We start from the raw sequence: 461373 nt of genomic DNA on the forward strand, positions 1-461373 counted from the left end.
TCGACTATTACAACAACGAACGTATTAAGCTGAAACTAAAAGGCCTGAGTCCGATACAATATCGAAATCAGGCCTTGGTCGCCGCTTAGAAATGAGTCCAACTTTATGGGGTCACTTCATCTGCGGCTCTTTTTGTATTCAGTGATATCAATCAGTGCATGTAAACAGGACCAAAGCCTGAACTCCACAGGATGACGGTCAGGGCCATCAGGATCACCAGCATTACAAGACCACAGGTCACCACGCTGCTGGAATAAATAAACCCTTTTTCCTCCGGCATATGCATCAGAATAGGCACGCCTGAATAAAGCAGATAGACCGAGTACGACAGGCCAACCAGCGCGGCTGACATCACAAACCACAACTCGGGATAGAGACCTGCAAATCCAACCATAAACAACGGTGTTGCCGTATAGGCAGCCAGTTCGAGTGATTGTGTGTAGGTTGGCGTTGCGTCGAACGCATTAGCCAGTTCGTGAATCATTATTGCCAGACCGACAACGCCGGCCATCAGGCCAAAATACATGCCAATGGCCATTTTGGTTGCACTGGCCTGCGTGAGTTTAATGACTTCACCTGCGCCGATACTCCAGCCGAGATGAGCAGCAGAATAATAAGCAACAAGGGTGGGAATAAGCGCAATGATCGCGATGTGGCTGAGGGCGTAAAAGTAGCTCTCATGCTTCCGGTCAATAGACTGCCATTCTTCTCTCGGGTGAGTATAAATTCCGATCAGGTGGTTCAGGATCATGGTTGTACACCTCTAATGCAGTTAGCGAGTATCAGCTGTTAACAAAATTAACAAGCTGTTAACAATGAGTCTGCCCGAGGTGTGAGCCAAGATCAATATTTTTGTGTAAAAAATCAGCAGGCTGCGGAAAGTTTATGCAAGCGGGGTATGCCCGAGTGAAAACGGAATTCGGTGTCGTCCGTTTCAATCAGTTCGCGTTCTTTTTCTCCGAACAAAGCGATACGGTCTTCAATGGATGAGCCGGCTATGTTTCTGGCCAGACTAAGGTAGTCTTCAAAATGCCTGGCTTCAGAGCGCAACAGAGACAGGTAGAATTTCCCCAGCGCAGGGTCCACCAAAGGCGCAAGTCGTGCAAAGCGTTCGCATGACCGGGCTTCGATATACGCGCCACAGATCAGTTTATCGATCAGTTTTTCGGGTTCATAGGTTCTGACATGGCGTAACAGACCATTGGCATAACGGCTTGATGTGACTGATGTGTAGTCCATGCCCATTTCATGCATGATCTCCAGCACCTGATAGAAATGATGCAGCTCTTCTTTAATCAGCAGTACCATTTTATCCAGCAAATCACGTTTAAATTCATCCAGGTGGCAGGTATCGAACAACGCCTTTGACAGATTTTTTGTGTGCAGAGACCGCCAGTCGCCCTCGTGCCGATAGGTAAAATCTTCGTATGGCTTTAACCAGGCCAGCAGGGCAGTACTGGTCGCTTCATCAGCAATGTAGCGTCGTAACAGGTACATGGCTGACTGCGCTGCTTTCAGTTCACAAATCAGATGGTCGGTCAGCAGCACGCGTAGATTGTCCGGCCTGACGGCTTCTTCCAGCCACGCCTGCGGGGTATCGCAATGCAAAAAGCCGGTGACAGGGGTCAACAGGTGTTCAATTTCGGTACGCTCAATGGCTGCCATACTGTGTTACTATCTGATTCTCTGGTGTGGGCGGCAAGTCTAACCAAGAGCCTATTCGGACTCAAGTTAACTGAGTGAAATGAACTACCTCGCACATCTGTATTTAGCACAGCCAACCGCCGACTCATCGTTTGGTAACTTACTGGGCGATTTCCAGCGCGGTGTCGATCGTGAGCGGTTACCGCCGGCGGTCAGGCGCGCACTGAAAAATCACCTGCTGGTAGACCATTACACTGACCATCACGCCAGGGTTCGGGAAGCGAAGCGGCTGTTCTCGCGTCCGCACCGTCGCTTTGCCCCCATCGCACTGGATGTGTTGTTTGATCATTTCCTGATAAAAGACTGGCACACCTACAACAGCGTCGACTTTGATGACTACTGTCATCATCGCTATGCGTTATTGCAGGCCAGACACCGGCAGATGCCCGCGCGCATGCAGCGTGTGGTATCGCACATGTCAGCAAACCATGGGCTGGCCGGCTACCGGGAGCTTGATGGCGTGGAGCGCGCGCTGACATTCATTGCCGACAGGCTGCGTTTTGATAATCCCTTTGCTGACAGCATCGATGATGTAGAACGACACTATGATGAACTTTATGCCTGCTTTCAGGCCTTTTTCCCCGACCTGATCCGGCATGTCGCAGAACATTCACCGGAACGTGAATCATCAGTGTAGCCAACCATGGCATCAGCCGCTGCCGGATGCACAACGGGCGATGCCGGTATCGACTGATGGTGTTAGTGGGCGTGGTCGTGAGTGCCAGCCAGGGGCGTGCCGTCCGCTGTATAAAAACCGCTGGCGCCAGGCTGAATGAAGCCCTGGTTAACCATCCTGATTAAGAAGGGATCGGTATGGTCGTCACCAATATCAGCAAAATCGGTGCTGTAATAACCGTCACGGTGTCTGAAAAACTGCGTGATGGCCTCATTGTCCTGCGTGATGCTGGTCAGTGTCCATGTTTGCCTGTTCTCTCCCTGCACCTGTTCAAACGACCTCACCAGGCGCAGCGCTGGCTGCCAGGTCAGATGTATCGCGCCGGTTGCTGTATTCAGGCTGAACTGCTGAGTACGCTCGCAGCCTTCACCGGTTTCATCAACCAGCGTCATTTGTGACAGCAGGGCGTCGCTTATCAGCTGGTAGCGCAACGACCAGTCGGTGTCGGCTTTACCGTGAATACGCTCACCCGGCATGTACTCGATGGCGCGCTCGTCGTCATCAAAATAGCGGACTGGCTTTATCCAGCGCTGTTTAACGTGGGTCCAGCTTTCTGTAATGCCCGTCTGGGGATGCTGGTGGGCCACCTGGTTGCCGTTTCGCCAGAGTACCAGCGTGGCTGTCTGGCCGGGGTGACCGGCGTGCTGCTGCGATACCGCGTAGGTTGCTGTCAGTTGCCCGGCCGGTATATCACACGTGGTGGTCATGCCGGTTTGCAGATGCAGCAGTGCGCCAAATAAAAGTGAACTCAACATATCGTCTTTCCAATCAGAAACGGGAGAAGCGAACGCCTCTCCCGGTAACTACCACTTTGCGTCGTTTATTCCAGTGTGCTGTCTGCCTGACCAACCAGGTCGGCGGCATAATCCATCACGTGGAAAATGACACTTTGCTCATTGGTACCGTTGACGAGAAAAGCACCAGGGCCCTTAGCATAGATACCCACATCTTCACCCGAGTGCGTTTCACTGGACAGCGGGATAAGCGCTTCCTGGTGATAGCCCGGCGTGGTGGTATCGATATCCGTCAGGTCTTTACGGCCAGTGTCGATAGCGTAGTTATACCCCTCGTCAGAATCGGTTTCTGCACCCAGGTTACGGAAGCCCAGTCCATTGGTGTAACCCAGTGTGGTATAAGGCATACCATCGGCGGCAGTCGCGGGCTCTGTTGCGCCGACATTGACGACTTTGCCTAATATCGGGTTACCGCGCTTCGGATAGCCCGCGATGGTAAACACGTGACCGTGGTCAGCGGTGACAATGATCAGTGTGTCGCTGTCGTCGGTCATTTCATCCGCTGTCCTGACCGCATCTGACAGGGCCATCGCATCCATCAGCGCGCCGTAGGCATTGCCGGCATGGTGCGCATGGTCGATACGGCCTGATTCAACCATCAGGAAAAAGCCCTGCTCATTGTTATCGAGCAGTTCAATGGCTTTCCCGGTCATGTCTGCAATCGACGGCTCACCGGCAATATCGTTCTCACGGTCTGCTTCATATTGCATATGAGACTCGTTAAATAGCGCAAAAACGCGTCCGGTGGTATCGGTGTTCAGACCATCGAAGCCTGCCTGATCGTAGATATACACGCCGTCGCTGTACTGTGCCTGCCATTCTGCCGTCAGGTCACGGCCGTCAGTACGGTCACCTTCTACCGCGCTGACTGCATCCGGGCTGTTATATGCCGCATCCTTTGGCAGGAAGTGCCGGCGACCACCGCCCATCACCACTTCAATACCATCGACATCAAGACCGTCAAAACGGGCTTCCAGATTTGCCTCGAAGTTAACCAACTGGTCGGCGATATCGGTACAGCCAGCGGTCACGGCTGCTTCAGGCATATCTGAGATATCTTCCCAGTTGCGGTCAGCAGATTTCGCGTACGTCGCCGCAGGCGTTGCGTGCGTAATACGTGCCGTTGAAATGATACCGGTCGACTTGCCCGCAATTTCGGCAATTTCCAGTGCCGTTACCAGTTCATTGCCGGCAACCGTTGCGCAGTTACCACGTTCAATGTCTTCATCCACGCCAATCACGCCGACATCGGTTTTTACCCCGCTCATCATCGCGGTCATGGTGCCGGCTGAATCGGGTGTCTGCGCGTCCACGTTGTAGGTCTTCGACAAACCGGCAAACGGGAAGGCATCAAAACTCAGCTGGTTCTCTTCACCCTGCAGGCCGTTAAGCTGACCTTCCATTATCCGTGCTGCCGTAACGGTAGAAATGCCCATGCCATCACCGACAAACAGAATGACATTTTTGGCCTGACCACGTAGTTCAGCCATCAGCTGATCCAGTTCAGCCTGGCCGGACACCTGATACTGATTCACCGTCTGAGCCGGTGTCGCACTGGTACCCGTCGCGTTCATCCATACCTGCTTGTTGGCCTCGACTTCTGCCCGGGCGGCAATAAACCAGTCGTTATTCAGGCTGGTCAGCAGTTCGCTGTCGGCAACGGTGGTATTACCGGGGGCACAGGCAAAGCTGGTGGACGTGATTTCACTCTCCGACAGGGTACCATCACCGTCGCTGTCCAGTCCGGAATCAAAGCGTACGCCGCTGTTAGGGCAGTTCACATCGCCAACCGGCAGATCAGTTTGTACGGTCAGGCTGTTCAGGCCATCGTTTCCGTCTGCGCCATCCTTACCATCATCGCCTCCGCATCCGGTCAGGTGGGCTGTTGCTAATGCCAGAAGGCTAAGTTTAAGTAGTTTCATGATGTGCTCCCCCTTATTCTTCAATCAGGCCAAGTGCCTGGTTAACCAGGTGGAAAACAACATTCTGTTCAACCACACCCTGTACTAACTGGCTACCCGGTCCGGTAGCATGTAGCGCAATATCTTCACCCGAGTGGGTTTCACTGGACAACGGGATAAGCGCTTCCTGGTGATAACCCGGTGTGGTGGTATCCGAGGACGTGATATCCATACGTCCGGTCGCGATATCATAGGCGTAGCCTTCGTCTGAATCGCCCTCACTGCCAAGATCACGGAAGCCCAGGCCATTGGTGTAGCCAAGGGTAGTGTAAGGCATGCCGTCTGCGGCGGTGGCAGGCTCTTCCGCGCCCACATTCACCACTTTGCCCAGAATCGGGTTACCGCGCTTTGGATACCCGGCAATGGTAAACACGTGCCCATGGTCAGCGGTGACCAGTATTAGCGTTTCTGAAGGATCGGTGTTTTCATAGGCCGCCAGCACAGCCTGTTCGAATGCCAGTGTATCAGTGAGAGCACCTGCGGCATTGCCGGCATGGTGAGCATGGTCAATACGTCCTGACTCGACCATCAGGAAGAAACCGTTGTCGTTATTATCAAGAATGTTGACGGCCGCTTCGGTCATCTCTGCAATGGATGGCTCGCCGGCAATGTCGTTGGCCCGGTCGGCTTCATATTGCATATGAGACTCGTTGAACAAACCAAACACACGCTCTGTGGTCTCGGTGTCAATGGCGTCAAAGCCGGTCTGATCGTAGATATAGATGCCGTTTTCGTAACGTGACTGCCATTCCGCAGTCAGATCACGACCATCAGTCCGATCACCCTCTATTTCGCTGACCGCGTCCGAACTGTTATATGCCGCCTCTTTTGGCAGGAAGTGACGGCGTCCGCCACCCATCACAACCTCGATACCGTCAACATCAATACCGGTGTAACGGGACTCCAGGTAAGATTCAAAGTTGACCAGCTGATCGGCAATATCTTTACATCCACCGGATACTGCGTCTTCTGGCATATCGGAGACATCTTCCCAGTTGCGGTCCGCTGATTTGGCATAGGTTGCTGCCGGGGTAGCATGGGTAATGCGGGCTGTCGACACGATACCGGTAGATAACCCTTTAATTTCTGCCAGTTCCAGAGCGGTAATCACCTCATTACCGGCAACCGTCGCGCAGTTGCCACGTTCAATGTCCTCGTCCACACCAATCACGCCAACATCCGTTTTCAGACCCGACATCATGGCCGTCATGGTACCGGCTGAATCCGGCGTCTGTGCATCGACGTTGTAGGTTTTCACCAGGGCGGTATGTGGGAAGGCTTCAAAGGTCAGGTATCCTTCTTCGCCCGGATTGCCAGCCAGCTGACCCTTGTGAATGCGGGAGGAGGTCAGTGTGGACACGCCCATACCGTCACCGACAAACAGGATGACGTTTTTGGCTTTGAACCGGTTGTTGGTGTTCAGTTTATCCATCAGGCGGCTTTGTGCGTCGGTATACCAGTCACTGCCAGACTGGCTTGCAGGTAATACCGAAGCATGCAGCGATGATGAGACCGCGAGTGCGAGCCCGCTGATCGCGAGTTTCCAGTTTGATTTCATGCTTTTTTTTCCAAATTATCATTATAGCAGTGGGCTAGACCGCAGCCCCGGACAGACAAAACACGGACACCTGATGACGGCGTGTAAGCCATATTATCAGGGTACCCGTCAGTATCGGACCGCTAGACTAGAGTGCGAAGATGACGTTTGCTTGAAGATTATGTGAAGTCGCGGTTGCAAAACCGTGAACAGGGGATGACACAAATATGACGAGCCAGGCAGCGCGCGGTGTCAGGCGACAAACGTGCGCTGCTGCAGAGCCAGATCGGTTTCGCTGACTTTCAGAATACTGCCCTGATCGTACCAGTCACCCAGAACAATCCGGCGGGCCGGTTTACCGTTGGCAGTCAGCATATGAATGTTAGGGCGATGGGTATGTCCGTGGATCAACTGCTGAACCTGATGTTTTTCCATCACGTGCACCACCTCTGATGGGGTAACATCCATAATTTCGGGTTTCAGCTGCTTCTGGTTGGCCTTACTTTCAGCGCGCCCTTTTCTGGCTACTCTGCGTCGGTACCATAGCGGCAGCGCCAGCATTAACCGGGGCCACCACCAGCCGCGCGATTTCTTACGAAACTTCTGATATGCAATATCCCGGGTACATAATTCATCACCGTGGGTGAGCAGCGTTGGCTTACCGTATAAATCAACCACCGTCTGTTCATGTAATAGCTGCATACCGGCTTTATCCAGCCAGCCCTGGCGAATTGCAAAGTCGCGGTTGCCATGCATGAAGTAAACGGGACAGTGTGTACTGAGCTGCCTGAACGCGTCTGCGACGGATTCGCTGAACGGCGTGATGTCATCGTCGCCAATCCAGACTTCGAAAAGATCGCCAAGCACATACAGGGCATCGGCATCACAGGCCTCATCGCGCAGAAAGCGAAACAAACAGTCAGTAATGTCCGGTCGGTCGGCACTTAAATGCAGATCGGCAATAAAATAGGTAAACGACATAGGCAAACAGGAGAGCAGGGCGGCATGACACCGCCCGAGTGATCAGGCGTCGCTAACTTCAGCTTTTTCAATAACTACTGGCTCAACAGGCACATCCTGGTGGAAGCCGTGAGAGCCGGTCTGAACGCCTTTGATTTTTTCAACGACATCCATGCCGTCAGTGACTTTTGCGAATACGCAATAACCCCAGCCGTTGACCGACTCGCTGGAGAAGTTCAGGAAGTCATTGTCGCGCACGTTGATAAAAAACTGCGCTGTCGCTGAATGAGGATCCTGGGTACGGGCCATCGCAACGGTGCCTTTGTCATTGCTGACGCCATTGTTGGCTTCGTTTTCAATCGGCGCCTTGGTGTCTTTCTGATCCATGTCTTCGGTAAAACCGCCGCCCTGAATCATGAAACCGTCGATAACACGGTGGAAAATGGTGCCATCATAAAATCCGTCTTTCACGTAGCTGATGAAGTTTTCCACGGTTTTAGGCGCTTTATCCGCCAGCATCGATAAGGTGATATCGCCATGATTGGTTTTAAGGGTTACCTGCATGTGTTCTGTCCTGAATCGGGTTAAAAGTAATAGGGGGCAATGGTAGCGCAAAAGTTGCAAGAGGGAAATGTCTGCAACGCCCCCGAATTTGGGCTGTTGGGACTGTGACTCGATCCCATTGAGTGCTAAACTCTGCGACCCATAATAATCAGACAGGAAACCATTTCGATGCTACATCTTTACAATACCCGTACCCGCGAGAAAGCGCGCTTTGTTCCACTACAGGAAGGGAAGGTCGGCTTGTATGTGTGTGGTATTACGGTTTACGACGTCAGTCATATGGGGCACGCCCGTACGTATCTGAGTTTTGATGTGCTGGTACGTTATTTACGTCACCTGGGTTACGAGGTGAAATATGTGCGTAATATTACTGACGTAGACGACAAAATTATCGCCCGCGCGAACGAGAATAATGAGACGACCGACGCGCTGACTGAACGTACCATCGCGATGATGCATGAAGACTTCGCCGCCATCAATTTGCTGGAACCGGATATTGAACCCCGGGTAACCACGCATATGGATGAAATTATTGCGATTATCCAGACCCTGATTGATAAGGGCTTTGCCTACCAGTCGGAAAGTGGCGATGTGCTGTTCGATGTCAGCGAGTTTCCGGCCTATGGAAAACTGAGCAAACAGGATCTCGAGCAATTGAACGCGGGTGCACGTGTTGAAGTGGCTGCCGGTAAAGCCGATCCGCTTGATTTCGTATTATGGAAATCAGCCAAGCCCAATGAACCAAGCTGGGCTTCGCCATGGGGCGATGGCCGTCCGGGCTGGCATATTGAATGTTCGGCGATGAACCATAAACATCTGGGCGCACATTTTGATATTCATGGCGGCGGCTCTGATCTTATTTTCCCGCACCATGAAAACGAAGTTGCGCAGTCGTGCTGCGCATTCGACACGCCGTACGTTAACGTATGGATGCACACCGGCATGGTGCAGGTCAACGATGAGAAAATGTCTAAATCACTGGGCAACTTCTTTACCCTGCGTGACGTACTGAAAGTGCACGACGCGGAAACCCTGCGTTTTTTCCTGATGTCGGCGCATTACCGCAGTCAGCTTAGCTATACCGAAGCCAATATTCATCAGGCCAGAGCGGCACTGGAACGCCTTTACACCGCATTGCGGGGTGTCACTCCGGATGCCTCCACAGCGTTGTCGTATGGCGGTTACCTTGCGCGCTTTGAGTCAGCGATGAACGACGACCTGAATGTGCCTGAAGCGATGTCGGTGCTGTTCGAGGTCGCACGCGATCTCAACAAAGCGAAGGCTGATGCTGACGAGGCAGGCAGACTGGCGACGGTGCTTAAGGGCCTCGGCGGCATTCTCGGCCTACTGGAAAATGATCCCGACGCCTACCTCCAGTCCGGAAGCGACGATGATGTGGCAGAAATTGAAGCACTGATTAAAGCCCGTAATGATGCCCGCGCAGCCAAGGACTGGGCGAAAGCCGACGCCGCACGTGACGCGTTGACAAACATGGGTATTGTGCTGGAAGATGGACCTGAAGGGACAACCTGGCGACGCAGCTAGGTTATCTGGCCGCAGCCATCACTGCGGCCATGTCCTGCAGTTTTACTGGCCATCAGTCCGGAGCAAAGCATGCGGTATGTGTTAGGTGCGTTATGTTGGTTCATTTCTTTTGCAGGGCATACCAGTCATCCGCCGGTTAACATTGTGGCCGGGACGTATCAGGACCACATTCCTGAAATAGCCGGCTTTGTTGAGCGTTACGGCTGCCAGCATCCTGACGTCGCTAATTTTGGTGAAAACCAGATCCTGGCTGAATACCTTATCTTCTGTACTGCACTGTCTTTATCGGAACGCCAGTACACCATTCGTTTGCTGGGTTTCCCTATCAACACGCGTCTTGTCGACGGTATCAACGACAACCTTGCCGATATATCGGCCGTTGGGATCTGGAAAGACGAAGCGGAGCGGCAGGGAACCGAGACATCCGCGCCACTTTTTCGCAGTGGAGAATTTATCAAAGGGCTCTACACCACGAAGGCGAATCTTGACCGTTTCAGCAACACAGAAAGCCTGGATAATGCTGTCGTGCTGGCCAATCAGAACTGGACCTTCGACTGGGAGATGCTGAACTGTACGTCATTGCGCGCCATTCATGTTGACCAATATGAAAACATGTTCAGGATGTTGTTAGCGGGCAGGGGCGATGTTATCCCGTTAACCTTCAGTAATCGCATTGATCTGAAGCGTGATCAGTTCGGCATTGCACTGTACCCGGTCGCGGGAGTGAAGCTGGTGTTTCCGGGAACCACGCATTTCGTGGTCAGCAACCGCACGCCACGTAGCAAAATGCTGCTTGAAGATGTCAACACAGGGTTACGTCAATTGCGTGAAAACGGGGTGATTGAGCGCGTGTATGCCCGGCTGGGGATCACCACATCACGTGTCAGCGACTGGCAGCACATCGGTCAGTGTTCGTCCTGACCAAGTTTATTCCCGCTCTGAGGTGGGGCTTTGCGATGGTTCGTCAGGCAGAGGGATGGTTTGTTCTTTACTTGCCAGTTCGTGCTTCCAGCGCTGTTGCGATACGTGTTGCTTAATCAGTTCCAGACATTCATTCACTACCGACAGCACTTCTTTATCAAGCTCATCTGCGGTTGGCGTGTACTCGTGTAAGCCCGCGGTGACAAAGTGGTCAATCCGGTCCGCACTGATATCGCTCAACAGGTTGATGACCGACATCGTGACGATGTCCGTGACTGCTTCCTCCAGCGTATTCTCGATGGTTTTGCCAACCACGGGCAGGTAGTTCAGTGTGGAAACCTGTGCGTTACTGCGTACCGCTTTGCCCACGCTTTTTCTGACGTGCTCTCTGACGGCTTCGCCATATTCGGCGTCGCTGATTGACTGACCAAGGTGATTCATGACACCCGCCAGCCACTGAGTCAGGATAGGGCGGCGCGGTGCCAGCACCTGACGGCTGATATCGTCAATTAACGGGGAGCCGGCGGCAATGTCTTTTTGTGCGTCGCTGAGCACTTTCACAACGATGCGATCGCTGAGCTCCTCAACAAACACATCATAGTAAAAGCGGAAAAAGCGGAAGATGGCGGTGTCGTTTAAGTCGATAATCTGGAATTTGTGCAGCCGGTGCAGGATAGAAAAAATGCGCAAAAAGCGAAATATCCTGGTTGCGCCCAGCGGGATCAGGCCGACAATATCGTACCAGTGCAGAAAGGGGAAAAAGTACCAGCGAAGGTGCTCTTTACGGACAACCGATACCACCCACCGGAAGCAGAATTCAACGAAAAAGACGCTGACAAAAATCAGATCGACGAACAGGAAGTTACGGTGGATGGGGTCGTAGACGTCAACAAAGCCCGGAAAATACACCGCCAGTTGGCTGAACAGCAGTTCCGTGGCGTAAAGACCGTCAAAAATGAGCCATGCCAGGTTAAGAAAAAGTACTCCCAGCATAACGAGATCAAGGATTAACCAGGGGGTTTCGTGACTTTTCCGTAAGTTTTCGCGGTTAATCCTGAGCATGATGACGTTAGCCTACATTTCTGAGCCGGGTTACATCCACAATGAGTTTTAGTTTCTGACCAGGCTGCAGGTAACGTTTCGCTGACAGATCGTTCCATTTAGTAATATCACTGACTTTCAGATTGAATTTATCCGCAATGCGTGACAGCGAGTCGCCGCGTTTCACCGTGTAGGTCAGCGTTTTCATGATGCTGTCGGGTCGCTGATTTTCACTGACGGTATCCAGCCAGATGGCCAGCGTCTGACCCGGCCGCAGCATGTCGTTAGGGGCCATGCCGTTCCATTTAGCCAGTTCCCGCGTGGATACCTTATACTTCGTCGACAGATCCCACAGTGTGTCACCCGACTTCACGGTATGCGTCAGCTTGTGTTCGCCGCGGCGCACGTTCTGTGTCGATGCCAGTCGCTGGTCCTGTGACAGTGAATACGCATCCAGCTCTTTGAGTGCCACCGGCACCATGATGTGATCGCCAATGCGGATCATGTTGCCGTCGATATCGTTAACGCGTTTTATGATATCGGCGGTCGTGTGATACTGGTGGGCTAGCTTTAGCAGACTGTCGCCACGTTTCACCTCGTGACGAACCCAGTTAAGTCGCTCATTGCGATCCGCTTTTGCCAGCGCGTCGGTAAATGCTGCCGCTTTATCTACAGGCAATATCAGTCGGTGCGGGCCGTCAGGATCGGTCGCCCAGCGGTTAAAACCAGGGTTAAGTGCATGCAGGGCTTCCAGCGACATGCCTGCCAGCTCAGCGGCGAACGCAAGATCGACCTGTGAACCAATATCAACAATGGTAATGACTTCGTTGTTGTCTACCGCTGGCCAGTCAAATGCATACTCCTCACGGTGCTTAAGAATATCGGCCAGCGCGAGCAGCTTCGGTACATACGCACGGGTCTCACGGGGCAGATCCAGTGACCAGAAATCAGTCGGTTTGCCGGCTTTATAGTTGGCACGAATGGCACGTTTTACGCGGCCCTCGCCACTGTTATACGCGGCCAGTGCATGCAGCCAGTCGCCGTCGAAATATTCATTCAGGTAATTAAGATAGGCAATTGCGCCCTGGGTTGATGCGACAACATCACGGCGGCCGTCGTACCACCATGTCTGCTGAATGCCGAAACGTTTGGCGGTGCCCGGAATAAACTGCCACATCCCGGCGGCGCGGCCATGCGAATAGGCAAACGGGTCGAATGCACTCTCGACAATGGGCAGTAACGCCAGCTCCATAGGCATGTTTTGCGCTTCAAGTTCGCTGACGATGTAGTAGAGAAAGGGTTTGGCACGTTTGACTACACGGGCCATGTATTCAGGATGTTTCAGGTACCAGTCACGCTGCACTTTCACGCGCTTGTTATCAGGTACGCTAAAGCTCAGGCCATCACTGATATGCTGCCACACATCACTGACAACATCGGGCGCTGCTTCCTGCGGATCCGGCTTGGCGACAACAAGGTCAACCGCCACTTCTTCACTGGGATGCATGACTTCAATGACGCCTTCATCCGCCACCGTACAATCGGCCTCTTCCTGCCCTGTGGTGTGCACAACATCACAGGTTTGCTGCGTATTGCTGTTATCTGCGCTTTGAGGATCAGCACCCGTTAACTGACAGCCGGTTAGCACTCCGGATGCAATAAGAAGCGAGAGTAGAGAAAGGCGCGACGTCATGCTTAACAAACCTCAGTAGCAGCGTTTACAAAACGTCCATTGTACGGACTTCCGGAACCAATTGCATTAAAACTCATCTTTCCAGCGGCGAAGTGCAGCAAACACGGCAATGTCGTCATGCAGTGAATCGCTGCTGTGCTGGCGAACTGCCTCGGCGACACCCTCAGTGTTATAACGTAAAAACGGATTGATCGCTTTTTCTTTTTGTACGGTGCTGGGCAGAGACGGCGCGTCCTGATCCCGCTGTTCGGCGACCCATTGTGCATAGCGTTTAAGATCGGCATTATCGCTGTCGACCGTCAGCGCGAACCGCAGATTGGCCTGGGTGTATTCATGCGTGCAGTACACCAGCGTGTCGTCAGGCAGACGCATTAACTTGTTTAGAGAATGCACCATCTGTTCCGGTGAACCTTCAAATAACCGTCCGCAGCCAGCAGAAAACAGCGTATCGCCGCAAAACAGCACGCCATGTCCAAAAAACGCAATATGATCAAGCGTATGACCCGGCACTTCCAGCACAGAAAATGACATTTTGAAAATCGGCAGTGACAGGGTGTCTCCCTGCGCGACACTTTTGGTGATACCTCGGATATGATTGCCGCGCGGGCCAATAACTGGAATATCGGGAAATGCGCTAACCAGTTTTCTGATACCGCCGGTATGATCGCCGTGGTGATGCGTAATCAGAATGGCGGCCAGTTTGAGGCCATGTTCCCGGCAAAATGACAGCACAGGTTCGGCATCACCCGGGTCCACAACAATCGCGTGTGCGGCATTATGCAGACACCAGATGTAGTTGTCGGTAAACGCCCGAACAGGGGTAATGGTCATACCGTCAGGCAGTAAGTCATTGTTCATCATGAACTCGCTTGTGGTATAAGAGCGATATGAAGCTACTATAGAAACTTGTATAGGTGAGAGCAACCTAATGGATCAGTCTTTACGCTAATGAGATCGGCATTTCGACGTCATCCCCCTCGCTATCCGCGATCCTGGTCAGACTTTACCAGTGGTGAAGTAATGCAACAGGCTATTCAGACGGTGTGCAATGAATACAGCCAGCGTATTTTTGGCTACCATTTTGTTCGTCTGGGGGAACTGAGTGCCGAGATTTCACTGCCTGACTGTCCTATCCGGCACAAGATTAATCAGACCCACGGGCAGCATGCGCACACAAGTCTGGTGAGTCAGTCGCACGCGCTACCGTTTGCAGAAAACAGTATTGATGGCCTGTTACTGGCCAATGAGCTGGATTTTGCTCAGGATCCTCATCAGATTGTGCGTGAGGTAGACCGCGTAATTACGCAAAACGGCTATGTGATCATCAGTGGCTTTAACCCGCTCAGCCTGACAGGACTGTTGCGCTGGCTGCCCTATAAACGGCAAAGTTTGCTGCATGATGCGAGCTTTTTCACGGCGGCTCGCATTAAAGACTGGCTGCAACTGCTGGGGTTTGAGATTGTTGAACAGCATCAGGTGCTGTATTCGGCGCTGCAGTGCAAGCACCGCGTTGACGTATCCCGTTTCAGGGGGTGGCTGGCTAAGTACCTGCCCTGGTGCGGATCTGTTTACGTGATCCTGGCGCGAAAACGCGTTATTCCGATGACGGCGATTCGTCCCCGACTGAAAATTAAACCTCAGTTTGCGCCGGTGAGTGCCGGCATGTCGAGAGCGCAAACGCGCGATACACACCAGCGCCGCCGCTGATGCAGCGGCCCGGTGAGTGCAAGGAATGGTAGATTACTTCACACGCATGCCTGGTTTGGCACCTTCGTGCGGCTCAAGAATGTAGAGCTCGTCACCGCCAGGACCAGCCGCTAAGACCATGCCTTCAGATAAGCCAAAGCGCATTTTGCGTGGCGCCAGGTTGGCGACCATGACAGTGTGTTTGCCGATCAGGGCCTCTGGTGCATAGGCCGATTTAATGCCTGCAAAGACCTGACGGATTTCGCCGCCCAGATCCAGTTCGAGGCGCAGCAGCTTATCCGCTTTTTCGACATGCTCAGCATTGGCAATGCGCGCAATACGCAGGTCAACTTTGGCAAAGTCATCAAAACTGATGGTCTCGCTGATAGGATCTTTCGCCAGCGGACTGTCTGGATCGATAGCAGGTGCCGGCGCCGCCAGACTTTCTTTAGATGCGTCAATCATCGCGTCAATTTTCTCCATCTCAACCCGTTGCATCATGGGCTTGAATTTATTGATTTTATGACCGGTAAGCAGGGTATCGAGTGACGCCCAGGTCAGCTCATCATTCAGGAATGCTTCGGCTTTCTGAGCCAGCACCGGCAGAACCGGCTTAAGGTAAATCACCAGCAGACGGAACAGATTGATCCCCAGTGAGCAGACGTCATGAGTGAACGCCTGTTTCGTATCATCTTTCACGGTTACCCACGGTGCACTGGCGTCGATAAACTGGTTGGCCATGTCTGCCAGCGCCATAATTTCGCGTACCGCCTGATGGTAGCGGCGCTTTTCATACAATTCAGCAATACGTGGCGCAGCCTCCTGGAAGGCTTTGACCAAATCCGGCTCAATGACGGTGTCAGACAGGGTGGCGTCGAACTTCTTATAGACAAAACCGGCGCAGCGGCTGGCAATATTGACCACCTTGCCGACCAGATCTGAATTCACTTTTTGCGCGAAATCGGTGAAGTTCAGGTCGATGTCGCTTACCCCGTCACCGAGTTTGGCGGCAAAGTAATAACGCAGGTATTCCGGGTCCAGGTGGTCCAGGTACGTACGGCCTTTAATGAAGGTGCCGCGCGACTTGGACATCTTGGCGCCGTTCACCGTGACAAAGCCGTGAATGTTTACGCCAGTCGGCTTACGGTAGCCCGCACCGTCCAGCATGGCCGGCCAGAACAGGCAGTGGAAGTAGGTGATGTCCTTCCCGATGAAGTGATACAGCTCGGCGTCAGAGTCGGCAGCCCAGAAGCTGTCAAAGTCCATACCGTGCTGATCGCAGTAATTTTTAAAGCTGGCCATGTAGCCAACCGGTGCATCTACCCAGACATAGAAAAATTTGTTTGGTGCGCCCGGGATCTCAAAACCGAAGTAAGGTGCATCACGGCTGATATCCCATTGCTGCAGGCCTTCGTCAAACCACTCCTGCAGTTTATTCGCCATTTCTTCCTGCAACGCGCCAGAGCGGATCCAGCTTTTCAGCATGCCTTCAAATTTAGGTAGGTCGAAGAAAAAGTGCTCTGACTCTTTTAATACCGGTGTTGCGCCCGATACCACGCTGCGCGGATCCTTGACCTCGGTCGGGCTGTACGTAGCACCGCACACATCGCAACTGTCGCCGTTCTGATCTTCCGCGCCGCAACTCGGGCAGGTGCCTTTGACGAAACGGTCAGGCAGGAACATCTGCTTTTCGGGGTCAAACAACTGATTAATTGTGCGCTTACTGATGTAACCGGCACTATCAAGTCGACGGTAGATTTCTTCACACAGCGCCTTGTTTTCCGGTGAGTGGGTCACATAATAGTTGTCATACTCAACGTGAAAATCCATCAGGTCCTGGTGGTGTTCCGCGCGCGTACGCGCCACCATTTCTTCAGGCGTAATGCCCAGTTCCTGTGCTTTCAGCATGACCGGGGTGCCGTGTGCATCGTCGGCACAGACGCTGAAACATTCGTGGCCACGAAGACGCTGGAAGCGCGTCCAGATATCGGTCTGGATATGTTCCAGAAGGTGGCCTAAATGAATAGAGCCATTGGCATAGGGCAGCGCGCTGGTCACCAGGATGCGACGTTTCTCTTGTGCCCGTTGTTGCGTGTTTTCTGACATAATGACGTTATTGGTTTTGTGGGTTACGAAATGGCTGCAAATACTAGCGGAAAACCACTGGTTTTGCATTAATTCATTGCAGCCGCGGCGAACGGAAAAGGAGCGCCATGTTTTTTAAAGACAAGACAGCGAAACAGGCCCAGGCGGTGGCTTTGGCCCTGGCTGAGTATTTTTCTGCCGATGCGTCGGTGGCAGGCCGCTGGGTAACGATTAACGGCAACGACGTCACGGTAACGCTGCCATTTTGCGCGGCAAGTCTGCACGCAGACATAGCGGCGTTAGTCAGCGGGGCGTGGCAGGGCGGTGGCGCGCCTGATAACGTGAGTATTCGTCAGCAGATCCCCAGTTTTCACACCCAGGCCAGCCCGGTAACCAATGTCCGTAACATTATTGCGGTGGCCTCGGGTAAAGGCGGGGTTGGCAAGTCGGCTACCAGTGTTAATTTAGCGTTTGCACTGCAACAGGAGGGCGCACGGGTCGGCCTGCTGGATGCTGATATTTACGGGCCGTCAGTTCCCATTATGCTGGGCAACCCCGACGCCCACCCTGTCAGTTCGGACAATAAACACATGCAGCCGCTGGAAGCGTGGGGCATGGTGGCAAACTCTATCGGTTATCTGGTGCCCCCCGAGGACGCCGCTGTGTGGCGCGGGCCGATGGCAAGCCGGGCTCTGAATCAGCTGATTAACGAAACCCTGTGGCCGGTGCTGGATTACCTGATTGTGGATATGCCGCCGGGAACCGGCGATATTCAGCTGACCATGGCGCAGCAGGTACCACTGACCGGCGCGGTAGTGGTATCCACGCCACAGGATCTGGCGCTGGCCGACGCCCAAAAAGGGATCAGCCTGTTTGAAAAGGTGCATGTGCCGGTGCTGGGACTGATTGAAAACATGAGTTATTTCCAGTGTCATCACTGCGGTGAGAAAAGCTATGTGTTCTCACACGGGGGCGGCGCCGGGCTGGCAGAACGACACGGACTGCCGCTGCTGGGCGCATTGCCACTGGATACCGCAATTCGTGAACATGCCGATACCGGTTCGCCACTGCTGGTGGCCAAGCCCGACAGCCCGCTCAGCGATGCTTATCGTGAGGCCGCGCGGGCGATAAGCCTGCAACTGGCGCTGACGCGCCAGCCGCGGGATACCGGCGAGGCACATATTCGCGGAGAGCAGATTGGCGTGCGCCAGTCTTAACGGTGGTTTTTCGTTGCCCGACAGCGCAACGCACCGCATAATATCACCAGTTGAAAACAAGGGACGCTGACCATGCGACTGTGCGATCGCGACATTTACGAGTATTTACAGGCAGGCAAAATAGGCATAGACCCCATGCCCGATTACGCCCAGATAAGCGGGGTGACCGTGGATATTCGCCTGGGTAACAAATTTCGCGTATTTGAAGACCATCAGGCACCGTACATTGATTTGAGCGGGCCAAAGAGCCAGGTGGAAGAAGCGCTGAATTCGGTCATGAGCGACGAAATTACGCTGGCCGACGGCAAGGCGTTTTTTCTTCATCCGGGTGAACTGGCGCTGGCAGTAACCCATGAATCAGTCACGCTGCCCGACAATATCGTCGGCTGGCTGGACGGACGCTCTTCGCTGGCCCGCCTTGGTCTGATGGTGCATGTCACCGCCCACCGCATTGACCCGGGCTGGTCTGGTAATATCGTGCTGGAGTTTTATAACAGCGGCAAGCTGCCCCTGGCATTGCGCCCGATGATGAAAATTGGTGCGTTGAGTTTTGAGGTACTGTCGAGTCCTGCTGAAAAACCGTACAACGCACGTACTGATGCTAAGTATAAAGGGCAGGCCGGTGCAGACGCGAGTCGCATTAATGAAGACAGTAGTGAACGTTAATCAGTCATCATTTCAGGCATAAGACGCCTTCAGAACAGTATCACTTTGTAAAATTCAGAATTAAGTTAGGGAAGAGCGCAGTAGTCAACCTACTGCTTCTCTGTTGAAACTTAATGAAATGCAGAATTTTATGGAGTGTGTCATGCAACTGTTAACACCATCGGAAATACATGATGTCAGTGGCGCCCGATTCAATCGGGTTGCCTTCAAACTAATTGACTGGGCCATTTCAGGTGCAGCGTGGGAAGGAATGAGCTGGGTTTTCTCTCAGGAGAGAAGAACCAGCAGCGGAGGACAGATGAATAGTGCGCGCCGTTCTACTATGTACGGCTAATGCTTTCCTTTGCTCGGTTAACGCAGTATTCACCCATTGCTTATGCTTTGTCTGCAGCAGTATTTACGTGCTGTTCTGGCTGGTTTATTGCGTGGGTGATATACCTGCTCAATCCGTCTTTGATTGAATTGTCAGATCCCTGGCATGGCGATCCGTACTCATTTACGCATGTTTTCGGGCTGGTTGTGGTAGTTGTGCTGATTGAAAACATACTTGTTACCGGATTAGCTGAGCTGATTAAAAAGACGGGAATACACAACCTGGCTACCGTGCTTGTTATTGCTTTGTTGGCCGGCGCATTGCACGCAGTACAGGCATTTGCATGGTTTTTTCCTGCATTTTTATCATTTTTTGTTCTGACATTTTCTTATCTTTTATGGCGAAGCGTGAACAAACGAACGGCATTTGGCGTGATTTTTATCATCCATAGTGTGAACAACCTGCTGGCGATCAGTCCGTATTATTTATTCGCAGAGCAGAGTTGGCTATGAAATCGTCACCTGATTTGTCTTCAGGGAATAATGGATTGCATTGATAAAAAAATTCAGTACACTTAGCGGCTCTTTCGGTCGGTGTGTAGCGCAGCCTGGTAGCGCACTGTCATGGGGTGTCAGGGGTCGGAGGTTCAAATCCTCTCACACCGACCAACTTCTCTCTTCCCCACGTTCAATAATCCAAATTTGAAAAGCGCCTTAGATATAGGCTGTTTTCCGCATTGCTGTTTCGTGTACAGTTGTCCTTAACCTGCTTTACAAAGATTCTTACACATTGCGTCAGCGTGCCAGGATAGTCGCGAGAAATAAAAAAGGGAGCCGAAGCTCCCTCATTAAAAACCAGATTGGCTTAGTGCTTTCTGAACTTACGAATGAACAGTAAAGACAAACCGAGCAGACCGATAGTTGCAGGTGTCGGTACTTGTTTCAGAGACACGTTATCAACGATGGCGCCGGAATTATCCACCGGGCCCGTTGTGGTGAAGAAGATCGCAGCTTCAAAATCTTCAGCAGCGGTAAATGTGAAAGTTACCCACTGCGTTACCGTTGAGCTCAGATAGCTGATATCTGCAATGCTCTGGCTGTAGCCGCTGACATCGAACAGACCGAAGAGAATACCGTTACTGCCGTTAGGGTTCGTGTTGTTACCCAGCAGGAAAGACAGTTCGTACGTAGTGAGTGCGTCAAAAACAAAAGACTCTTTGGTAACGATGGTGCCATTTGCGTTGGTGCCACCCAGGTCAATCGAAATGCCCGGAAGTGCAGAGCCAAAATTCCACAAATCCACATTACCTGAGGTAACCAGCCAGTTTCCAAACGACGTGCTGACAGTCTGGTTGCTACCTGTTCCAAAATCGTCTTCGAAAATAATTGCAGAGTGTGCGCTGGCGGTGAAAAGCATAATTAAAGAAATTACTGCATGCTTCATACTACTTCCTATAAATGGTTAATAACTGAATTGGTTATATGTGTTGGTATAAGCCAGTTTTGTGCCATTTTAATAAACCTATTTTAAAACATTGGGTTATCTTTATTTTTGCTCGCCTTTTTTATGGTGGGTGTAAATAATCCTGACACTCTTTAAATGACGGGGATGCGTCAGCTTCATTGTCGTCTCTAGCGTTCAATGATGGTGAATACCTGCGTCAAAACGTACCCACTTATCGGCTGACAGACGGTTTTTTCATGATGACATGGTAAGCTGTCAGTATTGCACTTCAGGTAAGACAAAGTGATGCGTCAACGTTTCTTCAGATTATGGTCGGCTCTGCTTATTTTTATGGGAGCCTGCAGTGTTACCCATGCCGAATGGTACTGGGGGGATGCCAGTATCATGGGAACCAATATCGAGGTTCAGGTCTGGGCGGACTCTCAGGCGGAAGGTGACCAGGCTATTCAGGGTGTTTTTGATGAAATGGAACAGGTCAACCAACGAATGAGCCCCTACATTGAAAGCAGTGCAGTGGCTCAGGTTAACCGCCATGCCAGCACCCGGCCGGTCACGGTCGACCCGGCGACCTACAGCGTGATAAAGCAGGCGCTTGCGGTAAGTGAGCTTACTGACGGGGCGTTTGATATTACCTTTGCCAGTGTTGGTTTTATGTATGATTACCGTCATAAAACCCGGCCGGATGACAGTGCAATCAGCCAGAACCTCGGCGCAATTAATTACCGTTTCATTCAGTTGGATGACGCAGAGCAAACCGTATTTTTTACCCACCCGGACGTAAAAATTGACTTGGGCGGCATTGCCAAAGGGTATGCGGTTGACTGCGCCATTGTGGCACTGCAGCAAATCGGTATCGAACATGCGCTGGTAACCGCGGGTGGCGATACCCGGTTACTTGGCGATCGGCGCGGTCGCCCCTGGATAGTGGGGATCCGCGACCCGAGAAACGACGAGCGCCAGGCGGTGAAGTTACCGCTGGAAAGTACCGCCATTTCTACGTCTGGTGACTACGAACGCTTCTTCGAAGAAGATGGCGTGCGTTATCATCATATTCTGTCGCCTAAAACAGGAAAGTCGGCGCAGGAAGTGCAGTCGGTCTCGGTGATTGGTCCCAGCAGTACCATGAATGATGCGTTGTCCACGTCAGTATTTGTGCTTGGTGTGGTTGACGGGATGGACCTGATCAACCGCTTGCCCGACGTGGAAGCGATTATTCTGGATAACCAGCGAAAACTGCACTATTCATCAGGTCTGACCCGGTAGCGCGGTCAGAACGCACTCCCGGACGAGAAGGGCAGGCCGGCTACAGCCGGCCATTCACGATAGGCTCAAATGCGGTCAGGCTGTCCATCAGCGCACTGTTGCCCAGGCCATGGGCCGGGAACAGCTCGGCGAAGCGCCCCTGTTCGCCATGCAGCGCCAGATAGTTCAGTACCACTGTCTCAACCAGCAGGTTAACGTTATTAGCGGCGGGCGTAGATGCGGTCTCTACCGAACCGTCACTGCGCATGAAGCCCAGTTGCTGATGTTGCGCCCGGGCGTCGGCATTGGCGCCCATCAGCTGCGGCGCCCCGCCTGGGTTGTAGACCAGGAAAAAGGACGCTGACGTGGACGAGTTATCGCCGGTCCACACGCCTTTACCGCGTCCGTTTTCTGAGTCATCCACCATGCCGTTACTGAATACGGAGCCGTCGCTGCACACATACATCATTAACGGAACGCCGACTCGCGCTGCATATTCAAGGACGGCGCCCATACAGCGTCCGGCGCGGCGATCCCGAATTTCTCCCGTTGCGCGGCTGCCGTCATGATAATCATAGCCGCCCATCGTAATGGTACCGGCACCGGCGAAGCCATTGATTACCAGCTTCATAACCGAGGCGGTCTTGCGAAACTCACTGTCGCCGTTAAATTCTTCTTCTGTAAAAATACCGCCATCACCCACAATCTGCGGGTCAAGGGCCGGGTTTAGTGTGGCCGGATCGCCAAAGCGGTCAGTGATGTCAGCACTTTTCACATAGCCGCAGCGCACCATGTCTTTAATGACTTCGTCGGAAGAAATGCGGGTGTCAACCCGGTTTAATTTCATATCACTGATGCGCTGAATGGACTCCATCACGGTGACCGAATCCTGTTGGCTGAGTAAGCCAACGAGGTCGCCGGTGTCTACCAGCCCGGTAACATCCGAAGGACGGTCAATCTTGGTCGGACGTACGGCGCTGTCAATCATTGCCGCAGGCGCCATGGAGTTACCGCCGGAGTCACTGTTACGCGATCCTATCAGAGTAAGCAGCGAGCCATCTGCACCCGCACGGTTAATGCCATACATCGGATTGTGTGGATTATTGCCGGTGTCATTTTCTGAGCGGGCAGGGATCACCGCCCCGTTGATGTTCGCCCGGTTTGTTACGCTCACTTTATCCAGAATGCCATGCAAAAAGGCGCTGTCGCTGTGAAAAGCCAGACCAAGCTCATTATTGATAAAGTCGGACAGACCGGTGTCAGGGTTGGCAATGCTGGGGATCATATCTCCCGGCAGCCCCTGGCGGCTGTATCCCGCGGTACTGAGAAAATCCAGCTGACCGCCGCGGCCGCCAACCAGCACATTGGAACCTGCGATGTTTGCGCCACCGGCCAAATCGAACACAATAAAAGGAATTTTCCCGGCGCCCTGGGAGGCAATACCGCAGGTGGCCTTAAGGGCTTCAAGATCGGCCGAGAGTGTCGCATGAGCCTGCTTTGGGTTAGCAAACAGACTCAGTACCGAGCCCCCGGTTACGACGGCCGCCCCCGTACAAAAGCCCTGCGCAATGAATTCACGGCGGCTCATCGGGCGGGAATGATCCAGATGATAGAGCGGCGCATCAGGGCTTGAGGCCTGTTTGGGCCGTTTTTTGAAAAAGTGAGAGGTAAGTTTTCCCATGAGCGGTTCCTACTGAATCAACATTGTGGCACTGCCCAGCACGGCAGCACAGCTGGCTTTGGCGACGGTACGGGTATACTTAACGTCACACGACGTCGCGCTGGTGCACGCTGTCAGGCGATCAATCAGCTGATTCACCTCATCGCTAACCAACGCAGTATCGGCTTGTGTGGCGATATTGCTGCCAAGCATGGTCGAAAGAATGGGGTTAACCACGCTATCCCGCCGGCCGCCATCGTATGCGGTATCTGCGGGCCGGCTGAAATCGAAGTCCGGGAAATAGGCGGTTCTCAGGCTGTCGGTTTCAATTAGCGTATCGCAGTAGCGAATGGCCAGTTGTGTGATAGCCATCTGGTTCGCCGCCACAAAGCCGGTGATACCGGTTTTGGCGGGGAGCTGCTGTTTTAACTGGTTGTAAGTGTCATTGACGGCTGCATTATCCATCGGTACGCCGGTCAGTGCCGACATGGTGGCATGAATTTCGGCAAAGTGACGAAGCCCGATATCTGGCTGCGCTGGCAGATCGGCCGGGACAGCCGGCGCCGGAGGCAGGGCATCAATACGCACATCGGTATGTTCACCCAGTACTTCAAAGGTCAGGAAAAACTCGTCCAGCTCAGGCCCTTTTTCAAGCGGGATAATGGTGCCCTGGCGTGACAGTGGCTGACCGCTGCCTGCCGTATAATCATCGGCATTGATGGTAACTGACAGCGGAGAGAACACCTGTCCCGCAAACGACTCCCTGCCATTAATACCAATACGCATGCCTTCTACCGGCACGCGGGTAATGTTGGCGTTGTCGTCAAGCGAGATAAAAAACGGTTCAGTGAACAAGTAGCTGTAACTGTCATACTGGCTGGCTTTCAGCACAATGTAACTATCCGGAATGTCGATTAAATCGCCAATGCCGAAGAGCAGAAAATATTGCTGGCCGACACCGGCATCAAAATTCTGTGCAATCTCTGTGTCACTGAGCACACGGTTATGAATGGCAACCATACGCAGCGTGCCCGCCCATGGGATCCCGCCCGACACTTCATTACCAAGCACAAACGCAAAACTGTCATCCCAGTCAAGCAGGTTGCCGCCCTCTACAGTATCGGTGACACCGGTAAACGCGCCGTTGACATATATTCGCCGGCGGTTGTTCGCGTCATAGTTCACCACCACATGCTGTAATGCGGCCTGCAGCACTTCATCGTCATCGTCGGTTGAGAGTGCCGGCTCACCATTGCCATCGGTATTCGCCTGACGCAGCAGTACGTCATAGTTGTAGAGGGTTTGTCCCAATGTGAAGTTTCGCCGGTCGTTGCCGCCGGAGTAACTGACAATCCTGGCAGGACCTTCCTGTGTCACGTTCGCAGGCGTCACCCAGGCCTCAATGGCAAACTCACCGCCACCCAGAATTAAATCATACAGTTTGCGGCTGTCTGACGTACTGCCCTGGGCTTTGCCGTTACCGAACCGGATGCCGTACCCGCCGACCCAGCTGTAGTCGCCTGACAGGGTCAGGTCAAGAGCAGGGTCAACGCCCGAGGTATCAAAAGCGGTATTGCCTGAGCCGGTTTTAAATTCCCACTTGGCAATGGTGTTTTGTTCAAAGCGTCCGCCACCGCTGGCCAGCGTGCCCTCAAACAGGGTCAGCGCTTTAGAATTCACCAGATTATCGGCAAGCTCGGTAACCGGAATTTGATCTGCCATCGCAATAATGGCGTCGCGCACACTGGCGGCATCGTCGCCACAGTCGCTCCAGCAATTATGAAACTCATCGCGCAGTCGCACGACGAAGCGAGAGTCCTCAGGTACATCAAGGTTTATCCGGTCTTTAGCAGCCTCATAGGCTTCCATAATGTCGCTGGAGGCAAAATACGGCGAAATCGGGATAGTTGCACTGTTACTGTGGCAACTGGCACAAAACTGCTCAAGAATTGGATACACAGTGGTTTCGTAAAGCGCCGGGCTTTCCGGAAAGTTGCGCGTCGAACCGGGATCACGCTCAACCGGTGCCTGCAGTTCAATTTGGGTCACCTGACTTTGCGCCTGCGCCAGTGCAGCCCAGTCACTGATCCACGTTGTCATAATGTCAGCACAGGCACTGTCGCTGGTTAGCCAGCAGTTATGGCCACCAGCCACTTTCTCAACCAGCAAAGACTGATCAGGCCGTGACAAATCCACCAGTGCGCCGGTGTCTGAGTACGCCAGGTTGATATCGTCATTTCTGGCAAACGTCGGCGACTGCTGACCCTGAATGTGGCACGCGCCGCAGCGGTCCGACGTGGCAATATTGTCCCACAGGGCCTGCTTGAAATGGGCAACATCATCGGTGCTTGGCGCCGGACCCGAATAATTGACAACCGGCTCTTCTGACGGCGGAGGAAGTGGTGTACTGGTTATCTCAACATCGCCTCCGCCACAGGCCGTCAGCAGAGCAAGCAGCGCGCTGATAACCATACTGCGGGGAAAGCGGGCAGGCTGGGCAAATGAATGCATGGTCTATTCTCCCTTACAGTAGCTGGCGGCCTGGGCAAACACAGATTTGATGCGGTAACCGCCCGCAGTGAAGTCGTCGGTCATCTGCGTAATCTGGTCTCTGTCGCTGGCATCCTGAGGGGAGCGCAGGCACACTTCTTTGAACACTTTGGTAACCTGGCAGGACGCAAATTTTCGGCTGTTTGCCAGTTCCTCACCCATAGATTTGGCCCCGTTACCACTGCCCGGAAGGCTGTCTGACCAGCCAAGATTGTAATTGGGACCTGAGCGCCAGTAGTTGTCCCAGCCGTCATCCGTTGTGATGTAGCCATGCACAAAATTGTTGCTGTTGATCCAGTATTTTTCCTGCACGCGCAGGCCGGTTACCGGATCGGTCTGTCCGGCACGGTTGTACGCCAGAGCGCCAAAGTCGCCGTCGGGATCAGCGTCAGCATCATAGTCATAGTCGTAATAGGCAAAGGCCTGCGCAAGCGGATCCATGCCCGAGTGACAGCTGACACAGTTGTTGTGAAATAAGCGACTGTCCCCGCCGGGGCTGCGGCTGACATCCTGGCGAATGCGATCGGGCGGACGGGTAATATCGGCGACGCCTTCAAGGTCGGTGCACAGATGGTTTATCAGGGTAAAGCGGAACATGGCGCGGTTTGTTCCATCGATAAAAAACGCCCTCGCTGCCGCCCGGGTTGTCATCACGCCAGCAGTTGCCTCGGCGGGTAAGCCGGTAACTGATGACTGGGCGGTACGCACCAGGTGTTCGCTTAAGTCGACAACCTGATCCTCCATTGCCTGATAATGCACGTTGTTACTATTGCTGTAGGCGGGCAATCCCAGTCCGTTTTCACCCACGTACAAAATGTCGCCACTGAGCACCTGTCTGAAGTCAACATCGTCCCTGACCATGCCAATGACGGTTGCAATATAGTCGTTCAGCGGGACAAATTTATCGAAGGCCTCGTTGGTCCATGGGGCCGCCCAGGTTTTTAGCGTGGTGTTGTAGAATGCGGGGTTTTCCATCGCAATATAGGCAGCCGCGACGGCATTGCCTGCCTCAATTTCCAGCTGCATTGCCGATAATACGGCCTCACTGGCGGGGACGCCTGCCAGCCTGTCGTGCATTCTTGCGGCCTGCTCCCGTGGACCGGCAACAGCCCCCGTTACAGTAAGCGCCATAATGCAAAGCGCAAGAGAAAGCGGTCTGAGTCTGCCCGAAGCGGGATAGGTGGCACGAAGCGCCGAAGATAAAAACAAGATGCGCACAGTCTTTGCTCCTGATGACGGCAACTTTTCAATAAAAGCAATCGCGTGATGATCGATAAATAGCGTCTTTGTTAGTTAGGTGTTTTTTTTAATAACTTATTGGGGCTGCGTGTTATCTCCGTATTGTTGTATTTGCATGCAATTGATGCGCAGGTTTTGTCCGGGTTATCGGCTGCTTTTATTTCATTTTCGGCTCATCCCTGGCGGTAATAATGGATTAAAAAAATTGTCGGGCCCGATGTCAGATATTGCATCAGTGTCTGCCGGTGTCACTTCACGCGATTTGTCATACGCGTGTTAGTTGCTATTGATAATAGCCAAATCAAAAATCAGGCCAGGCCATAAAAATCAAGGGGTGTGGAGGGTGGTCAGGGGCTGGGGATGCGGAAATGTGGTCTAAGGTGTCTTATTTTTCACACACGCGGCGCTGGAAATGCCATCAAATTTCCCGCATGAAAACCGGATGTCAGACAAATAATATAAGCAGCTTAACGCGTTACCAAGGGTGTGCCTTTTTGGAAACGCTAACCGGATGACATCCCATCAATGATAAAAATTTTACTTTTTTTATGCCGGTTTAAGACCCGGTTTATTGTGTAAGACGGGTCAGTTTTTGGTGTGAAAGGTATGAGTGGGTATATCTTTTTATGATTATCTAACTTGTGAGCTTCGGACAGTGGTGAAATTCTGTTAAGCAGGAAAGGTAACGCGTACGACCTGTTCGTCACTTAGCCTGTGTCGCCGTTTCTCCACAGTTACGGGGGCCTCAGGCGCGTTGATATACTTTTATACCGGCTGACACGGCTGGGAACGACCGGAATTCACAATGGCAGTAATACGCTTCACAACCAGAGCTCGACGGACAACAGTATTGCTGTTTGGCACCCTCGTGCTTCTTGGTGGCTGTGGTGAGTCGGTTGTGACGCAAAGCAACGATGAGCCGGATCCGGTTGTGGTTGATATTCCGGTTGCGTTTATCAAACGGACGCTGCCAACCGACGACAATGGCGAACCAGTAAGCAGTGACTTGCGTGAGCCGAATCAGTTTGTTCCCGGCGCTGCGCTCTACCTCAAAGCACGGGCCTCGGTCAGCAGTGAAGAAGTCAATATTACCGATCGTGCGTTCATCAGTGCAGACACCCCAGTGGACGCGGACGGTAATCCCGTCGTTCCTCCCTATGACGTAAAAGATATTGAGGTCTCGTACGATGGTACCCGCCTGGTGTTTGCCATGCGTGCGCCCGAGATTGAGGATGCCAACGATGATGAGCAGCCGACCTGGAACATCTGGGAATATGACCGGGTAACCGACGAACTCAGGCGCGTTATTGCGTCAGACATTGTTGCGGAGGCCGGGGATGACACCGGCCCGGTGTATCTGCCCGATGGGCGCATTTTATTCAGTTCTACACGTCAGCGCACCAATCAGGCTATTCTCATTGATGAAGGCAAAGCTCAATATGCCGGGCTGGAAGAGAGTTTACGTGTGGAAGCGTCGGTGCTGCATGTTATGGACGCCAACGGCGATGACATCACCCAGGTCTCTTTCAACCAGAGCCACGACACCGACCCTGTAGTCCTGCCCAGTGGCAAGGTGCTGTTTACGCGCTGGGATCGCGCAGCGGGTGACAAGGGCATGCATCTCTACCAGATGAACCCGGATGGCAGTCAGCTCGAAATTGTTTATGGTCGTCACAGCCACAGGCTTAACGATCGCACCGTGCACTTTGTGCAAAGCCGGATAACGCCGGACAATCTGGTGCTGGCTGCCGTCCGGGAGTACGAGCGCGATACCCTGGGTGGTAATTTTTATACGCTCGATACAGAAAACTACACCGACAACACCACACCGGTTGCCGGCAGCGACAGTCTTAGCGAGCCGGGTCAGACACCTGCGCTATTCGACAATATTGATACCCAGGCTGCAATTTCACCCGGCGGCTACGTGGCCGCGCTGTATCCGTTGTCAGATGGCAGTCGGCGTCAGCTTTTTTCCTGGAGTCAGTGCCGTGTGTACGATCCTGAACAGACGGTGGAAGAGGGCAAGACGCGCCGAATTTTACCGTGTTCACCAACGCTTCTGGAAAACCCGGAAATTGAAGCGGCTCCGGTACTCTATGGGCTGTGGATTTACGATCCACAATCCACTACACAGCAGGTGATTGCCAAACCGCAGGAAGGGATAGCTTATACCGAAGTGGTTGCTATGGAGCAGCGGGACTTCCCGGCAGACTATACCGCGGCAGACAGCATTGATACCGGACTGGCAGAGCAAAACCTGGGACGGATTCATATTCGCAGCGTGTATGACGTTGCCGGAGAAGACGTCACCAGCATGGGGCTCGAGGTGATGGCTAACCCTGCGCTGACGGCGCCTGATGACCGTCCGGTAAGGTTTGTGCGTGTCGTAAAAAGCGTGTCCATTCCGGATGATGATGTGGTCGAGTTGTCTAACAGCGACTTTGGTCCGTCGCGCAATCTGTTAATGCGTGAAATTATTGGCTACGCCGAGGTTGAACCTGACGGCTCGGTGATGCTGGATGTGCCCGCCAACCTGCCGTTGTCGTTAAGTTTTCTGGATAGCCGTGGCAGACGTGTTCTGCCGCGCCACGATAACTGGTTGCAGGTGGTTCCCGGCGAGGTAAGAACCTGTAATGGGTGCCATAGTGCAGATGACGCCCGTCCGCATGGCAGACAGCAGGCTGAGTACCCCTCAATCAATCAGGGAGCCCCCTCTACGGGAAGCGCACATCCGGGCGCAAATCCAGCGTTATTTGCAGATATCGGTGAGACCATGGCAGAAACCCGGTCACGCATAGTGGGGGCCATGTACCCGCAACCGGATATGACCTTTGAGGATGTCTGGGCTGATCCGGCAACCACCGCGCCTGCACCGTCTTTTTCCTATGCCTATGGCGACATGCAATCGGCTATTCCAGTGTCACAGAGCTGCGCGCAAAACTGGACTAGCCTGTGCCGGATTGTGATTAATTATCCGGATCATATTCAGCCTGTTTTCGAGGTTGACCGCAGCACCCTGGACGATGACGGCATGCTGGTCAGCGATCACACCTGCGTCAGCTGCCATACGCCGGTCAGTACCGACGGCGATGCACAGGTACCTGCCGGACAACTTGATCTGACAAACCAGCCTTCGCTGGATAACCCGGACCAGCTTACCGGTTTCCGCGAGCTGCTGTTTACCGACAACGAAGTCGAGGTGGTAGACGGTGTCCTGCTGGACAGGCTGGTGCAGGCAACAGACAGCAATGGCGATCCGATTTACGAACGGGATGAGGACGGCGAGCTGATCCTGGATCCTGACGGTAATCCTATTCCTGTGATGGTGCCGGTTCCGGTGCCACCGGCAGCGCGTGCCGCCAGTGCGCTTGCCAGTCAGCGTTTTTTCGACCTGTTCCTGACCGGCTCCCATGCCGGGTATCTGAACGATGCCGAATTGCGGCTTATCGCTGAGTGGCTGGATATTGGCGCGCAGTATTACAACAACCCGTTTGATGTACCGCAGGACTAGTGTAATGAACAGACTGCTGATGTTCGTGCTGGTGGTATGGGGGATAGCGGTTAACACCGTTCGCGCTGACGAGGTCAGCGTGAGCGTGGCAGAACCGTTTGCAGAAATGCATACCGGCCCGGCATCGGAATATCCGGTATTTCATGTGGTTGAGCGCGGCGAGGTGATTGTTGTGCTTAAAGCACATACGGGATGGTACAAGGTCAGAACGGCGGATGGCAAAGAAGGCTGGATAGCCCGCGCTTCGCTGATCGCGACACGTGACATGAATAACCGACCGGTCAGCGTGTCTGAGACCGGTTTTGATGGTTATCAGGCTCGTCAGTGGGAAGTGGGAATGCACGCCGGACGACTGGAAGACGTCAATATGCTGTCACTCAGTGCCGCCTGGTTCATGACTGAGAATATCAGTGCTGAAGTCAGTGCGGGACAGGCGCTTGGCGACTTTTCAGATAACCGGTTCTGGCTTGTTCGCCTGACTCACGACACGTTCCCTGACTGGCGCGCCAGCCCGTATTTTAGCCTCGGCGCCGGACAAATTCGCACTGAGCCCAGCGCGACGCTGGTGCAAATCGGTGCAGAAACCCGGACCAGTGACCTGTTGGAAGTAGGGCTGGGTGTTCGGGTTTACCTGGTAAGAAATTTTGTCATGCGCGCTGAGTACAAACGGCTGACAGCGCTGACCGCACGCGATGAACTTGAGGAGTTAAACACATGGTCTCTGGGCTTTTCCGTCTTTTTTTAGTGTCGCTGATGCTGGTCGCCGGGCTGACAGAGGTGCAGGCTCAGCAAACATCAACGCCGGTCATCGAACCGGATTTGGAGCGTCGCGATATTCGTGATGCCGACATTGACAGTGAAAATTTTGAAGTAGGCGTGTTTGCCGGTCAAATCAGCATTGAGGATTTTTCCTCATCACCGGTTGTGGGCGTAACGCTGGCCTACCACATTACTGAAAACCTGTTCGCTGAAGCCAGTTATGCGCAGGCCGAAGCCGGTAAAACCAGTTTCGAAATTCTCTCCGGTGGTGCCCCGTTCCTGACCGACGATGAGCGTGATTACACCTATTACGACCTGTCGGTCGGCTACAACTTCAACGGCGAACTCTTTATTACCGATGGCAGGGTGTTCAATACCGACTTTTACCTGACGCTGGGCGGAGGAAGTACCGATTTTGGCGGGGAAAGCCAGTTTACGCTCACGCTGGGGGGCGGTTATCGGGTGCTGTTGACCGACTACTTTGCACTGCGACTGGATGTGAAAGATCACATTTTCAGTACAGAAATCATTGGTGAGAAAAAAGACACGCACAACATTCAGTACACCCTGGGTGCAACCTTCTTTTTCTGAGGAGTCAGGCAATGAAATTTAAGCTTTTTGACAGTTTTTCAGGATTAACCGTCGCGCTGGCCGTTCTGCTGGTGCTGGCGGCAACAACCGCAACCGAAGCGGCCACATCAGAGTCCGGACAGCCCGCGGCAGACTTTACGCTAAAAAGCCGTAGCGGTGAAAACCTGCGTCTGAGTGAGGAAGCCGGCAACATTGTGATCGTGAATTTCTGGGCGTCATGGTGTGGCCCTTGCCGGGAGGAATTGCCGGCATTTGAGGCGCTATACCAGGAGTATGCCGATTTGGGGGTCACAATACTCGGGGTGAATGTTGATGATGACGCCAGCAAGGCCGACGTGCTGCTTGATGATATTACGGTGAGCTTCCCCGTGTTATACGACACCGCGGGGGAAGTGAGTGCGCTGTATGACGTGTCGGCGATGCCTACCACGGTGGTGATTGACCGGAACGGCAATACGCGTCTGGTACACCAGGGGTACAAGTCGGGCGATGAAAAACGTTACGAAAAAGCCATTAAATGGCTGCTGCGAGAATAACCATGCGATTGTCCAAACGCCTTGCTGTGGTTGTCCTGACTGGCGTGCTGACGAACGCCGGATGCACAAGCACCCTGACAGATATCGAGCCATGGGTAAAACCCTATGAGCGGAGCCATCTGGCCGACCCGATCATGAGCATGAACAGAAACCCCATTGCGCTGGCTTATACCAAGCACGTATTTGAAGCCCGTGAGGGGGCGCGCGGTGCAGATGGTGGCGCGGGAGGCGGCTGTGGCTGTAACTAAGCGCAATCTGCTGTTTACGCTGTTGCTGCTGAGCGTGAGTGCGCTGAGCCGGGCTGCCGTGCTGCCGCAGGACCGCTCTGATGCCATGTATCACAGTTATTCCGGCGATGGTGTCTCAATTGACGGTCCGTCGGTTCTGTTGCGTAAAAAAGTGGGTAACAAAGTGTCGCTGTCGGCGAATTATTATGTCGATACCATTTCTGGTGCGTCCATTGACGTGCGGGCGCAGGCCAGCGAGTACCGGGAAGAGCGCACCGAAACCACCGTTGGCGCAGACTTTCTGCATAACAAAACCCTGATAAATGTCAGCTACACCAATTCCAGTGAAAACGACTTCGAAGCCAATTCGTATCATCTCGGTATCAGCCAGGACTTTTTTGGTGACCTGACCACGTTGTCGATGAGTTATTCGCGCGGTGATGACGAAGTTCGCCGGCGCGGCGATGACAGTTTTCTGGAAGAGGCCAGCAGGCAGAAATTTGGTGTCGGGTTAACTCAGGTTGTCACGAAAAATCTGATTGTCGGTATTAATGCGGAAAACGTGTCAGATGAAGGCTATCTCAACAACCCCTACCGCGCCATCCGTTATCTGGATGCCGACAGTGAACGGGGGTTTTCGTTTACTACAGAAATCTACCCCAACACCCGCGTAAGTAACGCGTTTTCAGTGAACGCCAATTATTACCTGCCTTATCGCGCAAGTATTTACGGCGATGTGCGCTATTTCTCCGATACCTGGGGAATTACGGCGACCAATGTCAAAGTCGGATACATCCACACCATTGGCGATGCTTGGATCCTTGATGCTCATGTTCGCTTTTATCAGCAGGACCAGGCTGATTTCTATCAGGATCTGTTCACCCGTCGGGATGAATTCAATGTGATGGCCAGGGATAAAGAGCTGTCGACCTATTCCGGCGTCTCAGCCGGTGTCGGTGTCACCTACGAGTGGGCGTTTTCAGCAACGGCATACGTGAAGAAAAGCACGCTTAATCTGGAGTACGACTTTATGCAGTTTGATTATGACAACTTCAGAGACGTGACTGATGAGGCGCCGGTAGGCGAAGAAGCGCTGTTTGGTTTTTCTGCCAACGTACTGCGCGCTTATGTTTCAATCTGGTATTAAGGAGTCTGTTATGCGCGTCCAGCCTTTTTCAACGACACCTCGCAGGCCGTCACTGTTAAAAGCCATCGGCATCACGAACTGTCTGATGATAGTTGCGCTGGCCGTTGCCATTGCGCTCACCGTCGCATCCGCGACTGCCCGGGCGCAGGAGGCCGAACAACCCCTGACTGCGCAGATTGAGGATCTTAAACAGGCGCTGATTGCACTGAACCGCGACCTGTTCATTCTTGAAGAAGATTTACTGTATCCCTCCGGTACCCAGGTTGCGGTGTATTTGTCGATGGACGTGGGGGCGTACTTCAAGCTGGATGCGGTCGAGCTGAAAATCGACGATGAGACCGTCACTCACTATCTGTATACGCAAAAGCAGGTGAGTGCCTTGCAGCGCGGTGGCGTGCAGCGTCTTTATATGGGCAATGTTACGCAGGGAGAGCATGAGCTGACCGCATTTTTTATCGGGATTGGTCCGGAGAAACGTCCCTACAAACGCGCGGTGACCCTGTCGTTTGAAAAGGCCGATGAACCGCAGGCGCTGGAACTGAGTATCACCGACTCACCCGCAAAACAGCAGCCAGAATTTCTGGCAACCGTACTCTGAGCCGGTATGACGCAAATGCGGACACGGTTATCTTGGTCAGTGCTGATGTTGCTGCCGGTCATCCTGGCCAGGCCGTCACTGGCGGCCGGGGCGTCAGAGGCAGAGCGACAGCAGACAGCACGCTTTGGCGAGGCGATCTATTCATTGTACGTGGATGATCCACTGACCAGCCTGAGTAAGATGTCACAGGCACGACAGCAGGGGCTGAGCGACACGCAGAATATGACCCTCAGCCTGATGGAGGGGGGCGTGGCGCTGCATTACGGTATGCCGCGCCTGGCTGCGCAGCAACTTAACCAGCTGTCAGAACTGAAAAATAACCGTCAGGGGCCACTGGCACTTTACTGGCTCGCGCGTCTTAATTTTTCACAAGGTCGCTTAGCTGCTGGCATTGATACTTATGATGCCCTGCTGGCCGCCGATCCTGACACGGATTCAACCCTGTTAACCCCATCACTCTGGCATGAACTGCACTACCAGGCAGCCGAGGCCGCGATGCGCCTTGGCAGAGATGATTCTGCACGGTTCGGCGCGGCGTTACCGCCTGGTCATATTGGCCATCAGTATCTCGCGTATAACCACGCGGTAGCAGCGTATCAGCAAAACGACTTCGATACGGCGATGACAACATTCCAGCGCATTACTGATGCACTGCATGCAACGCGTGCGGCGACTCAAACCAGTCCGTCCTGGTTCGACTGGTCTTCCTGGTGGGCGGCAGATGACAGTGAGCCAGTGTCGTTATCAGAGACAGACGGGTTATTGGATCAGGTTTATCTGTCAAAAGGGCTGACAAGTATGGCGCAGGGCTACGTAGCCGATGCGCTTGATGCGCTGGCAAATATCAGCGGCAACGCATTAATCCGCGATGAGGCGCTGCTGCACTATGGCTGGGGGCTGGCAAATCAGAAAGACTGGCCAATGGCAATGGGAGTGTGGGACTTCCTGGCAAAACAGCCCGCCAATCTTTACACGCTGCAGGCGCGTCATGCGCTGGCTATCGGCTATATCCGGCAGGGCGGGGAAGTGCAGGCGCTTGAAGTGCTCACCGCGCTGGCAGACGAGCTGACTCTGGCGCTCGGGCAGGCCGAACGTGTTCGCAGTGCGATGCAACAGACCGGCTACTGGCAAAAGGTAGCCGGCAACGTTCACTCACTCGACGATGGCACGACTGCGCTCTCGCAAAGCGCTGGCTGGGATACACTCTGGCCAGGTGTGCATCAGGACGTATTGATTGCGTTACTGCTCAAAAACAACACACAACAGGATAACCTCGCGCAGCTTGAAACACTTTACGCGGTCGACGAACAACTGGAACAGCAGCACCGCACGCTGAATACGTTCGCAGTACTGCTCGATGAGCGTGATGCGACGCATGCCAGACGCGCGTCAGAAGTGACAGTACAGCCCCATGAAGAGCGCGTGAAGACATTACGCCACACGCTGAATGCCCTTAAAAGCCGGGTAGATGCTGCGGCCAGAGGGCTTGCCGACCCCACCGATGATCAAACCTACATCAGTGCACTTGCCACTTATGCTGATGAGGTCCAGCTTGGGTTGCTGGCGCGGCTTGAGCGCGCGAGCAGCCGTTATCAGCGGCTCGCACAGGCACGCACCCTGCGACCGTCTTATGCAAAACGGCTTAGTCGTCTGAAAGGGATTGTGATGTGGCAGCTGACCGAACAGAGCAACAAAGCGCAATGGCAGCATCAACAGGCACTGAGCCAGGCTGACGCTCTGCTCGATGAAGCGCTGGTACGACAGTCACGCTTTACGACATTACTGGCGAAGAACAATGTAACAGGCGCGCAGCGCGAACGCGTGGCATTACTGAGCGAGCGTGTGCGACACCAGCAAACCACAACCCGAACGCTGATTTCGGCACTTGAGACAACACTGACACAACAGGCCATGGCCGCTATTGATGCGCGTCATGACTACCTGACCAGGCAGCTGACCAGGAGCCGTCTGGCCATTTTGCAACTGCAGGATCGCTGGCGCGGTGCGTCAGAGGGGACTGTGACTCAGCGTACAACCGACGTGGAGGCAGGACATGAATAAGTCGCTGCCAGCGCTGACATGTGCGCCAATCCATCTGGTTGTGATTGCCACACTGGGGCTGTCTGGCTGCTGGATGACATCCCCGCAAACGCAACCGCCGACCGCCAATAACGGGGCGCCACTGCTGCGTTCACTGGCGGTAACTCCGCTGGTTGTCGAAAAAACAACGCTGGCGCCGGCTGCGCTTGGCACCATTCGTGATGGCTATGCGTCACTGATATCGCAGGTCGACGACAGCAGTCTGTCGCGACAGATAGCGCTTCGCCTGGCAGACGTTGAGATGCTGCTGGCGGAAGAACAGCAGATGAACGGTACTACCGGAGGCACTGACAGTGAGGCGGTGTATCAGCGTGCAGTGCGTGCGTATCATAAGGTGCTTGAGCAGTATCCTGATGAGACATCCAGGGCAGACGTGTTGTACCAGTTGTCCCGTGCCTACGAGTTACAGGGCAACCGCCAGGAAAGCGCCGCTCTGCTGAACGAGCTGCTTACCCTTCAGCCTGATTCAGTGTATGCCAGAGAAGCCTGGTTCAGACTGGGTGAAGCCTGGTTCAGTGAAGGGGATTATCGGCGAGCGGCAGAAGCGTACGGCAATGTGATTACAACAACTACGTATGACACGTTCCATACGATGGCCGCCTACATGCAGGGATGGGCGTATTACAAGTTAGAACGACAGCAGCAGGCACTCGTCGCATTTGACACTATGCTGACCGCCAGTTTTGCATCGACGACTGGCAGGCTGCCGGTCGCCGGCGATATACCCGATATCGACGGTTTGCCGAAGGGGCAGCAAAAGCTGGTGCGCGACAGTTTGCGCGTTATGGCACGTCTGTTTTCTTACCGCGGTAATGGGCAGGCGGTGACTGACTTTTACGACGAACAGGGCGACAAGCCACACAGCTATCTGGTTTACAATGAGCTGGCGCAGCAACATCTCGACAATGACCGTTATCTTGATGCCGCGGATGCGTACCTTGCGTTTGCCCGGACACATGCCGGACATCCCGAGGCAGTGCCTTTTTACGTAAAACATATCGATGCGTTTATTCTGGGCGATTTCCCCAGCGAAGTGATGTCAGCGAAAGCGGGGTTCATATCTACATTTGGTGCGGCCACGGGCAATTTTAATGCAGTAGCGCAGCAAAACAGAGAGCGCGCTGCACCCTATCTTCATCAGTATTTACAGGAACTCGCGCAGGCTCATCACAGCCTTGCCCAGCAACTGCAAAACCCTGAACGCCGGGACGACCTGCCGCCAGCATTAAAAAATCTGCCGGACACTGCGCTGCAGGCGCAGGCGATGCAGGCTTATGCCGATGCGGCAGGCTATTATCTTGAGTTCATCGACACCTTCCCGGACGATGAAAAACGGCCACGTATGCAGTTCAATCTGGCTGAAAGCTACTATCAGGCGGGCCAGTTTGCCAGCGCCATTATGCACTATGAGACCTTTGCCTATGCGTATCCTACGCACCCGCTTGCCAGCGACGGAGCCTACACGGCGCTGTTGTCGTATAAGGCTTTGCTTGACGAGGTGGGCAATGACGAGACAACGTCATGGCAGGAAAAACAGCGCAACAGCCGGGATGCGTTTATCAGCACCTTTGTTTCGGATCCGCGCGCCATCGCCGTGGTACAGACACTGATGCAGCAGCAATTCGACATCAGACAGTATCAGGATGCGCTGAACTACAGCCACTGGCTGCTGTCGCCTCCGGATGGCGTTGCACAACAACCTGACGCATCGGTGCAGCATTCAGCCCGGCTTGTCCAGGCGCACAGTTATTTCGGTCTGGAAAACTTTGTGGCGGCAGAGGCGAGCTACGCCAGCCTGCTGGCCAGCATGAAAAAAGACGATGAGGACTACGGGGCGCTGACACGCAACTATGCGGTCAGTATGTACAAACAGGCGCAACAGGCCGTTGAACAGAATGACCTGGCAACGGCGGTGCGCCATCTGAACAACATCATGACAACAACGCCGGATGTCGATGTGAGGATTACTGCCCAGTACGACGCGGCGACTTACCTGCTGAGTCTGCAGCGCTATGACGAGGCGCAGCGTCTGTTTGAGGATTTTGCCACCCGCTTTGCAGGACACGCGCTTACCGCGTCACTGGATACCAAGTTGCTGTTTATCTTCGAGCAAACACAGCAGTGGCAGCGTGCTGCCGATATTCTTTATCGTCAGTGGCAGCAAACGCCACAGCAGGATGCAGGTCGGGAAGCCCTGTTGCTCGCGGCTGACTACTTTGAAAAAGGCGGAGACAGATCACAGTCGTTGCCTGCGTATCGCACCTATGCGCACACCTATCCGGCGCCATTTGAAACAGTGATGGAAGTGCGTTTTACCCTTAGTGAGTTCTATCGCGAAAGCGGCGAGGACAGCAAGCGGCGATATTGGCTGAACAAGCTGATCAAAGGTCATGATGAGGCGGGATCGCAGCAGACACGCCGTTCCCAAACCCTGGCTGCTCAGGCCGCCATGGTATTTGCTGATGATGCCCGCAATGCCTTTACTGCGATTAAACTTACCCAGCCACTGGCAAAGCGTCTGCAACAGAAACGCGATGCGCTGACCCACGCGGTAACCGCGCATAACAAGGTACTTGCCTACGGCGTGCGTGACTATGTGACGATGGCCGGACACCAGCTTGGTGTGCTGTATCGCACGCTGGCGAAAGATCTGCTTGCCTCAGACCGGCCGGACGGGCTCTCGGCGCTTGAGCTTGAGCAGTATAACCTGCTGCTGGAAGAGCAGGCGTATCCCTTTGAGGAACAAGCCATTGCGCTGCTTGAGGCGAATGCCAGACGCAGCTGGGACGGGATATTTGATACGTGGGTACAGGCAAGCTTCACGCAGCTTTCAGAGTTGATGCCAGCGCGTTACCGCAAACCGGAATACAGGGAGGTGCTCAGTGCAGAACATTACTGACAAGTCGCGACCGTTTATTTCTTACCTGAGTGTTTTGCTACTTCTCATTGTCAGCGGTTGCAGTAGTGTTCCTGCGCCCGCACCGGATAGCACTGCCGCTGCCTTGCCGTCTGAACAGCCCGGCGCAGAGGCGGGTCAGGGCAGCGCGTACCACCTGGCACATAACGCGTATCAGATGTCGAAGCTGCCTTTCAGCGAAAAGCAGCAGGCCGCGTTCCGCGAGGCGCTGGCAACGTTTGAGCAGGGTGAGGCTGCTGAAGCCGAGCGCATTCTTATGCAGCTGACATCAGATTCGGAGCTCCCCTCGGCAGTATGGGTATTGCGGGGGGATATCGCGGCCAGTCAGGGGGAGCACTCACGGGCTGAGACGCACTATCAGGCCGCGCTAGAGAAAAACCCGAACAACTATTTTGCCCTCAATCGTCTGGGGACGTACGCGCGCGAAAGGGGCGAGTTCGGGCAGGCAAAAGCGCTCTATCTGCGCGCAATCAATGCATGGATGGGGTTCGCACCTGCCCATTACAACCTGGGGATCCTGTACGATCTTTACACCGGCAACAAAGCCGACGCACTGAACGAGTACCGAGTGTTTCTGACACTGGCAGAGGCCGACGGCAAACCACAGCGAATGAAACAGGTAACACGCTGGGTGACTGATCTGGAACGTCAGCTGGCCGCGGACGAGCGGGGGACACAATGACATCTTGCAAACACGTTTTATTTCTGGCGTTTACGCTCATGTTCTTCTGTGTCACGGCGCAGGCCGACCAGGACAATGACGGGCCGATTCGGCTTGAGACAACCATTCGCGGAAACAAAGAGCAGCCAAGCGTGCTCAGTATCGTGCCATGGCAATTACCCAAATACCGTAAAGTCGAAGGTGCACTCAGCTGGCAGCCGGCAGGCACGCCACTGACGCCACTGTCACGCGAACAATTCCTGCGTCAGCTCGCACTGACGCGGTATTTTCAGGAAAATCAGTCCGATGGCGCATCAGAACGCGCCCAATAGGTATTAATCCCGCTTGCTGTGTGGGCTTCACCATAACCAAAGCCCCGGAAAAATGCGGTAAAACAAGAAGCAGGCAGTCAATAGGTATCGGCTGCAATAAGCGTAAGGAAAAAGTATGCAAGTCTTCGAAATCATCGTGCGTTTTTTTCAGGAAGGTGGCCCCTTCATGTTTCCGATCTCAATTGTACTGGCAATAGGGATAGCTATTTCGATTGAACGGTATGTCTTTCTGAGCTCTGCGAAACGGGTCAATAAAAAAGCGTTTGCTGAACTTGAGCCGTTGCTGAGTCAGCAGAAATATCAGCAACTGGTAAAAATTGCGAACCAAAGCACGGCACCGATTACCCGGGTCATTGGTGCCGGTATCGCCCGACTGCAGGTAAGCCCGCGTCGTGAGGATATCGAGTATGCGATGGAAGAGGGGCTGATGGAAACCATTCCACGGCTTGAAAAGCGTACCCCGTATCTTGGCACGCTGGCCAATATCTCCACCCTGCTCGGGTTGTTAGGAACCATCATTGGCCTTATCGCGGCGTTCTCTGCAGTGGCTAACGCAGACCCGTCGGAAAAAGCCAGTCTGTTATCACAGAGTATTTCTGTGGCAATGAATACCACGGCATTCGGACTGATTGCCGCCATTCCTCTGCTCGGTTTTCACTCGCTGCTACAGACCAAAACCACAGAAATCGTCGACAGCATGGAAATGGCCGGCGTGAAATGCCTGAATGCGCTGATGGCTACGCGCGCGGTTCAGGCCCACAGCCGACAGTCAGACGAGTAAGTTATGCCAGTGCGCCGTACCCGTCATAAGAAACCCGACGCAGAGCTGGATATCACCTCGTTTCTCAATCTGATGATTGTGCTGGTGCCGGTGTTGCTCATGATGATGGTGTTTTCGCGTATCACCGTCGTTGAGCTCACCTTACCCGGCCTGGCCGCGCTGGGTGAGGGCGCTGAAATTGAAAATCAGCAGTTGGAAGTGGTGGTAACGCCACAGGGCAGTGCTGTGTATTTCCCGGCGGGGTATCTGATTGAGCAAATCCCTGCCGTTGCTGATGCCACAACCGGTACTGTGCAACAGAACTGGTCTGCCTTACAGCAGTTACTTAAGCAAATGAAGCAGACCCTGCTGGCGAAAGGCATTGAAAAAAATGACATTGTGCTGATGGTGGATGATCGTGTCGACTATCAGTCGGTAATTACCCTGCTGACAACCACCCGTGCGTATCCGGATGTGGTCGCTGCGTCAGTGGTCGATGCAGCGTTATTTCCCGAGGTGTCATTTGCTGATATCCCGGCAGACATGGCAACGCTGAGCTGGCCACCGGTTCAGGCTGTGCAGAGTGAGGGGGGGCAATGAAGCAGTCCGGAAGAGCCCGGCGCATGGCACGCAATCATAAACGTAATGCGCAACATGCCAGACTGAGCCTGGTATCACTGATGGATATTTTCACCATCCTGGTCTTCTTTTTGATGCTTAATGCATCCGATGTGCAGGTGCTCGACAACCACAAGTCGATCACCCTGCCAGAGTCACTGGCGGACACGCCCGCGAAAGAGACACTGCTCATCATGGTGAATAATGACAATATCGTGCTGCAGGGGCAGAAGGTGATGGCGGTCGAACAGGCACTTGCCACGAACGACGATACTCTGGGGCCGCTTAATGAAGAGCTGACCTACCATGCCAGTAAGCGCACGGCCGATCCGGCCGGGGTGCAGGATACGGCGTCACCAACCGGCAATGCGATTACTATCATGGGTGATAAGTCCGTCCCGTATGCGCTACTGAAAAAAATCATGACGACCTGTGCGCAGGCGGGCTATACCGATGTGTCGCTGGCGGTTGAACAGATCCTCGATAGCCAAACGCCGGGAGCCGCACAATGAGCAGCACCTACTTTCATACCCAGTTACCCTGGTCGTCCGGCGAAAAAGAAAATCGCACGTTTACGCGCATTACCCACAGCGTTCTGGCTGTTACCCTGCTTGGCGCAGTGATAGTGCAGTGGGTTAACCTGCCCGAGCAGACGCGTGAGGAAAAAGCTGCGTTGCCACCGCAACTGGCAAGAATCATTCAGCCGAAAGTGCCACCGCCACCGCCAGTGGTCGAGCCTGAGCCTGTCGTTAAAGAAACGCCGCCGGTGATCGAGGAAAAGCCTGAGCCAAAACCCGAACCAGAAAAGCCGAAGGTTGTCGAGGTCGAGAAACCGAAGCCTGCGCCCGCGCCAAAACCGGATGACACAGTCAGGCAGGCAAAAGAAACGGCTAGACAAAGTGGTCTGCTGGCTTATCAGGATACCTTTGCCGGTATGCGCAATGAGCTGAGTCTGGCAAATGTGGCAGACACAAAAACCATTGAAGGGGCAGGTAAGTCGGCGCAGACTCAGCGCAAGCGGATAGGTCAGGAGGTTGCTTCACAGGCCAGTGGCGGTCTTAAAAATGCCAGCATCAGCGAGACAATAGGGGCTCGCGGCGAGCTTGAGGGGCGCAGAACCACCGAGTTCTCGGCACCGGAAGCAGGCGCCGCCTCACTGGCAGCAAAACGCGTGGAAGAAGAGGCGAGAGTCATTGGTGACCGCGATCTAGAGGCTATCCGCAAAACCCTCGATGCCAATAAAGGCGCGGTTTACGCACTTTATCATCGCGCGCTCAGACAAAACCCGGATCTTGAAGGCAAGGTCGTCGTGTCGCTGACGATTGAGCCGGACGGTACGCTGTCGGTGGTTGATCTGATAAGCAGTGAGCTTAACGACAGCACGCTGGAGCAGAAGTTGCTGACACGTATACGTATGATTCAGTTTGGCGCACAAAACGTAAAGCAAACGAAACTGGAATACTCTTTTACTTTCTTACCTTACTAAAAGGAGAAGCGCCGTGGCGCTTCTCTTTGTTTTTAAGGTTTATTTCCTACCTGCCGCTTGTGCCTGAATAAACTGACGGGTGTCTTTTAACAGGGCCTGACGGGCGGGCTCGTGCACATACATCATATGACCACCATGATAGTAATGGTAGGTAATATCCTGGCGTTCGATGCCGTGTCGGTTGAGGGTGTACTCTGCATCAAAAAACGGTGTGATCAAATCATAATAGCCTGACGCTACCATGACATTCAGCCCGGGGTTACTGCGTAATACCTCTGCCAGATCGGGCGCCGTATTGACGTAATGAGGCTCCCATGACTGATCAGCCGGTAACGGGCTCCAGCGCCATTTATCGTCCAGCTCAGGATCAGACGGGTTCAGGTAGTGTCGTTGCCAGTCTATTTTCAGCTCATGATGCATGTAGTGCATCAGTGCGGCTTTGAACGCCGGCGAAATTGCATCGGCGGCATCTTCACGCGGACTGGCAGCCACATCGTCACGTTCATCTTTCTTGTAACGGCCATCAAGAAGACCAACCGTAAGCCCTTCATCGCGCAGCAGTTCCTTGGCAAACCGGAAGGCATTGATACGCAGGTCAACCTGCTCGATATACTGTTTGCTCAGACCGGTAAAATGATGTAGACGGTCGACTAGGTGCGCGTAGGTTTGTTTATCCAGACGGTTCCCCTGAAAGAGGGCCGGCAGCAGTTCCCGGGCAGCAAAGGTTCTGCTCGCCTCGATAAATCCGGCAAAGTCGCCCGTGTTGTCGACCTTGCCGTGATACCAGGCCGTGGCTGCCATAGTAGGAATATAAGTCACATACGAGATAATGTTGTCGTCGATGTAGGGGGATGAGCCCTGGTAATCAAGCGCCTGTGACACGAAAATAATGCCATTTACATTAATCAGGTAATCATCAAGCAGCACCTTTGCCACTGCCGCAGCACGGGTGGTGCCAAAGCTCTCACCCAGCAGAAAAACCGGCGAGTTCCAGCGGTTATGATCGGTCATCCACTGGGCAATAAATGCGGCCATCGCGCGTGCGTCTTCAGTAAGCCCCCAGAAAGCCTCTTTTTTGGTTTTACCCAGCGCCCGTGAAAAGCCGGTGCCGACCGGATCGACAAAGACCATGTCGGTGACATCCAGAATGGTTTCTGGTGCGTCGGCTATTTGATAGGGTGCACTGCCAGGGTGCGCGGCATCACTGGGTACGACAATGCGTTTCGGGCCATAGCCTCCCATGTGCAGCCAGTTTGATGATGAGCCGGGACCGCCGTTCCAGAGAAAGGTCACTGGCCTGGTTTGTTTGCTGTCTGCCAGGTAATCAAATGAAAACACCGATGCTGTTGGATCGCCGTCAAGGTTGCGTATATAAGTCTCGCCGGCATCGGCGGTGTATTTCATCGTGCGGCCGTTAAATGTGCCTTTGTGATGAGTAACAAACCGCTGTGGGGCGGGAATGGGCTTAGCCGCCGTTGTCGTGTCTTCCCCGCCCTTGGAGGCGGGCTTGTCCTCAGCAAAACCGGGAGGCGTGACCAGCAGTAAAACACTGATAAATGCTGAATAGATAGTACGTGATTTCAATGTGTTATGTCCTGTGTGCGCGTTTATTTGAGAGTATCACAGTTTGTTTTCACTGCTACGGAGTTTTGTCGCACTGGCTTATCCTCCAAACACATCGGCAAACAGTCTGAGCCAGTTACCGCCCAGCAATTTTTCAATATGCCCGTCTGGCCAGCCCCGGCGCTGCAGTACATGGGTGAGATTAAGGAAACGGTCAGGGCCGTCCAGTTCGGGGATCCATGACGGCCACTTTACGTCGTAGCTGGGTTTAAAGCTGCGTAACCGCGGTTCGTACCAGTTTTCTTTGGTTGCCCATGAGGCGATGCCATTAACGGGAAAGTCGGTGGCCACGCCGACGTGTTCTATACCGGCCACCCTGACCGCATGTTCAATATGGTCAGCATAGGTCTCGATGGTGGTTTCACCCCCGGGATCGTCACCGACGAAATACCCGATGGCAGCAATACCGGCTACGCCGCCGTTGTCGGCCAGCGTTTTTAAGGTGATGTCGTCTTTCGCCCTTGGGTGGCCGGGACGATAGCGGGTGGTCATCGTATGGGTAATTGCTACCGGTTTACCGGACAGGGCAATGCCGTCCGCTGTGGTCTGTTTTCCGCAGTGAGACAGGTCTATCAGAACCCCGGTCTCATTCATACGGGCGACCACCTCAACACCAAAGTCAGACAGTCCGGCGTCGGTGCGTTCAGTGCAGCCATCACCCAGCAGATTCCTGCTGTTGTAGGTCAGTTGAAAACAGCGGGTACCCAGTGCATGCAGTGCATCAACGTTGTCCACATTGCCCTCAAGCATGGTCGCGTTCTGAAAATTCATCATCACCGCGACCTGACTATTCGCCTTGGCCTCTTCAAAGTCGTTTGCTGTCAGCGCCAGACGCAACTTATCGGGGTGCGCTTCTGTCAGTTGCCTGAATGACATCAGGGCGTCAATCGCGGTCTGAAGATCACGCCGGGGCAGGCTGGTAATGATGCCGCTGTACCCGGTCTTGCTGAGTGCATCAAGCGAGGCGTCATTCCACTCGCGTGCGAAACTCAGTGCATCAATAACATGTGTTCCCTGATACACAGCCTGTGCGGAGCGAGCGGCACTCCCTCCCCAGGACAGGGGCAGAGCGCTGCCTGCGAGCGCGGTGGCGGTGAGGGTTAAAAATTCTCTGCGACTCAGTGATGGCATGACGTAACACCTGTGAAATCAGTGACCGGTTTCGCTCTAGAATAGAAGGTCGCCTGCTATGCTGCAATATCGTATCGGCTAGCTGGTCAGTGCCCATGGCGGCGGGTCACCGTAATATGACTCGGCAAATGACAGGAAGCTGCGAATGGTGGCGCTGACAAGTTTGCGGTGAGGGTATACCGCATACAGGCCTATCGGGGGCGGCGTCAGTTCAGGCAGGATCACACGTAACTCGCCGTGACGTACCGCGCTGCAGCAAAGGAGGAACGTCATGTTTCTCCTTTGTTTTTTATTACAAAATCAGAAACAGACCGAACACCAAAACACTACGATGGTTTAATTCACAATCTGTTCAGCGGTATGCCATACTGAGCCTAACCAATCCCCCGACTTTATCTGACGGTAAATGAATGCTGTATGACCCCAACAATCCCAGCCAGCTGATGAACGTGCGCAACGAGGAAGTGCCCGACGTTTTTCCGTTGGAGCATCAGGGTCAGCGATTCTACGTGCATATCAGCCCGTTTGTCTGGATGCGCCCGTGGGAAGGGAAAGAGCATACCGGCTTTTCCGTCGGGCTGGCTCCCGGATGCCCGAATGCCTGTCGCGCCTTCGGTCTGCTGAAACAGTCATATCTCTCCTGTACACTGGAAGATGTTGCTGATGCGGCACGTCAGCGTATCGATGAGCTTGGTCTGGATTATTTTCTGTCTAGAGGAATGGGCGTTGCCGTGCAGAACGAGCATTTGCAGGGGGGCTTTACCCTGGTTAGCGACGATCCCGGACACCGGCGTGCATTTGAAGCGGGTTACCAGTATGTTGTACACATTTATCAGCTGCGCGGTGGCGGAATTCGTCGTCATGTTACCGACTGGTATTTTTATGGCGAACCCCAGCAACAGGCTATCCTGCTGAGGCTCAGGCAGGATCAGACACTACATCCGGATGCAATGCATTATGAAATCGGTAAGCTGACCGATACCGCGGTGCAGAGCGCATCGTAAACGGCAACCACAAACGGAGCAGTTGCCACGTATGTGGCCATGGAGCGAAAACAGTGAACAATATGCAGGCTGTCTGTCAGCAGCAATTAACCAAAACAGAGCTCGCTACCGCCACCATCGTCAGTGGTATCTCCCCTAATGCGATGCGCAGGGTGTTTGGAGGCTGGATCCTGTTTGCTTTTGTCGTGGGTATTATTGTTGCCGTGGCCCCCAATTTAAGTCAGGACTTCATCAATATTACTTTTTTTGTCCTGGTGTCTTTTACCGTTGTGATTTTCTGGCAAAGCCGTATCTCGGAAGGCTGGCCGTCAATTGTTGTGTATGAAGACAAGATTGGTGTGGTCAATGATCCCCAAAAGCGGGAGTTTATCTTTGCAGCATTGAGTGTGTTTAGTGAGGCCAGGCCAACGGTGGTAAAACCAAACAAAAAGGCAGTGGAAGTGCTGCTGGACACCGAAAAACTGTCTGATGAGGATATCAAAACCCTCAACGGGGCAGTATGGCCCCGCGACGACCGGCTGATTGGTCTGTGCAATTTCAAGTCACCGGAAGCGGTGTGTCAGCAGCTTAATGCCATCACAGCGCGAGCATCACAGCGATGAGCTGTCATCAACCCTGAATGTCGCAAATCCGATGTGGCATCATCCTGCGGCGGCCACCGCAATCGCATCGCGCATCAGCAAACTGAATCCGTAACACAGTGCAATCAGGCTGATGTGTGTCATTGCACGGCCGTTTATACTTAGCATGCTTACCGAACATCGCAGTGCATTGGTTATTAGTACTGCAATGCCCACCAAAAAGAACCAGGGTGTAAAGACGATATATGCAGAGCCGGCGACTAAAGAAATGACGATATCGTGAACTGCGCCGCTGACAATGAATGTCAGTAATTGTGCGAGGGGAACCGGTAGCACGGTTTTCAGTGGCTGGAATACCCGGGTGGTAAGGTAATAGCTCCAGATAGGATTCCAGTATTGCCAGAAGCCGGCAAACGTTGTTGCGCCAAGTGAGCGACGCAACATATTACGCATTGAATCATTGTGACCCAGTGGCACACCGTTGCGCCGTTTTACATATTGTCTGAGTGAGATTTTATTAGCCACGCTTTTTCCTTTTTAAAGCGATAATTCGATGCGCAGCGTTGCAACCAGAACGTCTTTATCATCCGCGGCGAGCGCAGGAGACAGGATATACTGAATGTCTGGTTTTACGATGACATGGTCATTTAGAGTAATGGCATAGTACACCTCGACACTCGTCTCGTCGGTATGTTTACTGTGACCAAATGTATCGTCATTATGTGTTCCGGTGACATGTGTAATACCTACGCCCAGACTATGTTCTTGAAATCCGGCGGGTTCGTGGAAAACGAGTCCGGTGCCGACATGCCGAGTTAACGGATTGAATGCTTTTTCAGAGGCACCAAACTGGAAAAACCATTCAATTGTGTCAGCAATCGATGAGTGTTTTGTAAGCACGCCCTCCGCAGTAATGAAAACACCTCCGGTAAAGGAATCAGATGTATGACTCTGTGTTACATCTGCGGTCAACTCCTGTTGCCAGATACCCGCTTTGAATACGGAGTCCGCCCCTCTGTAACCTAATTCTGAAATGAAAAAAGGAGATGTCAGGCGGTCGTTCTCACTACTGAATGTCGCTGCACTGAAGTTCAGGTTGTCAGAGATATCAAAGAAGACGGCAAGACCGGGAGTCGGTACAGGATAGGTTGGTAAAAACGTAATGGTAGGGCTAAACCCCATTGATGAGTTAATAAATCCTGCTGCAATATCAGAAAATGCAAACTCCGTATTTGCGTCGAACTGGCCGACTTTCATACGGAGTCGATTGTCCTGAACACTCCCTTCAATGAATAGACCATAAAGTGAGGTAAAGGGGGTCGAATCAATGTTTGAGTAGACCTGAATATCCTCAGTATCAACTGATCCATCCGAGCCACGAAAAGCCTGATACGCAATACGTGCTCGCCAGTTTTCATTTAATGTGTAAGTGTAGCCCACGCCCGCCAGCACTCGGGAGCTGACTTCGCCGGAGGCACTACCTTTTGCAATAATACTGTTGTCACTTGCTAAAAACGCGTCCAAAGAACCTACTGACGCCAGTGAAGAAGGGATAAGCAAAAAGGAATAAAGCCAGATGCGGTTAATCAAGGACAAACGGTGCAGCAAATTACAACCAACGTGGTGTTTCATCAAAAAGGAATAAACCAAAGGCCTCACGGTATCATATGTGCGAACGCAGAAGAAGTTTGCCTGCCCACAGGACAGGCGTTATCGGTGTTAGCAGTCGTCATCCTCAGCGTTCACTTTCTCTTTTACTTTTTCGCAGGCGTCTTCAACCTCATTGCCTGCATCATCCATCGCATCGCTGACATCTTCAATGGCCTCGTCAACCTGCTCACCGGCCTCTTCGGCGCTGCCGTCATCGCACGCACCCAGCATCAGAACAACACTGCATACAGCCAGACTTCTAATCAGTAATGAATAATGTTTCATGGTCTTTCTCCTTCCTGTAGAACGTTATGCTTTAGGCGATTTGCCGCGCAGGACATTGCCGATCAGCGAAATGACGAGCAGCGCGACGAAAACAAAGAACAAAAATTGCGCGATGCCCGTGGCGGCACCGGCGATTCCTCCGAATCCAAATACGGCGGCGATGATCGCGATGATGAAAAAGATAACAGCCCAACCTAACATGATGATCTCCTCCTTATTCTGAGCATCATTTAATGTTAAGAATGCGATAGCTGTGCCATTTCTATATGTCATGATTTTAAAGGATAAAGTTAATTTCTTTGCTCAGGTGAGGCCGACGGATGTCGCCAGAGCGCGACGAAATTACAGTTCACGTGAAGGTTTTACATTAAATGCGATGGCGGGCTTTGATACACTGTGGCTCAAACTGAACAACAAGAAACACGATGGCAAATACTCACTCTGCATTTATTGGTTTAATGCAACGCGCACGCAACGTTAAGCGCTGGCCGCTGATGGCACAGTTTCAGGAAGAAATGCTTTCTACCCATGTCTACGAGGCGTCTGTGGTCGCCCATATGCTGGGGGCCATCGCCGCAGACGTGTTTAACGAAAACGTTCAGCCTGATCGGGTGGCGGCGATGGCCATTTTCCATGAAGGCAGTGAAATTGCGGGTATGAGTGACATTCCCAGTCCGGTGAAGTACCACGATCCGGAAACCACGGCCGCGATAAAAAAGCTGGAGAGACGATTCGAAAGCATGCTGATCCAAACGCTGCCAACGGCGTTACGTCAACGGTATGAACCGCTTATTGCGCAAAGCAAAGACGATATTCACGTTAAACTGGCTAAAGCTGCCGATGTGCTCTGTGCGTATCTGAAATGCGATTATGAGCTGTCGAAGTCCAACTCTGAATTTGCCAACGCGATGCAGGAAATGGAAGCGCAATTACAAAAGTATCGCGAACTGTTTCCGGCAGTGGATTATTTTTGTCAGGTGTTCCTGGAAGATGCGAAGGGAACACTGGATGAACAAACCCGTGATCTTGACTGGATTGAGCATGCCAACAATATCAATCTCAGCGACAAAGCCGACTAGCAGCGCAGGCTAAATCATACTATCGCTGCAAACGCATTCGTTACTCCACGGCGTTTGACAGTGACAGCATTTCATCAAAACACTGCTGCATACGGGTGCGTATGCAGCGCAATTCATTAGCAAAACGCCCGGTGTCCACCTTATCAAGCGCATCGTCTATGCTGTCGAGCACGGATGATTCAATGCGGGTTAGTTCGTTGATGTAGGTGTTGTCAGGCTCGTCGCTGAAGGTTGTGATCACCTGGGTGTAGCGTTGTCTGAAGGAGGTCACCAGATGTGATGGGGCGTGTTGTGTGTCGTTTGACGGTAAAAACGGTGACAGCATGATAATCGCCCGTTCTTTTTCATCCAGCATTCGCCGGAACATAGCCTGAATGTGCGGATGAACCGCTTTCTGAATGCCGTCACGATAGAACTGGATACCACTATGCAACAGCCCGATAACACTGCTGGCACGTTCGCCATAAACCTGTTCATTGTCCATTACTGCACCTTAGCGGATGGAAGTGGCCACGCCGGGATGCACCGGCGCGAGAGTCTCTGACTAGCGATATGCACGTGTTATTCCAGTCCTGCATATCAAAAATCACGCTAAAACAGGCGTTTGTGGCAATCCTGAGTGGGCTTTTCTGGCTGGGGCGTGAACAGTTTACATTTTTCGTGTAAAAACTACGTGACTGTCACGAGGGACAATGCTCAGCCTGACTTCTTCCGGTCCGGTCTGTCGGCCAGAATAGCCTGTACGGATAATGCATTTGTACCCGCACTGACTTTATCTTTCGCCATCGACACGACGATCGAGTAATAAACATTCTCCATCGGTCCGGTCTGCACGGTCACAGTGTTGTCCTGCACAGGCGTAGCGCGGGCTGGCTCGGTGCAGCCAGACATGGTGCATTGCTGTTCCGGCGGAAACACCGCACTGTTTGAGGCATCCACCACTTTTCTTCCGATCGCCGCCTTTTTTTCAACATCGGTTTTCAGAACAGCCAAATACGTAAACCCCTTGTCCTGGGCAATTTCGGCAGCGCGCAATAAGCTGAACTGCTGAACCAAATCTGCCGGCGTGGACTCGGTAGCTTTAAATACGACGCGATAACGGCTTTCGCTTAGCTGTTCGCTCGAATACCCATAGCCTTGTTCGCCAGTTGCGGCCTTATAGGGGGTCGGTCCTGCTGACGGTACCATGGTGCAGGCGCTCATCAGCGTTGGGATAATCAATAACAAACTGAGTTTTATCAGTTTTTGTCTCATGGCCGTATACCTCTTTGTTATGGCGTCCTGGTCAGTTTGCGTGAAAGCGCGACTTTATGCAGCGCTTCACCTGCGATTTTAAGATGCGTCCAATTGTGCAAATGCGTTTTCGAGATCCTGTCGTGACACTGGCTTTAGCAAGGATGCGGAAATACCCAGCGCGGCCATTTTCTCTGGCTCTGGTTCATAGCCACTGACAATGATAACCCGTGCCTTTGGCTGTAAACGATGAATATCGCCTGCAAGATCGTATCCATGATAGTCAGGCAGGGTGAGATCCATCAGTACAACGTCATAGCCGGTGGTTTGCAGTTTTGCGATGGCGTCATGCCCGTTATGGGTAATGGTGACCTCATGCCCCTGATGAGCGAGGAGCAGCTCAATCAGTTCAGCGGCATCGTTATCATCTTCAATCAGCAATACTTTGCGTGACGGCCGCGTCGAAGGCGGATGTTCCTGCGCACGCTGTTTTTCATGCTCCGGGGAGGGCGATGGCCCCTGCGTTTTAAGCAGATAGCGATCCAGCAAACGGGTTAGTTCAACACGGTCAATGGGTTTACTCAGCACCCCGTCAAATCCCTGTTCAAGCAGTGATTGCCTGAGGCCTTTGCGGTTTGCTGCGGTTAGTGCTATCACGGCCACGTTGCAGCGGTATTTTCTGATCGCTTTCAATGCTTCTATGCCGTCCATGACTGGCATATGGATATCCATCAATACCAGGTGAAACGGCTTTTTCTGTTCCTGGGCCTGAAGAATGGCTTCGACGGCTTTAACCCCGTTTTCGGCATACGCAACACTGGCGTGACACTGGCTGACAAGATGACCGGTGAGGCGGCGCAACTCTTTTAAATCATCAACAATCAGCACGCGCCCGGATACATGGAGGTTGATTTCTTCTGCCTCACTGCGCTGCGGCAGTGTCAGTGTCAGCGGTGCTAAAGGAATGCCCCGGATGTCACCCGGGTCGAGTGTAAAAGAGAATGTGCTGCCTCTGCCCATGACGGATTCCACGCTGATCTCGCCACCCATCAGGCTAACCAGTTCACGACAAATTGCCAGGCCGAGTCCTGCACCGCCATGATTGGCCCGCATCACGTCCTCAAGTTGCTCGAACGGCTGGAAAATTGAGTCCAGCTTTTCCTGGGGCATACCAATGCCGGTGTCTGAAACCCGAAACAGCAGCAGGGGACGCTGATTCACTCCAGCCGCTGGCAGCAGTTCAACCGAGATGTCGATCTGACCATGGTCGGTGAATTTGATGGCATTACTGATGAGGTTGATCAGTACCTGGCGCAGCCGGGTTGGATCCGTATGGATGCGTGCCGGCACCGCGGTTTCCGAATCGACAACCAGCATCAGTCCTTTATCTTTCGCCGACAGATTCATCAGTGAATAAATATCCGACATCATCGCGCTGAGCGAAATGTCTTTCCTCGTCAGCTCCAGTTTTTCAGCCATCAGTCGCGACATGTCGAGCAAATCGTTCAGCAGGCTGAGCAAATGTTTGCCATTGCTGTGGATAATCGAAAGTTCCTGCTCGATTTCGCGGTTTTTTCTGTCATCCAGCAACAGTTCAGTGTATCCGAGGATGGAGGTGAGCGGCGTGCGCAGTTCATGTCCGAGGTGAGCCAGAAATTTATCTTTCGCCTTATTTTTTTGCTCTATCTTGTGTCGTTCAACCCGCTCATTTTCTATTTCGCGACGCACCATGGCGTAGCGAATAGTACGCATAAAACGCGGTGTCTCGATTTCCGACTTTTGCAGGTAATCAGCCGCACCGGCCCGCATCACTTCCTCGTCAGCATGCGGATCGGAGTGACCGGTAAGAATGATGACGGGCAGTGTGATCTGGTTAGACTTGAGCATGCCCAGCACATCAATGGCATTTTCAGCGCCAAGCATATAGTCCAGCAGGCATAAATCAAACCGTCTGCGTTGCAGGCTATCAAGCGCATCAGCACTGTTGGTGACCCATGACACCTGAAAGGTGGGGTTGTCGAACCGGGACAGGTAATCTGACGTCAGCAGATAGTCGTCCTCATCGTCCTCAACCAGCAGTACCCGAATGATATTTGTCACTGCCGTGCCTATTCGCCGGGAAGTTCGACAATTTCAATCCAATAGCGGCCAAGCGATCGCGTCAGCTCTACCAGTCCGTCAAAGTCCACCGGCTTGGTGATATATGAGGCGCAACCCAGATCGTATCCGCGAAGCATGTCCTCTTCCTCTTTTGATGTGGTAAGTATAACCACGGGTATACTGCGCAGGTTAGGATCTGCTTTGATGTTTTGCAGTGCCTCGCGGCCATCCATTCTCGGCATATTCAGGTCGAGCAGGATCAGGCTGGGACGGGGCGACGTCGCCGGATCGGCATAGTCGCCTTCACGACGCAGATACGCCAGCAGCTCGATACCGTCCTCAACACAGTGCAATGTGTTTAACACGCGGCTTTCTTTGAGCGCATCAATGGTCAGAAAACGATCATCTTCATCATCGTCTGCCATCAGTATGGTAATGGGCGAGGGCGTTTTAGTGTTCATGGCTGTCGTTTCCTGATGTTACCTCAGTGGTAAACAATTCACCGTTGACGGGTAATAAAATAACAAATCGTGTGCCTTCTCCGGGCTGGCTGTGAGCCGTAATCTGGCCGTTATGACGCTCCACAATACGACGGCAGACTGCCAGACCGATACCAGTACCCTCGTATTCGCTGCGACCGTGCAGGCGCTGGAACGGGGCAAATATTTTTTCGGCAAAAGTCGGGTCAAAGCCGATGCCATTGTCACAAACCTCCAGCCTGATCCACTGATATTCCTCACTAAGCAGTAGATCGCTGAGTTCGTCGTTATCAGGTACCCCACACCGAATACTGATGTCTGGCGGGGTATCCGGTTTCCGGAACTTGAGTGCGTTCGAGAGCAGATTGAGAAATAGCTGCAGCATCTGCGACTTATCGGCGTCGATGGTTGGCAGGCTGTCAACATGAAGGGTTGCGCCGGTTTCGTCGATGCTTAGCTCAAGATCGTCGATGACGGTGTTAAGTACATCATCAAGGGCCACCTTTTCGAATGCTTTACCACGCGTCGATACCCGTGAAAAGGCAAGCAAGTCGCTGATCAGTAATGACATTCTTTCCGCGGCTTTGAGCATGCGGTTGAGGAAGTCAGCGCCACGTTCATCAAGCGCGTCGGCATAGCCGCTTTTGAGGCGGTCTCCGAACGCCCGGATTTTGCGTAACGGCTCCTGCAAATCGTGCGAGGCGACGAAGGCGAAATCCTCGAGTTCACGGTTGCTGCGCATCAGTTCCTCTGAATACAGGCTGAGTTCCTGCGTGCGCACTTCGATTTTTGTCTCCAGGGCCTCATTCGCGTCAAGCAGGCTCTGATGATATTGCCGGTTGCTGCGCTCATAAATTTTGAGCAGGACAAAGATCGTCAGGATCAGAAACAGTGCAGACGCCGACGAGACAATTAAGGTACTGACAGACTGATGCCGGAGGTTTTGTAATGTATCGAGCTGAGTTTGCTGTAAGCTTTTTTCGGTATCCAGAACCGAGGTCACCTCGGGCTGTAGCTGGGTATAGATTTTAGGCAGGCTGACGCCAGACGCGTCGTTCTGAACGGTATCATCAAGCGCAGACAGGGCTGACTCGGTATGCTCAAGTAACGCCAGGATGCGAGACTGTTGGGCACTAAGTTCGGATGCCCCCGCACTGGCTCTGACGCCGGCAATCATTTCGCTTATCTCACCCATACGCCGGGCGTACTGAATAGCATGCTGACTGTCGCGTGATAACAGGTAGGCACGTTTTTCCGACTCTATGTGCAGCAGACTGGTTTCAAGCGCATGAACTGAATGAATGATCTGATTGGTGACATGCAGACGCTGCTCCAGCTTTGCCTGCTCATCGAGCATGCTGACGATGTAAAACGAGTTCGCTGCGATAACGACAATAACAATCAGTACCAGAATTACCCAGCTATACACTGATGTCAGGAAGCGATTCGACATCTGTGCTATCCGGACTGACCGTCAGACAGGGCCGTGACCAGGTCGGCAAGGGTCTCACTGCAGTCCTTGGTGGCCGAGATGATTTTATCCAGAGCATCGTTGGCTTTTTCGCGCGGAATGTCGTCATTCAGAGCCATCTTGACCAGCTCAGCCTGCATGGATATTCGATTCAGCGGCTTGCGCGCATCATGGACAAATCTGGCAAGTTCACGTTGTTCGTCTTCGGTCATAAGAAACGTCCTCACTCGTCACTTTTGCCCAAGTCACCATAGGCATGGAGACGGTTGTAAAGGGTTTTGGTACTGATGCCGAGCATCTCGGCAGCCAACGTTTTGTTGCCGTTGACCTTTTCGAGCGTGGCGTAAATAAGTTCCTTCTCGACGTCCTCAATGGTGCGGCCAGCCTGCAGGGCAGGGGTCGTACTTTGTCGTTTCGCAAACGGTGACTCAATCGTTTTAGGCAGCTCAAGCGTGGTTTTGTCGGGATCGCTCATAATGGCGGCGCGCTGAACAAAGTGGCGTAACTCCCGCACATTACCCGGCCAGTCGTAGGCCTGAAGGGTTTCCAACTGGCTGTTCTGCCAGACAAAGCGGGTATCGTTCTCTTCGTTGAGTTCGTCAATGAACGCCGCCGCCAGCAATGGAATGTCTTCTTTGCGTTCCCGCAGCGGTGGGATGGTGATAGGGAAAACTGCAAGCCGGAAATAAATGTCCTCGCGCAGGACTTTGCTCTCGGCAATTTCTTCCATAGTGCGGTTAGTGGCCGATACCACTCTGCAATTTACCGGAATAGCGCGGGTGCCGCCGACCCGAATGACGACTTTATTTTCGAGCACCCGCAGCAGGTTAGGCTGCATGTCGATTGGCATTTCGGTAATTTCATCGAGGAACAGTGTGCCCCCCTCGGCCTGCTCGAACACGCCCTCTTTTTTACCAACGGCGCCGGTAAACGCGCCTTTTTCATGGCCAAACAACTCACTGCCAATGAGCTCTTTGGAAAACGCGCCGCAGTTTGTTGCGACATAAGGTCCTTCGCTTTCAGAGGCATGATGGATGGCGGCAGCCACGACTTCCTTACCGACACCACTTTCACCCAATAGCATGACATTTGCGCCGGTGCGGCTTACCCGTTCGATCAGTTTATACAGCTCTTTCATCGCCGCAGACTCGCCAATTAGCAGGCCAAAGTGGCGCTTAATATCACTGCGTTTTTCCTCATCGGCCGTTTTTTTACCCGTGAGTACGGCCTCAATATCCTCACGCTGAATGGGCTTTACCAGATAATCAATGTTGGGGCCGCACAGGTCTTTGATGATACCGCGTACCGACGGGTGACCAGTGATCAGTGTGACCCGGGGGCGTTTTGCCAGGGTGTCGAGTTCGTCAAATAAATGGGCGCCGCTGCCGTCCGGCAGCATAAAGTCGAGCAGGATATGATCAAAGGTTTCTTTTTTTAGCCATTCTCTGGCTTCAGCAAGGTTACCGGCTGTGACAACCTCATGCCCGAGAAACTCAATGATCGTGCAGGCCACTTCGGTAAATTCAGGATCGTCATCTACAAGCAATACGGTTAACACACGGCGTCCTTGGTTCGTTATTATTGGTTATCTTTAGTTTAAGTGTACCTTATGTACAGCAAAGTGGATCAGCTAAGTGTCTTGCGAGACTGGATTTTTTACCCGCTCCCGAGTTCGTCAGCTACCGGCAGTTGCATCGAGCGATAGCGCAGTTCTCCAATCAGGGTTCGTGCGGCAGGTCCTAATGAATCACCGTCTTCAAACGTCAGAAACAAATCAGCGCGCCTGACACCACCATGCTTGAGGGGTAGGGATTTGAGCTGATTCTCTTTAAGCTGCGGCTGAATCATGGCTACCGGCAGCCAGGCAAATCCAAGCCCCTTTGCAATCATGTCAATGGAGGTGCGCACGTGACTGACGGTCCAGCGTTGTTCTGCGCCCAGCCAGCCCGAGTCGGTCTTGCGCTCAGCCGATGAGTCGCGTACCACGATCTGGCGGTGGGACTTGAGATCTTCAACGGTCAGCGCGCGCCCGAGCTGGTGCAGCGGATGGTCGGGGTGTGCCACCGCGACAAACTCAATCTTGCACAGGTCTTCGCTGAATCCTTTGGGAAAGGGAAAGGCGGATATTGCAACGTCGACTTTGCCGGCATCAAGCAGTGCATTCGCGCCACTTAACACGGTCTCTTCAATTTCTATCCGAAGTAAAGGGTATTCCTGCGATACGGTGTTGAGTGCGGCATACAGCACGTCAGTGGGAAATATCAGGTCGACGGCAAGCCGCAAAACGGTTTCTGTGCCAGCCTGTAAACTGCTTGCAACAGCCTCAAGCTTTTCTGCTTCTTCGAGCAGAAAATTTGCCCGTCTTAGCATCAGTTCACCCTGTGGCGTCAGGCGAATTTTTCGGCCGTCATTCTGAAACAGCGTCACACCAATGGCGTTTTCCAGCTTTTGAACCGCGTGATGGATACTTGACTGGCTTTTGTGCACCTGTGCCGATGCCTGGTTAAAGCCGCCGGCATCTGCGACGGCCTTGAACATACGCCATTGTTCCAGCGTAGCTTTAAGCATGTGCATTTCCCAAAGTTCGAATGATGAAGTGATTATAACGGCTTAATCATTCGATAAAATGAAAAATTAGTCGTGTAGTACGTCTTTTACTTTGGTCAGGTCGCAGGTGATTGCACTGACACGGTCATAGCCCATGTTATGCAGCTGTTCTGCGGCAAGCTGAGCACGGACACCGGACGCGCAGTGAATATAGATCGGCGTCTGAGGATCCCTGAACTGTTCACAGGCTTTCATTTCGAGTACACCGCGCGGGATATGCACAGAACCTGAAACAGGATTTTCCTCGCGTTCGGCGCTTTCCCGTACGTCAATGACGACGCCACCATTTTGCTCACACTCGGCCTTGGCCTCGGCAGCAGTTACCTTACGAACTGCGGCAGGGATCTTCTGCAGACGCTCCGGAATCGTTAAAACCATATTCATCTCCTGTAACAGAAAAAAAGTTGCTAAAGTTAACCGACGGATGCATTATCCGCCTGAGGTTGCATATATGCCAGAAACCTTATTTGTTTTGCGTAAATAATGCACGTTTTTTATTAATGCCGTAATGATGACAGAAACGATCGACAGTACTGAAATGCTCTCACACGCCAGTGAAGCAGAACAATATCTTAAACAGCTTGCCAATAAGACTCGCCTGATGGTGTTATGTTCCTTGCTGGACAAGGAATTGTCGGTCACGGCCATGCTCGAAAATATTCCGGTAACCCAGCCGGTGTTATCGCAGCATCTTGCGATTTTACGCGAAGCAAACCTGGTTGCGACGCGCCGACAGGGGCAAACTATTTTTTACCGGCTTGCTGATAAGCGCATTGAGCAGACAATCAGTCTGCTGTATTCCTTTTTCTGCGGTGCCGACAGCTAATCACGGCGGCTCGCTATACCAGCCTGGATGGGTCCAGCAGTTCGCGTAACTTTTCCTCGGATAAGTCTGTCATTTCTCTGGCAACGTCAATGACACTGCGCTGTTGGTGGTAGGCGGTCTGAGCAATTTCAGCCCCTTTTTCATAGCCAATTTCTCTGTTTAACGCCGTCACAAGAATCGGGTTTTTAGCCAGCAGATCTTCCAGTCTGTCCTGATGAACCTGCATATCGATAATGGCTTTATCTGCCAAATGTTCGCAGCTGTTTGCCAGTAGCGTAATGCTGTTAAGCAGGTTGGTCGCCATCAGTGGTAACATCACGTTAAGCTGAAAGTTTCCTGACTGGCCTGCGATAGTGACAGCATTGTGATGGCCCATAACCTGTGCACAGGCCATGGCAACCGCTTCCGGAATAACCGGATTGACCTTTCCGGGCATGATACTGCTTCCTGCCTGCAGTTTAGTCAGCGCAATCTCGCCAAGACCGGCGAGGGGACCGCTGTTCATCCAGCGCAGATCGTTTGCAATTTTCATCAGCGCAACAGCAAGCACAGAAAGCTGACCCGAGAATTCCACGGCGGTATCCTGCGCCGCAAGGGCGCTGAAGTGGTTATCGGTGACAAAAAACGTCAGGTTAAGTTGTTGGGTCAGTGAGGAGGCAACCCGCGCACCAAATTCCGGATGGGTATTGACACCAGTGCCCACTGCCGTGCCACCAATAGCCAGCTTGCGAAGGCGCTGGTGGGTATCATTTAAGCGCTCATGACAATGCAATAACTGCGAGCGCCAGCCGGACAGTTCCTGCGCCAGAGTGACCGGCATAGCGTCCATCAGGTGGGTTCGTCCGGTTTTTACGATACCTGAGCAGGCTTTCATCTTTTGTTTGAGCACGTCGCTCAACTGCGTGATCGCAGGTAACAGATGCTGGGTGGATGCCAGCAACGCACTGACATGCATGGCAGTCGGGATCACATCGTTGGAGCTCTGACCCATGTTGACGTCGTCATTCGGATGAATCTTTAACCCGCTTTGTTGCTGAGCGAGCGTGGCAATGACTTCATTGGCGTTCATGTTGGTGCTGGTGCCTGATCCGGTCTGATAGACATCGACCGGAAATTGACCACTATACTCGCCCTGTGCAATGGCCATGGCAGCCTGCCAGATAGCGTCAGACTTTTCTTTACCCAGCAGCCCCAGCGCGTGATTTGCTTCGGCGCATGCCGCTTTGACATAGCCCAGAGCACGAATAAAGCCAGGAGGCATGGGAGTGTGGCTGATCTGAAAATTTTCCGCCGCCAGCCTGGTTTGCTTCTGATACAAAGGCTGGCTCATGCGCTTGCCTTTGTTACCAGGGCTTTTACGTAGTCTTCGTCGGCGAGTTTGTGGCTGTCCACCTCGGGTTGCTGCATCAGCGCATCATGGCTAAACGCAATACTGACACTGTGGTTTGACCAGTCTATCTTCTCCATTTTGATGGGGGGAACCGCCAGTTTTTTACCGCCCGGAAGCCAGTTGTTGGTGTCGACAACGAGCAGTACGATTGCCCAGCTTGTGGTATCGATAACAAAATCGCAGATATGACCCACGGTGTCATCCAGCGTAGCAACGTCGTAACCGTTCACCTCGCTGCATGCCCGTAAATGGTTTGTTTCAGCCGGCGTTGTCTGCGCATCCTGCTCTTCATAATGCGGCAAGTCTGCCAGTTGTCCCGGGTGAGCGAAGTCCCCCCAGGCGCCCGGGCCTATCCAGTAATAACCGTAGCCAAAATACTGAAACAGGGTTTCTTCATATTCCCGCGATACCGGTTTGTGCTCGTCAATGGACGGGCTGTTTTTCAGTACCTCTGCCGTCATCGCCACATTGATTTGCTGGTCATCCATGTCAATGCTTTCAACAGAGATGGGAGAAATAACGACTTTCCGGCTTAGCGGCAGCCACGTATTGGTGTCAGCCACCAGATAACGGGCAACAAAATCCTGGTCATCGAACAGTACGTCCCGACAACCACCAATTCTGTCATCTGTAGTATGGATAGAAAAATGCGTGAGTTGTTTGAATGAAATCATCATTAACCTCCTTGCCTGGCCATAACGCAAAAAAACACACCTGATATCAGTGTAGTAGCGAAATAAAATATTGCGTTAGGGGAGTGGTGTAATGATGTGTTCGGGCTGAGAGAAGAGAAAGATCACCCAACGCGGCGCTAAGCGCCACGTTGTAAACTGGCTAACCCAGTATCAGGCTACGTCGAATTCTTCGTCAGAGAAGTCTTCGTCGTAATCAGACTGGTTGCTGGCTGAACTGTGCAGGGTATAGAAGTGTTTCTTACCACGGGCAAGACGAACATATTTCGCCCACACTTTTTCAGCGCCGTTTGATGCTTCTTTTTTACCCTGGATAAAGTCGACAAACGCACGTTCATCGTCGGTTTCAGGCATCAGCTCTCCGGTCTCCAGGCCCAGCATGGTTGTGCCATAACGGCTCAGCAAATCTGCCTCTGCAATACTGAAGTCTCCGGACTTACGAAAGCCGTAAGGAAACTTTGCACGGTCTGTAAAAACTTTCTGTGATTCCCGAATAGATAAAGTAGCCATGAGCGTTATCTCAACATGTGTCAGAATTCAGGTGTCTTTTAAGCCAAAATGCAGGGAAGTTGAAACAAAACTTTTTTTTCTTATCAATAAAAAATTTTGCTTCTTTGATGTGGAACACCGTTGCGGCTTTTTGCTTCGGTATATCAAAGGGTTACAGCCGCCAGTTTATGTGGCTGTTATGCTAAAACACGCAATAATTACACCGCTTTTCATGTCTTCATTGTGTTTGTAAGAAAAAATTTTCTATCGTTACCATGATAATTATTCATTTTTCTTTTAATACACCACACCGATAATGATCGTGTGGCAACAACAATGAGACTGCAATGAGTAAAGACTATCGTTACCAGCGTGAATGGGACTCGGTAGAAGATGAGGACGATTTTGGAAAGAAAGACTCCTCTAAGCGACATCATGCTGTAAAAGCGAAACAAAAACGCGACCTTCAGCGCAAAGAGAAACAACGCAGGCTTCATCAGGAAGATTACTGATTTACGCCGGTCCGTTATGGCACGCTTGTCTCAAGTGTGCCTTTTTGTGTTTTTTATTTACTTACCCTGCAAATTGTGACAGCGTAGCCTCTGGACGAGACTGGTTGTTACCCGCTAATGGATATTCGTTTTTTAACTACCTTTATTGAAGTCGTTAATACGCGTCATTTTGGCAAAGCCGCCGAGAACCTCTATCTCACCCAATCCGCCGTCAGTGCCCGCATAAAACTGCTGGAAGAGTATTTTCATACCACCCTGTTCATCCGGCAACGAAACAGTATTCAACTGACGCCTTCGGGTGAAAAGCTACTGCCATACGCCAAAGCGCTGTGTAAAACGCTGAAGGAGGCTAGGCAAGAGCTGGCCGAAGCCAATTCAGACTATGTGGTGGTAGGCGCAACACAACTGGCCAGTGAAATGGTCCTGTCTGCCGCGCTTAAACATCTGCACAGCGGTTTTCCTGATTTGTCCGTAAAGGCAGAGGTGCTCACACTCGATACCTTATCCCGGCAGGTTCATGAACGCTCGGTCGATCTGGCATTTTCTATGGAACCGCTGAAATCCGAAGAAGTAGAAAGTCAGGTACTCGCTGGTTTTGAGCTGGCGCTGTTTCAGTGTGGCAGGGAAGGGGATATTGCCCCGGGTGACTTTATTGCCATAGACTGGGGCAGCCGCGTTCGCGACGCGCTGCTGACCCGATTCCCCGTTTGTAAAGATGCCAAGCTGAGAACCAATTCCCTGCAGCTTGCGTTGACGACACTCAAAGAAGAAGGTGGTTACGTGGTATTACCTCGTGACCATCGCATACTGCCGGCCGGTATGCCACCGCTGCATGAGGTTACCGTGCTTGATGATGTGGAAGTTCAGGTATTTTTGCACACCATGAAAGTGGTGAAACGCGCTGGGGTCTCTGACATTATCGTGAGCTTCTGTGCAGACAAGGTTAATTTATTAAATAAGCAGTAATTTCCAATTACAGACTGACAAAGGACGTACTATGAAAAGCATTGCGGCGGCACTGAGTGCCTGCTTATTACTGGCAGGATGTCAGGGTGAACCTGATAAAAATGCCGAGACCAGCCAGGCGCCTGTCACGGCATCATCAACAGCGCTTACGGTGCCTGTGCATTACGAAACGCTGGATAATGGATTAAAAGTGGTGTTGTCACCTGATCATACCGCACCCATCGTGGCCGTAGGCGTTTACTACAATATTGGCTTTCGCATTGAACCGCGGGACCGTACCGGCTTTGCCCACCTGTTTGAGCACATGATGTTCCAGGGCTCGCAGAATTTGCCTAAAGGGGAGTTCGACAAGCTGGTCAACGGTAACGGCGGTATCAACAATGGCTCTACCCGTTTCGACTTTACCAACTATTTTGAGATCCTGCCGTCAAATGCGCTGGAGACCTTCGTGTGGGTAGAAGCCGACAGGATGCGCGGACTCAACATTACGCAGGCCGAGCTGACCAATCAGCAGGGCGTCGTGAAAAATGAAGTAAAAGTGAATGTCATGAACCAGCCCTATGGCGGCTTCCCGTGGCTGGATCTCCCGCAACTGGCGTTCGATAACTGGTACAACAGCCATAACTTTTATGGTGAACTGGAAGACCTGGATGCCGCGACGCTGGAAGATGTTGATGCGTTCTTCAAGCAGTTTTATGCACCCAATAACGCGGTGTTTGTGGTCACCGGCGATCTTGACGTCGAGCAGACAATGGCGTGGGTGAAACAGTATTTCGGTGATATCCCGGCGGCACCTGTGACGCCGTTACCGGATATCAGTGAAGCCCCTCAAACCGCAGAACGAAAGGGCTCACGCATCGCGCCGCTGGCGCCTAAGCCAGCCTATGCTGTCGCGTATCGTATGCCGCCACGAAACAGTGACGCCTGGTATGCGATGGGCCTGATTGACCAGATCCTGCTGCAGGGCGATGACAGTTTGTTACACCAGAAGCTGGTTGAAGAAACCGGTATCACCAGTTCGGTGTCCGGCGGAATTAACGCGCTGGGCAACATGTTTAACTACAACGGGCCAATGCTGTGGTCAGCCTCGCTGATTCATGACAACGAGGTGGGGGAGGAGACCATTACCGCAGCCATTTCCGACACGGTCGCGACACTACAGGCGTCGCCGGTCAGCGAAGATGTGCTTGACCGGGCCAAGGTGAAATTCCGTTCGGCACTATATGACACAATCGACGGCTTCTACGGGGTTGGTAAACTCGATTTGCTGGCGACCTTTGCGTTGTTTGATGACAATCCGGCGCGCATTAATGAACTGGAAAGTGCCTTTGAAAAAGTGACCCCGGCGATGATTCAGGAGACGGCGAAGCAGTACCTGAAAAAAGAGCAGCGCACCATATTCACCGTTTTACCTGCCCCGGCCGAGGCTGAGGCAAGTGCAACGGAACAGGGAGGAGAGTAAGCATGAAAGCATTCAGACTATTGCCATTGACCGGGCTGTTATGGCTTAGCGCTTCATCATTGAACAGTGTTGCTGCTGACTTTCCGTCAACACCACCGCCGCCGGCAGCACCGAAAAATTTCACATTGCCGGCGACGTCAGATTTTACGCTCGATAATGGGCTAAGCGTGACGCTCATTCCTTACGGTGATACGCCTAAAGTGACCATGGTGCTGCAGTTTGACAGTGGCAACCAGGACGACGGGGACGCCACAGGCATTTCCGACCTGACGTTTGAGCTGCTTAAGCAAGGCACGGCGACCCGGGATGCAGCTGCGCTGGCGACCCTGGCTTCGTCAATGGGCGGGCAGTTACAAACGTCCGTCGGTATGAACAGCAGTCAGGTGGGGATGGATGTCCTGACCGAATTCAGCGGCGATGCGGTTTCCCTGATTGCGGATGTTGTGATGCATTCGGTATTCCCTGAAGACTCGCTCAACCGTGCGGTAGCAAATCGCTGGCGCGAAGTGCAGGTCAGTCAGTCACGGGCACAGGGACAGGCACTTGAGGCGTTTTACGCAGCCATGTATCCGAATCATCCCTATGGCACGGTATTTCCCACAGAAGCGCAATTAACCGGCATTACCACTGACGATCTGAAGGCGTTCGCCGCGCAGCACCTGGTTGCTGCTAACGCGCATCTTTATGTCGCGGGTAATTTTGATGAAGCGGCGCTGACCTCTGCGATCAAAGCTGCATTCGCGGCCATGCCGGCAGGTAAGGCAAACCCGGGCGTGTCGGGCGAGCCGGCAACGCCGTCTGCCGGTCTGGTGCGTATTTCCCGTGATAATGCCGTTCAGACCACGCTGCGTCTGGGACAGCGTGTTGTCCCGCTCAGTCATAAGGATGCGATTGCCCTTGAGGTGACCAATACCTTGCTGGGCGGGATGTTCTCAAGCCGGATTACGCAGAATATCCGGGAAGACAAGGGCTATACCTACTCGCCACGCAGCGCCGTAAGCAGCTACCGTGATGCGTCGGTATGGTATGAGTCGGCGGACATCGATGCGCCGAGCACTGGCGAAGCACTTAACGAAATTATCAAAGAGATTAGAGGGTTGCAGACGACGCCGCCACCCAAAACCGAACTGGATGGGGTTAAGAAATATGCGTCAGGCATTTTTGTGCTGCGCAATTCATCGCGTAGCGGACTGATTGGACAACTGGTGAACCTGGATGTGAACCGTCTGCCCAGACGTCGGCTGACGGACTATATTTCTGAGGTGAACGGCTTAACGGAAGCGAGAATATCAGCCATGGCGTCGCAGTATCTCAATCTGGACAGCATGTCGCTGATCATCGTAGGTGATGACGAATTGCTCGATCGTGAGCTGGCCGAAGTTGAGCAGTTGCCAGTACTGTCGGAAAACGGGAATTAATTATGGCATTACAACGGGAAGAATGGCTGAGCGCATCGCCAATGACGCGCTTTGACGAAACGGTAAAGGCAATTCGCACCGGTAAAACGGTGTGGATCCTCAATGATGAGCATGGCTGTGTCATGCTCAACGCCGATGATGACGATGGTGTACCGGTGTGGCCGTCTGCCGATATTGCCGCACTCTGGGCCACCGATGAGTGGGCACATTGCGAACCACTCGCAGTGAGTCTGGATGACTGGCTGAAAAAATGGACGCCAGGCATGCGTCAGGACGAGTTGCTGGTGATTGTCTGTCCCGTGCCGGGAGAGGATGGCGAAGTGCTTGAGCCCGACGAGTTTGCCCACCATCTGATGGGCAACTGAATCATTCGCTGCTGCGAGCGTTTTCAAGCGCGGTAACGCGTTCTTTCAATGCCGCGAGCTCACGGTTCAGTTGTTGTACCTGTGAATGTAAATCGGCGTGATTATCAAAGGCAGCGGCCGTAGTTGCGGTCACTGCCTTTATTGTTTCTTCGCTGAAGCAATGCCGGTAGCGGACTTCACGTTTGCCGGGCTCCCTGGGCATGGCTGCAATCAGCGGATCAGGCTGATAGGCGAGCAGACTGTGCAATGTGGACTCGACATCGCCAAGGTCGTCAAAGCTGGCCAGGCGCTGACATCGTCCCCGCAGCTCCCCCGGCGTTTGTGGTCCTCGCAGCAACAATTCGGTAATCACAGCATACTGATGCTCAGACAGGGTAATATCGCCGAATTCCGTGTTGCAAAAACGATGGGCAACTTTGTCGACCCGGCTCCCAAAGCCGGTCGTCATTGTCACAAGGTGTTTTTTTAGTAAGTCTTCCACACATTGTCTGACATCGTCTTCGCTAAGCGACATCAACGGAAACCGGTTGCTTTTCTGGTTGCAGCCATTCGTCAGCGCATGCAGTGACAGTGGATATTGTTCGGGGGTGGTCAGGGACTTTTCCATTAATACCCCGACTACCCGGCATTCTGTATCTGATAAAGCGTGCAGCATATCGCGTTTTCACCTCCCGTCAGTCTGACTTGTACATACCTTGATACAAAACGGTTTGGGTTTGCTGGTAACGTATTCGAATTGTTGTGTAATATCATCGTATTACTGCAAACGCCTCGTCGCAGTTTTGCATTGATACAGCCTTTATTAATGACAAGGATAAACCATGTTTAAAAAAATGCTTGCTGGTGTGCTGCTGCCGTGTGTGGCGGTAACAACCGGTGCCGTGGCTAAAGAAGGGATGTTTACGCCCGAACAGCTTCCCCTGATTGCAAAAGATCTGAAAGCAACCGGTCTGGCTATTCCTGCCGAGTCGCTGAGTGATCTGACTGATTTTCCGATGGGCGCCATTGTGTCGCTTGGCGGCTGCTCGGCGTCGTTTGTGTCAGACAAAGGACTGGCGGTAACCAATCATCACTGTGCGAGGGGCTCAGTGCAGTATAACTCGTCACCTGAACACAACTATTTGCGTGACGGTTTCCTGGCACGCACTATGGATGAAGAGCTGCCCGCCGCGCCCGGCACCAGAATGTGGGTAACGGTTGAGTTTAGTGATGTCACCGACAAAGTGACCGGCGCACTGGCGCCAGAGCTGACCGGTAAAGCCCGCTATGATGCGATTGAGCGCAATGTGAAAGCGCTGATTGCTGACTGTGAGAGTGATGAAAACTACCGCTGTTCCGTGCCGTCATTTTACAACGGGCTGGAATATAAGCTGATTAAACAACTGGAAATTCGCGATGTCCGTATTGCTTATGCGCCTGCCGATGCGGTGGGTAAGTATGGTGGCGACATCGATAACTGGATGTGGCCGCGTCACACCGGCGATTTCTCGTTTTATCGTGCCTATGTCGGGCCTGACGGTAAACCGGCAGACTTCAGTGAAGACAATGTGCCTTATACACCTGCGCACATGCTGAAAGTCTCGGCAGCGGGTCTGGGAGAGGGCGACTTTGTCATGGCTGCCGGTTACCCGGGGAGCACCAACCGTTATGCGCTTTATGAGAAAGTAGATTATTACTTTAACTGGCTGTATCCGACCTACGTTGATTTGATGACGACCTGGATTGATGCCATTGAATCTGCCTCTGAGCCGGGCAGCGATGCGAGAATTATTTACGAAGCACAGCTTGCCGGACTGAATAACTTCCTGAAGAACACAAAAGGTCAGCTGGAAGGCGCTAAACGGGTTGGTTTACTGCCTCGCAGAAAGGCTCGTGAGGACGGCCTGAAAGCCTGGCTGAAGCAAAACGGCAAAACACAGGCGATTGACGCTATTGCTGCGCTGGAAAATGTAGAGCGTGAGTCGGCGCAACTGAGTCGCCAGAGCTTCTGGTACAATAATCTGCGTCGCGCCCAGCTGTTGTCTGCAGCGCAAACCCTTTACCGCTATGCGCTGGAACGTCAGAAGCCCGACGCAGAACGCGAGCCAGGCTTCCAGGAGCGTGATGCAGACCGTTTGAAAGAGCGTATGCAGCGTCTCGACAGACGTTTTGACGCCACCGTTGATAAAGCAGTGTGGCAAACGTTTATTACGCTGTATCGCCAGTCTCCGGATAATGCGCTGGCGGCGTTTGATAATGCGCTGGGGCTGACTGCCGACACGGATGCGAAGGCAGTATCAGATATCCTTGATTCGTTTTACGCGAATACCCGTCTGAATAATGCTGAGGTTCGTCTGGACTGGCTGAACAAAGATGTTGCGGACTTCCGGTCCAGTGATGATCCGTTCATTAAGCTGGCTCTGGCGTTGTATGACACCGACGCTGAAATTGAAAAACAGCAGAAAATGCTGGAGGGCGAAGAAGCCCGTCTTCAGCCTGAGTACATGGGCGCGATCATTGACTGGCAGGCCGCGACAGGCAGCCTTGCTTATCCTGACGCAAACAGTACGCTAAGGGTGACATATGGCACGGTGCTGGGTGGCTCACCCAAAGACGGACTAATTTATGAGCCGTTTACCCGTCTGGAAGGTATTCTAGAAAAAGATACCGGTGACGATCCGTTCAATGCGCCGGCTAAACAGCTTAATCTGATTAAAGATAAACAGTACGGTCCGTATAAGCTGGATGCAATCGGCAGTGTGCCGGTGAACTTCCTGACGGATCTTGACTCCACCGGCGGTAATTCAGGGTCAGCCACCCTGAATGACAAAGCGGAGCTGGTCGGACTGTTGTTTGACGGTACGTTCGAGAGTGTGAATTCCGACTGGGATTTTGATCCCCGCACAACGCGAACGATCCACGTCGATACCCGCTACATGTTGTGGGTCATGAAGTATCTTGATGGTGCGCAAAACCTGATAGACGAGATGACTATCGTGACAGACTAACAAAACAATGCGGGGCTCGGGCCCCGCATTGTTTCAGGTGATAGAAGGAGAGCAGTATTACTTCACTTGTTCCTGCTGCACAAGATTTCTGGTTTCTGCCGCTTGGCGGAACCGGCGAGATTGGTATGAACATGAACCTGTATGGTCATGACGGGCACTGGCTGATGGTAGACTGCGGTGTGTCATTTGAAGAACCCCTTATCCCGCCATACCGGCGTGAGCCGACGTCGCCTGTGGGGCAGACTTTCCGGGTTGTCGCACCCGACCCAACCTTTATTGCATCACAGAAGGAGTGCCTGAGCGGGCTGGTGATTACGCATGCGCATGAAGACCACGTCGGTGCGGTGCCTTATCTGTGGCCGCGATTGCAGTGTCCGGTATTTACCACACGGTTTACTGCCGAAGTACTGCGACGCAAACTGGCGCAGCACGGTCTGCTGAATAAAGTGCCAATTATCGAGGTAGAGCCGGGCGCACAGCATCAGATTGGGCCATTTGCCGTTAAATGGCTGGCGATTACCCATTCCTTACCCGAACCCCAGGCACTGATAGTAGAAACCCCATTGGGTAAGGTACTGCATACGGCCGACTGGAAAATGGATGCCAGTCCTGTGACCGGAGACCCCTTTAATGCGACACGTTATCGCGAGCTAGGAAAAGACAATATCCTTGCGCTGGTCGGCGATTCAACGAATGCGACCAAACCCGGTTTTTCGGTGTCAGAACGCAACTGTTATGACGGATTGTTGAGCACGATACGCAATAAAAGCGGTCGGGTTGTCGTAACCTGTTTTGGCAGTAATATTGCCCGTCTGATCAGTCTGGCGCGTGTCGCTGAAAAAACCGGCCGCTATATGGCACTGTACGGCCGCTCTCTGCAGAATATGGTGGGGATAGCCAGGCAGCAGGGTATCTGGCCGGACTCGCTGACCCTGATTGATCCTGCGCATGCGGGGTATCTGCCTGCCAATGAGGTACTGGCAGTGGTCACCGGCAGTCAGGGGGAGCACCGCGCTGCGCTTCACCGGCTGGCCGCTGACACACATCCGCATCTGACACTTGAGGCGTCAGATACGGTGATCTTTTCATCCATTATTATTCCTGGTAATGAAGATGCGGTGGCGCGTGTCACCCGAATGCTGAGCGCACGCGGGATTGCTGTGATTCACAGTGAACAGAGTACCTTACCCATTCATGCCAGCGGACATCCCTGTGCCGAGGAAGTGCGGCTAATGTATGAATGGGTCAAACCGGCCATCGCCATTCCGGTACACGGCGAGCCGGTACACTTACAGGCGCATGCCGACATTGCGAAAGCCAGTGGCGTGAAAAAACATTACACCGGACTGAATGGTGATTTGTACCGCCTGACGCCGCAGCCGAGTATTTTGCGTAACAAAGTCAGGGCAGGGCGACTGGTGGTGTCCGCCGAATAAATCGTAGCTGAACGTTTACTCATTGCGTTTTCTGCCGATAGTCTAGGGGTTGGTCGTTAAGACCAGTTTTCACTATCAACCAAAGGAAACGACGATGAAAAAAGGTATCAAAGTAGCTATTATCAGTGGTATAACGTTAGTATCTGGTGCAGCTGTTGCTGCGAAAGAAGCGCCATCGGCGTCGGCCAGTTTTGTCGACGAAGTGTGTGCCCTGGCTCCATTATTTTGTGAAGTAGGATTAGAGGGCAACGGTGTCGGAGTTGAACCCAAAAAGCCGCCAAAAGATGATCAATGATAGAAATAATTGAAACTGCCTCTCTATCAACGCTGCTATACGTTGCAGCGTTGATAGCATACAGCCTGACAGTAAAACGCATTACAGCCTTCTCGTTCGTTCTTGTCGGTTTGTTGATGCTCGAAGGCCTCCACATGGGCGGGCAATTTTTAATGGCGAGCTATTATAACGAGCCTGCGTACACAACCATCATTTATTATTCCTGGTATTTGTTTTTCGCTGTCACTGATTTTCTATATATTGGCCTGACGGTATTATTCTGTCGCAAAGCAGGATTGGCCATTGATCGCGTCAGTTATTTATTACTCTCACTCTACGCATTTATGGGCGGATTGCAGGTTGTTCGACTTATTGAGAGAACCTGGGTCGATACACAGATAATGGAATGGTTTTACACGAACAGCATCCCGTTTATTAATATCGTGATTGGTATCATTCTTTTAGCTTTCGTCTCAAAAGTAATTCTGACAAACGTTATCCACGGGTTTAAAACGTTATAATCAAACAAGCAGGTGAAGAAGTAATGGCCTGGGCATTTGATATTGCACCATATACCTCACTCATTAATATCTTAGTGCTTATTCTCTACTCACTGATTGGTAGAAAGATTTCTGATATTGCAATTCTCATTGTTGCGCTGTTTGTTCTCGAAGGAATACATCTGGGCTGGGAATTGGTTTTGATTCCGAAAATTGAGTCGGGTGAAGATTGGGAACTTGTTCTATTTCTTTGGTACTTTGGCTTTGCTGTTACTGATTTCTTAATGATTGGAGCAGTAGTAAAAAGTTGTCGGGTATTACGAGTAGAACTGTCGAAGGCCTCGAAGATAGTTCTTTACCTACATGGTGTTATGGGAACGTTGCAGATAATTCGCTATTTGGAACGCGCCATCACTGATACAGATATCTTTGCCGATGTATACTCTGGAGGAATTCAGTCTATGAACGCGGTTGTGTCTGCGCTTCTGGTGTTAAGCCTGATTCAACTTTATGTTGCCGAAAGAAAAAATAAAAAAATCTGGTCCGAAGTCCACTAATTTTCACAATCACACAATGTTTCAAAAAAATACTTGTTTCCGTTATAGTTACAGATAAGCGTGACGGTAGGAAACCGAGCGTAGTTATATATTTTTTTAAGTGTCATTCGTTTCGCCATTATAAAAACAACATCGGTTTAAAACGCTATGCTTCGGTTAGTTCTTTTCATTTCTCTACTACTGGCTTCATGGCTCTCCTGCGCAGAGGCTGCCCCGCGCCTTGCTAATCCGATATTTCAAACGCTCTCCACCCAAAACGGGCTGCCTCAGGATATCGTCAATGACATTGCGATAGATGAAGAGGGATTTGTCTGGGTCGCTACCGAAGGCGGACTGGCGCGATGGGATGGTTACCGTGCAATACAGGTAAAGGGCCCGGACAATATATTCGTCAATGCCAGTATTTTCAGGCTGTTTATCCAGGACAACCAGTATCTGTGGATCAGTACTTTTACTAACGGTATCTATCGCTACAACCTTGACACAACGGTGACTGAACGGGTGGTGAGTCGTCCGTATCGCAATGAAGACCAGTGGATCCAGTATGCCAGTAATTTCCAGCTGGCCGACGATGGCCAGATATACCTGTCGCTGGATCAGGAAGTGGTCAGGGTTGATCCTGATACGCTGCAGATTGAGCCGTTGTTTGCACTAACTGACGAGCAGGTCGATCAGAAAGTGACCAACCGCTTTACCCTGAAAATTGACGACATGTTGCTGGTCGCGACAACTAACGGCCTGTTTGCCCGCCAGCTTGGCACTGACAAATCCGTGATTCGCGTCGATTACCTCAACGGGGTGCTGCCCGATGTGGATAATGTGAATGTGAAGTTTCTGCTCGACGACCCGCAGGGAAGGGTGTGGGTTGGCACCGTTAAAGGGCTGTATATGGCCTCACGGGAGTCTCTGGTGCAATCGCTCAGAGACAACACCGCGCCAGCGTTTACCCGCATACTGGCAAAAGAAAACGTCTGGGAAATGAAACAGAAAGGTGCCAGTGCGTTTTGGGTAGGCACCAATAAAGGGTTGTTCGAACTTCGGCAGGAAAATGCCGGCTGGGTAGCCGAGCACATTATCGAACCGCACAATGGGGTCATGGAACTCTCGAATAAGAAAATTGGTTCCATTGAGCCCGACAGCCTCGGAAACCTGTGGCTGGGGACAGAATATGGCGGTGCACTTTACTTTGGTACCAAGAGCGCAGAAATCGAAACCCTGCAAAACACCCGCCTGGCGGATACCGCGTCACTCAGTCACTCCAGCGTGTTCAGTATTCGTCAGACCAATGAGGATACGCTATGGATTGGTACCGAAAACGGTATTAACCGTCATGATATTCACACTCATCAGACAGCGGCTTTTCTGAAGTCGGATAATACGGTGCTGCCAGAGAGCGAGTCTGGCATTGCGCAAATTTACCCGACACCGGATGGCAATCTCTACCTGCAAACCTGGGGCGGATTGCGGGTGTTTAATACCCGTAGCGGGCAACTGTCTATTCCACCCCTGAACAACCGCTACGATGCACCTATTTTTGAAGCCTGGAGCGCGGGCAGTGCCATAGATCAGAACGGCAGGCTGTATTTTATCAGTGACAAATTCTATCGCTATGATCCGAAAAAAGCGGATGTTGAGGTTATGCCACTGCCTGAAACGGTGTTTAAGCCAATATTTTCCCATTCGTTTCTGGGCGTGTCACCGTATTACAACAACCGCATGTTTCTTTCTATGCTCGGTGGATTATGGCTGATTGACACGGACACCTTTGAGCATGAACTGGTTTATCGATTCACTGAAGCACAACGCAAAGGCTCGGTAGGTATCTCCAGCTGGCTGGTGGATAAGTCAGGCACACTCTGGCTGGCGTTTCCGGGGCAGGGGATCCTTGGCCTTGACGCTGATACGTTTGAGGCAAAGTATCATCTGCACGACAAAAACCTGCTGCTGAGTAATATTGTGTATGGCCTGCAGGCAGACTCAGATGGCGATCTTTGGTTCAGTTCTCACGCCGGCCTGCACAGCTATTCTCCCACTACGGGCAAAATACGCCATTTTACTTATGGGCAGGATTTGTCGGTGTCCGAGTTCAACGAAGGCGCAGCAACAACCCTGACGGACGGCCGAATGGCCTATGGCTCAACGCAGGGGCTGGTGATTTTTGAACCTGAAACGCTGAAACGATTGTCTGATGTGAGTGGGCGGTTTACCCGACAAATGGCGATCACCGATGTCACGCTCGACAGCCGCAACCTGTCGCCGCAACGCCGAAACCTGAATGGACAGACGCTGGATTTTCGTCACGATGACTATGGCGTCACTATTTACTTTACTCCGCTGGTGATGGGGGCAGATCGCTTTGCTACCTACCACTATAAACTGTTACGAAATGGTGATGTACTGACGCAGGGCGTAACCAGCAATTCGCGCATCACCTTCGGGACACTGCAGCCCGGCGATTACGAGTTTAATGTTGCTGCAACCGGCAACAGTTTCCCGTTTGCCGTGCTGCCGGCCAAATTAAAAATATCGGTGCCTTATGCGCCGTGGCGTTCACCGCTGGCATATTCAGTTTACGCGCTGGTGGCGTTACTGCTTGTGGCGGCGTACCTGATATCCCGTCAGCGCTACATCCAGCGCCTGAAAGCGGCGAAAGAGCAGGTAGCCCTGTTCTATGATGCGTTTCGCCACACCCGTGACTGGGTCATTATTTTCGACAGTAATAAAAAGCCGGTCGCGGCAAACCCGGCCTTCGAAAACATTTTCGGGCTGAGTAACAAAGAAAATCTCGGACGTCAGATACGCCGGCTTTATGCGCATTATCCCAAGCTGGTAAACCTGCTGTCCGGCCGTCTGACCAAAATGCGTCCTGGCGAGTTCTGGAAAGATGAGGGGGTTGTCGAAGGCAATGACGGACGACAGTACGACGTGCTGATTGATATTACGGCAATCGGTGACGAAGACGATAATGTTGCGCATTATCTGCTGGTCATTTCTGACATCTCAGAACAAAAAAGCGCTGAGCGAAAACTGATTAAAATCGCCAACTATGACAGCCTGACCGGCCTGGTTAACCGAAGCCTGCTGATAGACCGGCTTGAGCATGCGATTGCTGGTGCAAACAGTCACAACCACAAGGTGGCGGTGCTGTTTGTTGACCTCGACCGCTTTAAAGGGATCAATGACTCCTTAGGCCACGACTTTGGCGACAAGCTGTTACGCGTGGTGGCCAGCAGAATGAAGAACCTGGTACCTGAAGACGGCACGGTGGCACGACTGGGCGGTGATGAGTTCGTTATCGTTCTGGAAGAAGTGGATGACGCTGAGTCCATGGGCTATTTCGTTTCTGAGCTTATCAATGTGATAGAGACGCCGATAGCGCTTGGCAGTGAAACATTGCGTGTGTCGTGCAGCGTCGGGCTGGCATTTTATCCGGACGACGGTAATGAACCCTCCGAGCTGCTCAAGCACGCCGATGTCGCGATGTATGCAGCGAAAAAAGATATGCTCAACAGTTTCACGTTCTTCACACAGGATATGAACGAACGTGCACGCCACCGCCTGGCAATGGAAAATCAGGTCAAACGTATCTTTACCGAAGACGGATTCTATAACCATTATCAGCCCATTGTGAATGTCACAACCGGCAAAGTTGAAGGGCTTGAGCTGCTGCTGCGCGCAGAGCTCGATGGGCAGCCAGTCTATCCTGACACGTTTATTCCTATCCTTGAGCAACTGAAATACATTATTGATGTGACCCGTGATGCCATGAAACGGGCCGTTGAAAACCTGGCAGACTGGTATGCGCAAGGTTATCGCGGCTACCTGTCGGTAAATCTGTCGGCACTCCACTTTAAAACAGATTTTGATATTGACGGTACGCTGGCATTACTCGACGCTCACGGGCTGCCGGCCAGTGCGCTGCGCTTCGAAATCACCGAAGGGGTGCTGATGGATGACACCGACAATGCCTTCCGCCAGATAACCCGCTTTGCCGAGGCAGGCTTTATCCTGGCGCTGGATGATTTTGGTACCGGCTACTCATCACTAAGCTACCTCAAGCGCTATCCGTTGTCGGTACTTAAAATTGACAAGAGCTTTGTTAACGAGGTGTCGCCGGGCAATGCCAATGATGCGCTGGTGGTCACTACCATTAACCTTGCCGCCAGCCTCAAAATGGAAAGTGTCGCCGAAGGTGTCGAAACCCGAGAACAGGCAGAATATCTGGCCAATAACGGCTGTGTGTTGCATCAGGGCTACTATTATTCTCGTCCGGTGGCGGCTGATGCTGTTCCGCCTCTGCTAGGGATGCGCTGGTAGGCCATTCTCATTTAGCGTCAGCCCGACGACTGAACCCCGGGCTGATGCTTTTCTGCTCGATTTCTCTCGAATTACGCATACTTACCTACATCTATAAAAAATTTGAATTGCCGTGAAGTAAGCGTTTTACAGGCATATTCACGCTATCGTGTCTGAAACCCGTGCTCGTCGTATTGACAAGCTTTATCAGGTTATTATAAGACTGTGAACGTTTTGTAAATTTGAACTACAGTATTTTAATAAACGAGATGACCATGCCGCGAGATATGACCAACGAAAACGGAAGCGAGACAATCAAATCACCCCTGGCTATGCTTTATCATCGCGAGCAGACCCGCCCAAATGACGTCTACCTGACACAGCCGGTCGATGGCGAATATCAGACTTACACCTGGGGAGACGTTGCAAAGCTCGTGCGTAAAGTCGCGGGACAACTGACCGCGATGAATCTGGAGCCGGGTAGCAGAATCGGCATTTTCTCGAAAAACTGTGCAGAATGGTTTATTACCGACCTCGGCATCATGATGGCGGGTCATGTCTCTGTCCCCATTTTTGCAACAGCAGGTGCTGACACTATTCAGTACGTGCTGCAGCATGCTGACGTTAAAGTCTTGTTTCTGGGTAAACTCGACAACCTCGAAGAGCAGGCCGCTGCCGTGCCGGATAAATACCATACGGTAGCTTTTCCTTATCCCGGCATCCCGGCTACGCAACAGTGGAATGACTTCATTAACGCAGAGCCGCTGCAGGGCAATCCTGAGCCGGATATGGACAGCATGATGACCATCATCTATACGTCGGGCAGCACGGGGCAGCCTAAAGGTGTGGTGCATACGTATTATTCCATGTGCTGGGCAGCACAGCGTTCGCTGAAGAAGCTGAACATTGGTAAGGACGACCGTGTACTCAGTTATCTGCCGCTGGCACACATTACCGAGCGTGTGCTGGTTGAATTTGCGAGTTTCTTTGGCGGCGGTAAGATTTATTTCACCGAATCCCTGAGCACGTTCCAGCGTGACGTTCTCACCTGTCGGCCGACATTGTTTATTTCGGTACCACGTCTGTGGACCAAGTTCCAGTTGGGCGTACTGGCAAAAATGCCGCAGAAGAAGCTGGACTTCCTGTTACGTATTCCGATTATCGGCTCACTGGTTGCGACAAAAATCCGCCAGGGTCTCGGGCTGGACAAAGCCCGGTTATGGGCCAGTGGCTCAGCCCCGCTGGCGCCTGCTGTGATTGAATGGTTTACGCGTATCGGTATCAATATCTCAGAAGGCTGGGGGATGACCGAAAACAGTGCGTATGGAACGTCCAGCGTGCCGTTTCGTCGTGACAAAATCGGCAGCATCGGTAAGGCGTATGATGGAGTGGATATTCGCATATCTGACGAAGGTGAAATTCAGGTTAAAGCCCCTTGTAATATGCGAGAGTATTACCTGGACCCCGAAAAAACACAGGAAGTGTTTACCGAGGACGGCTATTTGCGTACCGGCGATAAAGGCGTGATGGATGATGAGGGCTATGTGCGCATCACCGGGCGTCTTAAGGACATCTTTAAAACTGCCAAGGGCAAATATGTGGCGCCAGCCCCTATTGAAGCGAAATTCATGGAGAATCCTATCGTTGAACAGATTTGTGTGACGGGGAATAACCTCCCTCAGCCTGTTGCCTTAATGGTGCTCAGTGAAGAGGCCAAAAAGCAGGACAAGAAGAAGGTTGAAGCGAGCCTGATGAAAACGTTTGACGACATCAATGCAGGTCTTGAGAGTCACCAGGTTATGGATCGGATGCTGGTGATGACGCACGAATGGAGTATTGAGAACGACCTGTTAACGCCAACGCTGAAGGTCAAGCGGCATGTGCTGGAAGAACGCTTCAACGACATTATTCAGGCTGATTACAAAGACAAGCTGGTCTGGGTGGACGCCTGAGACAAGTAAAAAAAAACGCTGCGTGAGCAGCGTTTTTTGTTTATGCAGAGTAACGTTCTGCGAGCCCCTGGTAGACCAGGTCACTGTAGTTGTCAGCGCTGATGTCAAGGCTGTCCAGCACCTCAACCAGATGTTCATTATCTTCACGGCCAGCCCATTCCTTGCGGTATGTCCCTTCTTTGTAGCCATGATCCTGGCGGAAGAAATTCAGCACGTTTTTGCCGACATACTGGCGATAAAGCTCATTACTGTCCATTTCACACTGCCCGACAATGTGCATGAACAGGGGGACACTGAAGCGCTTGGCCGCACACAGGCCGGCCATCAGTTCAAGATTATCAAGCAGGGTCTGTGACGCAGGCGTATAGGTTTTTCCGTCAAAAACCACGTCAGCGCTGTCGTTTGCCAGCTCACTAGCGATGGATGCGGCTGCTTTGTCAGTGTCACCCTGATACTCAATGATGCAGGCTGACAAGGCGAAGTGCCAGATATCGACCAGCTCCATTTGCAACTGGGCTAAATCTTTCTGCTGCGCTTTCCACCATTTCCAGCCGTGATGCTCAATGGCCTCAACACTTTCCACCATGGCGGCCCTTAAATACCCGTACCCTGCGGTAAGCCACGCCGGATTAACCTTAACATTCATCTTATTCTGCAGTGCCAGCATCGTGGCGAGTTGTGTCTTATTGAGCATGGTGGTCCTTGTAATGACTGCGCACAGCAGCGTTAATTTTTATGCCGCGATTGTAACGGATTGGGGCGGGTGAGAAAAGCCGGCAGGCGGCAGGTGGAGTCGGGTCACGTCGGTGCGTTGTATTGGTGCAATTGCACCAGGATAGGGGAGGTAATGGCGTCGTAACGTCTGACTTTTTTGTTTAAGCTGCTGATAAATAGAGATATTTCTTCTTGGCACTGAAGATGCAGTAGTATCCGGGTTAACTGCGTGGTGTTACAGCGCTAACGGTTATCCGGTGCCAGGCAACGCCAGGTACCCGTTGCTGTTTCACTGCCCGTAACCTTGCCCATACAGATTTTTCGTGTCCTGAGGTCTGTATGGGTTTTTTTCTTCTCTATCCCGTTTTTCTTATCAACTTCGTCTGGATGCGCACGCAGAGATCCCTTACCATGCCTGAAGCATTGATTAGTAAAAGGATCTCCTGTCTGTGCTTGCACTGTATCCTTCTAACCGCCTAGAACACCTGAGCTTCCTGCTGTCGACACTACTGACCCAGCAGCCGGGGCAGGTGTTTCAGCCAGAAACGATCCTGGTCGAAAGTCCCGGTATGCAACACTGGCTGAATATGGCGCTTGCCTCCCGTCGCGGCATTGCGATGAATCTGAACTTTCCGCTTCCGGTTCGATTTATGTGGGATACGGCGCGACAGGTGTTGGGCGATGACATGGTTCCAACCCAGTCCCCCTACCGCCGTGAGGTTTTGATATGGCGTATCGATGCGCTGCTGCAGTCAGACACCTTCACTGCCGACGGAGCAACAGACGCTGTCAGGCGATACTGGCAGTCCCGTGAAGGAGAAAATGCCCAGGCAGTACAGCGCCTTCAACTGGCCGGTGCGCTGGCTGACGTATTCGAGCAATATCTGCTGTACCGGCCAGAATGGCTGATGGCGTGGGAACGGGGCGAGGCCGCCGGTGGTGACAGTGATATGGCTCGCTGGCAGGCTGCATTATGGCGAGAGCTGACCCGCACCCAGCCGCTGCATCCCGCATTACTGCACCAGCGTGCGCTTGCTGCACTGCGCGAGGGGAAAGGGGTTAACGCGCTGCCATCTCGCATTATTGTGTTCGCCATCAATACCATGGCGCCACAGCTGGTCAGCTTCTTTGATGCATTATCCGAGCACACTGATATTCATATTTTTCATCTCAACCCCAGCGTGAACTACTGGGGAGAAGCAAAAGGCGATAAAGAGCAGGCAAGGCTGCTGCGCAAAGAAGGTATTGCGCGCTGGATGCAGGAAGACCAGGGCAACCCGTTTCTTGGGAATCTGGGTAAACAGGGGCGCGACCTGTTTAACCTGCTGACCGCGCTCGACAGCTTTGAGGTGAGCGCTTTTGATGTGCCGCCACCGGCAAGCGAGCAGACACCGGATTCACTGCTGGCCGCTATTCAGACCGACATTTTTCATGCCGCGCGGCCACTCGGTCATGCTGCCCACATTGCCGATAAGAGCGTGCAAATCATTAGTGCACATAATGGCTTAAGGGAAGTTCAGGCGCTGCACGATCATCTGCTCGCCTGGCTGGATGAGGATGCTCGTCGCCGGCCCTCTGATATCGTTGTGATGTGTCCGGCCATAGAGCGTTATGCGCCGCTCATTGATGCAGTATTTTACCGCGTAGGCACGCCCCCTGTGCAAAATGACGACCCGCCACGTATTCCCTGTTCGATTGCCGACCGTGCGCCACTGGATGCAGAGCCGCTGGTCGCCGCCTTTATTGCACTGCTGTCGCTGCCTGACAGCCGGTTTGGCGTTGCGGATATTATTGACTATCTGCGTCTGGATGCGATGCAAAAGCGCTTTTCACTCAACCAGGACGATGTCGAGCTGATGACCTTCTGGTTACAGGAAGCCCATGTTCACTGGGGACTGGACGCCGAACATAAATCTTCCCTGACTGGCTCGTCGCAGTCGGCAACGTATAGCTGGTGGTGGGGACTCAGGCGACTGATTACCGGTATGGCCTGTGAAGACCAGCCGGTAATGACCGATGATCTGCTGACTGTTCCGCATGTGGAAGGGCAGCAGGCCGTGGTGCTTGGAAAGCTGATGCGGATTGTCGATACGCTGCAAAATCAGGCGCAGCAACTGGCACAGCCGCGCACCGCAACGCAGTGGCATGCGACATTAAACGCCTTACGTGATGCGTGTTTTGCGCCGGATGATGAGCAGGCGGACGTCTGGGATAGTATCAGCAAAGCAACCGCGATGATTGAAGAGCACTGCAACGAAGCCGGCTATGCCAGTACGCTTACGCTCGGGCAGGTCAGAGACGTACTGTTGCGGCGCTTCTCGTCACCGGATGCAGGTAACCATTTCATGACCGGACAGGTAACATTCTGCTCGATGTTGCCCATGCGCAGCATTCCGTTTAAGAAAGTGTGTATTCTTGGTTTGAATGACGGCGAGTTTCCGCGTCAGTCGGTCCCGGCCAGTGTTGACCTGATGGCCCGGGATGCGCGCAGACAGGGCGACCGTTCACGTCGTCTTGAAGACCGCTACCTGTTTCTGGAAGCCATTATTTCGGCCAGAGAAGCACTGTATCTTAGCTATCAGGGAAGCAGCGACAGAGATAATTCGCCGCGTCAGCCCAGTTTGGTGCTGCGTGAGTTTATTCAGACGCTGGTCAGTGGATATGGCATTGATGAAGCGAAGCTTATCACGACACTGCCGCTGCATCCCTTCAGTGCGTCGGCCTTCAGTGGCGCATTGCCAAGTTACGAAAAAGGCTGGCTCAGGCTGGCTGAGCGCATTGAAAAGCATCAGCGCGATGACGGCCTTTCCAATGAGGTTCCAAAGACAGACCACAAGGTTGAACTGCAATTTACCAGTGAGGCGGTGGCCCGCTGGTTTACCCACCCGCTGAAGCATTATGCCAACCGGATCCTCGGAGTTTATCTTGAAGAACAGGAGCATCCGCTCGATAACGCGGAGCCGTTTGCTGAATCTGCGCTGACGCGTTATCACGTGCTCGATGCGATGACGGCGCCGGGGCAGGATGAACAGACGCTGTCACAGTTCCGGGAACAGGTGATCATGCAGGGAGATCTGCCGGATACCCCACTGACAATGGCGCTGCTGAGTCAGTGGCAGGGCGCGGCGGGTGAACTGGTCAGCAAACGCGGGCTGCACGATACCATGCCAACTCAGATTCACTGGGAAGGGCAGCATATACGAATTGATGCATCGGCGTATGAAGGCGCGGATGCATTTACCCTGCACCATGTCGCGTCACAAAATGTCACGCGTAAGCTTAATCAGTTTTTCACGCAGTTATGCCTTAATGCGGCCGGATATACCGCACCGCTTCACTGCTACTACCTGCGCTGGGAAAAAGGCGAACATCAGGTGCGGTGTGCAAGCTGGGCCGCACTTCCTCGCGAACGGGCCAATACGTTACTGCTTGAGATAGAATCGCTGATGCTGTTGTTCCAGAAGCAGCCGGTTCCTGCGTTTGCCGATCTGATGGTCAGGCTGCAAAAGACGCTGTCTGACTGCAGCGATATGACCGAACCGGCACTGACAACGCGCCTCAATCATGAACTGGATCACTGGCTGACGACCTCTTCACCGCAGCGCGGTGCACCTGCTGAAGATACCTACCTGAACTGGTTTTATCCATCCGGGGTGACGGTTGAGGTACTTCCGCTGCCACCACTTTGCAGCGTGTACGGCGCAATGGCAAATGCAGTAAAGGATAAAAAGCAATGACTCAGGCCAGGCATCTTGATGTAACAACGCTGCCGCTGCGTGGACGGCACCTGATTGAAGCCAGTGCGGGAACCGGTAAAACCTTTAATATTACCCGGCTGTATCTTCGTTTGTTGCTGGAAAAGCATCTCAGTGTGCAGGAAATTCTGGTGATGACCTTTACCAAGGCAGCCACAGAAGAAATCCGCGGCCGCCTGGCAGAAACCCTGCAAAGTGCGATCGTTTACTGGGAAGCCGCGCTTGCCGGGGAGGCCGATGCGCAGGCTGCCGATCCGGTCTATGACAGTTTGTATCAGCGTCTTGAACCGCACGAGGCGCTGGCGTGCCTGAAAGCCGCCCAGCTTGAAATGGATGAGGCGGCGGTGTTCACCATCCATGGCTTTTGTCAGCATGTCCTTGGCCTGCTGTCGTTTGAGTCCGGCACCGCCATGCAGCTTACTCTGGTGACCGATGCCTCTGAACTTTACGAACAGGCGGCGCAGGACTGGATCCGGCGTATCGCAGTGAGCGACCCGGACGGGTATCTGCGACTGGCCGGGTATGGCTGGCACAACCCGGATACCTTGCTTGATGAATTTGGTGCCGCCATCAGACAGAATCTGGTGCCGCAGGTGGTAACTGAGCAACAGGTGCAGCAGGATGCCCAGGAACACTATAAAACGCTTGCGAACAGCCTCAAAGCGACATTCACATCGGTATATCAGGGGCTTTGTGACAGCAGCGCTGACATCATAGCTACACTGGTCGACGACAAGAAAGATGAAGCGGTGCGCCGCGAGGAATGGGATGTGCTGATGGCGTGGGTCATGCAGGCCGAGCCAGTCATCCCGCCGCCAGAGATAAAACGGTTCATTAACGGTAACCGCTACCGTGGTAATGACACGATAAAAGCCATCTTTGCGCCGCTGAAAGCCCTGATAAACAGCGTCACGGACAGCGTAAAAGACATTGAATCGCTTGAGCAGGAAGGGGTGTCGGATGCGCCCGTATTTGCACTGATTGCCGATGCATTCCGGTTTATCCGTGAGCATGTCACCACGCACAAGCTGCGTGATAATCTGATTGAGTTTGATGATTTGATTAGCCGGCTGGCCGAGTCGACCCGTAGTCCGTCGTCACCACTGGCAGAAAGCCTGAGAATGCGATTTCCGGCTGCCCTGATTGATGAGTTTCAGGATACCGATGCGAATCAGTATGCCATTGCTGATGCGGTTTATCCGCGCGGGTCGGACGATCAGGTGCTGATGATGATTGGCGATCCGAAACAGGCTATTTACGGGTTTCGCGGCGGCGATATCTTTACTTATCTGAAAGCCGGACAAGAAGCCGATTACCGCTGGTTTATGGATACCAACTGGCGTTCGGTCAAACCCATGGTCGATGCGTACAATCGCCTTTTTTACGGTGCCGGGCTTGATGAGCAGGCAGGCGATGTTTTTGGCTTCGGCATACGCTATTTACCGGTCAGGGCCACTGAGAAGGCAAAAGCTACAGCGACCCCGCTTACCGATCCGACATCCTCACGTGCGGCGCTGACCTACATTGCGTTTGACGATGAGGAGGCGCGGACCAAATCGCAACAGCAGAGCGAAATCAGTCGCTGGATTGGTCAGGAAATACATCGGTTACTGAGCGAGGCCAGACTGGGTGAGCGCGCTGTCGCACCTTCAGATATTGCCATTTTGGTCAGAAGCAGCAGCGAGGCGTCAGTGATCCGCGATGCGCTCAGTGATGTCGGTCTGGCCGCGGTATTTTTAAGTGACAAACAAAGTCTGTTTAATGCCGCGCAAACCAAAGATCTTTATCGCGTACTGGATGCCATCTGGCATCTCAATGTGCACAGCCGGGTGACAGCGTGCCTTAGCAGCCCGCTGCTCGGTTTCAGTCATCAGCAGGTGATTAATCTGCTTCATCACGATGATGACGCATTATGGGATACGTTGCTGGAGCTACTTGGCATGCTGCGAATGATGTGGCAGCAGCGGGGCTGTATGAGTGTCATTCTGTATTTACTGCAGCATCATTACCAGCCGCAGGCCCGGTCGCCTGAGCGTGACGTCACAAACTATCTGCACCTGGCAGAAGTGCTGGAACGTGAGGCAACCCAGCATGCGCGTGCCGATCAGCTGCTGTTATGGCTGCACCGGCAGATGACGCGTCCGCAGAATCTGGATGAAACGGTGCAGCGCCTGGAGAGTGATCAAAAGCTCATCCAGATTGTGACCCAGCATGGATCCAAGGGCCTGGAGTATCCCATTGTCTTTGTACCGTTTGCTAACGCGTACCGCGACCCAAGCCGGCAGGGCAATCGTACGGCACGTCAGTTCCAGTTTTATGATGAGGAAGCACAGTCGCTGGTGCTGCAGCTTGGTAAAACCCAGCGTGCCATTTCACGTGTCAAAGCCGAAGGTGAGGCAGAGGCTGTGCGATTACTCTATGTGGCGGTGACCCGTGCAGCACATCGCTGCTATCTGGGAATAGCGCCGTTCGATAAGACCGAGGAAAGTGCGCTGGCGCAGGCGGCAGGTGTACGCGGCGAGACATTCCCCGTGCTCTGCGACGCATTACGTTCGGTGAGTGAACATCGCGACGGGCATACCTGCCTGCTCTTGTCTGAAGATCATCAGGCGCCGGTAGCCGGGCGAATTTCACCCCACACAGTACCCGCTTTGTCGGCAGCAGAGTTTACAGGCTGCGTGGATGACCGCTGGCGACTGTATTCGTTTTCGGCGCTTGCCAGGCAGCAAACCCACAGCCGCCAGACGGTGCGTGACCAGGAATTTCAGTCTGCCACGTTAGTAGCGGATACGCCGGTGCCCTTAAGTCAGTCAGCATTTCGTTATAGCTTTGAGAAAGGCGCCCGGGCGGGCAACCTGTTGCACGATCTGCTGGAACATAAAGATTTTAGTCACCGTGAATGGACCGATGACAGCCGCCAGATGGCGAAACGGTTCGGTCTGGACGAGGCCGGCAGTGAGGCACTGTTTGCCTGGCTGGATGAGGTGCTGGCGACACCACTTGATGGTGATGCCGTGCTGACCATGGCCAGTCTTGACCTGCCGGCTACGCTGCGCGAGGCTGAGTTTTACTTTCCGATGGACAATCTTGATATGTCAGCGCTGTCGGCACAGCTTCAGCGTCACCGCGATAACCTGTCGTCGCTGACTGCGCCATTGCCGGTCACGCTGCCAGGGCGTCATCAGCTTGAAGGCATGATGCATGGCTTTATTGATTTGATTTTTGAACATAACGGGCGTTATTACGTGTGTGATTACAAGTCAACCTGGCTTGGCAACCAGGCAGATGATTACGCGCCAGCGGCATTGTGCCTGAATAACCAGCACCACCTGTACGATCTGCAGTACCTCATTTACAGTCTGGCGCTTCATCGCTACCTGCGTACCAGCATGCCAGACTATGATCCGCAACTGCATTTCGGCGGCGTGTATTATCTCTATTTGCGGGGAATGCATCCAGACCATGCTCCAGGGCAGGGCGTGTTTTATACAGCGTTGTCACCCGATGAACTGACTGCGCTGGACAGCTTGTTTGGTCAGGCTGAGGAAGCCGCACTATGATGACACTCGACCATGCACTCACCCGGCTGCCGGGCAGCGAAGCGATTGATTATTATTTTTCCCGCACATTCGCTGTTCCCACGTTATCAGACGCTGACGCGCAGGTATGGCAGCAACTGCTGATCCTGCTGTCCTGGCAACTGCGCCAGGGACATACCTGCCTGTCGCTGAACGAGGTGGCAGATAAAACCTGGTTCAGGCAGGCCGACGTAGCAGACAGTGGATTTACCCTGCCAGATAGTGATCGGCTGCTTACGCTTGCCCGGGATGCACTAAACCACGACGTGGTCGCCACAGGGCTGATTCTTGATGATGCCCTGTTGTACACGCGTCGTTATTATGCGTTTGAGCAGGAAGTGATCGGTGCGATTACCGCACGGCGTCATTACGTTACGCCGGAGCCTGACGCACTGGCACGCTGTCACGCAGTATGGCAACAAATGTTTGACTGCCAGCCTCAGAGCGAACAGGACTGGCAGCAGGTTGCGGTTGCGGCCTCACTGCTACAGCCATTCAGTGTGATCAACGGCGGACCGGGCACAGGCAAAACCTACACGGTGACACGGCTGTTGCTGGCATTGCAGGCCATGAGCGATCACCCGCTCAACATTGTGCTGGCCGCACCTACCGGAAAGGCTGCGCAGCGTTTAAGTGAGTCAGTTGGCAGCGCGCGTGACGCACTGCGGGGCAAGGTCGATGAGCAGCTGTTAACGACGCTGCCAGAACAGGCAGTTACGCTGCATCGTTTGCTGGGTGTCAGTCAGTATGGCATTGATACCCGTTTCCATGCTGACAACCCGCTTGACCTTGATGTGCTGATAGTGGATGAGGCCTCAATGGTGGATATTGGTCTGATGGCGCGGGTAGTGCGGGCACTGCCCGCGCAGGCCAGGCTGTTTCTGGTCGGGGACGCCGATCAGTTGCCCGCGGTGGAATCCGGTAATGTCCTGGAGGCACTGATCACGCCCCCGGATGAAAACGCCATAGCCAGCGGGCGCGGCGTGCCGCGGGTTATGCGTGAGCATATTGCAGCATTGTGCCCGCACTTACCCTTATTAGCGGTGGATGACGATGCGCCAGGGTGGGTGCATACCTTGTCCCGGAGCCAGCGTTTCGGTGGGGCACTGGCACGTGCTGCTGCAGCAATTCGTTCAGGCGATGTCAGCGCGTTTGAGCACGAGGCTAACACGCACGCTGAACTGCCGGAGGCATTGTCGTCTGATGTCAGTCTGTGTCCGCTACCGGCGGCAGCAACCGCTCTGACGTCACTGATCAGACAGACACTGTCAGCCTTGCTTGAAGCCCGCTCTGTGCAGGAGGCGATAGAGGCTACGCGGGCGTGCCGCTGGTTAACACCGGTGCGAAAAGGACCGTTTGGTGCACAGGCACTCAACAGTCTGATGGAGCAGGTGGTGCGTGACGCTGTGAAGGCGCCGGATAGTGCGTTCTTCAGGGGACGCATGCTGATGGTGACGCAAAATAATTATGCGCAGCAGCTGTTTAATGGGGATATCGGCATTGTCTGGCCTGACGCTTCAGGCAGTTTAAAAGCCTGGTTTGAGCGCGCAGATGGCAGCATAAGGGCGATGAACCTGTCGCGGTTGCCCGCTGTTGAGAGTGCCTTCGCCATGACGATACACAAGTCCCAGGGTTCTGAGTTCAGTCAGGTTGTGATGGTGATACCACCGTCGCAGAGTCAGCAGATCCAAAGCCTTTATCATCGGGGGTTGCTGTATACCGGGCTGACGCGGGCAAAATCGGGGTGCCTTATCCTGTCTGACAACGACACGCTAGAGGCCATGATGACCCGGCGCGACAGCCGGTTTTCAGGTCTCAGGCAGCGACTGCACAGCGCTTAATTGCTGACCGCCAGACGTAACGGCGAGGCAGAAGCGCTGACGACCGGTGAAAATAACAGCCAGCCATCCGATTTCATGGTATCGCTGGTATTACTCAACAGGTAGATGTGCATGGGAAAACGGCTGCGCAGGCGGCCGTCATCAGCACAAAAGAAGTGTTCCACAGGCTGTTTGCCCGACTTGTCACAGGTACTGACACGCAGATGGTCGAGGCGGTTGTGATCGAGCCAGCCGAGAGTATCGTCGGGGCCGACTAACAGGGCCTGATTGACCGGTAGCTCACTGTTGACGGTCAGGTGGCAGCCGAAAACGGGCCGCTCGGATGTCGCCGCATTAACGGCATGTCTGATGTTAAGAAAGTAGACCGGCGCGGCATGTTCAGAACCTGCCGGTGCAGACATGGCATCGCTGGCTTGCAAGTAGTCTGTAAAAACAAAGTCCGACGGCGTCACCCGGTTGTCCTCGGTGGATAATCAGTCATCAATGGTGTAAAGGATATCAGTCAGGTGCAATTCAACGTTGACGCAGATCAACCTGACGCAAATGCTTTTCTTAGACTGGCGAATTGGGTAGCGTAACCAAAGTGGTCAACATACTGTGCCGGGGCGACCGGTGTACAACCGTAGGAAAACAATAATGCGACATCTCATCATACTGCTTTCACTGATGTCATCCGCCGTCTGGGCCGCAGTGCCCTCACTGGATGATTTTACCGCGGGTATGGAAAAGCGGGACGGCTTTGTCACGTTTTACTATGACAGCCAGACCGACAGTGTCTATCTGGATATCAGCAATGTTGGCCAGGAAATGATTTTCCAGAGCAGCCTGCCATACGGTGTGGGCTCTAATGATATCGGCCTGGATCGCGGGCAACTGGGAGAAACCCGACTGGTAAAGTTTGAGCGTTTCGGCAACAAGGTCATGCTCAGACAGCTCAATACCCTGTATCGCGCAGATACCGACAACAGCAAAGAGAAGCAAAGCATTGCTGAGGCGTTCGCCGACTCTGTGATAGCGGGCTTTGAGATCGTGGCGCAAAGTGACGGTCACGTGCTGATCAACTATACCCCGTTTTTACTCAGTGATATCCATGGCATTGGTACACGTCTGTCGGCACAGGAGCAGGGCAGTTACAGCGTAGACACCAGCCGCAGTGGTGTTTATCTGGCCCGCTCAAAAGCCTTTGAGCGCAACACGGAACTTGAAGCGATGGTGACCTTCAGCGGCAGTAAACCCGGCGAGTTTGTGCGTCAGGTTGCCCCCGAGCCACTCGCTCTGTCTGTGCATCTGCATCATTCTTTTGTTGCCCTGCCTGAGCCGGGCTATCAGATGCGGGTATTTGACCCTTATTCCGGCTACTGGAAATTCCGCTACTTCGATTACGCGACGCCAATCAGTGAACCTACCGAAAAACGCTATATCCTGCGTCACCGTCTGCAGAAAAAGAACCCACTGGCGCCGCGTAGTGAGGCAGTTGAACCGATTGTATACTATCTTGATCCCGGCATCCCTGAGCCGGTTATGAGTGCCCTGAAGGATGGCGCAAGCTGGTGGAATGAAGCCTTTGAGGCGATTGGCTATAAAAACGCATTTCAGGTAAAAGTGCTGCCTGATGGCGCCGACCCGATGGATGTACGCTACAACGTCATCCAGTGGGTACACCGCGCCACCCGAGGCTGGTCATATGGGTCATCGGTCGTCGATCCCCGCACCGGTGAAATCATTAAAGGACACGTTACGCTGGGCTCGCTGCGCGTCAGACAGGATTACCTGATAGCGCTGGGACTGACCAGCCCGTTTGCTGACGGTAACAGCAACACCAATGCACAACAGCAACTGGCGCTTGCGCGTATTCGTCAGCTGTCTGCACATGAGGTGGGGCACACACTGGGGCTGGCGCATAACTTTGCCGCCAGTGAAAAAGGCCGCTCGTCGGTGATGGATTATCCCCACCCACAGCTGCGTCTGGCCGAAGGCCGCGTCATGCTGGAGGATGCCTACGATACCGGCATGGGCGAGTGGGACAAGCATGCCATCGCCTATGGCTATCAGCAGTTTGCCAGTGTTGATGAACAGCAGGGGCTGGACAGCCTTATCACCCGCGCAAGAAAGGCCGGTCTGCCGTTCAAAACGGACGCGGACACCCGTTCGGCGCACCATGCGTCGGCTAATGGCCATATGTGGGATAACGGCAGCGATCCTCTCGATGAGTTTGACGCCCTGACGGCACTGCGTCGTTTTGCACTCGATCGCCTGGGTCTGTCCACGTTGCCAGAGGGCGCAACGTTATCGTCGCTTGAGGACACACTGGTTCCGGTTTACCTGCTGCATCGCTACCAACTGGAAGCTGTCGCGAAACAGGTCGGTGGTGTGCAGTATGAGTATGAGCAAAAAGGTGATTATGCGTCGCCGAGAGGCCAGTCGTTTGTGGCGGCGAGCGTGCAGCAACGGGCGATGTCACAACTGATGAAAGCAACGTCTGCTGACTTCTTATCGCTGCCCGATGCGCTGAAAACACTGATCCCGCCCACCGCCTTTGGCGATGATATTACCCGTGAGCATTTTGCCTCGCGCATGAGCCGGATGCTTGATCCGCTGACCATGGCAGAGGCGGCGGCAGGGCACGCGCTTGATTTGCTGCTGATGCCAGAGCGTCTTAACCGGCTGAATTATCAAAGCGCGATGCGTAGCGATCTCGCCAGCGTCGCTCAGTTAACCCATGCGCTGCTCAAACAGCACTGGTTTGACAATGACAGTGCACAGCCACTGGATCAGCGTCTGCAGCTGGTGGTGCTGACCAAACTGGTTGAGGCTGCGTCGAAGCCTGCACTGGGCGCTGAAGTGAGAGTCGCGATTAACGCTGAGCTGGCGGCATTGTCGGCGTATCTTGAGGATCAGGAAACCCCGGTATCGCAGGTGTTGCACGGCTGGCTCACTACATACCTTGAAACCGGTAACTGGCCCGGTAGCTTTAAGGTCATGCCGCTGCCACCGGGCTCACCAATCTGAGTCAGGCCGCAGCCCTTTCCCGTCGTCCGGCCTGTGCATTCAGGCCGGTCAGTCCAGGGTGTGGTAATTGGTAAACACTTTGTACAGCTGAGTCCCGCTTAGCACCGAGGCTGACGGAAAGTGCAGGATCGGAATAAGATCACATGGCGCCAGTAGCTGACGGTGACCACGGTCGTTATCCAGTTCGTCAATATTCAGAATGTTTGCCAGCGGTGTGCCTGCCGGTACCGCCTCACCAGGCTTCACCAGGTATTCGACCATGCCGCCAAAGTCGGTGAACAGGGTCTTATAATCACGCAGCAGGACGCCTACGCGGGTCATAGCTGACGGGGTAAACGGGCAGTCCCGGATGATGCCCCGCTGACCCAGATAGCTAAGAATACTGCGCGCATCAATATCACCCTCAGCAAAGTCGATCACTTCCTGGCTGCCCATTTCCAGGGTAAATGCCTCTACCGCAAAGTTATGTGATGTGCCGGTCTGCGCCTTCAGCGCGTCGCTTAAAGTCCACCACGGACAAAATGTGGCTTCATCCAGTGCACCGGCAAATGTGTTGGGGATGAAAATACAGTGCGGAATATTGAACAGGGTGGCCGCATCACGGGCATATTCCGGAACATAGATGTGGCGGGTTGAAACCGGTCCGTTATGCAGGTCCAGCACGATGTCTGCATCGATTGCCATTTGCTGCAGGGTCAGGTTGAGTTGTTGTGCCAGTCCCAGCCCCCATGGGTTGTTCAGTTTTTCATTCAGGGCGTCGCGCCAGTAACGACGAAAACGTCGTTTGATACTGGCAGTGTCTTCGTCAGCTGTAACCGTTCCGGCAAAGTCGTTTACCCGGTCTGCATCGTAGTAATAGCCACGGTTCCAGTTTGTGCCGTTTACCGGATCAAACCGGCCCAGCGTATACTCACCGGCTTTGATATTGGTACCCACCGGATTGCAGTTGGGTACCAGCGTGATTTCACCGGTCAGTGGCAGATTGAGCAAACGCTGAATAAGATGATAAATCACCACGTTACCCTGGACTTCGGCGCCATGAATGGAACTTTGGATATACACTTTGGGGCCCGGTCTGTCACCGCGGATGCGGTAAACCGGCACATTCAGGTTACGGCCCGAGGCGTTCTGGGCGACGGCGATATGTTGTTTAACCAGGGTATTGCTCATGCAAATGTGCTCCGCAACAGTCAAAGTGAACGACAAACCGGACAGGCCGGATGTGGCGGTACCGTAAACGGTTGCCACTGGTGAGTCAGGGCGTCAAAACACAGCAGGCAGCCTTCGGGAACCGGCAAACCCAGCAGCAGCTGCAGTGCCAGTAATGCCTGATAGGTGCCTGTGATAGCCGCCACCGGACTAAAGATACCTGCTTCGGTGCAACTGAGTCGAGGGGCACTGAACAGTGCACGCACGCAGGCATAGCAGGGCGGAGCCTGCCTGACTACAAACACCTGCCCTTCAAACCGGATGGCCGCAGCGCTGACCAGAGGCCGCGCATGCTGAACGCAGGCTGCGTTGATGGCGTCCCGCGCCGCTACATTGTCAGTGCAGTCCAGCACAACATCGTGCCCGGCAAGCAGGGCCGGCAAGGTTGACGGCGATACTGCCTGATCTACCGCAGTGATCCTGCAGGCAGGGTTAAGCGCAGCCAGTCTTTCTTTTGCTGCGTCCACTTTCAGGCGACCACAGTCGGTGTCGGTAAACAGCGGCTGCCTGGGCAGGTTCGTGGTTTCCACTACGTCATGATCGACCAGCGTCAGGTGTCCGACGCCGCCACCGGCAAGTGACTGTGAGGCCGCATTACCGAGTCCGCCAAGTCCAATCACCAGTACACGTGCTGCAGACAGCCTCTCCTGACCGTCAATGTCCACCTGAGGCAGCACAATCTGACGGTTGAAGCGCAGTAGTTGTTCATAGGGCAAGGATGATGTCATGGAGAATAAACCAGGAACCTGACAGTAAGTCTGCGAAATTTTTTTCGTATCTTACCTGTCCGTTGAGTAAACTTGCCTGCATTGACAGGCAAAATGATACGGGTACTTTAGCAAAGCAACCCAATGATTCGTATCTGAATTCAGGAATTTTTATGAACAAGGTGACAGTCCCGCTGGGGATCGCGGTGCTTACCGTGTCGGATACCCGAACGCGTGAGGATGATAAATCCGGTGACTACCTCGCATCCAAGGTGACCGAGGCCGGTCATCAACTGGTCGGCCGCCAGATTGTTAAGGATGATATTTATCAGCAGCGTGCCATTGTGTCAGCCTGGATTGCGGATCCGGCAGTCCAGGCTGTGCTGGTGACCGGCGGCACCGGTTTCACCCATCGCGATTCGACCCCTGAAGCCTTAAGTGTGCTTTTTGATAAGCAGGTCGATGGGTTTGGTGAGCTGTTTCGTGCTGTAAGTTATGATGAAATTGGAACCGCTACCATACAGTCACGCGCGCTCGCCGGGTTTGCCAATCGTACAGTCATATTTTGTCTGCCAGGCTCAACCGGTGCCTGTCGCACAGGCTGGGAGAAAATTATTGCCAGTCAGCTGGACGCGGACTTCCGGCCCTGTAATTTTGTTTCGCATCTTAAGCCGGTATCGCAGGCATGAGTGGGTTCAGTCACCTCGATGAGCAGGGCAGAGCCAATATGGTTGATGTCAGCGATAAAGCACAAACGCGCCGTGAAGCAACGGCAGAGGGCTTTCTGATCGTATCGAATGATGTGATCGAGCGCATCAGTGAAGGCCGTATTGCCAAGGGCGATGTGTTTGCGGTTGCCCGAGTCGCTGGCATTCAGGGCGCAAAACAGTGTGCCAGTCTCATTCCGCTTTGCCATCCCCTGGCGCTGTCAAAAGTTGATATCGACTTTGATGTAGATAAGGCCGGCTCGCGAATCAGGGTCAGGTGTACGTGTCGGCTGACCGGCCGCACGGGTGTCGAGATGGAGGCGCTGACCGGCGTTAATGTTGCATTGCTGACCCTCTTTGATATGTGCAAGGCAATTGATCCTGCCATGCGAATTCACGAGGTCAGGGTAACGGATAAGAAAGGCGGCAAAGGCGGTCACTGGACTCAGCCATAGAGGGGGAGGTCATGCAGATTACGGTAAAAAGTTTTGCGCAAATCCGCGAAGTAACCGGCGACGGACATATCACGGTGGCGGTGAATGACAATGCCACGATTGATGAGCTGAAAGCCGAGCTCTGCGCGCAGAATGATCGCTGGCAGGCAGTATTCGACGCGCCGGTGCTGATAGCCTGCAACCAGACCCTGGTCATGCCATCACATTCCCTGAACCCTCACGACGAGGTAGCATTTTTCCCACCGGTGACCGGAGGCTGAATGTTTGCACAGGTCAGTAGTGATGATTTTTGTGTACAGACACTGTATGACCGGTTGCGGCAAGCCTCGTCAGGACAGGCGGGGGCCATCGTGACCTTCACCGGGCTGGTCAGAGACATGGATGAGACACCAGCCTTTGAGGGCATTGAACTGGAACATTACCCCGGAATGACCGAGGCCGTAATGGGACAACTGGTGCAACAAACCATCGCGAGATTTTCCCTGACGGATGCCGGTCTGGTGCACCGCATTGGTCGGCTGGACCGACATGAACAGATTGTCTGGGTAGGATGCAGTGCGCCGCATCGTCAGGCTGCGTTCGATGGCGCCTGCTTTATGATGGATATGCTCAAACAATCTGTCCCGTTGTGGAAAAAAGAACGGGTTGGGGGCACCGGCACGTGGGTCACACCGAAAGCCAGTGATCAGCACGCCGCCATGCGCTGGTTAAAAAACCATGAGGAATAACCTGAGCGTGCGGATCGTCGTTCTGGTATGTTGCCTGCTGATGGTGCCATCGGTTATCGCCAGGCCACTCCTGGTTGCGGTGGCCGCTAATTTTGCCGGGCCGCTGGAACAACTGGTACAGCACTATGAGCAGCAGACGGGCGAGACAATACAGGTGTCGGTTGCATCGAGCGGTGCGCTGTATGCACAGCTGCTTCACGGTGCGCCGTTTGATGTGTTTCTGTCTGCCGATGCAGCCCGTGTGGACGCGCTGATAGCGCAGCAGCGCGTTGTACAGCATGATACCGCAATCTATGCAACAGGTCAGCTTGCGCTTGCAGTTCGCACCACACAACCGGACAGTGTTGAGCAAAGCCTGCAGTTTCTTTATCAGCCGCGTGTCAGCGTGGCCATTGCCAATCCCGCCGTTGCGCCCTATGGCAAGGCGGCGCAGCAGGTGATTGATGCGATGGGCTTGAATGACACGCTGCGTGGGCGTCTTGTTACCGCAGCCAATGTTCAGCAGGTGCGGCAATTTCTTGTCTCTGGCGCCGTAGATGCAGCCTTTTTATCACTGGCGCAGGCAAAGGTGCAGCCATTATCTTCAAAGGCGGTATCGCAGGATATCCGGATTTATCCTATTCCTTCGTCTTTGCACCAGCCAATTATTCAAAAGCTGGCGGTGACCGCGCCTGCAGACCGCTACGCGGCAGCGCGGCGGTTTGCCGATTTCTTATTGTCTGAAGACGGGCAGGCAATGATTGCACAGGCTGGTTACCTGACCGGAGAGCACAATGACGAATAGCCTTGAGGCGATAATCCTGACCATAAAGCTGGCGGGGGTGACCAGTCTTATCCTGCTGCTAATCGGTCTGCCTGTGGCATGGTGGCTGGCACACTGGCGCCATCCCGCGAAACCGCTGGTGCAGGCCATCATTGCGCTGCCGCTGGTTTTGCCGCCAACCGTACTGGGGTTTTATCTGCTCATCGCGCTGTCGCCACAGAGCCCGCTGGGGCAGGCCTGGGAGACGCTGACCGGATCGCCGCTGGCATTTTCATTCAGTGCACTGGTGATAGGGTCTGTGATCTATTCATTACCCTTTACGGTCCAGCCGCTGACTATGGGGTTTCAACAGCTTGATAGCCGCTACCTGGAAGCGGGGCGTTGTCTGAATATGCCAGCACGTGCCCGTTTTTTTCGGATTGTGTTGCCCTTAATCAGACCGCAGCTGGTGACGGCAGCTGGCCTGAGTTTTGCGCACACCGTAGGTGAGTTTGGTGTGGTACTGATGATTGGCGGCAATATTCCGGGCCAGACACGGGTCCTCTCTGTTGCCCTGTTTGACCACGTAGAGGCCCTTAACTATGCCGAAGCGCACTGGCTTGCCGGTGGTCTGCTGGTGTTTTCTGCGCTCATGCTCACGGTACTTTACCGGTTTAACCGACAAGGAACGCCATGGACTTTACCGTCGCGTTAAACGACCGTCAGCGCCCAACACTGGCGGTTCGTGCATCACTCAGTAACGACACGGTGCTGGCCGGTCTGACCGGTGTATCCGGTGCAGGCAAAACAACCTTACTGCGTGCACTCGCCGGACTTGAGCCTAGGGCACAGGTCACAGCAAGCTGGCGGATAGCGGGTGAGCTCAGGGTAGGGATGGTCTTTCAGCAGCCTGCATTGTTTCCGCATCTCAACGTCAGCGGTAACCTTAAGCTGGCGCAACACTATGCCGGCAGGGACGTAGACGCGCAACGGATTGTGTCGCTTTGTTGCTGTGCTCACTTGTTGGACAAACCTTGCCAGGCCTTATCCGGCGGAGAAGCGCAACGTGTTGCGCTGGCCCGTGCACTGATAAATCACCCCGATATTCTGCTGCTTGATGAGGCGTTCAGTGCCATTGATATTGCAACTCGCCGCCAAATTCTCGATGCGTTGTACCATTATCTCGACGAACACAGCATAACTGCCATCACGGTGTCGCATGATACCGATGAGCTGGCACTGTATACCGATGAGGTGTTCGTGCTTGACGATGGGCAATTACATCGCAGTGATGCAGGCGGTGCCCGGGCGCAGGACTTTGCGGTACTTGAGGGTGAGCCGCTTGCGCCCGATCCCCGTTACCCCTACCACCGGCTCAGCGTGGAAGGGCATACGCTGTATACCCGTCAGGATGTGATGCGGCACGGGAGACGGCGAATGCTGGTGGCGGCCCGGCGCGTGAGTCTGGATACCGGAAGTGAGGCCCGGTCATCGCAGGTCAACGCCCTGCGCTGTCAGGTGGCCTCGATGCAACCTGGCCTGGACGGGGAAGTCTGTGTGAGGCTTCGCTGTGGTACAAATCAGCTGTGCGCCATCATCAGTCAGTTGTCTGTCGATCGGCTTGCCCTGCATCCGGGGATGACAGTGATGGCGCGGTTTAAGCTCTGCTAAGCCTGCAGACTTAAATTACCCGCGAATAGCGTGTGACATGCTGATGCTGGTTGAGATAGGCATCAAACGTCATGGCAATAATTCGAATAAATAACCGGGCTTTTTCCTCGACAACAATGCGCTGCTCGTCAAAATGCAGTACCTCGTCTTTGACAAAGGGTGCAAGCTGTTCCAGTTCGTCACGGAAATACGCTGAAAAATCGATGCCATAGCGGCCCTCAATGTCACTGAAGTCCACCGTCAGGTTGCACATTAGTGCCATGATCACATCGCGGCGAATCAGATCATCCTGGCTCAGGCAAATGCCTTTCTCGGTTAATTGACCCTGTTCGTCGAGTATGCGGTAGTAGGTATTCAGATCTTTCGGGTTTTGCCCGTAAGTATTACCCATCGCGCTGATTGCGGTAACACCAAGCCCCAGTAAATCAAGTTCGGCGCCGGTCGTATACCCCTGAAAATTACGGTGCAGCTGACCTGCCTGTCTGGCTTTGGCAAGATCATCGTCGGGCAGGGCAAAATGGTCCATGCCGACCATGATGTAGCCATAGTCGGTCAGACTTTCAATGGCCTGTTTCATCAGCGCCAGCTTGTCAGCCGGGCCGGGTAACCATTCATCACGAATTTTACGCTGTGCGGCAAAACGTGACGGCAGATGGGCGTAACTGAATAATGAAACTCGATCCGGTGTCATGGCTTTTGTCGCGCTCAGCGTCTGCCTGAAGGTCTCAGGCGTCTGGTGGGGCAGCCCATAAATCAGGTCAATGTTGATGGAAGAGAACCCCAGTAGTCTGGCGTGGTCAATGAGTGCCGCAATATGCGCTGTACTCTGGACACGGTTGATCGCTTGCTGTACCTGATAATCCACATCCTGAACCCCTATCGACAGACGATTGTAGCCCAGCGCAAAAAGATGGCTCAGGTCGGCTTTCTCAAACCGGCGGGGATCGATTTCAACTGACATTTGCGGTTTGCGGGCTACGCTGAAATGACTGAACAGCATGTCACGCAGTCGCGTATGCTGGGCTTGCGTGAGGAAACTGGGTGAGCCGCCACCAAGGTGGATTTCACGCACGGTTTTGTTCTTAAATGCCGGAGCTCGTCGCTGAATTTCTATTTCAAGATAATCCAGATACCGGTCGGCTTTGTCCTGGTGACGGGTAATGATTTTACTGCATCCGCAGTAATAGCAAAGGCTATGACAAAACGGAATATGGATATACAGTGAAAGATCCCGCGCACTGGTAGCGGCCGCGTCAGCCAGTAACGTTGCCGGAATATTGTCGGAAAATGCCGGTGCGGTTGGGTAAGAGGTGTATCTTGGGCCGCTGATGTTGTATTTATTCAGCAGCAGGGGATCAAACAGGTCTGTGGTGGTCATAGCGATACTCATTTTCCGTTAACAGACGCAGGGTATCGCAGCGTGCGAGGGCTTTGTTTGATCTCGTTCAAAGTAATAGGATTTTGGTTGCCTGCCGCCAGATTTAACAGGAGAGCAAAGTGAACAGAGTGTGGCTGCCCTTGTTGGCGCCGGTGATGCTTTATCAGGGCCGCAGGGTAAGACAGCGCACCCCGGTGTTACCTGAAGCCGGGGGCGCGCGAAGTGGCATTTGCGGTCGCGGTGAGACCAGACACCTTTGGGTTGTCGGCGATTCCGCAGCCGCCGGTGTTGGCGTTGCATTACAGAAGGAAGCGCTGACGGTACGACTGGCTGAACGTCTCGCTGACACCCATACCGTGCACTGGCAGTGCCATGCCAAAACCGGGCTGACGCTGAACGACACGGTGGCACTGCTTGATAGCATGGATGCGCAGCGGGTAGATACGCTGGTGGTGTCGGCCGGCGTGAATGATGTTGTGCACATGCGTTCTCGTCGGCGCTGGAGTAAGGCGCTCGAACAACTTGCCGGTCTCAGCCGGGAGAAATTTGGCGTCAGCCAGCTGGTGGTATGTGCGATTCCGCCAATGGAAGCCTTTCCGGCGCTACCCTGGCCACTGTCTGCCATCATGGGCGCGCGGGCCAGGCGACTGAACCGTCTGACCCGGCGTCGTGCTGACGCCCTGGGCTTCTTATTTCATGATGCCCGAATCGATGTCACGGGCGAGCTGATGGCCAGCGATGGATTTCATCCAGGCCCGAAAGGCTACCAGCAATGGGCCAGTTCACTGGCCCAAAGGTTAGCAGGTACAGCGCAAACCTGAATACGCTGCGTCAGAAATGATGGCGCAGACTGATGCCGTAACTGGCAGGCTGGCCGGGATACGCCATAATTTTGCCCGTCTGTACCGGCACGTCGAAACCACTGCGGGCCACATAGTCTTCATCGAAAACATTCCTGCCCCAAATAATGAGATCGGTCTCTCCGCCTGGCAGGGTAAACAGCCAGCGCACATTCATCAGGGTGTGTGACGATACTTTTTTTAGTGGATCATTACTGTCATCAATGTACAGATCGCCAACATACTGGTAATCCACACTCAGTGTGCTGTCGATATCTCCTAACCGGATAAACTGGCTGAGCGTGAGGTTCAGCGTGTTGTCAGGCTCGAAGCCAACACGATCGCCGCCACGTGAACAGTATGGCAGATCGGGTGCCTGTCGACCGGGATCATCCACGCCGGTGTGCCACGGTGTACTGACCCAGCACGGTCCTTTCTCGAAGCGATCAAACCTGGCCAGCGTGCGCGCGCCCGCCAGCGTGAGCTGGGTGTTTTCCAGCGGGAACCAGGTCATTTCAATTTCCAGTCCGTCAACACTGATACTGCCGGCATTTTGCAGGTTAAAGCCTGTGCCGGTGAAAGTTGATGCCTGGAAGTCGTTGACGTTGGTGGTGTAAATAGCGACGTTGGTGCGCAAATTCAGATCGCGCCAGTCGCGCTTGAGTCCGAACTCCAGCGTGCGTGCAGTCTCTGCGTCAAACACCGGATCCAGCGAGGGTAAGATCCTGTCGGTATTGATGCCGCCAGCCTTAAAGCCGGTGGCAAATGAGGCATACCACAGGGTGTCCGCATCGCTCTGATAACTGAGTTTAACCGTGCCGGTGACCTGATCATCATCCAAAGAGGCCTGCATATCCGGCCGGGGTAACACGGCAGCACTTTGCAGTAAAAAGAACCCCCAGCCAGGCTGCTGGAATGGCGCAATCGCGCCAAGTGCATCGCCCGGCAGCGGCTGTCCTGAACCCAGTGCCACAGCCAGCGCATTCAGTGCGCTGCCGGCGGCAAACGGGTCGGGCCACAGCGAGGGGGACTGAGGCAGACCGTCAATGCCAGGTCCTTGTTCTGTGTAGTGGCCCAGCAACGACTTTTCTTCTCTTGTGTAACGCAGGCCGGTGGTCAGTGTGAGTGCCGGTGTGATGTGCCACTGGGTCTGGGCAAACAGCGCAATACTGTCCTGTTCCTGATAGGCCGTGTGCGCGAACGCGGTATCTGCCGGCGCCGGGCTGGCAACCGGGGCAAGCAACCCACCGGTCAGGGCGCTTAGCGTATTAATGCCGTCCAGCAGTGGTGACAGGGCCTGAGTTGATGCCGCAAAAAAAGCCGGAAATTGCGCCTGTGTGGTGGTATCAAACTGCAGATTCAGATTCTGACTGAACCAGTAGGCACCAAAAATGCCTGACAACGTCGCGTTGCGGTAGTGCAGTTGCAGTTCCTGAGAAAACGCTTGTTGATCAGCGTCATTGGTCGCGGTCAGCAAACTGGCGTTGCTGAAATCTGTATCGACGCTGTCATAGGAGTCGAGGGCGCGAAACGCGGTGATACTGGTCACTGACCACTGATCGTTGAGGCGAACATCAAGCTGCGCAGAGAGTCCCTTGTCAGTCATTTTTGATACCGGCGGCACTGACAATGCCGTGGTGTAATCGAAAAAGTCGTCGCGGGTGAATAAACTGGCATTGAATGGCGGTTGCATTAACAGTGCGTCGGTGCCGAATTTCCCGTCGACAGCGATCGCCTGATGGTTATCCTGCCAGGTGAGTGCGCCACAGCAGCGCTCATCCAGTTCACTGTAATCCGCAATGACGCGCAGCGAGACGGCGTCGGTTGGCGTATATCTGGCCTGCAGGCGAACGCCGGAACGATTGCGATTGTTCAGGCTTTGCTGGTTCTGGTCGTCGTCAATAAAACCGTCCCGATGAGTACTGAATCCACTGGCGCGAAACGACAGCACATCCTCTATGGCGGTGACTGTCGCACCAGCAGAAACTCTTACCAGGTTGTCGTTACCCAGGGTCAGCTCGGCATAGCCATCGCGCTGACCATGTTCGGGCTGACGCGTGATAATGCTGATCGCACCGGCGGGCGTATTTTTACCAAACAGGGTTCCCTGTGGGCCGCGCAGAATTTCCACCCGGGCCATATCTGCCAGGTCATTAACCAGTGCATTCTGGCGTGAACGGTATACGCCATCCACATACATGCCCACCGATGACTCAAAACCGAAATTCTGGGAGGAGGTGCCAATACCCCTGACCGAAAAGCTGGAGTTGGTGGCGCTCTGGCTCTGAAACGCAGCGAAACCGGGAACAAAGTTCTGGATATCAAACATGTCCAGCGACACCGTCTCTGCCAGATCGTCGCCGGACAGCGCGGTCACCGCGACCGGAATTTCCTGAATTGACTGTTCGGTTTTCTGGGCGCTGACAATGATACGTTCAAGCTGAGCATCATCAGCCAGCGCAGACGGCGTAATTAGCGCTGTAGCGACGCTGGCGGCAATGCCCGATAGTGCAATTGAAGTGTGATAACGTCTAATCATGGTATTGATTTTTATTGTTTTATTCGTCCCTGGTGACCATCGATTGTGACACCAATCCGAGCCTAAGTGTAGCCTGTCCCCGGGATTTTTCACGGTGTCGGCAGCAAAGCTATGCGTAGCATGCCCTGTGGTCCGCCATAGCTTTCTCTGATTACCGTTTATTCATATTAATAATTAAACTTATACAGCGCGATTATCTACTCTTTCACATTAACTTAACAACTATGAAGAGACGCAATGACAGAGTTTTATCTTGTCCGCCATGGACAGGCATCGTTTGGAAAAGCGAATTACGATGCGTTGAGTGAGCTTGGTCACCGACAGGCGGCGTTTCTTGGCGAATACTTCAGTCAGCGGCAACTGGCGTTCGACCGCTTGTTTGCCGGTAACCTGGTGAGGCACAGCGAGACCGTGGCAGGGATCCGCAGTGCCTGTCATGGTCTGCCGGATGATGAAATACTGCCGTCGCTGAATGAATTTGAATTTATGGCGGTGGTCGATGCCTATCTGCAGGCAAACCCTGACGCCAAACCTGAATCAACGGCCTCGGCGCAGGTGTACTACCGAATCCTCAAACAGGCGATGCTGGCGTGGTCTCGCAACGAACTGGATGAGCGCCAGCTACCCGAGACCTGGCTACAGTTTGAGCAGCGGGTGGGTGATGCGCTGAGCGACATTATTGCAACCCAGGCCCGACGCGTGCTGGTTGTCAGTTCAGGCGGGGTTATTGCAATGATGCTCAGACATATCCTGGGGTACGACGCATCCCGGGTGATTAACGTTAACCTTCAGATTAAAAATGCCAGCTTTTCACAATGCCTGGCTACCCGGAGCGGCTTATACATGAGCAGCTTTAACAACATTCCACATCTGGATTTACCAGAGCGGCAACACGCTATTACCTATAGCTGAGAGAGAATGCTATGCACTTTGAATATAACGAAAAAACGCAAACGTTACTGGCAGCCCTTGAGCGCTTCATGGAAGAGGAAGTGTACCCGATTGAGAAGCAATATATTGAGGCTGTCGAGCACGGTGAGCACCGCTGGCGTACACCGGCAATGATGCAGGCGCTCAAGCAAAAAGCGCGTGACGCCGGACTGTGGAATCTGTTTTTACCAAAAGAATATGAGCCATACGGCGCAGGTCTGACAAACCTCGAATATGCGCCTTTGTGTGAGGTCATGGGGCGGGTCCCGTTCAGTGCAGAAATCTTTAACTGCAGTGCCCCTGACACCGGCAATATGGAGGTGCTGGCAAAGTACGGCACCGAAGAACACAAAGCACAGTGGCTGATACCGCTGCTGAATGGTGAGATCCGTTCAGCCTTTGCGATGACAGAACCGGCAGTTGCTTCCAGTGATGCCACAAATATTGAAACCGCCATTGTCAGAGATGGCGATGAGTATGTGATCAATGGACGCAAGTGGTATACCAGCGGCGCGATGAATGAAAACTGCCGCATCATGATTGTGATGGGGAAAACCGACCCATCGGCGGCTCGCCATCAGCAACAATCGCAAATACTGGTACCCATGAATACGCCGGGAGTTACCGTCGTGCGGCCTATGGCGGCGATGGGCTATTACGACGAGCCGGTTGGTCACGCGGAAGTGTTGTTTGAGAACGTCCGGGTTCCGGCGTCGAATTTGTTGCTTGGTGAAGGGCGCGGTTTTGAAATTGCGCAGGGCCGACTGGGACCAGGTCGTATTCACCACTGCATGCGCCTTATCGGCTGTGCGCAGCGTGCTCTCGATCTGGCCTGTCAGCGTGTCGCCGAGCGCGAGGCATTTGGCAAACCGCTGGCTGCGCAACAGTCAGTCAGGGAAAGTATCGCGACGATGTACTGTGAGATTGAACAGGCTCGTCTGCTGACCCTCAAAGCTGCTGACAAAATGGACCGGTATGGCAACAAAGTGTCACGCGACCTTATCGCCGCAATTAAAATTGTTGCACCGCAAATGGCCTGTAAGGTTATTGACGAGGCGATTCAGATGCACGGTGCCTGCGGCACCAGTCAGGATACCCCCCTGTCAGCAATGTATGCGTATGCCCGCACCGTCCGTCTGGCCGACGGGCCTGACCAGGTTCACATGATGCAACTGGGCAAAAACCTGATTGCAGAGAAGCACGCCGCGGGAGGGAAGTAGTGAGTACACAAACACTGGATGTCGCTGCCGTTAATACCTATGTGCAGTCACATTGCCCTGAAATCGGTCAGGTGACCGGTGCGGAAAAGTTTAGTGGTGGCCAGTCCAACCCCACATTTTTGCTTAATACCGACAGCGGTCGCGTGGTGTTACGTCGCCAGCCGCCAGGAAAACTACTTAAATCTGCGCATGCCGTAGACCGTGAATACCGTGTCATGGCAGCGCTTGCCGACACCGACGTACCTGTGCCAAATGTGCTTCACCTGTGTACGGATACTGAGGTAATTGGCAGTATGTTTTACCTGATGCAGTTCGTCGAAGGTAAGATTTACTGGAACAGTGCACTGCCTGAGGCGTCTTCACCGGGCGTCAGGACGCATATGTACGACGAGATGAATCGCGTTCTGGCGGCGCTGCACAGTGTCGACATTGAAAAAGCGGGGCTGAGTGATTACGGCAAGCCGGGGAATTATTTCGCTCGTCAGCTGAGTCGCTGGACCACACAGTACCGCGCGTCGGAACTGGAGAAAATCGAAGAAGTGGAATCGTTGATCAGCTTCCTCGAATCCAACCTGCCGGATGATGACGGTCAGGTGTCACTGGTGCACGGTGATTTCAGGCTCGACAATATGATGTTCAGCCGCGACAACACATCGCCTTCTATCATTGCTGTCCTCGACTGGGAGCTGTCGACGCTGGGACATCCGTTTGCGGACCTGGCCTATCAGTGCATGCAACTGAGACTGCCAGCGGACCTTAAGCTGGCTCCCGGACTGGGCGGGCTTGACCGGGCATTGCTGGGTATACCCAGTGAGCAGGCTTATGTTGAGGCCTATTGTGAGCGCAGAAATATTGGTGAGATTACCCACTGGAACTTTTACCTGGCATTCAGTTTTTTCCGTCTGGCCGCGATTTTACAGGGTGTGGTAAAACGTGCTCACGATGGTAACGCCTCCAGCGCCCAGGCCAGTCAGTTGGGTAGTATGGTTAAACCCCTCGCAGCTATGGCGAATACGCTGATTAAATAGTGGCAGCAACGTGTAAGGAGTAAACATGAAAGCAATTGTATGTGAAGAATTCGGACCCATTGAGCAGCTGCGCTATACCGATGTGGCGGATGCCGTTGCCGGTAAAGGTCAGGTCGTGATAAACGTAGAGGCCGCTGGCGTTAACTTTCCCGACGGCCTGCTGGTGCAGGGGCTATACCAGTTACAGCCGGAGTTTCCTTTTGTGCCGGGCACAGAAGTCGCCGGAACCGTGGCTGAAGTAGGCGAGGGCGTGAGTCACCTGACACCCGGACAGCGGGTCATTGCCATCAGCAACCTGGGTGGCTATGCAGAAAAAGTTTGCGTGCCGGCGATGCAGGTAATGCCATTACCTGATCCTATTCCTACGCAGGAGGCGGCGGCGCTGGTGACAGCACACGCTACCGCGCATCACGCTCTGAAACAGCGTGCGCAGATCCAGCCGGGTGAAACACTGGTTGTCACCGGCGCTGCGGGTGGTACGGGGCTGGCTGCAGTGCAGATTGGTAAAGCGCTCGGCGCCCGGGTGATTGCCGTATGTTCAACCGAGGAAAAGCTGGCACTGGCAAAAGCGAATGGCGCAGATGTACTGATTAACTACAAGGAACACGATCTGAAAGAGACGCTCAAAGACGTCACGGACGGTAAGGGGGCCGATGTGGTGTATGAGTGTGTGGGCGGCGATACTTTTCATGCATGCAGTCGCAGTATGGCGTGGGGAGGCCGGTTACTGGTCGTCGGCTTTGCCAGCGGAGATATTCCAAAATTTCCGGTCAACCTGGCACTGGTGAAAGGCTATTCTCTGGTCGGCGTATTCTGGGGCGTATTTACGCAGAAACAGCCTAAGGTGTTTGCGCAAAATATGCAGGAACTGCTGAGCTGGTATGTTGAAGGAAAAGTCAAAGTGGTGGTGGATGAAGCCTTGCCGCTCAGCGACGCTACCAAAGCCCTGGACAAGGTAATGAACCGACAGGTTAAGGGCAAAATGGTCCTGGTTCCCTGAAAGCGATACGGCGCTGTGCGATCTGCACGGCGCCGGTCCGCCTGCATCCGTTTTAAACGCGAAACCGGCCGACTGCGATATAAATTTCCAATAAAAATCAGAGATTGTGACGACTTTAAGTAGGAAGTCCGCTGTGATTATTGTCCGCTGCCTGGGAGTGCACGCTGGAAGAGGGTGTTGTTTTCAACCTGAGGCTGATTCTCGCGCGATGCATCCGAACTCTGACGCAGCAGTTCAAAAGACACAGTGTGCGAGCGAGGTTTCTTCTCTAATGACAATGACTCGTCCTGCATCGGCACCGCCACCGCGGATGCACTTATTGCAAGCGTGCAAAGCATCATCATTGTTGTCAGTTGTGTCTTTTTCATCGGCTTCTGGTCCAACATCTGGCGTGTCAGCGACACGCCATCAGTCGGTTTTGTTGTTTGTTCACCCTCATTTAAGCCAATGCTGGTAAAAGAAAAAAGACACTGTATGATACGCACGTATAAAAAATTATACGTTTGTGTGCTTACCAGGCTGTCACACCACCATCGATAGCAATGGTTTGCCCATTCATATAACTGTTGCCCGGCGATAAAATCAGCAGCATCGCATTGACCACTTCCTGGGGATCAGCGAGGCGCTTCATCGGACTGCCCATAGCCAGCTGAGCCCGCGCCTCGTCTGAGTCATAGCCATCAATATTCAGAATGTTAGTTGGACTGTAAAACGGACAGATCGCGTTTACGCGTACGTTTTTCCTGCCATATTCGACGGCCGCGGTACGGGTTACGCCGGCCACGGCATGCTTTGCCGCCGCGTAGGCGGCTCCTTTGGGAGCGCCTCCAAGTCCTGCCAGCGAGCTGACATTCAAAATGTGTCCGCGGCCTTGTTTTAACATGGCAGGGATCTGGTATTTCATGCCAAACATGACGCCTTTAACGTTCACCGCCATTTGCAGGTCAATCACCGCTTCGGTCAGTTCATGTGTGGGTGCAGGCTGATGAGCAATACCCGCATTGTTAACGGCAATATCCAACTGGCCGAACTCTGTCATGGCCGCATCAACCAGAGCTTTACCCAGCGACTCGTCAGCGACGCTGCCCGCAACGGTGACAACCGGGGTTAATGCTGACAGCGCGCGTTTCACCGCATCGAGATTTGCCTCATCGATATCGCTGAGGACCAGATTCGCCCCGCGGGTAGCCAGTTCATGTGCCAGCATGCGGCCGAAACCGTTGGCCGCACCAGTGATCAGTACAGTGTGATTACGAAAGTCGAGTAACGAGTCCATAGTGTGTCCTATTTGATATTGTCAGTGTCTATAAAAAGCACCCGGGTGGAGCACTGTCAATTGCGCGTAATCTCATGATTGACGAGGGCTGTCGCCGAATCACCGTGGTAACAATGGATTGCGTTCACTATTAAAATTCATGATGAATGTCTATAACATCAATAAACTTGGATGATTGGTGTGGCTGCCCTACCATCAGAGTGCTATGGCTAACAGGAATAATGTTATGACGACACCCTCTGAAAATGTGGTCCGTTATGAAGTAAGTGGCGGGATCGCAACCATTACTATGAACAATGGGCCAGTAAATGCCCTGTCTTACGCGTTACGCACCGGCATTCAGCAAAGCTTACGTGACGCGGTTGCTGATGATGCCGTTGAGGCCATTGTTATCACCTCTGCGCTGCCATTGTTCAGTGCGGGTGCCGATATCAGTGAGTTCGCGTCAGGTCCTAAGCCACCGAACCTTCCCGATGTACTTGATGAGATTGAGCAGGCCGCTAAGCCGGTCGTCGCTGTTATGCCGGGACCGGCATTTGGCGGGGGCCTCGAACTGGCGCTGGCGTGCCACTATCGGGTCACTGTTGCGTCAAATAAAATTGGTCTGCCTGAAGTCAACCTGGGCATTCTTCCCGGTGCGGGCGGAACTCAGCGTCTGCCCCGTCTGACCGACGCGCATATTGCGCTGAACATGATTGTCAGTGGTAAACCTGAATCTGTACTCAAGACCACGGGCGTGTTCGATAAAATCTCAGACAGCCTGGAACATCTTAAAGACGATGCCCTGGCATTTATCGACAGCATTAAAAGTCAGCCCGTTAAGCGTACCTGTGACATTACGCTGACGATGGATGAAAAAGTATCGGCGGTGTTTGACGAGGTGTCTGCGTTTACCGCTAAGAAAATGCGTGGCTTCTTCGCACCGCACAAATGCATTGAGGCGGTGAAAGGCGCGTATACCCTGCCATTTAAAGACGGACTGGCCGAAGAAGGCAGGCTGTTTATGGAGTGCATGGCGACGCCACAGGCGCGGGCACAGCAGCATTTCTTCTTTGCTGAGCGGGCGGCATCACACCTGTCAGACTTTAATAAAGACACGCCGACGAGAAAAATTGAAAGTGTTGCCATTATCGGAGCCGGTACCATGGGCGGCGGTATTGCGATGAATTTCGCCAATGTCGGTATTCCGGTCATTATGGTTGAGCGGGAACAGGAAGCGCTTGATCGCGGCCTGGCAGTTATCCGCCGTAATTACGAAAACTCCGCGAAAAAAGGCAAGCTGACAGCGCAACAGGTAGAAGAGCGCATGGCGTTACTGACCCCTTCAACCGACTTTAACGCCATAGCGGATGTTGATCTGGTCATTGAAGCGGTATTTGAGAAGCTGTCGGTGAAGCAGGACGTATTCAAAACCCTGGATAAAGTCTGTAAGCCGGGAGCAATTCTGGCGTCAAATACATCTACACTGGATGTCAATGAAATTGCCGCCGTGACCTCTCGTCCACAGGACGTGATTGGTCTGCATTTCTTCTCTCCTGCCAACGTCATGAAGCTGCTTGAAGTGGTGAAAACGGATACCACCGGAGCTGATGTCATTAAAACCTGTATGAATATGGCCAAACGCATCAAGAAAGTGGCCGTGCTGGTTGGCGTATGCTTTGGCTTTGTCGGTAACCGCATGCTTGAGCCGTACGGGCGGGAAGCGAACCGTCTTGTGCTGGAAGGCGCAACCCCTCAGCAGGTAGACAAGGTCATGACCGACTTCGGCATGCCGATGGGACCGTTCACTATGGGGGATATGGCCGGGCTGGACATTGGTTATTACGTCCGTCAGTCGCGTCAGGAACATATCGCCCACGACCCTTCGTATGGCGTGATTTCTGATCGTCTGGTAGAGCAGGGGCGGGTTGGTCTGAAAGCCGGAAAAGGCATCTATTTATACGAAGAAGGCAGCCGCGTGCCGGTGTCGGATCCCGACGTCATCCGGATTGCTGAGGAAGAGGCCGCGCGTCTGGGAATACAACGTCGTGATGACATCTCTGACGAAGAGATCCTGGTTCGCTGCATGTACACCCTGATTAATGAAGGGATCCAGATCCTGGATGAAGGTATTGCCGCGAAGCCAAGTGACATTGATGTGATTTACGTTTATGGCTACGGCTTCCCGGTTTACCGTGGTGGTCCGATGCACTACGCCGATGAAATCGGGCTGGCCACACTGATGGAACGCCTCGAACATTATCAGAAGGCGCTGGGTGACTACGGAGACATGTGGTTACAGCCATGTGAGCTGTTACGCCGCCTGGCCGCAGACAAGTCAAAGCTTGCAGCTTATCGAAAAGGAGACCACGCATGAGAGATGCGGTAATTGTCAGTACAGCACGCACACCAATCGGACGTGCATACAAAGGGGCATTCAACAATTTGCCGGCACCGTCAATGGGTGGTCATGCCATTGCGCATGCGGTGGCCCGTGCGGGTGTCGACAAAGATAAAATTGATGACGTGATCATGGGGTGTGCGCTGACACAGGGTACAGGCAGCATGAATATTGGTCGTCTTGCCGCGCTGGCAGGTGGCCTGCCTGTTCAGGTTAGCGGTATGACGCTGGACAGACAGTGCAGTTCCGGCATGTTTGCGATTGCAACGGCGGCTAACCGAATTCGTGTCGGTGAAGCGGACGTTATGGTTGCCGGAGGTCTCGATTCGATTTCACTGGTTCAGAACAAAAACATGAATACCTACCGTGCTACCGATCCGGCGCTGATTGCGAAGCATCCTGACATTTATATGCCGATGCTGCAAACTGCTGAGGTCGTGGCGAAGCGCTATAACATCAGCCGTGAAGAGCAGGATGCATACGGTCTGCAAAGTCAGCAGCGCACCGCAGCCGCGCAACAGGCGGGCTATTTTGACGACGAAATTGTGCCGCTTGAGACGGTCAAAATTGTGGTTGATAAAGAAACCGGTGAAACGTCTGAGCAAACCGTTACTCTGACCAAAGACGAAGGGAATCGCGCCGATACCACGCTGGAAGGCTTGCAAAGCCTTAAGCCTGTTATCGAGGGAGGCTGCATTACTGCCGGTAACGCCAGTCAGTTATCAGACGGTGCCAGCGCCTGTGTGGTGATGGATGACAAAACTGCGGCATCTGCCAGCGTTGCTCCGCTGGGTATTTTCCGCGGTATTGCGGTTGCCGGTTGTGAGCCCGATGAGATGGGCATTGGTCCGGTCTTCGCCATCCCTAAACTGTTAAAACAGCATGGGTTGACGATGGACGATATCGGACTGTGGGAGCTGAACGAAGCCTTTGCCGTACAGGTGTTGTACTGCCAGCAAAAGCTTGGCATCCCGAATGAATTACTCAATGTTAATGGCGGCGCAATTTCGATCGGCCATCCTTATGGTATGAGTGGTGCCCGGATGGTCGGCCATGCGCTGATTGAAGGTAAGCGACGTGGTGCGAAATTCGTTGTTTGTACCATGTGTATAGGTGGCGGCATGGGTGCCGCTGGCCTGTTTGAAGTGATATAGGTGTTACCATGCAAGATTACAAAGCTCCACAGCGCGATGCGCTGTTCGTTCTGAATGAACTTCTCGGTGCGCAGGCACATTATCAGAAACTGGGTTTCAACGATTTGTCTGACGATTTGACCTCTGCAATTTTTGCAGAGGCCGCGAAGTTTGCCGAAAACAGTCTGGCACCCCTGAATGCGTCGGGTGATCAGGAAGGCTGTAAATGGGAAGACGGTGTTGTTACGACTCCGGCAGGTTTCAAAGAAGCTTACCAGCAATACGTGGAAGGCGGCTGGCCTGGTATCTCTCAGCCTGAAGAGTTCGGTGGTCAGGGGCTGCCGTATTCACTGGCTTCCTGTATTGCTGAATGGTTTTCAGGCGCTAACCACGCGTGGGCGATGTATCCCGGACTCAGCGCCGGCTGTATGGCGACACTGCGTGCTCACGGCTCTGAAGAGCAGCAGGCGCGTTTCCTGCCGAAACTGGTTGAAGGTACCTGGACCGGCACGATGTGTCTGACTGAGGCGCACTGCGGCTCTGATTTGGGGATGCTGAAATGTAAAGCTGAGCCTAATGACGATGGCAGCTACAGCCTGACAGGAACGAAAATCTTTATCTCAGCGGGTGAGCACGATTTTTCTGAAAACATCGTTCACATTGTTCTGGCACGTCTGCCAGACGCGCCGGCGGGTACCAAGGGTATTTCGTTGTTCGTTGTACCTAAGTTTAACGTGTCGGAAGACGGTGAGAAGCTGGACCGTAATGCCGTTCACTGCGGCAGCATTGAGCACAAGATGGGGATCCATGCGAGCCCGACCTGCGTGATCAACTTTGACGGTGCGAAAGGCTATCTGATTGGTGAGCCAAATCGCGGTCTGAACTGCATGTTTACGTTCATGAACCAGGCCCGTATCGGCACCGGTGTAGAAGGTCTTGCGGCCTCTGAAGCGACGTTCCAGGGCGCGCTTCGCTATGCCAAAGACCGTCTGCAATTCCGCGCACTGACCGGCAAGAAAAATCCGGAAGGCCCTGCCGACCCAATCATTGTTCACCCTGATGTGCGTCGCATGCTGCTGACCCAGAAAGCATTTGCCGAAGGTAACCGTGCGCTGGCGTTCTACTGCATGCAGATGGTGGACCTGACCCTGTACGGTTCAGATGAGACAGAGAAGCAAGTGGCAGATGCCAAGCTGGCGTTCCTGACGCCTATCGTTAAAGCGTTTCTAACAGAAACCGCGCAGGAAACGACAAGCTACGGTATGCAGGTGTACGGTGGCCACGGCTACATTAAAGAATGGGGCATGGAGCAACTGGCACGGGATACGCGTATCTGCACGATGTATGAAGGGACAACCGGGATCCAGGCGATTGACCTGCTGGCCCGTAAGGTTATGGGCTCTAATGGCGAATTGCTCAACGTGTTTGTTCAGGAAGTACGTGAATTCACCGACTCACTGCGTGGTCAGGCACAGTTCAGTAAGTGGACAAATGCGCTCAGCTCGCACCTTGACGAGTGGCAGCAACTGACCATGGATATTGGTAAAGCAGCGGCGAGTAACCCGGATGAACTGGGTGCAGCTGCGGTTGATTATCTGATGTACTCAGGTTATGTCACGGTGGCGTATTTTTGGCTTAAAATGGCAGTTAAAGCGCAGGAAGCGCTGGATGCAGGTTCCTCTGAGAAAGACTTTTATCAGGCTAAGCTGCACACCTGTGGGTTCTATTTCGACCGACTGCTGACGCGCACACGGTCACTGGTGTCGGCAATCCAGTCGGGGTCTGACAATCTGATGGCCATGCCAGAAGAGATGTTCTCTACGCAGCAGTAACAGCATGGGTTACCTCTCCAATAAAAAAGGGTGCACACTGTGCACCCTTTTTTGTTGTCTTTACCGGTTAGATGCGCTCTGCAAGCACCTGGGCAACGGCGTTTTGCTGCAGGCCGTTTTCTTCAATCCACGCCTGCAGTGTCTTGCCGTCAGCTTCTGGCTGGCTCAGGTCGCCTTTAGGCATTTTCTTAACCAGCAGTGTGCCTGATTCAACGGCGTTGTTCAGTACTGCGGTTCTGATCAGGCTGTTACCTTCACATGAAATAGCAGAGTAGTAATCCTGCAGAGACAGACGGTAGTCTTTTTGCACGTCAGTCATTTTTTTACGCAGTTCACCTTTATCATCTGCCTTCACGATGGTGCAGATATTGGCCAGTGCATCACTTACATCAGCGTGCGCGGCGCCAGTGAATACCAGGGTAAGGGCAGTAACAGAAAGCATTGATTTCAACATGGGATATTCCTCAAAAAAACCACACCGCGTGGTCAAGCGGCGCGGATTATTCCTGAGGTTGTGCAATTAATCGACAATATTATTTATAACCAGGTATAAAAAATAATACGTCATAAAAAGGTGTGGCTCCCGGGAGGGAGCCACTGAGGCGGAGCGAACTCCGCGACCATGTTGAAATGGCTTCACATGGTGTGATTGTTATTCTTATCCGTTTTAAATACGGTCTTCGAGTTCCGCGGCGATGGGACTGTCCTGCAACCCATTCTCAGCAATCCAGGCCTGCAGGGTTTTTCCATCAGCCTCTGGCATTTCCAAATCGCGGCTCGGCATTTTCTTAACCAGCAATGTACCCGCCTCAACGGCGTTGTTCAGCACCGCGGTGCGGATCAGGCTGTTGCCGTCGCAGGTGATGCCGGTGTAGTAATCATGCAGTTTCAGACGATAATCCATTTGTACCCGACGCATTTTTTTGCGTAACTCGCCTTTGTCGTCAGCCTGAACAATCGTGCAGATGTTAGCAAGATCATCTTCAACGCCTGCACTTGCGGTACTCGCAAAACCCAGCGAGGCGATGGTCAGAACAAGAGAAGTGGTAACGTGTTTCAACATGGTTATTTCCTTCTGTTGGTGAAAATCGTTCGATGTGTAACTAATTAAAAAATAAACAAACCGAACAAAAAACATGCATCCATATACGTAGTTATGTTTTTTTATACCCAGCTTTATTGGCAGGTTTTGCAAGTAGGAATGAATTTAACTGTCTATTAAACAGTGGGTTATGGTATTTCCTTTTGGTGGTGAAAAAGGATGGGGTGTGGCGTTTGTTGTAGTTATTAATTAGATATCAAAGTGTTTAATGTGGAGTGATGCGTGTTACTGATCAAATCTGTACGACTTGATGTTATTAAAAAAGCGGCAATAAAGCCGCTTTGGAAAAATGACTGACAATCGCTATATTCGCTCGTCAATGACTCTGACAATGGGACTGTTCTGCAAGCCATGCTGATTTGCCCAGGTCAGCAGCGTGAGACCATCCTGCTCCGGCGCCGTGAGATCACTTTTCGGCATCATTCTTACCAGTAATGTGCCAGCCTCAACGGCATTACTTAATAATGCGGTTCGGATAAGGCTGTTACCGTTACAACTCACACCGGCGTAATAATCTTTGAGGCTTAACCGATAGTTTGATGTGACGATACGCATTTTATTACGTAGCTGTCCTTTATCATTTTTTTCAACCAGATCACAAAACCCAGAAAGTGTTTTTGAGATGTCGGCATTGGCATAGCCTGATACCCCGGCGGCGCACAGTATCACTACAGTTTTTATTATTTTTTTCATTTACAACAACGTCCTGCATGGCAATGACTTCCCTTATGCGCCAGTAAATGCCATTACATACCGGCGGGACAGTAAAAAAATGATACGCGGGTATCAAAAGTGATACCCGCCAGAGGGAACTGTCTAGTGCGGTTTATAAGCCGTCGCGATTTCTACGATTTGTTCACGCATCCACTTATGTGCATTGTCATGGTCTGCACTCACATGCCAGTACAGGAAGTACTCTACCGGTGGCACATCAAAGGGCAGTTCGTAAATGGCTAAATCGTAGTGTTTTGCAAGATGGTAGGGCAGGCACGCTACCAGATCAGTTTTCGCGATGGCGCTGGGTACCGTCAGAAAATGCTGACCGCGCATGACTACCTTGCGGCGTTTACCCAGCTTATCCAGTGCAATTTCAATCGGACCGGCACCGGATTTACGATGAGAAACATTAATGTGACCAAGCCGCAGGAAGGTATCCAGGTCGAGCCCTTGCTTTAAGGCCGGATGATTTTTTCTCGCCATGACGACCAGTCGATCCTGGGCTATTTTTTCTTTGCGCAGGTGAGGATCGGTAAACGCCGATGCGTCGGCAAAAAAGTCGAGATTACCACTGGCCATGGCAGAGACCACCTGACTGCGGGCCAGTTCGTAATTGGTAATGCTGATATTGGGGGCGAGATTCTGAACGCGCGCCATCAAACGGGGCAGAATCACGACTTCCAATAAATCACGACTGGCGAAATTAAATGCTTTTTCTGCAGTAAGCGGGTCAAAAACCTGGCTCTCCTGAACGCTTTTTCGCAACAGTGCCAGCGCCTGGCGGGCAGGGACAATAATATTCTGTGCAACCGGGGTTGGGGTCATTGAATGCCCGGTACGGACAAACAGCGGGTCGTTCAGCATTTCTCTGAGACGCGCCAGTGAGTTACTGACGGCTGGTTGCGTAATACACAGTACGTCGGCGGCTTTTGTGAGGCTGCCTGCCGTATAGATAGCATCAAAAACGGCGAACAAATTAAGGTCGATTCGGTTTAAATTCATAACCACATCCTGAAGTAACGGTGTTGGCGCAACATTTATAAACCTATATTATTAAAACTTAGTTGTAATATTCAACCGCTTAATAGTAGTGTGAGAAAAAAAGTTAAGAGTGGGTTAGTAAAATGAAAACATTGTCTATGTTAAAACCCGGCGACAAGCTGGAAGAAGCTGAATGGCGTACGATTACTCAGGACGCAATTAACCGGTTTGCTGATGCGACGGGCGACCATCAGTGGATCCACATCGATCCTGAGCGATGTGAGAGAGAAAGTCCGTTTGGCACGACCATCGCTCATGGCTTTATGACGGCGTCATTGATGCCCTGTGCATTCGATAATGTTGTTGCGCCGGACCCGACGATTGCACAGGTGATCAATTACGGTTTGGATACGCTGAGGTTTCTTGAGCCGGTAAAATGTAATGATGCAATCCGGTTTTCATTTGTGCTGGAAGAAATAAAGGAAAAAAAACTGGGCATGCTGTACCGAATGAAAGCCGACTGTATTAATCAGCGTACCGGTAACCCTGTGCTGACCGGTCAGTTCCTGATGCTGGCGGTGCCTAAGCCAGCCTGATGGGCGTAATACGCGTACCAGAGCTATTGCTCTGGTACGCAGTGGGCGTTATGAGGCGTCTTCTGCCGCATCCTCAACGGCATCACCGGCAGACTCAATGTCTTCACCCAGCCCTTCAACCGTTGCACAGCCGGTGACAACAAGTACACCGCAAATCAGTAAAAACGCGTTCACCCGTTTTATTAACGACAATAGCGTTAGCTTACCCATTGTTTCCTCCTTCTTTTGTCATAGCACAACACCTGTCAGTGTCTGACATGGTGTGAAAGAACCCGAGAAGTGGCCAATAGTGATTATCAGCAACATGAATGTTCCCGTTGAGCACGCAGAAAACATGTTACAGCGTGTAACTATCCCCCTGATCATTGTCATAATGTGGATCAGCAGAACAGCCTGGCGATAAGGCACCTGGCAATCTCTTTGTTCGTCCTCTATCTGAGAAATCAAATTCTGTTCCAAAATGAAATTGTTGTAAGTTATTGAAAAATATTGACTATATTTTTTGCATTCATGTGTGGATTGCCCGGTAGCGTAATTGTTACCGGCGTTATGTGCGTTTTACAGGGCGTTGAAGACGAGGAAATCGCCAGAAATTTGCGCGTTATCTGGTCAGACCATCGCTTAAACTAATGAAAACATATTATTTACATTCAATTTACAAAATGGGATATGCGTCTTACCATCAATGATGAGACAGACAGTCGTCGTCTCAAATAACAAGCAGACAGTTCAGTGCTGATCGCTTGCGGCAACAGTGACACGCCCGGGTAGTGATTGGCCTTAAACAGTGGAACCACACAATGAAAATGAAAACGCGAAAAAAAGCGCTTGCTGCGTTAATCAGTTCAGCTTTGTTCTCTACGTCATTTGTACTTCAGGCACAAGAAAACCAGGAAGAAGAAACAGCCGAGAAAAAAGAGGTCGAACTTATCCTGGTCACCGGTAGTTTTGTTCGTCGCAGTGACAACTTTGACTCTCCCTCACCACTTGCAGTGGTAGACAGTGTTGCTATTGATGCGATTGGTGCAAAAAACATCGCCGACATTACGCAAACGCTGACCATTAACACCGGTGCTGAGAATAACCCTGATGCGTTCACGCAGAACGCAACGGCGGGTACCTCAAACATTAACCTGCGTGGTCTGGGTGTGGCTTCCACTCTCGTGCTGCTCAACAACCGCCGTCAGGTGGTTACCGCTCAGCAGACCAACGAAGGGTTAAACTTCGTTGATACCAGTTCGCTGGTACCGATGATTGCCATTGACCGCATGGAAGTGGTAAAAGACGGTGCGTCCGCACTGTACGGTTCTGATGCGGTTGCCGGTGTGGTTAACTTTATTACCAAGCGTAATTACGAAGGTGCCATGGTCACCATGGACTACCAGGACGGCGCACACGGCGACAACAAAGAGTACGTACTGCAGGGGCTGTGGGGTATGTCTGGTGACAAGGGCAATGTGATGGCTGCGATCAGCTACACCAACCGTTCACCGTTATTTATCTCAGACCGCCGTCTGAGCCGTCCTCAGGACGACACCAGTGCGCTGGGTAACCCCGGTTCGTACTTCCTGCCAATTCCTGGCTTAGGCGCAATTCCGGTAATCGACCCGTACGGCTGTGAACAGTTCGGAGGGTATCCTGACATACGCGCACCAAGTGGCACACTGCCCGGTGGTCTTGAGGTTGGTCTGTGTGGCTTTGACTTCGGTCCGTATTATTCCTATGTGCCTGATGAGTCCCGCCTGAACATGTTTGTTAGTGCAGTTTATGAACTGACAGACGAGATCACCTGGCGGGCTGAATTTGGTGCGGCCCGTAACCGTGCAGAACGTGGCGGCGCGCCAAGCTTCCCGATTCTGACGTCACCTATTGTACCGGCCACACACCCGCAGAACCCGTTTGGTACGGCGGTGAGCTTCTTTGGCCGTGCTGAAGGTAACGGCTTCCAGGGCGATCCGGCGAATACTGAATCGGATACTGTTCGCTTCAGCACCAGCCTGACCGGTGAGCTGGGCGCAGGTTTCTGGGAATTCAGCTATACCAAGGCAACCAACGACTTCCTGTTCCGTGTACCGGATGTACTGAACACTGAATTCCAGCTTGCTCTGCAGGGCCTGGGTGGTGCGCAGTGTAATCCGCTGACCGGCACACCAGGGGTAGGCAACTGTGAATATTTCAACCCGTTTGCCTCGTCGTACACCACGGCGCCGAACTCTCAGTATGTGATTGATTCATTTACCGCCGAAGAGGTTATTGATTCTAAGAGCGACCTGGAAGTGGTTGAAGCGTTCGCCTCATTTGACGCCTTTGAAATGGATGCGGGCTATGCCGGTCTGGCGATTGGCGCGCAGTATCGTAAAAATGAGCTGAGTCAGGATTATGACGCACTGGCAAACCAGGACAGCTTCACCTTCGTTATCGGTAACCCTGATATCGCAGGCGAAATTGATGTCTGGGCGCTGTTTGCCGAACTGGCCCTGCCGATGACCGATGACTGGGATGTCCAGGTGGCTGTTCGTTATGAAGATTACGGCGGCAGCATCGGTGACACCATTGACCCTAAACTGGCAATGACCTATCGCGTGAGTGACGAGCTGTCGCTGCGTGGTTCGGTGTCTACGTCATTCCGTGCACCTACCGTGTTCCTTAGCCAGGGTGGTTCAACCAGCCTGCAGCAGCTGATTGACCCGGTGCAGGCGGCACAGGCATTCGTGGCAGTGCGCACTACCGGTAACGAAAACCTGAAGCCAGAAGAATCCACTGCGTGGAACATCGGCTTCTCGTACGAGCCAATTCGTGACCTGTCTGTAGAACTGGATTACTGGAACTTTGAGTTTGAAGATCTGATTATCCAGGAAAACGCGCAGGCAGTGCTCAATGCAAATCCAACCAACCCGGATCGCGTTGTTCGTGCAGGCGACCCACTGACTGGTCCGTTGGTTCAGGTCTTCAGCACCTTCGTCAACGCAAGTTCGCTGGAAACATCGGGCCTTGATTTTGTATCAAGCTACCGTATGGAAACTGAAGCGGGTACGTTCACACCGTCAATTCAGGGTACGTACATCACCAAGTACGACCTGAATGATCCGCAAGCCGGCTCAATCGATGGTGCGGGTCGCCGTAACTTCAACAATATCGGTACGTCTTCACCGGAACTGCGTATGAACGTGGGCCTGAACTGGAAAAACGATATTCACGCGGCCAACGTGTTCGTTCGTTACATCTCATCGTATGACGACGATCAGAACTGTGCGGACGGCACGGCAAACACTGCCGGCTGTGTGAATGGTTTCTATGAAATCGACAGCTACGTGACCGTGGACGCCCAGTACAATATCGACCTGGGAACCCTGTTTGACACCCAGACAAGCTATGTACTGACCGTAGGTGGTATCAACCTGTTTGATGAGAAGCCGCCTCAGGTGTTTACAAACAGTGGCTTTGACTCAAAAGTACATGATCCTCGTGGACGTCAGATCTACGCAAGACTGGCTATTGAGTTCTAACCAATAATGGCATCAAAGCCCGGCTATTCGCCGGGCTTTTTTTTGTCTGGCGTAAAGTGGGGCTTACTCTGCGCGCATCATGATGTGTGGAACAGGTATAGCGGTTTACATCTGATTAAGCGAGGATCCCGTATACCAAAACACCTAACAAACAACAGGAACTCATCATGGCTGAAAAATACACCGAACAACAAATAGCAGAGGCGCTTGAGTCACTGAATACACTGGCAGGCGATAATGGCGCGTGGCAACGCGACGGCGACGCGATTAAAAAGACATTCACATTTAAAAGTTTTATTCGTGCGTTTGGCTGGATGTCGCAAATGGCTATCTGGGCAGAGAAACTGCGCCACCATCCTGAATGGTTCAATGTTTACAACCGGGTAGAGGTTACCCTGACAACGCATGATGTTGACGGGCTGAGTGAACTCGATTTTCAGCTGGCAGAAAAAATGGAGAAGTTTTTCTGAACAGATAACCCCCGATGTTGTCGAATAAACCGGCAGACAGTCAAAAAAGTGAAATAATCGGGTGTGGGGCACTTGCCAAGGCAATGATGCTATGTATAATACGCCCCACGTTGAAGGCAGGTCACTGCCGAAGCGAATTTCTGGCGCGGGATGGAGCAGTCTGGTAGCTCGTCGGGCTCATAACCCGAAGGTCGTTGGTTCAAATCCAGCTCCCGCAACCAACCCCAAATTTTGTGGCGTTGTGACAACAACACACACCCTGACAGACGCGGGATGGAGCAGTCTGGTAGCTCGTCGGGCTCATAACCCGAAGGTCGTAGGTTCAAATCCTGCTCCCGCAACCACATTTAAGCCTTGCTTTTCGCAAGGCTTTTTTGTTTATATTTTCAAGTTATCCACATTATCTGTGTATAAGTCTGTTGATAATGCTAATCCCGCCAGTGCAGATGGTACGACCAGGCCGTGGTGAGAAAATCAGCAACTATTCGGATGAAAACTTTCCATCCATCGTGCTCACGATTAAAAAAAGTTCATGTCAGCAAAACAGAGACACCGGTAATGTGTAGGCAATCCAATTTTATTAGGGTAACGTAATATTCGTTACAGGATTGCCGGTGTCTGACAGGGTATCTGCAATAGCACGGGAGAAACCTTTCCCGTGTCGATGTTTGTTTTGCATAAGTAGTAAGCATGATTGAATATTTTCAGATACCTGATGGCTCCGTTCTGTTGACCGGCATGTATGATCCTGCACTGGTTTTATTGTCGGTGGTTATCGCCATATTTGCGTCATTCATGGCGTTTAATGTTGCCAGCCTGGCAGGCTCGACCCACAGTAAAAAGCGTCGGCGAATACTGCTTATTGCGGGCAGTCTGGCGCTTGGTGGCGGCATTTGGGCAATGCATTTTGTTGGCATGCTGGCCTTTGCTTTGTGTACCCCGGTTACTTACGACGTGGGCATTACCTTTGTTTCATCTTTTCCAGGCATTCTGGCCGCAGGGGTTGCATTAAACCAGCTGACCAAATCTCATCTGACGCTGTTTCAGATCCTCATCAGTGGCGTGCTCGTTGGCGCTGGTATCGGTACCATGCATTACAGCGGCATGGCGGCAATGCAACTGGCTCCACTATTACGCTACAGCATGCCATTATTTTTGCTGTCGATTGTTGTTGCCGTTGTGCTCGCGATGCTGGCGCTGTGGGTGAAGTTCGGCATTGCCAGATTGTGGCATACATCGCTCAGGCTCCAGAGCCTGATTGCCAGTGCCATTATGGGAACGGCAATTGCTGGTATGCACTACACCGGCATGGCTGCAGCGCGGTTTGTCAGGCCGCCTGGTCTGGAGTTGTCTGAGCAGCCAGCGGAAATTTCTGTGTACCTGGCGATGGGGGTTGCCGCGTTCACCATCATTGTGATTGCAATTGTGCTCGGGGTCAGCGTGCTGCTTAAGTACAAAGACGTGACCGAGCGTGCGACCGAAAGTGAGCGTACTCAGCGAGCCATTATGGACACTGCGGTGGACGGCATTATCACCGTGTCATCGAACGGCATTGTCGTGTCGGCAAATCCCGCCATTACCACTATTCTGGGCTATCAGCAGGAAGAACTGGTTGGCCAGCATGTCAGTGTGATAATTCCTCAGGAGCGTCGGTCAGCGTATGACGGCGACTTTTTTGCGCAGTCTCCGCATTCAGAGTTCAGCAGCATTGTCGGGCAGAGCCGTGATGTGATGGCAGTTGATAAGGACGGCCAGCGGGTGCCGGTGCGGGTGGGTGTCGGTTACTCAACCGAGGGGCGCCAACCGCTGTTTGTTGCGTTTATCGCAGATATCCGACAGCGGATTGAAATGGAGCAGGCGATACGCGAGAGTGAAGCGAAGTTCCGTTCGTTCATCAGCAATATTCCCGGTATCGCCTATCGTTGTCTGAATGAAAAAGGCTGGCCAATGGTGTTTATCAGTGATGCCGCAGAAACAGTGACTGGCTATCCGGCTGCTGCGTTTTGTCTGCCGTCCCCACAAATCAGTTTCGATGATCTTTACCATCCCGACGATAAAGCGAAAATTGACCGCCTTACTGCTGATCCGGACGGCGGGTCCTTTCTGCTTGAATACCGTATTTATAACCGCAGCGGAGAATTGCGCTGGCTGCGTGAGCACGGCACCTATGCCAAAGATGATGACGGCAACATCAAGTGGCTTGACGGCTTTATTATGGATATTACGGAACGGCGTGATATCGAGGAGGAGCTGAAAATAGCCAAAGAGCGGGCCGAGCAGGCGGCAGAAACGCGTGCCGCCTTTCTGGCGAATATGAGTCACGAAATTCGCACACCGATGAACGCCATTATCGGCTTTACTGATTTATTGCTGGCAGAGACAACGCCGGGAACCACCCAGGATCACCTGAATACGGTTAATCGTTCCGCTCGCTCCCTGCTGCACTTGTTAAATGACATTCTCGACAGTGCGAAACTGGATAAAGGCAAGCTCGAACTGGAGTTTCGTGATTTTCTGCTGGCCGAAGAAGTGGATATGGTCATTTCCACGTTCTGGCTTGATGCAAAACGAAAAAACATCGCTTTATCGCTGGATATGTCTGCTGATTTGGCCGAAGCGTACCATGGCGTGCCCGAGCGGATCCGGCAGGTGCTGAGTAACCTGCTGGGAAATGCGGTGAAATTTACCGAGAACGGTCGGGTTGATGTGCGTATTTTCCCAGACGGCAATCATATTTGCTTTGTGGTGGAGGATACCGGCATCGGCATGACCCCGGCGCAGTCGGCTAAAGTATTCGACGCCTTCTCACAGGCTGATGCATCCATGAGCCGAAAATACGGTGGTACCGGGCTGGGCACCACTATCAGTAAACAGCTTGTTGAGCTGATGGGGGGCACCATTTCATGTCACAGCGAACTGGGGAAAGGCAGTACCTTTACATTCCGGTTACCGCTCACAGCCTGCACATCACCGGTCACGGTCGAAGAGACCTCGCCGGTTGTCCTGCCGCCGCTGTCGGTACTGGTGGTCGATGATATTGAGCAGAACGTCGAGTTACTGACGTTGCTGCTTGAGCGTCATGGTCACAAGGTGATGAGTGCAATAAACGGAGAAGATGCACTGGAAAAAATGCACACGCCAGGGATCGATCTGGTGCTTATGGACTTGCAGATGCCGGTGCTTGATGGCCTTGAAGCATCGCGAATGCGACGCCGCTATGAAAAAGAACAGGGCCTGCCTGCATTACCTATCGTTGCGCTGACCGCCAGCGTGCTGGTTCAGGACCGTCAGGCTGCGCTTGAGGCCGGTATGGAAGGCTTTGCCAATAAACCCGTGGATTTCGGTTTGCTGACCCGTGAAATCGCCCGGGTACTTAACATTGATGCTGTTGCTGACGTTAAGTCCTCAGGCAGTGTTACTGCAACGGCTACCAGTCACAGTGTTGATGAGAAAAAGGGCGAGATGCTGTGGGGCAGTCAGGCCATACATCACCAGGAAATTGCGCGTTTTGTCAGCGACGGCGTCAAGCTCAGTGCGCTTAAGTCCGCCGCTGCACAAAACGCCCTGGATGAGGTGAAAGCCTTAAGTCATGGGCTTAAAGGGGTTGCCGGTAATCTGTGTCTAAATAAACTGATGGCACAGTTCAAAAAGCTGGAAGAGCAGGCGAGCGCGGGCGCGCTGGAGATGCAGCTACTGACTGACATTGAACGGGAATATGCGTCGCTTAATGAGTGGGTCCATCAGGATGACACCATCAGTGAGCCTGGAGAGACGGATGTATCCGCGTTGCTCGCCATTACCTGTCAGTTATTACACAGCGTCAGGGAAAACCGGCTTGATGATGATGCACTGCTCGCCTTTTCCGCCTATCGGTCGGGCCGTTTTGGCAGCGAGGTTACGGCCATCATTAACGATATTGATGACTTCGAGTTTGAGCGTGCCGCAACGTCTCTTGAAGCAATGAAAACCACTCTGGAAAGTCACTGAGGTATTATGCTGAGAAAAGTTGCTCCCCCCACCATTCTGCTGGTCGACGATGAGCCGGTAAATTTGCGTGTGCTGCGTCAGTTACTCGACAAAGACTACAACCTGGTATTTGCCAAGAATGGTGAAGAGGCACTCAGACTGGCGCACGATCAGGCGCCGGATTTGATCCTGATGGATGTGATGATGCCGGGATTAACCGGCTTTGAAACCTGTCAGCGTCTGAAAGCCGATGATGCCACACGGTCTATTCCGGTTATTTTCGTTACCGCGCTGAGTGATGAACACGACGAAGCTGAAGGGTTTAATGTCGGCGGTGTGGATTACATCACTAAACCCATTTCTGCCCCGGTCGTCAGGGCACGGGTCAAAACCCACCTGTCACTGGTGCAGTCAGATGAACTGAAACGAACGCGTCTGCAGGTTGTTCAGCGTCTTGGCCGTGCGTCGGAGTACAAAGACAACGAAACCGGAATGCACGTACTACGAATGAGTCATTATTCAAGGATCCTGGCTCTCGGCTATGGCTTTAGCGAAGAGCAGGCCGAAATCCTGCTACATGCCGCGCCGATGCACGATATCGGCAAAATAGGCATTCCTGACAGTATTATGCTCAAACCGGGAAAACTGACCGATGATGAATTTGCGGTGATGAAAACGCATCCGCAGATTGGCGCAGAGATCATTGGCGAATGTGATTCAGACCTGCTTGTGATTGCGAAGTCTGTGGCACTGACTCACCATGAAAAATGGGACGGTAGCGGGTATCCCAACGGCCTGGCGGGTGAAGATATACCAATTGAAGGGCGGATTGTTGCGGTAGCTGATGTGTTTGATGCGCTCACCAGTAAACGTCCCTACAAGGAAGCCTGGTCAGTAGAAAAAACCATGGAGTTCATGCGGTCTCAGCGCGGCAAACACTTTGAGCCGCGTCTGATCGATCTGCTCGACGCCCACCTTGACGAGATCCTTGAAATTAAGGCGCGCTGGCAGGAAGATGACTGATATGGCGAGCAGGGAGCTTGTCTGATGTGTTGCTTATTGTGACCGCAATCAGTATAATGCGCCCTACGCAATGCGGGCTCCCTCGGGATATCACTGGAAAGTAACGCATTGCCTGTTGCAGACGTCACCAGCCGGTGGTTTTTTTATACTCATGTGTTTGCACACTGTGCCATTACAGTGATGAGTTCAGATTTGAACAAAAAGCCCCGCTAGTCCGGGGCTTTTTGTTGACTCACTGTCTGATCGCAATCGCGTTCGCGCATTGTCTGACAGCGAGGTAGGTTGGGCTTTCAGGCCCTTTTTTCGTTTCTGGAGGTTAGGATTGGCAAGACTTGAAGATAAACTGACTGAAATGCTTGAACCAGGTGTCGAAGCGCTGGGCTTTGAACTGGTGGGCATCGAATATGTGCGTGCAGGAAAACACTCTATTTTGCGCGTGTTCATTGATCACGAGAACGGCATCAATGTTGATGACTGTGCCGAGGTCAGTTATCAGGTCAGTGCCATTCTTGACGTTGAAGATCCGATTAGCACGGAATATAACCTGGAGGTGTCATCTCCGGGGATGGATCGTCCGTTGTTCAAGGAAAAGCATTTTAAAAATGCAGTGGGCGAGGTCGTTCAAATCCGGCTTGCCATGCCCATGGACAATCGACGTAATTTTAAAGGAACCTTGCTGTCATGCGAAGAAGGCGTGGTCAGCATTGAAGTGGATGGCCAGCAGTTCCAGTTAGCTGTGGCGAATATCGAAAAAGCGAACGTTGTTCCCACATTCGACTAACGGAACAGCAATGCTTTCAGTAGTGAAAGCTTGAGTGAGGCAAAAATGAATAAAGAAATTTTGTTAGTGGCAGAAGCCGTTTCAAATGAAAAACAAGTGCCGCGGGAAAAGATTTTTGAAGCATTGGAATTCGCAATCGCCAGTGCAACCAAAAAGAAAAACGCAGGCGATATTGAAGTTCGCGTAAGCATTGACCGTACTACGGGTGATTTTGATACGTTCCGTCGCTGGCTGGTTATCCCTGATGATCAGGAGCAGGAAAACCCTTACGCAGAAATTACGCTGTCGGCAGCGCAGGTCGAAGAACCTGAGGTGCAGGTGGGTGACTATGTTGAAGAACAGATTGAATCCATCGCATTTGACCGTATTACCACTCAGACCGCTAAGCAGGTCATCGTACAGAAAGTGCGTGAAGCAGAGCGCGCCCAGATGGTCGCGGAGTACGAGGACAAAGTTGGTGAACTGGTTACCGGTACAGTCAAAAAAGTAAACCGTGACAACATCATCATCGACCTTGGCAACAACGCAGAAGGCGTCATCTATCGTGATGATATGCTGCCGCGTGAAACGTTCCGTCCGGGTGACCGCGTACGTGGTCTGCTGTATGTGATCCGCCCCGAGGCGCGCGGTGCACAGCTGTTTATCAGCCGTACACACCCTGACATGCTGGTTGAGCTGTTCCGCCTTGAAGTGCCTGAAATTGCTGAAGAGACACTGGAAATTAAATCGGCGGCCCGTGACCCAGGTTCGCGTGCAAAAATTGCGGTCAAAACCAATGACAAACGCCTCGACCCGGTAGGCGCCTGTGTTGGTATGCGTGGTTCACGTGTTCAGGCGGTATCAGGAGAGCTTGGCGGCGAGCGTGTCGACATTGTGTTATGGGACGAAAACCCGGCACAGTTCGTTATTAACGCGATGGCACCGGCTGAAGTTGCATCGATTGTGGTGGACGAAGACAGCCATACGATGGACGTAGCGGTTGAAGCCGACAACCTGGCACAGGCGATTGGCCGCAGCGGTCAGAACGTCCGTCTTGCCAGCCAGCTGACAGGCTGGGAGCTTAACGTGATGACCGTTGAAGACCTGGAAAACAAACACAAAGAAGAAATCGAAAAAACGCTTCAGTTGTTTGTTGAAGGTCTGGATATCGATGAAGAATTTGCCAGCGTACTGGCCGATGAAGGCTTCTCAACGCTGGAAGAAGTGGCCTATGTGCCGGTCAGTGAACTGCTGGCCATTGACGGGCTGGATGAAGATATGGTGGAAGAGCTGCGTAATCGCGCACGCGACTACCTGACGACCCGTGCACTGGCTACAGAAGAAAGCCTGGAAGGCGCCGAGCCGACCGAGGCGCTGCTGAACCTGGAAGGCATGACCAAGCATGTGGCTTACGTGCTTGCCAGCCGCGGTATCAGCGATTTGGAAGAACTGGCCGAGCAGGGCACAGATGACATCAGCGACATAGATGAGCTGGACGAAGAGAAAGCCGGTGCGTTGATCATGGCTGCCCGTAACATCGTCTGGTTTAGTGAAGAATAAGGTCAACAGGGGGATATACACGTAATGGCAGAAGTATCTATAGAAAAACTCGCCAGTGACATTGGAACTACCGTTGACCGGCTTATCAGCCAATTCAAGGATGCGGGCATCACCAAGCAGGCGAGCGACAATGTTTCTGAAGAAGAAAAGAAGAAGTTGCTTGATCACTTAAGTGAACAGCACGGCAGCAGTGGCGCCGGTGAGCCGAAGCGTATGACGCTTAAACGTAAGACAACCAGCACGCTTAGCGTGGGTAAGTCGAAAGCGGTTAAGGTTGAAGTACGCAAAAAGCGGACTTACGTCAAGCGCAGCGAAATTGAAGAGCAGAAGCTGGCTGAGGAAGAGGCGAAGCGCCGTGAAGAGGAAGCCCGTGCGAAGCGTGAAGCCGAAGAGCGTGCTGCCGAAGAAGCCAAGCGTGCAGCTGAAGAGAAAGCCCGTAAAGCGGAAGAAGCACGCAAAGCCGCAGAGGCAGAGCGTGCGAAGCGTGCCGAACAGGCACGTAAAGAAGCCGAGGCGCGTAAAGCCGATGATGCCCAGCTGACCGACGAGGAGAGAGCGGAGCAGGAGCGCGCGCGTCAGGAAGAAGAGCGTCTGCGTAAAGCGCAGGAGCAGGAAGCGCAGAAGAAGCTTGAAGAAGAAGCGAAGCGCGCGGCTGAAGAAGCCCGTAAGCTGGCAGAAGAGAACGAGCGTCGTTGGAAAGAAGAAGAGGAACGCCGTAAGAAAGAAGAAGCTGAAGAAGTTCACCTGCACTCAAACCGCTACGCACAGGAAGCGGAAGACGAAGAGGATATGCAGGTAGAGCGCTCCTCAAGACGACGCAAAAAGTCGAAGAAAAACGCAGGAGAACATTTGAAGCAAGGCTTTAACAAACCGGCGCAGCCTGTAGAGCGCGTCGTCAGACTGGGCGAGACCATCACGGTAGGTGAACTGGCAAACCGTATGGCCGTTAAGTCAAACGCTGTCATTAAGGCCATGATGAAAATGGGTGAGATGGCAACCATTAACCAGGTGCTGGATCAGGACACGGCAGTACTGGTGATCGAAGAAATGGGTCACAAGTACGAGCTGGTGAATGACAATGCACTTGAAGAAGAAATCATGGCAGAAAACACCAGCGCCGAGAAAACGAGCCGGGCGCCGGTGGTGACGATCATGGGACACGTTGACCACGGTAAAACGTCACTGCTTGACTACATCCGTCGCGCCAAAGTGGCTGACGGTGAGGCAGGCGGTATTACCCAGCACATTGGTGCATACAAGGTTGATACCGATAACGGCGAAATTACCTTCCTTGATACCCCGGGACACGCAGCGTTTACTGCGATGCGTGCGCGTGGTGCTAACGCGACAGATATCGTCGTGCTGGTTGTGGCAGCCGATGACGGCGTAATGCCGCAGACCAAAGAAGCGATTCAGCACAGCCGCGCGGCTGGTGTTCCGCTGATTGTTGCTGTCAACAAGATGGATAAAGAAACCGCCGATCCTGATCGCGTGAAAACCGAACTGTCTCAGCTGGAAGTGATTTCAGAAGAGTGGGGCGGTGAGCACCAGTTCGTTAACGTATCGGCGAAGACCGGTATGGGCGTTGACGAGTTGCTCGAGGCCATCAACCTGCAGGCAGAAGTCCTTGATCTGAAAGCCGTACCAACCGGGCCTGCCCGCGGTATCGTTATTGAGTCTCGCCTTGACAAAGGCCGTGGACCGGTCGCGTCAGTCCTGGTGCAGGAAGGTGAGCTGAATACTGGCGACATCCTGCTGTGCGGTGAAGAGTATGGCCGCGTGCGTGCGATGCGCGACGAAAACGGTAACGAAGTGAAAACCGCGGGGCCGTCGACACCGGTTGAGGTGCTTGGCCTGTCAGGTGTTCCGGTTGCAGGTGAAGATGCTGCGGTTGTAAAAGACGAGCGTAAAGCCCGTGAAGTTGCCGCTAAGCGTCATCAGAAGAAACGTGAACTGAAGCTGGCGCGTCAGCAGAAAGCCAAGCTGGAAAACATGTTTGCCGATATGCAGGCTGGCGATGTCAGCGAACTGAATATCGTATTGAAAGCCGACGTTCAGGGCTCAGTAGAAGCAATTTCAGAGTCTCTGATGAAGCTGTCTACCGACGAGGTGAAAGTCAACATCGTGGGTAGTGGTGTTGGTGGTATTACCGAGACCGATGCCTCACTGGCAGCGGCTTCTGGCGCTATCGTGCTGGGCTTTAACGTGCGTGCAGATGCTGCCGCCCGTCGCATGCTGGAGTCTGAGGAAATTGATCTGCGTTACTACAGCGTTATCTACAACCTGATCGATGAAGTCAAAGCCGCAATGAGCGGTATGCTTGAGCCTGAATTCAGACAGGAAATCATCGGTCTGGCGGAAGTCCGTGACGTATTTAAGTCACCTAAACTTGGCGCAATTGCCGGGTGTATGGTTACCGAAGGCGTTGTGAAGCGCAGTAATCCGATTCGTGTACTGCGTGACAACGTGGTGATCTACGAAGGTGAACTGGAGTCACTGCGCCGCTTTAAAGACGACGTACAGGAAGTCCGTAACGGCATGGAATGTGGTATCGGCGTTAAGAACTACAATGACGTAAAAGTCGGAGACCAGATTGAGGTGTTCGAAGTTGTTGAAGTGAAACGCGAACTGTAAGTACCGTTTGACAATCCGGTAGTCTTGCCGGACATGGTAAGTATGCAAACGGGGGCAGGCGCCCCCGTTTTTGTCTGCATGATACAACCGTTCATCAGGCAGTAAGGAGTAAAGTATGGCTCGTGAATTTTCACGTACTGACCGGGTTGCTCAGCAAATTCATAAGGAAGTTGCGAGTATCCTGCAAAATGAATACAAACATCGTGTTGGCGACATTCCGCTGATCACGGTATCTGACGTTGATGTGTCACGCGATCTCGCTCACGCCAAAATCTTCATTACCGTTTATGGTGATGATGATGAGCAGGCGAAACTGGTTATCAAGGGACTTGAAGAAAACAAAGGGTTTGTCCGTTCACTGTTGGCGCGACGGATCCGGATGCGTTCGGTACCGCACCTGCATTTCTTGCGTGATGCCTCAATCACCGAGGGAATGCGGATTTCGAACCTGGTGTCACAGACCGTGGCACAGGATGAAGCGAAGCGTAAAGAACACGACAGCGACGAGCAGGAGTAAATGGCAAGACGACGTAAAGGCCGTGACATCAACGGCATAGTGTTGCTGGACAAACCGCTTGGCGGCTCTTCGAACCAGCTGCTGCAAAAAGTCCGCTGGCTGTACAAAGCGTCGAAAGCTGGCCACACCGGTGCCCTTGATCCGCTGGCCAGCGGTATGCTGCCGATCTGTCTTGGTGAGGCCACCAAGTTCTCTCAGTTTCTGCTGGACGCCGACAAAATTTATGAAGTGACCGCGACCCTGGGGACACGCACCACAACGTCAGACGCTGACGGTGAAGTGGTTGAAACCCGGCCTGTTACGGTCACCGAGACCGAGGTACGCCAGGTCTGCGAAGGCTTTATTGGGGACAGCAAGCAAATCCCGTCGATGTATTCTGCACTGAAGTATCAGGGAAAGCCGCTGTATTACTACGCCAGACAGGGCATTGAGGTAGAGCGTGAAGCGCGTGATATCACAATTTTTTCGCTGGAAATTACGCGCATCGCACTACCTGAAGTAGAAATGCGTGTGCATTGCAGTAAAGGCACCTATATCCGCTCGCTGGTAGACGATATTGGTCAGCAGCTTGGCTGCGGGGCTTATGTAACACGCCTGCATCGCACTCACGTGGCAGATTACCCGAATGACAAAATGGTCGACATCGACACTCTGGTCGCGCTGTCTGAACAGGGTGATGAGACTGACTTCAGTGCGCTTGACGCCCTTTTGCTGCCCATGGATACGGCCGTACAGCGTCTTCCGGCACTGACCATCAGCGACAGTGAGCGCACGCGCTTCGATAACGGACAGAGTGTGTCCGCAGCGTCAGTGCCAACGCTCACCGCGGGTGATGTTTGCCGGGTTTATCATCATAGCGACAGTGGTACTCAGTTTTTAGGGGTCGGTGAAGCGGTAATGAACCCCAAAGACCAGCCGCAGGCGGCGCAGGGCTCACTTTTTGTGAATCCGAAACGCCGGGTTGTCTATTCCTCCGCGGACAAACAATAGGCTTGTTTATTTATCGCGTGTCGTTATAATACGCGCACTTTCCAGTCGGGCTGAATTAGTGATCGGCGCGACCTTTAATTAAGGAGTTACTATGTCACTAACTAAAGAAGAAACCGCAAAAATCATTGCTGACTTTGGCGTAAAAGAGGGCGATACCGGCTCTCCGGAAGTACAGGTTGCCCTGTTGACTCACAACATCAACAAACTGCAGTCTCACTTCTCTGATCACAAGAAAGATCACCACTCACGCCGTGGTCTGCTGCGCATGGTTAGCCAGCGTCGTAAGCTGCTGGACTACCTGAAAGGTAAAAATGCTGACCGTTACCTTGATCTGATCAAGCGTCTGGGTCTGCGTCGCTAAGCGCCGCACAGGTTTCAGAAAAAGCGCCTTCGGGCGCTTTTTTTGTGCTCGGCGTTTGTGGGGATGGGTGCTAACGCGCAACACGGAGTGAACCCTGCGATTGCTGCCAGCGAGGTGGCGAGGAGAGGGGGTGTGACCGAAAGACCCTCCGCCGCATGGATGCGGCGGCGGAGGCCCCATGGATGGGTTTACGCCGTGTCTTACGGTCACACCCCCTCTCCTCGTACGTTGCCTCGGCCCCGATAATGGCTAACCAAACATTGCAGGTAGTACCGACACAACCCATAGCTCTGCCATTACCGTCTTAAAGCGGTTGAACAAGTAATGAGTGATGCTACTGAAGTCGTGGAGTGCCATAACGTAACCGGTACGTTTGAATATCTGCTCAGGGTAGAAGTGAAAGACATTGAAGCGCTTAACGTGTTTCACACGGATAGTCTGGGAGCGGTGGCACGTCAGGTCAACACCATCACAACCCATGTTGTGATGGTGTCGAAAAAAGATAAACGGCGTCGAGTTTCTCTACTGACCGGTAGCGGCGCCACTGGCAGGCACAGGACGGGAAACAGGCACAGACGCAGTGGGTGAGCTGCTTACCATTTTTGTAGCGATGTCACGCAGATCCTGTTCCATTTTTGAAATACGGCCAGACAGGGCGTTATTTCGCTGTTCCAGCACCGATAATTTGTCATTCAGACTTTTCACCGTTTGTGCATTCTGCTGTTTATCAGACTGCGCCTGTTCCAGTTGCACATTCAGCGCCAGCAGATCATCGGCAACGGTCGCAAGCTGACGTTTGAGAGATGCAACCTGACCGTTGGTTGCTTTGACATCGTCTGCGACATTCTGGATATTGCCATTGATGGCCGACTGAACGTTGGTAACCCGTTCACCTAAGTCCGCAATTTCTTTCTGGTTACGACGCCAGGCCGATGCCCAGAGCTTGTCCATCTGTTCCCACAGCTCTTCGGTTTTAGCGACCAGTTCGTTCACTTTGACCTGAAGGGCGACGGTCGATTCACCGATTTCCTCGCCGGTGGCAGACAGTTTCTTTTCTAACAGCATAATGCGGTTTTCAGCTTCCTGGGCGGCAAGTTTCTGCTGCTCCAGCTGAGTATAAAGATAATAGCAGCCACCCACACCGGCCAGTGCAATCAGCGCAACCAGTGTTACCCATACGCCGTTGCCGCCACCGCTTTTTGACGATGCCGGCGCCGTACTGGGGCCTGGCTTGCTGCTGGAAGGCTGCTTTGACTTCTGATAGGCCTGACGGTCTTCTTCATCAAGGCGGATGGTAGGGAAATCGTCCTGTCGTTGATTATCTGCCATATTTTCTCTTGTCTTATTGCCGGGACACTTCTTAAAACACCGGATGTTAGCGCTTAATATTGCACAATACCACGGCTGACCGCTATTTTACACAAATAGCAGTCAGCGTTAAGCGACGTGTCAGTCGCCACCAATCCACTCTACACGATAGAGGTCGCGACGGCGGTCGAGGTAGTTGCGGACCGAGCCCTCATTCTGAAGCCGGGTCAGTTTTTCGAGGTCGAGATCGACAATCAGCGTCATTTCGGTGTTAGGTGTTGTCTCTGAGACAATGGCGTCATGTGGAAACGCAAAGTCGGACGGAGAAAATACGGCGGTCTGACCGTACTGAATATCAACATTGTCCACTTTAGGCAGGTTACCCACGCTGCCGGCAATGGCCACATAACACTCATTTTCGATAGCGCGAGCCTGCGCGCAGCGACGTACTCGCAGGTAACCGTTTTTCGTATCGGTCCAGAATGGCACAAACAGAATCTGCATTTCCTGTTCAGACAGGATCCGGGCCAGTTCGGGAAACTCGACGTCGTAACAAATCAGTACGCCAATTTTGCCAAAGTCGGTATCAAACACCTTAAGGCTGTTACCGCCCTTCATGATCCAGTCTTTTTTCTCATGCGGGGTGGGGTGCAGTTTGTACTGGCTCTCAATGGTACCATCACGCTTGCAGATATAGCTGACGTTATACAGTTCCTCGTCTTCAACAATCGGCATGGACCCCGCGATAATATTGATGTTGTACGATACCGCCAGGTGCGACATCGCCGTGAGGATCTCATCGGTGTACGTTGCCAGGTGCCAGATTGCGTCAATGGACGAATCGTTTGGACTTAATCCCATCAGCGGGGCATTAAAAAATTCGGGAAACAGCGCAACGTCGCAATTGTAATCGGACAGGGCATCGACAAAATACTCAGCCTGTTGCAGTAATTCCTCAACGTTATTGAAATAACGCATCTGCCACTGCACGCAGCCGATGCGCGCATTCTGCTTAACGCCGCCAATCAGTGACGGGCTGCCCGGCTCGTAATAAATGTTGTGCCACTGCAGCAGTGTGGCATAGCCTTTCGACGCCTCGTCTTCAGGCAGATAAGCCTGCAGTACCTGTTTTACCTCAAACCCGTTTGATAACTGAAAGGTCAGAATAGGATCGTAGATATCTTTCGACTTTACCTGCTCAATGTACTCGTATGGCGTTAACTCATGGGCATACTTGCCGTAATTAGGAATGCGGCCGCCGGCCATAATTGATTTAAGGTTAAGGTTCCGGCACAGTTCCTTGCGCGCCTCGTAAAGACGGCGCCCAAGCCGAAGCCCCCGGTATTCGGGGCTGACAATAACCTCAACCCCATACAGCACATCGCCGTTAGGATCGTGGGTAGTGAGGTAGGCATCACCGGTAATTTCGTCATAGCTGTGCTTGTCGCCAAACTGCTCATAGTCAACAATCACTGATATGGCGAAGGCCACGACTTTGCCTTTGTCTTCGATACAAATCTGACCATCCGGAAAGGTCGTCACCTGGGCTTTAAAGTTTTTATACGGCCAGGCTCCACCGACGTTGGCATAGACCTTATCCATCAGTTCTCTGACATCATCGTAATCGTCCAGTCTGAGATTACGCAGTTCCAGATGGTGTTCGGTTTCTTCTACAACAGTTTGATCCTGACTCATTAATGCTGTGACCTCGTTGTTTTTGAATTCAAAAATTGTGTACGTACAAACGCTTAACTTCGTTTCATTCCAGTGTGCCAGTGTCGTGTGCCGTGCGCCCGTGATTAACGGTAAAAAGCAGTTGCGCAGGTCAAAAAACCGGCGTATAACGCGATTCCGATTTTTAGTTTACCTGTGCGCAAAACCAATGGAAACGGCAATTCAGCTTTCTGATCTTCCTCCGGGCAATACCGATAACACCGACCTGTTCGCAACCATTGCAGATTCACTGGTAGAGCGGGGCTATTGCATCCTTCCTGATGCGTTGCCCGCGCACATTACCGACGCACTGGTACGTTGTCAGCAGTCGGTAAGTAAAGACGCGTTTCACCGGGCTGGCATCGGCCGCCAGACAGACTTTCAGCATGACTCGCGTGTTCGTTCAGACGAAATTTGCTGGATAGACGGCGTTCTGCCGGAAGGGCAGCTTTGGCTGGGGTGGTGCGAACAGCTGCGTACCTATCTCAACCGTCATTTGTTTATGGGGCTGTTCTCGGTAGAAAGTCATTTTGCCTGCTATGAGCCCGGCGCATTTTATCAGCGTCATGTGGACGCCTTCGTCGGCGAAGGTAACCGGGTACTCTCTATGGTCACCTATCTGAACGACAATTGGCAACTGGAAGACGGTGGTGAACTGGTATTATTTGCTGATGAGCATGACACAGAGGGAACGGCGGTCTTACCCAGACTGGGTACGCTGGTTATTTTTCTGAGTGAGCGGTTTCCTCATGAAGTGCGTCCGGCGACAAGAAAACGATTGTCTGTTGCCAGCTGGTTCAGACTGAATGGCAGCCATCAGGGCAAAATTGATCCACCCCGCTAGTGGCAATACTGCATAATCTAATGCTAATATCCAAACAGACACAGTTTGAAAAATAATAACAATAACGTGCCTTTGGGTTGTGACAGCCAGAAAGCCACGGAACCTGATGTTGCGTAAATTACCTTAGCCTGTATGTCCATGCCTGATGGTATCCAGAGCAGGTTTCGACACGGAATAAGTAGTGACATTAATAAACCATGATTGACAGTATTCCTGCTCCTCCTAGTCGCGAAGAACTCAAAATTCTGGTCATTGATAACCAGTCACTGGTGCATGAAGTGGTCGGCAGTGCGCTTAACGAAATGGGGATACGCAAAGTCTTCAGTGCGCTAAACGCCTATCATGCATTGCGATTATGCGATGATAATAAGTTCGATTTTATCCTTATTGCCTTTAACGTCAGTAATGACCGTGACGGCTTTCACCTGTTTGAAGAACTTAAGCACCTTGGCCATATTACCGAACAAACCACCGTTGTCTTTTTAAGCGCGGAAACCTCTGCTGAGCTGGTTAACTGCATTGTTGAGTTGCAGCCGCATGATTTTTGGGTCAAACCGCTGGATCGTCACCGCATCGAAAACCGGCTGAACTTCCTGATAGAGGTGAAGCGTCAGATGCACCGTCTGGAGCATTTTGTCGCCAACCGGGAATACGCTGCGGCTATTTACCAGGCTGAGCGAAAGCTTAAAGACAAATCCCTGGTTGATTTCCATCCGCGATTAAAGCGCATCATTGGTGAGGCACTGATGCACCTGCGTGATTTTGAGCGGGCAGAGATGTATTACCGCGACCTGCTCACCAGTTGCGATTACGCCTGGGTGAATATTGGTCTGGCCAGAGCCCTGCTCAGACAGGATAAACTGGAAGAAGCGGAAACCCTGATTGAAGACTTACTTGAACGGCGTGATACACGATTCCTGACTTACGATCTGCTGGCGCAGTACTACATTGAAAAAGAAATGTACGAAGAAGCCTACGAGCAGATTAAGCGAGCCAGTGCACTGGCTCCGCGAAATATTGAGCGGAACCGGCGCTTGTGGGATCTGGCTCGCCTCAACCATGACAAGCAGGGGCAACTGGCTGCCGTGCAGAACATGGCCAAATACGCCAAAAATTCCATTCATGACTCACCCGATCTCAGCCTGAACGTGATTCGTTCAATGATTGACCTGGCAACCAGTTCAAACGATGCCGATGTCACTAAGCTGGTAAAGCGTGCGGAAAAAGAAATCGAGGACCTGCGGGCGCGAAAAGGCAACGAAAAGCAGTTGACTGAGCAGCTCGATGTAATTCATGCCCGGATTAAATGTCTTAAGGCCGACAAAAAGGGCGCTGAGGCAATCATGAAGAGTAAGCGTCCGGATGCCGGCGGCCTCAGTATGGAAGACAACCTTGATAAAATGAAGGCATTCCATGAGCTGGGTATGCGTGAACATTGCCTTAAGATCCTTGATACGCTGCGTAAGCAGATAGCCGGAGACACCTTCTCCTCGCAGGTAGTGGATGAATACCTCAAGCAGGAATCTATTGAACGCACGGAAATTCAGTTCACCACAAAAGAGCTGAAAGACATGGCCACCACCAATTACCGTGAAAACCGGGTGCTGCCTGCGTACAACAACCTGCAACAGGCCATGGTACTGTCGCCGATGGACAAGCAAATTGCGCTAAGCCTGCTGAAGGTGCTGGTACAGCTATCCAAAAGCGAGACGCTAAATGCACAGCAACTGGCGAATGCCAATAAAGCGGCGAGCCTGCTGGTAAACAGCTCACTGTCGCCAACCCAGGAAGAGCGACGTGACAAATATATTCAGCTGCTGAGTCTTGATGTTTCCGCTAAAAATGACGAAGGCGAAGAGAAGTCCTTCAGCCTTGCTTAACGAAAGCCTGCCAGTGTGCAGGCTTTTTTATTGATTCAATTTTTCCTCAGTATTAATTTTATTCAATTAATTATCTTGATTAGGCCATTCAAGATTACCAATTATCTTCCCCTGTCTGTCTTCGTTATTCTTATCACCAGTTTGAAGCGCAGGCGATTTGCTTTTAAGCAAACCACCTGTCCGCAAATTTCGTAACAACGTGACGTAACGCTAGCGTTATTTTTTCACACACAAGAAACGGAGAGTAAAACATGGCATTGATCAATCAGGCTATTAAGCCATTCAAAGCAAATGCATTCAAAAACGGTGAGTTCGTTGAAGTTAGCAGCGAAGACATCAAAGGCAAATGGGCAGTATTCGTATTCTACCCGGCAGACTTCACGTTTGTGTGCCCAACTGAGCTTGGCGACATTGCTGACAAGTACGAAGAGCTGCAGTCTCGTGGCGTAGAAGTGTTCTCAGTATCAACTGACACTCACTTTACTCACGCTGCATGGCACGAAGCGTCTGAGACCATCGGTAAGATCAAGTTCGCTATGATTGGCGACCCGACCGGTGAAATCACGCGCAACTTCGACTGTATGCGTGAAAACATGGGGCTGGCTGACCGTGCAACGTTTGTTGTTGACCCTGACGGCATCGTACAGGCGATGGAAATCACTGCTGAAGGCATTGGCCGTGACGCAGATGACCTGGTGCGTAAAGTGAAGGCAGCGCAGTACGTTGCATCTCACCCAGGTGAAGTATGTCCTGCAAAATGGAAAGAAGGTGAAGCAACACTGGCACCTTCACTGGACCTGGTAGGTAAAATCTAAACAACGCGTTTAGACCAACTTATCCGCGGGAGAGTGGCAGATTGCCACTCTCCATACCTGAACCCAATGAAAAGGCAGAATTACCGTGTTAACTAAAGAAATTTTACAGGCATTGAAAGGGTATACCGAGTCAATGCAGAAAGACGTAACCTTTGTCGTACAGACCGGTGAACACAGCAAGCGCAACGAGCTTGTGTCATTTCTGTCCGACATTGCAGGTGTCAGTGACCGCATCAAGTTGGAAGAACGTGATACAAATGGCGTGCTACGCAGTGCAATGAGCTTCCTGCTTGAAGCCGACGGTGAAGACACTGGTATCCGTTTTTCCGGCATCCCGGGCGGACATGAGTTCAACTCACTGGTACTGGCACTGTTACATGCATCCGGAACAGAACTGAAAATCGACAACAGCCTGAAGAGTATTGTTCAGGGTGTTGATGAAGAACTGAATTTTGAAGTGTTTATCAGCCTGAGCTGTCACAACTGTCCTGACGTTGTACAGGCACTGAACCAGTTCGCACTGCTGAATCCGAACATTAAAACCGAAATGATTGACGGTGGCGTTTACCCACAACTGGTGGAGGAGCGCGACATCCAGGGTGTACCGAGCGTATACCTGAATGGTGAGTTGTTTGCCAACGGCAAGGTAGAAGCTGGCACGCTCATCGACAAGCTGATTGAACGCGATCCGTCACTGAAGAACGCCAATAAAGGTGAATCGCTGCCGCTGCAGGACGTCACTGTGATTGGTGGTGGTCCGGCCGGTGTTGCGTCTGCAATTTACAGCGCGCGTAAAGGGCTGAAAGTTACCGTGGTGGCTGATCGTTTCGGTGGTCAGGTGAAGGATACCATGGGTATTGAAAACCTGATTTCGGTACCGAAAACTACCGGACCTGAACTGGTCGGAAACCTGATGGAGCACGTTCGCGATTACGACATCACGTTGAAAGAGCATGTGCGTGTCGAAACCATCGAGCAGGGCAACATAAAAAAAGTGGTGCTGAGCTCAGGTGAAGAAATCCGAACCCGTTCTGTTATCGTAGCTACTGGTGCACGCTGGAGAAAACTGGGCGTGCCGGGTGAAGAAGAAAATATTGGTAATGGCGTGGCGTACTGTCCGCACTGTGATGGCCCGTTCTTCAAAGGGAAGGATGTTGCCGTGATTGGTGGCGGTAACTCAGGTATTGAAGCCGCGCTGGATCTGGCAGGTATTGTGAAATCTGTCACGGTGTTTGAATTCATGCCTGACCTCAAGGCCGACAAGGTATTGATTGAACAGGCGAAGAAACGTGACAACATCACGATTATCACCAACGCCGCGACCCGTGAAATTCTGGCTGAGAATGGCAAAGTCAGCGCCATCGAGTATCAGGACCGGGCGACCAACGAGATGCATCAGATTAAACTGTCTGGCGTGTTCGTGCAGATTGGTCTGGTGCCGAACAGCCAGTTTACGCAAGACGTGGTGGAACTGTCCAAACACGGCGAAATTGTAGTAGATGACAAGTGCCATACCTCAGAACCGGGTATCTTCGCGGCCGGTGATGTAACGACGGTACCGTACAAGCAGATTGTTATCTCTATGGGCGAAGGCGCTAAAGCCTCGCTGGCAGCGTTCGAGTACCTGCTTAGCCACGAAGTGGTAGAAGCAGAGGAAGAAACCCAGGCTGCCTGAGACAAATAGTACGTGTTGTACTATGCTTCCTGCATGAAGCGCAAAAGCCAACCCACCTGGGTTGGCTTTTTTATTTTGGAGAATCAGGCAAGCAGTTGACAGGATCAGGCATGACGTTTTGCCAATGTACAACTAGTATATATCACACTAAATTGTCGTTTTGATTCTCAAAACTACACTCACTACGGAGACTTATCGATGAAAACAATTGGCTATGCCGCACATTCTTCTGATGCCCACATGGTGCCATACCATTTTGAGAGAAGAGCACTTCGCAGTAATGATGTAGCAATTGAAATTCTTTACAGTGGTATTTGCCATTCTGACCTGCACACCGTCAACGGCGACTGGGGCCCGCAGCCTTATCCGCTGGTTCCGGGACATGAAATTGTTGGCCGTGTGATGGAAGTTGGACCGGATGTCACAAAATACAAAGCCGGTGACCATGTTGCCGTTGGCTGTATGGTCGACAGCTGTCAGGAATGTGACCAGTGTCATAATCATGAAGAGCAATACTGCCGTAACGGCATGACGCCCACATATGGCGCACCGGATCGCATCAGCGGTGAAATCACTCAGGGTGGGTACTCCAAGCACATTGTTGTGCGCGAGGAGTTCGTCCTGAGCGTACCTGAGCAACTGGATCTTTCCCGCGCCGCACCAATTTTGTGTGCCGGTATTACCACCTATTCGCCACTGCGCACCTGGAACGTCGGTAAGGGTTCGCGTGTTGGCGTAATTGGTCTGGGTGGCCTGGGTCATATGGCAGTAAAACTGGCCGCAGCCATGGGCGCAGAAGTGACGGTTATCAGCCGTTCTGATGCCAAAGCGAAGGAAGCGAAAGAAAGCGGCGCGAAGGGTATTCTGGTGTCAACCGACGAGGACGCGATGAAAAAAGCGGCCGCATCTTTTGATGTTATCCTCGACACCGTACCGGTAAAACACAATGTGGATACCTACACGCCACTGCTGGATGTTGACGGCACGCTGGTCATTGTTGGCCAGGTGGGTCCGATGGAAGAGTCAATGACGATTCCACTGATTATGGGTCGTCGTCGCGTTGCCGGCTCACTGATTGGTGGTATTAAGGAAACACAGGACGTCCTGGACTTCTGTGCTGAGCACAACATTCATCCTGAATGTAAAATTATCCGCGCAGAAGACATTAACGATGCGTTTGCCAGCCTGAGTAAGGGTGATGTTGCACACCGTTATGTGATTGATATGGCATCGCTGGACGTGTAACGCGTGAACCAGCGTGTCAGAGTCAATAAGGTGAGTCAGCCTGCCGATCTGCCTGACAGGGGCGATCTGCAGGCGCTTGCCCGCTCACTCGCCCGTTTTGCTCCGCATGACGGCAGTTTCTCGGTAGCTGACAACGCCATTCAGATAGCCAGTTCCACCCGCACGCAGGGTGAAAAAACCTATACGCTGTCGCAGCCCAGTATCTGTATTGTGGCGCAGGGCGCGAAACGCGTCACACTGGCGGATGACAGTTTCGAATATAATGCGTCAAAAATGGTGGTGTATGCTGCCGAAATGCCTATTCGCGTTGAGATAACCGAAGCGTCTAAGGCGAACCCCTATTATTGTCTGGTGATCCCTATTTCACCCGAACGGTTAAATAACCTGGTACTGAAAATTTTTCCCGATGGTGTGCCGCGAACAGAGCAGACCCGTTCAGTGTACGTGGGCGACGTCAGTGCGCAGATTGTTGAAGCGGCAACCCGGATGATGCGTATCATAGAGCAGCAGGACGACACCGATTTGCTGGTGCCGCACATGATTGATGAGATCCTGATCCGGCTGTTACGCAGCAGTGTGGGACCTGCCGTGGCCCAGCTCGGGATCAGCGATTCGTATATTGAGCGGATCAGCAAAGCGATTAACCAGATTAAACAGCATTACACCGCGTCGCTGAAAGTCGAGGAGCTGGCGCGCGCAAGCTCCATGAGCCCGTCGTCATTTCATGCGCACTTCAAAGCGGTAACGGGCGTGACCCCGCTGAAATTCCAAAAGATTTTGCGCCTGCAGAAGGCACGTGAACTGCTACACAGCGGCATGATGGACGTCACCACCGTGGCGTTTACGGTAGGCTATGCCAGTGCGTCACAGTTCAGCCGGGAATACACCCGTGAATTCGGTGTCAGCCCTTCCAGAGAAACCGCAGGAAGCGTGACAGCCTGATACGCTTAGTGACGCTTTTTCTGTTTCCAGGTGCCGCCATACTGATAAGCCTGCGCTGTGGCTTTCGCGTTGGTCTGACAGGCTTTACAGGCAAACCTCCATGCTCCGTCAGCGTCAGTTCGCAGGCGGTACAACACCGCTGACAGTGCACCACACTCATCACAGGGACGTGGTGCACGGTTGCGATCGCTTTTACCCATCAGCGTTTTCCGGATTGTGGCCTTTTGGCAACCTGGCTGCGATGATGGTTTGCTGACTTTTTGCCAAAGCCGGTATGTTTGGTCATTGCCCGTTCACCGCCGCGCGCTTTTTTCGCTTTTTGCTGTTTTTCGTTTTTCGCTTCAGGCGGCACAAGATGCTGAGGTCCGCGGCCAATCAAATCTTCACGTCCCATCCGTTTCAGCGCCTCACGTATTTGCGCAAAGTTTTTCGGGTCGTGATAACGCAGCATGGCTTTATGCAGACGCCGATGGATTTCACCTTTGGCTGACGGCACGGCCTCACTGTCTTTGGTTACCTTACGCAACGAGTTAACTTCGGTGTGATACATGGTGGTTGCCGTTGCCATCGGGGATGGATAAAAATTCTGTACCTGATCGAGCCTGAAGCGGTTCTCCTTCAGCCATATTGCCAGTGCCAGCATGTCTTCATCTGTTGTGCCCGGGTGCGAGGCAATAAAATAAGGGATGAGATACTGCTTTTTGCCAGCTTCCTGCGAGTACTTGTCGAACAATTCCTTAAACCGGTAATAGCTGCCCATACCCGGCTTCATCATTTTCGACAGCGGCCCGTCTTCAGTATGTTCAGGCGCAATTTTCAGGTAGCCGCCGACATGGTGAAGTGCCAGCTCTTTCACATAGTCCGGATCTTCTACTGCCAGGTCATAACGAACGCCTGAAGCAATCAGAATTTTCTTAATGCCTGGTAGTTTTCGTGCACGTCGGTACAGATCGATAGTCGGTTTATGGTTGGTGTCCATATGCGCACAGATACTCGGATAGACACAGGACGGCCTGCGGCAGGTCGCTTCTGCTTTCGGACTTTTACAGCGCAGCCGGTACATGTTGGCCGTCGGACCACCGAGATCCGAGATTACGCCGGTGAAGCCCGGAACGGTGTCCCGGATTTGTTCTATTTCCCGAATGATCGAGTCTTCCGAACGGCTTTGAATAATTCTGCCTTCGTGTTCCGTAATAGAACAGAACGTGCATCCGCCATAACAGCCACGCATAATGTTAACGCTAAAGCGTATCATATCGTATGCCGGGATCTTTGCATCGCCATAGACAGGATGGGGAACCCGCTGGTAAGGCAGATCAAACACCGCGTCCATTTCTTCCGTTTCCAGCGGCATCGCAGGCGGATTGATCCAGATGTGGCGGTCACCGTGTCGCTGCATCAGAGCGCGGGCACAGCCCGGATTAGTTTCCTGATGTAAGATGCGTGATGTGTGCGCGTACAACACTTTATTGTCGCGAACGGTCTCGAATGCCGGCAGTTTTACATAGACATTTTCCCATGGCTTGCGTCGCTGGGCGGGTTGCACCACAATGGGTTTGGCCGCATTGTCATTGCTGGTGGTTTGTTTATTGTCGTCGTTATCGCACTCCGGCTCCATCTGATAGGGACTCGGAATGGGATCTATCTTGCCAGGCCTGTCCAGCGAGGTCGAGTCAACACCCTGCCACTCAGGTAGCGCCTGCTTCACAATAATTGCGGTACCGCGAACGTCGGTAATATCAGCAATATGCTCACCTGCGGCGAGACGATGAGTGACTTCAACCAGCGGGCGTTCGGCGTTACCGAACATCAGCATGTCAGCCTTCGCGTCGAACAGTGCCGAACGACGGACTTTCTCACTCCAGTAATCATAATGCGCGATGCGGCGCAGGCTGGCTTCAATACCACCAATGATCACCGGCACGCCTTTGAATGCCTCGCGACAGCGCTGTGAATACACAGTAACAGCCCGGTCAGGCCGTTTGCCACCCACGTTCCCTGGTGTGTACGCGTCATCATGACGCAGCTTTTTATCCGCAGTGTAGCGGTTGATCATCGAGTCCATGTTCCCTGCTGTCACCCCAAAATAGAGGTTCGGCTTACCCAGTTTCATGAAGTCGTCTTTGCTGGTCCAGTCGGGCTGGGCAATGATCCCGACCCGAAAGCCATGGGCCTCCAGCACACGGCCGATTACTGCCATACCAAAGCTGGGGTGGTCAACGTAGGCGTCACCTGTCACCAGAATAACATCACAGCTGTCCCAGCCAAGCGCTTCCATTTCTTCACGTGACATGGGTAAAAAGGGGGCAGTACCGAAACAATGAGGCCAGTACTTGGGGTAAGAAAACAGACCGCGATCGGCCTTAATGGTGGCTTGCATAGTGTAACGCGTCAAAAAATTCTGGCGCGATTATACCAGCTTGCTGGCGGGCACCGATACCCGCCATCAGAATAATTAATAAACCGTTCTTATCCGGTCATTGTTGCGCCCAGCGGACGATATCCGCCGCGCCCATGGCGCCGGCCTGACGGGACACTTCCTGGCCTCGCTCGAAGCGGATCAGCGTAGGGATGCTACGAATTGCATAACGCCCGGCCGTTGAGGGGGCCTGCTCGGTATCCACTTTTGCCAGTATGACTTTACCCTGCAGATGGCCGGCCGCCTGTGCAAATGCTGGCGCCATCATCTTGCAGGGGCCACACCAGTTCGCCCAGAAATCCACAATGACGGGTAAATCACTTTTGGCAATAAACCGCGCAAATGTTGCATCGGTCAGGGTAACCGGCTCGGCAGGCAACAGGACATGTTTACACTTGCCGCAGTGCCCGCTGTCACGCAGTCTCGCACGCGGTAACCGGTTAATAGCCTGACAGGACGGGCAAACCACATGTACAGGATCTGTCATAACACACGCTCTTCTTTTATGCACTTTTCACAATATGTCGGGTCTGTGCTGGTCAACTTCAATGGGTATTCGATAAAATACCGCACATAATCCTGCAAACAGAGACACACACCATGGCCTACTGGCTGTTTAAAACCGAGCCCGATGCTTTCAGTATTGATGATCTGGCGTCCCGCCCTGACCAGACTGAACCCTGGGATGGCGTGCGTAATTACCAGGCCCGCAACTTTCTGCGTGATCAGGTTAAAGTGGGGGACAGCGTGTTTATTTATCACTCCAGTTGTAAAGAGGTGGGCATTGCCGGCGTTGCCGAGGTTGTCAGGGCCGGTTATCCCGACCCGGTACAATTTGCGCCGGATAGTCCGTACTTTGATCCTAAATCATCGCCCGATAACCCTCGCTGGTATCGTGTGGACGTGAAATTTAAAGAAAAATTTCCCGATGTATTGTCCCTTAAAACCATAAAAGCGATGGATGATGTACGGGAGATTGCACTCAAAAAAGGCGGCAGGTTGTCGGTTATGCCGGTGACCGAAAGCGAGTGGGCAATGTTATACCAGGCAGCGCGTCACTGACGCGCCACCTGTGTTTTCGGCATACATTGAGACGGGATACGCAGAGGCTTGCGGGCAAGCTCGCCCTTAAGGTGAGTGTTGAATGCATCGACCAGCGATTGATCGATGGTCTTTTTACTGAACATAAAATGCACCTTGTCGCTGTGCAGGACCTCATCAGCCAGCACGACCGGCCCGGGAGATGGTATATCCGAGCCGGAGGCGGGGATCATGTCATACGCCCTTACTTCATTGAGTTTGTTACACAGCGCCAGGCGATCATCAACAACCGCAGTAATCTTGCCGTTAATCATTAGTTTGAGCCGGTCAGGGAGGGCGAAGCCATGGATGAACTGGTCAGGATAACGGGCTTTTAACCACTCGACGGTTTCACCAAAATACCCCGCTGTGTTGATGCCCACTAAGCCACCGGCACTAAGCACCTGTTCGAGCGTGGTGGCCGTACTCATGCCGTTGCCACTGGTCAGGGCAAAGCCGACCACTTCCTCCCGGTACGGTAGTGAGTAAAAGAAGTCTGTGGCGCGTTCTTTGGTGTACGTGGCGCCCAACCAGATGTCGAAGGTACCTTTCTCCTGTTCAATTTTTGAACGTGACTCGGACATGGAAAGCACAGAGACGGGGCAGGGTAACTTTTCAGCGATCCGCTGAAGAAGCAAATAATCGGTACCGTCATAACGCTGTTTGCCGTAGTGGTAAAAATACGGTTCCCAGTCACCATTAAATGACACCACGAGCGGCGTTTCACAGGCCCGGGCCACCGGCATGCATGCCGTCAGTAGCGTGAGGCCAAGCAGTATTAGACGCAGCAAAATCCGTTTCCACTCTGATTATTCTTTCGCCATCATACATGACGCTGACCAGGATGAAAATTAATCACTGCGTTAACGTGCAGTTTATTTTTCGATGGTAACCTGATGAATTAGCAGGATTAGTCGCCCATTAAATCATTGGGTAACAGCCGTTGACTCGACTCTTCGATTTCTTAGCGGCTCTGGTCAGCCATGCCGCACCACGGTAATAAACGCGTTCATTGCTTCAGGCAGGTCCATTTTAACAACGCAAATTACCAACATCGCATTGATAGTTATTCCATAAAAACGCCATTTATCCTTTTTTATGTTGCTAGTAGGGTGGACAAAAAGCAGATTGAGGTAGCAGCAGGAGTAAACATGAAAGCGAACCGACATATTGTCTACCTTTCTCATGGTGGCGGACCCATGCCTTTATTGGGCGATCCTAATCATGTGGAAATGGTGGCAACGCTAAAAGATATCGCTCTGGCCGTGGGCAAACCCAGTGCGATACTGGTGATAAGTGCCCACTGGGAGGCGCGCCTGCCGACAGTCACCTCAGGAAACCATCCCGGGATTATTTATGATTACAACGGGTTTGCCAGGCAGGCTTATGAGATTGAGTATCCGGCAGCGGGTGAGCCTGAACTGGCGAAACGCGTTGTGAACGCGCTTGAGGGAAGTGGCATCAGGGCAGCAGAGGATACGGTGCGTGGATTCGATCATGGCATGTTTGTGCCACTTAGCATCATGTATCCCGATGCTGATATTCCGTGTGTGCAGTTGTCGTTGGTCGACAGTCTTGACGCAAACCTTCATATCCGGATGGGCAACGCATTGCAGTCACTCGAATGGGACAACTTGCTGGTGATTGGTTCTGGGTTTTCGTTTCACAATATGGCTGCATTTTTCACTCCAGCATCACAAGAGGCACGTGATAACAACATCGCGTTTGACGAATGGCTGACGGCAGTCATGAGCGATACCACACTGACAGAGCATACCAGAGAAGCGCAGCTTGCGAATTGGGCTTCTGCGCCAGGTGCCAGATTCTGTCACCCGCGAGAAGAGCATTTAATCCCGTTACATGTCTGCTATGGCATGGCCGCGCAACCGAGTAAGAAAACGTTCAAGGCGGAAATCATGAAAAAACAATCGTCTATGTTTTACTGGGGTGAATGAAATGTGTGGTTTAAGAATAACGACTAGCGTTATCGTTTGACGGGGAGACGGGAGCGATACAGCGATTACCTGGCTGCCATACCAGGTTTGCAGTCTATGGCGCAGCCACAAAAAAAGGTGAACTGATATCAGTTCACCTTCTTGGTATTGGTGGAGCTGGCGGGAAGTGCCACTAACTTTGTAATTTGATATTTTTTATATAAGATACATAAGGTTGTAAATATGTGAAATAAATAATTGACGTAAGTCGTGACACTGTTCGTGACACCTCCTGATGATATACAAGTATATTTAGCGTTTGCTTTAGGGCAAGATGGAGTGGCAAAAGGAATTAACACTTATCTATGAAAAGAAAAAGTAAATCCAAGGCTCAGCTGATCGCCTCACAATTGCGAGCGAATAGAAGGCTATCCTCAAAAATCCGAAAAGTATTAAAGAGAAAAGGTAAAGTAAGCACTTCATCACGAAAAAACCCGTCCAGACGTAGTGCGCCGAGAAAACATATTTTTGTTCAAGCGCCAGAGGGTTTAGACCTTTACAACCGAAAGGCTCACCTAAAAACGGTCACGTTTATTAAGGAATTAACAAAAGCGGCTAAAGTTTCACATGATCGAGACTTACCGGTCCGTTTGTGCTTCAGACATACAACAAGAATTTCGGCGTCTGGCGGCATTTATTTGTATGCTGTGACGGATAGCTTGAAAGTCAAATATCCTAAGCTCTCCTTTATTGTTGCGCACCCTCCGAAGAAGCCCGACAGAGTCAATCATGAAAACATAAGTGTCGTTCAAGCGGTATTAAAGCAGATAAAGTTTTATTCACTGATTGGTGTAAGTGTACCTAAAGTCAAAGAGCTTCCTAATGTTGATTGTTGGGCAACAGCACAGTCTGAAAAAGTTGATAGTGATTTGTTAGGAGCTGCTATACAAAAACTTGAGCCCTATGGTGTGAATACACATGAGCTTTTCAGAGCAGGTGTTGAAGCAATGGCTAATGCTGCGGAGCACGCGTATGATAAGACAATTAGAACGAACCGAAGCTTCCCCAAAAAAGAGTGGTGGCTGTTTACTGCGGTTCTTGAAAAAAAGTTAATAGTTTATATATGTGATTTAGGGCACGGAATTCCGGTAACTATGCCTCATACTCAAAAAGCGGACGTTTTGACGAAGATAAAATCGAAAGTCACCAATGCCTTAGGGCAGCTTGGACATGGAAAAGCGCCTGTAGATGGCGATGTTTTCCAGATACAAGCTTCAACTCTTGTCAAAGAAACAAGAACAGAATTGGGCCATAGAGGCAAGGGAGGGAACGACATAAGGTCTTTCATTGATAACAACAATCGAAGCTCTCTTTACATCTTTTCTAACAAGGGAACGTGGAAATATAAAAGCACTCCAACCAAAAAAGGTCTTGGGATAGGTTATAATAATAAGCATTCGATTGATGGCACGGTTATTGGATGGTCAATCCCATTGAGTGCAGAGGATTAATTAATGCATACAGTAAAAGTTTCTGAATTCACTTTTTTTCCTGGTCCTAGATATCGTAGGTTAGGGAAAAATAGTGGCGAAGAATTCAGAGAAGACGTTTTGATGCCAGATATTGAAGAACATAAGAAGATCCAATTAGATTTGGATGGAGTGCTTGGCTATGGGTCTTCTTTTCTAGAAGAGGCATTTGGTGGTTTGATTCGCTCTGATGTAGATCCAGAACTCGTTAGGTTCATGGTTAACAATGCTATTAGTAACGATAATCCAACGATTAAGGAGGAGATTATCTCGTACGTTGAGGATGCAATTAAAGCGAAAGATAATCAAGCTCTAGCGCACGCTAGAGGTGCTAATTCATAGATACCCTATGGTCACGTTAGTAATATCAGTAGTCTCATTTTTCGCTGGTTTTTTTCTCCGCTGGTTCATAACCATAAAAAAAATGAAGAACCAGATCGTAAATTTATACATTGAGCGCATTGATGAAACTTTGAGCAAAATGAGAGAGGATGCCGTCGAATTTTTGACGATCGACTTATCTAGTTCGAACAATCCCGATGCTAAAAGAGAGGCAATGAGACTTATGATGGTCTCGCGTAATCGGTACGTTTATTCACTATGCTCTCGGCTCAAGGCCAGCGATCCGAGCCTATTTCCAATCCCTAACGACAAGCTAACGGCGCTGAGGCAATCGAGTGACTCTATCTTTGAAGATTACGAACATGTCGATAACAGTAATCGCGGAACTATGTTTGAAAGTGGGCATCAAGCTATGGCGAAATTGAGCTACGATATTCAAGATATAATTGATTATTACCCGTTGCAAGTGCCATCAATATGGAGAGGTTAGTAGGTTGAGTGCGACTTACAATGCAACATTTATTATTCCACCAATTACTTCACCGTCCCTCGACTGACGAGACTTGGAGCATACACTCTGCTTGCAAGCAAACCAGTACCCCACGCAATGCTTATCATCTCGCGATGACGGGTTTTATATAGATTAACGATTGTCGCGCCAGTAAAAATTTCTGAAAAAGACTATGATTGCCGTGTTGCCTGCAACGGACCAAAAAGATGAAGTTTGTAAGTGTTTTACGCCTAGAAAAGTTAAAACAATATTCGTTACAAAGATACCGTCAAAGGCGATTGAAGTGCGGGGCGTCTATCACTAAAGCATCAGCTTCAAGTTTCGGTTCTCTATATTTTTGATTGTTTGAGCATAGTAAAGATTTCCTCTAGGAGTTTTAATTCCCATGTTATTGAGCAAAGATGCGATTTTTCTATACGACAGGTTTAGTTGGAGCATAGATCTTATTATTGGCCAAATTCGAGCTGCATCGTTGTCTGCCTGAACCATTCGCTCTTTGTTTCTCTTGTTAGTCTTATCTCTCAGACCGCCTAATTTTGCTCCTTGAGCTTTCTTTTCTGCCAAGGCCGCTTTTGTTCGAAGACTTATAAAGTCTCTCTCTTGTTCAGCCAGGGCTGCATAAATGTGTAATTGAAACTTGTCTGCGTTTGGCATTGATGCGACTTTAAACTTCAACTCTTTATCTTCCATCAGACCGGCAATAAAAGAGACTTTTCGACTTAACCTATCAAGCTTTGAAACAAGAAGTGTGGCATCCTTTTTCTTGCATGCTGAAATCGCGTCTGTAAGCGCCTGTCGCGAGTTTTTGGTGCCGCTCTCTATTTCGGTGTAGCTTTCAATGATTTCGGCGCTAGGAATGGCGTTGAGGGCGAATATTGAAATGTCTCTTTTCTGTGCGTTCAATCCTAAGCCTGACTTACCCTGATCTTTCGTGCTGACTCGATAATAGGCGATATAACGTTCCATTTAGGTATCCTTATCGGTGTAAAAAACAACAACGGTGGTTGTGTGTTTTACACAATAGGATGATTTTTTAACGCTGTCGGGGTATTTTCAGCTTTTGATGTTGGATCTCCGTTAACAGTAGGGCGAAGTTTGAAGTCGAATATAAAATTTAGCAGTTTGGTTAAGGCTGAACAGAGTTTGATCACCAGTTCATCTTTTCCCAATGATACCCACTTGATAGGTGTGGCATTAAATATTGGGAAGGATTATCAAGTGTATGTAGAAGTGGATGATCAACCGGAGTCCAGAGTTCCCATAGAGTCTGTCACAGATCTGACGAGATACTTAGAGGCCATAAGTCATGTCGTCGGTGATATAGCGATCCCAGAATTGAACAGAATGACAGACATTTTGGAGTTTCTGGATTCAGAAGGAAGGCCGCCAATTAAGATTGACAGGTCTATCACTCTCTACCTAACGGCCGATTACGTCAATCGGCTTCTTTCTGGGGAAAAAGCTTTGAGGTTGGACTTATTTACCATAGGGGTTGAGTGCGGGCTAAGATTTTACGTTGAAACGGCGGATCATATTGAGGTAAGACTTAAAGACATCGTTGTAAACTTAACCATCTACGACAAGATATTGAGGCAGATGATCACAAAATACTCTCAGTCTCAACCCAGTGAGCAGAGTTTACTTGATCGCCTGAAGCTCCGTACGCCCTACAAAGACGACATTCACCCTTGTCTGTACGGCGCCTTTAAATTCACTGTTTTATTACGTCGCTTTCCTCGTAAAGCTGGTCACGATAAACACGATGAAACAAAAATGTGGGAGTTTATCGAAAAACGATATGCTAAATCACCGACCAAGCCTAACAGCGCTTCTATCCTGTTTAACGGAAAAACGTATGACTTAGATGGTATGTGGAAGCAATACGGAGAGACATTTGCGAAACATCTAATCGACGAGGTTCAGTCCGTAGCAGGTTAACTCCAACTCCCGAGCCTAAATTTCGAAAAATTGTCGAAATCCTTCTAGCGCTCCTTTTTTCCAATTACTTTTGGTTTCCCTTTAAAACGTTATATAGGAACAAAAGTGATAATCAATTACTGTTTTTTACACACTTTTCGCTCTGATTTTCAGGGTTTCTCTGTGCTTAAAGTTGCTAATACTAACTATAAGAACGGAGGCGCTGAAAAATGACGAAAACAACAGTTCTAAGAGTACGTCCAAATATCGAAACCCTAGCAATAGCGATGGCTAGGACGGAGATGTTGTTGAATGGAACATACCTACGACCAGTAGAGGGTAAACTATACCCTTCTGAAGGGATAAAACGCTTACCTTTTACTCCTTCAAGGAAAAGTCTCAACGAGAGGCAAGAAAAGATAAATTTTGCTGTTTTGCCTGTGGCTAATCCCAAGAAGAAAGGGGCGAACGAATTACAAAAAATTCAGGTCGAGAAGCTTATTGGAAACAATTCGTTCGATTACTGCTGTTTGCCGAGGTTAACCTATGCGTTTGAAGAGATGTACGAATCTTCGCGGGTATGCGCTAATACACTGTATTTCGTGACCCTTCATTTGAATACCATAGCCTCAGCGAAGGCAGCCAGCTGTAAAGCCGGTTTCAGTGAACTCAAACAGCAGATAAAAAGAGGGCTTCAAAAAGCCTTTGGAAGCTCTGTGAGAGGTTTTATGGTGTTTGAGCGCTCCAAGCATAGGGAATATGTAAAATCGATTCCTGGTCGTATTCTGCACGTTCATATTGTCCTTGAAGCGGAACAATTAGACCCTAGTCGGATTAGGTCCGGTATAACACAATATCTTGATTTAGTTCTGTCAGGTGAAGACACGGCAATTAATATCAAAGTAGACCAAGGAAAAGCCTTTAAACACGGTAGAGGCTCTACCGTGTTAAATTTTGACATGGGACTGTCAGATTACCTCTGCAAGGGTCTGGATGACAGAATTGTACCCGGTGCTCAGAACTACTTTACCTTCAATATGTCTGATGTGATTCGACAAAGGCATGAGTGGCGTTTTAAACAGCAAGCGGCGTTGAGAAGGGAGTTCTGTAAGTTACAAATATTAATAGCCGCAAATGCCTTTGAAGGTGATTTGGATGAACGATTGATGGAAGTTATCAACAGCGTACCAAAACCAACTGCATTGCCGGGAGTGATTAAACGTAACGCAGCTTAATTCGCAGAGACAGTGCTGCCTCACCAAAAAAGGTGAGGCACATTTCATGTACTTCCTCAGTTAATCAAAAGTCTTAGGTATAAATACCCTGAGCGTTGGGTATCGTCTGCTAAAAAATCCTTCTAGCAAGTTCAACTCTTATAGTTACCATTTTAAAAGTATGTCAATGTTTACATATTATTGATTTTAAAGGTTTTTTGATCTTTTTTTTGGTTTTTCGGTTATTCATATTTATCTGTTGAAAAGGAAACGAACATGAATAATCGTCAACTACGAAAAGTCTATAACAGCGTTAGTGAGCCCGCAGTAGACTTTCCTATGTTCATGCAGAGAGTGGCTCGTTTGTGCGTCCGTGGTGAGCTGACCGAAAAAAACACACAACATGCGGCCACACTCGATTTGATGCAGTACAAGCGAATATTTTCTGTCCGACGAACTATAGCCACACTCAATGGTCGGGATACAGTCATAAACGACTTATACTCATCAATTGAACGACCTCGAGTTCCATATTCCGTATTTCGAGCCAGATTACTAACCATCTCGCAGAGACAACGGAAGTGGAGTATTTCACCAATATCTGATGTGCATCTATGGGCGGCTGAATGGATGCAAAGTGATTGGGCAAAGCTTATCGGGCCCAGGGAAAGTTACTTTGACTACAACGGTAAAGAGTTTAGTCTCCTGAGAGGAAAGCGTTTTCTCTCGCTTTGGCACTTGTTAAAAACTATTGGTAAAGAAGACTTGAGGGCATTGGTGCGAAGCAGGTTGAAGTATCGATGGGATATAGACAAAGCAATCAGTGACCCAAAATGCCATTCCGAGAAAAACGGAATAGTCTATTCAGTTTACTCAGAGAACTCCGGTAAAGAGTACATCGGTATTACCATTGTGACTTCAAAAGAACGATGGACGCAGCATGTGCATGCCGCTGCCAAAAGTGAGTCGAGAGCACTAGCCAGAGAGATTACGAGATATGGTGAGGAAGCGTTTAACTTTCAAATTATTTGCTGTTCACTGTCGGGTGAGGATTTGGGATGGCTGGAAAGAAGACTCATTAAACAGCGCAATACGAGATGGCCAAATGGTTTAAATATGACACCTGGCGGCGAACATAGCCGTGGGGCTGGCAAGGCAATCAAAATCGCCGGCATCAAATTCAAATCAGTCACTGATGCAGGTCAATGGGTCTGCGAACAAACCAAAGGTAGGGTGGCGTCATATGTTGCAGAGTCTAGAATTCGAAAGTTGTTAACTTCTTTTCCTCAAATAAGTAAGCGGCATTTGAACAGTCTCTTCAAACCATCAAGAAAGCACAGTAAGCACCCTAAAGCTGGGACATATATTTGGCGAAAGTGGTTACAGTTTTACAGGAGAAAACAGTTGTGTGAAAAATGGAGAGACTTTGATGAATTCGAGAGAGACGTTATGAATAATTTAACTACAGACGATATCAAACGTCGGAAGCTTGCTTTGTGCAGAGTTGACCATTCGCAACCATTCTCCCCTCAAAACTTTATATGGATGTTCAGTAGAAAGGTCAAATGACCATCACTTCACTTCTATGGCAAGACTTTGAAGCTTTATACAACGCTTATGATGAAGGTTTTTTAAAGCGTCTAATTCAACAACGTGTTGTCATTGAATTTATGTTTCGGCAAAATCAAAGTTTGCTGAATGTCACACATTACATCATGTCGATTCTTGTCAGTATCGACATGATTCGACGAGGAATGATTGAATCTACTGAAACGCTTCGTTCGAAATGTTAGGGCAGTCTGCACTTTGCTAGATATAGCGCTATAACAACCCTTCTCTGCATTACGACTTACTTAAAAAGGAATTTTTTATGTACGAAATAGAAGTTTGTGGTACTCAATTGGAATGTTTTACGTTCTCAGGATTAGTAACTTCTGCTGAAAGTAACACATTTCAAGACGTATACTCTTCAACGTCCTTTAATCAATACGGCGGCTCTACTTCAACAACTACAGAGTCGTATATCAGGAATACCCTGTTTGTAATAGATAAATATGGTGAAGAGCGTTCGTTTCAGCCCGAAAACTTCAGGGTGAGAGAAGGGTCAAAAGTAGCGGTTGTCTATTTAGGAGAAAAGGGGTCGAACAGAGGCTGGCCCGCCCTAATAAAAAACTTAGACACTGGCGATTATGTGTACTTCAACCTCACTAGAGTGCTCCAACGTCTGAAAGTGTCAGGAACCTCAACTTATCTGTGGCCCTGCTTTCTTACAATATTTTTCAGTGGATTGATTGGTTTTATCGGGGGAGTTAGAGAGGCATTTTGGGCAGCAGTATTTTCCGCACCTATCGGGCATTTTTTGGGAAATAAAAGCTTGGAAAAAGGAATGGAAAATCTAAAATCACATTTGCTAGATTTTGTTAATCAAGAGCAAGATGACATCAAACGTGAGTTAGTTGAAGCTATAGAGAACGCTTCAAGATCAACGCCCGACGTCAAACAAGAAGAAACGCAATCGCTTGATAATAACGATGTTGTTGGAAAGCTGGCATCTCTTAAAGAAATGCTAAAAGAAGGAGATATTAGTCAAGAAGAGTTTGTGGCGTTTAAGGAAAAGCTACTTGCTGAGAATTAGGCTACATACAAACCCATGTTCAACAAACTATGTCATACAAGGAAGCGAACTATCTAATTCACCTTAAGGGGAATGCATAGTTCAGACCTAGAGCGCAGCGTAATATAAATACTCTGCGCGAGCAGGTTTTATTGACCACTACATTCGAGTTTAGATCCTAACAGTAAAGTTGCGTTTTTAAAGATCGACTCGAACCGCTTTGCGATGCACAAGAAGTATTGATTTTGCTACTGATTTAGCCTTTAATTTTGAATCCTTTACACATCTGGCTCTCTACAATAGCATGGAGGGCCAAAAGGACTCAGACAGCGCTACTGTGTTTCATTAGGGACGTTGAACCGTGAAAATACGCACTTCTTATTATTCACTACTCAAAGTGTCGATGCTCTTCCTGGCAATTTGTATAGTTGTGGGTTGCAAATCAACGCCAAGAGCCGAATCATCTGACAGCACTCCAGAATACCCTGTTAATCAAACAGTGACGGAGTCCATTCCAGTTAGAGCCATTGAACGTCAAGTATCCTTTGAGCAAGTTAATATTTCAGAACCTGAAATTATCGAGATTACTAGTGAGTTCTCTACAATTTCGCTATCTAAGTTCAAGTTAGAGTCACATACTCTTTATAAGACTGAACTTACCAATGACATTCTTTTTCAAACAGACTCAGCGTCGTCTTACAATCTGACCGCGTCAGACATTGCAGCGGTTTCTCGCATATTCAACACTGGGAAGGTGGGGCGGTACCTGTATGTTGTTGGACATACTGACAGTAGGGGGGACGAGTCGTATAACCTCCGTTTATCTCTGAGGAGAGCAATGAGCGTTGCGACCAAATTAGTCAATGAAGGTGTCGATGTAGAAAGAATTAAGTTAGTACCAGCTGGCGAACATCAGCCTAAGGCAAAGAATGCACCGGCTACGTATTCCCTAAACCGCCGTGTGGACATATTGTCTGCAGATTCAAAAGCACTGATTTCTGCATTCATCAGAGAGCAAGATTGCACCCTCGTTGATGATGCTTGCAAGCAGTCTGAATTGAGTATCTTAAACATAGAAAACGACCCCGATATTGGCGTCGTTATTGAACCAGGCCGATACGATAGCGTGATTGTCGCTGCGCCTAATGCCAACAACCTTCGAAAGTTAAGCAAAGACCTGAATACAATCGGGATTGATGCCGTCGATAGGCGCGACAACGCCACAAATGAACGTTCTCGACTAGATGAGGGGCAAACTCAAGTTAGAGATACGTTTTCAATGGGAGTCATAATAAGAGATCCCCTAATCTTTAAAAAGTTAATCAGAGACGTTTTGAAGTTTGATGACAAATACATTGTCAAATAAGGAGTGATATTGTGGATTTTGCCACGGAATTTGAAAAGCTAATCAATGATTCTCCTGTAGATGAAGCTGGTCGGCATCACAACGAGGAGCATCTCAAGCGTCTTGTTGCAGAGGAACTAGAAGAAGCAAAGGCATCGAATGTTATCAATACTGATCGATATTACAGGACCAGCCGAATTACTTCAGCGGCAATGACTTCAGTGAATGATCGCATCGGTCGCTGGGTCTCAGCCCGCAATGACCTGATCGTTAAGGTACAGGGCAAGCTTGGTAAAAATATGGCATCAGGAGCCGATACTAGGCAGCAGGAAATCCTGAAGGAAAAAGAGGAAAAGAAGTCTCAGGCTCGTGAGACTTACATGCATGATACTCATTATGCAGACAAAGAATCCTCCTATTTATCCGCTAAAGACCGATTTGAAACCATGCGCGATGAGCATGGAGGCAAGCCACCTGTCAAAAAGCGTACATGGCTTTATGTCTTCTCAATACTGGGTATTGGTTTTATCGAGTGGTTTATCAACTTTTCAACATTTAACACAAAATACCCTGAAGGGATCGCATTCGGAATGACTGTTCTTGTTGCGCTCGCTATTGCTTTTGCATCTCACTTTCATGGTGCACTGATAAAACAGCGCATAGCCTTATTTGCAACGTACAGAACGATATCCCAAAAGCGTCAAATTGTGCTATGGCAGCTCATTATGACTCTTCTTCTTTTTATTGCACTGGCAGTCGTAACGTATGCACGCTACGACGTGCTATCTGAGTCGATGTTTGCGAGTGGAGCATCGTCACTTCCGTCCCTACCAGGTCAGGAGGTTGAGGAAGCTTCTATTTGGTCCGAGTTATGGCCTTTCGTATTAATGAATTTCGTTGTTTATCTTATTGGTATAGCGATCAGTTACATTACTCACGACAGTGAACCTGATTACCAAGAAGCAGAGAAAGACTACCAGAAGGCTAAAGCCCTATTCTTCAAAGCCAAAGATGGTCTGCTTGCTGAAGAGCGCAGAATTGATGCTGAATACGAAAATAAGCTCAGTGCGATTAAAAATACACAAAAAGCCTCAACTGCAGAACAGCAGAACATAGCCATTCTTTTGGAACGTTTGGCTAAACGAGAAGAGAGCCTAATTAAACAGGTGGTCTCTTACGTAAACGATTCACTTGAAAAGCACCAGATGATGTTGGTCGCAGCTCTTCGTGCTAATCAGCTAGAGGATACGCGTTTTGGCCCAGATCTTTTAACGCTATCACAGTATCAAAAGACAATCGTTAAAATTGATGAGCAATATGTACGCGAAAAGCTCACTTTCACGGAAGTTTAAGGAGTAATTTTAGTTATGTGGAAATCTATCTTATCAGGTGTAGTTTTGGCGTCGGCTCTATTTACGTCGAGTGATGTGAATTCACAAATTATTAAAACCAACGATCTCAACCGGTATTGTGATCAGGATGGTATTAATAGACAGACTGTCATTTACCTTGACCAAGGTGTTATCGCTAAAAGAGATGCACTTTGGTACAAAGATATTGTGAATAAGCTTCGTTTTCTCCCGAGTGAGCGAGTCAAAGTAGTCACAATTAAAGACGGAGGCTCTGAAGTTGAGCTTGCATGGGAGGGTTGCTATCCAGGTTGGACACCTGAAAATGCAAAAAAAATTAAGGAAAGTGAAGGTGCGATGACACTGTTTACCGGGTCAGCGTTAGATGCGGTAAAAGATGATTTGAAATTTTTTACCAACAATTTCCAGCGTGCATTGGCTCACCCTCTTGCTGGCAGTAAGTACGAAGACAAGCCACGTTTCACTATGTCTAACTTCCCAGCAAAGAAATTGGTAGAAGCGCTTTATTATGACTCCAAACGATTAGACTTAGACAACGGCGTGAGTCGGGTAATTGTTTTCTCTGATATGATAGAGAAGTCAGGGCTAGTTGATCACAAAAATATGAGGCCAGTTGAAACCGCCGAAGCGGTTGCAAAGCGTTTCCCAATGTTCCTAAATCATGCTGATTTTTACATATACGGTATTAACTATACCCACAGCGAATCTGACCTTAATACCGATATGGAGCGTTTCTGGCGAGATTATCTTCTTCACTCAGGAGCCAATATCGCGCACTACGGCAATCAATTGGTAGTTCCTCGGGGGGATGAAAACTTTGCCGTAACTAGCTATACAGGTTACATCGTAGACGGTAACGGGAATAAGATAATTACTAAAATGCGTTTAGGTTATTTTCCAAACGGCGAATTGACTCATAGCGTCCTAACAGTGGGTGATGAGTTTTTACCTATCAAGGGGTCGATTATAAAGTCTGGGCAAAATATTCAGTTAACCGGAACGGTCACAGCATCGACATTCGACGGGTTCAGCGAAGGAGATGTCGTAAAGTTGGCCGGATCTCTAAAAGACATGCAAGGTCAAATAGGTGCGCCTGATGACCGCACAGTCGATAAAAAAGGACAGCAATACATCTTTGATCTCTCGTTATCTCGAGATGCGAATTTATCGTTATAATTTTTCGTGGCGCTGTTATAAGCGGCGCCATCATTTTACATACACAAGTCTTGATGATAAGTAAATAGGACATGTCTGACTAAATCGCATTTGCGAAAGGGCAGATTTAGCATTCGGTTTATCGGACGCGAATATTAGGAACACAGAGCTATGTTAAAAACACTGCTTCTCACGCTTTTACTAATTATCATGCCGTCAGTTGTTAATGCCACCAACTTCTATCTTGATGAATATACATTCAGTTGGGTTGTAGCGAGAGAAGGAGACGTTAAATTATCCGTTGAGATAGCCAATGACAGCGAATACCTGCACATGATCTCAACGGGCATAAATGTAGGCTCATTACGTCTTACAGCCGAGGAAGCAATAGCTTTGGGCAATATACTCACTAAAACTCGAACGCTGGCTGACAAACAACGTAAAGCGGGTGGTGAACAACGTGAAACGATAGAGAACGTCACTTTTAGAACATCTGAAAAATACGGTTTCAGTGTGTCGGTAGGAAGCGGCATGTTATCTCGTGTGTCGCTCACGAAAAGTCAGGCGATTATGTTCTCTGAAAAGCTAATTCAAGCAGAGAAAATGATTGCTTTTGCCAAATCTCAATTGCCTTTTAATTAAAAAGTCATACATGAAGTCACAGGGATAGCTACTCTTGAAGTTTTCATGTTTTGGTCAGATTTTAAATTTTGGGGGAAAAGTCACTGGGACTGAAACATTCCTCATAAAATCAATTGGAATTCTCTGCTGCTATATGCCCAAACAATAGGCAATTGCGCTGGGTAATGCCTTTGGTGGCGAAAAGATAAAAAATCTTCTCGTACAGTCTGGAGAGATAAAATTCAACCCTGTTTTTTCCAAAATATAAGATGTGCCCGATAAACGATGGTGAAATCAGGCGACTTGGTATGTAGTATGAGATTACACCTGGTAACGGGGAAATCAGAAAAATACTCGGTGGCTTGTAATCATTGAGCAAGAGGACGAAAGGGTAACAATGTATTTTTCTTCCTAACTCAATTAGATCAGGTATCCCTGGATAGGTGTGGGCGTTAGGTCAGAGAGTTTGAGATCCGAAAACGAGGATATCCTGCCTATATAATATTTTTCTCTAGATTTTGATTGCTCTGACTCTCTTGATAAGTAGTGCAATACCTAAAGGGTTGACTTCCAATTTTATTTCAGTACGAAAGCTAGACTTTTTTCCTATATTAAGCATGCCAACTTATTGGAATAATTCAGGTTTTCGTATAAAGTGCACATTATATTATCAACGGGTCTCACTTAAGGATTCCAAGTTTTAATAAGGAAGAATCGATGTTCTCTAAAAGATATTTATGTTTGATTGCGGTTGGTTGCGTACTCACGTTGACAGGATGCACTAAGAGCGCCGACCAGATAATTGCGAAATATCAGGTTGGTCATGAAGTAAGTCAGAACGTTCGATTTGACGGGTATCACTTTGCAGTGAACCCAGATGAAACCAGAAAGCGCCAACGCCTATATATTGAAAAATACGGAGCTCCAGTTGACCGGCTTTTGACAAAGGATCTTGAAATTAAGCCCTTTCCGAAGATTGTTCAAGAGCAGAGTCTTGAAGCGTATAATGCTGCATTAATAGGTTACGAGAGTTTTTCAGAGATTTTCACTCCTATCCTTGAAAAGCAGAAAGATGCCTTTTTATCCTCGTACGTCATTGATGAAGGAAATGACGACGAATTTTATGTCGCTCGGGAGATTACTAAACTTGCCAAAAGAGAAATTCAGCTCAATGATCCGCTTCGCGATGCTTATTCGAGTTACCTAAAGCTTGCTAATGCCTATAACGAGAAACTGATTAAAAATAGTTTGATTGCTGCAGGCTACATCTTTACGCACTTCGACTCTGATGATGCAAAAGTGTTTCTAAATTCAGAGAAGTATGATGATGAGGGCAAGTTAACCAGTGTTGCCGATGAAGGAATGATTTTCTTTGTGTTTAAAGACGCCGAGGGAAATCAAGAAATTTACTTCAAAAAATTGACCATCGACCACAGTGGAAAGACTGTTGAGCAGCTCTTCGCTGAAGCTGAACTGTTCGAAACTGACATTCAGGTCAATGATATTGAGGGAATTTTTGAGCTTCTCGAAAATAATCCATCCATCTTGATCTAACGGCGCCTCAATTGCTATGTTTCTTGGTAAGCCTTTATTTTTTCGCGGATTTAACTTGGGTTCGTTACTTACTTAAAGTTCGTGAAAAATAGAAGAAATTAGGGAGTAAGAATGTTCCCTAGAGGAAATTTTAGTAAGCGTTAGGATATGTTAATTTTTATTTTATAAATCAAATTTTATGCATGTCTTTATTTTTCGGTGTGAATTTATAAAGATAATCATTTTTTAGGGGATTATGGTGCTTTCATTAGAAGCTACGCAAGTGATGGTTGTGGTCATTAATGTTCTTATCGTAGTAGTGCCGCTTTGGCATTACCTAGTAGGGTGGAAGAGAAAATACCCACTTACTTTGCACGAATATCTAGAGAAATTCCCGAATGCCAAGACTAGTTCTGGGATTTCTTGCGCCTTTTGCGGCTCAAAGTCGCTAAAAAACTTAGGGGTGAAACGTGCAACTGACTCTAGACGGCGGGTCAGTTGTAATAGTTGTGCTAGTCCGTTATATCATGCGAAGCAATAACGTAATCTTGAGACACCAAATTACGGAAAAAGTGTTTTTTTCGCTAAAAGATCCGGCTCCGTTACAAGGATGGTGCCGGAGCCCCTGTCCATGCAGCACAAACGTTTCGTCCTTGCTCTTTGGCACTATACAATGCCCTGTCTGCCTCTTTCAGAGCCTGTTTGCCGCCTACGTTTTTTCCGGACATCGTAAATTGACCGATTCTCGCTGAACCAGCATGCTTTCTTGTTCCTTAACCCTAAAGCGCTTTTCCGCAATTCGTTCAGACAAGTTATCTGTGTTACATCCTTCATCTAGCGTGGTAATCAAATGGAACTCGTCGCCGCTAAACTTGAACACTGCATCACTATTGCGAGCTCTGTAGTGGCATTGCCAACAAGTGTGATAACTCGATCACAGACGTCATAGTCATGTGTGTCGTTTATATGTTTAAAGTGATTGATAACAAAGCCCTATAAGGTGTATGTGTCAGCAGTAGATATGGCTTTAAAAAAATTCCATATTGTAAACAGACTCTTATAGTAAGAGGCGACGCACATTAAGTGCATGAATCCATGAACAATAAGGGGCAATTTTCTTGCCCGAAAAAAGTTTGGCAGTGCTTTCATCCGCTTACCTGAATTACCAAGAATTGCCAATTTCTACCAGTTATCACCACCAAATGGCGACATATTCAAACCTTAGAGTTAACAATATTGAATTGTGGGGAGAAATATGAGATTTGCTAAACGTCGACATGTTACGCTCAGGGTAATTCATAGGTTTCGTTGTATATGTCTGATAACAAGCGACCTTCAAACAACCAATTCTTCCCCGGGTTCACGTTGTAATCAGCACCTAATATCTTACCGGTAATATTGCTGAGAAAACCTTCCTCACCCAGATATTTCACTTTGCGGTTTGAAGTCACTTCAACATTAATCGATGGCTCAGGAACCATCTGAAGTAATGATCCTATGGGGATGCCCATTTCCAAAAAGTCGAGATTAGGTCGTCGTGCTTTTAACTTGTTTGAGCCTCTTTTTGAGGCTTGATCTACCCTGTCAGCCTCTTCTTTAATCATCGGTGTCACATCCTCCACTACGATATGACGAAGCAGGGCAATCGCCTGTTCAGGCTCGATTTCAAAAAACTCCCGTTTGGGGTTTACTCGATATGGACCGAATGCAAGATGAAAATCGCGTTCAATGATATGTTCATCTTTTACCCGACCGGCATACGCACACTCGAAAGGGACTGGCACCCCCGTGGTGTAGAGTTCATTTAAGCGAATTTCAACGTCCTGTCTGGAGGTTTTTCCAATCTTAACCAAGCCAGGCATCGCAGGATTCGTCAGTACATACACAATTCCTAAACTGGCGTTGTTGTCAGATAACTCAGGCATACGGTCCTCTTATGCTCACTTGGACACAACTGCTCATAAGTTACAGTGCCTATTGTGAAGACTCAACAAGGGATATTTCCGACACCCAATTCATATCTTTGACCATTTTCGATAAACATACGGCCTGGTTATGCACCTACGAGTCTAACTTATATAGTGCGTTAAACGAGCTGTATGGCTCCGTATGAAGACTTTCTTTAATAATGCTGAACTGATAAGTCTGAGCCAAAATAAAGCGCCTGAGTGGCTTGTGGTGGTTTCAGCAGTAAATACCGCCCTTAGTCCAGTAGGAAAGGGGATGTTTAGAGGACATGATTGCGAAAAAAGGAATTTTTATGAACACTGTCTCGTCATTGAACAAACTTAATAGCGTATTGCCAGTCGACATGTTTCTTACTTACTGTGGCTTAGAAATAATTGAATTTCATATCTCAACTCAAATCTGCGGTCTGGAGACAGTCGACTGTGAGTTCATAAACTCTGATGATATTGTCATTGATAATATTGGGATATCTTGGGATTCATGTTCGAGTTGAACGCACAAGCTGAGACTGTATGAGACACTTTAAAGTAACAGTTATAATGGCGCTCTCGCTGACGAGTTTAACCTTGTTCGCGCAAGAGTATTGGCGTGGATTGGTTGTTAAACCCGAGGATAGATGCTCAGAATATAACAAGAAGGAGCAGTACCCTTATTCACAAAGCATCGAAGATGAAATCGTCGCTCAGATGGGGGGGCTTGTTTATGGCCCTTATACTGGAACTTACTTTGAATCCGATACTGAAACAGATATTGAACATATCGTTGCTGCATCGGAGGGACATGACAGCGGTCTGTGTGCGGCAAGTCCAGATATACGGCGACAATTCGCAACAGATTTGCTCAATCTTACCCTGGCTGCTCCTAAGGTTAATAGATGTGGATCTACAGGGAAGTGTGGGCTGGATGCGGCAGAGTGGTTACCAGAGAAAAACAAATGCTGGTTTGCGGATAGAGTCGTCCAAATCAAGACAAAGTACGGTTTGAGTGTAGATCGTGCTGAGGCCGATGCGTTAGAAGGTGTCTTAGTGCAATGCGATAGTACCGATATGGAGTTTTACAGTACTGTTCAGGAAGGCCGAGAGACAGTTACTGCGTCAGAAATTGCGCTAGAACTATACGATGACAATAGAAATGGTCGCATATCGTGCGCAGAAGCACGTAAACACGGCATCGCGCCGGTATTACAAGGACACCCTGCGTATATGTTTATGAATGATGCGGATGGTGACGGCGTTGTTTGTGAGTTATAGCTAGACTTCGGTATACATAAGGTACAGAGGTGCAACTCAACAAGTGTAGTGACTCATATCTCATCTAGTGTTCCAGGTGTAATTTAAGACAACATCTGACAGTCAACTTTAGAGAACTACCGGTCGTTAAATCATGAGCCGAACCTGTGTCGATGGATGATAAAAAATACGGTATGCCGGACACTAGTAAGACAAAATATCTGCAAGAACTTTGAGCGAATAACAGAAGTTTGATCTAACGTGCCTGTCAGACCAATCGGAGTTTTGTAAAACATTGAAGTATCTGCTATTTTCGAATACACAAATGGATATTGGAATAACATGGATTGCTATGTCACTCAAAAACCTCATTATTGTTTTTATACTTATAACTAATTCGCCGTTCGCTATGGCAGGCCTCATAGAGGCAGATATTTACGGTGATGGAACCAACAAAGGTTTCACTATCACTGGTTCAAATTTACAATGGATGGATTTTGGTATAACGAATAATCAAAGCTTTGACTACATATCTAGTCAGCTAGAACAAGGGGGTATTTATGAGGGCTGGAGTATACCCACTATTAATCAAGTGATTAATTTGTATCAATCAATCTCAAACCCTTTCTTATCAGATACGCGAGTGACTATACGAGTATTTGAAAATGATAGTTACAATGGTAATCGTTGGTATACCGGCTCTACTGGAAATATATTCGACAACATATTTGAGATTGTTGGCTACAATACAGATGAGTTAGTACCGGGAACGTCCACTAATGATTGGAATCTAACTAAATCAATTGGGATTATTGGTGGGACAGATGGACTTTCATATTTTTCTTTTACTAATCATAATGGGATCAGGTCTAACGCCATATTTTGTGATTGCATCGAAATAGACGATAGAGTAGATAGAACAGCCAGTGTGGCACTCTTAACTAATTCAGCCACATCAACAATGTTAGTTCGCTCAATACCAGTTCCAGAACCCTCATCAGTATCCATATTTTTAATTAGCATGATTACTTTGATAAGACGATATAAATTTCATCCTTAGAAAAGAATTTTTACTACTGCTAATGGTACTTCTGATGCAGCATAGGTCGAATTAATGCTATGCACTATATCCATTGGCAGCGTGTTCCAATAACGTGAAAACTGCTAAAGAAGTTCTGGATAGTGACGTTTGACCAATTGATGTAGTAACGTTTGTTCTCGACGATGGTGGTTATAGGTATGAGAGTGAGATGATAACAATGGTGTCTTCACCATGAGTAGTCATCTCAGTTGGCAGTTGATCTATTTTAAACTATTACTAATCAATAGGGTAGAAAACGCATCCCGCTAGGGGACCGGTTTATGTACACAAATGACTGTCAGATTCGGTCCAGCTCTATCACTGAAGTGTCAGGTTAAGTAGTGACTAATCCACAGTAGGCACGCTTCAAAGGTAAAATCAGTTAGCGTACTTTAATAGACGTCATGCGAATTACTCTCTGACGCACTTCAGACAGAATCCATTTAGCTCTATCTAAGACGCTCTGTGCGGCCTTCTCAGGCGAGGTATATTGGTATAAAGCGATTCCCTTCGCTCGAGCTTGTCGACAGCATGGTGAAGCGCTCTGTGGCAATTAGGACACAGAGCCACTGCGTTATCGACTGTGTCTGACCCATTATCTGCAAGACGAATAACATGATGTACTTCCAGATATGGTAAGCCGTCTTCTTTTAAAAACGGTGAGGAGCAACCACAGGATTCGCACGTATCTCCAGCTTCATTGAGTACCCATGCGACAACAGATGGGTCTCTTTTATATGACGTGGCGGTTGTCTCGATTTTAGCCGGATTCTTGTTACCAATAGGAGGCATCGACGGCTGTTTTTTGCGCAATGCTTCGACCTGCGAATTAAATGAGGCAACGTCAGTCGGGGCGCAATTTTCGACTTCTGCCAGCAAGAGTTCTATTTCCCTTGTTACATTCGCTCCGACGTTTTTTGCAGGTCGTAAACCTTTGATCCACTCCCGACCTTGTTGAGCTAAGACGTGGGAGATGTTTTGCATCCTGAACTCAAAGGATTTCTCCGTCCTATCAAAACGCTCTGCAAGGCGCTCATAGATTTCCTTTTTAATGAATGGCACACCAGCAGTCTGCTTGTCCCTCATCTCGACATACGCTTCTATGGAGGCTTTGAGCTCTTCCGATGTCCACAGCCTTCCGGTAGAAGATGATATTCGATTCCTTATATTTTCTCTTCTCATCAGCTATTCACCTGCAATCCAATCGGTTAGTCATGTTTCAAACTTGAGTTACTTTTTTCTTAATAAGAAGTTTTCGTATTTGATATCGCTTAAGTCAATACCAAAATTGATAGCATCCATGTAGCTCTTCACATATTTCATGTTGTAACTGTCATGGTTGTAAGTTCTACTCCTGACGCTGCCATCAGCATGTCCTGTAACGTATTTGGACTCTTGAGCTCGCATGGGGGTATCATTCAATAGAGTTTTGTCCAAAGCGGAGATGAACGTATGGCGAAAGGAGTGAAAAACGAGTGCCTCTCCGTCATTATTTACCTTGTCGACGCTCGCGTGCTTACAAAAGTGTTCATTAAACCATTTTGATAGTGCATCACCCGCACCTTTCGACTTGCTCAATGGTAAATCGTTAAAGAGCAGCCCAGTTTTACGTTCACCAATGAATTGGAGTAGCCCTGCATCTAATAAGGTCTGAGGAACTGGTACATATCTGATTGAAGTTTGATTCTTCTTCGATTTTGTAAAGTCACTTTTTTGTAAGCTTTGGGAAGACCATTTTTCATTTAGATGGAAGCAAAGGGCACCTTGATGCTCTTTGACGTCCTGTACTTCAAGTGCCGCTATTTCCGCTACACGCATCCCCGTTGTTAATGCAATTAGTGGCCCCCAAAAGTGAAATGACTTTGGCCGCTCACCGCGACGTAACCTGTCGGAGTAAATGTAAGAATTAAAAATTTGATTAAGCTGTTTGCCGGTATACATACCCCGACTGGCAGCAGTGCCGTTGCTGACAGGCTTTTTCAGATACGAAGAGTAGTCCTCTCGCGTATAGAAGTGCTCTTTGAGCCACGTTAAGAATGGTCTTATTGAAGAATAGTGCTTCTCTATTCCGTTAGGTTGTAATCGCTCACCAGAGGCCGCCACAGCGACATTGCTCCACCACTCGCATACTTCAGAGGGAGAGGTGGCTAGAGCCTTCTCACGAAGCCTGTGGACGTTTTTAGGGACATTTAATAGCACGTTTTTGTAGTGCTTCAACGTTGAACCGGTGATTCGCTGACTGCTTACATCATTACCGATAATTTCGCCAAAGCGCCGTAGGTTAGAGATCGCCTGCACCGCCGTTCTCTGTTTCCAGCCAGGCCGCTTTGCTTGGATGTATTCCTCGATTAATACACTGACGACCTCATTTTCACTACCATTGTGTGCATTAGTATTACCGGTACCGATGGCGCATGCTAATTGCGTTAACCCTTTTTGAGCCCTCAAGAGCTCTCTCTGGGCATTAGCAGCATCATTTGCTAAAACTTCATTTACGTGAGTTAACTCTTCGTATTTGTTCGACAACAGTCGTTTGGTCGTCTCTATAATCCAATCTGGCTTGTCAGGGGTGTTCGTTACTTCAATTACTTTATCAACTAGTCGGCGAATATCGCGTTTGATGTTGTCCATGCACACGTCCTCGGTCTTCAAACGGGCGAGGGCAACTGCGCGGCTTATCACCATGTTATACCGAGTAATCGCCAGCCCTTTATCGCTTGTTCTTAGCGAAAAAACACACTGCTTATACTTAGAGCTATTGTTTTGGCGAAACTCTAGCCTTATGCAATAAATACCGAGACGGTTTTTACGGAGATAGGGTATTTTGACCATAATCGTGACACTTTTTCGTGACACTACACCATGGTCAGCTGGTGGATTTGCAGTGTAACCTATTGAATTTTAGAGGTTACACTGCGAATTTGGTGGAGCTGGCGGGATTTGAACCCGCGTCCAGAAAATGTCGACCTTTGGTACTACATGCTTAGTTTGTCTTTTATTTAACTACTTTGGACCCCGACAAACAGGGTTCCTGGTAGCTGTCCTGATACTGTTTCGCGGTTCAACCTCAGGAGAGTTTCCCTCGCTAGTTTGCTTATATGACCTTCCGAATCCACGCTAGCAAACAAAGCTGTGGTGGAAGGGCCTATGCCGGGTATTAAGCGGCTAGTGCGTAGTTTTCGTCGTTTGCGACTATTTAAATGCGGCTTTTTAAGAGGCCAACCGCTCCTCTGCATGCACCTCCGGCGTCCTAGATCCTGTCGAATCCTAATCAGCCCCGAAGATTGTTGTATCTTATCATAAGATGGGGGGAAACCTATAAAGTTCAAGTCTGAACGAAGAAAGTTTATACACTGTGCTTCATGACGCGCTCTTTCTGGCGTTGCCAGTCGCGGTCTTTCACCGTATCGCGCTTGTCCACGCTATGCTTACCTTTCGCCAGATAAATTTCCACTTTCACCCAGCATTTTTTCCAGTACATTGCCGTGGCCACAATGGAGTAACCCTGGCGGTCACGCGCGCCCATCAGTCGGTCCAGTTCGCGCTTGTTCAGCAGCAGCTTTCGTGCGCGCTCAGGCTCGCAAATGACATGCGTAGATGCCTGATTGAGTGGCGTAATACGACTGCCAACCAGATACGCTTCACCATTCTGGATAATCACGTAAGCGTCGGTAATATTCACTTTGCCGTCGCGAATACTTTTAATTTCCCAGCCCTGCAGGGAAATGCCGGCCTCATACTTATCCTCAAGAAAGTAGTCGTGACGCGCTTTTTTATTCAGCGCGATGGTGCCGGTGGTCGCTTTGTTGGATTTATTCTTTTTCATGGCCGCTATTATACTGATTCAACAGGTAATGTCTTTACTCACCCGCAAATAATCATGCAGGGTTCGGCCATCAGATATTGGGCTGTGTGACGGCCTTTTCAATCATATCGCTGAGGTTAGAGGGTGAGATTTTCTGTGCTACAATCGCGCTCATTACAGAGTGAGGTGTGAAGTAAATGCCGAGTATTCAACGCAGTGCGCTGGTTGCTAAAAGCGCCCAGGCCATGTTTGATTTGGTTAATGATGTTGAGTCCTATCCGGACTTTTTACCAGGTTGTGCGGATGCCAAAGTGCTTGAGCACGACAGCAATACCATGAAGGCGTCGCTGCTGGTAGCCAAAGCCGGTATCAAACAATGGTTTACTACACACAACCAGTTAATCAATGGCGAACGCATCGACATGCAGCTGGTTGACGGCCCGTTTAAGCGCTTAAGCGGTGGCTGGACATTTTCGTCGCTCTCCGAATCGGCCTGTAAAATCGAACTGAATCTCGAATTTGAATTCAGTAACAAGCTGGCAGAAATGGCATTTGGAAAAGTGTTTAATACGCTGACCAATAATATGGTTGCCGCTTTTACTGAACGGGCCAGGAGGCTGGAAGCGTGAGCCAGAACCTTATTCGTGTCGAGGTGGCGTATGCGCTGCCAACGCAACAATCCATTATTGAGGTGGCGATTGCCGAGGGCGCAACGGTTGACGATGCGATTCAGGCTTCAAACATCACAGATATCTATCCGGATATTGATTTGAACACCGCGAAAACCGGGATTTGGTCGCGTGCGGTTAAACGCACAGAAACGCTGAAAGACGGTGATCGCGTTGAAATTTACCGCCCACTGATTGCCGATCCAAAAGAAGTACGTAAACGTCGTGCCGAAAAGGCGAAAGAAGAGGGGCGGGCGGATAAAGTGACCGGTGGCCGACCCAACCCGCTGAAAACGAAATCGGATTAACCGGGTTAGCCAGATTTATCAGAGATGCTTCCCAGTTCAAGGAACGGGGAGGCATCAATATCCTCAGCATCCATCATACTGGCAATGCGCTGCATGGTAGCCACCATCTGACTCTGTTCCCATTCTTTTAACTTACTGAAGCGCTCCACGAAGTGTTCCTGCAGCGGACGCGGGGAATCAACCAGTGCGGCGGTGCCCCGTTCGGTCAGGAAAACGCCGACTTTACGCTTGTCAGTGGTACTGCGAATGCGCTTGGCGAGGTCCCGGGCTTCAAGCCGGTCCAGTATATTGGTAATGGTGGCTGGGCTCAGGTTAATGTTGTCGGCAATTTCGCGCACCATGATGCCAGGTTTTTCCTGAATATTTTGCATTACCAGCAACTGCGGGCCAGTCAGACCAAAGTGCTTGCTCAATTGTTTACTGCGTAAGTCTACAGCGCGTATTACACGCCGCAGGGCAACCAGGAGTTCTTCTTCTTTTCGCATGGTATTTCCGAAACTCAATGCGTTTTATTCTCTGTTAGCTTAGCAGGTGAATAAAATGCTGATGTTTATGATAGTGGTCGATGACATCATTGATCACCGATATCTTTGACCAGCCCATAATATCGTAGTTCTGACCGCCTTCGGCCAGATGCACTTCTGCGCGATAGTACGACCGTTGGTCGCTTTCGTCCACATTCGTTGCATCATTATTGGCAAACTGTGGCTGTTCGGTGCGGGTCAGATGCACAGCGTAAATGAAATCCGGATCATTCCCCATGGTGATTTTAAGCGCAACCGCATCTGCACGGTTCTCCAGCGTTACGCCAAAACCCTGACTCTCAAATTCGTTGCCTACTTCCGTCAGCGCTGGCACGGTCACCTTCTGCATAAAGCGCGTCACCGCGTTTTCGTCCGGAAAGCTGATGATGTTTTCCAGTCGCTCACGCCAGTTCTTGTCAATGTCTGAATGTGGCGGTGTTCCCGCCATAACCTGCAGGCTCTCGCGCTTATAGGCTTCTACCCTCAGCGCTTTTAGCAGCCCGGCCAGGGCAATTAACAGTACGATGGCAAAAGGCAGCGCAGACACAATGGTCATGGTTTGCAGGGCCCCGAGACCGCCGGCATATAGCAGGATAGCACTGACCACGCCTACGCCAACCGCCCAGTAAATACGCTGCCACAATGGCGTGTTATTTTCGCCGTACGAGCACAACATATCGACAACCATGGCGCCTGAGTCGCAGGACGTGACAAAAAACACCACCACCATGAGTACAGCAATAACGCTGAGCACACTGGCAAACGGAAACTGCTCCAGAAACACAAACAGGGCAACCGAGGTGTTCTCTTCCACCATCGTGGCTAACATTTGTTTATCTTCGCTGAACACCAGATCAATGGCGGCGTTGCCAAAGATGGTCATCCACAGCAGGGTAAAGGCCGTGGGAATTAACAGTACGCCAATCACAAATTCGCGAATGGTTCGCCCATAAGAAATACGTGCAATGAACAGTCCTACAAAAGGCGCCCAGGCCAGCCACCAGCCCCAGTAAAAAATGGTCCAGCCGCCCAGCCAGTTGGTTTTCTGATAGGCAAACAGGTTAAAGGTATTACGCACAATGTCAGACAAATAGGCGCCGGTGTTCTGCAGATAGGCCTGTAATAAGAACACGGTCGGGCCGAGCACCAGCACGAACAACAACAGCAGCACCGCCAGCACCATATTGGTTTCAGACAGCCTGCGGATCCCTTTCTCCAGACCGGTTGTTACCGACACCACCGCCAGCGCGACAACACCCACCATCAGCCAGATTTGTACGGTGGTGCTGTTAGGAATATCAAACAGGTAATTCAGACCTGCATTGATTTGTGAGGCACCAAAACCCAGCGAGGTGGATACGCCAAAAATGGTTGAGGTTACCGCGAAAATATCCACCACATGGCCTGGCCAGCCGTAAATTTTATTGCCAATCATCGGGTACAACGCAGAGCGGAGCGTCAGTGGCAGGCGATGCCGATAGGCGAAATACCCGAGTACCAGTGCGACTACCGCGTAGATAGCCCAGGCATGCACGCCCCAGTGGAAAAACGTGGTTTTCATTGCTTCTCTGACGGCTTCAATTGATTCGGCCTGTGCGGTCGGGGGAGAGAGAAAATGCATCAGCGGTTCAGCGACCCCGAAAAACATGAGTCCAATTCCCATGCCCGCAGCAAACAACATGGACAGCCAGGTTGTGAAACCAAACTCAGGCACGGCGTGATCCGGGCCCAGTTTAATTTCACCATAACGTGACACCCCAAGAAAAATCACGAACAACAGCACAACAGCAACCACAAAGACATAAAACCAGCTGCCGTTGGTCACAATCACCGACTGCAGGGTCTGAAACAGGCTGTCAGCACGCTCAGGTGCACTGACTGCAAACAGCAACAGCATAATAATGACAATCGACGATGTGCCGAACACCGCTTTATTCAGATGGGTTTTGTTTGTCGTTTCTCTCACGCTTAATGTATCCCTGATACCTGAAAAGGGTAGATTGATATCGTGTTTTTACGGCGAAATATAACGCATGGTGCATTATTTATAAACTTTTACAGTAATAGTTTGACATTAGTCATACTTTCTATGCTATTCCCTCTCTTTCTTGTAAAAAAATGATGTAAACATTGATCTTAAACAATTTGAAAAACAATTAGAGTTCAATGGTTAGTGACATTTTTAAGCAGTGCATTATGATCTTTTGATGTAAAAGCTAGTAATTATTATGCGAACAATCAAAATAGTTGGACATCAAAGGAAACACACATCATGCGAAAATCACAGCTAAGTTGCGCCATTGTTGCGGCACTGGCAGCGACCCCGCTGGCTGCGCAGGAAACCACTGCACAGTCGAAATCAAAGATTGAAACCATTGAAGTCACGGCAACAAAACGTACAGAGTCTATTCAGGATGTGCCTGTCTCTGTCACGGCGCTGGATGGTAAAGCGCTGGAAAACCTGGGTGTAGATAATTTCCAGGAGTACGTCGAGTTTTTACCTAACGTCGTATTCCAGGGCACCGGCCCGGGTCAGAATGAAATCTATATCCGTGGTGCGGCTACCACGCAATCCAACATCAACCTGTCATCTGTTCAGGCGCTGCAACCCTCTGTTGCTTTTTACTTAGATGAGATGCCCGTGTCGATGGCGGGCCGAAACCTGGATGTTTACGCTACTGATGTTCAGCGCGTTGAGGTGCTGCCCGGACCACAGGGTACGCTGTTCGGCGCCAGCTCTCAGGCCGGTACCGTGCGCATGATCACCAAAAAACCGGATCATATGGGTTTTTCTGCTGGCTTTGACACCAACATTGGCTTTACCAAAGACGGCGAAATGAGTAACGCTGTTGAAGCGTATATGAATATGGCGCTGACCGACGAACTGGCAGTGCGTGTTGCAGCCTATACCGACTTCCAGGGCGGCTGGATTGACAACATCCGCAATGTGCCTGGTGAAGGCGGGTATATTGGCAGTGCCCAGGTAATCAGCCGAATTTCTGGCGGCGTGCTGGCAGACCCTGCCGGTATGGACGCAAACCGCATCACCAACCCGGCGATTTCGTCTATGAGCGATGCTGCGGTTGTGTCACCTAACAACGACCAGCTGGTTGAGGACGACTTCAACGATGCAACCTACTCAGGTGCGCGTTTTGGCCTGTCTTATATTTTCAACGAGCGTTGGGACCTGCTGGTACAGCATACCCAGCAAACTCTGGATACCGAAGGGGTATTTGCCTACGATCCTAACCTTGATGGTGAACAGTCGGCTAACCGCTTCCAGCCTGACGAGAACCGCGATGAGTTTGGCCTGACAACCTGGACACTGGAAGGCCGTCTGGACAAGCTGGATATGGTATATACCGGCGGTTACCTTGACCGTGAAATTGACACCCTGACCGACTATACCGGCTACACTAACGGTGGTCTGTTCTCGGCGTACTATGTGTGTAACCACTATGATACGCCAGACAATCCGGCAGACGAGCGCTGCCTGGATCCAACCAAGTTTATGCGTGAAGACACCACGTCAACGCGTACCACCCATGAACTGCGTTTCAATACCACCATGGACACACCATGGCGGGTAACGGCTGGCCTGTTCTACGACGAGCAGGAAATAAAAACCGTGGGGCAGTTTAAAATTGCCAACACCGAAATGAGTACGTTTGGGTTTGATAACCTGCAGCGTACGCTGGTGGGTAATGAAGGCATTAACAGTGATGGCGGCCCGTTCCCGTCTGAAATCAGTTTCATTAACGACATCACACACACCATTGAACAGATTGCGGTCTTTGGTCAGCTAGAATACGACATTACCGACACGCTGACGGCAAGTATTGGTGCCCGCTGGTACGAAATTGATGATATCTATAAAGGGTCAACCTCGACCGTAGACGTAACCCGCCGGGTACGTGCGTTCGGCTCGCTGAATCCGGATGAGCTGGCGGCAGTCGGTGAAGATCCCGACGCGGTGCTGGCAGCGGTTGAAAGTGGTCAGCTAGAGGTATCTGAGCTGGGCTCTGATGGCGTGCTGACGGTCAGCGACACTATCTTTAAGTTCGGTCTTGACTGGAAAGTCACCGATGATGTGCTGCTGTTTACCACCTACTCGGAAGGTTTCCGTCCGCCGGTAACCAACCGCGTTGGTGGTGGTCTGGCAACCAATCAGTCCGGACAGTTCGAAAACTTCCGTATTCCGGTTTACTCCACCACTGATACGCTGGATAACTACGAACTGGGTATGAAGGGAGACTTCTTTGACGGTGTGCTGCGCGTTAACGCGACCGCGTACTACTCGGAGATCACCGACCTGCAGACCTCGCGCTTCGACCCGACGAATATCAGCTTTCTGGTATTTACTGACAACGTAGGTGACGCGGAAATAAAAGGTCTGGATGCCGATATTACCTGGCTGGCAACCGATGATTTGGTCGTAACCGCAGCGTTCAGCCTGCTGGATACCGAACTGACCCGCATCAATGAGGAGCTTAACGGTATCTCACCTGGTGTTGGCGCTGAACTGCCGTATTCAGCAAACTTCTCAGGTAACGTGGCTGCACGCTACTTCTTTGAGCTGGACGGCGGTAAACGTGGTTATGTCAATGCATCTGTATCCTATACCGGCGACCGTCTTGCCGGTATGGCAATGGACGCCTACGTAATGGAAGATGCGACCCGCCTCATCTACGGTACCGGATCTGGTCTGAAGATTGAGGACGAAGCTGCCGTATACGAGGGGGCAACCTACACTGATGCCAACGGTAACACCTTCCGTGGGGGTCGTTATGTGCAGGAATCGTACGTACTGACCAACATTGCTGTTGGCGTTACCAACGACGTCTGGAAAGCGGAACTGTATATCGACAACCTGTTCGATGAGCGTGCCATGCTGAACATTGACACGCAGCAGTTTACGCCGAAAGTCGTGACAAACCGCCCAAGAACCATTGGTCTGCGTTTGTCGTATGATTACTATTAACGCCAGACGGACGTAAACGTTATAGTGGTGCGGCAAGCTAACAGCTTGCCGCTTTTCTTTGTATGAATGGATGCCGGTATTCGTATTATGAGCAGTACGCCACAACAGATCCTCAATACTATTAAACAGGCTATCAGTCAGTCACAGTTCGATCACGCGCTGACGCACATCGGGCAAGCGCTTGGTGACAACCCGTCAGACGCGATGAAAGATGAACTGCTTTATATGAAAGCGGTGGCCTTGCGACTGTCGTCGCAGACACAGGCTGCGCTTAATGTGCTGGAAAACCTGTTGGACAGACGACCAGACTATGGACGGGCATATCAGGAAAAAGCGTATTGCTATCAGCTCCTGAACCAGCCTCAGGATGCCGCGACGTGCTTTTACCGGGCTACGCGTTTTAACGCCGCGTTGCTGCCGGCCTGGAAGCAACTGCTTAAAATCTATCAGGCCGCACAAAACCATGATGCGGTTGCCCTGGCTACACAGCAAATTAATTACCTTCAGAGCCTGGCTCCGCCAGTACTGGGCGCGCTGGATCTGATGCATGAGGGCCAGTTGCACAAAGCCGAGGCGGTATGCCGTCAGTTTCTGCAGCAACAGCCTCATGAGCCCGAAGCCATGATGCTGCTGGCCGAAATTGGCATTCGGCTGAAAGTCTACCATGATGCAGAATTTCTGCTGGAAAGCTGTGTGGCCCTGTATCCGGACAACGACCGGGCCGCCGCAGCTTACCAGACGTTATTGTCGCGACTGGGCAAATACCCACAGGCGGTGTCGCTAGCGCGCGAGCGTCTCAAACGTCAGCCTGATAATGCGGTCATTCAGATAGCACTGGCCAACGCCCTGGTGGGAGTAGGTGAGCTGGACGAAGCGATTGCGCTGTATCAGGCGCTGCTCGACAGTGATAACGACAGACCAGCGGTCTGGCTGTCACTGGGGCATGCGTTAAAAGCACGGGGTGATTTGGGCGAGGCGATTGATGCGTACCGGCAGTCAGCGCAGTTTATGCCTGACTTTGGTGACGCTTACTGGAGCCTGGCCAATACCAAAACCTATGCATTCTCCAGCGACGACATTACGGCCATGAAAGACATGGAATCACGTTCAGACACGGGGCTGGAGGATCGGATCCACTTTTGTTTTGCACTCGGCAAAGCCTTTGAGGATCGGCGTCGCTATAAAGAGTCGTTCAGTTACTACGAACGCGGTAACGCGTTAAAGAAAAAGCTGATTCAGTTTGATATTGAACGCACCGAACAGGCCATGCAGGCGCAAAAGGCCGCGTGTCCTGCCAGCCTGTTTGCTCATCAGACAGGCTGTGATGCCCCCGATCCTATTTTTATCGTTGGATTACCCCGTGCGGGCTCAACACTGCTCGAACAGATCCTGGCGTCACATTCGCAGGTCGACGGCACAATGGAGCTGCATGATATTCTGGGTATTGCCTCGCGGCTCAGCGGCGGGAAAACGCCTTACCCCTACAACCTTGCTGAACTGGACGCGGCCAGCTGTAAAAAACTGGGTGAACTGTATATTGAGCAGACCCGCAGCTACCGACAGGGGGCGCCATTCTTCATTGATAAAATGCCAAATAACTTTATCCATATTGGCCTGATAAAGCGCATTTTGCCCAATGCCAAAATTATTGACGCCCGTCGCGACCCGTTTGCGTGTTGCTTCAGCGGCTACAAACAGTTGTTTGGTGATGGTCAGGAATTTAGCTACTCGCTCAGTGATATTGGCCGCTATTACATGGGCTATGTTGATTTGATGGATCACTGGCATCAGGTGCTGCCAGGCGAGGTTCTGACCGTACAGCACGAAGATGTGCTTGCTGATCTGGAAGGGCAGGTCAGACGACTGCTGGACTTCTGTGGCCTGCCGTTTGAACAGGCGTGTCTGGATTTTCACAAAACCAAGCGTGTGATCAAGACGCCCAGTTCAGAACAGGTGCGTCAGCCCATTTATACGTCGGGCATGACGCAGTGGGAAAACTACAAAGCGCACCTGATGCCGCTATTCGATGCGCTTAACCGGTATTCAGAGTAATGAAGTGGTGTCTGCAGTAACCTGAATCTTCGTGCGGTTGATCATGATAGCAGTGCAAGGTAGTGTTTATCGATTTTCACCCTGTTGGTCATGCCATGTTTTTTGAAAAAAGAACGCAACAACCTCTCGATTTTAAAAGCACAGAGACAAAACGCGCTTTTGTTTCTGGAATGCTGATTGGGGGCGGTGGTGTGATGATTATTGCCGGCTGTTTAGAAATGATTCTGGGCTGATATACACAAAGGAGGGCAGGCACTCACGAGAGACTGCCTCCTTTGATGATACTGTCTGTCTTAGTACTTACGCCGCTGTAATCCGGTTTCTGCCAGTATTTTTGCTGAAATTTCCTCCACCGAGTATTTGGTGGAGTTCAGGAACGGAATTTTTTCCCGGCGGTACAGGTTTTCCACTTCCCTCAGTTCCATGCGGCATTGCTGCAGTGATGCGTAGCGGCTGTTCGCCCGGCGCTCAGAGCGGATTTGATGCAGTCGTTCCGGCTGAATGGTTAGTCCGAACAGTTTGTCTTTAAAGCGTCGGAGCGCGGAGGGCAGTCTAAGCATATCGCCCATATCTTCTTCTGTGAACGGGTAATTCGCCGCCTTGATACCGTACTGAAGCGCCAGATAGAGGCTGGTGGGCGTTTTCCCCGAGCGGGATACGCCAACCAGAATGATATCCGCCTCATGATAGTCTTTGAGGTTGGAACCATCGTCGTTAGCCAGTGCGTAGTTTACCGCTTCGATACGAATGTCATAGGTGGTTTCATGAATACTGTGAGTTCGATGCTTTTCCGGTTTTGATGGTACGCCCAGCACTTTTTCAAGCGGGGCGACAAACTGGTCAAGGAAGTTATAATTAATACCCACTGATTTTGCGATGATTTTTCTGACATCGACATTCACAATTGTATAAAAAACGAGCGGCCTTTCTCCGGTATCTTGAAAACTTTCAGAAATTTTATCGAGAATTTTGAATGCCTGTTCTTCCGTTTCAATGAAAGGATAGGTTTTATGATTGAACTGAACCGGGAACAAAGACAGCAGGGCGTGCCCAAAGACCTCTGCAGTAATGGCGGTGCCATCTGAAATATAAAAAGCTGTACGCACAACATTTCCTTAACGTTGTTGTAATTTAATTACAAGACGAATAAAAATTTTACTTATCAATTTTCCCCATTCTAAGATGAAACCGTCGAAAAGCCAGTAGTGACGCGAAATACCGTTGCTGCTGCATAACCTAACGTTCTGATATGGCTTTATAATAAACCAGTGCCATACTCAGAACTCGCTGGAAATACACGCTGGAGGCTAGGGCAGTGCAAGAATACGTACTTTGGTATCAGGAATTGGGCATGCACGACGTAGGTCGCGTTGGGGGCAAGAATGCATCGTTGGGTGAAATGATCTCCAACCTTGCCAACGCAGGTGTACAGGTGCCCGGCGGTTTTGCCACCACAGCCGATGCATTTAATGAATTTTTGGAGCAAAGCGGACTGGATGCTCGCATCCACGAGGTGCTTGATTCACTGGACGTGGATAACGTTAATGCGCTGACGGAAGCCGGAAAAATGATTCGTCAGTGGATCATTGACACACCGTTCCAGGGCGAACTGGAAAAAGCCATTAAAGAAGCGTTTGACACACTGGTTGGTGATGCCGGCGATGATGCATCGTTTGCAGTACGCAGTTCAGCCACCGCCGAAGATATGCCTGACGCGTCGTTTGCAGGTCAGCAGGAAACCTTCCTTAACGTAAAAGGTTACGACGCGGTGCTGGTGGCGATTAAGCATGTATTTGCCTCTCTGTTCAACGACCGCGCTATCTCTTACCGCGTACACCAGGGCTACGATCATAAAGGTGTGGCGCTGTCAGCGGGTATTCAGCGCATGGTGCGAAGCGATATCGCATCATCAGGTGTTATGTTCACAATTGATACTGAGTCTGGCTTCGAAGATGTCGTCTTTATTACCAGCTCTTACGGTCTGGGTGAAATGGTTGTGCAGGGTGCGGTTAACCCGGATGAATTCTATGTGCACAAGCCAACCCTGAATAAAGGCCTGCCCGCCATTGTGCGCCGTAATCTTGGCAGCAAGATGACCAAGATGGTGTACTCAGACGATGAGTCGCACGGTAAACAGGTGTCGATCATTGATGTCGAGCGCAGCGATTCGATGCAGTTCTCACTGACCGACGAGGAAGTGATGGAACTGGCAAAACAAGCGCAGATCATCGAAAAGCACTATCAGCGTCCTATGGATATTGAATGGGCAAAAGACGGCACTGACGGCAAGCTGTATATCGTTCAGGCGCGCCCGGAAACGGTACGCAGCCGTGAAGATTCACAAAGCATTGAGCGCTTCCAACTGAAAGGCCAGAGCAACATCGTCTGCGAAGGTCGCGCTATCGGTCACAAAATTGGTGCCGGCGAGGCGAAAGTGCTGGCGTCTATTGAGGAAATGGACAAAATCCAGGCGGGTGATGTGCTGGTCACTGATATGACCGACCCGGACTGGGAACCTATCATGAAGAAGGCCTCAGCCATTGTCACCAACCGCGGTGGCCGTACCTGTCATGCCGCTATCATTGCGCGTGAGCTGGGTATTCCTGCAGTAGTCGGTTGCGGCAATGCAACGCAAACCATTAAAACCGGTGACAAGGTTACGGTATCCTGTGCCGAAGGTGATACCGGTTATATTTATGGTGCAGAGCTCGACTTTGACGTGGTTACCTCGCGCATTGATGCAATGCCTGATCTGCCGCTGAAAGTGATGATGAATGTGGGTAACCCGGATCGCGCGTTCGACTTTGCCCGTCTGCCCAACAAAGGGGTTGGTCTGGCCCGTCTGGAGTTCATCATCAACCGTATGATTGGTGTCCACCCCAAAGCGCTGCTGAACTTTGACAGCCAGCCGGAAGAACTGAAAGAAGAAATCGGCGACATGATCGCGGGTTATGAGTCACCAACCGAGTTTTATATCGAAAAACTGGTTGAGGGTATTGCGACTATCGGCGCGGCGTTCTCGCCAGAGAAAGTCATTGTGCGTATGTCTGACTTTAAGTCGAACGAGTACTTCAATCTGGTTGGTGGTTATCAGTATGAGCCGGACGAAGAAAACCCGATGCTGGGTTTCCGTGGTGCCAGCCGCTACATCTCAGAAGACTTCCGCGACTGCTTTGCGCTTGAATGTGAAGCCATTAAGCGGGTTCGTAACAAAATGGGCCTCACCAATGTTGAGATCATGATCCCGTTTGTACGTACGCTGGAAGAAGGTCGCAAGGTTATCGAACTGCTTGAAGAGCAGGGGCTGAAAAAAGGCGAAAACGGCCTGCGCATTATTATGATGTGCGAACTGCCGTCAAACGCACTGCTGGCCGATCAGTTCCTGGATATCTTTGATGGTTTCTCAATTGGCTCAAATGACCTGACACAGTTAACACTGGGTCTGGACCGCGACTCAGGTCTGATTGCACACCTGTTCGATGAGCGTAACGATGCCGTCAAAGCGTTGTTGTCGATGGCGATTCAGGCGGCCAAAAAGCGTGGCAAGTATGTTGGGATCTGTGGTCAGGGACCGTCCGACCATGAAGACTTCGCTGCGTGGCTGGTTGACGAAGGGATCGATTCAGTGTCACTGAACCCGGACACCGTCGTTGAAACCTGGCTCTACCTGGCCGAGAAACACGGTTAACTTTCATAAACGTAAAAACGGGCTCACACGAGCCCGTTTTTTGTTTTAGTAACGCCTAAAAGCCGGGTCATTAAACGTTTCATCGCATTGCAACGTAATCCGGATAACTACAAGAAAACGTATCGGCAAACATGGATCTCATCTTTTTTGACTTAGACGGCACATTACTTAACCGGCAATCAGAACTCAGCATTTATACGCGCGAGACATTAACGCTGCTTAGAGAAAACGGCATTGCCTACACGGTGGCGACAGGCCGAACTATGCAGTCTGCACAGCGACTGATTAGCGGACACTTTTTCGATTTGCCGAACATCTACAATAATGGCGTGACTGTCTGGAACCCTCGTGACAATGCGCTGAGGCTGAGTAATCTGCTAAGCAGCAGCGAGGTGAGTTTTATTCTTGAAAGTGCCCGCGAGCGTGGGCTTGCCCCGTTTGTTAACACGGTAACAACCGGCGCCGGCCAGCATCAGCACGTTGTGTTTCATGGTCAGGCACGCCACGCCATCGAGAAAGAACTGATTCACGCCTATTTTTCCCGTCATGACCTGTCATTAGTTGCCAGTCTGAAGATCCCTGCCACGAGTAGTGTTACCAATATCAGCATGATTGGTGAAAAAGACACCATTAAACAGGTGTACGACATCATGATTCAGGCGCCGGGCCTGATTGCCTATTCAGGCCCTGCTGTGGAGGGGGATCGCTACAGCTGGATTGATATTCATCATGAACGTGCCAACAAAGGCAGCGCGGTTGCGTCACTGAAAAATGAACTGGGAGCGACCAACGTCATTTGTTTCGGTGACAGTGATAATGACATCAGTATGTTTAAACTGGCAGACGAATGTTACGCGCCAGAGAATGCCAGGGACGACATAAAGCAAATTGCCAGTGAGGTCATCGGTCATCATGATGAAGACGGGGTAGCCCGCTTTTTACGGGCGAGGTTTGGTTTATAGGCTATTCACTATTTTTACTGCCCAATCTCCCCACGCCTGTGTTTTAAACACGGTATTCATGGCGGTAGCAAGCACAATAAATAAACCAAATGACACCAGTGTACTCATGTAAATGCGACGGCTTACCTTCACGTCATAGGCCATAAGCATGGCGTAAGTCAGAAACATAAATACAAACATCGAATAGCCTGGCAATCCCAGAATATGGGTAACGCGATTAAGACCTTCGGGCATCATCTGGATACCAGCGGCAATCATGAACCGTTTGTGATGGACAGGTTTTTTAATGGTAAGTATGCCAAGAAGATAAAGTGCCAGGAAAGTCAGCCACTGGAGAAAAGTGCCGCCTAAGAAACCACCCGCCCGAATTCGGGCCTGGGCGTCTTCCGGGTTAAATATGCCAAATCCCGCCAGCCGATGATAAAACTCGACTGCCATCACCGGGCCGGTAATCAGGATTGCGATGACAATGAAAACGCTCCATTTTCCTAAATACTGGTGTGTGGAATAGTTACCAGCAGCCGACAATCTGATTTGATTCAGAAGAAAGATATACCATGCGGCGCTGCATGCTCCATGTAACCCGGTCCATACCGAGATCCTGTTCAGGCTGTCAGGATTGGCTATCCAGTTTAATGCAAAACCACCAAATACGATCAGCGTGATAAACAGTGAGAAAAACCACAAAAAACGGGTATCGTCAGAACGGCTGTGTGATGTAGCGACTTTCATGACATTAACTCCATGTCCATGAGCTTAGCGGTTCAGTTAATGGCTGACCCACGTCATCTGCAACTGCCGCAGGGGACAACCCTATTCAGCATGAGGGGCAGCCGTTGGCTTCGCGGACGTGTCCGTATTATAGTGACTTAACATAACGACACCCAACCAGACAAACCATATTATCTGGGTGATACCAAAAAGCGCCGTGAAGATATCATCAGGGTAGGTTGTCGCAAGTCCACACACGCCAACAATGATACCAAGGTAGTTCAGTGTCTTCGGAAAGGCGGCTGTGTTTAACGCTGCGATGCTCACGAGCAACACCCAAAGTCCGCCAACGAGTTCGTTGCCGCCCCCGAGACTTTCAATCAGTACCGAAACGATGCGCCACAGGTCAAATGCATCGTCAGCAGATGAGTCCATCAGATCAATGGCATGCGAAAGCCCGATAGTTGCCAGCATACCACTTGCAATAACGAGAACGACCCATACAAGGCCAAATACAGCACCGACCTTTGCAATGACGCTGTTTTTCAGTCTTTCTTGCAAGCCAACCACAATGACCGCGAGAAAGACACCAAACACAGCATACATAAGGAAATAAATTATTGAAAATACGAGCTGGTTTTCTGTCAGATATGCCATTTTATCTGCTGCAGTGCCATCGGCGGGGTATGACCAAATCGCGCCAAAATACACAAAGGCAACCAGATATATCACTGCTTCAATAATGGCTGAAAAGCCGGCCGCTTTTTGTAAATTATTCATAGAACAACATCCGGTGTGCAAAACAGCGACTCACTTTTGGTGATGGAAACAGGACGGTCAATACGTTGGTCGCAAAAAACAACCTACGTACCAATATGTAGAAAAGGGCCGGCAGGCTCGATAACTGGCCCCAGCTTTTAGCGCAGTTTTCGGTTCAGTAAGTATCTGTCTAACCGCCGTGCGCCATGACTCATGCCGCGCTGGGCGTGTCTGAGGTATTTTCTTGCTGCCGGGAAGTCAACGCTAAGCATCACCAGGCCTGCGATAACAAGCAGAATAGATCCCGGCAGAATGGTAAAGATAATGCCGACGGCCACACAAAGCAGTCCTGCAGTCAGTCTGAGTGTTTTCATACGCGCTTCTTTTCAATACAAACCTGTCCAAGCCTAACTATTCACCACGGCCGCCGAAACTGCAACAAAAGGAGTGTAAAGGAATATGTCTGCGCGCACGAAAATGACCGACGAAATTCACCGCAATGGCTAGAGACATCAGCCTGTGGTCGGTATACTAGGCCTCCAGAATGAAGTCAGCAGGGGATTGTCCTTGAGTTTGCCACGCGTAGCACCAGAGCAGTCGGTTGCACAGGAATATCGTACCTATCTAGATGCATTAAAAACAGCCGGATTTTCGGGAGATATCGAATTCAGCTATGCCAGTCGCATGGCGGTGGCCACCGACAATTCCGTGTACCAGAAATTGCCACAGGCGGTGATTTTTCCGCGTAGCGTGAACGACCTGCAGGTTGTCGGTAAACTGGCTTCAGAGCATACCGCCGTCAAATTTTCCGCCCGGGGAGGCGGCACCGGAACCAACGGTCAGAGCCTGACCGACGGTATTGTGGTGGACACCTCGCGTCATATGAACCAGATCCTGGAAATTAACCCGGAAGAGGGCTGGGTGCGTGTGCAATGCGGGGTGGTTAAGGATGCACTTAACGATGCGTTGCGCCCTCACGGCTTTTTCTTTTCGCCAGACCTGTCTACCAGCAACCGCGCTACCATCGGAGGCATGATCAGTACCGATGCTTCCGGGCAGGGATCACTGGTGTACGGTAAAACCAGCGACCATGTGCTGGGTCTTACCTCTGTGCTGGCCAATGGCGACGTACTGGCAACCAGCCCGCTGTCACTGGACGAGGCAAAAGCGCGCAGCGAAGGCACAGGACCCTACGCGCAAATTATTAAACAGGTGCTGGCAACCTGCGTCGAAAAACGTGACGCCATCATTGCTAAGTTTCCTCGCCTGAACCGCTTTCTGACCGGTTATGATTTGGAACATGCCTACGATGCTGACAGGCAGATTATTGATGTCAGCCGTTTGATCACCGGCGCAGAAGGGTCACTGGCGATGGTGGCGGAAGCCAAACTGTCGATTACGCCAATACCGCGCCACAAGGCACTGGTAAATATCAAATACGACTCGTTTGAATCTGCGCTGCGCCATGCGCCGCGGATGATTGCTGCGCAGGCAACGTCGGTTGAAACGGTTGATTCCACCGTGCTGAACCTGGCTAAAACAGACATCATCTGGCACTCCATCTCTGACCTTATCACCGATGTGCCAGACAAAACGCTGCTTGGCCTGAACATGGTTGAATACAACAGCGAAGATGAAGAGGAAATTCAAAGCCGCATAGACCGTCTGGAGGCTGAACTGACCGAAGCGGCCAAAACCGGTGAGTATGGCGTGATTGGCTACCAGGTGACGTTTGATACTGCGGATATTCAGAAAATCTATGCCATGCGCAAAAAGGCGGTAGGGCTGCTGGGTAAAACCAAGGGCGAGAAAAAGCCGGTGGCCTTTGCTGAAGACACCGCCGTTCCCCCTGAGAACCTGGCCGACTTTATTATGGAATTTCGCGATCTGCTTGACGGTCACGGATTGCAGTACGGTATGTTTGGCCACGTTGACGCGGGCGTGCTGCACGTTCGCCCCGCGCTGGATCTGTGCGATCCTGAGCAGGAATCACTGATGCATCAGATTTCTGATGAAGTGGTTGCGCTGGTCGCAAAATACGGCGGCCTGATGTGGGGAGAGCACGGCAAGGGCTACCGCAGTGAATACGGGCCTGCCTTTTTCGGCGATGAACTGTTTACCGAATTACGCAAAATTAAAGGCGCATTTGACCCTCACAATCAGATGAACCCCGGCAAAATCTGTACGCCGCTGGGGTCAGACGAGACACTGGTGAAAGTCAGTGATACTAAGCGTGCGACCTTTGATCGCACCATTCCGATCACGTTTAAGGAAACCTTTGCGCCAGCAATGAGCTGTAATGGCAATGGCCTGTGCTTTAACTATGACACCACGTCACCGATGTGTCCGTCGAGCAAGGTGACCCGCGATCGTCGGCACAGTCCGAAAGGGCGGGCCGGGCTGATACGTGAATGGCTGCGTTTGCTGGCCAGAAACGGGGTTGATGCATCTTTGCTGAATGAAACGTCCATGCGCACATCCTGGTGGCAGCGATTCAGAAATACCCTGCAACAACAAGAGGATTTTTCACACGAGGTGCTTGAGGCTATGAATGGCTGTCTGGCGTGCAAATCCTGCTCAAACCAGTGTCCGGTGAATGTTGACGTTCCCGATTTTCGTTCTAAGTTCCTGTCCATTTATTATCAGCGTTACCTGCGACCACTGAAAGACCATATGGTTGCCAACGTGGAGCGGATGGCGCCGCTGATGGCAAAAATGCCCCGACTGGTTAACTTTTTCCTGGCGCGTGGCTGGTTCCAGTCGCTGATAGAAAAAACACTGGGATACGTGGACACCCCGACATTATCGGTGCCTACGCTGTCGCAACGGGTAAAAGATGCTGCCACACCGTTTAACCTTGAGACACTGGAACAATTGGATGAGGCCAGGCGCCAAAACACCGTGCTGATTGTGCAGGATCCGTTTACCAGCTTTTATGATGCAGGCGTTGTGGCAGACATGGTTTCGCTGGTCCGCCGTCTGGGGATGACGCCGGTGATCCTGCCGTTTAATCCGAATGGTAAACCGGAGCATGTGAAAGGCTTTTTGAACCGGTTCGCAAAAACCGCGTCGAACACGGCAGCGTTTTTATCCCGGGTGGCTGAACTGGGCATGCCGATGGTTGGTGTCGACAGTTCACTTGTGCTTTGCTACCGCGATGAGTATGTTAAGGCGCTGGGTGAAAAACGGGGTGATTTTCATGTACACACCGTGCACGAATTTTTAGCCGCGCTACCTGATAGCTGCTGGCCTGATGCACCTCAGCGGCGAGAAACTCCGCCGCTGGCGCTGCTGGCACACTGTACTGAAAAAACCGCACTGCCTGCCACAGAAAAACAGTGGCAGTCGATTTTCGCCAGGCTACATCAGCCCGTAGACATTGTGTCTGTCGGGTGCTGTGGTATGGCGGGTACGTATGGTCACGAAGCTGATCAGAAAGAAAAATCGCTGGCGATTTATCGTCTTAGCTGGGAGCAGGCGATAGCCCGTTACCCCTCAAACGCGGTGATGGCAAGTGGTTATTCGTGCCGCAGCCAGGTTCACCGGATTGAGCAGTTTAAGCCTGTGCACCCGCTGCAGGCCTTATTACGCTGTATGATTGAACTCCAACAAGAATAAAGAGAACACTATGTCTGAACAAAGTCCATCTGCGCAAATGACTGAAGAGCAAAAAGAAGCGTGGATCAAAGAACAGTTTCAACGCGCTAACAAGCACCTGGCTGAAAACGGTGTGCTGTTTGACACGGTTGTCGCGGATGCCAGTAAGTACCTGATCCCATACCTGTCAGTGTGGAAAATCAAATCAACGGAAAACAAGCAATACTGGGTGATTAGCGGTGATCTGCCCACCGATTTTATGCTGGCAAGCAATGCCAAAGACGCGCGTGAAGCCATTCGCCATTTCTCCATGTCGTGGCAAATGAAAGCGGAAAGTATTCGTCAGACAATGCCGGGCGATGAAACCCAGATGCGCTTTGCTGCATTACTGGAAAACAAAGCAATGAACCTGTTTAACGTGCATGAAAGCGAGCACTTGTGGCGCGAAACGCACTAATGTAGGTGTTCAACGTCAGGTAGTACAAATGCCTGGCTGGAGCAGGCCATTCTCTGACGGGGAATGCCTGCTTCCATAAACACGGGGCCGCATGGCGAAAACCCCAGTGTGCTGTGGTAACGAACGCTGTCCAGATCACAGGTTACTTTCAGTTCGGCCACATTCTGTTTTCTGGCGATGGCGACCAGCGCGCCAAACAGTTTTTTGTACATCGCCAGGTTACGGTAGCGATGAGACACTGCGATTCGGCCAATGTCGCCGTCGCGTGTCAGTCTGCCCGTTGCAATGGGCTGATTTTTTTCATCACTGATAAGTACGTGATACGCACTGCTGTCATGTTCATCGAACTCAGCCTCCTGAGGCAGATGCCACTCGATAACAAAAACCTTTTCTCTTAGCTGTTTAAGTCGATGTTGACCACTTTTCCAATCGACGTTTTCAATATGAAACGCCATGATAGCAACCTGATTGTCTTATTCTGCACACAAGTAAGCCTCAGGGACCCAATACCCCTTATTAATCAGTGTAGACAGTGTTTCGCAGATTGCCAGTGGAGGTGGTGCCGGGAAGATGTTAACGGTAATTGGCTTTCCGCTTAGCAGGCAATCAACCAGCGGCCGGCAGGAAAGCGGAAAAGTCAGTGCTTCGCCATCGATGTACAGGACAACCGGATCAGCCGACAAAGTGTCTTTATACAAAGGCCGGCAACCTGGCTGCGGAACAAACGTCTCGCCTGCTTCCAGCGCTTGCTTTACCCACTGCGCATCAACGGGCTGCGCTTCCGGTATAACCGGTAAAGACTGCTCGCTTAAAAAACACATCAGTGCGTTATCAAAGCTGCTGCTGTCGATGGCGTCATGTAACAGGGCTTTGAGCGCCGCACGTTCCTGGGAGGTCACACAGGCCGGGTTGCGTGTTGTTTTTCGCTGTGCATCCGCAAATCGCGCACTGTTCCCTGATGTGGCAATATGTTCCGCCAGCAGGTGAGACAACCCGGCTGTGTCGGGGGCCCGAAAACCAACAGAATAGGTCAGACAATCTTCCAGCGCGACACCGTCATGCGGCCAGCCCGGGGGAATGTAAAGTACATCACCGGGGGCAAGCTCTACCTCCAGTTCAGCGTCGAATCCCTCAATCTGACATAAGTCAGGGTGTGGCGTCACAGGCGGATAGTCTCCGGGTCTGCCAACGCGCCAGCGGCGACGTCCTTTTCCCTGAACTAAAAAAACATCGTACTGATCATAGTGGGGACCAACGCCCGCGCCGGCAACAGCGAAGCTCACCATCAAATCATCGAATCGCCAGTGGGGCAAAAATGAAAACGGCCGAAACAGGGTAGCCGCTTCGGGAATATGGCGGTCTACCGCCTGAACCAGCAGCGTCCACTGTCCCTGACAAGCGCTTTCAAAGTCGTCAAACGGGCCATGCAGTACATCCCAGTGAGCGCCCTGATGACGAATAATTCTGCTGTCAATATCATCCTCTTGTGCCAGACCGGCAAGATCATGTTCATCAAGCGGGGCAGGATCGCCACTAAAAAGCCCCCGGATGACCATGGGGCGCTGTTGCCAGTAATTTGCAAGAAACGCAGAGGGGTTCAGAGACACAGGATATCCTTAGTGATCAATGTTTGCGGCATTATGCGCTCCGCATGCAGAGGCTTCAACTGTCTCAAGCAGATAGACCCGGGCGGTTCCGCGCTTGGTTTCAACGACGACGTTTTTGCAGTCAATGTTCACATTATCCGCCATTGCCTGGCGCGTACGGGAACAAACCAGAATGCCGTTTTTGGGGGCTGCGCTTTCAAGGGTTGAGGCGTAGTTGACCGTTTTTCCCCAGATGTCCAGCATAGCGTGCTGCTGACCGAGTATACCGGCGGTTGCCGGACCGCACGCAACACCAATGCGGATCTGGCAGGGCAGTGCATACAAACTGGCAACCTGACGAAAGCCAGACAGCAGCGCCAGTGCAAACAGACACATGGACTGACACTGTGCATTGGCCGAATCGGGTTCGCGGGTCAGGCCGGTTGCTGCCATGTATTCATCTCCGTTAGTTTTGAGGCGCATTACCTTATGCTGCATTGCCAGCACATCAAACTCGCGGAACAGCGCATCCAGAATCATCACGGTTTTTTCATCGTCAAGCTCGTCATTCATTTGCTGAAAGCCACTGAGGTCGGCAAACAGGACACAGACCGTCGCAATGCGCCGGGTTTCGCCGGGGGTGAGTGACAGCGTGTTCTGGTTATGATTACCATCACGCAGCGTCTCGAGGGTATGACGGGTGGTGGAGTAAACAGCGCGAAGCTGTGTCCAGCGACGCCGCTGGAGCCGGCCCAGGGTTGCGACCATTGCCAGACTGGCGACACTGAGCGAGACACTGTTTGCCAGCCGGATCATCGCATCACCGGTATTGATACGCATGATTAACATCCACTCCAGAGTCAGAAAAATCGTGATAAATGCCCCCATAACGGCCAGTTGGAGGCGTCGTTCGTGATAGCGAAAAAAGAACGCGCAGGTCAGCACACCTAACAGCAGAAAATGCTGGATGTACAGATCGCGCTGCCAGAGCAGAACGGCACAGATGATATAGCTGCAAAAGACCGTGCATAACAGCAGCCGCACAGTGTTGACGGAGTGCGGGAAGTGGGTCAGCCCGGCAATCACCAACATCAGGGTGGCATGCACGAGCAGGCTGGTGATGATAGCCCACAGGTTAACCGTTGCGTAGACGCATAAGGGAAGCTGAAGCAGCAGTCCCATTGCAACGAGATAAGCGGTAATGCGTAGCTGCTGAGCGATATGTTGCTGACTTGTGGTTATTGGCGACACGGTGCAATCCATAGCAAAAGAGCGGCCTGATGCCGCTCTTTGATAGTATCGCAGTGGTGTCAGATTATAACTGATCGACCAGACGGATTGCGTCGCCAATATATGAGGCAGGGCTGAGGGCTTTAAGCTCTTGCTTGGCTGACTCGGGCATCGCCAGTGCGTCGATAAATTCTGCAATCGCCTGGGCGTTAACCTTTTTACCCCGGGTCAGCTCTTTGAGCTTTTCGTACGGTTTTTCGATGCCGTAACGGCGCATTACCGTCTGGATTGGCTCTGCCAGCAGTTCCCAGTTGCTGTCGAGTTCGGCCTGCAGGCTGGCCTCGTTGACCTCCAGTTTGCTAATGCCTTTCAGCGTTGCCTGGTACGCAATGACCGCATAACCGACGCCAACACCCAGGTTGCGCAGTACGGTAGAGTCGGTCAGATCGCGCTGCCAGCGGGAAACCGGCAGTTTGGTGCTCAGGTGAGCAAACACCGCGTTAGCCAGTCCCAGGTTGCCCTCTGAATTTTCGAAATCGATAGGGTTAACTTTATGCGGCATGGTTGATGAGCCGATTTCACCCGCGACCGTTTTTTGCTTAAAGTGGCCCAGTGCAATGTAGCCCCAGATATCACGGTCGAAGTCCAGCACAATGGTGTTGAAGCGTGATACGGCATCAAACAGCTCAGCAATATAATCATGTGGCTCAATTTGCGTGGTGAACGGATTCCAGGTCAGTCCCAGTGACGTCACAAACTGCTCAGACACGCCGTGCCAGTCCACGTCAGGGTAAGCAGACAGGTGCGCGTTGTAGTTGCCAACCGCCCCGTTGATTTTGCCCAGCAGTTCCACGCTGGCAATCTGAGCGCGCTGACGGCGCAGACGCATGACCACGTTCGCCATTTCCTTACCCATCGTGGTTGGGGAGGCGGGCTGACCATGGGTGCGGGCCATCATAGGAATGGCTTTGAATTCTTTTGCCAGCGCGGTAATTGCATCAATCAGCTGGTCGCAATAGGGCAGCAGCACGGTGTCGCGAGCCTCTTTTAACATCAGGCCATGTGACAGGTTATTGATGTCTTCAGATGTGCAGGCAAAATGAATAAACTCACTGACCGCGTTCAGCTCACTGTTGTCCGCCACTTTCTCTTTGAGGAAGTATTCGACCGCTTTCACGTCGTGGTTGGTGGTGCGCTCAATGTCTTTGATGCGAATCGCATCATCCAGTGAGAAGTTGTCTACGATGCTGTCGAGCAATGCAGAAGACTGCGCTGAAAAGGCCGGTACATCTGAGATCCCTTCGTTTGCAGCCAGCATTTGCAGCCAGCGTACTTCAACCTGAACGCGGTACTTTAGCAAACCGAATTCGCTGAAAATTGTACGCAATACTTCACTTTTGCCGGCGTAGCGACCGTCAATTGGGGAAATTGCGGTTAACTGGGTAAGTTCCACCTTTTGCTCCTCACTAGTTAATCAATCTGAGCGCATGTATTGCACTCTCTAAAATCTTTTTTCGACGTAACAGGATATAGCGGCGCTTGCCGCCCATCTGTCGCCACATCACGGCAGCGCGAACCCCGGCAAGAAGCAGTGCCCGTACCTTATGCTGGTTGGCCGGCTTGCTCAGATAGTCCGGATTACCTGCCACCTGAATGCGGGGGGCAAGCGGACTGACAATGTCGCTGTAAATACTGGCCAGTGACGACACAATCTGACTGCTGTCGAAATCGACATGCGCGAGCTGACGCTGAACGTGTGAAATTCGCTTGCCCAGTTCCGCCATCGCGCCGGGCTTTTTGGCCAGCTTACGTTCAAGGCCGAGAATGCTCGCGATATAGCGGGTAAGTTCTGTGTCTTTACTTGATGGCTTATCTGACAATTGTGTCGCCAGTGTTCGAAAGCCCAGCTCAAGGTTACTCAGTTTGCCAAACACATGCTGAGGCGACTCCGGATCGGTTACCAGTATGCTCGACAGGCTCGCTTCGTAAGCCTGTTCGTCAGTCACACCACGGCGGGCCAGGGTCTGCACCAGTGCGGCGGCCTGGCATACGCCGGCCAGACCCAGATAATGTTCTGTTTGTGCATCAATCATTGGCGAAGGTAACTCTCAATGATGCCCCCGCCGAGACAGACTTCGTCCATATAAAATACGGCAGACTGGCCGGGTGTGACGGCTTTTTGTGGTGAATCGAATTCAACGCGCACGTTGTCATCATCCAGTGGCGTAATTGTGCAGGGGATATCCGCCTGACGGTAGCGTGTTTTTACCGCTGCGCGAACCGGGGCGGTCAGGGGCGTGCGGTCTACCCAGTGAAGTTGTTTGGCAATCAGGCCATCTGAATACAGGCGAGGATGATCAGCGCCCTGACCGACAATCAGTACGTTGCGGGCAACATCTTTGTCTACCACGTACCACGGATCATCACCGTGATCTTTCAGACCACCGATATGCAGCCCTTTGCGTTGTCCCAGCGTGTGATACATCAGGCCATCGTGTCTTCCAATCAGTTCACCTTCAGCGGTTTCAATGTCGCCTGGCTGGGCAGGGAGATACTGAGACAGGAAATCTTTAAATTTGCGCTCACCAATAAAACAAATACCAGTAGAATCTTTCTTATCGTGCGTGACCAGCCCTTGTTCCAGCGCAATTTCACGCACGCGGGGCTTCTCCAGTTCGCCAACAGGGAACAGGGTCTTAGCCACCTGATCTTCATTCAGCGTATACAGGAAGTAGCTCTGGTCTTTGTTGTTGTCGAGACCACGCAGCAACTGCCAGTGACCGTCCTTATAGCGACGACGGACATAGTGACCGGTTGCAATATAGTCTGCACCCAAATCTTCGGCAGCAAATTCAAGGAAAGCCTTAAATTTGATTTCCTTGTTGCACATGATGTCGGGATTAGGAGTTCGGCCTGCTTTGTACTCTTCAAGGAAGTATTCGAAAACGTTGTCCCAGTATTCTGCAGCAAAGTTGATGGTGTGCAGATGAATTCCGAGTTTGTCTGCAACGGCCTGCGCGTCAGCCAAATCTTCCGCGGCGGCACAGTATTCGTCGTTATCATCCTCTTCCCAGTTCTTCATAAACAAACCTTCAACCTGGTAACCCTGCTGAAGCAGCAGGTAGGCTGACACGGAAGAATCGACACCGCCGGACATACCAACGATGACTTTTTTATCTGCAGGATTTTCTGATGAACTAATAACGTCTGACACCGTTTACTGTTTACTCATGGTTGCTGGATTTCAGGGTCGCGAATTTTACCAGAATAATTCCCGATATTCACGACTCAATCGGTTATGAATTATGCCAGGGAGAATAGAGGATGTATCCGGCTTACGGGAGGAGAGACTTTCCCATTTAAAACACGCCGTAAACCCATCCCTGGGGGCTCTCGAATCGCATCCATGCGATTCGAAGGTTTTAAATGGGAAGGCCTCTCCTCCCGCTAACGGTCACATACCTCTCCGGAAAAAGAGAAGTACTAACTATTTCAATTCTGAGGTGGAACGAATCGAGTTTTTAAAAGGGGTAGTTTCAACTTTTGAGGCTCTTTAAATAACGTCTGAAAACGTCTTTTGGTGAGCCGTTGATACAACGCTAAAACTAGTCTGGACTTTATAGAAGAGGGGAGAGAAAGGAAGTATTTTCCGAAGCGTTCCAATCGCATGGATGCGATTGGAGAGCCCCCATGGATGGGTTCACGGCGTGTTTCTGATTACACCACCTGCTCCCTGACCGGCGTTTGCTACTGCGTGATCTCGAGATACGCGCCGTTGTCGATGCCGTCGATTGTCCAGTTGCCGACGCGATAGCGGATGAGGCGCAGGGTGGGGTGGCCGATGTGGGCGGTCATGCGGCGTACCTGACGGTTGCGGCCTTCAGTGATGGTGATTTCCAGCCAGGTTGTGGGAATGTGTTTACGAAATCTGACTGGCGGGTTGCGTGGCCATACGTCGGGTTCGGGCATCCGCTTTACTTTGGCCGGGCGTGTCATGCCGTCTTTTAAATCTACTCCGCGTCGCAGTGCTTCTAATGCGTCTTCACCTGGTTCGCCCTCTACCTGCACCCAGTAGGTTTTGCTGGTTTTGGCTTTTGGGTGCGCCAGTTTATGCTGCAACTTACCGTCATTGGTCAGCACCAGCAGGCCTTCTGAATCGCGGTCAAGCCGGCCTGCCGCGTACACGTCAGGCACGTCAATATAGTCTTTCAGCGTTTCTCTGCCATCAGCGTCGGTAAATTGTGACAGTACCTGAAAGGGTTTATTGAATAGGATGACACGACTTTTCTGCGACATGGTTTCCCCATTTGACTAACACTGAGCGCTGTAACGAAACAGCAACACGACTGGCGGTATTTTCGACGATTTGTTCGATTATTGATTGATCTCTCAACCTACGCCAATGGTATGACTTGTAACTACTTTATTCGACCCTATACTAATGAACGCGGAATTCTGCACAGTGGCGTTCTGGTAGCACTGCATGTCAAAAAATGCAGGCGCGAGTCTATCAGAGACGGGCGTATAAAGTAATGCGCAGGCGTATCCCCGTAAGTATGGGGGCATCGCCAAACGAAGTGACTGCGCCACGCCGGAGCCGCCGGGTATGCCTGAAGAACAATAACAGACAACCCTACAAGCTGGCATCCCATAGCGCCGGCACGTCGAAACGGACTAATACCGGTACTCAGCTACCGACAACATTGAGGTATATAATGACCAAAGCCAAGTCGAAAATCATCTACACCAAAACCGATGAAGCGCCGATGCTGGCGACCTATTCGCTACTTCCGATCATTGAGAAATTTGCTGGCGCTGCTGATATCGACATTGAACTGAGTGATATCTCTCTGGCTGCGCGGGTGCTCGCCAACTTCTCAGAATTTCTGAGCGAAGAGCAGCGTGTGCCGGATGCCCTGGCAGAGCTGGGTGAACTGACACAGGACCCTAACGCCAACATCATTAAACTGCCAAATATCAGTGCGTCGATTCCACAGCTGCGTGCCACCATCAAAGAACTTCGTGCACAGGGCTTTAATGTGCCTGAGTTTCCAGAGTCACCTAAAAACGATGAAGAGAAAGCCATTCGTGAACGCTACAGCAAGGTACTCGGTAGTGCAGTAAACCCGGTACTGCGTGAAGGTAACTCAGATCGTCGTGCGCCAAGTGCCGTCAAGAATTTTGCCAAGAAACATCCGCATTCCATGGGTGAATGGAGCCAGGCGTCACGCTCGCACGTTGCGCACATGCGTGGCGGTGACTTCTACTCAGGTGAGAAGTCGATGACCGTCGATAAAGACGGCCCGGTCAGCCTTGTATTTACCGACAAGCAGGGCAATAAAAAAGTACTGAAAGAGCGTGTTGATCTGCTTGCTGGCGAAGTCATCGACGGCATGTTCATGAGCAAGAAAGCGCTGTGTAAGTTCTTCGAAGAGCAAATAGAAGACGCCAAAAATACCGGCGTACTGTTCTCGCTTCACGTCAAAGCCACCATGATGAAGGTATCGCACCCCATCGTGTTTGGTCACTGCGTTAAAGTATTCTACAAAGAACTGTTTGATAAATGGGGCGACCTGTTTGACGAAATTGGGGTTAACCCTAACAACGGTCTGGGCAGTGTGTATGACAAGATTGCGTCGCTGCCTGAGTCACAGCGTTCAGAAATTCAGAAAGACATCAATGCGGTGTACGCTAACCGTCCGCCCATTGCGATGGTAAACAGCGACAAGGGTATCTCTAACCTGCACGTACCCAGCGACGTTATCGTTGACGCTTCCATGCCTGCCATGATCCGTAACTCTGGCCAGATGTGGGGACCAGATGGTAAGCCGCATGACACCAAAGCGGTTATTCCGGAAAGTACCTATGCCACAATTTACCAGGAAGTGATTAACTTCTGTAAAACTCATGGCGCATTCGATCCGACCACAATGGGTACCGTTCCGAACGTGGGCCTGATGGCACAGAAAGCGGAAGAGTACGGTTCACACGACAAAACATTTGAAATGGAAGCCGACGGCACCATGCAGATCGTCGATGCTGACGGTAATGTGCTGATTGAGCACCAGGTTGAAGAGGGTGACATCTGGCGTATGTGTCAGACTAAAGACGCACCGATTCAGGACTGGGTGAAACTGGCTGTGACCCGTGCGCGTCAGTCTGGCATGCCAGCGGTATTCTGGCTGGACGACGAGCGTGCGCACGACGCCCAGCTTATTGAGAAAGTGAATAAGTACCTGCCACAGCACGACACGGAAGGTCTGGATATTCAGATCATGTCGCCGGTACGTGCTATTCGCTACAGCATGGAACGCGCAATCCGTGGTCTGGATACTATCTCTGTAACCGGCAACGTACTGCGTGACTACCTGACTGACCTGTTCCCGATTCTGGAACTGGGGACCAGCGCGAAAATGCTGTCTATCGTGCCGCTGATGGCCGGTGGTGGTCTGTATGAAACCGGCGCTGGCGGTTCTGCGCCGAAGCACGTTCAGCAGTTTGTTGAAGAAGGCCATCTGCGCTGGGATTCACTGGGTGAGTTCCTGGCTCTGGCAGTATCGCTGGAAGATGTGGCAATCAAGCACAGTAACCCTAAAGCGAAAATTATTGGTAAGGCACTGGACAGTGCTACGGAAAAACTGCTTAACGAAGGTAAATCACCGAAGCGTAAAGCCGGTGAACTGGATAACCGTGGCAGCCACGTTTATCTGGCAATGTACTGGGCAGAAGCAGTGGCTAACCAGACTGAAGATGCCGCACTGGCTGAGCAGTTCCGTCCAATGTATGAGCAGCTAAGCCAGAACATTGACACGATCCTGGCCGAAATTGATGCGACGCAGGGTAAGGAACAGGATATCGGTGGTTACTACTACCCCGATACCAGCAAGGTCTATAATGCAATGTCACCAAGCAAGACACTGCATCAGATCCTGGGGGCATAATTACGCCGCGCAGTAACCAAAAACGGGTGCCTCAGGCACCCGTTTTTTTTGTATGGCAGACATAAAAAAGGCCTTCATCAACAAACAAAGGCCTCTTTGTCAGAATTTGATGTTTGAGCTTATCGCTCGGGCTCGTCAACAACCCCGATGTTTTCCGCGTGCAGACCTTTGGGCCCTTGCTGTACGTCAAACGTCACTTCCTGTCCCGCTTTCAGCGAACGGTATCCTTCCATTTGAATCGTAGAGTAGTGAGCAAAGATATCTTCACCACCATCTTCAGGAACGATAAAACCAAACCCCTTTGCGTTGTTAAACCATTTAACTTTACCAACCGCCATACTTCGACTTCCTCTTAATCCTTGAACTCACACCTGACTGACCCCACAATAAGTCTTAGGGCGAGTGAGTCGGTGAACTGATCACAACTCACTTTAAAAATGTAGATATTTTAACCACATTATGTCAAGCGCAAATTGTAGAATTAATAAAATGGTAAAAATTCTGCGACAAGGCGTTTGAAAGCACTATCATTAGATTATGAGTAAAGACAACGCGATAAGTATAGAACGGGAAAAGCAAAAGGAAGCGGAGCGCAAGAAAACCCAGCCACCGCCGATGTATAAAGTGTTGTTGAATAATGATGACTACACCCCGATGGATTTTGTTATCGAAGTACTCATGCGTTTTTTCAATATGGATGCTGAGAAGGCCAATCAGCTGATGCTCACGGTGCATTACCAGGGCAAAGCGGTGTGTGGCATTTTCACTGCAGAGATTGCAGAGACCAAAGTCATGCAGGTCAATCAGTATGCGCGTAAGCATCAACACCCGCTTATGTGCACCATGGAGCAGGCGTAAGTTAGTAAGAGGGCGAGCGATATGTTGAACAAAGAGTTAGAGCAAACACTGAATCAGGCATTTGTGTTTGCCAGAGAACACCGCCATGAATTCATGACCGTAGAGCACCTGTTGCTTGCTCTGCTGGACAATGGTGCGGCGCGTGATGCCCTGAAAGCTTGTGGAGCCAATATTGAATCCATCAAGGCCGAACTTATCGAGTTTGTTAAAGATACCACGCCGCTGATTCTGGATGACCAGATTAACGACCGTGAGACGCAACCCACACTGGGCTTCCAGCGCGTGTTACAGCGCGCGGTGTTTCACGTGCAGTCATCCGGTAAGGATGAGGTTACCGGTGCGAATGTCCTGGTTGCCATCTTCAGCGAGCAGGAGTCGCAGGCGGTTTACATTCTGAAAAAGGCCGATGTTACCCGTCTGGATGTTGTTAATTACATCAGTCACGGCGTCAGCAAAGCTGACGACGAAGAGCGCGCCAGCAATGACGCCGGAGAAGAGGGCGGTGAAGGCGAAGAGTCACAAAGCGCGCTGAGCAAATATTCAACCGACTTAAACCGCCTGGCGAAAGAGGGCAAGATTGACCCGCTGATTGGCCGGGATGCCGAAGTTGAGCGAACGATTCAGGTGCTGTGCCGTCGTCGTAAGAACAATCCGCTGCTGGTGGGTGAAGCCGGTGTCGGTAAAACTGCAATTGCGGAAGGTCTGGCATACCGCATTGTCAACGAGGACGTTCCTGAGGTTATCGCCAACAGTACGGTTTATTCATTGGATCTTGGCGGCTTGCTGGCCGGTACCAAGTATCGCGGTGATTTTGAGAAGCGTCTGAAGAGTATCCTCAGAGAGCTGACTAAAGACCCTGACGCCATTTTGTTTATCGACGAAATACACACCATCATTGGTGCCGGTGCGGCATCCGGTGGCGTAATGGATGCGTCAAACCTGCTGAAACCGAAACTGTCGAGCGGTGAACTTCGCTGTATCGGCTCGACCACGTATCAGGAATATCAGGGAATTTTTGAGAAAGACCGTGCGCTGGCCCGTCGATTCCAGAAAATTGATGTGGCAGAGCCCAGTGTCAGTGACACCACCAAGATCCTTCAGGGGCTGAAATCCCGTTATGAAGAACATCACAGTGTGCGGTTTACGCAAAAGGCTCTGCAGGCTGCTGCCGAGCTGTCGGCGCGCTATATCAATGAACGTCATCTGCCGGATAAGGCGATTGACGTTATGGACGAAGCGGGAGCAAGCCAGCGCCTGTTGCCACAGTCTAAGCGTAAAAAGACGATTAACGTCTCTGATATTGAGCAGATCATCGCCAAAATGGCGCGAATTCCGGAGAAGTCGGTATCCGCGTCAGACCGTGAAGTGCTCAAAAACCTTGGCCGAAACCTGAAAATGGTGGTGTTCGGCCAGGATAAAGCCATTGAGTCACTGACAGATGCCATTCATCTGTCGCGCTCAGGGCTGGGGGCTGAAGAAAAGCCGATTGGCAGTTTCCTGTTCGCCGGTCCGACCGGTGTAGGGAAAACCGAGGTAACCCAGCAACTGGCAAAAATCATGGGCGTTGAGTTAATCCGCTTTGATATGTCGGAGTATATGGAACGTCACGCGGTAAGCCGTCTGATTGGCGCGCCTCCGGGTTATGTCGGTTTCGAACAGGGTGGCCTGCTGACTGATGCGGTGATAAAGCATCCGTATTCGGTGGTACTGCTGGACGAAATCGAAAAAGCGCACAGTGATATCTACAACATTCTGCTGCAGGTGATGGATCACGGTACACTGACCGACAACAACGGACGTAAGGTTGACTTCCGCAATGTGGTACTGGTGATGACAACCAATGCCGGTGTGCAGGAAACGGTACGCAAGTCGATTGGCTTTAAGCAGCAGGATCACAGCCATGATGCGTTATCGGAAATCAATAAGGTATTTTCACCCGAATTCCGTAACCGCCTTGACGGCATCATCTGGTTCAACCATCTGGATACCGATATCATTCTTCAGGTTGTTGATAAGTTCCTGACCGAATTGCAGGCACAACTGGATGTGAAGGGGGTAACCATGGAAGTCAGTCAGGCTGCCCGTCAGTACCTTGCCGATAAAGGCTACGATAAGGCGATGGGAGCCCGGCCGATGGCGCGCATCATTAAGGATGAGATCAAGAAAGAATTGGCCAGCGCCCTGTTATTCGGTGATCTCGACAAAGGCGGCAGTGCGGTAATCGACCTTGTCGATGGCAAACTGAAGTTTACCTTCAGTAATGCCAGTGAGAAGAGCGAGGAAGCCGAATCGAACTGAGTCCAGAAACAAAAAAGCCCGACACATGTCGGGCTTTTTTTTGAGTGCGTGTTACCGCTTACTGGCGCATTATCTGGCACGATAAACGATACGACCTTTTGTCAGGTCGTAAGGTGTCATCTCCACAGTGACCTTATCACCGGTCAGGATACGGATATAGTTTTTACGCATTTTGCCGGAGATGTGTGCAGTCACCACGTGACCATTTTCCAGTTCAACGCGGAACATAGTGTTAGGCAGGGTGTCGAGCACCGTACCTTCCATTTCAATGCAATCTTCTTTCGCCATGTAAAGCAGTTACCTCAGTAAGTCAATATTTTGCCGCGCGAACATTAACCAATATCCGGCGGCGTGTAAAGTCGCGAGGCGGCTTTTTTCTCAAATCGCTGCCATTTATCCGCAATAAATGTCTCATACGGATAAAACTGGTGTTTGTATGACATTTTCTGGCATCCCCCGACATAATAACCCAGATACAGATAATCCCGCTGTAATTGCTGTGCCGTTTTTATCTGATTAAGGATCATCCAGGTCCCCAGTGAGAAGCTGTCATAGTCAGGATGAAAAAACGTATACAAGGCAGACAGCGCGCGGTGCTGCTGGCCATTGTCAATCATGTCAGTCACCGCGACCGCGATTAACAGGTCATTATCCCACGCCTCTATAAAAAGCGGGGTACGCCACTGACACAGGATAAAGTGTTCATACTGCGTTCGTGACGGCGGATACATACCGCCGTCCTGATGCCGCGCCGTGATGTAGTGCTCGTACAGGGCATAATAATGCTCGTGCGGTGTGTAGGAGAGTCGTGTTGTGAAGCCTGCACAGCGTTTTGAAACACGTTTCTGACTGCGACTTGGCGCAAAGTCGTGCACGGGGATCCTGACCGACTGACAGGCGTCGCAGGCGGGGCAGTGAGGCCGGTAAATCTGTTCACCACTGCGACGAAAGCCGACCTGGATCAGTTTGCCATAGGTGTCAGGTAACGGGGCGGTTTCATCCGCCAGCACCAGTAATTGCTCCTGCTCATCGGGTAGGTAGCTACACGAAAAGCGCTGTGTGATACCGAATTTCATGGCGTAATATCACCGGCAGACCAGCAGTCGGCATACGCGGGTAACTTGTCCCCGTTGCGGCTATGGGTTGCAGTATTGCCGTCAAGACGTAACAGAAAGTCATTTTTGGCAATCGTTTTTGCGCCCAGTGACGCGAGATGCTCTGTTGGCATCTGACAATCAATAAAGGCCATATCATGCCGCTGCATATGTTCAACCAGTGCCATCAACGCGAGTTTTGATGCATTACTCTGACGGTGAAACATTGACTCACCACAGAATATGCGTCCTATTCCCACGCCGTACAGTCCGCCAACCAGCGTTTGCTGGTCCCACACTTCAACAGAATGTGCGTAGCCTTCATCATGCAGGCGGATATAGGCCTGCTGCATATCACGCGTTATCCAGGTGTCGTGGCTGACGCCTTCGCCATCTGGCATGGCTCTGGGGATACTGGCGCAGGACTGGATGACATCGGTAAAAGCATGATTCAGGGTGACGCGGTAGCGCCGCTGGCGTGCTAGTTTTCGCAGGCTGCGTGACGCCTTAAAGCCATCCAGCTCGATAATGGCGCGCGGATCCGGCGACCACCATAAAATGGGCTCGTTCTCAGAGTACCAGGGGAAAATACCCTGGGCATACGCCGACAGCAGTCGGCTGACACTCAAATCGCCGCCATAGGCAAGCAATCCGTTGGGATAATCAAGTGCGGTACTGACCGGCGGGAAGGGCGTTGCGCTGCCAAGAAAGGGAAGTTCCAGCACCATAGGAAAATACGGGGCCGTTTGGCCCCGTCCTTTTTATTTGTCTGCCAGGCCGTCCAGATATTTTTCTGCGTCCAGCGCAGCCATACAGCCAGTGCCAGCAGAGGTGATGGCCTGACGGTACACGTGGTCAGATACATCGCCGGCGGCAAAGACGCCTTCTACGCTGGTTTGCGTGGCGTTGCCGTTCAGACCGCTGTTAACCACAATGTAGCCGTCTTTCATTTCCAGCTGTCCGGCGAAAATGTCGGTATTCGGTTTGTGGCCGATAGCAATAAACAGCCCCATGATGTCCAGTTCTTCCGTCGCATCGCTCTGCGTGTCTTTGATACGGATCTTTGTCACGCCCATTTCGTCACCAATGACTTCGTCAAGCGTGCGATTCAGATGAAGGACAACATTGCCATTTTCTGCCTTGTCACGCAGGCGCTGTTCAAGGATCTTTTCACTGCGGAACGTGTCGCGGCGATGGACCACGTGAACTTCTGAGGCAATATTTGACAGGTAAAGGGCTTCTTCGACCGCGGTATTACCACCGCCAACGACGGCCACTTTCTGATTTTTGTAAAAGAAACCGTCACACGTGGCACAGGCTGATACGCCTTTGCCCATAAACGCCTGTTCTGACTCAAGACCAAGGTACTTCGCTGATGCACCAGTTGCAATAATCAGTGCATCGCAGGTATAGGTGCCGTTGTCGCCATGCAGCGTGAACGGGCGTTTGCTCAGGTCGGTTTTATTGATATGGTCGAAAATAATTTCGGTATTAAATTTCTCGGCATGTTTCTGCATGCGAACCATCAGATCCGGACCGGTCAGCCCTTCCGGATCACCTGGCCAGTTTTCAACTTCTGTTGTGGTGGTAAGCTGTCCACCCTGCTGAATGCCGGTCAGCAGAACCGGCTCAAGGTTAGCACGGGCCGCGTAAACCGCTGCTGAATAGCCCGCCGGGCCAGAACCTAAGATAAGTAGACGAACGTGTCTGCTTTCTGCCATTTTTTTCTCCGCATAGTGATGTTCGCTGCGCGAACGTCAGTCATTCTGTTATTCGGTAGGTGAGGGCAGAACAGGCTAATTCAAGGCGTAACTGAAACGTGAATCTGGCTGCTGAACTGCGAATTGGTATATGATGCCTTTATCCGAATGGATTGTCACTGCCTTGGGGAACTGCGCTATAATGAAAAGTGACGCGTAAAAGCCAATAATCGACGTCGATGCCGACGTCACATCAATCAACAACGGTAACAGTAGATGGCACAATCGTTGATGACCCTGTTGCACGACGGGCAACAGTACATGAAAACCTGGCCCATGAAGAAAGAACTCTATCCGCTCTTTCCAGAGTGCCGGGTGGTGGGTGGAACGCGCTTCGCGCTTAAGGTTATGCCGCCTGCGGCTGTACTGGTCTGTGCCGTGCTGTTCCAGCTGCAGGGCAGTGCCCATTTGCCCCAGACGCTGGCGATAGGCTTGTTTTTTATGAGTCTGCCGGTGCAGGGACTGTTGTGGCTGGGTCATCGTGCAAATCAGCAATTACCCCCCGCGTTACGCCAGTGGTACCGGCAAATTCACGACCGTATGCGCCAACAGGGCTGTAATGTGCATGTGCCTCCCTCGCGACCTCGTTACATTGAACTGGCCCGTTTATTAAAAAACGCATTCGACGACCTCGACAGCGCGTTCACCCGCAACTGGTTTGGTTAAACATTTTTAATCTTTTTTGATCGTCCGGCTAGGTTCCGGTTCATTTGAAATCAATAAGGTCTGTTGCCAGACACACTTACTTCACTAACCGAGGCGGAAATTTTTGCTGGCAGTGGCAGCTTATGCGACTGGCGTCAGCACGGTATGACATCGTCCGCAGCGGTATTTTCCGCCCCGTTGTATGGTGTTATGCCGCCGCGTGGAGAGCGTGATGGTGCCTTCGCAGGCGCAGCGGTAGCTAAACCCTTTGATGCCTAAAGACTGTGTGCTGAAGCTGTGCGTGGTGGACGGGGTACAGCCAAAGATGTCGCGCATCATTGCCTGCCATTCTTTGCCATGAGGCCTGACTTTACCAAAGCATTGCCATACCAGCAGGTGACTGACTTCATGTGGTATCACGTCAGAGAAAAAGGCGGCTTGATTTTCTTTTAGCAGAACCGGGTGAAAGTTGATGCGGTTTTGCTGCAGGAATGCGGTGCCGGCATTTTTTCCACTGCGGCGAAACGTTATTGCCGGGAGAGGAAATGTGCGTGACAGCGCGTGTTCAGCGAGGGCATAGCACGCTTCAACCTTATCGCTAACGGCGACGCGCAGCGCCGCCGGTATATCATGTGCTGCGATATCAGTTTACCTCACACTGAAGACACAGCACGTAAACGCCCATGGGGTCGTTAAGACGATGGAAATCGTCCATGGTAGACAGCACGTCTTTCACCATACCAACCAGCGGGCTGTTGGAGTCGGCAAACTGCCAGCGTGCAGCAAACACCAGAGCCTGACCGAAGAACTCTTTCCAGAAAAGTTCCTGCGCGGAAAGCGGGCGCTCAACGTAATAGCGGTCATACTGTTCAAGGCCTGCCAGTTCTGCGGCAGCAGCAACGGCGTCATCCAGATTGCCGAGTTCATCAACCAGGCCCAGTTCTACCGCATCCTCACCAATCCATACGCGGCCCTGTGCAATACTGTCAACGGCTTCCACTGTCATATCCCGGGCATCGGCAACCATTGAAATAAAGTCGTGATAGTTGTTTTCAACACTGCGCTGAATAAGCTGACTGAACTCGGGGCTGAGGCCTCGGGCGGCAGACATGCCGGTCAGTTCTGTACTGCCAACACCGTCGCTATTCACACCAAGATATGACAGCGACTTCTCAAACGTCAGGAACATGCCAAACACCCCGATGGAACCGGTAATGGTACTTGGCGAGGCAAAAATCCTGTCTGCATCCGCTGAAATCCAGTAACCGCCTGACGCCGCATAGGTGCCCATCGATACAACCACCGGTTTGCCGGCTTTTTTCAGTTCCAGGACTTCCTGTCGGATGATTTCTGAGGCAAAGGCGCTGCCGCCGGGGGAGTCAACCTGCAGCACCACGGCTTTAATGCTGTCGTTCATGCGGGCTTTTCTGAGCAGGCGGGCAGTAGAGTCGCCACCAATGTTACCGGCGCGTTGCTCACCATTCAGGATGTTACCTTTTGCCACTACAATGGCAACCGTATCCGTGGTTGGCTCATTCTTCGGCAGGGGCGGATTGACCACTTTCACATACGTGCTGTATGGCGTGAAATTAACGCCGAGACCATTCTGGTCTTTACCGACCAGCTCAACCAGCTCCTGACGGATCTCCTCACGGGTTTTGAGCGCATCAACCCACTGGTTTTCAAGTGCATAGGTGGCGAAGTCACCGTTGACGTCATTGAATTTAGCCAGCAGGCCGTCAAGGGATTCGTCGAAGTTATCAATTGGCATGCTGCGTGCAGCCGCGACGTCTTCTTTATACTGCGTCCAGTAAGCGTCCAGCCATTGCAGATTCGCTTCTTTAGCCGCCTCTGACATATCATTACGGATAAAGGGTTCTACCGCAGATTTGTAAGTACCTACACGAAACACGTGCGTGGTGACCTGCAGTTTTTCCAGCATGTCGCGGAAATACAGTGAATAACGACCATAGCCCTCTAGCATCATGGCGCCTTCCGGGTTCAGGTAAACATGGTCGGCATGCGCTGCAATGTAATATTGAGACTGGGTATAGTAGTCGCCGATGGCGTAAACGGGTTTGCCTGACGTTTTAAAGGTTTCTATCGCTTGTGCAATCGTGCGTAGCTTGTCCAGGCCGCCACCGGTCAGGCCATGGAGGTCAAGTACCAGTGCTTTAATACGGCGATCCTGTCTGGCATTGTCGAGCACCTTAACAACATCACGAACCAGGACTTCCGGGTTCTCCGGCTCTTCACCAAAGGCTTCCTGCAGGAACTGCTCGAACGGATCGACACCTTCCTTTTCAATCACCAGGTTGCCATTAAGGTTGAGATACAGCGCGCTGTTTTTGTTGACGGTCAGCGGGTCTTTGTCACCCGACAGGGCAATGAAAAGCGCAATAACGATGACGATAAATATTACGTTGAAAAAAAGTTTGCGGGCAAAATTCAGAACTGTCCACAATCCGACGAATAATGATTTCGTCCAGCTTCCGTTAGCTGCCATAGATCTCTCAATACTTCACTACATTATGATTTTACTATGTTATCGAAACCGGCGTAGATCGCTAACCAAAATTGTAATTTTTTGTAAGAAACCGACTTTGGTTCAGCGTCAGGCTCATTGTTTTTCTGACGTGTCGTCCAGCCAGCGGCGGATGAGCAACGCAATCTGCTTATGGTCGTTCTCCGTTAGCTGCATCAGAAGGCGCCCGCTGTCAGCGCGGTACTTCACCTTTTGCTGCCCCTTTCTCATGAGCGATGAAAACGCGGATGGTTTTTTGCCAGATGAAAGTTTTTTTGACATATCCGGTCCTGATAACGCGATGTGCAAACTGGCTGGGTGAACGCCTTTTGCCTGAATCAATACGTCATAAACTGACGCCGCCGATCACTGCTAACCTACAACGCCACAAGGAATATTGATGATTACCACCCTTACCAACACAGTCAACGTGCTCAGACACCACGCTGAGGGCTTGCCATTATTGCTGTTACGTCTTTACCTTGCGCCGGTGATGATACAGGCAGGCTGGAATAAATACACGGGTTTTGACGATGTCGTGCAGTGGTTCGGCAATCCGGAGTGGGGGCTGGGTCTGCCTTTTCCTGTGCTGCTGGCAGCACTCGCAACGGGGGCGGAACTGATTGGCGGTGTGTTACTGCTGGTAGGACTGCTTACAAGACTTGCCAGCGTGCCCCTGATGGTCACCATGCTGGTAGCCATATTCGCTGTCCATGCTGACAACGGCTGGCTGGCCATTGCCGATCCCTCTTCCTGGTTGGCGGACGGCACACTGTATTACGATGAAGCTGTCATGTTGTCAGCTGAGAAACTGAGCGCGGCGAACAGTCTGCTCGATGCACACGGCCATTACAACTGGCTGACATCAAGCGGTAAGTTTGTTGTGCTCAACAACGGGATTGAGTTTGCCGCAACGTATTTTATTATGCTGTTTGTTCTGCTGATTTTTGGCGGGGGGCGCTATGTCAGTGCTGACTGGCTGATTGCACGCTTGCAGGGGCGAGCGCGCACTGCGTTGCGCTGAACAATAATTTTTTGATCGTACACCGGAGTCTGGCTGGTCTTTTTCAACATCCGTGCGTAGGATTAAGGCGTTAATGCGTGGCAAAGAAGGAGAATATTGTGGACGCTATGTCGTTGCTACTCAATCGTGCTTCTCAACCCAGGCTTACCGCGCCGGCGCCATCGGGAGAAGCTCTTGAAAACATCATGCAGGCAGCGCTGCGCACGCCTGACCATGCGGCACTGAGGCCATGGCGTTTTGTTGTCTGTGAAGGGCATGCCCTGAACAGGCTGGGAACCCTGTTTGAGCAGTCTGCTATCGACAACGACAAATCAGAAAAAGAAATCGAACGGGCTGTGCAATTGCCACTCAGGGCGCCCATGATCATCGTGGCGATTACAAAATACGTTGAACATGAAAAAGTGCCACGGGTGGAGCAGGTTGCCTCGACAGCCTGTGCCGTGATGGCGATGCAGATGGCTGCGCAGGCACAAGGTTTTAACGGCATCTGGCGCACCGGCAGTTATGCGCATTGTGAGACCGTCAGAGCGGGCTTTGAACTGGCCGAAGACGACGAACTGGTGGGCTTTTTGTATCTCGGGACACCGGCGGTGGAAACACCGGAAAAGAAGCCGCTCAACAGCGCGGAATTTTTCGACTACTGGTAATGCAAAAAAGCCCGGCATTGCCGGGCTTTTTTTGGTTTAGTCTACCTGAACGATTTTCATGGAGTTGGTTGAACCGACGGTTTCCATCACATCACCATACGTCATAATCACACTGTCACCGGATGATACCAGCCCATGGGACTTCAATACCGCGATAACATCATCTTTCAACTGACCGGGTTCGCTGTTGCTGGAATCAAAATACACCGGGTGTACACCGCGGAACAGCGCCATTGCGTTGAGCGTCGCTTCATGACGTGACAGCGCAATAATAGGCAGTGAGGTTGTAATACGCGACATCAGCTTCAGCGTGTTTCCGCTCTCAGTCAGTCCGACAATGGCCTTTATGCTGGGCAGGTGATTAGCGGCATAAACCGCCGACAATGCAATGGTCTCGCTGGTTGAAGAAAACTGTTCGTCCATACGGTGCTTGGAAATTTTTACACTCGGATGCGTTTCAGCACCTTCACAGACCCGCGCCATGGCACGGACGGTCTCTACCGGATATTGTCCTGCCGCCGTCTCTGCAGACAGCATCACAGCGTCAGTCCCATCGAGTACTGCGTTCGCAACATCCATCACTTCGGCGCGGGTTGGCATCGGACTGTCAATCATTGACTCCATCATCTGGGTAGCCGTGATGACCACTTTGTTCAGCTGTCGCGAGCGGGAAATCAGTTTTTTCTGGACTCCGACCAGTTCGGCATCGCCAATCTCTACGCCCAGATCGCCACGGGCGACCATGACCGCGTCGGACGCGCTGATGATGTCATCAATCGCCTCGTCAGACGCCACCGCTTCCGCGCGTTCGACTTTGGCGCAGATTTTGGCGTAGCAGCCGGCCGCCTCAGCCAGTTCTCTCGCGTACTGCAGGTCTGCGCCACTGCGAGGGAAAGAAACGGCCAGATAATCAACACCGATTTCAGCCGCAACCTTGATGTCCTCTTTGTCTTTTGCTGTCAGCGCTTCTGCTGACAGACCGCCACCCAGACGGTTAATCCCTTTATTGTTAGACAGTTTTCCGCCGACAGTGACCCGGGTATGCACCTTACGACCTTCAACCGCTGTTACTTCAAGCTGAATACGGCCGTCATCGAGCAGCAGGATATCCCCCTGACTGACATCATCAGGCAGGGCTTTGTAGTCAATACCTACCTGTGTCTGATTGCCATCGTCTTTACCCAGTTCTGCGTCCAGCGTGAACGCATTTCCTTCACTTAAGGTAACCGAACCTTCCTGAAAGCGGGCGACACGAATTTTCGGGCCCTGAAGATCCCCCAGTATGGCGACATATTTTCCGAGGTTTTTAGCGGCCTGTCGCACACGTTGTGCGCGTTCAATGTGATCCTGCGCCTGGCCATGAGAAAAGTTCATGCGTACTACGTTGGCTCCGGCCGCAAGAACGGCCTGGATTTTCTCGATTGAATCCGTGGCGGGGCCCAGTGTGGCGAGGATTTTCGTTCTTCTGGTCATAATGTTGTCGCTGTCCTAAGGTGTAAAACAAGGCGCACCACTGTCAGTGGTACGTTTATTTTCGTAATTTTATTACAGAATAGTAGTAAAATTTGACAAAAATGTGAATGAAAGTGTCAGATTTTACAACTGTTCCTACCAGTGAAGCAGCACTTGGTGTACCGTCAAATAATAAGACAGCGTGGGGCAGGGAACCACACGCTGACGTAAGGATCAGTCAGCGCGTTTTTCGTAGCGTGAGCCGCGCAGCGTGTCTTTGACGCGCTTAAGGTTCTCTCTGAATTTGTTGCCCCGGCGAAGGGTGAAACCGGTAGCCAGTACGTCGATAAGGGTAAGCTGAGCAATCCGGGAGGCCATTGGCATGTACATGTCGGTGTCTTCCGGTACATCCAGCGACAGCACATAACTGCATTCGTTTGCCAGTGGGCTGTCTTTGGAGGTAATGCCTACCACCGTGGCGTCATTCATTTTTGCTATCTGGGCAATTTCAACCAGGCTCTTGGTGCGGCCAGTGTGTGAAATCAGCACCACTACATCACCTTCAGTGCAGTTCATACAGCTCATTCGCTGCATTAGAATATCTTCGAAGTACACCACGGGCACATTGAAACGGAAGAACTTGTTAAGGGCATCGTGGGCGACCGAGGCTGATGCGCCGAGGCCAAAAAATGAAATCTTCTGAGCCTGGGTCAGCAAATCAACCACGCGATTGACCACATTGATGTCGATAGACTGCTTGGCGACTTCGAGGGATGCCATGGTCGATTCAAAAATCTTTGAGGTATACTCCTCCGGCCCATCGTTTTCGTCAACGTGACGGTTTACATACGGTGTACCGTTAGCCAGGCTCTGTGCCAGGTGCAGCTTGAAATCCGGAAATCCCTTGGTATCCAGACGGCGGCAGAAACGGTTAACGGTCGGCTCACTCACATCAGACATTCTGGCAAGGGTTGCTATACTCGAATGAATGGCGGTCTGGGGATTGGCCAGTATAACGTCTGCGACTTTGCGCTCAGATTTACTGAAAGCTGCACGGTGTTGAGTAATTTTTTCTAGAATATTCATGTAGATGTAGCAACCTGTCGACGGGCTGTGTGTAATCTGTCTTAGGGGTATACTACTTAATGTGAAAATTCTGACAAGAAAAATGTAATTTTTTAACAGCCTGATTATCAGAAAATGGGCGGATTTTCTCGGTCAACACGTTGAAATCTGTCATTCATATCAAGTTGTAATTTTACTACATTTTATGTTATCAATGAGTAAATACTGAGCCGGGCAGCCTGAACCGGCGAATTTTTATCCGGCTGCCGGTGTTACAAGAAGGTCAACAATTATGGTATTGGATACGTCATTCGAACCCTGCGATTTCGTACTGTTTGGTACGATGGGGGATCTTTCACGGCGCAAACTGTTACCCGCACTTTACCAGCTCGAAAAAGCCGAACTTATTCACGCAGACACCACCATTATCGGTGTTGCAAGACAGGACATGACCCTTGATGAGTACATCGAAGAGGTGCACGCAAACCTGATTAAGTTTGGTGAAAAGGAATTATGTCAGGACACGTGGGAGCGTCTTCGCGCCCGTCTGGATTATGTCTGTGTCGACATGAAAGACAAGGAAAGTTACAAGACGTTTAAAGAGCACGTCGATCCAAAGCGTGTGATGGTCTGTTATCTGGCAACGCCACCGTCTATCTACGGGGATATCTGCCGCGGACTGCACAGCTGCAAAATAATCGATAAGAGCGTACGGGTTGTGCTTGAAAAGCCAATCGGTCACGACCTTGAAACATCACGCATCATCAATGACCAGGTGGCCGAATATTTCGAAGAAAGCCAGATCTACCGCATTGACCACTACCTGGGCAAAGAGACGGTACTGAACCTGATTGCTCTGCGTTTCGCAAACTCCATTTTTGCCACCAACTGGGACCATAACTGTATCGACCATGTCCAAATCAGTGTGGCGGAGTCGGTCGGCATTGAAGGCCGGTGGGGTTACTTCGACGATGCCGGTCAGATGCGGGACATGGTGCAAAATCACCTGCTGCAAATTCTGAGTCTGGTGGCGATGGAGCCGCCGACAACACTGGATGCCGACAGCATTCGGGATGAAAAGCTCAAAGTGCTGAAAGCACTGCGTCCAATCAATGCCTCTAATATCAACGAGACAACAGTGCGCGGCCAATATACCGCTGGCTTTGTAAAAGGTAACGAAGTGCCTGGCTACCTTGAAGAAGAGGATGCCAATACCAAGAGCAAAACCGAGACATTCGTTGCGATTAAGGCTGAAATTGATAACTGGCGCTGGGCCGGTGTGCCGTTTTATCTGCGCACAGGTAAACGCATGCCAACCAAAGTCAGTGAAGTCGTTATCTACTTTAAACGCCAGCCTCATAACCTGTTTGGCGACAGCTTTAAGAGTCTGCCACCGAACAAACTGGTTATTCGTCTGCAGCCGGACGAGGGCGTTGAAATTACGGTAATGAACAAAATCCCCGGCCTGACAAGTTCCGGCTCAATGGATCTGCAAAAATCCAAACTCAACCTGAGTTTCTCTGAAGAGTTTGCCAATGAGCACATTCCGGATGCCTATGAAAAGCTGCTGCTGGAAGTGATGATTGGTAACCAGGCGTTGTTTGTCCGTCGTGACGAAGTTGAACAGGCATGGCGCTGGGTAGACTCGATTCTGGAAGCCTGGGAGGCCTCAAACGAGCCACCAGAGCCTTATCAGGCAGGAACCTGGGGACCGGTTGACTCGATTGGCCTGCTGGCCCGGGAAAATCGCAGCTGGTACGAAAGTAAACAGGCGAAAAAGAAATAATATGGCATTAACTATCAAAGAATTCAGCGATGCGGATGCGTTAACCAGCGCGTTTGCAGACGAGCTTAAAACGATTTTAAACACCGCCATTCAGGCGCGCGGCAAGGCGTCACTGGTCGTGAGCGGCGGGCGTACACCGCTGGCCTTATTTCAGCAGCTCAGTCAGGCCGATCTGGACTGGCAGCATGTCGATGTCACGCTGGCTGATGAGCGTTGGGTAGATGAAAGCGACGACGCCAGCAACACACAGCTGGTGAAGGCGAATCTGCTGACAGGCAAAGCGGCAGCAGCACGATTTGTACCGCTCAAAAACAGCGCACAGGATGCGGCGGATGGGGTCGCTGAGGCTGAAGCGAATATTGCGTCGATGGCGCAACCGTTCGATGCCCTGATCCTGGGCATGGGCGAGGATGGTCACACCGCGTCATTATTCCCGTGTTCAGAACAGGTAACCGACGGACTGGATATGAACAGTGGGCGCGTTTGCATCGCGGTGACGCCCACTACCGCGCCGCATCAGCGTATCTCACTGACATTACCGGCGCTGCTCAACAGCCGCAATATCTTCCTGCACCTGACCGGCGAACGCAAAAAACAGGTGCTTACCGACGCCCTGAAAGAGGCGGATGAATCGAAAAAGCCCGTGTCAGCGGTGGTTAACCGGGCTCCGGTCACCCTGATGTGGGCGCCATAGGAGGCAAATAATGAATTCTCAGATTGCAGACGTTACGCAGCGGATCATTGAGCGCAGTCAGCATACCCGTAAAGCGTATCTGGAAAAAATTGAAAAGGCGCGTCGCCAGGGCCCGCATCGCGGTGCGCTGTCCTGCGGTAATCTGGCGCATGGTTTTGCTGCGTGTGGCAGTCAGGACAAATCAGACTTGCGGTCTATGACCAAAGCCAACGTGGCGATTGTGTCGGCCTATAACGACATGTTGTCCGCACACCAGCCGTATGAAACGTATCCGGCCATCATCAAAGAGGCGGTCAAAAGTGTCGGCAGTGTTGCGCAGTTCGCCGGCGGGGTTCCAGCAATGTGCGACGGCGTAACCCAGGGACAGACCGGTATGGATCTGAGCCTGATGAGTCGTGACAACATTGCGCAGGCGGCTGCGGTTGCGTTGTCTCATAACATGTTTGATGCCGCCATGATGCTGGGGATCTGCGATAAAATCGTGCCCGGATTGCTTATCGGCTCACTGGCATTTGGGCATTTGCCGACCGTATTTGTGCCTGCCGGGCCGATGCCGTCAGGCCTGCCTAACAAGGAAAAGGCCCGCGTTCGTCAGGCCTATGCAGAAGGCAAGGCAAGTCGTGAAGAACTGCTCGATGCCGAGTCAAAATCCTACCACTCGGCCGGCACCTGTACCTTTTATGGTACGGCTAACTCAAACCAGCTGGTGGTTGAAATTATGGGGCTGCATTTGCCAGGCTCATCATTTGTTAACCCGGGCACGCCTTTGCGTGATGCCCTGACCAGAGCCGCAGCGGTTCAGGCGACCCGTCTGACCGATCTGGGCGACAATTACACACCGATTGGTGAGGTGGTAGACGCTAAGGCCATCGTGAACGGCCTGGTAGGCCTGCTGGCAACCGGCGGCTCAACTAACCACACAATGCACCTGATTGCGGTAGCGCGTGCTGCCGGCTACATCATTAACTGGGATGACTTCTCAGATATCTCTAACGCTGTACCACTGCTGACCCGCATTTACCCTAATGGCTCTGCGGATATTAATCACTTCACTGCTGCTGGCGGGATGTCACTGCTGTTCAAACAACTGCTTGATGCCGGACTGCTGCATAATGATGTGAAAACTATCGTGGGTGAGGGGCTGGATAAATATACCAAAGAGCCTGTTCTTCAGGACGGTGAACTAATCTGGCGTGACGGCCCGGCCGAGTCACTGGATAAAGAGGTGCTGGCATCGGTTGATGCACCGTTTAAGCCGGACGGTGGCCTGAGTGTGCTGAAGGGTAACCTTGGCCGTGCGGTAATTAAAACATCAGCACTGCGCACGCCACATTGTCATATCAAGGCGCCGGCCGTGGTGTTTGAGGATCAGTTTGAACTGGATGAGGCGTTTAAGTCAGGCGATCTGAACAAAGACTGTATCGTGGTCGTGCGCTTCCAGGGCCCATCGGCGATTGGTATGCCAGAACTTCACCGTCTCACGCCGCCATTAGGTGTGCTCCAGGACCGCGGCTATAAAGTGGCACTGGTGACCGACGGACGTATGTCTGGTGCATCAGGGAAGGTCCCGGCCGCAATTCACGTGACGCCGGAGGCGTATAAAGGCGGGCTGCTGGCTAAGGTGCAAAACGGTGACCTGATTGAGCTGAATACAGAAACCGGTGAACTGACCCTGTGCGTTGACGAACAGACGCTGGCGGCCAGAGAAGCCAAAGAAGCTGACATTGAACATCACCATGAAGGGATGGGCAGAGAACTGTTTGCCGGTATGCGCGCTATGCTGACCGGGGCGGAAGAGGGCGCCTGTTCACTCTTTTATACCCAGGAGCAGTCTTATGACTGAACGTTTTGTCGCTGACGTTGGCGGGACCAATATTCGCCTGGCCCGCGTCACAGAAAACGGCGTAGCCGATATCAAAAAGTACATGTGCAACGATTTCGCCAGTATCGATCTGGCGATCCTGCAGTACTTCAGTGATATGGCTGACTACAATTTCTCTCACGGCTGTATTGCCATTGCCTGTCCGGTTACCGGTGATCAGGTGGTGATGACCAACCATAGCTGGGCATTTTCACAACAAGCGCTCAGGCGTCAGCTAAAGCTCGATGGCCTGTTCGTGATTAACGACTTTACGGCGGTGGCGCATTCGTTACCGGTACTGGCTGACGATCAGGTTATCCAAATTGGCGACGGTACACCCAAAGCCGGGGGCAATACCGCAGTGTTCGGTCCTGGCACCGGCCTTGGTGTGAAGCACATTACGCTGACCGAACAGGGGTGGCTGACTCTCGATGGCGAGGGAGGCCACGTAGACTTCGCGCCGGTCGATGAAACCGACATGGTCATCTGGCGCTATCTGCAGGCCACGTTTGGCCGCGCGTCAGCAGAAGAAGTGATGTCAGGCCGCGGTATTCTGAATATCTACCGTGCGCTCGCAGCACATTATCATGTACCGGCAGACCGCAATGATCCGGCTGAGGTAACGCAGGCGGCACTGGACGGCAGTTGCGATATCTGTACCTCCGCACTGACGCAGTTCTGCCGGATCATGGGCAGCTTTGCCGGTAATCTGGCACTGAATATGGCTACCACTGGCGGTGTGTTTATCGGCGGTGGTATTGCAGGGCGCTTCCCCGAGTTTTTGCAGAGTAGCGACTTCCGGGCCCGCTTTGAGGCCAAAGGCCAGATGAAGCATTACGTGAAAGACATCCCAACCTATCTGATTGCGGAACCCGACCACGGATTGCTTGGCGCAGCCGCCTATATGAATCAACAAACAGCGAGTGAGTTATGACAATGAATTGGACATTATCCCCGGCGGAAATCTTTGAGGCTGGTCCGGTTGTTCCGGTACTGGTTATTCATGATGAGGAAAATGCTGTACCGCTGGCAAAAGCGCTGCTCGCTGGTGGTATCAAAGTGCTTGAAGTGACCTTGCGTACGCCGGTCGCGCTGAATGTCATCAGACGCATTGCAGAAGAGGTGCCTGAGGCACTAATCGGAGCCGGTACGGTCACCAATGCACAGCAACTTAAAGAAGTGACCGAGGCGGGGGCTAAGTTTGCCATCAGCCCGGGTATGACCGCGGATCTGCTTAAAGCCGGCATGGAAGGCAGTATTCCGCTTATTCCTGGTATCTCTTCCATTTCTGATCTGATGACAGGAAAAGACGCGGGTTATACCTTCCTGAAGTTTTTCCCGGCTGAAGCGTCAGGCGGCGTCAAAGCCATCAAGTCCATCAGCGGCCCGTTCCCGGACGTCCGTTTCTGTCCGACCGGTGGCATCGGGCCCGCCAACTACCGTGATTATCTGGCATTACCCAATGTGATGTGTGTGGGTGGATCGTGGGTTGCACCGGATGATGCGATTGCCGCTAAAGACTGGGATCGTATCACTCAACTCGCCAAAGATGCCGTCGACGGCGCACAAGGCTGACACTGGTCCGGGATAACCTGTTCTTCTTTGATCAGGTTATCCCGCGTTCCTTATTCTCCTGCGCTGATAATCTGTGTCAGCGTATGCACCTCGCCCGGCGACAGTGTTTTGCCTTTGGTGATGGCGGTTTCAACACAAACCATGTGATTGAAACTGAACGCATCCATATCTGAAATAAAAGCGGCGCCATGCCATGGGGTCCAGACAACCACTGAATCAGACTGCTGATGCACAACGCGCGTAAATGGCTTGCCGTTATAAAGGATAGTGGTGTCGGCATCGTCCTGTTCGTGAATACGGTCAGTTTCGCCACGCAGCACGTACGGCGACGGTGACGGGGTCGCGGCGAAGTCGTTATTCTTATCAAGGTAGGTGTCCGACAGGCCGCTCAGTGCGACATGATGGATATCCGGCACGGTAAAATAGGTGTGCAACGCGCCGGTAAACGTAAAAGGCGTATCGCCGCTGTTCGTCGTCGACAGGCTGATCCGCAATTGTTGTCCTATCTCAATGGTCAGCGTGACCTCACAGGCAAACTCGAAGCCCTTAGCGCGGGTGAACGATGGCGTCAGTACCAGTGTGGTGGCGTCATCGTTTTGTTGTGAGTCTGTCAGCGTCCATGTTTGTGTGCGCAGAAAACCGTGCGAAGGCAGTTCACCTTTTTGCATGCCATGACTGTCACTGAACCATGGCCAGCAGACCGGCACGCCACCGCGTATAGGTTTTTTAGCGTCCAGGTTGGCATGCGGGCTGACCCACAGGCGTTCCTGGTCATCGGATTTAGGGATAAACGACAGAACCTGGCCGCCAAACAGGCTGACTACAGCGGAGGCATGGGCATTATCCACGCGGATAACAGGAACCCCGGACAGCATCTCATTTTCAATTGTGGTAGTGGTGCTCATCTTTCCTCCCTGAAGGGGCCTGCCACAGTGATAAGAATTTCATTGTGCATTGAAAACAAAAAAGGTGCGACAGTATTCGCACCTTTTTTTCATTTTTACACTGACCTCTGGCACTGCAGGGGTTATTTCCCGCTGATATGGGCAACCAAATCAAGAACCTTGTTTGAATAGCCCCATTCATTATCATACCAGGCCACAAGTTTGACGAAGGTGTCTGTCAGGGCAATACCTGCAGTAGCGTCGAAAATGGACGTATGCGGATTACCCACGAAGTCGTTCGACACGACCGCATCTTCGGTGTACGCCATGATGCCTTTCAGTTCGCCTTCAGACGCGGCTTTCATTGCCTCGCAGATAGCGTCATAGGTCGTCGCATTTGCCAGATTCACGGTTAAGTCAACGACTGATACATTCGGGGTAGGCACGCGGAAAGCCATGCCGGTCAGCTTGCCGTTAAGCGACGGGATAACTTTGCCCACAGCCTTAGCAGCACCTGTTGATGACGGAATGATGTTCTGACCGGCACCACGGCCACCACGCCAGTCTTTGAGAGACGGGCCGTCAACCGTTTTCTGTGTTGCAGTAGTGGCATGTACGGTTGTCATCAGACCGTCAACAATACCGAAATTATCATGCAGTACTTTTGCCAGTGGAGCCAGACAGTTTGTCGTGCACGACGCATTCGAGACAATCTTCTCGCCAGCGTAGCCTTCGTGGTTCACGCCCATCACAAACATCGGTGTGTCATCTTTTGACGGGGCAGACATCACGACTTTTTTCGCGCCTGCCTCAAGGTGCTTCGATGCCGTCTCTTTGGTCAGGAACAAGCCGGTAGACTCGACGACCACGTCAACGCCTACGTCGCCCCATTTCAGCTGGGCAGGATCTTTTTCTGAGGTCACACGAATGGTCTTGCCGTTGACGATCAGGTTGTTATTGTCAACGCTGATTTCGCCGTTGAAGATGCCGTGGGTAGAGTCATACTTTAGCAGATAAGCAATATAATCGGTGTCCAGCAAATCATTGATGGCGACCACTTCGATGTCGTCACGTTGGGCGGCGGCGCGCAGTACCAGACGGCCTATGCGTCCAAAACCGTTAATACCGATGCGTGTTGTCATAACATACCTCGATGTCGATAAATGAAAATAAATTACGTAAAGTATGGATCAAAATGCAATAATTCGCAAAGATAATTGAAATTATGTTGCAAAATTACAAAAATGTTCCAATGCAATCGTATTCAGTTTCCCCGTACGCACTGCATCAACAATAATGTTAAAAAAATGTATGTTGGGCGCGCGGTTATCATTACTGCTAAGCTTTCGTCCAGACAAAGGAATCATGCACAATGACACAAGAACTGCTGCAACAACTGGTTGAAATGCGTGGCATCGGCACACATTTCGTGGACGCGTGGGGAAAGCCAGCCACTATCGCCGATGAAAGCAAAACCAAGCTGCTGCATGCTCTGGGTTACGATACCAGCAGTGATGACGCGATCATCGGCCACCTCAGACACGAGGCGGCGAATATCTGGGCTTCTCCTCTGAACCCGGTTCAGGTTAACCGCACCGATGAAAACATCATGGTTGCGGTACGACTGCCGATTGAACTGGTTAATGACGATTACACCTTTATTATTACCACGGAACAGGGTGAAGAGTTCAGTCACCGGTTTGTACCGGTTGATGAGGAACTGATACAGGCGGCACAAATTGACGATGTCGAGTTTCATGAATATGTACTCGCGTTACCGCTCACTCTGCCGCTGGGATACCATACGCTGTCGCTGACCGCGAGTGACAACGGCGATGAACTGGCGTCAATGCGTCTCATTATTGCGCCGCACGCCTGTTACACGCCACCGGCTATTCGTGAAGGGAAAAAAATATGGGGGCTCAGCGTGCAGCTTTACTGTGTGCGCAGTGCCCGCAACTGGGGAATGGGAGATTTCTCCGATCTGGCCGAGCTGGTCAGGCAGGCAGCGGATGCCGGCGCTGATTTTATCGGACTGAACCCTATCCATGCCCTGTATCCCGCTAACCCGGATGCGTGTTCGCCTTACGGGCCTTCTTCCCGTCGCTGGCTGAATTACCTGTACATTGATGTGACCGCCGTCGATGGCTATGACGATGAATCGGTTCAGGCCATCGTTAACAGTCCTGATTTCCAGTCGCGTCTGGCGCATGCCCGTCAGGTTGACTACATCGATTATGAAGCAGTGGCTGCACTGAAACTGGAGGCGTTGAAGGCGGTTTTCTCGGTTTACAGTGCACGCTACCTGTCGCGTAATACCAAACAGAACCGTGCGTTTAAAGCGTTTGTGAAAGAGGGGGGTGAGAGTCTCGACATGCTTGCCGTGTATGACGCACTGCAGGAGCACCTCAAAGACAATGGCAAGCCCAGTTGGGGCTGGCCGGTCTTCCCGGACGAGCTGAAAGACTATCACAACGGCGCAGTGGCAAAGTTTAAGAAGGCGCATGCTTTACAGGTTCGCTTTTACCTGTTCCTGCAGTGGATTGCAGCCGGGCAGCTTGAAAAAGCCAGCCAGGTGGCGCGTGACTGTGATATGACCATTGGTCTGTACCGCGATTTGGCCGTGGGGGTCAGTGAGGGCAGTGCAGAAATCTGGGGAAATAAGGATCTTTATTGTACCGGCGCGAGTGTTGGAGCACCGCCCGATATTCTTGGACCACTCGGACAGAACTGGGGCTTGCCGCCAATGGATCCGCACAAGCTGTATGAACAGCAGTATCAGCCGATCATTGATTTGTTTTCTTCCAACATGGCAGGCTCTGGTGCCCTGCGGATCGACCACGTGATGGCGTTGCTGCGCCTGTGGTGGGTGGTCAAAGGTGACAACGCCCGGGACGGCGGCTACGTGTACTACCCGGTGGATGATCTACTGGCTATTCTTGCGCTTGAAAGCCATCGCCATCAGAGTCTGGTGATTGGTGAAGACCTTGGTACGGTGCCTGACGAAATCCGTGAAAAGCTGGCTGACAACGGGGTGTATTCATACCGGGTGTTTTTCTTTGAGCAGGCGGAAGACGGCGGATTTTTCTCGCCGGCACACTACCCGGTGCAGTCAATGTCAACCTTGACAACCCATGACATGCCAACCTTAATAGGATACTGGCACTGTCTTGACCTTGAGCTTGGGAAAACACTGGGGTTGTACCCCACTGATGACATCCTTTCACAGTTGTATCTGGATCGTCACGAGAATAAGCAGGCCATTCTTGACTCATTACACGGGCATGGATCTGTCGGTGATGACGTGGGGCGCGACGTGAACGTGACCGGCATGACTCAGGCGCTCAACTATGGCATGCAGGTGCACATGGCCACCGGCTCCAGTGCACTGTTAAGTTTGCAGCTCGAGGACTGGCTGCAAATGGACAAACCGGTCAATATTCCAGGTACATTTAATGAGTACCCCAACTGGCGGCGCAAGCTCAGCCATGAACTGGACGACATTTTCGGCCGGCCAGAGATAAAGCAGCTTGCCGCGCGACTGACGCAGGCCAGACAGGAAGCCAGTAATAAATAACATCGGAACAGCAAAGCCCGCGGTCATGCGGGTTTTTGCCAGGAGTAAACATGCAATTAGTTACCCAGCTCGCCAATGCAACATGTACGTATCCTTTTTCTCATCTTGGCTTACGGTCAGACGGGAAGGCGAATAAGCTCACGGTCTGGATGCCGGGCGCCGCGCAGGTCGCCGCCAAACCGCTGGGATCGCGAAAAAAAGCAGAGCAACTGGAACTAACGCATGAAGGTTTGTTTGCCGGTACCGTGTCGTTTGCAGAGGGGACCAGGTATCAGCTGCACATCACCAAAGACGATGACACGTTTACCGTCATTGACCCTTACCAGTTCAGGGATGAAGCCTACCACGCTGTACATTTCATCGATCAGGCACCACAGAACCTGTATCGTCAGGCAGGGGCACAGCGGGTATCACTGGATACCGGTAAAAAGCCTGTCGATGCGATAAGGTTTTCTGTCTATGCACCCAATGCCATGTCGGTCTCAGTGATTGGCGACTTTAACCAGTGGGATGGGCGTCGTCACCCAATGCAAAAAACCGATCTGGGTTACTGGGTACTGGTGGTGCCGGGACTGTCCTGTGGCGATCGCTACAAATACGAACTCAAGGACAGCGTGGGTAACCCGCTGCCGCACAAAGCCGACCCGCTGGGCTTCTATGCTGAGCAGTATCCCTCGCATGCTTCTGTTATTTACAACCACGACAGTTATCAGTGGCACGATGATGAATGGATGCAGACACGTAAACAGGACAAATATCAGTCGCCAATGAGCTTTTATGAGGTGCATCTTGGCTCCTGGAAGCGCCCGGATGAAAAGTCAGAAAAACGTTACCTGACCTATCGCGAACTCGCCAAAGACCTGATCCCTTATGTAAAAGAAATGGGCTATACCCACATCGAGTGTCTGCCGGTATCGGAATACCCGTTTGACGGCTCCTGGGGGTATCAGCCGGTGGGCCTGTTTGCTCCCACCAGCCGCTTTGGCAGTCCTGATGACTTTAAATACTTCGTCGATGCCTGCCATCAGGCGGGTATCGGGGTGGTGATTGACTGGGTGCCGGCGCACTTCCCCGAGGATGGTCACGGACTTGCCCGGTTTGATGGCAGCCACGTGTACGAGTACGCCGATCCGCGCCGGGGCTGGCACCCCGACTGGAATTCCTGCATTTACGATTTTGGCAAGGACACAGTACGTCAGTTTCTGGTAGCCAACGCACTGTACTGGCTGGATAAGTTTCATATTGACGGGCTGCGCGTGGATGCGGTGGCATCAATGCTGTATCTGGACTATTCACGCAATGACGGTGAGTGGATCCCGAATGTCGACGGCGGTAATGAAAACTATGAGGCCATCAGTCTGCTGCGCTGGATGAATGAGGAAGTGTACCGGCATTTTCCTGATGCCATGACCATCGCTGAAGAGTCCACGTCGTTTCCTAAGGTATCACGGCCGGTGTTTGATGGCGGTCTGGGCTTTGGCTTTAAGTGGAACATGGGCTGGATGCACGACTCGCTGCATTATATTTCAAAAGATCCGGCCTATCGTCGTTACCACCATGGTGATATTACTTTCAGCATGGTTTACGCCTTTAATGAAAACTTTGTGCTGCCGATTTCCCATGATGAAGTGGTGCACGGCAAAGGCAGTCTGATTGGGAAAATGCCCGGGGATGAGTGGCAGCAGGCAGCAAACCACCGCTGCTACGCAGGTTTCATGTATGGCCATCCGGGTAAGAAGCTGAATTTTATGGGCAACGAGTTTGGTCAGTCCCGTGAGTGGAACCATGACGCTGAACTGCAATGGGATTTGCTCAACTACGACAAGCATAGAGGGCTGCAGTCGCTCTATAAAGCGCTGAATACGTTGTATACCTCAACCCCCGCACTGCATGAGCAGGATCATCACCATGAAGGGTTCAGCTGGATTGATCATGAAAATGCCGGTCAGAGCGTGGTGTCGTTTGTTAGACGTGCCAAAAGCCGGAAGCAGAAGGTGTACGTTGTGAGTAACTTTACCCCCATTCCGCGCAGTCATTTCCGTATTGGGGTGGAGGATGCAGGCAAATACACGCTTGCGCTTAATACGGACGATAGCGTATTTTGGGGCAGCGGTTATGCGGTAGAAAAGACCATGAAAGCCGCTAAACAGCCGTGGAACAATCAGCCATATTCTGTTGATGTCGCGTTACCCCCGCTGGCCACATTATTCATTATTTTTGACCAGGAGAGCATGTGAGCTCACGGCCCGCTTCTGAGCCACTGACCCCCAGCCCCGGCCACCCCGCACCGCTGGGCGCGACCCTGACGGACGGGGGCTGTAACTTTGCCGTTTACAGCCCCGATGCAAAAGCCGTGATGCTTTGCCTGTTTCACTCTGATACCGAGGAAGCCACTGCTGAAGTCTTATTGCCGGAAAAAACCGGTGATATCTGGCACGGATTCATTGAAGGGATAGAACATGGGCAGTTTTATGCGTACCGGGTTGACCGTGGAGACGGACAGCTGCACGAGAGTCCGTCGGATAAACTGCTGATTGATCCGTACGCAAAAAAACTGAGCCGGCCGCAACAGTGGGACGCCAGACAGTATTTGCACGACTCACAGTTTATGGTGGCCAAATCTGTGGTTGTGGATGAGACCCGATATGCACCGCCGGTTGCTTTTCAACGGGACGAGCATCGCGGGCGTGTGGTGTATGAAGCCCATGTCAAAGGGCTGACAAAACGTCATCCCGATGTCAGTGAGTCTGATCGCGGCACCTACCTGGGCGCTGCGCATCCTAAGGTTATCGAGCACATCGTGTCGCTTGGCGTGACGACCGTGCAGTTTATGCCGCTGGCTGCGTTTATGCCCGAACCCTATATTACCCAGAAAGGCATGACCAATTACTGGGGCTATAACCCGGTAAACTTTTTTGCGCCAGAACCCCGCTATGCCAGGGCGGATGCGCTGAAAGAAATTAAAACCATGGTTGATGCATACCATGCCGCGGGACTGGAAGTCATTGTTGATGTTGTTTTTAACCACACCGCCGAAGGAGGCAAGGGCGGCCCGGTCTTATCGTTTAAAGGGTTTTGTCCGTTTCAGGCCTATCTGCGCGAGCAGTTACCCGATGGCAGCCTGGTGTATACCAACCATTCTGGCTGTGGTAACACAATTAATACTGCACATCCGTTTATGACAACGCTGATTCTGGACGCATTACGTTACTGGGTCAGTGTGATTGGTGTCGATGGTTTCCGCTTTGATCTGGCCGTGTGCCTGGGACGCGACCCTCGTCATTTTACCGCCAATGCCGGTTTGTTACGCGCAATCAGACAGGACCCTCTGCTGGGGCATCGCGTGCTGATTGCCGAACCCTGGGACATTGGTCCGGGCGGTTACCAGTTGGGTGGTTTCCCGGCCCACTGGCTGGAAGTGAATGATAAGTATCGTGATACGGTCCGGGCATTCTGGCGTGGTGATGAGGGGATGACCGCTGACTTTGCCACACGCCTGATGGGCTCGCGTGATATTTTTCACAAAGGCAAACGACACATCAGCTGTTCGGTTAACCATGTTACCTATCATGATGGCTTCACGCTCCAGGATCTGGTGAGTTATGCCAACCGTCACAATGAAGCCAATGGTGAAGGCAATCAGGATGGGCACGGTCACAACATCTCCGCCAATTACGGGCACGAAGGCGAGACAAATCAGGCCTCAATTCTCTCTCTCAGAGAGCGACAAAAACGCAATTTTTTTACCACTCTGATGCTCTCTCAGGGGACACCGCATGTGCTGGGTGGTGACGAGTTAAGCCGAAGCCAGGATGGCAACAATAACGCCTACTGTCAGGATAACGATATTAACTGGTATCAGTGGGACCTGAATAAACGTAAACAGGACTTTCTCGATTTTTGCCGCTATGTCACGACATTGCGCCGTGAGAGTGAACTGTTCAGCGAACTTAAACTGGGGGATGATCCTTACACCCTGTCGCGCAATGTGTCCGCGATTCAATGGTACAAACCGGATGGGTCGAGCAAGGCATCAGAAGACTGGCAGGCCCGTCATAACAAAGCGTTCGGGGTTGAGATCCGTGGTTGTAATCAGGCCAGTGCAAACCCTGAGCACTGGTTTATCTGCTTTAATGCCAGTGATGACGATGTGCGCTTTAATCTGCCGGGACTGGTACCTACGGGCGGCTGGACTCTGAGACTGGATACCCGTTATGCATCGCTTCGCGATCAGCCACAAATTTGTATCCAGCGGGTATTTTTGCAGGCCGGTAAATCGGTCGCGGTATTCAGTTATGCGAGAGGCACTGCAGCATAGCGATGTGGGGGCACGCCGTCTTTGCTGATGCGGGTGGTGAAGGGTGTGTGTTACCGTGAAATAGCAATTTTATTGCACTTATGCGCTGTTCTTATTTGCCGTCAGTGGTATGATGCGCACCCATCTGAAACGAAAGGGCAATCCTATGCAAAATGAAGGTGGAAAGGCGCACTCAGCAATCGGGTGCGATATCGGTTTTATCGGACTGGGCGTCATGGGCGCGAACCTCACCCTGAACCTGGCCGACCACGGTTATCGCGTGGCCTGTTTCGATCTCGACCAGCAAAAAGTCGAAGCCATCCTGAAAAAAGACGCGTCTGAGCGCGCTCCTGGCACCGCGCCGCGGGTTGAAGGCTGCAGTTCCTATACCGAGCTTCTGAGTAAGCTCAAAGCGCCGCATTTGATTATTCTTTCTGTTCCCGCCGGTGAGCCGGTCGACCATGTTTGTCATCATCTTATTGACGCCGGTATTCATGCCGACGATATCGTAGTGGACACAGGCAACAGCCTGTGGACAGACTCTGTAGCCCGGGAAGAAAAATACAAAGGGAAGTTTATTTTCTTTTCTACCGCGGTGTCTGGCGGTGAGGTCGGGGCACGCTTTGGGCCATCTCTGATGCCAAGTGGTAACCCGTATGCGTGGACCCGTATTGAGCCGGTGCTGAAGTCTATTGCGGCGAAAGTTGATCCGGAAACCGGCAAACCGATAACGTCAACCACACCGGGTAAGCCGGTGAAAGACGGCGAACCGTGTGCCACCTATATCGGCCCGGTCGGTGCAGGCCATTACGTTAAGATGGTGCATAACGGTATCGAGTATGCCGACATGCAGCTTATCTGCGAAACTTACCATGTCATGCGCAGCGCACTGGCTATGTCACCGTCGGACATTGCCGACGTATTTCGCCGCTGGAATGACGGCAAGCTGAACAGCTACCTGATGGAAATCAGCGCCGAAGTGCTTGAACAGCAGGATCCCGAAACCGGTGCCGCGCTGGTGGATGTGATCCTTGATAAAGCCGGTCAGAAAGGCACCGGCCTGTGGACGGCTGTCAGTGCTCTGCAGGTGGGCAGCCCGGCACAAACCATTGCATCAGCGGTATTTGCACGCAGTTTGTCAAGCCTGAAGGACGAAAGGGTCGCCGCGAGTGAGACGTTGTCCGGCCCCGCACCTGTCAGCATGACAGATGAGCAGAAGAACCAGATTATCGACAAACTGGAGCAGGCGCTGTATTGCTCTAAGATCTGCGCGTATGCACAGGGTTTTCAGCTGATGGCGATGGCCGGCAAAGAGCATGGCTGGGAGCTGGATTTTGCGGCAATTGCCAAAATCTGGCGCGCAGGCTGCATTATCCGTGCGGTGTTCCTGCAGCGTATTTCCCAGGCCTACGAAAAGAACGAAGAACTCACCAATTTGCTGATGGATCCGTTTTTTGCCGATCAAATCACCCGTTATCAGTCTGACTGGCGCGAGTCGATTGCCCAGGCAACCTTAGCCGGTGTTCCGTGTCCGGCAATGATGTCGGCGCTGAGTTATTACGACTCCTACCGTACCGCGGTGTTGCCGGCCAATCTGCTGCAGGGGCAGCGCGATTATTTTGGCGCGCATACCTATCAGCGTACCGATAAACCAGCAGGTAAGAAATACCATATCGAATGGAGTGATCCGGCACGTCCGCAAACCGCTATCAAACGCTAAGCGCAAACGTAGCGGGAGATACAGTATGAGCGACGATAATCACTGGCGGGACAGACTGACACCCGAAGAATACAACGTGACGCGAAAGGCGGCCACAGAGCGGCCTTTCACCGGTGTATTACTCGATGAGACCCGGCCGGGCGTTTATTTATGCAAGTGTTGTGGTGCAGCGCTCTTCAGTGCCGACACCAAATTTGATGCAGGATGTGGCTGGCCATCGTTTTATGATCAGTTGCCTGAAGGTAACGTGACATACAAAGAAGACCTCAGCCACGGTATGCAGCGTATTGAGATCCTCTGCAAAGCCTGCGACGCGCACCTTGGTCACGTGTTTCCGGACGGACCTGCGCCGACAGGACAACGCTATTGTGTTAACTCGCTGTCCCTGACATTTGTCAGTAACGACAACGAGACGGTCAAGGGGTAAGCCCGCTAAACCTACATGAACAAGTGGTTAAAAATTGACCATTCTGGTGTAAGGCTAACGAAACCCAATAAAAAAACCGCGCTGACCAGCGCGGTTTTTTTATGGTTGTTGCTGAAAATAAATTACAGCCTGTCGAGTTTCAGGGTATAAGCATCAAATTCGCCGCTGTTCAGTGCCGAGATGATTTCATCTGCGACCGCATCGAGGACGCCAACCGGCAGGTCAGGCTGCAGGGCCAGCAGTGTCGATGGTGACGATACGGCTGTTTCGTCGTAATAACTGGTCACCTGTTGCCACACGTAGGCCATACGATAGTTTTCGAGCTCAAGCGCAATCGACACCAGTGAAAAGAAGATTTCTTTATTGATGTCATCGGCATCGCTGTAGAGTGCCAGGGCATCGTACAAAATCGATACGGTTTTTCTGACATCATTTTTTACTTCTTCTTCGGCCAGAAATACCAGTAACTGGGGTTCGGTCACGGTATTTGCTGCCACGTAATCCTTAAAGCGTTTCAGGGCGGCTTCGTCGCCATAGCGTGACCAGTGATAGTGCGCCAGGTAAGGGTTGTCCGACTGTCTGGTTTCTCTGGCCAGACGTTTGATCTCGCGCTGTGCCGTGAGTACGCCTTTAAGCCGGGTTGTTTCTTTATCCCGGTATTTAATGTGTTCAATGCCCGACGCTTTGTCGACACACTTCAGGTAATCCTCAAACGCCAGCAGCATCGGATATTTGTATGCCTCACCGCTGTCATCGCGATGCTGATAGCGCATTTTAATGATCACCGCTTTCTCAGAACGACACCAGCCGTCCTGATTCAGGTCGTTACACATTGCCGGGTTGTCCTGACAAATCTCTGCGAGCGTAGGCTCAAACAACTTGTCACATCCCGACAGTGACAGGCTCAACAACAGCAGCGCACAGATGCGACAGCGTAATGTGGAAAAATTACGTAAGAAAGTCGCCTTGTAGCGCGTTTTTTCTGTATTTCTGAAACTTTTCAACAATTTGGTCATCCCGGGTTGTTTCATTACACTTGTCGCCGCTGACACCGGTCGACGACACTCACCTCAGTGTACCCTACAATTCGTCGATATGGTGACAGGTGTTTGTTAATTTTCCATGAGAAGGCAGAGTCATGAATCAACAGTACGAACAGGAATTGCTAAGCAGCTGGCAGGAACGTCAGGAGTACGCAGAAATGATGTTACCCCTGATTGGAAAGCTTTACCGTAACCACGCGGTCGAGATTTCCGTCTATGGCCGTCCATTGCTGAATGCCAGCGCCATTGATGTGATTAAAGCACACCGCAAAGTTCGTCTGCACGAAGGGGTTAAACTGCGCCTGCGTGAAAGCTATCCGATTCTGCATGCGCTCAGCACCATGAAACTCGCACCTGCCGAAATTGATATCGGTAAACTGGCGTTCGATTTCCATTATGGCGCTGCGGTAGACCAAGACGATCTGCACGCCTATCTGCATGACAAACTGTCTTCTGTGATTGATAAAGATGACAATCAGGCGCCTCAGGACGTGGTTCTGTATGGGTTCGGACGCATTGGTCGTCTGATGGCGCGTCTGCTGATTGAACGTCAGGGCAAAAATAACAAGCTTCGTCTGCGTGCCATCGTAGTGCGTGGCGGCAGTGATGGCGACCTCGACAAACGCGCCAGTCTGCTGCGTCGCGACTCAGTGCATGGTCCGTTCAACGGCAGTATTACCGTTGATCATGAGCGTAACGCGATTAAAGCAAACGGCTCTTACATTCAGGTTATCTATGCAAACAGCCCGGACGAAGTGGATTACACGCAGTACGGCATTAATAACGCCATTGTGGTAGACAACACCGGTAAATGGCGTGACCGTGAAGGGCTTGGCCTGCACCTGAAAGCGAAAGGCGTGTCTAAAGCTATTCTGACCGCGCCGGGCAAGGGTGACATCAAAAATATTGTGCACGGTGTTAACCACCAGGATATCGCGCCTGAAGATACGATTCTGTCGGCAGCGAGCTGTACCACCAATGCCATTACACCGGTTCTCAAGGCGCTGGATGAGGAATACGGCATTGCCAACGGCCATGTTGAAACCGTACACTCGTATACCAACGATCAGAACCTGATTGACAACTACCACAAGGCTGAGCGTCGTGGCCGTAGCGCACCGCTGAACATGGTTATCACCGAAACGGGTGCGGCCAAAGCGGTGGCGAAAGCCTATCCTAAACTGGCGGGTAAACTTACCGGTAATGCGATCCGTGTGCCGACACCGAACGTGTCAATGGCTATTCTGAACCTGACCCTGAATAAGGAAACGGACAAGCTGTCGGTGAATGAGTTTTTGCGTAACACGGCGCTGTTCTCGTCACTGCAGCACCAGATTGATTACACCGCGAGCAGCGAAATTGTGTCGACCGACCTGGTTGGCTCACGTGCTGCGGCAGTGGTCGATTCTCACGCAACCATCGTATCAGAGAACCGACTAACGCTTTATGTGTGGTATGACAATGAGTTCGGTTACAGCTGCCAGGTAATGCGCGTGGTGCGCGACATGGCAGGGCTGACTTATCCGTCTCTGCCAGCCTGATAACCGGGGCGATTTACAAGACCGGCGTTGTCGACGACACGCCGGTTTTTTTATACCTTATGCACCCCGTAAACAGCAGCACTGCACAGAGTTTGACGGGCGTTCATAGTATTTCCGTCCATGGGTATGCTAAATTAGGTCACCAAAAAAAGGAAACGACAGACAATGCATATATCCAGTCAGTTCGATAGCGGTAATATCGACGTTGTAGAAGCCAATTCTGCCGACAATATTGTTCTTCGCATTCATAAAGATAATCAGTCCGATTTCTACCAGTGGTTTCACTTTCGCCTGGTCGGCGAGGTGTTCGAAACGCACACCCTGACGATTACTGATCTTGAAAAGTCAGCCTATCCGGATGGCTGGAAAGGCTATCATGTGCTGGCATCTTACGACCGTGAGAACTGGTTTCGGGTGCCTTCGTCGTTTGACGGCAACAACCTGACCTTCTCGCTGACGCTGGAACAGCCCAGTGTGTTTTTCGCATATTTCATCCCGTACAGCTACGAGCGCCACCTGGACCTTATTCACGACGCGCAGATGTATCTGGACTGTGAGCACCGTTTCCTCGGGCTGACGCTGGATGGGCGCGACATGTCAATGCTGGTCATTGGTGAGGAAAGCCCCCAGAAGAAAAAGATTTGGGTCACCGCGCGTCAGCATCCCGGTGAAACCATGGCCGAATGGTGTGCGGAAGGGCTGATTTACCGGCTGCTTGATGAGCAGGATGGTATCGCACGACAGTTGCTTGATAAGGCCGTGTTTTACATCATTCCGAATATGAACCCGGATGGTGCGGCACGTGGTCACCTCAGAACCAACGCGGTAGGGACTAACCTGAACCGGGAATGGGCAACCCCGAGTGCTGAGAAAAGCCCGGAAGTATTGTATGTGCTTAACGCCATGGAAGAGATTGGCGTAGACATGTACCTTGATTTGCATGGTGATGAAGCCCTGCCGTACAACTTTGTGGCCGGTAGCGAAGGCATTCCGTCGTATGATGAGCGCCTGAAAATGCTTGAAGATACCTTCAAGCAGGCTCTGTTAAATGCGACACCAGAGTTTCAGGATACCTACGGTTATGAAAAGGATGCACCAGGTCAGGCCAATCTGACCGTGGCGTCGTGTGCAGTGGGTGAAAAATTCCATTGTCTGGCATATACCGTAGAAATGCCGTTTAAAGATAATGCTGACTTACCGGACGATGTCTATGGCTGGTCGGTTCAGCGCAGCCGTCAGCTGGGCGAGGACCTGCTGGTCGCAACCCGTGCTGTCGTTGATAAGTTACGCTAAGTCGATTATTACGATACTACAACAATAACAACATTCATTAAGAGGAACTCAGTTTGGAAAGTTTATATAATTTTCTAACCACCATTGACGGCTTTCTCGGGGGCGCGTTCTGGTTTCCTTACGTCCTGCTGGGCGTAGGTCTGTTTTTTACCATTTACCTTGGATTTCCCCAGATCCGCTACTTCAAACATGCCTGGCTGGTTGTGACCGGAAAGTTCGACAAAGAGTCTGATCCTGGCGATACCACGCACTTCCGCGCACTTACCACCGCGCTGTCAGGCACGGTAGGGACCGGTAATATTTCAGGTGTGGCATTTGCTATCTTCCTGGGGGGGCCGGCTGCCATCTTCTGGATGTGGGCAACCGCCTTTATGGGCATGACCACCAAGTTTGTGGAAGTGACCCTGTCACATAAGTACCGTGTCAAAACGGAAGACGGCACCATGGCGGGCGGCCCCATGTACTACATGGACCGTCGTCTGAACATGAAATGGCTGGCGGCAGCGTTTGCGGTAGCCACCGTTATTTGTTCGTTCGGTACCGGTAACCTGCCGCAAAGTAACGGCATTGCACAGAGTATTGAAGCCACATTTGGTTTTGAGCCGTGGATTGTCGGAAGTGTGCTGGGGATCTTACTGGCGCTGGTTATTCTTGGCGGTATTCAGCGCATCGCTGCTGTTACCGCGCGTGTTGTGCCATTTATGGCAGTTGTTTACCTGATTGGTGCGCTCAGTGTTATTTTCACCAACCTGGAAAACATTGGCCCGTCGTTCGCGTCAATCATTAGCGATGCCTTTACCGGGTCTGCTGCTGCCGGCGGCTTCCTGGGTGCCTCACTGGCGTATGCCTTTAACAAAGGGGTTAACCGGGGACTGTTCTCTAACGAAGCCGGTCAGGGCTCGGCGCCGATTGCGCATGCTGCAGCGAAGACCAAAGAGCCTGCCTCAGAAGGCCTGGTGTCGTTGCTGGAACCCTTCATTGATACCATTCTGATTTGTACCATTACCGGTCTGGTTATCCTGTCCTCCGGCGTTTGGAAAGAGAAACATGAAAACATCTTCGATCGCTCGGACATGTATTTTGTGACAGGCCAGTACACCGACTCTGAGGCAGAGGACGTGGATAACCTGTATCGCTTCCTGAATGATGTTGACGGCAGCACCATTGAGCCGTACACGGGAACAATTTCTGTTGTTAACGGCACCGCTGTCAGCGACGGCTTTACGCTCATCAACGCACGATCAGTGGCGGAAGACGTCAAGTACCTGGTGGGTGACGACGATCCTTTCACCGGTACGCTGGAAATTAAAGACGGTAAACCGCTGAAAGAGAACCTGGAAGTCCATGGTAAGTCGCTGGTGCACTCGGCTGCACTGACTACCATCGCCTTTACCCGCGGTCTGTTTGGCGACTTTGGACAGTACATTGTGTCTGTTGGTCTGATGCTGTTTGCGTTCTCAACAGCCATTGCCTGGTCGTATTACGGTGACCGTGCGATGACCTATCTGTTTGGTCCGCGCTCTGTGATGCCATACCGTGTCATTTACGTGGCCGGCTTCATCTGGGCAGCGTTTTCTGACACCACGCTGGTCTGGGCGCTGTCTGCAGTGGCGATTGTGGTAATGACACTGCCAAACCTGTTTGGCATTATGCTGCTGAGAAAAGAAATGAAAGAGACCATCACCGACTACTGGAGTCGAGTACAAAAATAATCCTGAAATGATAGAATGCGTATCTGCGTTAACGTGGTAGCGTAACAACCTTGCGCAGGTACGCATTTTGTTTCCCGTCCCCGAGGACGTGTTCTGTTAATCAACACAGAACCACACCGGGCGACCGCTGCCCTGATTACCACCTAAACAACAGGAGTAATACATGGCTCTAATGAATTGCCCGTCGTGCAATAAAAAAACCTCAGATAAAGCGGATATCTGCCCACATTGTGGCTTTGGTGTCGGTGATGCCTCATCTGAAGATATGGAACGCAAGCGTCAGCTACAGAAATACCAGAAACTGCAGGGTATTCAGAATCAGTCGCTTATCGCTGTCCTGCTGTTTGTCGCCGGCTTTGGTTTCATGTACTGGGGCGGAGCAAGACCCGGAGATTTGCAGCATAATCTTGCCATACTCTGCAGCATTGTCGGGTTTGTGTGGTATGTTGTGAATCGCGTAAGAATGGTAATGGTGAAGCGTTTTTCCTCATGAATGTAGATGCATTATTACAGGCGATGACGCCTGAAGTGTTTGAACGACTGCGCACGGCGGTGGAAACCGGCAAATGGCAGGACGGTACCGTATTGTCACAGGAGCAGCGTGATAACTGTATGCAGGCTGTGATGCTGTATCAGGCGAAAGTCGCTAAGTCACAAGAGCATATGACGGTGAACGAGCAAGGTGAAATCGTGCATAAAACCAAGCAGGACTTTTTGCGCTCGCTGAAAGGTGAGGACGACAATACGATTGCGCGGTTCAGGCAGGATGATCTTTAACCGGCTGTTTACGCCTGATTATGCCAGTCCTGACGAGAGCACGCGTCGCAAAGCCGTTGAGCGGCTGTCGCCAGACAAACCGTCTGATAAATCACACTTACACGAACTGGCATTTAATGACAGCAGTCGTGATGTCAGCCTGGCAGCACTGGAAAAGCTAAACAGTTTTGCGCTCTGGCAGAAGATGGCAGTTACTGCCGCAGATCCCTGCGTTCAGCGGGTTTCGGCAAAAAAAGTCGACGCGGCGGTGCAGGGGAATTCGTCCTTAGCCTTATCGCCACAGGAGCGTCGCGCATTTTTACTGGAGTCGGCATCCCGGTCGCAGATTGAAAGCGTGCTGCTCAACGACCCACATCTGCTGTCTGACACCGCGCTGTGCCTGAAACTTATCGCCAAAGCACACAGTGAAAAACTTATACGGTATATCATTCTGCGCGCGCCTGATGCCGGGTTAGCGCATAAGGTGGTTGCTCAGCTTAACGATAAGTCGTTAATCCAGCGTCTGATAAAAAAAGTTGCCGATACTGGCCTGTCTGATGCGCTGCACGCCCGTCTGAGCGTGCTGGAAGAGCAGGAGCAACGGCCGCTGCAACTAACAAAGGCAGTCACACTGGTAATGTCAAAATATCAGGCTCTGCTGGATAACCCCGACGAACAGGACGTGGCGGCGCGTGCGGCATTGCTCGAAAACGAGTATGCTGCACTGCAATCGCAGATGGGGTGTCTGACCGGGCAGGAATGCGAAGATATCCGGCAAAAATATTCCCGGATTAGAGCGCGGGTGCATCAGCACATGACGCGCCTGACAAATGACAATACGCTGACCGGCAATGACGTCGGCACGGCGTTCTGATGCGCCAACCATGTTGGCAGCAGGGCAGAGTGCAACAAGAATTAACCTTAAGACACCAACATCATGTTAGAACAGGATATTGAATACCGTTTCGACAGCGAGGCCCGTGCTTATCGCTTTCTGAATACGGCTACCCATCTTGATGCCGACGGGCTGCGAGTGCGATTTGGACGCACTGACCATCACGTCCGCATTCGTTATCAGCCTCGCAGCAATGGGTTTGATACTACGCTGGCGCAACTTGACGATATTGCCCGTGAACTGGGCGGTGAGGAAGTCTAAGCCTTCACTCCTGGCGCTCTGCGGCCAGATTACGCCTTCAGGCGGAAATAATCACCGCGCTTAATTCCATAAGATGTTTGCAATTATTACATAGAGTTAATATTTTATGTAAAGGTCAGCGTTGCATCGGGAGGCGTGATTGAACGGTAAGAACGTAGTTTTCACGCTCATCGTGGCGGCGGTCTACATTGTGACAGCACGCATCAGTCAGGTCTTTGCGATAGAGCCCGGCAATGTCACTCCGGTCTGGATCCCATCCGGACTTATGCTGGCGCTTGCGCTTTATTACGGGCGGCGTACCTGGCCTGGCATCTTCCTCGGCGCGTTTTTTGGTAATGTCTGGGCATATTTTTCGTTTCACTCGTTAACGTTGGTCAGTGCCGCGGTAGCGGCCGGTATGATTAACGGGCTTGGCGATGTGATTGCGCTGGTGGTGATGGCTGGCCTGATTCAACGTCTGACCTCCAGCGAATCACCTTTCCACTCTTTGCACCATTTCTTAATCTTTGGCGGCTTAGGCGTTGTGCTCGGTCCGCTCATCAGCGCAGTGTTTGGCATATCCGGGCTGGCCCTGTTTTCCTTCCTGCCTGCAGAGCAATACTGGGTAGCCCTGATCAACTGGTGGGTGGGGGATGGCGTCGGCGTGATTTTGTTTACGCCTTTACTGTATGCCTGGCTAAAAAAGCCAGAATATCCCTCACCGTGGTTTATGCCGGTCATGCTGCTGTCTACACTGGTGTTTGCCGGGCTTACCCTGATTTTGTTTGACCTGGTCATGCTGCCTCAGTGGGCAGTGATCCTGTGCGTTATGCTACTGCCGGTCGCGTTTGCGCTACTGCTTCAGGAAGGACAGCGTGCCGTGTATTTTGTACAGATTGTGATTGCGGCAATTGCCGTGTTTGCAACCTATTCCGGACAGGGGCCGTTCATTGACAACAGTTACCTGCCACCGCTCATTGCCCTGCAATTGTTCATCGGTGCGTTTTCCTGCGTTATCTTCAGTATTACCCTGATGCTGCATCAGCGGCGCTTACTTGCCATTCAGTTACAACTCCAGCAAAAGAAACTCGAGAGTCTGTACCGGCATGATCCCCTCACCGGGCTGTGGAACCGTTATCGCATAGAAGAGTTTCTGGATATGGAACTTACCCGTTTTCATCGTCAGGGTGGCGTCTTCGCTGTGCTGGTTTTAGATATTGATGATTTTAAACAGATCAACGACTGTCGCGGACACCTTGAAGGCGATCGTATCCTTGTCGAGTTTGCGCGCGCCATCGACGCTCATATCCGCGACATCGACCTGTTCGGGCGCTGGGGGGGCGAAGAGTTCGTGATCATTGCAACTGATCAGACACCTGAGAGCGCCGCACAACTGGCAGAGAAAGTGGTCAGACTGATTGCCAGCCATGACTTTTCGCTGGATAAACCGCTGACGGTGAGTCTGGGATACACATTAAGTGTAAATGGTGACAACAAAGATGCACTGCTTGGCCGAGCCGATGAGGCGCTGTATCAGGCCAAGCAGCAGGGTAAGAACCAGGCCGTCGCGGCGGTTAAAGACGCGACGGTCAGGGTGTTGTCACGGTAACGTTATAGCCGGCGTATTTCCGGATATTAATCACTCTGTCACCTTCCAATAGCCAGTACTGGCCCTTGATTCCCTGAAGTACGCCTGAAAATTCGGGGGTTTTATCGAGGTTGATTGACTTTATTTTGTCCGGATAGGCGGTTACCGGGTAGTGAATAGCATGAGGACTGTCCTCAACAGGGCTGACAGCCTGGAGGCCTTTTTCCTGCCGAAGTGCATTCAGCGGCGCCTCTATGGCATTCAGCAGGGTGGTTTTTACTTCACTCAGATCCACGTCTTCCGGTTTGCCTTTCAGCATGGTGCGCCAGTTGGTTTTATCGGCAATGTGTTCTTTGCACAGGGTTTCTACCAGTCCGCTGGTAAGCCGGTCCGGTACCCTCAGCATCACCATCGCCTGCGTCGCTCCCTGATCCATCCAGCGGCTGGATACCCCGTCAGTGACGTGGCGGGTAATGCCTACCTTCACAGTGCCGGTGTTGGCCAGGTACACAAAATGGTCGGTGAGGCAGTGGGCTTCTCCCCATTCAGGCTCGCGACAGGTTCCTTCATGATAGTGGCACTGTTCAGGCTTGATAATGCAGCTGTCACATTGGGCCAGCGTGATCAGGCAACGGTAACAGTAGCCCTGATTAAAACTTTTTTTGGTTTTGCTGTTGCAGTGCACGCAGTAAATGTCGCCATGAAAGGTCAGGCTGATGTGGTGCCCAATCAGTGGATTCATCTCAAGCAGTGTGTCGCCAACGGGTAACGTATACTCCACTTCGTTATTTGGATTAGCCGACGTTCGCATTTTCCGCAGTGTGCCGGTGATGCTGGTTGCCATGTTATCCCTCGTTAAGTTCGCCACGCAGGTTCGCGGCCAGTGCCGCTTTAATTTCATCAAATGACAGTGATTTACTGAGCAGATAATGCAGTTTGGCCAGTGTGGCTTCCGGCGTCATGTCACTGCCAGAGATTACGCCGACTTCCTGCAGACCATGCCCGGTGGCATAACCTCCCATATTGACCCGTCCACGCAGACACTGGGTACAGTTGACTACCGGTATTTCACGCTGGCGGGCATAGTCCAGCTGTGCAATCAGGGCAGGGTTCTGGGGCGCATTCCCTACGCCGTAACTCAGCAGGATCAATGCATTGACAGGTTGTTGCAGCGTATTTTTAATCACTTCGGCTGAGATGCCCGGATACAGACTGACCATACCAATTGGCTGCGCCTGAACCGGAGATACGGTCAGGGTGTTGCTGGGCTTACCGGCCAGTTTGCCGGCTTTCAGGCGAATGTTTATACCGGCTTCAAGCAAAGGCGGGCAGTTAGGCGAATCAAACGCATCAAAGCCGTCGGCGTCCACTTTGCGGCTGCGGTTGCCGCGCAGCAATCGATTATTGAAAAACAAGCTCACTTCGGCAATCGGATAGTTAGCGGCAATGTACAAAGCATTGAGCAGATTAACCTGCCCGTCGGAGCGTAATTCAGCCAGCGGGATTTGTGAGCCGGTGACAATCACGGGCTTGCTCAGATCTTCCAGCATAAAGCTCAGTGCCGATGCCGTGTACGCCATGGTATCGGTACCATGCAAAATGATAAAACCATCATAATCGGCATAGTTAGCGGCAATGTCGTCAGCAATGCGCTGCCAGTCAGTCGGATCCATATCCGACGAGTCAATCAGGTTGTCATATTCATGCAGCGTGAATTCGGGCATTTCACTGCGATGGAATTCGGGCATGCTGGCCAGTGTTTTTGACAGGAACCCGGCCGCTGGCACATAGCCGTGCGACGAGGGTTTCATACCAATGGTACCGCCAGTGTAGGCAATATAAATACGTTTGCGCATGGTTAACTGTTTATCATTATGGCGTGCGCGCCATTGTAGCAGTCCGGCGCAGATTGTCATCCGGTGATGCGGTAAGTATGTTACGGTGGAGGTGGACAGCGATGAGCCGCGCAGTGACGTCTGTTAAGCGTTTTCAACGTGTTACACTGTGCAGATGTGATTCGATATTCGGAGCGTAACCGCGCCCGGCCGAGCAGAAGGATGTATCAATGCGCACAAGAACCAGACGAACGCAGGTTATCGGATATGGCTGTCACGGAGTGCTGCGTCTGATGTGCCTGCACGACAGAACGCAGTGGGTGGCTGGCTGATTGTGATGATGTGTCGGGCGGTATTGTGGTGTCTTTTGTTACTTGCGGGCTGCGGGGCGGACAGCGCGCTGGCAGATAGTGCTGCGCGCTTGTCTGAAGCTGACGCCCTCAGATTAAACGACCACGAGCAGGCGCGACAGCTGCTCTCTGACATCGATGTCAGCACGCTTACGCCGGCACAGACCGACCAGTTTCTCTATCTTAAGACTTACCTGAGTACCTTTAACGGTGATCTGCGCGCCACCTACGACAGTTATGGCAACTTGCTTGGCCAAATCACTACGCCGCAGATACGTGTAAGGGCGCTGATGTCGCGCCTGAATCTATCCGCCTTCATCGGTGAGTGGCACGCCGGTTTTTCCATGGCGGGGGAACTTAACGAACTGCTGGAGCGTGGGGTTGACGAACAGACAGAAAAAACGATTTACCAGACGCTGGTGACGTTTTACAGCAATGCAGGACAGTACTCGCTGGCCCGCAACATCGTGCAGGGACTTCGGCCAGCGGTGCAGGACGCCCCTGATTTTCTGTGTCAGCTTGATGTAGCAGCGCTTGGGGCGGCGTTTTCCGAAAATAAGGCTGGTCTGGATGCGACCACCATTGACCAGACCATTGCCGTGTGTGAACAGGCCGGCAGCGACTTCTTTGTTACCTACACCCGGACATACCTGTTTTATACCCTGGTTGAACAGGGCGCGATTGAGCAGGCTCAGGCGCTTTACCAACAGCTGGCCTCTGACGTAGATGCACTGAATTTTTTGTACCTGTCTATTTCATTTAACGCGTATGTCAGTAAATTTCAGTTGTTGTCGGGTCAGGAACAAAAAGCCCGGGAAACGGCGCTGAAAACGCTTCAGCTTGATCCATCCGGCGACTATATGCCGTCTAAAATTACTGCGCTGGAAGTACTTACCGAGGTTGCAACCCGGCAATACAACTATCGCGAAGCGTTCGATTACCTCAAACAACTGGAGCAGGTGCGCAGTGAACTACGTGATGAGACCATTATTAAGCAACTGGCGTATCAGCAGGCAAACTTCAATCTGATACTGAAAGACAGCGAGATACAGTTGCTGGATGAGCGCAATCGCGCGCTCGAAGCACAGTCTCAACTGGCCAGAGAGCGTATGCAGTCATCGTATGTTGCGCTGTCCTTCATTGCATTAATCGTCATGGGATTGCTGGTCTGGGGCTATCGCAGTCAGCGTAGTCAGCGAAAAATGGCGCGTCTGGCGCGAACCGATTCGCTGACCGGTATTTACAACCGGGGGTTTTTCCTGGAACGGGTGCGGGCGCTATTGGACAAAGCGCAAAAAGAACAACGGATCTGCAGCCTGCTCTTGTTCGATCTGGATCATTTTAAACGGGTTAACGATACCTACGGCCACCAGGTCGGTGACTGGGTGCTTGAACGTGTGGTGGACACAGTGGCAGAACAGCTTGACGCCGGCACAGTGTTCGGCCGTATGGGGGGCGAGGAATTTGCCGTGTTTCTTTACGGACAGGATCGCCATCATGCCCTGGCGCTGGCAGAAACCTGTCGTGCAGCCATTCAGAATGTGGATACGGCAGACTCGGGCCATGGCTTTTTTGTATCAGCCAGCTTTGGAGTGAGTGATACCTCGCAGGCGGGGTATCTGTTCAGAAATTTATCGTCAGCATCTGATCTGGCGCTGTACCAGTCAAAGCAGTCCGGACGAAACCGGGTTTATGAATTTGATGGGGCGACGGATGGCGATAATGAAGACGGGGCGGGTGTATAACCCGCCCCGCAATAGCTGCTTATTTGACTTCGACACCAGCCGCTTGCTGGTCTGCATGGTAGCTTGAGCGTACCATGGGGCCGCAGGCAGCATGACTGAAACCAATGCTTTTTGCGTATACGCCCAGCTCGTCAAACTCGGTAGGGTGCACATAACGCTTCACCGGGTAGTGGTGACGACTAGGCTGCAGATACTGGCCGAGTGTCAGCATGTCGACATTGTGGTCACGCAGGTCGCGTAATACCGCTTTAATTTCGTCGTTTTCTTCACCCATGCCCATCATCAGACCTGACTTGGTTTTGATATCAGGGTGCTGTTCTTTGAATTTTTTCAGCAGATCCAGTGACCACTGGTAGTTGGCACCCGGACGGCACTCGCGGTAAAGGCGAGGAATGGTTTCCAGGTTGTGGTTAAACACGTCAGGAACGCCGTTTTTAAAGATTTCCAGCGCCCGATCCATACGGCCACGGAAATCCGGGACCAGCACTTCAATGGTAGTTTGTGGGCTGTGCTCACGAATCGCATTAATGCAGTCGACAAAATGCTGGGCACCGCCGTCACGCAGGTCATCGCGGTCTACCGACGTAATCACCACATAATTCAGCTTCATTTCGGCAATAGTTTTGGCCAGTTTAAGCGGTTCTTCCGCGCTCGGCGGCAGCGGCTTCCCGTGCGCCACGTCACAGAACGGGCAGCGGCGGGTACAAATATCACCCAGAATCATGAACGTGGCGGTGCCGTGATTGAAACACTCCGCCAGGTTAGGGCAACTGGCTTCTTCGCAGACCGAATGCAGATTATTCTTGCGTAACGTCTGCTTGATGTGGTCAATGCGATCGGTGGTCCGTGGTAACTTAATCTTGATCCATTCCGGTTTACGCAGCATCTCTTCCTTTTCAGTAGGAATAATGGTGACCGGGATGTGTTTTACTTTCTGATCGTCGCGGAGTTTCACCCCCGCCTTAGGTCGTGCGTTACTCATCAAAACCTTCTTTGTATTCAGTATGCGAAATAGCAAGCTCACTCAGCAGGGCGTCAGTCAGTGCGTTACCTGCATCGTTTAGCGTCTGTGGACCGCCCAGACGAGCGGTATCAATCATTTCCATGCCCGCATAGCCGCATGGGTTGATACGGTTAAAGGGTGCCAGATCCATATTAACATTTAACGCCAGCCCGTGAAATGAGCAGCCCCGTCGGATGCGAAGGCCCAGCGAACACACCTTCTTTTCGCCAACATAAACACCGGGCGCGTCGGGCCGGGCGTGCGCCTCAATGTCGTGCTGACCGAGTACGCTGATAACGGCGTTTTCCATGGCATTAACCAGATGTCTTACACCCAATTTTCGGCGGCGGATATCAATCAGCAGATAAATTACCTGCTGACCCGGACCGTGATAGGTTACCTGACCTCCCCGGTCGACCTGTACGACCGGAATATCTCCGGGCATCAGAATGTGCTCTGCCTTTCCGGCCTGACCCTGGGTAAACACCGGATCGTGCTCAACCAGCCAGATTTCATCCCGGGCGGTGTCGTCCCGGGTGTCGGTGTAAGACTGCATAGCCTGCCATACAGGATAGTAAGCCTGTCTGCCCAACTGACGGATAACTACGGGCTGTTGCGTAGGCTGGCTCACTTACAGTACTACCCGGACCAGTTCCAGCTTTGCCAGCTCAGTGTAAATCAGTTCCATGTGTTCTTTACTGGTAACCCGGACACTGACCGACACCGAATGGTAATTTCCTTTACTGCTGGGCTTGATCGTGGGTGAATAGTCACCGGGCGCGTGTTGTTGCAGACATTCAATCACCTGCGCAGGCAAATCGTCGTGTGCAACACCCATGACTTTAAAGGTCTGCGAGGTGGGGAAGTCGAGTAATTCATCAAAACGGGTGTCCATGCGAACTCCTAACGTGACCGGTCAATACAAAAACGGCCGGATTGTATCAAATCTGGCCGTCCGTGAAACTACTGTAAAGCGCGTTCTGGTTAGCTGTCCCAGCCAAACTGCAACATTATGTAGTCTTTCATGCGGTCAAACAGGCTGCCTTCTTTAACTTCCTGCAGGGTCACCAGCGGGTAGGTGGCAATGTCTTCGCCCTCAAGCTGAATATACAGCTTGCCGACTACCTGGCCTTTGGCCAGCGGCGCTTCCAGCTTTTTATCAAGCTCAAAGTTGGCTTCCAGGTTGGCAGCCTGACCGCGCGGAATAGTAATGGGGGTAGATTGATTAATTCCAAGATCTACGGTTTCACGGTCACCCATAAAGATACGGTGCGCCACGAAGCTCTCACCCGCTGTATACGGTGTCACAGTTTCATAGAAGCGGAAGCCGTATTTCAACAGCTTCTTGTTCTCAACCTTACGGGCACGTTCTGATTCGGTGCCCATTACTACGGAAATCAGACGCATACCACCCTGCTCAGCCGACGTGATCAGGCTATAGCCCGCGTCTGAGGTATGGCCGGTCTTAATGCCGTCAACGTTCAGGCTTTTGTCCCACAGCAGGCTGTTGCGGTTGTATTGCTTGATGCCGTTGTAGGTGAATTCTTTTTCACTGTAAATTTTGTACATGTCCGGCGTTTCACGAATCAGTGCTTCGGACAAAATCGCCATATCACGAGGGGTGGTGTAGTGATCAGGATCGTGCAGACCATGGGCATTGACGAAGTGCGAGCTGGTCATACCCAGTGACGCCGCGTGTGCATTCATCATGCTGGCAAAGGCCGACTCTGAGCCAGCGACATGTTCCGCCATCGCTACGCAGGCGTCGTTACCTGACTGTACGATGATGCCGCGCAGCAGCTCGCGGACACTAACCTGGGTACCCACCTCAATAAACATCTTTGACGAGTCAGGAAACTTTTTCGCCCAGGCATTTTCAGAAATGGTCACTTCATCATCAAGGCTGATGTTGCCGGCCTGAATTTCCTTACCGATAACATACACGGTCATGATTTTAGTCAGGCTGGCTGGTGCCAGTTGCATGTCCGCATTTTTCTCGGCAATAACATGGCCGGTTTCGTAATCCATCAGCACAAACCCTTCGGCGTTTACCGTAGGTGCAGGTGGCGTGATGACGGCTGCCCGGGCAACGCCCGTGCACAGCATGAGAAAAAGAATGAATACCGAAGTCAGTCGGGCCGACAACGAGAACGTAGCGCGTGAATTATTAGTATGCATGGTCTTTTCTGTTGTACCGTTTTTTTCTTACGTAAATGAATAATTGCGAAGTTTATCGCAAGCCCTGAGGTAGGACTAGGCATAGTCGATAAAGTTTACTTTAATGCTGACAGAACACCAGCGACGCCGCGAATTAACAGGAGATTGCCATATTCCTGCCACATTTCGCGGCCCTGTGACGATTTACAGGCCCTGTGTCAGCGTATACGCACCGGGATAGCCGTTGCGTCGTAACTCTTCTAGCAATAATTGTGCGCGCTGGACATCTTCGAGCGGTCCCAGTCGCAGTTTGTAGATATTATCAATCAGCGGCGCGGCGGCCGGCACCTGGTAGAGCGCGGAAAGGACATTCGATATCGATTCGGCACGCTTAGGGTCGGATATCGCAGCGACCTGAATAAACACACTGTCGCCACCTGCAGACACAGCAGTCTCTTCATCAGTCTCTGTATTGTCCTGCGTGGTTTGCACGCTCGCGGTTATTGGTGTGGTATCGGTTGCCGGAATAATGCCGGCATATTCGGCCCAGCTGACAGTGGGTCCCTTACCCACGGTGACCAGGTTATCTTCGTCGATATGGATCACCTCAAGTTTAACCCGGGCCGTGCCCTTATTGTGGTAGTCAAGCTTCATGGCGGCCGCATACGACAAATCAATTACCCGGTTGGCGTGAAAGGGGCCCCGATCATTCACCCGTACAATCGCCTGTTTGCCATTATCCAGGTTGGTTACGCGAACATAGGAGGGCAGCGGCAGTGTTTTGTGGGCGGCTGTCATGGCGAACATGTTGTAGGTTTCGCCGTTGGATGTCAGGTGGCCATGAAATTTCTGACCATACCAGGAGGCTACACCGTTTTCTTCATAGCCTTTGCCGGTTAACAGCGGATAGTAGCGTTTGCCAAGCACCGTGTACGGGCGACTGTTGTACTCGCGATAGGGTTCATACTTCGGCACCGCATCAATCATGGCAGGGGGACGCGCAATATAGCGCGGCGCAGAATCCTGTTTTTGCGAGTAGCGGCCAGGACTCTGGCAGGCTGCCAGTGCCACAACCGTCATGAACAGCAATAAATAGCGCATCATCGTGAAAGTAGTCGTTTTTGTGTACTAATCGACATTAGCATGCCAAAGCCGGCCATCAAAGTCACCATTGATGTGCCGCCATAACTGACCAGTGGTAACGGGACACCAACCACCGGCAGCAGGCCGGATACCATGCCCATGTTTACAAACACATACACGAAAAAGGTAAGGGTGACGCTGCCTGCCAGCAGCTTGCTGTAGGCATCCTGTGCCCGGTTAGCAATGATCAGTCCGCGCAGAATAATGGCCAGGTATACCAGCAGCAGTAAAATAACCCCAATCAGCCCGAACTCTTCGCTGAATACCGCAAAGATGAAATCGGTATGACGTTCAGGCAGAAACTCCAGTTGCGATTGTGTGCCCTGCAGCCAGCCCTTACCCTCAACGCCGCCTGAGCCAATGGCAATTTTTGACTGAATAATGTGGTAGCCGGCACCGAGTGGATCGCTCTCCGGATTGAGAAAAGTGATAACGCGCTGCTTCTGGTAATCCTGCATCAGGAAAAACCACATAATTGGCGCGAAGGCGCCGCCAATGACCGCCACCATGCCGATCAGCTTCCAGCTCATGCCTGCAAGGAAGATAGCGAAAATGCCCGAACTTGCTACCAGTAACGAGGTGCCCAAATCCGGTTGTTTGGCAATGAGAATAGTCGGGACCACTACCAGACCAAACGCGGCGAGAATATTCATAAGCCGTGGCGGCAGATTGAACTTGCTGATATACCACGCCACCATCATCGGGACCGCCAGTTTCATCAGTTCTGAGGGCTGAAAACGTACCACCTTAAGGTCCAGCCAGCGCTGCGCGCCTTTACCCACATCTCCGAACAGCAGTACCGCAATCAGCATCAGCAGGCCACCCAGGTAGGCATAGGTAGATAAACGCCGGTATGCCATGGGCGGGATCTGCGCCATCACAAACATCACGATAAGGCCGACGACCAGACGTGTTATCTGACGTTCCACCTGCGCCATGTCCTGACCGGACGCGGAAAACAGGGTAACCAGCCCAATGCCCATCAGCGTCAGCAGGCCGGCCAGCAGCCAGCCGTCAATATGTAACCGCTTGAGCAGGGTTTGCTTGTTTGGCGCCAGGGTGCTGTTCATCGGTTACTCCTCGCCCTCAACAGGGTCGCTGACCGGAAAGACGCGATCCTTAAAGTAATAGTCCATCATTTGTTTGGCGACAGGCGCGGCATTGCTGCTGCCGCCACCGGCGTTTTCAACCACCACGGTAAGCGAAATTTCCGGTGCAGCGTACGGCGCAAAGCCAACAAACATGGCGTTATCCCGCAACCGTTCGTCGACCTCTTCTTCCTTGTATTCCTCACCCTGGGCGACCGAGAACAACTGTGCGGTACCAGTTTTACCGGCGGCATCATAGGGAATATCCTTAAACACATGGCGCGCCGTGCCTTCCTCGCCACTGACCACCGCACGCATCGCATCGAGGACTAAGTCATAATTATCATCACTGCCAAAACCGACCGGAGACAGTGATTTCAATGGTTCAAGGTCAATACTGCCGTCCTCTTCGCGATAGCCACGCAAAATTTGTGGTACAAAGCGATCGCCGTGGTTGATCAGCGCATTAATAGAGTGCGTTAGCTGAATCGGCGTGGTGGTCCAGTAACTCTGACCAATCCCAACCGGAATAGTATCGCCCGCATACCAGGGCTGATTGAAGCGCGCCCGTTTCCAGCCGCGGCTGGGCATATTGGCATCAGACTCCTCAAACAGGTCGATACCGGTGTAACTGCCAAACCCAAAGGCAGTCATAGACTCGCTGATGGCATCAATGCCCAGATTAAACGCCAGATCGTAGTAAAATGTGTCGCAGGACACCTCTATGGCTTTGTGCAGGTCAACGTCGCCATGTCCCCATTTCTTCCAGTCACGCCACACGTGCGACACATTAGGCAGCGAATACCGACCGCGGTCTTTTATTACCGTGTCAGGCTGAATCACATCTTTTTCCAGCCCTACCAGGCCAAGGTGTGGCTTGATCGTGGAGGCGGGCGGATACTGCCCCTGGGTGGCCCGGTTAATCAGCGGTCTGTCGGGGGAATTGAGCAGACTGGCATAATTTTTCCGGCTGATGCCATGCACAAACAGGTTCGGATCGTAGCTGGGGCTTGAATACATCGCCAGTACTCCACCGGTTGCCGGTTCGGTAACGATAATGGCGCCACGCTGGCCATCGAGTACCCGCTGTGCTTCCAGTTGCAGATTCAGGTCAATGTTAAGCACAATATCACGTCCGGGTACCGGCGGATCAACGCTAAGCACGCGAATAATCCGTCCCTGACTGTTTACCTCAACCTGCTGATAGCCCACTTTTCCATGCAGGAGTTCCTCATGGTACTTCTCAATACCCAGTTTGCCGATGTCGTGGGTGGCCGCGTAGTTATCTTCCTGGCCTGCCTCAACCAGTTTTTGCAGGTCTTTTTTATTGATTTTGGCAACGTAGCCAATGACGTGCGTCAGCGTGTCGCCGTACGGGTAGTGGCGGGCGAGTCGGGCCTCAATGGACACCCCCGGGAACTGATGCTTGTGCGCAGAAAAACGGGCGACCTCTTCTTCGGATAACTGGGTTCTGAGGGCCACCGGCTTGAATCGACGCTGGCTTTTGAGTGTCGCATAAAAGTTTTCGAGCTCCTCGTCGGTGATCCCCATCAGCCGGGTCAGGGCATCCATGGTGTCGTCGAGGTTATCAATTTGTTCGGGGATCACCTCAAGACTGAACACCGGCCGGTTTTCAGCCAGCAGCGTGCCGTTCCGGTCGTAAATCAGCCCGCGGTTCGGTGCAATAGGCAGCACCTTGATGCGGTTGCCGTTCGATCGTGTCTGATAATCTTCATAGTGGCGCACCTGCAGTACATACAGGTTACTGAGCACCAGCAGCAGCATCGCAACCACAATCAGAAACGCCACACTGGCACGACGCGTAAACAAATTCGCTTCGGCAGTATGATCCCTGATGGTCTGACGCTTCATCGGCATAGGTTATTCCCGATGGTAAGGGTGATTTTGCGTGACTGACCAGGCCCGGTACAGTGACTCGGTTACAATGATGCGAACCAGCGGGTGGGGCAGGGTCAGCCGCGACAGTGACCATTTTTGTTCGGCTGCGGCAATACATTCCGGTGCCAGCCCTTCAGGGCCGCCAATCAGCAGACTGACATCGCGGCCATCCATCTTCCAGGTGTTCAGCGCATCGGCGAGCTGTGGGGTGTCCCAGGCCTTGCCGGTAACTTCCAGCGTGACGATGCGGTTGCCTTTGCCGATGGCAGCCAGCATCTGTTCACCTTCTTTTTGCAGTACCCGCTTAATATCGGCATTTTTGCCACGTTTACCGGCGGGGATTTCAGTGAAAGAGACCGGCATATCAGGCGGGAATCGGCGCAAAAACTCGTCCACGCCCTGCGTGACCCAGGCGGGCATTTTTGTGCCAACGGCAACTATCTGAATTCGCACCTGACTACTTCCTTTACTACGTATTGCTTCGCACTGGGCGACTTAGGCTGACCGGTGACGCTATGACCAGAGCTTTTCCAGCTGATAAAAGTCGCGGGTCTCGTCCTGCATAACATGAACAATGATGTCACCTAAGTCAACGAGTACCCACTCGCCAGACTCTTTTCCCTCAATATTCAGCGGTGCGTGACCGGCATGCTTTGCTTCAACCTGCACGTGCTCAGCAATCGAAATAACGTGACGCTTCGAGTTGCCTGAACAGATAATCATGGTGTCGGTAATATTGGATTTTCCGCTCACGTCAATTGTGACGACGTCGCGGGCTTTCATGTCGTCAATTTTATCAAGAACAAACGCTTTGAATGCCTGGCTGTCCAAAAGAGCTCCTTATTGTTACTTAACGTATAACTGATGTTGTTTAATATAGTTGATGATGTCCGGCTCCAGCCACTGTGATGCGTCCGTGGCGTTATCCGCTGCAACCTGTCCGCGCACGGCGGTAGAGGAAGCAGGATGTAACCGGGTTGGCACCATGTAGAGTGCACCGCTGCGCGTAGTGCGCAATACAGCCGGATCGTGACAACGGCGTTCTTCAATCCAGCGCGCCAGTGCTGCCGTGTGCGGGCCAGTCTGGCTGTCACGACGCATTACCACCAGGTGGCAATAGTCGGTAATCTGTTCCCATTCATACCAGCTGTCCAGGGTGTCGAGCGAATCCTGACCAATCACAAACAAAATAGGGCGGTCAGTATTTTGCTGACGCAAATGCTGCAATGTCTTCACCGTGTACGAGGGTGAGGGCAGGGACAGTTCGACCAGCTCCGGATACAGCGACGGGTGTGCCTGACAGACCAGTTTTACCATCGCTACCCGATGGTGTTCTGATACGCCGCCCGCTGATTTATGCGGTGGAAGCTTACACGGCATCAGCCCCATCGCTGACAAGCCAAGATGTGTCATCACATCCAGCGCGCTTTCAATATGGCCCTTGTGCGGCGGATTAAACGTGCCGCCAAGTAACGCAATGACATCCTGCATATCAGGCAACCATGAACGGCAGCGTGGTTAGCGGCATACCCAGAAATAACATACACAGATGGCACAGCTCGACGTACGGGCGCATCACGGTTTGTTGTTTGAAGGCCTGGTCGGCGCGCGACAGCGCGTCGCGAATATGCGCCAGTTGTGCGTCGCTGAGGCGGTTCAGCGCCTGCTGATAGCCTGCCTGACGATTTTTCCAGATCCCAAAGCGCTGCCACTGAACCGGCTGACCCTCAGCCGCCGCGGCTTTGAGCGATGTCAGTGTCTGCCACTCGCGGATCAGCGCCCAAATCACAATGTTGGGTTCCAGTCCCTCACTTTCAAGCCGGTAGAGCATGCGAATACAGCGCTGGGCATCTCCCTGCAGCATGACATCAACCAGTTGAAACACGTTAAAACGTGACTGGTCGACAATGGCCTCTTCAAGCTGCTGTTCACTGATTTCCTGTCCGGGATACTGCAATGCCAGCTTTTCAATTTCCTGTTTGGCGGCCAGCAGATTGCCTTCGCAGAAGTCGGCAATCATTCTGACTCCGGCCGGCGAGGTGCGGATATTGTTCTGGTTCAGGCTTTGCTGGATCCAGGTGCTCAGCGATTTGCCCTCGAGCGGATAGCACAGGCTATGGGCGCCGATGCCGTCCAGCACCTTAAACCACTTTCCTTTTTGTACATCCTTACCAATTTTCGGGCCGTGGATCACCAGCAGGGTGTCACTACTGAGTGTGTCGGCCACTTCCTGCAGGGCTTTGCTGCCTTCAGTACCGGGTTTGCCTGTTGGCAGTTCCAGTTCAATTAACTGCCGGGCACTGAACAGCGACAGGGTCTGCGTTGCCTCTAACAGCGTATTCCAGCTAAAGCCACTGTCTGCAACCAGTACGGTACGCTCATCAAAACCGTCCTCCCGCGCACGCTGACGCAGCGCGTCGATCATCTCAAACTTCTGCTGCGGCTCGTCACCAAAAATCAGGTAACAGGGCTTCAGTCCTTTTTTGAGCTCGTCGGCAAAGCGGTTGGGGTAAATTTGCATGGATCAGTCGTTGTCTGTTGCCAGCGCGGCAGCCTGTGTCGGCAGACGGCGCAGAATACGGTCGGCTGCTTCCTCGCGCATTTCGCTTAACACCAGATCCAGCTCGCGTGATTTTGCCAGCACCTGATCAGGATCATCCTGATAATCGCGAAGCACCTCGAAATACGCCGTCACTGGCTGTTCGCCATTAAAGGTAACCGTGTAATTGACGCCGAATATCAGTTCATATTCGGCAACCTGACCAGAGGGGTAGACCGACAGCAAGCGGCGCTCCAGTGCTTCGGGATACAACTGAATAATAACCGGATTAGTGGCGCTGGCTGCGCCGTCGGTGCTGCCGCCTTTAAGGCCGTAGACATCCAGGCGTTTGATCAGTGCCCGCTGCAGCGGCGCGTGCGGGCGCGCTGACTGCACGGCAATGTAGTCTATGTCGGCAGGCAGGGCCGGTGAGCCACGCAGTTTAAACCCGCAGCCTGCAAGCAGGCTGCAAAGCAGCAGGGCAACAGAAACGCGCTGAAAATGCTTCATCAGTTGGCCACAATGTTAACCAGTTTACCGGGTACCACGATAACCTTACGGATCGTTTTTCCCTCGATAAACGGCTGTACGTTGGGCTGTTCTGCTGCCATTTTTTCCATTGTCTCTTTGCTGGCGTCGGCAGCCACAGTCATTTTCGCGCGTACCTTGCCATTTACCTGCACAATGATGAGTTTTTCGTCCTCAACCAGTGCGGCCTGATCAGCCTGTGGCCAGCCCGCCAGTTCGATGTCGCCCTCATGACCCATCTTGTTCCACAACACATGACAAATGTGCGGAGTGATTGGGTTGAGCAGTCTGACAATAGCATCCACGCCTTCACGCATCAGTGCGATATCCTGGGCGCTCTCCTGCGGTGCTTTTTGCAGGTGATTAAGCAGTTCCATTACCGCCGCTACCGCGGTGTTAAAGGTTTGGCGACGGCCCAGATCATCACTGACTTTGGCAATGGTTTTGTGAATTTCGCGGCGCAGCGCCTGCTGGTCTTTTGTCAGCGCGCTGACGTCCAGTGCCTCTGGTGTGCCTTTGTCCAGATGCTCCATGGCCAGTTTCCAGACCCGGCGCAGGAAGCGGTTTGCGCCTTCCACGCCAGACTCAACCCACTCCAGGGTCTGCTCTGGTGGCGCTGCGAACATGGTAAACAGACGAACGGTATCGGCGCCGTACTGGTCAATAACGTGCTGTGGATCGATACCGTTATTCTTCGACTTCGACATTTTGGTCATACCGCCATGCAGCACCGGCGTACCGTCTTTGGTCAGCCAGGCTTTCACGATACGGCCCTTGTCGTCTTTCTCGGTGCTGACGTCAGCAGGGGAATACCAGGTTTTCTTGCCACTCTCGTCTTCACTGTAGAACGAGTCAGCCAGCACCATTCCCTGACACAACAGACGCTTAAACGGCTCGTCAGAGTCGACCAGGCCTTCATCACGTAACAGCTTATGGAAAAAGCGCGAGTACAGCAGGTGAAGGATCGCGTGTTCGATACCGCCGACGTACTGATCCACCGGCAGCCAGTAGTTGGCGGTGTCCGGTGACAGCATGGCATCAGGGTTGGCCGCACAGGTGTAGCGCGCGTAGTACCACGACGATTCCATAAAGGTGTCGAAGGTATCAGTCTCACGCGTGGCCGGGGCACCATTGTAGGTAGTCTGAGACCAGGTAGGATCAGACTTGATAGGCGAGGTGACGCCGTTCATTTCAACGTCTTCCGGCAGCACCACCGGCAGCTCACTTTCTGGTACCGGCACAGACTCGCCAGATTCCAGATTCAGCATAGGAATTGGTGCCCCCCAGTAGCGCTGACGGCTGACGCCCCAGTCGCGCAGACGGTAGTTCACTTTGCGCTGACCTTTGCCTTTTTTCTCCAGCTCATCGGCAATGGCATTAAACGCTGCGTCAAAGTCCAGGCCGTCAAACTTGTCAGAGTGGATAAGTACGCCTTTTTCGGTGTAGGCGGCGCTGGTCAGGTCGCACTCGGCATCGCTGTTCTTCGCTGGCTTCACAACCTGCCTGATGGTCAGGCCATACTTAGTGGCAAACTCCCAGTCACGCTGGTCGTGCCCTGGTACAGCCATAACAGCACCTGAGCCATAGTCCATCAGTACGAAGTTGGCGGCCCAAACCGGCACCAGTTCACCGGTGAGCGGGTGAATGGCTTTCAGGCCTGTATCGCAACCTTTTTTCTCCATGGTTGCCAGTTCTGCTTCAGCAACCTTGGTGTTTTTGCACTCTTCAATAAACGCCGCCAGATCCGGGTTATTCTTAGCCGCATGCTCGGCCAGTGGATGCTGCGCGGCTACCGCCACATAGGTTACACCGTACAGGGTGTCGGGGCGGGTAGTATAGACACTGAAGTTGTGCATCCCGGCCTGTTCATGCGCCAGGTCAAACGTAATCTCTACCCCTTCAGAGCGGCCAATCCAGTTGGCCTGCATGGCACGAACCTGTTCCGGCCAGTCTTCCAGTTGCTCCAGGTCGTTAAGCAGCTCTTCGGCGTAGTCAGTAATTTTAATAAACCACTGTGGAATTTCTTTTTGTTCCACCAGGGCACCGGAGCGCCAGCCACGGCCGTCGACAACCTGCTCGTTCGCCAGTACCGTCTGATCTACCGGATCCCAGTTCACGGTCGCGTTTTTCTTGTACACCAGACCTTTTTCATACAGGCGCGTAAAGAACCACTGTTCCCAGCGGTAATAATCTGATTTACAGGTAGTGACCTCCCGGTCCCAGTCATAGCCAAAACCGAGCGATTTCAGCTGTGACTTCATGTAGTCAATGTTGGCGTATGTCCATTTTGCCGGTGCCGTATTGTTGTTGATAGCAGCATTTTCCGCAGGCAGACCAAACGCGTCCCAGCCCATCGGCTGCAGTACATTTTTGCCCTGCATACGCTGATAGCGGCTGATCACATCGCCGATAGTATAGTTACGCACGTGCCCCATGTGCAGACGACCACTGGGGTAGGGGAACATGGACAGACAGTAGAATTTTTCTTTATCCGGGGAATCACTGGCCTTGAATGTCTGGTTTTCTTCCCAGTATTGCTGAATGTGCTGTTCGATTTCTTTTGGATTGTACTGATGATCTGCCATGTAACGAAGGCTTCCGCTTTTAATTATCTGGTTAACTTCATATTGTTACCGGCGGCGATCCCATTAACGTAACGCATTGACGTTATCGTCGTACAAAAGACTGAGGTATCACCGCATTTTTCGGTAGTGCTTTGGTGGTATAGAATACCCCAGCGCGGCGTGCAGCCTCAATAGCAGGCCGGGGGAATCACGAAAATAGTTCGCACTGACGTGAACAGTCGCTCAAAAATTCATCTTTACCGGCGCATCAGTCAGTCGTCGCTGACGCGTGATTTGACGCGTATTCGGCCAGCGCATTTAACTGTAAAGCCTGTACTTTATCCACTATCGGTGCAAAGTCGGTAAATCCGCCTTCAGTGATCCCCTGGGCGTGATAACGCAGGGTAATGGTGGTGTAGGTGCCACCGTCATCCGTCTGTTCGGTCAGCGACCAGGTGAGTGCGCCGCTGACGCCCATCTGCTGCAACGGGCCAAGTCCGCCGCGCATGACCAGTGTTGATGGCGGATCAACAAAGGCAATGTCCATATGCTGCGCCTGATGCGCGCCTTTAATTTCACAAAAGCAGCCGCCGCCAACCGGGTCAATGCTGAAGGTACCACGCCACCAGCTGTGATCCTTTGGCCACCAGTTATCCACGTCTTCGATAAGCGCCTGATAAACCCGTTCCTGTGGTGCATTGGCTCTGGCGGTATTCGCAAGAATGAACCCGTTATCATTTACCAGTACCACATCAGACAGCGCAGGCAGGGCGATGATGCTGGTCAGGGACAACAGCAGGGGAAATGTTTTCACGCAGGGTCCTTAAGTGTGTTGTTGATTACGAGGTTATCATGGCAGGTAATGCGCCACTTTGCATGCAGACATTGCGCCGTGCAGGTTGTTAAACAGGCAATCAGCCGCTGCGCGTTTGACACGTGCTGCAATTAGCGGTTCACTTAGCCATAACCTGGTTTAAAAAGGAATCCCCCGGCGTGTCCAATCTGTCGCCATTGCCTCCCGAGGCGCTGACCGTGTCGGTGAACCGACGCCTGATTAATTCTGCACTCAAAGACGATGATGCGCTGCAGTCCTCATTTATCGGACAGGAGCGGGCACGTGAAGCGCTCACATTCGGGCTGGGTATTGATGCCAAAGGGTACAACCTTTACGTGATGGGTGAGGCCGCCACAGGCCGTTTCACGCTGGTGAAAGAATACATTGAACGCCAGGTTGCCTCATTGCCGACACCCGATGACTGGTGCTACATCAATAATTTTGACGATGAGCGTGAACCGGTGGCACTGAGATTGGCGCCAGGCGGTGGCAAGGCCTTTCATACCGACATTAGCACCCTGATTAACGATGTGCTGGCGACCTTTCCGGTGGCATTTGATAACCCAGGGTATCAGCGCAAACGGGCTGCCATCGTGCGCGAGTTTGAACAGCGCTATGACGACGCTATTGCGTCGGTAGAACGGTTCGCCCAGGCTAATCAGGTGGCACTGTATGAGGATGGCGGCACCATCAGCTTTTCACCGATTGTTGACGGCAAGCCCGTGGATGACGGTGAGTTTGCCAAGGTGGATGACGCACAGCGGGAACATTTCTATACGCTGGTCAGTGAACTGGAAAATCGCCTGAGCGAAAGTCTGCTTGGGCTGCCCGCCTGGCGACGTGAGAACTCAGAACGCCTGCGTGAACTTGACCGCCAGACCGCCGAGCAGGGCATTCGTCCGCTACTGAAAAAATTGGAGCACAAATACGCTTCAAACCTGGCGATTGTGAAGTACCTAAAGCAGGTGCGCAGCTTTCTGGTCGACACCATTGTTGCGTTTTCTTCTGAAGAGCAAAAAGAAGAGCGCAGTGACGAGCGTGAGCGCCGGGATTATCTTGAACAGCAACTGCTGCCGAATATTCTGGTTGGCCATCAGCTTGACGACGGTGCGCCGGTGATTTACGAACCACACCCTACCTATCAGAATTTGTTTGGCAAAATTGAATATACCAACACGCTGGGCAGTGCATTTACCAACTACAAAATGATCCGGGCGGGTGCGCTGCACAAGGCCAGCGGTGGTTATCTGTTGCTGGATGTGGATCACATTATTGAGCAGCCGTATGTGTGGGAAACGCTGAAACTGGCAGTGAAGTCAGCGCGTCTGCGTATGGCGCTTCCTCAGCAGGATGTGGGCATGGTTAATGCCATTACGCTTAATCCGCAGCCCATAGAGATGAACGTAAAAATCATTCTGCTGGGCTCCCGCGAGCTGTATTACACCCTGCAGGATTATGATGATGAGTTTGATGAACTGTTCCGGGTACTGGTAGATTTTGACACCGAAATTCCGGTTACCCGTCAGTCGCTGTTTGACTTCGTCGGACGTGTACGCAGCCATGTTTATAATTGTGGTATGCAGGGTATTTCTGCCCAGGCAATGACCCGGCTGGTTGAATATTCACTGCGTATGGCAGAACACCAGGAAAAGCTGTCGGCACACTTTGCTGAGGTCATCGAGCTTATTCATGAAGCACAGTATTTCGCGAAAAAAGCCGACTCGACGGTAATTGAACTGGTGCACCTGAACGCGGCCCTGATGGCGAAAAAGCGCCGCACCGGCCGGGTTAGTATGAGCCTGCTGAATGACATTAAAGAAGGGCATGTGCTGATTGCCACCGAAGGGCAGGCGGTAGGTAAGGTTAATGGCCTGACCGTGCTGGAGGTAGGTGACACCGCGTTTGGTACCCCGGCGCGTATTACCTCTACGGTATTTGCCGGTGCCAGCGGCGTGGTGGATATTGAACGTGAGGTAGAGCTGGGACAGCCAATCCACTCGAAAGGCGTAATGCTGCTGACCGGTTATCTGGGTAACAAATATGCGCAGCATTTTCCGCTGACGTTGTCGGCCAACATTGCGCTGGAGCAGTCCTACGGTCATATCGACGGTGACAGTGCGTCGCTGGGCGAACTGATTGCGCTTATTTCGGCGCTGACCGGCATTCCGGCACTGCAGACACTGGCGGTTACCGGCTCAATTAACCAGTACGGTGAAGTGCAGGCCGTGGGCGGCGTAAATGAAAAGATTGAAGGCTTCTTTGACCTCTGCCAGTACCGCGGATTCACCGGCACCCAGGGCGTGGTGATCCCTAAATCAAACGAAATTAACCTGGTGCTGGACGCGGCTGTGATCGATGCAGTGAAGAAGGGCCAGTTCCACATTTATACGGTCAGCACTGTAGATGAAGCCCTGTCACTGCTGATGCAAAAAGAGGCCGGGCAGCTTAACAGCCGCGGGCGCTACCCGAAAAACACCATCAACTATCACGCGGTAAACCGCCTGTATAATATTTCGCTGATTGTTAATGGTGGTGATGGGGATTGAGTTAGCGGAGTGGGGAGACGCGCTTTGCCGGGCGTGCGCGTTCCTGTTTGGAGTTTTGGGGCGGCTTAGTACGTATTGCGGACCTTGGCGCGATGCGGTTTCTACCCAGTCCTCAGTAGAGTTTCAACTTAATCAACTGCACACTGAGCTACCAACACTTTGCAAGGACGCCATTGCTAATAGCTCAACATTCTACCTATAAACGACATCGACAGAGCAGGCATTGCTGTATCAATTAGTCGAACACCACTCCCCTGAATTTCTGGAGCACTTTTCACCTCAAGGGAAGTTGCAGCTAAAGCATGTAGAGCTTGAAGAATCACAAGCTTCTTAACGCCACCAGCATAATATAATTCGAGAATAAACTCTCATTGTGGCACGCAATTAAGGTTACTCTGAAAAAATAGTCAGATTTTTTTACAACATCACACATCGCAATCATTGGCGAAATGTAAGTATATGATAATAAGGTTAAAAAACTTTTGGTTTATTTCTTGCTTTCTCAATAGGAGTAAATGATCCAATGATAATTAGACAAACGATTTAAGTTTAGAAGTATTGGGAGTTTTCAAAGTGGTAAAAAAAATCAAATTTTGTAATATGTTTAGAGCATTTAGCTTGGGCTTAGTTCTTCTAACAGCTAATGCAAGTGCAACGCTTTTAACACTGGAGAATACATTTTCGCTCGGTAGTCAGTTGAGTATATCTCCCATCAACTTTAACCCTACAGGTTTGGGCTATGATTCATCGACTGGGGAATTACTGTATGCTCAGGTCCACCGAGGTACAGATCTTTATCGTTCTGATCTTACTGGAAGTAATGTATCGTCGATGTTTGTGGGAACTGTTCCGCACCCCAGCTTCGGCAGTTGCAGTGGATATTACAATACTGCAGTAGCTGCGGATGCTAACAATTATTACTTCAGTAATTATTGCAATAACTCTGGCGGTTATGATGTTTTTTCGTTGAGTAAAACAACCGGAACAGTTACGCAAATCTCTTCGGAAATTGCGGCTTCTGGAGGTACACCTTTGGATGTTCGAGGTGGTAATCTCTACCGCACTGAGGCATCGACAGGATACGACTATTCAAACCTAGATCAGATTCGCGTTTCCAGTTTAAGCTCCCCAGATACTTTCACTTCTACGGTTACGTTAGCTGGTTCTCAAGGAATAGCGGATTTTGCTATCGATTTAAGTTCAAACAGCGTTTGGACTCTCGATTACTTGAGTTCTGCCTCTATACGTCGTTTTGACCTCTCTACAGGTGCAATGCTTGATGTGTTCAATTTAGGACTAGACGGACTGACTGCCGGATTAACTTTTGCCAACAACAAATTGTATCATTATGACCACATTACTGGATCGAGTCAGCTGCGCGTCTACAACGTTGCTCAGACGTCAAGCTCTGTACCAGAATCGTCAGCATTTTTGCTAATGCTTTTGGGTTTGGGTTGTGTAGTGGCTCGAAAGTTTGAGCGGAAAAACTAACAGATAATGTTGATAAGCATATTTCTGCGCGGCTCACTGAGCCGCGTTTTGTTATGTATTGTTAAAAAGGTCTTGAGACTGTTCTGACAACATAGCGTCAATATTCTTCAATATCCATAGAATTCGGGCTACTATCGAAATCCAGAAATTAAACTGACGACTAGGAAAAAAGAAGCTGAACGGCTTTCTACCAAATATCACTTTTAATTGAAACTGGACGAATTTTGCAACAACACTCAGCTTCATAAAGGCTTGTGGTTTAAAGCTGATTTAACAGAAGGGTATTTATTTTTTTATCAGCTATATTTTGAGTGTTTACAAAAATTTCTAAAAAAGAGATAGAACTAGTTATGACTGCTATTGAACGCCAATGACAATATATTGTTCCTGTCCTAACCTGAGTTGGCTAGACTCCGCGTAGAACGGAAATTCCTTTTTAGTCAGGTAATTACTACCTGTTATAGCAGTAGTCTAATTCTCAAAATGCGAACGACCGTTTCTCGTCTTTTGCCGACACTTACCGAACAATGCAGCTATGAATAGTCACTATTTAATAAATTTTTTCGATTGTATTTGAATTATAAAAGTGGTGAGGAAAATCAGAAGATAAAGCGCTGGAGCTACCTTAATAATAAACTCTAACGTATTGCTTACAGAGTCAACGAATGAAGCTCCAAAAAGGTATTTATCAAAAAAATTTATTCCTCCAAAAACAGAAGTGAGTAGCAGAGTTCTGATAAGAGCTTGAAGCAAGCAACCTGGTAACGTAGCTATATATTGCTGTGTATCCATAAATATTGTTATTTCCTAAATGGCAATTTGCGCCAAGTTGCTCTGTTCCTGTAAGGCGTTGAAATCACAATTCTTGCGCTTGTATAGCCCAAAAAACTTCAGGTATCCCACGCTATCGGAAGAAAAGTGTTTACGGTTTTATTCCGCAAGTTTGAGGGCGTCTATTCCTTTAATTTCCATCTTTGAAAGCCTTCATAGTGGAGAAACGTTATATCAAGAAACACTTAAAATGGGTTGAGTAACGTCTTTACCAGCCCCTAAACCACATCACAACAGCCTTACTGATTAACCCGCTCAACCTGCTTAACCCTTGCAGCCACGAGGTGAATAAGTTCAGCCCGTTTGGCAGCATCATCACTGGCTATCCGTATTTCGCAGTGCGCTGTTTTACAGAACATGGAATAGCTAATATCCTGCATATCGACCCGGTTTAGTACCGTGGTCACGGCTTCTCTGAACTGCATTGGGGTAAGGGTTTCGCCTATGTCAAACATGGCAAGATCAAACGTTTTATCTGCTAACGGTATGCGATAGGCGTTGGATGTCTGCTGGGTAATGTTGCGGCTTGCCAGCGGAGACTGGGAGGTCGCATACCAGTAATCCAGCGTCATAAGCGCACCGCACAGACTCAGGTAAAACAGGGTGCTGCGAATAATGACAACGGTGTCCATACCTTTAATGGTTTTCATTTTTCACGTCCTTGACTGACCAGATGGTTAAAAGTTAATCCAAAATCAGCAAAATCTCAACAAGGCAGGGCAGGTTAAAAGAGGCGAAAAAAGAGGACGACAGGAGGAGCTAATGAAAAGCAAGCAACGCACTGACGTGACAGTGTATTTTCCAGTGCGTCGCTTGGTTTATATTACTGTGTGAATCACTTATTTTGGTGGCATACGCAGGCCACCATCAAGACGAATGGTTTCACCATTCAGGTAGCCATTTTCGGCAATGTGCTGCACCAGTTTCGCAAATTCGGCCGGGTAGCCCAGACGTTTGGGAAACTGAACGTTGGCGCTCAGCGCATCCTGTACTTTCTCCGGCATCGCCAGCAGCATGGGCGTACCCATGACACCCGGTGCGATGGTGTTAACCCGAATGCCAAGTGGCGCAAGGTCGCGCGCCATCGGCAGTGTCAGACCAATAATGCCACCTTTACTGGCAGCATACGCTGTTTGTCCAATCTGCCCTTCGTAGCCGGCAACCGATGCGGTATTAATCAGTACGCCGCGTTCGCCGGTCTCACCGTCAGCATCCTGCGCCGCCATGGCCGCGGCAACCAGTCGGCAAACGTTGTAACTGCCAACCAGGTTAATGTTGATGGTGTTCTGGAAGCTGTCCAGCGGAGCAGGCTGGCCTTCTTTATCCAGCAGACGTTTGGCCGGCGCGATGCCCGCACAGTTTACGCACAGGCGGATATCGCCCAGTTCGGCTTTCACTTTTTCGATAGCGTCACTAATTTGCTGTTCGTCACGCACGTCAACCTGATAGAAGCGGGTAGCGTCAGCACCCAGTTCCGCAACGCGTGATTCACCCTGTTCTGCGTTCAGGTCGAACAGGGCCACCTTCATGCCTGCCTCGCGCAGAGCAATGGCGGTAGCGTGACCAAGCCCGGAACAGCCGCCGGTAATGACGGCGGTAGCACCTTGTAATTGCATAATATTTTCCTGTTATTGTGAGAAAAACGTTAATGCAATATTACCGTGAGATGAACGGGAAAACTACGGAAGAACGAGATTCGGTAAGCAGGGGAGGCTTATTTTGGCAACTGAATTTTACGCTCTTCGCTCTGACGGTACAGTACCAGCATGTGGCCGATGACCTGCAGTTTCTCTGCGTTGGTTTCCCGTACGATGGCGTCCATGATCAGGGCTTTTTCTTCGCGATCGTCGGTGGGTACTTTTACTTTAATCAGTTCGTGGTGATCCAGCGCGCCGTCGATCTCGGCCAGTACGCCTTCAGTCAGACCGTTGCCACCAAGCATCACTACCGGTTTCAGTGAGTGTGCCAGGCCTTTAAGAAATTGTTTCTGTTTGTTTGAAAGTTTCATTTACAAAGTTTTCTACAATTGAATGTGAGGTTTAGCTTGAAAACACGTATTCTAACGCCATCTTGGTTACATTCCCAATGACAAAGTGTATGAATAGCAAAAAAGTCGCACTTTGCCAGCAGTTAAACGATGGCTGAACAGAACAGCCGGAAACGCCGTAGTAATCAGTGGGTCTCAATCAGCAACCCACATGTAGTTTAAGCGCGGTAGCGTTTTTTGCTTTGGCGTGTTTCTGTGGGTGCTGTTTGGTGGCTAGCAGATATAAAGTGTAGTACCCTGACGGTATGCAGGTTTTGTGTCGGATGAGATAATGCAGTGCGCTGCAGGTATTGAAGCGACATCCGGTTTTTTAAGAGGTTAGTAGCATTGAGCGATATGGCTAAAAATTTAATCCTGTGGTTAGTTATTGCTGTTGTTCTGATGTCTGTCTTCCAGAGCTTTTCACCCAGTGAATCGACGCGGGCACAGACCGATTACACAGCGTTCCTGAAAGAAGCAAGTCAAGGGAATATCCGCGAGGTCCGCATTGACAGTGAGGCGGGTGAGATTCGTGGTACCCGCCGCTCGGGTGAAACTTTTGTAACCTATATTCCCTATTTCGATGACAAGCTCATTTCTGACCTGGTCAAAAATGACGTTCGTGTGCTGGGCAAGCCGCGTGAAGAGCAGTCACTGCTGGCATCTATTTTCATCTCCTGGTTCCCGATGCTGCTGTTAATTGGCGTGTGGATTTTCTTCATGCGTCAGATGCAGGGCGGTGGTGGCCGTGGTGCCATGTCGTTCGGTAAGAGCAAAGCCCGTCTGTTGGGTGAAGACCAGATTAAAACCACGTTTGCTGACGTTGCAGGCTGTGATGAAGCCAAAGAAGACGTAGCGGAACTGGTCGACTTCCTGCGTGACCCGTCTAAATTCCAGAAGCTGGGCGGTAAAATTCCGAAGGGCGTACTGATGGTCGGTCCTCCGGGAACCGGTAAAACGCTGCTGGCCAAAGCGATTGCCGGTGAAGCGAAAGTGCCGTTCTTTACCATCTCAGGTTCTGACTTTGTTGAAATGTTTGTGGGTGTGGGTGCATCGCGTGTTCGTGACATGTTTGAACAGGCGAAAAAAGCCGCGCCGTGCATTATCTTTATTGACGAAATTGATGCCGTAGGCCGTCAGCGTGGCGCCGGTCTTGGCGGTGGTCACGACGAGCGTGAGCAGACGCTGAACCAGATGCTGGTTGAAATGGACGGTTTCGAAGGTCACGAAGGTATTATTGTTATTGCTGCGACTAACCGTCCTGACGTATTGGATCCGGCGCTGCTGCGTCCCGGTCGTTTCGACCGTCAGGTTGTCGTTGGTCTGCCGGATATCCGTGGTCGTGAGCAAATTCTGAAAGTGCATATTCGTAAGGTGCCGGTAGCGGATAACGTTGATCCGTCGGTGATTGCCCGTGGTACGCCTGGGTTCTCCGGTGCCGACCTGGCAAACCTGGTTAACGAGGCCGCGCTGTTTGCTGCCCGCGGCAATAAGCGTCTGGTCGCGATGGAAGAATTCGACAAGGCCAAAGACAAGATCATGATGGGCTCTGAGCGTAAGTCGATGGTAATGACCGACGCAGAGAAAGAAATGACCGCGTATCACGAAGCGGGTCACGCCATTGTTGGTCGTCTGGTGCCAGAGCACGACCCGGTTTACAAAGTGTCTATCATTCCGCGTGGTCGCGCGCTGGGTGTGACCATGTACCTGCCTGAGCAGGATCGTGTAAGCCATTCCAAGCAGCACCTTGAAAGCATGATTTCCAGCCTGTTTGGTGGTCGTATTGCCGAGCAAATCATCTATGGTGATGACAAGGTAACCACCGGGGCGTCGAACGACATTGAGCGTGCTACAGACATTGCCCGCAAGATGGTGACCCAGTGGGGACTGTCAAGCAAGATGGGGCCGATGCTGTATGCTGAGGAAGAAGGTGAGGTGTTCCTGGGCAGAAGCATGTCGAAGGCATCGCACATGTCTGATGACACCGCGCGCGCAATTGACGCAGAAATAAAATCACTGATCGATTCTAACTATGAGCGTGCTTATAAGATTCTGGAAGAGAACATTGATATTCTGCATTCAATGAAAGACGCGCTGATGAAGTATGAAACCATTGATGCCAAGCAAATTGATGATTTGATGGCGCGTCGTGAAGTGCGTCCACCAGCCGACTGGGATGATCGCACACCAAGCGGCGGTGATAAGCCTAGCGGCGGCAAGCCGGCGCGTGAGGGTGAGATTACAGACGATGGCGTAGACAAGCCGTCAGTAGGTAAGCCGGGCGACCTGCCGGGCTAACCTGAGCTAACGAAAAAAGCGTCCGAGCGGCGCTTTTTTTATGTCTGATAAACGTGCATCAGCAAAAAAACAAAACCTGGATAAGCAAGATAACAGGGTAGCAGTGAAATGAATTTCAGAAATAAACAGCTCGATTTGTCCGCCCCGGCGGTCATGGGGATCCTTAACGTGACCCCTGATTCTTTTTCAGATGGTGGCCGTCATCAGGCGCTGGATGCGGCGCTGTGCCATGCCAGAGATATGGTGGCTGCCGGTGCAGCTTTTATTGATGTAGGAGGGGAGTCAACCCGCCCCGGCGCCAGCGCAGTGACAGAACAGCAAGAGCTTGACCGGGTTATTCCGGTGATTGAGCACATTGCCAAAGAGCTCGACACGGTTATCTCCATCGACACCAGTAAAGCGGGTGTTATGAAAGAGGCGGTGAAGGCCGGTGCCAGACTAATCAACGATGTCAGGGCACTGCGCGAGCCTGGCGCACTGGAAACCGCAGCTGCGCTGGATGTGCCTGTGTGTCTGATGCACATGCAGGGGCAGCCGCGTACCATGCAGCAATCGCCAACCTATGACGATGTGGTGCGTGACGTGAGCACATTTTTAACAGAGCGGGCGACAGCGTGCATGCAGGCAGGCATAGCCAGCGACGATATTATGCTGGATCCTGGCTTTGGTTTTGGCAAAACACTGGCCCACAATTACCAGCTGCTAAATGCGCTTGAAGGCATCATTGATCTTGGCTATCCGGTACTGGTGGGTATGTCACGAAAGTCGATGATAGGGCAGTTACTTGACCGCAGCACTGATGAACGCTTGGCAGGGAGTATTGCACTCGCTACAATCGCAGCACAGAAAGGGGCACACATTATTCGTGTGCATGATGTCAGAGAGACGGCGGATGCTGTCGCTATTGTGAATTATCTGACAACACTGCAAGCATAATAAGGATAAAAAGTCGTCATGAGCGAGCGCAAATATTTTGGAACCGACGGGATCAGGGGCAAGGTTGGCGAAAGTGCCATTAATCCGGAATTTGTGATTAAACTGGGCTGGGCAGCCGGTAAAGTGCTGGCGGGCCGTGGCACCAACAAAGTACTGATTGGTAAAGATACCCGTATTTCTGGTTACATGCTTGAGTCTGCGCTTGAGGCCGGGCTGTCTGCAGCGGGCATCAACATTGGTCTGCTCGGGCCCATGCCGACACCTGCCATTGCCTATCTGACCAAAACATTCCGTTCTGAAGCCGGTATTGTGATCAGTGCCTCGCATAACCCCTTTTATGACAACGGCATTAAGTTCTTCTCGGCCGACGGTTATAAGCTGGATGACGACATTGAGCTGGCCATTGAAGCCATGCTCGATGAACCCATGACCTGTGTGGCGTCGGACAAGCTGGGTAAAGCCACGCGTATCGAAGATGCGGCGGGTCGCTATATTGAATTCTGTAAGGGTACCTTCCCGTCTGATCTGTCGCTTAAGGGCATGAAAATTGTGGTTGACTGTGCCCACGGCGCAACTTACCACATTGCGCCTGACGTGCTGGCGGAGCTGGGTGCGGATGTAGTTGAAATTGGTACCTCCCCGAACGGGCTGAACATTAACGACAAAGTCGGCGCCACGTCCATGAAAGGTATCCGTGACAAGGTGCTGGAAGAGCAGGCAGATCTCGGTATTGCTCTGGATGGTGACGGCGATCGCGTCATGATGGTTGACCACAAAGGCAATATCATCGACGGCGACCAGATTGTGTACATCATCGCCCGCGATGCGCTGAAGAGCGGACGCCTTCATGGTGGCGGCGTAGTAGGTACACTGATGAGCAACCTGGGTCTGGAAAATGCGCTGGCCAAGCTCGGTATCCCGTTTGCGAGAAGTAAAGTGGGCGACCGCTATGTTATGGAACTGCTGCAACAAAAAGGCTGGGCGATTGGTGGTGAGAATTCGGGGCATGTACTGAACCTGGCTACCTCATCAACCGGTGACGGTATTGTTGCCGGCCTGCAGGTACTCACCGCTATGCTGCGGTCCGGACTGAGTCTGCATGCGCTGAGCAGTGGTTATGAACCTTATCCTCAGACCCTCATCAACGTTCGCTACGGTGATACCGATATTGATGTGATTAACGCATCGGCGGTTCAAAGTGCGGTGAAAGAGGCGGAAGCCACCCTCGGTACCCAGGGCCGTGTACTGCTTCGTAAGAGTGGTACTGAGCCGGTTATCCGGGTTATGGTTGAGTCGGAACAGGAAGCGTCATCCAGGCAGTGGGCAGAAACTATTGCCGAGGCTGTACGTAAAGTCGCCAGTTAATTCAATTGGCTGTGATTTTTACGTTTTATACTTGTATATTGATGAGGTTACCGTTAATATCACGCCCGCTTTGAGACAGGGCTAAGGTCGGCTAAGTGAATGCATCGATAAGAAAACCGCTTGTCATGGGCAACTGGAAAATGAACGGTTCCGTTGCACTGGTTGAAGAGTTCAATCAGACCTTTGTTCAGGCGAAATCAGTGTCTGCAGACGTGGTTATTTGTCCGCCCAGTGTGTACCTGACACAGGTCAATGTGCAGGGCGCTGCGAAAGGCGCGCAGAACATCAGTGAACACGTCAGCGGTGCATACACCGGCGAACTGTCAGGGCAAATGATTAAAGAAGCCGGATGCCGTTACGTGATTGTAGGGCATTCGGAACGTCGTGAGATGTATGGCGAGACAAACGAACTGGTCGCCAAAAAAGCAAAATCGGCTCTCACGGCCGGGCTGACACCGGTTATCTGTGTAGGCGAGTCACTCGATGTACGCGAAAATGGCGACGTTGAGGCGTTTATCGGTAAACAACTGGCGGCCGTTACAAATGAACTGGACGAAGACGTTCTGGTACATTGCGTTATCGCGTATGAGCCGGTCTGGGCAATTGGTACAGGCAAAACGGCAACAGGACAGCAGGCGCAGGATGTACACGCGTTTATTCGTCAAACGCTGGCCGCAGTCAGTGAAGATGTTGCGCAGAAAGTGCGTATTCTTTATGGCGGCAGTGTGAAGCCGGACAATGCGCAGGGATTGTTTTCACAGCCTGACATTGACGGTGGACTGATTGGCGGTGCCAGTCTGAATGTGAAGGATTTTACAGCAATTTGCCAGGCGGCAAACTGACGAGGTTTTTATGTTATACGAAGTGCTTCTGGTTGTTTACCTGATTGTCGCGCTGATGCTGATTGGATTTGTGCTTATCCAGCAGGGTAAAGGTGCCGATATGGGCGCATCTTTCGGCGCAGGTGGTTCAAATACAGTTTTTGGTGCACCAGGCGCAGGTAATTTTATGACCAAGACGACGGCCATTCTTGCCACTCTGTTTTTCCTGGTCAGCCTGACGTTAGGAAACATCACTGCAAACCGCGAAAGTGCCGTGGATGAGTGGGAAAACCTGGAAGTGCCTGCGGGCGACGCTGCGCCTACTGATGTGCCGGCAGTACCTGAGCAAGCAGCGCCAGCTAACGAAGATGTGCCTGTAGCACAGGAAGAAAAGTCAGAAGATACTCCTGACTAAAAACAAACTAACAACAATTTCGCGGAAGTGGTGGAATTGGTAGACACGCTATCTTGAGGGGGTAGTGAGCTATGCTCGTGCGGGTTCAAGTCCCGCCTTCCGCACCAAACATCAGACCCTGGGTATCATCCCGGGGTTTTTTGTGTCTGTTATTCAGCGTGACGACTGCCACGCGAAAATTGCAGGACTACCAGCATTACGATATGTTATTGATATCGGGATAATCAGTCGCGCCGTCGCGCTAAGGCAGCTATGCCACACTTCTTCGGAAAAGCCAGAGCATGGGGTTTTCTTCTGTTCTTGCCAGTTCTTTGTCTGGCCGCGTCCGTATCAGCCAAAACACTGGTACTTGTCGATCAGAATGCGTCGCCGCTCAAAGACGTGGTTGTCAGTATTCCGGTAACAACCCCCGTGCCAGTGCCTGACGAGCCCGCTATCATGGACCAGGTCGATAAGCAGTTTGCGCCCTACGTCCTGGCCATTCCCCGCGGTCAGTATGTCAGTTTTCCAAACAGCGATAACATCCGCCATCATGTGTATAGCTTTTCCGCACCCAAGATGTTCGAGATAAAACTTTACAGCGGTGACAGTGTGAAACCGGTTGTTTTCGACAAGCCTGGCCTGGTTGTGCTGGGCTGCAATATTCATGATCAGATGATTGGCTATATTTATGTGTACGACAATGAACAGGTCGTTATTTCTCCCGGGTCAGGTGAAGTCACGCTACCGGATAACGTAACGGAGGTCACGCTCTGGCATCCCGACCTCTCGCTTGATCAGACGCTACGACAAACGTTCACGCTTGATCCCGACGAACAAACCGAGACACTGACACTTACCCTGATGTCGCCGCCCGATCAGGACACTGAAAAAGACGCGCCCGCAACGTTCGGTAAACGCAAGTTCGGTGGTGACTGATGAAAGTGATGTCGCTGCGCCACAGTCTGTTTCGAATTCTGTTAGGCGGCATTGTCATTACAGCCGGCCTTATCCTGTTGTCGGTATGGAATGCGACCAATGATTTGGTAGAAAGAAACCTCGAACAGGAACTGCGCGTCGACACTAATATTCTGCAATATATAGTTGAAGAGAAAGCCAAAACGCTATCGGTGTCAGCGTCCGTGTTTTCCTCCGCGTACGAGTTCAAGGGCGCGTTTGCGACCCGGCATGCACCCACCATCAACAGTGTGTTGCAAACCATGGATGGGCGGCGCGATTTTGATTTTCTGATCATGCTGGACTTACAGCGAAACGTGATTACCGCCTATCCTGAAACGATCATCAGTGATGCCCAGTCCGCCTTTACAGATGCCTTTACCCGCTTTGACCCTTCATCAGTTACCAGCAGTTATGTGTTTATGGGCAATACCCTTTACCATGCGGTTGCCGCACCCATTGAAGCACCGAGGGTAATCGGCTATCTGGGAGCCGGCTTTGCACTGAATGACGCCTTTTTGCGTGAACTTAGTGAGGTAGTGAAGGCCGAGGTCATCATCAGCAAGACCACAGGCGATACCGAGCAGGTCATCAGTAGTTCACTGCCAGCAAGTAATGCCTCAGGACTGATGGTAGCCGGTGAAACAGGCATGAGCTGGCTTGATGTCATGTTCGGTGATGACGCGCTCTACGAGGTGCGGACCCTGACACTTAACGGTATCGATCATCTGCCGGTAAAAATCAGTATTGCGCTGGATGTCAGTGAACAGTACCAGCGATTTATCGACCTGCAGGCGGTGGTGATTTCTATTTCGCTGATCGCCATGTTTGTGTCACTTGCCATCGCGATGCGGCTGTCACGCCGTGTCAGTGAACCGGTCGCGGACCTGGTCAGTGCTGTGAACAATATTGCCGACGGTGACTATGCCCAGCCGCTTCAGACATCAGGCCGGTTAAGTGAGATAGGGGAGCTTGCCGGGGCCTTTACCCGTATGCAGGACAGAATTCGGTCTCGTGAAGAACGGATCCGTTTTCAGGCTGAGCACGACATGCTTACCGGGCTGTTTAACCGCGACTTTGTCGAGCGTGAAATCTCACGGCGGCTGGAAAATAACGACGCGTTCCAGATTATTGGGATCAACATTAACGGGTTTCGTACCATCAATGACCTGTACGGTTACACCAACGGTGACCGCTGCTTGCGGGTAATTGCCGAACGACTGACTCGCTGGCCGGGTATGGCCGCCAGGCTGGCAGGCGGCGAACTGTTATTTTCTCCGCAGGAAACACTGAACGACCTGCAGCTGGAGACGCTGCGACATATTCTTGAACAGCCGGTTGAAAGCCAGTCGCTGGCAATCCCCATAAAAATGAGTTTTGCCCTGATAGCCTGTCCTGAGGAAGCTGACAACGCGCAGGAAGTATTCAGAAAGCTCAATATTATTGCCGATGAAAGCGAAAAACGCGGACGCTGGCTGGTCAGTTATGAGCAGGAAATGGAAGCGGCATACCTGCGCAGACTGACAATTATCACCGAGCTCAAACGTGTGCTCAGCACAGAGCAGTCAGAGCTGTCAATGGCTTATCAGCCCAAAATTGATCTGCGGAGCATGACGGTCTGCAGTATGGAGGCACTGATCCGCTGGAATAACCGGGTGCTCGGCTTTGTTCCGCCGGACGAGTTTATCAGCATTGCCGAACAGGCAGGCCTGATAGAGCAGGTGAGTGGCTGGGTTATTGAACGTACGCTGATTGACCTGGCTGATTTCAGAGCACGCGGTTACCAATTTACCGTCGCGATTAATCTGTCCACTCAGGACATCCAACAGCCGTTATTGCTGGAGCGGCTGACCACAGTAATTGAACGCGAGGGACTCAGCGCCGGCGACATCGAGCTTGAAATCACCGAAAGCGATCTGGTGGAAGATGCTGCCGTGGCCATACACAACCTTAACCGCTTACGGGATGAAGGGTTCAGTTTTGCCATTGATGATTTTGGTACCGGGTATTCGTCGCTGGCGTATCTGAAAAATCTGCCGGTAAATGCCATCAAAATTGATAAAAGCTTTGTGCTGAATCTGACATCCGATACCGATGATCAACAAATCGTGCGAACCGTATTGCACCTCGCCGATGTATTTGGTCTGACCGTGGTGGCTGAAGGGGTAGAAGATGCATCAGCATTGCAACTGTTAAAAGAGTGGGGATGCGAGTTTGCGCAGGGCTACCATATTAGTCGTCCGCTGAGTGTCAGTGCGCTGCTCGAGTGGCTTGATGAAACCGGGTTTCGGGTTTCAGCAAAGGAGAAGTTATGAAACGTAGTATGTCCGTAATGCTGCTGTGTGCGACGCTGGCAGGGCCGGCAGTAGCCGGCGACGGCAAACTGATTGGTACGGCCGGTCTGAACCAGCTTGAAGGAAGCGGAGGCGGCGGGATTGTGCCCTGGGCGACCTTGTCGGGCTATGACTCTGATGAGCAAACGTCGCTCAATGTGTTTACCACGCTGGTGAATGTTGATGACTATCGTTTACAGGTCCTTGGCGCCAGCGCGTCGCTGTATGACCGGGTTGAGCTGTCAGTTGCCCGCCAGACCTTCGACCTGACGACTCTCGGGGGCGATATTTCGCAAACCGTCTGGGGCGCAAAGGTCAGGCTGTATGGTGATGTAGTGTATTCGCGTTTTCCTCAAATCAGTGCGGGCATGCAGTATAAGGATTTACAGGACGATGCCATTGCGACTGCGTTTGGCAGCGCAGACAGCAACAGTATTGATTATTATCTGGCGGCCACCAAGGTGCACCTTGGCGCCGCAGGCGGGTATAACCTGGTCTGGAACCTCACCGCGCGCATGACCAATGCCAACCAGATGGGATTGTTAGGGGCAGGACGGGCTGGTGATGACGGGTATGATCTGATGCTTGAAGGTTCGGTAGGTGTGCTTTTCAACCGCCATTTTGCGGTGGGCGCAGAATACCGGCAAAAACCGGATAATCTGGGATTGGGTGAGGATGACTGGTGGGATGTATTTGTCACCTATATTCCTTCCAAGTCGTTCAACGTCACCGTCGCATGGGCAGAACTGGGGAGTATCGCTGGTGCCGCCGGACAAAACGGGCTGTATGTGTCGGTAGGAGGTCAGCTATGGTAATTCGGCATGCGACAGCAGGGTTGCTGTTGTTACTGGGCGGATGTGCATCCACGTCGACGACGCTCTATAACGAGTTAGGCGGTGCGCCCACAATTGATGCGATCGTTGATAATTTTATCTATGAAATTGAATATAACCCGACTATTCTCAAGTACTTTGAGGGCAGCGATATTGCACGGTTTAAAGAGAAGCTGACCGAGCAGTTATGTATGGTCAGTGACGGTCCGTGCAGCTACACCGGCGATACGATGGAGCAGGTGCATGGTGGTATGCAAATTACCGAAGCTCACTTTAACCTGACCGTTGATTTACTGATTAATGCAATGAACAAGGCGGATGTACCACACCGCCTGCAAAATCAGCTGCTTGCAGAGCTGGCGCCCATGCGTGGGCAAATGCTGTATAAATAACCCTGACACAATAATAATAGGAACAGCCCATGGACATTATTCGCATTCTCATCGCTATTCTGCTGCCACCGCTTGGCGTATTTCTTCAGGTCGGCATTGGCGCACAATTCTGGATTAATATCCTGCTGACGTTGCTCGGTTATATTCCGGGGATCGTGCACGCGGTATACATTATTGCCAAACGCTAGGGGCGGCTGGTCACGGTTTTTTCGGCTTAACACCGACAAAAATACGTACCAACCGATCAGCGCGGCGACGATCGACGCGATAGTTTGACCAACAAACGTCATCAGGCGGGACGCGCCCGCCACCCAGATGGTGGCGGTCAGCGCCGCCAGTACAATAATCAGTGACCAGACTGTCATAGGCTGCTCCTGTTTCAGGCGGCCTCACTGGCGTTTTTCATTTCCTGCAGGTATGCATCGGCCAGTGCGCCTTTTTCGTCATTGTTAAGCAGTTTGCCTGCGGTCTGGAAAAACGACTGCTCCTCATCTTTAAGATGATGTTCTACTTTTTCCTTCAGGCTCTTTAAGTGATGCAGCCAGGCCGACGACGACATGTCGGTTTCATCCAGCTTTTCAACCAGTTCATCTATTTCGTGGTGTTCCGCAATACCGTGCCGTGACAGTTCAACTGCACTGTCATGTTCGAGCAGTGGAGAATAAAAATGGCGCTCCTCTGCCATGGCGTGATTGGCGAGCGCCTCTTTAAGTTCGGCAAAATAATCGCGACGGGCAGCGCTGTCGCCACTGGTTTCGCTCAGAATTTTTAATAACAGACGCTGTTTTTCATGATCATGTCTGAGTGCCTCGAAAATGGTTTTCATCGTTTGCTCCCTGTTGTGAGTCCATACCATAAGAAGCGAAATGCGTTCCAATATTCAGAGTGGTTTAAGTGTTTGAAAAATATATTGAAATTTAGAATCTGCCATCACGGTAAAGAAAAATCTTCACAGCGATGGCAGTAATTACACTGTCAGGGAGGGGGAGCTGGCTTAGATTCCCTGTGCCACCATTGCGTCAGCAAGCCGGCGAAAGGCAGCAATATTGGCACCCTTGGCATAGTTGATAAACCCGTCATCCTGGCCCTCATCCACGCATAACTGATGGATCTCTTCCATGATCGCCTTCAGGCGGCTGTCGAGGTGTTCAAAGGTGGATGGCTGAAAGCCGGCATTTTGTGACATTTCCAGGCCAGACAGTGCGACCCCGCCAGCGTTAGCGGCCTTACTCGGCACATGCGGCAGTTTTGCATCAAGAAAGCAATGTCGTGCGGCGTTGGTGCAGGGCATGTTGGCGCCTTCCAGCACATAACTGCAGCCGTTTTTAATCAGCAGTCTGGCGTCCTCTTCGTCCAGCTCATTCTGGGTGGCGCAGGGCAGGGCGATATCACCTTCAACGAACCACGGGGTTTTGTTTTTGTGCCACTTTCCGCCAAATTCATCGGCCATAGCAGCCAGTATATTGTCGTGCTGGTCTTTATTGGTCAGCGCAAAGCGCACCATGTCCTCGGTGATACCGTCTTCATACACCCAGGCGCCCCGGCTATTCGACAGGGTAAGGACTTTTGCGTCATAGTGAATGGCTTTAAGGGCGGCGTGCAGAGCAACATTACCGGCGCCGGAAATCAGTACACGCTGGTCCTTCATGGGGGTTTCATGGGTTTCCAGTACCGCGCGTAAGAAATAAATCAGCCCGTAACCGGTGGCCTCCGTTCTCACATAGCTGCCACCAAAGCTGACGCCCTTGCCGGTGATAACTCCTTCAAAGCGATTTTTGATGCGCCGGTAGTGGCCATACAAATACCCAATTTCACGGGCACCCACATTAATGTCACCGGCAGGAACATCGGTCCGCGAGCCAATATGGCGCTGCAGTTCAGTCATAAACGCCTGACAAAAACGCATAATGTCCGTGTCGCTGCGTCCTTTCGGGTCAAAGTCAGAACCCCCTTTCGCGCCTCCCATCGGCAAGCTGGTCAGCGCATTCTTGAAGGTTTGCTCAAATGCCAAGAACTTAAGAATCGATTCATTAACAGTGGGGTGGAAGCGCAGGCCCCCTTTATACGGGCCAATTAAACCGCTGTGCTGCACCCGCCAGCCCTGATTGATTTCAGCGTGCCCCTCACTGTTCTGCCAACTGATATTAAACGTGATGATGCGCTCAGGAACACACAGTCTGCGAAGTACGTCGACGCCCTTGTACTGTTCGTTCGCGTTGTACACCGGCACAATGTCAGCAGCCACTTCGCGAACAGCCTGAAGGTATTCTTCCTGACCCGGGTGACGTTCCTCAAGCCAACTGATTAGTGCATCATGATTTGATTGACTGCTCATAGTTTCCCTTATTGGCTAAACACAGGGGTTCATACCAGATTGTAGACGGTCACGATCAGTCTGTGTTCAGTGCCGGACTGTTTTTGCGGGTCAGCAGAGTGAGACTTCGTGGCCGGGTTTCTATCAGAATATCCTTACTTTCCCGTACCTCTCCGTCCAGTGCGTAGGTTCGGGAATGAGTAAAGCTTAGCCGGACTTTGCTGGCCTGCTTATGTTTAATTCGCGGTGAGGCCTTTTTTCCATCGGACGTGCCAAACACAAGTTCGGTCAGGCTAAGCAACGAGTCGTCTGCGCCGTCATGGGGGGTAAGCCAGGTAATATCCACTTTGCCATCAACCGCACTGGGATCGCTGCTGCCCTGCGCCAATGCGGTCGTACGCGGTGCCGCATTGGCTATTACCAGGCTGGGTGTGGTGAGCTGTTGTTGGTCGTCGTCATCAAAACTTACCGTGAACGTGAGGTCGTTGTTGGCCGACACCGCATTCCATAGGCCCTGCAGATAAGCCATCTGGCCGCCCTCATCTTTATTATCCCGATCAGCATGAGAAATCATTTGTTCCTCAAACCCGACCGCCGCGACCATCAGCATGAGTTCATCATTACAACGCGCGGTGTCAATGTTTGCAGTGTGACCATCGATAATAATGTCACAGGCGGTGCTGACCGGCATGAGTTTACTGCGATAGCCATGAAACACCTGACCAAGCGCATTGGCTGTGCCCATAGGTATGATCCCCAGCGTCGCTGTCGCGTCCACCAGCTGGCTCGCCACTTCTGCCACGGTGCCATCACCTCCGCAGGCAATAATGTAGTCACAGTCAGATTTGAGGGCGCGCTGAGTAAGCGTAGCGGCACCGGTATCGGGCGTGGTTTCCAGTACCTCGACACGAAAATGTGGATTAAGCCTGGCCAGAATGTCCTCTTTGTGCTGCTGCCATTTGCCGCCTCCTGCCACCGGGTTGGCAATCAGGGCGAGCCGGGTGGATAGAGCGAGCTGTCCGTCATCTCTTAGCAACTTCAGTGCCTTTAGCTGACGGTGATTCAGCCTGGCGGTATCACGTACCGACTGAATACGCCCGAGTGCCTCGTCAACCGACAGGGTAGCGTCTTTAGCCAGCAGATACGCAGCTACTACCAGCACAGACCGGCCGCGACCCAGCGCACAATGCACAACGACCTTGTGGCCGTCTTTTATTTGCTGATCAATCCAGTTGATCGCCGTATGCAGTTGCTCCGGTGTCGGGCTGGTGTGGTCAAGTACCGGAATATTGAGGTAATGACAGTCGTTTTGAAACGCGCTCCAGTCAAGGCCGTCGAACTCTGCGGTTACATCAAGAATGGCGCTGACCTGGTTTTCCCTGAGTGTGTCAATATCACGGCCAAACAAGCGGCAGGCGAGGAATACGTCATCGGTGATTTGCTGAACAGCCGGCACACGGTCGTATTTTCTTGCCCAGCTGTTATACAGTCCGGTGCCAAGCAGGAAAGGCACGAAAATCCAGCGAATATAGACCGGAATCGTGCCGTTACTCCGTTTTCTGAACAACGAAGGGTAGCGAAACAGGTAAGCGAGAGAAACCGTCAGCAAAGAAAAGCCCGCCCAGGCCAGAATAATTCGTAACAGCCAGAGATCGGTCAGCCACGCACACAGCAGCGCGATAAGCGCGCCGGTGAGGTAATACTTTACCATCTTCATGAAATTTCCTTATTACTTGCAATAGTTGAACTTCCCCGGGTGAATTCGTGTATTGAAATCAGGGACAAACCACAATGCCTGTCAGGCACGTTGAGTGATAAGCAGAATTCTTACCATGTCGTCGAATGCAGTGAAAAACGGTGTAAATTTTGTATGGTTCCAGGCTATCTGGTTCCTGGCTATCTTTTTCCAGTATGAATGGTTCTGGTTAATCATAATGTTGCTGTTTGGCTTTTTTATTGTCGTCGGGCAACGGCTGCTGGAACTGAAAGTGATGGTCAGCGTGGCCGTGACCGGGGTTATTGTAGACAGCGCACTGACCGGCGCAGGGGTATTTATCTTCGATGACCAGGTAAGGGCTGTTTGGATCCCCTGGTGGCTTGTCACGCTGTGGCTTGGTTTTGCCGGCACATTGCGACACAGCTTGCGGTATCTCGGCGAGCGTCCCTGGTTATGCGTGGCCGCAGGGGGGATTTCCGGCCCACTCAGCTATCTTGCCGGTGAGCGGCTCGGTGCGGTGAGTTTTGGCTATCCACTCACCGTGACGCTGGTGATCCTGTCGGCCGTATGGGCAGCGTTACTGCCGCTAAGCTTCTACCTTATGAAAAGGGCTGAACAGGCTCCCCTTGTTACCTGTTCAGAGTCTGCAAGCAACGACTAAGGAGAGACACATGACACGAACTGTTTTGGTGACCGGTGGCAACCGCGGTATCGGGTTGGAAGTGGTAAAAGGTTTTGCCCGTGAAGGCTATAAGGTCTTACTGGCGTGCAGAAAAGAAGAAGAAGGACTGGAAGCAAAAAAAGACATTGTCGGCGGCGACGTTCATGTGATTGAAATGCCGCTCGACAATGAGCAGGGGATCATCGATCCGCTGATCAGAGCCCAGGCCGTTTATGGTGACATCGACATTCTAATCAACAATGCGGGGATTGCCTGCTGGGACAGTCTGGATGATGTGTCGATGGAGGATGTTACACAGGCAATGCAGGTGCATGTGTTTGCACCGCTGACACTGATAAAACAGCTGTTGCCAGCCATGAAGTCCAGGGGCTTTGGCCGTATTGTTAATGTCTCATCAGGCTATGGTTCTTTTGCTGAGGGGCTGGAGGGGCCTGTTGCCTATGCCATCAGCAAAGCCGCACTGAACGCGCTGACGCTGAACATTGCCAGAACGCTGGATAAAGAGAGTAATGTCAGTATCGTCAGTGCCTGTCCGGGATGGGTGCACACCCGCATGGGCGGGCCCGATGCGCCGAAAACACCAGAAGAGGGCGCTGATACGCTTGTTTGGCTGGGTTTACAGCAGGATGCATCAACAAACGGCAAGTTTTTCAGAAACCGGGAAGTCATTGCGTGGTAATACGACAGGCATAGGCTATCTTGTCATGTTGCGCGCGGTGAACACACCGCGGGTAGGTTTTTCCTTGCGGTGTGAAAAAAATACACGGTCAGTCGATCAGCACATCGGGTCATCGCGACAATTTTTTTGTAAACCGCTTACTTTACTGAGGCTTAAAAGGATCGTTTGGCGCTGAGATTATCGATAGATTGTTGGCGCCATGATTGCATTATCACGTTTTATACTGAGGTGACGCAGGAAAATGTCCTGCACCGGAGGCGTGGTGATGAAAACATCGATTGCCGTTATTTATCAGCCAGAGTTACTCAAAGACAATGACATTGCACATGATGTGATCCAGGGGATTACCAGCGAGCAGGTCAATGTTGTCGCGTTCACTGTCGCCAATGCGCTGGCGAGTCTGAATGAGCTGGACCAGTTTGATGGCCTGGTTTTTGGTACGCTGTCAGGCGAGTTTTTCTCTTCAGGCGAGATGGATGCATTTATCCTTGCGACGGTCGAAAAGTCTGAATCGGGTTCCTGGCGCGACAAAATTGCTTCGGCGTTTCCCAGTTCACTCTCACTGACCGCTGAAACCATGCCATTCATGCTGCGCCTGTCTATTTTCTGCGCGCGCCACAATATGATATGGGTGGAAGACGGTGCATTTCACGACCCGGATATGCCTGCGTGCGAGTACGAGACGCCAAGTCCGGGCTTTGAATACGGTCAGCGTATTGCCCGTGTAACCAAACAGTGGATGCCTGCAGACTGAAGCCTCCCGTAGTCTTGTATGAGATTTTACTTCAGCAGTAAGTGATCTCAGTCTTACGTCAACTCACGCGGCGTGGTCCCCTGCCTGATCCGTCTTATTACTGACGTCTTTTTGTAAATCAGCCGACTCCCCGTTAATAACGTTATCATTCAAGTTAATGTTTAAAATAAAGAACAATTAATAAACTTCAATTGAATTGAATAATTATCTAAGGCAGTTGCATGATTTCTTGTCCTTTAACAGTCTGTTAACTTTTTTCTTTCTTGTGGTATTCAAAGGAAAGATATTATAAAACAATAATTTGCTGTTTATTTTTGGCGTTTTATTAACCTGATCCATTTTCACAGTAATTTCATACCAAAGATATTGATTGTATAAGTTGATTAATAAATGCGCTTGAATTCAGTCTGCAGATACTTATATAATTAGTGCTCTAATTATTGTTGAGCAATTCATTCCGGCGGGTGCTGGGTAAATTCATCAGAAATTAGCGAGGTGCATACAGGTTATGCAAACTGAAGCATATATTTCACTGGCCATCTATTTCTTAGCCATGCTGGGGATAGGTCTGTTTGCTTACAGGCAGTCTACCAGCGACATTTCCGGATACATTCTGGGTGGCCGACAGGTGAGCCCGCACGTTACGGCGTTATCTGCCGGGGCGTCTGACATGTCGGGGTGGATGCTGATGGGGCTGCCTGGTGCCATGTATTTAACAGGGTTTGACGCAATGTATATTGCCATCGGCCTGCTGGCCGGTGCGCTTGCCAACTATCTGCTGGTTGCCCCTAAGCTGCGGGTGTATACCGAGGTGGCAGATGATTCACTGACCGTACCGGAGTTTTTTGCCAAGCGTTTTGGAAGTAAGAACGCATCGGTGCGGATGGTGTCGGCAGCCATTATCGTGTTGTTCTTCACGTTGTATACGTCAGCCGGTCTGGTTGCAGGCGGAAAGCTGTTTGAAAGTGCGTTTGACGTGCAGTATCAGTGGGGGCTGATTATCACGCTGGCCGTGGTGGTGTCATATACGTTGCTGGGCGGTTTTCTTGCCGTGAGCATGACGGATTTTGTGCAGGGCTGCATTATGTTCATTGCGCTTATTCTGGTGCCGATTGTGGCCTTCACGGAATTTGACAGTGCGTCACAAATGGCAAACTCGGCCTATGAGTCGGTTCCGAATCTGACGGAATCATGGAAAGAGCTGAGTATCATTGGCCTGGTTTCGAGTCTGGCGTGGGGATTAGGTTATTTTGGACAGCCCCACATTATCGTGCGGTTTATGGCAATTCGTTCAGTTAAAGCGGTCAAAACAGCACGTAACATCGGTATGTCGTGGATGCTGGTAACGATTATTGGATCGCTGGGTACGGGCTTTGTCGGCATCGCTTACGCGAACCAGTTTGGACTGGAAGTTGCTGACCCTGAAACGATTTTTATTTTGTTTTCGCAGTTGCTGTTTCATCCATTAATCAGTGGTTTTCTGATGGCTGCAATTCTGGCTGCCATTATGAGTACCATTTCGTCACAGCTGCTGGTGTCAGCAAGCTCGCTGACTGAAGACATCTATCGTGTGTTTTCGAAAAAAGAAGTCAGTGAAAAAACGACGGTAACGATCGGACGAATGGGTGTAGCGGGGGTTGCTATTGTTGCACTGCTGCTGGCCATGGATTCGTCGAACACAATTTTGTCACTGGTGAGTAATGCGTGGGCAGGTTTTGGTGCTGCCTTTGGTCCGCTTGTGCTGTTCAGTCTCTATAAAAAGAACCTGACACACAAAGCGGCACTGGCAGGTATCGTGACAGGCGCACTGACTGTCCTGTTCTGGATTTACGCACCCGTGCTGGAAGACGGCGAGGCACTGAGCTCGGTCGTCTACGAAATTATTCCTGGGTTCATTGTCAGTATGACAACATTGTGGCTGGTATCGAAATTTGATGAACAGCCCTCTACTGAAGTAGAGCAGATGTTTAATGAAGCCAGCAGAGAATTAGCGGAACAACAAGCTTAAGTGAAGGTGAAAGTACTATTATGAGTCATCCCAATTGGAAACGTGTGGTGGTAAAAGTGGGCAGTGCATTGATATCGCCCAACAAGCAAGGATGCAGCAGCCACTATCTGTTAAGCATTGCACAGTTTATTGTGCGGTGTCGCGCAAACGGTACGCAGGTTGTACTGGTATCGTCAGGGTCGGTAGCGGCTGGCGCCCACCTGTTTCCTGAGGAAGCGTCATCGAACATCGCGATTAAAAAGGCGATGGCTGCGGCAGGTCAGACAGAAATGATTTCAACCTGGGACAGGTTGTTCGATTTTCCGTCAGCACAGATCCTGCTAACCCATGCGGATTTGCGCGACCGTGAACGTTACGTGAGTATTCGCGATACCATCGACAGTCTGCTGGATCACGATATTCTGCCAATCGTTAACGAAAACGATACGGTTACCACGGACAAGCTGAAAGTAGGCGACAACGACAACCTGTCAGCGATGGTGGCTGCTGCGGCCGATGCCGATGCGCTGATCATCTGTTCGGACATTGACGGGCTGTATGACAAAAACCCGCATGAACATGACGACGCAAAATTATTGTCGTGGGTTGAGGAAATCAACGACGAGATTTACGCCATGGCCGGTGGTGCCGCGAAAGATGGTGTTGGTACCGGCGGAATGCGGACTAAAATTGAAGCGGCTGAAAAAGCAGTTTCTCACGGCATTGATACGTTTATTATCAATGGCTTTACTGAGCTGTCGTTTAACATGCTGCTGGAAGGGAAGAACCCTGGTACCCATTTCCAGCCGTATGAAAAGCCGATGAAAGAAAACATCCACTGGATGCGTCATACGTCCAACGCGCAGGGTGAAGTGATTGTCGAGAGTAATTTTGACGCGTCACTGGAAGAAGACACAGAAAGTTTAACAAGTAGTGAAATAGTCGATGTGAAAGGTGAGTTCTCCGTCGGCGATACCATTCTGGTTCGTAAAGACGACGGTACCGCGCTGGTGAAGGCGAAGTCGAACTACAGCAGCTGTTTGCTGAATTTTATCGCCAAGCAGGACAATGAAGAGTTCGCGTCTGAATTTGAAGAGAAGACCGGCCCGATTATTTCTAAACAGCATATAGCAAACCTGGAGAAAGAATGAGCATTATTACAGAGTTATCACAACAGGCAAAAACCGCAGCCAGAACCCTGGCCGTGCTGGATGAAAGCACAAAAAATGCGGTTCTCAAAGACATGGCCGACGCGATTCGCGCCAATAAAGAGGCCATCGTTGAGGTAAACCTGAAAGAAGTCGCACGGGCTAAAGAGAATAATCTGGATGAGGCCATGATTGACCGTCTTATTCTGAATGATGCCCGTATTGAAGACATGGCGGCTGGTATTGAAACCATTATCAGTCTGGATGATCCGGTCGGTCAGGAGCGCGTGATCAGTCAGCGCCCGAATGGCCTGGAAATCAAGAAAATGCGCATCCCTCTGGGCGTGGTTTGCATGATATACGAGGCGCGTCCTAACGTGACCGCTGATGCCGGTGCGCTGTGCTTTAAGTCAGGTAACGGTGTTATTCTGCGTGGTGGTAAAGAAGCACTGGACACCAGTCTGGCGATTGCCAAAATCATGCAGGACGTCCTGGAAAAGCATGGTCTGCCTAAGGCGCTGATTACCGTCGTGCCTGATCCTGACCGTGCATTGATGCAGGAACTGATGGAACAGGACGATGCGATCGATGTCATCATCCCCCGTGGTGGTGAAGGTCTGATTAAATACGTGACCGAAAATGCCAAGGTACCGGTGATCCAGCACTTTAAAGGCGTATGTCATCTGTATGTCGACAAAGACGCCGACCTGAATAAAGCGCTGAACATTCTGATGAATGGTAAAACGCAGCGTACCGGCGTGTGTAATGCGCTTGAGGGACTGATTGTGCACCAGGCTGTGGCTGCAGACTTCCTGCCAATGGCCGCGAAAGCCATGGCGGAGAAAAACGTTCGAGTCCATGCCGATAAGCGGGCAGGCGAGTACTTTGATGGTGCTGACATCATTGCCGATGATGCATTTGGTGAAGAGTACCTGTCGCTGGAAATTGCGGTAGGCATTGTCGATGATTTCGACGCCGCGCTGAATCACATTGCGCGCTTCGGCAGTAACCACACTGAGGTGATCTGTACTGAGAACAAAGAGACTGCCGCATTATTCCAGCGTGCAGTCGATGCTTCTGCGGTCGTTGTGAATGCCTCATCACGCTTTAACGACGGCAGCCAGCTGGGGTTGGGTGCGGAAATCGGTATCGCGACGACCAAGCTGCATGCGTATGGTCCGATGGGGCTGGAGTCACTGACCACGGAGAAATACCTGGTCAATGGTGACGGTCAAATTCGCGAGTAACGCACGTTGTACCCATGAGTCATATGATTCATAATGCGACGCCGGGCTTAGCCCGGCGTTTTTATTTGTCTTTCAAAATGTTAGTTGGAGTTCGGAATGACATTTGATGCACAGCAGGTATGGCTTCAGATAACAGGCTTAATGCAGCAACATAAATTACTGACGTCGGTCGCGCTGATTGTCGTGCTGCATCTGTTCAAGCGGCTGTTGCTCAAAGTTATTCGTAAACGCAGTACCCGCCGTGGCGAAGATCGGCGTAATCAGCTCAATATTCTGGAACAACTGGGTAACGCCCTGATTCTGGTGGCGCTGATGGTGTTGTGGTCGTCGGAAATTCAGAGTCTGGCGATTTCCATTGCGGCATTTATGGTGGCAATTGTACTGGCAACCAGAGAGTTTATTCAGTGTTTCCTGGGCTTTATCTACTACCTTGGGGCCAGACCGTTCCGGGTAGGAGACTGGATCCAGATGAACCAGATCGTTGGCGAAGTGGTGGAAATGGACTGGGCAAAAACGGCGCTGCTGGAAGTTGATCCTGACTCCTTCAGCTACACCGGCAAACACGTGTATGTGCCAAACAGCCAGCTGGTGACCCAAACGGTTCGTAACCTGAACTTCATGCGCCGCTACCGTCTGCACACGTTTGAGATTGTGAATGAGTCGGTGGTTAATGCCTATAAACTGTTACCGGCGTTTATTGCCAGAGCGCAGGCGCATTGTGAATACTTCCGTGATGTTGCTGAACGTTACAAAGGACTGATTGAGCGTCATCTTGAACAGGAGTTCATCAGTATCGATCCCGAAGTAGAAATTGCCACCAATAAATACGCCAAAGTGGTGGTTAGGGTATCGCTGTTTTGCCCCACTGCCGAAGCATATGAACTGGAGCATAAAATCTGTGCTGACTGGATGAACCTGTGGTTCAGGGCACAAAAGGAAGAGCAGGCGCTGGACAGCATGACAACCGAAGTGGTCAACCGCTCAGTCACCGCCTGAGCCGGCTGCCAAGAAGTCCCGTCAACAGGTATCCCACTGCCTTCGTTGAGTAAAGTGACTTTCCAGAAACGCCATCTGGTCAGCCAGAATACGTCGGTTCATCAGGTAAAACCGTTCGTACAGGTTGGGGCGAAACGGTACGGCGAGCAGCGGCATACCGGCCTCTTCCGGGGTACGCGCGCTCTTGGCGTGATTACAGCGTGAACAGGCGGTGACCACGTTTGTCCAGCAGTCTTTGCCGCCGCGGGAGCGCGGCAGAATATGGTCCCGGGTAAGCTGGGATGGCGTAAATTTCTGACCGCAATACAGACACAAATGATTATCACGTCGAAATAAGTAGCGATTGTTCAGCGCAATGCTTCCGGAAGTGTCGGTTACCTTACCGTCACAGGCAATGATAGAAGACAGTTCAAGCACGCTCTGCACACCCATAGCATTCCAGCCACCGTGCAGGGTACAGGACTGGCTGCCTAACTCGAACAGCACCTTGTCCTGACAATATAGCCGCGCCGCATGTTCCGGATCTATCCACTCCTGTGGCATACCGGCTTTGTTCAGGCGAAGAATCAACATAACCGCTCCTTTATGGCAACCAGGTCTGTTGTTTCTATAGCATACGCTATTTGTTACGGTTTGATGAAAAATTATACTGAGCGCGGTAAAAATGCGTATGTCTGTGGCAAACTAAAAGCACGCGGGGTAAAACAGACTGTGCGAAAGAGAATTCGGCGGGCCGGTGATTTGGTAATGGCATTAGCGGTGGTTCGTCGTTATACTATGCGCCGCGTTTAAAAGCGATAACAAAGAAGATTGAAATTAAAGGACAACTAGTGACTCCTATTACAAAAACATTTCAGTATGGACAGCATACTGTCACTCTGGAAACGGGTGTAATTGCCCGTCAGGCAACGGCAGCCGTTATGGCCAGCATGGACGACACGTCTGTTCTGGTAACCGTTGTTGGTAAGAAAGAAGCGAAAGCGGATCAGGATTTCTTCCCGCTGACCGTAAACTATCAGGAAAAGTCATACGCAGCCGGTAAAATTCCGGGTGGCTTTTTCAAACGTGAAGGCCGTCCTTCAGAAGGCGAAACACTGATCGCCCGTCTGATTGACCGTCCAATTCGTCCGCTGTTCCCTGAAGGGTTCAAAAACGAAGTTCAGGTAGTTGCAACTGTGATGTCTGCAAACCCTGATATCCCGACTGACATTATTTCAATGATTGGTACCTCTGCGGCACTTGCCATCTCTGGCATTCCGTTTAACGGCCCGATCGGTGCAGCCCGTGTGGGTTACATCAATGGCGAATACGTGCTGAATACCCGTAGCGAAGAGCAGGCCGAAAGTGCACTGGATCTGGTTGTTGCCGGTACGCAAAGCGCAGTACTGATGGTGGAATCAGAAGCGAACGTACTGTCTGAAGACACCATGCTGGGCGCCGTTATGTTCGGTCACGAGCAGATGCAAACCGTCATTGATAACATCAACGAATTCGCTAAAGAAGTGGGTACTCCGGCATGGGACTGGCAGCCAGAGGCAGAAAACACTGAGCTGAAAGCGAAAGTGAAAGCACTGGCCGAAGCCGGCATGACTGAGGCGTACCAGATTTCTGACAAACTGGCCCGTAAGGATGCTGTCACAGCAGTAACCGAGAAGGCACTGGCAGACATTCTGGCAGAAAACGAAGAGCAGGACGCAAAAGAAGTCCTGGAACTGTTACACGACCTGGAAAGTGACGTAGTTCGTTCACGCATCCTGGCCGGCGAGCCGCGTATCGACGGTCGTGGCCCTGCCATGATCCGTGCGCTTGACGTAGCCACTGGCGTGCTGCCACGTACTCACGGTTCAGCCCTGTTTACCCGTGGTGAAACACAGGCTCTGGTAGCGGCAACGCTGGGCACTGAGCGTGACGCACAAATGATTGATGAGCTGCAGGGTAAGCGCGACAGCCGCTTTATGCTGCACTATAACTTCCCTCCATACTGCGTGGGTGAAACCGGTATGATTGGCTCGCCCAAGCGTCGTGAAATTGGTCACGGTCGTCTGGCCAAGCGTGGTATCCAGGCGGTGATGCCGAGTGAAGAAGAATTCCCGTACGTAGTGCGTGTGGTTTCTGAAATCACTGAATCAAACGGTTCGTCCTCTATGGCATCGGTGTGCGGAACCTCTCTGGCACTGATGGACGCGGGTGTACCGATTAAGGCATCGGTTGCCGGTATCGCGATGGGCCTGGTTAAGAGCGACGAAAACTTCGTGGTACTGTCTGACATTCTTGGTGACGAAGATCACCTGGGTGATATGGACTTTAAAGTGGCCGGTACTACCGATGGTATCACTGCACTGCAGATGGATATCAAGATTGAAGGTATCACTAAAGAAATCATGCAGATTGCTCTGAAGCAGGCAAAAGAAGCCCGTCTTCACATTCTGAAAGTGATGGATGAAGCAATTGCGGGTCACCGTGAAGAGCTGAGTGAATTTGCTCCGCGCATTTACACCATGAAGATCGATCAGGACAAGATCCGTGAGGTTATCGGTAAAGGTGGCGCGATGATTCGTCAGATTACCGAAGAGTCTGATACCAACATCGAAATTGAAGATGACGGTACCATTAAGATTTTTGCCACCGAGCGTGCGAAAGCCGACATTGCTATCAGCAAAATCGAGCAGGTCACTGCAGAAATTGAAGTGGGCAAAACCTACCACGGTAAAGTTACCCGTATCGTTGACTTCGGTGCGTTTGTAGAAGTGCTGCCAGGCAAAGAAGGTCTGGTTCACATTTCTCAGATTGCGCATGAGCGCGTAAACAAGGTGACTGATTACCTGTCAGAAGGCCAGATGGTAGACGTGAAAGTGATGGAAATTGACCGTCAGAACCGCGTACGTCTGAGCATCAAAGAGCTGCTGGAAAAGCCGGCACCTAAAGCTGACGAAGAGTAATTAGACGACACGGTTGTGTCTTCTTAGAATAATAAAGGGAGCAGTCGCTCCCTTTTTTGATCGCAGACAGAAAGGAAACCCACGATGGATAAACAGGTACAAACCGAAATAGAAGCGGCTACGTTCAGACGCCTGCTTAATCATTTGGATAACAACAAAGGCGTACAGAATATTGATCTGATGATTCTTGCGGATTTCTGCCGTAACTGCCTGGCGAAATGGTACGTAGCAGAAGCCGAAACACGTGGCGAAAAGGTCGATTACGAGCAGGCGAGGGAAGTGATATACAAAATGCCTTATAGCGAATGGAAAGAGAAATACCAGACCCCAGCTACTGATGAGCAACTCGCAGCAATGGAAAAGCGAAAGGCGGGGAAGTAGGCGATTGTCCGTCTGAACCAGGCTATTGAGGACGCACCGGACGGGCTGCGTAGTTTACGTCCGGCGCAAAGAGAGAACCTTACTTACCTGTTGGTTTACTTAAACACCGTGTTATTTCACGCGAAAGGTGTTGGGCAACAGCTCGCCAATGGTGGTTTGCGTGGTATCGCCCTGTTGGTTTACCAGCACCACGGGCGTGTCCGCATCCGCGAATTCCGCAATTTTCTGGCGGCAACCGCCGCACGGATAACAAAATTCGTCGTTAGGGCCGGCTATCACAATGGCAGAGATGGCCTGATGGCCGGCTGCCACCATGTTGCCAATTGCAGTCGCTTCGGCGCATTGCCCGAGCGGATAGGCAGCGTTTTCCACATTGCAGCCAGTGAAGGTTTGGGTGTCCGACAGGATCGCAGCGCCAACGCCAAAACCAGAATAGGGGGCATAAGCTTTTTTCTGCACTTCCCGTGCTTTTTCAATGAGTTTTGTTGTTATTGATGTCATAAGTTCCTTGGTCTGTCAGGCCGTTAGTACTTTACATTTAGAGGTAAATGCGAGAAGGTTGCGGCATCCATATCCCTGACTTTTCAGTGTCAGAGCCTGATAGGTTGAGTAATTAACTTCACAAGAATGCCTTTTTATCATGCGTAAGCTTTTTCGTCCTCTATGTTTTCTGTTGTTTGCCGCATTAATGACCGGTTGTGCCCAGACCCGTGCGCCAAAAGCGCGGTCTGAAATGGGTAATTTGCTGCTGGCTGAGCCTGCACCCGCCAGTCCGCGTTCACAAATGGCCATTGCCAGATACAACCAGATACTCGCAACGGCGGGTATTCCCGATGAGGACAAGGCTGAGCTGCATTTTCAGCGCGGTATGCTGTATGACAGTGTTGGGCTGGCGGGTCTCGCCCAGTTCGACTACAGCCAGGCTATTTCGCTCAAACCGGATATGGCACAGGCCTACAATTCAATGGGCATCCATTATATTGAGCAGATGGAATTTATCCAGGCATACGAGGCATTTGACTCTACCCTTGAGATTGACCCGGATTATGATTTTGCCTTTCTCAACCGCGGTATTGCACTTTATTACGGCGGACGGTCGGAACTGGCGGTAAACGACCTGGGCAAATTTCTGGCGAAGGACGAAAGCGATCCGTTTCGTGCACTGTGGGCCTATTTTGCTCACTATGAAATTTCTCCTGCCGACGGCAAAGCCTATCTCGATAATGTGCGACCTGCGCTGGATGACGGGCACTGGGCAACCTCCCTGGTTGATCTTTTCCGTAGTGAGGTCAGCGAGAACGACGTGCTGAACTCGTTGCTAAACGGGGTTACCAGTCAGAATGCCCTGACCGACAGGTTGTGCGAGGCGTATTTTTACCTCGGCAAATACCACACCCAGCGAGGCAATCGCGGCGTGGCGTCTAACTACTTTAAACTGGCGCTGAGTACCAATGTGTTCGATTACGTTGAATATCGATATGCCCGCATGGAACTCAACCGACTGCGTCAGGTAGCCCAACAGGACGACTAACTGCCCCCATGCGTGGTTTATTGTTCGCACTACTGGCAATGCTGCTTGTTACCGGCGACACCACGTCGGCGATTTCGGCACTGCGCAAAAATGCCCTCGCCGCGTCAAATCCGGCGGCGTTGCTTTACCGTGCGTCCCTGCTGGGTGATCAGGTTGCGCAGGACATGCTGGTTGACTATGCCACCATGCAGAAAAATCGCTACTGGTTGCAGCGTATGGTTGCCCTTGACCATCCGGAAGCGGCATGGGCGCTGTATGAGCTGCGGGGGCCGGAAGCCAGTGAGGGCGAACTGATGGAACTGGCCGCGAAAGGCGGTGTGCCACAGGCGCAACTGGCATACGCGATGTCGGTTGATGGCGCTGAGTTGCGTGAACGCTGGCTGAAAAAGTCAGCGAATCAGGGGTATGAGCCGGCACAGGCCGCACTGGCTGACTGGTATCTGCTACAGGAACAACCCGAAAAAGCCAGACCCTGGCTTGCGCTTACCGCCGACAATGACAATCAGGCGGCCTATAAGTATGGCCGTTTGCTGTGGGAGACCGGCAACCGCGAAGAAGGCAAAGCCTACCTGATCCGGTCCGCGCAGTCAGGTAATGATACAGCCCGGGCGCTGCTTGACATTCTCGGTCGTTACCAGCCTCAGCCGCCCGCAGAGGTGACAGCCTACTCATGGCCGGCCCGCGACTGTAAACAGCGTATTCAGTTTTTTGCGGCATCACTGCCCACCATTCAGCGGGCTGACACCTTCTACCGGGCATTTAAAAGTGATGACCGCCTGGCAACGTTACCGATATGTGTGGCGCCCCCGGTCTGGTTACCTCGCGACACCCTGAACTGTGATAAAGACTGGCGGGGCAGCGGCCGGCTCGGCTGTGACATTCGTCCTGTGGCCCCTGCAGTGGACGCGCGCGATGCCACACACATTGTGGTGGTGGCCGAGCAGGGGAAGGCCAATGTGCATAACGGCGTTATGTATTTAGACATCAGTGATGCCTACTCGGTGTTTGTGCATGAACTGGCGCACTTTTCTGGCTTTGCGGATGAATACCCGATGACAGCATCGGCTGCCCGACGCTTTTGTCAGCCAGCATCAATGCCGATAAACCAGAGCCCCAATATCGTCTTTCACGGTGCGCTGACTTACGCGCCCGCCCGCACACTGTCGCGCTGGCAGACGCTGTCGCCGGGTCATGGGATTTGGCCGGCAAAAACCTGTGAATCTGTTGACGCCCCGGCATATAAACCCAGTGGTGAAATCACCTTTATGGAGCACCATGACAGCGGCGTGATCCCGCCGTTGTATCTTAAACTGTGGCAGGCGCAGATTAATGACAGGACACAGCAGCGACCGGTAAGTATGAATCTGTTTCAGGCATTTCATGGGGCCGGACAGACACCCCAGGCGGGTTACTGGCTGTCGCGCTATCATCGTGAGACCGGACAGGCCGGGCAGGCGGCGGGCGCAAACTGAGTCCGCCTTAACAGTATGAGATTAACGTTTTCTCATCGACAGAGCTTCGTCGCGAAGTTCGTGCACCCACATTGATGTAGCGCCACAAATAGCCACCGGCATAACAATGAAGTTCACAATGGGGATCAGTGAGAACAGGTTCACCATGATCCCGAAAGAGAAAGCGCGGGACTTATGCCGCCCAAGGTGCTGACGCATCAGGCTGAACTCCAGTTTGTGGTTGTCGTAGGGATAGTCGCAATACTGAATCGCCATCATCCAGGCATTAAACAAATACCAGATAATTTGCCCGAATACCGGCACAAACAAAAAAATCAGCAGAAAGCCAACAGCGCGCGGCAGGTACCACAACAATTTTGCCAGTTCGCGGGACAGGGTGCGCGGAATGTCTTTAATCAGCCCCATGACACCTTCATCTCCGAGTGCCTGACCGGTCAGATGCCGTTCTACCTTTTCTGATAATACGCCGTTAAACGGCGCCGCAATCCAGTTTGCCAGTGTGCCAAATACAATGGCGAACACCAGGAGTACACTGACGACGGCCAGCGGCCAAAGGATATACTCGATGGCGGTGGATGCCCATCCCATCCAGTCCGGCACCAGTCCAATCAGGTAGCGGATCCCGTCGTCAATCAGACCAAATAAAAAGTAAAAGGCGGTAGCGAATAAAATCAGGTTAATTGTCAGCGGTACAAAGACGAATCGCTTCAGCCCTTTGGTGGTGATCAGTGAGAACCCTTCAAAAAAATAATGAAAACCACTTCTCGATGTCATATTGACTCCTTACTTCCCAGTCAGTGGCAGTATAAACCGCCCGTCACTGCACCATGAAATGCCATTTGTTACAACCTGTGAGTTTTGGTACAGTCGAACGAATAACAATAATGTCATGATCGCGCTTATTTATGTTGCCAATTAGTTTGGTATTAACTGATTCCGGTCCGGTGTCTGATGACGCCCGGGACGTGCTTACCTTAATGGGAGCGCATCGGTGCGCCTGAAGAAGATCAAGCTGGCTGGCTTTAAGTCGTTTGTCGACCCTACCTCTATCCCGTTCCCGGGAGACATGACCGCGATCGTTGGCCCGAATGGCTGCGGTAAGTCGAATGTGATTGACGCCGTGCGCTGGGTACTGGGTGAAAGCTCAGCCAAAAACCTGCGCGGCGATGCTATGACCGATGTGATTTTTAACGGGTCGTCAGCCCGCAAACCGGTCGGCCAGTGCAGCGTAGAACTGGTTTTCGACAACAGCGCCGGTCGCCTCGGCGGTGAATATGCACGCTTTAATGAATTATCGGTTAAGCGCCTGGTTACGCGTGACGCAACCTCAACCTATTTCCTGAACGGCACTAAATGTCGCCGGCGGGATGTCACCGACCTGTTTCTGGGAACGGGTTTAGGACCGCGCAGCTACGCCATTATTGAGCAGGGCATGATTTCCCGCCTGATCGAATCTAAACCTCAGGAGCTTCGGGTTTTTATTGAAGAAGCCGCGGGCATTTCCAAATACAAAGAACGCCGGCGTGAAACGGAAAACCGGATCCGCCACACGCAGGATAACCTTGAGCGGCTTGAGGACGTGCGGGGCGAATTGGGACAGCAGCTCGAAAAGCTGCAGCGCCAGGCCGCCACGGCGGCACGCTATAAAACGCTCAAGACCCGAATTCGTGAGCTGAAATCGCAGCTGGCGGCGCTGCGCTGGCTCACCAATTCTGAGCACATCACTAAACTGGAACAGACGCAGGCCAAGGAACAGCAGGAGCTGGATGCGCTGGTGGCTCAGCAGCGCGGTGACGAAGCCGGTATCCATCGCTACCGCGAGCAGCAACAGGCAGCCAAGGCCAGTCTGGACGCACTGCAGCAGGAATTATTTACCACCGCCACTGCAATCACGCGGCTTGAACAAAATACCCTGCATGGCAAACAGCGCCATCAGCAATTAATAGAAGAGCGTAACCAGCTGACTGAACAACAGGCATTGCTTGAGGCCTCGCTGAAAGATGCCCGCGAGATTTGCCAGCGCGCAGACCAGGAACTGCAGCACATTGTGCCTCAGAGCGAGCTGATGGAAGCGCAGCTTGAACAGGCTGTCGAGCAGCGTGAAGAGGCAGAACAGGCGCTGCGGGCGTTCTCGTCTGAAAGCCGTGAAAAGGAACAAAAATATCAGTCGCTAAAACAGGAAGCGCAGCACTGTCACAGCAAAATCCAGTCAACCACCAGCATGCAGTTACGCACCACGCAACGTCTCAGTGAACTTGATGACGAGCTGGGGATGCTCAGACAGGATGATCTGGACGCCAGAATTGAACAGCTTGATGCTGCCCTGGATGAGGCACGAATGGCACTGGACGAGGCGCAGGAAGCACTGAGTGAATCTCAGCAGCAGGCCAGGGCCGCGAAGGATAAGGTGACCGCCGCTGACAACGCCAGGCAGCAGATGACAGGCACCTGTCAGCGCCTTCAGTCAACCATTGCGGCACTGGAAGCCCTGCAGGATGAAGCCGCCCGGCAGGATGTTGAGGTAGAGGGTGTACGTCCGGTCTGGCAAAGCCTGGATGTCGAAGCCGGTGCCGAGGCACTGTTTGAGTTTGTGTTAGGTGCTATGCAACAGCCCCTTATCAGCGAGTCGTTGTCTCTGCATGAACTGGCCTCGCAGTCTGAGACGCTGCCGAAAGGGAAAAAAATCTGGGGCACGCTTGCCACGTCATCAGCCAAGCCGGCGGGGACGCTGGCTGTATACATCAATCAGGCGGACTATCCCGCGTTGTTCGATGACATTCTGGTGTGTGACACACTGGCCGGAGCGCTGGATAAACACGCGTCGTTGTCAGCTGGTCAGAGTATTGTTACCCGCGATAACCTCTGGCTGGGTAAAGACTTCGTACTGGCCGGTGAACCGGACGGGCGGGAAGGCGCGCTGCAGCGCGCTGCACGTTTATCCACCCTGACTCAGGAACTGGATGAGGCGCAGGCGCGGTTAGCGGCGCTCGAAGACGAAACCGAACAGGCCACGCAACAGCTCTACGACGCAGAGCAGCGCATGGAGCAGTGCCGCGAAGCGCGCGAGCACGCGTCGGTACAGTGCCAGCAACTGGACAGTCAGCGCAACATGCTGGATATGCAGCGTGAGCAGGCGCGAAGCCGTCTGCAGAAACTAATTGAAGAGCGCGAGCGCCAGAAAGCGCTACTGGACACCGAGCATGCACAGCTTGAATCCCTGTCGGAGCAGCTCGAAACGCTGGAGGAAGCGATTCTTGATTATGAAACGCACATGAAAGCGGTTGAACAGCAGCGCGAACAAGCTGAGCAGCGTGTTGCCAGTGCCCGAACCACGGTGGAACAACTGGTCGAGAAAAAACACAGCCTGGATCTGACCCGCAAACAGCAGGAAAACCAGTTGCAGCTCTATCAGCAACAGGTGGCCCGAAACGAACAGCAACTGCATGATTATCGTGCGCGAGACGCCAGGCTCAAAGAAGAGCAGGAGAGTCTGTTAAGCCCGCTGGAAACGCAACAGGAAGAACTGCAGATCCTGCTTGAACGTAAGCAGGAGATAGAAGAAAGAAAAAGCGAATGTCAGGCAGAGCTTGATCATGTAGACGCGCTGCTGCGGGAAGCTGAGCAGGGGCAGGCTGGCATCGCCAGCAAAATCAGCCAGCGTCAGACCGTCATCGAAAAACTCAAAATTGATATTGAAGGTTTCCGGGTGAGGGCAGCTGCTGTACTGGAACAGTTGGAAGACACCGGCGTAGGCCTGAAAGCGGTACTCGAATCATTGCCGGAGGACGCCAGTGAGGATACCTGGCAGGCGGAGCTGGAAAAAAATCAGGCCGCCATTGATCGGCTGGGTGCGGTTAACCTTGCCGCAGTGGAAGAGTTTGAAATACAGTCGCAGCGTAAAGCGCACCTGGATGAACAGCACAACGACCTGGTCTCGGCGCTGGATACCCTGGAAGCCGCTATCAGAAAGATAGATAAGGAAACCCGTACGCGCTTCTCGGCTACCTTTGAACAGGTTAATAATGACCTGAAAACCCTGTTCCCGAAAGTGTTTGGTGGAGGCTCGGCATACCTCGATCTTACCGATGATGATTTGCTGGAGACCGGCGTGACGATCATGGCGCGGCCACCGGGAAAGAAAAATAGCACTATTCATCTGTTAAGCGGTGGAGAAAAAGCGTTAACCGCTTTATCATTGGTGTTTGCAATTTTCAGGCTGAATCCGGCGCCGTTTTGTTTGCTGGATGAGGTTGACGCACCGCTGGATGACGCTAACGTCGGACGCTTCTGTAAGCTGGTGTCCGAAATGTCACAGACAGTGCAGTTTATCTATATCACCCATAATAAAATTGCGATGGAAATGGCCAGCCACCTCACCGGGGTGACCATGGCGGAGCCGGGCGTCTCACGCATGGTTGCTGTGGATGTGGAAGAAGCCATGGCCTTCGCAGAAGCATAACAAGGGCGAAAATCTGAGATGGAAGATCAATTACGTCTCTCACTACTTATAGCCGGCACCTGTTTTATCGTGGCGGTACTGGCGCATGGTATCTGGAAAATCCGTAAAGCGAACCGTCCGGACGATGATGCACAGCGTGAAGAGCCTCAAGCGTGGACTGACAGCGATGATGATGACGCGGCGTTTGACCTTCCTGATGAGCATGATAATGATGATGACTACTATGATGAACTGGGCATAGGCCGTGTTCGCGTAGGCAAGTCGCAGCCCCAGGCCGATGATGCGCCTGAAGAAGAGGCTGGTGAGCAGGATACCACAGACGATACGACCGCAACTGAGAACGACGAACCAGAAAAAGCGGTCACCACGGAGGCGCCGAAAAAGGCCGAAAAACTGTACGGTTCAGTGGTAACTAACCCTAAGCCTCACATGCAGGCACCATACACTCCGCCTGGTGAAGCCGATATTGTCGACTTCCCGGAGCCACCGAATTTTCTGTTAAAAACCGAAGAAGAAAAAGCCAATGCGGCGAGACAGGCGCCATCGGAAGTGGATGAGTTTAGTCTGGACACCCAGCCTGGCCAGCCAGAGGCCAGCCCCGCGCCAGCTGCCGAGCCCGAGGCGCCGAAAAGTATCAGAAAGCGCAGCAGAAGTGCATCGCCACGGCGTCGCCAGGAACCTAATTTTGGTGATGACCAGATGCGTATCGACTTTGATGATCAGGCATCAGAGCCGTCGTTTTCTGCCAATGATGACGCCCGGCAGGACAAACCGCGTGCCGGCGCTCAGCCTGAACAGGAAGTGCTGGTACTGAACGTGCGGGCCAAACAGGATGAACCTATTTCAGGTGCAGCCTTGCTGCCTTTGCTGCTGACGCTGGGGTTTAAATTTGGTGACCAGGATATTTTCCATCGCCACGTAAACTCAAACGGAAAAGGTCCGGTCTTGTTCAGCCTGGCTAACATGTTTAAGCCCGGCAATTTCGACATTGATAACCTGGAAAACTTTTCAACCAAAGGATTATCACTGTTTATGATCCTGCCTATCGAGGGCGATCCGCATCAGGTATTTAACATGATGCACAATGCTGCTCGTAAAATTGCTGATGAGTTTGACGCACAGGTGCTTGATGGGCGCCGCAGCGTGCTGACCCGTCAGGGATTGCAGCAGTACGCCGAAAAAATTCGCGAATTCGAACGTCAGCGGATGATTGCCCGCCACTAATCATCCAGCGTGCTGACCGACTGACAGACAAGGTGGAGTCGTGATCCCAGAAACTATTCGTGCGCAGGCAGAAGACCTGCGCGCCCGCATTAATGAATACAATTACCAGTATTACGTGCTGGACGATCCTACCGTACCCGACGCTGAGTACGACAGGCAGTTGCGCGTTCTGCAACAACTCGAGGCAGAATACCCGGCACTGGTGACTCCTGACTCGCCCACGCAAAAAGTAGGGGGACAGCCACTCGACGCGTTCACGCCGGTGCAGCATGAAGTGCCCATGCTGTCGCTTGATAACGCGTTTGATGAAGAGAGCCTGTATGCGTTTGAAAAACGTATTTTTGACCGCCTGAAATCGTCGGAGACACTGCGTTTTAGCTGTGAGCCAAAGCTCGACGGCCTGGCCGTGAGTATCTTGTATGAAAACGGTGTGCTGGTGCGTGCGGCGACGCGCGGAGATGGCCAGACCGGCGAAAATATCACGCAAAACGTACGCACCATTGCCAACGTACCGCTGAAGCTGCGGGGCAACAGTTTTCCTGAGCGACTGGAGGTGCGTGGTGAAGTATTCATGCCCAAAGACGGCTTTGAACAACTTAACAATCGCCAGCGTGAGCGTGGTGAGAAGATCTTTGCCAACCCGCGTAATGCGGCGGCCGGTAGTCTGCGTCAGCTTGACTCGCGGATAACCGCTAAACGGCCACTGATGTTTTACGCGTACTCACTGGGTGTTGTCTCGCCTGACACGTTCACACTGCCTGATCATCACAGCGAGCGGCTTAGTCTGCTGGCTCAGTGGGGCCTGCCATTGTGTCCGCAGGCAGATACGGCAACAGGCGCCAAAGGCTGTCTGGCGTACTACCACCGCATACTTGACGCGCGTGAAGGCCTGCCGTACGACATTGATGGTGTTGTCTTTAAAGTCGATAGCATTGCGCTGCAGCAGACCCTGGGGTTTGTCGCCCGCGCCCCGCGCTGGGCGATTGCGCAGAAGTTTCCGGCACAGGAAGAGGTTACCCGCTTAACGGATGTGGAATTTCAGGTCGGCAGAACCGGCGCAATTACGCCGGTCGCGCGGCTGGAACCGGTGTTTGTTGGCGGTGTTACCGTGTCCAATGCCACGCTGCACAATCAGGACGAAATAAACCGCCTGGGCGTAAAAATAGGGGATTATGTGATTATCCGCCGGGCCGGTGACGTGATCCCGCAGGTGGTGTCGGTAGTGGAAGCGAAAAGGCCGGATGATGTCAGTGAGATTGTGTTTCCTGACCATTGTCCTGTTTGTGACTCCCAGGTTGAAAAGGTCGAGGGTGAAGCGGTTGCGCGCTGTACCGGCGGCCTTATCTGCGCAGCCCAGAGAAAGCAGGCGCTGAAACATTTCGCGTCGCGCAAGGCGCTGGATATAGACGGTCTGGGCGACAAGCTGGTCGATCAACTGGTTGATGCCGATCTGGTGCACAGCCCGGCTGACTTTTTCAGGCTGAGTCTGGCTGACCTTATCAGTCTCGAGCGTGTGGGAGAAAAGTCGGCCAGCAACCTGCTGAGCTCGCTGGAGGCGTCGAAGACGACCACCCTGAATAAGTTTCTGTATGCGCTCGGGATAAGAGAAGTGGGCGAGTCAACCGCACTGAATCTGGCGCAGCACTTTGGCACGCTTGACGCAATCAGACAGGCTGACAGTGACACGCTGCAGACGGTGCAGGATGTCGGCAGTGTGGTTGCTGAGCATATCTGCAACTTCTTCCGTGAGGCGCATAACAATGATGTAATCGATGCGCTGATCGAGGAAGGTGTTAACTGGCCGGACATTGTGCTCCCGGATGAAGACGCGCAACCACTGAAAGGACAAACCTGTGTGCTGACCGGCACACTGTCTGCGATGGGGCGTAATGACGCAAAGGCATTGCTGCAGCAGCTCGGTGCGAAAGTGTCAGGCTCTGTGTCGGGCAGCACCGACTTTTTGGTTGCTGGCGAGAAAGCCGGGTCTAAGTTGACCAAGGCGCAGTCGCTGGGCGTGGATGTCTGGGATGAGGACAAGCTGCTCAGCGTGCTGAAAGAGCACGGTTTGTATACCGCCGGTTAATGTTGTGATGTGGCAGCCCGGCGTTTTTCCTGTCGGTGCTGCCAGGCCTTTTTGACCTGAAAGCGCCACAGCCAGTTAAGCCCGAAGTAACCTGCCAGCCCGAATACCACCGAGCAGATCCCGCATCCGACTAAAAAAGCCGGACCGATGGTCGACAAGCTTTCCACAACCCACTGCCAGCTGAACTGAAACTCAAAATGTTTCGGTGTGGTCCCAAGTACAGTAGTCCCGACCTTATACGCCCCATAGAATATCGGCGGCATAGTAAAGGGATTCGTGATCCATACGGTTGCCACAGAAAGAGGCAGGTTCACTCTGAGTGGAATGGACGCCGCCGCAGATAACCACATCTGAAACGGTACCGGCCAGAAAGCGAAAAACAAACCAACGCCAAACGCCCCGGCAGCCGAGCGCCGGTTGAGATGCCACAAGTTAGGCTCGTGAAGGATTTTCCCGAAAATGCGTAACGCGCGCTGTCGCTTTATCGTCTCGTGATCAGGCAGAAAGCGGCGGATAAACTTTTTAGGCATAAGTCTGGTTCATTTATTTTATGGGTACACAAGCGCAGCAGTATCATATCACAATCTGGCTGCTGGGCTTTTGCAGCGCCTCCCTGACATTTGTCCTGTGGCCATCTCTGCCATCACGTTCCCGCCTGCTGCTACTCAGCGTGGTGCTTGCGGTGATGGTGATAAAAAGGCGCTGTCTGGCGCTCGCCATAGCACGGCGACGATGGCGATCTCTTTCGCTCACACCCGCGCTGTGCTGTGGTGTTATGACCGGTGTGTTATGGATGGCGAGTGTAGGGCATTGGTACTATGCTTGGCAACTTCCTGCAGACAAAATTAAGCAACCTGTAACAATTTCCGGACAAATAGTCAGCGCCGCGTGTAAAACAGCGTATGCAGACTACTATTTTCAGTTAACCTCACTGAACAATACTCCCGCGGGGGCAGGCCGCTACCTGCGCTTGTACGACCATCATTCACGCTGTCTCCCGGCAGGTGCGGTGATCACCGCTTCTGCCCGACTTACGCCCGCTTATGGCAGCGCCAATCCGTTTGGGTTTCTGTCTCAGCAATATTATGCCAGCCGCGGCATTGTGGCATCGGGCAGTCTTGAACACGTTACTGTGCTTCGTCACACCGCCTCCCTGCGAGACCAGCTGAGTCAGCATGTCCGGACATACCAGATAGCCAGCGAGCGCTGGCTGAACGCCTTACTGTTTGGCGAGCGAAGCCAGTTAACCCGTGACGACTGGACACTGTTGCAGGACACGGGTACCGGTCATTTGTTCAGTATTTCGGGATTTCACCTTGGTATTGTTGCGCTGATTTTATTGCCTGTGAGCGGGGCGATCATCACGCTGGTAATGCTGCTGGTGTGCCGTGGCCATCCGGTGCGCAATGCACGACCTCTGGTGTTGCTGATGCTGCTTGTTGGCGCGGGCGGTTATGTCATCCTGTCAGGCGCGCAACTGCCGGCAGTGCGCGCCTGGCTGTTACTGGCTGTGGTAAGTCTGTTTCATGTTCTGTTACGACAATGGCCACACGCATCCCAGGCGCTGCTGATGATGGCGCTGTTAATCGTGTTGTTTCCGCTCTCCCTGCTGTCTGCCAGCTTTTATCTGAGCGCGGGGGCTGTACTGCTTATCTGGTATGCGAACTGGCGCTGGCAATTATCAGCGTATAGTGGCCTGGGGGCGCTATGGCGTCTGCAGTTAATGTTGTCTGTCGCGCTGTTGCCACTGACACTTGGCTGGTTTTCTGTATGGAGCGTGTCAGGCGTTGTCATCAATCTTGTACTGGTGCCCTGGTTATTTGTGCTGCTGCCGGCAGTGTTGGTGCTGTTGGGAATGTCACTGGTATCGCCGGAGTCGTTCTGGCCAATGCAACTGGCCGATGTGATGATGGGCGGCACTGTTGACGTATTGCGCTATTTGCGAGACATGCTGCCCCCGTCCCTTGAGGCCGCGCTGCCTGTGCCGGTATTGCTGACATCGGCGCTGGCGCTGTGGATGTTGTCGATACCTGGCGGGCGGTACCGTCGTCGCAGTGCCGCCATTCTTGTACTTCCACTATTGGGCAGCTTTGTTCCAGCCGACGAGTCAACATGGTATCTGCATGTGCTGGACGCCGGGCAGGGAACGGCGATGGTGCTGGCCCGTGGGCAACATGCCATTGTCATTGATACCGGTGCGTCGAGTCGTGGTGTTGACCGGGTGATGACGCCGGCACTGCTTCCGTTAATTGCGCATTACCGGCTTGACATCGATGCCGTAGTGGTCAGTCACGGTGACAACGATCATGCTGGCGGTGTGCCGGCGCTGATCCACTACCTGAAAAATACAAATCAGCTACCAGCCTGGTACTTACCTCAGTCCGGTTGTGTGCGTGGTCATCATATTGAATGGCAGAAGTTGTCGTTGCGTTTTTTATGGCCAACCCCGTCAGCCACCGGAACAGAAAATAATCTGTCCTGTGTCCTGCAAATCAGTGACGGCAGGCACAGTATTTTACTGCCGGGTGATATTGAACGAAGCGCGGAATATGCGCTGCTGACCATGGACGATGATCTCACCTCATCGGTGTTGATTGCTCCGCATCACGGCAGTAACACGTCGTCAACGGGAATATGGATACAGCGCGTTGCCCCCGAACACGTTATTTTTACCCAACAGTTTGCGCATCGCTGGGGTTTTCCCCATGACGAGGTGGTTTCCCGCTACCGTGAACAGGGGACGGCGTTATGGGCGACCAGTGAGCACGGGTATCTGCGGGTTGCGGTAAGGCAGGATGGCACACTCATGCTGCGCAGTTTTCGTCACGATCTTCACCGACGCTGGTTTTTGCCCGCCATGCCGTTGCTCAAAAGCGATTGATTTTTCGGCGTAAAGCCTAATAAACCCTGTGTCAGGCTGGTTACCGGATTAGGGAATTTGTCGACTTATCTGTACAATACACCCGGAACTCAACAGAGAATGTAACAACCACATGCAACACGCTCCGTATTCGCCGTCACAGGTTCGCCGTTTTTTACGTTATCTCCGGCCCTACAAGCTGCCGTTTCTGGCAGCCATTATCGGTATGATTGGTTATTCTTCCGTAGACACTTTCGTGTTTGCCCAGTTGCAACCCATGATTGATGAGTCGCTGGGGAATAACGACCATGAGTACCTGCGTCTGGCGGCCTATGCCATTGTTCCGTTGTTTGTTTTGCGCGGCATATTCAATTTTCTCGGTAGCTACACCCTGACCTGGATCGGTTCGCAGGTGGTATTACGTATGCGTCAGCAACTGTTTGATAAATACATCCATCTGCCGGTGTCTTTTCACGACAGTCAGTCGGTTGGAAACCTCATCAGTAAAGTGACCTACGACACCGAACAGGTCGCCAACGCCGCCGGCAAAGCTTTACTGACACTGGTGCGCGAAGGCGCACTGGTCATCGGCCTGCTGGCTGTGATGTTTTATTATTCGTGGCAACTGTCACTGATATTCCTGCTGATAGGCCCGCTGGTAGCGGTGATTGTCTCCGTGGTCAGTAAACGCTTTCGGGTAGTCAGCCGCAATATCCAGCAGGCCATGGGAAACCTGACCTCTGCAGTTGAACAGGCGGTAAAAGGTCACAAAGTCGTATTGATGTTTGGGGGACAGCAAATCGAACAGGAGCGGTTTGCCAGAAAGAATAATACTAACCGTCAGCAAACTATGAAGCTGGCAGTGACACAGATATTAAGCGTGTCATCCATTCAGGTCATTGCGTCGGTCGCGCTGGCCGTTGTGCTGTATATCGCCAGCACGCCGGGTATGCTGGAATCACTGACTGCCGGTGTGTTCATTAACGTGGTGTTCTGTATGGTAATGCTGCTGAAACCGCTTAAACAGCTTACCACCATCAATAATGAGTTTCAGAAAGGCATGGCTGCCTGTGCCAGCGTTTTTGACGTGCTGGATAAGCAGGATGAAGCCGATGACGGTACCCATCACCTCACCCGCGCGAAGGGCAAAATTGAGTTTGATGATGTGACCTTTACCTACCCGGGTAAACACCACCCGGCGCTTAAAAATATCAGTTTCAGCGCGCAGCCGGGGCAGTCGATTGCACTGGTTGGACGCTCGGGGAGCGGTAAGTCAACCATCTCATCACTGCTGACGCGTTTCTATCAGCCCCAGGACGGGCAAGTGCGCATTGATGACATGCCACTGAATGATATCGATTTAAAATCGCTGCGGGCGCAGTTCGCGGTGGTATCGCAGCATGTGATCCTGTTTAACGACACCATTGCCAACAATATTGCGTATGGCAGAGAAGGCGATGTGACCCGCGAAGAGATTGAAAAGGCGGCGGCAATGGCGCACGTAAATGAGTTTCTTCCGCAACTGCCGGATGGGCTGGATACTATCATCGGCGAAAATGGTCTGATGCTGTCCGGTGGACAGCGACAGCGTATCGCGATTGCGCGGGCGATTCTGGCCAATGCGCCAATTCTGATTCTGGATGAGGCAACGTCTGCGCTTGATACCGAATCCGAGCGTCTTATCCAGGATGCACTGGAAAGCCTGCAGGCCAACTGCACCAGTCTGGTGGTCGCGCACCGCCTGTCGACCATTGAAAATGCCGACACCATCATTGTGGTCGACAACGGAAAAATTATTGAGATGGGCAAGCACCAGACGTTGCTCGATAAACAGGGGCATTACGCTCAGCTGCACGCCCTGCAGTTTGGTGAGGCATCGTAACTTTGATGAGTGCAGGTGTTGGTGCAGCAATCGAGCGGGCGTGGTACACAGGAAATCCACTGTTGTGGCTGCTGTTGCCGTTAAGCGCACTGTTCTGGTTAATCAGTTCACTGCGCCGTAAAGGCTACCAACTGGGAATACTGAAAGCTTACCGGCCCCGTGCCCGGGTGATTGTTGTTGGTAACATATCGGTGGGGGGCAATGGTAAAACACCGGTTGTTATTGCACTGGCTGAGCACTATAAAAAGCAGGGACGTCAGGTAGGTGTGGTCAGTCGTGGCTATGGTGGTAAGTGCAATACCTTTCCGTATCGCGTCCGGCATGATGACCCGGCAGACAAAACCGGTGATGAGCCGCTGCTTATTGCCCGGCGAACGGGGCTCCCGGTGGTGATAGATCCGGTACGTGCGCGCGGAGTTAAGGCGCTTGAGGCGTTGGGCTGCACGCTGATTATTTGTGACGATGGCCTGCAGCATTATGCGCTGGCCCGGGATGTGGAAATTGTCGTCATGGACAACCGCCAGTGCGGTAACGGAAAGCTGATGCCCATGGGGCCGCTGCGTGAAGGACGCTGGCGGCTGAATACGGTCGATGTCATCGTGCATAACAGTGGGTCAGAAGAGCCTGTGCTGCTCGATGATGTCACGACGCCACAGGTTGCGATGACGCTGAGTGGCGGCAAACTCGTCAATGTCAATGCACCGGCAGAAAGCCGGACACTGACATCGCTGGGAGCAACGCCTTGTATTGCTATTGCGGGTATTGGTAATCCGGCGCGATTTTTTTCCCAGTTATCGGGGCAGGGTGTGGTACTGAGCGACACGATGGCATTTGCCGATCATCATCAGTTTGTTGACGATGATATCCCCGACGGCCTGGTACTGATGACTGAAAAAGACGCGGTGAAAATGCATGGGATTGCCCATGATAACTGCTGGTATCTGCCGGTAGAGGCCGATTTGCCCCCGCTGTTTTATCAACAGATTGATGCAGCGCTGTCAATGGCGCGCGACGATAAGGAACCCTCATGATATTTGATAAAAAACTGTTGGAAGTGCTGGCATGTCCCGTTTGTAAAGGAAAACTGGTACTTGATGAAAATACGCAAAGCCTGGTGTGCCGGTTTGACCGCCTTGCTTATCCGGTGCGTGATGGTATTCCGGTTCTGATTGAGGCGGAAGCGACGCAACTGTCACTCGACGACGTAGACGCTACCCGGTAATCCCCATGAACTTTACCGTTATTATTCCAGCCCGCTTTGGCTCGACGCGTTTTCCCGGTAAGCCGCTTGCCGATATACACGGTAAACCGATGATCCAGCACGTTGCCGAGCGGGCGGCAGAAGCCGGCGCTGACCATATCATTGTTGCTACCGATGATGAGCGCATTGCCAACGTGGCTAAAGGGTTTGTTGACGTGTGCATGACCGATGCGTCACACCAGTCGGGCACTGAGCGTATTGCCCAGGTGATTAATGACCGTGGCATTGCCGATGACACCATTATTGTCAATGTCCAGGGCGACGAGCCTTTTGTGCCGGCAGAAAATATTCGCCAGGTGGCGGGGCTGTTAAATGACCAGGATGACTGCCAGATGGCGACGCTGGCGACGCCAATAGAGTCAGTGGCAGAGGTCATCAACCCTAATGTGGTGAAAGTGGTCGTCAATGCGAAAAAGCATGCGCTGTATTTTTCGCGAAGTACCATTCCGTTTGAGCGCGATCGCATGATGTCGCACCCGACTGACGCTGATCCACAACATTACCTTCGGCATATAGGATTATACGCATACCGCGCGGGATACGTCCGTCAGTATGTGGCATATGCACCGTCTGCCCTGGAGCAGCTTGAGTCACTCGAACAGCTTCGTGCGCTGTGGTATGGCGACCACATTTTATGTGACGTGGCTGAGGCTGCACCGCCGGTGGGCGTAGACACCCCTGAGGACTTGAAGCACCTGCTCGCGATATCAGCGACGCAGCGATAAGAAGAAACGACGTGGAGAAACGCAGATGAATGTGGTGATTACTGGTGGTAACCGGGGAATTGGTCTGGCTCTGGTTAATTATTATCTGGCACGCGGTGACAAGGTTTATGCGACCTGCCGAAATAGCTGTGATGCCCTTAATAAGTCAGGCGCAACGGTTATCAGTGGCGTTGATGTATCCAAACCAGAGCACCTGAAAGACGCGTTAAAGCCACTCGCTGGTGTTGATATCGATCTGCTTGTGAACAATGCTGGTGTGCTTGGCAAAGAGGGGGTTGATGATTGGGACCCGCATACCATTGATTATCAGTTCAGGGTGAATGCGATGGGGCCATTGCTGGTAACCCAGTGCCTGCTTCCGCGTTTAAGCGGCGGTTCAAAAATTGCCATGATCACCAGTCGCATGGGCTCTATGGGTGACAATCAGTCAGGTGGTTATTACGGATATCGCATGTCCAAGGCTGCACTCAATGCGGCTGCTGTATCGCTGGCGAATGATCTGGCATCCAGAAGTATTGCGGTAGGTGTTATCCATCCCGGGTTTGTACAGACCGAAATGGTAAATGGAAACGGTGATGTGGACGCGGATACGGCAGCAAGCCGCATTGCAGAGCGAATTGATGAACTGACGATGGATACCTCCGGTCAGTTTGTTCACGCAAACGGGGAGGCATTACCATGGTAGTGCGCGCCGGTTTGATAGGTATTACTGCGGCGTTATCATTTTTCGCACAGGCTGACGTCAGCTGGGAGAAATCTGTACCGCTACCGGACCCTGTACAGGAAATTTACCCCACCGTATGGCAGGGCAGCATGGTAGTGGGTGGTGGTTTGTATGCGCACCCGGCTACCCGCATCGCCATCACTGACAAAGTGTGGCGCGGCAAACCGGGCGAGACATGGGAAGCGTTGCCAGCACTGCCTGAAAAGCGACATCATCCCATGCTGGTGGGGATTGCTGACCGTCTGTTTTCGGTTGGCGGCTTTGTCGAGACGGCTGACGGGAAATGGACAAACTCGGCGGATACCTATGAACTTACCGGGCAGGGCTGGCAAACGCGGGCACCGCTACCACACCCTCTGGCAGAAACTGTGTCTGCGGTGATTGACGGTAAACTCCACGTTGCCGGAGGGCGCACGCCCGAGGGCGACAAAAACGGGCAGTGGCGCGACAGTACGGATACCCAATGGCACGGCGTCTATGACCCAAAGACCGACACCTGGCATACGGCAGCGCCCTTACCTGAAGCAAAAAACAGTGCCTGTGGTGTGCAGGTGAACGGCAAGTGGCATGTCATTGGTGGCCGTACCAAAGCACTGGTAAACCTGACATCACATCACGTGTATTCACCGGCCGGAGACGTCTGGACTGAAGCACCAGCGATGCCACAGGCACAGGGCGGGCTTGCCTGCGCCGCGCTTAACAACACCATTTACGTGTTTGGTGGTGAATATTTTGAAGGCGAGGGTGGCGTATTTAGTCAGGTCTGGGCATTTGATACCGAACATCAGCGCTGGCAGGCGGTAAGTGAGATGCCTGTACCCCGGCACGGATTGGGTGCGGTTACCATCGATGACGCGATTTACGTGATAGGTGGCGCTGCGAAAATGGGCGCCGATGATACCCGGGCAGATGTCAGTGTGCTGAGGGTTGACTGACGGCGCGGTATGACAAAAACGGACAAGAAGACAGACAACGCCATTCGTCTGGTACTCACCCGGGTGTGTGAAACTGCGCTGGAAGATATTGAGGGGTTTGAGTGGCTCACACACCAGGTGAACTACCGCGCGTTTCCCGAGTCTCTCACTATCACCTGTGTGTTTGACACCCGCGATTCACTCGAACTGGCCAATACACAACACTTAGTGTCACTGATTGGCCAGGCCATGTCCGATATCGGCATTCGGCTTGCGTCAGTTCATCGGCACATCCGCTTTGACACCCAAGAAGATTGTTTAAGAGACCATGATGGTCGATGGAATGTGCGTCTGGCACAGCTGTCATTTTAACAAGCAGCATTTAGTCTAAGCGCTTAGCCAGCTTTTTAGATCCCCAGTTCAGTGTCCTTCTACGTTGATAATTTCTATCTTTGCTTTGTAACCCATGGGTGTTACGACATTGTTTTCATCAACGTAAGGAAAATTGATGATTGAATTATCAGAAACTGAAATTAACGCCGTGGCTGCCGCAGGAACAACGGAGTGGGGCGTTTCAATTGGCGCTGCTATGGGCTTTTTAGGTATGGCGTTAGCTGTTACTAATCCCATAGGGATAGGTGTATTGGCGGGCGCTTATATTATCTCATCGGGCATGGCGATGTATTACAAGTGGCCATAACCTTATCGCCTTCACAATTGTGAAGGCGTTTAGCCAAAGGAAAGCAATATGGTTAAAAACTTAGCTCTGCTCGTGGTTATTTCTGGTAGCCATTCTTTGCTACTTTTTTTGTTCGGCGCTGCAGAAATCCATGCGTTAATTATCATTACAATGACAACGTCAATTTGCATGGTGACTTTTTACCTTTTCATGGCTAAAAAACAAGTTGCTACCGATTCTAAAGCTAAGTCGTTGCATATTTTTGATTAGTGATAAGCCGCAAAGCCAATTGTGGAAAGTTAACGCTCAAAATTCTGCGAAATCGTAATGGCGTACCGTGGATTAATAAGCGAGTCTGAACACGGGGTTGGAGTACAAACGCTGGGCGGGATGCTGACGTACTGACCGTGACCGATTACTTTTTGCCGGATCTTACCAGCAGGATGACACCGGTAATCAGACAGATACCGTTCATGGTACCCGCAATAATAACGGTCGCCCTGAAATCTTCAGGGCGATCGCTTGCTGCATATACCTGACCGCCACCGCCTGTGATACCTTTGTGGTAAATGAACTGTTCAGAGGACAACAACCGCCAGGTACCATAACCAGCGAAAGCACCCAGCGCCAGTAACAGAATTCCGGCTGCTTTCATCGTGCCTCCATAACGCATTAACTTTCTGCCACATTGAGTGTAGACAAGGTAACGACAAAGCACATTACGACATCGCTTTTTAACAGATTATTCGTCGTCCTGCTCTTCAGACAATACGGCCCACAGGTCATGGGCGTCGGCGTGGATGATTTCGGCCCAGACACGCTGTCCCGGCTGCACGTCGTAAACGCCGTTCAGGTGAACAACACCATCGACTTCTGGCGCGTCAGCGTAGGTCCTGCCAACGGCACCCTCGCTGTCGACAGAATCGATGACTATCTGATATTCCTGCCCGATACGCTCCTGCAGGCGAGACTGGCTGATTTCACTCTGCACTTCCATAAAGCGCGCCAGACGTTCCTGTTTAACCGCTTCAGGCACAGGATCGGGCAATTCGTTGGCTTTTGCGCCATCAACCGGCGAGTAGGCAAAAGCGCCAACACGGTCAAGGCGTGCCTCACGCAGAAAATCCAGCAGCTCTTCGAATTCTTCTTCTGTTTCACCCGGAAAGCCAACAATGAAGGTCGAGCGAATGATCAGTGTCGGGCATTGCTCGCGCCATTTTTTAATTCTTTCGAGTGTTCGCTCGGCACTGCCCGGGCGTTTCATCAGTCGTAAAATGCGTTTGTTAGCATGCTGAAGCGGCATGTCCAGGTAGGGAAGAATTTTTCCCTCTGCCATCAGTGGGATCAGATCATCCACATGCGGATAGGGGTAAACATAATGCAGACGGATCCACATATCGAGTTCACCAAGTTTTTCGCTAAGTGTACTCAGGTGTGTTTTCAGTGGCATACCATTCCAGAAGCCGGTGCGGTGTTTTACGTCGACACCGTAGGCACTGGTATCCTGGGAAATGACCAGCAGCTCATTGACGCCGGCGGCTTTAAGTCGCTTTGCCTCATCCAGAATTTCGCCCATCGGACGGCTGACAAGATCGCCCCGCATGGAGGGAATAATGCAGAATGTACAGCGATGATTGCAGCCCTCAGAAATCTTCAGATACGCATAGTGACGAGGGGTGAGTTTCACACCATGGTCGGGCACCAGATCGTGAAATGGATTATGCGCGGGTTTCGGCAGGTGCTCATGAACCTGGTCTACGACCGTTTCATAGGCATGCGGTCCGGTGATTGCCAGGACATTAGGATGGACCTCGCGAATTTCATCATCCTTCACACCAAGACACCCGGTCACAATAACCCGGCCATTTTCTTTCAGCGCCTCGCCGATGGTATCCAGTGATTCCTCGACTGCCGAGTCGATAAAACCGCAGGTATTTACAATGACCAGGTCTGCGTCATGATATGTAGGCACCACATCATAGCCCTCGGTACGCAGTTGCGTCAGAATCCGCTCAGAATCCACCAGGTTTTTAGGACAACCCAGACTGACAAAGCCGATGCGACTGCCTGCGGGTGCGGTCTCATTGCGCCCGGCTTCCAGTGTTTTTACTGGAATATCGAGCGTGGTTGTCTGTTTGGGGGTAAAACGTTCTACTGTCATAGCCTGTCAAAACCTGCGTTAAAGGACCGGTTAAAAAGTGGACGCGGATTATACAGGATATCTTCAGTGAAGGCAGCTTTTGTCTTGCTTTCGCTGCCGCGTTAATACTTACCTGTCTTGATTATGCGCGAGAAACGATTATTGTACCGTCTTCCCACGATTCGTTTAGAAGTGAACGCGCCATTGAGTTTATTATTGCCACGCTGGCCGCGCAGACCAGGCCGACGTTACCACACTGATGGTGTGATATTGCCTTTGGCTGTGAGGCTTGCGTGCTGAAATTACCACTGCATTGCTACGATGAAGCCGGTCATATTTTACCACCGCGCTGGCTGTACTGGTTATTTGCCTTTGCCTGTATCGACTGGCTGGTTCTGGTGTTTGCTCTGGCGTCAATGCAACAGACTCACGAACTGCTGGCACTGTTTTATCCGGACAGGGTGTTGCTGGGCACGAATCTGGTAGCAGGGTTTCCGGTGGTCATTGCGCTGGTATTAACCGCGCAGCGTGAGCGTCTTTGGAAGCGGGGGTGGATACGCTGGGCTGCGGTTATCCGGCCACTGCTGATAACCGGCCTGCTGACCATTGCCGGCCTTCAGGTGTGGGCAGAGATAAAAATGCACTGGCAGTTTCAGGCGTATTCCGGGTTACGGCTGTTTATGGCACTGGCTTGTCTGTATGCCGTCGCACGCAGCCGGCATGTGCGCTGGATGCTGGAAGACTGGAAGAAAGGGCCAGTAAGCGACACTGACCCGGCGTAATTCAGATCAGTGCTGGTGCTGCGTCAGCGCATGGTCAAAGTAGGCTTTGACACTCACCTGGCTGTCATTGACCAGGCGTTCATAACAGATACCGGCAAAGGCATAGGAACGGGAGTCGACTTCCAGCACCACGTAAGGGGCTTCAGGGTTACTGTTGTCATAATGCCATTCGCCGCCCACCCGGCGTTTCAGTGTTTCGCCGGCGTAGGCACCAAACACGTTACATAAGGTAAACACGGCGTTGTCTTCCAGTGCTTTGTCGCGGTATTTATCCAGAAAGCTCAGTAACACGTCATCAACCAGTGCCAGGCTCTCTGGAGTAAAATCCAGCGTAATTCCAAACTCTTCTTTTGCAACCGCGACCGCGTCATTGGCGCTGTCATGCATCAGTGTTTCCAATTCGGTGGGGGTCATTCGACATCTCCTTTTTATTATTCTGCCATTGTGCGTGAGTTAACGCGGGATGTCTATTTGTTGCCGGTCAGCCGGTTTATGATGCTGGCTGCTGCAAACATACCAAAGGTGGCGGTAACGGTAACAACGGCGCCAAATCCGCCAGCGCAGTCAAGGCGGGTGCCGCCTTCCATTGCGGATTTGTTGTGGCACACACTCCCGTCAGGCTGCGGGTAGCGTAATTGCTCCGTTGAATAGATACACTCAACGCCAAATCGCCGTTTTGGGTTTTTGCTAAAACCATAATTTCGTCGTAGTTCACTGCGTAACTTTGCTGCCAGTGGATCCTGAATGGTTTTTGCAAGGTCGTCGCGCGTAATTTGTGTCGGATCGATCTGGCCGCCGGCACCGCCGACGGTGACCACCGGGATCTTATTTCGCTTACAGAACGCAATGATGGCAGCCTTCGCCCGGATGCTGTCGGTGGCGTCAATGACCCCATCCATATCGCGGGAGATATACTCTGCTATGTTGTCCTGGGTGACAAAATCTTCAACGGCATGGACGGTGCACGCAGGGTTAATCGCGCGGATCCGTTGTGCCATTACCTCCACCTTTGGCTGACCGACCGTCCCTTCGAGGGCATGGATCTGACGGTTGGTATTGGTAACGCAGATATCATCAAGATCAACCAGCGTGATGGTGCCAATGCCGCTTCGGGCCAGCGCCTCTGCACTCCAGGTACCAACACCACCAATACCGATCACCGCAACGTGTGACTGATGCAGCAACTGTGGCGCGTCGCTACCATAAAGTCGTGCAATACCGCCAAAACGGGGGTTGTCATTCATAGCAAACAGCCTGTAAGGTTCTGAGTCTGGAATATAACGATTGTCGACCGTCGTCATCTGACTGTCGCACGCGGCGCGAATGTAAGCAAAAAACACCTCGCTTGCAAGTCGGCAACGCGTTTTGCAAAGAGTATAAGCAGGGTTATGACGTCCCCACTGTCAAAATCGGATGTAATTATTGTTGGTGCTGGTATCGTCGGTGCCGCAGTGGCGCGTGCCTATCTTGCACGTTTCCCGACGCATCGCGTGGTCATGCTTGAAAAAGAGGCGCAGTGTGCTGCGCACCAGACGGGACGAAATTCAGGGGTCATCCACGCGGGTGTCTATTATGCGCCAGGCTCTCTCAAGGCCCGCTATTGCCGCGAAGGATTAGAACGCACACTCGCGTACTGCAAAGCCCATGATCTGCCGTACGAGCAGTGCGGGAAAATCATAGTGGCAACCAGCCCCCAAGAGGAAGCCCGGCTGGAAACGTTGTTTACCAACTGTGAGCAGAACGACTTATCCCCGACGCGGTTAACCGGTCAGCAAATTCGTGACATGGAGCCCGCCATTACCGGGACTGCGGGTGTTTTTGTATCTCATACCGGCATCACTGACTACGCAGCAATAACCCGGCATCTCTTGCATGAGTGTGCACAATACAGCGGTTTTACCCTTCGCTATGACACACATGTTGATGGCATTGACGAGCAGGGTGATGCTGTCCGGTGTCATGTCAGTCAGGGCGGTAAAAAGCATGTTCTTAGCGCAGAAAACCTCATCTGCTGCGCGGGTCTCATGGCCGATACCCTGATACGCCAGCAGGGGTTACCCTGCGATTTTCGGATATTGCCGTTCAGAGGAGAGTATTTTCGTTTATCTTCTCGCTTCGATGGCATTACCGAACGGCTGATCTATCCGGTGCCGGACCCGGCGATGCCGTTTCTTGGGGTACATCTGACAAAAATGATTGGCGGTTACACGACGGTGGGACCCAATGCTGTGCTGGCCAGTGGTCGTGAAGCCTATAACGGCTTCGCGCTGTCGCCGTCAGAGTGGTGGCGCAGCATCAGTTTTCCCGGACTTTACCCATTATTGTGGCGATTCCGGGGCGCGGTGGTGAACGAACTGAAAACCAGCCTGAGCCAGGCTGCTTATGCCAGACAGGTACAGAAATACTGCCCTGATGTGACGATGAACGACTTTTCACCGTATCGCAGCGGGATCCGGGCTCAGGCAGTCAGGCAGGACGGTACGCTGATGCATGATTTTCATTTTGTCCGCAGCGAACGTGTGATGCACGTAGGAAATGCCCCGTCACCGGCAGCGACCAGTGCCATGCCCATCGCCGATGCCATTCTTGCCGCGATGTTTTAGGCATTCTGTTTTTTCGAAAGATCAATCCGGAATTATCCGCGTTACGTTTACACAGTGGTGTGGTGGAATACATCATACTGTTATTAATAAAGCGAGGAGACACTATGGGACTTCTGGTTAACGGTCAGTGGCAGGATAAGTGGTATGACACTGACGGTAATGAAGGTAAGTTTAAACGTCAGGCATCGGTATTTCGTAACTGGATTGAGGACAACCCTGATGCGACTTATCCGGCTGAGTCCGGTCGCTACCACCTGTATGTGTCTCTGGCGTGTCCCTGGGCACATCGCACGTTAATTTTTCGCAGACTCAAACAGCTTGAAGATCACATCTCAGTGTCGGTTGTTCATCCTGACATGCTTGAAAACGGCTGGGAGTTTGGTGACTACCCAGGCGCCACAGGTGATACGCTGTACGGTGCAAAGTATATGCACGAAATTTACACTCGTGTTGATCCGTCCATCACGACCAGGGTGACGGTTCCGGTACTCTGGGATAAACAGCGTGAAGAAATTGTCAGTAACGAGTCTGCTGATATTATCCGTATGTTTAACACAGCATTTAACCGCCTGACCGGTGACGACCAGGATTTTTATCCGGACGCGTTGCAGCAGGAAATTGATGATATCAATGAGCTGGTTTATCACAACATTAATAATGGGGTGTATAAATCAGGTTTTGCGACCACACAGAGCGCTTACGAGGAAGCCTTCAATGCGTTGTTTAATACGCTTGATTTGGTCGAGACGCGGCTTGCTGCGCAGCGCTATCTGGCCGGTGACCAGATCACTGAAGCTGACTGGCGGTTGTTTACCACGCTCATTCGTTTTGATGCGGTGTATCATGGACACTTCAAATGTAACCGACTGCAAATTGCCGACTACCCGAATTTGTTTGAGTACATGAAAGAGCTCTATCAGATACCGGGTATTGCACAGACGGTAAACATGGATCATATCAAGCGGCACTATTATTACAGCCATACCATGATTAACCCGACACAAGTGATTCCGGCCGGCCCGGAACAGGACTTAATGGCACCGCATCAACGAGGTAAACAATGAGCAGAACCGTAAAATCTGTGGCTAACGGAATCGCAACCAGTGATGGCGCAGGCGTCGCGCTGACACGCATTATCGGGCAGCCCGCGCTGCCACGCCTCGACCCGTTCCTGATGCTCGATTACTTCGGCTCTGAAGAGGCGACAGACTACATTGCTGGTTTTCCGTCGCATCCCCACCGGGGCTTTCAGACCGTGACGTATATGCTCGCTGGGCGTATGCGCCATCGTGATTCAGTGGGCAATGACGGCGTTATTGAGACCGGAGGGATCCAGTGGATGAATGCCGGGCGGGGAATCATTCATGAGGAAATGCCTGAACAAAAAGAAGGCCTTTTACGCGGCTTTCAGCTTTGGGTTAATTTGCCTGCTGAGCAAAAAATGTCTGCGCCGGGCTATCAGGACATTCCACCTTCTGAGGTTCCGATTGTGAACAAGCCGGGTGTCAATGTACATGTGCTGGCGGGTAACTATGACGGCGCCACAGGACCGGTAACCGGTAGCCCGGTATCACCGCATTTCTACGATTTACGTTTTACCACCCAGGATAGCGCCGAGCCCCTGGTCGTGCCGCTGCCTGCGTCTCATAGTGCGTTTGTGTATTGTTATGAGGGCGTTGTCAGTGTGGCTGGTTATACGCTGACCGCCGGAACACTCGCGGTATTAACCGACGGTGACAGCGTTAGTATTGACACGCCAAAAGGCGGCAAGGCGATACTGGTTGCCGGTGAACCCATTGGCGAGCCAGTGGTACAGTACGGGCCGTTTGTGATGAATACGGAGGCCGAAATTCATCAGGCCCTGCATGATTACCAGACCGGCAGACTGGCGTAGGCAAAAAGGGTGACATGTCACCCTTTTTTTATGTCAGTAATGCAATCATCCAGGCGTGGGTCAGTACAACGACGGTCGTCAGTCCCATGCGCAGTGTCATGTAGCTCATGATGTCGCTTTTAGGCAGTGCCAGCATGTACTTGTCGTAAAACAGGATGGCAAGGTAGCTGATTGACAGGATACCTAAAACCAGTGGCGTGCCACTGAACACCAGACAAAGCCAGCCGGTGATGGTCGGCAGCATGGCCACCACCATCTGATGATTAAAGCGTTTGTGGCTGATTGCATCCCACCAGTGGATCCCACCGAAAAATGAAAGCAGAACCGCAGAATACTGTGTGAAATACCGTGCTGCCTGCGGCAGTGGCAGGGTGTCTGTTACGATGGCCAGCGGCATACATAAAAAGGGCAGTAATCCTGCCAGGCCAAGAAATACAGCAGAGTAGGGCATGGACCAGTCTCCTTAAAAAAATAGCGCCACGGGGGCGCTATTTAGTATGACACAGAGCCACTGATTAGCGGTTGATTGGTGTGTATTTACGCTGGCTGTGACCGGTGTACAGCTGTCGAGGACGACCGATTTTCTGTTTTGGATCGCTCATCATTTCGTGCCAGTGTGAAATCCAGCCAACCGTACGTGACAGTGCAAAAATACACGTGAACATGTTGGTTGGAATACCAATCGCTTTCAGTACGATGCCTGAGTAGAAGTCTACATTCGGGAACAGTTTCTTCTCTGCGAAGTAGTCATCTTCCAGTGCAATGCGCTCCAGTTCCATCGCGACATCCAGCAGAGGATCGTTTACTTTCAGCTCTTTGAGCACTTCGTGACAGCTCTCACGCATTACGGTAGCGCGTGGGTCATAGTTTTTGTAAACACGGTGACCGAAGCCCATCAGACGGAACGGATCGTTCTTGTCTTTCGCACGCTCAATAAACTCTGGAATACGATCAACACTGCCGATTTCTTCCAGCATGTTCAGGCAGGCTTCGTTTGCACCACCATGGGCAGGTCCCCACAGAGACGCAACACCTGCTGCGATACACGCATATGGATTAGCGCCAGACGAGCCTGCAAGACGAACGGTTGACGTTGATGCATTCTGTTCGTGGTCAGCATGCAGGGTAAAGATACGATCCATTGCACGCTCAACAGCCGGGCTGATTTCATAATCTTCCGCCGGTACAGAGAACATCATGTTCAGGAAGTTGGCAGCATAGCTCAGGTCGTTACGCGGATAGACGAATGGCTGGCCAATATTGTACTTGTAGCACATAGCAACAAGCGTAGGCATTTTCGCAATCAGGCGATGTGCACTACGGATACGCTGCTCTTCATTACCTACGTCCAGATCGCTGTGATAAAACGACGACATTGCGCCAACGGTACCGCAAAGCATTGCCATTGGATGCGCATCGTTTCTGAAACCATGGAAGAACATATTAATCTGTTCATGCACCATTGTGTGGCGCGTGATGGTTGCTTTAAATTCTTCGTACTGTTCTTTTGTCGGTGCATCACCATGCAGCAGCATGTGACACACTTCCAGATAATCCGCATCACGTGCCAGTTCCTCGATTGGGAAACCGCGGTGAAGCAGAACACCTTTTGCGCCATCAATATAAGTGATAGCTGACTCGCAGGATCCTGTCGCCAAAAAACCGGGGTCGTAGGTGAAATAGCCGTGGCTACCGAGAGTGCGTACATCAATAACGTCCTGACCTTCGGTAGGGGATAGAACCGGAAGCTCGATTTCCTTACCGCCGACCTTAAGAATGGCTTTCTGATCTGCCATAAAATGCTCTCCTCAGAATGGTTCTGTTTGCAGCGAAATCGGATAAAAAGTATCCGACCCGTTGGGAAAAGTGGCGTAGTTGTACTTTATTCTGTACCGATAAGTCAATTTAAATGCATATAGGCGCAATAAATATTCCGGATTGAAATTGATGATATCGGGTCGCGATTTGCTCTGAAAATCAATCACTACCGGCTGTGCACTCTGGTCAATCTCTGCCGTAACGCACTGACATGCAATACAGAATGTCTTCTGAGTATGGTCGAAGATTGAACAGTGTGTGTTGCTTTTTTCAGCATACAGATTAAATGCGCGTAATCCGCTCGACTTATCATAGTTATCTACATTGACAACTGCTACTATTACGCCCGCTTTATAACGACGAACAGGACTAAATCGATCAATTTTGATCCGGTTTTTAGCGTTTTCACTATGTAATGGAGACGGTATAAGACTAAGGTCCTAATAAGGCACAAAAAATTGTAATTGTACAATGTGCTGGATATACTCAGCCGTACTTGAAAACAGGACCGTTAAGTCTGTTAACCAAGTTACAAAACATTCACAAAATGTTAACAGCTCAGGGAGCGATCACGTTAACAAATAAACACGCCGGGACATTACAGGACACTGCAAAATGACCCGGTTTTGTCCCTACGGAACAAACAGGCATAAATTGTGAAAAAGCAAAGACCAGTAAATTTAGATCTGAATACCATTAAATTTCCGCCCTCTGCTATTTCGTCAATCCTTCACCGTGTTACCGGTGTCGCAATGTTCTTCGCACTGTTATTCGTCATCTGGGCATGGGCTGTGTCCGTGTCATCCGCTGACGGGTTCGCGCATGTGAGTGCATTGATGGACGGTATCATCGGCAAGCTGATTGCGATTGGCACCGCCTCTGCGCTGACCTATCACCTGCTCGGTGGTATCCGTCACGCCATCATGGATATGGGGTATTGGGAAGAACTTGAGTCAGGCAACCTGAGCGCCAACGTTGTGATTGGTCTTTGGATTGTGCTGACAGTCGTATTGGGAGTGGCATTATGGTAACCAATCAGGCAAGTATGAAGCGTGACGGCGTTCAGGATTACGTATCGCTGCGCGCGACTGCTGCAATCATTGCAGCCTACACAATTTTTATGACGTGGTTCTTTATCTCCACGGAAACCATCACTTTTGACGTCTGGCAAGGTCTGTTTTCCGGCATTGCCATGAAAGTTTTCACTCTGGCGACCCTGGTTGCCATCATGATTCACGTTCGCATCGGCTTGTGGCAGGTTCTTACTGACTACGTAAAACTGCCGGGTCTGCGCGCACTGCTTCAGTATGTACTGAATATCATCGCGTTCGCCTATGTCGCTGTTGGACTATTCGTTCTGTGGGGAGTGTAAGATGAGTTTACCTATTCATGAGTTTGACGCAGTAGTAATTGGTGCTGGTGGCGCGGGTATGCGCGCGGCACTGCAGATTTCCCAGTCGGGTAAATCCTGCGCACTGTTGTCTAAAGTATTTCCGACCCGTTCGCACACCGTATCTGCCCAGGGTGGTATCACGGTAGCGCTGGGTAACTCCCATGAAGATAACTGGGAATGGCACATGTATGACACCGTTAAGGGGTCAGACTACATTGGTGATCAGGACGCCATTGAATATATGTGTAAGACCGGCCCGGAAGCCATCATCGAGATGGAAAACATGGGGCTGCCGTTTTCACGTTTTGAAAACGGGAAAGTCTATCAGCGTCCGTTCGGTGGCCAGTCTAAGAATTTTGGTGGCGAGCAGGCGGCTCGTACCGCTGCTGCAGCCGACCGTACCGGTCACGCGCTGCTGCACCTGCTTTATCAGCAAAACGTTAAGAACAAGACCAAAGTCTTCTCTGAGTGGTATGCGCTGGATCTGGTGAAAAACCAGGATGGCGACGTAGTAGGCTGTACTGCTATTGATATTGAAAGCGGCGAAGTGGTGTACTTTAAGTCACGCGCTGTAGTACTTGCGACCGGTGGTGCCGGCCGTATCTACGCGTCGACGACCAACGCGCACATCAACACCGGTGACGGCATTGGTATGGCACTGCGTGCCGGTGTAGCCGTACAGGACATGGAAATGTGGCAGTTCCACCCAACCGGTATTGCCGGTGCCGGGACCCTGGTTACTGAAGGGTGTCGTGGTGAAGGTGGTTACCTGCTCAATAAAGACGGCGAGCGTTTCATGGAGCGTTATGCGCCAAACGCCAAAGACCTGGCAGGCCGTGACGTTGTAGCCCGTTCAATGATGACGGAAATTCGTGAAGGCCGTGGATGTGAAGGTCCATGGGGCACGCACATTAAACTGAAACTGGATCACCTGGGTAAAGAGGTGCTTGAGTCACGACTGCCGGGTATCCTGGAACTGTCGCGTACCTTTGCGCACGTTGATCCGGTGAAAGAACCAATTCCGGTTATCCCAACCTGTCACTATATGATGGGTGGTATTCCGACCAACGTTCACGGTCAGTGTCTGACAGTGGATGATAACGGTAACGACCAGGTAGTTAATGGTCTGTTTGCCTGTGGTGAGATTGCCTGTGTATCTGTACACGGTGCAAACCGTCTGGGCGGTAACTCACTGCTTGATCTGGTGGTATTCGGACGTGCGACGGGTCTGCACCTTGGTGAAACCCTGTCTGAAATGGCACCAACCCGTGATGCATCTGCAACTGACATCGAAGCGGCAATGGCACGCTTCAACCGTTGGGAAAGTTCAGAGAAAGGCAAGGGCGAAGATCCGGTTCAGATTAAGAAAGACATGCAACAATGCATGCAGCTTAACTTCTCTGTATTCCGTGAGGGTGACGCGATGGCGGAAGGCCTTGAGAAACTGCGTGAAATTCGCGAGCGTCTCAAGCATGCACGCCTTGACGATAAAAGTTCTGACTTCAACACCATGCGTATTGAGTGTCTGGAACTGGATAACCTTATGGAGACCGCGTACAGCACTGCAGTGGCAGCGAACTTCAGAACTGAGAGTCGTGGTGCACACAGCCGCTTCGACTACCCTGATCGTGACGATGAAAACTGGCTGTGTCACAGCATTTATCGTCCTCAGACTGAGTCTATGGTCAAACGTGAAGTCAATATGAAGCCTAAGCTTCGGGAAGCATTCCCGCCGAAAGTGCGTTCATATTAAGAGAGGCAATAGTCATGCAATTACATTTTTCAATTTATCGCTACAATCCTGAGGTTGACGATAAGCCTCGGATGCAGGACTACACGCTGGACGTGGAAGAAGGCCAGGACATGATGGTGCTGGATGCACTGCTTGCGATTAAAGAGCAGGATCCTACACTGTCACTGCGTCGTTCATGCCGCGAAGGGGTATGTGGCTCTGACGGTCTGAATATGAACGGTAAAAACGGGCTGGCGTGTATTACACCAATCTCGTCGCTGGGCAAAGGCAAAATCGTAATTCGACCTCTGCCTGGTCTGCCGGTGGTTCGTGACCTGGTGGTTGATATGACCCAGTTCTACACCCAGTACGAAAAGGTCAAGCCGTTCCTGATTAACGACGGTAAGAAGCCACCTGCGCGTGAACACCTGCAGTCGCCTGAAGACCGTGCGAAACTTGACGGCCTGTACGAGTGTATTCTGTGTGCATGCTGTTCAACGTCGTGTCCTTCGTTCTGGTGGAATCCGGATAAATTTATCGGTCCGGCCGGACTGCTGCACGCTTACCGGTTCCTGATTGACAGCCGTGATACAGCCACAGACGAACGTCTGAATGATCTTGACGATGCATTCAGCGTTTTCCGCTGTCACGGTATTATGAACTGTGTGAATGTGTGTCCGAAAGGGCTCAACCCTACAAAAGCGATCGGCCATATTAAGTCGATGCTTTTACAACGGGCTGTTTAGTACTATAGTTCTGTCATCAATTGAGTGACAGCTAGTGATGCTCTAAATGGCCATCCTCGTGGGATGGCTATTTTTTTATATATTCGAAGTGCTTAGTGTTGGTTATACGTCGAATAGCCTTATAATACAGTACTCGGATGGTTGTTTTTGACAAAACGTAGCAAGGCACAATAATGCAAGAAAGCGTGATGAAAGCGTGGTGGGACTCTTCACACATGGCAGGCGCAAATGCTGCTTATGTTGAAGAGTTGTACGAGGCGTATCTGGAGGATCCGCAAAGCGTATCCGACTCCTGGCGCCAGGTCTTCGATAATCTGCCCAAAGTTGATGGAGTAGAGCTCGAAGCAAAACACTCAGAGATTAAAGCGCAGTTTAAGAAACTGGCTTCACTTGGCCCAACCGCCCGTATGGGTAGTGCAGCGCCGTCAGAGAGCGTCTCTGATGATCGCCAGGTCAAGGTACTCCAGCTAATCAACGCTTATCGTTTCCGTGGTCATCAGCATGCCAACCTCGACCCGCTGGGTTTGTGGAAGCAGGCACGCGTCAGAGACCTCGAACTTTCTCATCACAGTCTCTCCGAAAACGATTTTGACAGTGTATTTAATGTGGGCTCCTATGCCATTGGCAAAGAGACCATGTCACTGGGCGATCTGTTTAAGTCGCTGAACCGCACCTATTGCGGCTCTATCGGTGCAGAATATATGCACATCACTGACACTGAACAGAAACGCTGGCTACAGCAGAAAATTGAATCTGTTGAAGCGCGTCCGCAGTTCAGCAAAGAAGAAAAACTCTACATTCTTAAAGGTCTGGTCGCCGCTGACGGTATGGAAAAATACCTCGGTTCTAAGTTCCCGGGTGCGAAGCGTTTCTCACTCGAGGGTGGCGATGCGCTAATCCCGATGCTTAAAGGGCTGATTACCGAAGCCGGTACCGCAGGCGCCAAAGAAGTGGTTATTGGTATGGCGCACCGTGGACGTCTGAACGTGCTGGTTAATGTGCTGGGTAAAAACCCATCTGTACTGTTTGATGAATTCTCTGGTAAACACGATGAGTCGCTGGGCTCAGGTGACGTAAAATACCACGCTGGTTTCTCATCTGACTTTGCTACACCAGGCGGTAATGTGCATCTGGCGCTGGCGTTTAACCCGTCTCACCTTGAGATTGTAAACCCGGTTGTTATGGGCTCCGTGCGTGCGCGTCTGTCGCGTCGTAACAACGACACCAGTATGGTGCTGCCTATCACTATTCACGGTGATTCCGCGATTGCCGGACAAGGTGTGGTGCAGGAAACCTTCAACATGTCACAGACCCGCGGGTTTGCGGTGGGCGGTACGGTCCGCATTGTGATCAATAACCAGGTTGGTTTCACCACATCTAAAATTGAAGACACCCGCTCTACGCAATACTGTACTGATATTGCCAAGATGGTACAGGCGCCGATATTCCACGTTAATGCAGACGATCCTGAAGCGGTTGCGTTTGTTACCAAACTGGCGCTGGAATACCGTAACAAGTTTAAGCGTGACGTGGTCATTGACCTGGTTTGTTACCGTCGTCATGGTCACAACGAGGCGGATGAGCCAAACGCAACACAGCCGCTGATGTACCAGAAAATCAAGAAGCATCCCGTTCCGCGCGAAATTTACGCCAACCAACTTGTTGCTGAAGGCACTATTGAAGACAAAGATGCCAAGAAGCTGGTTGACGATTACCGTGCCGCACTGGATCACGGTGCCTGCGTGGTTGACGAATGGCGTCCGATGGCCGAGCACAGTGTCGACTGGAGTCCGTTCCTGGGCCATGACTGGGATTGCGATTACGATGGCAAAATCAGTGTCGATGAACTGAAAAAACTGGGTGAGGCGATTACCCGTTACCCTGACTCGGTGAAGCTGCATTCGCGTGTTAACAAACTTTACCAGGACAGAAAAGCCATGGTTGCCGGCGAGAAGCAGCTCGACTGGGGTATGGCCGAAAACCTGGCGTACGCGAGTATCGTTACCCGTGGCAATGATATCCGTATCACTGGTCAGGATTCAGGTCGTGGTACTTTCTTCCATCGCCACGCTGTGCTGCATAACCAGGACAATGGCGAAGCCTATATCCCGCTGCAGCACATCAGCGATGACCAGGGTGAACTGGAAATCTATGATTCAGTGCTGTCAGAAGAAGCTGTGATGGCGTTCGAATACGGCTTTGCGACGGCGGAGCCTAACTGTCTTACTATCTGGGAAGCGCAGTTCGGTGACTTTGCCAACGGTGCCCAGGTGGTATTTGACCAGTTCCTGAGTTCGGGTGAGGCGAAATGGGGCCGTCTGTGTGGTCTGACTGTACTGCTGCCGCACGGGTATGAAGGGCAGGGACCTGAACACAGTTCTGCGCGCCTCGAGCGTTTCCTGCAGATGTGTGCTGATCACAACTGGCAGGTCTGCGTGCCGTCAACGCCGGCGCAGGTATTTAACATGCTGCGTCGTCAGGTGATTCGTCCAATGCGTAAACCGCTGATTGTGATGTCACCGAAGTCGCTGCTTCGTCATCCGCTGGCAACCTCGTCGCTCGAAGAGCTGGCAGAAGGTAAATTCCACAACGTAATTGGCGAAATTGACGACCTTGATCCGAAGAAAGTGAAACGGGTTGTCATGTGTTCGGGCAAGGTGTACTACGACCTTCTCGATCAGCGCCGGAAAAATGAGCAAACAGACGTCGCAATCATCCGATTGGAGCAACTTTATCCATTCCCACAGGAAGAATGCGCGAAGATTGTGGCACAATACAGCCACGTGAAAGATTGGGTCTGGTGTCAGGAAGAGCCGCAAAACCAGGGAGCCTGGTATTGCAGCCAGCATCACTTCTGGCAAGCGATTCCAGATGGCGCCAAGTTGACATATGCCGGACGTGAAGCCTCATCTTCACCGGCAGTAGGTTATGTTTCTGTTCACAACCAGCAGCAAAAAGCCCTGGTTGAAGACGCACTCACTATCAAATAAGGAACCACAGATGACAATTGAGATAAAAGTTCCGGTCCTTCCTGAGTCAGTTGCCGATGCCACCATTGCAACCTGGCACGTCAAGGCCGGTGATTCAGTAAAACGCGATCAGAACCTGGTTGATATCGAAACCGATAAGGTTGTGCTGGAAGTTGTGGCTCCGGCTGACGGTGTAATCGATGAGATCCTCGATGAAGAAGGTGCAACTGTGCTGGGTGAACAGGTGATTGCCAAGCTGAAAGAAGGTGCTGCGTCGTCATCTGCGTCTGCTGAAAGCGCGCCAGCCAAGGCCGAGAGTGCTGAAAAATCGGGTGGCGACAGCAAACCTGCGGCCGGTGGTAAGCAACATGATGTGAAAGTACCGGTACTGCCTGAGTCAGTGGCCGATGCGACCATTGCAACCTGGCATGTTCAGGTTGGCGAAGCGGTAAGTCGTGACCAGAATCTGGTGGATATCGAAACCGATAAAGTAGTGCTTGAGGTTGTCGCGCCTGCAGACGGCACCGTGTCAGAAATTCTGGCCGAAGAGGGTGCGACGGTGACCGCGGAAGAAATTATCGCGAAATTTACCGAAGGCGCGGGTGCGTCAGCACCTGCTGCAACTGCATCAGATGACAGCGACGATGGTGACAGCGATGCGCTGAGCCCGTCTGTACGTCGTTTGCTGGCAGAAAAAGGCGTGGATGCCGCGAAAGTGAAAGGCACCGGTAAGAACGGCCGTATTACCAAAGAAGATGTTGAGAAGTACCTGAAGTCAGGCGACAGCAAACCTGCTGCTGCAGCGACCCAGGCTGACGAGACGGCGTCTTTGCCAACCGGTAACCGCACTGAGAAACGTGTCCCTATGACGCGTCTGCGTAAAACGATTGCTAATCGCCTGTTGGAAGCGAAAAATTCTACGGCGATGCTGACAACGTTTAACGAAGTGAACATGAAACCAATCATGGATCTGCGTAAGCAGTATCAGGACAGCTTCGAAAAACGTCATGGTATCCGCCTTGGCTTTATGTCTTTCTATGTGAAAGCTGTAACTGAAGCCCTGAAGCGTTTCCCTGAAGTGAACGCGTCGATTGACGGTGATGACATTTGTTATCACAACTATTTTGATATCTCCATTGCGGTATCAACACCGCGTGGTCTGGTAACACCGGTACTGAAAGATACCGACACGCTGGGCATGGCAGGTATCGAGAAGGGCATTAAAGAACTGGCAATTAAAGGCCGTGACGGCAAGCTGTCTATGGACGAGCTGCAGGGCGGTAACTTCACCATCACTAACGGTGGTGTATTCGGTTCTCTGATGTCTACGCCTATCATTAATCCGCCACAAAGCGCGATTTTAGGCATGCATAAAATCCAGGACCGTCCTATGGCAGTCAACGGTAAAGTTGAAATTCTGCCTATGATGTACCTGGCGCTGTCGTATGACCACCGTATCATTGACGGTAAGGAGTCAGTAGGCTTCCTGGTGACAGTGAAAGAGATGCTGGAAGATCCGACACGCCTGCTTCTGGACGTGTAAGACTTTCGTCTCACAGGAATTGTGCTTGAGAGGCGACCTTGTGTAAGCTTGGTCGCCTCTGACACAACACTGATATTCGGCCTATAATATCAGTCACGTTAATCAAGTCGCGTAAGCGGCTTTTGTCTTAATAAAAATCGGAAAGAAACACCATGAATTTGCATGAATACCAAGGTAAGCAGCTATTCAGAGAATACGGCTTACCTGTTTCTGAAGGATACGCTGCAGACACTCCTCAGGGTGCTGTAGAAGCTGCAGACCGCATTGGCGGTGACGAGTGGGTAGTGAAATGCCAGGTCCACGCTGGTGGTCGCGGTAAAGCTGGCGGTGTTAAGCTTGTGAAGAGCAAGAGTGACATCCGTGAGTTCGCCGAAAAATGGCTGGGCAAAAATCTGGTGACCTTCCAAACTGACGAAAAAGGTCAGCCGGTCAGCAAGATTCTGGTTGAATCGTGCACCGACATTGCAAATGAACTGTACCTGGGTGCGGTTGTAGACCGTACCAGCCGTCGCGTTGTGTTCATGGCCTCAACCGAAGGCGGTGTTGAAATTGAAACCGTTGCTGAAGAAACGCCAGAGAAAATTCTGAAAGCGGAAATTGACCCAATTGTTGGTCCGCAGCCTTATCAGGCACGCGAAATGGCGTTTAAACTGGGCCTTGAGGGTGCACAAATCAAGCAGTTCGTTCAGATCTTCCTGGGTCTGGCAAAAATGTTTGAAGATCTGGACGTTGCGCTGATCGAAATCAACCCGCTGGTTATCAAAACAGATGGCAACCTGCACTGTCTGGATGCCAAAGTGGGTATCGACAGCAACGCCCTGTACCGTCAGCCTAAAGTGAAAGACATGCACGACCCTTCTCAGGAAGATCCGCGTGAAGCTCATGCAGCCCAGTGGGAACTGAATTATGTCGCACTGGACGGTAACGTTGGTTGTATGGTTAACGGTGCTGGTCTGGCGATGGGTACGATGGATATCGTAAACCTGCACGGTGGCAAGCCTGCTAACTTCCTGGATGTTGGTGGTGGTGCAACCAAAGAGCGTGTTGCAGAAGCATTCAAAATCATTCTGTCTGATGACAACGTAAAAGCCGTACTGGTAAACATCTTCGGTGGTATCGTACGTTGTGACATGATTGCTGAAGGTATCATTGGCGCCGTGAAAGAAGTTGGCGTAAACGTACCTGTGGTTGTTCGTCTTGAGGGTACTAACGCGGAACTTGGCCGTGAAGTACTGGCGAATTCAGGTCTTGATATCATTGCCGCTGAGTCGCTGACTGATGCAGCGCAGAAAGTGGTTGCAGCAGCGGAGGGCAAATAATGTCAGTATTAATTAATAAAGATACCAAAGTTATCTGTCAGGGTTTTACCGGTGGTCAGGGTACTTTCCACTCTGAGCAGGCGATTGCTTACGGTACCCAAATGGTTGGTGGTGTTACACCAGGCAAAGGCGGTACAGAACACCTGGGTCTGCCTGTATTCAATACCGTTCGTGAAGCGGTTGAAGCAACCGGTGCAACGGCCTCTGTTATTTACGTACCAGCGCCTTTCTGTAAAGACTCAATCGTCGAAGCCGTTGACGCGGGTATCGAACTGGTTGTCTGTATCACAGAAGGTATTCCGACACTGGATATGCTGTATGTGAAAGAATATGTGAATGCCAAGGGCGCGCGCATGATCGGTCCAAACTGCCCGGGTGTGATTACGCCGGGAGAGTGTAAGATTGGTATCATGCCTGGTCACATCCATAAGCCAGGTAAAGTGGGTATCGTTTCCCGTTCAGGTACACTGACATACGAAGCGGTTAAGCAAACCACAGATGAAGGTTTCGGTCAGTCTACCTGTGTAGGTATCGGTGGTGATCCTATTCCAGGTTCAAACTTCATCGACATTCTGAAGTTGTTCGAGGAAGACCCACAGACTGAAGCCATTGTGATGATTGGTGAGATTGGTGGTACCGCTGAAGAAGAAGCGGCAGCTTTCATCAAAGAGCACGTGACTAAGCCTGTTGTGTCTTACATTGCGGGTGTAACAGCACCTCCGGGTAAGCGTATGGGTCACGCTGGCGCAATCATCGCCGGTGGTAAAGGTACTGCTGACGAAAAATTTGCGGCGCTTGAAGCTGCGGGTGTTAAAACAGTGCGTTCACTGGCTGACATCGGCAAGGCTCTGCGTGAAGCAACGAGCTGGTAAGCCATCCCGAAATAATCGAAAACGCCACCTTCGGGTGGCGTTTTTTTTTGCTGCTTTTAAAAGAAAAGCGCTCTAACTCTAAAGTACCTGGTGACACCATGGTTCATTAAAGCTGGCATTGCACAGTGCTTTCTTAAATTTTTACTCATTACTTCTCAATTAGTCTGTTCATACAGAAAATGTCACCGATGCTGACCATTTCCTCTGTCAGGTGTAATTTAGTTAACAGTCTGTTAACTAAATGGGCAGTTTATGCCAACGTCAGCGTTGACTTAAATATCTCTTACACTAAGCACAATTTTCTTTTGCCACTCAAACTTTTATCGAAAAAATAAAAATACTCATAAATACAATAAGCTAGAGGTTATTTGGTTTATTTCTTTAAGGGGGCTTTTCAAGTTTTCCCGGCTTAATCATTAAGCTGTCATGTAATAAAAATGTTGCTGAATGTTAATGAATACGTATGCAGTCGATTGATGCGTTTTCGTTCAAAGCGCTAGTATCTACCGTGAACCATAGCAGGCGTTATGTGTGTCGGGTTGTCGATAACGCCATAATAATAAGGAATGGGACACAATGAGAACGTTTAAACCCAGCACCATCACTGCGGCACTGATTGCCAGTGGGCTGACGGCGTTTGCTTCTCCTCTCTATGCACAGGAACCTCAGGATAATGAGGTCACCAGCGAAGAGGAAGAAGTCATCGAACGCATCGAAGTTCGCGGGTTCAGTACCAGCCTTATTCAGTCGTTGAATCAGAAGCGATTCAGCGACACCGTTTCAGAACAAATCTCTGCTGACGATCTCGGGGGACTACCTGATGTTTCAATGGCGGATGCCCTGACACGATTGCCAGGGATTTCGGCTGTCCGAACAGGCGGGCAGGCCGCAGAGATTAATATCCGTGGTTTATCCGGCGGGTTTGTGTTCTCAACGCTTAACGGCAGAGAGCAGGTGTCTACCAGCGGGACCCGCGCCATTGAGTTTGATCAGTATCCGTCAGAACTGATTAATTCGGCCGCGGTTTATAAGTCGCCAAAAGCGTCGCTGATAGAAGGTGGTGTTGCCGGTACGGTTGAACTGCGAACCGCCAGTGCGTTGGCGAATGAACAGCAACATACCTTTAACGCTAACGTACGGGGTATGTTCAATGACCGCGCGGACGAAATTCCTGACGCAGAAGAATACGGTCACCGTATCAGTTTTTCATACCAGGGCAAATTTCTTGATGACACGGTCGGGGTCAACCTCGGTTATGCTCGATTATATCAGCCCAGTGTGGCAACACAGTTTGTCGGCTTTGCTTACACCGAACAGGAAGACTGTGTTGACTGTATCCTGACCAGTGAAGGGTTTGAGATCCAGCACAAGGGTGGGGAGGAAACACGTGATGGTTACGTCGGGACCATTGAATGGGTACCGCATGAAAATTTCACCTTAAAAGCAGACGCGTTCATTTCAAAATTTGATTCTGAAGCGTTTGCCCGCGGTTATCGGGTAAAACTGGAAGATGGTCTGGTCACCAACCCGGTTGTTGCCAACAATAATGTGATTGGCGGCACATTCAGCCGTATCCCTAATGGCCGTACCCGGGTTGAGCTGGTGAACGATGATAATCAGGATTTTGACCAGGTAGAAAGCTACGGCGTTAACGCAGACTGGCAGGTTACCGATGATCTGTCGGTGCAGTTTGATGTGTCATTATCCAAAGCGGAGTCAAACTTCCGCAACGGCTTGTTATGGTCGCTGGTGTCTGAGGAAGCCAGTGCGCTAAACCCACAGTTTGATGAGAACGTGCAGATTTCCTATTTGTTGGATGGACTGAATCTGCCCGACGTGGCCTTCAGTCAAGCTGATGCGTTTTCTGACATTGACCGTGTTCTGGTAAGCAAATACGGCATTTATCCTTATGAAAACACTGATGAACTGGATGCGTATAAAATTGATTTCCAGTATCAGCTGGATACCGCCGTGTTCTCGTCGCTTGAATTTGGCTACCGCTATTCAGACCGCGAATACACCAATGATCGCTCAGTGTATGAGTTTGGCAGTGATTCTGGCTTTTCATCCAGCCAGCCACCGCTGCGTCTGACCGACGATATGGTTGAGGTTGTGGACTGGGCCGGTGACTTCGCTTACTTCCCAAGCTATCTGTCTATCGATCTGGATAAAGCGCTGAACGCGTGGTTCCCGAACGGTATTCCACAGCCTGTTCAGACGTGGGGTACGGGCGCGCCAGGCGTAATAAACGGGCCAGGCACGGGGCCGAACACTTCCTGGTCGGTGCTACAAAGTGGTGATGTGTTTGAAACCGTCAATGCGGCCTACTTTATGGCCAACATCGATACTGAAATTGGCGATATCCCGGTCAGCGGGAATATTGGTGTACGCTATGTCAAATCAAAACAGGCGGCGACAACACTGCAACGCGCCACAACATTCCTGACCGATCCGGAGACCGGCTCCTCGGTTGAAATCAGCGATCCGACGCTTGGTGCACAAAACATCACGGATGAAGCGGGTCTGATAAACAATTTTTACCGGCCAACCACGTTGGTCCATGAATACTCAGACTGGTTACCGTCAATTAACCTGAATTTTAAACTGACCGACAATACGCAACTGCGGATGGCGGCGGCAAAAGTCATGGCCCGGCCTGACATTGAGCGTTTGTCTGCAAACGCCTCAACCAATGTTGAAACCATTCTGGCCACACAGGATCGTGATTCCGGCGTGATTACGCTGTCTTCCCCGAATGCCGAAATTTCGGGATCGGCGCTTAACAGTCCGTATCTGAATCCGTTTTACGCAACACAGTACGATATTTCGTATGAATGGTACTTTGAAGAAACCGACGGAGCACTGATTGTGGCCGGTTTCTATAAAGACATTGACTCCTTCATCGATACCGTCGGGGTCGAGCCGTACGATTTTGCCGGAAACGGTTTTATCGTGCCTGACTCTGTCAATGTACCGGTATTCCTGGAAGCGGAATTTCAGGGGCAGGAGCCGGAACTTGCGCGAGACAGTAACGGCGATCCGGTCGTGGTCACAGTTCCCACTATTAATGGCCGCTATGAAACGGCGTTTAATAACGCAGAGGGCGGCTATATCCGTGGTGCTGAAATTGCCTATACACAAATTTACTCTATGCTCCCTGGTCCGCTAGCGGGTCTTGGTGTCAGTGCGAGTTACTCCTACACCGAGAGTGAGGTCACCCGTAAAACCGGCAATGGCGTATTTTCTGCCCGCCTGCCAGGTTTGTCAGAAAACGTCGCGACAGTAACCCTGTTCTGGGAATGGGAAGGGTTTGAAACCCGCATTTCTGGTCGTTACAGGGATGCGTTTGTGTCCAAACAGGTGGCGGTAAATGACCAGACCGTGAACTTCGACGATGAACTGGTCGTTGACTATCAGGCGTCGTATGAAATTAACGACAACATGAGCGTGCTGTTTCAGATTAACAACCTGACCGATGAGCCGACCCGCAGTTACTTCAGTTCGCAAGTGCAGACCGGCACCATCCAGTTCTTCGGAACGCAATACTTCCTGGGGGTTACGTACTCATTATGAATATCTTAAATAAATTCAGTGCGTTAACCGCAATGTCCTTACCGACTTTGAAGCAGGAGCGACGAGCTATGTTATCTACTAACCGGGCCATGGGTCTGATAGCCCTGGTCTTTAGTGTCATGATGCTGACAGGCTGCGGTGGCGGCGATGTTGAATCAGGCACCAACCAACTACTGACCTGTGATTTGCCACAGGTACCTAATAAATCGGGTAAACGTTGCGTAGACCCACCTCCCATCCAGTGCGATGCACCGCTGGTACCAAATGAAACCAATGATGCCTGTGTGGTTGGTGCCGATCCTACGTTGCCTGAACCGGTGTTTTTCCCGGACGACAACCAGGCGGTACTTTACTACAACCGGGCTGCTGTGGATGCGGATAACAGTCCTAATGATGCTGCCTATGACGGCTGGCGACTGCACACCTGGAATAATGACACCTGTGATGCGTATGCCGATGCTGATACCGACTGGGCTAACGGACGTCAGCCAAACGGTATTGATCCGAACTATGGTGCATACTGGGTGCTGGACTTAAAAGAAAATTATGGCAGTTGTCATAATTTCATTATCCATATTGGTACCGATGACGCCGGTAAAGAAATGGGTGGCCGTGACTGGTCCGGCTCACTGGTACAGGACGACGAAAAATTCACACGCATGAACTTTACGCTGTCAGGCGTTGAAAATGTGTTTGAATATCCCATCATGTCACTGGGCCCGCAGCCCGTTGAGATTGAGGGACTCGGTGCGCACTGGCTGGATGCCACAACGCTGTTATGGGATACACCAGACGTCGTGGCCAGCGTTAAACTGCATTATTCTGCCGATGCTGACCTTGAAGCTACGCTCGAAGACGGCCTGAACGGTACGGTGCTGGAACTGGCTTCGGTTGAACTGACCGAAGAACAACAGGCGATTGCGCCGCATCTGAATGGTCTGCCAGCCTGGCAGGGAGACTGGAGTGCTGAAGAGGCCAAAGCGGTATTGCGGACACAGGCAGTACTGGCGGGCTATGACAGCGACGGTACGCTGGTTGCTGCAACCGGTATTCAGCTGGCCAATGCCATTGATCAGCTTTACACACAGGCTGAGGAGGACGCCGATGAGGCGGTACTGGGCCCCGTCTATACAGACAGTGGCATTACCGCGGCCGTCTGGGCGCCGACGGCACAACAGGTTCGTTTGTTAACGTTTAACGACAACAAAACCGATGCGAACAGTTTCGACATGGTGCGTGATGATGCCTCAGGTGTCTGGACCTATTCCGGTGGAGACGAGCTTGATCGCGTGCTGTATCGCTACGAAGTGACGGTCTATCACCCGACAACGGGCGATATCCAGACCTTTGAAGTGACCGATCCTTATTCGGTGTCATTGTCGACCAACGGACGTTTCTCCCGGTTTGTTAATCTCAGTGATGACGATCTGAAGCCGGAAGGCTGGGACTCTCATGAGGTACCGACCATTGAAAACGCCGAAGATGCGGTGATCTATGAAGGGCACATCCGTGACTTTAGTGCGCGGGATGCCTCTACCTCAGAAGCTAACCGGGGTAAATACCTTGCCTTCACCGAAGAAGGTACCGCGCCGGTGATGCATCTGCAGAAACTGGTCGAGGCAGGGGTGAATCTTTTCCATGTTCTGCCTGCAAATGACATTGCAACCATTGATGAGGATCCGGCGAACACCGTTGATTTATACGATACGGTTGCTGATTTGTGTCGTCTTAACCGCGATGCGATGGTGTGCAGCGAAGAGGACGCGTCAGCACGACTAATTGATGTCTACACCAGCTATGATCCGGTTGCCGATCCGGCAAAAGCACAGCAACTGACCAACGATCTTCGTGGCGTTGACACCTTTAACTGGGGCTATGATCCGCATCATTTCAATGCACCGGAGGGCAGCTACGCATCCAGTGCGGAAGGCGTAGAGCGCATTGTTGAAATGCGTGCGATGGTAAAAGCGCTGCATGACATGGGCTTGCGTGTTGCACTGGATGTGGTGTTTAACCACACCAATGCATCAGGTATCTTCCCTAAATCGGTACTCGATAAAGTGGTGCCGGGTTATTACCACCGCTATGAAGTCGATACCGGCGCGATTGTTCGTGAGACCTGTTGTGATGATACGGAACCGCGCAATGTCATGATGGAAAAGCTGATGCTGGACTCACTGACACTGTGGACCGAGCATTATAAGTACGATGCATTCCGTTTCGACATTATGAGTCAGGCGAGCAAATCTACCATGCTTCGTCTGCGCGATGCGATTCAGGCTATTGACCCGGATAACTACTTCTACGGTGAAGGCTGGACACGAATCGATCGTGGTTATGAGCAGGCGAATCAGCCGAATATGGCGGGGACCCAGATTGGTACATTCAACGACCGTATTCGCGAGGCGGTGCGTCAGGGTGAACTATTTAACCCTGACAGTGAAGGACTGCTGAATGCCCAGGATCGGGTCAAAATGGGTATGGCCGGTACGCTGACTGACTATGTCCTGGAAACCTCTGGTGGCACAGCCACCACAACCAGCTCACTGGGTGGTTATGCGACTGATCCGGCTGACATTATTAACTATGTGTCAAAACACGATAATGAAAGCCTTTGGGACCAGTTCAACTATACGTTACCCAAAGATCTGTCACTGCATGAGCGTGTGCGTGCACAGAATATCGGTATCAGTATTCCGGTGATGTCCCAGGGTATCCCTTTCCTGCAGATGGGAGGCGATATGCTGCGTTCCAAGTCGATGGATCGTAACTCTTACGATGCCGGAGACTGGTTCAACTACGTAGACTTTACGTATGAAACCAACAACTGGAATGTCGGTCTGCCGCTAGAGCAGGACAATGGATCTCGCTGGAGAGAGATGAGTCAGTATTTCGCTACGCCTGAGCGTGCAGCGGCGATGACCGAGATAGAGTTTGCCTCGTCGGTGTTCAATGAATTCCTGAGCATTCGTCGTGACAGCCCACTGTTCAGACTGACCACCATGCAGGCGATCATCGACCGGGTAGGTTTCCACAACCTTGGTCGTCGTCAGCAGGCGGGCCTGATAGCAATGAGCATTGATGACGGGATCACGCCGGATTCTGACGTCGTGCTCGACGATATCGACCCGATGAACGACGCGATCATGGTGGTGGTAAACACCGGCTATGAAGAGAAGTCGATTACGGTGAATACCGCGACAGGCTTTGAACTTCATATGACCCACATGAACTCGGTTGATCCGACCGTTCGTGGCGCCTATTTCACCGAAGGTACAGGCGACGATGAAGGGAACGGTACGTTTACCGTCCCGGCACTGACCATGGCCGTGTTCGTGAAGCCGCAGATGGGGGCGCAGGGCTACGGTTTATCTGCCTATGCGACTGCCAGTGCACCAGACGTTGTACCTTATGGTGATACCACAGTGTATCTGCGAGGCGCGATGAATGAGTGGGGCACGGCGAATCCCACCACGTATAAAGGCGCGGGCATTTATCAGGTGGCGGTTGCCCTGACCGCGGGAACGACGTATGAATTCAAGCTGGCGTCAGAAGACTGGTCCACAGTGAATCTGGGTGCGCCGGATGGTGATTCGTCTGCGGTTACGGAGGGCGAAGAGAAAGTACTGGCTACCAGTAATAATAATCTTGCTTTCACACCGTCGGCAGACGCGACGTACCTGTTTACTCTGGATGCAAGCGATACCGATACACCGGTACTGACCGTTGAAAACGAAGAGCCGTTCGTCGGAACACCGGTGTATGTGCGTGGTGCATTCAACGGCTGGGGCACTGACAATGAACTTGGCTATGACGGTGGCAGACTGTACTCAACGTCACTCAATCTGTCACCGGGAAGCTACGAGTTCAAAGTTGCCAGTGCAGACTGGTCAACGGTTGACCTTGGCGCCGTATCGGGTGATACCTCAGACCGGACGGTCATACTGGGCGAGGATACTTACCTTGCGACTGGTGGCAGTAACCTGATCCTGGATATTACAGACGAGGAAACGTACGTGTTCATCTTTGATGTCACTACGCTGGAAGAGCCGAAAATTCGGGTGTTCAAAGAGGCCTTCTTTGGTGCAACACCGGTCTTCCTGCGCGGCGGCATGAACGGGTGGGGTACAACCGATGCGCTGACCTATCTGGGTGGCGGTGTCTACTCGGTGGATATTGACCTCGACGGTGAACCTACCGAATTCAAGGTGGCATCGGAAGACTGGTCTACGGTTAACCTGGGTAATCCCGATGGCGCGGCCAGCAATGAAGTGGTGCCGGGTGAAGCCAAAGTACTGGGGACCAGCAACAACAACCTGCTGATTGATGTACCTGCCGGCACCTACGAATTCCGTGTCGAAGGACCGGATGCCGGAGCGCCGACGATTACGGTCATTGAAAAATAATCAGACCTGATAAAAAGCCGCTCATTTGAGCGGTTTTTTTTTGCCGGATCAACGTTCAGCCGTGCATGGCATGAGCCAGTTCGAACGCCATTCGCGCGGCAAGTCGTGCAGTCTTGGCCTGCTTGTCAAAGACCGGGTTAAGCTCTGCAATATCGGACAGGCACCAGCTTACCTGCCGTTGACGGGTTTCATCTGACAACCAGCGCAGAAATGCGATTGATTCTGCCGGGCTGATACCAATAGCAGCAGGAGCGCTCACACCGGGCGCACTGGCGGCAGGAAACGCGTCCATACATATTGTCACGTAGAGTGTATCGACAGCCTCAAGCAGGGGCATTACCGCCTGTGCGCACTGTGATGCCGAAAAAGCAATGTCCTGCACAATGATGGTGTTGGTTTTTGCGGCGTAATCAAACAGGGCCGGGGTATTCGATGCAGCTGACACCCCCAGACACGCATAGTGAAAATCCATTCCGTGCTGCTGACTGTATTCGGCAATCTGGCGAAATGGTGTGCCCGATGATGTGACTTCATCGCAGCGGCGAAGATCAAGATGCGCATCCAGATTAATAATACCAATGCGGGCATCTCCAAACGCCTGATGCAGCGACTGCCAGCTCGCCCACGCGATGTCATGGCCGCCACCGAGACCAAGCACATGGCCACCGGCGCGCAGGTATGGCGCAGCTTTATCACGGTAAGCGCGCTGGGTTAGTGGCAGCGCCGGATGAAGTTCACTGTCACCGGTGTCGCGCAGCGCACCTGTTAGTGTGAAAGGGAGCGGAGCCATGGCCTGACGCAGTGCGTTAGGCCCCCCGGACGCGCCGGTTCTGCCCTTGTTTGCAGCCACGCCACTGTCATTCGGATAACCCACAATGACGGTGTCACCGGCCTCAACATTATCATCAAATACGACGCGCTGATGCCAGCGATGGCCTGCGACGCCGTCCTCACTGTCGGTGCGGCCCTGCCATAACTCGTTAAGCGACATGATGTCCTCCTGCAATAATATAGTCAGGTCTGAAACCGTTCATCTCGTAGACCAGCGCCTGTGGGCCGGGTATATCCCAGAGTGTAATATCTGCCCGCATACCCGCGCGAATTTCGCCTCTATCGGTAAGTCCCAGCGCCTTTGCTGCGTTTACTGTGATGCCGCGTAACGCTTCTTCTGTTGTCAGTCCAAACAGAACACACGCCATATTGGCACAGGTGAGTAACGATGCAACCGGTGACGTCCCCGGATTCAGGTCAGTGGCAACCGCCATGGGAACCGCATGTTTACGCAGCGCCGCCACGGGCGGGCGCATGGTTTCTTTAAGATAGTAAAATGCGCCGGGCAGTAACACCGCGACAGTGCCGGATTGTGCCAGCAGCGGGACATCACTGTCCGCCAGGTATTCGATATGATCGACCGAAAGCGCATTAAAGCGGGCCGCCAGTGCTGCACCCTTGCTGTCACTGAGCTGTTCAACATGGCCTTTTACACAAAGACCCGCGTGCGAGGCAGCGGTGAATACGCGTTCTGTCTGCGCCAGGGTAAACCCGACATTTTCGCAAAACACGTCTACCGCCTGTGCCAGTTTGTGCTCAGCAATGTAAGGGAGCATGGTCTGGCAGACAAAATCAATGTATTCGTCAGCATCCATCGTGGTGTCAGGCGGCAGTGCGTGTGCGCCAAGATAGGTTTTCACTATGCTCAGTCCGGTCTCCTTGGCAAGCTTGTCTGCCACCGCCAGCTGACGTAATTCAGTGTCCTTATCCAGTCCGTAACCCGACTTAATTTCTACCGTTGTTACGCCTTCCTCGGCCAGTCGCTTAAGCCGACGTAATGAGGCCTTGTACAGGGTGGTGTCATCGGCTGTCCGGGTGGCTCGTACAGTACTTTTTATGCCGCCACCCTGTTCGCTGATTTGCTGATAACTGACGCCTTCCAGACGCAGGGCAAACTCATTGCTGCGATCGCCGCCATAAACAAGATGCGTATGGCAGTCAACAAAACCCGGCAGACACCACCGGCCCGCTGCATCAATCACCGTCTCATTATTTTCAGGTTCAAGGTCGCAGCCGAGCTCTGTGATGACGCCATGTTGAATACGTATATCGGTATCGGTAAGTTCGCCATAGGGCCTCTCGGTAGATTGCATGGAGGCAATTCTGGCATGGGTAATAAGCAGGTCTGACATAACAAACATTAACGGATAAATGATGCAACCAGTCTACTTCTCTATACTTGTATATACAAGTTAAACAGATTAGCATAACTGCATCGGATAAAAGGGAAGTGCGTATGCAACCGCGTTTTGTCGCAATTAAATCGGCACTGCTTGATGATATTGAGCATGGCAGGCTAAAGCCGGGAGAGCAGGTCGGCTCTGAAAATCAGCTGGCTGAGCGTTTCGGCGTCAGTCGTATGACGGCGCGACGGGCGCTGAGTGAGCTGGTTAGCGAGGGGATCCTGGCCCGAACTCAGGGGGTAGGTACCTTCGTTTCAGACTCAAGGCCGATGAGCTCGATGCTGACCATACGTGGGATCCAGGACGAGATAGCTGCGCGCGGTCATCAGTACGCCTGTCAGGTGCTGTCACAGGAAAGCCGTAAAGCGACTGCTGATGTGGCCCAGTGGATGGGAGTGGAGACTGAAACACCGCTGTTTTATACCTCGATGGTGCACTATGACAATGCTGTGCCGCTGCAGCACGAAGTGCGCTGGGTCAATCCCCGCTGGGCACCCGATTACCTGAAGCAGGACTTTACCCGCATTACCGCCAACCGCTATCTGAGCCGGGTTGCGCCGCTAACCGAGGCCGATCACATTGTAGAAGCTGTTTTACCTGACGAGTCTATCGTCAGGGCATTAGATATTGAACCAGGCACACCCTGTCTGAAAATAAACCGACGCACATTTTCTGCCAGAGGTATTGTCAGTGTTGCCACACTGATGCACCCGGGCAATCGCTATCGCCTGGGCGATCACCTCGCGTTCGGAAACCCAACCGCTGGAGAATAATAATGAACCGACTGGACCCTACACGTCATATTACCGCCCCGCGTGGCGCTAAGCTGAATGCCAAAAGCTGGCTGACCGAGGCGCCGTTACGGATGCTGATGAACAACCTCGACCCTGAAGTGGCAGAGCATCCTGATGCACTGGTGGTTTACGGTGGAATTGGCCGTGCCGCACGAAGCTGGGAAGCGTTTGACACCATTGTCGATGTGCTGAAACGCCTGGAGGATGATCAGACACTGCTGATCCAGTCGGGTAAGCCGGTCGGGGTGTTCCCGACCCATCCTGATGCGCCGCGGGTGCTCATCGCGAATTCTAACCTGGTGCCGCACTGGGCAACCTGGGAACACTTTAACGAGCTCGACCGCAAGGGGCTGATGATGTATGGCCAGATGACGGCAGGCTCGTGGATCTACATCGGCTCACAGGGCATCGTGCAGGGTACCTATGAGACCTTTGTCAGTGTTGCGAAAACGCATTTTGAGGGAGACGCCAAAGGACGCTGGATCCTGACCGGTGGTCTGGGTGGTATGGGCGGTGCACAGCCGCTGGCGGCGACCATGGCCGGGTTCTCAATGATTGCGGTAGAGGTCGATGAGAGCCGTATCGATTTTCGCTTAAAAACCGGTTACGTCGATAAAAAAGCCACCAGTATTGATGAGGCGCTGGCTATCATCGACGAGGCAAAAGCCCGCGGTGAGGCGGTCTCTGTTGGTCTGCTGGGCAATGCCGCTGATGTGTTCCCTGAGTTACTGGCGCGCGGGATCATTCCTGATGTGGTTACCGACCAGACCAGTGCCCATGATCCACTCAACGGGTATCTGCCAAAAGGCTGGACCATGGAAAAAGCGAAACAGGCGCGTCTGGATGACGAGAAAGGCGTCGTGCATGCCGCCAAGGCGTCGATGGCGATTCAGGTTAAAGCCATGCTCGGGTTTATGCAGGCCGGTGCCGCGACCCTCGATTACGGTAACAATATTCGTCAGATGGCGCTGGAAGAAGGGGTAGAGCACGCGTTTGATTTCCCAGGTTTTGTACCTGCTTACATTCGTCCGCTATTTTGTCAGGGCATAGGCCCGTTCCGCTGGGCCGCACTGTCAGGCGATCCGGAAGATATTTATAAAACAGACCAGAAAGTCAAAGAGTTAATCCCCGACAATCCGCATCTGCATAACTGGCTGGATATGGCCAGAGAACGTATTGCTTTTCAGGGCCTGCCGGCGCGGATTTGCTGGGTCGGGCTGGGCGAACGACAGAAACTTGGGCTGGCATTCAATGAAATGGTGCGAAACGGTGAACTGTCGGCGCCGGTAGTCATCGGTCGCGATCATCTCGATTCCGGTTCGGTTGCGTCTCCTAACCGTGAAACGGAAGCCATGCTCGATGGGTCTGATGCAGTCTCTGACTGGCCGCTGCTGAACGCTATGCTGAACACCGCCGGTGGTGCTACCTGGGTGTCGCTTCACCACGGTGGCGGTGTCGGTATGGGCTTCAGTCAGCATTCCGGTGTGGTGATTGTCTGTGATGGCAGTGAAGAGGCGGATGCCCGTATCGCGCGCGTACTGCACAACGATCCGGCAACCGGTGTGATGCGCCACGCGGATGCCGGTTACGACATTGCCAAAGATTGCGCCCGCGAGCATGGTCTCGACTTGCCGATGATTACCGGAGGTAAAGCCTGATGACTGCCAGCTTTGAACTGATACCCGGAAGCCTGACGCTGCATGATTTACGTGCCTGTTTTCGTCAGCACCAGCCAATCAGGCTGGCAGACTCCGCTTACGCAGACATTCATGCCGCTGCTCAGACTGTTCGTGACGTGCTGAGTCAGGGGCGAACCGTTTACGGTATCAATACCGGCTTCGGGTTGCTTGCCAATACCCGCATAAATGAGGATGAACTGGAGCTGCTGCAGCGCAGTATTGTGTTGTCCCACGCGGCCGGTATTGGGGAATTTATGGCCCCGTCTACCGTCCGTTTGCTGATGCTGCTGAAAATTAATTCACTGGCACGGGGCTTTTCCGGTATTCGCGCAGAGGTGATTGACGCCCTGATAACCCTGTATAACCATCAGGTGTGGCCTGCCATCCCTCAAAAAGGATCCGTCGGTGCGTCGGGCGATCTGGCACCGTTGGCGCACATGAGTGCCGTGCTGCTGGGTGAGGGTGAGGTGCTGATTGATGGCAAGCGTCAGTCGGCAGCACACGGCCTGAAACACGCAGGACTTTCGCCCATTGCGCTGGCGCCAAAAGAAGGACTGGCTTTGCTTAATGGCACCCAGGCATCCACCGCCTTTGCGCTTGAAGGGTTATTTATGACTGAAAATGCGCTTAACAGCAGCCTGGCGATTGGCGGGTTGAGTGTTGAGGCGGCGCTGGGATCTCGCGTGCCGTTTGATGCGCGTATTCACGCGGTTCGCGGCCATGCTGCGCAGTCTGACATCGCAAAAGGTTTCCGTGCACTGCTGGCCGAGTCTGAACTCGGTCAGTCTCATGCCGGCTGCGAAAAAGTACAGGATCCCTATTCCCTACGCTGTCAGCCGCAGGTACTGGGCGCGTGTCTGCAGCAATGCCGTTATGCCGCGCAGACCCTGGTCACTGAAGCGAATGGTGTGTCGGACAACCCGCTGGTCTTTTGTGATGATAACGAGATTTTGTCGGGCGGAAACTTCCACGCCGAAGCCGTCGCCATGGCAGCCGATATGCTGGCTATCGCTCTGTCAGAGGTCGGAGCCCTGTCGGAGCGCAGGATGGCGCTGCTGATTGATTCCAATCTGAGTGGTCTGCCGCCATTTCTGGTTGATAACGGCGGGGTAAATTCAGGGTTTATGATTGCCCAGGTAACCTGCGCGGCGCTGGCCAGCGAGAACAAAACGCTGGCTCATCCCGCGTCGATTGACTCGTTACCCACGTCGGCGAATCAGGAAGATCATGTCTCCATGGCGACGTTTGCAGGCCGCCGGCTGAAGGATATTTTCGACAATGTTGCAGGCATTCTGGCCATTGAGTGGCTGGCATCAGCGCAGGGCATTGATTTCAGAAAACCGCTGATGACAAGTGCACCGCTTCGCCAGGTCCATGATCTGCTGCGACAGCATGTTCCGTTTTACGATAAAGACCGGTATTTCGCGCCGGATATCGAAAAGGCGGTATCACTGATAAACAGACATCAGTTATCAGACCTGGTTGACGGTCTGCTTGAAGAAAGACTTCTGGACTGAAAAGTCAGGCGGTCCGGGTATTTTTATTGTCGTTAACCGGCATAATCAGGTAAGGTTTGCAGCCCGTAAAAGTACGCCATTTTGTGGCGTGCAGACGAGTATGAAGTGAGCAGGATCTGATAATGTCCGCTAAGCAGACGATTACCCTGGGACTGATTAACCCAAAATCCGCAGTGAATGTAGCCGGTATCCTGAGGGCCGCCGGCTGTTATGGCGTTGATACGGTGCTCTATACCGGTCAGCGCTACCGTTATGCCAAAGAATTTAATGCTGATACCAAAGCATTCCATCGCCAGATCCCGACCATTGGTGTGGATGATCTGTTTGAAATGGCGCCGTCATCGGCCCGCCGCGTAGCAATTGAGCTGGTGGAAGATGCCACACCGCTTCCTCATTACACCCATCCCGCAAACGCAATGTACATTCTTGGTCCTGAAGATGGCAGCATCGGTGATGATATTCTTCGTCAGTGTGACGATGTGGTTTATGTTCCTACGCGGTCTTGTATGAATCTGGCTGCAACGGTTAACGTCGTATTGTATGACCGCCTGAGTAAATCAGATTTTGTGCACAATAATGCCGTGATCAGGCAGAGCAGGGACAATAATAACAACGCACGGCGATGATCCGGCTGCGGCGGATCGTTTATGGGGAAATTTAAAAAATTAGTCTAAAGATAGGTTTACTCTGCCGATAAAGTAGTGCAAGGTTTAGATCCTGTCTTGGGATCCCGTCGGATCCGTCTTCCAAGGCCCACACGGACAGTGAATAATTTATTGATTAATTCCTATGTCAGGGGTTTGGATTGAAAAAACGTTTTCTAAATACAATGCATCGTCTTCAGCGATTTTATCCGCACTGGTTGCGTAAGGCTATGCGTTCATTTGTTCGTAAACCAGAACCGACGCCGGTCGACATTCTGGTAAGCAACTTTTTTGATCATTTCGCCGTCAGCGTGGCCGTGTCTGACACCGCACGACGTCACTGTTTTCGTGCGCGTCACCAGGTTTACTGTGAAGAACTCGGTTATGAAGCTGTCAATCAGGATGGACTGGAAACCGATGAGTATGATGCCTATTCAGTGAGTTGCTATATCACGCATATTGCCAGCGGCGAGTGCGCCGGCACCATTCGCGTTGTGCTGCCACGCGATGATGACGCGCTGTTGCCACTTGAGCAAAACTGTAAGGCAGCGATCGCCGGTGCAGACAATGCACCGTCTCAACACCGTCGTAAAGACATTGCTGAAGTCTCACGACTGGCGGTACCCAAAAGGTTTCGCCGCGTTTTTCGTCCGTCTACTGCACTCGATAGCAATGATATCCCCTCTGCAGGCCAGGCGTCATCATTGTTGTCAGTTGCCCTGTATCTGATGGCCACCTCAATCTGTCTGAATAATAAGGTTAAGCACGCTTATGTGATGATGGAGCCGCGCCTTGCCAGAAGTATGTCGTTTATCGGGATCCGCTTCAGACAATTGGGCAGTACCATGGACTACCATGGCAAACGGGCAGCGTACTCGATTGTCCCTGACCAGCTGGTCAGTGACATTTCGCCGACCATGCGGGTGTTTCAGCAACGTTTACTGAAACAAATGACCCAGTCAGAAACTGCACGCATTGTGATCAGAGACGGCTCCCGTCACGCCGCCTGATAAGGCGACTGATCACATGGTGTGATGTTTGCCATGTTTTCTGAATACGTATGCAACTTCCTTAACAAATTGTTAACCGCTATGCTGGCGCCATCGTTACTGAAGGATAGCCTGTATGCGACATCTAGCTTCATTTCTCAGAAGTCCAACCGCGATTGCACTGGCCGTTTCGGCCCTCACTATCACAGCGTGTTTTCCCGTGACTGAGCCGTCCGGCCAGGCCGACTCCGGTATCGCACCTCACAATAACAAGCCGCATGTCGGGGCAGGGAAGCCGGTTGTTTATCAGGTGTTTACCCGCCTTTTCGGTAATACCAATACCACCAATAAACCGTGGGGCACTCTTGAAGAAAATGGCGTCGGGAAATTCAATGACTTTACCGATACAGCGTTAGCGGCCATTCGTGAGATGGGCGTCACACATATCTGGTATACCGGTGTGCCGCATCACGCTGTGGTTACGGACTACACCAGGTTTGGTATCAGCCAGGACGATCCTGACGTGGTTAAAGGGCGGGCAGGCTCGCCGTATGCAGTAAAAGATTATTACAGTGTAAACCCGGATTTAGCGGTTGATCCTGCTCGTCGTCTGGAAGAGTTTGACGCGCTGGTTGAGCGCACCCATGCCCACGGTATGAAAGTCATCATTGATATCGTGCCTAACCATGTCGCCCGTCGCTATGAGTCACTGGCCGCGCCGGCAGGTATACAGGATTTTGGTGCAGGAGATGACACCAGTGTAGCGTACGCGCGCGACAACAACTTTTATTATGTACCCGGTGAGGCGTTGACCGTACCGGGATCTGAACAGACGCCTGTGCTAGGCGGAGACCCTCATCCGCTGGCTGATGGTAAGTTTGAAGAAGACCCTGCCAAATGGACCGGCAACGGGGCGCGTTCCGCCAGTCCGTCAGAGTATGACTGGTATGAAACTGTCAAAATTAACTATGGCGTGCGGCCTGATGGTCATTACGACTTTCCACTGCTGCCCGAAGAGTATGCCGGCCTGCCTGTTGAGGCCCATGTTGAATTCTGGGCGGGCAAAACCCTGCCTGACTCGTGGTATAAGTTTCGTGATATCGCCTTTTACTGGCTGGATCGCGGTGTCGACGGCTTTCGTTTCGACATGGCCGAAATGGTTCCGGTCGAATTCTGGTCGTTCCTGAACAGTGCGATAAAACAAAAGAGCCCGGATGCTTTTCTGCTTGCCGAGGTTTACCAGCCTCAGCTTTACCGAGATTATCTTCAGCGCGGAAAAATGGATTACCTGTACGACAAAGTGGGCTTTTACGACACGCTGAAAGGCGTTATGCAGGGCCGTCAGACGGTATCGGAGTTACTGACCTCCCATGCCAGGGTGAGCGATATTGCACCTGCGATGCTCCATTTTCTGGAAAACCATGATGAGCAGCGCATCGCCAGTGACGCATTTGCCGGTGACGCGCGCATGGGCAAGCCGGCAATGGCCGTGTCGGCACTTATCAGTCCTTCCCCCATCATGCTGTATTTTGGTCAGGAAGTCGGTGAAGACGCCAGTGAGGATATGGGGTTTGGCGACCCAACCCGCACCACGATTTTTGACTATGCGGGTGTCCCCGCCCATCAGCGCTGGATGAATGGCGGCAAGTTTGACGGTGGGGCGCTAAGCACTGAGGAAAACGCATTGCGCAGGTTTTATGTCGGCCTGCTCAATATCGCCGCCTTACATCCCGCTGTTACGGGAACGTTAATCCCGCTGCACGAAGACAGCCTGGCAGGAAATAGCAGTTATTCTGAAGCGCAACTGGCGTTTGTCAGGACAGAGGGTGATAAACGCTTACTGGTCATGGCCAATTTCTCTCCGACACCCGTGAAGGCAATGAAAATCGTGCTCTCAACAGACATTCTAGGAGCGTTACGCGTAACCGGTTCGACAGTGTTTACACCGCTGTTGACGCCGGAGTCCGGTGTCAGTCTGCGTTGGCTTGATGGTGATGACAGCGACACAATGACGCTGGAAGTCAGTCTGCCAGGCATGGAGGCGGCCATTTATGAATTTTAATCAGTCCGTGCTGCAATCTGTTGCCGTCGTCTTCTTAATCCTTTTCAGTTATACCGGTTTTTGCGCAACGGTTACCCAAACTGCAGTCTCTGAACGGCAGACGAGGCTGACTCTGGATAACGGTCAGACTGTAACAGTTGAGTTTATGCAGCCACTGAGTGTGGCGGTAACCTATGAACAGCCTGAACGCAAGACAATGGCGTCCATGGCGCTACCAATAAATAGCGAGACTCAGCCATTTCACTCCGCTTCGCTTAAAGAGGGCCTGACATTATCCCGTCAGCAGGTGCGTGTTGATGTTTCTTATGCACCCTTTCAGCTTAGCTTTTATTACAACGGGACATTGATTACACGTCAGACTGACGGCGGTATTGGCGACGACGGTGCGGTGGCGTTTTCATTTGACCTGACGGCGGATGAACAGCTTTATGGTGGCGGTCAGCGTGTCGTCGGGATGGATAGGCGGGGACAGCGGCTTCCGCTCTATAACCAGGCGCATTATGGCTACAGCACGTCATCACAGCAGATGTACTACTCTTTACCGGCTGTTCTCTCATCAAGGCACTACGCCATTTTATTTGATAATACTGCCAGAGGCATGCTGGATACCGGTATGACACAGGCTGAAACGCTGACCTTCTCTGCGACAGGCGGACGGGCATCGTATCTGGTAACGCTGGGAGAAAACACCCGTCATGTTGCCACCAACACCGTCCGCCTTACCGGTCTTCAGCCCTTACCTCCGCGCTGGACGCTGGGAAATTTCGCCTCCCGCTTTGGCTACCATACCCAGCAGGAAGTGATGGACACCGTTGCACTGTTCGGTCAGGCCGGGATACCGCTGGACACCGTGGTGCTGGATCTTTACTGGTTCGGTAAGGATGTAAAAGGGCACATGGGTAACCTCGACTGGGACCGCGAGGCCTTTCCCGACCCGGATGACATGATTGCAACGTTACGGGATAACAATATCAACACGGTACTGATCACCGAACCCTTTGTGCTGACAACCTCATCTACCTTTACCGACGCGTCGACGGCAGGTGCACTGGCAACAGACAGTCACGGTAATGTAAAAACCTATGATTTCTTTTTCGGTCATACCGGTCTTATTGATGTTTTCAGTGATAAGGGTAAGGCCTGGTTTGCTGCACAGTATACGCGGTTATTGTCACAAGGCGTGGCCGGCATCTGGGGAGATTTGGGCGAACCTGAGGTACACCCGGCAGAATTGATGCACGAGGTGACCGGACAGCGGGTCGGTGCCGATCTGGTACACAATGCCTACGGTCATGAATGGGCCGCGCTGGTGCAGTCTGTACAGCGCGACGTGGCACCAGGTAAACGACCGTTCCTGCTCATGCGTTCAGGCTTTCTCGGCTCGCAGCGGTACGGCATGATCCCCTGGACCGGTGATGTCAGTCGCAGTTGGGGCGGTTTACAGCCTCAGGTGGAACTGGCACTGCAGATGAGCCTGTTTGGCCTGGCCTATACGCACAGTGATCTGGGTGGGTTTGCCGGCGGTGATGCATTTGATCCGCAACTGTATTTACGCTGGCTGCAACTGGGCGAATTTCAGCCGGTTTTCCGCCCTCATGCTCAGGAAGACATTGCTCCTGAGCCGGTGTTTCATTCTGATGCGGTGAAAGCGGCTGCGCGTGACATTATCAACCGTCGCTACGCGTTACTCCCGTATAACTATTCACTGATGGTGCACAACAGCGAAACCGGTCTGTCCCTGATGCGGCCACTCAGTTTTTATCATACCGGTGCCGACTGGTTTAACGATGCCAGCAGCTTTTACTGGGGGCCGTTTTATCTGGTATCGCCGGTCACACGGCCAGATGTAACAAACTGGCCTGTGGCATTGCCCGACGGGATCTGGTTTGTCCGTGATAGTGATAAACGTATTGACGGCGGGAAAACTGTCATGATGCCGGTTGACGATACGACGACGCCGGTTTTTATTCGCCGCGGTGCCATCGTGCCAATGATTTCACCGGCAAATACCACGCAGGAGGCGGATTTTTCGCGCCTTGAGGTTCACGTCTGGATAGATGATTCTGGTCTTCCGGCCGAAACCGCCTTTCAGTATGTTGAAGATGATGGTCTTAGTGTCAGTCAGCAACGTCATCGTATCGATTTTTCCCTTACTGCCTCAGAATCCAGTGTCACCCTTGAGGCAAAGGGCTATGGCGATTATGCCGGCATGCCTGACGCACGGTCTCTGGTATGGATAATTCATGGTCTGACCGCGATGCCACAGGCCATGGATACGCTGCAGCCTGAACAGCATAAGACACACTGGGACAACGAAGCACGCCTGTTGTCGGTAACCATGCCGTACACCATGAACCAGCGCCTGACAGTGACGTTTTAAAGGGATGACTGCTAACTGAATTTGGCTGAATACGTATGCAAATGGCTGGTTTGCGGCAGTAGGCACGGGTAGTATTACTGCGAAATTAACGAAACGTTAACAACGAGTGACTTTGCATGAACGTAGCACGGCGGAACCGTACCGGTTATCAGTGGCGAGTTGCCGGAATGACGCCGCAAACCGTTGGCGAATTCGTAAATATGAAAGCCGAACCGGTAGGGCTGCCACTGACTGCGTGGTAAACAGGATAACAACAACTAGAGACTATTATGCAAGTGACACAACCCCGTCTTTCTTTCTGGCAAATATGGAACGTCAGTTTCGGTTTTTTGGGCGTCCAGTTCGGCTTTGCCCTGCAAAATGCCAACGTCAGCCGTATTCTCTCTGACCTCGGTGCGGATCTGCATTCACTGTCACTGTTCTGGCTGGTGGCACCCGTAATGGGACTGATTGTTCAGCCCTTGGTGGGGTCTTCGTCTGACCGCACATGGAACCGACTCGGGCGTCGCCGTCCGTTTATTCTGGCGGGCGCTATTGCTGCTGTCATAGGCATGATCCTGTTGCCCAACGCGCCGCTGTTTGTGGCGTTTATGGCGCCTATGCTGATGGGCGCACTGATGGTGGCGTTAATGGATGCCTCCTTCAATGTCTGCTTTCAGCCATTCCGGTCACTGGTATCCGACATGGTACCGGCCGGCCAGCGCAATATCGGTTATTCGGTGCAGTCACTGCTGATCAATATCGGCGCGGTAATAGGCTCGATACTGCCGTTTTTGCTGACTAACGTCGTCGGGCTCGAAAACACGGCGCAAATGGGCGAGGTCGCACCGTCAGTCATGTGGGCATTCTACATTGGCGCTACGGTGTTGCTGGGCTCTGTTATCTGGACCGTTATTCGCACCAAAGAGTATGCCCCAGAAGAATATTGCCGCTATAAAGGGCTTGATCCAGCGTCACTGGCGCCAGCAGAGTCCCTGACGCTGGGTGAGAAACTGAGTCAGTTTTTCTCACTGGTTAAAAGCATGCCACGCACCATGCGACAACTGGCGGTTGTTCAGTTTTTCTCATGGTTTGCATTGTTCATTATGTGGGTTTATACCACGCCAGCGATCGCACAGCACATCTGGAATGTCGACAAAAACTGGTTTGATCCAGCATTTATTGCGGCTGCGCCAGTGGTGCCGGAGACCATTATTGCCGCAAAAGGCGCGGCGGGTGACTGGGTCGGAATTCTGTTTGCTGCATACTCGGTGTTTGCCGCCATTTTCTCCGTTTTCCTGGCGCAACTGGCTGACAAGTTTGGTCGCAAACCGGTTTATGCCGGTTCGCTAATCCTCGGTGGTATCAGCTATATCAGTTTTCTTGCGTTCCAGGATCTCACGTCGGTCAATGTCAACTTACTGATCACCGAAGTGACGGTGCCGGTGGGGGCGGTCAACCTACTGCTTCCGATGGTCGGTGTGGGTGTTGCGTGGGCAGCGATACTGGCGATGCCCTATGCCATGCTCGCCGGTGCACTGCCGCCGCAAAAAACCGGGGTGTACATGGGAATTTTCAATTTTACCGTGGCTGCGCCACAAATTGTCTCTGGTCTGACAGCAGGCTGGATTTTAAGTAGCGTTTTTGACAACGAAGCGAAATACATCATTGTTGTCGCAGGTGTGTCGATGATGCTTGGCGCGCTGGCGGTTTTTTTTGTCTCTGAGCACGACAGTGAAGCCGCTGCAATCACGGAAGGAGAACAGGTATGATCTACCGTAAACGTTCATTACTGGCCTCGGCCTGTCTGGTGGCCTGTGGCTGTACTTCATTGGTTGCGGCCTACGTACGTGAAGCGTTCTATGGCACAACGGAGCCGTTTGCCAAAGAAGCGGTATATTTCGTGATGACCGACCGTTTTGTAGACGGCGATCCGTCGAACAACCATGAAACTCAGGGCGGCGAGCATCCTACCTGGCAGTTACCGCTTGAGGGGCCGGAAGGTGAAATGGCGTATGTCGGCTATATGGGCGGCGATCTGAAAGGCGTACTGAAAAATGCGGATTATATTGCGACGCTTGGTTTTAGTGCGGTTTGGCTGACACCGCTGGTGGATAACCCGGATCAGGCGTTCACAGGGGATGAACAAATCACTTTTGGTGGCGCATTTAAGGATGGCGGTAAGGCTGGTTATCATGGTTACTGGGCGACCAACTTCTATCAGCCTGATGAGCATTATGTCAGTCAGGATCTGAGTGTGAAGGACTACACATCGGCGATGCGGGCGAAGGGACTGAAAAACGTGTTTGATATTGTGGCTAATCACGGTACACCAAGCTGGACTATGCCCGTTGATCAGCCGGGTTATGGTGAGCTGTATGACCAGAACGGCAAACTGGTTGCAGACCATCAGAACCTGCCACCAGAGGAACTCGAGCCTGGCTCAAATCCGCTGCATAGTTTTTTCCACAACTACCCGGATCTGGTCAAACTTTCCAATCTGGACGACAGTAACCCTGCGGTACGAGACTATCTGATAAACAGTTATCTGTACTGGATAGAGCAGGGGGCGGATGCCTTCAGAATCGATACCATTCGTCATGTTCCGCATAGTTTCTGGCGTGAGGCGTCGGATCGTATCCGCGCAAAATATCCAGGGTTTTATATGTTTGGCGAGAGTTTCCAGTACAGCGCCAATGATATTGCTCAGCACACGTTGCCGAAAAACGGGGCTATCAGTGTGCTGGATTTTCCTATGCAAAAAGCCATGCTGTCGGTGTTTGAGGATCCGGCTGAGTCAGATTTCAGTGACCTTGCGCCCGTGCTTTACCTTCAACATGGTCCCTATCACAACCCTTATGAGCTGACGATCTTTTACGATAACCACGATATGGCAAGAATGAATGCAACTGACGCCGGCTTCATTAATGCCCACAACTGGTTGTTTACTGCCCGTGGGATCCCGGTGGTATACCAGGGCTCTGAAATTGGTTTCATGCGCGGCACCGCAGAACACGCGGGTAACCGCAATTACCTTGGTCAGGACAATATCGACAACGCCGTTCACCATCCTATTTACCAGGCACTGAAAAAAATTGCACACGTCAGGCAGGCGGTGCCGGCGTTACAGCAGGGGCTGCAGGTGAATGTAGAACTAAAGGGCCACAATGCCGCATTTTATCGTGTACTGCAGACCGACGAGATAGCACAAACGGCGCTGGTACTGTTAAACAAAGCTCCTGAACAGCGTCAGGCGGCGGTATCCCGTTTTATTCAGGCTGGCAGATGGAAAGAGCAACTGTCGGGTGAAACCCGGCAGCTTAGCGCCGGCGATACACTGACCACCTTGGTGCCGGCTAACGGTGTCCAGGTTTGGGTACGTGATGGTGAGATAACCAACGATGCGCTTATCGCGCAGTTAAGAGCACAAATGAAGACACAGTAGGACTGCGCCTCTGGCGGCACGCGTGCTGCCGGACAGCCGGTTTAATCCCTCAGTGACCCGCAGGACTGACGAATGACCAGTTCTGCCGGCATCAGGTAATCTTCCGGTTGTTCATTGTTGATGGCTTTTATCAGGGCATCAACCAGCAGTTCGCCGGCCCGGCGAGTGTTCTGCTGAACGGTAGTCAGTCCGGGGGTGGTGTATGCTGATACCGTAATATTGTCATACCCCACCACGGCGACATCGTCAGGCACCTGAATACCGGTCTCGCGAAGCGCGCGTAACACGCCCATGGCAATCAGATCAGAGGCACACACGATCGCATCCGGGCGGACGCCGTCCTTACGCATGGCGCCGACCGCTTCATAGCCCGCATCTTCGGTTGAAATCGCATCATACTGTACCGGGACATCATCAATGCCGGTCGCACCGGCGAGTGCATCGGCAAAACCGTTGAAACGGGCCATGAATTCCGGTGCATGACTGCCTGCATCACCAATAAAAACAAAGCGTTTTCTCCCTGATGTCATCAGATGACGCGTAATGTCATAACCGCCCTGGTAATTGTCACAGCCAATGCTGATGCCGGGATAGTCTTTGTCGTGGGCGCCCCAGCGCACAAAATGTGTACCTTGCTCCTGAAGCCGCGACAGCTTGTTGCGGTAATTCAGATAGTCGCCATAGCCCAGTAAAATAATGCCGTCGGCTTTATTGGAGTCTTCATATTCAGCATGCCAGTCATCGTCAAGATTCTGGAATGACACCAGCAGATCGTAACCCGCGTTAGCGCAGGCACGTGTGATACTGCCCAGCATTGACAGAAAAAAGGGATTAATTAATGAATCGTCCGGCGTCGGGTCTTCGAACAGCAGCAACGCAATGGTGCTGCTTTTTTGTTTGCGCAGGTTGCTGGCATTTTTGTCTACCTTGTAATTCAGATCGCGGGCAATTTGCTGGATCCTGTCGCGGGTTTCCTGATTAACAAGCGGGCTGTTATTCAGCGCCCTGGACACGGTGGACTGTGATACTCCCGCAATGTGGGCAATATCGAAGGAGGTTGCTTTTTCTTTCATAACCACTATTTCCTGCAAGACGGCGCGGGCCGTCACTGGCGTTTTGTCAGGGTAAAAACCACACGGTGACGCCGACTTCAAAAAGCAGATTATCACAGTTTTAAAACATCATGATATTGTCCGTGTAATATTACGCAGCCATCCATTATGCTATGGCGCTTATTTACGCAGTCGCGTCATAAAAATAAAGAAAACATAGTTGTCATAAAACGGTCGGTGCTATAATCGCCGGCCGTATACGGCTTAGATACAGATAAAAAAGGGGAATTCGCGAATGGCCGAGACCGAACATCGTCCGACCAATTTTATTCGTCAGATCATCGACAAAGACCTGGCTTCTGGTCTTCATGACACCATTAAAACGCGCTTTCCGCCCGAGCCCAATGGTTACCTGCACATTGGACATGCAAAATCCATCTGTCTGAATTTTGGTATTGCTGAAGATTATCAGGGCACCTGTAATTTACGCTTTGACGATACCAACCCGGCAAAAGAAGACATTTTGTTTGTTAACTCAATCAAAGAAGATGTGCACTGGCTGGGCTTTGAATGGTCTGGAGAAGCGCGTTATTCCTCGGACTATTTTGATCAGTTGCACGCTTATGCGAATGAGCTGATTGATAAAGGTCTGGCCTACGTTGACTTTTCCACCCAGGAAACCATGCGTGAAATGCGTGGCACACTGAAAACGCCGGGCACCAACAGCCCGTACCGTGACACCAGTGTTGACACCAACAAAGCGGAATTCGCCAAGATGACCGCGGGTGAATACAAAGAAGGCGAGTGTAGCCTGCGCGCGAAAATCGACATGAGCTCACCGTTCATGTGCATGCGCGACCCGGTAATTTACCGCGTGAAGCATGCTCATCATCACCAGACCGGGGATAAATGGTGTGTTTATCCTATGTATGATTTTACTCATTGTATTTCTGATGCGATTGAGGGAATTACGCACTCGTTATGTACCCTGGAGTTTCAGGATAACCGCCGTCTGTATGACTGGGTGATCGAGAACATTTCGATTGACTGTACGCCGCACCAGTATGAATTCTCACGCCTGAATCTGGAGTATACGGTACTCAGTAAACGGAAGCTGATCCAACTGGTGGAAGAACAGCATGTCAGCGGGTGGGATGATCCGCGTATGCCAACCATTGCGGGATTGCGCCGTCGTGGCTATACCCCGGCTTCAATTCGTGAGTTCTGTAAGCGTATCGGTGTCACCAAAATGGACAACATGGTGGAAATGTCCATGCTGGAAGCCTGCATCCGCGATGATCTTAACGTCAACGCGCCGCGCGCGATGGCCGTGCTCGATCCGATTAAGCTGGTCATTGAAAACTACCCGCAGGACAGCAGTGAAACGCTGGTAGCGCCGAATCATCCCAGTGATGAATCAATGGGAACGCGCACGCTCAGCTTCGGTCGCGAAATATGGATTGAAGCAGAAGACTTCCGTGAGGAAGCAAACAAAAAATTCAAACGTCTGGTGCTCGATAAAGAAGTCCGCCTGCGTAATGCCTATGTCGTTAAAGCCAATCGCGTAGAAAAGGACAGCGACGGCAATGTCACAACCGTTTACTGCACCTACGATCCGGACACCCTGGGTAAAGACCCGGCGGATGGCAGAAAAGTAAAAGGCGTCATCCACTGGGTGGATGCTGCGACAGGGCAACCCGCTGAATTCCGTTTGTATGATCGTCTTTTCACTGTCCCTAATCCGGCTGGCGAGGATGACTTCACTGCGGTGATTAATCCACAGTCACTGGAGGTGCGTCAGGGATGGGTTGAGCCTGGTCTGGCTCAGCGCAAGCCTGAAGCAGGGGCATGGCAGTTTGAGCGTACCGGCTATTTCTGCCTGGACAGTGATAGCAGCGATGACAAACTGGTATTCAACCGTACCGTTGGTCTGCGCGACACCTGGGCGAAAATCGGCGAATAAGGAATAAGGGCGTTGCCGCCACCGGCGGCACACGCTTTTTTATTTCGGCTGGCAGTCTAAAGACTGGCCGGTTACGCCGGCGCTGTCTGGCCCCATCAGGTACAGATACAGTGGCATAATATCGGCTGGCGTTTTCAGTGTTTCCGGATCTTCTGCCGGAAACGCCTGGGCACGCATGTGCGTGCGTGTCGCGCCTGGATTGATACAGTTAAAGCGCACGTCTTTGTTTCGGTATTCATCTGCCAGGGTTTGCATCACGCCCTCAGTGGCAAACTTTGAGACCGCATAAGTACCCCAAAAACTTCTTCCTTTTCTGCCAACACTGGACGTGGTAAATACCACCGACGCGCCTGGCGTCTGTTCAAGCAGAGGAAGCAGTGCTTGCGTCATGTAAACCGCACCATTCAGGTTAACCTGCATAACCCGCTGCCACTCCTCGGCCGCAATATCCTTAAAGCTGCTCAGGTGACCAAGAACCGACGCGTTATGGATTACCCCGTCGAGACGTCCAAACTGATCTCTGATGGTATCTGCCATGCCCTGGTAGTGAGCGGGTGTAGCGCCTTCCAGATCCAACGGAACAATCGCGGGCTCCGGCGAACCGGCCGTCATAATCTCATCGTAAACGCGTTCCAGCTTGCTTACCGTTCTGCCAAGCAGAATAACCGTCGCGCCATGAGCGGCGAAGGTTTTTGCGGCTTCAGCACCAATGCCGTCACCCGCGCCGGTAACCAGAATGACCTTGTCGCTGAGTAAATCGGGGGAAGCCTGATAGTTATTCATATGTGCAATCCTCAGGTAACACCAGTGAGGAATAAGTTCCCCGATGGTGATAGATTTCGCAGCCCGAAATGATACCGAGTCCTGACGGTAAGTGAAACTCAGTATTGAAAAAAATGCCTTGAGAAAAAATTGCTTACATGCGGTTAACAAACCTTTGCAAAGTTGCAACAAAGTCAATAAGATTGGTCTATGCTCAACTGGTCTAACATGTTTAAAACGCGTTAGTGTTCACACGTTATGCGCTTGACCAACGACTGCAGGTTCCAGCCCGGACGGGTTTTAAACAAAGAATAAAAACAATGTTTTTGAGGGAGAAAGAATGAGAAAACTACTATTGAGTACCAGTGTCGCGGTTGCACTGGGGCTAACAGGATGTGGCGGTTCGAACGAGACGCTCGATGACATCCAGGCGGAAACGCCGGTGGAAACCCCCATTTCTCGTGTTGTCTTCGACCCGGGTGCCGGAAATCTGAATATCCCAAATGATCTCCTTATGCTTCCTGGAGATGACGGTTTCTTTGATTACACTCTGAATATTCCTGTTGCAGATCCTGATGATTTCGGTGATCCACAAAATGCACTGAATGTGCTGGACGGCTGGTCTACACAGCATCCTTTCGTAATTGAAATTGATACGCCGGCGGGTGTGTCCCTTGATGCATCGACACTGCCTGGTGGTGTGCATCTTTATGAAGCAACACTGGGTCTGAACCAGTCTGATCCGGACTGTGCGTCAGCAGAAATTCCGTCATCGGGCTGTAAGGTGGGCGATAAGCTGGCATATGGCGTCGACTTTGTCGCTTCACTGGTAGATGGCGACACCATTTCTGTTGTTCCGCTGAAGCCGTTCAAACCCGCCCAGGGCTATATGCTGGTGGTGACGTCTGATCTGAAAGACACCAGCGGTAAAGCGGTGCGCGGTTCTACCACCTGGGACCTGGTCAGCCAGGACATCAATACGCAACCTTTATCGTCAGAAAGCCAGCTGCTGATTCAGCAACTGGTCAATTCGTTCATTAATCCGCTGGTTGGTGCCGGCCTTGAGCGTGACAGCATTTCTTACGCGGCTGCGTTTACAACTCAGTCTACCGGGATTGCGCTCGATACCATCAAGAAAGTCATGGTTGCAGAATTTGCTCAGCGTGCTGCTGCCGGTGACCCGTCAGCAGGGGAAGCCCTGCCGCTGATCATTGCAGGCGATGCCACCGACGATCCTAACGCCATGGAAAAACTGAATCTGGTAAACAGTGATGTGGTTGCCGGGGCGGTTCAACAGGGCATTGCGAACTTACCTCCGGAAGCGGCGCCTCTGATCCCGGTTATCGAGGCGACTGATTTCAGAGCGCTGGAAACCTGTGATGGTCTGCTTGGCACCGTATCGGGTGCACTGGCCGGTGTATGGGGTCCTGTGAATGACTTCGCTGTTGCGGTCTCAACCGGTATTCTTGGACAGGCCGGGCCGTTCTGTGCGGCAAATCGTTACGAGGGTAGCATTGACCTGCCTTATTTCCTCGGTGTGCCTAGCGCAGAAAATCCGCTGGCACCAGTGAACCGCTTCTGGCAGGCGGCCTGTGACAGTGGCATTGTGCTGGCAGGTGCACCTCAGGAAGCGCTCGCAGCAGCGACGCCGGGCCCTAATGATGCGATGTGTCAGCAGCTGGGTCTGCGCGATCTGCGTATTAACGATGAACCGCTGGATAAAGACCGTAACATTACCCGCTTCAACCCGTATCCGCAGCCTACTGGCGGCAACATGGGTACTGAATCGCTGGATGTACAGATTACCGTACCGAATGTGGCTGTTGCTACCGCACTGGGTTTCCCTATTGAGAAGCCTGAAGCTGGCTGGCCGGTAGTGATTCTTGCGCACGCTATCACCAGTAAGAAAGAAGACATGCTGGCCATCACAGGTACGCTGTCACTGGCGGGTATTGCGTCTGTGGCGATTGACCACCCGTTACACGGCAGCCGTGGTTATGACCTGAACGGTGACAGTGTGGACGATCTCAATGCGTCAACCGTCAGTGCGACGCACTACATGAACCTGGCAAGCCTGCCAACAGCCCGTGACAACCTGCGTCAGAGTGTCTCTGATCTGCTGGGTCTGCGTCTGGGTCTGAACGCTGTGGTTGATACTACCGCTAGTCAGGCGCTGGATTTTGACCTGTCACGTGTTTCTCTGATGGGTGTGTCACTGGGGGCGATGACAGGCGGTAATGCAACAGCTATTGCCAATACCTCTATGGGTGGCGACCTGGCAGCACTGGATGGCATGTTTGCTATCAAGCAGGCGTCGCTGGAATCACCAGGAGGTGGCACAGCGCAGTTCCTGCTTGAATCTCCGTCGTTTGGTCCTCTGATTAAAGGCCTGTTGTTGTCTGAATCTTCAGATGCGTTCAACGCGTTCCTTGAAGCGCAGTATGAAACAACAGACGTGTCTGAGGCTGAGCTGGTACAGGCAGTGGGTATCTTCCTGGATAATGCGACAGATGCACAGTTAGCGCAGATCAACGCCGTGTTCTCACAGTTCGCGTTTGCAGCTCAAACGGCACTCGATGCAGGCGATCCGAATAACTACGCAAAAACCCTTGGCGAGACAACGCCAGTGCATATGATGACGGTAGTCGGTGATGGTGGTGAGAACCTGCCTGATCAGACTATTCCGGTGTCTACTGCGCTGCCGCTGGCCGGTCAGCTGGGTTATGCAGGTATCGTTGGTCTTGAGCAGGTAAGCAGTACTGTGACCAGCACTGATCCAATCAGTGGTCATGTCTGGTTTACCAGTGGTGAACACGCATCCAGCCTGAGCCCGGCGGCGGATCCTGCTGTGACTGAGGAAATGCAGCGTGAAGTTGCCGGATACGTTGCATCTGATGCGCGTGTTCTTCCTATCACTAACGAGGATGTTGTCGCTAACTAAGCGCAGTGTTATCTCACTGAAAAAGCCGGCAACCACGTTTGCCGGCTTTTTTTATGCGACGAATTCGCCGTCACTGGTTTGTCACCCTCTTAATGTTAATGTATTGTTAATTGGTCGGATCTGTTCCTGGTGTTGAGGGAGGATGTACAACGCCCACAGTTCGATTACTTAACTCTAATGATGAGGGACTATGCGTGAAGAATAAAACCTTAAAAGCGTTGGCAGGACGCTCTCTGTTAACCGCCAGTGTTCTGCTTGCACTAGGGGGGTGTGGCGGAAATGATAATGACTTTGAGAATGTCAGCACACCGTCGCCAACAACGCCAACCACACCGACCACACCTGAACCTGCACCACCGATTACCGCCTTTGATCCGGACGGTACGCTGGATGCCGAAATAACCTGGACTACCTACGGCGTACCCCATGTTAAAGCCGATAACCTTGAGAGTATGTCATACGGCGTAGGCTACGCGTTCGCAAAAGATAACCTGTGCATCCTGGCCGATCAGATCATTAAATATAATTCTGAGCGGGCCAAGTATTTTGGGCCGGATATGCAGCCGGGCAGTGGTGACTCAGCCCACCTGATTAATGATTTTGGTTTTTTGACCGTCGGTATTCGTGAACTTGCAGAGGATAATCTTGCGCGCTTGTCCGCCAATACCCGTGCGATGTTACAGGGTTACACCGCGGGCTATAACCGTTACCTGAGCGATACGCCTGAAGATGAACAGGACCAGGCCTGCGCAGGCCAGCCCTGGGTACAGCCCATCGATTCTGTTGACTTGCTGACATACGCGTTAGGTGTCGCCTTGCTGCCGGGCGCAGCAAACTTTCTTGGCCCCATGTTTTTGGCAGCGCCTGAAGGGGTAAGCTATCTGCCAACACCGGCCGCAGACCCGGGAGCGCCAGGCGGGCTCTCGCCGGTGCCGGAAATTAACCCGACCATTACCTTACCTGAAAGAAACCCTCAGGAAATGGGTTCAAACGGCTGGGGGCTGGGCAGTGATAAAACCACGAATGGAAAGGGGATGGTACTGGGAAATCCACATTTCCCGCATACCGGTAATCTCAGATTCTGGCAGTTCCATGCACAGGTTCCCGGCTACCTGAATGTCACCGGCAGCTCACTGATGGGCCTGCCCGGCGCGGTGAACATAGGTTTTAACGAACATGTTGCCTGGACTCATACCTTTTCAACAGCAGAGCATTTTGTGGTGTATCAGCTGGATATGGATGAGGATGATGGGCAGCAATTAACCCACATGGTGGACGGGACGCCGCGTAAAATTTATGCCAAGCCTATGAGCATTGAAGTTGCGGTTGCACCGGGCACCACCATCACACTGAATAAAACCAGCTATTACACCAATTACGGGCCAATGATTAAGGTGCCCGGCGCGTTTGGCTGGGACAATGAGGAAGCCTACGCTATTAAAGACGCGAACCTGCCGAACTTCGATATTATCGATCACTGGCTCGCGATGAACATGGCGACTTCGATGGATGAATTTAAGCAGGCGTTCAAAGACTATGATGGTGTGATTTTCAACAATACCATGGCGGCGTCTGCGGACGGGCAGGTGTTCTATATTGATGACTCTACCGTGCCAAATCTGACCGCCACGGCGATTGAAGAGCTGACCACAAACCCGTTACTGATTGGGGCAAAACAACAGGCTGGATTCACTGTCTTGCCCGGCTTTTTGTCCGCCTTTGACTTTAACGGTCCGGTTCCTTATGACGAGGCACCTAAGTATGAGGGGACTGACTCGGTACAGAACTCGAATGACAGTTTCTGGCTGACCAATCTGGACTCGCCAATTACCGGGGTTTCACCGCTGTACGGCAGAACGGATTATCAACAGACATTGCGTTCCAGAATGGGGCAGAAATTCATCGAAATGGAAGCTGGCAGTGACAATACGTTTACTCAGGAAGAGGTGGAAAGTCTGTTGCTGAGCAACCGCAGTTATCTGGCTGAAGACATTCTGCCGTCTGTGCTGGCAATGTGTCAGTCACAGGGAGACTCGCCGGTGGATGTAGAAGGCGACATGGTGGATATTTCGGATGCCTGTGCGGCACTGGCTACCTGGGATGGAACCATGAATGCAGACAGTGTGGGTGCCCATGTATTCCGTGAGTTTGCTTTCCAGTTCAACAATGATCCTCAATGGGAAGTACCGTTTGACTTGGCATCGCCAGTCACCACACCACGTGGCCTGTTGCAGAATGAGACAACCCTTACGCAGTTTGCGCGCGCTGTGCAGGTGCTTGAGCAGGCTGGTGTCGCACCGGATCTGGCATTTGGCGAAGTGCAGTTTGTTGAGCGTAGTTTACCGGATGGTTCTGCGTCAGGTGTGAAACTGCCGTGGGCCGGAGCACACAATATTGAGGGCGGCTTTAACGTCTTTAACATTGTCCCGGGCAACAATGGTACCCTGTTGCCACGCCACACGTATTCGCCGCTCTCAGGCACAATTATGAGCGCGGATGCGAAGGGCTATCACATTAACTATGGCAGCAGCTGGATGATGGTGATTAGCTTTACGGATGACGGTCCGGTAGGGCGCGGAATACTGAGTTATTCCCAGTCACGGGTGTATGGTTCAGAGCACTTCCTCGATCAGACTCAGCTGTACTCAGATGGTCCGACGTTACGCGATATTTTGTTTACTGATCAGGAGATTGCCGACAATACCATCGCGCAAATGCAACTGACGTCAGAGTAAATGGTCGTGGTTAATCAATAAAAATGGTATAAAAGGACCTGATTTTTCAGGTCCTTTTTGTTTTGGGAGATGCAGTGTTGGAGTTTTTATACGAATACGGACTTTTTCTTGCGAAGGCAGTCACAATAGTCCTGGCGGTTGTGTTGGTAGTCGCGGCGATTGCGGGCGCTGCGAGCAAGCAAAAGCAGGGGAAAGGTCATCTCGACATTCAGTCGCTGTCCGACCAGCTAAAAGATATTACGCACTACGCACGCCACGTATTGCTTGATAAAGCAGCATTTAAAAAGCTCGCGAAGCAGCAGAAAAAAGAAGAAAAAACCAAGCAGAAACAACCTGATGAAAATGCAACCCGCCTTTTTGTTATTGATTTCAAAGGGTCAATGGATGCGTCTGAAGTGGAAACGCTGCGGGAGGAAATCACGGCCATTCTGATGGTTGCCAACAAACAGGACGAGGTATTGGTCAGGCTGGAGAGCGGCGGTGGTGTTGTTCATGGCTATGGCCTGGCAGCCTCTCAGCTGCAACGCATTAAAGACAATGGACTGACGCTGACGGTTGCGGTGGATAAGGTGGCTGCCAGCGGAGGCTATATGATGGCCTGTGTGGCAGATAAACTGCTGGCCGCGCGGTTTGCTTATATCGGTTCTATCGGGGTGCTGGCGCAGTTGCCAAACTTTAACAAGCTGCTGAAAAAGAATGATATCGAATTTGAGCAGCATACCGCCGGGGAATACAAGCGCACGCTGACGCTGTTTGGTGAAAACAATGACGAAGGCCGCAAAAAATTTAAAGAGGAAATAGAAGAGATCCACACCCTGTTTAAAGATTTCGTTCATGAGCACCGCAGCGGTATGGATATTGATAAAGTCGCGACAGGCGAGTTCTGGCCTGGTATTAAAGCCAAGGAACTGGGACTTGTGGACGACATCATGACCTCGGACGACTACATTTTGTCGAATTACCCTGAGCGCGAAATTTTCAGTGTGAAATATACCTACCGTAAAAATGTTGCGGAAAAACTGGGTATGTCTGCGGCCATTGCGGTTGAACGCGCGTTCATGAAGGTCTGGACCAAGGCAGAGAACTGGATCAGATAACCCAACACCATGGCGAAACATACAAAGCAGGCCATTCTGGATGCAGCTCAGGTGTTATTTGCTGAGCAGGGGTTTAATCAGACGTCAATGCGCACCATCACTGCGCTTGCGTCTGTCAATCTGGCATCCGTCAATTACCACTTTGGCAGCAAGAAAAACCTGATTCAGGCCGTGTTTAAGCGGTACTTTGATTCGCTGATGCCTGCTATCGACCGGGTGCTGGAACCGCTTGAACCTCAGCAGGGCGCCGCCGGGCTTCATGCCATGCTCAATCAGCTTATCCCGCCTTTTCTTGCACTCAATCAGGTCAGTGAGAACGGTACGGCGATTTTTGTCCAGTTACTCGGGCGTGGCTACAGCGAAACGCAGGGCCACCTTCGTCGTTTTATTATGAATGACTACGGTAAGACGATAAGAAAACTGGTGGCTACCATCGGTCAGTGTTTACCGCACCTGAGTAACGAGGTGGTATTCTGGCGACTTCATTTTGCCATGGGCAGCTTCGTGTTTTCTATGGCATCCAGTCAGGCGCTGGCTGAGATTGCCGCGTCAGATTTCCATAAACAGGTTGAGATTGAAGATGTGATCCGTCAGCTTGTGCCATTTGTGTCTGAGGGAATGGCGGGATAGATCGGGAGTAAGAGCAAGGCCACGATAGTGTGGCCCTGAGAGTACGGAAAATCAGCGAGGCAACGTGGCGTTTGGATCGTTGGCCTGCAGTTTTTCTGCGTAGAAGGCCTTAACAGAGAAGCCTGACGCTTTTTTGCTTTTGGCTTTTTTCGCAGGGGCCGCTTTCTTCGGCTTTTCTGCTTTCGCTGGCGCAGCAGCTTTCTTTTCGGCTTTAGCACTGCCAGCACCCTGTAATTCGGCTGTCATTTCTTCAAGCTGTGCAATGCGAATATTTTTTCCACCATCTACACTATACCAGCCACTTTTTGCCTCAATCACGGGCGTTTTACCGTGCGCTTTTTGGTATGCTTTGGTGAATTCCTCGATTACCTGGTCTTTATCAACTTTACTCATTTTTGGAACTCTTATTGGTAAAAAGAAAACATTTCAATGTTTTTATAACGTTTTACATACAAAATGTCTAATTTTCCCGGAGGAACTGTGACGATCGACACCCAAACCCTGCACGCTCACCTTAATGACTTTCTTCAGTGTAACGAGATCACTGACTACTGCCCGAATGGTTTGCAGGTCGAAGGACGCCAGTCAGTCTCGCGCATCGTTACCGGCGTGACAGCGACGCAGGCACTGATAGAAAAAGCCATTGAACTCAATGCTGATGCGTTGCTGGTCCACCATGGCTATTTCTGGAAAGGTGAAGACCAGACCATTACTGGTATGAAACAACGTCGTATTAAAGCATTGTTGTCGCATGGCATTAATCTGCTGGCGTATCATCTTCCGCTGGATGTCCATGCGCAGGTAGGCAATAACCGTCAGCTGGGCGAACGTCTTGGTGTCGAAAACATGCGCCCAATGGCGGCTGTCAAGCCGTTGGGTATTGTGTACCAGGGAGAATTTGCCGCTGGCCTGCAGCACAATGAGCTTGCCGAATTGCTGACCCGTCAGTTGTCCCGTTCACCGCTTAGTGAAGCCGTGATTGACCGTCCGATTAAAACCCTCGCGTGGTGTACCGGTGGCGGACAAGGGTTTATTGAACAGGCTGCTGCCGCCGGAGTGGATGCATTTGTTACCGGCGAAGTGTCTGAGCAAACCATTCATGTAGCCCGTGAAATGGGCATAGATTTCTTCAGTGCCGGCCATCACGCAACCGAACGGTATGGCGTAAAGGCGCTTGGCGACTACCTTGCTGAGTCGTTTGGACTGGATGTGACTTTCATTGATATCCCTAACCCGGCGTAACGCGTATGCAGACTCCTGATCAGGTTTTCGACGGTATTGCGGATAAGTTTGCCGACAATATCTATGGTACATCCAAAGGCCGGCTCCGGCATATTCTGCTGTGCGACGCGATTGCGCCCTGGTTACCCGAAACGCCGGCGCGAGTCGCGGAACTGGGCGGCGGTACAGGCGTCATGGCGCAGCATATTGCGTCACAGGGACATCAGGTGACGTTGTTTGATGCTTCAGATGATGTGCTGGTACACGCAAGGGAGATTGCGCGCGCTCAGCCTGGTATGCACGTTGTTCAGGCTAGGTTGCAGGATGTAACAACATTGGGCGATTACGATTTTATTGTCTGTCATGCTGTGCTTGAGTGGTTGTCAGCTCCGTATGAGGCCATTGAACACATCGCCAGTCAGATGCATGAGGGAATGCGTCTTAGTCTGAGTTTTTTTAACCGTGAGGCGGCATTGTTCAGTAATGCGCTGTACGGAAATTTCGACTATATCCGGCGGGGCATGAAGGTAAAAAACCAGGTTCGCCTTAATCCCCATTCGCCGTTACCGGTAAAAGCCGTGATGGCCGCATGTGAGTCAGCCGGCCTGCAAATTGTTGCGAAAACCGGGATCCGTTGTTTTCACGACTACCTCAGAGACAAGCAGCAGCAAACCGAGTGCTTTGATGACTTGCTGGCACTTGAGCGCCAGTATAATCAGCAGGAGCCGTATTTGTGGCTGGGGCGGTACTTTCATCTGATGCTTGAGCGCCAGGGATAGGCAGGGGGACAACTGGCCGCTCAGGTCAGCAGGTTGCCATTATCCTGCCCGTGGTGAACCGCCACTAAATTGTTGATCGTCGTGGTCGCAATTTCATCCAGCGCTTCCCGTGTAAAAAAGCCCTGATGGCCTGTAATCAACACATTATGGAAGCTTGCCAGACGCTGGAAGTCGTCATCCTGGATGATTTCCAGCGAATGGTCGCGGAAAAACAGCTCAGACTCCATTTCGTAGACATCCAGACCCAGATAACCTATTTTGCCGGTCTTTAAACCCGCAATGACGGCGCGCGTGTCAATCAGACCACCCCGGGATGTATTGATCAGCATCACGTTGTCCCGCATTTTGGCGATACTGTCGTGATTAATCATGTGATAGCTGTCTTCGGTTAACGGGCAATGCAGGCTGATGATGTGGCTGTCAGACAACAGCGTGTCCAGATCGGTAAAGGTAGCATGTTGCTTAAGGCTGTCATCGCTTACAAACGGGTCATAGCATACTACGCGGCAGCCAAACCCCTGAAGCAGCGACGCAGTTGCCATTCCAATGCGTCCTGCGCCGATAATACCGGCAGTTTTGCCGGCCATGGTAAACCCCATCAACCCTTCAATGGCAAAATTACCCTCCTTGACACGATTGTACGCCTTGTGGGTTTTTCGATTGAGTGTCAGCATCAGTGCCAGTGCATGTTCGGCGACCGTCTGCGGACTGTAGGCGGGGACCCGGGATACCCTGATGTCGCACTGCCTGGCGGCATCAAGGTCAACGTTATTATAACCGGCGCAGCGCAGGGCGATATGCTTAACACCTGCGTCTGCCAGCGCGGCGACGGTATCGTGGCTCACGTCGTCATTCACAAACACGCAAACCGCGTCGTAGCCTTTACAGGACGGCGCGGTTAACGGACTGAGTGGCTGGTCAATGAAAGTCAGGGTTACATTATCTGAACCGGTCGCCAGGTCGAATGACGTGCGGTCATACGACTTGGCGCTGAACATCGCGACGTGCATGAATTATCCGGCTTTCAGGAGCTGCTCAATTTTTTCGGCAATCGCAGAGGGCTTCGTCGCCGGACCAAAACGTTCTACGACTTCACCGTCACGGTTTACCAGAAATTTTGTGAAATTCCACTTTATGCGTTTACTGCCGAGAATACCGGGAGCTGCGTTTTTAAGCTCGACAAACAAAGGATGTGCGTTCTGTCCGTTGACGTCAATTTTACTGAATAATGGAAAGCTGACGCCAAAATTCATTTCGCAGAAGCTCTGAATATCTTCATCACTGCCGGGTTCCTGATGACCAAACTGATCGCAGGGAAACGCCAGGACGCTGAAGCCGTCTGGCTGATACTTGTCATATAACGCCTGCAGCTCTTTATACTGCGGCGTGAAGCCACATTTACTGGCGGTATTTACAATCAGTAAAACCTGACCTTTATAGTCTTCGAGTTGCTGAGGCTGGCCATTATTACGGGTTGCGGAATGAGAATAGAGTGTCATTGTTATTTTTTCTTCCTGTTGTTTAACTGAACAAGCTAGCAAAACCACAGCGTATCTCAATCATTTTTTGATAAGCTAGCAACATGACAAAAGACGCGGGTGAATAAACACAATGAAAAAAGTCAGTTTTCTTGGATTGGGTGTCATGGGATTTCCGATGGCGGGCCACGTTGCTGCCAATGGCCACGAGGTCACGGTGTACAACCGGACCTACCAGAAAGCCACACAATGGGCCGAAAAGCATCAGGGCCGGGCGGCTTCGACTATCGCTGACGCGGTCAGCGGCGCCGATCTGGTAATGATGTGCGTTGGTGATGACAACGACGTACTGATGGTGGCAGAGCAGGCTTTGTCGGCTATGCAGCCGGGCAGTGTTCTGATTGATCACACGACGGCCTCGGCAGTGGTTGCCAGACAACTCGATGCACAGGCAAAAGCTAAGGGCATTGGTTTTCTTGATGCCCCGGTGTCCGGCGGGCAGGCCGGCGCTGAGAACGGTATGCTCACCGTCATGGTAGGCGGAGATGAGGACACATTCGACAGGGCAAAGCCGGTGATTGACTGCTTTGCACGTCACAGTCAGCGACTGGGTGATGCCGGCAGCGGCCAACTGGCAAAAATGATGAACCAGATATGTATTGCCGGCATTGTCCAGGGGCTGGCTGAAGCACTGCATTTTGGTCAGCAAGCCGGCCTTGACTGCGCACAGGTGGTAGAAGTCATCAGTAAAGGTGCGGCGCAGTCATGGCAAATGGAAAACCGCGCGGCGACCATGCTTGAAGGAAAGTATGACTTTGGCTTTGCGGTTGACTGGATGCGCAAGGACCTGGCGATTGCGCTGGATGAGGCGAGAAGAAACGGCTCCACACTGGCGCTCACCGCACTGGTCGATCAGTATTATGCGGATGTGCAGAAATCCGGAGGCGGGCGCTGGGATACGTCTAGCCTGCTGACTCGTCTGCGGCGCTAGTTTCGGTCTCTGATGGCACTGGCTCGGAAGAATAATCGGGTTCTTCGGCGGTCAGTGCGTCAGCATTGGCATTAATGACCTGGGTCAGCCTGTTCAGTCGTTGGCGGTTATTGTCTGACATCGGTTTCTGACTGAGTAAATCGCGCAGCGAAAATACGGTGTAGCGCCGATAGGTAGGCGTGAGCGATTCTACCATGCAATGCAGCAGGTTAAGGCCAAATGCGGCGGTGTTATCGGCCATATCAAACGCGTCGTAAAACCGCTGCATGGCATTGATATAGTCTTTGATGACAAACAATGCCGTACCTTCTTCATTCAGCGTCAGTGCTTTATCCGCAGCAATGCCGATATTTTTCTCGCTTTCTTTAATCACGCTCTGGTTTAGCACCTGCTCTGAGATGGTAATGGCGCCGGCATTTTTCTTCTGGGCAATATCTAACAGGGCTTTCGCGGTTTCCTCATCGCCGGTGGCGTGGTGGACCTTAGCCGCGATGGCGAGTGTTGCCGGATCAGCCCGCTCCAGCCTGCGCGCGCTGTCAGTGTCTTCGATTAACTGACGGGCTTTATCCAGATCGTCTTCGAGTACTGCAGAGAAGGCGAGCAGATAATCCCGTTTTTGTATCAGCTGCGGGTCACTCTGGTTACGGCCCGCCACGCCAATCATGCGTCGGGCCTGGCTCAGGCTCTCGCTGCGATTGACCGTAGGATTTTCTTCCGCGATGCGCAGATAAAACTCTGCCAGTTCAAACGTAAACTCATTAAACCGATCTTTTGCAGAACGGTGCATGGCGCGCTTTTTCTGAAGCAAATCAATGGCGTCCAGTGTTCTGTCCTGTCGCTGGTAGGCGAGGGTTTTCATGCGTGTTGCAGGTACGCTCAACTCACTGAACCGAATATTGTCGAGGAAACGCTCGGTCTGACTGAATGCCTCTTCTTCAAATGCCATAGAGGCCAGCCATTCATAGGCACGGTCTCTGGCAAGGTCATTGGAAACCAGCGCGTGCAGGGTGTCGCGGCAAACCGGCCACTGCCCGGCGGCATGCTGACACTGAATTTTCCCCCATTGTGCCCACAACACTTTTTCTGATCGCACCAGTACGGAATCATACATTTTTGCGGAGTTCTCGGTATCGCCTGACTCAAACAACAAGCGTGCGTGCAATTTCAGAACATCCGACTGTAGGCGCGGGGGAACAGGATTATCACTGAGTCGCATCATGATGCGAAGGGCGGCCTGGAGATCATCAGCATCCAGCGCCCGTAATACATTAGCGACGAAATTACGGTAGGTGATGTAGTGGTCGAGATGGCGGCTCAGTGAGGCGATGGTATAGGGCTTTATGATCAGAATGTCCGGGTGGACGTCGATGATCCTGCCAATGGTCTGTGGCATTCGGTCAGAGGTGATGAAAATGACACCGGTACTGGGTTTAAGCAGGCCCGACTGACGCAGTTCGCGGATCCACTCGGCGCCGGTTTTTCCCTGGCCAAGATGGTAATCAATCAGTACCAGTTCAAAATGCTGCTTACGCAGGGCGGCTCGTAATTCCGCCCCCGTAGCAAAGCTGCTGACCTCAAAAATTCCCATCGGCAGCATGTGACTGCGTAAGGTTGTACGAGCGTTCGCGTTATCCTCTACTATTGCCAGTCGGTATTGCACATGCCACCTGTGATGTTTTTATCCTGAGTGGGGGTTACCCCTTATGAGGATTAAGCTTATCAGTCCCGCAGATAATGTACAGTAATCAGGGTATTGGTATTTATTCCTGCGTGTGTCTGTCCTGATTTATTGTCAGTTTGACTAACAGTGGTGGCGATCCATTTACTTTCTGTCACAATATATTTACAACAAAGGTGCTCAACTTTTTACTTTACGTTTACGTCAAGGGGAGTTATCAATTATTGTGCTCCCATTCTTTCAAGACAGCCAGAGGTCGCCATGAATAAGGTACCCTTATTAATTAACGGACAATTCGTCCAGTCTTCTACTACTGATTTTATCGATGTGACTAACCCCGCGGATAACAGCGTCATTGCTCAGGCGCCACGTGCGACCAGTGATGAAATGGAACAGGCGATTGCATCCGCACAGACCGCATTTGAAACCTGGAAGGATGTGCCGGTCACCGAACGCTCACGACTGATGATGCGTTATCAGGCACTGCTTAAAGAGCATCAGAAAGATATTGCGACCCTGTTAGCGTCAGAAACAGGAAAAACCTTTGACGACGCAATGGGCGACGTATGGCGTGGTATTGAAGTGGTTGAACAAGCCATGAATATTCCGTCACTGATGATGGGTGAGACGGTAGAAAACGTGGCCCGTGGGATTGATACCTACAGCTACATCCAGCCACTTGGTGTATGTGCCGGTATTACGCCGTTTAACTTCCCTGCGATGATTCCGTTGTGGATGTTTCCGATGGCCATTGCCTGCGGCAATACCTTTGTGCTTAAACCGTCAGAGCAGGATCCGATGACACCAATGCGTCTTGCCGAGCTGTTTAAAGAAGCAGGTGCGCCTGATGGTGTGCTGAACATTGTTCACGGTGGTAAAGAGCAGGTTGATCCGCTGCTGACTGATCCGCGCATTAAAGCGGTATCGTTTGTTGGTTCTGTACCGGTAGGTCAGTACATCTATAAAACGGCAACCGCAAACATGAAGCGTGCTCAGTGTTTCGCCGGCGCGAAGAACCACACGGTTATTATGCCTGACGCAAATAAAGAACACGTGCTGAATAACCTTGTTGGTGCGTCTGTCGGGGCCGCCGGTCAGCGTTGTATGGCAATTTCAGTTGCGGTGTTTGTGGGCGAAGCGCAAAATTGGATCCCTGAACTGGCTGAGCGCATCAGCAAAGTCCGTCCGGGACTGTGGAATGATAAAGAAGCCGGTTATGGACCGCTTATCAGCCCACAGGCAAAAGCGCGCGTCCTGTCGTTAATTGAACAGGGGAAAAAGGAAGGCGCAAACTGTCTGGTTGATGGTTCTGACTTCACGCTGGAAGGCTATGAGAACGGTAACTGGGTGGGTCCGACTGTATTCAGTGACGTCACCACGGATATGGCAATTTATAAAGAAGAGATCTTCGGACCGGTGCTGAGCTGCATGCACGCAGAGTCGCTTGAGCATGCGCTGGAGATTGTGAATGCCAACCCGTACGGTAACGGTACGTCAATCTTTACCAATAGCGGATCAGCCGCAAGAAAATACCAGCGTAATGTTGAAGTAGGTCAGGTGGGCATTAACATTCCGATCCCGGTACCACTGCCATTCTTCTCGTTCACTGGCTGGAAGAACAGCTTCTACGGCGACCTTCATGCTTATGGTAAGCAGGCTATCCGCTTCTACAGCGAAACCAAAACCATTACTTCACGCTGGCTGGAAGATGATATTCCGGGCGGTCCGAACATGACGATTTCACTAGATGGCTAAGTGTGGAAGAGACCATGAATTTTGAATTAACCGACGATCAAAAAGCCTTTGCTGAAACCGCACGTCAGTTTTCTGATCAGGCGCTGGCACCCTTTGCAGCAGAGTGGGACAGAACGCACCATTTTCCGGTAGAGGCGTTAAGACAAGCCGGCGAGCTTGGTTTTTGCGGGCTCTATACGCCGGAAGAGCAGGGCGGGCTTGGCTTGTCCCGTCTTGATTCATCCATCATTTTTGAGGAACTGGCACGCGGGTGTACTACCACCACTGCGATGCTGACCATCCACAACATGGCGACGTGGATGATTGCCACCTGGGGACAGGAAGAGGTCAAGGCCCGCTGGTGTCCGCAACTGGTCACCGGTGAAAAACTGGCGTCGTACTGTCTGACAGAGCCGGGTTCCGGCTCTGACGCGGCATCACTGAAAACCAGTGCAGTTGCCAGTGGCGATGGATACGTTATGAATGGCTCCAAGGTGTTTATTTCCGGGGCTGGCAGCACCGATGTACTGGTTGTGATGGCCCGTACCGGCGAGAAAGGCCCGGGTGGTGTTACTGCGTTCGCGGTACCTGCAGATGCGCCGGGGATCACCTACGGTAAGCCAGAAGAAAAAATGGGCTGGAATGCGCAGCCGACACGCATGATCACCTTTGAGGATGTGAAAATTGAGGCGTCATGGCGTCTTGGCGAGGAAGGACAGGGTTTCAAAATGGCGATGCAGGGGCTTGATGGCGGCCGCATCAATATTGCGACCTGTTCCGTTGGTACGGCACAGCAGGCACTGAATACCGCGCGAAACTACATGCAGGAGCGTGAGCAGTTTGGTAAACCCATCGCTGCGTTCCAGGCGTTGCAGTTCAAGCTCGCAGACATGGCGACCGAACTGGTTGCGGCGCGTCAGATGGTGCGTCTTGCCGCGGCCAAGCTTGATAACAATGACGCGGACAAAACCACGTACTGTGCTATGGCAAAACGCTTCGCGACCGACGTCGGCTTTAAAGTCTGTAACGAAGCACTGCAGCTTCATGGCGGTTATGGCTATATCAAAGAATATCCGCTTGAACGCCATATGCGTGATGTGCGTGTTCACCAGATCCTTGAAGGCACTAACGAAATTATGCGTGTCATTATCGGACGACGTCTAATCAGCGACGAGCGGGAAGTGCTCTGAGTAACGAGGAGGGTTAATGGCTCGGATTGAATCCAAAACGGACAAGGTATTGCTGGCAGAACATCAGGCAGGCGGCGGCAAGGTGATTGCCGTTGCAACACTGAACAAGCCGAAGGCACTGAACGCGCTCGATCTGGACATGGCTGAAGCACTGCTTGATGCGTTACGTCACTGGCAAACGCGAGACGATATCGCCTGTGTGGTGCTGAATGCTGAAGGCGAAAAAGCCTTCTGTGCGGGTGGAGATATCGTGTCGATGTTCAATGCGATGAAAGAAAGCCAGACGGGGATCCCGGATTTTCTGACGGACTTTTTTGCCTGCGAATATACCCTGGATTACACCATTCATACCTACCAAAAACCCATCGTGGTATGGGGCAGCGGTATTGTGATGGGTGGGGGCATGGGGCTCTTCACCGGTGCCAGTCATCGCGTGGTTACGCCCACTTCACGTCTGGCAATGCCGGAAATTACTATTGGTCTGTATCCGGACGTCGGCGGCAGCTATTTTCTGCCACGTCTGCCGGGACATACCGGACTGTTTCTGGGGTTAACCGGTGCCAATATTAATGCCGCTGATGCGCTGTATCTTGGCTGGGCAGATTTTGTCGCGGCTGACGACGCCAAAACGGCGCTGATTGATGCACTTGTCGCGCATGAATGGGAAGTCATTACGGATGTAGCGGAACAGGTGTCTGAGGTGATTAGTGGCCTTGCGCAGCCAGCGTTGCTTCCCCAGGGACAGGTTGAGGCAGTGCGCGAGGCGATTGATACTGCCTGTGAAGGGGAGTCTCTCAGCCAGATCTGTCAGCAGATCCAGGCGATGGATGCAGCGGGTAATACCTGGCTTGAGCGCGCGAAAGCAACCGCCGCCAAAGGTTCACCGATTACTGCTCACCTTGTCTATCAGCAGTGTTTACGCGGTAAAGGCATGTCATTACTTGGCTGTTTCGAGATGGAGCTGATCATGTCCTGCCGGTGTGGAGAATTTGGCGAGTTCCAGGAAGGCGTCAGAGCATTGCTGATTGACAAAGACAATGCGCCACAATGGCGTTATCCGAATGTTGAAAGCGTACCTGATGATGTGATCACGACCTTTTTCACATCACCCTGGGATGTGCATCCCCTTGCAGAACTGGAGAAACTGGCATGACATCAATAGCATTTATCGGGCTCGGTAATATGGGCGGGCCGATGGCGGAAAATCTGGTTAAAGCCGGTCACAAGGTGACCGTATTTGATTTGGTAAAAGCCAGTGTTGATGCCCTTAAAGCGTGTGGTGCCGATGCTGCTGAATCAGCGGCCGAGGCGGTAAAACATGCAGAGGTTGTCGTCACTATGTTACCGGCGGCAGCGCATGTTAAGGGACTGTATCTTGGTGACGAGGGCATCATTGCAGCCTCGTCCCCCGGCACCCTGTTTATCGACAGCAGTACCATTGACGCCGATACCGCAAAGCTGGTCGGCGAAGCCGCGATATCACAGGGGCGTGAGTTCGTTGATGCGCCTGTTTCCGGTGGCGTGGCTGGCGCGAAGGCGGGTACACTGACGTTCATTATGGGCGGTGCAGAACGTGCTGTTGCGCGAGCGCGTACGGTGCTGGCTGCGATGGGCAAGAACCTGTTTCATGCCGGTGATACCGGCGCCGGACAGGTAGCCAAAATCTGTAATAACATGCTGCTTGCCGTGCTCATGGCCGGGACATCAGAAGCGCTTCAGTTAGCCATCGACAATGGTCTGGATCCAAAAGTTATGTCTGACATCATGCTGGAGAGTTCGGGCTGTAACTGGACGTTGCAAAAATACAACCCGTGTCCGGGCGTGATGGAAGGGGTTCCGTCCTCTAATGACTATCAGGGCGGGTTTATGACCCGTCTGATGAATAAGGATCTGAACCTGGCCATGACCGCTGCGTCAATGAGTGATTCTGCAACGCCTATGGCTGCAGCTGCACAGGGCCTGTATAAGCTACACCTGCGTAATGGCAATGGTGATAAAGACTTTTCCAGTATCTTTACGCTGTTTTCAAAGCATTAAGTAGCACTGTGTGCAGTAACGGCGATGTCGTTGCTGCACCGTTATTTCTATATTTCGTTTTTCGTCTATCCTTTGCTACCATCCCGCCTCATTTTGCATTGGAGTCAGATCTATGTGGCAGTGCCCACTATGCCAGCACCCCCTGACAACTGAGACCACAATGGCGCGCTGTGAAAATGGCCATACCTTCGATCGTGCGCGCTCGGGCTACTTTAATCTGCTTCCTGTCCAGTTTAAAAAATCCCGCTCCCCGGGTGACGATAAAACCATGTTGACAGCACGTCGCCAGTTTCACTCGTCGGATGGCTATCTGCCACTTAAACGCGCGCTGCTTGATGCCATGGTTGCGCACTGGCCGGCTACGACCCCTGATGTACTGTTTGAAAGCGGCTGTGGCGAAGGCAGTTATCTGGCGTATCTTCGTGAAGGCCTTATTGAACGGGGGATCACCGTTTCGGGCGCCGGGTGTGATATTGCAAAGCCGGCGGTAGAGATGGCGTCAAAGGCATTCAGGGAAAATCAGTTCGTGGTTGCCAGTAACGTCAATCTGCCGGTTGCTGATGGCGCGGTGGGGGCGATGCTTCAGGTGTTTGCCCCTGGCAGTACAAAGGAATACCACCGGGTGATTGCCCCTGGCGGTCTGCTTATCACGGTCGATCCTGGTCCTGCACATCTGTCAGAGATAAAGCAACGGGTGTATCGTGAAGTGAGACCACACACGCCGCCTGACAGCGTGCGCGAGGGCTTTGTGCTGAAGGACACACAAACCGTCGGGTTTACCCTGAATTTTAGCAGTGAGGCACAGAAACAGGCGTTACTCACGATGACACCGTATTACTGGCGGGTGCCTGAGAACGATATGGCCACACGCTTTTGTGATTTAACGGCGGTGACGGCTGACTTTGTTATCCAGTTCTGGCAGCGTAATCCCTGAACGAGGCGCTATTGCGCCTCTGAAAAACGTGACAGGTGCTTAATAGCGCGGCTGAGCATATCAACATTCAGGTTGTCAGTGCTGCGGTTGTTGGTCGCAATGTCGGTAATTTCATAACTGCCGTTACTCAGTACATCTGTGCGTTTGCCATCATGAATTACCACCACGCGCTCACCCGACGTACTCACCAGCCAGTTACGGGTCGGCGACAGCAGGTTCTGTCCGGTCGAGTAATTTCTGACCGGTGCAGTACACCCCAGTGCGCCCAGAACGGTAGGAGCAATATCTTCAGTGCTGGCGATTTCGCCCTCAATGTCCAGATTTGACAGTAACTGACCACGGCTGGGCTCGCCACTGCCACTGAATCCTGACGCGATAATCAGCCCCTGTTCATCGGCGTCGGCACGCTGGAGATATTCACTGATTCGTGCACCAGGTAAAAAGCCGATTTGCAGCCCCTGCGCCTCTGACCGAAGCGGTTGGCGGTAATCGCTGAGTTGTCCAGGCATGATGCTGTCATCAACATGCACCAGCACGGGCAAGCCAAGCCCCGCGGGAAGAGCGAGCAGTACAGGGCGTTTGTTTTTCAGACTCTCCTGATAGATTTCAGGTACCCCGAACAGGGTGGTCATAACCAGCGCTTCCTGACTGGATGCGGTACTGAAATAGTTCGGCTGAACCCGAAGGTCGAATCGTCCTGCCGTTTCAACGGGCACGTCGTCGGTCTGGATAAGAACGGTGATGTTTTTGCTGGTATCTACGGAGCAATACACGGGTTCGGCAGGATAACGGACACCGTGTACCTGCGGATCAAACTGCAGTTGTTTGCGCTGCAGGTAGGCATCCATATCGAGCAGACCGTATCGCGACATTGTTGTTTTTGCTGTAGCCGGATAGGACAGTGGAAACATGTTGTCCTGCTTGATAATAGGTTGATACAACTGTGCATCGGCCCAAACATGAATGGCATGGCTGGTAACAAAACACATCACAAAAAACGACGCCACCGGGATCCCGACCTTATGCTGGCTGAAGCGTTCCACCCGTTTCCAGATTGCATTGGCAAGCACCAGCTGAAAACCCAGCCAGACAACAAATAACAACAGTAAAAAGGCCCATTGTTGCCAGCTTAGCTGGCTGATTTGTATTGCTGCATCGCCGCGAAGCAAATCAGCAGAATTACTGTTCAGATGAAATCCTGTGCGGTTAAACAGCAGCGCATCAAATGCCAGTAAAGCGAGACCAACCGCGGCCACAATGGACGCGACAGCTTTTATAACGCGGGGATTGGATACCAGGTAACACAGCGGCAGTATAAAAATGACGAAACCGAAGAAGGTCATAAAGCCAATATGACCAAACCAGTTTGTCATCATGTACAACGAGCCCAGCGCTGAGCCTGGCAAGGGCGATGAAAAAACAAAAATTGAGGCAATAATTATGGCAATTGCAATATTGACCAGGGCGAACCAGTGGCCCCAGCTGACCAGTTTGGTAACCCGCTGGCGGCGGGGAGACTCCGCTAAAATCATGATAATCCGTTACTTCGTGATGCTTTTCTTTAACACGGATGCAAATTGCTCAGCCATGGCCTCACGTTGTGCAGCGGGCACCTGTGTATTGATAATGTGGGTAATGGCATTGCCAAGTACCATCAGCGACAGATCACGATCTGCATTATTGTCGTCCAGAATATACAGAACACGGTTCATCAGCGCTTCAAATTCGTCGTTAGCATAGCGACTTTGTTGGGGCATTGTGACGCCTCTTCGAATAGTTTCTTATAAAAAGAATGGTTTTCAGTTTAAAATGATTATAATCGTTGTTTGAGTGATAACAATCATTCATTCTAAAATCCCCGCTTCGCAGTCTTATTTCAAAAAATAAAGGATACCCGTCGTTCATGAGTGCACTGATTCATCATTTTGTTGTTCACCGCATCGCAGTTGACGAAAATGACAAACTGGCGGCCATCCCCAGGGATAAGTGTCTGACGGTGACCCCTGAAATCGACGTGCTTGCACAGCAAATTAATCACAGCTTCAACGTGAAACCTGGCAAAGGGGTTGGGCATTTTTGTGAGCCTGACAGTGGCAACGACAGTGAAGCGTCTGATGATGTAACCGCATTTTCATCGGCGCTGACCGGACTGCTTGATGCGTTCGATGCGGGTGAGGGTGACAGGGATGACCGCTTTCACGCGTTTTCACTCACCGCAACAGAACGCCTGCTAAAAGCACTGACTGATACCGGCACGGTGGAAACCGGCTTTCTCATTTTCTGTCAGTACGAATTTCTGGCAACCCAGTATCTGATGATTACCTTGCTGAACACGCGTTCGCACGTGGAAGTAAATCAGGCGCTGGAACTTAACGCGAGAGAACACCTTGACCTTGCCCGCATGCAACTGGCCGTGCGCATTGATTTGACGCAGTGGCGTATTCAGCCCGAGCAGCAGCGCTACATCAGTTTTATCAAAGGGCGAATGGGCCGAAAAGTGTCTGATTTCTTTATGCAGTTTATTGGCTGCGAAGAACGGGTTGATGTGAAGCAGCAAAATAAGCAGCTTATTTCCAGTGTTGATGCGTATCTCGCCAGTGAATCACTGGATCCCCATGAGCAGCACCAGCACCGCGAAGAGGTGAAAAGCTACTTTAAAGAAAAAATTGATGCGGGTGAATCGTTGTCGCTGGATGAACTGGCAGCGCGGCTTCCCGCTGATGAGCAGGAAGGCCGCAATTTTACGGCGTTCACCAGTACGATGGACACCCCGCTAGAGAAAGAGATTCAGCCTGATCCGGCGGCACTGAAACAGCTGGCGAAATTTTCCGGACAGGGCGGTGGGATCTCGTTGAGTTTTGAGCGCAAACTGATGGGTGACAGGATTTTTTATGATCCCGCAACAGATACGCTGACCATCCGAGGACTACCGCCTAATCTGCGTGATCAACTGGGCCGGCAGTCATCGATGGACTAACGGCGGTATACTAAGCAAAACCCGATTTACAGATAGGTGATGCGTGTAAGGCGCATCACTATCGCCTGTGACAAAGGATATTATGCAATTATTTGTTAACGATCTTACGGTAATGGATTTCTCATACCTGTGCCCTGAGCGGGGCATGGTGGGAGAAAGCTGGATTGTCGATGTGATTCTTGATGGCGACCTGAACGAAGAGAGCATGGTTCAGGATTTTGGTAAGGTTAAGAAAAACCTCAAAAGGCTGATTGACGAGTACGTCGACCACAAGCTTGCAGTCCCCGCAGAACATCCGGCGGCTGAAGCGATTCATGATGACAGCAGTGATCAGGTTGAAGTCCGGTTTACCACCAATAACGGCGAACGCATTCTGCTGAGCTGTCCGGCGGATGCCTATGCGTTTATTTATGCCGATGCGGTAACGATGGACAGCGTCGGGGTCTATCTGAAAGAAGTGATTGCCACGCATTTGCCGGATAACGTCGATAATATTACGCTAAACCTGCGCACCGAGGTGATTGACTCACCGTATTATCACTATACCCATGGTCTGAAGAAACATGACGGTAACTGTCAGCGTATCGCGCACGGTCACCGGTCCCGTATCGATATCTACCATGAAGGTCAGATCAGCACGCAAAGCCAGGCATACTGGGCTGAACGCTGGCGCGACATTTATATTGCCACCGATGAAGACCGTATCGCTTTATCATCGCGAAAAACGACCGGTGAGATCCCTGAACCGGACGCGTATCACTGTTTTGCTTATGAAGCGTCACAGGGCTATTTTGAACTGGTGATACCGCAGTCGCTTTGTGAGGTGATCACCACCGATACGACCGTAGAATGTCTGGCGCAGTTTCTGCTGGATGAAGAGTGCAAACGCACCCGGGGCTGTGCGGTTCGAGTGGTTGCCTATGAAGGTGTGGGTAAAGGCGCAATGGTGTCTCAGTTATGATGCGATGGTTTTTAAATATTAAACTCGGCCTGCTGCTGACATGCCTGATCGCTGCGGTCAGTGCCGCTGACAATGAACTGGTGTTAAATGGTCAGCTAACCCAGGGAAGCCTGGTACGTGGTCAGGTACCGGCTGATGCCAGGGTGTTCCTTGATGAGCAGCCCGTACTGGTTAACCCTCAGGGGAAGTTTGTCATTGGGTTTGAGCGCGATGACAGTCTGGAACATACTTTACGCGTAGACTTTGCGGATGGCACCTCGCTGAACCGGGCACTTTATCTGACAAAACGAGATTATAATATCCAGCGTATTGACGGGCTGGAGCCGGCAATGGTTACCCCGCCGGAAAGTGTACTTGCACGGATCCGGGATGACTCGGCGAAAGTGGCCCGTGCGCGCGCAGCGGTATCGGACTCTGACGCGGTGTTTACCCGTTTTATCTGGCCGTCAACCGGCCCGATTACTGGTGTTTACGGTAGTCAGCGCGTGTTAAATGGTAAGCCAAAACGGCCACATTTCGGCGTAGATATTGGTGGGCCTACGGGAACGCCGGTGGTCGCCCCTGTGGACGGCACGGTGACCCTGGCGGATGACCTGTATTACTCGGGTAACACCGTGATCATTGACCATGGAATGGGTGTTTACTCGACGTTTCTTCACTTAGACAGTATCGACGTCAGTGTTGGTGATACCGTCAGTCAGGGCGACCTGATTGGCGCAATTGGCGCGACCGGCAGAGCAACCGGACCGCACCTGGACTGGCGTATTAACCTTGGGAAAATGCGTCTTGACCCTCAGTTACTGGTGAGCGGTACGCCTGATGCAGTGAGTCAGAAGTGATGCTGAATAAACCGCATCACTTCAAGCCCAGCCAGCGTCTGAACGTGTCCTCCGTGTCAAGCTTCAGATAGCACACGTCGTGGCGTGTCCTGACGCGTGGCAGCGCTGCGCGGATAAGTTTGCCGTCCCGAATCACCGTCAGGGGCAGGGTATCCTCCTGGTGGGTATCGAGCAGACGGTGAAGACGTTTGGTATTCACCACATAATCACTGACAGCGAGGATCACATCACCTACCTGCAGGCCTGCCTGCTCGGCAGCCAGCCCCTCGGTAATCTGGGTTACAGAAATCCCGGTCGCAGCATCTTTCAAACCGGCGCCAACCTGATAGGGTGAGCTCGCACTGTCAGGCTCAACGCCGCCTTTGTCATCAGGACCAAGACGTGCCCTGAAATGCATTGATACACCAATATCATTCAGCAGCTCCGCCAGTGGAACATCATCTTTTCCATGGATCACCGCGTTAATGTAGTCAGTGACATCGACACCAAAACAGGTCTGACAAAGGGTTTCAATCACGTTGTCCGGGGTACCCAGTCCGTTTTTACCATAGCGAGCCCAGAGTTCACGCATCAGCTCATCAAGTGATGCTTTACCACCAGAGCGCCGCTGCAGCAGTAAATCCAGACCCATTGCCGCAATACCGCCTTTGGTGTAATAACTCACAATATGATTGATGCTGTTGGCGTCCTGTTTGTAAAAGCGGGTCCACGCATCGAAGCTGCTTTCACTGGCAGACTGTTTGTGGCGCCCTTCATTCTGATACAGGCGGGTAAGATGCCCTGATATGATATCCAGGTACTTCTGGGGAGAAATGACGTTGGCCCGGGCCAGGGTTAAGTCGTCGTAGTAACTGGTAAACCCCTCGTAAATCCAGAGTTGCGGTGTATAGACCTCTGCGGCCAGATTAGGTCTGACCATTACCTCTGGTTTTATCCGCTTGACGTTCCAGGTATGAAATAACTCATGGCTACACAGACTGAGGAATGTAATATAACTGTCCGTCTTATCCTCAGGATCATTGACAAAAGGCAGGTCAAAGCGCGGATACAGCAACGCCGTTGAGTTGGTGTGCTCCAGACCGCCAAAACCGGTGTCGCTGACCAGGGTAATGAACAGGTAGTCGTCGATGGGTTGTGGATCACCGAACAGTGTCATGTGATGCTGGCAAACGGGTACCATATCTTTCGCTATGCGTTCAATATCGATGGGGTCCTGACCGGAAAACAACAGCGTGTATCGGACATTGCCAACGTTGAATGTGTGTTGTCGGCAATATCCGATAAAAATGGGATAATCGATGAAGTCATCATAGCTGTCACTGCGGTAGACCGCCCCCTGTTGTGGCATTCCCGTCGCAATCTCCATTCCCTCAAGCTCTGGTGGCGTAATGGTGAGGTTGCAGGGCATCTCATCTGAGCCGGCGACACGCAGAAAAACACTGGTACCGTTACAGAACGCGTAATCGTTACAGATATAAGCTGAACGAACCGAAAGGTCGAAGGCAAAGACATCATACGACAGCGTGCATGCCTGGCCAGTCGTTTGTATCTGCCAGGTCTGTTTGTCAGATTTACTGACCTGCAGTGCATGGCCGTCATTATCAACCGCCTCAAGGCGAAGCACCGAACGGGCAAAATCGCGGATCATGTAACTACCCGGGATCCACGCAGGGAGTGACACCGACAGTGTGTCAGCCTGATGTTCCGGCACGTCCAGCGTTACCCTGAATGTGTGTTGTGTCCAGCTGAGTACTGACAGGGTGTAATGAAGAACGGTATTGGGAGAAAACACTGGCAACCTCTTGGTTTTTCTGTTCGGGCGATAACATTATGATGCTACACAGATAAGTTTTTGTCAGCCCGTTAAAAATTGGTTACATTGGGATAAGAGAGGTTAAGTAACCAGCTGACATGCCAGAACAATCATCACAACTTACACTAAGCCGTGACAATATTGAGAGCCTGAAAACGTTAACACCGGGCGACACTATTGATTTGCAGATCACAACACCAACATCGCCGCGCCGGGTAAAGACCCAGTATGTAGGTATGGACCTGCCTAACTGTATGATTTTTCAGATGCCAACCAATGCCAAATGGCTGAGTATTCGCGATTTACTGCCGGTCGGTAACGATCTGGTAATCCGGCATGTGATCGAAGGTGATGCAGGGCAGGTAATTGCCTTTCGCGTCAAAGTATTGAAGTTACTCTCCCGCCCATCCGGCTTGCTGTTCACCACATTTCCGTCGAGTATGCAGGCAATTGGTCTGCGCGCTGAGCGCCGTTCACAGCCCGGTATCGCGGTGGTCGTGAAATCTCCGGCATTTGGGAAAAGTCAGGAAGATGCCACCGGCATCATCGTCGATGTGTCAGCCAAAGGCTGCCGCGTTGCTATGCCGGTCAATCCCGAAGCGCCTGTTCTTGAGGCTGATGAGGCAATAACGCTGGCGTATGTGGTGGAGGGTGAAAATGTTGACATCACCGCCACAATCAAAAATAGTAAGATTGAAAAAGAAACAATCTTTTACGGAATACAGTTCGACGAAGGGCAGAAAGCCGTTAATACATTATTGCAACGGCACGTGCTGCTTGAATAAGACAATAACAATAAGGCAGAGTGGGTAGGTTTATGCGTGACATTGAACGGTTACTGAATCGTTACGGCGAAAGCCATCAGAATAAAACCAATGTGCTGATTCACGGCATTGCAGTGCCCAGTATTTATTTTGTGACACTGGGTCTGATTTGGTCGATTCCGATGCCGGACGCGCTTAGCCACTTTAACATTACCTGGGCCCACGTGGTTGCGGTTCCCGTTCTGTATTACTACTTTTTGCTGTCCGGGCCGATTGGCGCGGCAATGACGCTTCTCACCATCGCCTGTTTTGGCGGTATCAATCTGCTGGCCTATCTCGATATTTCAGTGTGGAAATTCTGTCTGGCGCTGTTCGTGGTGATGTGGGTTTTGCAATTTGTGGGTCACAAAATAGAAGGGAAGAAGCCCTCTTTTTTTGAGGATCTGCGCTTTTTGCTGGTTGGGCCTGCATGGTGGTGGACTCATTTTCTTAAGCGTTTGCATATCAGCTACTAAGATTTCGCATCTGGTATGTCACGATGGCGCTGTGGATTTTCGGTTTGTTTGTGAAGCACGCTGTGCGACAAGCGGGCAATCACATACGACCAATCAGCAACGTCGTCATGGCGAACTGCGTATAATCGAAGAAACCAGTCATTAACCGGTAGTAACGTGAGTCGTTGGCATCGTCTGTTTGACAGTAAGGAACGTCTTTTCTGGGCACTGCACAGTGCCGGATGGGCCGGTTTCGCCATAGTCTATTACATTGGATCGTTTTTACACGATGTACGCCCCATCTGGGTCTTTATTATTCTGCTTAATGCCTATGCGGGCTGGCTGCTGACCATTCCGCTTCGTTATATCTTCCGCTGGGCCCGCAAACAGTCGCCGGTCAATATGCTGCTGACAGTTGTGGCATCCTGCTATCTGGTTGCGCTGTTATGGGCGGTTATTAAGAACGTCAACTACTGGGAAATTTATAAACATGGCTACCGGCCCGAAGCGTGGTACATGTATTTTACCAACACCATCAACTCGCTGATTATGGTGGGTTGCTGGAGTGGCGTGTATTTCGGCATTAAGAACTTCCAGATGATGCAGAAAGAAAAGCAGAACGCCCTTAAAGCGACGACGATGGCGCATCAGGCGCACATTAAAATGTTGCGTTATCAGCTAAATCCCCATTTTCTGTTTAATACGCTTAATGCCATATCCACCCTGATCCTGCTGAAGGAAAATGATACTGCAGAGGCCATGGTGTCCAGGCTCAGTGACTTCCTGCGCTATTCACTGGATAATGATCCGATTAAACGTGTGCCACTAGGTCAGGAAATAAAGGCCCTGCGGCTGTATCTGGAAATTGAAAAAGTACGTTTTGATGATCGTCTTGAAGTATTCTGGGATATTGACGAGGGCTGCGAAGACGCACTCGTACCCAGCATGATCCTGCAGCCAATCATTGAAAACAGCATAAAACACGCCATCTCTAAAATGGAAGACGGTGGCCAGATTACGATAACAGCGCGGACGTTTGGTAATGATTTGCTGATGGACGTTGCTGATAATGGCCCCGGTGCCGACATTAAAAACGGTCAGCTGAGCCGTGAAAACGGGGTAGGGCTGGCTAATATCAAGGAGCGGCTGCAATCGCTTTACCAACGTAATTTTGCTTTTTCTATAGAGCATAATCAGCCATCGGGAGTTCGGGTACGGATCCGTATTCCCTACGATGTAAAGGACGCCTAATATGACCGACAATAAGATTACGACTATCGTTGTTGACGACGAGCCCCTTGCGCGGCGAGGACTGCGTGCCAGACTGGAACGGCACAGTGATATTGACGTTGTCGCCGAGTGTCACAATGGTCTGGATGCGGTCAGCGCGATTTCCCAGCATCGTCCTGATCTGGTCTTTCTTGATATTCAGATGCCGGGACTGAACGGGTTTCAGGTTATTCAGAAGCTCCGAGATCTTAAGCAGCCACTGCCGATGATTGTCTTTGTCACGGCGTACGACAGTTATGCCATCAAGGCCTTTGATGTTCACGCTCTGGATTATCTGCTTAAACCGGCTGACGATGAGCGTCTTCGTCAGGCGCTGGATAAGGTACGCGATTATTTTGCTACCCAGCATCAGGATGAGCAGTCGCGAAAACTGGTGAATCTGGTTGCCGAGCTTACCGGCGATGATTACGAGGAAATTTTGCGTAAGCTCGCCAGCGGTGAGCCTGTGGAAACCAATCCTTACCCGGATGTGCTGGCAATTAAAGACGGGTCCGAAGTGACGCGTGTCAACGTTCAGGACATTCAGTGGATAGACGCTGCAGGGGATTACATGTGTGTGCATGCCCTTGATGGTATGCACATCATGCGCAAAACCATGAAAGAGCTTGAAAAGGAACTAAATCCACAGTGGTTTGTACGGGTCCATCGCTCTGCTATTGCCAATATCCGGTTCGTGAAGAAACTGGTCAGCCACATCAGCGGTGAGTATCACCTTATCCTGCAAAATGATACTGAGTTAAAAGTCAGCCGCAGTCACCGTGATAAGGTGAAAGCGGCAATGAAAATGTAGGTTAGGGTCGGAATCGCCGTTACGTTGGGTTACGCGTAACGGTTGTTAATCAGGGCTTTCATCGTCTCGACCGATGCGGAATCCAGTGGTTTTGGGTGTTCCCAGGTCGCAGCCAGCGGGACCTCGCATGGCGCACCGTTGACCTCGCCAATCATAATCCCTGTTTTTTCTGTGCCCACCAACGACACTGCGTAAGCACCCAGTCGCGTAGCCAGCAGGCGGTCCTGGCTGACCGGCGAGCCCCCACGCTGAACATGGCCCAAAATGACAGGACGGACTTCCGACTTGGTCAGGTCATTCAGTTTGGTTGCTAAATCATTAATTCCGCCTGGCCAGACATTCTCGGCCAGTACAATGATATAGCTGATATTGCCTCGCAAGGCCCGGCGACGAGTTAGTTGCGCGTCAATATCTGCCAGTGTCGCCTCTTCAGATTCGAACAACTCTGGCAATACCACGTAATCTGCAGCGGAAGCCAGAGCGGCACTCAGTGCCAGAAAACCTGCATGACGTCCCATGACTTCCACCAAAAAAAGTCGTTCAAATGCATCTGCGGTGTCCCTAACCTTATCGATAGAACTGACCGCGGTTTCGATGGCAGTGTAATAGCCGATAGTGGCATCCGTCCCGGATATGTCGTTATCAATGGTACCCGGCAAACCAAGGATCTGGCCATCCCAGAACCGGCTGAGATGTTTGGCTCCCCTGAAAGAGCCATCACCGCCGATGACAATCAGCGTACTGATACTTAATTCATTGAGGTTATCGGCAGCAGTACGGGCAGCTGCCTCTGTTTTAAACTCCAGGCAGCGTGCACTGTGTAGCATGGTGCCGCCCTGTTGAATCAGGTTATGAGTAATATCAGGGTGAAAGGTGATGTATTCCTGATGTAGCAGGCCATTGTAGCCGTGTTTATAGCCGATACACTCATAGTCTGCCTGTTCACAGGCCAGAACAATGGCGCGAATACAGGCATTCATCCCAGGCGCATCCCCCCCGGAGGTAAGCACCGCTACACGTTTCTTAGTGTCCACAAACAGCATCCTTTGTTGTTCATTTCATAACAGAATGACAGATCCCCACAATACTGCACAATGGTAAATCCGTAAATTCGCACAGGGCGTATCAGATACAAACTGTTACATTCGCAATGCAAACTTTTAGCAAGCGCAGATGACTAAGATTTTGTTGTCGTTCACTCAAGGATCATTAATGAAAAAATGGATAGCCCCGCTTTGCCTTCTGTTACTGCTCGGGGGATGCTCGTCAAAGTTCGCCTACAATAATTTTGACTGGCTGGTGTACTGGTACGTCGATGATTATGTCGAGTTAAATGATGCACAGGAAAGTGTGTTTGATCGTCACCTTGCGAAATGGATGGCATGGCACCGGCATCAGGAACTGGCCCGGTATGCTGACCAGTTGGCGCTGCTGAAGCAGGATGTCGCTGATAAAAATTTGTCTGAGGACCGCGTGCTGTTTCATTTGCAGCAAGCCACATCGCACTGGGATCGGGTACGCCGGGAACTGAGCCCGGATTTAGCCCAAATGGCCGCGCTATTATCGGATGAGCAGGTCATTGCCTTATTTGCTGCACTGGAAAAAGAAAATCAGGAAGAGGAAGACGAGCTAAACGAGTATCTGTCGATGACAGATGATGAAAAAGCGGCAGACCGGCTATCCCGGATTATTGATGGCATGGAAGACAGAATAGGGCGTCTGACGGGCGTGCAGCGAGAGATTGTCGAAAGATACAGTCCGCTGTTTCTTAGCACCCGTGCTCAATGGATAGATTATCGACGCGCCATTCAGCAGTCGGCAAGACGCCTGTTCGCTGACCGGCATAATAACCCTGCGTTCATCGCGGAACTGACGGCACTGATGAATGATCCTGACAGTTATCGAAGTGATCTCTACCGTTCACAGCGCGATGAAAACCAGCAGGTTTATGCCAGAATGGCTGCAGAAATTGCGGCGACACTGACCGATAAACAGCGCGAAAAGCTGATAAAGGAACTGTCGTCCTTACTGGAGGATATTCAGGATCTCAAAAACGACGCCTGATTGCGGCGGGCTGACACTGAGGGGGGCGGCAATCAGGTGTCGCACCATGCCGGCCGGGACTTTAGCTGGCGCAGTGACTGCAGAGTGTGGCATAGGGTAATGCGGCAAGACGCTTATCGCCGATGGGCTTATGGCACTTATCGCATTGTTCATAGACGTTGTTGTCAATTTTTTGCAGCGCGTGATTGATTTGTTCCAGTTCTACCTGTGCTTCATTTTTCAGGTTCAGTAATACATCGTCATTCTGTCGCTCTACGACCTGTTCTGAAAATTTTGCACTGGCGTGTCGGCTGTGTAAGTCGTTGTCTATTTCACTGATGCGCTGACTGAGTTCGCGTTTCAGCGCCAGTAATCTGTCTTTATTTTTATGCACGTCGCTTCTCCAATACATGAAACAGTGTCAGCTTAGCCTGCCTGGCCGCACTGTACATTGATATGTATCAACCTATTGATACAACCGGTTCTGAGAGTCATCCGCGCTATGCCTGGTGACGACTATTGTCAGCCCCGGTAATTATGACTACAGTAAAAGATATTGTGCGAACACGCAGGGTAACATGGCATTCAGTAGTCATGGCGGACTCAGTCTCTGGGTTGAAGATAATATTTTGTTTATGGAGGTGTCCGGCGGCTGGAACCTCGAAAAAGCAAAAGAGTTTATACATGAACTCAATCACACCATCTCGCCACTGGTTACGCCGCCGTTTGGGGCGGTTGCTGTATTACACGATGACTGGATGCCGACCTCTGATGCACTGCCTTACCTCAATGAGGCGACCCGGCGGGCGATCAAAGCCGGACTGGTGAGGGAGGCGTATGTGTCGAGTTCCGCAATTTCCTCCAGAGTGACCCAAAGCCTGGTATTACCGCCCGACGGAGAAACGTACGAAAGCCAGGAGTTTTCTACTTTCGACGAGGCTGTGGAGTGGGTAAAACAGATCCCGTTAGGCGGCAGGGCAGCAAATCATGATTGAACTGTAAAAAAACGCCTGACATCGCAGGCGTTTTTTTAATTCAGGCGGTTGTCCGTGTCTCTGAGTTTTTCTATTTCTTCGTTCAGCTGATATTTTTTGTCGGTCACTATAGCCTCAAGTACTTCAAGGCGGGATTTGACGGCCTCAAATTCATTTTTGATATTCTGGCGTTCTTTTTCGTTTAGCTCGGTGTTCATTTTTGCCATGTCTTTTTTGTGGCTGGTCCATATTCCAACAAAAACAATGGGCAGAACAAATGCAAAAAGAATGACCAGAACAAAAACCATACTCTCATCCATATTTTCTTCTCCACTGGTAATGGTGACACAAGACGTCACGGTACATCGACTTAAGCATGAAACGCACCACTATAATTTATCTTTATTATTCAAAAGGATAGGTTTTTCTTTTGCCTTGATACGACTGTCGGATAAGTGAGGTGCGCAATAATTTGGCCAATATCGCCAACCCTGAGTGCGGCAAACACACACAACGTTAGCGAATATAGCGGTAAAGTGCGTCCTTTATTTCGTCATATTTTGTCTGATGCTGGCGACGTAACGGTACATCGTCAAACAACTTGTTAAGTCGCCGGCATTCCTGGACCAGCGTGGGTTCGGGTTTGTCGTTCTGCCCCAGCAGTTTAAGCAGACATTGCAGCAGGTTTAACGCCACGCCGGTATTTACCGGGGCAAAGCTTAACGCCTGACTAAAGGCTTCCCGCGCTTGCTGATATTTTCCTTCCTGAAAAAACTGCATGCCTTTTTTATTAAACTTCTGGTACGCAGACTGCTTTTGCGCTGACTTTCGTGCTTCCCGTTCCATCAGGTAAATGCTATTCGCATCCAGTTCTGCCTGGTTCCGCTTTAAAATACTCTGATATTTCATGGCATCATCAAACTCGCCGATATCCAGCATAACTTTCATGCTGTCCGGGATGAGAGTCAGTGGCGGCTCGTCGTATTTTTTCTCAATCGCAACCTGGGATGTTGCAAGGTGTCGTTTCGCATCAATCATTTTACCGTCGATGGCATTAACGCGAGCAGTCACAATACTTTCGAAAATACTCACATCAAAGTCGCTTTCACTGCGCATGAGATAGGGATCGGTTTTACCCCGTTGCGTAACCAGCAGGGCTTCCTGTTGATAGCGGTTGCGCGTGCTTTTTTCATCGGTGTATTCCGCCACGTCCAGCAGACTTCTTACGTAACCGCACCAGTAAGCCGGATTATGGTGAACCGTTCGCTTGGATAAATCCCATATAGCCTGACTGGAGGTTGACGCCAGGCGGTAATCGTCATTGTCCCGCGCTATCCGGCAGGCACTGAAGTGGCGTGGAATGGAATAAGGAGACAGCTTGATGGCCTGCTGAATTGCCGCTATCGCGCTTTCACCGTCAGACAGGCGGTTGGCACTTTGCGCGAGAATATCGTAGGCGTCGGCATTAAAGCGGTTTCTGCTAATCACTTCCTGGGCCAGCTCTTCTGCTCTTTGTGGGTTACCAAGCTGCAGATAGGTTTTGCCTAGCGCGATCTGTGCCCACATGACAGGCGTACCGCGCTCATAATCCGCCAGCACTTCCATAGCTTTTTCAGGCTTAGAAACCTGCCAGTAGAGTTCTACCAGCAACTGCTCACATGACCGGCGATATGGTGAATCGGTTGATTTGAGTCGTTCACACTCAGTGATGGCGGTTGCCCAGTCTTCGTCAAACACAGCGGCGTATACTGGCTGTAAAAACTGGCGTTTTTGCCAGGCGCGATGCAAACGACTTTTAAGCTGAGCCTGAGAAAATGGTTTAATCAGGTAGTCATCCGGACGACGCTCAATAGAACCAAGAACAACAGGACGTGCGCTATCGGCGCTGATAATCAGAAACACCGTAGAGGGTTTAATCAGTTTGCGGGCGCGAAGTTCTTCTATCAGCTCAAATCCGTTTTTCCGGTCACTGCCAAGATGCAGGTCACAGACAATGACGTCGTATTTTTGTTTTCTGCACAACGACAACGCTTTTTCGGCAGACGAGGTTGTCATTACGTTTCCGGCACCCATCGAATTGAGCAGGCCACGCAACAGCAGCAGAAAGGGTCTCTGATCTTCAATGATTAATACGTGCTTATCAGAAAACTTCATGAAAGTGACGAACATCCCGTGCATCTAATACCGCCTCATGATTCATGAAAATGGTCACACAAGCAAGAAACTCTAAAGAAATTGGCGGGCCAAACGATAGTAACACTATGACAGGTGAGGCATAAATACGATGGCGATACAGGCAGAACAACTGGATTTCCCGTCACGGCTGGAGTGGCAGGGGAAATTTGCTGACGCCGCCGGTAACGGCGCGTTGTTTTCATTGTACCTGTCACTTCAGTATGGTGCCAATGTTGGCAGACCCTCTATCACGCCGGTTGCTGAAGCCCGCGTTACTGACGACCGCTTTCCTGAGCGGCTGAATACTTACCGACGCCCACCCTTAAAGGCGTCAGACAGCTCGTTCCGGGCCTCGCATCAAAAGTCATCCCTGTTGAACTCCCGCCACAGCAGGGATGTGCTGTTACTCGAGACCTGCTGCCCCGAGCCTCTTAGTATGTACAATGACCATAAACGTATTCCTGATGACGTATTGGCGAATTGTAGCCTGGCCACCCGTCAGCGACTGCAGCAGGCAATGCCAGTGTTGGAGGAGGATAATACGTTGTTGGAGGAAGTTATCGAGCAGGCGCGCGCGTTCGAGGCGGCCTGAGTAGATAATTGTTTGTGGGTTTGGTATAGTCCTCGCCGCATTTTGCACTGGTTTTACGTTCCAATCAGCAAAGGTGAAAAAAGACTATGACCCAGTACGTTGTTTGCGCAATGTATAAGTTTGTTGCGCTCGAAAATTATGAAGCCATGCGTCAGCCACTACTTCAGACCATGGAAGAAAACGGTATCAAAGGTACTCTGCTGCTCGCGAAAGAAGGCATTAACGGTACCGTTTCCGGCAGCCGTGAAGGCATTGATACCTTACTTGCTTATCTGAATCAGGATGAGCGGATTAATCCCATTTCTTATAAAGAATCACTTCATGAAACCCAGCCGTTTTACCGGACCAAGGTAAAACTGAAAAAAGAAATTGTTACTCTGGGTGTAGAAGGTATTGATCCCCGCAGAACGGTAGGTACCTATGTTAAGCCCAAAGACTGGAACGCGCTCATCAGCGATCCTGAGGTCATGGTCATTGATACCCGTAACGATTACGAAATTCAGATTGGTACGTTTAAACACGCGGTAAATCCGAAGACAGAGACATTCCGTGAGTTTCCTGAGTATGTGAAAAATACGCTGGATCCTGAAAAGCACAAAAAAGTTGCGATGTTTTGTACCGGCGGGATCCGCTGTGAAAAGTCCACCGCGTATCTGAAAGAGCAGGGCTTTGAGGAGGTCTACCACCTCGAGGGAGGCATTCTGCAGTACCTCGAAGATGTGCCTAAAGAAGAGTCTCTGTGGGAAGGCGACTGCTTTGTTTTTGACAATCGGGTTGCAGTTAATCACGACCTTGAAAAAAGTATCTATGACCAGTGTTACGCGTGTCGTCTTCCGATCACCGAAGAAGACAAGCAAAGCGACAAATATGAAGCGGGTGTAAGTTGTCCGCATTGCTTTGGTACGCATACCGAGGAACAAATTGCGCGCTTCCGTGAGCGTGAAAAGCAGGTGCAACTGGCGAAACAGCGTGCGGAAGAGCACGTTGGTGCTGAGGCCCGTGCGGTGATGGAAGCGAAACGTCAGGAAAAGGCCCGACTCCAGCGTGAGCGGGCGCTGCAAGCTAAGGAAAAACAAGCGTAGACAGGCTTGAGCATGGGCGTTACACTCAATTTCGAGTTGTAAAAGATGAAGGAATCGCGTGTGAACGCCCAATTGTCAGAATCTGAAATCCAAGAAATACAAAGCAACTTTTCGTTCTTTGACAAGGACGGAAACGGCCAGATTGATTTACCGGAATTCATAGAACTGCTTACCGTGATCTCGCCTAAAACAAAGGCAAGCCATGTGGAAGAAGGGTTCCGGTTAATCGACAGCAACAATGATGGTTTCATTGACTTTGAAGAATTTCTGGAGTGGTGGCAGGCGTGTTGGTGGGAATACTAAGCGCTGCCGCTTTATGTCGATAGCCGCTGGCTTACCGACACAAACATCATCACGAAGGCTGGCCTGGTGTCAGCCTTCGTCGTTTTCGGCATTAGTCCGTGGTTTACGCCTGACCGGCATCATCCCCGCGTCTTTTCCTTCCATGGTATTCAGTCTGACTGTCTTCGGTTTCGCGGTGTCTTTTTTTACTGTTTTGTCTGATGTGCGTTTCTTTTTCGCTACGGCCTTTTTCTTTTTCGGCTGGAAACCGGTAAACGCTGCAGGCAACGTAGGGTGTACCTCACAGGCAAGCGGGTAGTGCAGGTGTCCGGTCAGGGCAATGAATGCCTGCCAGTCACGCGGCCCCACCAGTGAAATGGCGGTGCCCTGACGACCAGCACGGCCCGTTCGGCCAATCCGATGAATATACTCATCGGGGTTTTTCGGTAGATCGAAATTAATCACCAGCCCGACTTTTACCAGATCTAAACCGCGGGACGCCACATCGGTAGTCACCAGCACCGTGTGCTGACCGCGACCGAATGCACTCATGATGGCCGCCCGCTGAGGCTGCAGTAATTCGCCGTGAAGCGCAATCGCATCCATCCCGGTAGCATTCAGTTGCCGGGCAAGTCGAATGGTATCTTCCCGAGTGGCCACAAACACCACCGCCTGGTTGTAGTCAGTGTCCGAAAGCAATGAAGACAGCAGCGCGTCTTTATGTTCTACATGGTCGGCATAATAGCAGTGCTGGGTAATATCCGTGTGTACCTCCGTTGATTCACCGACCGCCACTCTGACCGCAGCCTGTGTCAGGCGCTTTGTCATGTTATTAAGCTCAATATTATCGAGGGTTGCGGAGAACAGCATGGTCTGACGTTTCCGGTGGTCTGCCGCTTTATTGATGTCGGTCAGAGCGCCGGCAAAGCCGAGATCCATCATCCGGTCTGCTTCGTCAATAATCAGGAGCTCGAGTCCGTTGAGAAAAAATGAACGGTCTTTGAGGTGATCGGCAATGCGTCCGGGCGTGCCAACGATAATATGCGGGTTACGCCGCAGCTGTTTGGCCTGATCATTATAGTTTTCGCCACCCACGACCAGCGTGGTCTGAATGGGCAGTTTATTGGTAAGACTGCGGGTCTCAAGATAGACCTGTTTCGCAAGCTCACGTGTTGGCGCAAGAATAACTGCGCGCGGATCCTGCTTGCTCAGCGGCTTGTTCTGTAACAGGCGGTGTAGCGCAGGGATAAGAAAGGCGAGGGTTTTACCGGATCCGGTTTTTGATGACGCAATAATGTCCTTGCCCTGTAATGCAGGCAAAATGGTTTTTTCCTGAATTTCAGTCAGTTCACTGAAACCTTTGAGTTCCAGTCGTTTAACAATGGTGTGGTTTACCGGTAATTCAGATATGCGCAAAACAAGCCCTCACGAAAAATGCCGCGCTATTATCTATGAAAGAGAGGGGAAGTTAAAGCTGAAGCGAGGTTAAGCAGCCCGCTGCATACGCGGGTGGGCTGCCTAACCCTGCTATAGAGAGGTCAGGCGAACGTCATCTCAGGAATGTCACCGTCAGAGACCAGTTTGCCGGCGGTTTTTTCCCGGATTTCGTCAACCGTAACGCCAGGGGCGCGTTCTTTAAGGTGGAATGCGCCGTCTTTTACTTCCAGTACGGCCAGATCAGTAATGATGCGGGTGATGCAGTTCACCCCGGTCAGCGGCAGAGTGCATGACTGTAGCAGCTTCGAATTACCGTACTTGTCGGCGTGCGTCATGGTCACAATGATATTTTTCGCACCAGCGACCAAATCCATTGCGCCGCCCATGCCTTTAACCAGCTTACCGGGGATCATCCAGGACGCAATGTTACCGTTCACATCCACTTCAAATGCACCGAGCACGGTAAAGTCGACGTGACCACCGCGGATCATGGCAAAGCTTTCTGCCGAGCTGAAAATTGATGCACCGGTCTGTGCAGTCACCGTCTCTTTACCAGCGTTGATCATGTCCGCATCGACTTCGTCTTCTGTCGGGTAGCGACCCATACCCAGCAGACCGTTTTCCGACTGCAGCATTACCTCAATACCGTCTGGTACATAATTAGCCGCAAGAGTGGGAATACCAATGCCCAGGTTTACATAGTTGCCGTCCTGGAATTCCTGCGCGACGCGCATTGCAATTTGTTCACGTGTGAGTGCCATCTTAACGCGCCTCCTGTGTCACTTTTCTTTCAATACGTTTTTCAAACGTGCCCTGAATAACACGATCGACATAAATACCCGGCGTGTGGATTTCTGACGGAGCGAGTTCGCCTGGCTCGACAATTTCTTCAACTTCTACAACCGTAATTTTGCCGGCCGTTGCTGCCATAGGGTTAAAGTTCTGTGCGGTGTGGCGATAGATGCAGTTACCGTATCGGTCAGCTTTCCAGGCTTTGACGATAGCAAAATCACCGGTAATGGCTTCTTCAAGGATGTAAGGGCGACCGTTGAAGTAACGCACGTCTTTGCCTTCACCCACCGGTGTGCCGTAGCCCGTTGCGGTATAAAAAGCCGGAATACCAGCACCACCTGCACGCATTTTTTCTGCCAGCGTGCCCTGTGGAGTGAGCTCTACATCCAGTTCACCAGCCAGTAGCTGCTTTTCGAACAACGCATTTTCGCCCACATAAGATGAAATCATTTTGCTGATCTGCTTGTCCTCAAGCAGGATCCCCAGACCAAATCCGTCGACGCCACAGTTATTCGATACCACGGTCAGCCCTTTGACGCCCATTGTTTTGATTTGTGCAATCAGGCCTTCCGGAATACCACATAAGCCGAAACCGCCGGCAATGACGGTCATGCCGTCTTTAAGACCAGCCATTGCGTCTTCATAGCGGGTTACGACTTTATCGAAACCAGACATAGTTGACTCCTGTATTGTTTTTGTTAACAGAAAAAGTATCTGTGAAGGTGTATTTTTTGTAAAATTAATTTTGTAACAGTATTAATAAATTAAATTGAATAATCGTTATGGCTATCTCTTATCGGAATATGCTGGCATTTTTACGTGTTGCTGAATCTGCCACGTTTGCAGAGGCGGCTGAAAAGCTGCACATCACACAACCAGCACTATCGTCAGCGATCAAGAAAATGGAAGAGCAGCTTGGCGGGCGGTTGTTCAGTCGCAGCACCCGGCGTGTCCAGCTGACCCCAGAGGGTGAAATGTTATTGCCCGCGGCAAAGCGTCTGATAAACGACTGGGACGAAACGTTCGATGATATGCAACATGTGTTTTCGATGAGGCAGGGAAAACTGACGGTTGCCGCGATGCCGTCATTTGCAGACTCGCTGTTGCCCGGCATTCTGAGTCGCTACCACCAGCAATTTCCAGATATTCGTCTTCGCATCCTTGATGTCGTGATGGAGTCCGTGATTGAAAGTGTGCAGTCAGGCAGGGCAGAAATAGGCTTTACCTTCGAGCCTGAAATTGCAGACGGGCTTGAGTTTGTGCCTTTATTCGAAGATAAATTTATTGCGATCGCCAGTCCGGACCATCCGCTGGCGTCGTCGGCCACTGTCAGCTGGGCACAGTGCCTGACATACCCGTTTATTCTGATGAATCGTGGATCAGCGGTGCGTAACTGGACAGAGCAGCGGGCTGCGCAGCACGGTGTGTTATCAGTTGTTGCCGAAACCGGACAACTTGGCTCAGTTGGTCAGCTCGTCGCCCAGGGGCTGGGGATAAGTGTTGTTCCTGCGCTGTGTGAGGGACAGATGGCGGCAAAAGGCCTTATCTGCCTGCCATTCAACGATGGGGCACTGCAAAAACAGGTGGGATTAATTCGCGGTGCACGGCGTGGACTCTCGGTGGCGGCACAAACGCTGTGGGGGCAGTGCCTTGATACCTTCAGCCATCAACCTGCCTGAATCCCTACAACCAGGGGGGCTGCAGCGACATGTCAGTGACCCCCATCACTACCACTTTTTCTTGGGAGCAAACAACTCATCGAGCTCGTCGCGTTCTTCTTCTTTTTTCTTCGCCCGGTCCTGCGCGTTGACGTTTTTCAGGTTATCCTGAATTTCTGCCAGCCAGTCTTTAATGGTGGATAATCTGGACATCGAATACTCATCAGGATTGGCCTGGTTTTCGAGTGCCGTTACGGCTTTTTCAAAGTACTGACGAGCCGAGCCCAGCATGCCCGAATTAAGCGCAGAACGACCGCGTTTAATCAGTGTTTCAACATTTACCTTAATCTGCAGGCGTTCCAGGTGGCGGTCTTCCTCAATGAAAGATCTGGTGTCAATTTTGTTTTTGCTGTGTTCAGAGCGCAGTAATACCCGCAGTTTCTTCACTGCCTGAATATACTGAATGATGAGCTTGTCACTGTCGGGCAGGGCGAATTCAGCAATACTGGCAGTACTGGTGACATCATCCGGTGTCGGGTTTTGCTCGGCAGATTTTATCCGTTGTTTGATTTCGGCTGAACTCGTCAGGTCGTTGATGACTTTCAGTGCATTCAGCACACGTTGCTGCAGAATCGCCATCAGTCGTTGCGACACCGGCATATTGGCGCAGGCCATAAGCACATTTTCGGTTTCATCAACAATGGCTTTTTGCTTTGCAATCTCAGCACGGCGTTCAGCCTCAAGCTTAGCGCGGTGCTGCTGATAGGCGTTAATAAAGATGGCTGCAACCACCAGCAGCACAATGAGTATTATTATTATCGTGAACATCGTGATTTAGGTTTCCTATCTGATTACCCGCATGCGCCAGAGCAGCATACAAATCGAGACTCTATCTATTGTTGTCGGCCAAGTTTACGGTAATTTTACTTCAAATACACTGCCGCCAAGGCTACCACCGTTTGATAGCCTGATTTCACCGCGTCGTTCACCCTGTGAATGCGCTGCGGCAATGAGCTTAGCGAAGAATAAACCCAGGCCGGTGCGGCCCTGACTTAACTGAAACTCATGGACATCCTCATAACTTTTTTCCAGCATGTCGGCAGGATAGCCCCGTCCGTCATCTTCTATCCGAACAGACAGGTAATCGTCGTTGACAGCCGCAGACAATTTCAGTTTTGAGGTACCATATTTGAGTGCATTGACCACGACATCGTTGATCAACAGATAAACCAGTTCGCTGTCCAGATACCAGCTTAACCCTTCGTCTATCGCAATTTCCACATCGATGTTTTTTTGTTCCATATACAGTCGGTTGGAATCAATCACATCATTGATTAAATCAAAAATAAAACATTCGTCTACGGTAATGGGTAATCGTTCAAGTTCTGCCCGGTAAAGCGACAGGATCTGGACCAGGTTGGTATTCAGGCGAGACGCTTCGTAATGCACACTGGCGACCTGTTCGCGTGCCGCAAGATTGTCTGCCGGCAGCGATGACGCAAGGTTTTCTATGGACTGGATAAGCAGAAATAACGAGTTTTTCATATCATGCACAGCCGCAGCCAGGACAGACGAAAAGTCTATTTGATTGTGGGATGGCTTATCTGTGCTCATTGTGTCTCGTTACCTGCGCAATGGTTATGCTACTATCAGACCGATACCATAGATCTTTTGTGATTCTTGACCACGGGCAGGTCAGTGTCAATGACCTATGGTATTCTTAAAAAGATTTGGTTATAACAATGCTATTATTAAGTCTTTCTGGTAATGAGGCGGTCACCCCATGAAATTACAGCAACTACGATACATTGTTGAAGTCGTTAATAACAACCTCAATGTGTCGGCAACCGCAGAAAGTCTTTACACGTCACAGCCTGGAATCAGTAAACAGGTGAGAATGCTGGAAGATGAGTTGGGGGTGCAGATATTTGGTCGCAGTGGTAAGCACTTAACGCACGTTACAGATGCCGGTCGTGATGTGATTAATATTGCCCGCGAGATCCTGGCCAAAGTGGAAAGTATTAAGGCCGTCTCGCGTGAACATACCCTGCCTGATCAGGGGAAACTCAACATTGCAACGACTCATACGCAGGCGCGTTATGCCTTGCCAGGGGTTATTCAGGGTTTTATGAACAAATACCCCAAAGTGTCGTTGCATATGCACCAGGGAACCCCTTCGCAAATCAGTGACCTCGCGGCAAAAGGGGAAGCAGATTTCGCGATTGCTACCGAGGCACTGCACCTGTACAACGATTTAGTCATGCTGCCGTGTTATCACTGGAATCGCAGTGTTATCGTCAATAAAGCACACCCTCTGGCAAAGAAAGACTCCATTGATATCAGTGATATTGCAAAGTATCCGCTGGTAACCTACGTGTTTGGTTTTACCGGACGCTCTGAACTGGATCAGGCGTTTGAGCGGGCCGGACTTACCCCTAAGATTGTGTTTACTGCGACCGATGCCGATGTCATAAAAACCTACGTCAGATTGGGCGTTGGAATTGGGGTTATTGCCTCAATGGCAGTAAGTGACGAGATAGACAACGACCTGGTTAAAATCGATGCCAGTCATCTGTTTGACTACAGCACGACGAAAATAGGTTTCCGCAAGGGATCATTTCTACGCAGTTACATGTATGACTTTATCGAGCGCTTTGCGCCGCATCTGACCCGCGAGAACGTAGAAAAAGCCATGATGCTTAAAAACAATGATGAAGTGGAAAAAATGTTCAAGGGCGTGACCCTGCCGGTAAAATAGCAGGGCCGCTGACGGTTAGCATTCAATAATATTGACCGCGAGACCGCCTCTGGCGGTTTCTTTGTATTTGGTCTTCATGTCATTGCCGGTGTCGCGCATGGTTTTAATCACCTTGTCGAGCGATACTTTGTGTTCGCCAGTGCCACGCAGCGCCAGACGCGATGCATTGATAGCTTTAATGGCGCCCATGGCATTGCGCTCAATGCACGGGACCTGAACCAGTCCGCCAACCGGGTCGCAGGTGAGGCCAAGGTTATGCTCCATCCCGATTTCAGCAGCGTTCTCTACCGCCAACACCGTGCCGCCCATGATCTCTGCCAGTGCGCCGGCCGCCATTGAACAGGCGACGCCAACTTCGCCCTGACAACCCACCTCAGCACCGGAAATTGACGCGTTTTCCTTATAAAGAATGCCAATTGCACCGGCGGTAAGCAGGAAGCGAGACGCAGTTTCAGCGTCAACGGGACGGATAAACTTGTCAACATACTGCAGGACGGCAGGAATGATACCGGCCGCACCATTTGTTGGGGCGGTGACAACCCGGCCACCCGCTGCATTCTCTTCGTTTACCGCAAGGGCAAACAGGTTGACCCAGTCCATGGTTTGCATCGGATCATTAGAATGTTCTGTCTGTAAGCGACGGTACAGGGCAGGTGCACGACGCACAACCTTCAGTCCGCCCGGCAAAATCCCCTCGCTTTCGATACCGCGCTGGATACAGGATTTCATGACCTGCCAGATCTCATGCAGCTTGTCTTTGACTTCGTGCGCAGGGCGGTGTACCGATTCATTTTTCAGCATCAGCGAACTAATGCTCAGGCCATTAGCTTTACAGGTGTCAATTAACTCGGCGGCTGTCTTAAATGGAAATGGCACTTTGGCGTGCTGTGCAATCGCATTCGCCTTGGTGGTATCAAAGTCTTCATCTTTGATAATAAAACCACCGCCGATACTGTAATAGGTTTGTGTTTTAAGCGCTTCATCCTTGTCCCAGGCCGTAAGAGTCAGGGCATTAGCGTGCTTAGGCAGGGTTTTACGCCGATGAAAAACGATCGCGTTTTTGTTTGGGAAGCGGACATCACGAAGGCCGTTCAGCCGTATCTTCTGCTGGGTGTGGACCTCTTCCAGCATCATCTCAATTTTATCGACATCCACCGTCTCCGGCTCTTCACCAAGCAACCCCAGAATAACGGCTTTACCGGTACCATGACCTTTACCAGTCTGGCCGAGGGAACCAAACAGCTCCACTGACACTTCTGTGACACGTTCAAAACTTGCGCTATCGTCATTCAGCTCGCGCGCAAATTCAGCGGCTGCGCGCATCGGCCCGACAGTGTGGGAACTCGAGGGGCCAATACCAATGCTGAACATATCAAAAACGCTAATCATAGGGTCAGATCCTTTTTTTTACTGGTGTGACAAAACACGGTGGTTCTTTTTATTTGGCGCGATCTTGCTATGCATTGCGCTGAACTACAATAGGTTCAGACTCACAATTACGTGGTAAGACCAACCGGAGTGTAAAGTTTCGTGGTACAGCAAACCAGTGATGCTATTGACCTTGGTTGATGAAATCACTGAGGTCAAGGTGGTGGGCGAGGTTTCTGAGCATGGCAGCAGTAGCACCCCAGATAAGCCGGTCCTTATACTGGATAAAATACAGAGGAAAGCGCTGTCCCTGCCGTTCAAAGTGGTAAGTGAAGTGGTTTCGCTTATCCATCAGGAAGTCCAGTGGCGCCGTGAACACCGAGTCAACCTCATTGGTGTCAATGACATAATCAAAGCCGGGGGTGACGCTGCCAATGACCGGCTTAATCACAAAGCCACTGATCGTGCGGTAATCCGGTAGCGAGCCTAGGCACTGGACCCGTTCAGGGGGCAGGCCAATTTCTTCTCTGGCCTCACGCAGTGCTGTGTCGAGGGAGTCCTTGTCGCCCGGTTCGGCGGCGCCACCGGGAAAGCTGATTTGGCCGGGATGGGAACGAAGGTGGCTGGCACGCTGCGTGAGGATGACCTCGAGATGGGTTGTATGGTCGAGTAAAGGGATGAGCACTGCGGCTTCACGTGCACGCTTTTTCAGAGGATAGTCGGGTTCATGCGTGATCTGTCTGAGATGATGAAAGCGGCGAAGAAAATCTTGTTTAGTCATGGGGCGCAGCCGTTTATGAATTATCAAGCACGGGTAGAATTTTAGCGACTTTGTCGAGTGTTTCCTGATATTCGCTGAGCGGATCGGAGTCGAGAACGATACCGCCACCCGCCCAGCAGTGGATCGTTTGATTTTCTATCAGCAGGGTCCGTATACAAATACTCGAGTCCATATCGCCCAGCATCCCCATATAAAAAACGGATCCACAGTAAATGTTGCGTCTGTGGGGTTCGAGTTCGTCAATTATTTCCATTGCCCGCACTTTGGGGGCGCCGGTAATGGAGCCGCCTGGAAATGCACCGGCAAGTAAGTCGAGCGGGGTTGATGTCTCACCAAGCTGTCCTGTCACTGTACTCACCATATGGTGTACTGCGGGGAAGCTTTCAAGCGCAAACAAGGCCGGAACCGTCACACTGCCGGGCTGACAGTGTTTGCTGATATCGTTTCTGAGCAGATCGACAATCATGAGGTTTTCAGCCCGATCTTTTTCCGCGCTGAGCAGTTCGTTAGCGATGGCGGCATCCTGCTCTGGCGTGTTTCCACGAGGCCGTGTGCCTTTAATCGGCTTGGTCTGGACGTGGCCATCGCGGTCAACCGATAAAAAGCGTTCAGGAGAAATACTCAGGATCACGCTTTCCTCAGACCGGATAAACGCGGAAAAGGGGGCCTGATTCGCCTGGCGCAGTCGCTGATAAGCCTCAAAGGGATCGCCAGTGCACGCGGCACTGAACCGTTGTGCCATATTTACCTGATAGCAGTCTCCGGCATTCAGATAGGCATCGATGCGATGGAGCGCATCAACATAGGCGACTTTTGTCAGGTTGGAGCGCCAGGGAGAGGTGAGGGTAAAAGGCTGGCCCGATGACCTGTCGTCATCCCCTGAGAACAGGAAGCTGCGGTCCAGCACCGGTAAAGAAGCCAGTCTGCAATGATAAACCTGGCCCGTCTGATTATCCTGAATAAGTGATTGCGTAAAGCAGCCGACGGCGAGATCGGCACAGCGATAATCATCGTTTGCGTGGTTGGGTAATGTCTCGTAACAACGCCCGATGTCATAGCCGGCAAACCCGGCAACTCCGATAATGAAAGGCAGTCTGTCAGCAAGATGACGGCTGTCAGGATGAATTGTCAGATCACTGAAATACTGCTTATGGCAGTCTGCCACTACCTGAAACGGCGTCGAGTTGTGCAGTTCGGTATGTCCGGTTTCACAACAATAAGACAGTGTTTTGCCATGTCGGGTACGGATCACTCTGAACGGCGACCAGAGCATGACAGAAAAGCGGCCATCCTGCTGACCGCCGGCTGAATCGAGCAGTGTCGCCATCTCGGTCTGACTGACGCTGGCAAAAACATCGCTCAGACAATGTGACTCAGGGAGGCTGACAGGTTCAATAATGACTTGGTTGGCGTGCATCTCAGGCATACAGCTTTTTTTCGTACCTACATTGGGTGTTGCAGAGTTGAGTTATGACACAGTCTGTCACTGACAGATCTACACAATGAATCCATCCGTTTTACTTGGTGAGACCGATTCAGTTGCGCTAGTATACGGGTTTTTAGCGTGCTAAGACCATGTTTGGCTAACAGAAAAAAGAGGATGCCATGACCGTAATCCGTCAACAAGACTTCATAGACAGTATTGAAGATGCCCTGCAGTTTATTTCTTACTACCATCCGCTCGACTACGTTAAAGCGGTGGAGAAGGCGTACCTGAAAGAAGAAAGTCAGGCTGCAAAGGACGCAATGGCGCAAATTCTGATTAATTCACGTATGTCAGCAGAAGGCAAACGTCCGTTGTGCCAGGATACCGGTATTGTTACCTGCTTTGTCAAAATCGGTATGTCAGTAACCTGGGATAAAACCGATATGACGGTGCAGGAAATGGTGGATGAAGGCACCCGTCGTGCTTACACCAACAGCGACAACCCACTACGTGCATCGATTGTGGCCGACCCTGCTGGCGCACGTAAAAACACCAAGGATAATACCCCTGCGGTGGTGCACATTGATATGGTGCCGGGTGACAAGATTGAAGTCATGATTGCGGCCAAAGGCGGCGGTTCTGAAAACAAATCGAAAATGGTCATGCTGAACCCCAGTGACGACATTGTTGAATGGGTAGTGAAAACGCTGCCAACCATGGGGGCAGGTTGGTGCCCGCCAGGTATGCTGGGTATTGGTATCGGCGGTACCGCAGAGAAAGCCGCGGTATTAGCAAAAGAAAGCCTGATGGATCCGGTAGATATTCAGGAACTCATCGAGCGTGGCCCACAAACCACCGATGAGAAATTGCGCCTGGATATCTTCAATGCAGTGAATAAACTGGGTATCGGTGCACAGGGCCTGGGCGGTCTGACAACCGTGGTTGACGTAAAAATCAAATCACTGCCTACCCACGCTGCCTCAAAACCGGTCGCAATGATCCCGAATTGTGCGGCCACACGCCATGCACATTTCTATCTGGATGGATCTGGTCCGGCTGAATTAAATGCGCCGAAACTGGAAGAGTGGCCGGAAGTGACCTGGGAGGTCGGCGAGAACACCCGACGTGTAAATCTGGATACAGTAACAAAAGAAGATATCCAGGAATGGAAAGTGGGTGAAACCGTATTGCTGAGCGGAAAAATGCTGACAGGCCGGGATGCTGCACACAAGCGTATTCAAACCATGCTGGATAATGGTGAAGGTCTGCCGGAAGGCGTGGATCTGACTAACCGCTTTATTTACTACGTTGGCCCGGTTGACGCAGTTGGTGATGAGGTGGTTGGCCCGGCTGGCCCGACAACCGCAACACGTATGGATAAGTTTACCGACATGATGCTGGATAAAACCGGTCTGATTGGCATGATTGGTAAAGCGGAGCGGGGCCCTGCAACGGTTGAATCGATTGCTAAGCACAAGGCGGTATATCTGATGGCCGTTGGCGGTGCGGCTTACCTGGTGTCAAAAGCCATTAAGAAAGCCCGTGTTGTTGCGTTCGAAGATCTGGGTATGGAAGCCATTTATGAATTTGAAGTGGAAGATATGCCGGTTACTGTGGCTGTCGACAGCACTGGCGCGAACGCGCACGAAACAGGCCCGGCAATCTGGAAAGCCAAAATCGCCGATCTGGACGCGGCACTGTCAAAATAAAAACAACGAACGGTAATTGTGAGGCGGCACCTCGGGCAGGTGCCGTCTTTGTTTACTCCATGGAATTCGAATGTCGTTACTAAGTAATCTTCCTGTAGAAATGTACTCCCTGCTGGTATTGTGTGCTGCCGCTGGTAGTGGTGCAGGCTATTTTCTGGCTGCACGTCGTGCACGCAAACAATGGGAGCAGCAATCGTCAGTGCTGGAGCAACAGGCCAGTGCTGAGCGAGAACGTCTGACGCTGCAGTTACATGATAAAGAATCTGCGGTTAATGCGTTACACGAATCACAACTTGCGTTGCAGTCTCAGTTAGGCAGTATGACGCAAAAAGCCAGTCAGTATGAATCGCTACTGAGCGATTACAAAACATTGCAACAGGAATACCGTGAGCTGCAGGAGTCAATGTCGTCGCTGCGTGCCCGCCATGAATCGCAAACCGCCAGCCTCGAAGCAATGAAGCGTGAACAGCAGGAGAAAATTGCACTTCTCGAAAACACCGAGCAGCGACTGCAAACGCAGTTTGAGAACCTTGCCAATAAAATATTCGATGCCAAAAGTGAAAATTACCTCAAGCAGAATAAGCAAGGACTGGATGCCATTCTTACCCCGCTTAAAGAGCAGATTGACGGATTCAAAAAGCAGGTTACCGATCACTACGTTAAAGAAGGTCAGGAAAGGGCGTCACTGAAAACAGAGATCCTTAGCCTGAAAGAACTGAATAACCGCATTACTGAGGAAGCGGCCGCACTGACAATGGCGCTTAAAGGTAACAATAAGGCACAAGGTAACTGGGGCGAAGTGGTACTTGAGCGGATCCTCAAAGAATCGGGGCTTCGCGAGGGGCATGAGTTTGAAACGCAGGTCTCTGTCAGAACTGAGGACGGCAAATTGCAGCAGCCGGATGTGGTTGTACACTTGCCTGACGACAAAGACGTTGTGATTGATTCGAAGGTCAGCCTGGCCGCGTATGAGCGTTACTTTAACAGTGATGACGAGACCGAAAAGAAACGGTATCTGAGTGAGCATGTTGCTTCGCTGAAAGGACACATAAAAGGGCTTGGCGCCAAGGACTATCATGAATTAAAAGCATTGCGTACGCTCGATTACGTGCTGATGTTTATTCCTATTGAGTCTGCATTTTTGCTGGCGATTGATGAGGATCCTGAGCTTATCAATCTGGCGCTGAATAATAATATTATGCTGGTCAGCCCAACTAACCTTCTGGTTGCACTGCGCACAATTAACAATATCTGGCAGTATGAATACCAGAATCAGAATGCGCAGAAAATTGCGACCAATGCAGCCAAACTCTACGATAAGTTTGTTGGTTTTGTTGCTGATCTGGAAAAAGTGGGCAAGTCCATTGAAGGTGCAAACAAGCATTACGAAATGGCGATGAACAAGCTGTCACAGGGTCGTGGAAACCTGGTTCGTCAGGTTGAGCAGTTCAGGGAACTAGGCGTCCAGCCGAGCAAACGCCTTTCCGGTGACCTTGCTCAGGATAATGCCGACAGCGACTGATGAACCGGATCATTAAACAGCCGGGCTTTGTCCCGGCCACTGGTTTTTGCCTGATACAGCGCGGTATCTGCCTGCGTTAACATCTGGTCAAGTGAGCTGGCACCCTCACTGGTTGCGCAGCCGATACTGACCGTAAGTGGCTCGCTCAGTCCGTTAATTTGGGTATTGCGGAACCGTTCACACAGCAGATTCGCGGCACGAATGGCACGCTGGCCTGAAACGTCGGTCAGAATTACGATAAATTCCTCACCGCCAAACCGTCCACAGTGCCGGCTGTCGCCGGTTTCGCTTTCCAGCAGCCGGGCGACGTGCTGCAGCGCTGCATCGCCGGCGCTGTGGCCATGATTGTCATTGATCGCTTTAAAATAGTCGACGTCAATCATCAGAATGCAAAAGTCTTTTTTCTCTTTTTCATGGGCTTGCCAGAGCGCTTCGAGGCGCTCATTCACGGCGCGGCGATTTGGCAGCCCGGTTAGCTGATCATGAGTAGCAAAAAAGCGCATCCGAAGGAGGATGCGGGTCAGTGACGCGGCAAATACAGTAGCATTCAGCGTTAATACCAGCACGATGTAAGTCCAGATGACACCCTGATTGGTACTTTCATAGGCCATGAATTTATTAGCGACAGACGGGTGACTGAACAGAACGGCAGACTTGGTTGCCAGCATCACGGTTATCAGCATATCAGGCAGGCTGAGCGCAATACCGGCAAAGGGTAGTGCGTCGTCTGTGATTCGACGAACCTTAATAACGCAGGCATGCGCCATTACCGCCGCTGAGCCCGCGTAGAGCAGGGCAAGTACAGCGGACTTTGGCATTGAAGTTAGCAGCCATAGCGCACTGGCTATGATCACAAGCACACCTTGGAGCATCAATGGGATATAGCTGTCGTCGATTCGGTAAAGCCGTTTTATCGCCAGTTCGTAACAACACACGGCAACGGCAAGTGCCGACAGGGACAACACGCTGAGATAGCTGAAAGGATAATCCCTTGCCGCAGCGAGCAGAATGACGGCGATAACAAGCAGATTGGTGAGCGCAAAACGCAGGCTTGCCGTTCTGTAAATTCTTAACGGTGTGGCCATCAGCAGCCATGCAAGTGATGACGTGCCGGCAATCAGAATAATGACGAAAAACAAAGAGCTATGACTATCGTCGATAAGGCTATACAAACTGCTTCCAAACCTGACGCAAAATGTAGATATCTATACACAGTATCAACATACTACATTGTGAGACCAGGTTGAACAGTCTACTTTGGTTTAAAAAAAACGTGATAGTCACCAGACGGCAGAAGCTCGTTGTTTTTGGCGGGGCGCTTTGCCGCAATGATGAGCCCAAAAAAGAGGAAAGGGCGTGAATGCTGACGTTCTCTGCGCTGATTATGGCTGTCGGGGAGCATTAGCAGCTCCCCGCAGATGCAAAGAAACTAACGGTTTCGACCAAATTTGTCGTGGCTTGATACCCAGTGACCACTAATGACTGCACACGCCAGCGAAATGTCACCAGCCAGAACTGTCGCAGCGACAATTTCAGCCAGTTTGTTGGCTTTGCCTTTGCCAACACAACCAAGCAATGCAAGACACTCCTGTTGCGTGGGTAGGCCTGTGCCGCCACCATAGGTCGCGACAATCAGCGACGGCAGGGTGACCGACAGATACAAATCGCCGTTTTCCAGTAGTTCGTGAGACAACAATCCGGCATGAGACTCGACCACGTTGGCTTCATCCTGACCGGTGGCGATAAACAACGACGCAATGCCATTGGCAGAATGCGGCCCATTATACGCAGCGCCTGCCAGCATCGCCCCGGTATTCGCCAGCACAGAAGAGCGGGCCATCAGACGGGTGTCGACTTTCATGAGTTTTTGCATGACATCCTGCTTGAGTACCACTTCAGCAATAACACGCTTTCCGCGCGAATGAAGCATATTCAGATGTGAATGCTTTTTATCGGTATCCATATTACCGGACAACAGATACTGGCATTTGCCCGGATAGTGCTTCACTATCCATTCGCACGCGGCGAGTGTTGCCTTGCCAACCATATTCTGCCCGGCCGCATCGCCGGTAGTATAGTTGAAGCGGACGTAGCGAAGTTTCGACACAGACCACTGTTCAAGGTGGGTCAGTTTTCCGACTGACGTGGTGGACTCTGCCGCCTGTGCAATGCCCTCCATGTTGTCATCCAGCCATCCACCAAAGTCGCGGGCCTCGCGGGCGTCAGCGAAAATAAAGGCAGGCGCTCGCTGCATAAACTGCTCAACAACCGTGGTTTTGACACCACCACATTCATTGATCACCCGCATTCCGCGACTGTAACTGGCGACCAGTGTGCCTTCGGTAGTAGCCAGCGGAACATAAAACCGGCCATTAGCATGTTCACCATTGATATCGATAGGACCTGCCACGCCGACCGGCATCTGGACGATGCCAATAAAGTTTTCAATATTGCCGGGCAGACATGCTGGATCTATTGAAAACTGGGAAGTGTGCTCAAACGTTGCACCGGTATGTTCATTAAGAAAGTCGCGGCGCTTCTTGGCCTGTTCATGACTGTAGTCGTTCTGACCATCGCGTGGAATTCGATAACGTCCGTCGCCCATAGTGTTCTCCTTTATGTGCCTGATTCCACTATACAGGAGACGGGTGACGAATCTATGACCAGATGACTGGTAAGAGCAATAAAAAAGCCCGGCGATTGCCGGGCTTTTACTGTTACGTTTTGTCTCTCAGCGCATTAGCGCTTGATACGACGCAGCAGTGCTACCGGTAGCAGCAGCAGTGCCAGCCAGCCGGTAGAACCACCGCCGCCATTGTTGCTGGCAGGAGGTGTTACTGGATCAGGCTGAGGCTGTTCGCTCGGCTCATCGGCCAGGTTGTTAATAGTGATATCAATCTGGGCCGCGTCAGACGTGTTACCCATGGTATCAATCGCTACCACTTCCATCATGATGCTTTCCATACCTGCATCAAAGTCCAGCAGTTCGCTGTTCGCTACGGTAATAACACCGTCACGAGAAACGTCTACGGCAATTGACGTAGAAGACTGAACGAAGAACTCTGATACCGGACTGGTAATGCCGTCTGCATCAGTCGCGACGATGGTGCCAATGACTGTACCGTCTTCAGCATTCTCATCTACCTCAAAGCTTTGCGCTTCTATGGTAGGCGCAGAGTTGCTGTCGGTAGGTACGGCTGTAGGCATGACGCCGCCGCCACTGACAAAGGTGAAGCCGCCATTACCTACGTTCATCAGGTAGCCTGACTCGCCAGGTGCCAGTGAATCAACAACTTCACCGTCGGCATCCACAACGTACGGCAGTGAAGTTGTGTAGGCGAAATCGTGAACACCAACGAGGGCTTCTTCGTATTCACCTGTTGGATACAAATCAACTTCACTTTCCTCAACACGCACAGCAACAGTAGCCGCAACATTACCGATATCGGCTGCTGTCAGCCCCAGTTCGTTCGTACACGTAATCATGGTCAGTTGATTAGAACCAGCTTCATGCAGTGTAGGGTAGAATACACCGTTGAAATCAATAGCTCCAAAGGTGCGTGTCCAGGTTACAGGAGAGTAACCCGAGAAGCCAAGTAGGCTCCCGTTAATGGCCTGGGTGGTAAAATCAAAAGAACCATCACTGTCAACATCAACATCCATGAAGAAGCCAGCCTGATGTGTCAGCATCAGCGGATCTCTCATCGTGATAGTCGCAAACAGCAAAGAACCTGAAGAGCAATCACCTGTAGGGTACGACTCGAGTGAGACCGAAACCACATCCAGCATTTCGTCTTCGTCGATACCACTGTCCATAGTGAGTGGTGCCGTAAAGGTTTCCATTGGTACGACACCCGTGTTGGTAACCATACGCACGACACCATCTTCGGTAATTTCAGATGACACTGTCGCCTTCGCAAAGCCTTTCGGGATGGCGTGGTAAACCAGGTGCATACTTGGCTCATCGTTGCCATCTTCTGTGAAGAATAATGCGCCATCGTATTCCACTTCAGACAGAACATTGCTTTCAATAAACATGTTAGAGCTTGTCAGCGACCACTCCGGTAGAAGAGTAGGATCAACCGTTGCGGTTACCTCAAATGTGATAGTTTGACCTGCCGGAACAGTGATGGTCTCAGGATAATCCATTGTGACTGCACCGCTTTCGGCATCATCGCTAAAGCGCGCTTCATCAGACAGCGTGTAGGTCTTCTCTTCGGTAGAGAAGTTCTTCACGGTAATCGTCTTGGTGACTGACGCGGTATCAGCCAGGGGCAGCGCGCCAAATGACAGCGCCGCCTGCTTGGTGTCGGCATCCCATGCAGCAACCTGAGACATAGACGCTTTCTCAACATCAACCAGGCCAGCACCGATGTAGCTGATCGGCGCCAGCTCAGCATCTTCATTGACTGAAGTCGATTCAAGAGTCACGTTTAGGTTTGCGGTGTTCATTATTGTTGCTTTCAGTTCATGCGCATTCCGGCGAGGGAATATTTCTGCAAGAATTGACATCGCACCAGCGGTAATCGGGCTTGAGAACGATGTTCCGCTGATTGGTGATGTTCCATCACCTGTGCCCACTTCTGCGGTATCTATGGCCACACCAGGTGCGGTGATTTCCGGCTTAAGACGACCATCCAGAGATGGACCACGAGACGTAAAGCTTGCAATAGCACCTGGTTGCGCGATTGATGTAGCTTCAAAGGCATACGTTACAGCACCACCAGCAAGCGCATCCTTCACTGTAACACCTGCTTCATAAGAAACCATCACAGAGTTGATTGTGACTTCTTCGGTTGGTGTGCCACCCATGGTAATGGGATATGCTCCAGGAATATTGTTGGCAACTACCACAAATTCCGCGCCAGCAGCCTGGGCGTTCTGTACTTTAGTCGTGAATCCGCACGAACCTCTGAAAATTAATACTGCTGTGCCTGTGAGATCTTCACTAAAGGGTGTGCAGCCGAGATTATAAGGAACCTCAGGGTCTGTTGGTTCAACGTAAACCATTGGCACACTGTCATCGACAGAAAACTCGTCATCAGGGTTGAAAGCAGCAGCTCTTGCTTTTACACCGCTACCGTTTACGTTGGCAATAATTGCAGAGGCAGGTGTAACCGGGTGCGTCATTGCACCCACTGACAGTGCGTTGTCAGTGGTGCTAGGACCTCCAACTATAAAGGGATATGCACCGTCGTTACCGGCGGAAATGGCTACTACCACGCCGAGATCAACTGCCCGGTTAATCAGGTCGGCTACTGCACCTCCGCGACTGGTACCGTAGTCGCCCCCAAGTGACATGTTAATCACATCAACACGGTCAGAGATATCGCCGTCACCATTAGGGTCCATTGCAGCTTCCAGGCCTGCCAGCTGGGCAGCACCCGGGCAAAACCGGTCACACACTGTGTATGCATAAATGCCAGCATCTGGTGCTACGCCCAGAACCGAGTGAGTAACGTGCGTACCGTGGTTATTGTTGTCCATCGGGTCAGGATCGCCGTTAAAGAAGTCGTATCCACCCAGGACATTACCGATAGGCCACTCTGGAGTATCAGCCAGGTTGGAAGTTGCTTCTGCATAGGCCTCTGCAGTACCCGGACCTCCGACAGCAGCATGCGTATAGTCGAGGCCTGAGTCAAGGATCGCGACCCGGATACCGTCGCCACTGGCAACGCCATCAGCAACAAGAGAGGTTGCTTTTATATATTCAGCACTGTCGGCAATATGTAACTTGCTGTCATAAACCGGCAGTACAGCGTCTACTGCATCGAGTTTCTTAATTTTATCAATCGCAGATGAACCGGCTTCCAATACTAACGCTGCGGCCAGTTTAGTAGTACGTGACTTGATTTTTACATCAACACCAAGCGCTTCAATTGCTGCTTCCAGTTTGTCAAGACCCAGATTTGCCTGGGAAATAATATCCTGACTGTTTAGAGACGCTTGAGACATACCGCTTAGCTTCGCGTCTGCGACAGACAAGGCCGTACCTGGTTTCGCTTTTACGAGCCACGTCTTTTGATTGATGGCTAACTTACTGGCAGAAATGTTTTCCGGTTTCGCTAACGGTGTGAGACTTTCTATATTGAATCTGTCTGAAGCTGCTGCGCCTGTTGATGCCAGTGCCAGCAGCAAAGCTGTAGTTAGTTTATTTTTTCTCATAAGTTTTAACTGCCTGGCACGGCTGCATCATAAATATGATGTTGCTCCCGTGGAACCCTGCGCTCAGACAGCCAACCTCCTGATATGTTATGTTCCCAATTATTATTATCGCGCCGTCTAATATTCAGACGCTACAAATAGTTGTAACACATAAAATGCGATGAGCAACACAATTTAATCGTTAAGCTAATTTTATAGAGTGTTACATTTTGTTACAGCGGCTGACATAGATGGCGTCTGATGTTCAGCGCGATTTGCAACACAACACCAACATATTTTTCAAGTCTGTAACATATATTCAATAACTCTTCGCAAAAAGTAGGATATTCATCATTTTCATGAGCTTTTATTAGGCTGTATGTTCTTTTCATTTTCATCCTGTCGATAAGATAGCAACGAAATTAACCAGCGGATGCTCTAGCATGTTCCTATTATAAATCGCACTTCAATGCGCACTTTGACTACGAGGAATGCATTGTGAAAGACAGAAATCATCTGGCACGGGTATCAACTACCAACAAGGTCAATATTATCGAAAATGGCCTGATTGATATTCCTATGCTCCAAATTCTAAAACCGGACGGGACACTGCATGAAGGTGCGGTTGCGCCTGAACTGGATCAGGAAACCGCGGTGAAGATCCACGGCACCATGGAATACATCCGGGTGCTGGACGAACGCATGATTGCTGCGCAGCGACAGGGCCGTATCAGCTTTTACCTTGCCAGTACCGGTGAAGAAGCAGCCGCTGTAGCGAGTGCTGCAGCTCTGTCTGAGCATGACATGATCATGTCGCAGTATCGTGAGCAGGGCGCACTGGCGTATCGCGGTTATACGACGTCTCAGTTCATGAACCAGATGTTCAGCAATAAGGAAGATCCGAATAAAGGCCGCCAGATGCCTATTCACTACGGTGACAAAGCGCTGAACTTCATGACCATTTCTTCGCCTTTAGGGACACAAATTCCTCAGGCGTCGGGTTACGCCTATGGCCAGAAAATGGCAGGCAATGACGCGATTACGATTTGTTACTTCGGTGAAGGCGCAGCATCAGAAGGTGACTTCCATGCGGGCCTCAATATGGCAGCAGTCCTGAATTGTCCGGTTATTTTCTTCTGCCGCAATAATGGATATGCGATCTCAACCCCTGCCGAAGAACAATTTGCCGGTGACGGCATTGCGTCACGTGGTCTCGGCTACGGTATCAAAACCATCCGGGTGGACGGCAATGACGCGCTGGCTGTGTATGCAGCGACCAAACAGGCAAGAGAGATCGCGTTAAATGAATCCTGCCCTGTATTGATCGAAGCCATGACATATCGCCTGGCAGCGCATTCAACGTCGGACGACCCGACCGGGTATCGTTCACGTGAAGAAGAAGATAAATGGCGTGCGAAAGATCCCATCATGCGAATGGCAAAATGGCTTGAGTCGAAAGGCTGGTTTGATGAAGACGCGAATAAGAAGCTGATTGAACAGTCCCGCGCTGATGTACTCGCAGCCCTCAAAGAAGCTGAGAAAATCGACGTCAATCCGGTAGAGGATATCGTCGAGGATGTCTACGACGACGTGCCATGGCACCTCAAAGCACAGCTTGATGAGTTGAAAGCGCATATTAAAAAATATCCTGATGCCTACCCGAAAACTGCAGGGAGAGTGAAGTAATGGCGAAGATGAACCTCTTACAGGCAATTAACAGTGCGCTGATGACTGTGATGGAGCAGGATGAGCGTGTCATGGTATTCGGTGAGGATGTCGGTCATTTTGGTGGTGTTTTTCGTGCCACCAGTAACCTGCAGGAAAAATTTGGTAAGGGCCGGTGTTTTAACACGCCGCTGACCGAGCAGGGCATTATTGGCTTTGCAAACGGACTGGCTGCACAGGGCTCTGTTCCGGTGGCCGAAATCCAGTTTGGTGATTACATTTTTCCGGCGTTCGACCAGATTGTGAATGAAACGGCGAAATGGCGTTATCGCTCCGGCGGTCAGTTTAGCGTTGGCACCCTGACTATCCGCACCCCGTATGGCGGTGGTATCGCTGGCGGTCATTATCACAGCCAGTCGCCAGAAGCCTTTTTTGCTCACGCACCGGGCATGAAGATCGTGGTGCCGCGTGATCCGTATCAGGCAAAAGGCCTGCTGCTGGCATCGATTCGTGACGACAACCCGGTTCTTTTCATGGAGCCAAAACGTTTGTATCGTGCCTCGGTCGCGGATGTGCCGGAAGATGATTATGAGTTACCACTTGGCAAGGCGGACATTGTGCAGGAAGGCACAGACATTACGCTTGTCGGTTGGGGAGCACAGATTGAAATTCTGCAAAAAGCGGCCGATATGGCGCATGATGACGGGGTGTCGTGTGAGATTATTGATCTTCGCAGCATCCTGCCATGGGATGCCGATACCATTGCGTCATCGGTGATGAAAACAGGGCGTCTTTTGATTAACCACGAGGCGCCACTGACAGGCGGTTTTGCAAGTGAAATTGCAGCAACCATTCAGGAGCGTTGCTTCCTGTACCTTGAATCGCCTATCGCTCGGGTCTGTGGCCTGGATACGCCGTATCCGCTGGCACATGAGAAGGAATATATGCCGGATCAGTACAAGACCTATGAAGCCATCAAACGCACACTGCATTATTAAGGGCTATCAGTATGACGACAGAGTTTATTTTGCCGGATATTGGTGAAGGCATTGTTGAGTGTGAGCTGCTGGAATGGCTGGTTGCCGAGGGCGAGCACATAGAAGAAGATCAGCCGGTCGCGGAAGTGATGACCGACAAGGCGACGGTACAGATCCCGGCTATGTATGCCGGTACTGTAAAAAAGCTGCATTATCAGCCTGGTGATATCGCCAAGGTCCATGCGCCGCTTTTCGCAATGGTTCGCGATGACGATGCGTCGGCGCCGGTTGCAGAGCAGGACAATGCAACACCGACCGCTGACACCATTACAGAGGCGGCATCTCAGACACAGTCATCCGCATCATCTGGCTCAGAAGACTTTATTCTGCCTGACATTGGTGAAGGCATTGTTGAGTGTGAGATTGTCAAATGGCATGTCAGCGAGGGCGATGAAATAGAAGAAGACCAGCCGGTCGTTGAAGTCATGACCGATAAAGCGGTCGTGGAAATTCCGGCAAAGCATGCCGGAGTGGTGCACAAGCTGTATTACAAAGAGGGTGATATTGCCCGCGTGCACGAGCCGCTCTTCGCATTGAGCTCAGATGCTGCTACCGCGTCGGCGCCCGCTGAAAACAAACCAGTTACACCTGCGCCAGCAACAAAGCCTGCCTCAGTTACCTCGGATAAGTGGCAGGATGGCAGCTTTGAACCTCCGGTTGAAATACCCGGCCGCATTCTGGCGAGTCCGGCGGTGCGCCGCATTGCCCGCGAACGCGATATCGACCTGACTGCTGTCAAAGGCAGCGGCAAGAAAGGGCGTATTCTGAAGCAGGATGTTGCCGGCGCTGCCAGTACTGCATCAACGGCTTCACAACCTGTCAGTGCACCGGGCAGCGTGTCAGTGCAAGGCCAACAGACTGTTGGTGGCAGCAGAACCGAAAAAGTGCGCGGTGTTCAGGCCGCGATGGCACGTCAGATGACAGCATCCGTGCAGACCATACCGCATTTTACGGTTGCCGATGAACTGATTATGGATCCGCTTATCGCACTGCGAAAGGAACTGAAACCAGTGTTTGAAAAGCAGGGCGTTAAGCTAAGCTTCATGCCGTTCTTTGTTAAAGCAATGTCGCTGGCGCTTAACGAGTTCCCAATCATTAACAGTCAGTTAAATGACGATGTGACCGAGCTGACCTATTTTGATGATCACAATATCGGCTTCGCGGTTGATTCGAAAATTGGCCTGTTGGTACCCAATGTTAAACGTGTTCAGGATAAGAGCCTGTTTGAAATAGCGCGTGAAATGCACGGCATTATTGATGCTGCCCGTGAAGGAAAGCTGGATGGCGAGTCGCTGAAAGGTGGCACTATCAGCATTTCAAACATTGGTGCGTTGGGTGGTACGGTGGCGACGCCGGTTATCAATAAACCGGAAGCGGCGATTGTTGCATTAGGGAAAACGCAAAAGCTGCCACGATTTGATGACAACGACAACGTGGTTGCTCAGCACATCATGACCGTAAACTGGTCAGGTGATCATCGTATTATCGATGGCGCGACCATGGTGAAGTTTAACAATCTGTGGTGTGACTACCTGCAAAACCCAACCAAAATGTTAATGCATCTGCGTTAATCCATACTGACGCAGCCCGCAAAAGGGCTGCGTCACAATTATCACTGTCTTTCATTGCGCCGCAACGTTACTATTGGTAAAGGATTGATTATCAAGAGTTAGACGGTGCTCAGTTACAAACACGGTTTTCATGCCGGCAACTACGCCGACGTTCTGAAACACCTTTGCTGGCTGGCGGTGATCCGCCATCTCAATAAGAAAAACAAACCTTTTACCCTTTACGACACGCATAGTGGTGCAGGGCTGTATGCATTAAACGATGCGACCGCACTCAAAACCCGCGAGTTTGAAAGCGGTATCGGATTGTTGCAACACGCAAACAGTACGGACCCGTTACTGTCCGATTACCTCAGCCTGATACAACCTTATCAGCAGGCCTATCAGTATCCAGGCTCGCCCGTTATCGCCATGTCTGGTCTGCGCGAGCAGGACGCGATGCATCTGTTTGAACTGCATCCGTCAGAATATGCCGTATTAAAGGGGCATACCAAATCAAGAAAACAGGTACACCCTCATTATCGTGACGGCTTTGAGGGGCTGCTGGCGCTGGCACCGCCGTCAAATCAGCGGGGCGCCGTGCTGATTGATCCGCCCTATGAACAGCAAAACGAATATAAGGCAGTTATTGATACGGTAACGGCATTGTATCAGCGCTGGCAGAACGCCCAGGTGCTGGTCTGGTACCCAAAGCTGTCCAGTCGGGCCGGGGACAAGTCGGGCGCGTCTGAACGCATGGTTGATACGTTGTGCTCGCTGTCTAAACCGGTCTACTGTATAGAGCTTTGCACGCAGCCAAACACGCCGGATGCCGGGATGTACGGTACAGGTGTGTGTGTCATTAATCCGCCGTGGCAATTTGATCGTGACATAGAGGCGGCCATGCAAGACGCAATGGCGGTATTTGGTGACCATGCAACGTTGACGGGACGCTGGCTTAATCCGCCGGAATAAGCATGAATAACCTCAAGGCCATCAAGCACTTTTACATACCCGAAGAGCAGTCGATTTATCTGCTATCCCATGCCGACGCCAAAAAGTTAAAGGACTGGGTTAAGTTATGTACTGAGCAACTGACCTGGCTTGGATACCAGGATATAGAATTGCTGGGTAAAGGCGCATTTGGTTTTGCGTTTGCTGGCTATGCACCAAATGGCACCGCCAGGGTGTTTAAATTTTCGCGAATAAACCTGCCTCAGCATATTCAGGAGCGCCTTGAAGAAGAAGCCTTCATGCTGGGTCATGTGAAACATCCTCTGGTGCCCGCGCTGGTAGAGTTTCAGCAGGTCGGCAAGCAGGCCATCCTGGTGATGGAACGTGCCATGGGGGATGATCTTGAAAAGGTCAGCCTGCAAAAAGGTCCGCTGCCCCCGCGCATCATCGTTCGCATAGCGGTGCAGCTTGGCGAACTGTTGTTGTCATTCCGGGACTATCAGGAAAACGGTGAAAAAAAGCCGCTGGTACATGGTGATATTAAACCGTCCAATCTGGTGTGGGACGAGGACAGTGAAACGGTGCGGCTGATAGACTGGGGGTCGTCTGTATTTGCCCAGGTTGATGCACAGGGCCAGTATGTCGCCAATAATGTGATGGATCTGATGTCGGGTGAACTGCATCAGACCAATGCGCGTCTTGGTGATGTCTACTTTATTGGTGACGACCAGCTTAACGGCGCGTTGTCATCTCCTCGCTTTGATGAGCAAGGGCTAGCCAGTACGCTGTATGCACTGGCATCCGGTCAGTCAAGCCGCTTTGGCCGAAAGGTGATCACGCCGTTGTCGTTAGGTCTGCCGAAGATGCTGGCGAATATTCTCGACTACATGCTCAGCGATGATCCGTCCGAGCGCCGCCTTGGTGGCGATTATTTCTTTAATAACCTGCATGTCCTGAAACAACTGGTGTTTACGCCTGACACGCCATTGCAGTATCAGCCAGCTATTCCTACCTGGCTGGCGCGCAAAGACAAGGAAATAGAGACCGTTGTCTACAGCTCGCGTAAATCGTTTTTGCGCCAGGAGTCAGATGAAGCACAGGAAGAGCTTAAGTATGTCAATGATGCGCAATTTGATCGTTATTATAAAAATTACCTGCAGGGGATGGGAGAGACAGAAAAGGGCTTTGTAGCGGCGGTCAGCCGGCTCGGCCGGTATCCGGTTGTCGGGGGCATGGCACTTCGCTGGGAGCCGGACGGTGTATATGTGGACTCCAGCCTTAACCTGTATGATGCCGGGTTGAAAGTGGCATTTGAGCTGGCGGTAAATAATGTGATCTCACTGGCACGCGCAATCCATCGCAGCGGTATCTTCAAATGCTGTATGTTCAACGCGCGTGACACCATTCATATTGAACGCGATAGCGAATCCGCCCCGTTCCAGCCTGAGCCCGGGACGCAAATTCCGTTCGAGCGCTCGGCAGTCTCGGTGCCGAAGGATGAAAGTCGCACGCACTCGTATTTTGAAGACGGGGAGGATCCCGATGAATTGCTCAAACTGCCCGCTACCATCATGGCGATACTTGAAGAACTGAACGGGATCCACCATACAGGCTGTATTATTTTTGAAGCGTTACCTACGCACCTGAAAATACACAGTTATTACATGTTGCTCGATCACAGTCAGGAGGACCGGTTTCGCGCATTATTAACACAACTGGTGGATAAGGTTCCGTCTATTGACGGCGCAGGTATTTCAGGATTCATGAAATTACCGTATAAAGATACCCGGTACTTTCCACATTGTGCCCGGTTACCGGAAAAATATTATCCAAGAAATCCGAGAGACACAGTACAGGAGACGGAATAATCCATGGCAGATGTTAAGCTTGCCTCACTGTTTGAATTAGAAAAGATTGAAACCGGTTTGTTTCGCGGACAAAGCTGGGACCTTGGCTTCCGCGCCTTGTTTGGTGGCCAGGTTCTCGGACAGGCCCTGTCTGCAGCCTATAAAACGGTGGAACCCGATCGCGTTGCGCATTCTTTCCACACCTATTTTTTGTTGCCCGGTGATGCAAAGAAGCCGGTTGTGTATGACGTAGAAAATGTGCGCGATGGCCGCAGCTTTTCAGCGAGACGGGTGAAAGCAATTCAGGACGGTCGGAATATCTTTTACATGACCGCGTCATTTCAGGCACCCGAACAGGGAATGGAGCATCAGCACGCCACGCTGCCTGAGGTTCCGCCACCACAAGACGTTCAGTCGGACATTGCATTTTATGAAGCCAATTATGACAAGATATCGCAGCCCATGCGGGAAGCACTGAGCTATCATAAACCGGTAGATATTCGCACTGTTGACGCGGCCAACTCCTATCAGGACAGTAAACGGCCTCCGATTCGCTATATCTGGATGCGGTCACGGGATCCCATGGCAACCGACAATGTCTGTCTGCAGCAGTCTGCACTGGCCTATGCATCAGATTACCATTTTCTGAGCACGTCACTACAGCCTCACGGTGTCGCTGTGACCGACAAAAGTCTGAGAATGGCCACCATTGACCACGCCATGTGGTTTCACCGCCCGGTAAATTTTAACGAATGGCTGTTATATGCCATGGAAAGTCCGTTTAGCGGCAACGCCAGGGGCATTGTTAAAGGTCAGATATTTAATCAGGCCGGAGAACTGGTGGCGTCAACCATGCAGGAAGGACTGATGCGACAAATCAAATCGGACGGGAGAAAGGCATGATTTATTCACTGGACGGCGTAAAGCCAGAACTCGGTAAACAGGTCTTCATTGCACCCGGGGCACACGTAGTGGGACAGGTCGCGCTGGGCGAAAATGCAAGTGTCTGGTTTAATGCGGTTATTCGTGGAGACATGGACAAGATTACCGTAGGAAACGATACCAACATCCAGGACGGCTCAGTGCTGCATACCGATAAAGGGATCCCGCTTACGCTGGGGAAAGGGGTAACCGTGGGCCACAAGGTGATGCTGCACGGATGTACCGTAGGGGATTACAGCCTGATTGGTATCAATGCTGTGGTGTTGAATGGCGCGAAAATCGGCAAATTTTGCGTTATTGGTGCCAATGCGCTAATCACAGAAAATATGGAAGTACCCGATTACTCGGTGGTGATGGGGTCGCCGGGAAAAGTCGTAAAAACATTAGGGAAGGAGATGGAAGACAAATTGAAAATGTCTGCTGAACATTATGTGAAAAATGCGAGGCGGTTTGCCCAGGGCCTACATTCTCAATCCGATCCCGCCGCCTTTGTATAACATTTTCTTTCCCCTGAATAAAAAATGCCCAGAACAAACGTTCCGGGCCTAGGGGAATGGCTCATTGCTGAGCCGTGCGCTAACTTTTGCAAGGGAGAAGTTCATGCAAATATTTACAACGGACAGTAATAATAGATCACATTTGTTTATTTTATAAACAGTTTTTTGTGAATTTTTTCATTACTCACTTCTCACCCGATCAATCTATCCCATTTCTATTGTAATTTCAAAGCCTTCCGACTGGTCAGAGCATGTGCATTTCTGCGTCAGTTGTTATGCACTGGCAGGGCACAGGTTGCGCACGGCTTATCCACAGATGTTTGCTGTTATTCCCATTCAGCGTATTTATAGTCGGCACAGCGTGTTGTTGTTTTTATGTATTAAAGCCAGAATGACGGCAAGTCACCGCAAACGGGAGAAACTATGTCATCCTATTCTACTTTTATACCACCTGAACGTACCCTGATGGGACCGGGTCCGTCAGATGTCAGCCCCCGCGTACTTAATGCACTCGGTCGTTCAACGCTGGGCCACCTCGATCCCCGTTTTATTGATTTGATGGATGAAATTAAGGCGTTGCTTCAGTATGCGTTTAAAACAAAAAATGCACTGACAATGCCGGTTTCGGCTCCGGGTTCTGCGGGCATGGAAGCGTGTTTCGCTAATCTGGTTGAGCCAGGCGATAAGGTCTGTGTATGTATTAACGGCGTATTTGGCCAACGTATGGCGGAAAATGCCAGACGCTGTGGTGCTGAGGTATTTACCGTTAACTCGCCATGGGGCGAACAGACTCAGCCCGATGAGGTTGAAGCCGTATTAAAAGCCAATCCGGGCATAAAATTATTGGCGTTTGTTCACGCAGAGACGTCAACCGGCGTCCGAAATGACGCGCAAACGCTGTGCGCGCTGGCAAAACGGTATGGCTGTCTGAGTCTGGTTGATGCAGTAACAGCCCTGGGCGGCATTGAACTGGATGTGGATGGCTGGGGAATTGATGCCATTTATTCAGGCTCGCAAAAATGCCTTAGCTGCGTTCCCGGGTTGTCTCCAGTGTCGTTCAGTGATGCGGCAGTTGATGTGATCAAAGCCAGAAAAACGCCGGTACAGAGCTGGTTTTTGGATATGAATCTGATTATGGGGTACTGGGGGCAGGGTGGTAAGCGCGCTTACCACCATACCGCGCCGGTAAACAGTCTCTATGCGTTTCATGAATCCTTGCTCATGCTGCACGAGGAAGGGCTTGAAAATGCCTGGCAGCGGCATCAGTCCGGACATGAAAAGCTGGCTGAGGGACTCGCGTCCATCGGACTCGAGATGGCGGTAGATAAAGCATTCCGTCTGCCACAACTTAATGTTGTCAGGATCCCGGACGGCGTCGATGACGCGGAGGTGCGCTCACAGTTGTTGAATCAGGATAACCTCGAAATTGGTGCCGGCCTTGGCGAATTTGCCGGCAAAGTCTGGCGAATAGGCCTGATGGGACACGCCTGTAAATCACGCAATATTGATCATTGCGTTGCCAGTCTCGCGCGCGCCCTCGCGTAGTCGACCATTCTGCCGGCGTATCCTTTGGTACGCTGGCACGACATTACTGATATTCCTCTTAAATTCATCCTGCATTCATATTTTTTGTGCCACGCTTAACGGCAGTGAATTAACAAAGAGAAGAAAATATGAAACGCATTAGCTTATTTGCACTGTTATCCTTTTTTATCGCTGGCGTGGCTGTCGCGCAGGAACGTGTCATTTCTGTACAGGGGGCGGGCGCAGTTGCGGTTGTTCCTGATGGTTACTCTCTGACGTTTGTGCTGCAGGAAGAAGGGGATGTGGTCGCCAAAATGAACCAGACCCTTCATCATCAGCTTAGTGACATTGTGGAATTTCTTAAAACATCGGGCGTGAAGGAGTCGGCCATTCAAAGTATGCAGGTCAGACTCAGTCCGCGTTATGTGCCATCAAATCAGGGGCGCGTGCCGAGTGGCTTCGTGCTGTCGCGGGAAGTGCGGGTTAGTCAGCAGGACACAGCAAATTTTGATCATTTAATTGACGGTGTGATGCAACGTGGCGCTGATCGCATTGATGATTTTCGGTTTACTGTGTCAAATGAAGCTCAGGCGTATGAAAAAGCGCTGATGCAAGCAGCCAGTGACGCCCGCCAAAAGGCCAGGTTACTCACCGCACAAATGGGCGTTTCACTCGGCGAAGTGATTGCAATCTCTGAATCTGGTGGCAATATGCCGATGCCGGTGATGCGTGCTGAAATGGTGATGAAAGATGCCTCACCGTCGCTGCCTGGTCAGCAACAGATTTCAGCGCGAATTACGATGCAATTTTTGATTGAATAACTAACACTCGGAGAACGATGTGAAAGGCGAATTCTACGCACGTCTTGGGCAACAGGCGAAGGGACTGATGGATGGTGAGCGGGATCTTATAGCCAATATGGCAAATCTCAGCGCATTGCTGTTCAATGAAATGGACGAAGTAAACTGGGCTGGTTTTTATCTGTACAAAGAGGGTGAACTGGTCTTAGGGCCATTTCAGGGGATGCCCGCCTGCATTCGTATCCCGCTTGGTAAAGGTGTCTGTGGTACCGCCGCCGAAAAACGTGAAACCCAGGTAGTGTTTGATGTCCATGACTTTGAGGGGCATATCGCCTGTGATGCCGCGTCCAATTCTGAAATTGTGATCCCTCTGGAGATAGACGGTGAACTGATTGGTGTACTGGATATCGACAGTCCGGTCACAGGGCGGTTTGATGATGAGGACAAAGCCGGGCTTGAAGTGATTGTACAACATTTGCTGGCAACCCAGAGGGCATAATGAAATACAGTGTAGATATTCATGTTGTGCTGGCAACCGTTCAGGATATGGAAGATTTTCATGACGATCCGGACGAAGCTGCTGAGCGTCTGAATTTTATTTTGCACTGCCTTTATGACAGAGCGGAAGACGATATTGACACATTACGTCTTGAAAAACTGCTGCATTTTGTCTGGGAGTCGTGGCAACGGGACCGTAATCTGGTAGATTTAGAGGACGACGAATTACTCGACTGGGTTGACCATACGCTGGCAACTTGGGATGATGCGGGTAATGACGATTATTCTGACCAACCATAGAAAGTATTAATGGAATCACCAGAGAAGTTTACCAACAGCAAGGAAGTCATTGGCTTTCTTGCGCAGACCTTTCCTCACTGTTTTTCACTAGAGGGTGATGCACGCCCACTGAAGATTGGCATATTCCAGGATTTGGCCGAGCGGCTAAAGGATGATGAGCGTGTAAGTAAGACGCTGTTGCGGTCTACACTGCGCCATTATACCAACAGCTGGCGTTACCTTCACAGCATCCAGGAAGGCGTTCATCGCGTTGATCTTGACGGCAACCCGGATGATGTCATACAGAAGGAACATGCTGATCATGCCCGTCAGCAGCTGGAAGAAAGTAAAGCGAAAGCTGCAGAGAAGCGTAAAGCACGTAAGTCTGCGCCTTCGGAAAATAAGACAAACGGTGCCAAACCTGCGGGTAAACGTCAGGCAGACAAAAGAAAGCCTGCCAAACAGGGAACTAAGCAAGCCGCAAGTGGACCAAGTAAGGTACCCCCTGCAAAATTAACCGATGCAGATTTGGTTCAGGGTACTAAAGTTACAGTGAAGCTGGGTAAAGCGCCTATGCCAGCTGTAATCACCGAGATTGCCAAAGACGGTATCCATGTACAACTTGACACTGGTATGGTGGTAAAAGTTAACGCAGAGGCGCTTCGTCTGGCACGTTCCAAGAGGTCGTAATATGAAAGATATCCTTCGAATTTCCATCGCCAGTGCATTTCTGACGGTCGGTGTTGGTGCCGGCGCAGTGACTGCATCGCCGGACGTAGAAGAATTGCCGATGTTGCAGCAGGAGTCACAGCACAGTGTGGCGGCCAAACGGGTGAGTGCGTTGTTTACCCGGGCGCACTACAAGGAAATTTCGTTGGATGATGCGCTCTCAGAGAAAGTGTTCTCGCGCTATCTCGATGCGCTTGACCATGGTAAACAGATTTTTCTGAAGTCTGACGTTGACGCGTTTGAACAGTATCGCAAGGAATTTGACGATGCGCTTAGCCGCGGTAACCTCAGCATTGCCTATGACATGTATAACAAAAGCGCGGAGCGTCGCATTGAACGCTATGATTATGCATTGTCGTTGCTCAACGAACCGTTCGATTTTGAAAAGCAGGGCGATAAATTTTACTACGAGCGCGAGGATGCAGAATGGCCTGCAACCCAGGCCGAACTGGATGAAATTTGGCGTCAGCGGGTGAAATACGATGCGCTGAACCTGGTTCTTGCCGATAAAACCTGGGACGAAGCCAAAGAACTGCTGGAGAAACGCTACAATCGCGCTATTAAACGTCTGACCCAGGCAAAAAGTGAAGACGTTTTTCAGACTGTGATGAACTCGTTTGCCCGCAGTATTGAAGCACATACTAGTTATCTCTCCCCCCGGAACGCCGACCGTTTCCAGATGGAAATGAATTTGTCGTTTGAAGGGATTGGCGCGGTTCTGCAAAGTGAAGAAGACTACACGGTAATTAAAAGCATTGTGCCAGGCGGCCCGGCTGATAAATCCGGCGCGCTTAAGCCGGAAGACCGTATTATCGGTGTGGCGCAGGAAGGTGAAGACTTTGTTGACGTGGTTGGCTGGCGCCTCGACGAGGTTGTCGAGCTGATTAAAGGACCGAAAGGCAGTACAGTTAAGCTTCAGGTTCAGAAAGGCACCACTGAAAGTAAATCCATGTCGGTGGTCAACCTGACACGCGACAAGATTAAGCTGGAAGATCGTGCAGCAAAATCCGAGATATACGTGCCTGAATCAGGGCCGAATGCCGGTGAAAAGCTTGGCGTGATCACTATCCCCAGTTTCTACAATAACCTGCATGCAGATGTTGCAAAGGAAATTGACAGCCTCAAAGCGCAGGATGTGAAGGGCGTTATTGTTGACCTGCGTGGTAACGGTGGCGGTTCACTCACTGAAGCGACACTGTTGTCTGGCCTGTTTATTGAAAAAGGGCCGGTGGTTCAAATTCGTTATGGTGAGGGGAAAATCAGCGTTAACCGTGATACCGACGGTCAGGTCGCTTACGATGGGCCGCTGACGGTACTGGTTGATCGTTATAGTGCGTCGGCTTCGGAGATTTTTGCTGCTGCGATGCAGGACTATAACCGTGCACTGATTATTGGTGAGCAGACGTTTGGTAAAGGAACCGTGCAACAGCACCGTGGTCTTGGCCGTATTTACGACCTGTATGACAACCCATTAGGCAGCGTTCAGTTCACCATCGCCAAGTTCTATCGCATTAACGGTGGCAGCACGCAGCATAAGGGCGTGGTGCCGGACATTTTGTATCCGACAGCGATTGATCCGGCGGAGTGGGGCGAAAGCCAGGAAGAAAATGCATTACCGTGGGACAGTATTGATCGGGCGAACTACACTACGTTCAGCAATACACCGTCGACACTGGACGTGCTGACTGCCAAGCACAACAAGCGCGTCATGCAGGATCCGGAATTCGCGTATATTTATGAAGATATTGCTGAGTACAACCGCGACAAAGACAAGAAGTTTGTGTCACTGGTGAAGTCAGAACGTCTCGCCGAAAAGAAAAAAGCCGAGCAGGAAGAGCTGGCCCGTACGAACGAGCGTCTGCAACGCATGGGTAAAGAGCCGATTGCGTCGATGGACGATCTGCCAGAGGAACTCGAAGAGCTGGATCCGTTTCTTGATGAAGCGGCGAACATTACATACGACATGATTGAAACGGGTCAGTACGCGATTACCCGAAGCTAACCCGTAGACAATAAAGGGGGCTGGTGTGTCACCAGCCCTTTTTTTGTATCTGACAGCGTCAAACCTAAAATAATAATAAAGGGATAACACATGGCATTAAGAGGTGAATTTTCCTCCCGCCTGGGCTTTGTACTCGCCGCTGCGGGTTCAGCAGTAGGTCTGGGTAACATCTGGGGCTTTCCTACCAAAGTGGCCAGCAACGGGGGAGCCGCGTTCGTGCTGGTTTATTTGTTGCTGGCCTTTGTTCTGGCATATCCGGTTCTGATGGCCGAACTGATTATCGGGCGCTCAACCCGCTCTAATATGGTCGATGCCCTGGGCAAAATTTCAGGCAACATTCTCGGCCGGGCGACCGGTATCTGGGGCTGCATTACGGTGTCACTGATCCTTGCGTTCTATGCGATTGTTGGCGGCTGGATGCTGGTTCACTTTGCTGAATCCGCCGTCAGCGTGGCTGGCTGGGATGCTGCATCTGACTGGCTGCTTACATCGTCGCCGCTGCGTGATGTCATTTTCTGCGGCCTGTTTCTTCTGCTGACATCTTATATCGTCCTTGGTGGTGTAAAAGCCGGTATTGAAAAGTGGTCTGTCCGTCTGATGCCAACCCTGGTCATTCTTATTCTTGCGCTGATCATTTATGTGAGTTTTCAGCCTGGTGCCTCAGAGGGGTGGAGCGCTTATCTGGTACCCGACTTTACCTCAGTATTTAATCCTGACCTGCTGATCAGTGCCATGGGACAGGCATTTTTCTCCATGTCACTGGGTGTCGGTACCATGCTGGTTTACGGCTCATACTTAAGTAAAAAGGAAAACCTGCCGTCGATTGGCGCATCTGTGGCACTGGTAGATATTGGTGTTGCCGTGATTGCTGGTATGCTCATCATCCCTGCCATGTACGTTGCCCTGAATAATGGCGTCGAAATTTTTAACGCAGATGGTACGCTTATTGAAGGTGATACGCTGATTTTCACGGTCTTGCCGGCACTCTTCGACACCATTGGTTCCGTAGGCGTAGTCGTGAGTGTGGCATTTTTTGCGCTGATGGTGATTGCAGCCGTTACCTCGTCAATTTCCATGCTTGAAGTGCCCGTGGCTTATCTGGTTGAAAGCAAGGACATGAACCGCAGTAAAGGGGTGACCGTGATGACACTCCTGATATTTGCCGCAAGCTGTCTGATCATCTTTAATTTTGACGTGCTGTTCGGTCTGGTGATTTCGGCAACAACGCAATACAGTCAGCCGTTGCTTGGTCTGGCGCTGTGTCTTTTCGCTGGGTGGGTGTGGCGTCGTGACGCCATTCTCGACGAGCTTAAATGCAGTGACGAAAACGCAGAACACAGTTTCTTCTGGAAGATCTGGCCCTGGTATGTCCGGTTTGTCTGCCCGGTGATTATCGCCGTTATGTTCTATCGTTCAGTGATTTAAAGGATAAGAAAAATAACAATGCAACGCACAATAAAAACACCTTCACTGTTGGATGCACTGATCCCGATTGCCATCCTGATTATCATGATGGGCAGTGCCGTATACCTGTTTGGTGACGGTTCATCGTATGGGCCGAACCAGATTGCGCTGTTGCTGTCGATGGGAATCGCGGCGATTATCGGCCTGAAAAATGGTCACAGCTGGAAAGCGATAGAAAAGGGTATTGTGGATGGGATTTCCATGGCGCTTGGCGCCTGTCTTATTCTGCTGGCCGTTGGTGCCCTCATTGGTACGTGGATGTTGGCAGGGACCGTTCCAACCCTGATTTATTTTGGTCTGGAATTATTAAATCCGTCCTTCTTTTATGCCGCCACGTGTCTGATTTGTGCCGTCGTCGCAATGAGCATTGGCAGCTCGTGGACAACCGCCGCCACAGTGGGTGTTGCTCTGATGGGCGTGGCCTCCGGTATGGATATGTCGCCCGCGATTACCGCCGGTGCGGTGGTCTCAGGTGCCTATTTCGGTGATAAGATTTCGCCATTGTCAGAAACGACAAATCTCGCGCCAGCCGTCGCGGGCACGGATCTGTTCGACCACATTCGATACATGCTCTGGACAACCATCCCAAGTTTCGTTATTTCGCTTATCCTGTTTACCATTCTTGGATTCAGTGAGGATGGCATGGCGAAAGCAGAACGCATTGAGCAGATGCAATTGTTGCTTGGTGAGTCTTTCCGGCTGGACTGGTACCTGCTGGTGCCTCTGGTTGTTCTGCTGACGCTGGCTGTCAAGAAGGTACCGGCGTTTCCTGCGGTATCGATAGGCGCATTACTGGGTGGCATCTGGGCACTGCTGTTTCAGAACGACGTTGTTATGAGCATGGTGGCGGCTGAAGACGGACAGACCGTAGGCGCGATTAAAGTAGTCTGGACGGCACTGTTTGATGGCGTCACGTTCTCCACTCCGGATGAAAACCTGAACGACCTGCTGTCACGCGGCGGTATGTCATCTATGTTGAATACTATCTGGCTGATTATCTGTGCGATGTCATTTGGTGCAGTTCTGGAAAATGTCGGGCTGCTGAGCCGGGCGGTCAGCGCCATTTTGCACGGTGCAAAAACAGCCGGAGCGATGGTTACCCGAACCATTCTGACCTGTATTGGTACGAACCTGGTTACCGCCGACCAGTACATGGCGATCGTTATGCCAGGACGCATGTACAAAGACGAGTTTAAAAAGCGCAACCTTGACCAGCTGAACCTGTCACGTAGTCTGGAGGATGGCGGTACCCTTACGTCACCACTTATTCCCTGGAACACCTGCGGTGCCTACATGCATGGCGTACTGATGGTTCATCCGTTTGAGTATATTTTCTTCGCATTCTTCAATTTTATCAGTCCGATTCTGGCGATCATTTATGCCTACCTGGGTATAAAAATCCTGCGCCTCGAACCGCCTGGTTACCAGGCTCGGAAGGACTCTGAAAAAGCCTGAACAGAAGGAGAACCCATGACTGTTACTGTTAAACGCAGGCTGGACTACCAACCGCCTGCTTTTCTTGTTCCTGAAGTTACGCTGGATATCGTTCTTGACCCTGTTCGAACCCGGGTCAACAGTACACTAAAAGTTACGCGTAACCACAATAGTAACGACCCTCTGGTGCTGGATGGCGCACATCTGACGCTGGTGTCCGTTGAAATAGATGGCCAGCCGGTTTCAGATTATGAGCAAAAAGAGGAAACGCTGGTACTCTTTAACGTACCCGATACGTTCACGCTTAATATTGTGACAGAAATCAGTCCGACGGATAATCACGCGCTGGAAGGGCTGTATCTGTCAAATGGTGTGTATTGTACACAGTGTGAGGCCGAGGGATTCCGTCGCATAACGTATTTTCCTGACCGTCCCGATGTCCTCAGCGTATACCGTGTTACCGTGCATGGCGATAACGCGACCTTGCCGACACTCCTGTCCAATGGAAATCCGGTGGATAAAGGGCACAGTGATGACGGCACGCACTGGGTTACCTGGCACGATCCGCACCCGAAACCCTGTTATTTGTTTGCCTTGGTAGCCGGCAGCTTTGACCTGCTGACCGATACCTATACGACCGTCAGTGGTCGTGATGTGGCGCTTGAACTGTATGTTGATAAAGGCAAGAAGGCCCGCGGTCAGTTTGCTCTTGAGTCACTAAAACGGGCGATGCGCTGGGATGAAGAGACCTTTGGTCTGGAGTACGACCTCGACATTTACATGATTGTGGCGGTCGACTTCTTCAATATGGGCGCGATGGAAAATAAAGGCCTGAACGTCTTTAACAGTAAATTTGTCCTGGCCGATCAGCAAAGTGCCACCGATGATGATTTCTTCCATGTGGAGTCGGTGATTGCGCACGAATATTTTCATAACTGGACCGGTAACCGGGTCACCTGTCGTGACTGGTTCCAGTTAAGCCTTAAAGAAGGTCTGACCGTGTTCCGTGACCAGCAGTTCAGTTCAGACATGACATCGCCATTGAGTAACCGGATCCGTCAGGTACGGGTTATTCGTGAACATCAGTTCGCCGAAGATGCCAGTGCAATGAGTCATCCGATCCGTCCGGATGAAGTCATGGAAATGAACAACTTTTATACGGTTACGGTCTATGACAAGGGCGCTGAAGTGATCCGTATGCTTCATACCATGCTTGGCGAAGAGGGATTCCGCCGGGGGATGGATGAGTATTTTCGTCGTCATGACGGTCAGGCAGTAACCTGCGACGACTTTGTTGCGGCTATGCAGGCGGTCACTGATAAGGACCTTACTTTATTTTCGCGTTGGTACAGTCAGTCCGGTACCCCGCATATTCGTGTCGAGCGGGAACACGATGCGGAGCAGGGCGTTACCCGTCTTACACTCAGTCAGCATACTCCGCCGACGGCCGATCAGAAGCATAAGAAACCGTTGTTACTGCCGGTCGCCATTGAACTGATTGACGAGCATGGCGATAAGGTCGCTGACGACGAGGGGCGGATTAACAACGGAATGCTGTCACTGGATACAGAGCGTGTAACCCTTACCATCAGTCAGGGGGAGGGAACCATCACCCCTGCGTTACTTGGTAATTTTTCTGCGCCAGCGAAAGTGGATAACCCGCTGTCGGTGGATGAACTGCTCAAAATTGCGCGTTTTTCTGATGACGCCTTCAATCGCTGGGACGCGCTACAAAGCGTGTATGACACTGCGATTTCTGCACTCATGCACAATAATGATCCTGATGACAGCCTGTGGCAGGGGCTTCGCAGTATTATCCGGGAATCTTCTGATAATATCGAACTGTTGGGTGAATGCCTGGTTATTCCGAGCGTGGAAACCTTATGTCAAACCCGGACCCAGATTGATATTCATCGTTTGATCGATGCCAGGAAAGGCTTCTGTCAGCAGTTTGCCGAGCGTCTCGAAGATGAGCTTTTCTCTGTCTTCGTTGCCACGAAAACAGGACGTTATCAGTATGTTCAGCAGGACGTGAACAAACGTCGTTGTCGTAATGTGGTTCTTGCGCATCTTGCCAGACTGCCGGCGCATGCCGACAGGGTAAGAACACATTTCGAGACTGCCGATAACATGACCGATACCCTGGGGGCTCTGAAAGCCGCGCAATTCTGCAACGACAACTTATTCAATGCATTGATGGCATCATTTGAACAGACATGGTCAGAAGATGCGCTGGTGCTGGATAAATGGTTTGCATTGCACGCGACGCAACCCCGCGAAGACATTCTGTCCCAGCTTGACTTACTGAGAAAACATCCGCAGTTCAGTGATAACAATCCGAACCGCGTGAGGGCAGTGGTGGGGAGCTTTGCGTTTTACAACAGCGACCGGTTCCATGCGACCGACGGCAGTGGTTATCGTTACGTCACCGATTACCTGATGGAACTGGATAACACCAATCCGCAGGTCGCGTCACGAATTGTGACACCGCTCACCCAGTGGCAGCAGTATACAGAACCCTATCGTTCACTCATGAAAGCCCAGCTTGGCCGGTTGCTGACCAAACAGGGGCTCAGCAAAGATGTCTTTGAGAAGGTCAGTAAAAGCCTTGCTTATGACACCGGCACCCACTGACAGCATATTTTATTTTTCGGTAAGCGTGTCATACACAGACTGTGAGGCACTGTACCATTCACCACACACTGCGGTTATTCTGGTCGATGACCGCGGTGTGCGGGTGCAGGTGCCGGCGTCGGCGCTAAAGCGATTTATCACATCCACCGGTATTAAAGGGCGGTTTCGCCTGATCGTTGATAAACAGAAAAAAATACGTGCATTCGAACGTATTGCCTGACCTGAATTATTCCAAAATATTGTGATTGAACAACAATTAACTCGTTGAAAGCTCACACGTTCTGTTATTTGTTAACTGGTAGGATTAGTTCTTGCGATTCTGACAAAATGATGTAATGATTTTGTTAACTCAACTTGGTTGGTATTTTGTCGCGCGTACAGCGCGGACTCGGGAGTATAAAAACTATGATAAAAAGGCACTGTGCATTCAAAAAGTCACCAGTTGCTGCCGGCGTTATTGCGCTATTAAGCGCCGCCAGCCTGCCAGCTCACGCGGCTAGCTGGAACTTTGGTGACGTTAGCGTGACACTGGATTCCACTTTCACGCTGGCAACCAGTATTCGTACAGAAGACAGGGACTACAGCCTAATCGGTAACAGCAACCATCCGCAGTTTGACTGGTCGGGTTACAATGCTGCTACCAATGTCATTTATCCAAGTTCTGATGTATGGGCCCTTGCTGATGGCGCGTACTCATCAAACGGCGATCTGGGCAACCTCGCACACGACCCGGGCGACGCGTTTTCAACCCAGATTTCGGGTACCCACGAACTTGATGTGAACTTTGGCGACTACGGCTTTTTCGCCCGTGGTTTCTGGTTCTATGATTTTGAGCAAATGGAAGGAAGCCGTCCTTCATTTAACCCAATTACAGGCCATCGCAACGAGTTATGTAGCGATCCTGATGCTGAAGATCTGCTGTGTAATGATGTACGTCTGTACGATGCGTTTTTCTATGCCGATACGTGGGTAGGTGATAAGCCTCTCACTGTGCGTGTAGGTCGTCAGGTTATCAGCTGGGGTGAAAGTACCTTTATCCAGCACGGTATCAACACCACCAACCCTGTAGACGTTACCCGTGCGCGTGCACCGGGTGCGGAACTGCGTGAAGTTTTCATTCCGGTAGGCATGGTCTATGCGTCTCTGGGGCTGACCGATACCGTCAGTATCTCAGGTTATTATCAGTACGAATGGGAACGCAGCTGGCTGCCTGTAGCCGGTAGTTATTTTGCGACCAATGATTTCGCCGGTGACGGTGGTCAGCGTAACAACATCCAGTTAGGTTTCACCGGTAACCCCGACATCGACCTGGAGTTCCTGCTGTCTTCACTAAATGGACTGGGTGATGCACTGCGCGCAGGCGCTGACGCATCGCAGATTTCTCAGGCGTACCTGGCATACCCAACCAAAGTGGCGCTGCGCGCCTATGGTGATGCCGCACACAATGATGCCGACGATCAGGGCCAGTATGGTATTCGTCTGACATGGTTTGCAGAGATGCTGAACAATACAGAATTCAGCTTCTACCATATTAATTATCACAGCCAGCGTCCGCTGATTTCAGGCGTAACGTCTGACTTTACCGCCGAAGGTATTGCATCTGATCTGGCCTTTATGGCGCAAAATGAAATTACTCGTGACAACGTGACTGAGCTTGGTGCGTTTACCGAAGCGCAGTTCTTCTATCCTGAAGATATCAAGCTGTACGGTATGAGTTTCAACACCAACATTGGCACTACCGCACTGGCGGGTGAGTTCGCGTATCGTGTTGACGAACCACTGCAGCTCGATGACGTTGAACTTCTCTATATGGGTATGCCGGAGCAGCTGGCTAACGCCGGGCTGCGTCCTGATCTTGCTGGCATCTCTCAGTTGAATAACATTGGTCTGGCTGCTGGTCCTGGTGAAACAGCGGATGGTTACATCTTCTCTGATACCTGGCAGGCACAGTTCACGGTTTCACACGTATTCGGCCCTGCACTGGGCACAGATAACCTGGTGCTGTTAGGTGAAGCAGGTTACGTGAATATCGTAGACTTCCCGGATCCGGACATCATCCGTCTGAATGCACCGGGTACCAGCCGCACGCCATCAATTGAACCTACGCCAGATGGTAACCCACGTTTCGGTTTGCACACCGGTCTGTCTAACGGGCCTGAAACCAACCCGTTTGCAACTGACGATGCATGGGGCTATCGCCTCCTTGCAGTGGCAGATTTCAACAGCATTTATGCAGGTGCAAACCTGCGTGTTCGCGCAACGTTCTCACACGATGTTGAAGGAACTACACCCGATCCGCTGTTCCTGTTTACCGAAGACGTTAAATCGGCAAACCTGACGTTTACGCTGGATTACCTGAGTAAATGGCAGGCAAGTGCAGGCTACAGTACGTTCTGGGGCGGAATTGGCACGACCAATCAACTTGCTGACCGCGACTTCATATCTTTCAATATCAAATACGCGATTTAATCAAGAGTGGTACTAATGATGAAAAGAATGGGAATTATTGCTGCAGCACTGACCTTGGCTCTGGCCGGGACTCAGGCTGTGGCCAAGGTGTCTGAGGCAGAAGCCAATAAGCTGGGAAATGAGTTAACTCCACTCGGTGCGGAAAAAGCGGGTAATGCAGACGGTAGCATTCCAGCCTGGACTGGCGGTATTACTGAACCACCGGCAGGGTACACAGTGGGTGATCATCACCCTAATCCTTTCCCGGATGACAAGGTGCTGTTTGAGATTACTGCCAGCAACTACAAAGATTACGCAGACATGCTGTCTGAAGGTCAGAAGAAGCTGTTTGAAGCGTATCCTGACACATTCCGTATGCCGGTATATCCAACCCGTCGTTCTGCGTCGAACCCTCAGAACGTTTACGATGCAACCAAGGTTAACGCAACCCGCGCTGAACTGCTTGACGGTGGAAATGGTTTGAAAGGTGCCGTTTTAGGTATTCCTTTCCCAATTCCGCAAAATGGTATTGAGGCAATTTGGAACCACATCCTGCGTTATCGTGGTGAGGCTATCCAGCGTTACGGCGGCCAGGCTGCGGTAACGGCCTCAGGTGACTACAACATTATTGGCTTTGATGATCAGCTGTTGATTCAGTACGCTCAGGAAGATGCGACGCCTGAGTCGCTTGAAGAAAACAACATTCTGTTTATGTTTAAGCAGAAAGTAACAGAGCCGGCTCGTCTTGCTGGTACTGCACTACTGGTACATGAAACTGTTGACCAGGTTAAAGAGCCACGTAAAGCCTGGACCTACAACACAGGTCAGCGTCGTGTTCGCCTGGCACCTAATATTGCCTATGACACACCGGGAACGGCGGCTGACGGCCTGCGTACTACTGACGACTTCGACATGTTTAATGGTTCACCAAACCGTTACAACTGGAAGTTGCTGGGCAAGAAGGAAATGTTTGTTGCCTATAATAACTATGACCTGCATTCAGACAAGGTAACGTATGATAAGGTGCTGACACCTCATCATGTTAATCCTGATCTGACGCGCTGGGAAAAGCACCGTGTATGGGTTGTTGAGGCAACGTTGAAAGAAGGCTTCCGTCACATTTACCAAAAACGTGTCTTCTTCATTGATGAGGACAGCTGGCAGGTTCAGGTTGCTGACATGTACGACAACCGTGGCGAGTTATACCGTGTTGCGGTTGCCTATGGTGTAAATTACTACGAAGTCCCGACACAATGGTCTACGCTTGATGTGTATCATGATTTGAACTCGCGTCGTTACCTGGCAATTGGTCTTGATAACGAACAGTCGATGTATGATTTCACTATCCGACCGCGTGATGTTGAATTCACGCCACAGGCCCTGCGGCGCGAAGGTATGCGCTAAAACGCCTGGAAGTAAAAACGGTTGGCTCTGCCAACCGTTTTTGTATGGTATGGTGACGTAAATTTATTGTTAAGGTCAGTTATGAAAAAAGTTATTGCAGGCGCCATCGCTGCATCTTTGTGTTTCACAGCAGTAGCTGACAACGCATTTCAAGCCCCGCTGGTTAAAAAGTCGTTGTTGCTGGATGTTGATGCATCAGGTTTTGTTGTGATGGTAGGAGAGCGGGGCCATGTGCTGCTGTCTGATGACGGTGATACATTTACCCAGGCGGATGTGCCTACACAGTCAACCCTTACCGCCACTACCATTGTTGGTGATCATGTCTGGGCAGTTGGCCATGATGCGGTAATCCTGCATTCTGCAGATAAAGGCCAGACCTGGAAAATCCAGAATTTTGAGCCTGACCTTCAGCGTCCGTTTCTGGATGTCCTGTTTTTTGACGAACAACACGGTATCGCTGTGGGTGCGTACGGGTTGTTTTATCGTACCCGAGACGGCGGCGCCAGCTGGCAGCCAGAACGTCATGCCTCGTTGCTCGCACCAATGGATCGGGAATACCTTGAAAGTGTCCGCGAAGAGAGTGAGGAATTTTATCAGCAGGAGCTCAATTCCATCCTGCCTCACCTCAATCGGGTAACCCGCGACGGTGGTAAATTATATATGGCTGGCGAAGCTGGCTTATTGGCAGTAAGCGAAGATAACGGTAGCGAGTGGCAGCGTTATGATGTCGATTACACCGGATCATTCTTTGATATTAAACCTCTCGACGATACCACCGCACTGGCTGTTGGTCTGCGTGGGAACATGTTTGTTATGCGTGAAGAGGGTGAGTGGGAATTCGTGAATACCTGTTCAAGCAGTACCTTTAACAGCATTCTTGTTGCCTCAGAACAGCATGTCTTTGCTTTGGGCAATAATGGTATGTTGATTAAGGCATCCAGACCACTCCCTGTCAGTGAAATTGATCCCTATGCCAACCCTGTTGATTGTCAGCCTGCCAACGGCGTATCAAAGCGTCAGATAGAAGACAAAGCGGCACTGGTGAATGCGGTTCAGTTTAACGGTAAGACCCTCGCTGTGACAGCGAACGGCATTAAATCATTGAATTTAGAATAAGAGTAAACAGCTGGCTTATGACTCAATTTATTGAACGTCTCATATTTGCAAACCGCAAATTGGTCGTATTCCTGTTTGCTGCGGCAACACTTTTCCTTGGTTATCAGGCGTCAAATATGCGTCTGGATGCCGGGTTTGAAAAAAACATACCGCTCAACCACGAATACATGCAAACCTACATGGAGCACCGTAAAGACTTTGGCGGTGCTAACAACATTCTGGTGTCGGTCTGTGACAGGAACGGCAATATCTTTAATCAGAATTTCTTTGACACGCTTAAAGATGTGCACGATCAACTATTTTTTATTAACGGTGTTGATCGTTCGCTGGTTATTTCGCTGTTCTCACCATCCACGCGTTTTACCGAAATTGTTGAAGGTGGATTTGCCGGCGGTCCGGTTATTCCGGCCGACTTTGACTCTGCTAACCCGGATGCACTGGATTTGGTGGCTGCCAACATTGAAAAGGCTAACATCGTAGGTCGTCAGGTATCCAGTGACTACAGCTGTGCCATGGTCACCGCGCAGTTACTGGATATTGACCCGCAGACCGGTGAGCCGCTGGATACGCTGGCGCTGGCTGGCGAGCTTGAAAAGCAGCTGCGTGGTCAGTATGAAAATGACCGCATCTCCATTCACATCATTGGCTTTGCCAAAATGATTGGTGACGTTGCCAATGGTGCCAAAGACGTACTGTTGTTCTTTGCGATTGCTATCGCGATTACCGCAGTCATGGTGTATTTCTTCAGCCGCAGCGTCATGCTGACGGTATTGCCGTTACTTTGCTCACTGGTTGCGGTTGTATGGCAGCTTGGTCTGCTGACCACCCTTGGCTTTGGCATGGACCCGATGTCTATCCTGGTGCCGTTCCTGGTCTTTGCGATTGGTGTCAGTCACGGCGTGCAGATGATTAACGCGGTTGAGAAGCAGGCAGTAAACGGAATGGGCGCAAAGAAAGCGTCTATGATGGCATTCCGCAATCTGCTGATCCCCGGTGGTATTGCGCTGTTGTCGGATACTGTCGGGTTTATGACCCTGCTTGTGATTGATATTGGTATCATTCGTGAACTGGCAATTACCGCCAGTATGGGTGTGGCCGTTATCATCCTGACAAACCTCATTCTGCTGCCTGTGCTGATGAGCTTCCTCAATCTGAATGAAAAGTACGTGGAACGCTTCAAAGGCAAGGAGATGGCAAATTCACGTTTCTGGAGTGCGGTCGCGGCCTGTTCTAACAAGAAGCCGGCAATGCTGATCCTTGCAGTCACCGCGGTATTGTTTGTGCTTGGTTTCATTCAGTCAGAAAAGATGAAAATTGGCGATCTCCATGCGGGCGCGCCAGCGCTGCATGAGTCGTCACGCTATAACCAGGACACCTTCCTGATTACCGATAAGTACGAAGTGACCGTGGATTACATTTCGGTGCTTGTTGAAACCACACCCGAAGCCTGTACATCACACAGTGTGATGAAAGCAATTGACGATTTTCAGTGGAAAATGGAAAACGTGAAGGGCGTGCAATCATCGGTGTCGCTGGCGTCTGTCGCGAAAGTGGTGAATGCAGGTTACAACGAAGGCAACGTGAAGTGGGAAGTGCTTCCGCGTAATCAACAAACGCTGGTACAGGCTATTTCACGTGTACCGACGTCATCCGGCCTGCTCAATGGTAACTGTTCTGTGATGCCGGTCATTCTGTTTATGCAGGACCACAAAGCGGAAACCATTACGCGCGTTGTCGATGCGGTTAAGGAGTATCGACAGCAGTATGAAACTGATGATCTGAAATTCAGCCTGGCGTCTGGTCCGGTAGGGGTAATGGCGGCAACTAATGAGGCTGTCAGTGCGGCACAAACGCCGATGCTGCTGTATGTCTTCGGTGCGGTTATTGCGCTGTGTCTGCTGAGTTTCCGCTCATTACGCGCAACCCTGGTCGTGGTCATTCCGTTGTATGTGGTGTCGGTACTGGCGCAGGCGCTGATGACCCTGCTTGAAATCGGGCTGACCGTATCGACGCTGCCGGTCATCGCACTGGGCGTAGGTATTGGTGTTGACTACGGTATTTACATCCTGTCGACTAAGAGCCTGATGCTGAAGCAGGGCGCAACTGTCCAGCAGGCTTATCTGGCAGCGTTGAAAGAGCGCGGCAGTGCGGTTCTGTTTACCGGTATCACTCTGGCGATTGGTGTCAGTACGTGGGTCTTCTCGTCCCTTAAGTTCCAGATGGACATGGGGATCCTGCTTACCTTTATGTTCGTCGTGAACATGCTGGGTGCTATCATCGTGTTACCGGCACTGGCGCGCTTCCTGTGGTGGCGTCGCTGCGACGACTAAAATAAATTTTTTGCATACCTAATCAATAAAAAGGGCCTTTTGGCCCTTTTTTATCGCGCAAAGTTGCATACTTATCTACGCTGTTAACAAGGCGTTAAAATTAGTCTTTTAATACGCTGTGGAATTAGAGAAAATATCACTAATTCCAATAGGTAATGGTAATTTCCTGGTTGTTATTTGCACGTTATCACCTATGTTTACAGCACCTGTTTAACCAATTGTCTCGGCGGAGATGGGCTAACACCGCAGACCAGTTGGTCAGGTATGGGGATACGGGCACTGAACAGGTATCATTGCCGCTGACTCTACACCGCACTTGCTAATAATAAAGGTTGAAGAATGACAGTCACCTCTCAGCGACACTCTGTACTGCTTGATAATGTGTTTGCACTTATCGACAAGAAGGTGGATGCGAAACAAAAAACCCTTGTCACACAGTTTGCCAGACTGCTTTATAAAAACATCTCCAGTGACGATCTGGAAAACCGTAACGACAGCGACCTTTACGGTGCCACGCTCAGTCTTTGGCACGCACTCGATAAATTTGACTGTGAAAGTATGTATGTCCGGGTTTTCAATCCGGAAATTGCCAAGCATGGCTGGCACTCCAGCCACACCATCGTTGAGATCATTGTCAGGGATATGCCGTTTTTGGTTGACTCTGTGCGTATGGCGCTGAATCGCCTGGGTATCACAGCACACCTTTTCCTGCACAGCCCAATCGGTATTAAGCGTGACAAAGACAAGAAAATTGTCGAGTTCATGGAGGCAGGAAAAACGCCTAAAGGCACGCAAAAAGAAACGGTGCTGTTTATTGAAATCGACCATCAGAGCAGTAAAAAAGACATCGATACACTGACAAAAGAGCTTCACTCAGTGGTTGATGAAGTGTTGCTTGCCGTTGAAGACTGGCAGGGCATGACTGACCGTCTTAATGACATTGTTAAGCAGGTTGATGATTATCACTGGCCGGTGTCAGAAGAACAAATCACACAAACCAAACAGTTTCTTGACTGGTTAGCGGATCATAATTTCACCCTGATGGGCTATCGCTATTACGATGTAAAAGCCATTAAGGGGGATCACCGCTGGATCCCACAAAATGACACCAGCCTGGGACTGATGAAAAACTCTATCAGTGACCGCGAACGCCTGTTATCAAAACAGCCGGCGACAGCACGTGCTGAAGCGCTGAGTAACAACCCGCTGATGCTGACAAAAACGAATACCCGGGCCCGGGTACATCGTCCGGCTTACATGGATTACGTGGGGGTAAAAGTTTTCAATAAGGACGGTCAGGTTATTGGTGAGCATCGCTTCCTGGGTCTGTACTCCGCTTCGTTCTATAACCAAAGCGTGACACAACTGCCGATCTTACGAGAAAAAATCCGTCAGGTCTGTGACTTGTCCGGTTTTGACCAGGGCACGCATGCTTACAAAGCGTTTGTGAATATTGTAGAAACCTATCCACGTGACGAGTTACTGCAAACCCCGGCAGAAGAACTGGCGCAGATTGTAATGGGTATTTTCCAGATGCAGGAACGCGGCATCTCGCGTCTGTTTGTCCGCAAAGATATCTACGGGCGCTTTTTCTCCTGCATGGTGTTTGTTCCTCGTGAGCGTTACAACACCCAGTTAAGGAAAGAAACCCAGGCGCTGCTTAAAGCATCGCTGAATGCAGAAGGCGAGGTTGAATTTACCACCTTTTTCTCTGAGTCGGTGTACGCCAGAACACATTACATCGCACGCGTAAAAGACAACAATGCGGAATATGACGTGAAGGAAATTGAGAACAATATCATTGAGCTGACCAAAACCTGGAACGACCGCCTGGCGGCAGCCATTTCTGCTGCTCATGGCGAGGCAAAGGGCAAAGCTCTTGAGCGCAAGTACAACAATGCCTTCTCGCGCAGTTACATGGAGCACAACCTGCCCAGCGATGCGCTGGTAGATATTGGCAAGCTCGAGCTGCTGGATGACGAGCACACGCTTGATATGCTGTTCTATCGTCCGCAGGAAGAATCCTCTGACAGCCAGATTGTAAAACTGAAGCTGTTCCATCGTGCAGAGCCTATTCACCTGTCAGACGTACTGCCCATGCTGGAAAACTTTGGTTTGCGCGTGGTCGATGAAAGTCCGTACAAAGTGACCTGTTCAGAAGGCGAACGCAACTGGGTCATGGACTTCACCATGCTACATAAACGCGTCGCCCATTTTGATATGGAACAGGCTCAGGTGCTGTTTCAGGATGCATTTGCCAAAGTCTGGTACAACACACTGGAAGATGACGCGTTTAACCGTCTGATCCTCGGTGCAGGCCTGACCGGGCGAAAAGTCACCATTCTGCGTGCTTATGCTAAGTATATGCGTCAGACCGGCAGCTCGTTCAGCCGTGATTATATTGCCAACACACTGGCAAATTATCCCGACATTGCCCGTTTGCTGGTGACCTTCTTCGATCTTCGCTTTAATCCGCATAAGAAGCCGAATCAGAAGAAGCAGGTCGCAACGCTCGAAGAGATCAAGGCCCAGCTGGATAACGTCAGCAACCTTGACGATGACCGGATTATCCGTCGCTATCTGGATATGATGCTGGCGACACTGCGTACTAACTTCTATCAGCTTGATGATAGTGGTGAAGAAAAGCCGTACGTGTCATTCAAAATGATGCCGGAAATGATTCCGGATATGCCGCTGCCGCTGCCGAAGTTCGAAATCTTCGTTTACAGCCCCCGTGTGGAAGGGGTGCATCTGCGAGGTGGTAAGGTTGCGCGTGGTGGCCTGCGCTGGTCTGATCGTCAGGAAGACTTCCGAACTGAAATTCTCGGTCTGGTGAAAGCGCAGCAGGTTAAAAATACGGTGATTGTCCCGGTCGGAGCAAAAGGTGGCTTTGTCTGTAAAAAACTGCCGGTAGGCGAGGGGCGTGCAGCCATTCAGGCAGAAGGTCAGGCGTGCTACCGCACGTTTATTCGCAGTCTGCTTGATATTACTGACAACATCGTTAACGGTGAAATCGTTCCGCCAAAAGATGTGGTTCGCCTGGATGAAGACGACCCGTATCTGGTTGTGGCTGCCGACAAAGGCACCGCGACGTTTTCGGATATTGCCAACTCGATATCAGAGGAATACAACTTCTGGCTGGGTGATGCATTCGCCTCAGGCGGCAGCATTGGGTATGACCACAAGAAAATGGGGATCACCGCCCGTGGAGCATGGGAGTCGGTTAAACGTCATTTCCGTGAGATCGGTATTGACTGTCAGACCACCGATTTTTCCTGTGTGGCCATCGGTGATATGGCGGGCGACGTATTTGGTAACGGCATGCTGCTCTCCAAACACACCCGGCTGATTGCTGCGTTTAACCATCTGCATATTTTCTTCGACCCCGATCCGGACGTGGCGGCAAGCTATAAAGAACGTCAGCGTTTGTTCGAAAATCCAAGCCTGTCGTGGGAAGACTATGATGCCAAGCTGATCTCCAAGGGGGGGGGCGTGTTCCACCGCTCTGCCAAGTCGATAAAACTGACGCCGGAGATGAAGAAGTGGCTTGGCACCCGTCAGATGACGATGACGCCGAATGAGCTTATTCACAACATTCTGAAGATGCCGGTAGATCTCATCTGGAACGGCGGCATTGGTACCTACATCAAGAGCAAAAAAGAGTCGCATTCGGATGTGGGTGATCGTGCGAACGACGATCTGCGCGTAAACGGTTGCGATGTTCAAGCAAAAATTATTGGTGAGGGCGGTAACCTTGGTCTGACACAGCTCGGTCGTATTGAATACGCCAGCCATGGTGGCCGGGTTAACACTGACTTTATTGATAATGTCGGCGGTGTCGATTGCTCGGACAATGAAGTTAACATCAAGATCCTGCTTAATAGCCTGGTCAACAACGGCGACCTGACCGTTAAGCAGCGTAACAATCTCCTGTATGACATGACCGATGACGTGTCCAAGATTGTAATACGTGACTGTTATCGTCAGACCCAGTCTATCTCGATTACCGAAATGGCGGGTGTGAAGCAGCTTAAGGAGCAGTTACGCTTTATTCATGGTCTGGAGCGCGATGGCGCACTAAACCGTGAACTGGAATTTATCCCGTCGGATGATGAAATTTCTGATCGCGTTGCGAATGATCAGGGCCTGACCCGTCCGGAGCTCAGCGTGCTGATTGCGTACGGAAAAATGGTGATGAAGGATGCGCTGAACATCCCTGAAATCACCGATAACCCATACCACAGCAAGCTGCTTGTCGAAGCGTTCCCGCCTGTGCTGCGCGAGAAATTCAAAGAGCAGATGCAACAGCATCCGCTGCGGAGCGAGATTATCGCTACCAAGTTAACCAATAACATGGTTAATGATATGGGTCTGAATTTCGTCTTCAGAATGCAGGAAGAGACCGGCGCGTCAGTGGATGAAATTGCTGATGCTTATGCGATTGTTCGCGGTATCTTTAATATCGACTCGCTGTGGAGTCGCATCGAGGCACTGGACAATACCATTTCTGCCCAGCTGCAACTGGAAATGCTGGAACAGGCTCGTCGTACTATGCGTCGCGCAGCGCGCTGGTATATTCGCCATGGCAACAAGTCACTTAGTATTGAGGAAGCGATTGCGGCATACCGTGGCACCTTCGATACCTTGTCGAAGAATCTGGAGCATTATCTGGTTGAGTCGGAATATGCACAGCTTGAAAAAGCAACCAGCCGCTATGTCAGTGAAGGGGTGCCAGCGGATATCGCCTATCAGGTGGCAAGCTTCTCGAATATGTTCTCCAGTCTGGATCTTGCGCAGATTGACGAGGCCTGTAGCCATGACACCTCAGTGATTGCCAAACTGTACTTCCAGCTCGGCTCACGTCTCGAGCTACACTGGTTCCTTGACCAAATCAACAATCAGGCGGTCAGCAACCACTGGCAGGCGCTGGCGCGGGCATCGTACCGTGAGGAACTGGACTGGCAGCAGCGCTCTATTACCGCCAACCTGTTGGCGTCGCGGCCTGATGGGACTGATGCTGATGAGATCCTCAACACGTGGATAGACAGTAATGAACTGCTGCTGAAACGCTGGTATCAGATGATGTCTGAGTTTAAAACCAGTACCACGCATGAATTTGCTAAGTTTTCTGTAGCATTACGTGAATTGATGCTTTTAAGCGTTAAGTCTAATCAGTAGAATACCCAGTCCACGCAGTAGACAAGCCCTGCCATGCAGGGCTTTTTTTTAGGAAACAGGCGGCCTGTCATGATGCAATCACTCGTACAAAAATTTCTGCTTCAGTGCGAACCCGAGAAAAGTCACGATTTCACCATCAACTGGCTGCATAAAACGCAGCATACGCCGCTGAAGTGGCTTTACCGCCAGCCCACTATCAGTAAGCCTGTGACGGTTGCCGGCATGACCTTTGAAAATCCGGTCGGGCTGGCTGCGGGCCTGGATAAAAATGGTGAGTGCATTGATGCGTTTGCCAACATGGGGTTCGGTTTTGTTGAAGTGGGTACGGTCACACCGCGGCCACAACCGGGCAACCCCAAACCCCGTCTGTTCAGAATTCCTGAAAAGCAGGCCATCATTAACCGTATGGGCTTTAACAACAAGGGGGTGGATTACCTTGTTGAGCAGGTAAAGAACAGCACATTTAAAGGCCCGCTCGGGATCAACATCGGAAAAAATAAAGATACCGAAGAAGCCAAAGCGCTGGACGATTATCTTCACTGTCTGAATAAAGTCTATCCGTATGCCAGTTATGTAACCGTGAATATTTCGTCGCCGAATACGCCAGGATTACGTAACCTGCAGTATGGCGAAGCGCTGGATCATCTGCTGCACGGCCTCAAAGCTGCCCAGGAGACCTTGTGCCAGACCCACAGTAAATATGTGCCGCTGTTTATTAAGATTGCGCCCGACCTTACCGATGACGAAATTCAAAGTATTGCGCGTTCACTGATCAACAGCAAAATGGATGGCGTCATTGCCACGAATACCACGCTTAGCCGGGATGCCGTCGCCGGGCTGGAACATGCCACAGAGGCCGGCGGCTTAAGCGGTTCTGTACTTACCGACATGAGCCTGAATGTTACCCGTAAGCTGGCGGCAGCGCTGGATCGGGCGATCCCGATTATCGGCGTAGGAGGTATTGACTCGCCTGAGGCTGCACGCGCCAGACTCGATGCGGGTGCCTCGCTGGTGCAGGTGTACTCTGCGCTCATCTATCAGGGCCCTGCACTGATCAACCGCATCACCCGCGCGTTATAAGGCGCTCGGCGAGCTACAGGAAACTAATGAATACATTTATCGTCACCACAGTCAAAGGGCTTGATGAACTGCTGCTTAACGAAGTTCGCACGCTATGCCCGTCTGCAGACGCCCGTCTGAGCGGCAACGTTGTTCAGTTTGAAGGCAGTCTTGATGATGCGTACCGACTGTGTCTTTGGTCACGTCTGGCGAACCGGGTTATTGGGGTGCTCAATGAAGGACCCGCTCAGGATGCACAGGCGCTGTACAATACTGCAGACCAGATTGACTGGGCCCAGCACCTGACCCACCACCACACCCTCAATGTGAATTTTGTCGGCACCAGCCGGGCTATCAATAATACGCAGTTCGGTGCAGTACGCATTAAAGACGCTATTGTTGATCAGTTTACAGAGAGTGAGGGCAAGCGGCCCACAGTTGCGCGCACTCGGGCAGATGTACCGGTGTATGCCCGGTTACGTAAAGAGCGTGTCACCATCGGTATTGACCTCTCCGGTAGCAGCCTCCATCAGCGCGCGTATCGACAGGAAACCGGCGAAGCCCCGCTTAAAGAGCACATTGCCAGCGCCATGCTAATGCGCAGCGGCTGGACAGGTAATCTGGCTGCGGCCCTCGTCGACCCGATGTGCGGTTCCGGTACCATTGCCATTGAAGCGGCGATGATTGCGCGCAATATTGCGCCCGGACTTCAGCGTCAGTACTGGGGCTTCTCGCGCTGGCTCGGCCATCAGCCGCCACGCTGGGAGGCGTTGGTGAATGAGGCAAAAGCGCAGATCCTTGACACTGCTCCAGGTAAAATTATCGCCTGTGACAGCAACAAAAAAATGATCACGATTGCCCGCAAAAATGCCGAGGCAGCAGGCGTTTTCAACGATATTCAGTTCGTGGTGTCTGACGCACGTACCGCACAACCGCCGTTAAAAGAGGCTGGGTATCTGGTGTCAAACCCGCCTTATGGTGAGCGTTTAGGCGAAATGACCGATCTCATTCCGCTTTTCTCACAATGGGGGACAACCTTAAAAGCACACTGGCAGGGATGGCGGGTCAGTCTGCTCTCCAGTAATCGTGATTTGCTCAGGCTGATGAAAATCAGAGCCAGTAAGACTTATCAGATGTATAACGGTAAGCTGGAATGTCAGCTGGTAAATTATGTGCTTGATGAGGAAAACAGCCAGCAGTTCGGACAGGAGGGAGACGACCATCCTTTTGCCAACCGGGTAAAGAAAAACCTCAAGAAGCTTAGAGGCTGGCTTAAATCTCAGGATACGGATTGTTATCGTATTTATGATGCCGATCTGCCGGAATATAATGTTGCTGTTGATCGGTACGGCGACTGGCTGGTTGTGCAGGAGTATGCGCCGCCTAAAAATATTCCCGAAGATAAGGCGCGTCGCCGTTTACAGGATGTTCTGCTGTATCTGCCTGCGGTAACCGGCGTGTCGCCTAAGCATATTTCCCTGAAGGTGAGGGCACAGCAAAAAGGCACCAGTCAGTATGAAAAGCAGGACAAAACAGACCACGCAATGACTGTCCGGGAAAACGGTGCGCTGTTTCAGGTTAACCTGCTGGATTATCTCGATACTGGTCTGTTTCTTGATCACCGTATCACGCGCCAGAAAATCCGGGCCATGGCAAACGGTAAAGACGTACTTAATCTGTTTTGTTATACCGGCAGTGTGTCGGTTTTCGCGGCAGTGGGTCAGGCGCGCTCGGTAACGTCGGTAGATATGTCGAAAACCTACCTTGACTGGGCCAAACGTAATTTTGCGCTCAACAATCTTAAAGGCCCGTATGCCTTTATTCAGGCTGACTGCACCAACTGGCTGGACGATCATAAAGGCAGTTATGACCTGATGTTTATCGACCCGCCGTCGTTCTCTAACTCAAAACGCATGAACACGACCTGGGATGTGCAGCGCGACCACGTGGCGTTACTCACAAAGGCGCGACAGTGCCTGCGTGACGGCGGTCAGATCGTGTTTTCTAATAATCGTCGGGGATTCAAACTGGATAACGACGCGTTAACGTCACTTGGCTTTTCGATTACAGATATCAGTGCGCAGACAATCCCTGACGATTTTGCCCGCCACGCGAATATTCATCAATGTTGGATTTTGTCATTATGAAGCTTCATTTTTACACGGGACCACAGTGCAGTCTTTGTGATCTTGCATGGGATGAACTGCGCAAAGTAACCGCGTTTAACGACCTGACCATTGAGACCTTCAATATTCGCGATGACAGTGAACTTTATCATCGTTACGCGGTGCGTATTCCTGTCATCCAGCGAATGGATTCCGGTGCGGAAATCGGCTGGCCATTCACCGCTGACATGCTGGAGGAGTTTTTACGTTGAGTATTCTTCAGCTTAAAAACGTGACGGTTATCTACGGACATCCACCGCTGCTTGACGGTGTGGAACTCACCGTGTCGCAAGGAGAGCGGGTTTGTCTGGTCGGCCGTAATGGCAGCGGTAAGTCTACGCTGTTAAAAGTCATTAGTGGTGATATCCAGCCTGACGACGGTCAGCGTATCATTGAAAGTAAGACCGTCATTGCACGGCTTGAGCAGGATCCGCCGCAAACGACCGACGTTTCTTTATTCGACTATGTTGCCGAAGGCCTCGAAGATGTGGGTGAGTTGCTCAAAGATTATTTTCGCCAGACCCGGCTGGTTGCCGAAGATCCCTCGCAGCAGAACCTGAATCGTTTGCAGACCCTTCAGGAAGCGCTCGAGAGTCGTGATGCCTGGCAGTTCGAGCAGCAAATAGAGCAAACCCTCACGATGCTGAAGCTTGATGGCGATGCGTCGCTGGCGACACTGTCAGGCGGATGGCGCAGAAAAGCGGCACTCGCCAGGGCACTGGTGCGTTCACCTGATTTATTACTGCTGGACGAGCCGACTAACCACCTTGATATTCAGATGATTCAGTGGCTGGAATCCAGCCTTAAACAATATAAGGGTGCGATTGTTTTTATCAGCCATGACCGGGCATTTATTCGCTCAATGGCCACCCGCATTATTGATTTAGATCGTGGCAAAGTCACCAGTTATCCCGGCGACTACGAGAAATACCTAGAGAAAAAACAACAGGATCTCGATGTAGAGGCCGCGCATTTTGACGAGTTCGATAAAAAGCTCGCGCAGGAAGAGGCATGGATCCGCCAGGGCATCAAAGCCCGACGCACCCGTAATGAAGGGCGTGTACGCGCGCTGAAAAAGCTGCGTGAGGCACGTAAAGCGCGCCGGGACCTCCTGGGCAGTGCACTGGTGAGTCAGAATAAAGGCATGCGCTCAGGTAAAGTCGTATTTGAAACTTCATCACTGGATTATGCCATTGAAGGAAAGCAAATCATCCGCGACCTCGACCTGAGTGTGTTGCGGGGCGATAAGCTGGCACTGATTGGCCCTAACGGAAGTGGTAAAAGTACCCTGATCAGACTGCTTTTGGGTCAGATCCAGCCTGATAACGGTGCGGTAAAGCAAGGTGCGAATATTGAAGTGGCGTATTTCGACCAGCACCGGCACGGACTTGACCTTGAAAAGTCAGTCATTGATGCCGTAGGTGACGGTAAACGGGATTTGATGGTCAACGGGCATCCACGTCACGTTATCAGTTATCTGCAGGACTACCTGTTTACGCCGGAGCGGGTAAATGCACCGGTCAGCTCCTTGTCCGGCGGAGAAAAGAACCGCCTGATGCTGGCCAAGCTGATGCTTAAGCCAAGTAACGTACTGGTACTGGACGAACCGACCAACGACCTCGACGTTGAAACGCTGGAAATGCTGGAGACCCTGCTTAACCAATACGAAGGCACGGTGCTGCTGGTAAGTCACGACAGAGAGTTTGTTGATAATGTTGCCAACAGCTGCCTGGTATTTGAGGGTGACGGCGTATGCCGGGAATTTGTCGGTGGTTATTCTGATGCGCAGCAATGGTATGTTGAGCGTGATAAGGCGCAGCAGGCGAAGAAAAAAGCCAGTGCGGCGAATGAAACTAATTCTGCCGAACAAAGTCAGAAGCCTAAGTCTTCTCCCAGAAAGGCGAAAAAGTTATCATACAAGGATGAGCGTGAACTGGCTTCCTTACCCGGTGAAATAGAGCAACTGGAAGAGGCGCTCGCCGCGTTACAGGAAACCGTCAATCAGCCTGATTTTTTTAAACAGGACACATCTGAGACCGGGCCAATACTGTCCCGGCTTGAAAAAACAGAGTCCGAATTATCCCAGAAATATGCACGCTGGGATGAATTAGAAAGTATGCTGGAAGACAATCAGCAGTAAAAAGGATAATAAATGAAACGAACTCAGCTAGCAGCGGCAATGTTCCTGGCTTCAGGATGCTTTAGTGCCGTTGGTGCAACCTACTCGGTAACACCGCTACCCCTGACAGATGTCGCCCAGAATAACTTCGCCCGATCAATTGATAACACGGGCACCATGTTGTCGACCGTGCAGACTGAATACAATCCGCCAGTCGATCTTGAACAACTTGAAAATGATACGAACTTTTTTACCAGTGGCAGTTATCCGCTGGAAAATGAAGATGATGTGAAGCAGGGGGTATTCAGCGATGCCGACTACACTGCCATCTTTAATTTTCTGATTGCGTCGCGGAATCAGATAACCGGCCAGCAACTTGCCGACGCCAGGACATATGTGACTGATACCGTGGATGCACGCGTTGTGCCTGGCTTTGACGTGATTTCTGACAAGTTTGATGACTATACGCGCTCAGTGGTTACCCTGGCCCGTGACAGTGTAGGCGGAGACTTTATCGTTGGTCGCTCTGAAGGTGTTTACATTGTCGAGCCGTATGAAAATGCCGACGGAAATATCGTCAACCTGACCTACAACAACCTGTTGCGTCGTGCCTTTGTAGAGGTAAATGGCGTTACGAAACCGTTGCCGCCGACAGCAACGACGCTTGGCGGACTGAGTTCTGCCTACGCCATTAACGACAATCTGCAGGTAGCAGGCTGGGGCACCGTGTTCTTTAAAGACACGGTGGACGAGCTGATCGCGAACTGTGAAGACCCGGAGGTGCGTAGTGATGTGTCCGAAGGTTACTGTAAGGCTGCCGTTCGTGCTAATCAGCAGGCATTTCAGTTTGAATCTGTGATTAACGCGACCGTATGGCAGCTTGATAGCAGCGGTGATGTGATCAGCACCACAACCTACCCACTGGTATTTACGCCCGAAGATGAAGAAGGGTACTTCTTCAGCCGCGCATTTGACATTAATAACAATGGCATTGCGGTTGGGGTGTCACAAACCGGTGAAGTCGTGACCGTAACGTTGCCGGGCGCCGCCGGACCTCAGCGTCAGCCTGGTCAGGTTGCCGTGGTATTCCGCGATGCAGAAACGGTTGAACTGCTGCCGCGTGATGAAAACCTGCAAAGTGAAGCGAAAGCCATTAATGATAACGGCTGGGTAGCTGGTTACGTGTTGCGGGCGCCTAGCTCGATTGCAAGGCAGGCTTTGTTTGTACATAACCTGGATTCCGGTGAGACTGTTTATCCGCAGGGCTTTTTCACAGGATCGAGCGTGTATGTCAACAGCATCAACAATAACAACATTGTGGTGGGTCGTGCGGACGTTGAATCAACCAATGAAACAGACCGCGAAGTCCATGCGTTTATGTATGACATCGACGAGGACACGTTCACCAATCTGAACGACCTGATAGCCTGTGATAGTCCCTATACACTGGTCGATGCGGTAGACATCAACGATAACAACGAAATTATCGCCAATGCCCGTATAGAGCGCACGACCAATTACATTACCGGCAATCCAATTCTGGACGATGCGGGTGAGGCGCTGCGAGACGACAATATTATTGCCGTTAAGCTGTCGCCGCTGCCGAACGGTCAGGTACAACAGTGCGATGTTGATGAAGAGGAAGAGGGCGGTTATGAACGTCAGGGCGCCTCGCTCTCGGCATGGCTGCTTCTGCTGTTGGGCGGACTGACCATTTTCAGACGTTTCCGCCGGTAAGTCTGATACACAGGTTACGCTGAATTGCGATATGGCGTAACCTGATGACTTAACCACACCCAAAGCGGTAATTCAGGTCTTTTTCCTGCCGCTTTAGGCTCTTGTAAAAAGCCACCGTGATGTGGCTTTTTCTTTATGCAGTTAAACAGTAAAAACATGATTCTTTATTCGCAAAAAATGTAATAAAAAATACATCGTTTTGTCACATACTTATCGCCTGTCAAGCCCCCGTCTCATAAAATTTTTCTTGAATCAGTCTTTTTTCTGCACTATCAAAATAATGTGAACTTTGTTTTTGTTGTGCTGGTCGGAATTAATGCGTGTAACCGGCAAAACATTAGCCAAGCGCACGTTAACCAAAAAGAGGCTAATCTATGAAAAGACAAAAAAGAGATAAACTGACACGGGCCCATGCGAAAGGCTATCAGGCAGGAATCAGCGGTCGTTCAAAGGAATATTGTCCCTTTCAACAAAATGATGCCAAGTCACAGTGGTTAGGTGGCTGGAGAGAAGCAGTAGAAGACAGACAGATGGGCTATGCCGTCAAATAGATCTCGATAAGCAGGATCTTTTCATTCAGGAATGAAAAAGCCCCATGAGGGGCTTTTTTGTTGGCAGTTAAAAATTGGACGTATCCTGAAATAAGCCGACTTTTAAATCCTTGGCTGAATAAATTTCACGGCCGTCTACTGATACAACGCCATCAGCAAGCCCCATAAATAATTTACGTTTTACCACCCGTTTCATGTTGATGGTATAGGTGACCTTTTTGGCGGTAGGCAGGATCTGACCGGTAAATTTTACTTCTCCCACACCCAGTGCACGGCCTTTTCCGGGGCCACCGCTCCAGCCGAGGAAAAAGCCAACCAGCTGCCACATAGCATCAAGACCGAGACAGCCAGGCATGACCGGATCGCCTGGGAAATGACAGTCAAAAAACCACAGGTCTTTATTGATGTCCAGTTCAGCAACAATGTGTCCTTTATCGTATTCACCCCCATCTTCAGTAATAGAGGTAATTCTGTCCATCATAAGCATATTAGGCGCTGGCAGCTGACTGTTGCCCGGGCCAAACATTTCACCGCGGCTACAGGCCAGCAGGTCATCTCGGTTGAACTGGTGTTTTCTTTCTGACATTGGTCTCTCGATGTATGAAAAATTTCGCGACTAATTTAGCGAACACCTGTACGCTAAACAACTCTGAACAGTCATTTTTTAAGCCAGGGGCTCATGATACACTTTACGATGTTAGTGAGGGAGTTTAAATGACCGAGCAAGTAACCGTTAAGAAAAAGTCGAAACGTGAGGCCAACGCTGAAAAGCAGCGTCGTTTTCGTGAACGTCAGCGCGAGGCTGGAAAGAAGCTGGTACGTGGCTATGTCAGCCCGCAGGCGATGCAGTGTTACGATGAAATTCGAGATAAAACCGGCTGGAGCGACAGTGAAGTGCTGTCCAATGCGTTACGTGTTCTCTTTGCCGCCTACAAATGTGGTCAGATAAAACTGCTCAACGAGTGGTTAAAAGATCATAACCGTTAGCTCGCCACCACCTTTCTGCTTGGGCTGTCGGGCAGGGTATGGCGGGCCACAATTCTGCGCCCCTCTGCTTTTACGTCAGCCCGCTCCCTGAACTGCCACAATCTGTCGCTGGTTTGCCGGCTGTGTTTCTCAATATCTATCAGCGGCCGCAAATAATCACGTTCCAGATCAAAGCCCAGCATAGCCGCCTCCAATGGCGGTAATTTCCATGGCGCATAGGCGGCATCTGCCGGCAGTTCAGCCAGCTCCGGTAACCAGGTTTTAATGAATGTGGCTTCTGGATCCAGTTTCTTCGCCTGGCTTACCGGGTTGTAAATACGAATGGTATGAACCCCGGTAACGCTGGCCTGCATCTGTATTTGTGGGAAATGGATCCCGGGTTCAAAGTCGAGAAATGCAGTGGCAAGGTATTCTGCTGCATGCCGCCAGTGAACGTTAAGGTGATGGGTGAGAAAACTGGTTACCATCGCGCGCATTCTGAAATTCAGAAAACCGGTTTGCCGGAGGGCACGCATACAGGCATCCACAAGCGGGATACCGGTCCGGCCGAGTTTCCAGCGCGTGAAACGCCGCATCGATTCGGGGCCATCAATATAGGGGTATCGCTCGTACACGCGGTTTACAGGCCGCCACTCCATGGCATGTTCGCTCTCGAACTTTTGAATAAAGTGTTCCCGCCAGTGTAAGCGGGAGGTGAGTGCAGTCAGTGGCCGTGACCAGCCGGGTCGCTGTTCTGCCTGGCGATAACGCAGATACTGATAAACCTGCCGCAGAGACAGGTTACCCCACGCCAGATACGGACTCAGGCGGGTACAGCTATAACGTGCATCGTGGGGTCTTGAGATCGCAAGATGGTAGGCTTTACCGCGTTCAATATAGAAGTCTTTCATGACGTGCCACGCGCGCTTCTCACCCCCTGGCTGAAACGTGCCTGTAACGGTAAGTTGTGGATCCCCGGCAAGCGATGCCAGCGAACTGGCCTGCCAGTCAGCAAAGCTGACAGCAGCAAGCTCCGTATCCACGGTGTGCTGATTCATCATCTTATGCCAGTGAGCCTGCCAGTGGCGGCGGTTTTTAAGACCGCGAATAACCGCCCCGTACGGACTTTCATGCCAGTCGATACCTTGTGTGTCACACCACTTGCGCATTCGCTTATCACGCTCGAACGTTACGTACAGCCCCACTTCCTGATAGCTGTAAATGCGGCCGACAGGCCATCGCTCGTGGATCCTTGCCATTCCGTCTACGGCATCGGCGTTAATCTGTAATACGGCGCAATCAAACGGGGCTAACTGGCTGTCCAGATCATCAAGACTGTCCTTTACAAACTGCCAGTGCCGGTCGTCACTGTGCGGATCGGCGTAGAGTGCAGGTTCATGGAAATAGACAAACAGAGTCTGGCCGGGTTGTGCCGCTGCAAGGCTAAGCGGCTCATGATCACGCAGACGCAGGTCACGCTTCAGCCAGACAATATTAAGTGCGTTAATGCTCATGAAAGTTACAGCCAGGTGTCTCTGAACTCGCCGGCAGGATCATACATGTCGGTCTGCTTTTGCAGATTAAACTGACGGTGACCGCGAGGGTCACTGCCAACCCCGGCGAGATACATCCAGTTGCCCCAGTTACTGGCCACGTCAAAATCAATCAGCTGTTGTTCGAAATAGGCTGCGCCATAGCGCCAGTCAAGCTGCAGTTCATGAACCAGACAACTCGCAACCAACTGACGCCCGCGGTTAGACATGTAACCGGTTGCGTTGAGCTGGCGCATGCACGCATCAACAATGGCATAGCCAGTGTCGCCGTTGCACCAGGCGGTAAATGTGTCTTCATTAAAGCGGGTAGCAGGGCGGACACCCTGAATACCTGAAAAAGCAAAAAAACGGGCCCCGTGATGATGCAGGGACCAGTGGAAGAATTCCCGCCATAACAGCTCAAAACGGATCCAATAGGTTGAGTCGTTACTGACCACCATTCGCTCATAATCATCAATATATTGCCAGATACGGGCCGGTGATATGCAGCCGTTTGCGAGCCAGGGCGAAAACTTAGTGCTGTGATCCCAGTTGTCCAGCGCATTTCTGGTTTCTTTGTAATGGGCTGGCAGGGTTCCGGAAAAATAGGCCTGTACATGTGCTATGGCGTTGGACTCTCCACCAACAAACCCGGCATTGTCTGCCTCTGGCTGGAACACGGCTGGTTCAGCCACACTGTCCGGGGGAGGTGGTAGTTGCCCCGGGGGTGATTCTACTTGCCTTACTGTGGCGAATTTCTCCACTTTTTTACGAAATGGTGTGTATACCGCAGGCATTGTGTCTGGCGAAAACGGCAAGCTGTCCTGTCGGTACAGGCAGCTCGACTCCGTCGAAATGAGCGTGAGCTCCGGGAAGGTGGTCACCAGCCAGTTTTCTGCGTCCCGTTCATACACGCCGCAGTGGGTGTTGACGGCGACCGTCGTAATCTTGTGGTGTTCAATGAGTTCAGGCAGCAGCGTCTGGTAAGAACCGCGAAGAACATGTAAGCGCTGACCGTGTTCGGACAAGGCCTGATCAAGACTGGCAAGGGTTTGTTGCATGAAGCGTTGACGATGCGCGCCAAGATGACGAAGTCCGAATTCGTTTTGGTCGTACCAAGCCGGGTCCTCAATATAAACACACAGCAGCGTTTCAACATTGTTTATCAAGGCGCGAAGCGCTGGATTATCGTCCAGTCGTAAGTCATGCCTGAACCATAACAGCCCCGTTTGTTTTGCTGATTTTTTATCCGTATTGCTCATTACTTCATCCGATTCAGAATTACGGCTGCCAAATGCCATCATGAAGAGATCGTCTCAGCCAGTGTTACGTATTAGTTCGAAAAGAAGACTAACTACAAAAGGAAATTTCGTGTGGCTGTACCTGTGAGCATCATGTGGTTTCGTCAGGATTTGCGGGTAAAAGATAATCCGGCGTTAAATGCCGCCTGTGACACTGGCAAAATTGTGCCCATTTACATCTATGACACGCAAACGCCTGACAACCGTATTCCCGGAGGCGCATCGAAGTGGTGGCTTCATCATTCATTGCATTCACTGAACGAGCGTCTGAACGGTCACCTGCAAGTATTTGCAGGCGATCCGGCTGAGATATTACCGGCCCTGATGGATGAGTTTGGCGCCTCCCATATTTACTGGAACCGGTGCTACGAACCGTGGCAGATTAATCGTGACAAAACGCTCAAGTCGATGTTGTCAGACAGTGGGTACACAGTTAACAGCTGCAATGGCAGTTTGCTGTGGGAACCTATGAAGATTGCCAAAAAAGACGGTGACCCGTACAAGGTATTTACACCTTATTACCGCAAAGGCTGTCTGAATGCGCCGCCACCCCGTTACCCGAAAGCGCCGCCAGCGCGCATCACATATGCTGATGTGCCGATGCGTGGAGACGGGCTGGCCGCTCTATCACTGATACCTGAGATTGACTGGTATCGCACCATGGAAGACATCTGGACACCAGGCGAGGATGGCGCAGCAGATCGCCTGGCGACGTTTATCGACAGTGCTGCCTCGCAGTATAAAGACAAGCGTGATATTCCGTCTGTGAGAGGCACATCCATGTTGTCACCGCACCTTCATTTTGGTGAGGTATCGCCCAACCAAATTTGGTATGCCATAAAAGATGCCTTTGGTGATACTGACGACAGCAATATCGATACGTTCTTAAGTGAGCTTGGCTGGCGTGAATTCAGCTATTATCTTCTTTATCATTTCCCGACATTACCGAATAAGAACTTTAACAGTAAGTTCGATGCGTTTGAGTGGCGTCAGGATCATGCCGCACTGACCGCGTGGCAGCGTGGCAATACGGGGATTCCCATTGTCGATGCCGGTATGCGCGAGCTATGGCAAACCGGGTATATGCACAACCGGGTCAGAATGATTGTCGGGTCTTTTCTGGTGAAAAACCTGCTTATCGACTGGCACGAAGGGGAAAAGTGGTTCTGGGACTGTCTGCTTGATGCTGACCTGGCCAGTAACAGTGCCAGCTGGCAGTGGGTCGCTGGCTCTGGCGCAGACGCCGCGCCTTATTTTCGGATCTTCAACCCGGTATTACAGGGTGAAAAATTTGATAAGAAAGGCAGTTACGTCCGTAAATATTGCCCGGAACTCAAAGACCTTCCGGATAAATATATTCACAAACCCTGGGAAACGCCGCCGGTTATTGCAAAAGAAGCAGGCGTAATTCTCGGCGAAACCTATCCGAAACCCATTGTCGATCTCAAGGCTTCTCGCCAGCGGGCGCTCGACGCGTTCGACAAAATTAAAGGGTAGGGTGTCAACATGAGTGGTTGTTTACGCTTAATTCTTGGTGATCAGCTCACCGAAGACCTGCCAATTATCAGGGATGCCAATTTTAGTCGGGACTGCTTTTTAATGGCGGAAGTCAGAGAAGAAGCGACCTATGTACGCCATCACAAAAAGAAAATCGCATTTTTGTTCAGTGCCATGCGACATTTCGCGACAGCATTAGAGCAGCGCGGTGCGCCACTTCGTTATATCCGGTTTAATGATGATGATAATCCGGGAAGCCTGCTTGAGGCCGTGAAACAGATTCTGGCAGAGCGAAACCTTGAACAGGTTGTTGTTACCATGCCGGGTGAATATCGCCTGTTAAAAAGTATGCAACAGTGGTCTTCCGTACTGGGGGTTGAGGTCACCATTTTGCCGGATACCCGTTTTCTTTCTTCGCCAGAGGAATTCAGCGACTGGGCTGACGGTAAAAAGCAGTTACGCATGGAGTTTTTCTATCGCGAGATGCGCCGCAAACATAATGTGCTGATGGACGGTAAAAATCCAGTTGGCGGCAAGTGGAATTACGACGCACAAAACCGTGAGCCAATGCCCGCTGGTCAGCATGTGCCTGGCACCACACGATTTGAAGCTGATGACATCACGCAGGCCGTCATTGATTTGGTGGCAGAGTATTTCCCCGATCATTTTGGCGATCTTATGCCGTTCAACATGGCCGTGACACGGCCGCAGGCACTTCAGGTACTCGACGGGTTTATTGCTCATCGCCTGAAAGATTTTGGCCGCTATCAGGATGCTATGGTTGAGGGGCAGCCGTGGCTGTTTCACAGTCATCTGTCTTTTTATATTAACTGTGGCTTACTGACTCCTAGAGAAGTGATAGATGCCGCTGAGCGCGAGTACCATGCAGGTAATGCGCCGCTTAATTCAGTGGAAGGCTTTATCCGGCAGATCCTGGGCTGGCGGGAATACGTTCGCGGTTTTTACTGGCATTTCATGCCCGGACTGAAGTCGGACAATTACTTCGGCCATGAGCGGGACCTGCCTGACTTTTTCTGGAACGGCCATACCAATATGAACTGCCTGCGCCAGTGCATTAAAGAAACACAGGCCAATGCCTATGCACATCATATCCAGCGTCTGATGGTGCTGGGTAACTTTTGCCTGTTGACCGGCCTGTCGCCAACTCAGGTTCAGGACTGGTACCTGCTGGTTTATGCCGACGCCTATGAATGGGTTGAACTCCCCAATGTGGCTGGCATGATTCTGTATTCAGACGGGGGAAACCTGGCCAGCAAACCTTACGTGGCCAGCGGCAGCTATATCAATAAAATGTCTGATTACTGTAAAAACTGCGGGTATCAGGTCAGCAAGAAAACCGGCCCCAAAGCTTGCCCGTTTAACTATCTGTACTGGCGGTTTATCGACGCACATCAGGACAGGTTACGCAACAATCCGCGCATGGGAATGATTTATAAAACGTATGACCGCATGGCTGACGATAAAATTGCCGCTATGCGGGATGACGCGGCAATCTTCCTGACTAAACTGAGTAAAAATGAAGAAGTCTGAGTTACCGAGCAAACTGTGCCCGGTCTGTCAGCGTCCGTTTACCTGGCGTAAAAAGTGGGAACGGGACTGGGAAAATGTCAGGTATTGTTCAAAACGCTGTGCAGGGAATGCACGTAAAAGATCGCCAGCGCACTATTAATTCGCTACTCTAGCTACGGAAGCTTATCAACAGGTTGGGATGTTTTGAGAAATTTTAACTGTGCGTGTTCTAACACGGTTTACTTCGCGAATACCCATTGCCTGTCCTGCCAGCGGCAGCTTGGCTTTATCAGTGAGCTTGGTGTGCTGTCGTCATTCGACGTGAGTGTAGAAGGGCTATGGTATTCAACCATCAATAACCGGGTTTACCGGCCATGCGCAAATTACACACACCATCATATCTGCAACTGGATGGTGGACGCCGATGACAATAACGCGCTGTGTCGTTCGTGTCGCTTAACCCAGGTTATTCCCGATCTTTCCAGGCCCAATAATCTGCCGCTCTGGTTTAAAATGGAGCAGGCAAAACGCCGGCTGTTATTTACGCTCATGCAGCTTGGACTGCCCATATGGGACACGATCCCCGGTAAACCCGAATTGCGTTTTCAGTTCCTCGAAGATGTTACCGAAGACGAATTTGGACAGGAGCTGACCGTGAAATCTACCGTCATGACCGGTCACAATAACGGCACGATCACGCTTAACCTGAAAGAAGCCGAAGATGCATCCCGCATTATGATGCGAGATAAAATGAACGAAAGATATCGAACGCTGGTTGGTCACTTTCGTCATGAATCCGGCCATTTCTACTGGGACTGGCTAATTCGTGATTCTGCGTCACTGCAGTCGTTCAGGGCGTTGTTTGGCGATGAAACCCTGGACTATACCCAGGCACTTGCCCGCTATTATGACCAGGGCCCCGTGTCTTTCTGGAAAGATTGCTGGATAAGCGCCTATGCGAGTGCACATCCGTGGGAGGACTGGGCAGAAACCTGGGCGCACTATCTGCATATTATCGACACGCTCGATACGGCTGCTCAGTATGAGGTGTCGGTCAGCGGTTTACCCTTTGCATTTCCGACCAGTACGTCATTTGAAAAGATTTACGCTGACTGGTGCCGACTGACCACCATTCTGAATGCGCTTAATCGCAGTATGGGGCTGGATGATGCCTATCCCTTCGTTATTCCAACGCCTGCGCTGAAAAAACTTGAATACGTCCATTCGCTTATTCAACAGAATGCTATCTCTTTTCCCATTCAAACCGGGGCAGGCGGTTAAAACTCCGTTTTAGCCCTTCTGTCCAATGCTTCTGTATGGATTTATACATCGGACTGTTCATCGTCAGGGTCTGATGGTAAGGCTCTTCGAGCGCATTGGACGTCATTATTGCAAGTTCAATTGGTGGACCCACTGAGATATTACTGCGGATTGTGGAGTCCAGAGACACCAGCGCACAGCGCGCAGCGTCCTCCAGGGTCGTCGTCGGACTGATGATGCGGTCCAGAATGGGCTTGCCATACTTGTTTTCGCCAATCTGCAGATAGGGCGTGTCGTTCGACGTAGAGACAAAGTTTCCTTGCGGATAGATGAGGAAAATTTCAGGAGCCTTGCCAGCAATTTGGCCACCCAGAATGAAACTGGACTCGGCGCTGTGCCCGGTTTTTTCCATGGCTTTGGCCCGCCGCTGCTGTTCGTTCTGGCTCAGCATACCGATATAGTCGGCGACCTGATGGAGATACTTGCCGCTGCGAAGGTTAAACTCTGCATCTGAATCATTCAGATCGCGGTGGATTGCGTTTACTACGGCCTGCGATGTGGCCAGACTGCCAGAGGTGAGCAGTACAAGTACCCGTTCACCAGGCCATACAAAGCGCGTCATTTTGCTGTACGTGGCAATGTAATCCACGCCTGCGTTGGTTCTCGAATCTGAGGCGAAGATCACGCCTTTGTTTACTTTTATGGCCAGACAATAGGTCACAGATAAGCCCGTTAATTCATCGTGAAATACTCTGTCTAGCATGGCCTTTCCGGTGAATTTGTGCAAACGAAAACGCGCCAGGTTCGTCGAATAAACCGTTGATTTTTTATTCAAACATGATTAGATGGAGTGAGGGTCCACGGAAAAAGGGTATGCCAGATGGCAATACGCTGGGGAAGTTACAAGAAAGGTGAGTTTTTTGATGAACTGATCGAGAGCAGGAATAAGCCCAGGCCAGCGGCCCAGCAATTATGCCAGTACCTGCGTTCATTGTCTGACAAGGAACTGCTCGACTACAAGACGGCTGCAGATACCGCCATACAGGTGATGGGCATTACGTTTACCGTCTATACCGAAGAAGATGGCTCTATCGACCGTGCCTGGCCCTTCGATATTATTCCCCGTATCATCGATAAGCGCGAATGGCAGGATGTAGAGCTGGGCCTGATACAACGGGTCAGGGCGCTCAATATGTTTATTGATGACGTCTATAATGACCAGCGGGCGATTAAAGACGGTATTGTACCGGCCTCTCTGCTCGAAAATTCCAAGAATTTCCTGCCCCAGTGTCGCGGTATCTCACCACGCCACGGAATCTGGGCGCATATTTGCGGCTCGGACCTTGTCCGTGACCAGCATGGCACTATTTACGTGCTGGAGGACAACCTTCGCGTTCCATCCGGGGTATCTTACATGCTGGAAAACCGCCATGTTATGAAGCGGGTGTTTCCGGAGCTCTTCGAGCAGTACAACATTTTGCCGGTCGATAACTATCCTTCCGACCTGTACAACATGCTTTGCGAATTATCACCGCGGGACATAGAGCAACCTGAGATCGTAGTAC

396 protein-coding genes, 4 tRNA genes, 1 other RNA gene and 1 pseudogene (1 of these 402 only partly in view) are annotated in these 461373 nt (G+C 51.5%); 253 read left to right on the forward strand and 149 right to left on the reverse strand.

The features are described from left to right. Nucleotides 1–89: IS3 family transposase (locus AB1N33_RS00005; RefSeq protein ID WP_411269965.1), on the forward strand; the 89-nt coding region annotated here is incomplete at its 5' end. A gap of 62 nt (nt 90–151) precedes the next feature. On the opposite strand, the gene AB1N33_RS00010 is transcribed toward AB1N33_RS00005, so the two are convergent. Together AB1N33_RS00010 and miaE are read right to left on the reverse strand one after the other, a co-directional pair. Continuing rightward, nucleotides 152–751, reverse strand: a complete 600-nt coding sequence (locus tag AB1N33_RS00010) for a Yip1 family protein (protein WP_411269473.1) — start codon at nt 749–751, stop codon at nt 152–154. 113 nt (nt 752–864) lie between these two features. Beyond that, the gene (miaE, locus tag AB1N33_RS00015; RefSeq protein WP_411269474.1) at nt 865–1665 is read right to left on the reverse strand and encodes a tRNA isopentenyl-2-thiomethyl-A-37 hydroxylase MiaE; all 801 of its coding nucleotides are present in this window, start codon (nt 1663–1665) and stop codon (nt 865–867) included. Between the two features lie 79 nt (nt 1666–1744). Here miaE and AB1N33_RS00020 point away from each other — a divergent pair, with 79 nt between their 5' ends. After that, on the forward strand, nt 1745–2341 hold the full coding sequence (locus AB1N33_RS00020) for an acyl carrier protein phosphodiesterase (RefSeq protein ID WP_411269475.1): 597 nt from the start codon (nt 1745–1747) through the stop codon (nt 2339–2341). Between the two features lie 62 nt (nt 2342–2403). Here the strand turns inward: AB1N33_RS00020 and AB1N33_RS00025 are convergent, their stop codons facing one another. The 5 genes from AB1N33_RS00025 to AB1N33_RS00045 all read right to left on the reverse strand — a co-directional run bounded on the left by AB1N33_RS00025 (nt 2404) and on the right by AB1N33_RS00045 (nt 8196). Continuing rightward, entirely contained in the window at nt 2404–3135 is a 732-nt protein-coding gene (locus AB1N33_RS00025) for a hypothetical protein (RefSeq protein ID WP_411269476.1), read from the reverse strand. A 65-nt stretch (nt 3136–3200) separates the two neighbouring features. After that, the gene (locus tag AB1N33_RS00030; RefSeq protein WP_411269477.1) at nt 3201–5096 is read right to left on the reverse strand and encodes an alkaline phosphatase; all 1896 of its coding nucleotides are present in this window, start codon (nt 5094–5096) and stop codon (nt 3201–3203) included. A 13-nt stretch (nt 5097–5109) separates the two neighbouring features. Beyond that, nucleotides 5110–6693: an alkaline phosphatase gene (locus AB1N33_RS00035; RefSeq protein ID WP_411269478.1), complete on the reverse strand. Its 1584-nt coding sequence runs from the start codon at nt 6691–6693 to the stop codon at nt 5110–5112. 231 nt (nt 6694–6924) lie between these two features. After that, nucleotides 6925–7653: a UDP-2,3-diacylglucosamine diphosphatase gene (lpxH, locus tag AB1N33_RS00040; RefSeq protein WP_411269479.1), complete on the reverse strand. Its 729-nt coding sequence runs from the start codon at nt 7651–7653 to the stop codon at nt 6925–6927. Between the two features lie 42 nt (nt 7654–7695). Next, a complete protein-coding gene (locus AB1N33_RS00045) occupies nt 7696–8196 on the reverse strand; it encodes a peptidylprolyl isomerase (protein ID WP_411269480.1) in 501 nt (166 codons plus the stop codon). Between the two features lie 168 nt (nt 8197–8364). Between AB1N33_RS00045 and cysS the strand changes: the two genes are divergently transcribed. Both cysS and AB1N33_RS00055 read left to right on the forward strand, forming a co-directional pair. After that, nucleotides 8365–9741, forward strand: coding sequence for a cysteine--tRNA ligase (cysS, locus tag AB1N33_RS00050; protein ID WP_411269481.1), 1377 nt, complete (start codon nt 8365–8367; stop codon nt 9739–9741). Between the two features lie 69 nt (nt 9742–9810). Beyond that, nucleotides 9811–10662, forward strand: coding sequence for a transporter substrate-binding domain-containing protein (locus AB1N33_RS00055; RefSeq protein WP_411269482.1), 852 nt, complete (start codon nt 9811–9813; stop codon nt 10660–10662). A 6-nt stretch (nt 10663–10668) separates the two neighbouring features. Here the strand turns inward: AB1N33_RS00055 and AB1N33_RS00060 are convergent, their stop codons facing one another. The 3 genes from AB1N33_RS00060 to gloB form a co-directional block, all read right to left on the reverse strand. Next, nucleotides 10669–11724: an ion transporter gene (locus tag AB1N33_RS00060; RefSeq protein ID WP_411269483.1), complete on the reverse strand. Its 1056-nt coding sequence runs from the start codon at nt 11722–11724 to the stop codon at nt 10669–10671. Between the two features lie 7 nt (nt 11725–11731). After that, nucleotides 11732–13396, reverse strand: coding sequence for a lytic transglycosylase (locus tag AB1N33_RS00065; RefSeq protein ID WP_411269484.1), 1665 nt, complete (start codon nt 13394–13396; stop codon nt 11732–11734). 66 nt (nt 13397–13462) lie between these two features. Then, nucleotides 13463–14254, reverse strand: a complete 792-nt coding sequence (gene gloB / locus AB1N33_RS00070) for a hydroxyacylglutathione hydrolase (protein WP_411269966.1) — start codon at nt 14252–14254, stop codon at nt 13463–13465. Between the two features lie 162 nt (nt 14255–14416). On the opposite strand from gloB, the gene AB1N33_RS00075 reads away from it, so the two are divergent. Next, complete coding sequence (locus tag AB1N33_RS00075; protein WP_411269485.1) at nt 14417–15103, forward strand: class I SAM-dependent methyltransferase; 687 nt, start codon at nt 14417–14419, stop codon at nt 15101–15103. Nucleotides 15104–15136: 33 nt separating this feature from the next. Here the strand turns inward: AB1N33_RS00075 and metG are convergent, their stop codons facing one another. Continuing rightward, entirely contained in the window at nt 15137–17188 is a 2052-nt protein-coding gene (gene metG / locus AB1N33_RS00080) for a methionine--tRNA ligase (protein WP_411269486.1), read from the reverse strand. 107 nt (nt 17189–17295) lie between these two features. Here metG and apbC point away from each other — a divergent pair, with 107 nt between their 5' ends. The 4 genes from apbC to AB1N33_RS00100 all read left to right on the forward strand — a co-directional run bounded on the left by apbC (nt 17296) and on the right by AB1N33_RS00100 (nt 20031). Beyond that, nucleotides 17296–18384 carry an iron-sulfur cluster carrier protein ApbC gene (gene apbC, locus AB1N33_RS00085; RefSeq protein WP_411269487.1) on the forward strand — a complete coding sequence of 363 codons (1089 nt, stop codon included), beginning with the start codon at nt 17296–17298 and terminating at the stop codon, nt 18382–18384. A 72-nt stretch (nt 18385–18456) separates the two neighbouring features. Then, on the forward strand, nt 18457–19050 hold the full coding sequence (dcd, locus tag AB1N33_RS00090) for a dCTP deaminase (RefSeq protein WP_411269488.1): 594 nt from the start codon (nt 18457–18459) through the stop codon (nt 19048–19050). 429 nt (nt 19051–19479) lie between these two features. After that, the gene (locus tag AB1N33_RS00095) at nt 19480–19875 is read left to right on the forward strand and encodes a hypothetical protein (RefSeq protein ID WP_411269489.1); all 396 of its coding nucleotides are present in this window, start codon (nt 19480–19482) and stop codon (nt 19873–19875) included. A 79-nt stretch (nt 19876–19954) separates the two neighbouring features. Then, a tRNA-Pro gene (locus AB1N33_RS00100) sits at nt 19955–20031 on the forward strand. Nucleotides 20032–20227: 196 nt separating this feature from the next. Here the strand turns inward: AB1N33_RS00100 and AB1N33_RS00105 are convergent. Then, nucleotides 20228–20806, reverse strand: coding sequence for a carbohydrate binding domain-containing protein (locus AB1N33_RS00105; RefSeq protein WP_411269490.1), 579 nt, complete (start codon nt 20804–20806; stop codon nt 20228–20230). 306 nt (nt 20807–21112) lie between these two features. On the opposite strand from AB1N33_RS00105, the gene AB1N33_RS00110 reads away from it, so the two are divergent. Beyond that, nucleotides 21113–22090: an FAD:protein FMN transferase gene (locus AB1N33_RS00110; protein ID WP_411269491.1), complete on the forward strand. Its 978-nt coding sequence runs from the start codon at nt 21113–21115 to the stop codon at nt 22088–22090. Nucleotides 22091–22130: 40 nt separating this feature from the next. On the opposite strand, the gene AB1N33_RS00115 is transcribed toward AB1N33_RS00110, so the two are convergent. Genes AB1N33_RS00115 through AB1N33_RS00125 form a run of 3 tightly spaced genes read right to left on the reverse strand, consistent with a single transcriptional unit; the run spans nt 22131 to nt 27497 of the window. After that, on the reverse strand, nt 22131–23750 hold the full coding sequence (locus AB1N33_RS00115) for a hypothetical protein (protein WP_411269492.1): 1620 nt from the start codon (nt 23748–23750) through the stop codon (nt 22131–22133). 9 nt (nt 23751–23759) lie between these two features. Beyond that, nucleotides 23760–26240: a LamG domain-containing protein gene (locus AB1N33_RS00120; RefSeq protein ID WP_411269493.1), complete on the reverse strand. Its 2481-nt coding sequence runs from the start codon at nt 26238–26240 to the stop codon at nt 23760–23762. Between the two features lie 3 nt (nt 26241–26243). Next, nucleotides 26244–27497: a hypothetical protein gene (locus AB1N33_RS00125; RefSeq protein ID WP_411269494.1), complete on the reverse strand. Its 1254-nt coding sequence runs from the start codon at nt 27495–27497 to the stop codon at nt 26244–26246. Nucleotides 27498–28323: 826 nt separating this feature from the next. Between AB1N33_RS00125 and AB1N33_RS00130 the strand changes: the two genes are divergently transcribed. The 15 genes from AB1N33_RS00130 to AB1N33_RS00200 all read left to right on the forward strand — a co-directional run bounded on the left by AB1N33_RS00130 (nt 28324) and on the right by AB1N33_RS00200 (nt 43761). Continuing rightward, on the forward strand, nt 28324–31029 hold the full coding sequence (locus AB1N33_RS00130) for an HzsA-related protein (protein WP_411269495.1): 2706 nt from the start codon (nt 28324–28326) through the stop codon (nt 31027–31029). A gap of 4 nt (nt 31030–31033) precedes the next feature. Then, entirely contained in the window at nt 31034–31774 is a 741-nt protein-coding gene (locus AB1N33_RS00135) for an SH3 domain-containing protein (protein WP_411269496.1), read from the forward strand. Beyond that, the gene (locus AB1N33_RS00140; protein ID WP_411269497.1) at nt 31744–32379 is read left to right on the forward strand and encodes an outer membrane beta-barrel domain-containing protein; all 636 of its coding nucleotides are present in this window, start codon (nt 31744–31746) and stop codon (nt 32377–32379) included. Before AB1N33_RS00135 ends, AB1N33_RS00140 begins: the two co-directional genes overlap by 31 nt. An 11-nt stretch (nt 32380–32390) precedes the next feature. Then, nucleotides 32391–32915 carry a TlpA family protein disulfide reductase gene (locus AB1N33_RS00145; RefSeq protein ID WP_411269498.1) on the forward strand — a complete coding sequence of 175 codons (525 nt, stop codon included), beginning with the start codon at nt 32391–32393 and terminating at the stop codon, nt 32913–32915. Between the two features lie 2 nt (nt 32916–32917). After that, a complete protein-coding gene (locus tag AB1N33_RS00150) occupies nt 32918–33163 on the forward strand; it encodes a DUF4266 domain-containing protein (RefSeq protein ID WP_411269499.1) in 246 nt (81 codons plus the stop codon). Continuing rightward, complete coding sequence (locus tag AB1N33_RS00155) at nt 33150–34289, forward strand: DUF3570 domain-containing protein (protein WP_411269500.1); 1140 nt, start codon at nt 33150–33152, stop codon at nt 34287–34289. Before AB1N33_RS00150 ends, AB1N33_RS00155 begins: the two co-directional genes overlap by 14 nt. Nucleotides 34290–34299: 10 nt before the next feature. Then, complete coding sequence (locus tag AB1N33_RS00160; RefSeq protein WP_411269501.1) at nt 34300–34887, forward strand: hypothetical protein; 588 nt, start codon at nt 34300–34302, stop codon at nt 34885–34887. A 6-nt stretch (nt 34888–34893) separates the two neighbouring features. After that, complete coding sequence (locus tag AB1N33_RS00165) at nt 34894–36948, forward strand: tetratricopeptide repeat protein (RefSeq protein WP_411269502.1); 2055 nt, start codon at nt 34894–34896, stop codon at nt 36946–36948. Then, nucleotides 36941–39886, forward strand: coding sequence for a tetratricopeptide repeat protein (locus AB1N33_RS00170; protein ID WP_411269503.1), 2946 nt, complete (start codon nt 36941–36943; stop codon nt 39884–39886). The genes AB1N33_RS00165 and AB1N33_RS00170 overlap by 8 nt, the downstream gene beginning before the upstream one ends. After that, nucleotides 39870–40586 carry a tetratricopeptide repeat protein gene (locus AB1N33_RS00175; RefSeq protein WP_411269504.1) on the forward strand — a complete coding sequence of 239 codons (717 nt, stop codon included), beginning with the start codon at nt 39870–39872 and terminating at the stop codon, nt 40584–40586. The genes AB1N33_RS00170 and AB1N33_RS00175 overlap by 17 nt, the downstream gene beginning before the upstream one ends. After that, the gene (locus tag AB1N33_RS00180; protein WP_411269505.1) at nt 40583–40897 is read left to right on the forward strand and encodes a hypothetical protein; all 315 of its coding nucleotides are present in this window, start codon (nt 40583–40585) and stop codon (nt 40895–40897) included. The genes AB1N33_RS00175 and AB1N33_RS00180 overlap by 4 nt, the downstream gene beginning before the upstream one ends. 115 nt (nt 40898–41012) lie before the next feature. Next, complete coding sequence (locus AB1N33_RS00185; RefSeq protein WP_411269506.1) at nt 41013–41678, forward strand: MotA/TolQ/ExbB proton channel family protein; 666 nt, start codon at nt 41013–41015, stop codon at nt 41676–41678. Between the two features lie 3 nt (nt 41679–41681). Then, nucleotides 41682–42257 carry an ExbD/TolR family protein gene (locus tag AB1N33_RS00190; protein ID WP_411269507.1) on the forward strand — a complete coding sequence of 192 codons (576 nt, stop codon included), beginning with the start codon at nt 41682–41684 and terminating at the stop codon, nt 42255–42257. Next, nucleotides 42254–42787 carry an ExbD/TolR family protein gene (locus tag AB1N33_RS00195; RefSeq protein WP_411269508.1) on the forward strand — a complete coding sequence of 178 codons (534 nt, stop codon included), beginning with the start codon at nt 42254–42256 and terminating at the stop codon, nt 42785–42787. The genes AB1N33_RS00190 and AB1N33_RS00195 overlap by 4 nt, the downstream gene beginning before the upstream one ends. Continuing rightward, nucleotides 42784–43761 carry an AgmX/PglI C-terminal domain-containing protein gene (locus AB1N33_RS00200; RefSeq protein ID WP_411269509.1) on the forward strand — a complete coding sequence of 326 codons (978 nt, stop codon included), beginning with the start codon at nt 42784–42786 and terminating at the stop codon, nt 43759–43761. The genes AB1N33_RS00195 and AB1N33_RS00200 overlap by 4 nt, the downstream gene beginning before the upstream one ends. A 39-nt stretch (nt 43762–43800) precedes the next feature. Here the strand turns inward: AB1N33_RS00200 and AB1N33_RS00205 are convergent, their stop codons facing one another. The 3 genes from AB1N33_RS00205 to AB1N33_RS00215 all read right to left on the reverse strand — a co-directional run bounded on the left by AB1N33_RS00205 (nt 43801) and on the right by AB1N33_RS00215 (nt 46788). After that, on the reverse strand, nt 43801–45345 hold the full coding sequence (locus tag AB1N33_RS00205) for a S10 family peptidase (protein WP_411269510.1): 1545 nt from the start codon (nt 45343–45345) through the stop codon (nt 43801–43803). 78 nt (nt 45346–45423) lie between these two features. Beyond that, nucleotides 45424–46515, reverse strand: coding sequence for a dipeptidase (locus AB1N33_RS00210; protein WP_411269511.1), 1092 nt, complete (start codon nt 46513–46515; stop codon nt 45424–45426). A gap of 78 nt (nt 46516–46593) precedes the next feature. Beyond that, nucleotides 46594–46788, reverse strand: a complete 195-nt coding sequence (locus AB1N33_RS00215; protein ID WP_411269512.1) for a type 2 periplasmic-binding domain-containing protein — start codon at nt 46786–46788, stop codon at nt 46594–46596. Nucleotides 46789–46925: 137 nt separating this feature from the next. Between AB1N33_RS00215 and AB1N33_RS00220 the strand changes: the two genes are divergently transcribed. Both AB1N33_RS00220 and AB1N33_RS00225 read left to right on the forward strand, forming a co-directional pair. Then, on the forward strand, nt 46926–47519 hold the full coding sequence (locus tag AB1N33_RS00220; RefSeq protein WP_411269513.1) for a hypothetical protein: 594 nt from the start codon (nt 46926–46928) through the stop codon (nt 47517–47519). A 62-nt stretch (nt 47520–47581) separates the two neighbouring features. After that, the gene (locus AB1N33_RS00225) at nt 47582–48121 is read left to right on the forward strand and encodes a hypothetical protein (RefSeq protein WP_411269967.1); all 540 of its coding nucleotides are present in this window, start codon (nt 47582–47584) and stop codon (nt 48119–48121) included. Between the two features lie 39 nt (nt 48122–48160). On the opposite strand, the gene AB1N33_RS00230 is transcribed toward AB1N33_RS00225, so the two are convergent. The 4 genes from AB1N33_RS00230 to AB1N33_RS00245 all read right to left on the reverse strand — a co-directional run bounded on the left by AB1N33_RS00230 (nt 48161) and on the right by AB1N33_RS00245 (nt 50236). After that, entirely contained in the window at nt 48161–48625 is a 465-nt protein-coding gene (locus AB1N33_RS00230) for an acyltransferase (RefSeq protein WP_411269514.1), read from the reverse strand. Nucleotides 48626–48637: 12 nt separating this feature from the next. Then, nucleotides 48638–49732, reverse strand: a complete 1095-nt coding sequence (locus tag AB1N33_RS00235; RefSeq protein WP_411269515.1) for a carbohydrate porin — start codon at nt 49730–49732, stop codon at nt 48638–48640. Between the two features lie 87 nt (nt 49733–49819). Then, nucleotides 49820–50035 carry a hypothetical protein gene (locus AB1N33_RS00240; protein WP_411269516.1) on the reverse strand — a complete coding sequence of 72 codons (216 nt, stop codon included), beginning with the start codon at nt 50033–50035 and terminating at the stop codon, nt 49820–49822. Between the two features lie 24 nt (nt 50036–50059). After that, nucleotides 50060–50236: a DUF1328 domain-containing protein gene (locus tag AB1N33_RS00245; protein WP_411269517.1), complete on the reverse strand. Its 177-nt coding sequence runs from the start codon at nt 50234–50236 to the stop codon at nt 50060–50062. 224 nt (nt 50237–50460) lie between these two features. Here AB1N33_RS00245 and yfbR point away from each other — a divergent pair, with 224 nt between their 5' ends. Then, nucleotides 50461–51114 (forward strand): 5'-deoxynucleotidase, encoded by a 654-nt coding sequence (gene yfbR, locus AB1N33_RS00250; protein WP_411269518.1) that lies wholly within the window; start codon nt 50461–50463, stop codon nt 51112–51114. Nucleotides 51115–51154: 40 nt separating this feature from the next. Here the strand turns inward: yfbR and AB1N33_RS00255 are convergent, their stop codons facing one another. From AB1N33_RS00255 to AB1N33_RS00295, 9 genes are all read right to left on the reverse strand, one after another. Further along, the gene (locus tag AB1N33_RS00255) at nt 51155–51598 is read right to left on the reverse strand and encodes a DUF2383 domain-containing protein (protein WP_411269519.1); all 444 of its coding nucleotides are present in this window, start codon (nt 51596–51598) and stop codon (nt 51155–51157) included. Nucleotides 51599–51810: 212 nt separating this feature from the next. Then, on the reverse strand, nt 51811–52368 hold the full coding sequence (locus tag AB1N33_RS00260; protein ID WP_411269520.1) for a CC0125/CC1285 family lipoprotein: 558 nt from the start codon (nt 52366–52368) through the stop codon (nt 51811–51813). Between the two features lie 78 nt (nt 52369–52446). Further along, nucleotides 52447–54447, reverse strand: a complete 2001-nt coding sequence (locus tag AB1N33_RS00265) for a response regulator (RefSeq protein ID WP_411269521.1) — start codon at nt 54445–54447, stop codon at nt 52447–52449. Between the two features lie 8 nt (nt 54448–54455). Beyond that, on the reverse strand, nt 54456–54908 hold the full coding sequence (locus tag AB1N33_RS00270) for a response regulator (RefSeq protein WP_411269522.1): 453 nt from the start codon (nt 54906–54908) through the stop codon (nt 54456–54458). Further along, nucleotides 54898–56379 (reverse strand): sensor histidine kinase, encoded by a 1482-nt coding sequence (locus AB1N33_RS00275; protein ID WP_411269523.1) that lies wholly within the window; start codon nt 56377–56379, stop codon nt 54898–54900. Before AB1N33_RS00275 ends, AB1N33_RS00270 begins: the two co-directional genes overlap by 11 nt. A 5-nt stretch (nt 56380–56384) precedes the next feature. Next, complete coding sequence (locus tag AB1N33_RS00280; protein ID WP_411269524.1) at nt 56385–56609, reverse strand: hypothetical protein; 225 nt, start codon at nt 56607–56609, stop codon at nt 56385–56387. A gap of 11 nt (nt 56610–56620) precedes the next feature. Then, on the reverse strand, nt 56621–57955 hold the full coding sequence (locus AB1N33_RS00285; protein WP_411269525.1) for a sigma-54-dependent transcriptional regulator: 1335 nt from the start codon (nt 57953–57955) through the stop codon (nt 56621–56623). 98 nt (nt 57956–58053) lie between these two features. After that, the gene (locus AB1N33_RS00290; protein ID WP_411269526.1) at nt 58054–58965 is read right to left on the reverse strand and encodes a LysR family transcriptional regulator; all 912 of its coding nucleotides are present in this window, start codon (nt 58963–58965) and stop codon (nt 58054–58056) included. Between the two features lie 66 nt (nt 58966–59031). Then, the gene (locus tag AB1N33_RS00295) at nt 59032–59382 is read right to left on the reverse strand and encodes a rhodanese-like domain-containing protein (protein WP_411269527.1); all 351 of its coding nucleotides are present in this window, start codon (nt 59380–59382) and stop codon (nt 59032–59034) included. A gap of 133 nt (nt 59383–59515) precedes the next feature. Between AB1N33_RS00295 and AB1N33_RS00300 the strand changes: the two genes are divergently transcribed. After that, nucleotides 59516–59830, forward strand: a complete 315-nt coding sequence (locus AB1N33_RS00300; RefSeq protein WP_411269968.1) for an ArsR/SmtB family transcription factor — start codon at nt 59516–59518, stop codon at nt 59828–59830. A gap of 13 nt (nt 59831–59843) precedes the next feature. Here the strand turns inward: AB1N33_RS00300 and AB1N33_RS00305 are convergent, their stop codons facing one another. From AB1N33_RS00305 to AB1N33_RS00315, 3 genes are all read right to left on the reverse strand, one after another. Beyond that, nucleotides 59844–61160: a class II fumarate hydratase gene (locus tag AB1N33_RS00305; RefSeq protein ID WP_411269528.1), complete on the reverse strand. Its 1317-nt coding sequence runs from the start codon at nt 61158–61160 to the stop codon at nt 59844–59846. Further along, a complete protein-coding gene (locus AB1N33_RS00310; protein WP_411269529.1) occupies nt 61157–61897 on the reverse strand; it encodes a PRC-barrel domain-containing protein in 741 nt (246 codons plus the stop codon). The genes AB1N33_RS00305 and AB1N33_RS00310 overlap by 4 nt, the downstream gene beginning before the upstream one ends. Before the next feature lie 168 nt (nt 61898–62065). After that, the gene (locus tag AB1N33_RS00315) at nt 62066–62422 is read right to left on the reverse strand and encodes a MaoP family protein (RefSeq protein WP_411269530.1); all 357 of its coding nucleotides are present in this window, start codon (nt 62420–62422) and stop codon (nt 62066–62068) included. Between the two features lie 326 nt (nt 62423–62748). Between AB1N33_RS00315 and AB1N33_RS00320 the strand changes: the two genes are divergently transcribed. From AB1N33_RS00320 to AB1N33_RS00340, 5 genes are all read left to right on the forward strand, one after another. Continuing rightward, nucleotides 62749–62913 carry a hypothetical protein gene (locus AB1N33_RS00320; protein WP_411269531.1) on the forward strand — a complete coding sequence of 55 codons (165 nt, stop codon included), beginning with the start codon at nt 62749–62751 and terminating at the stop codon, nt 62911–62913. A gap of 117 nt (nt 62914–63030) precedes the next feature. Further along, the gene (locus tag AB1N33_RS00325) at nt 63031–63879 is read left to right on the forward strand and encodes a LysR family transcriptional regulator (protein WP_411269532.1); all 849 of its coding nucleotides are present in this window, start codon (nt 63031–63033) and stop codon (nt 63877–63879) included. Nucleotides 63880–63910: 31 nt separating this feature from the next. Continuing rightward, nucleotides 63911–65341: a M16 family metallopeptidase gene (locus tag AB1N33_RS00330; RefSeq protein ID WP_411269533.1), complete on the forward strand. Its 1431-nt coding sequence runs from the start codon at nt 63911–63913 to the stop codon at nt 65339–65341. Nucleotides 65342–65343: 2 nt separating this feature from the next. Continuing rightward, nucleotides 65344–66759, forward strand: coding sequence for a M16 family metallopeptidase (locus AB1N33_RS00335; RefSeq protein ID WP_411269534.1), 1416 nt, complete (start codon nt 65344–65346; stop codon nt 66757–66759). Nucleotides 66760–66761: 2 nt separating this feature from the next. Then, nucleotides 66762–67124 carry a DUF2750 domain-containing protein gene (locus tag AB1N33_RS00340; protein ID WP_411269535.1) on the forward strand — a complete coding sequence of 121 codons (363 nt, stop codon included), beginning with the start codon at nt 66762–66764 and terminating at the stop codon, nt 67122–67124. A 1-nt stretch (nt 67125) separates the two neighbouring features. Here the strand turns inward: AB1N33_RS00340 and AB1N33_RS00345 are convergent, their stop codons facing one another. Further along, nucleotides 67126–67779 carry a YceH family protein gene (locus AB1N33_RS00345; RefSeq protein WP_411269536.1) on the reverse strand — a complete coding sequence of 218 codons (654 nt, stop codon included), beginning with the start codon at nt 67777–67779 and terminating at the stop codon, nt 67126–67128. 178 nt (nt 67780–67957) lie between these two features. Between AB1N33_RS00345 and AB1N33_RS00350 the strand changes: the two genes are divergently transcribed. The 7 genes from AB1N33_RS00350 to AB1N33_RS00380 all read left to right on the forward strand — a co-directional run bounded on the left by AB1N33_RS00350 (nt 67958) and on the right by AB1N33_RS00380 (nt 79126). After that, nucleotides 67958–70111, forward strand: a complete 2154-nt coding sequence (locus AB1N33_RS00350; protein ID WP_411269969.1) for a S46 family peptidase — start codon at nt 67958–67960, stop codon at nt 70109–70111. A 125-nt stretch (nt 70112–70236) separates the two neighbouring features. Beyond that, complete coding sequence (locus AB1N33_RS00355) at nt 70237–71547, forward strand: ribonuclease J (protein ID WP_411269537.1); 1311 nt, start codon at nt 70237–70239, stop codon at nt 71545–71547. 94 nt (nt 71548–71641) lie between these two features. Then, complete coding sequence (locus AB1N33_RS00360) at nt 71642–71842, forward strand: hypothetical protein (protein ID WP_411269538.1); 201 nt, start codon at nt 71642–71644, stop codon at nt 71840–71842. Next, entirely contained in the window at nt 71839–72342 is a 504-nt protein-coding gene (locus AB1N33_RS00365; RefSeq protein WP_411269539.1) for a hypothetical protein, read from the forward strand. Before AB1N33_RS00360 ends, AB1N33_RS00365 begins: the two co-directional genes overlap by 4 nt. Nucleotides 72343–72365: 23 nt before the next feature. Continuing rightward, on the forward strand, nt 72366–72878 hold the full coding sequence (locus AB1N33_RS00370) for a hypothetical protein (RefSeq protein ID WP_411269540.1): 513 nt from the start codon (nt 72366–72368) through the stop codon (nt 72876–72878). A 147-nt stretch (nt 72879–73025) separates the two neighbouring features. Continuing rightward, entirely contained in the window at nt 73026–77195 is a 4170-nt protein-coding gene (locus AB1N33_RS00375; protein ID WP_411269541.1) for an EAL domain-containing protein, read from the forward strand. Nucleotides 77196–77449: 254 nt separating this feature from the next. Further along, nucleotides 77450–79126, forward strand: coding sequence for an AMP-binding protein (locus AB1N33_RS00380; RefSeq protein WP_411269542.1), 1677 nt, complete (start codon nt 77450–77452; stop codon nt 79124–79126). Between the two features lie 40 nt (nt 79127–79166). Here the strand turns inward: AB1N33_RS00380 and AB1N33_RS00385 are convergent, their stop codons facing one another. After that, nucleotides 79167–79820: a dUTP diphosphatase gene (locus AB1N33_RS00385; RefSeq protein ID WP_411269543.1), complete on the reverse strand. Its 654-nt coding sequence runs from the start codon at nt 79818–79820 to the stop codon at nt 79167–79169. Between the two features lie 469 nt (nt 79821–80289). On the opposite strand from AB1N33_RS00385, the gene recC reads away from it, so the two are divergent. Genes recC through recD form a run of 3 tightly spaced genes read left to right on the forward strand, consistent with a single transcriptional unit; the run spans nt 80290 to nt 89014 of the window. Beyond that, the gene (gene recC, locus AB1N33_RS00390) at nt 80290–83577 is read left to right on the forward strand and encodes an exodeoxyribonuclease V subunit gamma (protein WP_411269544.1); all 3288 of its coding nucleotides are present in this window, start codon (nt 80290–80292) and stop codon (nt 83575–83577) included. Continuing rightward, complete coding sequence (gene recB, locus AB1N33_RS00395) at nt 83574–87155, forward strand: exodeoxyribonuclease V subunit beta (protein WP_411269545.1); 3582 nt, start codon at nt 83574–83576, stop codon at nt 87153–87155. The genes recC and recB overlap by 4 nt, the downstream gene beginning before the upstream one ends. Then, on the forward strand, nt 87152–89014 hold the full coding sequence (gene recD / locus AB1N33_RS00400) for an exodeoxyribonuclease V subunit alpha (RefSeq protein ID WP_411269546.1): 1863 nt from the start codon (nt 87152–87154) through the stop codon (nt 89012–89014). Before recB ends, recD begins: the two co-directional genes overlap by 4 nt. Here the strand turns inward: recD and AB1N33_RS00405 are convergent. After that, complete coding sequence (locus tag AB1N33_RS00405; protein ID WP_411269547.1) at nt 89011–89466, reverse strand: hypothetical protein; 456 nt, start codon at nt 89464–89466, stop codon at nt 89011–89013. The two genes, recD and AB1N33_RS00405, sit on opposite strands and share 4 nt — an antisense overlap. 184 nt (nt 89467–89650) lie before the next feature. Between AB1N33_RS00405 and AB1N33_RS00410 the strand changes: the two genes are divergently transcribed. Next, entirely contained in the window at nt 89651–92023 is a 2373-nt protein-coding gene (locus tag AB1N33_RS00410; protein ID WP_411269548.1) for a zinc-dependent metalloprotease, read from the forward strand. Nucleotides 92024–92071: 48 nt separating this feature from the next. Here the strand turns inward: AB1N33_RS00410 and AB1N33_RS00415 are convergent, their stop codons facing one another. Further along, nucleotides 92072–93193 (reverse strand): succinylglutamate desuccinylase/aspartoacylase family protein, encoded by a 1122-nt coding sequence (locus AB1N33_RS00415; protein ID WP_411269549.1) that lies wholly within the window; start codon nt 93191–93193, stop codon nt 92072–92074. 20 nt (nt 93194–93213) lie between these two features. Beyond that, nucleotides 93214–93960, reverse strand: coding sequence for a HesA/MoeB/ThiF family protein (locus tag AB1N33_RS00420; RefSeq protein ID WP_411269550.1), 747 nt, complete (start codon nt 93958–93960; stop codon nt 93214–93216). A 152-nt stretch (nt 93961–94112) separates the two neighbouring features. Here AB1N33_RS00420 and moaB point away from each other — a divergent pair, with 152 nt between their 5' ends. From moaB to AB1N33_RS00455, 7 genes are read left to right on the forward strand one after another with little or no spacing between them, the layout of a single operon-like run. Beyond that, on the forward strand, nt 94113–94628 hold the full coding sequence (gene moaB / locus AB1N33_RS00425; RefSeq protein WP_411269551.1) for a molybdenum cofactor biosynthesis protein B: 516 nt from the start codon (nt 94113–94115) through the stop codon (nt 94626–94628). Next, nucleotides 94625–95101 carry a cyclic pyranopterin monophosphate synthase MoaC gene (gene moaC / locus AB1N33_RS00430; protein WP_411269552.1) on the forward strand — a complete coding sequence of 159 codons (477 nt, stop codon included), beginning with the start codon at nt 94625–94627 and terminating at the stop codon, nt 95099–95101. Before moaB ends, moaC begins: the two co-directional genes overlap by 4 nt. Nucleotides 95102–95112: 11 nt before the next feature. Beyond that, nucleotides 95113–95361: a MoaD/ThiS family protein gene (locus tag AB1N33_RS00435; protein WP_411269553.1), complete on the forward strand. Its 249-nt coding sequence runs from the start codon at nt 95113–95115 to the stop codon at nt 95359–95361. Then, the gene (locus AB1N33_RS00440) at nt 95362–95829 is read left to right on the forward strand and encodes a molybdenum cofactor biosynthesis protein MoaE (RefSeq protein ID WP_411269554.1); all 468 of its coding nucleotides are present in this window, start codon (nt 95362–95364) and stop codon (nt 95827–95829) included. A 7-nt stretch (nt 95830–95836) separates the two neighbouring features. After that, nucleotides 95837–96613, forward strand: coding sequence for a molybdate ABC transporter substrate-binding protein (modA, locus tag AB1N33_RS00445; protein ID WP_411269555.1), 777 nt, complete (start codon nt 95837–95839; stop codon nt 96611–96613). Then, nucleotides 96603–97286 (forward strand): molybdate ABC transporter permease subunit, encoded by a 684-nt coding sequence (modB, locus tag AB1N33_RS00450; RefSeq protein ID WP_411269556.1) that lies wholly within the window; start codon nt 96603–96605, stop codon nt 97284–97286. Before modA ends, modB begins: the two co-directional genes overlap by 11 nt. Continuing rightward, the gene (locus tag AB1N33_RS00455) at nt 97265–98242 is read left to right on the forward strand and encodes an ATP-binding cassette domain-containing protein (RefSeq protein WP_411269557.1); all 978 of its coding nucleotides are present in this window, start codon (nt 97265–97267) and stop codon (nt 98240–98242) included. Before modB ends, AB1N33_RS00455 begins: the two co-directional genes overlap by 22 nt. 10 nt (nt 98243–98252) lie before the next feature. On the opposite strand, the gene hemN is transcribed toward AB1N33_RS00455, so the two are convergent. After that, the gene (gene hemN / locus AB1N33_RS00460; RefSeq protein WP_411269558.1) at nt 98253–99620 is read right to left on the reverse strand and encodes an oxygen-independent coproporphyrinogen III oxidase; all 1368 of its coding nucleotides are present in this window, start codon (nt 99618–99620) and stop codon (nt 98253–98255) included. A 119-nt stretch (nt 99621–99739) separates the two neighbouring features. On the opposite strand from hemN, the gene AB1N33_RS00465 reads away from it, so the two are divergent. Then, nucleotides 99740–100441 (forward strand): SGNH/GDSL hydrolase family protein, encoded by a 702-nt coding sequence (locus AB1N33_RS00465; protein ID WP_411269559.1) that lies wholly within the window; start codon nt 99740–99742, stop codon nt 100439–100441. Nucleotides 100442–100451: 10 nt separating this feature from the next. Here AB1N33_RS00465 and AB1N33_RS00470 read toward each other — a convergent pair whose 3' ends face one another. Then, nucleotides 100452–102998 (reverse strand): TonB-dependent receptor, encoded by a 2547-nt coding sequence (locus AB1N33_RS00470; RefSeq protein ID WP_411269560.1) that lies wholly within the window; start codon nt 102996–102998, stop codon nt 100452–100454. A 237-nt stretch (nt 102999–103235) separates the two neighbouring features. Here AB1N33_RS00470 and AB1N33_RS00475 point away from each other — a divergent pair, with 237 nt between their 5' ends. From AB1N33_RS00475 to AB1N33_RS00490, 4 genes are read left to right on the forward strand one after another with little or no spacing between them, the layout of a single operon-like run. Then, nucleotides 103236–103910: a histidine phosphatase family protein gene (locus AB1N33_RS00475; protein ID WP_411269561.1), complete on the forward strand. Its 675-nt coding sequence runs from the start codon at nt 103236–103238 to the stop codon at nt 103908–103910. Between the two features lie 11 nt (nt 103911–103921). After that, a complete protein-coding gene (locus AB1N33_RS00480; protein ID WP_411269562.1) occupies nt 103922–105148 on the forward strand; it encodes an acyl-CoA dehydrogenase family protein in 1227 nt (408 codons plus the stop codon). Beyond that, a complete protein-coding gene (locus AB1N33_RS00485; RefSeq protein ID WP_411269563.1) occupies nt 105148–106176 on the forward strand; it encodes a phosphotransferase family protein in 1029 nt (342 codons plus the stop codon). The genes AB1N33_RS00480 and AB1N33_RS00485 overlap by 1 nt, the downstream gene beginning before the upstream one ends. A 25-nt stretch (nt 106177–106201) precedes the next feature. Next, complete coding sequence (locus AB1N33_RS00490; protein ID WP_411269564.1) at nt 106202–107176, forward strand: NADPH:quinone oxidoreductase family protein; 975 nt, start codon at nt 106202–106204, stop codon at nt 107174–107176. Between the two features lie 137 nt (nt 107177–107313). Here the strand turns inward: AB1N33_RS00490 and AB1N33_RS00495 are convergent, their stop codons facing one another. Both AB1N33_RS00495 and AB1N33_RS00500 read right to left on the reverse strand, forming a co-directional pair. Continuing rightward, complete coding sequence (locus tag AB1N33_RS00495) at nt 107314–107544, reverse strand: hypothetical protein (protein ID WP_411269565.1); 231 nt, start codon at nt 107542–107544, stop codon at nt 107314–107316. Between the two features lie 143 nt (nt 107545–107687). Continuing rightward, nucleotides 107688–108452 (reverse strand): SDR family NAD(P)-dependent oxidoreductase, encoded by a 765-nt coding sequence (locus AB1N33_RS00500; RefSeq protein ID WP_411269566.1) that lies wholly within the window; start codon nt 108450–108452, stop codon nt 107688–107690. A 226-nt stretch (nt 108453–108678) separates the two neighbouring features. Here AB1N33_RS00500 and AB1N33_RS00505 point away from each other — a divergent pair, with 226 nt between their 5' ends. The 3 genes from AB1N33_RS00505 to AB1N33_RS00515 are packed head-to-tail and all read left to right on the forward strand — an operon-like array spanning nt 108679 to nt 113797. Continuing rightward, a complete protein-coding gene (locus tag AB1N33_RS00505) occupies nt 108679–110808 on the forward strand; it encodes a 3-hydroxyacyl-CoA dehydrogenase NAD-binding domain-containing protein (RefSeq protein ID WP_411269567.1) in 2130 nt (709 codons plus the stop codon). After that, complete coding sequence (locus AB1N33_RS00510; protein ID WP_411269568.1) at nt 110805–111986, forward strand: acetyl-CoA C-acyltransferase; 1182 nt, start codon at nt 110805–110807, stop codon at nt 111984–111986. Before AB1N33_RS00505 ends, AB1N33_RS00510 begins: the two co-directional genes overlap by 4 nt. 8 nt (nt 111987–111994) lie before the next feature. Continuing rightward, entirely contained in the window at nt 111995–113797 is a 1803-nt protein-coding gene (locus AB1N33_RS00515) for an acyl-CoA dehydrogenase C-terminal domain-containing protein (RefSeq protein WP_411269569.1), read from the forward strand. 67 nt (nt 113798–113864) lie between these two features. On the opposite strand, the gene AB1N33_RS00520 is transcribed toward AB1N33_RS00515, so the two are convergent. The 4 genes from AB1N33_RS00520 to AB1N33_RS00535 all read right to left on the reverse strand — a co-directional run bounded on the left by AB1N33_RS00520 (nt 113865) and on the right by AB1N33_RS00535 (nt 116618). Then, nucleotides 113865–114251 (reverse strand): DUF3718 domain-containing protein, encoded by a 387-nt coding sequence (locus AB1N33_RS00520; RefSeq protein WP_411269570.1) that lies wholly within the window; start codon nt 114249–114251, stop codon nt 113865–113867. Nucleotides 114252–114464: 213 nt separating this feature from the next. After that, nucleotides 114465–114860 (reverse strand): DUF3718 domain-containing protein, encoded by a 396-nt coding sequence (locus AB1N33_RS00525; protein WP_411269571.1) that lies wholly within the window; start codon nt 114858–114860, stop codon nt 114465–114467. A 342-nt stretch (nt 114861–115202) separates the two neighbouring features. After that, the gene (locus AB1N33_RS00530; RefSeq protein WP_411269572.1) at nt 115203–115592 is read right to left on the reverse strand and encodes a DUF3718 domain-containing protein; all 390 of its coding nucleotides are present in this window, start codon (nt 115590–115592) and stop codon (nt 115203–115205) included. Between the two features lie 123 nt (nt 115593–115715). Beyond that, nucleotides 115716–116618 carry a LysR family transcriptional regulator gene (locus AB1N33_RS00535; RefSeq protein ID WP_411269573.1) on the reverse strand — a complete coding sequence of 301 codons (903 nt, stop codon included), beginning with the start codon at nt 116616–116618 and terminating at the stop codon, nt 115716–115718. A 122-nt stretch (nt 116619–116740) separates the two neighbouring features. Here AB1N33_RS00535 and AB1N33_RS00540 point away from each other — a divergent pair, with 122 nt between their 5' ends. Continuing rightward, a complete protein-coding gene (locus AB1N33_RS00540) occupies nt 116741–117193 on the forward strand; it encodes a MaoC family dehydratase (protein WP_411269574.1) in 453 nt (150 codons plus the stop codon). Between the two features lie 48 nt (nt 117194–117241). On the opposite strand, the gene AB1N33_RS00545 is transcribed toward AB1N33_RS00540, so the two are convergent. Then, complete coding sequence (locus tag AB1N33_RS00545; RefSeq protein WP_411269575.1) at nt 117242–117403, reverse strand: entericidin A/B family lipoprotein; 162 nt, start codon at nt 117401–117403, stop codon at nt 117242–117244. 590 nt (nt 117404–117993) lie between these two features. Between AB1N33_RS00545 and AB1N33_RS00550 the strand changes: the two genes are divergently transcribed. From AB1N33_RS00550 to AB1N33_RS00610, 13 genes and pseudogenes are all read left to right on the forward strand, one after another. Next, the gene (locus AB1N33_RS00550) at nt 117994–120699 is read left to right on the forward strand and encodes a TonB-dependent receptor plug domain-containing protein (protein WP_411269576.1); all 2706 of its coding nucleotides are present in this window, start codon (nt 117994–117996) and stop codon (nt 120697–120699) included. Nucleotides 120700–120866: 167 nt separating this feature from the next. Beyond that, the gene (locus AB1N33_RS00555) at nt 120867–121169 is read left to right on the forward strand and encodes a 4a-hydroxytetrahydrobiopterin dehydratase (protein ID WP_411269577.1); all 303 of its coding nucleotides are present in this window, start codon (nt 120867–120869) and stop codon (nt 121167–121169) included. A 144-nt stretch (nt 121170–121313) separates the two neighbouring features. Next, nucleotides 121314–121390, forward strand: a tRNA-Met gene (locus AB1N33_RS00560). Between the two features lie 46 nt (nt 121391–121436). Further along, a tRNA-Met gene (locus AB1N33_RS00565) sits at nt 121437–121513 on the forward strand. A 346-nt stretch (nt 121514–121859) separates the two neighbouring features. Then, complete coding sequence (locus tag AB1N33_RS00570) at nt 121860–125156, forward strand: MHYT domain-containing protein (RefSeq protein ID WP_411269578.1); 3297 nt, start codon at nt 121860–121862, stop codon at nt 125154–125156. A 6-nt stretch (nt 125157–125162) separates the two neighbouring features. Beyond that, nucleotides 125163–126158, forward strand: coding sequence for a response regulator (locus AB1N33_RS00575; RefSeq protein ID WP_411269579.1), 996 nt, complete (start codon nt 125163–125165; stop codon nt 126156–126158). A gap of 322 nt (nt 126159–126480) precedes the next feature. After that, nucleotides 126481–126939 (forward strand): ribosome maturation factor RimP, encoded by a 459-nt coding sequence (rimP, locus tag AB1N33_RS00580; protein WP_411269580.1) that lies wholly within the window; start codon nt 126481–126483, stop codon nt 126937–126939. Nucleotides 126940–126984: 45 nt separating this feature from the next. Beyond that, the gene (gene nusA, locus AB1N33_RS00585) at nt 126985–128478 is read left to right on the forward strand and encodes a transcription termination factor NusA (protein ID WP_411269581.1); all 1494 of its coding nucleotides are present in this window, start codon (nt 126985–126987) and stop codon (nt 128476–128478) included. A gap of 24 nt (nt 128479–128502) precedes the next feature. Then, nucleotides 128503–131112, forward strand: coding sequence for a translation initiation factor IF-2 (gene infB, locus AB1N33_RS00590; protein ID WP_411269582.1), 2610 nt, complete (start codon nt 128503–128505; stop codon nt 131110–131112). Nucleotides 131113–131227: 115 nt separating this feature from the next. Beyond that, nucleotides 131228–131629, forward strand: coding sequence for a 30S ribosome-binding factor RbfA (gene rbfA, locus AB1N33_RS00595; protein WP_411269583.1), 402 nt, complete (start codon nt 131228–131230; stop codon nt 131627–131629). Beyond that, nucleotides 131630–132619, forward strand: a complete 990-nt coding sequence (truB, locus tag AB1N33_RS00600; RefSeq protein WP_411269584.1) for a tRNA pseudouridine(55) synthase TruB — start codon at nt 131630–131632, stop codon at nt 132617–132619. 91 nt (nt 132620–132710) lie between these two features. Further along, nucleotides 132711–132980 (forward strand): 30S ribosomal protein S15, encoded by a 270-nt coding sequence (rpsO, locus tag AB1N33_RS00605; RefSeq protein ID WP_411269585.1) that lies wholly within the window; start codon nt 132711–132713, stop codon nt 132978–132980. A gap of 312 nt (nt 132981–133292) precedes the next feature. After that, a pseudogene (locus tag AB1N33_RS00610) lies at nt 133293–133568 on the forward strand (Lrp/AsnC ligand binding domain-containing protein); the annotation flags it as partial. Here the strand turns inward: AB1N33_RS00610 and AB1N33_RS00615 are convergent. Both AB1N33_RS00615 and AB1N33_RS00620 read right to left on the reverse strand, forming a co-directional pair. Next, complete coding sequence (locus tag AB1N33_RS00615) at nt 133503–134309, reverse strand: hypothetical protein (RefSeq protein WP_411269586.1); 807 nt, start codon at nt 134307–134309, stop codon at nt 133503–133505. The pseudogene AB1N33_RS00610 and the gene AB1N33_RS00615 overlap by 66 nt on opposite strands. A gap of 120 nt (nt 134310–134429) precedes the next feature. Next, complete coding sequence (locus AB1N33_RS00620; protein ID WP_411269587.1) at nt 134430–135983, reverse strand: GNAT family N-acetyltransferase; 1554 nt, start codon at nt 135981–135983, stop codon at nt 134430–134432. A 187-nt stretch (nt 135984–136170) separates the two neighbouring features. On the opposite strand from AB1N33_RS00620, the gene AB1N33_RS00625 reads away from it, so the two are divergent. The 6 genes from AB1N33_RS00625 to AB1N33_RS00650 all read left to right on the forward strand — a co-directional run bounded on the left by AB1N33_RS00625 (nt 136171) and on the right by AB1N33_RS00650 (nt 143402). Then, the gene (locus AB1N33_RS00625; protein WP_411269588.1) at nt 136171–136845 is read left to right on the forward strand and encodes a 2OG-Fe(II) oxygenase; all 675 of its coding nucleotides are present in this window, start codon (nt 136171–136173) and stop codon (nt 136843–136845) included. A 197-nt stretch (nt 136846–137042) separates the two neighbouring features. Next, nucleotides 137043–138725 carry a response regulator gene (locus tag AB1N33_RS00630; RefSeq protein WP_411269589.1) on the forward strand — a complete coding sequence of 561 codons (1683 nt, stop codon included), beginning with the start codon at nt 137043–137045 and terminating at the stop codon, nt 138723–138725. A 257-nt stretch (nt 138726–138982) separates the two neighbouring features. Continuing rightward, nucleotides 138983–139540 (forward strand): alkyl hydroperoxide reductase subunit C, encoded by a 558-nt coding sequence (gene ahpC, locus AB1N33_RS00635; protein WP_443983616.1) that lies wholly within the window; start codon nt 138983–138985, stop codon nt 139538–139540. 85 nt (nt 139541–139625) lie between these two features. After that, the gene (gene ahpF / locus AB1N33_RS00640; RefSeq protein ID WP_411269591.1) at nt 139626–141215 is read left to right on the forward strand and encodes an alkyl hydroperoxide reductase subunit F; all 1590 of its coding nucleotides are present in this window, start codon (nt 139626–139628) and stop codon (nt 141213–141215) included. Nucleotides 141216–141413: 198 nt separating this feature from the next. Next, on the forward strand, nt 141414–142460 hold the full coding sequence (locus AB1N33_RS00645) for an NAD(P)-dependent alcohol dehydrogenase (protein WP_411269592.1): 1047 nt from the start codon (nt 141414–141416) through the stop codon (nt 142458–142460). Between the two features lie 3 nt (nt 142461–142463). After that, a complete protein-coding gene (locus AB1N33_RS00650; protein ID WP_411269593.1) occupies nt 142464–143402 on the forward strand; it encodes an AraC family transcriptional regulator in 939 nt (312 codons plus the stop codon). Between the two features lie 5 nt (nt 143403–143407). Here the strand turns inward: AB1N33_RS00650 and AB1N33_RS00655 are convergent, their stop codons facing one another. The 3 genes from AB1N33_RS00655 to trxC all read right to left on the reverse strand — a co-directional run bounded on the left by AB1N33_RS00655 (nt 143408) and on the right by trxC (nt 146308). Next, on the reverse strand, nt 143408–143602 hold the full coding sequence (locus tag AB1N33_RS00655; RefSeq protein WP_411269594.1) for a DUF8622 domain-containing protein: 195 nt from the start codon (nt 143600–143602) through the stop codon (nt 143408–143410). Continuing rightward, the gene (locus tag AB1N33_RS00660; RefSeq protein WP_411269595.1) at nt 143602–145782 is read right to left on the reverse strand and encodes a YgiQ family radical SAM protein; all 2181 of its coding nucleotides are present in this window, start codon (nt 145780–145782) and stop codon (nt 143602–143604) included. The genes AB1N33_RS00655 and AB1N33_RS00660 overlap by 1 nt, the downstream gene beginning before the upstream one ends. 97 nt (nt 145783–145879) lie before the next feature. After that, entirely contained in the window at nt 145880–146308 is a 429-nt protein-coding gene (gene trxC, locus AB1N33_RS00665) for a thioredoxin TrxC (RefSeq protein WP_411269596.1), read from the reverse strand. A gap of 113 nt (nt 146309–146421) precedes the next feature. Between trxC and AB1N33_RS00670 the strand changes: the two genes are divergently transcribed. Beyond that, complete coding sequence (locus tag AB1N33_RS00670) at nt 146422–146883, forward strand: EVE domain-containing protein (RefSeq protein ID WP_411269597.1); 462 nt, start codon at nt 146422–146424, stop codon at nt 146881–146883. Here AB1N33_RS00670 and AB1N33_RS00675 read toward each other — a convergent pair. After that, nucleotides 146877–147692 (reverse strand): substrate-binding periplasmic protein, encoded by an 816-nt coding sequence (locus tag AB1N33_RS00675; protein ID WP_411269598.1) that lies wholly within the window; start codon nt 147690–147692, stop codon nt 146877–146879. The genes AB1N33_RS00670 and AB1N33_RS00675 overlap by 7 nt on opposite strands. 360 nt (nt 147693–148052) lie before the next feature. Here AB1N33_RS00675 and AB1N33_RS00680 point away from each other — a divergent pair, with 360 nt between their 5' ends. The 3 genes from AB1N33_RS00680 (at nt 148053) to AB1N33_RS00690 (ending at nt 150706) form a co-directional block, all read left to right on the forward strand. Continuing rightward, on the forward strand, nt 148053–148856 hold the full coding sequence (locus tag AB1N33_RS00680) for a DODA-type extradiol aromatic ring-opening family dioxygenase (RefSeq protein WP_411269599.1): 804 nt from the start codon (nt 148053–148055) through the stop codon (nt 148854–148856). A 344-nt stretch (nt 148857–149200) separates the two neighbouring features. After that, entirely contained in the window at nt 149201–150346 is a 1146-nt protein-coding gene (locus tag AB1N33_RS00685) for a hypothetical protein (RefSeq protein ID WP_411269600.1), read from the forward strand. Between the two features lie 3 nt (nt 150347–150349). Next, nucleotides 150350–150706, forward strand: a complete 357-nt coding sequence (locus AB1N33_RS00690) for an STAS-like domain-containing protein (protein WP_411269601.1) — start codon at nt 150350–150352, stop codon at nt 150704–150706. An 811-nt stretch (nt 150707–151517) separates the two neighbouring features. Here AB1N33_RS00690 and AB1N33_RS00695 read toward each other — a convergent pair. Further along, nucleotides 151518–152183 (reverse strand): recombinase family protein, encoded by a 666-nt coding sequence (locus AB1N33_RS00695; RefSeq protein WP_411269602.1) that lies wholly within the window; start codon nt 152181–152183, stop codon nt 151518–151520. Between the two features lie 129 nt (nt 152184–152312). Here AB1N33_RS00695 and AB1N33_RS00700 point away from each other — a divergent pair, with 129 nt between their 5' ends. From AB1N33_RS00700 to AB1N33_RS00740, 9 genes are all read left to right on the forward strand, one after another. Continuing rightward, entirely contained in the window at nt 152313–153155 is an 843-nt protein-coding gene (locus AB1N33_RS00700; RefSeq protein ID WP_411269603.1) for a hypothetical protein, read from the forward strand. 209 nt (nt 153156–153364) lie between these two features. Then, entirely contained in the window at nt 153365–154369 is a 1005-nt protein-coding gene (locus AB1N33_RS00705) for a hypothetical protein (RefSeq protein ID WP_411269604.1), read from the forward strand. A 255-nt stretch (nt 154370–154624) separates the two neighbouring features. Beyond that, on the forward strand, nt 154625–155917 hold the full coding sequence (locus tag AB1N33_RS00710) for a GIY-YIG nuclease family protein (protein WP_411269605.1): 1293 nt from the start codon (nt 154625–154627) through the stop codon (nt 155915–155917). A 301-nt stretch (nt 155918–156218) separates the two neighbouring features. After that, nucleotides 156219–156983, forward strand: coding sequence for an SHOCT domain-containing protein (locus tag AB1N33_RS00715; RefSeq protein ID WP_411269606.1), 765 nt, complete (start codon nt 156219–156221; stop codon nt 156981–156983). 382 nt (nt 156984–157365) lie between these two features. Next, a complete protein-coding gene (locus tag AB1N33_RS00720; RefSeq protein WP_411269970.1) occupies nt 157366–158328 on the forward strand; it encodes an OmpA family protein in 963 nt (320 codons plus the stop codon). A gap of 11 nt (nt 158329–158339) precedes the next feature. Further along, nucleotides 158340–159659 carry a hypothetical protein gene (locus tag AB1N33_RS00725; protein WP_411269607.1) on the forward strand — a complete coding sequence of 440 codons (1320 nt, stop codon included), beginning with the start codon at nt 158340–158342 and terminating at the stop codon, nt 159657–159659. A 15-nt stretch (nt 159660–159674) separates the two neighbouring features. Next, a complete protein-coding gene (locus AB1N33_RS00730; protein ID WP_411269608.1) occupies nt 159675–160853 on the forward strand; it encodes a hypothetical protein in 1179 nt (392 codons plus the stop codon). A 150-nt stretch (nt 160854–161003) separates the two neighbouring features. Further along, complete coding sequence (locus AB1N33_RS00735) at nt 161004–161474, forward strand: hypothetical protein (protein ID WP_411269609.1); 471 nt, start codon at nt 161004–161006, stop codon at nt 161472–161474. A gap of 696 nt (nt 161475–162170) precedes the next feature. Continuing rightward, the gene (locus AB1N33_RS00740; RefSeq protein ID WP_411269610.1) at nt 162171–163007 is read left to right on the forward strand and encodes a hypothetical protein; all 837 of its coding nucleotides are present in this window, start codon (nt 162171–162173) and stop codon (nt 163005–163007) included. Nucleotides 163008–164272: 1265 nt separating this feature from the next. On the opposite strand, the gene AB1N33_RS00745 is transcribed toward AB1N33_RS00740, so the two are convergent. Beyond that, nucleotides 164273–164911, reverse strand: coding sequence for a GIY-YIG nuclease family protein (locus AB1N33_RS00745; protein ID WP_411269611.1), 639 nt, complete (start codon nt 164909–164911; stop codon nt 164273–164275). 555 nt (nt 164912–165466) lie between these two features. On the opposite strand from AB1N33_RS00745, the gene AB1N33_RS00750 reads away from it, so the two are divergent. Both AB1N33_RS00750 and AB1N33_RS00755 read left to right on the forward strand, forming a co-directional pair. Continuing rightward, nucleotides 165467–166204, forward strand: a complete 738-nt coding sequence (locus AB1N33_RS00750) for an excalibur calcium-binding domain-containing protein (RefSeq protein WP_411269612.1) — start codon at nt 165467–165469, stop codon at nt 166202–166204. Between the two features lie 304 nt (nt 166205–166508). After that, entirely contained in the window at nt 166509–167243 is a 735-nt protein-coding gene (locus AB1N33_RS00755; RefSeq protein ID WP_411269613.1) for a hypothetical protein, read from the forward strand. A 474-nt stretch (nt 167244–167717) separates the two neighbouring features. On the opposite strand, the gene AB1N33_RS00760 is transcribed toward AB1N33_RS00755, so the two are convergent. The 4 genes from AB1N33_RS00760 to smpB all read right to left on the reverse strand — a co-directional run bounded on the left by AB1N33_RS00760 (nt 167718) and on the right by smpB (nt 171090). Next, a complete protein-coding gene (locus AB1N33_RS00760; protein ID WP_411269614.1) occupies nt 167718–168446 on the reverse strand; it encodes an HNH endonuclease in 729 nt (242 codons plus the stop codon). Nucleotides 168447–168494: 48 nt separating this feature from the next. Further along, the gene (locus tag AB1N33_RS00765; protein ID WP_411269615.1) at nt 168495–169895 is read right to left on the reverse strand and encodes a site-specific integrase; all 1401 of its coding nucleotides are present in this window, start codon (nt 169893–169895) and stop codon (nt 168495–168497) included. Nucleotides 169896–170186: 291 nt separating this feature from the next. Continuing rightward, nucleotides 170187–170543, reverse strand: a transfer-messenger RNA (tmRNA) gene (gene ssrA, locus AB1N33_RS00770). A 67-nt stretch (nt 170544–170610) separates the two neighbouring features. Beyond that, nucleotides 170611–171090: an SsrA-binding protein SmpB gene (gene smpB, locus AB1N33_RS00775; protein ID WP_411269616.1), complete on the reverse strand. Its 480-nt coding sequence runs from the start codon at nt 171088–171090 to the stop codon at nt 170611–170613. A gap of 176 nt (nt 171091–171266) precedes the next feature. On the opposite strand from smpB, the gene AB1N33_RS00780 reads away from it, so the two are divergent. Both AB1N33_RS00780 and AB1N33_RS00785 read left to right on the forward strand, forming a co-directional pair. Continuing rightward, on the forward strand, nt 171267–171698 hold the full coding sequence (locus tag AB1N33_RS00780) for a type II toxin-antitoxin system RatA family toxin (RefSeq protein WP_411269617.1): 432 nt from the start codon (nt 171267–171269) through the stop codon (nt 171696–171698). Further along, a complete protein-coding gene (locus AB1N33_RS00785; protein WP_411269618.1) occupies nt 171695–172045 on the forward strand; it encodes an RnfH family protein in 351 nt (116 codons plus the stop codon). Before AB1N33_RS00780 ends, AB1N33_RS00785 begins: the two co-directional genes overlap by 4 nt. Nucleotides 172046–172050: 5 nt before the next feature. On the opposite strand, the gene AB1N33_RS00790 is transcribed toward AB1N33_RS00785, so the two are convergent. Then, nucleotides 172051–172530, reverse strand: a complete 480-nt coding sequence (locus tag AB1N33_RS00790) for a MarR family winged helix-turn-helix transcriptional regulator (protein WP_411269619.1) — start codon at nt 172528–172530, stop codon at nt 172051–172053. A 34-nt stretch (nt 172531–172564) separates the two neighbouring features. Next, nucleotides 172565–174535 (reverse strand): BCCT family transporter, encoded by a 1971-nt coding sequence (locus AB1N33_RS00795; protein WP_411269620.1) that lies wholly within the window; start codon nt 174533–174535, stop codon nt 172565–172567. Between the two features lie 306 nt (nt 174536–174841). Between AB1N33_RS00795 and AB1N33_RS00800 the strand changes: the two genes are divergently transcribed. The 3 genes from AB1N33_RS00800 to AB1N33_RS00810 all read left to right on the forward strand — a co-directional run bounded on the left by AB1N33_RS00800 (nt 174842) and on the right by AB1N33_RS00810 (nt 179835). Further along, entirely contained in the window at nt 174842–177550 is a 2709-nt protein-coding gene (locus AB1N33_RS00800; RefSeq protein ID WP_411269621.1) for a TonB-dependent receptor, read from the forward strand. 87 nt (nt 177551–177637) lie between these two features. Next, a complete protein-coding gene (locus AB1N33_RS00805; RefSeq protein WP_411269622.1) occupies nt 177638–179602 on the forward strand; it encodes a tetratricopeptide repeat-containing sulfotransferase family protein in 1965 nt (654 codons plus the stop codon). A 62-nt stretch (nt 179603–179664) separates the two neighbouring features. Beyond that, the gene (locus tag AB1N33_RS00810) at nt 179665–179835 is read left to right on the forward strand and encodes a hypothetical protein (protein ID WP_411269623.1); all 171 of its coding nucleotides are present in this window, start codon (nt 179665–179667) and stop codon (nt 179833–179835) included. Between the two features lie 60 nt (nt 179836–179895). On the opposite strand, the gene ppsR is transcribed toward AB1N33_RS00810, so the two are convergent. Continuing rightward, nucleotides 179896–180708 carry a posphoenolpyruvate synthetase regulatory kinase/phosphorylase PpsR gene (gene ppsR, locus AB1N33_RS00815; RefSeq protein WP_411269624.1) on the reverse strand — a complete coding sequence of 271 codons (813 nt, stop codon included), beginning with the start codon at nt 180706–180708 and terminating at the stop codon, nt 179896–179898. 209 nt (nt 180709–180917) lie between these two features. Between ppsR and ppsA the strand changes: the two genes are divergently transcribed. After that, nucleotides 180918–183290 (forward strand): phosphoenolpyruvate synthase, encoded by a 2373-nt coding sequence (gene ppsA / locus AB1N33_RS00820; protein WP_411269625.1) that lies wholly within the window; start codon nt 180918–180920, stop codon nt 183288–183290. A gap of 131 nt (nt 183291–183421) precedes the next feature. Continuing rightward, nucleotides 183422–184252, forward strand: coding sequence for an HAD family hydrolase (locus AB1N33_RS00825; RefSeq protein ID WP_411269626.1), 831 nt, complete (start codon nt 183422–183424; stop codon nt 184250–184252). On the opposite strand, the gene AB1N33_RS00830 is transcribed toward AB1N33_RS00825, so the two are convergent. The 3 genes from AB1N33_RS00830 to AB1N33_RS00840 all read right to left on the reverse strand — a co-directional run bounded on the left by AB1N33_RS00830 (nt 184247) and on the right by AB1N33_RS00840 (nt 186096). Further along, entirely contained in the window at nt 184247–184984 is a 738-nt protein-coding gene (locus tag AB1N33_RS00830; protein WP_411269627.1) for a hypothetical protein, read from the reverse strand. The genes AB1N33_RS00825 and AB1N33_RS00830 overlap by 6 nt on opposite strands. 81 nt (nt 184985–185065) lie before the next feature. Next, complete coding sequence (locus tag AB1N33_RS00835) at nt 185066–185743, reverse strand: hypothetical protein (RefSeq protein ID WP_411269628.1); 678 nt, start codon at nt 185741–185743, stop codon at nt 185066–185068. A gap of 137 nt (nt 185744–185880) precedes the next feature. Next, entirely contained in the window at nt 185881–186096 is a 216-nt protein-coding gene (locus AB1N33_RS00840) for a PGPGW domain-containing protein (protein WP_411269629.1), read from the reverse strand. A 193-nt stretch (nt 186097–186289) separates the two neighbouring features. Here AB1N33_RS00840 and ydiJ point away from each other — a divergent pair, with 193 nt between their 5' ends. Together ydiJ and AB1N33_RS00850 are read left to right on the forward strand one after the other, a co-directional pair. Then, a complete protein-coding gene (gene ydiJ, locus AB1N33_RS00845; protein WP_411269630.1) occupies nt 186290–189340 on the forward strand; it encodes a D-2-hydroxyglutarate dehydrogenase YdiJ in 3051 nt (1016 codons plus the stop codon). A 10-nt stretch (nt 189341–189350) separates the two neighbouring features. Continuing rightward, nucleotides 189351–189776 (forward strand): DUF4826 family protein, encoded by a 426-nt coding sequence (locus tag AB1N33_RS00850; RefSeq protein ID WP_411269631.1) that lies wholly within the window; start codon nt 189351–189353, stop codon nt 189774–189776. Here the strand turns inward: AB1N33_RS00850 and AB1N33_RS00855 are convergent. The 7 genes from AB1N33_RS00855 to AB1N33_RS00885 form a co-directional block, all read right to left on the reverse strand. Further along, nucleotides 189773–190231, reverse strand: a complete 459-nt coding sequence (locus AB1N33_RS00855; RefSeq protein ID WP_411269632.1) for a GNAT family N-acetyltransferase — start codon at nt 190229–190231, stop codon at nt 189773–189775. The two genes, AB1N33_RS00850 and AB1N33_RS00855, sit on opposite strands and share 4 nt — an antisense overlap. Before the next feature lie 18 nt (nt 190232–190249). Next, nucleotides 190250–191383: a JmjC domain-containing protein gene (locus AB1N33_RS00860; protein ID WP_411269633.1), complete on the reverse strand. Its 1134-nt coding sequence runs from the start codon at nt 191381–191383 to the stop codon at nt 190250–190252. 9 nt (nt 191384–191392) lie between these two features. Next, entirely contained in the window at nt 191393–192613 is a 1221-nt protein-coding gene (locus AB1N33_RS00865) for an adenylate/guanylate cyclase domain-containing protein (RefSeq protein ID WP_411269634.1), read from the reverse strand. A 64-nt stretch (nt 192614–192677) separates the two neighbouring features. Further along, a complete protein-coding gene (gene purB / locus AB1N33_RS00870) occupies nt 192678–194045 on the reverse strand; it encodes an adenylosuccinate lyase (protein ID WP_411269635.1) in 1368 nt (455 codons plus the stop codon). 13 nt (nt 194046–194058) lie between these two features. Further along, nucleotides 194059–194685: a high frequency lysogenization protein HflD gene (gene hflD, locus AB1N33_RS00875; RefSeq protein ID WP_411269636.1), complete on the reverse strand. Its 627-nt coding sequence runs from the start codon at nt 194683–194685 to the stop codon at nt 194059–194061. Then, nucleotides 194682–195806, reverse strand: a complete 1125-nt coding sequence (gene mnmA / locus AB1N33_RS00880) for a tRNA 2-thiouridine(34) synthase MnmA (protein WP_411269637.1) — start codon at nt 195804–195806, stop codon at nt 194682–194684. Before mnmA ends, hflD begins: the two co-directional genes overlap by 4 nt. Nucleotides 195807–196339: 533 nt before the next feature. Beyond that, nucleotides 196340–196888 carry an rRNA large subunit pseudouridine synthase E gene (locus AB1N33_RS00885; protein ID WP_411269638.1) on the reverse strand — a complete coding sequence of 183 codons (549 nt, stop codon included), beginning with the start codon at nt 196886–196888 and terminating at the stop codon, nt 196340–196342. Between the two features lie 419 nt (nt 196889–197307). On the opposite strand from AB1N33_RS00885, the gene AB1N33_RS00890 reads away from it, so the two are divergent. Further along, on the forward strand, nt 197308–199533 hold the full coding sequence (locus AB1N33_RS00890) for an NADP-dependent isocitrate dehydrogenase (protein WP_411269639.1): 2226 nt from the start codon (nt 197308–197310) through the stop codon (nt 199531–199533). Nucleotides 199534–199652: 119 nt separating this feature from the next. On the opposite strand, the gene cspD is transcribed toward AB1N33_RS00890, so the two are convergent. Further along, nucleotides 199653–199871 carry a cold shock domain-containing protein CspD gene (cspD, locus tag AB1N33_RS00895; RefSeq protein ID WP_216028037.1) on the reverse strand — a complete coding sequence of 73 codons (219 nt, stop codon included), beginning with the start codon at nt 199869–199871 and terminating at the stop codon, nt 199653–199655. A 199-nt stretch (nt 199872–200070) separates the two neighbouring features. Here cspD and clpS point away from each other — a divergent pair, with 199 nt between their 5' ends. Continuing rightward, nucleotides 200071–200391 (forward strand): ATP-dependent Clp protease adapter ClpS, encoded by a 321-nt coding sequence (clpS, locus tag AB1N33_RS00900; protein WP_411269640.1) that lies wholly within the window; start codon nt 200071–200073, stop codon nt 200389–200391. 21 nt (nt 200392–200412) lie between these two features. Next, nucleotides 200413–202689: an ATP-dependent Clp protease ATP-binding subunit ClpA gene (gene clpA / locus AB1N33_RS00905; RefSeq protein ID WP_411269641.1), complete on the forward strand. Its 2277-nt coding sequence runs from the start codon at nt 200413–200415 to the stop codon at nt 202687–202689. Between the two features lie 69 nt (nt 202690–202758). Here clpA and infA read toward each other — a convergent pair whose 3' ends face one another. Genes infA through trxB form a run of 4 tightly spaced genes read right to left on the reverse strand, consistent with a single transcriptional unit; the run spans nt 202759 to nt 205504 of the window. Further along, on the reverse strand, nt 202759–202977 hold the full coding sequence (infA, locus tag AB1N33_RS00910; RefSeq protein ID WP_014949333.1) for a translation initiation factor IF-1: 219 nt from the start codon (nt 202975–202977) through the stop codon (nt 202759–202761). A 44-nt stretch (nt 202978–203021) separates the two neighbouring features. Further along, nucleotides 203022–203765 (reverse strand): arginyltransferase, encoded by a 744-nt coding sequence (locus tag AB1N33_RS00915; protein ID WP_411269642.1) that lies wholly within the window; start codon nt 203763–203765, stop codon nt 203022–203024. Further along, nucleotides 203762–204508: a leucyl/phenylalanyl-tRNA--protein transferase gene (aat, locus tag AB1N33_RS00920; protein ID WP_411269971.1), complete on the reverse strand. Its 747-nt coding sequence runs from the start codon at nt 204506–204508 to the stop codon at nt 203762–203764. The genes AB1N33_RS00915 and aat overlap by 4 nt, the downstream gene beginning before the upstream one ends. A 36-nt stretch (nt 204509–204544) precedes the next feature. Further along, nucleotides 204545–205504 (reverse strand): thioredoxin-disulfide reductase, encoded by a 960-nt coding sequence (gene trxB, locus AB1N33_RS00925; protein WP_411269643.1) that lies wholly within the window; start codon nt 205502–205504, stop codon nt 204545–204547. A 255-nt stretch (nt 205505–205759) separates the two neighbouring features. Between trxB and yfbV the strand changes: the two genes are divergently transcribed. After that, entirely contained in the window at nt 205760–206209 is a 450-nt protein-coding gene (gene yfbV / locus AB1N33_RS00930; RefSeq protein WP_411269644.1) for a terminus macrodomain insulation protein YfbV, read from the forward strand. A gap of 120 nt (nt 206210–206329) precedes the next feature. Here yfbV and AB1N33_RS00935 read toward each other — a convergent pair whose 3' ends face one another. The 3 genes from AB1N33_RS00935 to AB1N33_RS00945 all read right to left on the reverse strand — a co-directional run bounded on the left by AB1N33_RS00935 (nt 206330) and on the right by AB1N33_RS00945 (nt 208994). Next, nucleotides 206330–206830 (reverse strand): SprT family zinc-dependent metalloprotease, encoded by a 501-nt coding sequence (locus AB1N33_RS00935; RefSeq protein ID WP_411269972.1) that lies wholly within the window; start codon nt 206828–206830, stop codon nt 206330–206332. Between the two features lies 1 nt (nt 206831). Further along, nucleotides 206832–208694: a signal peptide peptidase SppA gene (gene sppA, locus AB1N33_RS00940; RefSeq protein WP_411269645.1), complete on the reverse strand. Its 1863-nt coding sequence runs from the start codon at nt 208692–208694 to the stop codon at nt 206832–206834. Nucleotides 208695–208808: 114 nt separating this feature from the next. After that, nucleotides 208809–208994, reverse strand: coding sequence for a hypothetical protein (locus tag AB1N33_RS00945; protein WP_411269646.1), 186 nt, complete (start codon nt 208992–208994; stop codon nt 208809–208811). 118 nt (nt 208995–209112) lie between these two features. Here AB1N33_RS00945 and AB1N33_RS00950 point away from each other — a divergent pair, with 118 nt between their 5' ends. Both AB1N33_RS00950 and AB1N33_RS00955 read left to right on the forward strand, forming a co-directional pair. Continuing rightward, entirely contained in the window at nt 209113–209736 is a 624-nt protein-coding gene (locus tag AB1N33_RS00950; RefSeq protein ID WP_411269647.1) for an HvfX family Cu-binding RiPP maturation protein, read from the forward strand. 98 nt (nt 209737–209834) lie between these two features. Beyond that, a complete protein-coding gene (locus AB1N33_RS00955) occupies nt 209835–210383 on the forward strand; it encodes an NAD(P)H nitroreductase (RefSeq protein WP_411269648.1) in 549 nt (182 codons plus the stop codon). A gap of 36 nt (nt 210384–210419) precedes the next feature. On the opposite strand, the gene pyk is transcribed toward AB1N33_RS00955, so the two are convergent. Continuing rightward, the gene (gene pyk, locus AB1N33_RS00960) at nt 210420–211856 is read right to left on the reverse strand and encodes a pyruvate kinase (protein ID WP_411269649.1); all 1437 of its coding nucleotides are present in this window, start codon (nt 211854–211856) and stop codon (nt 210420–210422) included. 213 nt (nt 211857–212069) lie between these two features. After that, entirely contained in the window at nt 212070–212921 is an 852-nt protein-coding gene (locus AB1N33_RS00965) for a MurR/RpiR family transcriptional regulator (RefSeq protein ID WP_411269650.1), read from the reverse strand. A 271-nt stretch (nt 212922–213192) separates the two neighbouring features. On the opposite strand from AB1N33_RS00965, the gene zwf reads away from it, so the two are divergent. The 5 genes from zwf to AB1N33_RS00990 are packed head-to-tail and all read left to right on the forward strand — an operon-like array spanning nt 213193 to nt 218816. Beyond that, nucleotides 213193–214686 carry a glucose-6-phosphate dehydrogenase gene (gene zwf / locus AB1N33_RS00970; RefSeq protein ID WP_411269651.1) on the forward strand — a complete coding sequence of 498 codons (1494 nt, stop codon included), beginning with the start codon at nt 213193–213195 and terminating at the stop codon, nt 214684–214686. Nucleotide 214687: 1 nt separating this feature from the next. Continuing rightward, nucleotides 214688–215380, forward strand: a complete 693-nt coding sequence (gene pgl, locus AB1N33_RS00975) for a 6-phosphogluconolactonase (protein ID WP_411269652.1) — start codon at nt 214688–214690, stop codon at nt 215378–215380. A gap of 10 nt (nt 215381–215390) precedes the next feature. Beyond that, complete coding sequence (gene edd, locus AB1N33_RS00980; protein ID WP_411269653.1) at nt 215391–217223, forward strand: phosphogluconate dehydratase; 1833 nt, start codon at nt 215391–215393, stop codon at nt 217221–217223. After that, a complete protein-coding gene (locus AB1N33_RS00985; protein ID WP_411269654.1) occupies nt 217216–218175 on the forward strand; it encodes a glucokinase in 960 nt (319 codons plus the stop codon). The genes edd and AB1N33_RS00985 overlap by 8 nt, the downstream gene beginning before the upstream one ends. Continuing rightward, complete coding sequence (locus tag AB1N33_RS00990; protein ID WP_411269655.1) at nt 218172–218816, forward strand: bifunctional 4-hydroxy-2-oxoglutarate aldolase/2-dehydro-3-deoxy-phosphogluconate aldolase; 645 nt, start codon at nt 218172–218174, stop codon at nt 218814–218816. The genes AB1N33_RS00985 and AB1N33_RS00990 overlap by 4 nt, the downstream gene beginning before the upstream one ends. A gap of 50 nt (nt 218817–218866) precedes the next feature. On the opposite strand, the gene AB1N33_RS00995 is transcribed toward AB1N33_RS00990, so the two are convergent. Both AB1N33_RS00995 and gap read right to left on the reverse strand, forming a co-directional pair. Continuing rightward, complete coding sequence (locus AB1N33_RS00995; protein ID WP_411269656.1) at nt 218867–219721, reverse strand: D-hexose-6-phosphate mutarotase; 855 nt, start codon at nt 219719–219721, stop codon at nt 218867–218869. 122 nt (nt 219722–219843) lie between these two features. Next, complete coding sequence (gene gap, locus AB1N33_RS01000) at nt 219844–220842, reverse strand: type I glyceraldehyde-3-phosphate dehydrogenase (RefSeq protein ID WP_411269657.1); 999 nt, start codon at nt 220840–220842, stop codon at nt 219844–219846. 230 nt (nt 220843–221072) lie between these two features. Between gap and malQ the strand changes: the two genes are divergently transcribed. The 5 genes from malQ to msrB all read left to right on the forward strand — a co-directional run bounded on the left by malQ (nt 221073) and on the right by msrB (nt 229721). Further along, a complete protein-coding gene (gene malQ, locus AB1N33_RS01005; RefSeq protein WP_411269658.1) occupies nt 221073–223277 on the forward strand; it encodes a 4-alpha-glucanotransferase in 2205 nt (734 codons plus the stop codon). Between the two features lie 50 nt (nt 223278–223327). Further along, nucleotides 223328–225514 carry a 1,4-alpha-glucan branching protein GlgB gene (gene glgB, locus AB1N33_RS01010; RefSeq protein ID WP_411269659.1) on the forward strand — a complete coding sequence of 729 codons (2187 nt, stop codon included), beginning with the start codon at nt 223328–223330 and terminating at the stop codon, nt 225512–225514. Beyond that, on the forward strand, nt 225511–227595 hold the full coding sequence (gene glgX / locus AB1N33_RS01015; RefSeq protein WP_411269660.1) for a glycogen debranching protein GlgX: 2085 nt from the start codon (nt 225511–225513) through the stop codon (nt 227593–227595). The genes glgB and glgX overlap by 4 nt, the downstream gene beginning before the upstream one ends. A gap of 145 nt (nt 227596–227740) precedes the next feature. After that, the gene (gnd, locus tag AB1N33_RS01020) at nt 227741–229294 is read left to right on the forward strand and encodes an NADP-dependent phosphogluconate dehydrogenase (protein ID WP_411269661.1); all 1554 of its coding nucleotides are present in this window, start codon (nt 227741–227743) and stop codon (nt 229292–229294) included. 25 nt (nt 229295–229319) lie between these two features. Then, the gene (gene msrB / locus AB1N33_RS01025; RefSeq protein WP_411269662.1) at nt 229320–229721 is read left to right on the forward strand and encodes a peptide-methionine (R)-S-oxide reductase MsrB; all 402 of its coding nucleotides are present in this window, start codon (nt 229320–229322) and stop codon (nt 229719–229721) included. A 122-nt stretch (nt 229722–229843) separates the two neighbouring features. Here msrB and AB1N33_RS01030 read toward each other — a convergent pair whose 3' ends face one another. Then, nucleotides 229844–230737, reverse strand: a complete 894-nt coding sequence (locus tag AB1N33_RS01030) for a DUF2989 domain-containing protein (protein ID WP_411269663.1) — start codon at nt 230735–230737, stop codon at nt 229844–229846. Nucleotides 230738–230859: 122 nt separating this feature from the next. On the opposite strand from AB1N33_RS01030, the gene AB1N33_RS01035 reads away from it, so the two are divergent. The 8 genes from AB1N33_RS01035 (at nt 230860) to AB1N33_RS01070 (ending at nt 238810) form a co-directional block, all read left to right on the forward strand. Beyond that, nucleotides 230860–232305: a glyceraldehyde-3-phosphate dehydrogenase gene (locus AB1N33_RS01035; RefSeq protein ID WP_411269664.1), complete on the forward strand. Its 1446-nt coding sequence runs from the start codon at nt 230860–230862 to the stop codon at nt 232303–232305. Nucleotides 232306–232470: 165 nt separating this feature from the next. Further along, a complete protein-coding gene (locus AB1N33_RS01040) occupies nt 232471–233598 on the forward strand; it encodes a M14 family metallopeptidase (protein ID WP_411269665.1) in 1128 nt (375 codons plus the stop codon). A 53-nt stretch (nt 233599–233651) separates the two neighbouring features. Further along, nucleotides 233652–235310, forward strand: a complete 1659-nt coding sequence (locus tag AB1N33_RS01045; protein WP_411269666.1) for an alanine/glycine:cation symporter family protein — start codon at nt 233652–233654, stop codon at nt 235308–235310. Between the two features lie 163 nt (nt 235311–235473). Further along, nucleotides 235474–235803 carry a hypothetical protein gene (locus tag AB1N33_RS01050; RefSeq protein ID WP_411269667.1) on the forward strand — a complete coding sequence of 110 codons (330 nt, stop codon included), beginning with the start codon at nt 235474–235476 and terminating at the stop codon, nt 235801–235803. Continuing rightward, entirely contained in the window at nt 235800–236087 is a 288-nt protein-coding gene (locus tag AB1N33_RS01055; RefSeq protein ID WP_411269668.1) for a YeaC family protein, read from the forward strand. The genes AB1N33_RS01050 and AB1N33_RS01055 overlap by 4 nt, the downstream gene beginning before the upstream one ends. After that, entirely contained in the window at nt 236077–236940 is an 864-nt protein-coding gene (locus tag AB1N33_RS01060) for a hypothetical protein (RefSeq protein WP_411269669.1), read from the forward strand. Before AB1N33_RS01055 ends, AB1N33_RS01060 begins: the two co-directional genes overlap by 11 nt. A gap of 63 nt (nt 236941–237003) precedes the next feature. After that, the gene (locus AB1N33_RS01065; RefSeq protein ID WP_411269670.1) at nt 237004–237222 is read left to right on the forward strand and encodes a hypothetical protein; all 219 of its coding nucleotides are present in this window, start codon (nt 237004–237006) and stop codon (nt 237220–237222) included. Nucleotides 237223–237361: 139 nt separating this feature from the next. Continuing rightward, nucleotides 237362–238810: a sensor domain-containing diguanylate cyclase gene (locus AB1N33_RS01070; RefSeq protein WP_411269671.1), complete on the forward strand. Its 1449-nt coding sequence runs from the start codon at nt 237362–237364 to the stop codon at nt 238808–238810. On the opposite strand, the gene AB1N33_RS01075 is transcribed toward AB1N33_RS01070, so the two are convergent. Further along, nucleotides 238791–239633, reverse strand: coding sequence for a DUF2797 domain-containing protein (locus AB1N33_RS01075; RefSeq protein ID WP_411269672.1), 843 nt, complete (start codon nt 239631–239633; stop codon nt 238791–238793). The genes AB1N33_RS01070 and AB1N33_RS01075 overlap by 20 nt on opposite strands. 1 nt (nt 239634) lies before the next feature. Further along, on the reverse strand, nt 239635–240645 hold the full coding sequence (gene ansA, locus AB1N33_RS01080; RefSeq protein ID WP_411269673.1) for an asparaginase: 1011 nt from the start codon (nt 240643–240645) through the stop codon (nt 239635–239637). Nucleotides 240646–240919: 274 nt separating this feature from the next. On the opposite strand from ansA, the gene AB1N33_RS01085 reads away from it, so the two are divergent. Further along, complete coding sequence (locus AB1N33_RS01085; RefSeq protein WP_411269674.1) at nt 240920–242719, forward strand: GGDEF domain-containing protein; 1800 nt, start codon at nt 240920–240922, stop codon at nt 242717–242719. 19 nt (nt 242720–242738) lie between these two features. Here the strand turns inward: AB1N33_RS01085 and lipA are convergent, their stop codons facing one another. From lipA to AB1N33_RS01155, 14 genes are all read right to left on the reverse strand, one after another. After that, on the reverse strand, nt 242739–243701 hold the full coding sequence (gene lipA, locus AB1N33_RS01090; RefSeq protein WP_411269675.1) for a lipoyl synthase: 963 nt from the start codon (nt 243699–243701) through the stop codon (nt 242739–242741). Beyond that, a complete protein-coding gene (gene lipB, locus AB1N33_RS01095) occupies nt 243694–244353 on the reverse strand; it encodes a lipoyl(octanoyl) transferase LipB (protein WP_411269676.1) in 660 nt (219 codons plus the stop codon). Before lipB ends, lipA begins: the two co-directional genes overlap by 8 nt. Then, nucleotides 244354–244617 (reverse strand): DUF493 family protein YbeD, encoded by a 264-nt coding sequence (gene ybeD, locus AB1N33_RS01100; RefSeq protein ID WP_411269677.1) that lies wholly within the window; start codon nt 244615–244617, stop codon nt 244354–244356. Nucleotides 244618–244706: 89 nt separating this feature from the next. After that, nucleotides 244707–245828, reverse strand: coding sequence for a serine hydrolase (locus tag AB1N33_RS01105; protein ID WP_411269973.1), 1122 nt, complete (start codon nt 245826–245828; stop codon nt 244707–244709). Nucleotides 245829–246083: 255 nt separating this feature from the next. Next, a complete protein-coding gene (locus tag AB1N33_RS01110; RefSeq protein ID WP_411269678.1) occupies nt 246084–246983 on the reverse strand; it encodes a septal ring lytic transglycosylase RlpA family protein in 900 nt (299 codons plus the stop codon). Continuing rightward, complete coding sequence (gene rodA, locus AB1N33_RS01115; protein ID WP_411269679.1) at nt 246980–248092, reverse strand: rod shape-determining protein RodA; 1113 nt, start codon at nt 248090–248092, stop codon at nt 246980–246982. The genes AB1N33_RS01110 and rodA overlap by 4 nt, the downstream gene beginning before the upstream one ends. A gap of 3 nt (nt 248093–248095) precedes the next feature. Next, nucleotides 248096–249988 (reverse strand): penicillin-binding protein 2, encoded by a 1893-nt coding sequence (mrdA, locus tag AB1N33_RS01120; protein ID WP_411269680.1) that lies wholly within the window; start codon nt 249986–249988, stop codon nt 248096–248098. 3 nt (nt 249989–249991) lie between these two features. Beyond that, nucleotides 249992–250462, reverse strand: coding sequence for a 23S rRNA (pseudouridine(1915)-N(3))-methyltransferase RlmH (gene rlmH, locus AB1N33_RS01125; RefSeq protein WP_411269681.1), 471 nt, complete (start codon nt 250460–250462; stop codon nt 249992–249994). Nucleotides 250463–250522: 60 nt separating this feature from the next. Next, a complete protein-coding gene (rsfS, locus tag AB1N33_RS01130) occupies nt 250523–250840 on the reverse strand; it encodes a ribosome silencing factor (RefSeq protein WP_411269682.1) in 318 nt (105 codons plus the stop codon). A gap of 15 nt (nt 250841–250855) precedes the next feature. Further along, nucleotides 250856–251500 carry a nicotinate-nucleotide adenylyltransferase gene (nadD, locus tag AB1N33_RS01135; RefSeq protein WP_411269683.1) on the reverse strand — a complete coding sequence of 215 codons (645 nt, stop codon included), beginning with the start codon at nt 251498–251500 and terminating at the stop codon, nt 250856–250858. 1 nt (nt 251501) lies between these two features. After that, the gene (gene holA / locus AB1N33_RS01140) at nt 251502–252530 is read right to left on the reverse strand and encodes a DNA polymerase III subunit delta (protein WP_411269684.1); all 1029 of its coding nucleotides are present in this window, start codon (nt 252528–252530) and stop codon (nt 251502–251504) included. Nucleotides 252531–252533: 3 nt separating this feature from the next. After that, on the reverse strand, nt 252534–253058 hold the full coding sequence (locus AB1N33_RS01145) for an LPS-assembly lipoprotein LptE (protein WP_411269685.1): 525 nt from the start codon (nt 253056–253058) through the stop codon (nt 252534–252536). Further along, on the reverse strand, nt 253058–255661 hold the full coding sequence (gene leuS / locus AB1N33_RS01150) for a leucine--tRNA ligase (RefSeq protein ID WP_411269686.1): 2604 nt from the start codon (nt 255659–255661) through the stop codon (nt 253058–253060). Before leuS ends, AB1N33_RS01145 begins: the two co-directional genes overlap by 1 nt. A 247-nt stretch (nt 255662–255908) precedes the next feature. After that, nucleotides 255909–256454, reverse strand: a complete 546-nt coding sequence (locus AB1N33_RS01155) for an SRPBCC family protein (RefSeq protein ID WP_411269687.1) — start codon at nt 256452–256454, stop codon at nt 255909–255911. Between the two features lie 179 nt (nt 256455–256633). On the opposite strand from AB1N33_RS01155, the gene AB1N33_RS01160 reads away from it, so the two are divergent. Together AB1N33_RS01160 and AB1N33_RS01165 are read left to right on the forward strand one after the other, a co-directional pair. Continuing rightward, nucleotides 256634–259021, forward strand: a complete 2388-nt coding sequence (locus tag AB1N33_RS01160; protein WP_411269688.1) for a Lon protease family protein — start codon at nt 256634–256636, stop codon at nt 259019–259021. Nucleotides 259022–259594: 573 nt separating this feature from the next. Further along, nucleotides 259595–260512 (forward strand): PEP-CTERM sorting domain-containing protein, encoded by a 918-nt coding sequence (locus tag AB1N33_RS01165; RefSeq protein ID WP_411269689.1) that lies wholly within the window; start codon nt 259595–259597, stop codon nt 260510–260512. A 546-nt stretch (nt 260513–261058) separates the two neighbouring features. Here AB1N33_RS01165 and AB1N33_RS01170 read toward each other — a convergent pair. From AB1N33_RS01170 to yhbY, 4 genes are all read right to left on the reverse strand, one after another. Next, nucleotides 261059–261304 carry a hypothetical protein gene (locus AB1N33_RS01170; protein ID WP_411269690.1) on the reverse strand — a complete coding sequence of 82 codons (246 nt, stop codon included), beginning with the start codon at nt 261302–261304 and terminating at the stop codon, nt 261059–261061. 278 nt (nt 261305–261582) lie between these two features. Next, the gene (locus tag AB1N33_RS01175) at nt 261583–261993 is read right to left on the reverse strand and encodes a hypothetical protein (RefSeq protein ID WP_411269691.1); all 411 of its coding nucleotides are present in this window, start codon (nt 261991–261993) and stop codon (nt 261583–261585) included. A gap of 189 nt (nt 261994–262182) precedes the next feature. Continuing rightward, nucleotides 262183–262959: an SDR family NAD(P)-dependent oxidoreductase gene (locus tag AB1N33_RS01180; RefSeq protein ID WP_411269692.1), complete on the reverse strand. Its 777-nt coding sequence runs from the start codon at nt 262957–262959 to the stop codon at nt 262183–262185. A 98-nt stretch (nt 262960–263057) separates the two neighbouring features. Next, nucleotides 263058–263351, reverse strand: a complete 294-nt coding sequence (gene yhbY, locus AB1N33_RS01185; protein WP_411269693.1) for a ribosome assembly RNA-binding protein YhbY — start codon at nt 263349–263351, stop codon at nt 263058–263060. 366 nt (nt 263352–263717) lie between these two features. Here yhbY and ftsH point away from each other — a divergent pair, with 366 nt between their 5' ends. The 11 genes from ftsH (at nt 263718) to AB1N33_RS01240 (ending at nt 273886) form a co-directional block, all read left to right on the forward strand. Further along, nucleotides 263718–265667, forward strand: coding sequence for an ATP-dependent zinc metalloprotease FtsH (gene ftsH, locus AB1N33_RS01190; RefSeq protein WP_411269694.1), 1950 nt, complete (start codon nt 263718–263720; stop codon nt 265665–265667). Nucleotides 265668–265775: 108 nt separating this feature from the next. Continuing rightward, complete coding sequence (gene folP / locus AB1N33_RS01195) at nt 265776–266603, forward strand: dihydropteroate synthase (protein ID WP_411269695.1); 828 nt, start codon at nt 265776–265778, stop codon at nt 266601–266603. A gap of 18 nt (nt 266604–266621) precedes the next feature. Beyond that, nucleotides 266622–267968 (forward strand): phosphoglucosamine mutase, encoded by a 1347-nt coding sequence (gene glmM / locus AB1N33_RS01200; protein WP_411269696.1) that lies wholly within the window; start codon nt 266622–266624, stop codon nt 267966–267968. A gap of 125 nt (nt 267969–268093) precedes the next feature. Beyond that, the gene (gene tpiA / locus AB1N33_RS01205; RefSeq protein WP_411269974.1) at nt 268094–268810 is read left to right on the forward strand and encodes a triose-phosphate isomerase; all 717 of its coding nucleotides are present in this window, start codon (nt 268094–268096) and stop codon (nt 268808–268810) included. Between the two features lie 10 nt (nt 268811–268820). Continuing rightward, the gene (gene secG, locus AB1N33_RS01210) at nt 268821–269204 is read left to right on the forward strand and encodes a preprotein translocase subunit SecG (protein WP_411269697.1); all 384 of its coding nucleotides are present in this window, start codon (nt 268821–268823) and stop codon (nt 269202–269204) included. Between the two features lie 21 nt (nt 269205–269225). Then, nucleotides 269226–269311: transfer RNA gene (locus AB1N33_RS01215), tRNA-Leu, on the forward strand. Nucleotides 269312–269456: 145 nt separating this feature from the next. Beyond that, nucleotides 269457–270122 (forward strand): methylamine utilization protein, encoded by a 666-nt coding sequence (locus tag AB1N33_RS01220; protein WP_411269698.1) that lies wholly within the window; start codon nt 269457–269459, stop codon nt 270120–270122. After that, complete coding sequence (locus tag AB1N33_RS01225) at nt 270122–272455, forward strand: putative bifunctional diguanylate cyclase/phosphodiesterase (protein WP_411269699.1); 2334 nt, start codon at nt 270122–270124, stop codon at nt 272453–272455. The genes AB1N33_RS01220 and AB1N33_RS01225 overlap by 1 nt, the downstream gene beginning before the upstream one ends. After that, nucleotides 272452–273288: a DUF3034 family protein gene (locus tag AB1N33_RS01230; RefSeq protein ID WP_411269700.1), complete on the forward strand. Its 837-nt coding sequence runs from the start codon at nt 272452–272454 to the stop codon at nt 273286–273288. Before AB1N33_RS01225 ends, AB1N33_RS01230 begins: the two co-directional genes overlap by 4 nt. Further along, on the forward strand, nt 273282–273698 hold the full coding sequence (locus tag AB1N33_RS01235) for a group I truncated hemoglobin (RefSeq protein ID WP_411269701.1): 417 nt from the start codon (nt 273282–273284) through the stop codon (nt 273696–273698). The genes AB1N33_RS01230 and AB1N33_RS01235 overlap by 7 nt, the downstream gene beginning before the upstream one ends. Nucleotides 273699–273727: 29 nt before the next feature. Further along, entirely contained in the window at nt 273728–273886 is a 159-nt protein-coding gene (locus tag AB1N33_RS01240; protein WP_411269702.1) for a YqaE/Pmp3 family membrane protein, read from the forward strand. A gap of 191 nt (nt 273887–274077) precedes the next feature. Here AB1N33_RS01240 and AB1N33_RS01245 read toward each other — a convergent pair whose 3' ends face one another. The 3 genes from AB1N33_RS01245 to AB1N33_RS01255 form a co-directional block, all read right to left on the reverse strand. Next, nucleotides 274078–274524: a hemerythrin domain-containing protein gene (locus AB1N33_RS01245; RefSeq protein ID WP_411269703.1), complete on the reverse strand. Its 447-nt coding sequence runs from the start codon at nt 274522–274524 to the stop codon at nt 274078–274080. A gap of 168 nt (nt 274525–274692) precedes the next feature. Beyond that, nucleotides 274693–276033: an NADP-specific glutamate dehydrogenase gene (gene gdhA / locus AB1N33_RS01250; RefSeq protein WP_411269704.1), complete on the reverse strand. Its 1341-nt coding sequence runs from the start codon at nt 276031–276033 to the stop codon at nt 274693–274695. 55 nt (nt 276034–276088) lie between these two features. Further along, nucleotides 276089–277729 (reverse strand): diacylglycerol kinase family protein, encoded by a 1641-nt coding sequence (locus tag AB1N33_RS01255; protein WP_411269705.1) that lies wholly within the window; start codon nt 277727–277729, stop codon nt 276089–276091. A gap of 115 nt (nt 277730–277844) precedes the next feature. Here AB1N33_RS01255 and AB1N33_RS01260 point away from each other — a divergent pair, with 115 nt between their 5' ends. The 7 genes from AB1N33_RS01260 (at nt 277845) to AB1N33_RS01290 (ending at nt 285222) form a co-directional block, all read left to right on the forward strand. Further along, nucleotides 277845–278390: a DUF2878 domain-containing protein gene (locus AB1N33_RS01260; RefSeq protein ID WP_411269706.1), complete on the forward strand. Its 546-nt coding sequence runs from the start codon at nt 277845–277847 to the stop codon at nt 278388–278390. A gap of 10 nt (nt 278391–278400) precedes the next feature. Next, nucleotides 278401–279090: an SDR family NAD(P)-dependent oxidoreductase gene (locus AB1N33_RS01265; RefSeq protein ID WP_411269707.1), complete on the forward strand. Its 690-nt coding sequence runs from the start codon at nt 278401–278403 to the stop codon at nt 279088–279090. A gap of 265 nt (nt 279091–279355) precedes the next feature. Then, nucleotides 279356–279844, forward strand: a complete 489-nt coding sequence (locus AB1N33_RS01270) for a hypothetical protein (protein ID WP_411269708.1) — start codon at nt 279356–279358, stop codon at nt 279842–279844. A 508-nt stretch (nt 279845–280352) separates the two neighbouring features. Further along, nucleotides 280353–281852: a sodium/proline symporter PutP gene (gene putP / locus AB1N33_RS01275; protein ID WP_411269709.1), complete on the forward strand. Its 1500-nt coding sequence runs from the start codon at nt 280353–280355 to the stop codon at nt 281850–281852. 20 nt (nt 281853–281872) lie between these two features. Next, nucleotides 281873–282982 (forward strand): glutamate 5-kinase, encoded by a 1110-nt coding sequence (proB, locus tag AB1N33_RS01280; protein WP_411269710.1) that lies wholly within the window; start codon nt 281873–281875, stop codon nt 282980–282982. Next, nucleotides 282979–284226 carry a glutamate-5-semialdehyde dehydrogenase gene (locus AB1N33_RS01285; RefSeq protein ID WP_411269711.1) on the forward strand — a complete coding sequence of 416 codons (1248 nt, stop codon included), beginning with the start codon at nt 282979–282981 and terminating at the stop codon, nt 284224–284226. Before proB ends, AB1N33_RS01285 begins: the two co-directional genes overlap by 4 nt. A 96-nt stretch (nt 284227–284322) precedes the next feature. Further along, a complete protein-coding gene (locus tag AB1N33_RS01290; protein WP_411269712.1) occupies nt 284323–285222 on the forward strand; it encodes a mechanosensitive ion channel family protein in 900 nt (299 codons plus the stop codon). 21 nt (nt 285223–285243) lie between these two features. Here AB1N33_RS01290 and AB1N33_RS01295 read toward each other — a convergent pair whose 3' ends face one another. After that, nucleotides 285244–285795: an HNH endonuclease gene (locus tag AB1N33_RS01295; RefSeq protein WP_411269713.1), complete on the reverse strand. Its 552-nt coding sequence runs from the start codon at nt 285793–285795 to the stop codon at nt 285244–285246. A gap of 257 nt (nt 285796–286052) precedes the next feature. Between AB1N33_RS01295 and pnp the strand changes: the two genes are divergently transcribed. Further along, nucleotides 286053–288161 carry a polyribonucleotide nucleotidyltransferase gene (gene pnp / locus AB1N33_RS01300; protein ID WP_411269714.1) on the forward strand — a complete coding sequence of 703 codons (2109 nt, stop codon included), beginning with the start codon at nt 286053–286055 and terminating at the stop codon, nt 288159–288161. Nucleotides 288162–288245: 84 nt separating this feature from the next. Continuing rightward, nucleotides 288246–288542 (forward strand): DUF1244 domain-containing protein, encoded by a 297-nt coding sequence (locus tag AB1N33_RS01305; RefSeq protein ID WP_411269715.1) that lies wholly within the window; start codon nt 288246–288248, stop codon nt 288540–288542. A gap of 111 nt (nt 288543–288653) precedes the next feature. Here the strand turns inward: AB1N33_RS01305 and cdd are convergent, their stop codons facing one another. Then, nucleotides 288654–289043: a cytidine deaminase gene (gene cdd / locus AB1N33_RS01310; RefSeq protein ID WP_411269716.1), complete on the reverse strand. Its 390-nt coding sequence runs from the start codon at nt 289041–289043 to the stop codon at nt 288654–288656. A gap of 139 nt (nt 289044–289182) precedes the next feature. On the opposite strand from cdd, the gene nlpI reads away from it, so the two are divergent. Continuing rightward, nucleotides 289183–290073: a lipoprotein NlpI gene (gene nlpI / locus AB1N33_RS01315; RefSeq protein ID WP_411269717.1), complete on the forward strand. Its 891-nt coding sequence runs from the start codon at nt 289183–289185 to the stop codon at nt 290071–290073. A gap of 8 nt (nt 290074–290081) precedes the next feature. Continuing rightward, nucleotides 290082–291545 (forward strand): tetratricopeptide repeat protein, encoded by a 1464-nt coding sequence (locus tag AB1N33_RS01320; protein ID WP_411269718.1) that lies wholly within the window; start codon nt 290082–290084, stop codon nt 291543–291545. Between the two features lie 21 nt (nt 291546–291566). On the opposite strand, the gene cysZ is transcribed toward AB1N33_RS01320, so the two are convergent. After that, nucleotides 291567–292319, reverse strand: a complete 753-nt coding sequence (cysZ, locus tag AB1N33_RS01325) for a sulfate transporter CysZ (RefSeq protein WP_411269719.1) — start codon at nt 292317–292319, stop codon at nt 291567–291569. 217 nt (nt 292320–292536) lie between these two features. Here cysZ and smc point away from each other — a divergent pair, with 217 nt between their 5' ends. From smc to ligA, 3 genes are read left to right on the forward strand one after another with little or no spacing between them, the layout of a single operon-like run. Continuing rightward, on the forward strand, nt 292537–296004 hold the full coding sequence (gene smc, locus AB1N33_RS01330; protein WP_411269720.1) for a chromosome segregation protein SMC: 3468 nt from the start codon (nt 292537–292539) through the stop codon (nt 296002–296004). A gap of 18 nt (nt 296005–296022) precedes the next feature. Beyond that, nucleotides 296023–297228 (forward strand): cell division protein ZipA, encoded by a 1206-nt coding sequence (gene zipA / locus AB1N33_RS01335; RefSeq protein WP_411269721.1) that lies wholly within the window; start codon nt 296023–296025, stop codon nt 297226–297228. Between the two features lie 40 nt (nt 297229–297268). Continuing rightward, entirely contained in the window at nt 297269–299311 is a 2043-nt protein-coding gene (gene ligA / locus AB1N33_RS01340) for an NAD-dependent DNA ligase LigA (RefSeq protein WP_411269722.1), read from the forward strand. On the opposite strand, the gene AB1N33_RS01345 is transcribed toward ligA, so the two are convergent. Then, the gene (locus tag AB1N33_RS01345) at nt 299308–299841 is read right to left on the reverse strand and encodes a DUF2062 domain-containing protein (RefSeq protein ID WP_411269723.1); all 534 of its coding nucleotides are present in this window, start codon (nt 299839–299841) and stop codon (nt 299308–299310) included. The two genes, ligA and AB1N33_RS01345, sit on opposite strands and share 4 nt — an antisense overlap. A gap of 20 nt (nt 299842–299861) precedes the next feature. On the opposite strand from AB1N33_RS01345, the gene AB1N33_RS01350 reads away from it, so the two are divergent. The 10 genes from AB1N33_RS01350 (at nt 299862) to AB1N33_RS01395 (ending at nt 308626) form a co-directional block, all read left to right on the forward strand. Continuing rightward, nucleotides 299862–302192, forward strand: a complete 2331-nt coding sequence (locus AB1N33_RS01350) for a DNA internalization-related competence protein ComEC/Rec2 (RefSeq protein WP_411269724.1) — start codon at nt 299862–299864, stop codon at nt 302190–302192. 112 nt (nt 302193–302304) lie between these two features. Then, nucleotides 302305–304053, forward strand: a complete 1749-nt coding sequence (msbA, locus tag AB1N33_RS01355) for a lipid A export permease/ATP-binding protein MsbA (protein ID WP_411269725.1) — start codon at nt 302305–302307, stop codon at nt 304051–304053. 5 nt (nt 304054–304058) lie between these two features. Further along, on the forward strand, nt 304059–305084 hold the full coding sequence (lpxK, locus tag AB1N33_RS01360) for a tetraacyldisaccharide 4'-kinase (protein WP_411269726.1): 1026 nt from the start codon (nt 304059–304061) through the stop codon (nt 305082–305084). Further along, nucleotides 305081–305275, forward strand: a complete 195-nt coding sequence (locus AB1N33_RS01365) for a Trm112 family protein (protein ID WP_411269727.1) — start codon at nt 305081–305083, stop codon at nt 305273–305275. Before lpxK ends, AB1N33_RS01365 begins: the two co-directional genes overlap by 4 nt. Nucleotides 305276–305280: 5 nt before the next feature. After that, entirely contained in the window at nt 305281–306039 is a 759-nt protein-coding gene (gene kdsB / locus AB1N33_RS01370; RefSeq protein WP_411269728.1) for a 3-deoxy-manno-octulosonate cytidylyltransferase, read from the forward strand. 25 nt (nt 306040–306064) lie between these two features. Beyond that, on the forward strand, nt 306065–306724 hold the full coding sequence (locus tag AB1N33_RS01375; protein ID WP_411269729.1) for an SDR family oxidoreductase: 660 nt from the start codon (nt 306065–306067) through the stop codon (nt 306722–306724). After that, nucleotides 306718–307698, forward strand: coding sequence for a Kelch repeat-containing protein (locus AB1N33_RS01380; protein WP_411269730.1), 981 nt, complete (start codon nt 306718–306720; stop codon nt 307696–307698). The genes AB1N33_RS01375 and AB1N33_RS01380 overlap by 7 nt, the downstream gene beginning before the upstream one ends. Before the next feature lie 9 nt (nt 307699–307707). After that, the gene (locus AB1N33_RS01385) at nt 307708–308049 is read left to right on the forward strand and encodes a Fis family transcriptional regulator (RefSeq protein WP_411269731.1); all 342 of its coding nucleotides are present in this window, start codon (nt 307708–307710) and stop codon (nt 308047–308049) included. 136 nt (nt 308050–308185) lie between these two features. Further along, nucleotides 308186–308377 carry a hypothetical protein gene (locus tag AB1N33_RS01390; RefSeq protein WP_411269732.1) on the forward strand — a complete coding sequence of 64 codons (192 nt, stop codon included), beginning with the start codon at nt 308186–308188 and terminating at the stop codon, nt 308375–308377. 48 nt (nt 308378–308425) lie between these two features. Then, the gene (locus AB1N33_RS01395) at nt 308426–308626 is read left to right on the forward strand and encodes a hypothetical protein (protein WP_411269733.1); all 201 of its coding nucleotides are present in this window, start codon (nt 308426–308428) and stop codon (nt 308624–308626) included. A 145-nt stretch (nt 308627–308771) separates the two neighbouring features. Here the strand turns inward: AB1N33_RS01395 and AB1N33_RS01400 are convergent, their stop codons facing one another. Both AB1N33_RS01400 and rimO read right to left on the reverse strand, forming a co-directional pair. Beyond that, the gene (locus tag AB1N33_RS01400) at nt 308772–309011 is read right to left on the reverse strand and encodes a hypothetical protein (protein ID WP_411269734.1); all 240 of its coding nucleotides are present in this window, start codon (nt 309009–309011) and stop codon (nt 308772–308774) included. Nucleotides 309012–309098: 87 nt separating this feature from the next. After that, nucleotides 309099–310517 (reverse strand): 30S ribosomal protein S12 methylthiotransferase RimO, encoded by a 1419-nt coding sequence (gene rimO / locus AB1N33_RS01405; RefSeq protein ID WP_411269735.1) that lies wholly within the window; start codon nt 310515–310517, stop codon nt 309099–309101. Nucleotides 310518–310789: 272 nt separating this feature from the next. Between rimO and AB1N33_RS01410 the strand changes: the two genes are divergently transcribed. Beyond that, a complete protein-coding gene (locus tag AB1N33_RS01410) occupies nt 310790–311278 on the forward strand; it encodes a DUF2919 family protein (RefSeq protein ID WP_411269736.1) in 489 nt (162 codons plus the stop codon). Between the two features lie 6 nt (nt 311279–311284). Here the strand turns inward: AB1N33_RS01410 and AB1N33_RS01415 are convergent, their stop codons facing one another. Together AB1N33_RS01415 and tcdA are read right to left on the reverse strand one after the other, a co-directional pair. Further along, nucleotides 311285–311692, reverse strand: coding sequence for a hypothetical protein (locus AB1N33_RS01415; protein WP_411269737.1), 408 nt, complete (start codon nt 311690–311692; stop codon nt 311285–311287). A gap of 53 nt (nt 311693–311745) precedes the next feature. Next, the gene (tcdA, locus tag AB1N33_RS01420) at nt 311746–312522 is read right to left on the reverse strand and encodes a tRNA cyclic N6-threonylcarbamoyladenosine(37) synthase TcdA (RefSeq protein WP_411269738.1); all 777 of its coding nucleotides are present in this window, start codon (nt 312520–312522) and stop codon (nt 311746–311748) included. A 144-nt stretch (nt 312523–312666) separates the two neighbouring features. On the opposite strand from tcdA, the gene lhgD reads away from it, so the two are divergent. The 3 genes from lhgD (at nt 312667) to AB1N33_RS01435 (ending at nt 315775) form a co-directional block, all read left to right on the forward strand. Next, complete coding sequence (lhgD, locus tag AB1N33_RS01425; RefSeq protein WP_411269739.1) at nt 312667–313881, forward strand: L-2-hydroxyglutarate dehydrogenase; 1215 nt, start codon at nt 312667–312669, stop codon at nt 313879–313881. A 104-nt stretch (nt 313882–313985) separates the two neighbouring features. Beyond that, nucleotides 313986–314945 carry a glutathione S-transferase family protein gene (locus tag AB1N33_RS01430; protein ID WP_411269740.1) on the forward strand — a complete coding sequence of 320 codons (960 nt, stop codon included), beginning with the start codon at nt 313986–313988 and terminating at the stop codon, nt 314943–314945. Then, the gene (locus tag AB1N33_RS01435; RefSeq protein ID WP_411269741.1) at nt 314942–315775 is read left to right on the forward strand and encodes a pirin family protein; all 834 of its coding nucleotides are present in this window, start codon (nt 314942–314944) and stop codon (nt 315773–315775) included. Before AB1N33_RS01430 ends, AB1N33_RS01435 begins: the two co-directional genes overlap by 4 nt. 28 nt (nt 315776–315803) lie before the next feature. Here the strand turns inward: AB1N33_RS01435 and AB1N33_RS01440 are convergent, their stop codons facing one another. Next, entirely contained in the window at nt 315804–316226 is a 423-nt protein-coding gene (locus AB1N33_RS01440) for a DUF3429 domain-containing protein (RefSeq protein WP_411269742.1), read from the reverse strand. Between the two features lie 64 nt (nt 316227–316290). Further along, nucleotides 316291–317571: a citrate synthase gene (locus AB1N33_RS01445; protein WP_411269743.1), complete on the reverse strand. Its 1281-nt coding sequence runs from the start codon at nt 317569–317571 to the stop codon at nt 316291–316293. 678 nt (nt 317572–318249) lie between these two features. On the opposite strand from AB1N33_RS01445, the gene sdhC reads away from it, so the two are divergent. The 10 genes from sdhC to AB1N33_RS01495 all read left to right on the forward strand — a co-directional run bounded on the left by sdhC (nt 318250) and on the right by AB1N33_RS01495 (nt 336146). Further along, the gene (gene sdhC, locus AB1N33_RS01450; RefSeq protein WP_411269744.1) at nt 318250–318624 is read left to right on the forward strand and encodes a succinate dehydrogenase, cytochrome b556 subunit; all 375 of its coding nucleotides are present in this window, start codon (nt 318250–318252) and stop codon (nt 318622–318624) included. Continuing rightward, nucleotides 318618–318965, forward strand: a complete 348-nt coding sequence (gene sdhD / locus AB1N33_RS01455) for a succinate dehydrogenase, hydrophobic membrane anchor protein (protein ID WP_411269745.1) — start codon at nt 318618–318620, stop codon at nt 318963–318965. Before sdhC ends, sdhD begins: the two co-directional genes overlap by 7 nt. A 1-nt stretch (nt 318966) precedes the next feature. Further along, on the forward strand, nt 318967–320739 hold the full coding sequence (gene sdhA, locus AB1N33_RS01460) for a succinate dehydrogenase flavoprotein subunit (RefSeq protein WP_411269746.1): 1773 nt from the start codon (nt 318967–318969) through the stop codon (nt 320737–320739). Nucleotides 320740–320753: 14 nt separating this feature from the next. Beyond that, nucleotides 320754–321464: a succinate dehydrogenase iron-sulfur subunit gene (locus AB1N33_RS01465; protein ID WP_411269747.1), complete on the forward strand. Its 711-nt coding sequence runs from the start codon at nt 320754–320756 to the stop codon at nt 321462–321464. A gap of 173 nt (nt 321465–321637) precedes the next feature. Next, on the forward strand, nt 321638–324454 hold the full coding sequence (gene sucA / locus AB1N33_RS01470) for a 2-oxoglutarate dehydrogenase E1 component (RefSeq protein ID WP_411269748.1): 2817 nt from the start codon (nt 321638–321640) through the stop codon (nt 324452–324454). Between the two features lie 10 nt (nt 324455–324464). Beyond that, nucleotides 324465–325976: a 2-oxoglutarate dehydrogenase complex dihydrolipoyllysine-residue succinyltransferase gene (odhB, locus tag AB1N33_RS01475; protein WP_411269749.1), complete on the forward strand. Its 1512-nt coding sequence runs from the start codon at nt 324465–324467 to the stop codon at nt 325974–325976. 152 nt (nt 325977–326128) lie between these two features. After that, complete coding sequence (sucC, locus tag AB1N33_RS01480) at nt 326129–327295, forward strand: ADP-forming succinate--CoA ligase subunit beta (RefSeq protein ID WP_411269750.1); 1167 nt, start codon at nt 326129–326131, stop codon at nt 327293–327295. Next, nucleotides 327295–328167, forward strand: a complete 873-nt coding sequence (gene sucD / locus AB1N33_RS01485; RefSeq protein ID WP_411269751.1) for a succinate--CoA ligase subunit alpha — start codon at nt 327295–327297, stop codon at nt 328165–328167. The genes sucC and sucD overlap by 1 nt, the downstream gene beginning before the upstream one ends. A 576-nt stretch (nt 328168–328743) precedes the next feature. Continuing rightward, complete coding sequence (locus AB1N33_RS01490; protein ID WP_411269752.1) at nt 328744–331740, forward strand: TonB-dependent receptor; 2997 nt, start codon at nt 328744–328746, stop codon at nt 331738–331740. 68 nt (nt 331741–331808) lie between these two features. Next, nucleotides 331809–336146 (forward strand): alpha-1,6-glucosidase domain-containing protein, encoded by a 4338-nt coding sequence (locus AB1N33_RS01495; RefSeq protein ID WP_411269753.1) that lies wholly within the window; start codon nt 331809–331811, stop codon nt 336144–336146. A gap of 55 nt (nt 336147–336201) precedes the next feature. Here AB1N33_RS01495 and hutG read toward each other — a convergent pair whose 3' ends face one another. Further along, entirely contained in the window at nt 336202–337137 is a 936-nt protein-coding gene (gene hutG / locus AB1N33_RS01500) for a formimidoylglutamase (RefSeq protein WP_411269754.1), read from the reverse strand. After that, complete coding sequence (hutI, locus tag AB1N33_RS01505; protein ID WP_411269755.1) at nt 337127–338338, reverse strand: imidazolonepropionase; 1212 nt, start codon at nt 338336–338338, stop codon at nt 337127–337129. Before hutI ends, hutG begins: the two co-directional genes overlap by 11 nt. 95 nt (nt 338339–338433) lie before the next feature. On the opposite strand from hutI, the gene hutC reads away from it, so the two are divergent. From hutC to AB1N33_RS01555, 10 genes are all read left to right on the forward strand, one after another. Then, complete coding sequence (gene hutC, locus AB1N33_RS01510; protein WP_411269756.1) at nt 338434–339153, forward strand: histidine utilization transcriptional repressor HutC; 720 nt, start codon at nt 338434–338436, stop codon at nt 339151–339153. A gap of 2 nt (nt 339154–339155) precedes the next feature. Then, the gene (hutU, locus tag AB1N33_RS01515) at nt 339156–340832 is read left to right on the forward strand and encodes a urocanate hydratase (protein ID WP_411269757.1); all 1677 of its coding nucleotides are present in this window, start codon (nt 339156–339158) and stop codon (nt 340830–340832) included. Beyond that, a complete protein-coding gene (gene hutH, locus AB1N33_RS01520; RefSeq protein WP_411269758.1) occupies nt 340832–342370 on the forward strand; it encodes a histidine ammonia-lyase in 1539 nt (512 codons plus the stop codon). Before hutU ends, hutH begins: the two co-directional genes overlap by 1 nt. 122 nt (nt 342371–342492) lie before the next feature. After that, the gene (locus AB1N33_RS01525; protein WP_411269759.1) at nt 342493–342996 is read left to right on the forward strand and encodes an RNA methyltransferase; all 504 of its coding nucleotides are present in this window, start codon (nt 342493–342495) and stop codon (nt 342994–342996) included. Nucleotides 342997–343244: 248 nt separating this feature from the next. Further along, nucleotides 343245–344024: a PEP-CTERM/exosortase system-associated acyltransferase gene (locus tag AB1N33_RS01530; protein WP_411269760.1), complete on the forward strand. Its 780-nt coding sequence runs from the start codon at nt 343245–343247 to the stop codon at nt 344022–344024. 115 nt (nt 344025–344139) lie between these two features. Continuing rightward, a complete protein-coding gene (locus AB1N33_RS01535; RefSeq protein WP_411269761.1) occupies nt 344140–346065 on the forward strand; it encodes an alpha-amylase family protein in 1926 nt (641 codons plus the stop codon). Further along, entirely contained in the window at nt 346055–348445 is a 2391-nt protein-coding gene (locus tag AB1N33_RS01540; RefSeq protein ID WP_411269762.1) for a TIM-barrel domain-containing protein, read from the forward strand. Before AB1N33_RS01535 ends, AB1N33_RS01540 begins: the two co-directional genes overlap by 11 nt. A 116-nt stretch (nt 348446–348561) precedes the next feature. After that, nucleotides 348562–348687: a hypothetical protein gene (locus tag AB1N33_RS01545; RefSeq protein WP_411269763.1), complete on the forward strand. Its 126-nt coding sequence runs from the start codon at nt 348562–348564 to the stop codon at nt 348685–348687. A 27-nt stretch (nt 348688–348714) separates the two neighbouring features. Beyond that, a complete protein-coding gene (locus AB1N33_RS01550; protein WP_411269764.1) occupies nt 348715–350196 on the forward strand; it encodes an MFS transporter in 1482 nt (493 codons plus the stop codon). Further along, entirely contained in the window at nt 350193–351869 is a 1677-nt protein-coding gene (locus AB1N33_RS01555; RefSeq protein WP_411269765.1) for an alpha-amylase family glycosyl hydrolase, read from the forward strand. The genes AB1N33_RS01550 and AB1N33_RS01555 overlap by 4 nt, the downstream gene beginning before the upstream one ends. A gap of 41 nt (nt 351870–351910) precedes the next feature. Here the strand turns inward: AB1N33_RS01555 and AB1N33_RS01560 are convergent, their stop codons facing one another. Then, a complete protein-coding gene (locus AB1N33_RS01560; RefSeq protein ID WP_411269766.1) occupies nt 351911–352942 on the reverse strand; it encodes a LacI family DNA-binding transcriptional regulator in 1032 nt (343 codons plus the stop codon). A 274-nt stretch (nt 352943–353216) separates the two neighbouring features. Between AB1N33_RS01560 and glnS the strand changes: the two genes are divergently transcribed. Further along, nucleotides 353217–354884, forward strand: a complete 1668-nt coding sequence (glnS, locus tag AB1N33_RS01565) for a glutamine--tRNA ligase (protein WP_411269767.1) — start codon at nt 353217–353219, stop codon at nt 354882–354884. Between the two features lie 39 nt (nt 354885–354923). Here glnS and AB1N33_RS01570 read toward each other — a convergent pair whose 3' ends face one another. Then, nucleotides 354924–355667 carry a YciK family oxidoreductase gene (locus tag AB1N33_RS01570; RefSeq protein ID WP_411269768.1) on the reverse strand — a complete coding sequence of 248 codons (744 nt, stop codon included), beginning with the start codon at nt 355665–355667 and terminating at the stop codon, nt 354924–354926. Nucleotides 355668–355986: 319 nt separating this feature from the next. On the opposite strand from AB1N33_RS01570, the gene AB1N33_RS01575 reads away from it, so the two are divergent. The 4 genes from AB1N33_RS01575 (at nt 355987) to AB1N33_RS01590 (ending at nt 363049) form a co-directional block, all read left to right on the forward strand. After that, nucleotides 355987–358587, forward strand: coding sequence for a VolA/Pla-1 family phospholipase (locus AB1N33_RS01575; protein ID WP_411269769.1), 2601 nt, complete (start codon nt 355987–355989; stop codon nt 358585–358587). A 218-nt stretch (nt 358588–358805) separates the two neighbouring features. Beyond that, nucleotides 358806–361322 (forward strand): acylase, encoded by a 2517-nt coding sequence (locus AB1N33_RS01580; protein ID WP_411269975.1) that lies wholly within the window; start codon nt 358806–358808, stop codon nt 361320–361322. A 77-nt stretch (nt 361323–361399) separates the two neighbouring features. Then, complete coding sequence (gene sohB / locus AB1N33_RS01585) at nt 361400–362419, forward strand: protease SohB (RefSeq protein WP_411269976.1); 1020 nt, start codon at nt 361400–361402, stop codon at nt 362417–362419. A gap of 9 nt (nt 362420–362428) precedes the next feature. Next, nucleotides 362429–363049 carry a TetR/AcrR family transcriptional regulator gene (locus AB1N33_RS01590; RefSeq protein ID WP_411269770.1) on the forward strand — a complete coding sequence of 207 codons (621 nt, stop codon included), beginning with the start codon at nt 362429–362431 and terminating at the stop codon, nt 363047–363049. A gap of 51 nt (nt 363050–363100) precedes the next feature. On the opposite strand, the gene AB1N33_RS01595 is transcribed toward AB1N33_RS01590, so the two are convergent. Next, nucleotides 363101–363442 (reverse strand): hypothetical protein, encoded by a 342-nt coding sequence (locus AB1N33_RS01595; RefSeq protein WP_411269771.1) that lies wholly within the window; start codon nt 363440–363442, stop codon nt 363101–363103. Nucleotides 363443–363529: 87 nt separating this feature from the next. On the opposite strand from AB1N33_RS01595, the gene AB1N33_RS01600 reads away from it, so the two are divergent. Continuing rightward, nucleotides 363530–364291: a Nif3-like dinuclear metal center hexameric protein gene (locus tag AB1N33_RS01600; RefSeq protein ID WP_411269772.1), complete on the forward strand. Its 762-nt coding sequence runs from the start codon at nt 363530–363532 to the stop codon at nt 364289–364291. A gap of 5 nt (nt 364292–364296) precedes the next feature. Beyond that, on the forward strand, nt 364297–365049 hold the full coding sequence (locus AB1N33_RS01605; protein WP_411269773.1) for a methyltransferase domain-containing protein: 753 nt from the start codon (nt 364297–364299) through the stop codon (nt 365047–365049). 20 nt (nt 365050–365069) lie between these two features. On the opposite strand, the gene AB1N33_RS01610 is transcribed toward AB1N33_RS01605, so the two are convergent. Then, nucleotides 365070–366059 (reverse strand): 2-hydroxyacid dehydrogenase, encoded by a 990-nt coding sequence (locus AB1N33_RS01610; RefSeq protein WP_411269774.1) that lies wholly within the window; start codon nt 366057–366059, stop codon nt 365070–365072. A 3-nt stretch (nt 366060–366062) separates the two neighbouring features. After that, complete coding sequence (locus AB1N33_RS01615) at nt 366063–366548, reverse strand: glutathione peroxidase (RefSeq protein WP_411269775.1); 486 nt, start codon at nt 366546–366548, stop codon at nt 366063–366065. A gap of 112 nt (nt 366549–366660) precedes the next feature. Between AB1N33_RS01615 and AB1N33_RS01620 the strand changes: the two genes are divergently transcribed. After that, complete coding sequence (locus tag AB1N33_RS01620; protein ID WP_411269776.1) at nt 366661–367518, forward strand: NAD(P)-dependent oxidoreductase; 858 nt, start codon at nt 366661–366663, stop codon at nt 367516–367518. Here the strand turns inward: AB1N33_RS01620 and AB1N33_RS01625 are convergent. Then, entirely contained in the window at nt 367490–369178 is a 1689-nt protein-coding gene (locus AB1N33_RS01625; RefSeq protein ID WP_411269777.1) for a response regulator, read from the reverse strand. The genes AB1N33_RS01620 and AB1N33_RS01625 overlap by 29 nt on opposite strands. Before the next feature lie 279 nt (nt 369179–369457). On the opposite strand from AB1N33_RS01625, the gene AB1N33_RS01630 reads away from it, so the two are divergent. The 5 genes from AB1N33_RS01630 (at nt 369458) to AB1N33_RS01650 (ending at nt 375091) form a co-directional block, all read left to right on the forward strand. Further along, nucleotides 369458–370951 carry a CoA-acylating methylmalonate-semialdehyde dehydrogenase gene (locus AB1N33_RS01630; RefSeq protein ID WP_411269778.1) on the forward strand — a complete coding sequence of 498 codons (1494 nt, stop codon included), beginning with the start codon at nt 369458–369460 and terminating at the stop codon, nt 370949–370951. Nucleotides 370952–370965: 14 nt separating this feature from the next. Next, complete coding sequence (locus tag AB1N33_RS01635) at nt 370966–372120, forward strand: acyl-CoA dehydrogenase family protein (protein WP_411269779.1); 1155 nt, start codon at nt 370966–370968, stop codon at nt 372118–372120. Between the two features lie 16 nt (nt 372121–372136). Beyond that, nucleotides 372137–373273: an enoyl-CoA hydratase/isomerase family protein gene (locus tag AB1N33_RS01640; RefSeq protein ID WP_411269780.1), complete on the forward strand. Its 1137-nt coding sequence runs from the start codon at nt 372137–372139 to the stop codon at nt 373271–373273. After that, a complete protein-coding gene (gene mmsB, locus AB1N33_RS01645; RefSeq protein WP_411269781.1) occupies nt 373270–374157 on the forward strand; it encodes a 3-hydroxyisobutyrate dehydrogenase in 888 nt (295 codons plus the stop codon). Before AB1N33_RS01640 ends, mmsB begins: the two co-directional genes overlap by 4 nt. Before the next feature lie 112 nt (nt 374158–374269). Further along, nucleotides 374270–375091, forward strand: coding sequence for a putative RNA methyltransferase (locus AB1N33_RS01650; RefSeq protein WP_411269782.1), 822 nt, complete (start codon nt 374270–374272; stop codon nt 375089–375091). An 8-nt stretch (nt 375092–375099) separates the two neighbouring features. On the opposite strand, the gene AB1N33_RS01655 is transcribed toward AB1N33_RS01650, so the two are convergent. Both AB1N33_RS01655 and AB1N33_RS01660 read right to left on the reverse strand, forming a co-directional pair. Next, nucleotides 375100–376623, reverse strand: coding sequence for a DUF3413 domain-containing protein (locus AB1N33_RS01655; protein ID WP_411269783.1), 1524 nt, complete (start codon nt 376621–376623; stop codon nt 375100–375102). Between the two features lie 9 nt (nt 376624–376632). Next, on the reverse strand, nt 376633–376848 hold the full coding sequence (locus AB1N33_RS01660; RefSeq protein WP_411269784.1) for a YejL family protein: 216 nt from the start codon (nt 376846–376848) through the stop codon (nt 376633–376635). Nucleotides 376849–376994: 146 nt separating this feature from the next. On the opposite strand from AB1N33_RS01660, the gene yejK reads away from it, so the two are divergent. The 3 genes from yejK to AB1N33_RS01675 all read left to right on the forward strand — a co-directional run bounded on the left by yejK (nt 376995) and on the right by AB1N33_RS01675 (nt 379868). Next, nucleotides 376995–378068 carry a nucleoid-associated protein YejK gene (gene yejK / locus AB1N33_RS01665; RefSeq protein WP_411269785.1) on the forward strand — a complete coding sequence of 358 codons (1074 nt, stop codon included), beginning with the start codon at nt 376995–376997 and terminating at the stop codon, nt 378066–378068. An 82-nt stretch (nt 378069–378150) separates the two neighbouring features. Continuing rightward, nucleotides 378151–379029, forward strand: coding sequence for a 6-carboxytetrahydropterin synthase (locus AB1N33_RS01670; RefSeq protein ID WP_411269786.1), 879 nt, complete (start codon nt 378151–378153; stop codon nt 379027–379029). Continuing rightward, nucleotides 379026–379868, forward strand: a complete 843-nt coding sequence (locus tag AB1N33_RS01675; RefSeq protein ID WP_411269787.1) for a M23 family metallopeptidase — start codon at nt 379026–379028, stop codon at nt 379866–379868. The genes AB1N33_RS01670 and AB1N33_RS01675 overlap by 4 nt, the downstream gene beginning before the upstream one ends. 16 nt (nt 379869–379884) lie before the next feature. Here AB1N33_RS01675 and AB1N33_RS01680 read toward each other — a convergent pair whose 3' ends face one another. Then, nucleotides 379885–381660, reverse strand: coding sequence for a M61 family metallopeptidase (locus AB1N33_RS01680; RefSeq protein ID WP_411269788.1), 1776 nt, complete (start codon nt 381658–381660; stop codon nt 379885–379887). A gap of 119 nt (nt 381661–381779) precedes the next feature. Between AB1N33_RS01680 and AB1N33_RS01685 the strand changes: the two genes are divergently transcribed. The 4 genes from AB1N33_RS01685 to AB1N33_RS01700 all read left to right on the forward strand — a co-directional run bounded on the left by AB1N33_RS01685 (nt 381780) and on the right by AB1N33_RS01700 (nt 385019). Beyond that, the gene (locus tag AB1N33_RS01685) at nt 381780–382466 is read left to right on the forward strand and encodes a flagellar brake domain-containing protein (protein ID WP_411269789.1); all 687 of its coding nucleotides are present in this window, start codon (nt 381780–381782) and stop codon (nt 382464–382466) included. Between the two features lie 32 nt (nt 382467–382498). Then, nucleotides 382499–382960 carry an Mpo1 family 2-hydroxy fatty acid dioxygenase gene (locus AB1N33_RS01690; protein WP_411269790.1) on the forward strand — a complete coding sequence of 154 codons (462 nt, stop codon included), beginning with the start codon at nt 382499–382501 and terminating at the stop codon, nt 382958–382960. A 156-nt stretch (nt 382961–383116) separates the two neighbouring features. Continuing rightward, the gene (locus tag AB1N33_RS01695) at nt 383117–384190 is read left to right on the forward strand and encodes a sensor histidine kinase (RefSeq protein ID WP_411269791.1); all 1074 of its coding nucleotides are present in this window, start codon (nt 383117–383119) and stop codon (nt 384188–384190) included. A gap of 1 nt (nt 384191) precedes the next feature. After that, on the forward strand, nt 384192–385019 hold the full coding sequence (locus tag AB1N33_RS01700) for a LytR/AlgR family response regulator transcription factor (protein WP_411269792.1): 828 nt from the start codon (nt 384192–384194) through the stop codon (nt 385017–385019). A 29-nt stretch (nt 385020–385048) separates the two neighbouring features. Here AB1N33_RS01700 and AB1N33_RS01705 read toward each other — a convergent pair whose 3' ends face one another. After that, nucleotides 385049–386053 carry an ATP-dependent 6-phosphofructokinase gene (locus AB1N33_RS01705; RefSeq protein ID WP_411269793.1) on the reverse strand — a complete coding sequence of 335 codons (1005 nt, stop codon included), beginning with the start codon at nt 386051–386053 and terminating at the stop codon, nt 385049–385051. Between the two features lie 178 nt (nt 386054–386231). Between AB1N33_RS01705 and AB1N33_RS01710 the strand changes: the two genes are divergently transcribed. Further along, on the forward strand, nt 386232–387083 hold the full coding sequence (locus AB1N33_RS01710; RefSeq protein WP_411269794.1) for a DUF6279 family lipoprotein: 852 nt from the start codon (nt 386232–386234) through the stop codon (nt 387081–387083). A gap of 61 nt (nt 387084–387144) precedes the next feature. Here the strand turns inward: AB1N33_RS01710 and AB1N33_RS01715 are convergent, their stop codons facing one another. Continuing rightward, nucleotides 387145–387456 carry a TraR/DksA family transcriptional regulator gene (locus AB1N33_RS01715; protein WP_411269795.1) on the reverse strand — a complete coding sequence of 104 codons (312 nt, stop codon included), beginning with the start codon at nt 387454–387456 and terminating at the stop codon, nt 387145–387147. 184 nt (nt 387457–387640) lie between these two features. On the opposite strand from AB1N33_RS01715, the gene AB1N33_RS01720 reads away from it, so the two are divergent. Beyond that, on the forward strand, nt 387641–388057 hold the full coding sequence (locus AB1N33_RS01720; protein ID WP_411269796.1) for a hypothetical protein: 417 nt from the start codon (nt 387641–387643) through the stop codon (nt 388055–388057). Between the two features lie 35 nt (nt 388058–388092). Here the strand turns inward: AB1N33_RS01720 and AB1N33_RS01725 are convergent, their stop codons facing one another. Together AB1N33_RS01725 and AB1N33_RS01730 are read right to left on the reverse strand one after the other, a co-directional pair. After that, entirely contained in the window at nt 388093–388356 is a 264-nt protein-coding gene (locus AB1N33_RS01725) for a DUF2746 domain-containing protein (protein ID WP_411269797.1), read from the reverse strand. Nucleotides 388357–388552: 196 nt separating this feature from the next. Continuing rightward, entirely contained in the window at nt 388553–390190 is a 1638-nt protein-coding gene (locus AB1N33_RS01730; RefSeq protein ID WP_411269798.1) for a response regulator, read from the reverse strand. A gap of 130 nt (nt 390191–390320) precedes the next feature. On the opposite strand from AB1N33_RS01730, the gene AB1N33_RS01735 reads away from it, so the two are divergent. The 3 genes from AB1N33_RS01735 to AB1N33_RS01745 all read left to right on the forward strand — a co-directional run bounded on the left by AB1N33_RS01735 (nt 390321) and on the right by AB1N33_RS01745 (nt 392188). Further along, nucleotides 390321–390803, forward strand: coding sequence for a VC2046/SO_2500 family protein (locus tag AB1N33_RS01735; RefSeq protein WP_411269799.1), 483 nt, complete (start codon nt 390321–390323; stop codon nt 390801–390803). Between the two features lie 86 nt (nt 390804–390889). Next, on the forward strand, nt 390890–391885 hold the full coding sequence (gene trhO / locus AB1N33_RS01740) for an oxygen-dependent tRNA uridine(34) hydroxylase TrhO (protein ID WP_411269800.1): 996 nt from the start codon (nt 390890–390892) through the stop codon (nt 391883–391885). Between the two features lie 60 nt (nt 391886–391945). Then, entirely contained in the window at nt 391946–392188 is a 243-nt protein-coding gene (locus tag AB1N33_RS01745; RefSeq protein ID WP_411269801.1) for an EF-hand domain-containing protein, read from the forward strand. A 69-nt stretch (nt 392189–392257) separates the two neighbouring features. Here the strand turns inward: AB1N33_RS01745 and AB1N33_RS01750 are convergent, their stop codons facing one another. The 3 genes from AB1N33_RS01750 to AB1N33_RS01760 form a co-directional block, all read right to left on the reverse strand. Further along, nucleotides 392258–393583 carry a DEAD/DEAH box helicase gene (locus AB1N33_RS01750; RefSeq protein ID WP_411269802.1) on the reverse strand — a complete coding sequence of 442 codons (1326 nt, stop codon included), beginning with the start codon at nt 393581–393583 and terminating at the stop codon, nt 392258–392260. Between the two features lie 122 nt (nt 393584–393705). Further along, nucleotides 393706–394365: a CoA transferase subunit B gene (locus tag AB1N33_RS01755; RefSeq protein ID WP_411269803.1), complete on the reverse strand. Its 660-nt coding sequence runs from the start codon at nt 394363–394365 to the stop codon at nt 393706–393708. 1 nt (nt 394366) lies between these two features. Continuing rightward, entirely contained in the window at nt 394367–395071 is a 705-nt protein-coding gene (locus AB1N33_RS01760) for a CoA transferase subunit A (RefSeq protein WP_411269804.1), read from the reverse strand. Between the two features lie 107 nt (nt 395072–395178). Between AB1N33_RS01760 and AB1N33_RS01765 the strand changes: the two genes are divergently transcribed. Then, entirely contained in the window at nt 395179–396075 is an 897-nt protein-coding gene (locus AB1N33_RS01765; protein ID WP_411269805.1) for a LysR family transcriptional regulator, read from the forward strand. 48 nt (nt 396076–396123) lie between these two features. On the opposite strand, the gene AB1N33_RS01770 is transcribed toward AB1N33_RS01765, so the two are convergent. Together AB1N33_RS01770 and AB1N33_RS01775 are read right to left on the reverse strand one after the other, a co-directional pair. After that, nucleotides 396124–396882, reverse strand: a complete 759-nt coding sequence (locus tag AB1N33_RS01770; RefSeq protein WP_411269806.1) for a hypothetical protein — start codon at nt 396880–396882, stop codon at nt 396124–396126. An 84-nt stretch (nt 396883–396966) separates the two neighbouring features. Next, nucleotides 396967–397668, reverse strand: coding sequence for a sensor histidine kinase (locus AB1N33_RS01775; RefSeq protein WP_411269807.1), 702 nt, complete (start codon nt 397666–397668; stop codon nt 396967–396969). Between the two features lie 169 nt (nt 397669–397837). Here AB1N33_RS01775 and cysB point away from each other — a divergent pair, with 169 nt between their 5' ends. Further along, nucleotides 397838–398812, forward strand: a complete 975-nt coding sequence (gene cysB / locus AB1N33_RS01780; RefSeq protein WP_411269808.1) for an HTH-type transcriptional regulator CysB — start codon at nt 397838–397840, stop codon at nt 398810–398812. A 15-nt stretch (nt 398813–398827) separates the two neighbouring features. On the opposite strand, the gene AB1N33_RS01785 is transcribed toward cysB, so the two are convergent. The 3 genes from AB1N33_RS01785 to pabB form a co-directional block, all read right to left on the reverse strand. After that, the gene (locus tag AB1N33_RS01785; RefSeq protein WP_411269809.1) at nt 398828–400201 is read right to left on the reverse strand and encodes an L-serine ammonia-lyase; all 1374 of its coding nucleotides are present in this window, start codon (nt 400199–400201) and stop codon (nt 398828–398830) included. 163 nt (nt 400202–400364) lie between these two features. Next, nucleotides 400365–400961, reverse strand: coding sequence for a CoA pyrophosphatase (locus AB1N33_RS01790; protein WP_411269810.1), 597 nt, complete (start codon nt 400959–400961; stop codon nt 400365–400367). Between the two features lie 13 nt (nt 400962–400974). Beyond that, the gene (gene pabB, locus AB1N33_RS01795; RefSeq protein WP_411269811.1) at nt 400975–402387 is read right to left on the reverse strand and encodes an aminodeoxychorismate synthase component I; all 1413 of its coding nucleotides are present in this window, start codon (nt 402385–402387) and stop codon (nt 400975–400977) included. 179 nt (nt 402388–402566) lie between these two features. On the opposite strand from pabB, the gene AB1N33_RS01800 reads away from it, so the two are divergent. Both AB1N33_RS01800 and rmuC read left to right on the forward strand, forming a co-directional pair. Further along, nucleotides 402567–404096 (forward strand): fumarate hydratase, encoded by a 1530-nt coding sequence (locus AB1N33_RS01800; RefSeq protein WP_411269812.1) that lies wholly within the window; start codon nt 402567–402569, stop codon nt 404094–404096. 70 nt (nt 404097–404166) lie between these two features. Next, on the forward strand, nt 404167–405618 hold the full coding sequence (gene rmuC, locus AB1N33_RS01805) for a DNA recombination protein RmuC (protein ID WP_411269813.1): 1452 nt from the start codon (nt 404167–404169) through the stop codon (nt 405616–405618). Here rmuC and AB1N33_RS01810 read toward each other — a convergent pair. The 3 genes from AB1N33_RS01810 to AB1N33_RS01820 form a co-directional block, all read right to left on the reverse strand. Beyond that, entirely contained in the window at nt 405594–406790 is a 1197-nt protein-coding gene (locus AB1N33_RS01810) for a GGDEF domain-containing protein (RefSeq protein ID WP_411269814.1), read from the reverse strand. The two genes, rmuC and AB1N33_RS01810, sit on opposite strands and share 25 nt — an antisense overlap. Before the next feature lie 257 nt (nt 406791–407047). Then, nucleotides 407048–408223: a hydroxymethylglutaryl-CoA reductase gene (locus AB1N33_RS01815; RefSeq protein WP_411269815.1), complete on the reverse strand. Its 1176-nt coding sequence runs from the start codon at nt 408221–408223 to the stop codon at nt 407048–407050. A gap of 134 nt (nt 408224–408357) precedes the next feature. After that, nucleotides 408358–411573 (reverse strand): S8 family serine peptidase, encoded by a 3216-nt coding sequence (locus tag AB1N33_RS01820; protein ID WP_411269816.1) that lies wholly within the window; start codon nt 411571–411573, stop codon nt 408358–408360. A gap of 687 nt (nt 411574–412260) precedes the next feature. Between AB1N33_RS01820 and AB1N33_RS01825 the strand changes: the two genes are divergently transcribed. The 28 genes from AB1N33_RS01825 (at nt 412261) to rmf (ending at nt 451722) form a co-directional block, all read left to right on the forward strand. Continuing rightward, on the forward strand, nt 412261–413448 hold the full coding sequence (locus AB1N33_RS01825) for a thiamine pyrophosphate-dependent dehydrogenase E1 component subunit alpha (protein WP_411269817.1): 1188 nt from the start codon (nt 412261–412263) through the stop codon (nt 413446–413448). Then, on the forward strand, nt 413448–414425 hold the full coding sequence (locus AB1N33_RS01830) for an alpha-ketoacid dehydrogenase subunit beta (RefSeq protein WP_411269818.1): 978 nt from the start codon (nt 413448–413450) through the stop codon (nt 414423–414425). Before AB1N33_RS01825 ends, AB1N33_RS01830 begins: the two co-directional genes overlap by 1 nt. A gap of 11 nt (nt 414426–414436) precedes the next feature. After that, the gene (locus AB1N33_RS01835) at nt 414437–416035 is read left to right on the forward strand and encodes a dihydrolipoyllysine-residue acetyltransferase (protein WP_411269819.1); all 1599 of its coding nucleotides are present in this window, start codon (nt 414437–414439) and stop codon (nt 416033–416035) included. A gap of 105 nt (nt 416036–416140) precedes the next feature. After that, nucleotides 416141–416986: a 23S rRNA (adenine(2030)-N(6))-methyltransferase RlmJ gene (locus AB1N33_RS01840; protein WP_411269820.1), complete on the forward strand. Its 846-nt coding sequence runs from the start codon at nt 416141–416143 to the stop codon at nt 416984–416986. A 2-nt stretch (nt 416987–416988) separates the two neighbouring features. Continuing rightward, nucleotides 416989–418833, forward strand: coding sequence for a protein kinase domain-containing protein (locus AB1N33_RS01845; RefSeq protein WP_411269821.1), 1845 nt, complete (start codon nt 416989–416991; stop codon nt 418831–418833). Nucleotides 418834–418836: 3 nt separating this feature from the next. Then, the gene (locus tag AB1N33_RS01850) at nt 418837–419715 is read left to right on the forward strand and encodes an acyl-CoA thioesterase domain-containing protein (RefSeq protein WP_411269822.1); all 879 of its coding nucleotides are present in this window, start codon (nt 418837–418839) and stop codon (nt 419713–419715) included. Further along, complete coding sequence (locus AB1N33_RS01855) at nt 419712–420251, forward strand: gamma carbonic anhydrase family protein (RefSeq protein ID WP_411269823.1); 540 nt, start codon at nt 419712–419714, stop codon at nt 420249–420251. The genes AB1N33_RS01850 and AB1N33_RS01855 overlap by 4 nt, the downstream gene beginning before the upstream one ends. Nucleotides 420252–420674: 423 nt before the next feature. Further along, nucleotides 420675–421796, forward strand: coding sequence for a pyridoxal-phosphate-dependent aminotransferase family protein (locus AB1N33_RS01860; protein ID WP_411269824.1), 1122 nt, complete (start codon nt 420675–420677; stop codon nt 421794–421796). Between the two features lie 128 nt (nt 421797–421924). Then, nucleotides 421925–422596 carry an SIMPL domain-containing protein gene (locus AB1N33_RS01865; RefSeq protein ID WP_411269825.1) on the forward strand — a complete coding sequence of 224 codons (672 nt, stop codon included), beginning with the start codon at nt 421925–421927 and terminating at the stop codon, nt 422594–422596. Between the two features lie 19 nt (nt 422597–422615). After that, nucleotides 422616–423074 (forward strand): free L-methionine (R)-S-oxide reductase MsrC, encoded by a 459-nt coding sequence (msrC, locus tag AB1N33_RS01870; RefSeq protein WP_411269826.1) that lies wholly within the window; start codon nt 422616–422618, stop codon nt 423072–423074. Continuing rightward, nucleotides 423074–423373, forward strand: coding sequence for a hypothetical protein (locus tag AB1N33_RS01875; protein WP_411269827.1), 300 nt, complete (start codon nt 423074–423076; stop codon nt 423371–423373). The genes msrC and AB1N33_RS01875 overlap by 1 nt, the downstream gene beginning before the upstream one ends. A gap of 9 nt (nt 423374–423382) precedes the next feature. Further along, entirely contained in the window at nt 423383–424042 is a 660-nt protein-coding gene (proQ, locus tag AB1N33_RS01880) for an RNA chaperone ProQ (RefSeq protein ID WP_411269828.1), read from the forward strand. Nucleotide 424043: 1 nt separating this feature from the next. Beyond that, entirely contained in the window at nt 424044–426083 is a 2040-nt protein-coding gene (gene prc / locus AB1N33_RS01885; protein ID WP_411269829.1) for a carboxy terminal-processing peptidase, read from the forward strand. Between the two features lie 90 nt (nt 426084–426173). Further along, complete coding sequence (locus tag AB1N33_RS01890; RefSeq protein ID WP_411269830.1) at nt 426174–427508, forward strand: sodium-dependent transporter; 1335 nt, start codon at nt 426174–426176, stop codon at nt 427506–427508. A gap of 18 nt (nt 427509–427526) precedes the next feature. Next, nucleotides 427527–429002, forward strand: coding sequence for a Na+/H+ antiporter NhaC (gene nhaC / locus AB1N33_RS01895; protein ID WP_411269831.1), 1476 nt, complete (start codon nt 427527–427529; stop codon nt 429000–429002). 15 nt (nt 429003–429017) lie between these two features. Beyond that, nucleotides 429018–431615, forward strand: a complete 2598-nt coding sequence (gene pepN / locus AB1N33_RS01900; protein WP_411269832.1) for an aminopeptidase N — start codon at nt 429018–429020, stop codon at nt 431613–431615. Next, complete coding sequence (locus tag AB1N33_RS01905) at nt 431596–431835, forward strand: DUF2835 family protein (RefSeq protein WP_411269833.1); 240 nt, start codon at nt 431596–431598, stop codon at nt 431833–431835. Before pepN ends, AB1N33_RS01905 begins: the two co-directional genes overlap by 20 nt. Before the next feature lie 185 nt (nt 431836–432020). Beyond that, entirely contained in the window at nt 432021–434084 is a 2064-nt protein-coding gene (locus AB1N33_RS01910; protein ID WP_411269834.1) for a DUF1302 domain-containing protein, read from the forward strand. A gap of 15 nt (nt 434085–434099) precedes the next feature. Beyond that, complete coding sequence (locus tag AB1N33_RS01915) at nt 434100–435467, forward strand: DUF1329 domain-containing protein (RefSeq protein ID WP_411269835.1); 1368 nt, start codon at nt 434100–434102, stop codon at nt 435465–435467. 81 nt (nt 435468–435548) lie between these two features. Continuing rightward, a complete protein-coding gene (locus tag AB1N33_RS01920) occupies nt 435549–436583 on the forward strand; it encodes a WD40/YVTN/BNR-like repeat-containing protein (RefSeq protein ID WP_411269836.1) in 1035 nt (344 codons plus the stop codon). A 17-nt stretch (nt 436584–436600) separates the two neighbouring features. Further along, nucleotides 436601–438913, forward strand: a complete 2313-nt coding sequence (locus tag AB1N33_RS01925) for an efflux RND transporter permease subunit (protein ID WP_411269837.1) — start codon at nt 436601–436603, stop codon at nt 438911–438913. 339 nt (nt 438914–439252) lie between these two features. Next, complete coding sequence (locus AB1N33_RS01930) at nt 439253–444091, forward strand: NAD-glutamate dehydrogenase (protein ID WP_411269838.1); 4839 nt, start codon at nt 439253–439255, stop codon at nt 444089–444091. Between the two features lie 72 nt (nt 444092–444163). Further along, nucleotides 444164–445171: a quinone-dependent dihydroorotate dehydrogenase gene (gene pyrD / locus AB1N33_RS01935; RefSeq protein ID WP_411269977.1), complete on the forward strand. Its 1008-nt coding sequence runs from the start codon at nt 444164–444166 to the stop codon at nt 445169–445171. 26 nt (nt 445172–445197) lie between these two features. Beyond that, a complete protein-coding gene (gene rlmKL / locus AB1N33_RS01940) occupies nt 445198–447297 on the forward strand; it encodes a bifunctional 23S rRNA (guanine(2069)-N(7))-methyltransferase RlmK/23S rRNA (guanine(2445)-N(2))-methyltransferase RlmL (protein WP_411269839.1) in 2100 nt (699 codons plus the stop codon). Continuing rightward, nucleotides 447294–447527, forward strand: coding sequence for a glutaredoxin family protein (locus AB1N33_RS01945; RefSeq protein WP_411269840.1), 234 nt, complete (start codon nt 447294–447296; stop codon nt 447525–447527). Before rlmKL ends, AB1N33_RS01945 begins: the two co-directional genes overlap by 4 nt. Then, nucleotides 447524–449455, forward strand: a complete 1932-nt coding sequence (uup, locus tag AB1N33_RS01950) for an ATP-binding cassette ATPase Uup (RefSeq protein ID WP_411269841.1) — start codon at nt 447524–447526, stop codon at nt 449453–449455. Before AB1N33_RS01945 ends, uup begins: the two co-directional genes overlap by 4 nt. Before the next feature lie 12 nt (nt 449456–449467). Next, nucleotides 449468–451171 carry a DUF3466 family protein gene (locus tag AB1N33_RS01955; protein WP_411269842.1) on the forward strand — a complete coding sequence of 568 codons (1704 nt, stop codon included), beginning with the start codon at nt 449468–449470 and terminating at the stop codon, nt 451169–451171. A 374-nt stretch (nt 451172–451545) separates the two neighbouring features. After that, nucleotides 451546–451722, forward strand: a complete 177-nt coding sequence (gene rmf / locus AB1N33_RS01960; RefSeq protein WP_411269843.1) for a ribosome modulation factor — start codon at nt 451546–451548, stop codon at nt 451720–451722. A gap of 67 nt (nt 451723–451789) precedes the next feature. Here the strand turns inward: rmf and fabA are convergent, their stop codons facing one another. Beyond that, a complete protein-coding gene (fabA, locus tag AB1N33_RS01965) occupies nt 451790–452308 on the reverse strand; it encodes a bifunctional 3-hydroxydecanoyl-ACP dehydratase/trans-2-decenoyl-ACP isomerase (RefSeq protein WP_411269844.1) in 519 nt (172 codons plus the stop codon). Between the two features lie 128 nt (nt 452309–452436). Between fabA and AB1N33_RS01970 the strand changes: the two genes are divergently transcribed. Further along, a complete protein-coding gene (locus tag AB1N33_RS01970) occupies nt 452437–452709 on the forward strand; it encodes a hypothetical protein (protein ID WP_411269845.1) in 273 nt (90 codons plus the stop codon). On the opposite strand, the gene AB1N33_RS01975 is transcribed toward AB1N33_RS01970, so the two are convergent. Together AB1N33_RS01975 and AB1N33_RS01980 are read right to left on the reverse strand one after the other, a co-directional pair. Then, nucleotides 452706–454202, reverse strand: coding sequence for a cryptochrome/deoxyribodipyrimidine photo-lyase family protein (locus AB1N33_RS01975; protein WP_411269846.1), 1497 nt, complete (start codon nt 454200–454202; stop codon nt 452706–452708). The two genes, AB1N33_RS01970 and AB1N33_RS01975, sit on opposite strands and share 4 nt — an antisense overlap. 5 nt (nt 454203–454207) lie before the next feature. Next, nucleotides 454208–455482 (reverse strand): DASH family cryptochrome, encoded by a 1275-nt coding sequence (locus AB1N33_RS01980; protein WP_411269847.1) that lies wholly within the window; start codon nt 455480–455482, stop codon nt 454208–454210. A gap of 111 nt (nt 455483–455593) precedes the next feature. On the opposite strand from AB1N33_RS01980, the gene AB1N33_RS01985 reads away from it, so the two are divergent. Genes AB1N33_RS01985 through AB1N33_RS02000 form a run of 4 tightly spaced genes read left to right on the forward strand, consistent with a single transcriptional unit; the run spans nt 455594 to nt 459829 of the window. Further along, nucleotides 455594–457018: a cryptochrome/photolyase family protein gene (locus tag AB1N33_RS01985; RefSeq protein WP_411269848.1), complete on the forward strand. Its 1425-nt coding sequence runs from the start codon at nt 455594–455596 to the stop codon at nt 457016–457018. Nucleotides 457019–457027: 9 nt separating this feature from the next. Beyond that, nucleotides 457028–458569 carry a cryptochrome/photolyase family protein gene (locus AB1N33_RS01990; RefSeq protein ID WP_411269849.1) on the forward strand — a complete coding sequence of 514 codons (1542 nt, stop codon included), beginning with the start codon at nt 457028–457030 and terminating at the stop codon, nt 458567–458569. Continuing rightward, nucleotides 458556–458708, forward strand: a complete 153-nt coding sequence (locus tag AB1N33_RS01995) for a DUF2256 domain-containing protein (RefSeq protein ID WP_411269850.1) — start codon at nt 458556–458558, stop codon at nt 458706–458708. The genes AB1N33_RS01990 and AB1N33_RS01995 overlap by 14 nt, the downstream gene beginning before the upstream one ends. A 44-nt stretch (nt 458709–458752) precedes the next feature. After that, the gene (locus AB1N33_RS02000; protein WP_411269851.1) at nt 458753–459829 is read left to right on the forward strand and encodes a zinc-binding metallopeptidase family protein; all 1077 of its coding nucleotides are present in this window, start codon (nt 458753–458755) and stop codon (nt 459827–459829) included. On the opposite strand, the gene AB1N33_RS02005 is transcribed toward AB1N33_RS02000, so the two are convergent. Further along, on the reverse strand, nt 459792–460571 hold the full coding sequence (locus tag AB1N33_RS02005; RefSeq protein WP_411269852.1) for a proteasome-type protease: 780 nt from the start codon (nt 460569–460571) through the stop codon (nt 459792–459794). The genes AB1N33_RS02000 and AB1N33_RS02005 overlap by 38 nt on opposite strands. A 117-nt stretch (nt 460572–460688) precedes the next feature. Between AB1N33_RS02005 and AB1N33_RS02010 the strand changes: the two genes are divergently transcribed. Next, nucleotides 460689–461373, forward strand: the start of a protein-coding gene (locus AB1N33_RS02010) for a circularly permuted type 2 ATP-grasp protein (protein ID WP_411269853.1). It continues 764 nt past the right edge of the window; the window shows 685 of its 1449 coding nt (coding positions 1–685); its start codon is at nt 460689–460691; its stop codon lies beyond the right edge, outside the window.

Source organism: Alteromonas nitratireducens (assembly GCF_040812025.1).
Taxonomy (GTDB): Bacteria; Pseudomonadota; Gammaproteobacteria; order Enterobacterales; family Alteromonadaceae; genus Alteromonas; species Alteromonas nitratireducens.

What these genes read in the sequence shown, in the direction of transcription:
- AB1N33_RS00570 (WP_411269578.1), top strand. Translation starts at nt 121,860, where the DNA reads ATGATTGAATATTTTCAGATACCTGATGGCTCCGTTCTGTTGACCGGC.
- AB1N33_RS00225 (WP_411269967.1), top strand. Translation starts at nt 47,582, where the DNA reads ATGCAGGCTGTCTGTCAGCAGCAATTAACCAAAACAGAGCTCGCTACC.
- pgl (WP_411269652.1), top strand. Translation starts at nt 214,688, where the DNA reads ATGGCATTAACTATCAAAGAATTCAGCGATGCGGATGCGTTAACCAGC.
- AB1N33_RS01555 (WP_411269765.1), top strand. Translation starts at nt 350,193, where the DNA reads ATGATCTACCGTAAACGTTCATTACTGGCCTCGGCCTGTCTGGTGGCC.
- AB1N33_RS00245 (WP_411269517.1), bottom strand. Translation starts at nt 50,236, where the DNA reads ATGTTAGGTTGGGCTGTTATCTTTTTCATCATCGCGATCATCGCCGCC.
- AB1N33_RS01700 (WP_411269792.1), top strand. Translation starts at nt 384,192, where the DNA reads ATGACCGACAATAAGATTACGACTATCGTTGTTGACGACGAGCCCCTT.
- AB1N33_RS01920 (WP_411269836.1), top strand. Translation starts at nt 435,549, where the DNA reads ATGAAAAAAGTTATTGCAGGCGCCATCGCTGCATCTTTGTGTTTCACA.
- AB1N33_RS00145 (WP_411269498.1), top strand. Translation starts at nt 32,391, where the DNA reads ATGAAATTTAAGCTTTTTGACAGTTTTTCAGGATTAACCGTCGCGCTG.
- smpB (WP_411269616.1), bottom strand. Translation starts at nt 171,090, where the DNA reads ATGAAAAAGAATAAATCCAACAAAGCGACCACCGGCACCATCGCGCTG.
- AB1N33_RS00695 (WP_411269602.1), bottom strand. Translation starts at nt 152,183, where the DNA reads ATGGAACGTTATATCGCCTATTATCGAGTCAGCACGAAAGATCAGGGT.
- glnS (WP_411269767.1), top strand. Translation starts at nt 353,217, where the DNA reads ATGGCCGAGACCGAACATCGTCCGACCAATTTTATTCGTCAGATCATC.
- AB1N33_RS00385 (WP_411269543.1), bottom strand. Translation starts at nt 79,820, where the DNA reads ATGCTCAATAAGACACAACTCGCCACGATGCTGGCACTGCAGAATAAG.
- AB1N33_RS00520 (WP_411269570.1), bottom strand. Translation starts at nt 114,251, where the DNA reads ATGTTGAAATCAATGCTTTCTGTTACTGCCCTTACCCTGGTATTCACT.
- AB1N33_RS00295 (WP_411269527.1), bottom strand. Translation starts at nt 59,382, where the DNA reads ATGGTTTTAACGATTCCGGAGCGTCTGCAGAAGATCCCTGCCGCAGTT.
- recB (WP_411269545.1), top strand. Translation starts at nt 83,574, where the DNA reads ATGACTCAGGCCAGGCATCTTGATGTAACAACGCTGCCGCTGCGTGGA.
- AB1N33_RS01465 (WP_411269747.1), top strand. Translation starts at nt 320,754, where the DNA reads ATGCAATTACATTTTTCAATTTATCGCTACAATCCTGAGGTTGACGAT.
- AB1N33_RS00615 (WP_411269586.1), bottom strand. Translation starts at nt 134,309, where the DNA reads ATGGCAGATAATCAACGACAGGACGATTTCCCTACCATCCGCCTTGAT.
- AB1N33_RS00200 (WP_411269509.1), top strand. Translation starts at nt 42,784, where the DNA reads ATGAGCAGCACCTACTTTCATACCCAGTTACCCTGGTCGTCCGGCGAA.
- AB1N33_RS00335 (WP_411269534.1), top strand. Translation starts at nt 65,344, where the DNA reads ATGAAAGCATTCAGACTATTGCCATTGACCGGGCTGTTATGGCTTAGC.
- AB1N33_RS00680 (WP_411269599.1), top strand. Translation starts at nt 148,053, where the DNA reads ATGAAAGCGAACCGACATATTGTCTACCTTTCTCATGGTGGCGGACCC.
- gap (WP_411269657.1), bottom strand. Translation starts at nt 220,842, where the DNA reads ATGACAACACGCATCGGTATTAACGGTTTTGGACGCATAGGCCGTCTG.
- AB1N33_RS01730 (WP_411269798.1), bottom strand. Translation starts at nt 390,190, where the DNA reads ATGAAGTTTTCTGATAAGCACGTATTAATCATTGAAGATCAGAGACCC.
- zipA (WP_411269721.1), top strand. Translation starts at nt 296,023, where the DNA reads ATGGAAGATCAATTACGTCTCTCACTACTTATAGCCGGCACCTGTTTT.
- putP (WP_411269709.1), top strand. Translation starts at nt 280,353, where the DNA reads ATGCAAACTGAAGCATATATTTCACTGGCCATCTATTTCTTAGCCATG.
- AB1N33_RS01110 (WP_411269678.1), bottom strand. Translation starts at nt 246,983, where the DNA reads ATGATGCGCTATTTATTGCTGTTCATGACGGTTGTGGCACTGGCAGCC.
- gdhA (WP_411269704.1), bottom strand. Translation starts at nt 276,033, where the DNA reads ATGAGCAGTCAATCAAATCATGATGCACTAATCAGTTGGCTTGAGGAA.
- yfbV (WP_411269644.1), top strand. Translation starts at nt 205,760, where the DNA reads ATGGCACAATCGTTGATGACCCTGTTGCACGACGGGCAACAGTACATG.
- AB1N33_RS00490 (WP_411269564.1), top strand. Translation starts at nt 106,202, where the DNA reads ATGAAAGCAATTGTATGTGAAGAATTCGGACCCATTGAGCAGCTGCGC.
- AB1N33_RS01860 (WP_411269824.1), top strand. Translation starts at nt 420,675, where the DNA reads ATGTCATCCTATTCTACTTTTATACCACCTGAACGTACCCTGATGGGA.
- AB1N33_RS00320 (WP_411269531.1), top strand. Translation starts at nt 62,749, where the DNA reads ATGAGTAAAGACTATCGTTACCAGCGTGAATGGGACTCGGTAGAAGAT.
- prc (WP_411269829.1), top strand. Translation starts at nt 424,044, where the DNA reads ATGAAAGATATCCTTCGAATTTCCATCGCCAGTGCATTTCTGACGGTC.
- AB1N33_RS01245 (WP_411269703.1), bottom strand. Translation starts at nt 274,524, where the DNA reads ATGAAAACCATTTTCGAGGCACTCAGACATGATCATGAAAAACAGCGT.
- AB1N33_RS01180 (WP_411269692.1), bottom strand. Translation starts at nt 262,959, where the DNA reads ATGCAATTACAAGGTGCTACCGCCGTCATTACCGGCGGCTGTTCCGGG.
- AB1N33_RS00545 (WP_411269575.1), bottom strand. Translation starts at nt 117,403, where the DNA reads ATGGGTAAGCTAACGCTATTGTCGTTAATAAAACGGGTGAACGCGTTT.
- AB1N33_RS01035 (WP_411269664.1), top strand. Translation starts at nt 230,860, where the DNA reads ATGAATCAACAGTACGAACAGGAATTGCTAAGCAGCTGGCAGGAACGT.
- AB1N33_RS01820 (WP_411269816.1), bottom strand. Translation starts at nt 411,573, where the DNA reads ATGTCTCAAGCGTCTCTAAACAGTCAGGATATTATTTCCCAGGCAAAT.
- AB1N33_RS01905 (WP_411269833.1), top strand. Translation starts at nt 431,596, where the DNA reads ATGACACCGGCACCCACTGACAGCATATTTTATTTTTCGGTAAGCGTG.
- AB1N33_RS01490 (WP_411269752.1), top strand. Translation starts at nt 328,744, where the DNA reads ATGAGAACGTTTAAACCCAGCACCATCACTGCGGCACTGATTGCCAGT.
- hemN (WP_411269558.1), bottom strand. Translation starts at nt 99,620, where the DNA reads ATGACCACCACAGACCTGTTTGATCCCCTGCTGCTGAATAAATACAAC.
- AB1N33_RS00995 (WP_411269656.1), bottom strand. Translation starts at nt 219,721, where the DNA reads ATGAGCACCACTACCACAATTGAAAATGAGATGCTGTCCGGGGTTCCT.
- AB1N33_RS00965 (WP_411269650.1), bottom strand. Translation starts at nt 212,921, where the DNA reads ATGAATATTCTAGAAAAAATTACTCAACACCGTGCAGCTTTCAGTAAA.
- AB1N33_RS00730 (WP_411269608.1), top strand. Translation starts at nt 159,675, where the DNA reads ATGTGGAAATCTATCTTATCAGGTGTAGTTTTGGCGTCGGCTCTATTT.
- AB1N33_RS01575 (WP_411269769.1), top strand. Translation starts at nt 355,987, where the DNA reads ATGAGAAAACTACTATTGAGTACCAGTGTCGCGGTTGCACTGGGGCTA.
- AB1N33_RS00310 (WP_411269529.1), bottom strand. Translation starts at nt 61,897, where the DNA reads ATGATGATTTCATTCAAACAACTCACGCATTTTTCTATCCATACTACA.
- AB1N33_RS00630 (WP_411269589.1), top strand. Translation starts at nt 137,043, where the DNA reads ATGATTGACAGTATTCCTGCTCCTCCTAGTCGCGAAGAACTCAAAATT.
- AB1N33_RS01980 (WP_411269847.1), bottom strand. Translation starts at nt 455,482, where the DNA reads ATGAGCAATACGGATAAAAAATCAGCAAAACAAACGGGGCTGTTATGG.
- AB1N33_RS00720 (WP_411269970.1), top strand. Translation starts at nt 157,366, where the DNA reads ATGCTCTTCCTGGCAATTTGTATAGTTGTGGGTTGCAAATCAACGCCA.
- AB1N33_RS01990 (WP_411269849.1), top strand. Translation starts at nt 457,028, where the DNA reads ATGAGTGGTTGTTTACGCTTAATTCTTGGTGATCAGCTCACCGAAGAC.
- hutI (WP_411269755.1), bottom strand. Translation starts at nt 338,338, where the DNA reads ATGTTTGTTATGTCAGACCTGCTTATTACCCATGCCAGAATTGCCTCC.
- AB1N33_RS00260 (WP_411269520.1), bottom strand. Translation starts at nt 52,368, where the DNA reads ATGAGACAAAAACTGATAAAACTCAGTTTGTTATTGATTATCCCAACG.
- AB1N33_RS00410 (WP_411269548.1), top strand. Translation starts at nt 89,651, where the DNA reads ATGCGACATCTCATCATACTGCTTTCACTGATGTCATCCGCCGTCTGG.
- AB1N33_RS00360 (WP_411269538.1), top strand. Translation starts at nt 71,642, where the DNA reads ATGAAAAAAGGTATCAAAGTAGCTATTATCAGTGGTATAACGTTAGTA.
- hflD (WP_411269636.1), bottom strand. Translation starts at nt 194,685, where the DNA reads ATGATTGATGCACAAACAGAACATTATCTGGGTCTGGCCGGCGTATGC.
- AB1N33_RS00045 (WP_411269480.1), bottom strand. Translation starts at nt 8,196, where the DNA reads ATGCAGGTAACCCTTAAAACCAATCATGGCGATATCACCTTATCGATG.
- AB1N33_RS01050 (WP_411269667.1), top strand. Translation starts at nt 235,474, where the DNA reads ATGGCTCTAATGAATTGCCCGTCGTGCAATAAAAAAACCTCAGATAAA.
- AB1N33_RS00105 (WP_411269490.1), bottom strand. Translation starts at nt 20,806, where the DNA reads ATGAAGCATGCAGTAATTTCTTTAATTATGCTTTTCACCGCCAGCGCA.
- AB1N33_RS01265 (WP_411269707.1), top strand. Translation starts at nt 278,401, where the DNA reads ATGACACGAACTGTTTTGGTGACCGGTGGCAACCGCGGTATCGGGTTG.
- AB1N33_RS00800 (WP_411269621.1), top strand. Translation starts at nt 174,842, where the DNA reads ATGCGAAAATCACAGCTAAGTTGCGCCATTGTTGCGGCACTGGCAGCG.
- nlpI (WP_411269717.1), top strand. Translation starts at nt 289,183, where the DNA reads ATGCGTAAGCTTTTTCGTCCTCTATGTTTTCTGTTGTTTGCCGCATTA.
- AB1N33_RS01305 (WP_411269715.1), top strand. Translation starts at nt 288,246, where the DNA reads ATGGATAAACAGGTACAAACCGAAATAGAAGCGGCTACGTTCAGACGC.
- AB1N33_RS01295 (WP_411269713.1), bottom strand. Translation starts at nt 285,795, where the DNA reads ATGTTGATTCTTCGCCTGAACAAAGCCGGTATGCCACAGGAGTGGATA.
- infA (WP_014949333.1), bottom strand. Translation starts at nt 202,977, where the DNA reads ATGGCGAAAGAAGATTGCATTGAAATGGAAGGTACGGTGCTCGACACC.
- AB1N33_RS01650 (WP_411269782.1), top strand. Translation starts at nt 374,270, where the DNA reads ATGTGGCAGTGCCCACTATGCCAGCACCCCCTGACAACTGAGACCACA.
- AB1N33_RS00475 (WP_411269561.1), top strand. Translation starts at nt 103,236, where the DNA reads ATGACAGAGTTTTATCTTGTCCGCCATGGACAGGCATCGTTTGGAAAA.
- AB1N33_RS00755 (WP_411269613.1), top strand. Translation starts at nt 166,509, where the DNA reads ATGGATATTGGAATAACATGGATTGCTATGTCACTCAAAAACCTCATT.
- AB1N33_RS01230 (WP_411269700.1), top strand. Translation starts at nt 272,452, where the DNA reads ATGAAACGTAGTATGTCCGTAATGCTGCTGTGTGCGACGCTGGCAGGG.
- mmsB (WP_411269781.1), top strand. Translation starts at nt 373,270, where the DNA reads ATGACATCAATAGCATTTATCGGGCTCGGTAATATGGGCGGGCCGATG.
- nhaC (WP_411269831.1), top strand. Translation starts at nt 427,527, where the DNA reads ATGCAACGCACAATAAAAACACCTTCACTGTTGGATGCACTGATCCCG.
- hutG (WP_411269754.1), bottom strand. Translation starts at nt 337,137, where the DNA reads ATGTCGCTTAACGAGTTATGGCAGGGCCGCACCGACAGTGAGGACGGC.
- AB1N33_RS00440 (WP_411269554.1), top strand. Translation starts at nt 95,362, where the DNA reads ATGTTTGCACAGGTCAGTAGTGATGATTTTTGTGTACAGACACTGTAT.
- AB1N33_RS00745 (WP_411269611.1), bottom strand. Translation starts at nt 164,911, where the DNA reads ATGCCTGAGTTATCTGACAACAACGCCAGTTTAGGAATTGTGTATGTA.
- AB1N33_RS00515 (WP_411269569.1), top strand. Translation starts at nt 111,995, where the DNA reads ATGCAAGATTACAAAGCTCCACAGCGCGATGCGCTGTTCGTTCTGAAT.
- AB1N33_RS00985 (WP_411269654.1), top strand. Translation starts at nt 217,216, where the DNA reads ATGACTGAACGTTTTGTCGCTGACGTTGGCGGGACCAATATTCGCCTG.
- clpA (WP_411269641.1), top strand. Translation starts at nt 200,413, where the DNA reads ATGTTGAACAAAGAGTTAGAGCAAACACTGAATCAGGCATTTGTGTTT.
- AB1N33_RS01690 (WP_411269790.1), top strand. Translation starts at nt 382,499, where the DNA reads ATGCGTGACATTGAACGGTTACTGAATCGTTACGGCGAAAGCCATCAG.
- metG (WP_411269486.1), bottom strand. Translation starts at nt 17,188, where the DNA reads ATGTCAGAAAACACGCAACAACGGGCACAAGAGAAACGTCGCATCCTG.
- mrdA (WP_411269680.1), bottom strand. Translation starts at nt 249,988, where the DNA reads ATGCCGATGAAGCGTCAGACCATCAGGGATCATACTGCCGAAGCGAAT.
- AB1N33_RS00495 (WP_411269565.1), bottom strand. Translation starts at nt 107,544, where the DNA reads ATGAAAAAGACACAACTGACAACAATGATGATGCTTTGCACGCTTGCA.
- ansA (WP_411269673.1), bottom strand. Translation starts at nt 240,645, where the DNA reads ATGCGCAAACGTATTTATATTGCCTACACTGGCGGTACCATTGGTATG.
- AB1N33_RS00060 (WP_411269483.1), bottom strand. Translation starts at nt 11,724, where the DNA reads ATGCTCAGGATTAACCGCGAAAACTTACGGAAAAGTCACGAAACCCCC.
- AB1N33_RS00170 (WP_411269503.1), top strand. Translation starts at nt 36,941, where the DNA reads ATGAATAAGTCGCTGCCAGCGCTGACATGTGCGCCAATCCATCTGGTT.
- AB1N33_RS01655 (WP_411269783.1), bottom strand. Translation starts at nt 376,623, where the DNA reads ATGATTTTAGCGGAGTCTCCCCGCCGCCAGCGGGTTACCAAACTGGTC.
- cysB (WP_411269808.1), top strand. Translation starts at nt 397,838, where the DNA reads ATGAAATTACAGCAACTACGATACATTGTTGAAGTCGTTAATAACAAC.
- holA (WP_411269684.1), bottom strand. Translation starts at nt 252,530, where the DNA reads ATGCAAATTTACCCCAACCGCTTTGCCGACGAGCTCAAAAAAGGACTG.
- AB1N33_RS01670 (WP_411269786.1), top strand. Translation starts at nt 378,151, where the DNA reads ATGCAATTATTTGTTAACGATCTTACGGTAATGGATTTCTCATACCTG.
- AB1N33_RS01145 (WP_411269685.1), bottom strand. Translation starts at nt 253,058, where the DNA reads ATGAAGCATTTTCAGCGCGTTTCTGTTGCCCTGCTGCTTTGCAGCCTG.
- AB1N33_RS00660 (WP_411269595.1), bottom strand. Translation starts at nt 145,782, where the DNA reads ATGCAAGCCACCATTAAGGCCGATCGCGGTCTGTTTTCTTACCCCAAG.
- AB1N33_RS01255 (WP_411269705.1), bottom strand. Translation starts at nt 277,729, where the DNA reads ATGAAGATGGTAAAGTATTACCTCACCGGCGCGCTTATCGCGCTGCTG.
- AB1N33_RS00735 (WP_411269609.1), top strand. Translation starts at nt 161,004, where the DNA reads ATGTTAAAAACACTGCTTCTCACGCTTTTACTAATTATCATGCCGTCA.
- AB1N33_RS01915 (WP_411269835.1), top strand. Translation starts at nt 434,100, where the DNA reads ATGATGAAAAGAATGGGAATTATTGCTGCAGCACTGACCTTGGCTCTG.
- AB1N33_RS00380 (WP_411269542.1), top strand. Translation starts at nt 77,450, where the DNA reads ATGCCGCGAGATATGACCAACGAAAACGGAAGCGAGACAATCAAATCA.
- edd (WP_411269653.1), top strand. Translation starts at nt 215,391, where the DNA reads ATGAATTCTCAGATTGCAGACGTTACGCAGCGGATCATTGAGCGCAGT.
- AB1N33_RS01320 (WP_411269718.1), top strand. Translation starts at nt 290,082, where the DNA reads ATGCGTGGTTTATTGTTCGCACTACTGGCAATGCTGCTTGTTACCGGC.
- AB1N33_RS01040 (WP_411269665.1), top strand. Translation starts at nt 232,471, where the DNA reads ATGCATATATCCAGTCAGTTCGATAGCGGTAATATCGACGTTGTAGAA.
- AB1N33_RS01775 (WP_411269807.1), bottom strand. Translation starts at nt 397,668, where the DNA reads ATGAGCACAGATAAGCCATCCCACAATCAAATAGACTTTTCGTCTGTC.
- AB1N33_RS00370 (WP_411269540.1), top strand. Translation starts at nt 72,366, where the DNA reads ATGGCCTGGGCATTTGATATTGCACCATATACCTCACTCATTAATATC.
- msbA (WP_411269725.1), top strand. Translation starts at nt 302,305, where the DNA reads ATGCAACACGCTCCGTATTCGCCGTCACAGGTTCGCCGTTTTTTACGT.
- AB1N33_RS00455 (WP_411269557.1), top strand. Translation starts at nt 97,265, where the DNA reads ATGGACTTTACCGTCGCGTTAAACGACCGTCAGCGCCCAACACTGGCG.
- AB1N33_RS00010 (WP_411269473.1), bottom strand. Translation starts at nt 751, where the DNA reads ATGATCCTGAACCACCTGATCGGAATTTATACTCACCCGAGAGAAGAA.
- AB1N33_RS01765 (WP_411269805.1), top strand. Translation starts at nt 395,179, where the DNA reads ATGGCTATCTCTTATCGGAATATGCTGGCATTTTTACGTGTTGCTGAA.
- AB1N33_RS01875 (WP_411269827.1), top strand. Translation starts at nt 423,074, where the DNA reads ATGAAATACAGTGTAGATATTCATGTTGTGCTGGCAACCGTTCAGGAT.
- yhbY (WP_411269693.1), bottom strand. Translation starts at nt 263,351, where the DNA reads ATGAAACTTTCAAACAAACAGAAACAATTTCTTAAAGGCCTGGCACAC.
- AB1N33_RS01225 (WP_411269699.1), top strand. Translation starts at nt 270,122, where the DNA reads ATGAAAGTGATGTCGCTGCGCCACAGTCTGTTTCGAATTCTGTTAGGC.
- trxB (WP_411269643.1), bottom strand. Translation starts at nt 205,504, where the DNA reads ATGGCAGAAAGCAGACACGTTCGTCTACTTATCTTAGGTTCTGGCCCG.
- moaB (WP_411269551.1), top strand. Translation starts at nt 94,113, where the DNA reads ATGAACAAGGTGACAGTCCCGCTGGGGATCGCGGTGCTTACCGTGTCG.
- AB1N33_RS01440 (WP_411269742.1), bottom strand. Translation starts at nt 316,226, where the DNA reads ATGCCCTACTCTGCTGTATTTCTTGGCCTGGCAGGATTACTGCCCTTT.
- AB1N33_RS00220 (WP_411269513.1), top strand. Translation starts at nt 46,926, where the DNA reads ATGCTGTATGACCCCAACAATCCCAGCCAGCTGATGAACGTGCGCAAC.
- AB1N33_RS00035 (WP_411269478.1), bottom strand. Translation starts at nt 6,693, where the DNA reads ATGAAATCAAACTGGAAACTCGCGATCAGCGGGCTCGCACTCGCGGTC.
- malQ (WP_411269658.1), top strand. Translation starts at nt 221,073, where the DNA reads ATGACACAAGAACTGCTGCAACAACTGGTTGAAATGCGTGGCATCGGC.
- AB1N33_RS01955 (WP_411269842.1), top strand. Translation starts at nt 449,468, where the DNA reads ATGAAACGAACTCAGCTAGCAGCGGCAATGTTCCTGGCTTCAGGATGC.
- tpiA (WP_411269974.1), top strand. Translation starts at nt 268,094, where the DNA reads ATGGGCAACTGGAAAATGAACGGTTCCGTTGCACTGGTTGAAGAGTTC.
- AB1N33_RS01760 (WP_411269804.1), bottom strand. Translation starts at nt 395,071, where the DNA reads ATGTCTGGTTTCGATAAAGTCGTAACCCGCTATGAAGACGCAATGGCT.
- leuS (WP_411269686.1), bottom strand. Translation starts at nt 255,661, where the DNA reads ATGGCAGATCATCAGTACAATCCAAAAGAAATCGAACAGCACATTCAG.
- AB1N33_RS00210 (WP_411269511.1), bottom strand. Translation starts at nt 46,515, where the DNA reads ATGCCATCACTGAGTCGCAGAGAATTTTTAACCCTCACCGCCACCGCG.
- kdsB (WP_411269728.1), top strand. Translation starts at nt 305,281, where the DNA reads ATGAACTTTACCGTTATTATTCCAGCCCGCTTTGGCTCGACGCGTTTT.
- AB1N33_RS00315 (WP_411269530.1), bottom strand. Translation starts at nt 62,422, where the DNA reads ATGGCTACTTTATCTATTCGGGAATCACAGAAAGTTTTTACAGACCGT.
- apbC (WP_411269487.1), top strand. Translation starts at nt 17,296, where the DNA reads ATGTTTTTTAAAGACAAGACAGCGAAACAGGCCCAGGCGGTGGCTTTG.
- AB1N33_RS01525 (WP_411269759.1), top strand. Translation starts at nt 342,493, where the DNA reads ATGTCCGCTAAGCAGACGATTACCCTGGGACTGATTAACCCAAAATCC.
- AB1N33_RS00110 (WP_411269491.1), top strand. Translation starts at nt 21,113, where the DNA reads ATGCGTCAACGTTTCTTCAGATTATGGTCGGCTCTGCTTATTTTTATG.
- AB1N33_RS01540 (WP_411269762.1), top strand. Translation starts at nt 346,055, where the DNA reads ATGAATTTTAATCAGTCCGTGCTGCAATCTGTTGCCGTCGTCTTCTTA.
- miaE (WP_411269474.1), bottom strand. Translation starts at nt 1,665, where the DNA reads ATGGCAGCCATTGAGCGTACCGAAATTGAACACCTGTTGACCCCTGTC.
- rodA (WP_411269679.1), bottom strand. Translation starts at nt 248,092, where the DNA reads ATGAACAGCACCCTGGCGCCAAACAAGCAAACCCTGCTCAAGCGGTTA.
- AB1N33_RS00330 (WP_411269533.1), top strand. Translation starts at nt 63,911, where the DNA reads ATGAAAAGCATTGCGGCGGCACTGAGTGCCTGCTTATTACTGGCAGGA.
- AB1N33_RS00275 (WP_411269523.1), bottom strand. Translation starts at nt 56,379, where the DNA reads ATGTCGAATCGCTTCCTGACATCAGTGTATAGCTGGGTAATTCTGGTA.
- AB1N33_RS00120 (WP_411269493.1), bottom strand. Translation starts at nt 26,240, where the DNA reads ATGCATTCATTTGCCCAGCCTGCCCGCTTTCCCCGCAGTATGGTTATC.
- recD (WP_411269546.1), top strand. Translation starts at nt 87,152, where the DNA reads ATGATGACACTCGACCATGCACTCACCCGGCTGCCGGGCAGCGAAGCG.
- lipA (WP_411269675.1), bottom strand. Translation starts at nt 243,701, where the DNA reads ATGAGTAACGCACGACCTAAGGCGGGGGTGAAACTCCGCGACGATCAG.
- AB1N33_RS00505 (WP_411269567.1), top strand. Translation starts at nt 108,679, where the DNA reads ATGACGACACCCTCTGAAAATGTGGTCCGTTATGAAGTAAGTGGCGGG.
- AB1N33_RS01285 (WP_411269711.1), top strand. Translation starts at nt 282,979, where the DNA reads ATGAGCATTATTACAGAGTTATCACAACAGGCAAAAACCGCAGCCAGA.
- AB1N33_RS00180 (WP_411269505.1), top strand. Translation starts at nt 40,583, where the DNA reads ATGACATCTTGCAAACACGTTTTATTTCTGGCGTTTACGCTCATGTTC.
- AB1N33_RS00435 (WP_411269553.1), top strand. Translation starts at nt 95,113, where the DNA reads ATGCAGATTACGGTAAAAAGTTTTGCGCAAATCCGCGAAGTAACCGGC.
- AB1N33_RS00690 (WP_411269601.1), top strand. Translation starts at nt 150,350, where the DNA reads ATGCATACAGTAAAAGTTTCTGAATTCACTTTTTTTCCTGGTCCTAGA.
- AB1N33_RS00525 (WP_411269571.1), bottom strand. Translation starts at nt 114,860, where the DNA reads ATGTTGAAACACGTTACCACTTCTCTTGTTCTGACCATCGCCTCGCTG.
- AB1N33_RS01220 (WP_411269698.1), top strand. Translation starts at nt 269,457, where the DNA reads ATGCCACACTTCTTCGGAAAAGCCAGAGCATGGGGTTTTCTTCTGTTC.
- AB1N33_RS00535 (WP_411269573.1), bottom strand. Translation starts at nt 116,618, where the DNA reads ATGAATTTAAACCGAATCGACCTTAATTTGTTCGCCGTTTTTGATGCT.
- AB1N33_RS01375 (WP_411269729.1), top strand. Translation starts at nt 306,065, where the DNA reads ATGAATGTGGTGATTACTGGTGGTAACCGGGGAATTGGTCTGGCTCTG.
- infB (WP_411269582.1), top strand. Translation starts at nt 128,503, where the DNA reads ATGGCAGAAGTATCTATAGAAAAACTCGCCAGTGACATTGGAACTACC.
- AB1N33_RS00555 (WP_411269577.1), top strand. Translation starts at nt 120,867, where the DNA reads ATGGCTGAAAAATACACCGAACAACAAATAGCAGAGGCGCTTGAGTCA.
- AB1N33_RS00030 (WP_411269477.1), bottom strand. Translation starts at nt 5,096, where the DNA reads ATGAAACTACTTAAACTTAGCCTTCTGGCATTAGCAACAGCCCACCTG.
- AB1N33_RS00885 (WP_411269638.1), bottom strand. Translation starts at nt 196,888, where the DNA reads ATGTCGCAGAAAAGTCGTGTCATCCTATTCAATAAACCCTTTCAGGTA.
- AB1N33_RS00750 (WP_411269612.1), top strand. Translation starts at nt 165,467, where the DNA reads ATGAGACACTTTAAAGTAACAGTTATAATGGCGCTCTCGCTGACGAGT.
- trxC (WP_411269596.1), bottom strand. Translation starts at nt 146,308, where the DNA reads ATGACAGATCCTGTACATGTGGTTTGCCCGTCCTGTCAGGCTATTAAC.
- AB1N33_RS01855 (WP_411269823.1), top strand. Translation starts at nt 419,712, where the DNA reads ATGATTTATTCACTGGACGGCGTAAAGCCAGAACTCGGTAAACAGGTC.
- AB1N33_RS01755 (WP_411269803.1), bottom strand. Translation starts at nt 394,365, where the DNA reads ATGGCACTCACACGTGAACAAATTGCAATGCGCGTCGCGCAGGAATTC.
- AB1N33_RS01270 (WP_411269708.1), top strand. Translation starts at nt 279,356, where the DNA reads ATGAAAACATCGATTGCCGTTATTTATCAGCCAGAGTTACTCAAAGAC.
- AB1N33_RS00340 (WP_411269535.1), top strand. Translation starts at nt 66,762, where the DNA reads ATGGCATTACAACGGGAAGAATGGCTGAGCGCATCGCCAATGACGCGC.
- AB1N33_RS00790 (WP_411269619.1), bottom strand. Translation starts at nt 172,530, where the DNA reads ATGCGAAAAGAAGAAGAACTCCTGGTTGCCCTGCGGCGTGTAATACGC.
- lpxK (WP_411269726.1), top strand. Translation starts at nt 304,059, where the DNA reads ATGAGTGCAGGTGTTGGTGCAGCAATCGAGCGGGCGTGGTACACAGGA.
- sucA (WP_411269748.1), top strand. Translation starts at nt 321,638, where the DNA reads ATGCAAGAAAGCGTGATGAAAGCGTGGTGGGACTCTTCACACATGGCA.
- AB1N33_RS01615 (WP_411269775.1), bottom strand. Translation starts at nt 366,548, where the DNA reads ATGACACTCTATTCTCATTCCGCAACCCGTAATAATGGCCAGCCTCAG.
- AB1N33_RS00270 (WP_411269522.1), bottom strand. Translation starts at nt 54,908, where the DNA reads ATGAACACTAAAACGCCCTCGCCCATTACCATACTGATGGCAGACGAT.
- AB1N33_RS01570 (WP_411269768.1), bottom strand. Translation starts at nt 355,667, where the DNA reads ATGAATAACTATCAGGCTTCCCCCGATTTACTCAGCGACAAGGTCATT.
- AB1N33_RS00625 (WP_411269588.1), top strand. Translation starts at nt 136,171, where the DNA reads ATGGAAACGGCAATTCAGCTTTCTGATCTTCCTCCGGGCAATACCGAT.
- AB1N33_RS01910 (WP_411269834.1), top strand. Translation starts at nt 432,021, where the DNA reads ATGATAAAAAGGCACTGTGCATTCAAAAAGTCACCAGTTGCTGCCGGC.
- AB1N33_RS01865 (WP_411269825.1), top strand. Translation starts at nt 421,925, where the DNA reads ATGAAACGCATTAGCTTATTTGCACTGTTATCCTTTTTTATCGCTGGC.
- cysZ (WP_411269719.1), bottom strand. Translation starts at nt 292,319, where the DNA reads ATGACATCGAGAAGTGGTTTTCATTATTTTTTTGAAGGGTTCTCACTG.
- AB1N33_RS00325 (WP_411269532.1), top strand. Translation starts at nt 63,031, where the DNA reads ATGGATATTCGTTTTTTAACTACCTTTATTGAAGTCGTTAATACGCGT.
- AB1N33_RS01620 (WP_411269776.1), top strand. Translation starts at nt 366,661, where the DNA reads ATGAAAAAAGTCAGTTTTCTTGGATTGGGTGTCATGGGATTTCCGATG.
- AB1N33_RS01590 (WP_411269770.1), top strand. Translation starts at nt 362,429, where the DNA reads ATGGCGAAACATACAAAGCAGGCCATTCTGGATGCAGCTCAGGTGTTA.
- AB1N33_RS01390 (WP_411269732.1), top strand. Translation starts at nt 308,186, where the DNA reads ATGATTGAATTATCAGAAACTGAAATTAACGCCGTGGCTGCCGCAGGA.
- AB1N33_RS00740 (WP_411269610.1), top strand. Translation starts at nt 162,171, where the DNA reads ATGTTCTCTAAAAGATATTTATGTTTGATTGCGGTTGGTTGCGTACTC.
- AB1N33_RS00415 (WP_411269549.1), bottom strand. Translation starts at nt 93,193, where the DNA reads ATGAGCAATACCCTGGTTAAACAACATATCGCCGTCGCCCAGAACGCC.
- AB1N33_RS01975 (WP_411269846.1), bottom strand. Translation starts at nt 454,202, where the DNA reads ATGAGCATTAACGCACTTAATATTGTCTGGCTGAAGCGTGACCTGCGT.
- AB1N33_RS00990 (WP_411269655.1), top strand. Translation starts at nt 218,172, where the DNA reads ATGACAATGAATTGGACATTATCCCCGGCGGAAATCTTTGAGGCTGGT.
- AB1N33_RS00830 (WP_411269627.1), bottom strand. Translation starts at nt 184,984, where the DNA reads ATGAAAGTCGCTACATCACACAGCCGTTCTGACGATACCCGTTTTTTG.
- AB1N33_RS01925 (WP_411269837.1), top strand. Translation starts at nt 436,601, where the DNA reads ATGACTCAATTTATTGAACGTCTCATATTTGCAAACCGCAAATTGGTC.
- AB1N33_RS00255 (WP_411269519.1), bottom strand. Translation starts at nt 51,598, where the DNA reads ATGGACAATGAACAGGTTTATGGCGAACGTGCCAGCAGTGTTATCGGG.
- AB1N33_RS02005 (WP_411269852.1), bottom strand. Translation starts at nt 460,571, where the DNA reads ATGCTAGACAGAGTATTTCACGATGAATTAACGGGCTTATCTGTGACC.
- yejK (WP_411269785.1), top strand. Translation starts at nt 376,995, where the DNA reads ATGAGTGCACTGATTCATCATTTTGTTGTTCACCGCATCGCAGTTGAC.
- AB1N33_RS01800 (WP_411269812.1), top strand. Translation starts at nt 402,567, where the DNA reads ATGACCGTAATCCGTCAACAAGACTTCATAGACAGTATTGAAGATGCC.
- AB1N33_RS01720 (WP_411269796.1), top strand. Translation starts at nt 387,641, where the DNA reads ATGGCATTCAGTAGTCATGGCGGACTCAGTCTCTGGGTTGAAGATAAT.
- AB1N33_RS00510 (WP_411269568.1), top strand. Translation starts at nt 110,805, where the DNA reads ATGAGAGATGCGGTAATTGTCAGTACAGCACGCACACCAATCGGACGT.
- AB1N33_RS00540 (WP_411269574.1), top strand. Translation starts at nt 116,741, where the DNA reads ATGAAAACATTGTCTATGTTAAAACCCGGCGACAAGCTGGAAGAAGCT.
- AB1N33_RS00915 (WP_411269642.1), bottom strand. Translation starts at nt 203,765, where the DNA reads ATGAAATTCGGTATCACACAGCGCTTTTCGTGTAGCTACCTACCCGAT.
- lhgD (WP_411269739.1), top strand. Translation starts at nt 312,667, where the DNA reads ATGACGTCCCCACTGTCAAAATCGGATGTAATTATTGTTGGTGCTGGT.
- zwf (WP_411269651.1), top strand. Translation starts at nt 213,193, where the DNA reads ATGGTATTGGATACGTCATTCGAACCCTGCGATTTCGTACTGTTTGGT.
- rimO (WP_411269735.1), bottom strand. Translation starts at nt 310,517, where the DNA reads ATGACAGTAGAACGTTTTACCCCCAAACAGACAACCACGCTCGATATT.
- AB1N33_RS00160 (WP_411269501.1), top strand. Translation starts at nt 34,300, where the DNA reads ATGCGCGTCCAGCCTTTTTCAACGACACCTCGCAGGCCGTCACTGTTA.
- AB1N33_RS00215 (WP_411269512.1), bottom strand. Translation starts at nt 46,788, where the DNA reads ATGACGTTCCTCCTTTGCTGCAGCGCGGTACGTCACGGCGAGTTACGT.
- rbfA (WP_411269583.1), top strand. Translation starts at nt 131,228, where the DNA reads ATGGCTCGTGAATTTTCACGTACTGACCGGGTTGCTCAGCAAATTCAT.
- AB1N33_RS00855 (WP_411269632.1), bottom strand. Translation starts at nt 190,231, where the DNA reads ATGGCGTTTCATATTGAAAACGTCGATTGGAAAAGTGGTCAACATCGA.
- AB1N33_RS00355 (WP_411269537.1), top strand. Translation starts at nt 70,237, where the DNA reads ATGAACATGAACCTGTATGGTCATGACGGGCACTGGCTGATGGTAGAC.
- sppA (WP_411269645.1), bottom strand. Translation starts at nt 208,694, where the DNA reads ATGGCAGCTAACGGAAGCTGGACGAAATCATTATTCGTCGGATTGTGG.
- AB1N33_RS00670 (WP_411269597.1), top strand. Translation starts at nt 146,422, where the DNA reads ATGGCCTACTGGCTGTTTAAAACCGAGCCCGATGCTTTCAGTATTGAT.
- clpS (WP_411269640.1), top strand. Translation starts at nt 200,071, where the DNA reads ATGAGTAAAGACAACGCGATAAGTATAGAACGGGAAAAGCAAAAGGAA.
- AB1N33_RS01290 (WP_411269712.1), top strand. Translation starts at nt 284,323, where the DNA reads ATGACATTTGATGCACAGCAGGTATGGCTTCAGATAACAGGCTTAATG.
- AB1N33_RS00420 (WP_411269550.1), bottom strand. Translation starts at nt 93,960, where the DNA reads ATGACATCATCCTTGCCCTATGAACAACTACTGCGCTTCAACCGTCAG.
- AB1N33_RS00655 (WP_411269594.1), bottom strand. Translation starts at nt 143,602, where the DNA reads ATGGGTAAAAGCGATCGCAACCGTGCACCACGTCCCTGTGATGAGTGT.
- AB1N33_RS01400 (WP_411269734.1), bottom strand. Translation starts at nt 309,011, where the DNA reads ATGAAAGCAGCCGGAATTCTGTTACTGGCGCTGGGTGCTTTCGCTGGT.
- proQ (WP_411269828.1), top strand. Translation starts at nt 423,383, where the DNA reads ATGGAATCACCAGAGAAGTTTACCAACAGCAAGGAAGTCATTGGCTTT.
- folP (WP_411269695.1), top strand. Translation starts at nt 265,776, where the DNA reads ATGAATTTCAGAAATAAACAGCTCGATTTGTCCGCCCCGGCGGTCATG.
- glgB (WP_411269659.1), top strand. Translation starts at nt 223,328, where the DNA reads ATGCAATTAGTTACCCAGCTCGCCAATGCAACATGTACGTATCCTTTT.
- pyk (WP_411269649.1), bottom strand. Translation starts at nt 211,856, where the DNA reads ATGACCAGAAGAACGAAAATCCTCGCCACACTGGGCCCCGCCACGGAT.
- lpxH (WP_411269479.1), bottom strand. Translation starts at nt 7,653, where the DNA reads ATGTCGTTTACCTATTTTATTGCCGATCTGCATTTAAGTGCCGACCGA.
- AB1N33_RS01595 (WP_411269771.1), bottom strand. Translation starts at nt 363,442, where the DNA reads ATGAGTAAAGTTGATAAAGACCAGGTAATCGAGGAATTCACCAAAGCA.
- AB1N33_RS00305 (WP_411269528.1), bottom strand. Translation starts at nt 61,160, where the DNA reads ATGAGCCAGCCTTTGTATCAGAAGCAAACCAGGCTGGCGGCGGAAAAT.
- AB1N33_RS00470 (WP_411269560.1), bottom strand. Translation starts at nt 102,998, where the DNA reads ATGATTAGACGTTATCACACTTCAATTGCACTATCGGGCATTGCCGCC.
- truB (WP_411269584.1), top strand. Translation starts at nt 131,630, where the DNA reads ATGGCAAGACGACGTAAAGGCCGTGACATCAACGGCATAGTGTTGCTG.
- AB1N33_RS00760 (WP_411269614.1), bottom strand. Translation starts at nt 168,446, where the DNA reads ATGAGAAGAGAAAATATAAGGAATCGAATATCATCTTCTACCGGAAGG.
- AB1N33_RS01635 (WP_411269779.1), top strand. Translation starts at nt 370,966, where the DNA reads ATGAATTTTGAATTAACCGACGATCAAAAAGCCTTTGCTGAAACCGCA.
- AB1N33_RS00530 (WP_411269572.1), bottom strand. Translation starts at nt 115,592, where the DNA reads ATGAAAAAAATAATAAAAACTGTAGTGATACTGTGCGCCGCCGGGGTA.
- AB1N33_RS01685 (WP_411269789.1), top strand. Translation starts at nt 381,780, where the DNA reads ATGCCAGAACAATCATCACAACTTACACTAAGCCGTGACAATATTGAG.
- AB1N33_RS00645 (WP_411269592.1), top strand. Translation starts at nt 141,414, where the DNA reads ATGAAAACAATTGGCTATGCCGCACATTCTTCTGATGCCCACATGGTG.
- AB1N33_RS00345 (WP_411269536.1), bottom strand. Translation starts at nt 67,779, where the DNA reads ATGCTGCACGCTTTATCAGATACAGAATGCCGGGTAGTCGGGGTATTA.
- AB1N33_RS01815 (WP_411269815.1), bottom strand. Translation starts at nt 408,223, where the DNA reads ATGGGCGACGGACGTTATCGAATTCCACGCGATGGTCAGAACGACTAC.
- nusA (WP_411269581.1), top strand. Translation starts at nt 126,985, where the DNA reads ATGAATAAAGAAATTTTGTTAGTGGCAGAAGCCGTTTCAAATGAAAAA.
- AB1N33_RS01495 (WP_411269753.1), top strand. Translation starts at nt 331,809, where the DNA reads ATGTTATCTACTAACCGGGCCATGGGTCTGATAGCCCTGGTCTTTAGT.
- hutH (WP_411269758.1), top strand. Translation starts at nt 340,832, where the DNA reads ATGACTGCCAGCTTTGAACTGATACCCGGAAGCCTGACGCTGCATGAT.
- sdhD (WP_411269745.1), top strand. Translation starts at nt 318,618, where the DNA reads ATGGTAACCAATCAGGCAAGTATGAAGCGTGACGGCGTTCAGGATTAC.
- AB1N33_RS00365 (WP_411269539.1), top strand. Translation starts at nt 71,839, where the DNA reads ATGATAGAAATAATTGAAACTGCCTCTCTATCAACGCTGCTATACGTT.
- AB1N33_RS00350 (WP_411269969.1), top strand. Translation starts at nt 67,958, where the DNA reads ATGCTTGCTGGTGTGCTGCTGCCGTGTGTGGCGGTAACAACCGGTGCC.
- AB1N33_RS00020 (WP_411269475.1), top strand. Translation starts at nt 1,745, where the DNA reads ATGAACTACCTCGCACATCTGTATTTAGCACAGCCAACCGCCGACTCA.
- AB1N33_RS01675 (WP_411269787.1), top strand. Translation starts at nt 379,026, where the DNA reads ATGATGCGATGGTTTTTAAATATTAAACTCGGCCTGCTGCTGACATGC.
- dcd (WP_411269488.1), top strand. Translation starts at nt 18,457, where the DNA reads ATGCGACTGTGCGATCGCGACATTTACGAGTATTTACAGGCAGGCAAA.
- odhB (WP_411269749.1), top strand. Translation starts at nt 324,465, where the DNA reads ATGACAATTGAGATAAAAGTTCCGGTCCTTCCTGAGTCAGTTGCCGAT.
- AB1N33_RS00715 (WP_411269606.1), top strand. Translation starts at nt 156,219, where the DNA reads ATGTACGAAATAGAAGTTTGTGGTACTCAATTGGAATGTTTTACGTTC.
- AB1N33_RS01530 (WP_411269760.1), top strand. Translation starts at nt 343,245, where the DNA reads ATGCGTTCATTTGTTCGTAAACCAGAACCGACGCCGGTCGACATTCTG.
- AB1N33_RS00075 (WP_411269485.1), top strand. Translation starts at nt 14,417, where the DNA reads ATGCAACAGGCTATTCAGACGGTGTGCAATGAATACAGCCAGCGTATT.
- AB1N33_RS00765 (WP_411269615.1), bottom strand. Translation starts at nt 169,895, where the DNA reads ATGGACAACATCAAACGCGATATTCGCCGACTAGTTGATAAAGTAATT.
- AB1N33_RS00710 (WP_411269605.1), top strand. Translation starts at nt 154,625, where the DNA reads ATGAATAATCGTCAACTACGAAAAGTCTATAACAGCGTTAGTGAGCCC.
- rmf (WP_411269843.1), top strand. Translation starts at nt 451,546, where the DNA reads ATGAAAAGACAAAAAAGAGATAAACTGACACGGGCCCATGCGAAAGGC.
- AB1N33_RS01995 (WP_411269850.1), top strand. Translation starts at nt 458,556, where the DNA reads ATGAAGAAGTCTGAGTTACCGAGCAAACTGTGCCCGGTCTGTCAGCGT.
- AB1N33_RS00165 (WP_411269502.1), top strand. Translation starts at nt 34,894, where the DNA reads ATGACGCAAATGCGGACACGGTTATCTTGGTCAGTGCTGATGTTGCTG.
- gnd (WP_411269661.1), top strand. Translation starts at nt 227,741, where the DNA reads ATGCAAAATGAAGGTGGAAAGGCGCACTCAGCAATCGGGTGCGATATC.
- AB1N33_RS00850 (WP_411269631.1), top strand. Translation starts at nt 189,351, where the DNA reads ATGTCTGAACAAAGTCCATCTGCGCAAATGACTGAAGAGCAAAAAGAA.
- pepN (WP_411269832.1), top strand. Translation starts at nt 429,018, where the DNA reads ATGACTGTTACTGTTAAACGCAGGCTGGACTACCAACCGCCTGCTTTT.
- AB1N33_RS01435 (WP_411269741.1), top strand. Translation starts at nt 314,942, where the DNA reads ATGAGCAGAACCGTAAAATCTGTGGCTAACGGAATCGCAACCAGTGAT.
- AB1N33_RS01850 (WP_411269822.1), top strand. Translation starts at nt 418,837, where the DNA reads ATGGCAGATGTTAAGCTTGCCTCACTGTTTGAATTAGAAAAGATTGAA.
- AB1N33_RS00835 (WP_411269628.1), bottom strand. Translation starts at nt 185,743, where the DNA reads ATGAATAATTTACAAAAAGCGGCCGGCTTTTCAGCCATTATTGAAGCA.
- rmuC (WP_411269813.1), top strand. Translation starts at nt 404,167, where the DNA reads ATGTCGTTACTAAGTAATCTTCCTGTAGAAATGTACTCCCTGCTGGTA.
- AB1N33_RS00780 (WP_411269617.1), top strand. Translation starts at nt 171,267, where the DNA reads ATGCCGAGTATTCAACGCAGTGCGCTGGTTGCTAAAAGCGCCCAGGCC.
- AB1N33_RS00685 (WP_411269600.1), top strand. Translation starts at nt 149,201, where the DNA reads ATGAAAAGAAAAAGTAAATCCAAGGCTCAGCTGATCGCCTCACAATTG.
- AB1N33_RS00135 (WP_411269496.1), top strand. Translation starts at nt 31,034, where the DNA reads ATGAACAGACTGCTGATGTTCGTGCTGGTGGTATGGGGGATAGCGGTT.
- moaC (WP_411269552.1), top strand. Translation starts at nt 94,625, where the DNA reads ATGAGTGGGTTCAGTCACCTCGATGAGCAGGGCAGAGCCAATATGGTT.
- AB1N33_RS00150 (WP_411269499.1), top strand. Translation starts at nt 32,918, where the DNA reads ATGCGATTGTCCAAACGCCTTGCTGTGGTTGTCCTGACTGGCGTGCTG.
- gloB (WP_411269966.1), bottom strand. Translation starts at nt 14,254, where the DNA reads ATGAACAATGACTTACTGCCTGACGGTATGACCATTACCCCTGTTCGG.
- rlmKL (WP_411269839.1), top strand. Translation starts at nt 445,198, where the DNA reads ATGAATACATTTATCGTCACCACAGTCAAAGGGCTTGATGAACTGCTG.
- AB1N33_RS01260 (WP_411269706.1), top strand. Translation starts at nt 277,845, where the DNA reads ATGTCGTCGAATGCAGTGAAAAACGGTGTAAATTTTGTATGGTTCCAG.
- AB1N33_RS00280 (WP_411269524.1), bottom strand. Translation starts at nt 56,609, where the DNA reads ATGACCGAAGACGAACAACGTGAACTTGCCAGATTTGTCCATGATGCG.
- AB1N33_RS00290 (WP_411269526.1), bottom strand. Translation starts at nt 58,965, where the DNA reads ATGCTTAAAGCTACGCTGGAACAATGGCGTATGTTCAAGGCCGTCGCA.
- AB1N33_RS00840 (WP_411269629.1), bottom strand. Translation starts at nt 186,096, where the DNA reads ATGAAAACACTCAGACTGACTGCAGGACTGCTTTGTGTGGCCGTCGGC.
- AB1N33_RS00190 (WP_411269507.1), top strand. Translation starts at nt 41,682, where the DNA reads ATGCCAGTGCGCCGTACCCGTCATAAGAAACCCGACGCAGAGCTGGAT.
- AB1N33_RS00130 (WP_411269495.1), top strand. Translation starts at nt 28,324, where the DNA reads ATGGCAGTAATACGCTTCACAACCAGAGCTCGACGGACAACAGTATTG.
- AB1N33_RS01710 (WP_411269794.1), top strand. Translation starts at nt 386,232, where the DNA reads ATGAAAAAATGGATAGCCCCGCTTTGCCTTCTGTTACTGCTCGGGGGA.
- tcdA (WP_411269738.1), bottom strand. Translation starts at nt 312,522, where the DNA reads ATGAATGACAACCCCCGTTTTGGCGGTATTGCACGACTTTATGGTAGC.
- proB (WP_411269710.1), top strand. Translation starts at nt 281,873, where the DNA reads ATGAGTCATCCCAATTGGAAACGTGTGGTGGTAAAAGTGGGCAGTGCA.
- msrB (WP_411269662.1), top strand. Translation starts at nt 229,320, where the DNA reads ATGAGCGACGATAATCACTGGCGGGACAGACTGACACCCGAAGAATAC.
- pabB (WP_411269811.1), bottom strand. Translation starts at nt 402,387, where the DNA reads ATGCCTGAGATGCACGCCAACCAAGTCATTATTGAACCTGTCAGCCTC.
- AB1N33_RS01790 (WP_411269810.1), bottom strand. Translation starts at nt 400,961, where the DNA reads ATGACTAAACAAGATTTTCTTCGCCGCTTTCATCATCTCAGACAGATC.
- sucD (WP_411269751.1), top strand. Translation starts at nt 327,295, where the DNA reads ATGTCAGTATTAATTAATAAAGATACCAAAGTTATCTGTCAGGGTTTT.
- AB1N33_RS01770 (WP_411269806.1), bottom strand. Translation starts at nt 396,882, where the DNA reads ATGTTCACGATAATAATAATACTCATTGTGCTGCTGGTGGTTGCAGCC.
- rpsO (WP_411269585.1), top strand. Translation starts at nt 132,711, where the DNA reads ATGTCACTAACTAAAGAAGAAACCGCAAAAATCATTGCTGACTTTGGC.
- AB1N33_RS01105 (WP_411269973.1), bottom strand. Translation starts at nt 245,828, where the DNA reads ATGCTGTGCACGGGCGTTGCCCGGGCAGCCGTCATCACGCCACCTGCA.
- AB1N33_RS01945 (WP_411269840.1), top strand. Translation starts at nt 447,294, where the DNA reads ATGAAGCTTCATTTTTACACGGGACCACAGTGCAGTCTTTGTGATCTT.
- AB1N33_RS01640 (WP_411269780.1), top strand. Translation starts at nt 372,137, where the DNA reads ATGGCTCGGATTGAATCCAAAACGGACAAGGTATTGCTGGCAGAACAT.
- AB1N33_RS01365 (WP_411269727.1), top strand. Translation starts at nt 305,081, where the DNA reads ATGATATTTGATAAAAAACTGTTGGAAGTGCTGGCATGTCCCGTTTGT.
- hutC (WP_411269756.1), top strand. Translation starts at nt 338,434, where the DNA reads ATGCAACCGCGTTTTGTCGCAATTAAATCGGCACTGCTTGATGATATT.
- AB1N33_RS01830 (WP_411269818.1), top strand. Translation starts at nt 413,448, where the DNA reads ATGGCGAAGATGAACCTCTTACAGGCAATTAACAGTGCGCTGATGACT.
- AB1N33_RS00805 (WP_411269622.1), top strand. Translation starts at nt 177,638, where the DNA reads ATGAGCAGTACGCCACAACAGATCCTCAATACTATTAAACAGGCTATC.
- AB1N33_RS00140 (WP_411269497.1), top strand. Translation starts at nt 31,744, where the DNA reads ATGGTCTCTGGGCTTTTCCGTCTTTTTTTAGTGTCGCTGATGCTGGTC.
- AB1N33_RS00890 (WP_411269639.1), top strand. Translation starts at nt 197,308, where the DNA reads ATGACCAAAGCCAAGTCGAAAATCATCTACACCAAAACCGATGAAGCG.
- AB1N33_RS01630 (WP_411269778.1), top strand. Translation starts at nt 369,458, where the DNA reads ATGAATAAGGTACCCTTATTAATTAACGGACAATTCGTCCAGTCTTCT.
- AB1N33_RS01725 (WP_411269797.1), bottom strand. Translation starts at nt 388,356, where the DNA reads ATGGATGAGAGTATGGTTTTTGTTCTGGTCATTCTTTTTGCATTTGTT.
- AB1N33_RS01610 (WP_411269774.1), bottom strand. Translation starts at nt 366,059, where the DNA reads ATGCACGTCGCGATGTTCAGCGCCAAGTCGTATGACCGCACGTCATTC.
- AB1N33_RS00115 (WP_411269492.1), bottom strand. Translation starts at nt 23,750, where the DNA reads ATGGGAAAACTTACCTCTCACTTTTTCAAAAAACGGCCCAAACAGGCC.
- AB1N33_RS01380 (WP_411269730.1), top strand. Translation starts at nt 306,718, where the DNA reads ATGGTAGTGCGCGCCGGTTTGATAGGTATTACTGCGGCGTTATCATTT.
- AB1N33_RS00620 (WP_411269587.1), bottom strand. Translation starts at nt 135,983, where the DNA reads ATGAGTCAGGATCAAACTGTTGTAGAAGAAACCGAACACCATCTGGAA.
- AB1N33_RS01445 (WP_411269743.1), bottom strand. Translation starts at nt 317,571, where the DNA reads ATGGCAGATCAGAAAGCCATTCTTAAGGTCGGCGGTAAGGAAATCGAG.
- AB1N33_RS00945 (WP_411269646.1), bottom strand. Translation starts at nt 208,994, where the DNA reads ATGTCAAAAAAACTTTCATCTGGCAAAAAACCATCCGCGTTTTCATCG.
- AB1N33_RS00055 (WP_411269482.1), top strand. Translation starts at nt 9,811, where the DNA reads ATGCGGTATGTGTTAGGTGCGTTATGTTGGTTCATTTCTTTTGCAGGG.
- AB1N33_RS00500 (WP_411269566.1), bottom strand. Translation starts at nt 108,452, where the DNA reads ATGGACTCGTTACTCGACTTTCGTAATCACACTGTACTGATCACTGGT.
- AB1N33_RS01785 (WP_411269809.1), bottom strand. Translation starts at nt 400,201, where the DNA reads ATGATTAGCGTTTTTGATATGTTCAGCATTGGTATTGGCCCCTCGAGT.
- AB1N33_RS00705 (WP_411269604.1), top strand. Translation starts at nt 153,365, where the DNA reads ATGACGAAAACAACAGTTCTAAGAGTACGTCCAAATATCGAAACCCTA.
- AB1N33_RS01535 (WP_411269761.1), top strand. Translation starts at nt 344,140, where the DNA reads ATGCGACATCTAGCTTCATTTCTCAGAAGTCCAACCGCGATTGCACTG.
- AB1N33_RS01060 (WP_411269669.1), top strand. Translation starts at nt 236,077, where the DNA reads ATGATCTTTAACCGGCTGTTTACGCCTGATTATGCCAGTCCTGACGAG.
- AB1N33_RS01345 (WP_411269723.1), bottom strand. Translation starts at nt 299,841, where the DNA reads ATGCCTAAAAAGTTTATCCGCCGCTTTCTGCCTGATCACGAGACGATA.
- AB1N33_RS01735 (WP_411269799.1), top strand. Translation starts at nt 390,321, where the DNA reads ATGGCGATACAGGCAGAACAACTGGATTTCCCGTCACGGCTGGAGTGG.
- AB1N33_RS01350 (WP_411269724.1), top strand. Translation starts at nt 299,862, where the DNA reads ATGGGTACACAAGCGCAGCAGTATCATATCACAATCTGGCTGCTGGGC.
- AB1N33_RS00235 (WP_411269515.1), bottom strand. Translation starts at nt 49,732, where the DNA reads ATGAAACACCACGTTGGTTGTAATTTGCTGCACCGTTTGTCCTTGATT.
- AB1N33_RS01970 (WP_411269845.1), top strand. Translation starts at nt 452,437, where the DNA reads ATGACCGAGCAAGTAACCGTTAAGAAAAAGTCGAAACGTGAGGCCAAC.
- AB1N33_RS01550 (WP_411269764.1), top strand. Translation starts at nt 348,715, where the DNA reads ATGCAAGTGACACAACCCCGTCTTTCTTTCTGGCAAATATGGAACGTC.
- trhO (WP_411269800.1), top strand. Translation starts at nt 390,890, where the DNA reads ATGACCCAGTACGTTGTTTGCGCAATGTATAAGTTTGTTGCGCTCGAA.
- AB1N33_RS00825 (WP_411269626.1), top strand. Translation starts at nt 183,422, where the DNA reads ATGGATCTCATCTTTTTTGACTTAGACGGCACATTACTTAACCGGCAA.
- yfbR (WP_411269518.1), top strand. Translation starts at nt 50,461, where the DNA reads ATGGCAAATACTCACTCTGCATTTATTGGTTTAATGCAACGCGCACGC.
- secG (WP_411269697.1), top strand. Translation starts at nt 268,821, where the DNA reads ATGTTATACGAAGTGCTTCTGGTTGTTTACCTGATTGTCGCGCTGATG.
- AB1N33_RS00550 (WP_411269576.1), top strand. Translation starts at nt 117,994, where the DNA reads ATGAAAATGAAAACGCGAAAAAAAGCGCTTGCTGCGTTAATCAGTTCA.
- AB1N33_RS01430 (WP_411269740.1), top strand. Translation starts at nt 313,986, where the DNA reads ATGGGACTTCTGGTTAACGGTCAGTGGCAGGATAAGTGGTATGACACT.
- sdhA (WP_411269746.1), top strand. Translation starts at nt 318,967, where the DNA reads ATGAGTTTACCTATTCATGAGTTTGACGCAGTAGTAATTGGTGCTGGT.
- AB1N33_RS01175 (WP_411269691.1), bottom strand. Translation starts at nt 261,993, where the DNA reads ATGAAAACCATTAAAGGTATGGACACCGTTGTCATTATTCGCAGCACC.
- AB1N33_RS00575 (WP_411269579.1), top strand. Translation starts at nt 125,163, where the DNA reads ATGCTGAGAAAAGTTGCTCCCCCCACCATTCTGCTGGTCGACGATGAG.
- AB1N33_RS00480 (WP_411269562.1), top strand. Translation starts at nt 103,922, where the DNA reads ATGCACTTTGAATATAACGAAAAAACGCAAACGTTACTGGCAGCCCTT.
- fabA (WP_411269844.1), bottom strand. Translation starts at nt 452,308, where the DNA reads ATGTCAGAAAGAAAACACCAGTTCAACCGAGATGACCTGCTGGCCTGT.
- nadD (WP_411269683.1), bottom strand. Translation starts at nt 251,500, where the DNA reads ATGCAGGATGTCATTGCGTTACTTGGCGGCACGTTTAATCCGCCGCAC.
- AB1N33_RS01065 (WP_411269670.1), top strand. Translation starts at nt 237,004, where the DNA reads ATGTTAGAACAGGATATTGAATACCGTTTCGACAGCGAGGCCCGTGCT.
- AB1N33_RS01660 (WP_411269784.1), bottom strand. Translation starts at nt 376,848, where the DNA reads ATGCCCCAACAAAGTCGCTATGCTAACGACGAATTTGAAGCGCTGATG.
- AB1N33_RS01170 (WP_411269690.1), bottom strand. Translation starts at nt 261,304, where the DNA reads ATGGATACACAGCAATATATAGCTACGTTACCAGGTTGCTTGCTTCAA.
- AB1N33_RS01890 (WP_411269830.1), top strand. Translation starts at nt 426,174, where the DNA reads ATGGCATTAAGAGGTGAATTTTCCTCCCGCCTGGGCTTTGTACTCGCC.
- AB1N33_RS01835 (WP_411269819.1), top strand. Translation starts at nt 414,437, where the DNA reads ATGACGACAGAGTTTATTTTGCCGGATATTGGTGAAGGCATTGTTGAG.
- hutU (WP_411269757.1), top strand. Translation starts at nt 339,156, where the DNA reads ATGAACCGACTGGACCCTACACGTCATATTACCGCCCCGCGTGGCGCT.
- AB1N33_RS00185 (WP_411269506.1), top strand. Translation starts at nt 41,013, where the DNA reads ATGCAAGTCTTCGAAATCATCGTGCGTTTTTTTCAGGAAGGTGGCCCC.
- AB1N33_RS01930 (WP_411269838.1), top strand. Translation starts at nt 439,253, where the DNA reads ATGACAGTCACCTCTCAGCGACACTCTGTACTGCTTGATAATGTGTTT.
- AB1N33_RS01240 (WP_411269702.1), top strand. Translation starts at nt 273,728, where the DNA reads ATGGACATTATTCGCATTCTCATCGCTATTCTGCTGCCACCGCTTGGC.
- AB1N33_RS00375 (WP_411269541.1), top strand. Translation starts at nt 73,026, where the DNA reads ATGCTTCGGTTAGTTCTTTTCATTTCTCTACTACTGGCTTCATGGCTC.
- sucC (WP_411269750.1), top strand. Translation starts at nt 326,129, where the DNA reads ATGAATTTGCATGAATACCAAGGTAAGCAGCTATTCAGAGAATACGGC.
- AB1N33_RS00195 (WP_411269508.1), top strand. Translation starts at nt 42,254, where the DNA reads ATGAAGCAGTCCGGAAGAGCCCGGCGCATGGCACGCAATCATAAACGT.
- cdd (WP_411269716.1), bottom strand. Translation starts at nt 289,043, where the DNA reads ATGACATCAATAACAACAAAACTCATTGAAAAAGCACGGGAAGTGCAG.
- cysS (WP_411269481.1), top strand. Translation starts at nt 8,365, where the DNA reads ATGCTACATCTTTACAATACCCGTACCCGCGAGAAAGCGCGCTTTGTT.
- AB1N33_RS01605 (WP_411269773.1), top strand. Translation starts at nt 364,297, where the DNA reads ATGCAGACTCCTGATCAGGTTTTCGACGGTATTGCGGATAAGTTTGCC.
- AB1N33_RS01415 (WP_411269737.1), bottom strand. Translation starts at nt 311,692, where the DNA reads ATGACCCCCACCGAATTGGAAACACTGATGCATGACAGCGCCAATGAC.
- AB1N33_RS01055 (WP_411269668.1), top strand. Translation starts at nt 235,800, where the DNA reads ATGAATGTAGATGCATTATTACAGGCGATGACGCCTGAAGTGTTTGAA.
- AB1N33_RS01235 (WP_411269701.1), top strand. Translation starts at nt 273,282, where the DNA reads ATGGTAATTCGGCATGCGACAGCAGGGTTGCTGTTGTTACTGGGCGGA.
- AB1N33_RS01545 (WP_411269763.1), top strand. Translation starts at nt 348,562, where the DNA reads ATGAACGTAGCACGGCGGAACCGTACCGGTTATCAGTGGCGAGTTGCC.
- ybeD (WP_411269677.1), bottom strand. Translation starts at nt 244,617, where the DNA reads ATGGACACCCGTTTTGATGAATTACTCGACTTCCCCACCTCGCAGACC.
- pyrD (WP_411269977.1), top strand. Translation starts at nt 444,164, where the DNA reads ATGCAATCACTCGTACAAAAATTTCTGCTTCAGTGCGAACCCGAGAAA.
- AB1N33_RS00065 (WP_411269484.1), bottom strand. Translation starts at nt 13,396, where the DNA reads ATGACGTCGCGCCTTTCTCTACTCTCGCTTCTTATTGCATCCGGAGTG.
- AB1N33_RS00300 (WP_411269968.1), top strand. Translation starts at nt 59,516, where the DNA reads ATGACAGAAACGATCGACAGTACTGAAATGCTCTCACACGCCAGTGAA.
- AB1N33_RS01560 (WP_411269766.1), bottom strand. Translation starts at nt 352,942, where the DNA reads ATGAAAGAAAAAGCAACCTCCTTCGATATTGCCCACATTGCGGGAGTA.
- AB1N33_RS00240 (WP_411269516.1), bottom strand. Translation starts at nt 50,035, where the DNA reads ATGAAACATTATTCATTACTGATTAGAAGTCTGGCTGTATGCAGTGTT.
- glmM (WP_411269696.1), top strand. Translation starts at nt 266,622, where the DNA reads ATGAGCGAGCGCAAATATTTTGGAACCGACGGGATCAGGGGCAAGGTT.
- AB1N33_RS01385 (WP_411269731.1), top strand. Translation starts at nt 307,708, where the DNA reads ATGACAAAAACGGACAAGAAGACAGACAACGCCATTCGTCTGGTACTC.
- AB1N33_RS01075 (WP_411269672.1), bottom strand. Translation starts at nt 239,633, where the DNA reads ATGGCAACCAGCATCACCGGCACACTGCGGAAAATGCGAACGTCGGCT.
- modB (WP_411269556.1), top strand. Translation starts at nt 96,603, where the DNA reads ATGACGAATAGCCTTGAGGCGATAATCCTGACCATAAAGCTGGCGGGG.
- cspD (WP_216028037.1), bottom strand. Translation starts at nt 199,871, where the DNA reads ATGGCGGTTGGTAAAGTTAAATGGTTTAACAACGCAAAGGGGTTTGGT.
- AB1N33_RS01845 (WP_411269821.1), top strand. Translation starts at nt 416,989, where the DNA reads ATGAATAACCTCAAGGCCATCAAGCACTTTTACATACCCGAAGAGCAG.
- AB1N33_RS00950 (WP_411269647.1), top strand. Translation starts at nt 209,113, where the DNA reads ATGATTACCACCCTTACCAACACAGTCAACGTGCTCAGACACCACGCT.
- AB1N33_RS01395 (WP_411269733.1), top strand. Translation starts at nt 308,426, where the DNA reads ATGGTTAAAAACTTAGCTCTGCTCGTGGTTATTTCTGGTAGCCATTCT.
- AB1N33_RS01030 (WP_411269663.1), bottom strand. Translation starts at nt 230,737, where the DNA reads ATGACCAAATTGTTGAAAAGTTTCAGAAATACAGAAAAAACGCGCTAC.
- AB1N33_RS00025 (WP_411269476.1), bottom strand. Translation starts at nt 3,135, where the DNA reads ATGTTGAGTTCACTTTTATTTGGCGCACTGCTGCATCTGCAAACCGGC.